The organism is Desulfovibrio ferrophilus (genome assembly GCF_003966735.1).
GTDB classification, from domain to species: Bacteria; Desulfobacterota; Desulfovibrionia; order Desulfovibrionales; family Desulfovibrionaceae; genus Desulfovibrio_Q; species Desulfovibrio_Q ferrophilus.
This window is the reverse complement of sequence record NZ_AP017378.1, coordinates 3080447-3532500: the sequence shown is the minus strand read 5'-3', so window position 1 is coordinate 3532500 and position 452054 is coordinate 3080447. Positions and strand designations below refer to the sequence as shown.

The following is a 452054-nucleotide window of genomic DNA, read 5'->3' as shown; positions in this document are numbered from 1 at the left end:
CCTCCAAACATGTGGCTCAAACCTCCCTCGAATCCCTTCCCCGCACACTCGAAACATCAAAAAGCACAACCAAAGACCTGCCCAAGGCCACACGAAGAACTCCCTGAGCCCCAATCCTGGGCCTATGAACCGGGAAAAATCCAAACGAAACGCCCAAAGCCCTGCCCGTGGTTAATCAAAATCAACACCAAACCAGACCAAATCCAAGGCCCCGTCGCTGATCTCTGGCCATCGCTCAACAAAAAAGCCGGCCCTCCAGATGGAGGAACGGCCATTTGCGTACCCGCACAGCACGAAAATAATCAAACAGATTTGTTGGTGGTCAACGACCTGGTGATGAATTGCAGCATATCGTCGTACAAGGACGGAGGGCTGTACGGTGTCAAAAGACGCGTACGGACCGAACCGACAAGATTACACTGCACATTGGTCGCCAGTTCCTTCGTAGGGTACTGAACGATGGTTCCGTCATCATGGCCTTGGCGAACACAGTCCTCAAGGATATCGTAGACCTCGGTGAACTTCTCCTCCATCACTTCCGCATCCTCACGCGTCTTCACATCGCTGTAGGGAGAGCAGCGGATAAGCACCAGAAAGTTCTCCTCGGGATCGATGGAGAACGCCAGGTACTCCTCACAAAAGCGCTGCACCGCCTGAAGACCGGTATCGGCCCCGGCTACAGCCGCCTTCAATCTGGCGACAAGTTGTTCCAGCACATCCAGACCGGCGGTCATGAACAGCTTTTCCTTGTTCCCGTAATGATGCGTCAAAAGCCCCAGGGCCACCCCGGCCCGCTCCGAAATCTTCTTGAACGTGGTCTCATTGTAGCCATGCTCGCCAAAGAGCTCTTTGGCCGCCTGCAGCAGCGATTCCTTCTTGGTCATATACACCCCACCTCGTTGGAAACACCCCTCGGTTATCGGTGCGGCCCAGGCCGCCACCGAGGGCTACACTGTTAAACTGTTCAGCCACACAACGTCAACGGCACATCAGTATTACATTGCCTGTCGAGCAAAAAAATCGGCCCCCATAACGGGGGCCGAAGGGACAGGGAGTATCGACAGATAAACCACCCGAGGAGGAGCGGTTTGATCTCTAAAGGAAATCAGGCAGTAATACTCTGGCCGGGGGTGGCCCGTACCCCGGCGGTCCAACCGCACAGGATACGAGCCTCCATTCCGTCAACCAACTATCTGCCAACCCGACGAAGCTTTTCGTTCAACCTAACCGCTGGCCCGTTGCCATGCCGTTTGATTTCGCCGGGCTCGTATAAAATTGTTTGAGTGCTCAAACAGTCGTTGAGTCCATCTATATAAAGTACAGATCATATGTCAACCAAATTTGAAATTTTTTCACACCCGAATCGAGTTTGATTCCACGGCAGTTCACACAGGCACGAGCCTGTGCTATAATTTTTGCGAAGTTTATTATTCGCAGGTGTCCACAGGAGGAATCATCATGACAACATCCGAACGGAGACACGGTAACGAAAGAAGGGCACAAGAGAGACGGCTGGAAGGCGAACGCCGACAAGCCTTTCAGGATCGTCGCTCCATTTCGGAAGATCTTAGCGAACTGGAGCGAAGACATCAGGTTGAACGACGTGCGAACGACGAACGACGCACCCCTTCAGAACGTCGAAATAACGACAGACGAAAAGACTAAAAGACACAGACTACACCCCGTGTGCAGCTTGATGACAACAAACAACAAGAAAAGCCGCCGCTTCGTATGAAGCGACGGCTTTCCATTTCATTAAACTAGTGCCCTCTCGTCCAGGGCGGATGATCCGTTAGAACTCAAGATGCCTCGGCGTACGAGGACAGGGGATGACGTCACGGATATTGGTCACTCCGGTCACCATCATCAAGAGCCGCTCGAATCCCATGCCGAAGCCGGCATGAGGCACAGTGCCAAAACGCCTCAAGTCCATGTACCACCAGTATTCCTCTTCTGGCAGACCCATCTCCTGAATCCGCGCCTGGAGCACATCAAGACGCTCCTCACGCTGCGAGCCACCGATGATTTCGCCCACCCGGGGCACCAGAACATCCATGGCAGCAACGGTCTTGCCGTCGTCATTCATGCGCATGTAAAAGGCCTTGATGTCCTTGGGGTAGTCAAACACGATGACCGGTTTCTTGAAATGCTGCTCCGTCAGGAAACGCTCATGCTCAGTTTGGAGATCAATGCCCCACTCCACTGGGAATTCAAAGCGATCCTTGCCCTTCTTGGTTTTGGCATTCTTCAGCAGGATCTCGATGGCCTCGGTATAGGGCAGGCGCACAAAGGTGTCATTCTCGATGGAATCCAGAGTCGCATCCAGCGTCTTGTCCACCCACTGGGCAAACAACGCCATGTCCTCTGCACAATGCTCGCGCAGATGGCGCACCAGATATTTCAGGAACTGCTCGCCCAAATCCATATTCCCGTGAATGTCGCAGAAGCTCATCTCGGGCTCAATCATCCAGAACTCGGCGGCATGGCGGGGAGTATTGGAATTCTCGGCACGGAAGGTCGGTCCGAAGGTGTACACGTCACCCAGAGACGTCGCAAAAATTTCAGCGGTCAGCTGACCGGAAACGGTCAACGCGGCCTCTTTACCAAAGAAATCCTTCTCGTAGGACTGTGCTCCGGGTTGGGCCGGGTCATGGGTGGTCACCCGAAACATCTCGCCAGCACCCTCGCAATCCGAACCTGTGATGATAGGTGAATGCACATACCGGAAATCGCGATCCCGGAAGAACTTGTGCACGGCATAGGCAGCCTCGGATCGAATCCTGAACATGGCTCCAAATTTATTGGTACGGGGACGCAAATGGGCGATGGAACGCAAGAACTCGTCGGAATGGCGCTTCTTCTGAAGAGGATAACTCTCCTGGTCTGCCTCACCAATCAGTCTGAGAGCCTTGGCGCGCACTTCCCATTTCTGGCCCTTTCCCGGGGATTCGACCAATTCACCATCAATGGAGACAGCAGCCCCTGTACCCACGCGGGGCATGTCGTCCCAGCCCGGGAGTCCCTCATCCACAATGGCCTGAATATTGGAGAGACATGAGCCGTCGTTGATTTCCACGAAGGCGAAACCCTTGCCGTCGCGCTTGGTACGGACCCAGCCATTAATCTGGATGTCTTCTCTGGGCTCCTTGGCCGACAATGCTGCTTTGACCTTGATGCGATTCATGAACCTCATCCTCGTTGCGATTTTCGACGGCTTGTGATGGCCGCATGACATTCCCGAGCCCGGTCCACCCTTGACGGCGGCAGGCTTCTGGGCAAAGTATCCCTGTCGGACCCGCGAGGCACTTCCAAGCATTCGGTCCGGCTAGGCTGTATCCGATTTTCCGGCGGACCGCCACTACCGCGCCCCCCCACTACCATGGGGGAACGCCCAGAGGCGATGTCACCGCTTTGCTGCCACCAGACAACGGTGGACGCTTTACCACAGGGAGTATCATCAATGGGCTTCTTTTCGAAACTCAAATTCTGGCAATCAAAAGATGACGTCGAGGCCCCACAGGCTGTTGATCCCGAGTTGACCCCAGAAGAATTCCTCGACGCTAGTGAGACCACCCCGGCTGGCGCCGACACAGAAACTGAACCAACCCCAGCGCAGAAAAATCAGCCAGCAGCAGCTCAACCTGCCCCTGAAGAACAGCCGGCCAAAGCCGAGGAGCCCTGGCAAGCTGAACTGACCCTGGCCCTGCGCGAAGCTGAGCCCCGCCTTTCGCAATGGCTGGCACTCGTGCTGGAAGGACTGGAGGGCAAGGGTCCTGAATTATGGCAACGTTTAGATTTCCTCTTCCGAGCCCTGGGCGCCCCTGAAGCCGAGGCATCAGACTTCATCAAGCGCTTTGACGCCTGGTTGGACATGATGGAATACGAGCGGGTTCAGGATTTTCGCTCGGAACTGCAATACCGCCTGGCACTGGCGCTGGAGCTTGAAGACGAAGAGGACGAACGTTCCCGTCTGTTCCTCAAGCTTTCCGAAGGGCTGGAGAAAACCAAAGACAAAATTACTCGACAGATCGACGGCCTGCTGTCTTCTCACGACTCCATGGACGAAGAGTTCTGGGAAGAACTAGAAGAGATTCTCATCATGGCCGATGTCGGTTTCGATGCCACTCACATGCTGGTCAACAACCTGCGTGAACGTGCCCGCAAGGCCGACACCAATGACCCTGCCGCGTTCAAGGGTTTCATGGCCGAAGAACTGGCCGACCTGTTCAAGGGTGAGAGACGCATCACTGCCGTCAATCCACCTGAAGTTGTTATGGTCATCGGTGTCAACGGTGTGGGTAAAACCACCACCATCGCCAAATTGGCCCATCGCGCCCAGATGCAGGGCAAGAGGGTCCTCGTTGCTGCAGGTGACACCTTCCGAGCCGCCGCCATGGAGCAATTGCAGGTCTGGGCCGAAAGGGTCGGGGCTGGCTTTTATGGCAAAGGCGAAGGTGCAGACCCTGCAGCCGTGGCCTTTGAAGCAGTGGATTACGCCATCAAGGAACGCTACGACATCATCTTCGTGGACACTGCTGGTCGCCTTCACACCAAGGTGAACCTGATGGAGGAGTTGAAGAAGATCAAGAATGTTCTGGGCAAGAAACACCCCGGCGCTCCTCACCGTTCCATCCTTGTGGTTGACGCCACGACCGGCCAGAACGCACTCTCCCAGACGGACCTTTTCTCCAAAGCCGTTGGCGTGGATGAAATCGTTCTTACCAAGCTGGATGGCACCGCCAAAGGCGGTGTGGTTGTGGCCATTGCCCTGCAATTCGGAGTCCCTATCACCTTTGTAGGACTCGGCGAACGAATGGAAGACCTTCGGCCATTCAATGGTCAAGACTTCGCAACCGCACTTCTTGGAGCATAATCAACACAACAGGCCGCCTTCGGGCGGCCTGTTTATTTCAACTATCCTCCGCCCACCATTAGCCCCCACCTCTCAACACTCCAAAAAGACTATAACTTTTATTTTTTATTGCATAAAATAAATACTTTTACCTTTTTTGGATTCAATGTAGCATCGCCAACCAGCATGACACAACAACTCTCCCACTCTAGGCTCAAGCCTCTCCTTCTGTCCTCTCCCGGAGTTTCGGGTGAATAGATTCTATTCAGCACATCTGCTGATTATCCCTCTGCTTGTTGTGTTCTGGATCGCCTTCCTATCCTTCAATGCCCAGCGCATTGATGATGTCGTGGATGCCTACCGGAACGTTCAACTACAGGTGGTACGCAAGGCCGCACATAGTGGTGAAGAAGTCTTTGCCCAAGGGGCGACTGCTGAAAACATCTCCATGGCAACACTGGAAAAACGCTTCATGGGGCAGGTAATTCAGCCCGTCCAGCTGTTACGCGAATGCAACCTGTTCGTGACCCGGGACCGTCACGTCTTCCATTGCACCCTGCCGGAGTTCTCACCCAGCCTCATTGGACACAGAATACGCGACATGTTCGATGCTCAGATTGAAAAAGGGGCCTCGGACTATGACACCCTGATTGCCGGAGTCGATGCCGGGACAAAGGGAACAACATCCTTTGTCTGGAGCAAGGACCGTGGCACGGAGCACACGGCATGGGCCAGCTTCAGAGTCCTGGGTCAAACCTGGACCATTGGCGCCTCAACACCGGAATCCGCAATTCTCGCTTTCTCGGGAATTCCCAATCAGATACGCCGCGAGACCACTATCCTGGCGGCAATCAGTGCCTTATTCCTGCTCATCATGGCTGTCCTGGCACGGCAGCAAAGACTCTCCGTCCAGCATCAGAAAAAACTTAAAAGCACTGTAGACGCCAGGACCTCGGAACTGACCAAGGCCAATCAACGTTTGCGCTCCAGCGAAGAAAAATACCGATTATTGGTGGAGCACCAAAATGATGTCGTGGTCAAAATCAACAGCCATGGAAGATTGGAATTCGTTAGTCCATCATACTGCGATCTGATCGGCAAGCCCGAGTCCGACATGCTGGGGAGCAGGTTCATCAAAATGGTTCACAAAGAGGATCGCCGCAAAGCGTATATAGCGACCCGCAATCTTGACACGCCCCCCCACTCGTTCCTGGTCGAGGCCCGAATGCATACTCGCGAAGGCGTGCGCTGGCTCTCCTGGACAGGCAAAGGAGTTCCCAGCAAAGACGGCGCACCCTATGCCGAAATTGTTGGCATAGGGCGAGATATCACAGACATGGTTCTTGCCAGAGAACGCATCGCCAACTCCCTGACGGAAAAAGAAGTCCTGTTGCAAGAAGTCCATCACCGGGTGAAAAACAATCTTCAGATCATATGCAGTCTATTGGACATGGCCAGCCGCCGACTGCACTCGCCCCTGGATCAAGAACTGTTTCAGGACGTGCACTCCAAAATTGAAGGAATGTCGCTCATTCACACCCAACTCTATCAGAGTGAGCATTTCGACAGCATCGACATTGGCGAATACACCACCGCGCTGTTTGAACAACTGGCCAAGATGTTCAGCCGGGGCAACGTCGAGCTCGAGTTGGATGCCGACAAGGTCTATCTGCCTATCAATCGTGCCATCCCCTGCGGACTCGTGCTGAATGAAGCCCTGACCAATGTTTTCAAGCACGCCTACGCAACAGGTCTGGGTGGAAAGGTTTCCATCCTTCTGAAAAATTCCAACGGCCAGGTGCGCTTGCGCATAGCAGATGACGGCCCAGGTCTCCCTGAGGACTGGGAGACGCGGGGAGCCAAATCCATGGGCATGAAGCTCATGAGAAATATCGTGGAATTTCAGCTTGGTGGCAGCCTGATGGTCAACACCGGCCCCAATAGTGCCTTTGACATCAACTTCCCTGCCGATCAGAACTGATCTGGAGCAATAATGAGTGGAGAACGCATCCTTGTCGCTGACGACGAGGCCATCATCCTGACCCAACTTGAAGAATCCCTGAACGAGATGGGATATCACGTGGTCGGCAAAGCAAATTCGGGTGCTACAGCCATTAGCGCTGCCAGGGAGCACCAACCCGACATCGTGCTCATGGACATCGTCATGCCCGGCGAAATTGACGGCATCGCTGCCTGCGAAGCCATTCAGGGAAACATGAATATCCCTGTGGTCCTGTTGACCGCCCATAGTGGTGACGACATCCTGAAACGGGTCAAATCCGTGCGACCATCAGGGTACCTGATGAAACCCCACCGGCCCAACCAGATACGAGCCTGTATCGAGACAACCCTCTGCCGGTCCAGTCGGGATCGACACCGCAGCAATCTGCTTTCCGGCGCCCGACACAGAAATGAAGACGGAAAGCGCCAGATCAACGCCACGAACAGGTTGGTTTCCGAAGATCTCTCCATGATTCTGGCATTGATGCAACTACAGACAAGGCATTCCAGCCTGACCACTCTTGACGTGGCCATGGACAGTGTCTCCAAGCGAGTACTCTCAATCATGTCACTGCAAGAGAGCCTGTATTCGGGACATCCCGACAAACCTCTGCATGCCCCGAGCTTTTTCCGTGAGGCCATGGAATCCGTACGCGCTTCGCATTTCATCCCCGAAAGCGTCCGCGTGACCCTTCGCGGAGACGACTTGGCCCTGCCCACTCAGTATATGCAAAGTCTGGGACTCATCGTCATCGAACTGGTGGTCAACTCAGCACGCCACGCCTTTAACGGTCAGGGCGGCAATGTCCTGGTCAGCATCTCCGGGCAGGGTGGAGCCTCCGTAAGGGTTGTGGTTTCCGACGATGGCAAAGGATTCCCCGAGCAGCCCGTGTATCGCAATGCCGAAACCATCGGGCTGGATGTGGTGCACCGCCTGGTCCAACGTCTGGGCGGAGTCATCACTCAGCACCCCGCGCAGGGCACGGCCTACACCCTTACCTTTCCCATGCCCAAGCTGCAGGAGACAGGCTGCAACTAAATACCCCCTCAAGGTTCACTTTCGCGAACAACTATGTGATTATTCGGACAAAACAATTTGATCCGGAGTAAGTTGGTGGACGATTCCTATCGCAATCTGGTCATTTTCCATATTCTTGACGGCCTGCGCTTCGGGCTCTCGCACTATTCCCAGCCCAGTCGTGCCGCTCTGATTTATGCAGTCAACCCCGAAGACCCCTTACGGGTCTATGACCCCCAGAACATGCTACTCGGGCATGAACCCGTATTGAAGAGCAGGTTTCTGGATTCCGACAACTGGTCAACCTCCGCGCAGGACATTCCTTACGTCCCCCCCTTTGAGCAGGTCCGCACCCAATGCCTGGATCTCTCCGGGCTAATTTGCCACGCCAGTCGCTCCCGCAGTGTTTTTTATCAATCATGGTTCACCGAGCACCACCCGTCCATGTGCTCCACCGGGCCCACGGAGCACTGGCTTGAACACGCAGCCTGGCTCATGTCTCAATGCATGTCCGCCGAAAACGTTCCCATTGTGGAAACCGCAGGAAACAGCCTCCAGAATTTCACCCTGCACGCCATCCGCAATTACATTGTGGATCAGCGTAACGCTGAAATCGGCATGGATACTCGGCTTCGAGTCTATCCTATCCTGGATGCCGTGCTTGGTATCTCCAAGACCCCGGAAGAAGGTGTCTGGCCCAGGGGCAGATTGGCTTTTGTCGAGCCCAGCCAGATGAACAAGATTCGTTTCCTGGCTCGTTTCCCGGAGCATGAGCGCCCTCGCCTGGAGCATTTCAAGCATGTTCGCAAACTGCTGCAAGCCGCAGAACAGACAGGGCGTTCCCTGGTTTCAGACGGCCAGGCCATCGTTGGCATCGCCATCGGACGCATGCCTGGCGCCCGCATCGTAGCCGAGTTCAACGGTTCATCAGGTTTCCTGAGACTGGGCAATAAAACCGTCTGCAGTTTCCTGGAAGGCGCCTTCAAGTCTACCAATCGTCAAGCCAACCTGGTCAACTTCGAAGAACACCTCCTCGAAACGGACATGGATTTCACCGAACGCAACAGCCTGTTCCGTATTGTCAGTTCCATCGTCCACAATTCCCAGGAACGCAAACACGGCAGCACTCTGGTGGTCGATTTCCGCCCCTCACCCGTACCCATCGCCGGCCAGCATATGGAAGAACCACTGGACCTGGAGCAACCACATCTGCTCTCTTTGGCCCAGGCATTGTCCAAGGTCGACGGAGCCCTGCATATCGGGCGCGACCGGAAACTGCATGGATTCGCGTGCCTGCTCGATGGTCAGGCCGTGGGGGGAGAGGATCGCGCCAGAGGCGCACGCTACAATTCCGCCCTACGCTTTACCGCTGGACGGGAAGATATCGTGGTCATTGTCGTTTCATCCGACAGACCGGTCTCCATCATCCAGAACGGTGTCGAAATTTCGGCCACATGCATGTTGCCACCCAAGTACGCCTGCGTGGACACCCCGCCCCTGCTCAAGGATTGGCTGCAAAGCTGAACCCCGTTGCCATCATCCACATAAAAGGCCCCGCCATTTGGCGGGGCCTCGTTGTGTTCACTTCCGGCTGAATCAATTATCCATAGTCTGACGATATTGGATCAAATCATTCACCGTACACACGGGATAATCATTCCGCTCACCATACGCCACGATATCCGGAAGGCGGGCCATGGTGCCATCCGGATTGGTCAATTCGCAAAGCACGCCACAGGCTGAATAGCCCGCCAAACGACACAGGTCCACCGTGGCCTCGGTATGCCCATCCCGCTCGAGGACCCCCCCGGGGCGAGCCCGCAAGGGAAACACGTGCCCGGGACAGGCCAGATCCTGAGGACCGGAACCTTCGGCAATGGCAGCGCGAACTGTGGCCACCCGATCTGCCGCCGAGACACCGGTCGTCACACCTTTGGCCGCTTCAATGGACACGGTGAAAGCCGTCCCATAGCTGCTCGTATTGTCTTCGACCATCATCGGCAGTCCCAAATCACGAATCTTGTCTTCGGTCAGACACAAACAGACAATACCACTGCAATCACGGATCAACGCAGCCATCTGGGAATCGGTCAAGGTTTCAGCCGCAAAGATCAAGTCACCTTCATTTTCGCGACTTTCATCATCTGCAACAAGGACTCCCCGGCCGCCGCGCAGGGCGTCCAGGGCTTTTTCAACCCGCTCACGCGGGTCACCAAAACGGTTCAACAGGGACTGATTCATGGAGAATCTCCTTGGTTTGGAGGTCATGAATCAGGGCGTAGGAACAGACCTCCGCGCACACCTAAGGCAAAGCGCCGCAATACGGCGCGAGGCGGGGCCCGCTCGTTCCTCTTCCATCCGGACTGTAACCGTCGGCTCCGGCATCTCACCGGATCTGCTGACCTCTCTTCCCGATGAAGAGAGCGCTCGCGGGCTCCCCGGCCATAAAGCCGGGATACCGCCGGTGGGGACTTCCACCCCGCCCTGAGGATCAAGCACGTGTAATTTTTAAGAATGACTCAGGCACAAGTCAATATATCAGACATAAAAAAAGCCCGAAGAATCGGGTGTCTTGAAGTATGAATCCCTCCCTGCGCAAAGCCGGGAAATCTGAAACAGGCAACACTCCCAAACAGACAGCGTTCTTTATTCACGAGTCGCTCAAAAACGGTTGGGATACGAAGCGCAAGAGCCGTTCAAGGTGGTTATGTATCTACTTTACACAAGAGTTTGATCGGATCGATGCAACAAGGCAGACAGCCGTTTTCCAACGGCTTGCTAGACGGCGGCGTCCAACAGCAGGTTATCCCGGTGAATCGCTTCCGGGTAGGGGCACGATCCTAGAATAGAGGCTATATCGGCACTTTTCCGGCCCATGATCTGTACGATATCTGCGGCCGCATAGTTAACCAGCCCCACTCCCAGAGTATCGCCTCCCGGATCGGTGATGCGCACGAGCGCACCCTCTCCAAAATCACCATCCACAGCGGTGATGCCAGCAGGCAAAAGGCTTTTCCCCCGGTTAACCAACGCAGCGCTGGCCCCCGGATCCACGGTCAGAACACCCTCAGGCTGGTTATTGTAGGCCAGCCAGAATTTACGGCTGGAAATGGACTTGCCATCGGGCACAATCCAGGTGCCCAATTCTTCACCCTCAAACACCCGCTTCAGTCCATAGAATTCATGCCCTGACAAAATCAGTGTCGGCACACCCAACTGAGCGGTCCGACGCGCGGCAAGAAGCTTGGAATACATACCGCCTGTGCCGTCCGTGGTCTTGCCATCACACGAGGAATCCAGGTCCATGGCGCAGATATTCTCAATACACGGAAGGCATTTGGCATCGGGATTATTGTCGGGATTGGAGTCGAAGACCCCTTTGGCCGAGGTCAGGTTAACATACAGATCGGCGTCCACAAGGTTCACCACAAGGCTCGCCAGGGAATCGTTGTCACCGAACTTGAGTTCCTGAACAGAGACGGTGTCGTTTTCATTGACCACGGGGATGACCCGCCAATCGAGCAGAGTCCGAAATGTATTCAACACATTCAGAAACCGCTTGCGGCTTTTCAGATCATCTCGGGTCAGGAGAATTTGGGCGGAAGTTTTACCGTAGCGTTCAAAGGCTTCATCATACGCATGCATCAGGCGACTCTGGCCGATAGCTGAAGCAGCCTGCCGGGCGGGCATGCCGTCAATATCAACCTTCACTCGCCGCCGACCGGCAGCAACGGCCCCCGATGAAACAAGAACCACATCAAGGCCCTGGTCATGCAAATCGGCCAGTTGGTCCGCAAGACGACTGACGATGCGAAGGTCAAGGCCTTCGGGCCCCGTCAACACGGCGCTGCCGACTTTGATCACCACCCGTCTGGCCGCTTTCATGACCGCGGTGCGCTGCTTTCTCCAGCCCATGCCTGCTCCCGTTCGCCTCGGATAATCAGTCTTCTTCGGCCTGATCCTGGGCAATACCCTTGCGATACAGCTTCCACATCAGTTTGACCAACCGGTCAACACCGTCACCACGCAAGGCAGATATGAAATACACTCGACGACCATCAGCCTTGGCCCTGGCCTTCAGGGCTTCCAACTGCTCGTCAGTCAATACATCAATCTTATTGACCACTTCAAGCTGTGGTTTATCCGCCAACTCGGGGCTGTACTTCACCAGCTCCTCGTTGAGCAGATCATATCCGGCCCAGGGATCGTCCATGTCCATCTCATCGGCTGCGAGGATATGAACCAGGAAGCGGTTGCGCTCCACATGTTTCAGGAAACGGAATCCCAACCCCAGTCCTTCGTGGGCGCCCTCAATAAGACCGGGCAGATCAGCCACCACGAAATGTTCACCCAGCTCGGAAATGAGAACACCGAGATTGGGGGTCAACGTGGTAAAATGATAAGCCGCAATCTTGGGCCTGGCTTCGGAAATGCGGGAAACAAAGGTGGACTTGCCCGCACTGGGAAGACCCAAAAGACCGGCATCTGCCAGAATCTTGAGTTCCAGACGAATGCGCTTCTCTTCACCGGGTTCGCCTGGCTGGGCAAAACGGGGAGTGCGCATGGTGGCGGACTTGAAATGCTCGTTCCCCTTGCCGCCGCGTCCGCCTTCGCAGATGACCACGGTCTGACCTGACTCGGTCAGGTCGGCAATCAGGGTTTCGTTCTCGTCCTCGTCCACTTCGTACAGAAGTGTCCCGGTGGGGACGTCAATAATAAGATCTTCGCCATTCTTGCCGTAACGCTGCCTACCCATACCGGGCTGACCATTCTTGGCTTCGTACAGACGTTTCAGACGAAAATCGTAAAGAGTCAGGAGCGTATCTGAGGCGCGAAAAATGAGATCGGCGCCGTCGCCGCCGTCGCCGCCATCCGGCCCGCCCCGAGGCACATGGGCTTCACGCCGGAACGACACACAGCCGTGTCCGCCTTTGCCCGACCGTACAGTGATGGTCGCTTCGTCCACAAAACGCATTTAAACTCCACAGCCGTGCAAAGCACGGCATAAAAAAAGGGGCGGACAGCGCAATGCGCGGTCCGCCCCGGCTGGTTTGCTGTAGTCAGTAGTGGTTAGGCCTCAGCCGGAACCACATGCACTCGAGTCTTGATCTTCTTCTTGCGCGAGTACTTCTCGAACTTCACTTCACCGTCCACCAGAGCGAACAGGGTGTAGTCTCTGCCAATGCCCACGCCGTTACCGGGGTGAACCTTGGTGCCGAGCTGACGAACAAGGATGTTGCCTGCGACCACCTGCTGGCCACCGAAGCGTTTTACGCCTCGACGTTGACCCGCACTGTCGCGACCGTTTTTGGAGCTTCCGCCCGCTTTCTTATGAGCCATATCTGCCTCCTTACAGGCGAATTACGCCTGAATGGCCTTGATCTTGATGGCGGTGTAGTCCTGCCGATGGCCCTGCTTCTTCATGGAATCTTTGCGGCGACGCTTGTGGAACACGATAATTTTCTTATCGCGGCCATGCTCAACCACTTCACAAGAAACCTGGGCTTTCTCGACATAGGGAGCACCGACGGTCACGCCAGCGCCTTCACCAACCAAAAGAACCTTATCCAGAACAAGCTCAGAACCGGCTTCGGCCTGGAGCTTCTGAACCTTAATGGTGCGGCCTTCCTCAACACGGAACTGCTTGCCGCCAGTTTCTACGATAGCATACATTTAAATAATACCTCCAAAGAAAGAGAAGGGGTGAATACTCGATTCTCGCCGGAGAAGTCAACCCCTAGCGGCCCACTTTCTGTTATTGCCCTAATATGCTCCAAGCCAATCAGCCGACCTGAACCCGATTACGGCCCGCGGCTTTGGCCTCAAACAGAGCACTGTCCGCAGCCTGTATCAAACGATCGATCATGACATCACCCCACACAGGGTCAAGCTGCGCCGCCCCAATGGATAATGTAACAGCCAATTCCTTATTTAGCGAATTCTCGATCTCGAGGCGTCCCTGCTCGATAGCAACGCGCACACGTTCTGCCACAACCATGGCGTCGCCTACATCCATCCCGCTGAGGAGCACCGCAAACTCCTCTCCGCCATAGCGGGCACAAAGGAAGTCTTCAGCTGCAGAATCCTGCACCACCGAGCGGAGTATCTCGGCAACCATCTGCAAAGCAAGGTCACCCACGGCATGTCCGAACCGATCATTAACCGTCTTAAAATTGTCAATGTCGCACATCAACAGGGACAACGCTGTCCCCTGAGTCGAAGCTTGCGCCGTAGTCTGCAACAGCCCTTCGTCCAGGCGCCGGCGGTTGGCCAATCCGGTCAACACATCAGTCCGCGCGACTTCTTCAAGATTTCTGACGTCGTCGTCCATGACCTTGACCAACTTCCGAAACGATTTGCGCAACCTGCGGACCATGGTTGCAGGAGCAGCTCCACTCTCCACGACATCCACGGTATTCTTGCCCAGATCCTTCACTTCCCCACAACGCTTGGTCAGAATCGTCTCGAACTCACGCATCAGCGCCTTGGATTCGGCGGCGGCGGCCTCCAGCTTCTGGCGATAAGGGGCCGTGACCACTCGTTCCTGCAAGCGAATAATGGTCTGAAATTTTGAATCGCTGAAGTCTCCGTCCTGCAAGGTGGTCAGCAGCAGCTTCTGTAGACTGGCCCGCTGCGACAATCCCAGGGCCTCATTGTATTCCAGGCTGCGCATATACAGGATAAGCGACAGCCACTTGGGGTCATCAGGCAGATGAGCCTCAGAGAGCAGCTTGCACAGCTGACGCTGCCCGGGCAGGACGCATAACCCTGTCGCTTTCTTTCTCGCCGTCATGTCACCCCGTCAATCCTTGCTATACTCCCATCTCAAAAACGCAGAAATCCTTGCAACCCTCTTTCGTACCTTTGGTGTCAGGATTCCCGGGCAAAAGCAATGACAAGTCAACCGCCTGAAGTCGTCCTGGCGATAACAAGCACCGAGACGTCCGCCGCACCCGACCGTTGCAGGGTTCGGGCGCATTCCCGCATAGTCCCGCCAGTTGTCATGATATCGTCCACCAACAGAATTCGCCGCCCCTGAATTGCCACCTCATCAGCCCAAAATGCGTTATGCACATTCTGTCTCCGCTCCCGGGCCGGCAACCCGGCTTGCGGTGGGGTATGGCGACGACGCGCGAGGACCCCTGGCTTCAGGGGAATCAACATCTCATGAGCCAACAGGCGCCCCATTTCCAGGCTCTGATTAAAGCCACGCGCCACCAGCCGCCTAGCATGCAGCGGGACCGGAACGACCGCGTCAGGTTGTTCCTGAAAACCACCATGAAGATGATACGCTTCGACAGACAGAGCCTGCAGGAGACGGCCAAGCCCCAGACGATTATTGAACTTGAATCCCGTCAGCAATTCGCGGAGCAGTCCCTCATAAGGTCCATAAAAAGCCAGATTCGACCAAGGAGGAGGGTCTCGTCGACACTGTCCGCAAACCAGCGGAGCAGCGGTCGCATCCACAACCATTTCACCACAGAGGGGACAGTATCCCCCCTGACGGGGTAACAATCGGGAGTGGCAATCAGGACACAGGCAAATCCGGAGATGAGCATCCGCCTGCCAGGCCACGGCAGCGCCACAGGCCTGACAGCGGGAACCCAGAAGCGAAAGCACTGCGCCCCGCACCCCGGACATGGGAATCATTCCCCGGCTGACATCGCCAGTTTCGCAGCTTCACCACCCAACTGGGTCAAGGCACTGCATGCACCGGGATGCACGGCCAGATCGCCCGCACCTTCCAGCCCACGCAGAGTCAGGGGCGTCTGCATCTCGAAATTAAAGATCTTGAGGAAATACTTGAGTGTCAGCAAGCTGCCCTCAAAGGTCTTCTCGCCCTGCTTGCGCCCTGCCACCAGACACACCCAGGCCGGTCGCACAGGCAGGGAAGTCAACACGGAGTCTCCTTCGCGGCGGCGCAACCAATAGCTTTGCCCCCGGTCTATCCAGGCCTTGAACGAAGCAGGCAGGTGATAGAAAAAGATGGGGGCCGACAGGAACAACGACGGTGCAGTCATCAACTGCTGGAACAACGCCCCGCTCTGGTCACGCTCGCTCAGGTAGCACTGCCTGGACGGATCATGCTGGCAACGATAACAGGCCGTGCAAGGGTGCACCTCAAAACGCCTGAGATGCTGCACCCGGACCTCGGCTCCCACCATCTCCTCCGCACCCCTGGCAAATAGTGCCGCAGCACGGTCACTGTTGCCACCGGGTCTGGGGCTGGCGGAAATCACTGCGGGCATGGGGCTATTCATCATGTCTTCTCCCGTTTGAACACAACGCGTGCGTGTTCACCTTCCAGAACGGACTCCAACGTCCACGGAGGATTGATCAGGCATTGTTCCTCCAGAGCAGGAACCGATCCCTGTTGAACCAGAACCACGATTTCCGCAGCCCGCGAGAGCCGGAGGTACCAACCTACCTCCATGCCCACGCCTCAACATTTGGTTCGCAAATCCAATTCAATCCGCTTCTCGGGCACTGGTCCTACTCCTGAAAAAATGGATTGTGCAGGTGCTCGTCACCCACTGTCGTCTCCGGGCCATGGCCGGAATAGACAACCGTTTCCGGCGGCAGCGTAAAGATCCTCTCCCGCACACTATCCATCAATGTGGGAGTACTGCCTCCGGGAAAATCCGTGCGCCCGATGGAACGCTTGAACAGCAGATCGCCTACGAACACCGCACCCTGATCCTTGAAATACAGCGACACGCTTCCGGGAGTATGTCCGGGGGTCGGCAGGACTTCCACGGGCTGGTCCAACAGCTTTAGCACCCCAGGATTCAGCGGTTCGTACTCGAAGTTGTCCACCATGGGCAGGCCCATCAGACCACCACCACCGACCTCAGTTCCCATTAGGAATTCATCCTCGGGATTGGCCAACACGGGCGCACCCGTGGCCTTGGTCAAGGCTGCCGCGCCATAGATATGGTCGCAGTGCAGATGGGTAATGATAATATGCTTCAAGGTCAGTCCGGCCTTGCGAAGATCTTCAAGCACCGGGGCCGGATCGCCACCGGGGTCAATAAACAGCGCCTGCGTCCCATTGGAGACAAGAAATCCGTTGGTCATCAACGGACCCAGCGCATAACTGCGAATATTCATTAAAAATCCTCCAACATGAGTTCTGACAAGGGCTTGCGCGAAGAAGCACCAGGATGCGCCGGATGCCCCACGGCAATGATCGCCATGCATTCATAGGCTGCGGGGTCCAGGCTCAGGACATCCAGTACCTGAGGGGCCTGATTGACAATTTCTCCCAGCCAGACCGACCCCAGACCAAGGGCATGCGCAGCCAGCATCATATTCTGGATACAGGCCCCGGCCGTCTGGTGGTCCTTGAGTTCGCTGTACATGGCTTCCTTGTCCAGGAAAACACCAATGAGGGCTCCGGCAGCGCGAACAATGGTTCCGTATTTGGTACACCCGGCAAGGGACTCCACACGTTCATCTCCCCGGCTGATGACCATGAATCGCCAAGGCTGATTATTGAGTCCGCTGGGAGCCCAACGGCCCGCTTCAAGGATCGAAAGAATATCCTCTCGCACAATCGGTTCATCGGTATATTTCCGGACGCTGCGGCGCTCGAAAAGACAACGCAGTATCGGATGATCATTCTGTGACATAATCCCTCCGTATTCGGTGGGCCACTGTATCGCAATCCCCCCATATGTCCAACCATCCAGCCCAGAGGCCCAACCAATCAAATCATACATATCGTCTTCAAATTACAGCTCCCAAAGCATCTTTTCCTAATAATATTGTCGTCATCTCTGAATTACGCTAGCATCAATAGGCCCTTTCTATCCGGAAGAAAGCGAGGAATCATGGATCCCATTGGAACCATCATTGCGGCTACGGGACAAATCACAGCCCAATCTGCAGAGGGAGCGCGACCTCTCGAGCCGGGCAATCCCATCTATGCGGGTGAAGTTCTCACCACTGGCCCGGACAGCAGCGTCGAGGTCAAATTCCTGGATGACTCTGTTCTTTCTCAAGGGCCAAATTCCAGCCTGACCGTCGATCAGTACATCTTCGACCCCATCGAGCCCTCCGCCTCATCCATGCTGACGGCCCTCTCCAAAGGGACCTTTCGCCTGGTCACGGGAAAAATCGCGGACAATAACCCCGACGGAATTTCTCTGGAAACGCCTCTGGCATCCATCGGTATTCGTGGCACCGGAGTCGATTTACATATCACCGAGGCTGGCGAAAAATATGGCGTTTTCCAATACGACAGTCTCGATCTCGTTGTTTCAACAGACCAAGGCACCCGATTCATCACCCAGGCCGGCTTGCTGGTGGATGTGGCCCCCAGCGGCGCCCTTGGTGCGCCCCGTCCGTATACGCCTCAGGAAATCCAGATGTTCCAGACTGCCGCCCCCATTGGTTCCATTCCCGGGCTTGATGAGATCTCTCCCCGAGGTGAGGAGGGTGACCAGGGCCAGGGTAAAGGCGAGGGCGAGGGCGAAGGCGAGGGCGAAGAGTTGGAAGAAGAGCTCGAGGAAGTCACCGAAGAATTGGAGGAAGTGACCGAGGAGGTCGTTGAAGAACTGGAAGAAGTCGCCGAGGAAATGGATGAACTGGCCGAAGACATTCTGGAAGAGGTCAATGAACTGGGAGCCGAGGTCGCAGACGAAATCGATGAAGCCATCGAGGGAGTCGTTGAGGCTGCGGGCGACACGACCGAAGGCGAGTTTGATGAACTGGCAGACACAGTCATGGATTTGGCTGAAGGCTTTGGTGAAGTTCTAGATGCCTTCAGCGGGAGCGACCCTTTCGGTGCCACAGATGCCTTTGGTGACCTTCTGGCAGGTGGAGCAGGCCTGGACACCATTATCGAACCCGTCGCGGAACCCGCAACAGAAGTCGTCGAGCCCGTTGTCGAAGACACAGGAGACGATGACGATGATACTCTGCCAGCCTCGGGCGACACCGTCACCGTTGATGGCGAATCCTTCATCCTGCAGCTGGGTACCGACAACAACGACACAATCACCGGATCAAGTAGCAACGACATGATGTATGGCCGAAACGGCTCGGACTCCATGCTCGGGGGCGCTGGTGACGACTTCTTTATCGGAGATTATCACCAGCATGCCGAAGATGCCCCGACCGATGTCCCCAATATCACGCCCGACTCCGGGAGTGCTGGTGACGACACCATGATCGGTGGTGCAGGCTATGACCAATTCCTGTCCGGAGACGGGGCAGACAAGTTCGTCGGCTACAATGAATCCACCGATGTAGACCTGACCATTGTCCATACAGGCTCGGATAACGATCCCATTGAAGCCGTCATCTTCAACCGCAAGCTGGACGGCTGGGACAACACCGGAACTCTCGGGCACAACGGGGTGAAAGTCATCCTGGGCGAAGAGCTTGCCACGGGCACGGCCGTTGATGAATGGGGAAACAACGACACCATCATTGGCATCGACAATATTGATGGCTCCCTGCAGGACGACTCCATCACCGGCAACTCCGACGACAACGACTTCTGGGGAGACGATGGCAACGACACTCTTTATGGACTGAGCGGTGAAGATCACCTTGGCGGAGGCGATGGTGATGACTCCATCGAAGGTGGAGCCGACAACGATTATCTCGGTGGGGACGAGGGCGAGACCACTGGCGTTGGAAACGACACTCTCAGAGGCGGCGCGGGAGACGACAACATCAGTGGAGACGGAGGCAACGACTGGATCGAGGGTGGAACAGGCAGTGATCACATGACAGGTGATGCAGGCACAGACACCCTGTCATACGAATTCGCCACAGCCGCCATCAGAATCGACCTTTCCGGCTCGGGCGATATAGGGGAAGCGGCCGGGGACACATTCAACGACTTCGAAGTCTACGATGGATCTGACTATAACGACACCATGATTGGCTCCGCCGCCAATGCCGTTCTTGACGGGCGCCTCGGCAACGACTCCCTGCAAGGTGGCAGCGGAGCGGAACTTCTGGATGGCGCAGATGGCATCGATATTCTGGATGCCGGGGTCGACAGTGCCGCGGACTACTTCTATTGGGATGATCCCAGCCATGGCAACATTGCAGAATCCATACTCAACTTTGACAGCGGCGAAGACAAACTGACCTTTAACGCAACCGCCTTCGGCATGTCCACGGGCACCCTCGACGGGACAACGTTCAGTGCCCAAGCCTTTGGGGGCGCCTACGGCGGCTCTGCTGCCATGGGGAGCGGAGGTCCCTATTTTGCCTACGATACGGACATCAATGTCCTGTATTACGATGCCAACGGTGACACCGCCGGCGGAGCCCAGGCCATTGCTGTCTTCACAAGCGTGGACGATCCCCTTGCCACGGATATGGAAATCGTTTCCAGCCGGGCGGATGTGGAAATCATCGTCTTGTAACCCTGCTCCATCATGGATACATACGAAAGGCCCCAGCTCTTGCCGGGGCCTTTCGTTTCATTTGCTTGAACAGCTGCCCCGGTTCGGGGTATACGCCCGGACATGAAAGCCCATAAAAGCCTGCTCCCGGATGATGGCCCACAGCTGACTCGTAGCGACCTCATCACCTACGAACACCTGCTGCGTGATGAGATCTCCTCATTCCTGCCCTTCACATCCTACAGCCTCTTTTTCCCACGTTCACTGGATAGTGGCGCCCTGTCCGAATTGGTAGAAGGCCGTGCCGTCTTCCTGCCCGAGGAGAAAAAGGCTCTGCTGCCCTTAGCCCTGAATGGGGAACTCATGGGTGTCTTCGTCGCCAAGGGAGTCAAGTTGCAAGCCCCCAAGGCCATGCCGCCACTCCTTGCTTCCATGGCCCGCATGTGCTTGGAAAAACTCCAGCTCTACAAAATTTCAGTAACAGACTCCGGTACCGGCCTGGGTACCCGTGAATTGCTGTCCCGCGCGGCCGCCGACGAAATCGAACGCGTGCAAGGCTGCCTGCGTCCGGATGCCGATGGCTGCCGTGCCGGCGACTCCGGATTTGCGGCCAGCTTTGGGCTGATTCTGGCCCGGCTGCACGATCTGGAGCGCAATGCCGAGACCTATGGTCCTGCCTTTGCGACCCGTGCTCTGAACAAGGCTGCCGCCATTGTGAACGACATCGCTCCACAAGGGGCTCTCACTGCCCGCGCCGGAGATGATTCCCTTGTCATCCTGCTGCCTGCCGTCACACCTCCGGCCTGCCGGAAACTGGCGGGAACCCTTGCGGCGGAGCTCTCAGCCCTGCAGGTCAAGGACCCGGTGCTGGAGTGCTACCTGCATCCAGGAACGTCCGTAGGCTGCGCCAGCTACCCCCACGATGTAAACGGCCATGTCCTGCGCCAGAAACCGACAGACCAGGCGGCCCTGCTTGTGCGCAAGGCCATGCGCGCCGCCAGAGCGGCAGCCCAGAACGGAACAGGCCGGGCCTTTGCGTACAGCCAGATTGTCACCGAAGGCGGTCACGTGCAGGAGGTACTGCCGCTCGGGCGTCTCACCGTCGATCTGGGAGCCAGCGTAGGCGCTCGCGAAGGCCAGCGTTTTCTCGTCTGGGGAGGCACCAACGATCCCAAGGGAGCTCCGACTTGCAAAGGTGAAATCGCTTTGATGGAGGTGCGGAGAGGACACTCCCTGGCAGAAGTCATGCATCAGGCGGATGTGTCCCTGAACGTGGAACCCGGGGACCGCTTGGCCTTGATTCAGGAAACCGATCCCGCCGAAAATGGTGGCAAAGCCGATGCAGACATGCTGACAGGCCTGCCCACCTACCGCGATTTCCTCAAGCAGCTGGTGACAGAACGCGACAAGCACGAGACCTTCTCGCTGGTGCTGTTGCGCCTGCCTGACATGGATCGTCCCTCGGACAGCCTGACGGAGACCCGTTTACGCGACCTGGCTTCAGCCTGCACCAAGATCTTCGGAGAATCGGCACTTGGCGGACGCACCAGCCTCAGCGGGCTGGCCTGGCTGCTGCCAGAGACCAGCGGTCCCAAGGCCAAAAAACTGTGCGAAAAACTCCTGGAATCCTTACCGCCGGACTTCCCCAGGCCCGCGGCAGGCATCACCAAGCACCCGTTCCTGTCCTATTCCAAGGCCGATGCCTTGGACAACGCCCACAAGGCTCTGGAATATGCGATCCTGCTGCCCGAGCCACATATCGGACTGGTCGACTCCCTTGCCCTGAACATCCATGCGGACAAGCTCTTTGCCCAGGGCAGCCTCTATGACGCCATCGAAGAATACAAACTGGCCCTCACTGCGGACCGCTCCAATATCATGGCCCGCAACTCGCTCGGCGTCTGCCATGCGCGCATGGGAGATTTGAGCGCTGCCAAGCGCCAATTCAACACAGTGCTCGGCAAGAATCCGAAGGATGTGTTCGCGCTATACAACTTCGGGTACATCTGCCAACGCATGAATCAGATCAAGGAAGCCCGCGAAGCCTACAAGAAATGTCTGATTCTGGACCCCGAGCATCTCTTCAGCCAGATTCGACTGGGCCAGCTCTCTCAGAAAAACAGGCGCTTTGCGGATGCCCGACGCTACTTTGAAAAAGCCTCTGCCCTGCCCGGCGGCAAGGGCCTGACCCGGCGTTATCTGGCGCAGTTGGCTCTGGCCAAAGGTGATGTGGAAGAAGCCCGCGAGCACCTGCATCAGGCACTGATCCACGACCCCAAGGACGCACCTTCCCTGGCACTCATGGCACGCATCTATCTGGACAATGGCGAGGACCCGGAAGTGGCCGAAGCCCTGGCCCGTCAGGCTTCGGCTCTGGCTCCCGGCCATGCTCCGTTCTGGAAGGAGCTGGCACGAGCACTCTCGGCCCAGGGCAAACAACAGGAAGCCGCCGAGGTCGTGGACCGCCTTGAAGGAATGTGATTTCAATCCACACCCACGGAGAAAGCCCCGGAACCAGGTTGTGGTTCCGGGGCTTTTCTCATGCAACAGATCAGAAGTCGGGCCGCAATCAACCCCTCCCGTTTCACATCCTATTTGAGACTCTCCAGCAACAATGCATTCTCGCCCTCGGCACCACCGGCGGGCTTCTGGATAACTCTGGTTCCGGGGGGAACATCCTTCAGCAGCCAGACGTTACCGCCAATCACCGAACCGGCACCAATGGTCACACGCCCCAGGATCGTGGCCCCGGAGTAAATGATAGCGCCGTCCTCCACGATGGGATGGCGGGGGATGCCCTTGATGAGCTTGCCGGAATCGTCCTTAGGGAAGCTCTTGGCTCCCAGAGTCACGCCCTGATAGAGGCGCACATTGCGACCGATGATGCAGGTCTCGCCAATGACCACGCCAGTGCCATGATCAATGAAGAACCGTTCACCAATCTCCGCACCGGGATGGATGTCGATGCCGGTCTTGGAATGAGCCATCTCGGTGATGATGCGCGGAATCAGATCCACACCCAGATGATACAGTTCATGGGCCAGGCGATAGTTGGTCACCGCATGAATGCTCGGATAACAAAAGATGGCCTCCCCCGGACTCTTGGCCGCAGGATCGCCCTCGTAAGCAGCCATGACATCCGTGGTCAGCAAACGACGAACCTCGGGCAACCGGGCGATGAACTTGCGGGACAGACTGCGGGAGAGCTCCTCGCAATCCAGGCAATCCGCCTCGCCTTCGCTCTCCAGTGAACAGGAAAAACAATGTCCCCGGCGAATCTGTTCGCGCAACAGACGATCAACCTTGTCCAGGTTCGCACCCAGGTGCGAACGCATATTCTCGGCATCCACATCGGAGTAGCCGTAATACCCCGGAAACAACACGGCCCGCAGCCGCTCCACGATCTCGCCCAGCACCTCGGTGGAGGGCATGGGCACATGCCGCGTCTGGCTGTGGTGCACGACCTCATAATTCCTGGGATCGCACAATTCGTCGATGACTTCGTCCAGTTTCTTCATGCTCTTCTCTAGCTGGTTATTTGATTCTTCATCGCAGACCATTCAGAAATAGTCAGATGCGAGGCGCAAGGAAAATACAAAATCGTAGGCCTGTCTCCCGTTAGGCGAGTCTTCGAGTCTTACGAGAACAGAGAGCAGCGCTGTATCTGAGCATACGTGAGATTTTGCATTTCCCACAGCAACGAAGCAGATGGCTATTTATCAATGGTCTGTTCACTGGTCGTCAGTGTCCACCAGCCCAGTAAACAGAGGGGTAGACAAATAGCGTTCGCCAGTGTCGGGGATAATACACACAATGAGCTTGCCTGCGTTCTCTTCACGCTTGGCAACTTCCACCGCCGCATGGGCTGCAGCCCCGGACGAGATACCACAGAGGATGCCTTCCTCCCGCATCAACCGTCGGGCCATGGACACAGCGTCTTCAGTAGAGACCTGAACAATTTCATCGAACAGCGTCACATCGGCATTGCCGGGTACAAACCCAGCACCAATGCCCTGAATACCATGTGGTCCCGGTGAACCACCGGAAAGCACCGGCGAATCGACGGGTTCCACCGCGATGGCCTTGAGGCCGGGCTTCTTGTCCTTCAGGGTCCTGGCTGCACCACTCAGGGTGCCTCCCGTCCCGACACCGGCCACGAGGATATCAATATCACCATCGGTGTCATCCCAAATCTCATGGGCCGTAGAACAGGAATGAATGGCCGGGTTGGCCGGGTTGTCGAACTGCCGGGGCAAAAATGCACCGGTCTCATCGGCAATGGCCTCGGCCCTGGCAATGGCACCCTTCATGCCTTCGGCTGCGGGGGTCAATACCAATTTCGCCCCGAATCCCTTGAGCAGCATCCGCCGCTCCAGACTCATGCTCTCGGGCATGGTCAGGGTCAGGCTGTACCCACGGACCGCACACATGAAGGCCAGACCGATCCCCGTATTGCCGCTGGTGGGTTCCACCAGTTCGGCTCCGGGGGCGAGCAGCCCGTCCTGCTCGGCCTGAACGATCATGTTCATTCCGATGCGATCCTTGACGGAGCTGCACGGATTAAAAAACTCCAGCTTCGCTGCCACGCTGGCCTTGCAGCCTTCGGTGACGCGATTCAGACGCACCAAGGGGGTACGCCCTACAAGCTCGGACATATCATGGGCAATATTCATCATGGGCCTCCAATGAGCACCCAGTCTGCTAGCAGGTGCAGGCCGGAGGTTCGTTTTCCTGATCCTTCTTGAAGGGAGACAATTCCCGCAACCGTTCAATGAGCGGGGGCATGGCCTCCAGAATGGTATCCACTTCCGCATCGGTATTGTAGCGCGACAGGGAATAGCGGATGGAACCGTGGGCGTAGGTAAAGGGCACCCCCATGGCGCGCAACACATGCGATGGCTCCAGACTGCCCGAAGTACAGGCCGAGCCGGAACTGGCACAGATGCCGTGCTGGTCCATCATCAGCAGAATGGCCTCGCCCTCCACATACTTAAACGAAATATTGGACGTATTGGGAAGGCGCTCATCCGGGTGCCCATTGAGACGGGTATCCGGGATGGCCTTGATCAGCCCCTGTTCCAGACGATCGCGCAGGGCACGGACCTGAGTATTCTCGGCCTCGATGTGCTGGGTAGCCAACTCCACGGCCTTGCCCAGAGCCACGATGCCCGTGGTGTTCTCGGTTCCTGCACGGCGTCCATGCTCCTGATGCCCGCCCAGCATGAAAGTGCGGAACGGAGAACCCCGGCGCACATACAGTGCGCCCACGCCCTTGGGGGCATGCAGCTTATGACCTGATAGGGCCAGATAATCCACCGGCAACTCGGAGAGCTTGAACGGCACCTTGCCCACGGCCTGAACCGCATCGGTGTGCAGCAAGATGCCACGCGCCTTCACGATTTCCGCTATCTCGGGCATCGGATAGATCACGCCCGTCTCATTGTTGGCGTACATGATGGACACCAATGCCGTGTCATCACGCAGGCTGTCGCGCAGTTCATCCATATCCAGTCGGCCCTGGCTGTCCGTCCCCAGATAGGTCACGTCATAGCCGTGCCGCTCAAGACGCTGGGCCACATTAAGCACAGCTGGATGTTCAACCTTGGTGGTCACGATATGCTTCTTGCCGGGCTGGGCCATGGTCGCGGCAAAGAACGCCGTATTGTCGCTCTCGGTACCGCAGGCTGTGAAGATGACCTCGTCAGGTTCGCAACCCAGGCCCTTGGCCACGCGGTCGCGCGCCAGAGTCAGATGCTTACCGACCTGCCCTCCGAACCGGTGCATGCTCGACGGGTTGCCATATTGCTCGGAGAAAAACGGCAGCATTTCCTCAAGAACTTCGGGAGCGACCATGGTTGTCGCATTGTTGTCAAAATACAAAGTCTTCATGAGGAGGCCTCCCGCACACGGATATCCGGTTCAACCTGCTCACGCAGGGTCTTCTGCACAAAGTCGTTCAGGGTCAGCTTGGCCGACGGACAGGAGCCGCACGCACCGCGCAGGGAAACGATGACGTCGGTTCCGTCCAGATCCACCAGCTCGATGTCACCACCGTCCTGCTTCAGGCTGGGGCGGATGACTTCGTCGATGACCTGCATGACCTTTTGCATGCGCTGGATATTGGTAAGAGGCTTGGCCTCGACCTTGACCTCACGCTTCTTGCCGAGCACGTCGAACAATATTTCTTCCAACTTTTCGTGGCAGTCACCGCAACCACCGCCGGCCTTGGTGAAGTTGGTGATATCTTCCAGAGTGGTAATGCCGTTTTCCTCGACAGCGCGGCGAATGGCAACGTCAGTCACACCAAAACAGTGACAGACGATCTCACCCTCGGTGATCTTTTCCGGGGCTTCCTCACCACGATAATCAAGCAGACAGGCTTCCAGGGCTTCCTGGCCCATGACCGAGCAATGCATCTTCTCCTTGGGCAGGCCACCCAGATAAGCCGCGATCTCCTTGTTGGTGATCTTCTCGGCATCCTCGACAGGCATTCCCTTGAGCATCTCGGTCAGAGCCGAGGATGAGGCAATGGCGCTGGCGCAACCGAAAGTCTGAAACTTGGCGTCTTCAATCACGCCGTCGTCATCGATCTTCAGAAACAGCTTCAGGGCATCGCCACAGGCCAAGCTGCCGACTTCGCCAACAGCATTGGCATCCGGAATCTCGCCCGCATTCTTGGGGTTCAGAAACAACTCTCGAACCTTATCGGTGTACTCCCACATGGGGCCTCCTTATCTATCTATGCAATCCTGAGGAGTTACGCATCATTGTATGATTTTGTCCGTATCAGCCAGTATAATACCTCTTTTGCGCCGTGGAAAGGGCTCACCTTGTTTTTCTGCACACGCCACATCTTGCGCCATTTATTGCACAACTTGTGCAGGCAGACGGACATGAATATGTGCAATTTTATTCTCATCCACTCGATTTGCCCTCTTCCTTCAGCACGGCCTAGACAAGTCCCCTCTCAATTCCTACAATTTTAGTCAAGTTTGGCATATGTCTTGTAACGACAATGTACTTCCAGAAAGTCATGGCGGTATCCACACTCTCCGGCCTGTGCTATGATGGGAAGGCTTCCCATGTCGCCCAAGGCTGGTGGCGCAGAATAAGTCAGGGTAAAAGGAACGAGGCAATGAAAGAACAATCCATTCCCATGGCATCCCATCCTTTCAGCGTAATCAACTCCACGGCGTTGATCACGCTGGCAGTGCTGTTGGTCCTGCTTGCCGCATTGCCTGTCCGGGCCAAAGCAGAACCACTTCAGGCACTGCTCGACGAAGGTCTTGCCAACAATCAGGAACTGGCCAGCCAGCGTCAACTGGCGGAAGCCCTGCGCGCAGAAGCACCCTTTTATGGTTCTCTTCAGGATCCGCGTCTGGGCATCGGGCTGTCCAATGTTCCCATGGACAGCTTTGAACTGGATCAGGAAGCCATGACCCAGAAGCAGCTGTTCATCGCCCAGAAGGTCCCCTGGTTCGGCACCCTGGATCTGGCGCAGCAGGCCGCCCTGCTCAAGGCAGTACGCCAGGAAGCCCGGGTACAGGCCAAGGCCCTGGAATTGACCCGGATGATTTCCACAGCCTGGTACGATCTGGCCTTTGTCCAACGCGGTCTGGAAACCAACAAGCGCCTGGAAGCCCTTGTTTCCCAGGCCCTGCGCATTGCCGAGACCCGTTACGCCACAGGGAAGGGACTGCAACAGGACATCCTCGCCGCCCAGGTTCAGCTCTCCGAGCTTCTGGATGAACGAATTTCCTTAGAACGGCGCCGCCGCACCCTGAGCGACCGCATCAACACGCTGCTCCATCGCGAGTCCTTCCGGACAATTCCCTTGCCTAGCGACATCCCCCAGGGTGCCCCTCTGCCCTCAACCGAAGCCATGAACCGCCAAGCCCTGCAGAACAACCCCGGAATCGCCTTGCGCCAGGCAGATGTCGACAGCGCCACCATCGCCGTCAAGCTGGCCGAAAAGGACTATTATCCAGACATGGATTTCAGACTTGCCTACGGCCAACGCGAGGACAACCCCATGACCGGGCTGGACCGGCCCGACTTCCTTTCCGGTTCTGTCACTTTTTCCGTGCCCCTCTGGCAGGCCACCCGCCAGGACAGCAAACTCGACGGCGCACAAAAAAAACTCGATGCCACCAAAAAGGCTCTCGTTGCCCTGGAGCGATCCTTGCCGCACCAGGTGGATGCACTACGGGCCGAGATCTTTGGATACTCCGAAAACCACGCCCTGCTCCGCACGGCGCTCACGGTCCAGGCAACACAATGGGCGGATTCCTCCCTTGCCGCCTACGAAGTCGGCAAGATCCAGTTCGACACCATGCTCTCGGCCCGGGTGCGCCTGTTGCGCTACGAACTGCGAGCCGATCGCTACCAATACGAACAACTCAAGAAGTTGGCCGAGCTTGAAGAACTTCTGGGGGGGCCAATCCACCCAGAGGGAATAGAGACTGCGGTGCTGACCGAGGAGACTACACAATGAACCGCCTGATCATCCTTGCCGCCTTACTGCTGCTGGCTTCCACGGCGCTTGCCGCCGATGGTCCCAAGGCCGGAGAGGTGGACCCCAAGACCGGCAAGGTCATCAAATACTGGGTTGCCCCCATGGACCCGGCCTACATACGCAACGAGCCAGGCCAGTCACCCATGGGCATGGATCTGGTGCCGGTCTATCAGGATGAAGGAGGCGAAAAGGAGCCCACATCCACGATCCGCATCGATCCAGTGACCGTCCAGAATATGGGAGTACGCACAGGCCACGTCCGGCGGGCCCCGCTGTCCAAGTCCATCCGGGCCTTGGGCACCGTGACATTCGATGAAACCAGAATGTATGCCGTGAACACGAAGTTCGACGGCTGGATCGAAAAGCTCTACGTGGATTTCGTGGGTGAAACAGTCACCAAGGGGCAGCCCCTGTTCGAAATCTACAGCCCCGAACTGGTTTCGGCCCAGGAGGAATACCGCTTGGCTCTGGACCAATACACCAGCCTGGGTGACAGCTCCTACCCCAGCGTGCGTGACAATGCACAGCGCCTGCTGGCCGCAGCACGCAAACGCTTAAGCTACTGGGACCTGAGCGAAGGCCAGATCAAACGGTTGGAGCAGGGTGGTGCCGTGCGCAAGACCGTGACCATTTTCTCCCCGGCCTCGGGAGTCGTCACCGCGAAGAACGCCCTGGTCGGCCACTTCGTCAAAGCCGGGATGCACCAGTACGATATTGCCGACCTTTCCTCCGTCTGGGTGGACGTTGAAATCTACGAGTATGAACTGCCTTATGTGCGCAAGGGCATGCCGGCGCGCATGGAACTGTCCTATCTGCCGGGCCGGAATTTCTCGGGCAAGGTGCTGTTCGTCTATCCTTTCCTCAACCCCAAGACGCGCACCGCGCGTCTGCGTCTTGAGTTTGCCAATCCCGACTCGCAGCTCAAGCCCGACATGTACGCCAATGTCTTCCTTGAGGATCAGATCGACGCCGCAGCCCTGATCATCCCCCAGGAGGCTGTCATCGACTCGGGTGTGCGCAAGGTCGTTTTCGTGGCTCTGGGCAAAGGTCGGTTCGAACCCCGCGAGATCAAGGTCGGAGCCGAAGGAGCCGAAGGTGGTTTCCAGGTCCTGTCCGGGCTCATGGAGGGGGAGGAAATCGTACTCTCTGCACAATTCATGATGGATTCCGAATCCAGACTGCGTGAGGCCATTCAAAAGATGCTGGATGCCCGCGCCAGCGAAAGCGCCACGGCAAGCAGCCCGTCCGCCGACGACCTGGAAATGGACGGCCTGACCATGGATGAACTGAATATGGACGATCTGGACATGGGCGACATGCCCGCAACCGGAACACCGGCCCAGTAGCGGAGATTACCCATGATCAGATTCATCATCGAATATTCCATCCGCAACAAGTTCCTGGTGCTCTTGATGACCGCCTTCCTCATCGCAGGTGGCCTGTGGTCCATGTCCAAGACACCGCTGGACGCCATCCCCGACCTTTCCGACGTGCAGGTCATCGTCTTCACCGAGGTTCCGGGGCAGGCCCCGCAAGTGGTGGAAGACCAGGTCACCTACCCCCTGACCACAGCCATGCTGGGCGTGCCCTACGCCAAGGTGGTGCGCGGCTACTCCTTCTTCGGCATGAGCTTCGTCTACATCATCTTCGAGGACGGCACGGACATGTACTGGGCTCGCAGCCGGGTCATGGAATCTCTGAACTATGTTTCTGGGCGGCTGCCGCAGGGCATCTCGCCCCAGCTGGGGCCGGATGCCACGGGAGTGGGCTGGGTCTTCGAATACATTCTGGAAAGCGACAGGCACGACCTGCAACAACTGCGCTCCATCCAGGACTGGTTTCTGCGTTATGAACTGACCAGCGTACCCGGCGTGGCCGAGGTTGCCTCCATCGGCGGCTACGTAAAACAATACCAGGTGGTCGTGGACCCCAACAAACTGCTGGCCTACGGCATCCCCCTGCAAAAGGTCTCGGCGGCCATCAAGCGCAGCAACAACGACGTGGGCGGACGCCTTGTTGAAATGGGTGAAACGGAGTTCATGGTCCGTGGCCTGGGCTACATCAAGAGCCGCACGGACCTGGAGAACATCCCCCTGACCACGGACACCCGCGGCACCCCGGTACTGCTCCGGAACGTGGCTACGGTGCGCATCGGCCCGGAACTCCGGCGCGGCGTACTGGATTTCAACGGAACCGGCGAGGCCGTGGGCGGCGTGGTGGTCATGCGCTACGGCGAAAATGCCCTGGAAGTCATCGGCAACGTCAAAAAGCGTCTGGAGGAAATCAAGACGGGGCTGCCCGACGGCGTGACCATCCGCCCGGTATACGACCGCTCGGGCCTCATCAACCGCGCCATCGACAACCTCAAGGGCACGTTGATCGAGGAAAGCATCATCGTGGCCCTGGTCTGCATCATCTTCCTGTTCCACATGCGCAGTGCGCTGGTGGGTATCATCACCCTGCCCATCGGCGTGTTGGTGAGCTTCATCATCATGCACGCCCAGGGCATCAACGCCAACATCATGAGCTTGGGCGGCATCGCCATCGCCGTGGGAGCCATGGTGGACGCAGCCATCGTGATGATCGAAAACACACACAAACACCTGGAACATTTCGGCCACCGCAAGGACCGCTGGGAACTGATCCGGGATTCGGCTTTGGAGGTGGGGCCGAGCCTGTTCTTCTCGCTACTGATCATCGCGGTTAGCTTTCTGCCGGTCTTCACGCTGGAGGCGCAGGAAGGGCGGATGTTCCATCCACTAGCCTACACCAAGACCTATTCGATGATAGGAGCGGCACTTCTGTCCATCACCCTGGTCCCGGTGCTGATGGGCTACATGATTCGAGGCCGCATCCTGCCCGAGACCAAGAATCCGGTGAACCGCTTCCTGATCTGGCTGTACCACCCGATCATCAAGCTGGTGCTGAAGGCCAAGGTACTGGTCATCGTCCTGGCGGTCATCGTTCTGGCCGTGACCTACGTTCCCTGGAAAAACATGGGTTCAGAGTTCATGCCTCCACTCAATGAAGGCGATTTGTTGTACATGCCCACCACCCTGCCCGGCATCTCCATCACCAAGGCCAAGGAATTGCTGCAACAGACCGACAGAATCATCAAGTCCTTCCCCGAGGTGGAAAACGTCACCGGCAAGGTCGGGCGCGCCGAGACAGCCACGGACCCGGCTCCGCTGTCCATGCTTGAAACCACTATCACCTTGAAGCCCAAGGAACAGTGGCGCGAAGGCATGACCATGGATCAGCTGATCGATGATCTGGACAAGGCGATTCAGTTTCCGGGCCTGACCAACGCCTGGACCATGCCCATCAAGACTCGCATCGACATGCTCTCCACGGGCATCAAGACCCCGGTGGGCCTGAAGCTGATGGGTGATGACTTGCAGATTCTCTCCGATATCGGCGAGCAGGTGGAAGCCGTTGTAGGACAGGTGCCGGGCACGGCCAGCGTCTATGCCGAACGCGTCACGGGCGGCAATTTCCTGGACTTCAAAATCAAGCGCGAAGAAGCCGCCCGCTTTGGTCTGACCGTGGGAGACGTGCAGGATGTAATCATGACAGCCGTGGGTGGCATGAATGTGACCTACACCGTCGAAGGGCTGGAACGCTATCCCGTGAATCTGCGCTATGGCTCGGAACTGCGTGACACCCCCGAGAAACTCAAAAGAATCCTGATCCCCACTCCCTCGGGCGCGCAGATCCCCATCACCCAGGTGGCGGAAATCAGCATCCACAAGGGCGCCCCTGCCATCAAGAGCGAGAATGCCCGCAAAAACGCCTGGGTCTTCGTGGATATCACGGGAGTCGACGTGGGCACCTATGTCAAGGCCGCCCAGGACGCAGTGCGCGAGCAGATCGATCTGCCTCCGGGCTACAGCATCGTCTGGAGCGGACAATACGAATACATGGTTCGCGCCCAGCAAAAGATGCTGATCGTGGTCCCTGCCACCCTGATCATCATCTTCCTGCTGCTGTTCCTGAACTTCAAGAATGTCACCGAAAGTCTGATCGTGATGCTTTCGGTACCCTTCTCCCTTACGGGAGGGCTGTGGCTGATGTACATCCTCGGCTACAATATGAGCGTGGCAGTGGCCGTGGGCTTCATTGCACTGGCTGGCGTAGCGGCAGAGACGGGGGTGGTCATGCTCATCTACCTGGATATCTCCTACCGCAAGTACAAGGAAACCTACGGACGGTATTTTTCCAAGAAACACCTGAACGAGGCCATCGAGGAAGGCGCAGCCCTGCGCGTACGGCCCAAGATGATGACCGTTGTGGCCATCATGGCCGGGCTGGCTCCCATCATGTGGAGCAGTGGCACCGGCTCTGAGGTCATGAAGCGCATCGCCGCACCCATGGTGGGCGGCATGGTCAGCGCCACGGTCCTGACTCTGGTGGTTGTCCCCGCCATCTACGGCCTCTGGAAGGGCAGAGGTCTGCCTGACGGCCCTCTGCCCAGTGACGACTGCAATCCGGAGACGGGTTGCCTGCCGGTGGACGATTCACCCCTCGGCAACAATGCAGCCTTAGACAAGGAGTAATAATCATGACCATACGCACGATCCTCGGATCAACACTGGCAATACTGACATTGGCAGCATTGCTCAGCCTGACCGGACAGGCCCAGGCGGCATCGCACGAAATGGGGCATGGCACCATGATGGACGGCAACACGCATCAACAGAACATGATGCACGATGGTTCCAACGACACGAACATGATGAAGAATGGCACCATGATGGACAACGCCACTCACATGGACACAAATGACATGGACATGGATGACATGAAGATGGATTCCGACGACGACGCCGGACACATGATGCAGGACGGCACCATGATGGACGGCACTACGCATCAACAGAACATGATGCACGACGGCTCCAACGCCAAGGATATGATGAAGAATGACTAGATGATAGAGGACGGCAAGATGCCCCAGGGCATGATGCACGACGGAACCGAAACAATGAACCCCAAGCAATAAAACAACCAGGGAGAATAACATGAATAAAGTAATATTCAGTGCAGTTTTCGCCTTCGTACTGGCCATTTCCGGAACAGCACAGGCCATGGAAGACATGGACCATGGCAGCACGGCCAAGGGTGGCAGCTTCAAGCATGCCGCCATGACCGACGGCATCCATGCCGAATTCCAGGTCATGAGTCTGGCCTCCATGAACATGAGCGATCCCGATGGTAAGACTCACCACGTCATGGCCATGTTCATGAAGGACGGCAAGAAGATCGAAAAGGCCGTGGGCAAGGTCAAGCTCATTGCCCCTTCGGGCAAGGAGCAGGTGGGAACCCTGAAGGACTTCGGCGGAGGAAACTTCGCCACGAACTTCAACATCGACGAACCCGGCAAGTGGGGCGTGATCTGCCTGTTCAAGGACGACGCCGGTAAGCATACCGTGAAGTTCTGGTATCACAGCATGTAGGGCAAGCCCCCTCTCTCACCCAACAAAAAAGGCTCCCGGATTCACTCCGGGAGCCTTTTGTTGTTCCAGAATCTGAGGATGCGTTATCAGCGCCGAGCGGTACTCGTCAGACCCGGCTCTGTGCGTTCAAAACGCCTTGGATGCCTGGCGCAAGGGCTGATCAAGACCGACACGTACTTTTCGTACCTGAGGATTTGATCGGCCTGAAGCAACGCCACCGAGGGGCGTTTTCAACGCACGGCTAGCGGCTGGTCAGGGCCGTATTCTTCTCTCCGATGGAGACAAACAATCTGGAAAGAGCGATCTCGTAATTGGCCAGAGCTGCGGTCAGGGCTGCTTCGGCCGAGGTCAGACGCGACTGGGCATCCAGTACATCTGTGTTGGTGCCGACCTGTGCCTGGTAGCGGGCCACTGCCATGCGATAGCTTTCCTGCGCGGCCTCCACGGCCTTCTTGTTCACGCGGATGCTCTCTTTGGCGTTGCCAATGGCCAGAATGTTGGCTTTGACCGCATAAGTGGCTTCGTTGCGGGTGTTATCCGCGCTCTGCAACAGGCTGGATACGTTCTGCTTGGCCTGTTCGCTGGCGTAGTAGGTCTTGCCCCACTGCCAGAAAGTCCAGGAGGCACTCACACCAACGGTCCACTCGCTATACTCGGTATCAGCGTAGTTATCACCACTGGCATTGGGGTCATCACCGTAAGAGGACCAGTCAAAGTCAGCTCCAACCTGCGGGTAGAATGCGCTATCGGTAATTTTCTTGTCCTTGACGGCGATCTCCACACTGCGCTTGGCAATGAGCAGGTCTGGACGATCCTTGTAGGCCCGCGCCAAGGCTTCATCCACGGCCAAGGTAAAGGGCTGATAGGCCAAGACTCCCTCATAATCCACATCGGCGTCATGGGCCAGGCCCAACAGGGTATTCAAACGCACGATCTGGGTGGCAACGGTGTTCTCGGCAGTGAGCAGAGTGTCCTGTGCAGTTGCCAGATCGACTTCGGCCTGGAGCACGTCCAGACGAGGCTGCAGGCCCACATCGTAGAAGGCCTGGGTCACTTTGAGCTGTTCACGCAGGCGCGTGACGGAATCCTGAGCACTACGCACGTCCTCACGGGCTTTCAAGAGTCCCAGGAAATTTTCCTGCACCGTATTCACCAAAGACAGTTCGGTGTTGAAAACCTGGGCCGCTGCGTTCTCCTCGGAGAGCTGAGCACGCTGGTAGGTGGACAAAATACGCCAGCCAGTGAACAGATCCTGGTGGACGTTGAAAGCCGCAGCCCATACATCCTGATCTCTGGTCGGATTATCACGGGTGGGCTGATCATGGTCATAACGAGTATAACCGTAACTCACTGTAGCAGAGGGCAAAAAAGAGCCACGAGCTGACTTTCGTCCGGCCTCGGCCCCAAGCAGATCATGCCGTGCGGCGAGCATCGTGGGATTGGCATCCAGAGCCTGCTCCACTGCCTGCTGCATATTATACAAAGTGGCCGCCTGTGCCAGGGATGCCGCCCCAAAAACGAGCACCGCCACTAGGGCAAACAGGGTTGTTGCCTTTTTCATTTTCATGGTTCAATCCTTAATGTGTAGGTCCCTATGTATTTCACAAATGTCCTATCCGACAAGTAGCGCGAAGCAAACCGTAAAAACAACCCGAAGTCAACAGGAGCGTAGTGTTTAAAACGGTTTCCTTATGTTCTACCATACAATTCACAGAGCCTGCGCAGTCTGTCTGCCAATCGGGGAGACAGCTGACGGGGGGCCAACCGCCAGGCCCAGTTTCCTCTGGGGCGGGAAGGAATATTCATCCTGCCTTCCTCCCCCAGGCCCAAAAAGTCCTGCATGGGCATAACCGCTGTCATCGCCGAGGACATCAGCGCCAGCCGAACAAGGGTCCAGGCCGCATCCCGCGGGCTGACATCACGCCCCAGGTAATCATTCAGCCGCTTTCGTCCGTCCTCGCCCAGATCATGGGCGTACCAGCCGGCAGAGGTGTTGTTGTCATGGGTTCCCGAATAGGCCACGCTTTGGCGCTCGTGGTTGTGCAGGGAGTTAGCGCTCTGCCCGGTATCCGGTCCGAAGGAGAATTGCAGTACGCGCATTCCCGGCAGGTCAAAGGTCTTGCGCAGGGCAATGACATCCTCGGTAATTAACCCCAGGTCCTCGGCGATGATGGGCATCTCAGGAAACCGTTCGCGCACGACCTCGAAAAAGGCCTGCCCGGGGCCGTCCACCCACCAGCCGTTCATGGCCGTATCTTCATGGGGCGGAACCACCCAATAGGCTGCAAACCCCCGGAAATGATCAAGGCGGATGATGTCGGTCCAGCCCAGATTGTGAGCAATACGTGTCAGCCACCAACGATACCCGTCTTCGGATTGGGTGGCCCAATCGTAGACCGGGTTGCCCCAACGCTGACCGGTCTTGCTGAAATAATCCGGTGGCACTCCCGCCACCACAGCGGGGCGTCCCTCCCCGTCCAGCTGAAAGGCCTTGGGATGTGCCCAGACATCGGCACTGTCAAAGGTGGGGTAGAACGGCAGGTCACCAATAATTTGGATCTCCCGCTCATTGCAATACGCGCGCAGCCTCGCCCACTGTGAAAAGAAAAGATACTGGATGAACATGGCCCGTTCCAGTTCCGAACGAGCTGCCTCGCGCAATGCATCGAGAGCCGCTGCATCGCGGAGTTTGAATTCATCAGGCCATGTATCCCAGGCCGCGCCATTGAAACGATCCTTGAGGACGGCAAACGCCGCAAAATCATCCAGCCAGCCGGGGCCGTGCTCAGCGCGGAAGGCTCCAAAACCTTCATGGGCATCCAATGTCGCCCCCGCCCGCTCATGGGCCAGATTCAGCAGCCCTAGTTTGAAGGCTTCTGCCGCCTCGAAATCCACAGGTCCATCAAACCCCGGTGCTGTTTGCTGGATATCGGCCAGACGCAACCAGCCATCTCCCGCCAGCAACTCGGGGCTGATAAGCAGGGGGTTGCCTGCGAACAGGGAATAGCTTGAATACGGGGAGTTCCCCAAAAACGGGGACGTGGGATTCAGGGGCAGGATCTGCCAGTAGCGCTGACCGGCGCGCTGCAAAAAGTCTGCAAATCGTCGCGCAGACGATCCCATGTCCCCAATGCCATAGGGTGATGGCAGGCTGGTCACGTGCAGCAGTACACCGCTGCCTCGACGGGCCATGGCGGAGATCATCAGCCATCTCCCCCATACAGGAAATAGGACACGGACAGGGGAGGAATCTGCAAGGCCAGAGAATGATCGTGACCATGAGCAGAGACAGGACATGAAGACTGCCCCCCGAAGTTCCCCCAACCGCTGCCGCCGTACTCCAGGGCATCAGAGTTCAGAATCTCACGCCAGTACCCAGCAGCCGGAACACCCACGAGGTAATTCTCCCGTGGGACCGGGGTGAAGTTGCACACGGCCAGCACCGGGGGCTCCCCGTGCGCCTTGCGCAAAAAAGCCAGGATTCCGGCGTCGACATCGCGGAAGTCCACCCATTCGAAACCTTCGGGTGAAAAATCATCGGCGTACAGAGCCGGATGTTCACGATAGGTACGATTCAAGGCTGCAATGAAGTCAAAGACGCCCTTGTGCAAAGGCACGTCCAGCAGGTGCCACTCGACCTCAGCATCATGATTCCATTCAGGCACCTGCCCCATCTCCGCCCCCATGAACAGCAGGTTCTTGCCTGGATGGGCGAACATGTAACCATACAGGGCCTTGAGTCCCGCACATTTACGCCATGGGTCCCCCGGCATGCGCCCATAGAGCGAGCCCTTGCCGTGCACAACTTCGTCGTGGGACAGGGGCAGCATGAAATTCTCGGTAAAGGCGTACCAGATACTAAACGTCAATTTGTTCTGGTGAAACTTACGGAATATCGGGTCCTTGGAAAAATAACTCAGGGTGTCATTCATCCAGCCCATATTCCATTTCATGCCAAAACCCAGCCCGCCCAGATAAACAGGCCGGCTAACCATGGGCCAGGCCGTTGACTCCTCAGCCACGGTCTGCACATCGGGAAATTCGGCGTAGACGCCCTCGTTGAGCCCACGCAGAAACTCGATGGCTCCGATGTTCTCACGCCCACCATATTCGTTGGGCTCCCACTCGCCCTCTTCGCGTGAATAATCCAGGTAGAGCATGGAGGCCACGGCATCCACGCGCAGTCCGTCAGCATGATACCGATCCAGCCAGAACAGAGCGCTGGAAATCAGGAACGAACGGACCTCATAACGGGCGTGGTTGAAAATCGACGAATTCCAGTCCGGATGATAGCCCTTGCGCGGGTCCTCATGCTCGAACAGATGCGTGCCATCGAAATAGGACAGGCCGTGTTCATCCGTGGGAAAATGCGACGGAACCCAATCCAGAATAACCCCCACGCCCTCGCGATGCAGGTTCTCCACCAGGCGCATGAAGTCCTGCGGCGGTCCCAGGCGGCTGGTTGGCGCGAAGTAGCCTGTCGTCTGATATCCCCAGGACCCGAAAAAGGGATGCTCCATCACAGGCATCAGCTCCACATGCGTGAACCCCAGATCACGCACATAGGCGGGGAGCTGCTCGGCCAGCTGACTATAGTGCAAAGAGCGAAAATCATCGTCATGGTCACGGCGCCAGGACCCCAGGTGCATCTCATAGACAGACCATGGAGCCTCCCGGGCATTGCGCCCGCTCCGCTGCTCCATCCACTGGGAATCGCCCCATTCGTAGGCCAGATCCCAGACCACGGAAGCCGTGCGTGGAGCGCCTTCATTCAGGAAGGCAAAGGGATCGGCCTTATCCACGCTGTAGCTATTGCGACGGGAGTCGATGTGGTATTTGTACTGGGCGCCCTGAAGTACTCCAGGGACAAATCCTTCCCAGATGCCGGAGCCGTCGTGACGCGCATAAAGCGGATGAGCGTTTTTTGCCCAGCCATTGAAATCCCCGCACACACTGACGGCTTGGGCGTTGGGCGCCCAAAGGGCAAATAATGTTCCCGCGACGCCCTCGTGGACCAGAAGGTGCGCCCCGAGCTTGTTGTACAGCCTATAGTGCCGCCCTTCCTTGAAAAGGTAGATATCATGATCCGTGAGCAGGCTGACACCATGGACGATCTGTTCAGCTTGTTGCATTCCCAGTCTCCTATGCACGGAAAAAACCCGCACCAAGGTAATAGAATTACCTCGACGCGGGTTTCAAGTCCAGAACAGCCCGGTGACGGTTATGTCTCGGCTGCCAAATCTGCCATTACAAATCCTTGAGCATGGACCTGGCACTCTTGTGCTTGGGGTCCAGTTTCAGGGTCCGCTCCATGAAGCGTTTGGCTTCCTCGGGCTTGCGGGCGTTGGAATACATGATTCCGATATTGAAGGTCAGCACAGGACTCTGATTTCCAAAGTCGGGGTTCAGGTCCAGCACCCTGGTCAGTGCCTGCTCGGCCTGGCGATGCTTGCCGCCTTCGGTCAGGGCCACCGCCCTGTTGAAATGCAGATTCTCATCGTCGGGGCTAATCTTCAGGGCCTGCTCATACTCGCCCACCGCGTCTTCCCAACGTCCCTGCCTGCGCAGGGCCATGCCAAGGCGGTTGAAGGTCTCGATATCAGACTTCTTCAAAGTACCACGCTTGTCATCAATGATGGAACGGAAGAATTTTTCAGCCGTGGCCGGAGCTCGATCCAGGCATTTTTCGGCAATGGAGCGCTTGACCTCTTCGATCATGACCTGAGCTTCCTTACGGGCATTGACCACAGCCTGATCGAAATACTCACCCGCTTTTTCCTGATCGCCAAACTCCAGATGAATCTCGCCAATGCTAATCTTGCGTTCCACATTCAGCGGAGACAGACGATCCAGCTTTTTCAAATACGTGAGTTGTTTATCGGCGTCGCCTTCATCCTTGTAGAGTTCGGCCAGTTTCTTCAGGGGTTCCAGATACAGAGAAGCTCCCTTGTGGGCTTCCAGATACGAAGCCTCTGCGGTCTCTGCCTGGCCCTGTGCCTTCAGGGCATCGCCTTTGACCATCAGCGCAGCGGCGCTGCCGGGCTTCAAATCCAGAATCTTGTCGGAAAGAGCAATGGCTTCATCCCACATGCCCTTGGACAGATGCTTCTTGGCCCGTTCAATGTACTGGCCGATCTTGCCCTGGGGCTTGATGGTGAAGGCCAACTTCTCGATCAGGGTATTGACCGAGATGGGCTTGGTAATAAAATTACTGACTCCGATCTCATGCAGCAGGATCAAAACCTGACGTTCCACCTCGGAAGTCAGAACGATGATATGCATATCCTCATGCAACGTCTTCATATTCTTTATGAAAGACAACATGCTACGGTTATGAAGCACTCGTTCGATGACCAGCAGGGGCTTTTTATCCTTGTAGAAGGGGCTTTTCAGCTCTGAAAGCAGCTTGTTTTCCTCGGAAAGAGTCCGAATCCGGTCTGTCCCGATAATCAATTCCTTATTCAGAGTCTGCCGGAACAACTTCAGAAAATTCTGGTCATGGCTGACAGCAAAGAAAGCACCATCCTCGCTTGCCACAAAATCGACAATGGTTTTTTCGTACAGGCGTTGTTTGGCTACATTGCTCAATGAGTTATCCTCGATTGGGTAAAAAAATCCCCATTTCTGTCCCGGCAGAATGATCTTCCGCAATGCGAAAGTATTGCACAGCACAATGGGCCTTGCAATGCAAAAGGCCGCACACCTCTAAGGCATTTACTGATATCCCTCCTCTTTATTTGATTTTTATACACACAAACCCTTACGGATCCGAATGCTTGGCGCACCTGCCCGCGGCATTCACATGGCCTTCCCGATGCACGGCTCGAAGGCCCTCTGGGACAATGCGCAATCCGGCATGGTCCTTGTATTGATTGAATCAGGACTACCATCTGTTCCGGGCGCATCGACAGGAGGTCCACCATGGCAATTTGGAAAGTGACCATGGACGGCAAGGATGTGCAGTTCGGAGAAGCCAAACGCAAGCGCATCACTCCGTCCGGATGCAACGAACCCTTCAAGCGATGGTATTGGTGTCCGCGCAGGCAATGGTTCAATAAGATACCCTGCCCGTTCGTCAACAAGAACGAATGCGACACCTACCGACGCATGTGCGGCAATCTCTAGCAGGATATGCGCGCTCAGTCCGGCCAGGAGCACTACCGACCGGTTCCTTTCCAGCGGGTTTTGGATTACCCTCCGGCAGACGGAGATATGCCTGACCCCAGATGGAGAGACCAATGCCCCAAGCAGCGCCTGCCTCGGAACAGGAATTCCTGACTCTCATTGATCGCCACTTCCCCAACGCCCACCAGCACATGCCTGTTGCGCGCGGGGACGATTGCGTTCAACTGGTCTGTCCACCTGACATGGTCCTCTCGGGGGACCTTTTTCTGCAGGACATTCACTTCCGCACCTCGTACTTCTCCCCGGCCGACATCGGCTGGAAGGCCCTGGCCGTCAATATCAGTGACATCGCTGCCATGGGCTGCAAGCCCCTGGGTTTCAGTCTCGGGTTGATGGTGCCTCCTGCCGCACAAGGCCTCTCTGGCGATTTCTGGAACGAGTTGTTTCAGGGGATGGCGGCTCTGGCGGCTCTGCACGATCTTCCGCTGACCGGTGGCGACCTTTCCCAAGCGCCCATGCTGGGCTTGAACATCACCATCTGGGGCGAACCCGGCCCGCAAGGCCGCGTTCTGCAACGACGCCGTTGCTGGCCCGATGATGTGCTGCTGACAGTGGGCAGGTTCGGCCTGGTCCGGACCGGACTCATGGCTCTGGAACAGAAGGGCCCCCAGGCAATAGAACAATATCCGCAAGCCGTTGCTGCGCATTTGAGACCCCACCCCAGAGTCACAGAAGGACTGGAGTTGGCCGCGCGCCGGGCGGTACGCGGGTGTATGGACCTCTCCGATGGACTTGCCCAGGACCTGCCCCGGTTCCTCGGCCCAGCTCTAGGGGCGCAGCTTGATATCCCCAAGGACACGCTGCACCCGGAGACGCTGGCCTGGACCAAAAAGCAGGGACTGAACCCCGTGCAATTCGCCTACCTTGGTGGTGAAGACTATGCCCTGCTGGCCTGCGTCGCCCCAGCGGAAGCCGATGTCATCCTCGGAGCCATTCCAGATGCGACCCGTATCGGAACTGTTACCGGCACCCCCGGCATTACCCTGAACGGCAATCCTGTCCCGAGCGCCGGATTCGACCACTTTGCCAACACATAGGATTCGCCATGGACACGACCCTACGCATCATCGGCACTGTCCGTTCGCCCCTGAAACGCATTCAGGACTGCCCCAAACAATATTCCGAAAACGCACCCCAGGCTGTGATCAGCGTGGACCCAGCCTATGCAACAGGAGTGAACAACCTGAAAGCCGGATACGACATCCTGCTCTTCAGCTGGCTGCATAAGGCCCAGCGCGATGTGCTTGAATGCCATCCCCGAGGGGACAGAAACGTTCCCGTGCGCGGTATATTCAGCACCCGCTCCCCCGATCGTCCCAACCCCATCGGCTTACACCACTGCCGCCTGCTGAAGGTCGAAGGCCTGGAACTGACCGTAGATCGGCTGGAGGTGCTGGACGGTACCCCCATCGTGGACATCAAACCCATTGCAGGAGAAACCCCCGGAGTCGAAAACTGGGGCGCAGGCATCCCAAGGGCCGTGGGCAACGAAATCCGCGAGGCCTGCACAGCGGCCTGGAACAGTGGTTTGTTCTCCGGCTTCAACGGTAATGTGTCCGTGCGCATCGCTGACTCCATGGTCATCACGCGCTCCGGCGCAGCCAAAGGCCGACTCAAACCCGGCACCCTCACGGTCATGGATATTGAGACCGGGCACACCACCGGGCCGGGCAAGGCCTCGTCCGAGGCCCCCGTTCATCTGGAAATCTACCGCAACGTCCCGGAGACCAAGGCCGTGGCGCACACCCATCCACCCCACCTGCTGGCCCATTTCATGCGCCTGGGAACGGCTCTGGTGGACCTGCCACTATTCGAAGCCGGGATGTACCAAAAAGGGCTGACCGAAGTTCCCGCCATGGAACCCGGCACCCCGGACCTGGGCATTGCCGTAGGACAGGCGGCCAAGGACTACCGCTCCATCTTCATGGCCAACCACGGCCTGGTGGTGCATGGCGACAACCTGAGTGACTGCCTGGCCCTTTCCGAAGAACTGGACTCCCTGGCCAAGATCCGGCTGCTGCTGAACAGCAAATAACAAGGATGATTCATGGCACTTGATCAAATGCTTCTGTTCTGCGCGGCGTCCCTGGTGCTGATCTTCACTCCGGGACCGGATATCATCTACGTCATGACCCGGGGAGCGGCTCAGGGGCGAGGCGCAGCACTTGCTGCGGCTGCCGGATTCAGCCTGGGGAATGTGGTGCACACCGCTGCAGCCATCGCCGGCGTCTCTGCTCTCATTGCCTCATCAGCCTGGGCCTTCAGCGCCGTCAAATTCGCCGGAGCCGCCTATCTGGCTTATCTGGGCCTGCGTCTGTTCATGTCCAAGGCCGGGCCGCTGGGCGGGGGCACAGACTCCGCCAAGCAAACTGTTGCAGTCTTTCGCCAATCCATATTGGCCAATATGCTCAACCCCAAAGTGGCGATCTTCTTCCTGGCCTTTTTCCCGCAATTCGTCCGTGAGGGTGGGCTGCACCCTTCGATGCAGATGGCGGTGCTGGGGACCACCTTCATTGCACTGACCATGATCTGCTTTTCTCTTGTGGGGCTGACAGCAGGTTCACTCTCCGACTGGCTGCATGCCCGCCTGGCCGTGGGCGGACGCATCAACAAGATTGCCGGAGGGGTGCTGGTGGGGCTCGGCCTCTCTCTTGCCTGGTCCGAACGCACATAACTTGCCCAAAATAAAAGCAAATCGAATGATTCCTTGATCGTCCCGGGCCGCATCTTCTTCCCAACGCACTTCAGTCATCTGCCGAGTCTCTCTTGCCCTTGCCGAAGGCCTCGGCTACAGTCCGGCTCGAGTCAACCATGTTAGAATTCCTTAGAATACAAAACCTCGCGCTCATCGAAGACCTGGAACTGGAATTCGCCGAGGGCATCAACGTCCTCACCGGCGAAACCGGAGCGGGCAAGAGCTTTATCCTGCGCGCCGTGAACTTCCTGTTGGGCGACAAGCTCAAGGTCGATATGGTGCGCGAGTCCGCCGCCAAGGCGCAGGTGGAAGCAATTTTCGTACAGGACGGAGAGGAGTTGATGATTCGCCGCGAGCTTTCCGGTGAAACAGGCCGCAGCCGCCTATTTATCAATGACTCGCTGAGTTCCCAAAACGTGGTCCGAGAGTTGCGCGAGCGACTGGTCTGGCACACCAGCCAGCACGGACAACAACGCCTGCTTTCTCCGGCCTATCAAGCCAAACTCATCGACCGTTTTCTTCCAGACCAGAGCGTCATCTCCCAAAAGGACCAGCTCCTGGCTGCCATGCGTGACCTGTTGCTTGAAAAACAGGAACTGGATGACCGCGTACGGAGCCTGAGCGAGCGGCGTGAAATGCTCGAGTTTCAATCTGCCGAGATTGAAAAAGTCGATCCCCAGCCCGGTGAGGAAGACGATCTGCTGGCCCAGAAAAAAAACTACAAGGACTTCGCCCGGAGCGCCAAGGCCGTCGAGGAAGCACTGGACGCCCTGCACGGTCAGGGCGAGGGAATGCTGGACCAGGCCTCCACCCTGCTTCGCGCCATTCAGACCTTAGCGGCCCAGGACGAGCGATGGGCGGATGAAGCCGATGCCTGTGAAGATTTTCGCCAACGGATCATGGACATGGACGCCCGACTGCGCAGTTGTGAGCGTCCTGACACCGGCTATGACCAGGAACAGGTGGAATCACGCCTGTATGCACTGGCCCAACTCAAGCGCAAACTGAACCGCTCTCTGGATGAGATCGTGAACTTGCGCAAAGAGATTGATGAGAACCTCTCCTTTCTGGATTCCTGCGCCTTGGACGCCAAGCAACTGGAACGCCGCGAGGTCGAACTCGCATCCAGGCTCGAACTGGCCCTGAATGTCCTGAACGATGCCAGACAGAGCGCTGCGAAAATCCTGTGCGCTAATCTGGCGCGAGATCTGGCAGGTTTGGGTTTCGACAAGGCAGTTCAAGTCCAAATTGCCTTCACGCCTCACGAAGTCTATCCAGGGCTGTCCGAGGATCGAGCCCGTTTGCTCTGGATACCCAACCCCGGTCAGGCCCCCCAACCTTTGGACCAAATCGCCTCGGGCGGTGAGCTTTCACGCTTCCTGCTGGCCCTGGTGGGCCTCATGACCCGCGAATCCCTGCCTACCCTGATCTTCGACGAAGTCGACGCCGGTATCGGCGGTCTCACCCTGAACGCTGTCGGCAACAGGATTCAGACTCTTGCGGCTCAACAACAGGTCATCCTGATTACTCACTGGCCACAACTAGCTGCCAAGGCCGCCTGCCATTTCAATATCAGCAAAGCCGTAGGCAACGGCATGACGTCCGTCAGTTGCAAGCGCCTGAGCGAGCCCGAAATATTCTCGGAACTTTCCCGCATGGGCGGAGGTGGCCAACAAGGCGAAGCCCTGGCCCGAGAACTGCTCCAGTCCTGATTATCCTTTCCCCTCTTTTCAGCTTTTCACGACAAGCACCCAATCTTTACAATTCCATGACCGGAGTATCGTTAATAACTCCGCTAAGTTGTCTTTGACTTCAAGAAATGTCACAGAGTTGTAACAATGCAACCATATTCCTGTCACAGTCCAGGTGTGTATAGAGTGCGCTAAATCCGCAAGGCACAAGACCTTGCGCTGGAGAAGCCATGACCAATGAAACGATTCTGATCGTCGAAGACGACGAAGACATCCTGCAGCTCTTGCAATTCAACTTCGAATCCGCCGGATTTGAAGTCAGCACTTCCATGGACGGGCGTGAAGGCCTGGCCATGGCCAAACGCCTTCGCCCCAGCCTCGTAATGCTTGATCTCATGCTGCCCGGCATGGATGGATTCGAAATCTGCAAGGAATTGAAAATAAACACCGAAACCGCCCAGATTCCGGTCATCATGCTCACGGCCCGGAGTGAGGAAGTAGACCGCATCGTTGGCTTGGAGTTGGGGGCTGACGACTACGTGGTCAAGCCATTCAGCTTCCGCGAATTGCTGCTGCGCGTCCGCGCAGTCCTCAGGCGTTCATCCGGCCCGGTTCAGGTCCGAACCACGCTGCAGCGGGACGGCCTGACTGTTGATATGGAGGCACACAAGGTCTTTGCGGACAACGAGGAAATCATTCTCACCGCCACTGAATTCAAACTGCTGGCCGAGCTGCTCAAGACAAGCCCCCGGGTTCGAACCCGCGACCAGTTGCTGACCACGGTTTGGGGCTACGAATTTGAAGGCTATGCCCGCACTGTGGACACTCATGTCCGCCGCCTGCGCCAGAAGCTGACTGATCATGCAAACCTCATCGAAACCGTGCGCGGCGTTGGCTACCGCTTCAAGGAATAACAATGCCCGCTTCAATGACCTTCAGGACGCGTCTGCTCCTGGCCTTTGCCATCGTCATCATCCTGGCCTTGCTGTTGCCAACGTTTTACGCCCGCCAGCTCTTCAAGGACGAAATACTTGACGACGCCCAGGCCGGTGCCATCCGCGAACTGAGGCTGGCCTCGCTGCTGATCGAGGAGCGCGGTTCCTTTCCGACCGAGCAGGCCCTGCACACCTGGCTGACTGATCTCGGCAGTCGCCTTGATGCCCGCATCACTTACCTGACCAAGGGCGGCCGCGTCATTGCCGATTCACATGTTTCCTATGCACAAGTCGTGGACCTCGACAACCACGCCAACCGCCCGGAAATCACCCAGGCCGAGCAAGAACACTACGGCATCAGCCAGCGCTACAGCGCCACTCTCGACAAAAATCTGATCTACGCCGCCACACGCATCGAAGGTCTCGCTGGTATCAAGGAGGGTTTTCTGCGCCTGTCTGTGCCCTATGCCAGCATCTCCACCCGCCTTGAGCGTTTGCAAAACAACATTCTGTTGGTCTTCGGTCTCGCCCTGGGGTTGTCCTTCATCCTATCCATGGTGCTGACCCGATCCATCGGGCGCTCAGTCGCCGAGATGAGCATCGTCGCCAAGGGCATTGGCGAGGGCGACTACAACAAGCGCCTACGATTTTACCCAGGCACGGAATTCGAACCCCTGGCCCAGTCCATCAACACCATGGCTGCATCCATCGAATCCCAGATTGCCACCATTTCAAGGCAGGCCAACGAGGTCGAAGGCATTCTGGATGGCATGCGCGAGGGTTTAATGGTGCTTGACGCATCAGGTCGCATTGCCAAAGTCAACCGAGCCCTGACCCGCATCTTCCCTGATGCGACCCAATACACGGGCCGACGTCCCCTGGAAATTGTGCTTTCACCGGAGTTGCAGGACGCCTGCGATCGTGCCTTGGCCAATAATTCCGACATGGAGCGTGGCCCCTGGTCACTGCAGATCGAGCCCGATCGCAACCGCATCTATGACGTAAATATCGTTCGCCTCGACACGCTGGAAAGCGGAAGCGGAGCCATCATCGTTTTCCATGACATCAGCGAGCTCAAACGTCTGGAGCGCGTACGGCGTGACTTTGTCGCCAATGTCTCGCACGAGTTGCGCACCCCCCTGACCACCATCAAAGGATATTCGGAAACCATCCTGACCAACAAGAAGACCGATCCCCAGACATCCATCAAATTCCTTGAGGTCATCCTCAAAAACGCCGATCACATGGCGCAAATGGTCGAGGATCTGCTCTCCCTGTCGCGACTTGAAAGCGGCAAACAGCAATTCTCCCCGGCTCGGGTCAACGCAGCAGACGCCCTGAACGAAGCCTTCCGAACTTGCGATCATCTGGCGGGTACCAAGCGCATTACCCTCTCCACCACCCTCCCCGAAGAGGGCGTTCCGGTCCGGGCCGATTTTGATCGGCTGGTCCAGGTCTTCCGCAATCTTGTTGAAAATGCCGTCAAGTACAGCCCTGAAGAGTCGAGCATCAGCGTGGACTACCGAATCGACAGCACCGAAGCCATCTTCGGCGTTAGTGATCTCGGCCCCGGCATCCCCAAGGAAGACACGGTACGCATCTTCGAACGCTTCTACCGCGTTGAAAAGCATCGCGCCAAATCCGGCCACATCGGTTCATCCGGTCTTGGGCTGGCCATCTGCAAACACATTGTCGAACGTCTGGGTGGACGCATCTGGGTTGAGAACCGCAAAGATGCCGATACTGGATCGACGTTCTATTTTTCTCTACCGGCCGAAAACGGCCAGATCGAATCCTAATCCGGGCTCACAGCCCGCATAATGACGGAAGGCAAGGTACTCATGAGCACCCTGAAAATGGCCGCTGAAAACCTCGATTTCTACTACGGGGACTTCAAGGCACTCAAAGACATCAACCTCAGCTTCGAGGAGTTCAAGGTTACGGCCCTGATTGGCCCCTCCGGCTGTGGGAAAAGCACATTTCTGCGCTGCCTGAACCGCATGAACGACCTGATTGCCGGCACCCGGGTGGAAGGCAAAGTCACCCTCGACAACCAGGACATCTACTCCCCCAAGCTTGATGTCGTGGATTTGCGACGCCATGTGGGCATGGTCTTCCAAAAACCCAACCCGTTTCCCAAGACCATCTTCGAGAATGTGGCCTATGGACTTCGGGTCAACGGTTGGAAGGACAAAAACAAGGTTGCCGAACGCGTGGAACAAAGCCTGCAGCAGGGAGCCCTGTGGGACGAGGTCAAGGATCGCCTGCACGAATCCGCTCTCGGTCTGTCAGGCGGCCAACAGCAGCGTCTATGCATCGCCCGCGCACTGGCCGTCCAGCCTCAGGTCCTGCTCATGGATGAACCAGCCAGCGCACTGGACCCCATTGCCACGCAAAAAATAGAAGAGCTCATCCACGACCTGAAGGATGCGCTGACCATCATCATTGTCACCCACAACATGCAACAAGCCGCACGCGTATCCGACGTCACCGCATTTTTCTACATGGGCCAGTTGATCGAGGTGGATTCCACCGAGACCCTATTCACACGCCCCAAGAACAAGCAGACCGAAGACTACATCACCGGCCGCTTCGGTTAGGAGAGACGTTATGGAAACCCAGTTCCACAAAAACATCGAAGAATTGAATATGAAAATCCTACACATGGCCGCTTACGCAGAACGTGCCGTGAGCGATGCCTGCACCGCACTGATCAACAAAAATATTGATCTTGCTGATCAGGTCATTGAAAAAGATACTGAAATCAATGATATCGAACTCGAAATCGATGAGTTCAGCCTACTGCTGCTGGCTCGTGAGCAGCCCGTCGCCCGCGACCTGCGGTTCATTACCGGTTGCCGACGCGCTGTCATCGATCTGGAGCGTATCGGCGACGAGGCTGTCAACATCTCGGAGAAAACCATCTACCTCTCCAAGTTGCCCGAGGTCCCGCACAATCCCATGCTGCAGGAACTTGTGGACACGGCTCAGGACATGTTGCGCACCTCGGTAGAGGCCTTCAAGGAAGAAAACGCCGAAAAGGCTGCCGATGTCTGCCGCATGGACTACAAGGCTGATGATCTCAATGTGCGTATTCTGAAGAAAACCATGGATGATATGGTGACCGAAGTCACTGGTGTGCGCCGTGCGGTCAACACCATTCTGGCAGCTCGCAGCCTGGAGCGTATTGGCGATCTTGCGACCAACATCGCCGAGACCACGATCTTCATCTCCGAGGGCATCACCGTAAAGCACAACTGCGAACGTTTCTAGTAACATCCAGATGACCAGCATGAAGGCGGGCGGCAGAGGCTGCTCGCCTTTTTTGCGAACTCTTGACATGTCACTAGCAAGTGACATAAAGACATACGAGGAGGATGCCATGGCTGCTAAAACCAAACGCGACAGGAATCAGACAGAACAAAAATTGATTTCTGCCGTAGGTGCCGTTCTGGCCAAGGAAGGTTTCCGGGCTCTGGGCGTCAACCGCATTGCCCGTGAGGCAAGCGTCGACAAGGTGCTCATCTATCGTTACTTCGGTGGCCTGGCTGAGTTGGTCAGTGCTTACGCTGTCAGTTCCGAATTCTGGCCATCCGTCGATGAGCTTCTCACGGGTGACGAAGACCTGCCCTCTCCCTGCCCCCCGGCGCGTCAACTTTCACTCTATTTCCGCAACTTCACCAGGGCCATTCTGGATCGACCGCAGACCATCGAGATTCTGGCCTGGGAACTGGTAGAGCGCAACGAACTGACTGATATCCTCAACGCCAGGCGCGAACGCACTGGCGCCGAACTCATGGAACACCTGGGGGACGGGGCAACTCATCGCACCGACCCTTCCGTGGTTGTGACTCTGCTGGCTGGAGCTGTGAACTACCTGGCTATCGCCTCCCTACGCCGAGGCAGTCTTGGCGGCATCGATATCTCCAGCCAGGAAGGATGGGAGCGCGTCCACACGGTTCTGGATGACATGCTGCTGCGCATTTTCGGATAGCCCACGACCTCTTCATGGAGAACGACATGACAGCCTCGACTTCACCTGCTTCCAATGCTGAACAACGCTTTCTGGATGGTTATTCCTGTTCCGAGTCCGTGGCCTCGATCTTCGCCACCCACTTTGGACTTCCGGAGGAACCCCTGCGCCGTGCGGCCTGTGGATTTGGCGGAGGCATGGGCGGCATGGGCCGGACCTGTGGCGCAGCGACCGGGGCCATCATGGCCATTGGAATGGCCCTGGCTCCTGACGACCCCACCAATGCCGCAGCCCGTTCGCAGGTTAAAAACGCTGTCAGAACATTTCTGCAAGAATTTGAAGAGCGCCATGGCTCCTCGCATTGCAAACAGCTCCTGGGCTGCGATCTGAGCACCCCCGAAGGCTACAACGAAGCCCGCTCAAGAAACCTGTTCAAAACGATTTGCCCCAGTTTTGTGCTGACCGCAGGCGAACTACTGGAGCAGTTGCTCGACAAATAAAAAGAGCCGCCCTGAAAGAGGCGGCTCTTTGGTCTCCGTGATCTTCTTGGCTCAGCCGTTACGCTGATTGCCTCGCCCGGCGGGCCATTCACCTTGGGTTGTCCTTTTAACGACAACGAAGCGAACAGCCTCTTTGGAATGGGCTAGCGGGCGATCATGTTTCGGAGGATGTCTGCACAATTCTCGGTATTGTGCCCCATGCCCTCCAGTTTCTCCACGTAGTGGATCAGCTGGTAGATATCCTTGAAATCCATATCGGAATTGTAGATCTCGCTGCAGAGCTTATTCTTCATCTTGAAGATGCTCTGACGTCTGCGCCGAATGGCCCAGAACTTGTCCTTGGTACCCTGACGGTCCAAATGCTCGTGGTTGATCAACCCGAGGGTCGCCGTCAGTGCGGGGCCGAGATGTTCGCAGGCCATATCCACTTCTTCAATCATGGCGATGACGGTCTTCTGGAACTGAGCCGGGATCTCCACGGGACGCATGGCCAGCCATTGCATGGCTTCCTGAGCATCATCAAGGATATTGTCCTGCGCCTTGGTGTACTGCAGGAACAACCCCTTATCCACGGACATGAACAGCCCACGCGGCAAGTGATTCCTGATGCGTCGCTTGATCAGGTCCGCCTGATTCTCGATCTCATCCACCTGCTTGGCAAGCTCAACGAACTCACGGCAGGCGCCACCAGCCACATAGCATTCCATGGACTCCTTGATGACATCCACGCATTCATTGATCTTGGTGTAATGCTCAATCAGACCATCAAGAGGAGAGCGATCGGACAGCAGCCCGAAAAATGGCAATCTCATGGTGTTCTCCTTGTCTTAGGCCGTTACCTTTTAATAGACCGACCATTTGAGTATCTGAAAAATGACAATGGATGTGAACGCAGCAATAGGCACCGTCAGCAGCCAATAGACGACGATCTTGCCCAACACTCCAAAGTTAACGGCTTTGAAACCTCTTGCCAATCCCACACCGGTCACGCCACCCACTGCCGCGTGAGTGGTTGAAACGGGCAGGCCAAGCTTTGAAGCCACAAGCACTGTCGTCGCTGCAGCAAAATCGACAGCAAAGCCACGCGTATTGGTCAAAGTGGTGATGCTTTCACCCACTGTCCGCATCACCTTATGCCCAAGCACAGCGATACCGAGGGCAATCCCTGCCCCGCCCAAAGCCAGCAACCAGATGGGGACCTCGGCCTGTGTCAGGAAGGTCCCTTGCTTGGCCAGCACATAGATGGCGGCAATGGGCCCGATGGCGTTGGCCACATCGTTGGCACCCTGGGACAACGCCACATAGCAGGAGGTAAAGATCTGCATCTTGCGGAAGATTGCCTCCACGCCTTCGGCACCATCCTCGACCGTCAGCGACATGCGCAGGGCCATTCGGGATGAAACCAGCCAAACGCCAAGAGACAGTAAGCTAATCAACGCCAGCGACTCGTACCAGACCAAGGCCAGCTGCTTTCCGACAGGGGTCTTATACATGAAGGAAAAACCGACCAGGGTCATGGTCAGGGCCATCCAACGCGGGCCATACTTACGCGCATTTTCCAAAAAATTCGGCTTGAGGAAGATATCCCTGCGAATCTGGGTGAAGATGAAATACGCGATACCTGCAGCAAGGAACGGGGAGATGAACCATGACAGTACCACCCCGCCCAACTTGAGCCAGTTGACCACATCCGGACCACCCGCAACCAACCCAAAGCCAAGGATGGCTCCGACAATGGAGTGTGTACTCGAGACCGGCAAAGCCGTCAGCGTGGCGATGAGGACCCATATCCCCGCGGCCAACAGCGCTCCGAACATTCCAAGCATAATCAACTTGGGATCGGATATCATGGCCGGGTTGATGATCCCCTTGCTGACCGTGGCCGTGACGTGGGACCCCAGAAAAACCGCTCCGACAAAGTTCAGGATGCCAGCGATGAACACCGCCTGCTTGACGGTGATGGCGCGCGCTCCAACAGCCGAAGCCATGGAGTTTGCCACATCATTGGCCCCGAGGTTGAACGCCATCAGGAACCCTGCCCCTAGGGACAGCAAGAAAAACAAGTCGTATAAATCCATTCGATATTTCCTTCCGGTGCAGAGGACTGTGTCACAATCGAATTGAAGCCAGCGCGGGGCGCTTGCCCAGCGGGGAGTATTACAGTTCTGTTACGAACCTGTGACAACAGCCTTGGCGGACCCTACATAAAAGCCATTCGGAAAGAAACTTCTTTTAATTAGCAAATGATATCGGGGCATTGCATACGCAATTTTTTTTGAAATTATTTGTAACATTTGTGGCGCCGGTCAACGACCGACGCCACAAAATAACAACAAATAAACTCTGAACAGATTAGAGCTTGGTCTTGAGCACCAGATCAGTAATCGGGCCCCGAGAACGCTCTCCCTTCAAAACCATATGAGCGTAGTTGGACTGCCCCTTGAATTTACGAACAATCCAGTTCAAGCCATTGTTGGCTTCACTCAGATAAGGATTATCCACCTGGCTGGTATCGCCCAGGCAAATGCATTTGACCCCTTCCCCCATGCGGGTCAGCAGGCTTCTGACTTCCGCACGTGACAAGTTCTGGCATTCATCAATGATCACAAATGCATTCTCGATATTCATACCACGAACATAGGCCAAAGGCAGAATCTCGAACTTCTTGGGGTTGTACTTGGGGATATGTGCCTCGGGGTCCACAAAAACCTTGTTTGCGGGCCTCTGGGCATGAAGCTTCAGCACCAGATCCAGAATATACCGCACATAGGGTTCCATCTTCTCATCGATGTCACCTGGCAGGTATCCAAGCTTGGCTCCAAGCTCGATGGTCGGCTTGAGCATGAAAATCTTCTCGAAATTGCGCTTCTCAAGGACCTGATAGAGCGCCGAAGCCAAGGCCAGATAGGTCTTGCCATACCCCGCGTCACTTTGCACGGAAACAACATCGACCCCGGGGTTATTCATCAGCTCCAGAGCCAAATTCTGATACATGGACCGAGGTTTGATATTCCAGGGGGAATGCGTATAGCCGATCACCCGATTTTCACCATCCGGCCCATGAAACATGGGCTTGCCATCCACCCAAGTGAAGCTGTTCGGCAGCGGCTGGTCGCCGTTGTCGTTAAACCCCGTATACAGTTGGGACTCGGATTCAAAAGGCTTTGAGTCCTTGAATTCCTCGCTATTGATATGCGAAAGCCCCGCCTGCAACTGCAGGATGCGGTCATTGGTGACCAGAATCGGATTTTCGATCTCCGAACTGGACAGGATCTCTTTCAGGATGAAGTTGTCGACAAGCTCTTCTGAAAACGGAGAAATGCTGGAGTCGTTGCGGATAAAATTGATGCTGTCCTTGTGTTCCAGGAGCACATCGATAACCTTGGCCACGATGTGCCGAAGGCGAGGGTTTGTCTTAAGCGTATTGAGTTCAATCAGGACGTGATAGGGAATGTAAATGTTATTATCATTCCCGTTTTTGAGGCTCAGGATGCTGTTGGGATTCTCTATGAGGACATTGGTATCGACGACATAATTCTTTTGTACTTGGGTCATCGATTGGTTTTTCCTTGGCTGGTGGTTGTAAAGAACATTTGCTCTGCCATGCTCCAGCCTGGAGCGTACCTGGGGGATGATGGGCCCGGGCCTTGTGAAAACCATAGGCGATTCCACAGACCATGTAAACGGACACCCACATTTTTTCTAGAAAGTCTATAGAACTGTCACCCAATGGACATCTCAGCCAGTTCAACATCTTTTTGTAATTATCAATCTGCCACATCTCTCCATGAAGAATCGCCACCACGGGAAGCCCATGGCGGCGATCTGCGTCGCATAATTCATCGATCAGGCTAGAGTTTCTTCTGTAATCTCGCCCGGAGCCAGATGGCAACGAGGTTCATCCCCAGGACCAGCGCCACCAGGACAAGAGACGTTCCATACTGCAGATGTCTCGTTTTCTCGATCTCCGTCCCTGCCGTAGCCAGTACATAGACATGATAAGGCAAGGCCATGACATCGCTGAACACGGAGTTGGGCATCTTGGGGGTATAGAAGACCGCTGCCGTGAACATGATCGCGGCAGTCTCCCCCGCAGCCCGAGACAAACCCAGAATGGCACCGGTCAGCATGCCCGGCAAGGCAGCTGGTAGCACAACTTTGGAAATGGTCTGCCATTTTGTGGCGCCAAGCCCCAGAGAGGCTTCGCGATAGGTATTGGGAACACTGCGCAGAGCTTCCTCTGCCGTGCCGATGATCACCGGCAGGGTCAAAGCGCCAAGGGTCAGCACGCCAGCCATGATGGACACGCCCATCTGCAGAAAAGTCACGAAAAACGCCAGTCCAAACAGGCCAAAGACCACAGATGGCACACCGGCCAGATTATTGATTCCCAGGCGGATGATGCGGCCCACCTTGGGGTTGGTGGCGTACTCGTTCAAGTAGATGGCACTGGCAACCCCAAGAGGAAAGGCCACAAGCATGGAGCCGAATGCCAGCAGGAATGTGCCTACAATACAGGGCCAGATGCCACCCTCGGTCATGGAATTTCTGGGAGCCTCGGTCAGGAACTCCCATGAAATCGCGGGCAGACCGTAATAGAACAGGAATCCACAGATGGTAAGCAAAGCCAGCCCATTGATGCCGGACGCAGCCTTGAACATGCCAAACATGATCTTTTCCACCAGTGCGCGATGTCCAAGGCCGATGGATCCAGACGGTGACGTGACTCTGGCGGCGGGGATACTGCGATCCATTGTTGTCTCTCCAACGTTATGCATACTCACTCTCTTCTGATTCCAAGCCACGCCGGCTACAGCGTTGCCGCGCCGACCTGCTTATGCTTTTCGGCGACGTAATCGGCCAGGATGTTGAACAACATCGTGAACATGAACAGGACAATGCCGGTGGCGAACAGCGCATAGTAATGGTCCCCCCTAAACGGTGCTTCCGCCATTTCTGCTGCAATGGAAGCAGGCATGGGCCGCACCGGATCAAACAGGCTGCCCGGAACCATTGCCGCGCCCCCCGCAACCATCAGCACGACCATGGTCTCGCCAATGGCCCGCGACATGCCCAGGATAATGGCCGTGGAAATGCCGGAAAGGCTTGCTGGCAACACAACCTTGAAAATTGTTTCCCAGTGGGTCGCGCCCAAAGCCAAAGAGGCCTCCTTGAGCTCAGCCGGGACACTGAAAATGGCATCCTCTGAGATGGAGCAAATCGTCGGAACAGACATGAAAGCCAGCATCAGAGCCGCATTGAACAGGTTCAGCCCCGTGGCGACGTCCAGCACTTCCTGAAGGTATGGAGCGACAAGCACCATGCCGAAAAAACCAATGACAACCGATGGCAAAGCAGCCAGTAACTCAACAACGGGTTTGACTATCCCCCGCACGCGGGGAGTAGCTATCTCAGCTAAATAGATGGCGGTCATCACACCCAGAGGGATGGCGATGGCAGACGAGGCTGCCGTCACCAGAACAGAGCCGATAAGGAGCGGAAAGATACCGAAGTCCGGCGGATCTGCGGTCGGGTACCATTCGTTACCGAACAGAAACTTGAAGACCGGATACTCCTTGAAGATCGGCAACCCTTCCATGAACAGAAAGATCATGATCAAGAAGAGGATGAGAATGGAGGATGATGCGGTGACCAAAAAGGTCATCTTGATCATCTTTTCTTTATGCTTACGATCCATATCTTTTCTTACTCCGAAGATGTTCAGGGCTAGCAGAGACACGTCAACCCGCTGTCCGACAAGCGGACAGCGGGATTTTTGCGCTCACCCGCCCAAAACCGGCGGGCTGATGTGTTCTAGTACAGCGGTACGTAACCGGCAGCCTTGGCGTGAGCCTGACCGTACTTGGGGTGCAGCAGATACATGATGAACTTAGCGGTCTCGCCTTTGGGCCAGCCCTTGGTGAAAACATACAGGAAGCGGGAGACAGGGTATTTGCCGGAGGATGCAGTCTCGGGATTGCCCTCGATACCGTCAACAGTCAGAGCCTTGGTGCTCTTGTCCAGGTAACCGTAGCCGATGTAGCCTATGGCATACTTGTTCTTGGACACAGCCTGCACCACGGCACCGTTGGAAGCCTGCAGCAGGGCACCGGCAAACACACGCTCCTTCTTCATGATCTTGCCTTCCCAGGTCTCATAGGTACCGGAGGAGGTATCACGGGAGATAACGACGATTTTCTTGTCGATGCCGCCAAGGTCCTTCCAGTTGGTGATCTTACCCTGGTAGATGTCCTTCAACTGGGCGCGGGTCAGACCGGCCACGGTGTTGGAGGGATGAACGACAGGGACCAGAGCGTCGATGCCCACGGCAAAGGGAACGGGGTACACACCCTTTTCCATGGCCAGCTTGACTTCCTTGTCCTTCATGAAGCGAGAAGCCATGGCGATGTCGGTGGAACCGTCGATGATGGCCTTGATGCCGTTGCCAGAGCCGCCTCCAGATACGGAAATGGAAATGCCGGGGTTGGCCTTCATGTAGGCCTCAACGGCTTTCTGCATGATGGGCAGAACGGTGGTGGAGCCCTTGACGGTCATGCTGGTCGCCGAAGCGGTCATGGAAAAAGCCATGACCATAAGGGCGGCCAGAATAATACTTTTGATTCTCATTTCATCCTCCAAAGATGTTCAGACAAATTCGTAGTTGGTCGCCTCATGCGGCGTGTGAGAGGTATAGGAGCGGACTGTTACGAATTGGTGACAGGTGCAATGAGAATGGGTGACAATTATTCATACTCTACAAAAGCCTATTTTAATTGAACTTAATCAATAGAAAAATGACATTTACGACTTTCTGCTGTCACACAACGTGACACAAAGGCAGCCCCGGAAGTCTTCGCCAGATGCCCCTCCAGCCATCACCGCCTGTTTCTGCCACAAAAAAAGACGCCCCCTCCAAAATGGAAGAGGCGCCTGAAATCGCTTATGAGAAAAAGGATCAATCGAGGGTTTCGAATTCACCCTTCTGACGATTCTTACGGACGTTATCACTGGCAAAGACCTTGCCATTCATGGTGATGTAAGCCCCGGGGGCAAGCAACTGAGCCGCACTGAAGGCGCATCCCAGATTGAACAGGGCATCGGAGTTCACAAAGGAATACGGGACCATGGCCCCCACCAACACAACGGTTTTGCCATTGGCTCGCGGCCCGATCAGCCGGGCTGTCTCGGGCATGGTATCCGTACCATGGGTGACCACAACCTTGTCTTCAGGTGCAGCCAAAACCCGCTCCAGGATCAACTCGCGATCAGCATCGACCATATGCAGGCTGTCCTTGAGCATCACGGTCTCGATGGCCACATCAACGGTGCACTTGGCCTGAGTCAGAATGTCGGTCAGATGAGTCTTGGTAAAAACCAGCTCACCGTCCAGCTGATTATATTCCTTGTCCAGCGTGCCGCCGGTCACGAGAATGCGAATGTCTGCCATGCTCGTCTCCTACATCGCCAAACGGGCTTTTTCCGGAGACAATCGCTGCTCCAGTCTGTTGGCGTATTGGCTCATGGCGTAGCAGCAGACGAAATACAGGAACGCCGCTGCCGTATAGAGTTCAATGGGATAGATCATGATTCGGTTGTTGAGAACCATGGTCACGTTGGTCAACTCCATAACGCCCAGCACATAGGCCAGCGAAGTATCCTTGAAGATGGCAATGAACTGTCCCACGATGGGGGGAATCATCTGCTTCAGAGCCTGCGGCAGGATCACCCGGCGCATGGTTTGGAAATAGGACAATCCCGTGGAGAACGCGGCCTCGGCCTGACCAGGGGGCAGGTTCTCAATGCCCGCACGGATGATCTCGCCAAGGTACGCACCTGTGAACACGGTCAGGGCGATGGTCGCACTCCAGAACACGTGCAGGAAGGTGCCGGTCAATACCGGGATAAAAAAGTAGACCCAGAAGATGACCATGATCAGTGGGTTACCGCGAATAACCTCAATGTAGACCACGCTGGGAATCTTCCACAGCAGATTATTGGACGTACGGCCCAGTCCTGCAAAAAGCCCCAGGGGGAAGCTGCAGGTAATGGCGATCACGGCCATCAGGATGGCCATGGACAGCCCGCCCACACCGGCAAGCACATCACTCGGATCATCCGAGGGGAAGCGCCAGTAGAGCATCAGCTTGAAATTGTCGAAAATCACATCCCAATTGAATCCGGCAACACCCATCACCGCCCGGTACAGAACATAGGCGATGGCCCCCACGAACATCGCCTTGAGGCTCAAGATGGTGAATGACCAGGCATTACTCACGGACTTGTTCAGAGCCGCACGTGCGGGGGAATAGCTCACGGAACGATGCCGACGGCGTCGGGAGGCTGCACGATGCGCAGCGCGACGCACCGGACGCGTTGCCACTCGACAGGTCAGGCTCACCGGGCCAACAATGCCGTTGACCAGGCGCTCGCCAAAGCTGCGGCCGGAACCACCAATCCGCAAACGGATGTTCACGGCATTGAGCACCGCTGAAATGCCCAGCGACAGAGTGAGATACAGGACAGAAGCGGCAGTGGCGGCTTCGAACCCGCGGAAGGTCATGGACTCCACCTGCTGCGAGCACCAGGCCAATTCACTGATCCCCACGAACATGGCCAGGGACGAGTTCTTCATGTTGTTCAGGAACTCGCTGCCCAGCGGCGGAATAATGGCACGGAAGGAAATGGGCAGGATAATTCTGCTCAAGACCTGTGAATAGGTCAGGCCACTGGAATAGGCCGCTTCGAGCAATCCCTTGGGGATGGACTGCAAGCCGGCACGGATGACCTCGGCCATGAAGGAGGCCGTATAGGTGGACAAAGCCATCACTGCGGTCAGGAATTCGTATCCGAAATTCATGTCGGCCAGCCAGGGTGGCAGCAACCAGCCCATCCAACCGGGCAGCATGTCCTGGAAGCCAAAGCCCAATTCGAAGACCCACTCGCGGGCACCCTCGGGCAAAGCCTGGGGGAAGGCAAAATACCAGAACAGCAACTGGACCAAGAGCGGCGTATTCCGGAAAAATTCAACGTAGGAAGTGGACAGCCAGTAGACAGGCTTGAACTGGGAGACGCGCCCCAAGCCCACTGCGACGCCCAGGCTCAAAGCCAGGACAGCACTGATCAAAGACAGGACAATAGTCCAGCACACGCCTTTGAGCATGAGCAGACCATAGTGCTCGCCGTAGGTCTCGTTGACTGTGAACAGCACGCTCCAGTCAAACTTGTACCCAAAATCGAACACCCAGCCCCAATAATAGACGGCCAGCATCACCAGGGTCGCCAGCAAGGACAGCTGCACCCACTTCTTTTCCATCCAGAATCTGATCATAGCGCCTTAGGGAGAAGCATGAGCCCGGAAGGCCCGGGCTCATGCGTTAGAGTTATCTATCAGGATTTAAATGCAGCTTAGGGCCACATCTCGATCTGCTCGGTCATGGGGAAGTAGTACGGGGTATCAGGACCATACCACTTGTTGTAGATGGTCATGTAGGTGCCATCTTTCCACATGTCCTGAAGGGCAAAGTTCACGGCGTCGCGAAGCTTGGAATCGTCCTCGGGCAGACCCATGCCGTAAGGCTCATCGGAAATGAAGTCACCGACCAGCTCAAACTTGCCAGCGTCCTTGGCGGCGTAGCCAAGCAGGATGGTGGAGTCAGTGCTCCAAGCAGCAACACGGCCCATCTTCAGAGCCTGGTAGCACTCGGATTCCTTCTGGAAGGAGATGACGTTCTTCTCGTAGTCCTTGTCGCCCAGGCTCTTCAGGAGATTCTTGATGTTGATCTCGGAAGTGGTGCCCTGCATGGTGGCGATCTTCTTGCCCACGAAGTCGGAAGCCTTGGCGTACTTGCCCTTCTTGGCGAGCAGCTTCTGGCCATCAAAGAAGTAAGTGATGGAGAAGTCGATGGACTTGTCGCGCTCACGCTTGTGGGTCATGTTTGCAACGGAAAGGTCGATACGGCCCTGCTGCACGAAAGCGATGCGAGTCTTGTTGTTCACAGCCACGCGCTCCAGGGTGCAACCCATGCGCTTGGCGATCTCTTCGGCGATGTCCACGTCCATGCCGACCCACTCGTTCTTCTCGTTGTAGAACGCACCGGGGATCGAATCCGTCATGATACCGGCGCGCAGCACCTTGGTCTTCATGATGTTGTCATAAGCCGGACCAGCCATGGCCACGGAGGCCATCACGAGGGAGGCCATCAGGGCCATCGCAACGATCTTCCAAAGTTTCATGCCATCCTCCACAGATGAGTTAGGTATTTTGATACACACATCCAAATAAATCTGACCCGCCCACCCGGGCTAGTGGGTCAGAATCTTGCTGAGGAAATCCTTGGTCCGCTCACTCTTGGGATTTTGGAAGAATTCATGGGGAGTATTCTCCTCAATCATCAGTCCACCATCCATAAAGATGATCCGATCAGCCACTTCACGGGCAAATCCCATTTCGTGCGTCACGCAGACCATGGTCATGCCCTCACGGGCAAGGGTCTTCATTACGTCCAGAACCTCGTTGATCATCTCGGGGTCCAGAGCGGACGTCGGCTCGTCAAAAAGCATGATCTTGGGCTGCATGGCCAGACCGCGGGCAATGGCCACACGCTGCTGCTGACCACCTGAGAGCTGGCAGGGATACTTGCTGGCCTGGTCAGGGATGTCGACCTTGACCAACAGTTCCATGCCCAGGTCCTCTGCCTCGCGCTTATCCATGCCCCGCACCAACACCGGAGAAAGGGTGATGTTTTCCAACACGGTCATGTGCGGATACAGATTGAACTGCTGAAAAACAAAACCAACCTCGGCCCTGAGCAGGGTGAGATTGGTTTTGGGGTCGTTGATGTCGTGTCCGTCAACAATAATTTTGCCCTTCTGGATGGGCTCCAGACGGTTAATGCAGCGGATCAACGTACTTTTACCGGACCCTGACGGCCCGCACACGACCACGACCTCGCCTTCGGCGATGTCCAGATTGATATCCTGCAACACGTGCAGGTCGCTATACCACTTGTTCACGCGGCGAAACTGAATCAAAGCCGCCTCCTACTCATCATCGATTATTGTTTCCCCATCTGGGGCTTGCATTTCGTAGCAGACCCACGGGCCAGGGGCAAGGTTACGCACTGGCATATCACTGCCCGGCGACAACCTCGGCAAGAGTCCGTACAAAGCCCAAAACGTCTTCTTCGGTGGTATCAAAGGAGCACATCCACCGGACTTCAGGCAATTCCTCGTCCCAAGTATAAAAAAAGAATTGTTCGCGTAGCGGCTCAATGAGCTCTGGAGCAAGGGTGGCGAAGACGCCATTGGTCTCCACAGGGCGAGTGACATCAACCCCGGGAATGGACGATATCTTCTTTGCCAGCAAGCGAGCCATGGCGTTTGCATTACGTGCATTTTCCAACCACAGGTCGCCCGAAAGCAGAGCAACGTACTGCGCCGCAATATAACGCATCTTGCTATGCAACTGCATGGATTGCTTGCGAATGTATTTGAAGGTCTCGGCGTGCTCGGGATTCAGAAACACCACGGCCTCGCCAAACATCAGCCCGTTCTTGGTGCCGCCAAAGGACAGCACATCCACTCCGCAATCCGTGGTCAGTTCCTTCAGGCCCAGCCCCAGAAACTCGGCGGCATTGGCCAGCCGTGCGCCATCCATATGCACAGCCATGCCTGCTTCGTGTGCCCGATCGGCCACGTCCTTGATTTCCTTGGCGGTATAAACGGTGCCAAGCTCCGTGGCCTGGGTCAACGATACAGCCACGGGCTGTGAGTGGTGCTCGGAACCCAGGCAATGCAGATGCCGCTCAATGGCGCGGGGATCGATCTTGCCGTCCACGGACCGTTCAGCCAGCAGCTTGATGCCAGCGCCCCGCTCGGGTGCACCGCATTCATCCACATTGATATGAGCGCAGTCGGAACAGATCGCCGCATTCCAGGAACGTGTCAAAGCCGCAAGGGAAGACACATTGGCTCCGGTTCCATTGAAGACAAAGAAAGGTTCAGTCTGAGGTCCGAAGACATCCTTGAAGGCTTCGCGGGCAGCCTCGGTATAAGGATCAGAACCATAGGCCACGCAATGTCCGGCGTTGGCCTCAGCCAATGCCTCCATCACTTGTGGATGGACACCGGAATTATTATCGCTCGCAAAGCTCTTTTTTGACATTACCGTAGAAACTCGCTGTATAATTTTGCAAAACACCAGCGCAGGAAGGGCAAACTTGTTAAACGGAAATAGGCTGGAGGTAAAGGATGAATTTCCCAGCTCCCGGAAACCACGGGCTCAAAGACAGCACCTGCGGCTACCCGCAAGGGTCAGATTCGAGACGTATTATTCGTCACCGGGGGTAGAAAGCGAGCCAAGACATTGAGACAATTCTCTGGCTATTTCAAGCATCTCCACGGTCTGATTGATGCGCCAGGAAAAGGCCTCGGCTTCGAAGGGCTTGGTCAGAAAATCATTGGCACCGTGCTTCAAGAATTTCGCCGTCATGGACGACTCGCCAGCCCCGGACACTCCGACGATGGCCAAAGAGTCCTTCTTGCGGGTTTTGCGAACTTCAGCACAGAATTCGAACCCATCCATCACGGGCATCTCATAGTCGGTCACCACGATGACGATATCCTGCTCTGATTCAAGGATATCCAGGGCCTGCTTGCCGTCTTCGGCTTCAACAACCCGAAAGTTCTGAATCTCCAACAAACCACGAACCAGAGATCGAGCCGTCTTGGAATCGTCCACGACCAGAGCCTTCAGCGTCTGATTCTTGTACAGTCGAGACAGAGCGTCCACGACGTCATCAAGAACAATCATGCTGCTCTTGAGCACATAGTCGGCCACGTTCTTCTTGAGCAGGGAATCGCGCACTTCATCATGGAAGGTCGCGGTCAGCACCACTGCTGGCAACCCGTGGGCCTGCACCAGATCCACGGCCTCACCATCCGGGGCATCGGGCAGATTCAAATCGACCACAGCTGCGAACAAATACTCCCGCTGAGAGATCAATACCTGTTCAGCCTCTTCCAACGAATGGGCACTCACGGTCTCGAAGTTCGACAGTCCCTCGATATGGCGCGAAATGATCTTGGCCTGAACATGGCTGTCTTCGATGACGAGGATGCGAGCGGCGGCGACTTGATCGTTCACGGGAATCTCTCCTCTCCACGAAATACACGCGGCGGATAGTGAAATAAACACCCGAGCGGATTCTCATCGGCACGGGTGTGCTTTAGTCTATTGTATGCCAGAATTACACGAACTGTGCAAAGCAAAGTCTTCTAGAGACCGGCGGTCTGCAGTTCCTTGCGATAGGCCTCGACCCCGGAAATAACCCCTCTGGAGACTTCATGCAGATACTCGTCCGAGCGCAGCAGCTTGGCCTCGGTGGAGTTGGAGATATAGCCGACCTCCACCAGCACCGCAGGCATTTTCGCTCCGATGAGCACAAAGAACGGCGCCGAACGCGCCCCATGGTCATTGATCCCTTTGTACTTGGATCGTAACGCCCGCACGGAATGTTTCTGTACGTGGCTGGCCAGCACCCGGGATTCCTCGATCTTGAAACTATGGACCAGATCCAGAACAATCTTCTGGGTGTCACTGATCTTCATGGGATCGACGTTGTTTTCCTTGGCCGCCAGCCTGAGCACGATATCGTTCTTGGCCTTACCAAGATAATACGTCTCAAAGCCACGGACGGAGCTTTTGGCGTTGGCGTTGCAGTGCAAAGAAATAAACAGATCGGCCTTTTTGATATTGGCCGCCAGAACCCGATCTTCCAGGGCCACCTTGCGGTCCTCGGCGCGGGTATAGAGAACCTTATAGCCCTTCTTCTTGAGCTCTGCCCCAAGGATTCTCGCCAGACGCAGGGTCACATCCTTTTCCTTGGTCCTCAGCTTCTTGCGAAGTTTGCCCTTGTTGTCCTTATAGCGGATATACTGCACGGCCCCCGGGTCACGCCCACCGTGTCCGGCATCGATCATGACCGTCCCAATGGTCATGCCCAACTGAGCCAGAACGTCCTTGGCGGTATCGCGCTCCTTCTTGCCCGGCTTGCGGGGTGCCTGATCCGGCTTGCCAAACGTCTTGGGAATCTCTTTGGCCACAGACTTGCGGGCAAAGACGTCAATGACAATGCGATAAGGATTTTCAAGGGTCAGGATATGATACTCCTGCTTTTCCTTGAAATCGAGAACGACCCGGGCCGTATCAGGGGTATTTTGAGCCGCACGGACGGTCTTCAGAAATCCTCCGGGGACCTCCTGCCGAGCCTTGACATTCTTGGCCACACGGGTCTTTTTCAAATCCACGAACATTCGGGACAACTTGCCGCTGGCCTCATCCGCAGGCAGGGAGCGCTCCTTGAATTCGACTGCATTATCCAAGTCCAGCACGATGCGGGTGAAGTCCTCACCACTGGAATAACGTACGCCCAAGAGCGTGGCATCACCGGTCTTGCCATTGAAGGTCGATGTCCCCGCCGTGGAGGGTCTGACTTCCGGAGCCACTGGCCGAGCCTTGCTCGCGGCTTGCGGAGTGGAAACCGCTGCGGCATCGGGCAACTCATTGGCCCGGGCCTCGTCCATGGCTCGTAACAGTTCTTTGGCCTCTACCGCTCGGTCACCATCGGGATAATCACGCACGACCAGTAACAGATCCGCATAGGCCTGATCCTCGTCATTCAAATGTGTGAATTCCACGTACCCCTTGCGGAACAGGGCATCATCGCGCCAGGAATCCGTTTCGCGGAACAGATCTACGGCGCGCTCGTATCCTTCAACGGCCTTCATAAAATCGTCATCGCGGCGCGAGATACGCCCCAACTCATCCCAGGTAAAGCCCTCGAAATAGGCACTTCGGGCAGCATAAACCCCGCTCCCCGCAGCCTCGGAGACAGCAGCAAACCGCCGAGCCACACGCAAGAATTCGTCACGAGAGGGTTTCTTCTTGGATCGCACCACCTTGAAGGCCTTTTGAGCCTTATCGTAGGCACTCTTGATCTCGGCCTTGGGCACCGCGACCTGTTTGGGCGAGGGCTTGGGTGCAGACTTCTTGACCACGGGGGCAGATGCCGTGCTTCTGCCCTCAATACGAGCTAACAGCTTTGCGGCCTTGGAGGCATGATCGCCTTTGGAGTAAAGGCGACGGATAATACGCAGGTCTTCGGCTGCCGATCTGGCATCGCCCAGACGAACAAAAGCAATCTCGGCCTTTCGGAACAGACAATCATCTATCCAGGAATCGCCCGGAGGAAAACGATTGGTCGCCCGCTGGAAATAATCCACGGCACGATGGGCATCGCTACGCAGCCCTGATCGCCGGGCCAATTCCTCGTAGCAACGGCCCATATAATAGAGACACTTGGGCGCATAGCCCGAGGTGGGACTGATCTTGAACACCCGCTCGAACCGGGCATGAACGTCGGTCCACAGATCGCGACGCGAGGCGCTTTTCTCCGAGGACAACACCTGCTTGAAACTTTTCAAGGCCGCATTGAACTGGGGCTGCTGATCCGTGGCATGGGCTTGGCCGCTTAGGGTAAAAAACAGGACCAACGCAGCCAGAAGGACTACGAAGCGAGAGGGCATAGCCCCGGTGTAAACGGGGCGGCGTTGATTCGGCAAGATTGGCGTCTGTGTCATGCAGTAGTGCCCATTACGGGCCTGGTTCCGGTGCGCTTCGTGGACATATAGCCGCGATTGCAGGCAAACCGCAACCCCGTGGCGCAAAAACACCTCAGGCAAGGAAGCTGGCAGTCATCAGACGATGACATCATCACAGCCACCACCCAGGCAATGCAGACAGGAGTCGGTACGCGCGCCTCTGACCTCAATGGATCGTACACAATCAATCAAGCGAAAGTACCACCCAAAAGCGATGCCCCAAGCCCCAGTACAATGGCACCGCCAATCAGGGCCAGTATCTTTTGCGCCATCTCAGCCCTGCCTGAACGACCGGCGGCACAAGACAAAAGCGTTCCTCTGCAACAGGCCGCCAGAGCAGCTGCAAGGGCAATAGTTACCCCCATGCCGCAGGCCATAGCCATTACCGCGCCAAGTCCAAGCCACAAGGCATCCAACGCCAGGGCAAACAACAGCATAATGGCCGCACCCGGACAGGGAACCAGCCCGGTGGACAGCCCCACCCCCAGCAGACTCCTGCCCTGTCCGCCATCTGTTTCATCCTGGGCTCTGCGAGACTTCAGCACGTCCACAAGCAACCATAGGCCGATGCACATCACAAGGGCATAGCTGCCTCTCTCCACCCAGAGAGCCGTCATCTCGAAACGGTTCATCATTGCCCGCCGAGCGATAGCGTGCAGAACGAGGACCACACCCACTGCAGAGGCCGCATGCGCCGCCCCCATGAGAGCGCCCAAGGCTGCGCCTCGGCGCGCAGACAGACCTCGCGCCAGGACGTACGATGTTGCCACGGATTTACCGTGCCCCGGTCCAGCGGCATGGACTGCCCCATAGGCAAAGGACAATCCCAGAAAAACCATCAGCCCCCAAGGGGATGGCTGTTCGTTCAGAGACCTGACCCGTGCCGACAATTCACCACGCATCTCGCGCTGCCAGCGGGCAATGCGCCCCAGTGTACCGCTCAGGGCCGAGCCCCCGTCAGGAGCAGTGGCCACCCGTTCCTGACGGGGGCTCGCCCCTGCGGCAAAGGGGTTGGTTGCAGCTTCGGCTTCCACGCCCGCAACCAGCATCCAGACCGTAAACAGGACAGTCAGCAGACCTTTCATCGGGCACCAAAAGTCAGGGTGATTTCCGATGTCCAGACCTGGAATGAGGAATACGTGCGCTCAGAATTGATCACCACAGAGGCCTGAGCCTTGACCCCGGCGGTGTTCTCCAACTCCAGGACGGCATCCTCAGGGGTGTAGACATCGGCATAATATTCAGGGTCATGCACTGACAGCAGCACTGTATGCTGCCCCTCGACACCGGAGACCCGGCAAGGCACAAAAAAATCGTAGAACAATTTGCCGTCAAAAAAACCCGCACGAAAATCCTGAATCTGCTGCACCCGGAACTGCTCACCGTCCACTTCAAGAAAGGTGAAATAGTCAAAGTTCTTGAGGTTATCGAACGCTCCGATCTTCACGGTTTTGATCTCAGCCTCGGAAAACGCTCCATCCCGATCCTGATCATGATCCTCACGAATCATGGTCCCGAACATATCGTCAAAGACCCAATGCACCCGTACCCCCGCCAAATCCGAACCCTCAAAGACGAAGGTCACGGAGTTATCCACGAAGACATGAGGGTGAGCCTGAGCAGGGAGCGGGGACCACAGCACCACCGCGAGAGCCCACAGAAAAATAAACAGGCCCCACCCGGAATTCCGAGCAGGGCCTTCGAATATACTCATAGCAATTATTCCACGGTCACGCTTTTGGCCAAGTTACGGGGCTGGTCCACATCCTTGCCCAGATAGTCCGCTACTTCGTAGGCGAACAACTGCAGGCATGGCAGAGCCAGAAACGCAGAGAGCGGACCCCAGACCTCGGGAATCACCCAGGCATCATCCACCCCCATATCCAGCCCCGGGTTGGTCAGGGCGATGATGCGACCATCGCGAGCCTGCACTTCCTCCAGATTGGACTTGACCTTGGGCAGCAGATCGTCGCGCATGGCCAGGGCAAAGGTCGGGAAATCACGCTCGATGAGCGCGATAGGGCCGTGCTTCATCTCACCCGAGGCATAACCCTCGGCGTGAATGTAGGAAATTTCCTTGAGCTTGAGCGCGCCTTCCAAGGCCAGCGGAAAATTCAGCCCGCGCCCCAGATACATGAAGCTGGAGACTCCCGAGTACTTGCGGGCCAGTTCCTTGGAACGCTCACGCATGGCAGGCAGTTCGGCATCCAGCAATCCGGGCAACTCATGCACCGCAGCAATCCCCTGCTGGGTCACTTCGGCGGACAAGGTTCCCTTCTGCGCACCCCAGTGCAAAGCCAGCAGGTACAGAGCCGTCAACTGGCTACACATGGCCTTGGTCGAAGCCACGCTGATCTCCGGTCCCGCCTGAGTGTAGATCACATGGTCGGACTCGCGCGCCACGCTTGAGCCCACGACATTGCACAGACCGATGACGGATGCGCCCATCTGCTTGGCGCGACGGATGCCGGCCAAGGTGTCGGCCGTCTCACCGGATTGGCTGATCGCCAGAATCACATCGTCCTCGTCCAGCAGCAGGTCGCGATAGCGAAACTCCGAGGCAATCTCCACACGCACGGGAATGCGTGCCCAGGATTCCAGCAGATTCATGCCCCATAATCCGGCGTGAAAAGAGGTTCCGCAGGCGACGATGTGCAGCCGCTTGGGCGAAGTCAGGCCTTCCAGTTCAGGCAGACGGACAGTGCCCGTCTTCAGGTCCACCCGGCCCGCCAGACAATCGGCGATGACTTTGGGCTGCTCAAAGATTTCCTTGATCATGAAGTGCTTGTGTCCACCCTTTTGTGCGGACTGCACATCCCAATCAATGCGATTGGTCTGCTTCTCGATGGGTTCAAGGGTCAGGGCGTCCAGCACCTGCCAGGAGTTGGCATCCATGCGTACCAACTCGCCGTCCTCCAGAAAGACCACGTCGCGGGTGTAATTGAGAAAGGCTGGGATATCCGAGGCCACGAAATTCTCGCCAGTGCCGGCACCAAAGACCAGGGGGCTGGACTGGCGGGCGGCGTAGATCACTCCAGGCTCATCCAAAGAGACAAGCGCCACGGCGTAGGCACCTTCAACCCGCGCCAGAGCCCATGACAGGGCCTGGAGCACACCTTCTCCGGTCTCTTTCAGACCTTCTGAGATCAGGTTGACCAGGACTTCGGTGTCGGTCTCCGAAGCAAAGGTGTAGCCCCGCTCTATGAGCCAGTCCTTCTGCTCCTGGAAATTCTCGATGATGCCGTTGTGGATCATGGCCAGACGGCCGGAATTGTCCTTGTGCGGATGAGCGTTACGCTCCACGGGGACTCCGTGGGTCGCCCAGCGTGTGTGCCCGACGCCACTGGTGGCCATAGTCACGTCGCGACCATTGACCTTGGTCTCCAGTCCGACGAGCTTGCCTTCTGCGCGCAGCAGTTCCAGTTCCTTGTTTTGAATAAAGGCCACACCGGCGGAGTCGTAACCGCGGTATTCCAAGCGCTTCAGGCCTTCAAGCAAAATGGGGACAGCGGGCCTGTGCCCCGCGTAGCCGATAATGCCGCACATAATTCACCCTCGATCAGGCTATGGTTCAACTCGATATGAAGACAGTGACGAGCCCTTGGCCCAGCCCCTGTACATAATCAAATGCTCAGGGCTGAATACCCCAGAGCCCCGTGCTTATTCAACCCCTGCTCGCGCCCAAAATTCGGGCCAGTCGGCCAGCAGTTTACGCAGGGCCTTACCCCGGTGACTCCGCTGGTTCTTTTCCTCACGGGAAAGTTCGGCAGAATGACGCCCGCTCTCGCTATCCACAAACACGGGATCGTAGCCAAAGCCCTGGTCACCTTTGAACTCACGGGCAATATGCCCTTCCCAGGCACCGGAGGTCACCAGCTGTTCTCCACTCGGGGCATAGGCCAGCATCACGCAACGGAAACGTGCAGTACGTTCGTCGTCATCCACGTCATGCAGCGCGGCCAGAAGTTTTTCGCTATTCTTGAGGTCAGTGGCTCCCACGCCGCTGTAGCGGGCAGAATACACACCGGGTGCTCCGTCCAAAGCGTCCACTTCCAGACCCGAATCATCAGCCACAGCAATCAGCCCCGTAGCCTCGGCCACGGCCTTGGCCTTGATCAGCGCATTGGCTTCGAAGGTGGTCCCGGTTTCCTCGATCTCTCCGATTTCAGGATAATCGTCCAAACCACGGACTTCGAGGTGAAACCCTTCGAGCATGGCAGACAACTCTGCAATCTTTCCCTTGTTCCGCGTGGCCAAAACAACAGCGCCCACGTGCGCCTCCAGTATTTTAATAGATATGGGGGAACGAAAAATGAAACGAACAGGTGGCTGTTCTACGCGGGGATGTCCTCGGCGTCCAGAGTATCACCATCGACCGCAAGGACCGGAGGCAGGAACAGAGTGACCACCGTGCCCACGCCCTCATGGCTGGACAGGCTGATGCGCCCTCCCACATCCTCCACAATCTTCTTGGTCATGGCCAGCCCCAGGCCCGAGCCCTTGTCCTTGGTACTGAAGAAGGGATTAAAGACCTTGAGTTTGACGTCGTCCGCCATCCCCCGGCCCGTGTCCTCGACACGCACAATGACATACTCATCTTCCATGCCCGTGAACAGAGTGATGCACCCCTTGCCGGATTCCATGGCTTCCATGGAATTCTTGACCATGTTGATCAGGCACTGTTTGAGCAATTCAGGAACGCCCTTGGCTCTGGCCACTTTCGAATCAAGATTGGTTTTGATTCGAATCCCCTCCTGATCACAACCAATGGACATCAACTGCACGGTCTCGCCCACCACGGAATTCACATCCACCTCTCCGGCCTTGGTGTCCGATGGACGAGCATAATTCAGGATGGACTTGAGAATGCCGTCCAGACGACTGGCCTCTTCAAGGATGATCTTCACCTTGCCCTGGGCCTCCTCATCCAGATTTTCAGCTCGCAGAAGGGATCGGGCAAAGCCACCGATGGCAAACAGCGGATTACGAATTTCATGAGCAATATATGTTGACAACTCACCAATGGCGGCCATTTTCTGAGCCTGTTGCAGACGTTGCTCGGTATACGTACGTGACGTGATGTCGCGCCGAATCTCCACAACGTTGATCAACTCGCTCAGTTCATTAAAGAGAGGATAGGTATAGACCCTGAAATACAAGAGCCGCCCGTCATCATCCAGCTTGGTGTGTACGGCCTCGGCCTTCTTGCCCGTCATCACGGTTTCCCTGAAAGGACACTCCCGGCGCGAACGACGGCAGAAGCTCCCACCCTCCACCTCGTGGCAGTACCGCCCCTGAAAAGCCGACTTCGGCTGTCCCAGACGCGTGGTCACGTTACGGTTGCAGTCCACGATACGACCTTCCAGGTCCAGAAGCAGGATGTCCTCCTCCATGCCGTCCAGTACGGTGGTCAGAAAAGCCCGGGCCTGATGAAGATTGGATTGGCAGGGCGCGCAAATCTTCCCGGACATGATCATTTCCCAGAAGACCATGGCCGCTCGCGCATCCACTACCGAAACGCCCTCGGGCAGCCCCCCGCGCAAAGCGCGCGAACGCTCCGGGGTGGCGTGCAGATCAAACACGATATCTACTTCGGGGTGCGCGGACAAAAGCTCACCCACCGTAGAAAACAGCCGCACACGGGACAACGCCAAGGCGCCGCTGACCTCCGGACGAGTCGTGCCATCAACCACTCCGACCAAACGCATCCAGGGAAACCCTTCCCGAATATCCTGACAGTCGAACATCTCGAGCAGTTGCATGAGCTCCGGACCACTTCCGCCAATGGCGACAAGGCACTCGGGTCCAGCCTTGGCGATATCCTGCATGCAAACTCCCGTGCTACGCTCTCGGCTGACTTGCCTCGAACGATGAGTAGTTCCTATACCCTATACATAGCTTGCCACTCCCCTTCAAGTCGGCTAGACCCTGCCTCGCCATTGGCAACTCGCCGACCACCAACAAATCCTGTAGGGTACATCCATGGAAATCACTCACGTCTACTCCATCAGTTTGGGCTGCCCAAAAAACAGGGTTGATACCGAACGCATGCTCTCCTGCTTTGGCCCAGGATTGACTCCCTGTGAAACCCCGGAAGAAGCCGAAGTGGTGCTGATCAACACCTGCGGCTTCATTGGACCGGCAGTGGAAGAATCCGTGCAGGCCGTTCTGGACGCCGCCCAAGCCATCGAAGGCCTGGAGCCCCGACCGGTCCTGGCTGTCACCGGCTGTCTGGTCAGTCGCTACCAGGAAGACCTGGCCAAGGAACTGCCCGAGGTTGATGTCTGGTTGACCACACGTGAGGTGGAATCCTGGCCTGCTCGAGTATCCGAGGCCCTGGGACGCCCAGTGCACAATCCGGCCCCGGGTGAACGCGTTCTCTCCACCGGCCCATCATACGCTTATCTCAAGGTGGCCGAAGGCTGCGACCACGCCTGTGCCTTCTGCACCATCCCCTCCATCCGGGGACCATTGTCCAGCCGCCCCATGGACCAGGTCGTGGACGAAGCCCAACGCATGCTGAACACCGGAGTTTCAGAATTGGTGCTGGTGGCTCAGGACCTGACCGCCTATGGCCGGGACCTGGGTGAAAAGGATGCCTTGCCACGGCTGCTGGAGCGCCTGTCCACCCTGGAGGGCCTCAAATGGCTCCGACCCATGTATCTCTATCCCGCAGGCCTGACTCCTGCACTCCTTGACTTTATCAAGGATATGGGCCGCCCGCTGCTGCCCTATTTCGATGTACCATTGCAACACACCCACCAGGACATCCTCTCGGCCATGGGCCGACCCTTTGCCCGTGACCCGCGTATTGTCATTGATCGCATCCGCGACCGCTTTCCGGAAGCAATCCTGCGCACCAGTCTCATCGTGGGCTACCCCGGCGAGACCGACGAGCATTTCACTGCCCTCAAGGATTTCGTACGGCAGGCACGGTTCACACATCTCGGAGTTTTCGGGTATTGCGACGAGGAGGGCACGGAGTCGTTCAAGCTCCCCGGAAAGGTCGAACAACAGGTCATCAACGAGCGCCGCGAAGAACTGATGCGCATCCAGTCCATCATCAGCGAGGAAATGCTCATGGAATTCGAGGGCAGCACCCAAGAGGTCCTGGTGGATGCCCCGCATGAGGAATGGCCAGGACTGCACGTGGGCCGTTGCTGGTTCCAGGCACCGGAAGCCGACGGCGTCACCTACATCTCGGGCCCCGGCGTGGAGCCAGGGGCCATGGTCAATGCCTTGATCGACGAAGCCAAGACATATGATCTGGTGGCCCTGACCTGATCATTCTCGAAAAATCCATGCAACAACCCTTGCCAAGCACATAATGCTGCTTATTGTTGAGGCGGGCGCACGGGCGTCCCACCGCGCCTTATCCACGGTATCCCCTCTTTTGCATAGGTGATTACCCGCAGGCTGTCCGCAGCCTGGATGATGAGACCTGAAAAACCGCTTGCGCTCTTGTTTTTAAGGGTTGCAAGGCAGGCCCTCGTCTGGTAGTGAGCGCGAATTATCGTTGTTGGAGGTTAATCAATGGTAGAAACTATGGAACAAGAAAATCCCATGATGGATGACATGTGCTTCGAGGATGCTCTCGAGCAGTACCTTCCCATTGCCGATTGCGGCGAACTGGGTGAGGGCAGCATCGTAGAAGGCGAAGTCGTCCGAATCGGCGAGGACCACGTCCTTGTTGATGTCAATTTCAAGTCCGAAGGTCAGATCCCCGTTTCGGAGTTCAAGGACGCCGAAGGCGGTCTGGACGTGGCCGAGGGCGACAAGGTCGACGTCTACGTCGTCCGTAAGAACGAGTCCGAAGGCACTATCATCCTGTCCCGCGAGCGCGCGAAGCGGATGAAGCTTTTCGACGAGATCGAGAAAGTTCAGGAAGAGAACAACACCATCAAGGGCCGCATCATCCGCCGCATCAAAGGCGGTTACACCGTGGATCTGGGCGGCGTGGAAGCGTTCCTGCCCGGCTCTCACGTGGACCTGCGCCCCGTTCCCGATATGGACGCGCTGGTGGACCAGGAATTCGAGTATCGCATCCTGAAGATCAACCGCCGCCGTTCCAACGTTATCGTCTCCCGCCGCGTGCTGCTCGAAGAAGAGCGCGAGGGCAAGCGTGCCGAGCTGCTCAGCACACTCGAGGAGAACCAGACCATCACCGGTAAGGTCAAGAACATCACCGAATACGGTGTGTTCGTGGACCTCGGCGGTCTGGACGGCCTGCTGCACATCACCGACATGTCCTGGAAGCGCATCAAGCATCCCAAGGAAATGGTTCAGCTGGGCGACGAGCTCGAGCTGAAGGTGTTGAACTTCGACAAGGACAACCAGAAGGTTTCCCTTGGCCTGAAGCAGCTCAAGTCCGATCCCTGGGAAAGCATCGGGGAAAAATACCCCGAGGGCTCCCGCTTCAACGGCAAGATCACCAACCTTGTGGACTACGGCGCGTTCGTGGAACTCGAGGAAGGCGTCGAGGGCCTGGTGCACATCTCCGAGATGTCCTGGACCCGCAAGCTTCGCCACCCCTCTCAGATGGTCCACGCCGGCGACGAAGTCGAAGTGGTCATCCTGGGTGTCGATCCCGACAAGAAGCGCATCTCCCTGGGCATGAAGCAAGTCAGCCCGAACCCGTGGGATCTCGTGGCCGAGAAGTACCCCGAGGGCACCATCCTCGAGGGCACCATCAAGAACATCACCGAGTTCGGTATGTTCATCGGCATTGAGGACGGCATTGACGGCCTCATCCACGTTTCCGATATCTCCTGGACCAAGAAAGTCCGCCATCCCAACGAAGTCTTCAAGCAGGGCGACACCGTGCAGGCCACTGTCCTCACTGTGGACAAGGAAGCTGAGAAGTTCACCTTGGGCATCAAGCAGCTCTCCGAAGATCCGTGGTTGCAGGTTCCTGCCCGCTACCCTGTCGGCACCCTGATCAACGGCACCGTGACCAACATCACTGATTTTGGTCTGTTCGTTGAGGTCGAGGAAGGCATCGAGGGTCTGGTTCACGTTTCCGAAATCTCCCGCAAGAAGATCAAGAGCCCTGCGGAGATGTTCACGGAAGGCGTCGACATCCAGGCCAAGGTCATCCACGTCAGCGCCGACGAGCGCCGTCTGGGTCTGTCCATCAAGCAGCTCAAGCAGGAAGCGGACCACGGCTCCGGTCGTTCGTCCTCCAAGGAATTCCACGGCTCCTCCAGTGAAGCCGCCGGAACCAACCTCGGCGATCTGCTGAAGGCGAATTTGGATGCACAGCAGTCCGACGAAGAGGAATAGCAGCTTCTCTCAGAAGCACCCGTTCCTGTTCGGAATTACGCTTATATTGGCAGCTATGATCCTCCTGGCGGGGGTCATAGCTGCCTTTCGCTTTTTCTTCGGCGGGGAGACGTCCTCGCTGGACTTTGACGGTGACAAGATTGGCATCGTGCGTATCGAAGGAATGCTTACCGACTCCGAAGAGATCAACACCTGGATTCGCGAACTGCGCGACGACAAATCGGTCAAGGGCGTGGTTCTACGCGTCAATTGCCCGGGTGGCGCCGTGGCTCCATCCCAGGAAATCTATAATGCAGTGGTCCGGCTGACTGCCGCCAAGCCAGTGGTGGTCTCCATGAGTTCACTGGCGGCTTCGGGTGGTTACTACGTCAGCGCCCCGGCGCATCTCATCATGGCCAACCCGTCCACCATCACCGGTTCCATCGGTGTGATCATGGAGATGTCCAACCTCGAAGGCCTCTTCGAGAAGCTGGGTATCCAGCGACAGGCGCTTACCAGCGGAAAGCTCAAAGACGCCGGATCGCCATTTCGGGCCATGACCCCTGAGGACCGTAAGTATCTTATGGGGCTCATCGCCGACATCCACGAGCAATTTGTAGCCGACGTGGCCAAGGCCCGTAAGATCGATATCAACACTCTGCGTCCCATTGCCGACGGTCGGGCGTTGACTGGAAATCAGGCTCTCAAGGCTGGATTGGTCGACAAACTCGGCGGCTTCGAGGAAGCCGTGGAGGAACTGAAAATCCTTTGTGGTCTGGACCCAACCAAACGGATGCCCGTGGTGGAAGGTCCTGAAAAGGACGAGCCCTGGCTCAGGCAGATCCTCGGAGCCATCCGACTGGATGTGCACACCGACCTGCCTGAAAGTGGAGTTGTCATTCGCTGACCACGGCTCTCCCCGGACGTAAAAGTTCAGCGCCGCCCCTCCGGGCGGCGTTTTTCATGGTCAAGACTTTACTCAGGGCCCCCCTCGCCGTATGGTCCTGTCCACCACAAAACAAAGGGACGACCCATGCAGAATACCATCGACACTCTCAAAGAAGGCGGCCGAATCAGCCTCGAAGAAGCTCTGGAGCTTGCCGAAAAGTGTGATGTTCACACGTTAGGCGAGCTTGGCGGTCTGGCCCGCAAGGCGCGCTACGGCAACACGGCTTACTATGTCTACAACCAGCACATGAACTATACCGACATCTGTGCCAACGCCTGCCGATTCTGCGCGTTCTCCAAACGCGTAGGCGATGAAACCGGGTTCACCTTCACGGTGGAACAGGCCCAGGCCAAGATCCGTGAACGAGCCCACGAACCCATCCGCGAAGTCCACATCGTGGGAGGCCTGAACCCGGCGCTGCCCTATGAATATTATCTGGAACTCATCGCTGGCGTGAAAGCCGAACGGCCCGAAGCCACGGTCAAGGCCTTCACTGCCGTGGAAGTTGCCTATCTGGCAGAACTCAAGGGCATCAGCTACCAGCAGGTGCTTCAGGACATGCGCGACGCCGGTTTGGGCGCTTTGCCTGGCGGCGGCGCCGAAGTCTTTTCCCCTGCACTGCGCGAGAAACTCTGCCCCGAGAAGGTCCCCGGCAGTGTCTGGCTCGAGATTCACGAACTGGCGCACACCATGGGCATCAAGACCAACTGCACCCTGCTCTTCGGCCACATCGAGACCTGGCGCGACAGGCTGGAGCACATGGCGGCACTGCGCGACCTGCAGGACCGTACCAATGGCTTCATCTGTTTCATCCCGCTTCAGTACCAGCCCGGCAACAACCCGCTGGAAGCTCAAGGCACCGATGGCGTGGACTATCTGAAGATGATTGCCCTCTCGCGCCTGTTCCTGGACAACGTGCCCCATCTGAAGGCCTATTGGGCATTCTCTGGAGTTAAACCTGCCCAACTGGCCCTGCATGCCGGAGCTGATGATTTCGACGGTACCCTGGTGGAAGAAAAAGTCGGCCACGCTGCTGGCGCATCCAGCCCCAAGGGCATGACCGTCACCAAATTGCGCGAGACCATCAAACAGTCCGGATTCACTCCAGTGGAACGCGACACGTTCTTTAACGAGATCTAGCCAAAGACCTATCAATCCACGAGGAGTCAGGAGGCTACTGTCTCCCTGAGATCATTCCTTATCAGCAACGCAAACGGGCGGTGATCGTTGATCACCGCCCGTTTGCTGCTTCAAAACATCATCAGCCTGCCTGAGTCATGGCATCAGTCACCACATCAGGCTATTTTTTCATCCTTGCGATCCTCATGACGGTCTCCGGCCTTGCCGTCGGCCATCCTTTCCTCATAGGCCTTCCTGGCCCGAGCACGCTCTGCCGTGAGTTGCGAGCGATCCTCTCCGTCTCCTGAATCGAATTCCATGTGGCGCGTGATCTTGGCCTTGCCCTCGCCATCCGTCTTGACGGCATAGACGTGCACCTTGCCCTCGTCTTCAGGGTCCTGAATAATATTGGCCCATGTTTGCAGGGCATTTCCGGGCAGACCTTGCTTGCGCTTATCGTCTTCCTGCTCCTGCAACCGTTTCAAAAAGGTATCTGCAACCCGGTCCTGTTCCTTTTCCTCAGGCGCGCCGTAGGTCTCAATATAATCCCGAATCACCGTCATTCTGGCTTCGTGTTCAGCCTTTTCCTGGGCTTTTTTCCTGGCTTCCTCTTCTGCTACAGGATCCACGACCTGCTGACTGGATGCACCATCTGAGTCGACACCCTCATCGGAGACCATTCCCTTGCTTTCGCTTGGATCAAAAACAATATCCTGTGCAGTGGTCTTTGGGCCCATTCCCGCAAAGACCTCATTCAAACCAGCATTCGCCACATCACCAACCTGCATGATGTTCCTCCTCGGAAAAGTATTCCACCGGTGCAAGCTCAAGCAAAAAGCATTCCTTCTATTTCTTAACCTTCCAAAACAAAAGCACTGCCACTATCCACTGGAGTCACAGAAAACATCCGTTATTATAGTTTCTTCATAAGCCTTCCATTCCTTAAATAGAACAAAAGCCTTGCCCTCAGTTAAGAATTCATCACAACTCTCGGGGAGAGTATTGTATGACTCCGGCTCCAACCGCTTGAGTCCTTACAAGCGCCTTGCCTGGACGCACGACTAGAGCAACGCCAAATTCACCTTGCATCCATACCTGTCCACCACCGCTGCTGGATTACCCAAAAGAACGGTGATAATCCTCAGGGTCTTGACCTCGGCCCATCTCTGCGCGAGAATGGCAACACTCTGATCTTGAGCTATGTTGGCGAATTCAATGAGCATGGCTTGCCCCATGTTTCGACCGCCAACCTACGCTTGGAGTTCTCATTGCCCCCCCCGAAACGATCCCCCCTACAAAGGAATGGTCGTTTCGACTCGCACCAGGGTGTTGGCATTATGCCCACCCCAGTGCGACAAGGCCCCGCTCCAGTACTGGAGCGGGGCCTTTATACAATAGGTCTTAAATGGCGGATCAACACCCTTTGAGCCAACGTCACCAATGGCGCAATTCTGGCCTGTATCATGCCCCACCGTTCGCGCCTCGATCAGCTCGAATCTCTGCTGCAAACCAGCCATCCTTGAGAACTCACACGCTGTTGTTTGGAGTAGAAAAACAGCATCATATAACTGCGCACGCAACATAAACAGTTAAGCCACGCTGAATAGGGGCAAACTCGCATTACAAACATTATCGAGCAGTTTTTTTCATTATAAAATTTTAGAAATATTAACTTTTATTCATATTTTTACTTGCATTAATTAAAATTTCTGACGATTATCGCAACGCGTATGTTTATTACGCATGATTGTTCTTTTTCTTCATAAGAATCTGTTGTCATTAACACCCGGGGGGGATGTTATGCACTGTATTCCACACCGCCAACAGGCTCTCCTGCCTGTTGCTCTGGCATTGTCCATTCTCATCACACCCATGCCTTCCTACGGCAGTCCACCACCGGACGCTGAACGCGACGGCCATATTCCCTTGCACGTTTGAAAATCAGGCCCACATTGCTGCGCCATGCTTCATGAATAAACCGACAGTTTCTTCATGACTCAGCCTGCAATAGTCTTGTTTTCATAACGTAATCAAGATGCGTGAGATAATTTCATCTCATTCGCAACGCCTGAACTATTGGCGTGTGTTGACGCACGTCTCACAATCAATATCCCTGGGGGGAGACTCATGAACCACATTTTTCATATTAAGCGAATCGCGCGGCTTGGGGCACGAGCCGTTTTCATCGCATTCCTGTCCATGACCTTTGGTACGAATCCCGCCTTTGCCGCAGACAACACCACCCCGGTGACCAGCACCCTCACCGGAAACTGGGTCAACTACAGTACCGTGACGACAACAAACGCAGATGGCATGCAGGCAATCACGACACAGAACATCATCAACGCTGCCAGCGGAACAGTCAGCACAACTTCACCTGCCATGGTGTCGGCGCACGGCCTCGTAGCAGTCGGCCACAGCTCAGCGACCAACAATGGCACCGTCCGCACACAGGGCGCAAATTCAAACGGCATACACTTGCTGGACTACAGTACAGCGACAAATAGTGGCAGCATCACCACGATCGTTTCAAATTCATGCGGAATCAGAGCTGATGGGCACTCCACAGCATATAGTAGCGGAAGCATATCAACTAACAACTCAATGGCACATGGCATTTATGCTACAGATGCAAGCACTGCAACAAATAGCGGAATCATCATCACAAGTGGAGGCTCTGCACACGGCATGTATTCAGTGAGCAACTGCACGGCGACCAACAACGGCAGTATCAGCACACATGGAACGGGATCGCACGGCCTCTCTGCAAGTACATCCAGCAACGTCACCAACAGCGGCACGATCAGCACATATGGGATGATGTCGAGCGGCATCAATATAAGCGGCGGATGCACCGCCACCAACACTGGCAACATCAGCACAGCTGGAATGGCAGCGAGCGGCCTCTCTGTAGCCGGCGCCAGCACCGCCTTCAACAGCGGCAGCATCAGCACAACTGGAATGGGATCGAATGCCCTTCAGGCAACAGGCGGTAGCACCGTCACCAACAGCGGCACCCTGGCGGCCTATGGCACCGGTTCCCATGCCGTGTCTGCCGACGGCGGCTGTTCTGTCCACTTGCAGACCGGTTCGCGCATCCTGGCTGGAGACGTGTTTGCCGCTGCCGGTGGCGCTCGCCTGTACCTGGACGGCAGCGGCACCACCGACTTCGACATCACCGGCCCCTGGTGGCAAATCCACAAAACCGGTACCGGGACCTGGACCCTGGCGGGAGCGATCGCAGCGCCCACAGACTTAAACCTGGACGGCGGCACCCTGACCCTTGCCAAAGGCGTGACCGTTTCCACTACGGGCAGTTATACCCAGGCCGCGGGCACCACCCTGGCCCTGACCCTGAACAACAGCGGCGGCCCCTACATCACAGCGGCGGGCCCCGCCACTGTTGCCGGCACCCTGGCATTGGATGTACCCTGCAGCGCTCTGGGCAGCACCCAAACCATCATCGACGCAGCCACCATCACGGGCGGATTCGATTCTGTGAGCAGCGGCAACCCCAACTTCAGCTTCAACACCACAGTGGTTGATGGAGCGAGGGATCAGATCATGTTGACCGGCGTGTGCTACGCACCTCAGTACGACAACTCCTCCATGGGGCTCTCCTCGGCCATGGGAGGCGCGCAGACCTTCCTTGGCGTGCCCAGCAACCGCACCATCGGACTCTTGAGCGAAAACCAGGAGATGGGCGAATTCATGGTGGCCTCGTCCGAGCCGCTGATCGATCTGGTGTCCAGGCGTTCCAATGGCGACCGCTACGGCATCTATGTCCAACCCATGTTCAATGTCAGCAAACGCGACGCTTTCAACTCGGGTCCGGGCTACAGCGCCAACATGGCCGGACTGGAGATCGGCGCCGACACCTTTGTGAGCGATGACCTGATGCTTGGAGTCTTCGCGGGCTACGCCGTGACAGACATCAACTTCGAGGGGCTGGCCTTTGCCGAGAACGACTCCGAGGACCAGCAGATGTACACCCTGGGCGCTTACGGTGGCTACCGATTTGACAATTGGCGCCTGACCGACACCCTGAGCGTCACGCACATCGAGCACGAGTCCAAGCGCAACGCGGGTCTGGGCGAGATGGCCAAGGGCGACTACGACAGCCAGATGCTCAGCAACCAGCTGCTGGCTTCCTATGCCTGGACCGTGAACGAAACCTGGGAGCTTTCCCCCGAACTGGGCCTGAACACGACTTGGCTCTACCGTGGCGGCTTCTCGGAAACCGATGCCACCAACGCAGCGGAGTACGACGACTTCGACAAGCTTTTTGTGGAAAGCATTGTAGGCCTCAGGCTGCGCGGCAACTTCGAAGTCGGAGAAACCACACTCAGCCCCTACGCCCGCCTGTCCTGGTCGCATGACCTGGGCGGCAACGACATGACTGTGCGCCAGACCCTGGGCACCTCCGCCGCCGAGGCCACTCAGGAGAATGACGACGACCGTCTAGGGCTGGACCTGGGTCTGTCCCTGCGTGAGGGCGACGCGACCTTCACCCTGGCCTATGCCGGAGAGTTCAGCGACCACAGCGAGTCCCACGGTCTGACCGCCAACCTGCGCCTGGAATTCTAGCCCCCCTCGAAACCGCCGGCACATCGATGGCTGGCGGTTCCGTCTCGCCCAAGGGTCAGGCACAAGCGCCTCCCCCTACGCGACGAGGCCCCGCTCCAGTAATGGAGTGGGGCCTTTATTTCTTCTTATCTAGTGCTGAGAGCCCAAAGGCCTCGCGCAGCAACAATCAATCGCTAGTGCTTGTGGTCGTGAGAATGATCATGGTCGTGGTGATGATGGTGATCGTGGTCATGATCATGAGAATGACCGTGCTCATGGCTATGGTCATGGTCGTGGTCGTGATCATGGCTATGGGCGTGGACATGGTCATGAGAATGATCATGGTCGTGGTGGTGATGATGATCGTGGTCATGATCATGAGAATGACCGTGCTCATGGCTATGGTCATGGTCGTGATCATGGCTGTGCGAATGCTCGTTCTTATCCATCAATTGCTTAAACTTGCTGGGCTTTTGAGGGCCGCAACCGCAACCTTTGCACATACAGATTCTCCTTATCCTTCCTCGGTTCCGGGCAGAGGAAAGCCGCAGCCTTCCAGAAATTTAGAGGCACGATACACCATCCAAACAAAGGTGTCACGCTTCAAAAAATCGTATACTCGGCTACTGGTTCGTAGGGTATTCCAACACCAATCCTGATCCGGTTTCGCGCACGGGGCAGGTCCGAGCCAAGCAAATCCGGGCTGCCAAATCAGTACAATGGCAGGCGTGCAGACTCTCCAGATTCAAAGCACCCAGATAATCCGCGGTAGCCTGAAGCCGTGCCTCAGGCGCATTCAACAGATGGAACCCGCCCAATACATCCACCACGCGTTCCTGCCCGGTGACCTCACGGGCATGCTCCACAATATTACAGACCCCCGAATGCGAACAACCGCTGATGACCACCAGCCCCTGGTCCGTGACACAGGCCAAAGCGCCATCATCAACCAGCTCGTCGGGGACGGTTTCGCCTTCAGCGCTGACCAGCAGCCGCTCCGTTGGCCCAACATACTCAAAATCGAATTTCCTCGGAATTTCACCCAACCAGACCAGTCGCTCCGAAAGCCACTGTGGCTCACGTGACGGGGCCATATCAAAATGCCGCGCCAACTTATCCTGCCCGATGAGTGAACCAATCTCGGGAATCTTGTTAGCAAGACGCGTCACCAGAGCTTCCGGGTGCGCCAGCAACCGAGGGCGAGAAAGATCGATGCCGTTGATGCCAGCCTCGGTATACAGACGGATCAGGTCCACCAACCCCCAGGTATGGTCCAGGTGCCCATGGGACAGTACCAGCCAATCAAGATGCAACAGGTCAATATTCATGCGCCGGGCATTCTCGATGAACACCCCGGAATATCCGCAATCGAGCAACACCCGCAACCCGTCCACTTCGACCAGTACGGACAAGCCGGGTTCACCCAAGAAATACCTGTCGATAATCGTATTATTATCCACCAGAACAGTTGCTTTCATCTTTCCCTCCAAGGCCCGAGAGCATGGCCGCTTGGCCTGCCAATGTCCAGATTCCCTGCGCGGCACTTGGAATCACTACCAAGCGCGTGTACCCTGCATGTTGCTCAACGCAAGGAGGACCAATGTCCTACGCCAAGATCCACGCTCCCAGCGAACATGACTCCTCCCTGCTGGCAGACGACTGCGTGCGCATCCCCCTACAGCCACAGCATCCATGCCGCCCCGGATTCTGCTCTCAGGTTTCTCTTGTCGTGACATCGGTCACGTCGCACTTCGGGCGCTAGACCTCTGGTCAATACCCCACTCAGGAACTATACTAATAAATTGCACAACAAAATTTCATGGAGGAACCATATCGATGGATACCAATTACACCCGCATTTCCCCACAGGAACTCAGCGCCTGGATGGACGAAGGCCGCAACTTCCACCTGCTGGATGTGCTTCCTGCCGGGGTATTTGAGCAAAGGCACCTGCCCGGAGCCAAAAACGCCTGCGTCTATGAAGTGACCTTCCTCGAACAGGTTCAGACAATCGGAATCAGCCCTGAAGACGTGGTGGTTGTCTATGGCGAAGCCGAAGAAACCCGTGACGCTGACTCAGGAGCCAAGAAATTGCTGCGCCAGGGATTCCGCCGCGTCTATGCCCTGCATGGCGGTTTTCAGGCTTGGAAAACGGCAAACAGCCCAGTGGAAGGATATGGCACAGAGCCTCAGGATCATCACCCGCTGCCTGCGGATGGCACGTACAAAGTGGACCTCGCGGAGAGCATCATCGAATGGACCGGACGCAACGCCAATGGCAAACACACCGGAACCCTGCGCCTCAATGAAGGCATCATGCGTCTGGACAAAGGGCGCGTGGGAGGAGATTTCGCCATTGATATCTCCTCGCTGACCAATACGGACCTTGAAGACTCCTCCCTGGCAGAAATGTTGCTCAAGCATCTGCTCTCAGATGATTTCCTGTTTGCAGGTCGTCACCCCGAGACCCGCTTCACCATCGAACAATCCGAAGCACTGCCCGGCACGACTCCCGGTGCAATCAACTGCCATCTGCGCGGGGAATTGCTGCTACGGGGCCGCATCGAAACCCTGGCCTTTCCGGCAACACTCTCTACCATTGAAGACGGCATGGCAGCAGAAGCCCACTTCGACCTCGACCGCACCCGATGGGGCCTGCTGTATGGATCGGGAAAATTCTTCAAACATCTCGGCATGCACCTGGTGCACGATGCCATCAGCATTCAACTGCGCATTGTCGGGCGCAAATAGTATCTGACCATAGGGGATCACGCGAGGCTTGCGTCGTCCTTCCAAATCTGATTCACTTTGAATGCAGTACACACGATTGGTCTTCGCTACCGCTGCCCCACTGAGATGCATGTGAGCCACTACTATTATTTATCAACCTGCCCGCGCACGCACCGCTGCTCGCAAGGAACTGATTAATGATTAAGAAAATCCCCGCCGCTGCGATACGGATTGGCATGTACGTTGTCGACACCGGATTGGATTGGGCTGAGCATCCCTATCTGTACGCCGAAGAGGGAGAAATCACCTCCAAGGACCAAACCACGCACCTTTTGGATGAAGGCTACCTCGACGCATTCATCGATACGGACCGTGGCAGCTACACCTGGAACATCTCCACGAATAAAAGACCCGAAGAACAGGTCCGGGACGGAGTCATCGGCGACGAGCACGGACGCTACAAACCCGCTGTACCCATGGCTGTGGAAATCCACAGAGCCAAGGCGGTGTATGACGAGTCCCTGGCCTTTGCCAAAGACTTCATGACCAGCGCGGCCAAGGACGGCAAGGTCGACTACGATGCCGCCGAAGGCCTTGTGGAGGAAATGCTGAACAGCGTGACTCGAAACCACGACGCCCTGATCAGCCTCACCAAGCTGAAGAGTTTCGATGAGTACACGTTTACCCATTGCATCAACGTCTCTGTGCTTTCCACGGCCTTTGGCAACTACTTGGGACTGTCTCCTCAGGATCTGCGCGATTTGGGTGCCGCTGCCCTGTTCCATGACGTAGGCAAGTCGCTGATTCCCCCCGACATTCTGAACAAGCCAGGCAAACTGACCGACCAGGAATTCACGGTCATGCAAAAGCACCCGCAGCGCAGCTACCGTCTACTTCGCGAGAAAAAGGGGATTCCCAAACGAATCCTGCGCGGCATCGCCGAGCATCACGAGAAATTCAACGGCAACGGATATCCACGCCGGATTGCGGGGGATGACATCCACCCCTTCGCGCGCATCATCGCCGTGGCCGACGTCTACGATGCCCTGACCAGCCGCCGTGTCTACAAGCCGCCCATGATGCCCAGCAAGGCCCTGACCATTCTGTATGGCATGCGCGGCAAGGACTTTTACCCCGGCAAGGCCGAGAGCTTCATCAAGTTCCTGGGGATCTATCCCGTGGGCAGCATGGTGCGTCTGTCCAGCAAGGAATGCGGCATTGTCACCGGCTCCAACCCCGATGCGCCACTCAGGCCCAGCGTACTGATCGCCTTTGGCCCTGACATGAAGCCCATCTCCAAACGGCAGTTGGACTTGAGTGAACAAAACGGAAACACACCTTTGGAAATCACGGAATGCCTGGATCACGAGCCCTTTGGGGTCAATCCGGGTGACTACCTGCAACAGGCACAATAAAAAACGGGCGTGGTCAGATGGCCACGCCCGTTATCATTCCTGGATGATCAAAAGAGCAGTCTAGAAACGCTCGAACACGTCGTCATCCTCATCCTCTCCGGCATCCAGAGACAGGGAGATTCCGCCTCCATTCTTAACGGGCTGGGGCTTGGCCTCCAGCTTTCTGGGAGGAGTCGGATTCACAGTCATTGACGGTCTGACGGGGGTGAATCGATTCCTTGCCCCATCCACCCTGAAGAAGCTCATGCTGATTTTAAGCTGCTCTGCCTGGCTGGACAACTCCTCTGAAGTCGAGGCCATTTCCTCAGCAGCCGAGGCATTCTGCTGGATTACCTGATCCAATTGCTGAATGGCCTTGTTGATCTGCTCCGCACCGGCGTTCTGCTCATTGCTTGCTGCGGCAATTTCCTGCACCAGATCGGCCGTGCGACGAATGTCGGGCACGATGCGCTCCAGCATCTGCCCAGCCTTTTCTGCGACTTCGACGCTGGAGGCAGACAGCTCGCTGATCTCCGAAGCAGCCGTACCACTGCGCTCGGCCAGCTTGCGCACTTCGGCGGCAACAACGGCAAAACCCTTGCCGTGTTCGCCGGCCCGTGCGGCCTCAATGGCTGCGTTCAAAGCCAACAGATTCGTCTGCCGTGCAATCTCCTCAATGATGGAGATCTTTTCGGCGATCTGCTTCATGGCTCCCACGGTCTGGTTCACGGCCTTGCCGCCTTCTTCAGTATCCTCGGCAGCCTTGACCGCAATGTCCTCGGTAGTACGGGCATTTTCGGCATTCTGGCGGATATTGGCCGCCATCTGTTCCATGGAGGAAGACACCTCTTCCACGCTGGCGGCCTGTTCGGTCGCCCCCTGAGACAGGGTTTCCGAGGACGCTGACAGCTCTTCGGAACCAGAGGCCACATTATCCGTCGCGCCCTGAACCTCTCCCACGATCTGCCGCAGCTTGTCGCCCATTTCGCGCATGGAATCGGCAAGTTTACCGACCTCATCCTTTTGGTGCACATCGACATCGGCACTCAGGTCACCTTCGCTAAAAGCAGTCGACAGCTCCACGCCCTTCAGGATGGGCCCAAGAATGCCCCGGGCAATGATAAAGGCAAAGAACAGTCCCAGAGGAATCGCCACGGCAGTCAAAATGATCACCACGGTCCGCGTATTGGAGGCCGCGTCCAGCATCTGCTCGTCGGTCATGATGTTGTCGGTGACGACTTTCGAAGTCTCATTCAGAATATCCTGAACCTTGCCGAGGTGGGCCTTGGTCTGTGTGGCATAAATATCCAGAGCTTCCTGGCGCATTCCCATACGGTTATCATGCCAGGTAATCATCTCATCAATCTTGCCCAGAGTGTGGTCGGCAAAACCGGTCGTCGTGGTCTGGAAAAAGCGGTTGGCCTCGGCTCGACGCCCTTGGGCCAGCAATTTATTGATTTCGATGACGGAGGAGTGGAGTTCCTTATGCGGTTCGTAGATCGGATCGACCATGGCCTTCAACTCTGGATTGGCCCGCATCCGCTCAGCCAAATCCTCGGAATAGAGCCATTTCCCCAACCCGCACTTGTGAAAGTCGGTCTGCACTTCGGCCTTTTTGATGGCTGGATCGGTAAAGACCTTGATCACATGGTTCATCCAGACCACATGGTCGGTCTTTTTCTCGCGCAGAAAGCCGCCCACGTCCGGGTCTACGTCCACATACTTGTCTTTGATCAAAGCTGCGGATTCGTGCAGATGCTTGTGCGGAGCCTCAATGGCTTCCATGTTGTTTCTGATGGCAGGCACAAGCTGTTCGGCCTCTTTGCGTCCCTCGCCATAGTACCACTGACCGAAGGCACACTTATGGGGATCAAGCTGGACCTTGAGTTCGGTCACGTCCTTGTCCGTAAGATAGGCCCCAACCTTTTCCGCCCATTTCAAATGGTCCACTACCCGCTGGGTAAAATTGCCCTTGAGCTTGTTGCCTTCAATCACTTCTCCGGCATTATCCACTATCCGGCCAACCCCCAGGATGGACCACAACCCCACGACTGTGAGCAGAATCAGGACAAATCCGAATCCTACACTGAACTTGGTTTTCAACCCCAGGTCCTTCCAACTCATTGCGACACCCCTTTGTAAGACACCCCGGAGAAAAGAAACAAATAGCACTCACTCCTGCCGACAGCTTTCCGCGTACGTCAGGTGAGGACATAGACAAGCATCTTATCAATATCTAAAAAATTTGGTCAACTGCCAATATACATTGTGATTTGCCAATCATCACGACTCATTTACTCGGAATATAAGAAAGCCATTTAATGCAGGAATCAGAAAAAGCCAAGGATCAATAGACAAACAATATAACCAGTCTAGCTGGCTAAACTGCAACTGACAGGCCTATCTTCCCAATAATCGGCAGGGGGGGTGCTTCAATTCGTCTTCAACGGAAGCAATTCAAAAGAGGCGCCGCGCAGAGCCGACCGCCGGCTCCGCGCGGCGCGGATGGTGTGGGTGGAAATTTTCAAATAATTACATAATGGGCAGATAGCGCCCCAAGGCGACCAAACCCATGCCCATGGCTACGGATCCAAAAAAGCTCCGGGTGAATATGGCGGTCAGAAAAGTGGGAATCGCCGCCAAGAGGAACAGATTGTCCACTCCAAGATTCACTGCGCCGTCCTCAAGCAGCAGGCAAGGTGCAAGCATGGCCGAAAGCACTGCAGTCGGCACATATCCAAGCCAGCGCACCACCACTGGCGGCAGATTTCGTGACGCCAGAGCGAGAAGTGGCACCGCGCGGGGGATATAGGTCACCAGGGCCATACCGACAATGGTTGCAAAAATCAGCGTCTGGTCCATGTCGCCACTCCCGTTCCGAGGCTTGCCCCGGCCACCGTTGCCAGGATGACGTTCCACTGCCCAACGCCGACTTCAAGAAAGGTCAGAGACAACACTGCGGCCACCAGCCCCACCAGGACATGCGTGGTGTCCTTGACCTGCGCCACAACCAGCGCAATGAACATGGCAGGTAATGCGTAATCAAGTCCCAGAGGTCGCACGTCCGAGATGACCGTACTTGCCGCCACTCCCAGCCACGATCCACCAACCCAGCCCAGCTGCGCAATGGCATTGATGCCAAAGGTCTCAGCCCTGTCCCTTTCATCCCGGTGGAAGCGCACGCTGTGCACGGCAAAGGTCTCATCCGTCAGCTGCATGCCGAACCAGGCCAAACTGCGCTTGCGCCAGGAACTCAGGAATGGAGCCAGGGATGCAGCCATCAACACATGACGCAGGTTGACAACAAATGTAGTGGCAATGACCGATAACGGTGCAGCCCCTGCACCAATCAACCCTACAGCAATGAGCTGCGCTGAGCCCGCAAACACAATCACTGACATCAACACTGCATTGACCGGCGATATCCCGTTTTTCAGGGCCAAAACTCCGAAAGCAAAGCCTACGGGCACATAGCCCAGAACTATGGGCAAAGCCTGTTTGACTGCCCCGCTCAAAGCCACTGGAATCGCAGGAATTTTGAGCACTGCTCTGGCTCGTGTAACCATACCCTGTCTCCTTGCCCCCCGATGAAGTTCGGGGTCTCAATCTATGGTTTGAATTGACCACACAATCTGTTACCAGTACAGATACAGATCGATTAAAAACCAACCATAACAGTTTGGGCACTCTCCATGCAGACCAACGCCAACCAATTCCGCTATCAGGCTGTGGAAGATCATGTAATGGGCCTCATCGATACCGGGGCACTCACCCCCGGAGACAAGCTGCCCTCTCTCCGAAAACTCTCAACGGGACTCAATGCGAGCATCTCGACCATCAACCAGGCGTATGTGGAATTGGAACGTAAAGGCGTGGTCGAATCCCGCCCTCGCTCAGGGTTCTATGTGCGCGCCCCCCGGCGGTTGCCCACGCCATCCTCCGGTGACGGAATGCAGGCAGCCCGTCCCATCAGCCGCACCAAGTTGATCAACGCGGTTCTCGAATCTGTTGGGCGCCCTGACCTGACCCCTCTGGGTATTATCTGTCCGTCTTCCCGCGAACTGCTTCCCGGCAGACAGTTGGCGCGCATCATGGCCTCGGTTTTGCGCGAACAACCTCACAAAGCCCTGGAGTACGAGACCATCCCCGGCAACCTGGAACTGCGCAAACAGATTTCACTACACGGATTGGATCACGGCACACGCTTCGCCCCCGAAGATGTCATCATCACCGCTGGCGCCATGGAAGCCCTGTACATTTCACTACGTACCATTACACGCCCTGGTGACACGGTGCTGATCATGTCCCCCACTTACTTCTGCTTCCTGCAACTGGTGGAGACCCTGGGTCTGCGAGCCATTGAAATCCCCTCGCACCCAGAATACGGCATCGACCCCGGTGATATCCGTGATGCCCTGGACAAATACGACATTACGGCTTCGGTGCTCTGCCCCAATTTCAACAACCCCGATGGCAGCCTGACCTCTGAGTCTGCCAAGGCCGAAATCGTGACACTCCTTGCCGAGCGCGGCGTGCCTCTGGTGGAAGACGATGTCTATGGCGACCTGCACTTTGGTGATGCCCGGCCTCGAACCTTCAAGGCCTATGACACCACCGGCACAGTGATTCTGTGTTCCTCCTTTTCCAAAACCATTGCTCCGGGGTATCGCGTGGGTTGGATGGTCCCCGGCCAATTCCGGGCCAAAGCCCTGGAGATCAAGGCAACGACCAACGTCTGTTCGGCCAGTCCGACCCAGATGGCACTGGCCGAATTTCTACGTCAGGGGCTGTACGACAAGCACTTAAAGCGCCTGCGTGTCGCCATCCACAAACAACGCGATGTGATGCTGCACCACGTGGGCGAACATTTCCCCGAAGGCACGCGAGCCACACGCCCCAAGGGAGGAAGCGTTCTGTGGGTGGAACTGCCTGGCGGGGTCAATTGCGTGGACTATTTCTACGAGGCCAAATCCCGCGGAATCGGGGTGGCGCCTGGCAGTATCTTCTCCACACAGGACAAATTCAAAAGCTTCATCCGCCTGTCACTGGGCGGGGTATGGGACGACATCAAAGAAAGGGGAATCATCGAATTGGGACAATTGGCAAAATCCATGGCCCAGTCCAACTCATTGCCCAGCGTCTAGAGCAAACAAGAAGAGAGTCCGAATCATGCCTGACTTCACATTCACACACCGTCCCCTTGAGACATCCGACCTGCCAGCACTCTGCAGCTTCCCACGCACGGCAGAAGAGCTGTTCTTCATGTTCCCCAAAGCCAACTGGCCGGTCACCCCTGGTCAATTGGGCGAAGCCGCCGCACAGCGCCGTGAGCCAACGGTGTTCCTGTGTGACGAAACAATCGCCGGATACGCCAACATTCTGGCCTGGGAGCATGGAAATTTTTGTGAGGCAGGCAATGTTGTGGTTGCACCTGCCATGCGCAGACGAGGTCTGGCCAGCCACATGATGCAGACCATGGAGGTCAAGGCCCGGGACAACTATGCGGCCCGGCGGCTCAAGGTGTCATGCTTCAGCATGAATGTTGGCGGTCTGCTACTCTATTCCAGATTGGGATTTTTGCCCACGGGCATTGCCCCGCGCAATGGCCCAAACGGGGCACCACACGCCCTGATCCATCTTGAAAAAAACATCCCCGGAGTGTCCTGATGCCTCAGCGCTGCAACTGGGCCCTGAGCCCCGACGAAATGACCCGCTACCATGATGAGGAATGGGGCATCCCCGAACATGACGACACCAAACATTTCGAATTTCTGATTCTTGAAAGCGCCCAGGCGGGCCTGTCATGGCTGACCATACTCCGTCGCCGCGAGGGCTACCGCCAGGCTTTTGCCGGATTTGACCCCATCCTGGTGGCCCAATTCACCGATGCCGATGAAGAACGCCTGATGAACGACGCCGGAATTATCCGCAATCGCGCCAAGATCAAAGCCGCCATCAACAACGCCGCTCGCTTTCAGGAAATTCAAGCCGAATTCGGGAGCTTCGACGCTTACATCTGGGATTTCGTAAATGGCCGCCCCATTCAGAACACATGGTCAGCCATGGATCAGCTTCCAGCCACCACCCCTGCTTCGGATGCCTTGTCCAAGGACCTGAAACGGCGAGGCTTCAAATTCGTGGGGCCAACCACGATCTATGCTCACATGCAGGCCACCGGATTGGTCAATGACCATCTCACCAGCTGCTTCCGATATGAGATTATCCGATCATTGGGCTAGGCACGACAACCTAGTCCACACGGGGGATTTCCCCCATTTTGCAAGCGCAATATAGACTTCCTTGTCTGGCACGCGTAAGGCTTTCAGCAAGATTCCCACAGGAGCAGTACCGACTGAATGACTGCTCCCTCTGCCTCTTCGAACCTTGGCGTACAGTGACTGCAAAGACATGGGGGCCCAGTAATCCCATGACCGTATACAATGACGTGTTCCCCCTTGGAACACACATCGTCCCAGAGATGACATGCCGCCAATCCGCCCCACCCCGGTAGACCCCACTGATCTGCTCACGGCCATCGCCCGCAGTGCCGAAAGGTTGTCGCAACGCGACAGTTGGCCCGAGGGTGTAAACACCCTGCTGGCCGAACTGGGCCAATCAACAGGGATCAGTCGCGTCTGGATTTTCCAGACCGTGGAACTCGGGCCCACTCATATCGTTCAGGATTACGTCTTCGAATGGGCCGCCTCCCCGGAATATGCCCAGATGGGCATGTCCTGCTTCAGCATGTTCACAAAGGATTTCGAACTGCCCGAATATCGTGCCCTCATTGAAAGCCGACGCCGGGGCGAACATCAATCCATGATGCCCGACGAGCTACCTCCATCCTGGCTCCGCACGCATCTGGTGGATGAGCAGCACATCCAATCCATGCTGACCATTCCCATCATGGTGGATGGTTTGTGGTGGGGGACATTGGGTTTCGATGATTGTCAGCGCGAATACCGCTGGTCCAAACCGGAGATTGCGCTGTTGCGAACGGCAAGTGCCTTGATCACCAACGCCATACTGCGCGATCAGCTTTCAGCCCGTGACAAGCAGTTTGAAATCCTCAAGGCCCTGACAGATTCCAGTGCCTGGCAGATCGATCTGAAAACAGCACGAGGTTGGGTCACCGGAAAATTGGCCAAGATTCCAGGACAGCCACCGGCCGAACGCAACCTCAACATACTGAGCCTCTGCCGACTTATCCATCCCGAAGATGTGCGCAGACTCGTCAAGGCCGCTCGGCAATACGTCGCAGATGGCGAAGGCACCTTTCGCCATGATGTGCGCCTGAGGCATCACGGTCCCCGTCAGCACTGGGTGGAGATCATCGGCAGCGTAAGTAGTGATATGAAGGGACGCCCGGAACAGCTGGCAGGTATCGCCGTGGACATCCAACATCGCAAACGCCAGGAGATCATCCTGCGGCGCATGGCCGAAACCGACCCCCTGACTGGCGCCGTAAACCGGCGAGCCTTTGACGACCACCTGGATTTCCATCTGTCCAAGGCGCAACGAAAGGATCGTCCTCTATCACTGCTGATGTTGGACCTGGATCGCTTCAAAGCCATCAACGACGCGTGGGGACATCCCACAGGAGACATGGTCCTCAAAAAATTTGCAGATATCTGTCGGACGAATCTCCGCGACGGAGATGTACTGGCCAGGATGGGAGGAGAAGAATTCGCCTTACTGCTGCCCGGAGCCAATGCCCAAGCCGCCTGTGCGGCTGGCGAACGCATCCGTTGCATGCTTGAGGCGACGCAGCTAGATTCCTGTCGGGGACTTCAGGCCACGGTGAGCATCGGCTGCGCAACCTGCCTCTGTGGCTCCAGCACCGGTCACGAGTTGGTGGCTGATGCAGACATGGCCCTCTACAAGGCCAAACGTGCCGGTCGTAACCGGCTGATTGCCGCTTCAAGCCACGTTGAGCACTGACCTGCCTTTTTTACGCCCAGCTTCGAAAGCCCCACACGATCAGCTGGCCTTGTCTATTTCAGTCCGCCCCCGCAAAACTCCTTGCGAAAGGAACTCATGCTCATGGCCTTTTTCTTACGCGCGCCATCCTCACAACCTCGCTTGCACATGGCGACGGACAAGGCGGCGGAGAACCCCGTCACCCCTTCCTCGCCCATGAGTTTCGGGCCCAGGGCCTGCACAAGATAGTCACAGCCCTGCTGGTCCATCTGTGCTCCACCGTCATAACAGGTCTTATAGACTTGGTAGACATCCTTGCATGTGGCGTTCTCGGCGTAAGCCGCTACGCTAAAGTTCAGGCACAGTACGGCACTCAGCATCACGGACAGAATCATCTTCATCTTGCCCACCTCTTTATACATTAAAACAGGAACGACTCTTTCGGACAGGATATCAAGCCTCGCACAGATACACCAGCAAAGGTCCAGCAGTAACCATTGTGCACAAAATAACCGGGGCGAACACGCATGCGTATTCGCCCCGACCCCCTGGTCCCCCCCTCGCTTATCAGACGCAACGACTCATCAAATGGTTTCAGCTCTCTCCATAAACGACCAAATATGACAGAATCTGCAGGTAATCACGTCACACACTTGAAGCTCAACAACACCCACACTCCAATTTTGTGCTCCAGCTTCACGCACCTGACCATCCAATGACAAAGGCCCGGGCTGATATACCCGGGCCAATAAGCAACTCAAAGGATTACCCATTCACTTTCTATCAAGCATGAGGCCAGCCTCAGCCTTCGGATTCAAGAGCCTCCGGCAGTCCCAAAACATACTCCCGGATTTCATCACGTACGCGGCGGTAGTGGACCAGAGCCTCCTCGTCGCTCGCCACTCCTTTTGCCAGGGCCGGCGGATCATCGAATCCGGCATGAACACGCCGCACTTTGCCCGGAAAGAACGGACAATTCTCGTTGGCATGACCGCACAGGGTGATCACATAGTCGAATTCGGTTACAGGCAGTTCATCCACGGTATTGGACTCATGCCCCGCGATGTCCACCCCGGACTCGGCCATGGCCTTGACCGCCAGGGGATTCAGGCCATGCTTCACCACACCGGCCGAATACGCTTCAAAGGCCTCCGCCTTCAGCGCCCTGGCCCAGCCTTCGGCCATCTGGCTACGGCAGGAGTTGCCGGTACATAAAAACAGTATTTTCATCATTTCATCTCTCAAGGAATCAACGTTCCTACTGGCTCATCTTTATCCCAATACATTCATCAGGAAATCCCACACCAACTGCCGCCCCGATCACGAACTCGGCTTGCAGGTCACATGGCAAACCCCGCTGGGTGTGTTCAAGGCATGCGGAAAATACTTGCTCCTGAACCTAAGGGCGACATTGACTAGAGCGATAAGCACAGGAACTTCCACCAAGGGCCCAATAACAGCGGCAAAAGCCACACCCGAATCGATACCAAACACGGCAATGGCCACGGCAATGGCCAACTCAAAATTGTTGGAGGCCGCGGTAAACGACAGAGTCGTGGCCTGCTCATAAGTGGCCCGTGCCTTCACGGACAGCCAAAAAGATACCAGGAACATCACCAGAAAATAGATACACAGCGGGATGGCGATACGTACCACATCCATGGGCAACTGCACGATGAACTCACCCTTCAGGGAGAACATCACCAGGATGGTAAACAGCAAAAACACAAGGGTCAGCGGACTGATGGCCGGAACGAATTTTTCCTCGTACCATTGTCTGCCCTTGAGCTTGATGCCGATCAGGCGGGAGAACATACCCGCAAGAAAGGGGATGCCAAGATAGATGAACACACTCTCGGCAATCTGGCCCATGGAGATATCCACCACGGCTCCTTCAAGCCCGAAGACCGAGGGCAACACCGTAATGAAGAACCAAGCGTAGACCGAAAAAAACAAAACCTGAAAGATGGAGTTAAACGCCACCAGTCCGGCGCAATATTCGGTGTCACCCTTGGCCAGATCGTTCCAGACAATAACCATGGCGATGCAACGGGCAAGGCCGATCAGAATCAGGCCGACCATGTATTCATGGTGCCCGGACAAAAAGGCAATGGCCAGACCGAACATGAGCACCGGCCCGATGACCCAGTTCTGGACAAGGGACAGCATGAGCACTCTGGTATTGCGAAACACCTGGCCCAATTGCTCGTATTTCACCTTGGCCAAAGGGGGATACATCATCAGGATCAGGCCCACGGCGATAGGGATATTGGTGGTACCCACCTGAAAGGTATTGATGACGTCTTTCACGCCGGGGAACGAATATCCACCGATGACGCCCACAAACATGGCCAGAAATATCCACAGGGTCAAAAAACGATCCAGAAAAGAAAGCCGCTTCAGCGTCGATTCAGTCATGAGTCATTCCTCACTGTCGGTGCCGGCTTGTCCACACTGCCGGCCATCCTTTGTTTCCAAATAGGTTTGCAGCACAGCGACATCATTCACCGCTTGGGGGTGGGACTTGAGAAGCAGTGTCAAACTATCCAGCACTTTGGCCTGAAACGGAGTCAACTCGCGACTGAGTGCATAATGCATCCACTTGCCGCAACGATGACCATGAATCCAACCCGCCTTGCGCAGATAGGCCAAGTGCCTCGAAACCTTGGATTGAGGCATCTCCAGCACGTTCATCAGGTCGCACACGCACAGCTCTCCCTCGCCAAGGAGATTGATGATCCTCAGACGGGTCTCATCCGCAAAAGCCTTGAAAATAAGTCCTAGTGTTTCCATAGGGACAACATATCCGCATAAACAGATGCGTCAAGTGACAATTCCGAGACAACCCCTGACTTCGTTACACCATTCAGCAACAAGACTCCCCCCTCATCGGCTTTCCATCATGCCTGCGCCTTGGATTGCAGCATGAGTCTGAACCTCACGCTTCAGCACCAAGCTCGCAATTCGCGCTAACCCCGCCTTGACATTGACATATCACTGGAGGTAACGAACGATGCTTCATAGAAATAAATTACTATAAAAATGGAATAATTCTGATAGATCAGTTCAGGATCAAAATGTTGCCTTTCGCCCTGCTATTCGTGATGTGCCCACAGCACTTACAATGGGCACAGATGGACCACAAACGCATCAACACTCTGTTTTCGCATAGAGAAATACCTGAAGCAGACATATCGCAAACGCACGCTACGGCTTTTCCGCACTGCGCCAGCGATGAAACATCAAAAAGGCAAGGAATCATGAGCAGCCCCCGGGCCACGATTCTTTCAAGGACGCCAGCAGAGGGGACAACACCCCCTCCCTCCAAAGAACTGGCGACCTTCCCACAACACCGCCACACCGCGAGCTTCAATGCGGCAAGCGCTCTCCCTGCCCAACATCCTGCTCTTTCGTTTTTCACAAGCTCCACGTCACCTGTCAGCAGATCTGGCAAGCACCTTCCCGTAAGGTTAACGGCATCTCTGCCGCACCTGTGCCTTCATATTCACACCCTGTTTCACTCACCTAGGAGGAGCCATGCTTCAGAACAACTACGGACTGCGTTTATTTTCATCAAAGATACCTCCTGCGAGGCGGAAGACGATCATGGCATTTGCCGTTTTCTTCATCGCCATCATCTTTCTGCAGGCATTTTACTGGCTCTTTGCCAACGCCGCCGAGCCCATCATCATCGGACTGCCCTTCGGCATGTTCATGGTCTCGTTCCTGATCGTCGTAGAGCTGGTGGGGTTGCTCGTCATGGACAAAGTTCTGTTCAGCAATGAAAAGGAGGATGACTAATCATGAGTGACACCGTCATCATCCTCGGAGTCATCGCGGTCTATCTCGTCTTCGTCCTGTTCATCGGCGCCGTCGCCGGTCGCGGGCGCAACAATTCCGCAGAGGAATACATCACTGCCAGCCGAAGCCTGGGCTTCATCTGCATGTACTTCCTCATGGGTGGAGCCATCTTCAGCGCATTCGCCTATCTCGGCGGCCCCGGTTGGGCGTATGCCAAGGGCGCTCCGGCCTTTTACATCCTCGGGTACTGTGCACTGGGCCTGGTGCCCTGGCTGGTCTGGGGTCCCAAGGCACAGGAAGCCGGCAGAAAATTCGGTTACGTGACCCAGGCGCAGTTATTCAGCGACCGCTTCCAGTCACGCGCCCTGTCCATCATCATCGCCCTGGTCTCGACCCTGGCTTTCATCCAATACGTCTCCGTACAGATGAAGGGCAGTGCCTATGTCTTTGAGGTTGCCTCAAACGGAACCATCCCCTTCTGGGCCGGTGCACTCATCGCCTATGTGGTCGTTCTTATCTACGTCTTCTTCGGTGGCGTCCGCGGCGTGGCCTGGACCAACGTCTTCCAGGGCGCGTTCATGATCATCACGGCCTGGGTTCTGGGTCTGTACTTCTGCTATAGCCTCTACGGCGGCCCCACCGAGATGTTCACACAGATCATCGCAGCCAAGCCCACGCACCTGCTGATCGGCCCCGGCACCAAGATGAGCTTTGCAGCCTATTCTTCTGCCGTGCTGGTTTCCGTGCTTGGCTTCACCATGTGGCCTCACCTGTTCATGAAGGCTTACAGCGCAGACAGCAAACGCACTCTGCGCCGTACCATCGTGCTCTACCCCACCTTCGCCGTCATGCTTATCCCCGTCCTGCTCATCGGCTTTGCGGGTATCATGCAGGTGACCCCTGAAGTCCTGGGCGCACCTGACCGCATCCTGCCCTGGATGTTCTCGAACATGGACTTCCATCCGATGGCCATCGGCCTGGTTCTGGCTGCCGCCCTGGCTGCTGCCATGTCCACGCAGGACACCATCACCCACGCCGCCGGTTCCATCTTCGCCCAGGACTTCATCGCCGTCATCGTCGGCCGTCCTGCCAGCGACGCTGAAGCCACCAAGTGGATCCGTATCTTCGTCGTGGCTTTTGGCCTGGTTTCGTATCTGGTCACCATCTTCGGCGGACACACCCTGGTGGCGCTGCTGCTTGGTGCTTACGGCTCCATCGTTCAGCTGCTGCCCCTGGCCTTCGCGACCTTCTTCTGGCCGCGCGCCACAACCATGGGTGCCCTGGTCGGGCTTGTGGTCGGAGTCTGCTACAACTATTCCATCGTCTTTGGTATTGTACCCAAGCTGTGGGACATCAACCCCGGCCTGCAGGGTCTTGCCCTGAACTTCGCCTGCCTGATCGTGGTCTCGTACATGACCAAGCCGCAGGACAAGGAACACGTTCTCAAGTTCACGGAACTCTAGGAGAGATACTGTGCAACACCTGTTGAAGGAAGGCCTTGAGGCCGCCAGAGACTGGACCATTGAAATCCGCCGGGAACTGCACAAGATCCCGGAACTGGCCCTTGAGGAAGAAAAAACAGCGGCTCTGGTGGCCAAAACCCTCACGGAACTCGGCTTTGAGCCGCAGACCGGCATCGGCAAGCACGGCGTGGTCGCCACCCTGGATACGGGACGCCCCGGTCCGGTGGTGATGTTCCGAGCCGATATGGACGCCCTGCCCATTCAAGAGGAATCCGGCCTGCCCTTTGCGTCAACACACGAAGGCGTGGCCCACTGCTGCGGACATGACTGCCACACGGCCATGCTCCTTGGCACGGCCAAGGTCCTCTCGGAGGCCAAGGACAAATTGAGCGGCATTATCCGCTTTGTGTTCCAGCCTGCCGAGGAGGCCGTAAGCGGTGCTCAGCCGATGATTGCCGAAGGCATCATGGATTCACCCAAAGTGGATTACTGCTTCGGCATGCACGTCTGGCCCACGGTCCCCAAGGGCCAGGTGGGCATCAAGGACGGCAAACTCATGGCAGCCATGAGCTGGTTCGACCTGGAAATCCTGGGCAAGGGCGGCCACGGGGCCATGCCTCATCAATGCGTTGACGCTCTGGAAGTCGGTACTCAGGTAGTCTCGGCCCTGCAGCGCGTTACCAGCCGCCAGATGAATCCACTTCAACCCACGGTGGTGACAGTTGGGCAGTTCTATGCAGGAACCGCCATGAACATCATCCCGGGACGGGCGGAACTGCACGGCACCACGCGCACCTTTGACAAGGACGTGTGGCGCACCTGGGATGAACGCCTGCGCACAATCATCGCTGGAGTCTGCTCCTCCATGGGTGCGGACTTCACCTTTGAGTTCCATCAGGGAGTACCTCCGGTCAGCAATGATCCAGACGCAACAAACATCGCACGCAAGGCCGCCATCAAGCTCGTGGGCGAGGACAACGTCATGGAACCCGAGCCCACCATGGGCGGAGAGGACATGTCCCTGTTCCTGGAGCAGGCCAAGGGTGCCTTTGTCTTCCTGGGCGCACAGGTGGAGAATGGCTACCCGTTGCACAACCCTAAAATCGTCTTCCCCGAGGACATCCTGGCCACGGGCGTAGCTCTGAACTGCCAGATCGCCTGTGACCTGCTAACCTGATCCCGGCAGGAAAACACCCGCCGGAGCTCCATCCGGCAACGAAAAGCGTAAAGGCCCCGGTCATCTGATCGGGGCCTTTTTCATGTTTATATTCAAATCCTGTTGACAGCATTGGAAAGCAGGCCTAAATTCATTTGCAGATTTGACCAAATGAGAAATTATATGCAGAAATACGAAAAAACAAAATTCACGGAACGTGCCCAGATCATGAAAGCGCTGGGGCATCCGGTCCGCCTGTTCATTGTGGACGAATTGTCTCGCGGGGAACAGTGCGTGTGCGACCTGACCGAGATGGTGGGGCTGGACGTGTCTACGGTATCCAAGCACCTGCTGGTGCTGAAGAATGCGGGGATCGTCGCAGACGAACGCCGCGGCAAGCAGGTCTTTTACGGCCTTCGGGTGCGTTGTGTTCTCAATTTCTTCGGGTGCCTGGAGTCAGTGCTGAACCCGTAAAAAAATTTTGCTTCAACACTTGGCGATTTCGCCAAACAAAGGAAGAATCATGTTCTGGAAAAACGAATGGAAACCACTGACCGTCATCGCTGGAGTCTTCCTGGCCTGCTACTACCTGCCCGTGGGTTGGGATCGCTTTGACAACGCCTTGCTCGAAGCCTTTCACCTGGTCAAATGGTATGCCCGCGAGCACGTGCTGCTGTGCCTGATTCCCGCTTTCTTCATTGCCGGAGCCATTGCGGTCTTCGTCAGTCAGGCCTCGGTCATGAAATACCTCGGCCCCAAAGCCAACAAGGCCGTAGCCTACGCCGTGGCGTCCTGCTCGGGCACCATCCTCGCGGTCTGTTCCTGCACCATCCTGCCCCTGTTCGCGGGCATCTACCGCATGGGAGCGGGGCTGGGACCAGCCACGGCGTTCCTGTACTCGGGACCAGCCATCAACGTCCTGGCCATCGTACTCACTGCCCGTGTGCTAGGACCGGAGCTGGGCATTGCCCGCGCCATCGGAGCCATCATTTTCAGCGTGGTCATCGGCCTGTGCATGCATTTCATCTACCGCAACGAGGAAAAGGAAAAAGCACTGCTCATGGCGGCCATGCCCGAAGCGGAAGTCAGCCGCCCCCTGTGGCAAAATGCCGTGTACTTCGCCACCATGGTCGGCATCCTCGTATTCGCCAACTGGGGCCGGCCTGATCAGACCGAAGGCCTGTGGTACACCATCTATTCAGTCAAATGGCTGATCACCGCCCTGTTCGGTGCAGGATTTGCCCTGTCACTGGTGGCCTGGTTCGGCATGGAGATCTGGAAAGTAGCCGTTGTGGGCGTGCCCGTTATTGCCTTGGGCATCATGCTGCCCGAACAGCCCAACGTTGCCTTCGTGGTCGGAGTCATCGGCCTGACGTTGTTCACCAGCTCGCGCAAGGACGAACTGGGCGAGTGGTTCGGTTCCAGCTGGGGCTTTGCCAAACAGATCCTGCCGCTTTTGTTGTTCGGTGTACTCATTGCCGGAATCCTGCTTGGTCGCCCCGGCGAGGAAGGGCTCATTCCTTCACAGTGGGTGGCCTGGGCCGTGGGCGGCAACACATTGGGCTCAAACTTCTTTGCCTCACTGGCCGGTGCATTCATGTACTTCGCCACCCTGACCGAAGTGCCCATCCTGCAGGGCCTGATTGGTAACGGCATGGGCAATGGCCCGGCCCTGGCACTGCTGCTGGCCGGTCCTGCCCTGAGCCTGCCCAACATGCTGGTCATCCGTAGCGTGATCGGCACCCAGAAGACCGTTGTCTTCGTATCCCTTGTGGTCATCATGGCCACTGTAAGCGGCGTCATTTTCGGAACCATCTTCCCCTAAGGAGACTCTCATGAAGGAAATCAAAGTCCTGGGCCCCGGTTGCCCCAAGTGTGAACAGCTCAAGAAAAACGTGGAACAGGCCGTCGCGGCCTCCGGCGTTGAATGCAACATCGAGAAGATCACGGACATGCTCAAGATGTCCGAATACGGCATCATGATCACCCCGGCCCTGGTGGTGGATGGCGAAGTGAAATCCGTGGGCAAACTCTTGTCCCCCGATGACATCGCCGAATTTCTCAAATAACAGCCAAGGAGGCTTCCCATGGGTACCAAATGCAGTTGTGAATGCGGCACGGCCCCGACCCTGATCTTTTCCTGTTCCGGAGCTGCGGACGTCGGTGAAATGGCCGATCAGGCGGCCCGCTCCTTGACCCGCGAGGGCAAGGGCAAGATGTTCTGTTTGGCAGGCATTGGCGGCAGAGTTTCCGGCATCATGAAGACCACCGAGGCCGCGGCAAAGATTCTGGCCATCGATGGCTGCCCACTGAACTGCGCCCGCAAAAGCCTGGAAGAGGCCGGATTCAAGGACTTCATCCACCTCGGCCTTGCCGACATGGGACTGAAAAAAGGCGAAACCACACTGGATCAGACCTCACTCGAACGTGTGATCGACGAAGCAACACGTCTGTTGAAACAGGAGAAATAATGGAGACGATGAAACGCCCTATCGGATACGCCCTGGCCCTGCTCCTGATTCTGACAGCATCCGTTGCCATGTCGAGCAGCCTGGAAGTGGGGCCAGGAGATGTCCCGGTTCCCGGAATGGTGACCATGATCGATATCGGTGCCAAAAAATGCATCCCCTGCAAGATGATGGCTCCCATCCTCGACAAACTTGAGGTCGAATATCGTGGACGCGCGGCAATCCGGTTCATCGATGTATGGGAAAACCCCGGCGCTGGAAAACCCTTCGGCATCGGCCTGATCCCCACGCAGATCTTCTACGATGCCTCAGGCAGGGAACAATATCGCCACGAAGGCTTTCTGGCCGAGGATGCCATTCGGGCCAAGCTTGCCCAACTGGGAGTAAAGTAGAGACTCATGAACGATCTGTTCATCACCATCAACGGTTGGATCGCCAGCGGGACGGCACAGGCAGCCTTAGGCTGCCTGCTCTGGGGCATGGTCAGCGTCCTGTTCAGCCCCTGCCATCTGGCCTCGATCCCTCTGATCGTGGCCTATGTGGGTGGGCAGGAGCTCATGGTGGAAGGCCGGCGGGCTGTTCTGTTCGCTGTGTTGTTCTCAACAGGACTGTTTCTGACCATCGCCGCAGTGGGCATCACCTGCTCCCTGCTGGGCCGGATGCTCGGCGAGGTCGGTCCCTACTGGACCATTGCCGTTGGAGCCGTCCTGATCTGGGTGGCTCTGGACATGCTGGGCGTGGCGAAATGTTCCATGTCCGGCGGGTTGATGTCGCGCATCAAGGTCCGCGGCGCTTGGGGAGCATTGATCCTTGGATTGGCCTATGGCCTGCTGTCAGGTTCCTGCACCTTCGGGTTCATCGCCCCCATCCTGGCGGTGGTGACCGTGCAAGGCGATCTCGCCTTGGGAACCCTCTATATTCTGCTCTTCGGCATCGGGCACTGCATCCCCATCGCCATCGCCGGCAGTTCGACAGCCACGGTCCGTCGCCTGCTGGGGAACAGCTCCATGCAGAACGCCAGCCTTTGGTTCCGCAAGGGAGCGGGAGTGCTCGTCGGTGGACTTGGTCTGTATTTCGTGGCCCAGCCGTTTATTGTGACACCGTAAGGCCTCCCCTCGGCCATCTGCACCTCGACAATCTCAACCTCACCAATCGCCTTATCCCGAAAAAAGCCCCGGACACATGTCCGGGGCTTTTCTGTTCGCATTTCTGAAGCACCTCAAACAGCAAACCGTTAAATGGGATGGCCTGCTGACTTTTAGCGACTCTATTTCTTGTTGAGATAGGCCTGAATGCGCTGAGCTGCATTGGCCTTCAGGTTCTCGTAGAACAACGAATAGTCGAATACATGATACACACCTTTGGGGAAGGTCTCCGAATCCATATCGATAAGGGAGGGATCCTTGGGAGCCACGACCAGACCGTAGTCCTTGGCCTGTGCGGAGGTGAAGCCGGGGAAAGTCTGGTGAACGCCTTCCTCGGCAAAGATCGCGGCTCCGAGATTCATGGAGGCCGGAGCCAGAGCGTCATCAATGGTCCAGGTCAGGGGGTTCACCACCACAGCCCCCGAAATGACGGTGGGCGCGACCTTCTGTTTGCCATCGGCAACGGTGTTGTAGGAGATGATGCAGCCCGTCTGGCTGGCCGAAGCACACATCTTGAGAGCATGGTTGTTCGCAAGATCCTTGTCCGTGATCCCCCAACCGATGATATAGGCGGCGATGAGTTTGTCCTCAATGCCAAAGCTGCCCCATTTCTTCACCATCAGCTCGGCGAGAGCCATGCAACCCTGGCTATGACCGGCCAGAACGAAGGGGCGCCCATTATTGTAGTGCTTCAAGTAGTAATCAAAAGCGCGGGAAACATCGCTCTTGCCATACCCCCCGATCTTATCCACTTCCTCGTCTGGCAGCGTCAGGGCATTCATGTTCATCTGGCGATAATAGGGGGCATAGAGATTGGCCTGCCCGGTGAACACGCTCGCCTGCTTGGTGATGGTGCCGTGCACTTTTTTCTGCATCTCGGCTGCGGTGATGTCCATCAGCCAGTGCACGTCATCCTGCAGAACGGTGGGGTAGACCCAAAAGATGTCGACGGCATATTGATCCGGGTTTGATGGCGTGGAGGCCCAACTCGTCGCCTTGGAATAATCAGGTTCCTGCGGCACGGACTGCGGACCGAAGGCAGGTAATGTCGAGGCTGCCAGACACGCAGTGCTGATCATCAAAAAAGCAACAGCAACCAATACAGATCCAATCGCCCGACTCTTGTTCTTATCAAATTTCATGCTCTCTCCAACACGGCTCTGAATGATCACTTCACTCAATAGGTATCTTTACTACTGACGCTTTGAATTATTGACTTTATATGTTTTCACAGTGTTCATTCAATCAAAAATTTCAATATGAAAAAACCCGCCCCCCACAACCATTCCGTCGTGAAGAGCGGGCGTCATTCCCGTACATCCAAAGGCAAACCGTTCAAATACCTCTACCGTATCCAAGCCTCATCAAAATGGTATCCTACAGAGTAGAATGCCACGCAAAACAGCCCTATATCGCGAACAATCCGGACTGCCTAGATCGCTTCTCGAAACTTATGGTAGTTGTCGATACTGACGAAATAATCCGGATCCTCCAGCACATTTACAACGCAGATCTTCTCCGCTTTCTTGATCAGGCGGACGCAATCCTTGCTCAAATGCCAGAGATGGATGGTCTTGCCCGATCGCTGGTAGATCTCGGCGACCTTGTTGATGATCTCAATGGCGGACTGATCCATGATCCGCGACTCTTCGAAATCAATGATGACTTCCTGCGGATCGTTCTTCGCATCAAACTTGCTCATGAAAAGCGTGGTAGAGCCGAAGAACAAGGGGCCATAGATTTTATAATGCTTGATGCCATGCTCATCCACCGTCTTGCGCGCTCGAATACGTAGAGCATTTTCCCAGGCAAATATCAGGGCCGAGATAATGATTCCGCAGATCACCGCGATGGCCAGATCATATTTCACGGTGAGGAAAGTCACCAGAATGATCACAATCACGTCCCACTTGGGCACCTTGTTGAGCACGTTGAAGGTACTCCAGGCAAAGGTCTTGATCACGACAATGAACATGACGCCGACCAACGCCGCAATGGGAACCATCTCTATATACTGGGACATAAACAGGATGAAAAACAGAAGCGCTCCAGCCGCCATGATGCCAGAAAGTCGACCGCGCCCACCCGATGAGATGTTGATAATGCTCTGGCCGATCATGGCGCAGCCCCCCATGCCACCGAACAACCCGTTCACGAAATTCGCAAAACCCTGGGCAACACATTCGCGATTGCCACTCCCATGGCTATCGGTCAGTTCATCAATCAATGTCAGGGTCATGAGTGACTCAATAAGTCCAATGGCTGCCAGAATAAGAGCATAAGGAACAACGAAAACGAGTGTCGCCCAAGTAAGGGGAACCTGGGGGAAGGCAAAGGAGGGAAGCCCGGCCTGAATGCCCGTGCCGCCCTTGGACTGGATGAAAGACAGAACCGTTTGCGTATCGATTTTGGCAAAAATAACCAGAAGTGACACGGCGATGATCGCCACGAGCGCCCCCGGCGCCTTCTTATGAATCCGCGGGACAATCAACAGAATACCCATTGTCAAAGCGACAAGTGAAGCCATGGTCCACAGCGGTTGGCCCTGAATCCAGGCCCCATCAGCTTGAAACATCCTGAGTTGAGACAGGAAGATGACAATGGCCAACCCATTAACAAAGCCCATCATGACGGATCGAGGAACCATGCGAATGAACTTTCCCAAACGGAAAACACCAGCCAGGGCCTGAAACAATCCCACCAGCAACAACGCAAAGAACAAATACTGGACTCCAGCTGCGGGACTCCCCCCCAGAGCGTTTCCTTCCATGACCAGGTTGACCATCACGACGGCCATCGCGCCGGTTGCCCCGGAAATCATCCCTGGTCTTCCGCCGAGAACTGCCGTGATAAGGCACATCATGAAGGCACCATACAGGCCTACAACGGGCGATACACCAGCCACGAAAGAAAACGCGACGGCCTCGGGGACCAGGGCCAGAGCGACCGTCAACCCGGAGAAAATATCGCCTTGAACACTGCCTCTGGAACGGGGAGCTATCAGTTGATTCGAATCCATTAACAATCCTTTCCTTACTAACAAGACACAACAAACATAATATTCAATCAATACAACCAATATCAGGTTGCATCTTTCAGTATCGACACAACACAAAAAGCGAGTGATGCAACTACAATTCGCACCAACAAGAGAAGAAGACGTCTTTATTCAAGACAACTTCCACGAAATATAAGCTATTATTTATGAAAAGCAGAACGAGGCACTAAAGACAGGGACATCGAAATGGCGTGCATAAATAGAAGGCTTTCTTGCAAGACTGGAGTCTCTATACAGTTCCCAATCTGGAGTCAACAAGTATTACAATCCAATTCAAGTGCATATAATCACAAACCACAACCCGGAAGATTCTCCTCCAACTGCCAAGGATGCAGAGAGTGAACACACAGGATCTGATCTTTTTGCGGGGTTGGTGGCAAAATTGAAAAATGCTATCACATCACCGCCGGCACGCGTTCCGGGATGCCTCGGAGCCGAGGCCAACGCTGCGATTGGTCCTTAATATATGAACGTCCAACAAATGGTGACGTCATGGATGATAAAAGCGCCGCATAATCCAAGCCAAATCGCACTCGATCACCTACGCGCAATGGGGCTCTAGAGGCATCAACTACGAGATGATCACTGCTCGACCCCAGGATGTCGACATCTATCAACGGCACGAGGCCTGCCACATGGACATCCTGTTTTCCCAAAGCCACAATCGCCCTGAGCATTTCCCCCTTGTCTTCAAATACGGGAGTATTGCCAAAAGCATCCAACCCTGTCTCTCCCTCAGGAAGTGAGGGCTTGCGCTTAGATTCTATCACTTCTGCAACCAAGGTAATCGCATCGAGGTGAAGCCCGCCAATATGCTTCCTCAAAAGGGTTTCCCTGCCTAGAACAATTGCCTCTCCCAATCGCACATTATTCACTCTGCCTTTTGTGTCATCTTCAAGCATCCAATCAAAATTTGCCGAATTTCCTCCAGAAATCACATGAAGCTTGAGGCCGTAACTTCTTTCATATGTTTCTGCCAAACGAGAAAAATCATCCATGTTGGACTTGGTTGGCTTGACCCCACTCAAACAAGCCAGGTTGGTCCCCAAGCCAATGATTCGGACGCCCTTCATTCGGAGCACTTTTCCAATTGTTTTGCCGAGATCCTGTCGAAGTATTCCCTCCCGAAGATCACCCATCTCCACCATGAGAACGATGTCATGAATTTTCTTCTGCTGGACAGCCACCCTGGAAAGGTCGGCAATGACGGACAATTCGGTGTTGAAACTCACATCCGCGTAGGCAACAACATCCTGGACCTCACTAACAGAGGGCGTCCTGATCAAGAAGAGAAGCGCTTGAACGTTGGCCTTTCTCATGCGGATTATGTTCTCAATCCTTGAATCTCCCAGAGATGAAATACCTGCAGCAATCAGACAGTCGGCGATCTTGGGCTCTCCCAAAACACTCTTGGTTACGCCCATCACACCAATACCCCTGACTCCGAACATGGTGATCAGATGTTTGGCATTATCGTGTATCTTGGATAGATCAATTTCAAGGTAAGGTGTCTTCATCGAGCCAACTTGGCTTGGAGCTGAGGGAAGGAGGTCAATATATTTGCAATTAAAGAATCACAACCAGACCTGAGGACGTCTGCCGCTGGCATATCGAACTGTTTTTGGTAAGCCTCAACTGTTTCATCTACCTCTGAATCGGACATGGACTCGTGGTTAATGGCAATGCCAATGACAGGTGACTTCGAAAAGACTTCAACGAGTTCGATCTCGTCCTCCAAACGAGGCATTTTTATCGTTGGGTAATCACCCAGAAACTCTCGCTTGGGTGGGTGTTGGACAATAATGGCCTCAGGCTGTCCACCCCTGATGATGAAACATGAGCTCAGATACGCAGGATGACTCAAGGAACCCTGACCTTCAATAATAATTATGTCCGGCTCAGTTGCTTCCCAAGCCTCAACAATTGCCTTTTCCATTTCTCCAGAAATGAATTGCTCCTTCAAAGCATCGAGTGGGACACCAAACTCAGCCCCCTGAATAACACCCGTTTGACCAGTTGCGATCATCACTGATTTAAGCCCGAGCTCCTGAAGTGCCTGAGTCAAGATAATAGATGTCGTGCGCTTACCAACAGCGCTATCCGTTCCAAGAATTGCAATCTTGGGGCATTTCACCCTGTTGATGGCCCCAGTAAAAACGCTTCTTTGCTTGGCGTCTTGCTGCTTTCTAATGTCAAACAACTGAACGTTGCACTCGCCAGCTTTGTGAACAAATCCTTCATCGTCAGTTAAAAAATCATGAAGGCCATTGATAATATTGAGTCCTCTCTCCATTGCATAATACATCACCTCTCGATCCTTTGAAGAAAAGGAACCAGACAAAGGGGCCATGCCATAAATAAAGGCTGTTACTGGCATCCCTTGTCCGTCCAAAGCTTCCCGGATATTTTTGTAAATTGTGATTCCATTGGCTGCATTATCAAGAACCTCACCAGCATCCAAGTTGGCCTTAGTGCTATCGATGACGCCTACAATTTCATACTGGCCTGAATAGCGGGTCAGCCCATTGGCTGTTTTGCCATCCATTTTGCCGAAAAAGCCTTCGCAATACACCACTGCAAATTCCTTTTTTATCATAGTACATCCCATGTAAAATATTGACCTAGAAAATTGTTTTGACGAAATAGAATTGATATTTAGAAGTGCTCACCAGTCATTACAATTTACTAGAATAATGATAAAAGAGACTGAACAGATAGAGATAGCACAAAATTATAATTTTAAATCGATATTTTATTATTATTTTTTTTATTTTCGAAAAATTATATTATTTATTCCACCATCTTCATAAAGTGCATATGTAAATCAATTCACCAAGTGACCCTATCCATCGGTTGGGATGTTTAATTTTATTGACAAATCGAAAAAACACTATGGTCGTTCCTTCTCAAGAATAGCGTTGTTGGAGCCCCCTCAACAAACTAATATCCATTTCAATTAAAAATGACCGCGGCCATGAAGCAACGACTATGCTGCAACCAGAGCCTACTTTACATTTGAAAATGCCTTTCGACGATCGCGAAATAGGTCCTCCCGCTTTATTAGGTCTGAATTCAAAAGGCTTCCGTATACACACCAAATGAATATCATCAGGAGAGAACCTTTTTTCACTAGAAATGAATGGAGTTATCGATGATCAAATCGAATATACGAGAGGATTTGCATTCGACGAAGCAACGTCGCCAGCGGGGAATTTTCAGCGATTTGGACAGCCAGATTTGGACCGGCGGACACATAGCGGACACAAAACCCATTTCAGCCCCAAACCCACGAAAAAAGGGACCCAGGCAAATACCTGAATCCCTTGAATAATCGGTGGTGGAGCTGGACAGAATCGAACTGACGGCCTCTTGAATGCCATTCAAGCGCTCTCCCAACTGAGCTACAGCCCCACACTGTTGGGAGAGCGAATATGTATCCAAAAGCCCCCGTTTGTCAAGACTGTGCAGGCAGGATTTCACATCCAGCCCACAGCCACCTCCAGCCTACCGCTAGATTGCCGTAACCCGATTCACCTTGGCATCACTGCGCTGCACGGTGCGATGGTACTTTACTGCAGGCTTGCCAAAGACCATCGCATAACCAACCTTGTGGTCCTCGGGGATACCTAGGTCCTTCATCAAATCAGGCAGAATCATGGTCAGAGCCCATTTGAACAAGCCGTCCCACAGTGCTCCCAAGCCCATGCTGGCGGCCAGCAATTCGAAATTGGTCATGGCAATGTGACAATCGACATCAGGACACGGCCCAGACTTCGGAGACGAAGCCACCAGCAGGTGCGGAGCACCCCGGAACAAGACATCCACTCCCTTGTCTTCCCAGAGCCTGACAAAATCCGCCATGAACTCCAGTCCCTCAGGCAATTTGCCCTCTCGCACGGCCAGCCCAAGGCCCTCCATGGTACGGGTACGGACCTTGGTCATGACCTCGGCATCGTCCACTACGGTAAACAGAACCCCACGATTGTTGACACCCGTGGGAGCGTGAGCGGAAATTTCCAGCATTCGAGCAATCACGTCAGAGTCTACCGGCTCATCTTTATAACGCCGCACAGACCGACGCCCCATGACGAGGGTCTCCATCTGTTGCTGACTGGGTAGATTCCCCTTGAGCGGCAGACTGTCCGCCGGGTCCTTCCCCAGAATGGACAGCGACCCCGGCTTGCAGATAGTCATACAGTGTTGACACTGAATGCACTGGCCCTCGCGGTCCGCAATGGCACGAGGAAAACCATCCTCGCCCATTTCGATCACCATATAGGGACAATCCTTGGCGCATTCGCCACACTGAATACAGGTATCCGTATCAACCTTGAATTGAAGCATATTCGTATCCTCTCTGTTATGATCGGCCTTCTGGCCTGATGACCCCGCCTAAGAGGCGCACGCTTGGATGTTTACGCCATGGTATCTTTTAGGCCTGTAGGATCAAAAAAGGAAGAAGGCACTTTCAGGTTCCCTATACACCCGTGGGTAACCGGGCTTTTCATCAATCCGAAGCCCTGATATCAAACATGGGTTGCGAAACGCAGCCTTCAACAATCATACATTTGTGAGGAACAATATGGACGACAAGTACAAAACCCAGGGCATGTTCAGCTGGAACGAATTGATGACCACCAACGTGGAAGAGGCCAAGGAATTCTATGCGGAACTGTTTGACTGGCAGTACGAAGAAGCCCCGATGGAAGGCGGCGGCACATATCATGTAGCCGTGGTGGATGGTGTACAGGTCGGTGGAATGTTCGAGCGCCCGGCAAACATCCCCGAAGGACTCCCCGCGCACTGGCGCAGCTATGTCACCGTGGACGACGTTGATGAATGCGCTGATATGGCCGGAGCCATGGGCGGTACAGTGCTTCTAAACCCCACGGACCTGCCCGGCGTTGGCCGCTTCTGCATCATTCAGGACCCGCAAGGCGCGGTGCTGAACCTGATCACCTACCCCATGGACATGGGCGAATAGCTTACAGCCTCGCACTTTGACAATTTCAAAGAAAAGGCCGGGGTACGCCCCGGCCTTTTCATATGATCTCCGCCAATAATCCAACGTAGTGCCAAGAACTACGCCTTGGGCCAACTAGCCTCATCCAGCAGGAACATGATGTTCTTATAGGGCACCTTGCCATGCAGCGAGAGGCCAACCTCGCAGGTACGCGAAGTGGAATAGCCCACGCTGCAGCCCGCCAACTGATCCGGCAGGTCCTTGAGAGCGGCCTCGTTGAGTTCGGGATAATTGAAGCCCCGGTCCCCGGCGAACCCACAGCAGAAGATATCTTCAGGCACCACGACCTCGCGAGCGCACTTGCGGGCCAACTCCTCCATGGTCTCCGCCAGCCCCATCTTGCGTGAGCTGCATGTCACATGCAGGGCGATGCGCTTGTTCACGGGCGTGAACTCCAGCCTGTCCATCAGGAACTTGCCCACAAACTCGACCGGCTCATACAGGGGCAACCCTTCGATATGCTCCTTCATGCGATACAGGCAGGGACTCGTATCACAGAGGATGGGATACTTGCCGTTTTCGCTGGCATCGCGCAGAGCCTGCTCCAGTTCACGCAGCTTGGAATCGGCCTGATCAACCAGACCTTTAGACTCCCACGGCTGCCCGCAGCAGAGCCTGTTCATGCGCTCGGGATGAATAACCTCATAACCAGCCTTGGCAAGCACGCTCAGGGTATGATCGCGAATCGCGGACTTGTCCGGGTCGTGCTTTTCCGGCCCCATATGCCGAGCCACACAACTGGGGAAGTAGACCACCTTGTCGGCACTGTCAGGGGTTGTGTTCATCCGGGGTTTCGCGGCGACTCTGGGCATGGAGACATTCCAGCGAGGAAGGCGCTTGCCGGAATACTTGTGCAGCCCGTGTCCCAGACCATCCATGGCCCGGTCGCCCAACAGATCGTGCATAGCCCCTGCGATACCCAGGTCCATATTCACACCCGCAATGACCAGCGGGAAATTCTTTGCCACGGCAGAGGCCAGGGCCTTCTGCCATTTGCCACGTTCCCAGGATCGATAGAGCTTGATGAACTTGCCCGTATCAATGGCCACCGGGCATCTGGTGCCACACAGCCCGTCCGCAGCGCAGGTGGCTTCGCCGTCATAGTCATAACTCTTCTTGAAGGCCTTGATCGTCTCCTGCGCATCACCAACCTGCTTTTGCCGGGAAAGCTCGCGGAAGGCCACGATGCGTTGGCGAGGGGTCAAGGTCAGTGATCTCGACGGGCAAACCGGCTCGCAGAATCCACATTCAATGCAGCGGTCGATGATATCATCGGCCACAGGCAGGGGCTTCAAATCCTTCAGATGGGCCTCGGGGTCCTCATTCAGAATAACTCCCGGATTGAGCAAGCCATTGGGGTCAAACAGAGCCTTGATGTCTTCCATCAACTTGTAGGCATCGCGACCCCATTCCAACTCCACAAAGTGCGCCATATTACGCCCGGTCCCATGCTCGGCCTTCAATGACCCCTTGTACTTTCCGGCAACCATCTGGGTCACATCGTCCATGAAGGCAGCATAACGGTCGATCTCGGCCTGCACATTGAAGTCCTGAGTGAACACGAAGTGCAGATTCCCCTCCAGGGCGTGGCCGAAGATGATGGCCTTGTCATAGCCATGCTTGATGAACAGCTCCTGCAACTCCAGAGTGGCCTCGGCCAAATCCTTGATGGGGAAGGCCACGTCCTCGATGATGACGGTGGTCCCAGCATCGCGAACGGCCCCCACAGCCGGGAACAACCCCCGGCGCACATTCCAGAGCGAATTGAACTCCGCCGGGACCGAGGTGAACTGGTGCGGGGTGACACTGGCAATATCCTTCACGGCATCCAGCACCTTGGCGACCTTGGCCTCCAATTCCTGCTCGGTCTTGCCGCGCACCTCCACCAGCAGGGCCGCGGCTTCCGGCCCCAACTCTGTCAGGCCATCTGGCATACCGGGCTTGTCCTGCACCGAAGCCAATGCCGCACGGTCCATCAATTCGGCGGCGGACACCCTCTGTCCGCGAGCAATGATCGCAGCTTCACAGGCCGAGCGGATGTCCGGGAAACGCATCAGGGCCGAGGCCTTGTGCGGGTGCTCCACCACGGTGCGATAAACGACACGGGAGATGAAGGCCAGAGTGCCCTCGGACCCCACCAGCAGATGCTGTAAGATCTCGAAGGGGTCATCGAAGTCCACGATGGCGTTCAGGCTGTAGCCGGTGGTGTTCTTGATCTTGAATTTGCGGCGAATGCGGGCGGCGAGTTTCTTGTCGGCCAGCACCCGTTCACGCAGGGCGACCAGCCCCTCCAAAATATGCCCATGGCTCTTTTCGAAAGCCTCACGGCTGGCGGGATCGGCCGTATCCAGGGGGGTGCCGTCGGCCAGGACCAAGCGCAGGGAATCCAACGTCTTGTAGGAATTCTCAGCCACACCGCAGCACATGCCCGAGGCATTATTGGCCACAATACCACCGATCTTGCAGGTATCGATACTGGCGGGGTCCGGCCCGATCTTCTTGCCATGGGGTGCAAGGATACGGTTGGCGTGACTACCGATAATCCCGGGTTCCAGAGCGATCTTCCTGGCCTTGTCGAGAATTTCATAATTCCGCCAGCCATCGCCCAGACGCACCAGGATGGAATCGCTGATGGCCTGCCCCGAAAGGCTCGTGCCCGCTGCGCGGAAGGTCACGGGCACCTGATGGCGATTCACAATCTTCAGAATCGCCACGACCTCATCCTCGCAATCGGTATCCACCACAATCTTGGGAATCAGGCGGTAAAAACTGGCATCCGTACCATAGGCCAGTGTCCTGAGCGCGTCGGTATACGCACGCTCTTTGGGCATGAAATCAAGCAACTCTGCATAAATTTGATCGTATGGTTCAGGCAGCATTCCAGGCTCCTCGGGTTCGCTGTCAAAGCCCAAAAAAGGGGCAACTCTGACACTATCACAAGAGCCGGAGGAGGAACAAGAACCGCAACGGAAATGACACAAGCACCCGTTGGCCCATTCATTCCACAGACCACGCAGGTACGACAGCAAGCACCCCCACAACAGCGAACTCAGCCCTGCTAAAACCATCCGACACACGACAGACTATGGCGAGCTAGCCTGTATTCTGATACCCTTGCCCAAGCATGCCCAAGCCGCAATGCGACTGGTTTCCCTCTGCAATCAAACAACAATTTTTTGGCGAATGTGAAACTCGGCGGAAAACCATCCATGACGAACAACACAACGAAACATCAAGACGAGAACACCTCCGGGCAGGCTGACAGCCATCTCCGCCAACGTCTTGAGCAGGCCGTTCAATTCATCTCTCAAGGCATCGCGGAACACGGGCTGAGCGTTCCCCTGCTAGGCCACGGCATGATGCAATTCGCCACGATCACCCAATCCTTCCCCGTGCCCGACGATGTGGAATGCACCCCCGGATGCACTTACTGCTGCCATACCCGCGTCAGCACATCCATCCCCGAGGTGCTTATCATCGCGCAGCAGCTACGGCTCAATCTTGAGCCGCCTGTACTTACCCAGATTCAGCAGAACATCCATGGCATGGTTGAGCATGGCGACCCCATGCGTCTCGAGTGGTGGCTGGAAAACAAGACCCCGTGCCCCTTCCTTGACGATGGGCAGGAGCAGCTCTGCTTGATCTACGAAATCCGTCCATTTACCTGCCGTAGCCACCATTCCACAGCTGCAACGGCCTGTGAGCAAGGCTTTGAGGAACACCGGGCCATGGACGTCCCCTGCTATCCCAAACTGCAACAGGCCACGGACCTCTATTCCACGGCTTTCATGATCGCCATGCGCAATCACGGCCTGACTTCATTTTATGTAGGATTCATTGCAGCTCTGGACATCGCCCTCGGCGACGACACTGCCGCCGGGCGCTGGCTCGCCGGACAGGACGTCTTCCGCAACGCCGAAATCGCCTGAATCTCCGTCCGCCACGTCCTTTAAAACATATGAAAGAATAAAACAGCAGGTCCCAAGACTGGGGAACCTGCGTGAATGGAAGGGCGGGTCAAACCCGAAAGACAGAGACGAAACTAGTCAGCAATACAAACCTGATTACGACCATTTTTCTTGGCCTGATAAAGCATCTCATCAGCAATCTTGATCATCCCATCAAGGCTATCCGCGTGCTGGGCGCACACACCGACGCTAATGCTCACACGAATCTTGTAATCCATAATCCTGATAATGGCCTCTTCAATGGCGCGGCGAGTTTCTTCAAAAACCGTAGCAATCTCTTCGGGTGCCAGATCCACACAGGCCACGCAAAATTCCTCTCCTCCGAAGCGGGCGACAAGGTCCGTATCCCGAAAACTATCCGTCAGCGTTTCGGCAACGAATTTCAAAACCTCATCACCGGCGCTGTGGCCGTACTTGTCATTGCAGTCCTTGAAACAATCAATGTCGATCATCGCCAGCACGATCTCAATCTGGCCACGCTGGTGGCTGGAAAACAATTTACTGCCATAACTAAAAAAGGAACGGCGATTGAAAATACCCGTCAAATAATCCCGCTCGGCGAGATCCTTTATAGCCGCGATATATTCCGAAGTTTCAATATTGCTGATCACCCGGCAATACAATTCTTCGGTCAGAAATGGTTTGTGCATGTAATCGTTGGCACCGCATTTGATGAAATGGGCCGAAGTGGTGGCACCGCCAACGCCGGAAATACCAATGATCGGCAACCGCGACTTTGAGAACTTACGCCGGACTTCCTTAACCAACTCGATGCCGTTAATTTTTGGCATGTGATAGTCGGTGATCAAAAGATTGATCTTATCGTGGCTGGCAAGGATATTCAGCGCTTCGCGACCGTCTGTGGCCTCCAGCACATTAAAATTCCAAACCTTCAACAAATCCTTAATAACAGTCCGGCTCGTAGACGAATCGTCCACGACAAGCACATTGAGGTCCTTATTGCCTTTGAGTCGTCTGGCAATGCCCATGATCTGCTGAATATTATCCACATTGTCCTTGACCACATAGTCCACGATACGCTTGGACCACATGATATCGCGCAAATCGTCCGACATTTCGCCCGTGAAAACGATGGCCGGTATCCCCTTGCCCGTAACCAGGTCAACAACCTCCCCATTCGGGGCGTCGGGTAGGTTGAGATCCAGCAACGCAGCAAAATAGACCTGATCCGAGTTCTGAAGCTGATCCTGTGCCTCTGCATAAGTTCTGCAGATCACAGCCTGCAGGCCGAATTCCTTCTGTATGGCGCGAGACAACAGAGACACCATGGTCCTACTGTCCTCGACGATCAGGATGGTTTCCTCAGAAACATCCTGATGAATCAATACGTTATCGCCCATACTTTCCCTACCCGGTTGACGGTGCAGCCAAGAGTTTAGACCCGGCAAAGTCGACAGAATACAACTCAGCTTCCCATGGATAATCATCTAAAATGACAGTCAGAAATCATCCCACTCCCTAAAACAGGGAAAACCAATGATTCACCCACGGCATTCTTCTATACCGAGGGTCATTTTTCAGTGATTCAGGCAAATTTCAATTTATCCATTCGCTTTGGTAAACCGGGCATACAGTCTCCTATGATTATTTGCAATTCGGCACCGGGATACGGACATAGAGCGGACACATAGCGGACACAAAACCCAAAAACGCCTCTTCACCACGAAAAAAGGGACCCAGGCAAATACCTGAATCCCTTGAATAATCGGTGGTGGAGCTGGAGGGAATCGAACCCACGACCTCTTGAATGCCATTCATCGGCATCAGGAGAAATAAAACAAACCTAACCAGCTAAAATCAAAGAGCATTCGTCCGTCAAACCTCCCGCCCTACCGTTTGTGCATGCTGTGCACAGCATCATGTAATTTCAATAGGTTACGCATGTGTCAAATATGAAAGCGGACACATAGCGGACACTTCTAAAAAATACAAACAAATCAGATGAAAAGCATGACACTTTATCAACGATATTATATACGCATGGCAAAATATTAACTCAACCACGAGATAAGAGTATGGAAAGTTTTGATACTAGCCTCAAAAGAATAGATATTAAAGAAATTGAACAATTTATTAACAAAGTAGAATCAGCAAAATATTCAAACATCTTGATTAGTTTAGAAAATGTGAAATACGTAGATATATATGCATTCTGCATTTTTGCGACATGGATCATAAGCAAAAATGTAAATGGAATGAAAATTCAGATAATTAGCCCCACAAACGGACCTAATAAAATATATAATGAAACGGCGCTCCGAGTTGAATCCTTTATGTACTCATTCCAACTGCTAAATTACTTGAGGAGCAGGGGAATTGATATAAAACTCTCAGAATACGATAAAGAATATAAAGATTATATGCCAAAAAAATGCATGAGATTAAAAGAATTCAACAGAGAATCATTCAACAATATAATTAATCAGTTAAACTTAGAATCAAGTCTATTGAAATACTCCGTCGAGAACACTGGCATTAAAAATACAAATTTAGCTGGTATAAAGAGCATTATAATCAGAGAACTAGGAAAAAATGCATATGAACACGGAACCATAAAAAACAAGAACACTAATGATGCAAAAATTGCTATAGGATTAATACCTAAAATTAGCACAGATATCGCTGACAAAATCCTGCTCTACAGACAAGCACAATCACCAAAATTCCTAAGAAGATTTCTTAAAAAACTCGGAAATTCAGAATGCTTACAAATTGTGATTAGCGACACAGGACCGGGAATAGTAAAAACCCTCAGAAAGGCTTACGATGCAGATGACGTTATTGACAACACGAACAAATCCAACTCTGCAATAATAAAATATGCATTCGAACTTCATTCTACAAGTAAACAGAAGACAAATTTAGAAGAAGCTGATTCAAAACTGGAATGGAATAATTACATACCACCTCGCGGACTATATTTCGTCAAAAACTTAGCAAAAAAATGTCGAGGAGCGGTAATATGCCGAAGCGATAGAAATTATATTTGTTATGATTACTATTCAAATGATGTAGGCACCTATAAAACAAGCAATGAAAGTCGAACACTTAAATCAATACGAGAAATTCCAGGTGTACATTTAGAAATATTAATCCCTTTAAAAGAATTACGAGAAGCGGAGACCACACAAATAAACGAAAATATATTAAAATACTCACAAAATAAAATAGATGATGTGAAATTTTACACACCATACACATCAAAAATTAACAGATCGGCAATATTCTATGTAAACGATCTATATCAGTTCACAAAATCGTGTAAAAAAACTGATATAATATGCATAGATTTTCATAAAGTTGAATGGGATAAAGACATGCTTTATCCATTTCTTATGCAAATATATTTTCTTGGATTAGACAATTATAAAATAATAGGAATCAACTACGAACATCACGACACAATACTGCCGTTAAATGAAATTGAAGAATGGGATGGTATAGACAAAAGATACACCATTAGACCTTTTATATCTATCAATAGAAAAGAATACAATTATGATATAAAAGTTATAGGTGATTACTCAGACAAATCGAACTGCACAGAAACTGTCATTAAAGCAATCAACAAAGAATATATTGATATAAAGACGATACCTGAATATTGGGATAATATTTTCGTTAAAAGAAAAAACAAAACCATCGGCCTCTCATTTAGTTTTGAAACAGCGTTAAATGCTATCATAGAGAGAGAAAAAAAATCACTTATATCTGCGATAAACAATGTAGACAATGGCATTAGACATGATGGGAAATTCTTATTTCCAACAAATGCGTTCTCAAACGTATTTTTTGAAATTGGATCTTTATTTAGAAAACACGAGCTAAAAAACCAGCTAATACGGGTAGTCGCAAACGAAATAAAAATCCCTAAAAACAAACCAACTTGCATACTATCAATCTCAAGCATTGGCGATCAAATCGGATCCTCACTATACAGTTTCATTAAAAACAAAAATCCCAACATAACCCACATCAATAGCTCAACACCAGAGATAGACAAACTATTACTATACAAGCTTGGAAGTTACGATTCCATAATAATTTTAGTAGACGTTATAGCCACTTCGAAATCAATTAAAAAAGTCATTCAACAGCTAGAAATGCGCAACATTAGTGACAGGATAACTAAGATTCACAGCATTATAGACTTACGCAAGACAACAGACAGCATACAGTATAGCAACAACAATCAACCAATTGAAACTCAATGTATATATCATAACGCTACAGAACTATTCAAAGAATCAAAACCATACCAATGGCATTGGAGTGAGATCAATAAAATCAATGAAAGCTGGTCACCGATAACTAAAAGCACAGAAGCTGAAACATTTATCTCACCAGAAGAATTTGTAAACCAGCTATTCGAATACAACATACCTGTGGCTATGGGCCACTACATATCCGAGAAAAACAAGAACCATTTTCCATATTGCTTCAATATTGATAAAATTTGTAAAACATTCGGTGGAATAGTAACATACAAACTAGCCCACATAATAGAAAGCTACCTTAATGACGAAACAGACAAAATATCACATGTCTTTCATAACATTGAAACAAAAGACATCACACTTTTGACCGACACCATATCTGATGAATTTGGGTGTGAAGTACATAAAATAAAAGACGATGGAACACCCTTAAACCCTAACCATTTTGAAAACATAAAAACAATACTAATAATTGACTCTACAATAAGCTCAGGAGAAACTATCTGGAACATACTACACTCATGTAGCTACCTTGAACCAGATAAATGCTTGATATACGTCATACTTGATCGTTCTAAAATTAAAGACACAATAAAATTTTGCAATTTAAAACAATACAATAAAACACAAATTGAATTTTTTGAATATGCTAATATACCGATCCCACAATATAAGCACAATACTTGCCCGCTTTGTATAAAAAATAAGATAATAAAATCACTCATTGATAGCAACGAACTTCGAGCGCTAAACGATACTTTAATGAATTGTATCGAAAAAAATAAAAAAATACCTTCTGAAAAAAATCGAACGGACAAACTTAAACCCAGTAAAACAATACATGCTCCGATTGAAACATTAACCTGTCGCATCCATCTTCAAAAATCACTTCAAGACGACATGCATTCAACTGAATTTATAATTCAAATAATTAACAATTTCTCATCAAATCAAACACTTTTCAAAACGCTTCTCTCGGTACTGTATTTTGAAATATTCTCCTTTTCTGAATACTTAAACAACCTGGACAAAGACACAAAACATAATTTGTGCAAAAACTGCATCGAAGTTATGCACAACAACTGGAAAAACTCTCACGCTATCGCCATACTGATACATACTGACTCAAAATACTTCATCGATAACTTTGAAGAAATACTTCACATCACAATTAAAAATACAACAACTCTTGAGTGCATGGCTGAACTACTTATCAACAAAGAAACAATAGGACATGACAATCTATCTAAATGTGTTCAATTTATTAGCAAGCAAGTAACATTACTCTCTGATGACGATGAACTGAAGTTCAATTATCTCAACATACTAAACGCTGTGAATCAAGTATCACGCATTTACGCAATAAAAAACCATGATGATTTTACAAGACCTGAGCTTATCGCTCTTAAAGATATTTGGAACATCTTATTCTCTAAAAAAATAGGAAGATCAAATCACTCTGACATATCATTTAAATGGACCAACTCGCTTGCAGCATTGTCATACGCAAATCATAAAAAACTTTTACTAAAACACTATCACCATGAATCAAACTTAAACGAAAATTTTAATACGATATACAACGCGCTCAAGAGCTACCCTGAGTTATTTTCACCTCTACTCGAACAGCATGGATACTTTGATCAATCTTTCCTAGAAGATCTTGACACACTAGACAGTACAATAAACTATTTGTTGATAAGTAAAGACGTGACAAAGGAGCACTTTATTGAAACATGGGAAAACGAATCAACGGACGCCATCCGAGACCGCATAAACAATCACATCACGCAAGATAAAAGCATATTAAAAAAGTTCATTAAGTCTTTATTTTCGGATATTTATGAGATTACGAGCGATTTTATTCATTCGAAACAAAGCGAGCATCGAATAAATTACAGCAACAAAGAAATCCACACAAATTCATTAAAAGCATTTGTAGACGAAGAGACTTTCAGGTCACTTCTCGACAACTTTCACTCTACACTTTTAAACGTTATTAAAAAATTAAAACCTTGCACTGATTTATCAGTACAATTTGTGATAAAATCGAATGCTAAATATATATACATGCATTACATCGATGATGGCCCAGGATTTGAAAATGAACCACAAACAACAAACTACTCTCATAGAATTCAACAATTAATAGACAAATACTGCGCAAGACTGAAATGCCAGCGCATTAAAAATAAAACAATAGTAACAATTTTATTTTACAAGGCGGAATCGATATTATGATTGAAACACTTGTAATAATTGATGACGAACCAAATTACGTAAATAATGTCTTCATACCAAAACTTGAAGACTGGGATTTTAATTTTAAATATGTACTTATATCTGATTTTAGTTACAAAAAAAAACTAACTGAAAACTTTTCGAATGCCCTTTCCATAATTCAAAAGTCAATTGAGTCTGGCGATAAAATAAAAAGCATATTCATAGACCTTGCTTTATTAGAAAGTGAACAAGAAAAACTCTTATCTTACGAGAACAATGACAAGGAAGAACTAGATTTTATTCCAACGGGGTTTAAACTTGCAAATTTCCTAAGAAAACACCTCCTAACTTACCCTATGATAGCTTTTACACAACACCAAAAAACCAACGTTGTATCAACAGGTTACAGTTATGATTTCGACAACATGCTAGACAAAACAAACCTAGGAAACCTAAAGAAAAGTGGTTTTAGAGGATTGATTGAAATCGCCGAAGAAAAACGCAATCTTTTAATAGAATCGATACCTAGATACTACAAGCATCTGATCACCAGAGAAAAACCTAAAAACGTTTTCACAACAGCATATGGACAAACATTCGAGCATCCGTACAAAGCTTTCGAGATGAGTGCTAATTCATCTACAGAAATATCATGTCTTTTTGAGGAGACACAACAGAGCCTCATTATTTTATTTGCAGATCTTGCAGAATCTGTTTCTATAAAAGAAGATGAAGGATTCCATGAAGGACTATTCAAATGCAATAAACATAATAAGATTGCCACAGAAGTAATTATACGCCACAATGGAACTATCGTAAAATATATTGGCGATTGTGTAATGGCTACGTTTCCAATCAATGAACCAGAACAGGCTATACTAGCGGCCATCTCTATCCAAGAAGAGCTTTTGGATACAAACAACAAATACTACTTAAATTCTAATCACAAAATACAATCGAAAATTAGCATAGCTGCTGGTGATGTTATATTTTTTTATGGAAACGATCCTCACGGCCCTATTGTCGATCTAGCTGCCCGTTTAAATTCTAAAGCCAAAGCAAAAGAGGTCTTAATCTCTGAATCTCTTTCTGCAATGACGAATCACACAAAGCTAAGTAGTCGTTACGGATTAGCAAAAAACTGGTCCGTCAAAGAATATCTTGAGCCTATGAATCCTCATAAATTCAAAGGCTTCAAAGAGAAGGCACAGTACTTTCGTATAAATTGGATTGAATGATTTTTGTCAATCCAAAAAGCGAATTTGTTGCTCGTTCTCTTTAATTCTCAATACGCTTTTTTGACTTCTGGACTGTTCTTTCCGTATTTATAAATTCTAACTCCATGTGCCATCTCAAATTTCAATTTGTTTATCTCAAAAATTATTACCTTTACCAACATACTCAAAATCACTTTTTACCAAACCTAAAACCTATTTTAGACCCCCTTTTACGCAAATTCAACCTCCACCACATCCAAGTAGCACAATAACCTCAATTCATTCGCTATTTTGCACAAAAAAACACTTTCGACCTAACTCCACAATCACTAAATAGCGCTAATTTGTACAACTAATTTAGCTGCTTAGTTGACGTTTCGGACTATTCCCGAGCTATACTCCGGGCCAATCGCAAAGGCACTCATGCCAAGCAACCGGAGTATGTATGATTTCAGACAAAATTCTCCTCACCATTCAGGAAGCCGCGGACATCCTGCGGGTGCATCGGGCCACGGTCTCGCGCATGCTGGACTATGGCGAGTTGCCCTGTGTTCTGGTACGCTCCCGAAAGCTGATCCGAACCAAGGATTTGCTGCGGTTCATTGACAGCCAAATAGGGAATTGACGGGCGAATGCTCCGTGGGGACTAGTCAATGGCAACAGTCACTATAGCGGCGCGTTCGCGCAAGAATGGTAAAAGCTACGTTGTACAGTATCTCGACCCGGACACGGGCCGGAAGAAGTATCACGGCTCGTTTCGGCGGCGTGATCTGGCGCAGCAAGAAGCAAACAAGCTCAGGGTCATTCTGGACGACGGACACATGCCGGAAAAGAGGCAGCAACGGAAACAGCGCAAGGGCAAGACCTTTGGCGATGTTGCGGAGTTGTGCAGACAGGAATGGCAACGCAGGGAACAGGAAGGCGACCTCAGCCCAACAACGGCAAAGGGGTATCTGACCTTCTTGAAGCCTTTGGAAAAGAAGTGGGCAAATGCGCTCATGGCGACCATCAGCCATGCCAAGAACCCGACAAGCCTTGCTTGAACGGCGGGCCTACCTCGACAAGATGCGCAGCTCACGGGGTATCGAAGTGGTCGGGAACTACGTTGTCAGCCATCTGGATGGACCCCGTATGGGCGACATCAAGACCGCTTGGAAACGGGTTTGCAAAGACTTGGACCTGACCGACTTCCACTTCCACGACAATCGGCACACGTTCTGTTCGAACATCATCATGGCGGGTGGCACACTCAAGCACGCCAAGGAGATGATCGGACACAAGACTCTCAGAATGACGGACCGCTACTCGCACCTTGAAGCGGCCCGAGACAATCCTATCCATAGCATATTAGCGGCCCATTATGGGTCGGCCTCCTAACAGCTAATCTCCGCTTCTTAATCAAATCGCTCAAAAACCACGCGGGCAAGACGCGAGGCGAATGCAAGGCCGAAGTGTATTCCAAATACATGAGGATTTGCATTCGACGAAGCAACGTCGCCAGCGGGGAATTTTCAGCGATTTGGACAGCCAGATTTGGACCGGCGGACACATAGCGGACACAAAACCCATTTCAGCCCCAAACCCACGAAAAAAGGGACCCAGGCAAATACCTGAATCCCTTGAATAATCGGTGGTGGAGCTGGACAGAATCGAACTGACGGCCTCTTGAATGCCATTCAAGCGCTCTCCCAACTGAGCTACAGCCCCACACTGTTGGGACGAACTTACTGCCTCGACTCGCCCCCAATTGTCAACCACTAATCGCAAAAAAACGAACAAAATAATCATGGCCTGAACTGGCCCAAACAAACGTCCATTGCTTCCAAGACGTTCTTCTTCTAAGAAGAGTGCATGCCTGAGCTCGCTCGACGTATTATCACCAAGGCGCTTTGGATCTGCGCCATCTTCATCGGAATCACTGTGATCAGCTTCACGGTGATTCATCTTGCGCCCGGTTCGCCAACGGACCTCCAGACCACAATGAACCCCGAGGCCTCATCCGACGCCCGCGCACGGTTCGAAGCCCTCTACGGCCTGGATAAGCCCCTGCACGTGCAATACGTCAGCTGGCTTTCACGGCTCGCGCATCTGGACTTCGGCCGCTCCATGAGTGGCGACCACCGCCCCGTTTGGGACAAGATCGTGGAACGACTACCCCTGACCTTCGGCATGAACATCGCCTCACTGATCCTGACTCTGGCCATCACCATCCCCATCGGCATCGCCTCGGCCTATTGGCAGGGCCGCTGGTTCGACCGCGCCTCCACAGTCTTTGTCTTCATAGGCTTCGCCATGCCGGGATTCTGGTTGGCCCTGTTGCTGATGTATGGATTCTGCATCCATTGGCCGCTGCTGCCCATTTCGGGACTGACTTCCCTGAATTTCAACCAGTTGTCGTTTACGGGTAAACTCTGGGACCTGACCAGCCATCTGATCCTGCCACTGTTCGTCTACACCTTCGGCAGTCTGGCAGGCATGTCACGCTTCATGCGCACCAGCATGCTCGAAGTCCTCCGGCAGGACTATATCCTCACCGCACGTGCCAAGGGCCTGCCGCTCGGCACGGTGATCTTCAAGCATGCCCTGCGCAACGCCCTGCTGCCGGTCATCACCATCCTCGGCCTGTCCATCCCGGCACTCATCGGCGGCAGTGTGATCATCGAATCCATCTTTGCCCTGCCCGGCCTGGGCCAGCTATTCTATCAGGGCGTCATGGCACGGGATTATCCTCTGATCATGGGCAACCTGGTGCTGGGCGCAATGCTGACACTGGCGGGCAACCTGCTGGCGGATCTGGCATACGGACTAGCCGACCCGCGCATCCGTGCCGGGAGGAATAGCCAATGACCTTGCTGGGCTCCCGCCGCTTCTGGTCGCGCAACGGCATGCTCCTGACTGGTGGCCTCATCGTGGGCATCATGTCGGTGGCAGCGTTGCTGGCCCCCTGGGCCTCGCCCTTTGATCCCACGACCCTGAACATGAACAGCATCCTTCAGGCCCCGACACCGGCCCACCCCTTTGGCACGGACGCCCTGGGCCGCGACGTGCTCTCACGCATGCTCTATGGCGCACGCGTCTCCCTGTGGGTCGGATTTGTAGCCGTGGGCATCTCCGTCTCCATAGGGCTGACTCTGGGTCTTGTGGCCGGGTATTTCGGTGGATTGGTGGATGAACTCATCATGCGCGGCGTTGACGTGATGCTCTGTTTTCCGTCGTTTTTCCTGATCCTGGCGGTCATCGCCTTTCTGGAACCCAGCCTGACAAACATCATGATTGTCATCGGCGCGACATCATGGATGGGTGTGGCCCGACTGGTCAGAGCCGAGGCTCTGACCCTGCGCAGAAGGGACTTCGTGCTTGCGGCCAAGGTGGCCGGAGCCAGCCCGGCACGCATCATCTTCGTCCATGTCCTGCCCAACGCCATAGCTCCGGTGCTGGTCTCCGCCACGTTGGGTGTGGCTGGCGCCATCCTCGTTGAATCCTCGCTCTCATTCCTGGGACTGGGCGTGCAGCCCCCCATGCCGAGCTGGGGCAATATCCTGATGGAAGGCAAGGACGTACTGACGTTTGCACCCTGGCTGTCGTTCTTCCCGGGGCTGGCGATCCTGATCACGGTGCTGGGCTACAATCTGCTGGGGGAAGCCCTGCGTGATCTGTTTGACCCGAGAATGCGTGATTAACAATAGAAGAACATGCAAAAGCAACTGAATTAACACATATTCTTTGTATTCATTGCCATTTCTCTGCCTTTTCCTTGCGCTCATCGCGTCCCCATTTTATAATTCCCGGTGACGATATAGGCAGGACACTGATTTCACCTCCCCCGGCCCCACGAGGATTCGATGAATAAGGATACGGCAGAAGCGCCCTGTTTTCTCCATACCTACCTTGCCAGGCAGCCCATCTTCGACACCCGAAGTAAGGTCTGGGGCTATGAACTGCTGTTCCGCGGAGGGCCAAACGCCGAGCGTGCCGACATCTCCGACCTGGATCAGGCCACCCTTGACGTAGCAGCCGATTCCACAATCGCAGCCGAAGACTTTTATGGGTCCGACAAAAAAATTCTCTTGAACTTCGGAGAGCAGAACATTCTGGAGAGCGTGCCCTACGCCCTTCCCCCCGGTCAGACCGTGATCCAGATCCCGGAATCTGCGCTGGCCTCGGACGAGACTATCGAGGCTCTGCGCGACCTTGTACGCAACGGCTACTCCATCGCAGTGGACGACTTTGAGGGAAAGGTGCCTGTGGGCAAAGACCTTGCCGACCTGGTCATCATCGATACTCTGGGCAAATCCCCTGCTGAATTGGCCCCCATCCTGGATAAGGCCAAAGAAGCTGGCGCTCTGATGCTGGCCAAGCGGGTGGAAGATATGGAAACCTTCTCCATGGCCAAGGAGTTGGGATTCCCTCTGTTCCAAGGGTATTTCTTCAAGCGCCCGGAGCTGGTTTCCGGCAAGAAGCTGACCTCGCATCAGGCCTCACGTTTCAGCCTCTTGAAGGCCATCGAACAGAAAGACCCAGACTTCGAGGCCCTGGCCAAAGACATCCAGACCGATGTCTCCATCAGCTACCGGTTGCTGACGTATCTGAACTCCGCGGCGTTTTCCTTCACCCAGCCCATCCAGTCCATCAAGCAGGCCATTGTTCTACTGGGTTGGAAGCAACTGCGCAGTTGGCTGCGAGTGATTGTGCTGACTGATCTACAACCCAAAGGCAAAAGCTCCGAGTTGTTTTTCATTGCCGTCCAGCGCGGCAAGTTCCTGGAACTCATTTCCCATAGTCATGACCAGTCCAAGGCAGACCCGGACAGCATGTTCCTTCTGGGACTCCTCTCGCTGCTTGAAGCCATGCTGGAAATGCCCATGGCCGACATTGTGGGCAAGCTGCCCCTGGCACAGGATCTCAAAAGCGCATTGCTCGGCGAAGATACCGACCACGCCAAATGGCTGGAACTGGTTCGCGCCCATGAAAAGGGCAAATGGGAAGACCTGGATCACCTCACCGACAAACTCGGATTAAATCGCCTGGTTGTCGCGGTGAGCTATTACAAGTCCGTCCTGTGGGCCAACACCTTCTTCAAACATGGCCCCGCCGAGGCAGACCAGGCCACCGAAGAATCCTGACACAAAGCAGGCCGCACCCCAGACACAGAAGGTCGCCATGCACGTTGAACGCATCACTCGCGGAGTCGCGGGCATCATGATCATTCTGAGCCTCGCACTGTCTCAGTTCCATTCCGCGTGGTGGCTATTGCTCACCGCCTTCGTTGGCCTGAACATGTTGCAGTCCGCCTTCACCAACACCTGCCCACTGATGGCGATTTTGCGCCGAGCCAAGATTCCGTCAGCCGAATAATCCACACTGCCTCCAGCGCTGACATCTTTTCCCACTCAATTCCTACTGCAACGCTCGGACATGCTAACGTATTGCCACCTCCGGCTTTTCTCCGCCCGTCTTCTCATGCTATAGACAGCCAGAACTCTCGGGCAGCATGCCCACCGAACCGAATCCGACATCACCTCATCCCTCAGGGCAAGAGAGACATGCAGCAGAGCAAAGTCATTACCATCATTGTCGCAGCCGCCACGTTGCTGCTTATCCTCTGGTTCGCCGGGGCATTTCAGAGCGATACTCTTGCTCCCGGACACGTCGCAAAGTCCGGCCCTGCAAGACAACCACCGCAAGTCACAACCGTGGCACACCTGCAGCAAATGACCGAGGTGATTGAATCCGTAGGCACGGTTCGACCACGCACTGAAACCCGCATCGAAGCCCAGGTCACAGGCAAGGTCAGAGAAGTTCGGGTTCGAGCCGGGGATGTAGTCAAACGTGGCGAACCGCTAATCATTCTGGATGACCGGGAACTCACCTCCCGGCGTGTTCAGGCCGAGCAATCCTTTCAATCCGCCAAGGCCAAACGTGAACAGGCACGCCAGGCCATCAGCGAAGCCCAGGCCGGAAACAGCAAAGCCGTGGCTCAATTCCAACGCATCCAGAAACTCTTCAAGGACAAGGCCGTTACCTCCCGCGAAATGGATCAGGCCGAAGCCGACTATCGCCAAGCTCTGTCTCGTCTTGAGCAGGCTCGGGAAGGTTTAATCGGAGCAGAATCCGAAGCCCGTCGTGCGGCCGAAGCCCTGGAAGAGACCCGCATCGCCCTGGGGTACACCGTGATTCGCGCTCCCGAGGACATGCAAGTGGCGAGACGCAGCGTGGAACCCGGAGATCTGGCCATACCGGGCAAAGCACTATTGGTTGTTCAAACCGCCGGAGCCATGCGCCTTGAAGCCTTCGTGCGCGAGGGGCTCATCAGGCGTGTACGTCCCGGTGTTGAAATGAACATTGTTATCCCCGCTCTGGAGCGCACGGCCCGAGGTGTGGTCGAAGAGGTCCTTCCCTCCGCCGACCCCGCCACCCGGACATTTCTGGTCAAGGTCGCACTGCCGGACATACCGGGTCTTCACCCTGGCATGTTCGGACGACTGCTGGTTCCAGCGGGCAAACGCAACGCCGTGCTCGTGGACGTAAACGCCATTCGCCGCGTGGGCCAATTGGAATCCGTCCTGCTCCAAGACAAGGGATCCTGGACCTGGATCTATGTCAAAACAGGCGAACATCAAGGCAACGAAGTGGAAATACTCGCAGGCCTGTCCGGAGGTGAAACCGTCGGCCTGCCGGGAGCGGACCATGCCAACTAACGGCAAACCGCGTGAACCGCGCGGGCTGATCCCGGCCGTGGTCGAGTCGTTTCTGGAGACACGTCTCTCCATCCTGTTCGTGCTCACAGCGCTTTGTCTGGGCGCCTCGGCCATCCTGCTGACCCCTCGCGAAGAGGAGCCACAGATCGTGGTGCCCATGGCCGACGTTATCGTGCAGGTTCCTGGCTCCAGCGCTGAGGAAGTCGAAAAACTCGTCACCACGCCACTGGAACGCATCCTGTGGCAAATCGATGGCGTCGAGTACGTCTACTCCACCTCCCGACGTAATCAGGCCTTGACCACCGTGCGTTTTTTCGTGGGGGAAGACCGCGAGAATTCCCTGCTCAAATTGCACAACACCATCCAGAAAAACCTCGACCTGGTGCCGTCCGTTGTCCAGAACTGGACAGTCAAACCCGTGGAGATTGATGACGTTCCCATTGTCATGGTCTCCCTGTACTCGGACCGCTACGACGAGCATCAATTGCGCCGGATGAGCGAAGAAATCTTCCATCGCCTGTCTGAAGTGCCCGACGTCTCCAACGTCACCATCACCGGAGGCAGTTCCCGAGAAATTCGCGTGGAGTTGGACCCGCAACGCATGGCGGGCATGAGTGTCGCCCCTGAAGACATCACCCGGGCTCTGCAAGGTTCGGACACCTCCGTCACCGCCGGGACCCTGATCAGCGCCAACCGCGAACTCACCGTGCGCTCGGATTCGTTTCTGCGCTCCACCAGGGAAGTGGAAGACGTGGTCGTGGGCGTGTATCAAGGCCGCCCCGTCACACTGCGCGATGTGGCGCAAGTCATGGATGTCCCCCGCGAAGCCGAAACCCTGACACGCATCAGTTTTTCCCATCGCCAGAGCCAGGAGTCCGGGCTGTCCAAAGAAACAAATTCAGGGCACCCCTGTGTGACTCTGGCCATCGCCAAAAAAAGGGGGACCAATGCGGTCTGGGTGGCGCAGGAAGTGCATCGTCGCATGGCCGAACTGGAACGCACGGTACTGCCCGACGGAGTCTCCTACACCATCACCCGGGACTATGGTGCCACGGCTCAGGACAAGGTCAACAACCTGCTCTCGTCGCTTTTCTTCGCCATCCTGACGGTGGTGATTCTGCTGGCCTTCACCCTGGGCAAACGCGAAGCCGCTGTCGTTGCCTTGGCCGTCCCCATCAGCTTCGCCCTGGCCCTGTTCGTGAACTATGCGCTGGGATACACCATCAACAGAGTCACTCTCTTCGCCCTGATCCTCTCTCTGGGACTGGTGGTGGACGACCCCATCACCAACGTGGACAACATCCAGCGTCATATCCGATTGGGCCGCTTGCCCGCCCGCAAGGCGACCCTGTTCGCCGTGTCCGAGGTGCTGCCCCCGGTCATCCTGTCCACCCTGGCTATCATCGTCTCATTCATACCCTTGTTCTTCATCAGTGGCATGATGGGGCCCTACATGGCTCCCATGGCTGCCAACGTCCCCCTGACGGTCACTTTCTCCACCCTGGCAGCACTGACCATCGTGCCCTGGCTCTCGCACCTGCTGCTCAAACACAAGAGCGGGGCTGACGCGAATCAAACCAAAGGAAATGATACCAGCGGAGCAAACCCGCGTATCGCACGATTCTACTCGACTCTGGTCAATCCTTTCCTTGAATCGCGCACAATGCGAATACGACTCTGGACGGCCATAGGGCTCCTCCTGCTTGGCTCCTGCGCCCTGGCCGCGTTCCGTTTGGTGCCACTCAAGATGCTGCCCTTTGACAACAAAAACGAATTTCAGATCGTCATCAACATGCCCGAGGGCACGCCGCTGGAATCCACGGACCGCGTCGTTCGCCGCTTCGAGGACTACCTGCGCACCGTGCCCGAGGTGGATAATATTCTGACCTTCACGGGCACGGCCTCACCCATGGACTTCAATGGTATGGTCCGCCACTACTTCCTGCGCCAGGGCGGCAACATGGCCGACATACGCATCAACCTTGCGGACAAATCCCGCCGCCAACAGCAGAGTCACGCCATCGTCCTGCGCCTGCGCCCGGACCTGGAGATCATCGCCCGCCAAGCCGGGGCCGACATCCAGGTGGTGGAAGTCCCCCCTGGCCCCCCCGTCATTTCAACCCTCACCGCCGAGGTCTATGGTCACCCGGAGGCCCGTTACAGCCAACTGCTGGCCGGGGCCGACCATGTCGCCGAGGTCATGCGCTCCGAACCCATGGTTACAGACGTTGACACCGTGGCCGAGACCATACGGCCCTATCTGGATTTCGAGCTGGACAAGGAAAAAGCCGCCTTGCACGGAGTAACCTCCCAAGTCGTAGCCGATGCCCTGTCCATGGCCGTTTCCGGCGTCGCCCCCGCAACCATGCATCTGCCCAATGAACGCCAGCCCCTGCCGGTGCGCTTGATCCTGCCCCGCCACAAGCGTTCCTCCGCTTCAGGACTGTCACAGATTCCTCTGCACAGTGCCCCGGACAATGCGCCGGAAGGCATGGTCTCCCTGGCAGAACTGGGCACATTCACAACCCAGCTTGAAGATCAGCCCATCTACCACAAGAATCTGCGCCGCGTGGCCTATGCCTTCGGCGACATGGCCGGACGCTCACCCGCCGAGGCGGTGCTCGACATGCAATCACGTCTTGAAAGCGATCCCATGCCTCCGCAGACCGAGGTCACCTGGGCCGGTGAAGGTGAATGGAAAATCACCGTGGATGTCTTCCGCGATCTGGGACTGGCCTTTGGAGCCGCCCTGCTCGGCATCTTCATCCTGTTGGTCATCCAGACCAAATCCTGGGGCATGCCCGCCCTGATCATGAGCGCCATCCCCCTGACCGTCATCGGCATCATGCCCGGCTTCTGGCTGCTCAACGTCTTCTTTGCCTCGGACGTCGGACAATTGCCCAACCCCATCTTCTTCACGGCCACATCCATGATCGGCATGATCGCTCTGGGCGGTATTGTCATCCGCAACTCACTGGTGCTCATCGAATTCATTCAGGGAGCCCAGGCTCAGGGAACCCCCCTGAAGCAGGCCATCCTGCAGAGTGGAGCCGTCAGGCTGCGGCCCATCGTACTCACCGCCGCCACAACGGCCTTGGGCGCCTGGCCCATCACTCTGGACCCAATCTTCTCTGGTTTGGCCTGGGCGCTGATCACCGGCCTGTTTGCCTCCACAGGATTTTCCCTGTTGGTGGTCCCGGTGGCCTACTACGCCCTGTTCAACGACTCCAAGGCAGCAACCTAGCCCGACGTGAGCTCTGGCCTTTCCAGACAAAGCCATGTAGACGATTATCGTGCTGAAACTTCTCATCATCTGCTGCGTCGCAACCTGGGTCATCGGTCTGTTCATGGGCCGCAAACGCAGGATTATCAAAAACTCCACGCATCTGACCCAGCTGCTCATCTGGCTAATGCTGATGTTCACGGCATCGGCCTATTTGTCCAAGGCCGCATTCTTTGCTGAAAACCTGCCGGCACGTGCTGTCGCCTTGCTGGTCTGGTTTGCGGCCTCCTACAAACTCTCCTTCTGGATCGCCTCTCTGCTGGATCGCAAGTCCTGATTGCAGACTTCCAGCCCCACCTCACGGGCACATCGACAAACCGATAGGTTAAGCCCTCACAATCGAGCACTCCTCGTCCCGCTGAACAAGCCTGCCCCAAGGCCAAACCAAGGGTTGACCCTGGGGCACAAGAAGTTATCCAAATCACACAATTAGTTGCGGTATCAATGATTTATCAATGTTGATCAATTATAGTTTCGTGCTATGCGCATAGCTGTTGGCCATCGCAAATTGATCCACAGGGAGAAAACATGTCCATAAAAATCAAGCTATACACCATTGCCGCCATTGCTCTGGTTGGCCTTGGCATCGTCTTTTTCGTCAACCAGATTGGGACCAGGTTCATTCAGGATGCCGTTGCTGCCAATGTTGCCGCATTGTCAGCAGAGGCCTCCTTACTGCAAAGCCAACAAGCCGAAGAACAATTCCTTGCCAAGCGCCAATTATCCTTCGTCAGCCTCTTGGCCCGTCAGATCGAAGACACCAGGGGTAATCTGGAGATCATGGCGGCAGCCGACGCCTCTTTTTCTCCCCGCGTGAAACAGGCCCATGGCCTGCTCGACGATTACGAGTCCAAGTTCGCCAAAGCCGTAGAAGCCGTAAAAACCATGGGTCTGACGGACGAGGATGGCCTGCGCGGTGAATTCCTCTACGTGGTCGACTCTGCCGGGGCCGCCATCCGCTCCCGCAGGGACGATTCGCTCATCGCGGGTTTCATGACCCTCCGTCGCATCGAAAAGGACTTCATGATCTCCGGAGATGCCGTTTTCATAGACGAATTCAACACCGCCCATGAAGCCATGGCAACCATGCTGGACAATTCAACGAGCATGGGCATCGGCATGAAGATGAACCTCATCGGCATCCTCGAAGATTACAAACTGGCTTTTGAGGAATTCACGGTTCAGACTCATATCATCGAGGCCAGCCGCAAGGAATTTGCCGCAGTGGGTAGCAGCCTGGACCCGCTCCTTACCGACCTGTCGCAGGAAGCTCATGACAAAATGGAATCCCGCACCTCGCTTGTCCAGACCGTCATGATCGGGGTCGAACTTGTCGTTGCACTCCTTCTGGTGGGTGGTGTTTTCTCGGTCATCCGTTCCATCCTCGGTCCTCTGGAGCAACTTCAGCAAAGAACAAAAGACGTTGCTGGCGGTGACTACGAGTCCTGCAACGCCGTCTCCTTCACAGGCGAACTGGAGGTTCTGCGCCAGGGTGTGGTGAGTATGGTTGAATCACTGAAAAGCGTCATGGACGAGGCCGAAGCCAAAAGTCTGGAAGCCGAAGAACAAGCTGCCAAGGCCCACCAGGCCATGTCCGAAGCCCACGACGAAAAAAAACGGGGCGAACTGCTTATGAAGAAGATGACCGACGTTGCCGCCCGGGCCTCGGCCATTGCAGAGCAGTTGACCAACGCAACGGATCAACTCTCCTCACAGACCCACCAAATCTCCGAAGGAGCATCCCTGCAGCAGGAACGCGTGAGTGAAACCGCCACCGCCATGGAAGAAATGAACTGCACGGTCATGGAAGTGGCGCGCAATGCTTCCGACGCCGCGACCGAAGCCGAAGATGCCAGCACCAAGGCCAGCGAAGGCGCCAATATTGTTTCCCAGGTGATGGAGGCCTCCTCTGAAGTAGCCGAGCGCACCGGGCTCATGAAGACGTCCTTGTCGGAGTTGGGCACACAGGCCGAGAGCATCGGAACCGTGATGGGCGTCATCAATGACATCGCCGATCAGACCAATTTACTGGCGCTGAACGCCGCCATTGAAGCCGCCCGTGCAGGTGATGCCGGGCGAGGCTTTGCCGTAGTGGCCGACGAGGTTCGCAAACTGGCCGAAAAGACCATGCAGGCCACTCAGGAAGTCGGCAGCGCCATCAAGGGCATTCAGGAAGGCACCCGCTCCAACATCACTGCCATGGACGATGCCGAAAGAGCTGTCGCCCGCAGCTCCGAGCTGTCTTCCCAAGCTGGCGAATCCCTGCAGGACATCATGGGCATCGTGGAAACCACCACAGACAGGGTCCGCTCCATTGCCACGGCAGCGGAAGAACAATCCGCCACCAGTGAGGAGATCAACAACGCCACCGAGGAAATCAACCGCATCTCCACCGAAACAGCCGCCGGTATGAGCGAATCCGCCCGCTCCATCGAAGGCCTGACCGCCCTGGCTTCAGAGCTACAGGAACTGATCAGCGAGCTGAGCCAATGCAGAGAGCAGGACGCGGCAGCGGGCATCTGCGCACCTGAGATATCCTAGACGCACCCATTTCATCCTGACAAAAGAGCCCCCGCGTCACAGCTGACGTGGGGGCTTATTCATTCTCATTATTTTCACCTCGCCCAATGGGACGAAGGCAGGGAAATTGAGTAACTGCTAGAGCACGGCGTCCTTGATGGCCTCGATGCCGACGCGTTCCGCAAAACGGGCGGTGCGCTCGCGCTTGCGGGCATTGTCCTTGTAATAGGCCAGCAGCTTGTCCACCAGTTCCAGAGCCTGCTCACGTTCGAGGTCCACGGCGATTTCGTCGGCAATGCGGGGTTTGTTGCCCGCGTTGCCACCGAAATAGACCGTGAATCCACCACGCTTGCCTACCAAACCGATGTCACGCAGCTTGGACTCGGCGCAGGACAGAGGACAGCCGGACACGCCCATCTTGACCTTGGCCGGAAAATCCACTCCGAGATATTTGGGTTCCAACTCATTGCCCATACCCAGTGAATCCTGCACGCCCAACCGGCAAACTGCCGTTCCGGGACAAGCCTGCACATAGTGTACGCACAACTCCGTGGCCCGTCCGATGTCCCGGCCCAGATCATCCCAGATGGACTCGATATCCTCTTCACGGATACCCACCAGCGCAATGCGTTGCCCCGAGGTAATCTTGACGATGGGCACATTCCATTTCTTGACCACATCATTGATGCGTCCAAGGATTTCAGGGGTCAGCATCCCCATAGGGGTGCGGGGCACAATGGCCCAGGTTTCCTTATCCCGCTGCAGGATGGCCCCGTCAGTACGTTCTGTCTTGCTCATGATTCTCTCCTTGGCTAATAGCCGGCCATCGTCAGGCCGCAATTTATTCAATTATTCTCTAGCTTTTCTGGCCCACCGGGCAGCATCACAGCTGCTGCCCCAAAATGACTAAAAAAGACACACGAAGCGGTCTCCCAGAGGCTGTTCAAAAATGTGCGGAGCCTCCCTTCAGCCGTTGATAAGCCACGAGCCTTACAAATGATAAAAGCATCGCCCTAGATGCATCAACCCAGCGGGGCTATCCATGATCGTGCAGATGCAAGGCACAAGGAAAAGTGAAGACCGACAACCTGTTTGCCGTTAGACGAGTCTACGAGTCTTACGGATACAGAGAGCAGAACTGTATTCGACATACATGAGGGTTTCACTTTTCCGCAGCAACAAAGCAGATGCAAAGAACAGTGTTCGGGATTGTTCAAAAATGTGCGGATGCTAGGCGTGAGAGGAACTGAAGACCTCGTGTACTCCTTAGTACACGAGGTCTTCAGTTCCTTGAAACAACGCCGCAGACACGTGTTTTTCAACAATCCCTACTTTTCAGGCTTGACGACCACGAGCATCATCTTGAACTGCTTTTCCGCTTCCAACCCATGAGGCACGTTGGCTGGCATGGCGATGCACTGTCCGGCGCTCACGGTGTGGGTCAAACCACCCACGGTGACCTGGGCTTCACCGTCCAGGATGTGCACAAAGGCATCACCCGGCGACGAATGGGAGCTGATGCCCTCGCCCGAGTCGAATGCAAACAGGGTTACATTGACCGTAGGCTTCTGAGCCAGGGTGCGGCTCACCACGCGGCCCTCTTCATAGTCCACCAGAGCGCCGATATCCAGAGCCTCGGAAAAGGGAATATTCTTCATAAGTTCCATGTCATCCTCCATGCCGGAATTCCAGCTTAGTGTCATTTTTGCCAGGTTCATCCCGGCTCAACTTCACAGTAAGGCCGCTCTTCGCGGACTCCTTTGATGTATATCAAACTCTGGATAAAAAATCCGCATATGATCAATATCCCCTTTACATCTGCACACTGAACCCTATATAGGGCGTGAACACATCTGTCGGGCCCGCCCCGGTGACTCCTCGCTGAGCCACCATGCGCTGGGTCTATCCCCTCCCCGCGATTGATCAGCATTCCGATCCAAAGCGACCCCAGGATGACCGATAGAGTGTCATCAACTGAGGAACCGCGTCGCCAACTGCGTCGCGGGGCTATTTTCTTTTTTACAATAGGATTTTCATGACTTTCGATTGCTTTTCCCTGCGTCCCTCCATTCGTGAGGGCATCGCTGCTGCCGGATTTACCTCCCCCACCCCCATTCAGGAGCAGGCCATGCCGCCAGCTCTGGAAGGGCGGGACATCCTGGGCCTGGCCCAGACCGGTACCGGCAAAACGGCCGCTTTCGCCCTGCCGCTTTTGGAGCGGCTGGCCGCAGGGCCACGCGGACATCTGCGTGCACTGATCGTTGCTCCCACCCGTGAACTGGCCGAGCAGATCAACGACGAAATCATTTCTCTGGGCCGCAAGACCGGCCTGCGCTCCATCACCGTCTACGGCGGTGTGGGCAAATCACCCCAGATTAACAAGCTCAGGCGCGGCGCCGAAATCGTTGTGGCCTGTCCGGGCCGCCTGCTGGACCTGATGAACGATCGCCATGCCAACCTCTCCAGGCTCGAGATTCTGGTTCTGGACGAGGCCGACCGCATGTTCGACATGGGCTTTTTGCCCGACATCAGACGCATCCTGTCCCAGGCACCGCCCAAACGACAGACCATGCTCTTCTCGGCCACCATGCCCACGGACATCCGCAAGCTCGCTGACGAAGCCCTGAACAGTCCCAAGGTGGTCAAGATCGGTCTGGCCATGCCTGCCGAAACCGTATCGCACTCCCTGTACCCCGTGCCCGGGCACCTGAAGACCAGCCTGCTCAAGCATGTGCTGGGCATCACCCGCACCGGCTCGGTGCTGGTCTTCACCCGCACCAAGCACAGGGCCAAGCGCCTGGCTCAGCAGCTGGAGCGTGCCGGACACAAGGCTACCAGCCTGCAGGGCAACCTGTCGCAGAACCGTCGCCAAGAGGCACTGTCCGGCTTCAAGGCTGGACGTTACGACATCATGGTCGCCACGGACATTGCCGCTCGCGGCATCGATGTCTCCAGCGTGACCCATGTCATCAACCTTGACGTACCCGACACTGCCGACGCCTATACCCACCGTATTGGCCGCACCGGTCGTGCTGCCCGTACGGGCGACGCTCTGACCTTCGTCACCCCCGAGGACACCTCGGATGTGCGTGACATCGAACGCGCCATTGGCGAAAAGATTGCCCGCGTGGTGCTGGATGATTTCGACTACAATGCGCCCAAGCCCATTGGCAGCAATGACAATCATCGTCCCCCACGTCCGCCCCGCGCCAAGGCTGGTGCTGGCAGGCCCGGTCGCTCCCGCAGGGGCAGCAACGGTGGCGGTAGCAGCCGCAGCAACGGTGGCAATGGCAACGGTGGCGGTAGCAGCCGCAGCAACGAATCCAGCGGTGGTGGCGGACAGCGCCGAAGCCAGCCTTCCGGCGGTAGTGGCGGTGGACAACGCCGGAGCCAACCCTCCAGCGCTGGTGGCGGTCAACGCCGAAGCCAGCCGTCCAGCGGACGACGCCGCGCCTCTCGCTGAGGATAAAATGCTATTCCGGGAGGTGCTCCCCGGATTTGACCTTTGCTTCAACCAAATCGACGGAGTAAAAATATGCCCTCGTTCGACATCGTGAGCCAAGTGGACATGCAGGAAGTGGATAACGCCGTGAACAACGTGCTCAAGGAAGTCCAGACCCGCTATGACTTCCGAGGTATTACCACGGAGCTGACCCTGAACCGCAAGGACAAAGTCCTGAATCTGCACACCGGTGACGAGATGAAGATCCGCGCCGTGCGCGAAATGCTCATTTCGCACTGCATGCGCCGCAAGGTGGACCCCAAGGTCCTGGAATTCGGCCAGGAGGAACCCACTTCCGGCGGTACGCTGAAGCAGCAGATCAAGATCCGCGAAGGCATCGACAAGGATAACGCCAAAAAGATCGTGAAGCTGATCAAGGATCAGAAGCTCAAGAAGATCCAGGCCGCCATCCAGGACGAGCAGGTTCGCGTCACCGGCAAACAGCTGGATGACCTGCAAACCGTCATCCAGATGCTGAACAGCAAGGACCTTGAACTGCCCCTGCAATTCGTGAACATGAAGAACTAGCAGGACAGGACCGACTCTCATGGCCTTGATCAGCATTCAGGACGTCAGCCTGTCCTTTGGTGGCCCCAAGCTTCTTGACGATGTGAACCTGCAGGTGGAACCCGGACAACGGATCTGCCTGCTGGGTCGCAACGGTGAGGGCAAATCCACACTCATGAAGCTTCTGTCCGGCGACCTGGTTCCCGACGCGGGGGTCGTTGCCACGGCTCAGGGCATGCGTGTGGCGCGTCTGGAACAGGATGTGCCCACGGACATCAGCGGCAGAATCTTCGATGTGGTGGCGACCGGCGTGGCGGGACTGGGCGATGCCCTCATCCAGTATCACGCCATCTCGCAGCAATTGGAGTCCACTCCCGAAGACTCGGGACTGCTCTCCCGGCTGCAGGACGCCCAGCATGCCCTTGATTCAGGTGGAGGCTGGGAAGCGCACCGCACCGTGGAAACGGTGCTTTCACGCCTGAAGCTGGACTCGGAAGCCGAATTCTCCACCCTCTCTGGTGGTCTGAAGCGCAGGACATTGCTGGCTCGCGCTCTGGCCTCGGACCCTGACCTGCTGCTTCTGGACGAACCCACCAACCATCTGGACATCGAATCCATCACATGGCTGGAAGACTTCCTGCTGCGCAAGGTCAAAACCCTGTTCTTCGTGACTCATGACAGGATGCTGCTGCGCAAGCTGGCCACAAGAATCATCGAGCTGGATCGCGGACGGATCTTCGACTGGTCCTGCGACTACGACACCTTCCTGAAGCGTAAACAGGAACATCTGGACGCCGAGGACAAACACCACCGCGAGTTCGACAAAAAACTGGCCCGCGAGGAAGTCTGGATTCGGCAAGGCATCAAGGCCCGGCGCACCCGTAACGAGGGCCGTGTTCGAGCGCTCAAGCAGATGCGTCGTGAACACGCCGCCCGGCGCGAACGCATGGGCAGCGTCAAGATGCAGGTTCAGGAAGCGAACAAATCAGGCAAACTGGTGATCGAAGCCCAAGGCGTGGGATTCGGCTACGGTGAAACGCCGGTGTTCAGTGATTTCTCCACGACCATCCTGCGCGGGGACAAGGTGGGCATCATCGGCCCAAACGGGTCGGGCAAGACCACACTGCTCAAACTGCTGCTGGGCAAGCTCGCACCAAACTGCGGCGAGCTGCGCATGGGCACGCAACTGGAAGTGGCCTACTTCGACCAACTGCGCGGTGAGCTGGACCTGAACAAATCCGTTCGCGACAACATCGCGGGCGGCAATGATGTGGTCACCATCGGCGAAGGCAGCAAGCATGTGGTGGGATATCTGAAGGATTTTCTGTTCCCGCCGGACCGGACCATGGTCCCGGTTTCCGTACTCTCGGGCGGAGAGCGCAACCGCCTGCTGCTGGCCAAACTCTTTACCCGGCCTTCCAACGTGCTGGTGCTGGATGAACCCACCAACGACCTGGATGCCGAGACTCTGGACCTACTGGAAGAACGCCTGCTGGACTATTCTGGCACCGTGCTCATCGTCAGCCACGACCGCGCCTTCCTGAACAACGTGGTCACCTCCACTCTGGCCTTGGAAAACGGAGCTGTCCGCGAATATGTTGGCGGTTACGACGACTGGTTGCGCCAACGCCCCGAGCCGGAACCCGAAGTTCGGACCGCGCCCAAAGTCAAAATCTGCAAACCCAAGGTCCAACCCACCAGCAAGCGCAAGCTGAGCTTTGGCGAAAAGCGTGAGCGCGACCAACTGCGTGACGAACTGGACGCCCTGCCTGAGCGCATGGATGCTCTGGAACAGGCCCAGGACATGCTCAACACCCAGCTTGCCGACCCCGACTTCCTGGCCAAGGGCCACGAGGCCATCACCGCCAAGGCAGCTGAACTGGGGACATTGGAAGCCGAGCTTGAATCTGCGCTGGAGCGCTGGGAAACCATTGAGGCTCGGCTGGAAGAGTTAGCCGAAGACTAATGGGCCAATAAAAATTTCCGCACTGGGGTACTCACGAGCAAAGCACGAATGCCCGCACCGGAAATGATCCCAACCCGCAAACCTTCGGAGGGACTGCAAAGAACCGCGCCCCATCCTCAGGGACTTCGTCCAGGCGGGTCAAATGCTCAACGATGGGGATGCCCGCCCCCAGCAGGATGGTATGGACCGGACGGGTCGGATCCGTATCGTCGTCGATGTTCAGGGAATCGATACCTACCAACGCTGCCCCAGCATCGCGCAACCACTTCGCAGCCTGCTCAGTAAGAAATGGATAGCCAGTAAAATACGCCTCATCGCCCCAATAGCGGGACCAATCAGTGGCCACCACCACGGCCTTGCCGCGCACATCCAGCCCCTGAAAAGCCTCTGCATCGATGGCTCGCCCAGCTTTCAAGGGATGCCGCAACAGTGCCACGGGCACATCGGCAAGACTCTCCAGCCTCAGGCCTGCCACATCCACACCATTCTCATGGCGATGAAACGGAGCATCCAGATAGGTGCCCGTATTGGCCACCATGTCGATGCTTCCTATGTGAAAAGTGGTTCCCGGTGCATAGTGCGCCTTTGATGCCTCGCGTGACAGGTGTTCCCCGAGGACTGGTCCGGGCAGACCGGGAAAGGTCGTCATGCCGGCGACGATGTTATGAGACAAGTCAATAAGCAACTGCTCCTCCTTGGGCCCAACACTGTTTCAATATTCCCCTTCCAGTCCGGTTTCCAGATACGCCTGCAAATCCGGCCCGTCAGGGTTGCGCAGCACCTTTTTCACCCAGGTATCGCGCTCAAAACACATGACTTTCATGTCCCAGATGCAGGCCGAGACGCCTGTGGCGGTAAATTCTTCAAGAGCTTCGGGATCATCGCTCGGTGAAATGAACACATGGTGGTGCAACTCATTCTCGTCGGCCCACCAATCCGTAAACACAAAGTTAGATCCACGCCCGTCGTGCACACCAAGATACCCGACCCCATAACGCCCATCCTCGCATGCAGGCCTGGGAAACGCCCGGCGCGCCAGAACACGCGCCGCAGCCATCAGTTCCGACCTCGGCTCCTCGCGGCCATAGGCAATGCCGTAGACCTTGATCCGCCATCCATCAAATTCCAGCAATTCCATGAACCGGATGGGCCGCAGTTCACACGGCTCAGACATAGTGAATGTATTCATGGCGACTTCCTTTTTCGAACGTCAAATTCTCTTCAAACAACATCCATGGTTCTGCCTTTGCTACGAGCTACTCAGCACCCCCACAGACACTATTCATCCCATTGGCTGTTCAAAAAGGCTTGAGCACGAGGCGCAAGGAAAGCCGAGCCTGATGCGTATTTAGGCATACGTGAAGGCTCGGCGCTTTCGCAGCAACGAAGTAATCGAGCCTTTATCAACAGCCAATTAGATCCACTCTGGCTCGACGGTTCTGGAAGACCCCTCATTATCACCGGTATTCACCGTCCCCACCGGTTCAATCATCAGCAGGTGCGTCTCCACTTCGGCCACGGGCATATGTTCCACACCCTTGGGCACGGTGATGAACTCGCCCGGCTCCAGCACCACATCCTTGTCGCGAAAGCGCAGGATCATGCGGCCCTGAACCACATAGAACAATTCATCTTCATTCTCATGAGAATGCCATTCGAACTCGCCTTTGATCTTGCCGAGCTTCAAGTGCATATCGCCCACCTGCCCGACAATTTTCGGACTCCACAAGTCGCTGAACAGCGCCAGCTTGTCCTTCAGATTGACTTTGTCCATGTCGTTTCCCTCCATGATTGGCGAATCAAAATATCTGATTCGAATAATGCGCCGTCCTTCTCCTTCAGTTTCCAGGGACACTGCTTTGCACGACTCCCGCTCTCCCGTTGGTGGCCCAAAAGGGTGTGAACGCCAGGCGCGATGTTTGTGCGGGGCCGACGCCTATCAAAACATAGGCGAGGAATCGAACGGGCAGTAGCAACGCAGCAGATGCGCCCTTTTCAGCCGCCAACCGGAATCACCAGGCTTTCCCGCATGGCTCGGAACGCAATGACGGTTCGGGTACTACTCACTGTGTCGATATCATTGATGCTCATGACAATACGCTCCAGAGCTTCAGTGTCCTTGCAGCGAACCTTGACCAGAAAGCATTCCTCGCCGGTCATATGAATCACTTCCTGTATGCCCGCGATCTCGGTCAATTGCGCACCTACCGTCCGCGCCAGACGATGCGGTGAAAGCCGGAGAAACACATAGGCCAGTACGGAACATTCCAGGGCGGCAGGATCCACCACCGCGGTGTAGCCCTTGACAACTCCTGTCTTTTCGAGCTTTTTGATACGTTCAAACACTGCAGACGCCGTCTTGCCCACCTGCCGGGCAATCTCCGCATTGGAAGTCCTGGCATTCTCCTGCAAGATCGTCAAAATTTGCACATCAATATCGTCAATCATTCGGATATTCTCCTTTTCAACGAACGATACACAAGCAAAGCGGCGTCGTAAACCCTGATTCGTCAAATTCAGCCAGAGAAGCCCTGCCCCTTGTCAAGCATCATTGACAGGATCACTCGTCGTCCCTATCTTCCGGCACCAGCAGAAAGCCCTGTCAATATAGCCCTTTTGTTTAAAACAGACTTCAGATTCAGGATCAGATATGAACGCCATTACTCGGCGCTGGAACGCCCCCAATGGATACCGCCACGTCCTGCACATCGGCTTGCCGCTGATGGCAAGCATGCTGTCGGCCACTGTCACCCAATTCACGGACAGAATATTCCTGGCGCAGTATTCTTTGGAAACGCTCGCAGCCTCGCTGTCGGCCAGCATCACCAACTTCACGCTGATGGCCTTCTTCATGGGCATGGTCAGCTACGTGAACGTATTCGTGGCTCAATACACCGGAGCCGGACGGCACGAACGGCTGGGCTCGGCCCTGTGGCAAGGCGTCTGGCTGGCCTTGGCTTCCGGTGTAATCATTGCCGTTCTCAGCCTGCCCGCCCCGCAGTTCTTTGCCTTTGTGGGCCATACGCCAGAGGTACAGGTCATGGAAATCAGCTATTTCCGCATCCTGTGTTTCGGTGCCGTGCTCAACATTCTGGCCATGGCTCTCTCCACCTTCTATTCAGGGCGCGGACTGACCCGGCCAGTAATGCTGGTGAACATGATCGGAGCCGCCGTGAACATCCCGCTGGATTACGCCCTGATCAACGGCGCATGGGGTGCGCCCGAAATGGGTATTGAAGGTGCTGGATACGCCACGGTCTTTGCCTGGGGTTTGACGGCAGTCCTCTTCGCCGCTTTGATCTTTCGGCGCAGATATGAAGAAAAATATCGCATGATCTCCTCTTTCGGACTCGATCGAGAGTTGTTTGGCAGACTCCTGAAATTCGGTGCTCCAGGCGGGGCGCAATTCTTTTTGGACGTGTTCGGCTTCATGGCCTTTGTGCTCATTGTGGGACGCATCGGCAATGACCAATTGGCGGCCACGAACATGGTCTTCAGCCTAAACCACTTTACGTTTCTGCCCATGATTGGGCTGCATATCGCCGTAGAGACGTTGGTGGGCCAATCCATTGGTGCCAAACGCCCGCAGGACGGAGAAGAAGCGACCAAGAGTTGCGTCCAGCTGTGTGTGGCCTGGGGACTGTCCATCGGGGCGATCTTCGTCCTGTTCCCCGAACCGCTGCTTGCCGCGTTCAAACCTGCGGCCTACACCGTCGCACAATACGCACCCATCGCCGAAACAGGGCGTATCCTGTTGCTGTTTGTGGTGGCCTACACCGTCTTCGACGGCGTCGTCATAGCTTACACGGGCGCTCTCAAAGGCGCGGGCGACACCCGCTATATCATGCTGCTGGCCGGTTTCATGTCCCTGTTCGTCATGATCCTGCCCACTTTCATCGTGGTGGAGGTGCTGCACCTTGGGCTGTATGCCGCCTGGACCTGCCTCGTGACGTTCCTGATCGTATACGCCGGATTTGCTTACCTGCGCTTCAGAAGCGGGCGATGGAAGAAATTGTCTGTGATTGAGCACTAATGTGCAGGCGAGGCCCCCGCTGACAAGGCTGCCCGCGTGGTCTGTGATAGACCTCATTAATCTGCGCATTGCTTTCATCCACCCAAGGCACTGAAATGCTGTTCTTTACTAGGAATTATTCCTAGTTCCTTGCCATTCAATGGCAAATGACTACAATCCTAAGCTCGGCACCAAGGACTTCTCTCATCAAACCCAGTCTCACCGAAACCGCGCAGTGTTTCACTGCCCGCACGGACAAGCCAAACATATGAATCACGATTGCATCCATATAGAAGGTGCCAGACACCACAACCTGAAAGACCTGGATCTGGACATCCCGCGCGGGAAACTTGTGGTCGTCTGTGGCCCTAGTGGCTCGGGCAAATCCACCCTCGCCTTCGATATCATCTATGCCGAGGGACAGCGGCGCTACGTGGAGTCCCTGTCTGCCTATGCTCGCCAGTTTCTGCCGCAGATGGACAAACCCAAAGTCGACAAGATCGAAGGCCTGTCCCCGGCCATTTCCCTCGAGCAGCAGACAACCTCACGCAACCCACGCTCCACCGTCGGCACCGTAACGGAAATCTACGATTTCCTCCGCGTCTTCTTTGCCCGCTTGGGCACCATGTACTGCCCGGATTGTGGCAGGCCCATCCGTTCCCAGTCCTCAGACGAGATCGTGGACGAGATCATGGCCTTGCCCGAAAGCAGCAAGTTTCTACTCCTGGCCCCGCTGACCGAACATCAGAAAGGCACTCATGCTGATCGCATGAAAAAGCTTTTGTCCGAAGGCTTTGTGCGAGTGCGCGTGAACGGCAAAGTCACAAACCTCGAACCACTGCCCGAGCTGGACAAGAAAAAGAAGCACAGCGTAGATCTTGTCGTGGACCGTCTCGTGGTCCGCGAAGGCATGCGCAAGCGCTTGGCGGACTCCGTGGAACTGGCCCTGCGCTATGGTCAGGGGCGGTTAACCGTGAATCTGGTAGGCGGCGATCGGGACGGAGAAGACATCCTCTTCAGCTCCGAATCCGTCTGTACGCATTGCAGGGTCAGCCTCCCAGCCCTGTCTCCTCAACTTTTCTCCTTCAATAGCCCCCAAGGGGCGTGCCCGGTTTGCTCAGGCATCGGCAGTGTAGATTATTTCGAACCTAATCTTCTGGCTCCTAACAAAGGACTCTCACTGGCAGGGGGTGCCATCATCCCTTGGAAGAACCCGCGAGTGTTCGAACGCTATGAGGGCAAGCTCAAAAAATTAGGCAAACGTCACGGCTTCAGCCTGAAGACACCCATTGGTGAATTCTCCGAGGACGCCCATCAGGCACTGTTCCATGGCGACGCTACAGTCGACTGGGAAGGTGTACTTGCCATGCTTGAAGCGGGCATGAGCTTTGGCCATGTCTGGCGCGACGAGCTCTCTCGCTTCAGACAGGCACGGCCCTGTCCGGCCTGCAACGGCGCGCGCCTGCGCCCCGAAACGCTGGCTGCCCGAGTGGAAGATCTGAACGTCTTTGAATTCACCAGCCTGTCCATCCGCCGTGCCCTGAAGTGGCTGCAAGGACTGAGCTTCAACGACGCACAAGCTCCCGTCGCTGAGCCACTGATGAAGGAACTCACTCACAGATTGAGATTTTTGGTCAATGTCGGCCTGGATTATATCTCGCTCGCCCGCAACATGAGTACCCTTTCGGGTGGTGAGGCCCAGCGCATCCGTCTGGCAGGCCAGCTTGGCTCCGGGTTGGTGGGCGTGACCTATGTTCTGGATGAACCGTCCATCGGCCTGCACCCGCGCGACAATGACCGGCTTCTGGAAACCCTGCGCGAGTTGCAGGGCAGGGGCAATACAGTGTTGGTGGTCGAGCACGATGAAGCCACCATCAGAAATGCCGACCATGTCATCGAACTTGGACCGGGATCGGGCTGGCTTGGCGGCGAAATCGTCTACAAGGGCAACGTCCCCGACCTGATGAAAAGCAAGAAGAGCCTGACTGCCAAGTATCTGCGTGGCGATCTGACCATCGAGCAACCCGAACAGCGACGCCCGGCCAACGGCTCCATTACCCTGAAAAACGTGACTACCAACAATCTGCGCGGCCTGGATGTGAGTATCCCTCTGGGCAGTCTGACCTGTGTCACCGGGGTTTCCGGTTCGGGCAAGAGTTCGCTGGTGGTGGATACTCTGTACAAGCATCTGGCCTTGGCGCGTGGCATCAAGGTAGACAACCCGGGCCAACTCTCGGGCATCGACGGCATCGACAAGATCGAACGCATCGTGTCCATCGACCAGACGCCCATTGGCCGCACGCCACGCTCCAACCCCGCGACCTACACCAAAATCTTCGACGAAATCCGAAAGATTTTTGCGGGCACCAAGGAGTCCAAGGCCCGGGGCTACAAGCTTGGGCGCTTCAGCTTCAATGTGCGTGGCGGGCGCTGCGAATCCTGTCGGGGCGACGGGCATATCCGCGTGGAAATGCACTTTCTGCCTGATGTGTTCGTCAAATGCGACGTCTGCAAGGGCAAGCGCTATAATCGCGAGACCCTGGACGTGACCTACAAGGGGTTGAACATTTCGGAGGTCCTGAACCTCACGGTGCGCCAGTCCCTGAAATTCTTCGAAAACTATCCAGCACTCGTGCGCCGTCTGTCTATCCTGGAAGATGTGGGTTTGGAATATCTACGCCTGGGACAACCCGCGACCACCCTTTCCGGTGGCGAGGCCCAACGCATCAAGATCAGCCGCGAACTGGGCAAGCGAAGCTTGCCCGGCACCCTGTACATCCTGGATGAACCCACCACTGGCCTGCACATGCACGAGGTGGGCAAGCTGATCAAGGTGTTACATCGACTGGTGGATCGGGGCGCCTCCGTGCTGGTCATCGAGCACAATCTGGACGTGGTCAAGGCTTCGGACTGGGTGCTGGACCTCGGCCCCGGCGGAGGCGAACACGGCGGCCTGGTGGTGGCCGAAGGCACCCCCGAGGACATCGCCGCCAATCCCGAATCCGTAACCGGCAAGTTTTTGCTGGATTGATGCACGACCTGCGGAGGAAAGGGAAGCCCCTTTTCAAAAGCAACACAAATGGCCCGCCCCGGATGCTCCGGGGCGGGCCATTGTCTATTGGTAAATCTTAAACGAATTATGTGTGTTCCAGCCTTTCCTGCTTTCCGGCCTTTCCTTCTTCAAAAGTGGCGCAGCATCAAAACGGATCAGGAGTGGTTGAATGCAAAGCGCTAAAAAACACTTATCTTTCAATGCGTTGCCCGACACATCAGGTAAAACCAACTCAGAGATGGTCAGATATGAGGCGCAAGAGCAATTCAAGCTCGACGCATATCTGAGATATGCGAGAGTTTGAACGGCACGCAGCAACAAAATAGATGAGCGTCTATGAGTTGGTTTTTACGCCCCCGACGACAAAGACGGGATCGGAATCCCAAGTATTGGCAAAATGAGGATCGTCCTTGGGCCGCCAATGATTGCGAATGGACACCGTCCAGCAGTCCTTGAAGCCTGCCTCCAGCAGGTAATCCAGCACCAAGCCCATGCGTTCGAAATCGTGCAGTTCTGTCCACAGGGCCGTGACTTTTTCCGGGAACCAGCGATTGGAAAAGCTGACCATGAACTGCCCACCGGGGCGCAAGACTCGTAGCACCTCGGCAGTCACAGCACGGGGATTGGTCAGATACTCCACGGACAGGCTGTTGACCACGTTGTCGAAAGATGCGTCGCCAAAAGGCAGAGCAGGCTCGGCGTTCAGGTCATGGACCAGACGCTCCATCAGAAGCGTATTGGCGCCCAATTCTTCCACATTCATCCCCAGGCCCGTCACCGCAAGGTCCATGTCTTCGGGGAGGTGGGATTGCTTGCTGCTCATCAGGTCAAGGACCTTGGCCCCCGTCGACAAACGCTTCGTGTACTCCTCACGAATCAGACGCAAGGCCGTTTTATCCACGTGGTCGACCTGCCGAGGCTGAGCATAGAATCCGGAGTCGTCCTCGTCCTGGCGCTGGAGAGCATAGTCCACGTCAAACTTTGTCCGCAATCCGCCTGTCCGAGCCTGCATGCCCGGTCCATTCATACAGATTTCTTCCATCCAGTCGGGCAATTTCCCACGCGAGCGGCGATCATACACCTTGACCAATCGTGCCTCCACTGCCAGATGCCGCGCGGCCAGCGGATGGTTGAAATCGACTTTGACTTCAGAGCCGCGCACATCCACAACACGAAATGCGGGACGGACGTCCGTGGTTCGAATACCGGGATGCGAACCGAGCAACTGATAGGGATAAAACCGCCCGGAGACAGGCTCCACGGTACGCCCACCAATCTTCATGGGTTTGAAACAACCACGATCAAGGGTAGCAATCTTTCGCGGCCGCTGGCCAGGGACGACTTTGCCGGGAATATAATCGCCCGTAGACGTGGTCCCAACTTCAGCCCCCTTGAGCGGAGCATCCATGCCGGGGGGAAAAAAATCCCGATGCGGGTCAACCTTGCGCGCCAGGTATCGTTCTTCGTGGGAGGCTTCATCGGAACTCCAGCGAACCGTGAACTCCACCTCGGCCTGCATGCCGCGTGACAGTGGGGCGTCGATGGCTTCGCCCAGTACATCCTCGATCATTGAATCTCCCTCTCTGTCAGAAACAAAAACATACACCTACGGAGTGCGCCCAGTGTGCACATCACCAACACGATGTAGCAAGTCCGAATGAGTAGCCTACACCCAGCGGCGCATAAGACAGGCAGTCATGTCACCCTCGATTCAATTACCGGTAGGACAATTTCCGCTCATGACATGAACATGCCTTGAGTGCACGACGGAAGTCAATGTCGTTGGAGCTTTGCCCCCTTGCTGGTTCTCCACCATGGCGCCCCCGCAGCGAGTTTGCCTGACGGCGCAAGTTTGCCTTTGAGCCACAGGTACGATAGATACACGCAACCGATCCAGACGACCCGACGGAGGGACGCCGGGACCATTCCGGGAACCACCCGCACCCCGCGCCCCCCGCTTATTTTTTCGACACCCCTTTCGGCCCCCAGTGGCCGAGCAGAGGAGGACGCCTTGCGTATTCTCATCGTTGGTTCCGGAGGCCGGGAGCATGCCCTGGCCTGGAAGCTCGCCCAAAGCCCAAAGGTGGACAAGATGTTCATCGCCCCCGGCAATGGCGGTACCGCCCAATTGGGTGAAAACGTCGACATCAATGACGACGATCTGCCAGCCATCGCCGCCTTCGCCAGAAACAACGCCATTGATCTGGTGGTCACCGGCCCCGAACTGCCGTTGGTACTCGGCCTCAAGGAGACCTTGGACCAGGAAGGCATCACCTGCTTCGGGCCCAATGCCTTTGCCGCACAACTGGAAGGCTCCAAGGCCTTTTCCAAGACCGTGATGCGCGCCGCAGGTGTTCCCACTGCCGATTTTGAAGTCTTCGATGACTACGATCAGGCCCGGGCGCACGTTGACGAACGCTCCATGCCCTGCGTGATCAAGGCCGATGGCCTGGCCGCTGGCAAGGGAGTGGTCGTAGCCAAAACTCGCGAAGAGGCCTTGGAGGCTCTGGACGAGATGATGGTCAAGCAGGTCTTTGGTGCAGCCGGAGAACGTGTTGTGGTCGAAGACGCCCTGATTGGCGAAGAAGCTTCGTTCCTGGCCTTCTCCGATGGTGTGAACATCAGTGTCATGCCCTCCTCCCAGGACCACAAGGCCGTTTACGAAGGAGACAAAGGCCCCAACACCGGCGGCATGGGCGCTTACACCCCCGCCCCCATCCTGCCCAAGGCTGACTACGAAAAGACTGCCGAAATGACCCTGGCCCCCATCATTCGCCATATGGCCAAGGCTGGACACCCCTTCAAGGGCGTACTCTATGCCGGGCTGATGTATACCGATGAAGGCCCCAAGGTGCTTGAGTACAACGTGCGCTTCGGTGATCCCGAATGCCAGCCCCTGCTGACACGCCTGGACTCTGACCTTTTCGAGATCATGATGGCCTGCGTCAACGGCACCCTGGACGAGATGAGCATCGACTGGAATGACGAAACCAGTGTTTGTGTTGTCCTGGCAGCCGAGGGTTACCCCAAGAGCTACCCCAAAGGCATGGAAATCACCGGCCTGGCCGACGCCGACGCCATGGACAAGGTCAAGGTCTTCCAAGCGGGAACAAAGGCCGAGGGAGATAAGATTCTGAGCTCCGGCGGCCGCATCCTGGGTGTTACGGCTCTGGGGGCTGATCTGAGTTCCGCCAAGGAACTTGCCTATCAGGCCATTGAAAAAATCCATTTCGATAACTGCTATTTCCGCCGTGACATCGGCGACAAAGGACTCAAAAGGAGCTAAGTCATGAGCCGTGTAGCCATTTTCATGGGCAGCATCTCCGACGAGGAGAAAGTCCGCCCCTGCGCAGACATTCTGGACAAACTGGGCATCGACTACACCTTTACCGTGACCAGTGCGCATCGCACCCCCGAACGCACAGCCAAACTCGTCGCCGAGTTGGAAGAGAAAAATTGCCAGGTCTACATCTGTGCCGCAGGCATGGCCGCGCATCTGGCCGGAGCCGTGGCCGCCAAGACCATCCGTCCGGTCATCGGCATCCCCATCACCGCCTCGGAACTGGGTGGCATGGACGCCCTGCTGGCAACAGTGATGATGCCTCCGGGATTCCCGGTAGGCACAGTCGCTCTGGACAAGGCCGGGGCACGCAACGCCGCTTGGCTGGCCGCCCAGATCCTGGCGCTGTCCGACAAGGACATCGAAGCCAAACTGCTGGCCGTACGTGAAGACTTCAAGACCTCCGTGGAAAAGGCTGCCGCCAGCCTGAACAAATAAGCGACTATCAACAGCAGTACCCGCCCGGACGGAAGCTGCTTGCTGCAAGTTCATTTTCGCCCCCGCATGCTCCGCACGCGGGGGCGATTTCATATCTTCATCCTTGACGGCCACACTATCTGAAGACTGAATATTTCGTAACGTACACTCTTTACAACTCCACACAGGAGATGTATCCAACCCGCGTTATGTACTAGCCACTCCTCGAACCGTCCTGCCCCGCAGGTGCCGGTTCATCATACCCCCCGACAGAGTCGGAGCGACGCCCAAGCGTCGGCTCCGTTAATACGTATGCACTCAGCCCGGGTACTGCCCGGTCTCATGAGGATATGGCTATGCTACTCCATCACGACATTATCAAGACCCTCGACTCCATCCCCATCCCCAATGCCCTGTGGTCCGGAGCGTACAAAATTCCCTGGAATGATCCGGAGTTCAGTCACCGCATGCTTTACGAGCACCTGACTCAGGACCATGATTTGGCCAGCAGGCGAAGCGAAACAATACAGGCCCAGGCTCGTTGGCTTCATCATGAAATTCTTGGTGACACCCCTTCCAGCATTCTGGATCTGGGGTGCGGCCCTGGACTGTATGCCCCTCACTTTACAAACCAGGGGCACACCTATCGGGGTATGGATTTCGGACCGGCTTCCATCGATCACGCCAAGCTCCATTATGAAAAACCCAACCAGTGTACCTTCGCACTCGGCAATGTACTTCATGAAGAGTTCGAAGAACCGTACGATCTGGTGACGCTGCTTTACGGCGAGTTGAATATCTTCCCACCTGAAGACTGTGCCAAACTGCTGACCAAGGCATACAAGGCACTGGCTCCGGGTGGACGAATCGTGCTTGAGGCCCATACTCATGCCGCAGTCCAAGGCATCGCTCAGGGCAATGGCTGGTATACGGCGCAGAGTGGTCTCTTCTCCGACAATCCACACCTCTGCCTGACCAGTAGCCACTGGTACCCAGAACAAAACGTTGCCCTGCAATGTTTCCACGTGGCAATTCCAGAAACGGGCACACTGCAGAGCTACCGCAATACCGTGCAGGCCTGGACTGACGAGGAATACCATCAGCTGTTGAAGACAGCTGGCTTCAACGACACCATCTTCCATCAGGATTGGCCCGGAGGGCAGGACATGCTGCAACTGATCTCAGGCAGGAAATAACCAGCAATCCGGTACTCGGCTCATACCTGTCACGGCTTCGCCGGGATGACTGCAAGCAAAAAACAAGGGGCCCGATTCGGGCCCCTCACTGCATGCTGGAAAATATCTCTAGCCTGAACGCCAGATTTAATCCCCGTCTTTACGCAACAACAGGTGATAGTCCGCCCCAAAGCACATACGCCGTACAATGGTCACCACGATGAATGAAGACAGGGCCGTGGCTGCGGCTATCATCAGCATCACCACGATCTGATAGCGACAGGCCATGGCCGGATCGGCTCCGGCAATGATCTGACCGGTCATCATGCCCGGAATGGACACCAAACCCACCCCCATCAGTGAATTGATGGAAGGAATCATGCCCGCACGGATGGCCTCACGCATGATGTCATTACTGGCCTCGCGGTAATCCGCCCCGAGGGAAAGCTTCATTTCAATCTCCTCGCGTCGGGCACGAAGGGATGAGAACAGCCGTTCCAGGGAGATGGACAGAGCATTCATGGAGTTGCCGGCCACCATGCCGCCGATGGGTAGGAAATAGCGGGGTTCCCACCACGGGTCTGCGCCGATAATGACTCCGGTGACGGTGGTGGCAACCAGCATGTAGGTCGCCACCATGGCCCCGAACACGGGCAGGCCAAAGGCCACGTCCCGCTCGGGCACCCGCCCATGCACGATATGCGCGGCAGCAGCCACCATGGCGGCAAACACAGCCACTACCAACAACCCCATCTCCAGGGCAAAGACATATTTCAGGGCATAGCCCATCAGGAAAAGTTGGACGAAGGTACGCACCGCACCCACAGCCAAGCTCTTGTGCAGCCCCAGATTATAGGCCAGAGAAATTCCGCCTGCCACGAGCACGAAGACAAGGGTCAGAGCCAGTTGTTCCGGCCCGATGGCAATGGGTCCGGTACCGGTCATAACTCCTCCTCAAGGCGACAGGCCGCCACGTTTACGGTCCTGAAGGGGACGGTTCTTGGCGCATATTCATTATGGCTCACCAGAAGCACCGTCACCCCCAGCTCCGCGCACAGACGTTCGGCAGTATCCTCCACCACCCGTCGGCTTTCAGGGTCCAACGCACTGGTCGGTTCATCCAGCAACATGACCTGGGGCCCAAGCAACATGGCCCGCAACAGGCACAGACGCTGGCGCTGCCCCACCGAGAGCTTTTTGGCTGCCATATCCAGTAACACACCCGACAGCAACAGGGAATCGAGCCCTTGCCGCAGGGCATCGTCAGCGGGGGGATTCAACTCCCGATTGGCACGAAAGGAAAACGGCAACAGCAGATTATCGCGCACACTGCCCGAGACAATGCAAGGGGTCTGTTGGATCAGACAGACCTCGCGCCGGTAGTGTTCCGGCGGCAGGTAATCAAGGGATTTACCCTGATACAGCAAGCCTCCTGAAGCTGGCTGTTCCAACCGTGCCAAGACTCGGAGCAACGTCGATTTACCGCCCCCGGAGGGCCCCTTGAGCAACACGAATTCACCTCGTGTTACGATGAAATCGATGCCGGACAAACAGGGAGCACCATCGGGCCAAGTAAAGTCCAATGCAGAAAGATCAAAGACATTCATGTGGGCATCCTAACAGTTCACCACAAAAAAGGCCCGGCTTTGCAGCCGGGCCTTCCGTGTCATTATCATGTCGAAGTTGTGTTACTTCTTGTTCTTGCCGCGGCGTTCCCACAACTTCATGTCGGCCATCTTCTTGCGGCGCTCACGAGCGAGACTTTTGCAGACCAAAGAGGTTTTCTTGGTGTAGCCCCACTTCTCCTTGTATTCCAAAGGAGTCAGGTCGTGAGTGATCAGGTGGCGCTTGGTCAGCACCTTGAAGCTTTTGCCACATTCGAGACAGATGATGCTCTTCTCACGAATGGCCTTCTTGGGATCAACGGCGGGGTTCTGAGCCTCAGCGGCCTCTTCAACACCCTCGCTGATGGAGCCGATGCCCTTGGCCAGCTTCTCCACCATGGAAATGATCTCTTCTTCGGTCATATTACGGACGCTCGCCTGCGCCTTCACGATCTCAAGAGCTTCTTTCAAATATTCGTCCATTGTATTCCTCCAGGTTCAATATAGATGCGCACTGCATAGCTGAATGCAATACGGGAAGCAACGACTTTTTTCTATTAAATATCGAAATACGCTTGCTTTCCAGACTCTTCCGGGGATTCTACCGTGAAACATCATCACTCAATATTTGTCCCTACGTATGCCCAAAACAGTTTCAAACACCTAATTTAATGAATTTTCTCGGTTATATCGGACCTTGTCACGGCATTCATACACTTCGTGATGTAATTCACGAATGCAACGTCAATGTGCAAGAGTCAGCACCAAAGTCCCACAGTATCAACACGTTGCAAACGCATACAAATCAAAAAACATAAAGGGGCAGAGCAATTATCGCCCCACCCCACCGCTCAAATGCACCTTGCAACCGCAATTATTGCGCAGCAACAATCATCACAACCCTGACATCCGATAGACGGATTTCATATCCAGACTGGAGCGCACCGCATCGGCCAGACGATCCAAGGCGGATTCCAGGTCATAGGCCATCACAACCCGCCCCAGAGGCTCCTGCCCACTGCGTTTGCGGAGTTGATCCACAAAGCGGCGACGAAATACATCGGCATCGAACAGGCCATGCAGATAACTGCCCCAGACCAGCCCAGACGCATCCTCATAGCCAAGGGGCTCGCCATCACTGCGCATGACGCAAATCTTCGGTGTGGCGCCAAGGGGAATCGTACGGCCATGATGGATCTCATACCCATGAAGCGCCTCACCCGTACCCAGATGCGTGGCCCTGGCACGGATCAATGTCTTTTCCGGCGCCAGCTCTGTAGCCAGAGGCAATAGTCCCAATCCCGCCAACTCGCCACCGGATTCAAGGCCCAGTGGATCGCTGATCGTCCGGCCCAACATCTGGAAGCCCCCGCAGATACCAACGATTTCGGTCTCGCCCTGGGTTGCCAGATCCAACAGAGCCTGGGCCATGCCTGTTTCACGCAAGAAATGCATATCCGCCACCACGTTCTTGCTGCCCGGTAAAATCACGGCATGCGGAGAACCCAGGTCAGCAACCCGACGCACCACGCGCAGATGAACGTCCGGCTCACCCAACAGGGCGTCCAGATCTGTAAAGTTGGAGATATGCGGCACATCCACCACCGCAATATCCACCACCCGCTCAGCGGAAGGGAGGCGATCAAGCACTCCACTCTTGAAGGAGACCGAATCCTCCTCGGGCAATCCCAAATCAGTCAGATGATGCACCACCCCGGCAAAGGGCACTCCCGTACGGTCCGTGGTGATCGTCAAAGCCTCGTCCAGCAGGGAGGCATCCCCCCTGAAATTGTTGACCACAAAACCGCGCACCAGGGCGCGTTCCCATTCGGACAGCAGCTCCATGGTACCCACGAACGAGGCAAACACACCGCCCCGATCAATGTCCCCAGCCAGCAATACACCAGCATTGGCATATCGAGCCATGGCCATATTCACGATGTCGTGACGCTTCAGGTTCACCTCCGCCGGACTACCGGCTCCCTCCAGCACCATGACCTCGTGCTCAGCCGCCAGGGAATCATAGGCCTGCTTGGCCCGGGCAAAGGCTTCGGGCTTGTAGCGCACATATTCCTTCACCTTCATATTGCCGATGGGCTGCCCCATGATGATCACCTGCGAGCCCACGTCCGAACTGGGCTTGAGCAGCACAGGATTCATGCGCACATCCGGGTCCAAGCGACAGGCCTGGGCCTGGGTGACCTGAGCCCGCCCCATCTCGCCACCATCACGGGTCACAAAGGAATTGAGCGACATGTTCTGTGACTTGAATGGAGCGACGTCATACCCGTCTTGCAACAGAATCCGGCACAAGGCCGCAGCCAGCACACTCTTGCCCGCATTGGATGAACAGCCCTGGACCATGAGGGCCGGGGTCCGGCGCTTCTTCAGATGCAGAACAGGTCCATTTGCAACCGATGACACGGCAAAGACCTGCTCCAACGCGCAGATGAGCTGTGCATTCTCATGCGCGGGGCGAACCGCCACCCGAAAGAATCTGTCATCCAACCCATCGAAACTTTGGCAGACACGAATAGCTATCCATTGCTCAAGAAGTCGCTCTGCCAGCGTCGAGGCATCCAGGTCCGTTCTGTCGATACGGCAGAGCAGAAAATTAGCCGTCCCCGGAAACACCGTCAGCCCGGGCAACGCAGACAAGGACGCCTGCAATTCATCGCGCAAAGCCTCCACAGCCTGCACCGTACGCAACGCGTACTCCGAATCTTCCAGTGCACGACACCCCACGGCCTGAGCCAGACCGTTCACGGACCAGGGAGGAATGCGCCCGGTGATGGTCTTGGCCACATCAGATGCCGCAAATCCAAGGCCCAGACGCAACCCCGGAACCGCATAGAATTTCGTCAGGGAATACAGAACAATCACATTGGCCGGGCGGGAAGACGCCAACCGGTCCAGCCCCGGAACAAAATCGGCAAAGGCCTCGTCCACCACAAACCAGGTTTCGGAAAAACGTTCCGCCAATGTCCGCAGCTCGTCGGGATCAAAGCATGCGCCCGTGGGGTTGTTGGGCTGCCCCAGAAAAACGGCGCAATCTTCTGAGCCACCACTCTCCAACCACTCGGCAAGAGCATCGAAATCAACGGCAAAGCCAGCGGCCTCATCCAGCACAAAGGCCTCGACGTCAACACCCGACAATTCGCAGGCCCGGCGATAATCCGTATAGGACGGAACAGGCACGATAGCCCGACGGATATTCAAAGCAGGACACAAGGCATACAGAATCTCGGTGGAGCCGTTGCCCGCAATGACTTCCTCCGCTGCCACGCCAAAGCGTTCAGCCGCGGACTGAGTCAACTCGCCACAATATGGATCGGGGTAATGCGTCAGCCCGGACAATTCACTGGCAATAAGCCCACGAAACCAGTCCGGCAGTCCCAGCGGATTGATGTTCGCCGAAAAGTCCACAAGCTCGCCACGATTGCATCCCGCAGCTTCGGAAAGTCGACGGATATGCCCGCCGTGCGTGAAGTCGTTCATGGGGCGCAAACTAGCATTAAGCGTCTTGAAGGCAAAGGGGCTGAAAGCCCTTTTGATTAGGACACATCTCCAACGAGCGGGCCCACTTGTTTGGCAACAAAAAAGGGCCGTCCCTTTCGGAACGGCCCCGTATAATCGAGCTTGGAAGCGTGAGTGGCTTAGTACATGCCGCCCATGCCGCCCATGCCGCCCATGCCACCAGGCATGGCAGGAGCGCCAGCGCCAGCAGGCTCAGGCTTCTCGCAGATGGCGCATTCGGTGGTCAGCAGCAGGCCGGACACGGAAGCAGCGTTCTGCAGCGCGGTGCGGGTGACCTTTTTGGGGTCAATGACACCGGCCTTGATCAGGTCGCCGTACTCGCCGTTGGCGGCGTTGAAGCCGAAGCCACCCTTACCGTCACGGACCTTCTCCACAACGATGGAGCCTTCCAGCCCGGCGTTGTTGGAGATCATGCGCAGGGGCTCTTCGATGGCACGAGCGATGATGGCAACGCCAGCAGCTTCGTCGTCATCGGCGGGCTTGATCTTGCCCAGCACGCTGGAGCAACGCACCAGAGCGACGCCACCACCAGGAACGATGCCCTCTTCGACGGCAGCGCGGGTAGCGTTCAGAGCGTCTTCGACGCGGGCTTTCTTTTCCTTCATCTCGGTCTCGGTGGCAGCACCGACGTTGATGACGGCCACGCCACCCACGATCTTGGCCAGGCGCTCCTGAAGCTTTTCCTGGTCGTACGCGGAGGTGGACTCGTCAATCTGCGCGCGCAGCTGGCCCACACGAGCCTTGATCTCATCGCCCTCACCAGCGCCATCGACGATGGTGGTGTTTTCCTTGTCGATCACAACACGCTTGGCGGTACCGAGGTCAGCCACGGTGGTGTTCTCGAGCTTGATGCCCAGGTCAGCAGAGATGACCTGACCGCCGGTCAGCACGGCGATGTCCTTGAGCATTTCCTTGCGGCGATCGCCAAAGCCAGGGGCCTTGATGGCGACAACGTTCAGGGTACCACGCAGCTTGTTGACCACCAAGGTAGCCAGAGCTTCGCCGTCCACGTCCTCGGCGAGAATCACCAGAGGCTTGGACATTTTGGCGGTCTGCTCGAGTACGGGCAGCAGCTCCTTCATGTTGGAGATCTTGCCTTCGCTGATCAGGATCAGAGGATCGGCCATTTCGCAGATCATCTTTTCCGGATTGGTGACGAAATAGGGGGAGAGGTAACCACGGTCGAACTGCATGCCTTCGACAACGTCCAGGGTGGTCTCAAGGCCCTTGGCCTCTTCAACCGTGATAACGCCTTCCTTGCCGACCTTGTTCATGGCCTCGGCAATGATGTTGCCGATGGTGGCATCGTTGTTGGCGGAGATGGTGCCAACCTGGGCGATCTCTTTCTGGTCACGGGTGGGCTTGGCAATCTTGGACAGCTCATCGGTCAGGGCAATAACGGCCTTGTCGATGCCGCGCTTGACGGCCATGGGGTTACGACCGGCAGCAACCAGCTTCACGCCTTCGGAGAAGATGGCCTGAGCCAGGATGGTGGCAGTGGTGGTACCGTCACCGGCAACGTCGGAGGTCTTGGAAGCGACTTCCTTCACCATCTGGGCGCCCATGTTCTCGAACTTGTCCTCAAGCTCGATTTCCTTGGCAACGGTCACGCCGTCCTTGGTGATGATCGGGGAGCCGAAAGACTTCTCGATGACAACGTTACGGCCCTTGGGTCCGAGGGTCACTTTCACAGCATTGGCCAGCTTGTCGAGACCGATTTTCAGCTTCTCGCGAGCTTTGGCGTCAAAAAGAATTTCTTTGGACATTGGATATGCTCCTTAAAAAATGAGATTAACCTTCGATGATAGCCAGGATGTCGTCCTCGCGCATGACGAGGTGCTCGGTGCCTTCGATCTTGATCTCGGTACCGGCGTACTTGTTGAAGAGCACCAGATCACCGGCTTTGACGGTCATCTTGATGGCCTTGCCGGAATCGTCGGTCTTGCCGGGGCCAGCGGCCACGATCTCACCCTTCATGGGCTTTTCCTTGGCAGTGTCAGGAATGATGATACCGCCGGAGGTGACTTCTTCACCCTCCAGGCGCTTAACCAGCACACGATCGTTCAACGGTTTCAGTTTCATGGCTTATCCTCCGATAGCTGTAATTTTGGGTCTCGTTGTTAGCGCTCTGCGTTGGCGAGTGCCAGCGCTCACGAGGTAGCCGCCCGAAGCTCTGATGTCAATTCACATCCGAGCCGAACGAGCGGCGTCGCAAAGTGATATAACCGCTGCTCTAGATGTCAACACCCGGCCCTCATTTTTTTTCGATGGGCCCCAACATAAGCATTAGCAATCCCTGAACGAGCTCACGCACTCCCCTCCACGAACATTGAAGATGCCTAGACTCCAACCTCTAGGCGTGAGCCTCTTAAAATGATATTATCAATATTCTGGGTTCATGTTCGGTCGTTACCGTACAGCCAAGCATTGGAGATGACATGCCTGCGGACATCACAAAATTACGAAAATTCATCGCTCCCGAAGTCATCTACGGGCAGGGGTCAGCCTCGGTGTCCGGACAATACGCCCACAATCTCGGGCTGACACACTGCCTCGTGGTCACCGACCCCGGAGTTCTGGAGGCGGGCTGGACCGAACTGGTAGTCAACAGTCTGATTGATAACGGTATTGAAACCACCGTATTCAGCGAGGTGTCTCCCAATCCCAGAGACACGGAGGTGCGTAGCGGTGTCGATGTCTTCATGTCCCACGGATGTGACGGCATCGTGGCCGTTGGCGGGGGAAGCCCTATGGACTGCGCCAAAGGTATCGGCATCATGGCGACCAACGGTCAGGACATTCTGGAGTTCGAAGGGGTGGATCAGGTTGAAATCCCCGCTCCTCCACTAATCTGTATCCCCACGACGGCCGGCTCCTCAGCCGACGTCTCGCAATTCGCCATCATCAACGATACCTCCCGCAAAGTGAAAATCGCCATTGTCAGCAAATCCACCGTGCCGGACACGGCCCTGGTGGACCCGATCTGCACCACCACAATGAGTCCCACGCTGACAGCTGCCACAGGGCTGGATGCCCTGACTCACGCCTTTGAGGCCTATGTCTCGCTGGTCAACTCCGAAACCACCGACGTCTTCGCCCTGAGTGCCATTCGTCTGGTCCGGGCTCACCTGCTGGATGCCATCGCGTCGCCCAATGACATTGCCGCCCGTGACAAAATGATGCTGGCCTCCATGCACGCCGGATTCGCCTTTTCCAATGCCATTCTCGGAGCGGTCCATGCCATGGCTCACGCCATGGGAGGACTGCTGGACAGCCCTCATGGTGATTGCAATGCCTCCTTGTTGCCTCACGTGGTCCGAGCCAATTTCAATGCCGCCGAGGCTCGTTACAGAACTATTGCTGGCGTTTTTGTCCATGGACTGTCCCCGGGAGAAGCCTTGGCCGCTCCAGCGAATGAGATCCGTGACCGCTTGGTTGAGGAACTCATGGGATTCGGAAAACAGGCCGGCATCCCAAGCGGGCTCAGCCCCATGGGCATGACCAGAACCGATATCCCTCGGCTGGCCAGCCTGGCCCTCAAGGATGCCTGCATGCTGACCAACCCCAAACCTTTCACCCAGGCAGAGGTCGAAGCCATTTATGAGCAAGCCCTCTAAGCCCTCTCCTCCGGACACCCTCCCTGCCAACGACGCGCTGACGCGCCTGATCGGCCTGGGTGATCGCTCCATCCGCAAAAGCTACTACCCGCAGCTCAAGAAAAAAATCACTGAGCTGGAGACATTCCAATTCCTGATGGATAGGGCTGCCGACTCCATTTTTCTGGTACGGGTCGATCCACACAGCATCGAATACGCCAATGACGCAGCCACAACACTCATGCGGCTGAGCAAAGACGAAATGCTTTGCGCCTCAGTGTCCGATGTCTTTGGCCATCAGGTTGCAGCCGATCTGGAAAAAAACTTGGATGCCGACTCCGGGGAAACCATCCAGGCCACGAAAGATGGTCTTGTATTGGAAATGAGTGTGACCAGCCATGTAGTCAACGATGCCCCCTATATTGTCATCGTCGCGCGTGATATCACCCAACGGGTCCAGGCCGAGCTCGAACTTCAACGCCTGCAAGTCCTGTTAAAAGGCATCGTAGAGTCCATGCCTTCTACTCTGATCGGTGTGGATATGAACGGGACCATCTCCCAATGGAATCGCCAGGCGGAACAACTCACGGGCATCGACTCGACGTTGGCCCTCAAGCGCCCCCTTGCAGAAGTATACCCCCGGCTGGCAAATCTGATCATGCATGTCCACCGCGCCGTTAAGGAGCAGTCACCGCAGATTCTTTCACGGGTTCTCCACCACCGACAAGGGCACCTTGTATATGAAGACATCACCGTCTTCCCGCTGGATATCGGGAAGGATGGAGGTGCTGTGATCCGCATCGACGACATCACAAAGCGCGTGCACATGGAAGAACTCATGATCCAGAGTGAAAAGATGATGTCTGTCGGTGGACTTGCTGCGGGCATGGCCCACGAGATTAATAACCCGCTGGGCGGCATCCTGCAGGGAGCACAGAACATTCGGCGCCGTCTGCTTGAGGATATCCCCGCCAATCAGGAAGCAGCCGATCGCCATCAATGCAGCCTGGAGACGATCAGGGCCTACATGCAGGAACGCAGCATCCCCAAGATGCTTGACGGCATCACCAACTCAGGCGCCCGAGCGGCACGCATCGTCACCAACATGCTGAATTTCAGCCGCAAAAGCGACTCTCAAATGGCTCCCAATGACCTGAATGCCATCCTTGACCACGCCCTGGAGCTGGCATCCAGCGACTACAACCTCAAAAAGAAGTATGATTTCAGAAAAATCACGATCATTCGTGACTACAGCCAACAATTACCCCCGCTGCGCTGCTCGGCCACCGAGATTGAACAAGTCCTCCTGAACCTGCTGACCAACGCCGCCCATGCCTACAACGGAACTGACGAACCAGCGGAAGGCAGAACCATCCGCCTGGGCACCTCCCTTTCGGGCGATTCTGCCGTGATTGAAATCGAGGATAACGGCCCAGGCATGGACGAAGAAACCCGCAAGCATATCTTCGAACCATTCTTCACTACCAAGGAGCCCGGAGTTGGTACTGGCTTGGGCCTTTCAGTCTCCTACTATATCATCACCCAGAATCACGGCGGTGAATTTGTGGTACACTCCGCACCAGGGCAAGGTACACGCTTCACCATCAGCCTGCCCATCGACTAAAACCGACCATATTCCCCAGAGCATGCAGCCCTCGTGAAATTTGTCACAGCGCATCCGAAGCAATGGTGATTGCTGTCCTTTATCATAATATTACGCTACAAATTTTACATTATCACACCTTGACCACAACAAGAGGCGAAGATGAGATTCACAGTTCGAATCCTGCTACTGCTAACCCTTATAGCACTGGCCCTGCCCCTGGCAGGCTGCGAGGATCCCGAGCCAGTCAAGCGAATCGATCTTACCAAGCGCGAGGAAATCACCTTCCGGCCCCGGCAGGTGGAGGTCACCTACGCCTACCTGCCGCAATATTCGCACAGCCTGTCATACCAACGCCACAACCTGCTGGTGGAATATCTTTCCGAAGCCACGGGGCTGACCATGCGCCAGGTCTTTCCCGATACCTTTGACGAACACATGAACATGGTGGATCAGGGCCAGATCGATATCTCCTTTTCCAACCCCTTCATCTACGTAAAGATGGCCCACCGTGGCGGTGCACAAGCCTTTGCCCGCATTGTCGAGGATTCGGGCAAGAACTTCCGCGGGCAGATTATCGTGCGCCAGGGCAACGAGAGCATCGGAACCCTGGCAGATGTGCGCGGCAAGCGTTGGTTGGCCGTTGACCCTTCCAGCGCCGGTGGATTTCTGTTCCCTCTTGGTCACTTCATTGAGCATGGCATTCAGCGCAAGGATTTCGCCGAAGTGGCCTTTGCCCCCGGCCCGGGCGGCAAGCAGGAAAAAGTGGTTCTGGGAGTAGCATCCGGGCAGTACGACGTCGGCTCCATCCGCGAAGGAACTCTGGCCCTGATGGCCGACAAGGTTGACCTGTCCCAAATTCGGGTTCTGGCCGAAACCCGCTGGTATCCTGGTTGGGTCTATTCCGCCCGCAAAGGGCTGAATCAGGAAATCGTTCGCAAGATCAAGAGCGCCATGCTCGCCCTGTCCCAGGATAATCCCCGCCACCTTCCTATTCTGGAGAATGCAGGCTTTACGGCCATCATCCCCTCTCAGGATTCGGACTTTGACCCAGTGCGCCTGCTGGCGGCCTCCATTGGTCTGGACGTGGGGAAATAGGCCATGCATATGCCCATACCCTTCTTGAACAGGCTAAAATTCCAAGATAAAATCAATCTTGGAACTGCCTGTATCGTTATCTTCTTCGGCTTGATCACAGCGCTCAGCGTGACGCGTGTCAGTGTTGATTCCATCCTGGAAGGAAACCGCGAACGTGGCACCTCCATGGCCCGCAATCTCGCCCTACGCGCCATCGACCCCATGTTGGGCCGCGACTCCCTGCGCCTGAAAAACCTGGTGGACCAGATGGCCGGGCTTTCGGATTACATCAATTACGCCTTCGTGCTTGACCGGCAGGGCGATGTGCTGGCGCACACCTTCAAAAAAGGCTTCCCGGTGGAGCTCAAGGACGCAAATGAAGCCTTTGAAAAAGGGGTGCGCATCCAGTTGCTGGATACCGGCGAGGCCCGCATCTACGACTTCGCTGCCCCGGTGATCATTGGCGGAGACCGATACGGAACAGTACGCTTGGGCATTTCCCAGGTCCGGGTCCAGACCGCCAAGCGCGAGGTCATGGTCACCATTTTCGGTATCACCGCTGCGGTGACCTTGGCCGCCATGGTCCTGTCCACCATCTTTGCCCGAGGCGTGGCCAAGAGCATCAACCTCTTGCGCGAATCTGCCGAGGAGGTCGTACGAGGCAACCTCGATGTGCAGACGGCAAAAGCTTTGGGTCGCAACTGCTGGGAGGTCATGCGCTGCTACAACAAAGGCTGCCCCGCGTACCACGATGACCGCCACCGCTGCTGGTATCTTGCTGGTACTCTGTGCCCCGAGTGTCAGGATGTGCATCTGCCCGAGAAATTCGAATCCTGCCGCACTTGCAAGGTCTATCGCGAAAACGTGGGCGATGAAATCCAGAGCCTTGCCGAGACCTTCGATGTCATGGCCCTGACCTTGAATGCCTACATCGATGAACTGAAACACGCCAAAAGCGACCTGGAGCGCCAGAAATCGCTGATGCAGACCATTCTGGACGTAACGCCCGACCTTGTCTCACTCCAGGATCGGGACCTGAAGTATATCGCCGTAAACAAGGCGTTCTGCACCTACTTCCACAAAAATGAGTCCGACGTCATCGGAATCACGGACTTCGATATCTTCAACGAGGAACAGGCCGACACCAACTACCACGAAGATCAACAAATTCTGATCACAGGCCAATCCCTGTCCAAACAGATTCTTGTGGGACGCACGGGCAACCGACGCTGGTTCCACATCATCAAGGTCCCGGTTTACGACGGGGAAACCATCATCGGTCTGTTGCTGACCGCCCGCGACATCTCGGTCATCAAGCAATATCAGGAACGCCTGATCCACTCGCAGAAGATGCAAGACCTCGGCAAGCTTGCCGGTGGCGTCGCTCATGAGATCAACACCCCTCTGGGGATCATTCTGGGCTATGCCCAGTTACTGATCGAAGACGTCCCCGAAGGCGAGCAAATGCGTGAAGACCTGAAAATCATCGAGCGCCAGACCAAGGTCTGCCGAAAGATCGTCTCGGATCTGCTGGGCTTCTCGCGCAATATCGAAAGTTCCATGGAATCCATGGAACTCAACAAGTCGCTGACGGATGTGGTAGAGCTTGTGCAGCACATCTTCCGTCAGGAGCGAGTCACCGTTGACACGGATCTGGACCCCAACGTTCCCCCCATTGTGGCCGACGAAGACAAATTGAAACAGGTCTGGATGAACCTGTTGAACAACGCCTTCGACGCCATCGGTTCGGACGGACATATCCTGGTGGGCACCAAGCTCTGCAGCCACCGCCGCCGGGTGCTGGTCACCGTGGCGGATACTGGCTCCGGCATCAAGGAAGGCAACATGGGCCGTGTCTTCGATCCGTTCTTCACCACCAAGCCTGCGGGTGAAGGCACCGGACTCGGGCTCTCCGTCTCCTTTGGTATTATCACCGACCACGGGGGTAAAATCTCCGTGACGAGTCCCGCACCCGTAGAGTATCTGGAAACCGGCGACGACAAGACGGGGACCCGTCCCCCCGGACCGGGCACCCTATTCATCATTGAATTGCCGCTGACCAAGGAAGGCCTTCCCGACGAGGAATGCCCCGAAGCGATTGATCTGAAAAGCGGCATTCAGGCCGTATAAAGGAGAGACAATGGCCCATATCATCGTATTGGACGACGTCATGGACGCCGGCGTGCTCATCAAGCGCATCCTGGAACGCAAAGGGCACTCCGTCACCTCCTTCACCGAGGAGGAGGAGGCTCTGGAGCATTGCCGCAAGAACCCGGTGGACCTTGCCATCCTGGACATCAAGCTCAAGAAGATGACCGGGGTCGAGGTGCTGGAGGAAATCCGCAAGATCTCCAAGGCGATCAAGGTCATGATGCTCACAGGGTATCCCACTCTGGAAACTGCTCGCGAATGCCAGCAGCTCGGGGCCGAGGATTACTGCGTCAAGCCCATCGACAAGGATGAGCTTGAACAAAAGGTTGATACGATCCTCGGCGGCTAGCCACGGAGCCTTGATGTTCAAAGAGCTGTTCAAACACTGGACCTATCAGGTCTTCGCTCCCGGTACTCTGCTGCGCAAAAAGTACGAGTCCTTCAAGTCCCTGTTGGAGATCGACCGGGCCTGTTTGGAACGGATCGCGGAGCTGGAAGAGCTGTATTACAGCAACGCTCCCACGGACTGGACCCGTGTCCAGAGCCTGGTTCGCGAATTAATGGTCCAGACGGATTTTCTGGTTCGCGAACTGATGGCCATGAGTCCCGGACGCTATCTGGACCTGCCGGACTACAGAAACAAGATTTCCTTTTACCTGACCATGGCAGCCGAGCTGCCGGACTTCGACTTTTCACCGCCTTACGCCATCACCCTGAACGAAGCCATCAGCGAGCCCGGTCAGGCGGGCGGCAAGGCACACAATCTGGCCCTGCTGGCAGATCGGGGAGACCTCCCCGTGCCACAAGGGTTCGTCATCACCACCCGTGCCTTCCATTATTTCATTGAATACAATGAGCTGCGGCCACGCATCGACACCCTGCTGGGCAAGGTCAATCTGGATGCCCCGGGTTTCGTCTCCGACGTCTGCACCGAAATCCAGCGCCTGATCCTTAGCGGTGACATTCCGCCCAGCATCGAAGAGGAATACCGCAAGCACGCCATCGACTTGGCGGCCTCACGAGGTGGAGACGTACGTTTGGCCGTCCGATCAAGCGCCGTGGGTGAAGACTCTGCAGCTTCCTTTGCCGGTCAGTACGAATCCGAGTTGAACGTGGCTCTCTCGGATCTGGGACCAGCCTACAAACGGGTTCTCGCCAGCAAATACAGCGCCAAGGCTGTGACCTACCGCATCCGCTACGGCCTGCCCGACCAGTTGACTCCCATGGCTGTTCTGGTCACAGAAATGATCACCCCTTCGGTCTCCGGCGTGGTCTACACCCGTGATCCAGGGCATACCTCGCGAGAGCAGTTGGCCATCTATGCCGTACAGGGCATGGGGCGAAATCTGGTGGACGGCAGTGCCTCGCCAGAGATCCTGACCCTGACCCGCGACAAGGTTCCAACGATCATCGAGCGCCGGGCAGGCGGCGGTGCTCCGCAAGTGGTTTGCGGTGACACGCCCGATGCCGGTCCTTGTTTGCCCGAGGAACACGCCCTGACCCTGGCCCGTGTGGGGATGCGCCTGGAAAAAATGATGGGCGCCCCCCAGGACATTGAATGGTGCATGGACCCCGGAGGTTCACTGTTCGTTGTCCAATCCCGCCCACTCTCCGAAGTGGAACCCCTGTCATGCGACAGGCAGAGCAGCCTCTCTCCCGACGACATTGATAACGAGCTGCTGGTCAGCGGCAACCCCGCCAGCATGGGCATCGGCATCGGCCATGTCTACAAACCCATGCGTCTGACCGATCTTGATGATGTCGCCGACGGCTGCGTACTGGTAGCCGACACTCTGTCTCCCGCTTTTGCCAGTGTTCTGGAACGGCTTGCCGCCGTGGTCACGGACACGGGCTCCAAAGCCAGCCATTTTGCATCCGTTGCGCGCGAATTCGGATTGCCCGTGGTGGTGGACGCCAAATTTGCCACGCGCATCCTGACTGATGGCATGCAAATCACCGTTTATGCAGACACCGGTCACATCTATGCAGGGGAAGTTCGCGAACTCAAGGCCCTGGCTGGCCGTCCACCAGCACCACGCGACACCCCCTTCCATCGCCGCATGGCCGAGGTCATGAATCTTGTTGCCCCCCTGCACCTGACCAACCCCGACGCTTCGGAGTTTGCCCCCCAGGGCTGTCGTTCCATTCACGATATCGTGCGCTTCTGTCACGAAACCGGTGTTTCGGAGATGTTCTCCCTGGTGGGTAAGGGCGGCAGGGGGCTGGCAAAGGCACGGCGCTTCGAGGGTGGCCTGCCCATGACCATGTACATGCTTGATCTGGGTGGAGGGCTGACCCCGCAGGCTGCAACCACGGACACCCTTGATCCCTGCCATTTCGCCAGCGATGCCATCAGTGCCTTCTGGGAAGGACTGAACCATCCGGACATCCAATGGGACGGAAGCCTGCTGGCCTTCGACTGGGAGGAATTCGATAAGGTTTCCGGGGGTATCATCAGCCTGGAATCCAAGACTTTGGCCAGCTACGCGATACTGGGCAAGGACTACATGCATCTATTGATGCGCTTTGGATATCACTTCGCGGTCATCGACACGATCTGTGGGCCAGTGCCCGAGTCCAACTACATCAATTTCAGATTCAAGGGCGGCGGTGCCGAAATCGGCAAGCGCATGCTGCGTCTGGAACTGGTCCGCAAGGTTCTGACTAGCGCGGGCTTCACGGTCACCAGCAAAGGGGACATGCTCGATGCCCGATTCATGGCCGCCCCGGCACCAAAGGTTGAACTGAACCTGACACTCATCGGCATGCTGCTGGGCAAGACACGCCTACTGGACATGGCACTGACCGGCGATACACAGGTCCAACACCTGGTTGACGAATTTCTGGATTCCCTCTGAGAACGGCATGGCAAAGGGCAAGGCATATATCCCCGATTGGGTCACGGACCAGATCGCCGTGGGCGGTGCACCCATGTCCTATCCGGCGTTGGATGCCCTGCGCGCCGAAGGCCTTGACTGCATCCTGAACCTCTGCGCCGAATTCTGTGACCTGAAGGACTACGAAGAACAATCCGGGTTCGAGGTCTATTATTTCCCAATCCCCGACGAAGAAACTCCAGATCTGGCTGAATTGGAAAAAGCGCTGGAATGGATGGACGAAGCCATCTACCTGGGCAAGAAGGTACTCATCCATTGCCGCCACGGCATCGGACGCACCGGGACCGTCCTGAACGCCTATCTGTTGCGCAAGGGCCTGGGCCACAAACTGGCCGGGCGGAAACTGAAGCCCCTGCGGGCCAAGCCTCAAAACTTTGCCCAATGGAGATTCGTCCGCCGTTACGGCAAGCAGGAAGGACGGCTCACCGTCCGTGAACCCTCTCTGGAAGCAAAACATCTGGTCGATCTGTATCCATTCTTCGCGGACTACGAGCGCACGGTGGAAGACGTGGACGTCCTGCTTCAGGGGGCCTGCTCCGGCCCCTGTGAACACTGCGGGCAGGATCATGACCGTTGCTGTTTTGAGTTGGTGACCCTGTGCTTTGCCGAGGCCGTATACATCGCACACACCATTAATATGGTCCTGGATAGCGCAAAGCGCCTTGAGGTCATCGAGCGAGGAGCCGCAGCCAGCAAACGCATCCGCCAACTGGGCTATACCCCGGAAAATCCTGACAGCCTCACGGCCAGCCTGTGGCACGGCTACAGCGAATCACGCATTCGCTGCCCGCTGTCCCATGAAGGGCAATGCCTGATCTACGATTCCCGCCCCCTGAACTGCCGCATGTCTGATCTGGACAGCGAACAGGCACGTCACCTTGCGGTGACAAAATTCCTGCCCAAAACCCTGAGAGCCATCTCGGCCAACCTGTTCTTTGCCTACACGTCCAAATTTCCGGATGGCCGCCCCCCCATCTTCACCCTGCCCGATGTTGTCTCCGGGAAATTCGTGCAGACCTTTTTCCACCATCTGCTCAGACTGAGTTGAGCGAGCCCAGCCGATGCTTCCGGCTCTGTAGGAGCCCCGGGGCTTTGCGCGTACTGCGTCATTATTCAAGACTGAACCGGATGGGTAACACCACCCAGGTTGCCACTCGCTGCCCATCCTTTTTCGCTGCCTTGAATCGCCATCTGCGCACGGCACTGAGCGCACTCTGTTCGAACACACCTTGAGGATCGGCAAACAGCACCTGCGGCTCGCGCACCCGCCCATTCCGATCCACCAGAAACTTCACGCTCACACTTCCGGTCACGCCACCCTCGCGCGCACCAGCCGGATAGCGCGGTTCAATCTTGCGCGTAATCCTTGGCAGGACATCCACCTGCCCTATGCCCCCCGCAAGCTCACCACGGCCCAAGCCATTGCCAATGCCCAAAGGCAGTCCCTGCGGGCTCGTGGCGTCAGTTCCGGTTCCTGTGGAAACTCCGCCGTTAGACAACGCAGTGGATGCTTCATGCTCCGAGTGGACTCCGTCCTCATGAGCAGCAGCTACTTCATCACTGTTCTGCTGTTCACTCTTTGCAGCTGCGATTTCTCGCGGAATCACACGGGTAGAGGGGTCTGATTTCGATTCCTTCTGCGCAAGGGGCTTCGTGGATGGTGCTACTTTCGGTTTTTCTTGCAGTTGGACAGTTCGGCGCGGCAAGGGCGATTCCACCCGCTCAACGGCAACGGCAGTAGCTTCTGAATGACCACTGCCCCCGGCACCCTCCAAGGTCACCAGCGCAACCTCATAGGCGACAGGACAAACCAGAGTCTGGGCCCGTGTGCTCAGATTGGCCACAAAGAAGCAGGCCAACACAAGAACGGCATGCAGGGTCAAAGACAAGACAGGGGCAATCCTGGAAAGCAGTACACCTGAGCCGCTACTGTGGCACATAATCACTTCGTCTACCCACTTCATAGTCATTATAACTAGATGATAGTCCGTGCCGTTGTAAATATTATTTTTTCGTGCTACTCGCACGGGACGTTGTTTACGAGCAAATCAAACCAGTTAAGTGGGGTTTATGATGAAATCTTACCGGATGGCCGCCCTGATCCTCGTTTTTGCGGCCCTGCTCCTGACCACCACCGCCCATGCGGACGGCCCGAAGTCTGACACACAGCCCGACGCAGCTCCTAACACGACCCAAAGTGTCGAGCTGGAAGAACTCGAAGTCATTGCCACCCCCATCATCCAGGGGAACGAAATCGACCGCTATGGAGCAACCTCCACAGTGGTCAGCGAAGAGCAGATGGACAAGCTGGGAGCGTTGGATCTCAGTTCCGCCCTGCGGCGCACTCCGGGCGTTACCATTTCTCGTCACAACCCCGTGGGCGCCTTTGGCGGCGGTGAAGGCGGGGCCGTATTCATCCGCGGCATGGGTTCCAGTCGCCCCGGTTCGGAAATCAAGACATTTATCGACGGCGTTCCGGCTTACATGGGAGTCTGGAACCACCCCCTCATTGACCTGCTCCCTGTTGATCCCATCGAATCCATCGAGGTCCTCAAAGGGCCACAGCCCAACCGTTTCGGTGATGCCCTGTCCATCATCAATATCGTGCCCAAGCGCATGCGAGGCGACGATTTCACCACCACCATCGAAGCCTCGGCAGGCAGTTATGGCACCATCAGCCAATCCCTGGAGCACGGTGGGCGTATCGGTGAATTTGATTATTATATGGGCCAAGGCTTCCGCCGCTCCGACGGACACAGGGAAGATGCCGATGGCCGTCAGTTCAGCCTGTTCGGTAACCTCGGAGTGCAGCTCAACCAGTACTGGGATGTCCGCCTCTTTGCCCTGAATGTAGACAATGAGGCCAGCGACCCCGGACCGGACGACAACTCCGCAGCCAAGGAAGGCTCTTACGAAACCCGCATGCGTCTGGCCTCGCTGACCTTCAGCAACGACTTCGACATGGCCCACGGCGAAATCAAATTCTTTGCCAATGCCGGTGAAGGCTACTGGCGCGATCAAGCCGGCGCCGACGACGACTGCCTCAACGACTTCTGGTTCTGGGGCCTCAAGGCCAGAGAACAATTCAACATCACCGACGACTTTGAAATAACCGTTGGCCTGGACCAGCAGTGGTGGGACGGCAATATTCGCTACACCTACGACAACGGCACCGACGACTCTGTTCTGGCCCCCAGCTTCGCCCTGACCATGCCCTATGCCTCGACCAGTTATCTCATCGGCGAAACCGACGGCTGGCACATCATTCCCTCCGTGGGGGTGCGTCAGTACGAACACAACAAATTCGACAGCCGCACCGCGCCCCACGCCGGCCTCGTAGCCGGATACGGCAGCACCGAGGTCCATGCCTCCATGTCCAAGGGCATCTCCTACCCCGGGCATGACGTGGTAATCCTGTTCCCCACGGCCCAATGGCAGGACATCGAACCCGAAGAAGTCGAACACGTCGAAGTTGGCATCAGCCATACCTTCCAGGACCTGTTCAAGATCGATTTGACCTACTTCCATGACGACGGCCAGGACCGCTATGTGTTCACGCTTCCGCCGTTCCCGCCCACATGGTCCAACACCGAGGAATTCGAAATCGAAGGCTTCGAGGCCTCGCTCAGCGTGACCCCCACACCGGACCTGTCCCTGTTTACCGGGCTAACTATTCAAAATTCCACACCCGGCGACATGCCTTATGTGCCTGAGACCACAGTCAGTGGCGGTTTCAACTGGCAATTCCTGGAAGACTTCAACCTTTCCATGGACTGCGAATATGTCTCGGATATGTACGCCCTGAAACAGGTCAGAAAAGCCGGCACCAGCAATACCGAGAAGGTGGATGACCACTTCCTGGTCAATGCCCGCCTCGGTTGGACCTTCTTCCTCGACGACTGGGACGCCGAGGGTGAACTGTACCTCTCGGTGCAGAACATCACCGACGAAGACTACGAATACAAGCCCAACTACCCCATGCCTGGCACCAACGGCATGGTGGGTGTGAAACTGACCTTCTGATCACATTGGAGAAGCGCTGCCCACCATGGCAGCGCTTCCCGATCACAGGATACACCATGCCTACTGAACCAAATCTCATCCCATCCCCACAGGACGCAGGCACACTGTACCGTACCATCCACGATGCCGAACGCGGCTACAAAAGCCTCTTGGCGCTCAAAGCCGCCCTGAACATCGGAGTCTTCGAGCATCTTGAGCAGGCGGTACCCGCCGCACAGTTGGCACAGGAGCTGAACACCGACCCGGCCATGACCCTGGCCCTGTGCCGCCTGCTGGAAGAAATGGACTTTCTGGAAAAAGATCCCAAAGGCTACCGCAACACCCAGCAAACCCAGACCTTTCTTCGCCGTTCATCCCTGCTCTATCAGGGCAACGTGGTGTCCTGCGTCCGGGGCGGCATCTCCATCTGGGAGCAGTTGGAAGAACTGCTCATCAATGGCCCCGGAGACGGCAGCAATGGGCATGGGTTTGCAGGAGAGTTCATCCACGCCCTGGCCTCGGAAACTCTGACAGGTGAACTGCAAAAGACCACGGACATCATCTGCTCGGTGCCCGAATTCGAAAACGTTCGGACCCTGCTCGACCTGGGGGGCGGACACGGCCTCTATTCCGTGGCCCTGTGCCAGCAAAACGCCAAGCTCCAGGCCACTGTCTTCGACCTGCCGGGACTGCAGGAGGCAGCGGAGCACTACGCCCAAAAATTCGATGGCAAACGCGTGAACTTCCAAGCTGGCAACCAATTCACGGACCCCATAGGCGATGGCTACGACGCCATCCTCCTGTCCTACAATCCAGGCGGCAAGACCCGCGCACTGCTGGACAAAATCCATTCGGCACTGGCCCCAGGTGGCCTGTTCATCACCAAGCACGCCTATTATGCCCGTGGCGAACGGACCAAGAGTCCGCTTCTGGATATGGAATGGTCCATGCGCGGCTTTTCGGGAGTGAATAAAGGCCCCAACATCTATCGTTTCAAAAACGACATGTCCCACGAAGAGGTCCTGCAATATCTGACCAGCCATTACGAGATTCTGCGCATCGCCGGGGTCCACGAATTCGCCCCCAACCGTCTGGGCAAGATCGGCGACCGGCTGGATTCCCAATTGATTATCGGACGCAAACGCCAAACGCCATTGGAGTAAGAACAATGATCATGCGCATTGTCCCTGCCCTGCTGATCTGCCTATCGTTGATGCTCCCCAGGCCCGCGCAGGCTGAAGACCAACCCCTGCGTCTGCTGGCAGGGACCACAATGCTTGCAGACATCCTGCACGACCTCTGCCCTCAGGCCGAGGTCAGAGCACTCATTCCGGGTGGAGCCTGCCCCGGTCACTATGACCTGCGGCCCGCCGATCTGGTTCTGTTGAACAAGGCCGAAGCCCTGTTTTTACACCCCTGGCAACAAGATTTGGAAAACATGCGTATCCTGATCGATGCCGCCGCCAATGCACAATTGCACGTTGAAATCGTGGCCGAACCAGGTAACTCCATGCTGCCCCAGGTCCATGCCCGCTACACCCGGGCCATGGCCCAACGGCTCGGGGAGATTGCCCCGCAACAAAATCAAGCCATTCAAAACGCCGCCAAACGACGCTTGGCTCGTATCACCACTCTGGAGCAGGAACTCCTGTTCCGATTGCATCAAGCCGGAGCCCAAAGGCACCCCGTGGTCTGTGCCCAGATGCAGGAAGGCCTTGCACGCTGGGCAGGATTCCCCGTGGCCACGGTCTTCTATCGCCCCGGTGACATGAATCCCGAGCAAATGGCCAGGGTCGTGGACGCAGGCAAAAGCGGCAAAGCCACTCTGGTCATCGACAATCTGCAAAGCGGTGACGGAGGCCGGGGGTTGGCCGAAGAGCTTTCGGCACGGCGCATCATGCTCTCCAACTTTCCCGGAGGCTTTCCCGATACCAACACATGGGAGGATGCCCTGAGAGTCAATATCGAGCGCCTGCTCAACGCCCTGCAAGGAAGTGAATACAACTCATGACCAAGCAGATCACCCCAATTGCAGTGAACTCTCCGCATGCTGAACCGGACAAGGCCCAAGACGAGGCCATTCGCCTGGACAACGTCAGTGCGGCCTACGGACAGCACGTGGCCATGCGCGGGGTAAACATCTCCCTGCGCCACGGAGATTTTCTGGGAGTCATCGGCCCCAACGGGGCAGGCAAAACCACCATGCTCACCGTGGTCAACGGGTTGGGCCGGGTGGTGGGAGGAACAGTCACGGCACTGGGCCAACGCGTGACTCCAAAAACCGCAGGAGAATTACGCAAGAGCATCGGCTATGTGGCTCAACAGCAGGACATCGACCCCCTGCTGCCCATTTCAGTGCGTGAATCCATCCTCACAGGCTGCTATGGACTTGTGGGCCTGCTGCGCTCCGTGCCGCCTATCTTCCATCAGCGCACCGAAGAACTCATGCATCTGGTGGGCCTGAGTTCATTGGCCGAACGCCCCTTGGGGCATCTGTCCGGCGGAGAGCAGCAACGTGTAGCCATTGCCCGAGCACTGTTGCAACGCCCGCGCATCCTGCTGCTGGATGAACCCACAGCCTCTCTTGACTGGCAGGCCCAGCGCGAAATCCTGGGGCTGGTGCAGAAGCTACACCTCAAGTTTTCCCTGACCAGCATGATCGTGACCCATGACCTGAATACCCTGCCCGACATCTGCAACCGCATCGCCTGCATGAAAAACGGGCAACTCCTCTGGGAAGGCCCACCGGAACAAGCCGTGGACGAAACACGGCTCAACGAGCTGTACGGCACGAACATTCACATCGCCGAGATCAACGGGCGAAAACATATCTGCTACTAGCAGGAGTCCCGGATGGATTTTTCGATTCTGCACTATGGATTCATGCAAAAAGCCTTTCTGGCCGGTCTGCTGGGCGGAGTGTCCTGCGCCATAACCGGAGTTCTGGTCGTGACCATGCGCATCACGGCCATCGGCACGTGCATGGCCCACGCCGCCTTTGCCGGGGCCTTGCTGGGGATGCTCATGGGCTCGCCGGACGGACTGGCCATGGCCTTTGTCTTCAGTTTAGGCGTCGCCGGACTCATCGGCCCACTTTCGGACAGGACGGACTTTGCCCCGGAAACCGTAGTGGGCATCGTGTTCTCGGCCATGCTCGGACTGGCTTTTCTGTTTATCGGCCTGATGCCCGGCCCCAAGTCCAAAGCCCTGAACCTGTTCTGGGGCAGTATCCTGACCGTGGGTAAACTTGACCTGTGGGTCATGGGAGCAGTCACCATCATTCTGCTGGCAGCCCTGATGCTCTTCTTCAAGGAGGTCAGGGCCGTGCTCTGTCACCGCAGCGTTGCCCTTGCCGCAGGAATTCCCGCCACAGCAATCTACTACGCCATGTTGATTGCTACCGGAGCCACAGTCACGGCGTCACTGCGCAGTATCGGTGGCCTGCTCATCTACAGCCTGATCATCAATCCAGCGGCGGCGGCCTATCAACTCTCCTACGATCTCAAGCGCATCTTCATTCTGGCCGCAGTGTTTGGCGTGGTGTCCTGCTGGGGCGGCCTGTTGGCGTCCTATGCCTTCGACATTCCCTCGGGCGCGGTCATCGTCATGATTTCCACGCTTCTGTTCGTGCTCTGCACCCTGTTCTCCCCCAAAAAAAAGGGGCTTTCGCGCCGTCAACGGCTCTCACTCAACTTCTCGGGAGAAGTCCAAACCACTTCACCCATCGCACCGGAGAGAAACCATGTACGCTGACAAAACCAGATTTTTCGATGCCCAGGCCAATGCCCCATGGGCCGCTGCCGACTACGGACATGAAGAAGCTCCCAAGCTGGAACGACTCTTTGCGCAGACCGGTCCCCTTGCAGGATGCAGAGTACTGGAACCCGGCTGTGGCACGGGTCGATTGACCGCTGAACTCGCCAATAGGGTCGGCCCTGAGGGTCATGTATTGGGCATGGACATCAGCCCCGAAATGATCCGCCTGGCTCAGGAACGGCTCCGCGACATCCCCAACGCCACCGCCCTGACGGGGTCACTGGAGGAGCAACCCCTGGAACCGGACGGCTTCGACGTCGCACTCTGTCATCAGGTCTTTCCGCACATCGAGGATCAACCTTCGGCCCTGCGCTGCATGGCCTTGGCTTTGCGCCCAGGCGGATCGTTGATCATTCATCACTTCATCAATTCAGAAACCATCAATGATCACCATCGCAAGGCAGGCACTGCCGTGGAGCACGACCTGATGCCCGAGCCTACGGAGATCCGCGCCATGCTGCGCGACGCAGGGTTTGAGCCCGGCGTGCTGCTGGATGATGAATTGGGCTACCTGCTCACGGCTCGTCTCAAGGCGAGCTAAGCCAACCCCGAACCAGCACAGCAAAGGCCCGCCCCTTTCGGGACGGGCCTTGTGCCGCTTCTGTACCTTTCAGGCAGCAGACATTCAGGGCCGACAGACCTCTATTCAGGACGCAATAGCGACTTCGAACTTCTTCTGATACTTGACGGGATGATAGGATTCCTTGGCCTTGCGCAGCCCCGGGTCACCCAGGTCCTGCTCGCGGTTCACGAATTCATAGACCTCGGCTTCGCCCTCCAGGAACATCTGATTCACGGCCTGATAAATACCTTTGTAGTGGGTTATTCCCTTCTCGAAATGGATCACCAGAGTCTTATCGCAGAGGTGTTCACCCACGGTGTAGGCAGCTTTGGAGCCATCCACCTCGATCACGCCGCCGAACACCCCGCGCAAATCATCCCAGTTCTGCAACACGCGCTGGATAGCGGTATTCTCAGCGGAAAGCACGGCACGCGATTCGGCATCACGCCAGTTGAACCAGTCCATCTGCATGTCCAGCACATCTTCCACGCAATCACGGGTCATGGAATGGTAGTGGTAGTCATACTTTTTCTTGAACTGATTGAGTAGATTCTTCTTCTTGTGAAAACGATTGCCGGACAACACCGTCAATTCCGGGACGGAATACACATAGTCCCAATGCTGGCGGGCCTCGGTCAATTCCAGGCGATCACCGAAGCAATCCTGCCACAGCAGTGCCAATTCCTCGGGTACCCGGGTGAACGGGCCGCAGTTGGGCAAGGTGGGGCATTGGTCCCAGGGCACATTTTTCCATGGCCCCACAGGGGCCCAATACACAACCTCGGGGCGAGTCTGCCTGAGCCAGACGTGTGATTCACCAAAAAACCATTCCAGTCCGTAATGCTCGGCCCAACCCCAGATGTTGGTGAAGCTGTAGTCCGAGACCTTCTGCGGACACTCGGCAAACCGTTTGAGATATTCGTCCTGCCCATCCAGAGAGATGGGCTTGAAATCAACGCCAGTGCAGGTGCTCATCATTTCCTCACTTTCTGAGATTCACTCCGGCGGGCGCGACCCCCACCAGCGGTTGAACCTTGTTTCGCTTCTGGATCATGCCAAAACGCGACCAGTCCTTGAATTGATAAACCCACAGTATCAGGAATGCCTGTACAGCCTGAGAACAAAGCATGGCCATCCAGATTCCAGAAGCCTCGGCAATGAGCACATGCCCCAGATACCAGGCAAGCGGCAAACGCACACACCACACCGTCACGCCGAACACAGCGGTATTGTACAGAGTGGCCCCGGCCCCGTTCAGAGCTCCGCCAATAATCATGCTGGTCAGGGTAAATGGAATGGCCAGCAGATTATAGAACAGATAGCTCTCGATCTGGACCCGCACCCCCACCTCTGTGGACATGAGCGCGGCGATGGGGGCAACAAATTGCCATACCACCAATGTCAGCAGACCGATGGAGACCACACCGATGCCCCAGATCATATATCCGAACCGCTTGGCTGTAGCCGGTTCCCCGGCCCCGAGGTAGTTCCCCACCAGCACCGAGGCCGTCATATTGAACGCGAATCCTGCCAGAAACAGAATGGCTTCGATGCGCAGGCCAGCAGTCATGCCTGCCAGGGCATTGACGCTATTCACGGGCAGGCTGGCGGCAATGGCGAACAACACCAGATATCCCGTCTGCCAGAAAATCTGCATTAACCCCGAGGGCCAAGCCACCTTCATCAGATAGGGCAAGGCCGCACGGACCCAACGCAAAGGGGGGAACGTTTTGCGGTTCAGCAAGCCCTTGCGCCACAGCATGAACAGATTCACAAGGGCACCCGCACTCACGGACCAGAACGTGGCCCAGGCCAGACCCTGATGTTCCAGACGAGGCAACCCCCACAGTCCCAAGCCCAGCCCGAAATCAGCCAGGGCGTTGACCACGGTGATGACCAGCATGGTGGCCGTGGGAATCATCACTTCCTTGCGCGCCCGGAACACGGCGTTGGTGATGACCAACAGATAATACGAAGGCAAGAGCAGGGCATAGACGTCCAAAAACTCGGCAGTAATACCCCGAATCTCCATGGGCACGTGCAGGGCGGCCAGCAACAGGTCCTTGGCCGCCACGCCGCCCACCATAAAGAGCAGACCGCCCAAGGCACCAATCTCCAGACACAAGCCCACATAACGGCGGGCTCGGGCAGTCAGTCCAGCTCCCAGAGACTGGCTGATGGCCGCCACCGATCCATTGGCCACGGAAATGGCGATGATGAGCAAAAAGAACAGGCAGGAAGTGATCAAGCCCAAGGCGGCCTGAACCTCGCGGTTCATCAGGCCCGCCACATAGACATCCACAAATCCGATCCAGAAATGGAAAAACATCATCAACGCCTGGGGCCAGGCCAGTCGCCAGATGGTGCGGTAAGGGCGGGAGGTCTCTTCGGAAGTCATGGGTGCTCGCTGTGGATTGTCTAAGGGAGTGGAAGCATTTGAGGGTAAGACCGCCCCTCTCTCCGGTCAACCCCGCTTTACAACAAACGCATGCGCATCCGCTGCAGGACTCCATCAGCCCTTCCACAGTCGCAGGAATCCGGGTACAACCAGCCCATGCATTTTGGATTGCGCATCGCCCTGTCGTCACTGAGGACGCACAAGCTGAGAACTGTTCTGGCCATGCTGGGAGTCTTTCTGGGTGCGCTGGCACTGACTGGTGTACAACATGTCTCCATGGCCATGGAGCGCAAAGCCGAGATCGAAACCGAAAAGCTGGGGCCGAACCTGTTCATGGCCCGCGCGGGAGGCGTCCGTTTCCGCCGCAGCGGCGGCGTCCGCACTACATCAAGCCCCATCACCTTCAAGATTTCGGACGCCGAAGCCCTGATTGAAGGCCTGCCCGGCGCTCTGGAAGGCACGCCCTTTATCCAGCAGAGCATGGGGGTACGCTCCGGAGCCACCAAAATCACCGCCCTGCTCATGGCGACCACCCCAGATTATCAGACCATTCGCAGCGTTCGTCCCCAGGCCGGTCGTTTCTTCAACACCGAGGAAGTCCAATCCAGAGCCATGGTCTGCGTGCTCGGGGAAAAGATAGCTCAACGACTGTTCGGAGGAGCGCAGCAGGCCGTGGGGAGGGAGGTGTCCTTTTACCGGGCCCGAGCCAAGGTCGTTGGGGTCATGGAACCCAAGGGTGCGGACATCGTGGGCACCGATCAGGATGAACTCATCTACCTACCGCTTTCCACCTACATGCGCCGCATGTCCAATCAGGACCACATCACGGGCGCCTACATCCGGCTGGCCCGGGGAACAAACCTCGAAGTCACCAAGGACGCAGCGACCACGATTCTGCGCTCGCGCCATTCCATCCTGCCCGGGTCCGAAGATGATTTTTCGGTACTCACGGCCAAGGACACAATCAAACTCCAGACGCAGGCCCTTGATCTGGTCGGCACGCTGGGACTCATCAGCTCCTCAGTCTCCTTCGCCGTGGGTGGATTGGGAATTCTGTCCATCATGATTCTGCTGGTGCGCGCCCGCAGACTGGAGATCGGCGTCCGCCGAGCCGTCGGTGCCCGCCGCGGCGACATCATCGCCCAGTTCCTGTTCGAAGCCGGTCTGCTCTCCGGTGTGGGGGGCACTCTTGGTGTCGCATGCTCCATGGGCCTGGTCCTGCTGGTCCACCTTCTGGCGGACTTTCCCTTTGTGGTCAGCCCGCTCCTGCTCGTCTCAGTATTAATCGGTTCCGTACTGTTAGGGCTTGCCGCAGGCGTCTACCCGGCCTGGCAAGCCTCCCGCTTTGAGGTTCTTGATATCCTGCGCAGCCAGAATTAACGCCTCCCCCCTTCCGTTACAAATTTTCACATCTTTTCACCGTATTGCCGTTTATTAAACGGGTATTTCAAATACAGATAACACTATTGCTTGACACAACTAAACAAATGTTTAAATCATTACATGTAAACGTTTGATTAAATCAATTGTTCATATCTCGAGGCACCCATGAAAATCAATCATACCGAACTGAGCACCAAAGAGCGCCTGTTCAAGGCGGCTATCCGTGTATTCGCAGAGAAGGGATACGAGGCCGCCACCGTCCGTGACATCTGCCATCGCGCAGATGCAAATGTGGCTTCCGTCAATTACCACTATGGGGACAAGGAAAAGCTCTACTTCCAGGTCGTGCTGGAAATTTTCAAGGTCACCCGCGAAACCCGTACTCCGCATCTCAGTCCAGATGCCCCGCCCTATGACCGGCTCAAGACCTTCATCAGGTCCACCTTCGAAGAAATCCTGCCCAGTGCCTATCTCAGCAAAGACCAAGAAGAATGCATGGCCATGGGAACCATATTCATGCTGGAAATGGCCCGGCCCACCGGAGCCCTGGACAGCATCGTCAAAGACTACATCAGCCCGGACAACGATGAACTCAACAATATCCTAACCGCCATACTGGGAGAAGACGCACCACCAGAAATGATCGGCATGAGCGCGGCCAGTGTCATCGCACAACCGCTGCATTTTTTCTATTCCATGCCCATCATCCAGCGACTGAACCCCGACAAGGGAGAATTCCTCACGGACCCGGGGTTTATCGACTACGCCACGGAACACATCTTTCAATTCTGCGTGGGTGGACTGGAGCATTTCAAAAAGAATCTCAGGGGGAAATAACAGTCATGTTCTCACTTCGCAGCATTGCCGCAGCTCTTGTGATCATCGTCACCATATCCTCATCAGGCCTTGCCTCGGCAACCGAAGTCACGGCCTTGGCGTCCTCGCGCATGGTGGTCCTGACAGGCTTCACTCGTGCCCGGGCCACTCTGGATCTCGTCGCCGAAGAGGCCGGACGGATCGACTCCGTCAAAGCGGAGATCGGTGACACCATCGGTCAGGACGGAATCTTTGCCCGCATCGATGACACCTTCATCCGCCTGGATCTGGACAACAACCGGGTGCAGCAGGCCGACCTGCGCTCCCGCATCGACTTCAACAAAAAAGAAGCCGAGCGGTACCGAGAGCTCGTGGCCAAGAACACCGCCGCTCAATCGACTCTGGACTCCATGGAACAGACTTTGGACGCCAGCCGTTTCGAGCTGAATGCACTGACCGTTCAGGAACGGATCCTGCTCGAACGTCTGGAGCGCACCCGCATCAAGGCTCCGGCACAATGGAAAATCATCACCCGCGAAGTGGAACCCGGGCAGTGGGTCAATACCGGTCAGATCGTAGGCAAGGCTGGCGATTTCTCGACCCTGTTGGTCCCCTTTGCTCTGGCGCCAGAACAATACGTCGCCCTGCGTAGATCCACGGCGCCCCTGACTCTGAACATGCCTGAGCTCGGAATCTCCATTCCGGCCAGGGTGGAACGCGTCAACCCTGGCTTTGACCCTGACACTCGAAAGATCGCCATTGATCTGACCGTGAGTAAGGGACTCGATGAATTGCGCGGCGGACTGCGGACCATACTGACTCTGGAAATGCCCGAAGCCACAGGCGCTGTGCTGCTGCCCAAGGCTGCCATCGAGGAACGTTATGAGGATCACTGGGTGACCCGTGATAACGGCGAACGCATCCGTGTGGTCCTGTTGGGCAACCACAGCGGGCCTGACGGTTCCCTGTTGCGAGTTACCGGCGATGGTTTGCAACCTGGAGACAAATTCCGCCTGATGGGCAAGGAGTAAGCCATGCGTCCTGTGGTTCGCTTCACACTGGCCCAAACGGTCTTTTTCAACCTCATCTTCGTGCTGCTCATCGTGGCGGGCGCGTTCTCCGTGATGCAACTGCCCGTGGAACGCTATCCCCTGGTGAACTTCGGCAAGGTCTTCATTACGACCTTCTATCCCGGCGCATCCAGCACGGATGTTGAATCCCTTGTCACCCGCAAGCTCGAGGATGCCCTCGAGGACCTGGAAGATGTCGAATTCATCGATTCAAGTTCCTCGCATGAGACTTCACTGCTCGTGGTCAAATTCATGGACGACACAGACTACGACGGGCTCTACGACGAGCTGAGATTCAAGGTCCTGTCCATGCTGGACGAACTCCCGGACGACGTGGACCCGCCAAAGTTTACCCTGATCACGACCTCGGATTGGCTACCCGTGGTCTCCATCAACCTTGTGGGAGAACGCAATAATCGGGCGCTGACTCTCATGGCCGAAGAACTCAAGGTTCCACTCTCCCAAATCAGCGGCGTGCAGGAAGTCAAGCTCCAAGGCGAATACCAGCGCGAATTCCATGTCTATCTCGAGCCTGATCGCATGGCTGCGCTGGGCGTGACCTTCAACCAGGTCGCCGACGCCCTCCAAAACGCCAACCTCTCCATTCCGGCCGGAGACTACACCAACGAATCCGGTGATTTCGTGGTGCGGGTGGATGAAAAATTCAGGACCCGCGATCAGGTCATGGACACAGTGATCCGCAGTGATCAGGACGGCTCTTTCGTCACCGTGGCCGATGTGGCTTCGCGCGCCGAGGTAGGCTACCGCGACCCATCGGTCATTGCCTCGGTTAACGGCCAGGACTGCGTGACCCTGAAAATCATCAAGACCGAATCGGGCAATGCCTTGGACATCAAGGAGCAAGTGGACGCCATCCTGGCCGACTTCGCCCCGGCGCTGAAACAGGAGGGGGCCCAGGCCGTACTGACGCAGGACTCCACCTCCTACATCAACGATTCCATGAACACCCTGGGCTGGAACATGTTCGTGGGAATCTTACTGGTCTGCGGTATCATCTGGTATTTCATGGGCTTCCGAAACGCGGCCCTGACCACGGTGGGTATCCCCTTTTCCTTCCTGGTGACCATGATCCTGATGTGGCTCACGGACAACTCGCTCAACGAAATCACGTTGTTCTCATTCGTTCTGGTCTCGGGCATCATTGTGGACGATGCCATCGTGGTGGTGGAAAATATCTATCGCCATGTGCAGGAAGGCGTCCCGCTCAAGGATGCCATCGTCAATGGCACTTCGGAAGTCATGATCCCGGTCATTTCGGCCACCATGACAACGGTTGCGGCATTTTTGCCCATGCTGATCATGACCGGCCCCACGGGCGAATTCTTTGCGCTCATCCCTAAAGCCGTGGCCTTTGCCATCGTGGCTTCACTCATTGAATGTCTGTTTATCCTGCCCCTGCATTATTTCGACTGGGGCCCGCGCCCCAAGAAAAACGCCACCAAAGCCTCCCTGCTTGAGGAAGACAACGCCCTGCTGCGCGTGCTCAGGCGCTGGACGGATCGACTTATTGCCATAACCATGCGTTGGAGAATCTCCAGCCTGATGATCGTGCTGGCAACCTTCATCGTGGCCATCGTCATCATGGGAGTCTCCGTATCGGGAGTAGCACCGCTGATTCGCATCAAGTTCTTCCCCGATGATTACAACCTTTATTATGCCTTTATTGAAGGTCCTGCTTCCACCAACATCGAAGAAAGTTCGACCAAGGCCAAGGAAATCTCTCGCTGGGTCATGGAAGACGGACCGGGCAAGGCACGTTCTGCCGCAGCCTTTGCCGGTTTCACCATCGATGAGGATTACCAACAGGTCTGGGGGTCCAACTACGGCACCGTCATGGTGACCTTGCCCGAAAAGGCAAATCGCGACTTTGACGACCCCTTGGCGCACCTGGAAACCATGCGCAACCGTCTCAAGAAGCAGTTCGAAACGGACGGCATCCGCATCACCGTACGCGCGGAAAAAGACGGCCCTCCCTCGGGCAAAGACGTCAATGTGCGAGTGGTGGGAACCAACGAGGAATCCATTCAAGGTCTGGCCGGAGCCATCATGAACCTGCTGCGCACAGACCAGGAACTGGCCCCGAGCCTGACACAGCTTGACGACGGCCTTGGGCAATCCCAACGGGTCTTCCGGCTCGCAGTTGACCACAAACGAGCCCATGAATTCGGTCTGAATTCCGGGGACGTGGCCCTCATGGCCGGCTCGGTGCTGGACGGACGCTTCGTGGGCAAGTACCGCCTGACCGACGAAGAAGTGGACCTGAAGCTGCGCATCGCACCCGAAAGCCTGCCCACGCCCGAGGATTCCCTGCGTATCCCCCTGTTGGAACATCCATCCGGACCGGTTCGGTTGGGCGACATCACCATCCCCTCGGCCTACAACGAACCAGGCGAGTTAAGCCGCTACAAAGGACAACGCTGCCAAACCATTACAGCCAACATCAAGCCCGGTGCTCAGACGTCTTCAGCCGTTGTGGTTAACCGGGTCACCGGTTTGTACAACGAATTGCGCACCAAGTTCCCGGGAGCGACTTTGGCCTTTGGCGGTGGGCATGAAGACACCAAACGCTCATACATCTCACTGACTTACGCCTTCGGCATTGCCATGCTGATCATCTATCTGATCCTGGCCACGCAGTTCAAATCATACCTGCAGCCCACGATCATCCTCTCTGCTGTTGTTTTCTCCCTCATCGGAGTCATCTTCGGCAAGCTGTTCACCCAGTCACTCTTTACGGTCAACAGCTTCATTGCCGTCGTGGGAGTGACCGGCGTGGTCGTCAACGACTCGCTGGTGCTCATCGACTTCATCAATAAAGGCTACCAGAGTGGCCTGACCCGCCGTCAGGCCATCGAGCAAGGCATTCGCATCCGGCTCCGGCCCATCCTGCTGACGACACTGACGACATCTCTGGGCCTGTTGCCCATGGCGCTGGGCATCCCGAGCTACTCTCTGGTCTGGGGCACAATGGCCTCGACCTTTGTCACGGGCCTGGCCACGGCAACCTTCCTGACCCTGTTCATCGTGCCCGTTGAATGGGACCTGCTCATGGGACTGAAAGAACGACTGCAGCGTCGCAAAGACGCCAGGAATGCACAAAACGAGAATTCACCAAAGGCAGCCTAAACCTGCTTTGGATGAGACATGAAAGACAACGGGGCGGACCGAGATCTCGGTCCGCCCCGTTGTTGCTGGCGAAGTATTCACAAAACAATGTTCTACATTTGATTATTTTAACGAAATAGCGTTACAGACTTTTTTACGAACGTCCCATACGGCGTTGCAAAAGCAGCATATCGGCAAGCGTCAGCATGGCCATGGCCTTGAGTACCGGATTGATACGCGGGATGGCTGCGATATCATGGCGACCACCAATACGAATTGCCGTCTCGCCGCCTTGGGCCGTGCGGGTCGTCTGTTCCTTGGCAATAGAGGGGATAGGCTTCACTGCAGCCCGAACCACAATCTCCTGCCCACTGGAAAGGCCACCAAGGATGCCCCCGGCATTGTTGGAAGCAAAACCATCGGCCAGGATAGGGTCATTGTTGACACTGCCCAAGGACCTGGCTGCATCCAGCCCGGAACCAATCTCCACAGCCTTGACCGCGCCTACGCTCATCAAGGCAGAGGCCAACCGGGCGTCCAGCTTGTCAAACACAGGTTCACCCAGACCGGCTGGTACGCCTCGGGCAATGACCTCCACAATACCCCCCAGAGTATCGCCTTCGCTCTTGACCGCTGCGACACGCTGCTCCCACTCGGCAACAATTTCATCCTGTGGCGCAAAGAACGGACGGTCCTGCGCACCCCACGGATCGTTGACCTGGGCACGAATACCGCCCAATTCCAATGTGTAAGCCGTAACTTCAATCCCCACGGAAGCCAGAAAAGCACCAGCCACGGCACCACCAGCCACGCGAGACACGGTCTCACGCCCCGATGAACGACCACCACCGCGATAGTCCCGCACGCCGTACTTGGCATCGTAGGTCAAGTCCGCATGCCCGGGACGATAAACATCCATGATTTTGGAATAATCGCGCGAGCGCTGATCCTCGTTGCGCACCAGAAAGCCGATGGGCGTTCCGGTGCTGCGCCCCTCGAACACGCCGGATAGAATCTCCACTCGATCGCTCTCCTTGCGGGCCGTGGAGGCCACTCCCTGGCCGGGCTTGCGTCGGTCCAACTCGCGCTGGATCAAGGCTTCATCAAGGGCAATACCCGCCGGGCAACCGTCCACCACGCCCCCCAATCCGGGGCCATGGGACTCGCCAAAGGTGGTCAGTGTAAAGATCGATCCGAATGTGCTTCCACTCATGGTGTTCCTCCAAGTCACCTTTCCCTATCAAAATCGATTGTTGCAGGCTAGGGCGCAGCCCCTGGCAAATGCGATGTCTCCCCGGTCGGACATGCACGCCATTTTGGACCATCCATACCCGGCTTGCTCTCCATCGCCCATACTGATAGAGGGAACGCGGCGACGCAGGCGGCCCATATTAAATGGAGCCCGCCCATCGCGACGCACACATCCTTTTTTCGGAGATCATCCCATGGGACTCAGTATAGGTATCGTCGGACTCCCCAACGTCGGCAAGTCCACCCTGTTTAATGCGCTGACCAAGGCGCAGAACGCCGCCAGCGCGAACTACCCCTTCTGCACCATCGAGCCCAACAAGGCCGTAGTACCCGTGCCCGATGAACGACTGGGCAAGCTGACCGAACTGGTCAAGCCCCAGCGCGTGCTGCACTCCACGGTGGATTTCGTGGACATCGCCGGATTGGTCAAAGGGGCCAGCAAGGGTGAAGGTCTGGGCAACAAGTTCCTGGCCAATATCCGCGAATCCAACGCCATCCTGCACGTGGTGCGCTGCTTCGAGGATGACGACGTGGTGCACGTGGACGGTAGTGTCGACCCCGCCCGCGACATCGACGTCATCGAAACCGAGCTGATCATGGCTGACGTGCAAAGCCTGGAAAACCGCGTTGAGCGCATGTCCAAGCAACTCAAGGGTGACAAGACCCTTGGGCCCAAGCTGGAGATGGGCAGGAAGATGCTGGCGCATCTGAACGAGTTGCAGCCGATTTCCAGCTTTCCCGAACGCGACACCACCGTCGCCCGCGAACTGATCAGGGAAATGGCGATGATCACCGCCAAGAACGTCATCTACTGCTGCAACGTGGACGAGGACACCCTGACCGAAGACAATGCCTCTGTCGCAGCGGTTCGCGAACTGGCTGAGCAGCGCGGTGCCGAAGTCCTGAAGATCAACGCCAAAATGGAAGAAGATTTCGTGGGACTGGAAGAAAGCGAAATCGACGAGTTCCTGGAAAGTTACGGCGTCACTGAATCCGGCCTGACCAAAATCATCCGCCGGGGCTTCCACTCCCTGGGACTGATCAGCTACTTCACCGCCGGGGTCAAGGAAGTCCGCGCCTGGACCATCGAAGACGGTTTTACCGGCCCTCAGGCCGCTGGCGTGATCCACACGGACTTCGAGCGTGGTTTCATCCGGGCCGAGGTCATTGCCTACGACGATTATGTTGCCAATGGCACTGAGGCCGCCTGCCGTGCCAAGGGTGTGTTGCGCGTGGAAGGCAAGGACTACGTCGTCAAGGATGGCGATGTGATGCATTTCCTCTTCAACGTCTAGGGGCATTGCGTCCATCATCCAGCGACAGGTTCGTCGCTTCAAAACGGACAACACCTCGCGTATGCCTCAATACGCATCGGTCTTGTCCGTTTTTTGCTCCTGCCTCTCGCAGGTGCTGAACGCAATCCCCAACGAACAAGGAAAACAGACGAGAAGACACCAACCTACACCCAAGCGCGAACACAACGCCCGAGGATCAGAGCCCCACATATTCTGAATTACCCGGAAGGTCGCCCGTATGGAATTTTTTCTCCATGGGGCGTTCAAAAATCACGAGTGCAAAGCGCGAGTAACTTGGAAACCCGACGTGTACAAAACGGTACACGAGGGCTTACAAATTCAGCAGCAACGCAGCAATCGCAAGAATTTAAACGCCTCAGAAGGAACTGTCATGCTGGATAATCTAACCATCGTCCTATTTAATCCCAAGTTCCCCGAAAACATCGGCAGCGCTGCCCGTGCCTGCGTGAATATGGGCTGCGCCAACATCATTGCCGTGACCCCGCGCAATTGGAACCTGGACAAAGCCGCCCTGCTGGCCACCACCAAGGGCGCTGAAATCCTGCGCAACATGCGCATCGAAAACGACCTGCCCACAGCCCTGGCAGGCTTCTCCCATGTGTATGGGACCACGGCGCGCATCGGCGGCTGGCGCAAGGGGCTACTCTCACCGGCCAAGGCTGCTGTAAAAATCAATGAGCAGCGCGCCCAAGGCGGCATTGCCATTGTCTTTGGCCCCGAAGATCGCGGCCTGACCAATGCAGAGACAGAAATCTGCCATGATCTGATCACCATCCCCACCGTGCCCGAGGCCAGCTCCCTGAACCTGGCCCAGGCAGTACTTGTCGTGCTGTATGAATGCTTTGCACGCTCCATGGAAAGTCGGAGCAGCGCCCCGCCACAACCGTCCGCGTCCAATCTGACCACCCACGAGGAACAGGAACTGCTGTTTGGCACCATGCAGGAGACATTGCTCTGTATCGACTACATCAAGCAGGACAACTCGGACTACTGGATGTTGCCCATACGTCGCTTTCTAACCCGCAGCCCCTTGAAGCGCCTTGAATTCAACATGCTCATGGGAGTCTGTCGTCAGGTCAAATGGATTGCGGACAAGGCTCGGGGGCAGGCCCTTCCCGAAACAAACACCCCCTCTGATGATTCAAAATAAAACAGGCCACCCGGAAAAATCGGGTGGCCTGTTTTATTGTCATCCTGTCATCCACATGTGGTAAAACTCATCGCCATCTGGCCCTGCGGACAAAAAAAGGTCGCTGGCGGGGGATCCAGCGACCTTTTCAACACTCTCTATCAAGGTCTACAGGCTGTCTTTGAGACCCTTGGCGACAGAGAATTTCACAACTTTACGAGCGGGGATCTTGATGGCTTTACCCGTCTGGGGATTGCGGCCAGTGCGAGCGGCACGCTCAGAGACGGTAAAAGAACCAACCCCGGGCAGACGCAGGCGACCACCGGCATGCAGCTTGTCGGCAATCACCGAGCAAAATTTGTCAAAAGCCTTCTCGGCCGCCGCCTTGGTAGGAAAAACTTCTGGCAGCTCATCCTTCAGGGTCTCGATAAACTGAGCTTTGGTGAACATCAAACATCCTCCTAAATTATAAACAAACATATCGGAATTTCGGGCGTTCAGTTCGCCCCACGAAAATCCCCTATGAGTGGCTTGCACTCCCTTCGCAAACCCTATGCGGTTCGCAAGAAATCTTGTCAAACCCCATTTCACACGGTTTATGGCTTATTCACAGCTCACTTCAGATTCAAAAGAGCCCCAAAACAACTCACTCCTCCTTCATCCATGAACAATCGAGAATCATTCTAAATTCTTACAAATCCAGTTTTCACCATATTTTTCAGGTTACTACGCGCCACCACTCATTCCTCAGGATGGGAAAAAGCATCGCAACCCCCACCAACCGTGTACTAAGACGGCTGACATATCAGTAAAGCTGTGGACAAAAACTTTTTTTGCAGTTTTTTATTCACATGTTGAAACATGGGCAAAAACTCAAATTAAGGCGGATTATTCCAAGCTCTGAGCGCATAATAAAAGAGCCTTGGATCATTCTCTGATCCAAGGCTCTTCAGTATAGAAACCATCAATAACTTGACTAAAAGACCTCGGCTTCAAACCAGAAAATCGAGGCCTTGGGGTCACGCCAGGTGTCGGGAGGCAAGCCCGCCTTATGGCACGTCTGAGCCAGGAATTGCTCTCGGCTCCAATTCCATTCCACCGGCACCTGGGGCAGAAGCAACCCTGAACGCCCGGCATGGTTGATCAGCAGTCCGTGGCGCCCAACCTCCACCAGCGCGGGGTCGGTGCACTGCGTCAATGGAGAAAGGATGGAAATCTCCAATTCGAGTTGCTCAAACTCCTGCTCTTGCAATGGAGAAAAACGAGGGTCCTGGAAGGCTGCGGCCTGAGCCATCTCCCATATGGTATCCCAAAGCGGGGCGTCACCTACCACATGCCCGATACAGCCCCGAAGGTTGTCGTCCAGATGCAGGGTCACAAAGGCGCCAAAAGGCTGCTTGAGCTTGTCGTTGGGGGCCACGGGAGAGGCGATTCCCTGCTGCGGGAACAAACGGCTGGCGATGGAAAGACGAACAAGGTCCTTGAGGGCCTGTTTTTCCTCATCCGTCAGACTAAACTGAAATTGCTCCGCCATGACTCCTCCCACTGCATAACAGTCTGGAACAAATAGAACCGCCACTCGAGCGCAATCCGCAGGAAATAGCGAAACGCGCGATTCGAGGATGGATAAAGCTCGCCGGCCTGTAGCCGTCAGGCGATGTTTCGAGCCCCCACGGCTATCGAAAGCAACGCTGCACCAATGACGATGCAAGAGTTTGATCTGTTCACAGAGGCAAAGGAGGCGGCGCGCTAGAACCCCTCTTCCAGAGGCGGATTGACCAACCCAGGCTTGGTGATTGGGGCCTTGGGCTTGCCCGCATCCGCCACAAAGACGTGACGGTCTTTGACCGTCACCCTGCCTTCGGCCAACCACTGCAGGGCCTGAGGATAGATACGGTGCTCAAATTCCAGAATACGCGCCCCGAGAGCATCGCCGTCCTCGCCGGAAAGGACCGGCACCGCTGCCTGAACGATCACAGGGCCATGATCCATGATTTCGTCCACAAAGTGCACGGTGGCCCCTGAAATCTTGACCCCGTAGTCCGCTGCATCACGCTGCCCATGGCACCCTGCGAAACTGGGCAACAAGGCAGGATGAATGTTGACGATGGTCTTGAAGGCATTGATGAAAACCGAGGTCAACAGACGCATGAATCCGGCCAGCACCACGATATCCGCTCCGCAGGCATTGATCTTTTCCACCATGGCAGCGTCGAAAGCCTCACGCGACTCATAAGCCGTGTGGTCCAGAGCAACTGAAGGCAGCCCGTGCTTTTCGGCGCGGGTCAATCCATACGCATCCGGTTTATTGGACAGCACAAGCTTGATCTCGGCATCCAGAGCGCCATCCTCGATACGATCGATGATGGACTGCAGATTGGAACCGCCTCCGGACACCAGGACTGCCAATTTCAGGGCCATGAATGACTCTCCTCGGAGAAGTACTCTAATTTACTCAGGCTTCCTGTCTTCAAAGCACACACCGAATCAGCGCTTGGGCTACTCAAAAATGTGCGAAAACAAGGCGCAGGGGAAATCATAGACCGACGCGTATTCAAACATACGCGAGGTTTTGATTTCCTCACAGCAACGTCGTTGGCGTGCGTTTTTCAGCAGCCCACCACCCCACTAATCGTTGGCCAGGGCCGCAGCCAGAGCCGGAATGGTGTAGTCCTCGGGCTGAATATCAGGTGTGAACCCGTATTCGGCCAAGGTCTTCGCGGTCACCGGGCCAATGCAGGCCAGCTTCACATCTGGATACTGCTTCAGCTTCTCCGGAGCAAGGAGCTGGAAGAAATTCTCGACCGTGCTCGAGCTGGTGAAGGTGACATAGTCAATATCACCGGCATCCAGCTTGGCGACAAGCTCCTCGGGGCCGTCCTCGTTCAGCCCTGTCTCGTAGACGGGCAGAACGGTCACATCCGCACCGGCCTTGGAGAGTTCCTCGGGCAGGACTTCGCGGGCAACCCTGGCCCGGGGGATAAGCACCTTGGTGCCCTGACCCACACCACGCTCGATAAGCCCGGCCACCACGGATTCAGCCACATACTTGGGCGGCACGAAATCGGGGCGTACACCACGCGCCACAAGAGCCTCAGCCGTCGCAGGGCCAATGGCAGCCACTTTGCGACCACCCAGCACTCGGGTATCCAGCCCCATACCATCCAACTGCTCCCAGAACTTGAGAACGCCGTTGACCGAGGTGAACACCAGCCAATCATAGTTCTCGATCTGCCCGATGGCGGCCTGGACCTCAGCGTAATCCGGCAGGGGATTGATCTCGATGGTCGGGAACTGGAAGGCGCAGGCACCCATCTCGCGCAGGGTATCGGCAAAACCGCTGGCCTGCTCACGCGCACGGGTCACGACAACGCCCTTGCCCATCAGCGGGCGCTTCTCGAACCAGGACAACTTGTCCGCCAGGGAGCAGACTCCGCCCACAATGATAATGCTCGGAGCCTTGAAGCCACGGCGCGCAGCCTCGTCAGCCACTGTCTCCAGCGTGGCGACCATGGATTCCTGGGTGCAGCGGGTGCCCCAACGCACCAAAGCAGCAGGGGTCTTGGGATCACGCCCACCGGAAATCAGCTTCTCGGCGATCATGGGCAGATTGCCCACGCCCATGTAGAACACCAGAGTCGAGGTAGACTTGGCGTACACATCCCAGTTGTGGCCGCTCTTTTCCTTGGTGGGATCCTCATGCCCGGTGATGAAGCAGACAGAGGTGGTGTGGTCACGGTGGGTCACCGGAATGCCTGCATAGGCAGCCGCAGCCACGCCAGCAGTAATGCCGGGGACAACCTCGAAGGTCAGGCCCGCAGCGATAAGCTCTTCGGCCTCTTCACCACCACGCCCAAAAACATACGGATCGCCACCCTTCAAACGGGCAATGGACTTGCCCTGGCTGGCGCGGTCCACCAGCAGATCGTTGATCTTGTCCTGGGGCAGGGTGTGATCACCACCCTTCTTGCCGACATAGATGATCTCGGCATCGGGCCGGGCGTAGCTCAGGAACTCCGCATTGGCCAGATAGTCGTAGACAACGATGTCGCAGGTCTCGATGAGTTCCTTTGCCCGGACAGTCAGCAGGCCCGGATCACCGGGGCCGGCACCAATCAAATATACGTCTGCCATGAGTAGGTCCTTCGGTTGGAGCGGGGATGATCGGGGCAGTCCATCATTGCGCGGACTCCCCCGATTCCCTTCCAAGTATTGCTAAGGGTTCGGGACTGTTCCCTCTAATTTCCAGCCGCGTCGGCCAATCGCTTGCGCAGGTCACTCAGCTTGTCGAGTTTCTCCCGGAACATGACGGCCTTGGCGCGTTCACCTTCAACAACTTCAGCCGGAGCCTTGTCCGTGAAGCCCTTGTTGGAGAGTTTCTTCTCGACACCGCCAAGGGTCTTCTCGATCTTGCCCATCTCCTTGTCCAGACGGGCCAGTTCGGCGTCGAAGTCCACAGCGCCGGTCAACGGCACGAACAGTTCGTTGCCCATGACCACGTTGGAGGCCGAGGCCTTGGGCCCCTCAACTTCCGCTCCAGCGGACACGCTACCGACCCGCGCCAGGGAGCGAATCAGGTCCTGATGCTCCAGGATAAACGCGGCATCCTCGTCGCATGCGGTCTTGACCAGCAGTTCCAGCTCCAGGGACGGCTTGATGTTCAACTCCGCACGGATGGTGCGAACGCTGGTGATGACTCCGGTCAGAAGTTCCATCTGTCCGGCCACACTCTTGTCCAGCAGCTCGGGCCTGCGCTCGGGATACAGTTCGGCGGCCAGGTTTGCACCGTCCTTGCCGGGCAAGGTGGCGTAGATCTCCTGAGTGATAAACGGCATGATGGGATGCGCCAGGGTCAGGATCTCGGTCAAGGCGGTGTAGAGCACGGTCTGAGCCACGGCCTTGGCCTGCTCGTCGTCTCCATTCAGATCACCCTTGATCAGTTCCAGATACCAGTCACAGAATTCGTTCCAGGTGAACTTGTAGATGCCCTGAGCCGCATCGTTGAAGCGATAGGCGGCAATGGACTCGGCCATCTCATCCTTCATCTCTTCCAGACGCGAGAGCATCCAACGGTGATACACGGCCTTGGCATCGGCAAGATCAGCCTTGGGGGCCTCGTCAGGCAGGTTCATCATGGCAAACCGCGCGGCGTTCCAGATCTTGTTCATGAAGTGGCGATAGCCCTCGATACGATCCTCACTGAGCTTGATATCGCGACCCATGGCCGCAAATGCCGTCAGGGTGAAGCGCAGGCTGTCCGTGCCGTATTTGTCGCACATCAGAATCGGATCAATGACGTTGCCCGTGGACTTGGACATCTTCTTGCCTTCGGCGTCGCGCACCAAGGCGTGGATGTACACATCATTGAAGGGCACGTTGTCCATGAACTGGATACCCATCATCATCATGCGCGCCACCCAGAAGAACAGGATGTCAAACCCGGTGACGAGACAGGAGGTTGGGTAAAAAGCCTTCAGCTCCTCGGTCTCGTCGGGCCAGCCCATGGTCGAGAACGGCCACAAAGCCGAGGAGAACCAGGTGTCCAGAACGTCCTCGTCCTGCACCACCGGCCCGCCGCACTTGGGACAGCATTCGGGGTCTTCACGCGGCACGATCAACTCGCCACATTCCTCGCAGGTCCAGGCCGGGATACGGTGGCCCCACCACAGCTGACGCGAGATGCACCAGTCACGGATGTTATCCAGCCAGTGAAAATAGGTCTTTTCCCAGGTCGCGGGCAGGATGCGGGTCTTACCGCTGGTCACGGCCTCGCCTGCCTTCTCGGCAAGGGGTTTCACAGCCACGAACCACTGGGTGGAGACATGCGGCTCAACCACATTCTTGCAGCGGTAGCACTCACCCACGTTGTGGTCGTGTTCCTCGATCTTCACGAGATGGCCCTGCTCTTCCAGCAGCTTCACAATCTTCTCGCGGGCCTCGATGATGCCCAGGCCACGGAACTCCTCGGGGGCATTGTCATTGAGCTTGCCCTCGTCGGTGAACACACTCATGGTCTCGAGGTTGTGCTTGCGGCCCAGTTCCCAGTCGTTCATGTCGTGGGCCGGGGTGACCTTCAGGCAACCGGTACCGAACTCGCGGTCCACGTACTTGTCGCCAATGACGATCAGCTTGCGGCCTATGACGGGCAGCACGGCGTATTTGCCAATGTGCTCATTGAAACGGTCGTCTTCGGGGTGCACGGCAATGGCGGTATCTGCCAGCATGGTCTCGGGACGGGTGGTGGCGATGATCAGGTCGCCCGAGCCGTCGGAAAGGGGATAGCGGATGTGATAGAGGTGGCCCTTGTGTGCGGCGTGCTCGACTTCGTCATCGGCCAGGGCGGTGTGGCAGCGGTTACACCAGTTGATGATGTAGTCACCCTTGTAGATCAGGCCTTCCTCGTAGAGACGCACGAACACCTGACGCACGGCGCGGGACAGGCCCTCATCCATGGTAAAGCGCTCGCGGGTCCAGTCCACTGAGGCACCCATGTGACGGATCTGATTCAGAATCTTGCCGCCGTATTCCTCTTTCCACTCCCAGACACGCTCAATGAATTTTTCGCGGCCCAGGTCCTCGCGGGTCAGGTCTTCGGTGGCCAGCTTGCGTTCCACCACGTTCTGGGTGGCGATACCGGCATGGTCCATGCCCGGCACCCAGAGCACCTTCTTGCCCAATTGACGGGCGTGGCGACACAAAATATCTTGCAAGGTCAGGTTCAGGGCGTGACCGATATGCAGCTGTCCTGTAACGTTGGGCGGGGGAATAACGATGGAATAAGGCTCGCCTTCGGCGTCCATATCGGGCGTAAACGTCTTGTTCTCGATCCAGAACTCACGCCATCGGCTCTCGACTTCTTCCGGTTCGTAACCCTTGGGCAAGGATTTAGTGGCCATCAAACAGCTCCTTATCTTCACTTTCTATCGAAATTTCCTTAGGAATGGACTGATACTATGAACGCGGCACGGAAACCCCCGCGCCGCGCGGACTCACAGCCTAATGAGCGCACCAGCAATGTCAAGCATCTATATCTATTGGGACGAGTCACATCTCTGGGGTCTTTTGGTCTGGCGGGCGCTTCGCGCCTTCGGCCTTCCGTACCGTCTCGTCCGTGCCAAGGAGATATCCCAGGGGCTGCTGTCTCGCAAGCCCCCGGTGGCCCTTGTGGTGCCTGGCGGAATGGCCCGACGCAAGTTCGAACTGCTGGGCGATGAGGGAGTCCGGGAGATTCAGGATTACGTCTCAGGTGGCGGCGTCTATTTCGGATTCTGCGGCGGTGCTGGCCTGGGCCTGACCGGCAGGCACGGACTGGGACTCTGCCCCTGGAAACGACGCGCCTTCACGGACCGCCTGCAACATGCCATGAGCGGCCATATGCGGGTCCGCCCGGCACGGGACAACGCCCTGACCCCCCAAACCTTGAGCGAGGCTCCGCTGCTGCCCGTATGGTGGCCCGCACGCTTTGAGCCTTCGCCCGACGACGGTGTCAACGTTCTGGCCGCCTATCAGGCCCCCGGCCCGGACTTCTGGGTGGCCGACATCCCCTTGGACAGCATCCCTCGAGGCGCTCTGGATGATCTGGAGACCATTCACGATCTGTCCATCTGGCCGCACTTCATGGTGGATCAGCCCTGCCTTGTGGAAGGACACTATGGGCAGGGACGCTACGTGCTCAGCTACACACACTTGGAAACACCGGCCTCGCGCGATGCCAATCTCTGGCTGGCACACCTGATCCACAAACTGACGGGCCTATGCTCACGTGATGGCGCAGCCCTGACCCCGGCCTGGAATCTGGAAGCCCTGCCCCGGCGCTGGGCCGACGAGGATGGCGGTGAAGATCTGGCCCGGGCAAAAGCTGGGCTGGAAGGCAGCATCCGCGAAGGCAGCCAGGAAATGCTCTTTTTCCAGCGCAACTCATGGCTGCTGGGTTGGCGGCGCGGCATCCCCGGCGCAAGCCTCAACGCCCTGTATTCCATGGTCTGCCAGGCGCAATCCATTTCGCCCTGTGCCGAAGCCCAATCCTATTGGCACGAGCAGGCCCCCCGATTCCTGGAAACGCTGGAACTGTTCCGCCACGGCCTGACCGGTTACCTGCTCTCGGAACGACTGGCCATGACCACCTCGGGGACCAACAACGCCATCCCTGAAAACGTACTCTCCGAGCAGCGCATGGCCCTGTTCGGCAGCCGCATGAGTCATGGCGGCATCTTTGCCGAACTCATCAGCGTGATGGACGAACTGTTGTTCCTGACCCTTACGGGTGACACCCAATAGACCCGGCCACGGAGGCAGGACATGTCCACTACTGAAAATCCCACCTATTTCGAGCGCACGATGCGTGTCATTCTGCCTCTCGGGATATGCGCAGCCCTGATCTGGCTGGCGCAGTATCTGTCCGACGCCCTTGTCCCGTTCTGCATCGCGCTCTTGGCCGCGTACCTGATGAACCCGCTGGCAGAACAACTGGAGAAGGTGATCAAGAACCGGGCTGTTGCCGTGCTGGGGACGCTCATCATCGTGGTTGGATTCTTCGCTGCCACCATGGCCCTGACCGCCCCGTTGATCACTGGCGAAGTGGCACACATGGGGCGCCTGTTGTCCGAGGTGATGCAGAATTCCGAGTTGGCCGAACGTGCGGCCAAGCACCTGCCGCCGGATGTCTGGCAGGCAGTCAAGGATGTGGCCTCCCGGCCCGAGATCCAGGACCTGTTCAAGGGCGGTGACGCCTTGGCCATGGCCAAGGCCGTGCTCGCCAAGGTACTGCCCGGAGTCTGGGGTGTGATGCGCGGTGCCGCCGGGCTGCTGGCCGGGCTGGCCGGACTGGTGGTGGTGCTGCTTTACACCGTGTTCCTGATGCTGGATTACCGGCGCGTACGCGAGAACTGGGTAGAGATCATCCCTCCGGCGCAACGTGAACTGGTCCTGGCCTTTGCCGAAGATTTCCAGGCAGCCATGAGCCGCTACTTCCGGGCGCAGGCCGCAGTGGCTGCCTGCGTGGGCATCCTGTTCGCCATCGGCTTTTCGCTCATTGGACTGCCGCTGGGTATCCTGCTGGGGTTGTTCATCGGCCTCTTGAACATGGTGCCCTATCTGCAACTGGCCGGGTTCGTGCCTGCCTTCTTTCTGGGCACCGTGCACGCCCTGGAAACCGGAACAGGCTTATGGACCGTCTTCGGATTGATCATTACGGTCTTTGCCGTGGTCCAGCTCGTTCAGGACGCCGTACTCACCCCGCGCATCATGGGGCAGGCCACAGGGCTGTCCCCGGCTGTAATCCTGCTGTCCCTGTCCATCTGGGGCAAACTACTCGGCATGCTGGGCATGCTCATCGCCATTCCCATGACCTGTCTGCTCTGGGCCTGGTATCAGCGCTATGTAACCCAAGGGGCTGAGCCAACAACCTAAGTCCAAGGCTGAACTACAGCATCAATAAAGAAAGCCGCGCCCCTTTCGGAGCGCGGCTTTGTCATTTGCATATCTCACTGACCAACCAGACGGCACTCACATCGAAAACCGCTCAAAAACGGTCGGATGCTAGGCGTGCTGGGCCAGCTTGCTAGTTGGTCTTGCGGATCTGATACTTGCCGTCGTCACTCCGTACGATTTCCAGATCAAACTGGCGGATGACGGTTTTGAGCGGACGGCCAAAGAAGAAATTCATCTCCTCTTCACCGGTCTCGGTCTTCTCGGCAAAGGCCGAGCGGAAAGCGGCGTCCCACAGAATCTTGTCCGCCAACTGGGAACCGGCAGCCTCATCACCCTTGATGAAGGCAATCGCCAACGTCTCGATCTCGGCCACAGGAGCCTGGGCCTCGTGGGTGGCGATCAGTTCTGCCAGACCACTGCCCTCGGGCACGATATCCAGACGAGTCAGGCGATCCTTGGTGTACATGGCTTCCAGATCCTCGGGAGCCCAGCAATTGAAGATGCTGCACTCGGCAGGACGATCCTCGTAGATGGTGCAGGCTTTCTCGTCGTCATCATAGACCAGGCAGGTCCAGCGGCTATCGCCGATGCCCCGAATCTTGACGATTTCCTCGTCCAGTGGCAGCAGGCCACCCTGGATCTGCTCCTGGACCAACTCACCCTTGCGCAGGGTATACACCTGGCGGTAATTCAGGATTCCATCCTTGAACAGCCGCAGGTCTTCAGCATGCAGCGCCGGGCCACCCTTGATGCAACAGGTCCCACAGCGCTCACAGAATGTTCTTTTATCAATGCGTTCGGCTTCATTCATCCGTATTATCCTCCTCGAAATGTGACCTGTGTTGGCTACCCCATGAACGCCCCGGAAGCAAGGGGCTTGCCTCCGGCACGTGAAAACAGGAACACGCCTTGCCGCCAACCCCGTAGCCCTGCTATTCTTGGTCGTCATTCTCCAAACACTCTGCCAACCGGATGAAACATGGAACTGCCTCAACTGACTTCGGACATGATCATGGTGCTTTGCCTTGTGGGCATCACCGTTTTTCTGTTCCTGACCGAATGGTTGCGCGTGGACGTGGTTGCCATCCTGATCATGGTGGCTCTGCCACTGCTCGGCCTCATTGAAGGCCGCGACGCCTTTGATGGCCTGTCCAGCAACGCCGTCATCTCCATCATTGCCGTGATCATCATGGGCCGAGGCCTGGACCATACAGGAGTCATCAGCATGCTGATGAAACCGCTGATGCGTATGGCAGGGAAAAGCAAAAGCCGAATCCTGGTTCTCCTCGCTGGAACCGTAGCCGTAATCTCGAGCTTCATGCAGAACGTTGGGGCTGCGGCGCTGTTTTTGCCAGCCATCCGCAGGTTGTCTCGCCATTCCGGCATTCCCATCGCCCAGTTACTGATGCCCATCGGCTTTTCAGCCATCCTGGGTGGCACCATCACCCTGGTGGGCTCCAGCCCACTGATCATGCTCAACGACCTGATGCGCCCCTACGACCTGCCGCCATTCAATCTGTTCAGCGTTGTTCCGGTCGGTCTGGCCCTGGTAGCCTCTGGAATCCTCTACTTTATCATCGCTGGACGATTCGTGTTGCCAAGGCAGCCAACCGATGCCTCGGCCCAGTCCGACGACCAGGATTTAATGATCTTTTACCCCGAACTTGGCTCACTGCACGAGTTCCAGGCTCCCCGTGACCTTTCGGAAGACCTGCACATCTACAACCTTTGCGAAAGCTTCAATATTCACACCGTGGGCCTGGCCATGCGCGGTGGCCGTGACATGATGACCCCGCCGGACAGAGACATGCGCATCCAGCCCGGAGCAATTCTGGCCGCCTTCGGCACGGACGAACAGATGCAAAACCTGCGCAAGACGCATGGATTCATCATCAGACGTGAGTTGAAGCTCTTTGCAGATTCAATGTCCGACGATGTCTCGGGAGTCGTGGAAGCCCTGATTCCCCAGCACTCCGACTTCATCGGCAAGTCCATTGCCGACATCCGCTTCAGGCACAATCACCTGATGACCCCGCTGTCCCATACCCGAGGCAACGACACCATCACCACCGGCTTCTGGAACAAGACCCTGCTGGCCGGTGACTCCATCCTGATGCACGGATCGTGGGAAAGCTTCCACCGCATGCGCCCACGACGTGACATTCTCTTCGCCCAGTCCCTGGATCACGAGGTGCTACATCCCGAGCTGGCCGTGCGCGCCTTGGGAGCCTTTGCCCTGTCCACCCTGCTGATCATCTTCACGGACCTGACGCTGTCGGTATGCCTGATGACCGGTGCCTTGGGCATGATTCTGTCACGTGTGCTGACTATCGATGAAGCCTATCGCGGAGTGGATTGGCGGACGGTCTTCCTGCTGGGCGGACTGATCCCACTGGGTTCGGCCATGCAAAGCACGGGTACAGCGGCTTGGCTGGCTTCGAATCTGATGGCTATGGTAGGCACGCCTTCCCCCACCGTCTTCATCTTCATGGTGGGCCTGCTCTCCACCATCTTCACGCTCGTGGTTTCAAATGTGGGTGCTGTTGTGCTGCTCGTACCACTGGTGGTGGGCATGTCCGCCCAGGTGGGTGCCGACCCAAGAATGGCCGCAATGGTGGTCGCGCTAGCGGCGTCCAACTCCTTCGTGCTGCCCACACATCAGGTCAATGCCTTGTACATGGGGCCGGGTAACTATTCGAGCCGCGACTTTCTAAAGGCCGGAACCCCCCTGACCCTCATCTTCCTCATCGTGATGACGGCCATGGTCAGCCTCTTCTACTAGTCGGGCTATTCCAGAACGGTCAGCGGCGTTCCAACAAATGATTGATGTGAGCATACTTGGCAGGTGTCGACTCACTTCTTTAGGCCCTTCAAAAATGATTAGATGCAAGGTGCAAGATCAATTCAAGGCCGGAGTGTCTCTTCCAAGACATGAGGATTTTAATTGATCACAGCAACAAAGCAGATGGCCATATTTCAACGGCCCAAGGAACAGACGGCGCGGGCATAGTTGTGACAGGTATCATCATGGTGGGAGATGAACCCCAACTCCGTATCAGCAGACCAGGACTGGATAAACGTCCGGCGATCGCAGGACCATAGCCTGGTGCGCGAAGTGTCGAACACGGGTTGAACGCAGAAATCACTGCCCTGGGTCACAGGAGTCAACAAGGTCTTCAACTCTTCCACCGTGGGCAATCGCCATGCCGAGCACCCCGCATACGATTCGGCATTCAACCCCTGAACGTAGGCCTGAGCCTCGCCCCTTGTCAGTGGATATTCACTCGCGCCCTGCTCCCAGAGCAAGCCGCTGCTCTGGTCCAGCACGGTGTCGTCTCCCCGGTCCTTGAATTCATTACGGCTGTATTGCCGCGGTCGCCACAACTCATCCAGCCCCAAGGCCTCGGGACCGGCATGAGGACCGGTCTTGATCGGCTCCGAACGGGGGAACTCAGGCTGCCCTTTGCCCCCCTCTGCGCCCATTGCGGAATCATTCAATTCCGGCGGCAAGGCACAGGAGTTAGCGCTACGCGCACGCCATTCATCCATCAGTCCATCCAACGCCTCGATCATTTCTCGCGCACTCTGGAACCGTTCAGCAGGTGTCTCGGCCACGGCACGGGACAGAAACTTATCCCAGTCGTCATCCAGGTCTGGATTACAGGCGCTGGGCGGATCGCAGGAGAGTTGGGGCAAACGCCCGGTAAGCATACGCTGGAACATGACCCCAACGGAAAACAAATCCGCGGTGGGCCCAACGGCTTCGGCATCCTCTTCCTGTTCTGGCGGAGCATAATACGGTGAGCCCACCTTTTCCGAACCATGCAATTGCAACGGCTCATGGCGCAGTTTGGACAGACCAAAATCAATAATCCGCACCCCGCCGGACGATGTGAGCAGCAGATTGAAAGGCTTCATGTCGCGATGCACGATTCCGGCGGCATGCAGACGGGCCAACCCTTCCAATGTCTGACGGACGATATCAGCAGCACGGTCGATGCGTAGAACTCGGGACGGAGCTTCCACGCGATAGGTCTCGCCAATCACCGCGCCCACGTTGTTGCAGAAATAATCCATGATGAAAAACGAACGCCCTCGTTCATCACGTTCCAAATCCCAGACCGTGGCGATATTCTCGTGATTCAACCCGGCCATGGTTCGTGCCTCGGCTTCGAAACGCCGGGTCAGTTCATCCATGCCCACGATGGCTTCAACCATATCCATTGGCGCCAGCAACTTGAGGGCAACGATATGCCCAAGCTCGGGATGCCGGGCCTTGTATACCGTGCCCATGCCACCCCGGCCCAACAGCCCCAAAATCTGATATTTGCCGATGGTCTTCATAGCCGTTGAATCCTCATTAAAGACTGATTTACCACGACGGCTTTTCCCTTTTCTGACATCAACCCACCAAGTCCTGTTGAGCATCCTTTTCGCTGTTCATGAATGGTCAACTACGAGGCGCAAAAGACCATCACGGGGAAGACCTGCTGCCGTTAATCAGTCGTCTGCTTTACGGATACAGAGAGCGACGCTGTGAGCAGCAATACATGAAAATTTGATTGTCTCGCAGCAGCAAAGCAGAGAGCCATCAAGGGACAGCGTTTTTATAATTCGCTCAAAACGAGTCGGATGCAATTCTTTGAGGTAACAAAGCAGACGACTTATTTTTAGCGAATTTACAGATTGCCGGGACCGGAGAGACGCATGGCATAGGTCCCCGGAATCCCCCGAGCGATAATCCGCCGGGCAACGCTCTGATAGTCATATTCCACGGAGCGGACCTCGATATCCCAGACATCGGCGTCAAAAAGAACGTATTTAGCGTGATAATTAAAGTCGTCACGAGGTTGGCCCACACTGCCCACGTTCAGGATGTGTTTGGCCAGAGGATTGAGACGTGTTCGCCCAAGCGGCAACTCCTTGCGCGAAACCTCAAGCCCATCCCACTCCACATGCTCAAGCATATGCGTATGGCCCACAAAACAGATCGCCATCACCATCGACGAAAACGCCTGCTCCAGCTTTTCGTTATTGGCCTGATAAAGGTAGAAAAAGGCATTGTCCTTGGGAAAACCGTGCACAAACCGGTAGCGGTCAAAGGCGATGGAGGTGGGGAGCGTGGCTAGCCACTGGCGGGTTTCTTCTGAAATCAATGAGTCTGTAATGTCCACGGCCTTACGTGAACTCGTATTAAACCAACGTTTGGCCTTGTCGCTCAACATGGCCTGTTCATGGTTGCCGAGCACTGAAGGAATGCTTCGCGCGCGCATCAGATTCACGCACTCCTCTGGATCCGGGCCATAGCCCACGATGTCACCCAGATGCAGGGCTCTGTCCACGCCCTGCTCATCCATATCGGCAAGAACAGCCTCAAAGGCAGTCAGGTTGGCGTGTACATCCGAAAGTACGGCAAAGCGCATCAGCTAGCCCTCCTTCCAGGCCTCAGCTGTCTTCACGAAATTTTCTGCCCACCAGGGGGTGCCCAGGGCGTGAATATGAGTATAGCAGGCAAAGGTATTGCGCACCATATATCCATCGAAACCACCGATCATTCCCGTACCTCGCTCCATGCGTAACGCCATGGGCAAGGCATCGGCAGTGGCATCGCTCAGACACTGCGAGTAGTGAAACTCGTGTCCCACAAGTACCGAGCCCTTGGGGTGATAGGGATTGTCTTGCAGCACTTCGGCCCGGACATACCCCAAGCCATGCGGACGCTTGCAAAGATCGGTTCGTACCGGGATGACCCCTGCCATGGGCCAGGTCTTGTCTCCCCAGGTCACGCTTTCAGTCAGAAACATGAATCCACCGCACTCGGCATAAATCGGTAGACCGGCCTCGGACAGGGACCGTACTCGCTGCCCCATCTCGCAGCGCGAGGCCAAATCCTCGGCCAGGGTTTCGGGAAAACCGCCGCCCAGGTACAGACCATGAATCTCCGGCCAGGGCGAATCGTCAAGCAGGGACAATTCCACCAGCTTGGCACCAGCACGGGACAAGGCTTCCAGGTTTTCCTCATAATAAAACCACAGGGCAGCATCACGCACATAGCCGATGGTCACTTCGGCAGGCTTGGAGGCCTCCGGCCACAGCGGTGCAACACCGGTCAGCGGCCCTGCAGAGCAGGCCAACTCCCAGATGCGCTCAAGATCGCAATTGTCACGCATGAGACGAGCCAGATTGGACAGAATTTCTTCCTGCCCATCGTATTCTCGATTGGAGATGAGGCCCATGTGCCGTTCCGGGATAGGGTCCGGCGAAATTTTCGGGAGTGCCCCAAGTACGGGCACATCCGTGTATTGCTCAATGGAGCTGGTTAAAATGGAGCGGTGCCTTTCGCTGGCGGTACGGTTCAGAATCACGCCGCCCAGGTTCACTCCGTCCTCGAATCCGGCTATTCCGGAGAGCACGGCAGCGGCAGTGCGGGTCATCTTGGTGCAGTCCATGGACAAGAGAACCGGGGCATCAAGAATGCGCGCCAACTCTGCCGTGGAACAACTCCCGTCTACATCCATACCATCATACAACCCCCGATTCCCTTCGATCACGGCGACATCCGCCAAATGCGCGCGATGCGCAAACAACGAACGAATGGTCTCTGGCTGCATGAAATAGGGATCAAGATTCGATGATGGACGACGGGCAGCAAGGCCGAGCCAGACCGCGTCAATGTAGTCAGGTCCCTTTTTGAAAGGCGAAACGGTCTTCCCGGCTTCGCTCCAGGCACGGGCCAGGCCCAAGGAATTGATTGTCTTGCCAGCGCCGCCAGACAGACCCGTCACCACAAGACGAGGGATGGAAATGTTGCTCACGATTTAGGCTGCTCCTACAACAAAGCCGATTCTGACGGGTCCCCAAGAGGTGGCCCGCAAGAATCGGCTAAGAACCTTTCATCAACCCAATGAAGGGCACTCAGGAAAAACCAAAGACAGCGTCTCTGGAATCTTCCCCAAGGGGCAAAGAATGGTCTAGTCTTCGCCTTCGCTAGCGTGCTGTTTGCCAGCACCCTTGACGCCGTACATGGTGGTGGAACCGGAGGACCAGAATTCCAGTACCTCTTCGTTCACCAGCATGGTCAAAATCTTTTTGACGGCACGGCCCTTTTCATCGGGGAAAAGCTTGGTGAAGTCGTTGAAATAGAACTTCGTCTTGTTCTTGGAATTACAAAATTCCAGAATTTTTTCTTTCGCTTCAGCAGCATCCAACGGCATAGAAACGCCCCTTTTTAGTCGGGGCGCAGGTTACCCTGCGCCCCGGATTATTTAGCTAGCTGATTACCACTTGAAGTTCGTGGTCTGGCGCCAAGTGTAGTAGGCGGGATCACGGAAGTCATCAATGAGGTGCTCAGTGAACTCCAGGTCACACTTCTCGAAGAAGCGCTCCCAACCGATGCGCTCAGCCCAGTCACCAAGACGCTCGTACTTGCGGGCGTCCTTGGAGTAGGCATCCACGATCTGGCGGATCACCTTGGCCAGTGTAGGCCAACGCGGGGGCTCGTTCGGGATGAAGGCAACAACAACCTTGGAGAACTTGGGGTTGCTGATACGGTTGGAGATCTTACCACCAGCCATGATGACCAGGCCGTCGCCTTCCTTATCGGAAAGCGGCAGGGAAGGACACATGGTGTAGCAGTTACCGCAGAACATGCAGCGTTCCTGCTTGATGGCCACGGACTTGACTTCCTTACCGTTCACTTCGGTCTTGGTAGGACGAATGGCGCCCAGAGGACAAGCGGAAACGGCCAGAGGAATCTCGCACAGGTTGTCGAGGTACTCGTGGTCAATCAGGGGCGGCTTGCGGTGGTAACCCAGGATGGCGATATCGGAGCAGTGCACCGCGCCACACATATTCAGGCAGCAAGCCATGGAGATACGCAGCGGAGCGGGCATGTTGTGCGAGCCAAAGTCCTCGAAGAACTCGTCCATGACTACCTTAACGGTACCGGACGCGTCAGTCGCGGGGGTGTGGCAGTGCACCCAGCCCTGGGTGTGCACGATGTTGGTGATACCAGCACCGGTTCCGCCAACGGGGAACTTGTAGGAGCCAGCCTCGAACTTGCGACCGTTCAACTCGGCCTTCAGGGCCAGAGCCTCGTCCTTGGTGTTAACCATGAACTCGACGTTGTTACGAGTGGTGAAGCGAACGTAGCCGCCACAGAACTCATCAGCAATGTCGCAGATCTCACGGACCATGGTCACGGACATCAGACGAGCGCCACCGCAGCGAACGGTGTACACTTCATCGCCGGACAGGCCCTTGTGCATCAGCACGCCAGGCTCGATGATTTCATGGTAGTCCCATTTGCCGTAGTTGTCTTTGAGGACAGGCGGCAGGAACTGGTCATACTTACGAGGACCGATGTCCGTGATACGGTTTTCCATCGGTTTTTTGGGATCATACCCAGTGGAAATGAATGCCATTTTTTGGACCCCCTATCTCTGGTGTCTCTTACGGAACTCGTTGACGTCGCGCTGCCAGCCACCCTCAACATCCTCTTCTTTCCAGAAGATGTAGGGGTTAGTACGGGGCTCTTGGACGTGACGGGCATCGGCCTTGATATTGGTAACTTCCAGCATCTTCTGGAAGCCCATGCGACGGATCGTTTCACCGATACGCTCACGGTTTTTACCTTCTTCCATCCACCAATCCCACAGGTTCTCAACGACTTCGGTAACCTCTTCGTAATCGCCCTGAACAGGAACGAAAGGCACGAGCAGGGAACCCATCTGAGCGCCATCCAGGATCGGGGCCTTGGCACCGACGAAGATGGAAGCACCAGTCTCAGCACCAATCTTCAGGGCGCGAGGCATGGTGTTGATGCAATGCATGCAGCGGTAGCATTCCTTGTTGTCGATGTTCAGCTTGGAACCATCGTAGGACATGCAGCCGGTGGGGCAGAGGTCAACCACTTCCTTGACGATGTCGAACTTACCCCAGTCACGACTGGAGTGGGCACCGGCGTTGGGAGCGAACTCACCGTTGACGTAGGCAGCAACAGCGTCCTGGTCAATACGGATGTCGTCTTTCCAAGTACCGATGACGGAGAAATCGGAGCGGGCAATGGAAGCCACGCAGCCGTTCGGACAACCGTCAAACTTGAACTTGAACTTGTAGGGGAACGCGGGACGGTGAAGTTCGTCCTGGTACTCGATGGTCATGTGGTAGCACAGGGCAGCCACATCGTAACATGCGTACTCACAACGAGACTGGCCGAGGCAGTCAGCGGGGGTACGCAGGTTGGAACCGGAACCACCGAGGTCGGTGTTCAGGTCATGGGTCAGGGTATGGAAGATTTCCTCGAGCTGAGGAGTCGTGGTACCCAACCACACCAAGTCACCGGTAGCGCCGTGCATGTTGGTCAGACCGGAACCACGGAAGTCCCAGAGATCCATCAGTGCGCGGAGGTACTCAGCGGTGTAGTATTTACCGGAAGGCTGCGCCACACGAACGGTGTGGAAGTGAGCCACGCCGGGGAACATCTCGGGCTGGTCACAGTAACGACCGATAACGCCGCCGCCGTAGCCAAAGACACCGACGATGCCGCCGTGCTTCCAGTGAGTCTCGCCATCCACGTAGGACATCTCGAGAATACCGAGGAGGTCGTCACAGACGTCCACGGGGATCTGATACTCGACGCCATCGGGATTAGCATGCCTGTGATCGGCTTCCTGTTTGATGTCGGACACAAAGCTAGGCCAGGGCCCAGACTCTAATTGGTCCAACAACGGAGTTGGATGTTTTGCCATTCTACTACCTCCATTGTCTGAATAGATGTTTCTGCCTCATCAAAAATCAGCCACCCCCGGACTCTCTCCTTGACGGGAGCGTCTGGTCGTAGCGTTGTCCCGGCCTCTTTAACACGCGCCAATGACATTGGCGGAGTCGCCAAGGCACGTCGTGAACAAATTCACAACAAAAAAGCCTATCGGACGCTAGGAAGAAACCCAATCTTTGTCAACCCAAAATGCCCGCGCACATTGACTAAACAACAGGCGATAATGCGCTAAGTGATTTGATCGACAGACTGGATATCGCCCCCTTGAATCCCCGGAGAGAAGCCTAGTGGGCCGCCAAATCATCTCTTTGGCCTCTACCCCCTGCACTCACCGTTCTTCCGGCTCGTCTCCCACGACCAGAAGTGTACACATATAAATACACCCGTGGTGGCCCAGTGCAAGCAATTTCTCCCTCTGAAAACCGTTCTCAGAGTCCGCCAGAACAAAAAAAAACGGCAGCAGGTTTTTATCCTGCTGCCATCTGTCTGACCCCAATGCCAACTCAACACCTAACTTCATCAAAAACTATCTTCAACTAGTGGTAGAGCTCCTGTTCAAGCCAACTGCGAATCTCTTCATTGACCGGGAACACACCCTTGAGTTGCCCCATGTCCTTACGGACCGCACCAAGCAGCTTGTCGGGCACCATCAGACAGGCCAAATCCTCGGCCCCATCCGAATTGCGCCTGACCAGGCAGACCTTCGGATGCTCATCCCAGGTGTAGACGACAAAATAATTCGAATAGTCGTTCTTGCTCTTGACCCTATTCTCGTAGCTGCCGCCATAGCCGTTGTTGCCCCATTCGAGATACAGACCAACGGCGTCTTCAGGAGTCATATCCCAATCGATTTCGAGGTTCTTGAATTGCTTGAGCTGTCCCATTTCGACCTCCATTGCACCTTTTCAATTCTTGGCGGATTACCCCGCCCCGGGCCTGGCCCGGAAAATATGCCGGCGACGGCTGCCCGCCGCCGGTGTGTGGTGTGAATGCTTCATCAAACCGAGCTTCGCTGTGAGGAGGGTTCGCGTTACTTGTTGATGACGATTTAATAGTAACAATTATCAATACCAAGTCAACACCTTTTCAGCATTCTTTTTTGAAGAAGGCAACACCCCAAAAATACAACAAAAAAAGCCCCCACAGTTTCCTGTGGGGGCCAGTCTCTCAAAAATAACTACTGAATACGCCCGCAGCGCTCATCCTCGATAAGACGCTTGGCCACATCCTCATCGTACAGGGCCAACGGATTCCGAGTCTCATTCTTGTACATTCGGGCTGCGGTCTTGACCACATCGAACGGAATCCACTCGTGCTTATCCCAGACCTCTTGGTGCTGGGCATTCCACATCCGAAACTCCACGGCTCCGGTCTCGCCCTCACGCACATACATCCGTACATCCCGAGTCTGCATGCTCGGATAATAATAAAGGCCGCGTTCGTCCTTCAACGGCATCACTCCTTGTCCAAGGCCGCCAGCGCCTCACAAGCCAGCGCGCCAAGGGTCAGATGTTCCACCGCTCCATCGCGGTACAGTTCAACAGGATCCTCACGATCCACCAGAGCCGAAATTCCGGCGACAGCCTCACGCATACCGATCAGCCCCAGTGCCCAGCAGGCAATCCCCTGAGACTCGACACTGTCCTCGGCACTCAGGGCGCCCAGCAGTTCCTGTGCCCCATGAGCCGCCAATTTCGGATGGACCTGGGCCAATCGCGCCAAACCCCAGTAGGTGGCCTCGCGCAGCGGCGGATGATCCATATAATTATCGTCGCCGACACAGTCAGGGCATTGCACGTAAGAGGCCAGCTTTTTATAATATTCCTGAGCCAGCCGCGGGTGGCGTGCCATGGACTCGCCCATGGACTCGGGAATGCCCCAGCCCACGTTGCCCGACTCTTCGTTCATATGCCACAGGAACCGGCGCATGACGATACGCGCCCGCTCCATATTCTCACCAGCCATACGGGCTACGGTGGCACCAAGAGCCGTTACAGCTCGCCAATGGATATCCCCTTTGGGATGCAGCAACAGCGAGAACAAAGGCCCCACCAATTCCTGCGCATCCATTGCAGCCAGCTCGGTCTCGAGCCGATCCTGCCAGTCATTCAACTCCAGAATCGCCAGGACCCCGGCTTTCAGTCTGCGAAATCGTGACATGACTCCCTCCCTGGAGGGGTCCCGGAGTTAGCCGATCTCCTTCACAAGCTCTTCGGCAACCTCAAAGCCCGTTTCCTGAGCTTTCTTGATGCATTCGCGAGCCTGATCCTTATCGCCCTTTTCCAACCAGTACAAAGCCAAGTTGTTCCAGGCAGGACCAAATGCGGGCTGAATCTTGAGAGCCTTATCCAGGTGCTTCTTGGCTTCCTCAAGCTCGCCATCCATGATCAGGGCACTGCCGTAGGTGGCCAGAGCCTGGATGAAATCGGGGTCACGGTTCAGAGCCTTCTTCAGATTGACGATGGCCCGGTCCACGTCACCTTTCTGAAGGTAACAGAACCCCATGTTGGCAAACGGCACGGCAAACTGAGGGCGACAACCCTTGGCATGCTTGTTGTAATTCAGGCAACCATCAATGTCGCCGCGCTGCAGGCAGATGCCACCAAGCTGCACATGGGCCTCGGCCATACGCGGAGAATGCTCCACGGCATCGCGGAAGGCCTCTTCGGCCTCCTGCCACATGCGTTTGGCCAGAAAAGCCACGCCAAGGTTGTAGTGGTGGCTGGCACACGTGGGGTTCACGGCCAGCATGCCCTGCAATTCAACAATGTATTCGTCGGTAGTCTGTGCTTTGGAGCTCATGGTCCGTCCTTGGGTTCACCGGGCCGGGCCCGGAGTGATCGTTAGAAATCCCAGTCCATCTCCTTGCCCTGTGCCCGGAGGAGATCATTATAAAAAACGATAAATTCGAACATGCCCCGGAAGCGTTCGTCCTTGTTGACGATGCCCATGGCCAACTCGTGGGCTCCGCGGCTGTATTGGGCGCCGACCTTCCCTGCCATGGATTTGGAGCGGATAAAGGTTCGCACCAAGTCTTGGATGGTCTGCCCGGTTGCTTCATCCTGGCGGATGTCCATCGGGTCGTTGGGTTCCGGGAATGGATCCCAGTTCTCGTAACCGACCTTGTCGATGAACTTACGCCGGCGAGGAGAAAGCTTCTCGTACATGTAACGCTTCATTTCCTCCTGCTCAGGAGTCAGGGAGGGCAATGTTGTTCTTCTGGCCATCGTCTTATTTCTCCTTGCCGCCGCCAAGCTCCCAATTCAGGGTACCGCAGGTGCTACAGGCATCGGAGCCCTGTTGTTCGCTACATGAGGCACAGGCCGAGGATTGATCCTGAGCTGCCCCCTCGAAGGTCTGGACTGCGGCAGCGCCCGGTTTGGGCATCGAGTCCCCGACCTGAATGGCTCCAGCCATGGTGGCTTTGACCTTCTCGATCTTCTCCCATTCCTCATCGGACAGGAGGCCGAGATACTCAGCACCGTACCTGTTCATCAACGCCATGGACACCGGCACATAAGCCTCGGCGAGGCGGGTGAACTTGGTACGCAGCGACTGCGCAAATTCAACGGACAGCATCGCCAGCCGGTCCTGAAGCTTCTCGATCTGCACGGTGGGGTACTGAACCCCTTCCTTGAAGCCAGCCTTGCCACAGGTATGGGCCTTGCCACCGATGGAGGTGGGAATGCCATACAAGCGACAGGTAATGGGCCGCGAATCGTACAATTCGCACTTTTCGTCGGCATCCAACAGAGGGCAACGAACACGCGCCTTGGAAATGCTTTCCAAAATTTCTTCGGTCCTGGCGCCATCGCGGGACAGGGTAAAGGCTTCACGCTTGATCTTGTAGCCCTGACGTTCAGCCGTATCCGCCCGATCCAGAAGCTCGCTTCGCTGCTGGCCCTTAAACGCGGCATTGAACTTATGATTCAGGTACAAGGCTTCAATCAGGGAAAGATCGAACAGGGCATGGCAACAGTCGCTGCAGCCCTCATGACACTTGATGCAGTCGCCATGCTGGGCCTGGACCTGCTCGAAAGCCTTGTCCACATCGGCCACCAGCCGTTCGTATTTTTCAAAAAATTTGCTGAAATCCATTTCCATCTTGTTATCACTCCGTGCCGAGGGATCTTGGGGCGACCACAAAAGGTATCCGCCCGGGTCGTTGACCTGGTGCTTTTGTTAATGCCTTCGTGGGGATTGTCACCCCCACAAGGCGAAATTTTTTCCCGATACGTGCCCTTTGCCGAGGCTCTGACCCCAAGATGCAGCAAAGGGAGCGGTACCAAAGCACCGCTCCCTCAGCTTTCAAGAATCTATCGCTCAAGAAAGAGACTAGTCTTCCTCGATCTCGATGGCGTCAGCCTCGCACACTTCCACGCAAGACTCACAGCCCAGGCACTCGTCTTCGTTCACAGGCACGGCTTTGCCGTCCTGAAGCTCGTAAACTTCCACGGGGCAAACGTCCACGCACTCACCGTCGCCAACGCACTTGTCAGTGTCAACAGTCACTTTGTAACCCATCTTGGAACCTCCAATATTTTTTTTGCTCTCCTGCATGGCAGGAGTGTGGTCCTATTTGCTGTTGCGGCCATTAATCCACCGGAATTATTAATAAATCCGAATAAACCGCCGATACTGCAACCGCATCTAGAGAAAACGCAATAGCCGCTGGTAAAAAAGGTGTCAAGCGGCGAAACCAGTAATCATGGCCTTGCCACAGAGAATTCTAGACATTGAGCCGCACGTAATAGGTCCGTCCGCCTCGAAAAACCACCATTAAAAGGCTATTCTGCATGCGATAACGCATAAATGAAGCTCCAAAATCCGCATTGCCCGTCACTCGGATGCCGCCAACTTTTGTCAGCACATCACCCACCTGCAGGCCAAGCTTTGCCGCCGGAGACCCGGACCGAACCCCGGAAACGATCACACCTTTGCCGGATGGAGCACCACAGCGGATCCCCCAACGTTGCCAGGCAAGGCTCAACATCCTGTTTGCAGGCACAGGCGCGGGCTGAACCGTCAAAGTCACCGGCTTACCCGCCCGATAAATCGTCAACCCAAGGCGCTGGCCCTGCACATAATTGCGCAGCAGTTGCAGATAATGCTCTTTGCCCTCCACGGGATTGCCTTCCAGCGCAAGCAGCACGTCACCCGCAACCACCCCGGCCGAAGCGGCGGGGCTGTTTTCGAACACACTGGTGATCAGCAATCCGCCAACGGCATCCAACCCGAAATAACTGGCCGTTTGCTGATCCACATTCTGCCCAGAGATGCCCAACCAGACCTGACTGACAAAACCCTGGTCCAAAATCTCGGCCACCACGCGCTTGGCCTTGGAAATGGGGATGGCAAAACCAATACCCTCGGCTCCGGCCTGAATGGCTGTATTCACTCCAATCAATTCACCAAGAATATTCAGGAGCGGGCCACCACTGTTGCCGGGATTGATGGCCGCATCGGTCTGAATGAAATCCGTGTGGGCACCCTGCTCGGTCCGCACCGTACGCCCCATGGCAGAGATCACACCCGTGGTCACGGTGTGCGAAAAGCCAAAAGGATTGCCAATGGCAATGACGGTTTCACCGATCAGCAGGTCCGAGGAATCACCCACCATGACCTGAGGCAGATCCTTGGCGTCCACAAGGCGCAGCACCGCCAGATCAAAGTCCGTGTCCGACCCCACCAACTCGGCCTCGAACTCTCGACCGTCCAACAGACGGGCGGTAATGGTCGTGGCCCCGGCAATAACATGAGAATTGGTCAGCACCAGCCCTTCGTGACCGTCGAAGATCACCCCGGAACCCAGACTCTGCTGAGTGAATCGGCGTGTTCCTCGCGGGCCGAAGAATTCCCGGAACTGCGGTGGCATGACTCTTTCGTCGAACAGACCACCAAAAGGATTGATCTCGCGCTCCACCACCCGAGCGGTGGTAATATTGACCACCGCCGGAGCCACGGACTGCACAGCCCGCACCACCGGAGTCAGACGCAGCTCAGCCACGCCCTCGGGGGTAACGGTCATATGATCCGCCCGAACGGGAACGCTCAACGCAAGAAGCAGTGCACAGGCTGTCAGCAATCTCCAGATCATGACTAGCGGCGCTCCATTTCCATCAACCGACGGACACGCTCCTCCACCGGGGGGTGGGTGCTGAACCATTTGGCTGCGCCGCCCATGAAGGGATTGATAATGAACATGTGCGCCGTGGCTTCATTCCCACCCTGCATGGGGGCCTGCTGGGCGTAGTTTGAAATCTTGTTCAAGGCCGAGGCCAACTGGCTCGGGGTGCCGCTGTAACGCGCCCCCGATGCATCGGCCAGATATTCGCGGGAGCGGGAAATGGCCATCTGGATCAGCATGGCCGCCACGGGCGCGATAAAGGCCAAGGCAAGCGCAGCAATGGGATTGCCGCCCTCATCATCGCTATTGCCACCCATGCCGAACAGGGCCGCCCACTTGATCATGGACGCCACGTACATGATCACACCGGCCAGCACTCCGGCCACACTCTGAATCAGGATATCGCGGTTGGCGATGTGCCCGATTTCATGGGCCAGCACCCCTTTGAGTTCTTCGGGGGTCAATAGGCGCATGATGCCCTCGGTTACGGCAACCACCGCATTCTCCGGGTTGCGTCCGGTGGCAAAGGCATTGGGGGCCTGCTGGGGAATCAGCGCAATGCGTGGCATGGGGATGCCTGCATTGGCGGACAATTCCTGAACCATGGCGTGCAGCCCGGGTGCGTCTCCAGGGCCCAGCAACCGGGCCTTGTACATGGAGAGCACAACCTTGTCGGAATACCAGTAACTGCCCACATTCATGACCATGGCCAGAATAAAGGCGATCACCAGCCCCCCGCGGCCACCCATGGCGCCGCCGATAAGTATGAGCAACCCTGTCAGCAGACTCAGCAACAGGGCTGTTTTCAACTGGCTCGTCATCGTCGAATAACTCCTTGGAGTGTGTGTTCAAAAAAGCGGCGCTAAAGATCACGCCTATTCGGAAATCTCGATCCTGATTGTTTTCTTCATATCCTTGATCTTCTTGGGCACGGTAAGGGTCAGCAGGCCATGGGCGAACACGGCGTTCACATGGTCGCCATCCAGACCCTGAGGCAGCACAAAACGCCTGCCGAACGGGCCATTGCTTCGCTCCATGATATGGAAGACGCCACCATCAACATCCTTTTCCAGATGCACCTCGCCGATGACAGCCAGCTTGTTGCCGGTCAGCTCCACGGTCACATCTTCCTGGCGAACCCCGGGCAACTCCACCTCGATGACAAAACCATCGGCAGTCTCCAGCACATTGGCTACGGGCTGCCGAAGTTGCATCCTGCCATGGGAATCCACTCCGCCCGACAGGCCCTCAGCAATCCTGCCCGTGCCCTGAGCAAGTTCTTCAAGCCGTATCCATGGGTTGTCGTCGTACTTGGCCATGTCGGGCCGCCTCCGATTTGATATTGCCTTCATCACTGCCGCTGATAGAGCTCAAAATATTCATTCCCGGGCCGCTGTCAATGACTGGCGGTCTTGCCAAGACCGCCTCGGGACGAGTAAAGAGCGACTTCACCTTCAAGAATAACACCGCGACTCAAATCGACTCCACAGGAAGAACACCATGAGCACCAAACTGCGCAACCGCCTGGATCAGGCCATCAATGCCATCACCCCCCTCGACGCCACGCTGGAACCTGCCGCCCGCGCCCACCTGGACGACCTGACCAAGCCCAAAGGCAGCCTCGGACTGCTGGAAGACTACGCTGCCAGGCTGACCCTGATTGCCGAGGGTGGCGCTCCCGGCATTGATCCGGCCCGCATCTATACCATTGCCGGAGACCATGGCGTGGCCAAGACCGGGGTCAGCCTGTTTCCGCAGGAAGTCACCCGCCAGATGGTGGCCAATTTCCTGACCGGAGGCGCGGGCATCAACGTCCTGGCCAAGACCGGCAACATCGACGTCAAGGTCGTGGACGCAGGCAGCGCCGGTGGCCCCTATGACGAGCACCCCGGGCTGATCCAGATGAAGGTGGCCGAAGGCACCGAGAACATTGCAGAAGGTCCGGCCATGACGGAAGAGCAGTGCCTGCAAGCACTGTTGAACGGCATCGAACTGGCCGACAAGGCCGCTGCCGAGGGTCTGCGCGCTCTGGGCACCGGTGAGATGGGCATTGCCAACACCACCCCGTCCACGGCTCTGTATTGCGCCTATTTCGATATATCCCCAGCCGAGATGACCGGGCCCGGCACAGGCCTACCCGCCGAGGGTGTGAGCGCCAAACGCGAGATCATCAGGAAGGCCCTGGAAGTCAACGCCGAGGCCATCGACAGCCAGGACCCCCTGCGCATCCTGACTGCCCTGGGTGGATATGAAATTGCCACCCTGGCAGGCCTGATCATCGGCGCCGCCAAGAACCGGTTGGCCGTGGTCGTGGACGGCTTCATCTCCACCGCTGCCTTTGCCGCCGCCTGGAAACTCTGCCCCACGGTAAGCGACTACGCCTTCTTCAGCCACGCCTCGGCCGAACCCGGCCACGTCAAGGCCGTACAGGCCATGCAGGCCCGGCCCATGCTGGACCTGGGACTGCGCCTGGGCGAAGGTACCGGAGCGGCCATTGCCCTGTACCTGCTGCGTTGCGCTGCCAACATCTACAACGACATGGCGACCTTCTCCCAGGCCGGTGTCGACGCAGGCAGCAACTAACAGCTTTTTCTTGGGGAGGAGTCCGCTTGTGGAACTCCTCCCCAAACTTCCCACCAGCCCGTTTTCATTCCCCACAAATCGGACAAAGGGGTCGGAGCAAAATCTCCAGGCCTGTTCTTTCAGCGGCCACGGCCTTCACATCCTGGCCTCAGCGCGCTACAGTCCGGCCCATGGATCATCCTCTTATTTCCATAATCATTCCCGTGCTGCACGAGGCCCAGGGCATCAACGCCCTGGTCCAGCAAGTGCGTGACCTGCCGACACCGGGACCACTGGAAGTTCTGGTGGTGGACGGGGCCCCCGAGGCCGACACCCTCGCGGCACTCACGGCAGATGCGATCCCCCTGTCCTCCCCTGCAGGGCGGGCCAGACAGATGAATTATGGTGCCATGCGCACCAGAGGGGACATCCTGCTGTTCCTGCACGCAGACACCCGCCTGCCCGAACGCGCCCTGCATCTGGTGGATGAATCCCTGGCCCACAAGGCCGTGGCCGGGGCCTTCTCTCTGGGTTTTTCCCAAAAGGCCGGAACCGGGCTCAAATTCATCGCAGCCGCAGCCAACGCACGCACCTGGCTGACGCGTGTACCCTATGGCGATCAGGCCCAGTTTTTCCGGCGCAGCTATTTTCTACGACGCGGGGGATATGCAGAAATTCCGTTGATGGAAGATATTGAGCTCATGGAGCGCATTCACAGGCGGGGGGATCACATCGCCCTGCTCTCCGAAGCCGTCACCACCTCGCACCGCCGTTGGCAGCAGGAGGGAACCATCCGCTGCACGGCCCGCAATCTCGCAATCCGCACGCTGTATCATTTCGGGGTTTCCCCCGAGCGCCTGGCTCACTTCTATCGCTTTGGAAAACAATGATGCCCCGAAAACGCCTGCTCATACTCGTCAAGCTTCCCCTGCCCGGACTGGTCAAAACTCGTATCGCCGCCCAATGGGGCGATGATGTCGCCGTGCAACTCTACGACGCCATGGTCCACGACCAGTTGGAGGCCGTAGCCGATACCGATATCCCCATCACCTTGTGCCACAGCCCCATCGCCCCGCTGGATGCCTACCGGGACTGGCTTGGACGTGAACATTCCTTTCAATTGCAGGAAGGCGACGACCTGGGGCAACGCATGCGTCACGCCTTTGAATCCGCTTTTTCCAAGGGAGCCGAGCAACTGGTGCTGGTGGGCAGCGACCTGCCCGAAATCAGCCCCAAACTCCTGCACGAGGCTTTTGCCGCTCTGAATACGGTTGGAGCCACGCTCGCCCCCAGTGATGATGGGGGCTACACCCTGATCGGATTTTCGCGCCGCAGCTTCCGCCCTGAGGCCTTTGAGTCCATTCCGTGGAGCACTCCGCAGGTCCTGGCCGCAACAGTGGCCGCCCTCGAGGGCGTGGGACAATCCGTGCACCTGCTGCCGGAATTGGCCGACCTAGATACCGCAGATGATGTTCTGGAGCTCACTCGCCGCCACACCGCAGGCGGACCACACAGGACACTCACCCTCGCGAACCGACTCCTCGACAACGGCTGACATCGCCAAACGCGCCTGCTCCGCCTCATGAGGCCTCATGAGCCGCTTGCCGCCGCTGCGCAGTTGGAATACAAACCCCTTACGGTATCGCCGACAAGGAGGAGCGCACCATGATCGATCGCAAGCCAAATCGTGAAATCACAGACCAGGAAGAACTGCAATATGTGCTCGAACGGTCCAAGATCCTGCGTCTTGGCCTGTGCGCGGATAACGAACCCTATGTGGTGCCCATGAACTACGGCATCGGCGAGGGTTGTCTGTATCTGCACTCGTCGCAAAAGGGGAAAAAGGCCGACATGCTGCGCGCCAACCCCAGAGTCTGCTTTGAGATGGAAACGGATGTGGCATTGATCGAGGCCGACGCTCCCTGTGGCTTTACCATGCGTTTCCGCAGCATCGTGGGCTACGGTACAGCAGCCTTTCTGGAAAACGCGGAGGAGAAACTGGCGGGCCTGAAAATCATCATGGCCCATTATTCGGACACCACCTTCAAGGACGGGGACTTTCTGGAAAAGGCCCTGGCCAAGACCGCCGTCATTCGCCTGGACATTGAATCCATGCGCGGCGCAAAACACGGATGGAACGGCTAAACACATGGATCATCTCAAGAACATCGCCCGGCTGCTGATCACCTGCCCGGACAAACCCGGCATTGTGGCCTCGGTGACCAATTTTCTTTATTCCCACGGGGTAAACATCACCACTCTGGACCAGTATTCCACAGACGCTGAAGGCGGAAATTTCTTCATGCGCCTGGAATTCCAGACCCCACACATGGACATCTCGGCCCCAGCCCTGGAAAAGGCCTTCGCCGAAGTCATCGCCCCCAAATTCGAAATGCAATGGCACATCAGCTACGGTGCCAATATCAAGCGCACGGCCATCCTGGTCTCCAGATTCGACCACTGCCTGCAGGAACTGCTCTGGCTCTACAAACGCGGCAAGCTGGACACCGAAATCGCCATGGTCATCAGCAATCACCCGGACCTGAAGGAAGATGTGGAGGCCTACGGCATTCCCTTCCACTACATCCCGGTCAAAAAGGGCGACAAGGGGGCCAGCGAGCAAGCCATGCTGGAGCTCATGGAAGGCAAGGTGGATCTGGTGGTGCTGGCCCGCTACATGCAAATCCTATCCGGGGACTTCGTCTCCCATTTCCCGCAGCAGATCATCAATATCCACCACTCATTCCTGCCCGCCTTCGTGGGAGCGGACCCGTATCGTCAGGCCTACGAAAAGGGCGTCAAGCTCATCGGAGCCACCGCTCACTATGTGATCGAGGAACTGGATGCCGGGCCCATCATCGAACAGGACGTGGCGCGAGTCTCCCATCGCCACAGCATTGAAAAGATGAAGGACCTGGGACAGGACCTTGAACGCACCATCCTGGCCAACGCCGTGAAATGGTACTTGGAAGACCGCATCATTCTGGCGGGCAACAAGACCATCGTCTTCGAATAGCCCAACAGCCACAGAACATTCATACCCGCCGGAGGCTTACGCCCGGCGGGTTTTCTTTTTGCTGTTGCCCGGGCAGCACTCATGTTCTATCATCGACCACCCTCGGAACCATCAGGCCACAGGATTCCCCCGTGAATGCATCTCCCCAGCATCCCATGACCTTTGATGTGCAAGGCCTGCGCGCCGGAGCCATCAAGACCCTGCCCGTAGCCATGGGGGTGGCGATCTACGGGCTGGTCTACGGCATGCTGGCAGGCCAGTCAGGCATGACCCCCGGCGAGGTCACGGCCATGAGTGCACTGGTCTTTGCCGGCGCCTCGCAGTTCGTGGCACTGGACCTGTGGATCGATCCTCTGCCCGTGGGGGCACTCATCGTCATGGCCTTCATTGTCAATCTGCGCCATGTGCTCATGGGCGCAGCCATACAGCCATGGTTCTCGCGGCTATCGCCGCTTCAGGCCTATGGCAGCATGTATTTCATGGTGGACGAGAGTTGGGCATTGACCATCAAGGATTTTGCAGATGGTCATCGCCGTGGAGCCTTCATGCTCGGCTCCGGGCTGGTGCTGTTCGCCACCTGGCTCTCGGCTTCGCTTGGGGGACTGCTGGCCGGATCCATGGTGCCCGACCCGACACGCTACGGTTTGGACTTCGCCTTCACAGCCGCGTTCATTGCGCTACTGGCAGGACTATGGCGGGGCAAATCCGACCTGCCCATCTGGATCGCAGCGGCCGTGGTGGCAATTATCGGATCGCTGCTGCTGCCGGGCAAATGGTACATCCTTGCTGGCGGATTGGCTGGGGGGCTGACAGGAGCCTTGCGCCATGACTGATGCCACCCCAATGCTGACCATCGCGGCCATGGCCGCAGTCACCTATCTGACCCGTGCGGCGGGCCTGTTCATTACCAACAGGATACGCATCACCCCCCGGGCCGAGGCCTTCCTGTCCGCCATCCCGGGAGCAGTGCTCATCTCCATCATCGCCCCGGCCGCCTTCACCCAGGGCCCTGCCGAGGCCCTAGCCGCATTGGGCACACTGGCTGTGGCAGCCAAGACCAGAAATCTGCCCCTATCCATGGGCGTGGGCATCGGTCTTGTCTGGGCCTTGCGCCAAGTGCTGTAAGCCGCCAGGCAACATCAGATTCCACACCTGCTCCTCTTTCCATAAAAATTCCCCCGCCCAAAGAGACTTCTCCTTGAACGGGGGAACAGAGAGGACGTTGTCACCGTCTGCCTCAGGTCTTAGGCTTGGGCAAACGATTCGAATGGATTCAAGTTCGGTTTACTCACGCTGTACTTGGCCTCGTCCAATCCCTTGATGTAGGCCCAACGCTGGGTTCCATATTCGTAATGCCACCATTCGCCGTGATAGTTAACGAATCCGGCCTGAAGCATGACATGGTGCAGCAACCTGCGATTATGCAAGGCTTCGTTCTCGCGCACATCCAGAGTCTCTCCCTGTTCCAGGAGTTCCTCGAAATGACGCGTGTAGGACACGGGACCGGGATAATCAAAGCTTGCGCCGAACCACAGAGGAGACCCGTCGGTAGTGGCCAAAGCCAAATCCACAGCCCCACCGGTGACGTGCGGCGAAGGCCGCCGTTCATCCAGACTGGGCAGGGCCACAAACCGAGAAGTCATGTTTTCCAGGGCCTCATCGTCCAGCCCTGAATGCACACGTTTGAGAGACGCCTTGCATTGGGTGAACAGCGACGTCTGGACCTCCACGCTTCGCCAGGTATCCAGAATGATCAGGCGCAGGTTTGAAGGCAACAGATCCTGTGCGATCAGCAGCCGCTTGCGGACACCGTCACGGGCATAACACTCGGACAATGCCCCGGGGATACCCGCAGCGTGATAGGCCGGGCGCACGAGATACCGCTCCGGTGCCAATGACAACGGCACAAGCGCCTCGCCACAATCAGCCACGGATGTGGTGAACACGGTATCCCAGGAGGGCTTCTCTACCGCCTTGATCGGCGGCGCATCCTGTACGGAGAGGACGGCGCAATGGTTGCCGTCGGTATGGATGGTCTCATTCATGATTCAGCCCCTAATAACCGAGCATGCGTGGCAGCCACAGCGAGATGGACGGCACGAAGATAAGCATCAGTTGGCAGGCCAGCGCCACGAGGACGAACGGCCATATATGTTTGAACATCTTCTCCAGAGGCACGCTGCCCACCGAAGAAACGATGTAGACGCATGCGCCCATGGGCGGCGTAATCAACGCGATGGTGATATTCAGGGTCATGACGATGCCGAAGTGCAACGGGTCAATGCCTGCGGCCATGGCCAGAGGACTGAACACCGGAGTCAACAGCACCAGGGCCGCGATTTCCTCCATGAACATGCCCACCACGAAGATGATCACACTGATCAGCAGCAGCACCATGGACGGGGTTGTCGCATATTTCAAAACCACGGGAGCCATGGCCTGAGGCACCTGCTCCGAAGAGAGAATCCAGCCCACAATGGTCGCTGCGCCAATGACCACGAAGATGACACTGGTCAGGCGCACGGTGTTGGACAGGGCCTTGAGCACGCCCTTCATATCCAACTCACGGGTCCACAGGAAACCCACCAGCAGCACATACAAGCTAGCCACGGCTCCTGACTCGGTAGGAGTCATGAAGCCAAAGAGGATGCCGCCGATAATGATACCGGGAGCAATGAGGGCGGTAATCGCACCACAACTGGCCTTGAGCAGACCCATGGTGGAAAAGCGGGTATTCACGCGCGGCAGATTCAGGCGCCCCGCATTGACGCGGTGCATAATCATGAAAGCCACGCCCAACAGGATGCCGGGGACCACGCCAGCCATGAACAGGGCGCCCACATTGGTCTTGGTCATGGCGCCGAACAGGATCATGAAGATACTGGGCGGGATGATGGGTCCAATGAGTGAACTGCCCGCGGTCAGACCCGCAGCGTAGGAATCGGGATAGCCACCTTTCTTCATGGCCGGGATCATGATGGACCCCACAGCCGAAGCATCGGCTGCGGCAGAACCGTTGACACCCGCGAAGATGATGCTGGCCACCACAGTGACATACCCCAATCCACCCTTCAGGTGCCCCACCAGGGCTTCGGCAAAACGCAACAGCCGGGGGGTCAGCCCCGAACAGCCCATGAGTTCGCCAGCCAGAATGAAATAAGGAATGGCCAACAGGGAAAAAGGCTCCATTCCCCCATAGAACTGCTGAATCATGAGCCGGAACTGCGAGAAATCACCCACATAGGCAAACCCGGCAAAAGCCGTGGTCAGCATAGCGGCGAATAGTGGCAAACCGGTCACGAGCATGACGAAGAAGACTAGCATCAGAACAATGCTCATGACGTGCCCCCCTCGAGGTTTTCGTTCTCAGGTGCGCCGGGTGGGATGAACTGCCCCAGCGTATATTCCAGAAGCATCAGACTCATGCCCACGGGAATGGCCAGGAGCGGAATGGCTTTCTTGATGCCCAAGGTCATGATGGTCAGCATGCGCAGCTTGTAAGCGTACTGGAAACCCAGAATGATCATGGCACCCAACACGCAGACAAACACAATGCGTCGCAGCCAGATGACCAGCCAGCGCATGTTTTCAGGTAGCTTGTTGACGATAATCTCGATGGCCATGTGCTCGCCACGCTTCAATGCGGGAGCAGCCGCAAGCATCACCATCCAGACCAGGGTGATCTTGGCCAGGTCCATGGTCCACATGGGCGGACGGTAGAACCTGCCGAAGACCCCGAGCATGACATCGGCCAGATTGACGACGAGGAGCACCCCTGCCCCGATCAGGCAGAGGCGCTCCAATACGTCAGAAGCCTTCTTACATAAGGAGGCAAATGGACTCATTACTTGGCCTCGTGGTTAGCCTTCTTGGCCTCGGACAGGGCCAGGTCAATCCACTCCTGCGCAACCTGCGCCTTCAGCCATTCAACATAGGAAGGGCTGCCCAAGGCCTTGAACTCGGCCAATTCGGCAGCGGTGGGGGTGTATACAGTCATGCCATTGGAAGCCAGGAATTCCACACGCTGATCAACCTGAGATTCCACAAATTCACGGGTCTTGGCATTGGCCTCGCGGGCGGCCTGACGCAGAGCCTTCTGCTGTACGGCAGGAAGAGAATCCAGCAGCTCGCCGTTCATGAGCAGGAACTGGTCGGAGTACTGCACATTGGCCAGACAGAGATGCTTCTGCACCTCATAGAGGCTCCCCATGATGATGTAGGTAGGAGGATTCATCTGACCATCGGCAACGCCGGTCTTGAGGGCAAGGTAAACCTCGGTCCAGGGGATGGGAGTACCAGCGGCGCCAAAAGCCTCGTACATGGCCACCTGACTGGTATCCATGGCACGGTAGGTCAGGCCCTTGAAGTCCGCGGGGGAATGGATGGGCTTGTTGCCGGTAAAGGCCAGGAAACCACCCTCTTCAACCACTTCAAGCAGCTCGATGCCGGTACGCTCGCGCAGGGTCTTGACGGCCTTTTCCATGAACGCGCCACCATCAAAGAAGATGTGTGCGGCCTTGTAGCTATCGAACAGGAACGGAATATTGGTGGCAAACATTTCGGGGAACACGGTCTGCATCCCACCGTAGGAAGCGACGTTGATCACCGGACCGCTCATGGTCTGTTCCATGCGCTGCTCTTCGTTGCCCAACTGGCTGTTGGGGAAAAGCTTGATCTCGATGTCGCCATTGGTGCTCTTTTCCACCAGAGATTTGAACGTGGTGGCAAAGGCATGCACTGCGTTGTCATCCCCGCTGGGTGGCCCATTGTAGCTCATCTTGATGGATGTTGCGGCCAGGGCACTGGCCGGGAGGGTCAGGACCAGCAAAAGGATCATGGCGAAGCGTTTCATGAAGTCGTCTCCTCGTCTAAGGGTTAAGCAAGGCGTATACCGCGCGGCATTGCATCTCATGGAGTTGCTGCACTGTCCATTCTGTCGGCAGCCAGGCCCCATGTCCTGCGATGTCAATGGCTTGGGGTTGCTATGCATCATTATCCGCAACGGGTTGTATACGCAGTGGATAATGGAGATCGGGGCGGCACTCCCTTACCATCCCTTTCTCTTGCAAGACAATTGTCTCCCTGAACCTACATTTGCGTAAGTTTTATTGCATTACAATACTTTGTATTTATCAGCAATCTATCCGCTCAGCTACAAATGTCAAGCAACGAATGATGCGCAATGGGGATGAAATTTTGGGTAAAACAGTATAGAATTGCCAAGATGATTAGGACGGGCCACGGACATGAAACCCAAGAGAGAGGCATGGCACAAGATATCAAGAAACGGAACGACGCGCTGTTTGTGGCCTCACTGGACAGGGGGATGTGCATTCTCGAAGCCTTTCACGGCAACCGCAAAAGCCTCGGCCTGACAGAGATCACGGAAATCACCGGCCTGAATCGCAGCGCGGTCCAGCGATTCCTTCATACATGGGAGCAATTGGGCTACCTCTCCAAGGACCAGACCACCAAGCGCTTCACCCTGACCCCGCGCGTCATGACGCTGGGCTACAATTTCCTCAGGGGCAACCGGCTGGTGGAGATCGCCACCCCATTTCTGCTCGAAGCACGAGAGCGCACCGGCAACTCCATGTATCTGGGCACTCTCGATGGCCTGGACCTCATCTATCTGGTCCGGCTGCCACAACGTTTCCTGTTGTTCGAGAGTACCCTTCCGGGCCGGCGCATCCCGGCCTTTTGCGGTGCGCGCGCCATCCTTGCCCACATGGACGACAAGGATGTGCTCGATATCATGGACCGCTCGGAGCACAATCCCATCACCCCGCACACCGTGCTCGGCACCGAGGCCAACATGACGCTTGTGGAGCGGGTCCGCGAGAAGGGCTACTGCGTTTCCAGCCAGGAATTCCTGGCTGGCGAGATCGCAGTCTCTGCCCCTGTCATCAATGCACAGGGCACACCTCTGGCCGCCGTGTACATCTCCGCCAAGCTTTCGGAATGGCCCGAGGAACGGGCGGAGCAGGAGCTGGCACCCGTGGCTCTCGAGGTGGCAGGAATCATCGGGGCACAATTCTAGACCAACGCATGGACCACGGCATTGAAAAGGGGCGCTTTCTCAGCGCCCCTCGTTTTTTCCTTCCTTTTGATGGCCCCTTCCGGGCCATATCAATCACTTGATCAATGCACAGTCGGTGGGATCGCCCTGAAGTTTCATGATGGTATGGTTCAGGGTGGGCACCAACGGCTCCAGATTTTCTGCCACAGCCTTGGGGCTGCCGGGCAGGTTGACTATCAGCGAGCCGCCCAGGGTTCCTGCAACCGCTCTGGAAATGGCCCCATGCGGGGTCTTGGTCAAGCTTGCGGCAGTCATGGCCCGCTCATAACCGGGCAGACGTTTCTCGATGACCGCCAGCGTTGCCTCCGGGGTCAGATCACGGGGCGCCACTCCCGTACCGCCGCTGGTCAGCACCAAGTCATAGCGCTGGGTCAGGCACAAATCCGTGAGCAGGGCCTTCAGGGTCGCAGGATCGTCAGGGATGATCCAGTCCCGAGAATGACAGATATCGAGCTTGCCGTTCAGGAGGGAATGGATGAGCGGAGCGCATTCGTCCTTGCGCTCGCCACGCGAGCCCTTATCACTCAGGATGACCACGGCCACGGCCATGCCCTGGCGCTTGGCAATGGCGTCCATGCTCCCGGCAGGAAATTCCACGGGGGTCAGTGCACGCAACAGCAGTCCACGCCGGGCCGGGTCCGCCGGACCGCTGGGCGGCAACCACAGGGCGGATTCCACCAGCAAATCGCCGGGGCATTCCTCCTGCCCGATATGCGCGCCCGCAGGCAGTTCAGGCAAGCCATCCGGTGCCATGAGCCCCGGATTCGGAACCAGCGCCCCAGCCGGGGCAGCGATGATGGTTTCTCCGGCATCCAGTTGGAGATCCAGAGATACGGCCAAGGTGAAAGGGGCATAGGATTCGTTCATAGTAATATCCTCTTCTGTCCGCGGGGCCGTTCGACAACAGCCTTTGTTGGTCAGCCTGAAAACAAAACGCTGTTTAGGCCAGCAGCACGGCAATGATACCCGTCAGAAAAATTCCGTCAAAAGTGCCTGCTCCACCAATGGAAAGCATGGGCGCGTCGAGCAGGGCCTTGGTCTTGGGGGTCACCAGATGCAACACGTCCGCTCCCAGCAATGTACCGATACTCCCCGCGATGTAGGCCACCTGAGGGCTGACCTCGGGCGGTGCCATCAGCAGTGCAGCCAAAGCCGCTCCCAAAGGCGGCAGCAAGACCGGAATGCCGATGCCCTTGCCCGGAATCGGTCTGGCCAGAGCATAACAAAGCGCGCCCGTGGCCGCCACGGCCAAGAGCGTCCCGGCTTCCAGCCCGATGTTGGACAGAAAATACAACGACAGCAGACAGGGGATGACACAACCGCCCACATTCACGGCCACCACCTGATCCGTCAGTTCGGTCTCGGTCTCCATGCGCAAAGGGGCACCCGTGCCGAACTGGTAAAACTGGCCTCTCAATACGGGGCGCCGCACCAGGCGACTGGTCTTGTACAGCGGCAGATTCACTCCGCTGCCAATGAGTGTAAACAGGAGCCACAACAGGGCCTGCCCGGGGCTCATGCCCAATTTGGCAAAGGCCACGGTCACCAGCCCCACCTGCACGAGAATGAATATAAGACCCAGCAGCAGGAACAAGCCCACAGCCGCCATAATCACGAAGGGAAAGGAAAAATACGGTCGCATAGGTTGCCAATCCGGCAGAGGCCGGGGGTTTCGCTCACGGAGAAAATGATATAATTTCCCAAGAGCTTCGCAGGGTAATCAATGCCTTGGCCGAAGTAAAACCTAAGCACGATTCCCGGAGTGTCCATGAAAGGTATCATCCTTGCCGGCGGCTCGGGTACGCGGCTGCACCCCATCACCCGCGCGGTGAGCAAGCAGCTTCTGCCCATCTACGACAAGCCCATGATCTACTATCCGCTTTCGGCGCTGATGCTTTCCGGCATCCGCGAAGTCCTGATCATTTCCACGCCGCATGACCTGCAGCGCTTTGAAGAACTGTTCGGCGACGGCTCGCAACTGGGCCTGTCCATCAGCTACAAGGAACAGCCAAAGCCCGAAGGACTGGCCCAGGCCTTCACCCTGGGCGAGGATTTCATCGGCGACGACTCCGTGTGCCTGGTGCTGGGCGACAACATCTTTTACGGCCAGGGCCTGTCCGTCACCCTGCAGACCTGCGCCCGCCTGGAAGAAGGCGGCATCATCTTCGGCTACAAGGTCAAAGACCCCGAGCGCTATGGCGTGGTGGAATTCGATGATCTGAATAACGTGATCAGCATCGAGGAAAAACCCGAAAAGCCCAAAAGCAAATTCGCGGTCACAGGCCTGTACTACTACGACAACAGCGTGGTGGAGATTGCCAAGGGGCTTGAGCCCTCGAAACGTGGCGAGCTGGAAATCACGGACGTGAACAACGAATATCTCAGGCGCGGCAACCTGAAGGTGGAATTCTTCGGTCGCGGGCTGGCCTGGCTGGATACCGGAACCCATGAATCCCTGCTTCAGGCCGCCAATTTCGTCCAGGCCGTGCAGGAACGCCAGGGCGTTGTCGTGGCCTGCCTGGAAGAGATCGCCTGGCGCATGGGCTACATCACTCTGGCCCAGATGCGCGAACTGGGCGAGGCCCAAGCCAAGACCGGCTACGGGAAATATCTGGTCGATCTGGCAGACGACCAATCTTAAACTTTCTTTAGACTATTTCTAAAGCCGTTGTGGAAGCTCATCCGCAACGGCTTTTTCTTTGGCAGAACCTGTCAGTTCATCCTGTTCAACCACTGCTGCGTGCTCATCACCTCGCCATAGGCAAAGGCCAACTCGGCCATGAACACCGAATGAACCACGGCTGCTGTCAGCGATTCACCCTGAAATTCAAAAGCCATGGCCGCACAGGCATCATGCAGTACGGTACAGGTATATCCCATCTCCACCGCACCGCGCACCGTGGAGTCCACACAATTGTTCGTCATCATGCCCACGACGAACAGATGCGTGGCCCCTGCCTCCTGCAAACCGATTTGCAAATCCGTACCCAGAAATGAATTGGGTTTGGTCTTCACGATCACGGTCTCGCCCCGGTCCGGGGTCACGCAGGGATGGATATCTGCACCCCAGGTCCCCACTTCCAGCAGTGGAGAGCCCTGTGGAGCGCTGTGCCGGACATGAAACACCGGCACCCCCTGCTCTCGGCAGCGGCCCAACACCTGTCGGGCACGCTCTCCCGCGGCCTCAGCTCCTTCCAATGCCCATCGCCCCCCAGGAAAATAGTCGTTTTGCACGTCAATAATAACCAGTGCTGTCTTCTGTTCTGTCTGCATGGCAGCCTCCTGTGCTTGAAGTTTTTCCATCAATAGCTTCTCTTTTTGGGGCCCGGAAGTGTCTGATTTGACAAATTGCTTGCAGAATAGGACAATGCCTTTTATGCCATCCGTCGCCATCCTTGCCCTGCCCCATTGTGTCCACTCCAGCGTGGTGGGCACTTTGGACGTCCTCATGACCGCCGATAGCCTCTGGCGCGACATGGGTAGCAGGGCCTTGTTCACCCCGGTGGACATCGTCACAACCGACGGTAAGCCTGTGACCGCTCACAGCGGACAGGCCGTGGCACCATCCTCCTCCATTGGCGAGCGTCCAGTGCCGGACATGATCATCGTCCCGGCCATCATGAACGGGCTGGACGCCGCCCTGGAGAACAAGCGTGCTCTGCGCTGGATAGGCAACTCCCACAGCAAAGGTTCCGTGATCTGCTCGGTCTGTGCCGGTGCCTTTCTGCTGGCCGAAGCCGGCCTGTTGACCAAACGGCAGGCCACGACCCATTGGGCGCTGGTGGACAGCTTCCAAACGAGATACCCAGACGTGGACCTCAAGCCCGAGCGCATGCTAGTGGATAATGGGGATACGATTTGTGCAGGAGGGGTTACCGCCTACCTCGATCTGGCCCTGCATCTGGCAGGACGATTCGGCTCCACGGAACTGGCGGCAACCTGCTCCAAGCTGCTGCTCATCGACCCCCAACGGGACATCCAGTCACCGTATCGCATCTTCGCTGGCCAGAAAGGCCACGGTGACAAGCAAGTGGAAACGGTTCAGAACTGGCTGGAGGAGCATCACACCCGCCCGATCACCGTTCCCGCCATGGCAGAGGTTGCGGGCCTGGGGCTACGGACGTTTACCCGGCACTTCACCAAGGCCACGGGTGACAGCCCGAGCGAATATTTGCAGCGCTTGAGGATGGAGACAGCCAAAAGGCTGCTGGAAAGCACGAATCACAGCGTGGATGAAGTGGCAGAAGCCTGTGGATATGCAGATTCCACGGCCTTTCGCAGACGGTTCAAGGCCGTGACCGGAGTACCGCCCGGGCGCTACCGGGCGAGATTTTCACTACTGGAGACACGGTTGGGCAAGGCGGGCTGAGGACGCAAAAAGACCAATACGCCAGGATCGAGTCCCGCGTATTGGTCTTGGAAATACAACTTGACGATGCGCGCGGTTTATTGGAAACCGACGCCTCGGATCGGGCTTAGTGGTGGCCGTGCTGTTTGATGCGCATCAGTGCAACACCAACAATAACAGCCATGTAAATAAAAATGAGACTCACACCCAGCATACCCTGGGAAGTGCTATGCCATGCATTGGTAGCCAGTTCGAGAACAACACCCATATTTCTACTCCTTCGTTGGCGTTTCGCCCGAAGAAAATTGTCTGAAAAATCCAAAAAGTCAAGCCACTGGGCCAGGGAAAAGTACAATGAGCGAATTTTTTCACAAAGGACAGACTCTGGAACTGAACGTGGAACGCATGGCTTTCGGTGGACGAGGCATTGCCCGAACCGAAGGTTTCGTTGTTTTCGTTGATGGCGCACTGCCCGGCCAGAAGGTCCGCGCGACAGTCACCAAGGCGGCCAAGCGCTTTGCCGAAGCCGACGTCGATGAAGTCCTGGAGCAGACCCCGCACTGGACCCAGCCCTTCTGCCTGCACTTCGGCAAATGCGGTGGCTGCCAATTCCAGGACCTGGATTACGCCGAGCAACTCAAATGGAAGACCGAGCACGTTGGCGACCAATTGACGCGCATTGCCCGCATCGAAGCCCCGAAGATTCACCCGGCACAGGCATCCCCGGAACTGCGTGGCTTCCGCAACAAGATGGAATTCGCCTTTGCCGGCGGAGGTTCCGAGTCAGGGCCGCTGTCTCTCGGCCTGCACCGCAAGGGCTCCGAGCGCATCGTGAACATCGAGGAATGTCATCTGCCCTCGCCCCAGTGCGCCGAAATCGTACGCCACGTCCGCGAATTCTGCCGCCGCACGAGCATCCCCAGCTATGATCCCCGCACCCGGCGTGGACTTTGGCGATTCCTGGTGATTCGCGAGACCAAGACCACCATGCAGACCATGGTCCAGATCATTACGTCCCAGGCTCAGGACGGCGGTGCAATCCGTTCCCTGGCCGACGATCTGCACCAGCGGTTCCCGGCCCTGACCACGGTGGTTCACTCCACCCGCAAGGCCCGCTCCGCCATTGCCCACGGCGAACGCCAGGTCTTTCGCACCGGTGATGGATACGTCATGGAGCAGGTGGGCGACATCCGCTACCGGATCTCCGCAGATTCCTTTTTCCAGACCAACACCCCGGCAGCCGAACTGCTCTACGCCGCTGCGTGCAAAGCCGCAGGACTGACGGGCACCGAACACGTTCTTGATCTGTACTGCGGATCGGGAGGACTGGGACTGGCCATGGCCAAACAGGCCGCATCGGTCACCGGGATCGAAACCGTGCCCGCTGCCGTGCGCGACGCCGAAGCCAATGCCAAGCTCAACGAATTCACCAACTGCACGTTCATTGCCGGGGATGTTCTGGAAAAACTGAAAACCCTTGAGCAGAAGCCCGACGTTGTGGTCACCGACCCTCCGCGCTCCGGCATGCACCCCGATGCCGCGGCGGCACTTCTGGAGCTTGCTCCCGAACGCATCGTCTACGTGTCGTGCAACCCGTCGACCCTGGCCCGCGACATCAAGCAATTGTCCGGGGATTATGCCCTGACCGAGGCCTGGCCCTTTGACCTGTTCCCGCACAGCCCGCACATCGAATGCGTCGCTTTGCTGGAACGCTTGAAATCGTGACAATTCCACTGTATGGAGTTTGTGAATATTTCAACGAAAGGGAGCGCGCTATGGATTACTTCTGGTTCATCCTCGGTATTGTTGGTGTTGGCCTTTGCCTGTTCTACATCAAGCAGTCCTGGAAAAACGGCGAGTACTAAGATCTTTCGGGGAGCCTCCGCAGGAGGTTCCCCTTCGCCTCATCCCCTCGGGCACTTCTAGCCCCCACGCAGCCACCCTGTCCGCCATGGCGTTTTCAGGCGGGCTTTTTTTGTGCCTGATTTTGGGTGGCTGTTACCTGTCGGACACGGGGGCATCCTACCATTCCTCCGCTAACCCCATGCAACGAGCTTTAGCAGAAGAAAAGAAATAGGCATGGTGCCCCCTAATTTCTAATTATTTTTGGCTTTGCTAGCTCCGTAGCTTTGCGCTTGTTGCATACAGACTAATCTTTATCTATACATAACTATGCCACTAGAAGCACGATAGAGTTGAAGTACTTTTATTGGAGGGCTGAAAGTTGAGCCAAGAATGGGTAGCGGCCTCTTATCCATTGGATATTTTGGAAGATCAACGCTTAAAAACTCTTTTCTGCCTCCTATTTGACAGGGTTGTATTGCATTTTCCAATTGCTCATACTGGTTGTGGCGGAGGGTGGGGGATAACAGGAGAGTTTGAGGACCCGCTTATTCATGAAGGAGTCATTGATCTCAGAGAAGAATTTTTTCTCGATGAAATCATAGCTACTGAATACCCCTCAAGCTATGTAGGGCTAGAGGATGAAGAGTTTGAAAGATACTTTGATCTAAACGTTGCAGGCATGGCTTTAAAATGTTGTTCAGAAGAAGGTGCAGTCCCTGCGACATGGAAAATTGAAACTCCTGTCCCTCTATATATGCTCGCAAAATTCAACGTTAATAGTTGTGCAGATTTACAGGCCAGTGCACTTGCTATTCAGTCCTTGGACTTAACGCTTCCGTCTTTTAGCACACTAAACTCATACGATATTTTAGAAGCAAGAGAGCTTTTGAAGGATCAGCTCGGCCCGTTTCGAACAGCAATGTATTCTCTAGCACCAAGTATTCGCTCTGCAATAAGTTCAGGAGCTTCTTTGGATGATGTTTGTGCTGAGGCAAAATATTTAGCCCAGACCACCATTATCCCACAGCTTGAAGACCTAAACCGAAAGCTAAAGTTAGAACGGGGTGCATTCTGGAGAAAATTGATTCTGAAAGTTGCAGGCCGCCTTCCAAGCATCGCCTTTAAATGGATGTCATGCACCGAACAAGAGGCTTTGCTTGACGTTGCAAAACTTGCCCAGGGGGTTGGAATGCAGGCTTTGGAGAGTGATAGCTTCCGCAAACAATTATTACTCAATGAAGGATTAGGGTTTCTTATTGCCGCTCAAGACACTGTTGAGGATCTATTATAAAATCAACGGGGACAGCATACTAACTCCCTATTCGGCAAGCGGCGCACCAACTTCGCCCTTCCCCGTTGGCCGTTCAGAAGTGGTCGGATGCCAGGAGCAAACAAAAACGGGCTTGACGCGTATCAGGCATACGCGAGAACCCGTTTTTTCGTGAAGCGCACCTAGGGCATAAGGTCTTGTAAGCTCGAAGACTCGCTAACAATTCACTTAACACCGCAGACGGCTGCTTATGGACGGCCAACAACTACACAAACCACTCCTGCCACCCCGGCCACCCCGAAACCATCTCGCTAATCAAGCCATACCCAAACCCCGTAGGATGCACCCCGTCATTGCGGCGCACATCCTGAAGATAACCGTCCGAAGCCGCCAGCCTTGAAAACACATCCAGATACGGCACACCCAGCTCGGCGCAGACCGTTCCCAGCACGCTGTTGATCTCGCGGTTTCGGGCTGTATGGCTTTCATCGGCCACAGGCGGCGGCCCCACAAACAGCACCGGAGCAAGGCCTGTGGCCCGAGACAGGATGGCATGGGCATTGTCGCGGGTTTCATCCAGCGGCACATGCCGCCTGCCATCGAGAATGGCCGTATCCGCCGTACCAAAGGCAAAAACCAGCCGGGACTCGAAGCCTTCAAGCCTGCGCTGTTCGAACTCGCCCTCCCAACGGGGCAGTATTTCGCGCGTGGCCTGCTTGCGCACCCCGAGGTTGTAGTAGGTCAACGTCCGGCCCGAAGCCATGAGAGGAACACAAATCCGACCGGCCCAGCCCAGACAGGCGCTGTCCCCGGTGCCGTTGACCAGCGAATCCCCAAAAAAGCAGATCACCATGACTGACTCCTTGTCTTATGCAATGGTCGCGGTGGGTCCGCGTAATGATGCAAACACGTTCCCATCACCCCTCTGGTTTGCCAAAACCCAACTTTTGGTGCAACGAAAGATAGCACCAATCATCGAGGGAACCATGAAAAAGAAATCGACCACCCTGGCCGAAGAGGCCCGTTCCATTCTGGAACGCATGATCATTTTCAACGAGCTGGATTCCGGGGTCATGTACTCTGAAAAGCAGTTGGCCACCATGCTCAACATGGGCCGGACCCCTGTGCGCGAAGCCCTGCAACGCCTCTGCCACGACAAAATGGTGGAAATCCACCCACGCCGCGGCGTTCGTTTCCCACAGGTTACGGTGGAGAACCAGCTGAAGCTGCTGGAGGTCCGCCGGGGGCTTGAGCCTCTCTGTATACACTACGCCACCCTGCGTGGCACCGTGGAACAGAAGCGCCGGATGCTGCATCTTGCCGACGCCATGATTGCCGCTGCCGAAAACGAAGACCACGTCGCCCTGCTGGAGTATATCCGCGAGGCCCACGAAATCCTGTCCGAAGCCACGACCAACGACTATTTCGCTCGCGTCATGAGCCCGCTGCACGGTCTCTCACGCCGATTCTGGTTCCTGTATATCAGGCGCAGTGGCACCATCATGGACGGGGCCATCCGCCATGCCGACATCATGCAGGCCGTGGCCCGTGGAGACGAAACCCTGGCCGTGGCCGCATCCGAGGCACTACTGGATTACCTGGTGGAGTTCTCCTACAACGCCCTGAAAATGGACAACGGTACCGAGACTTGACACAGCCCCCGCGTTGCGGGCATGGTCCGCTCATGCATACCGCCCACACCGCCCTTATCAATCTATTCTGGTGGTGGCCCTGCTCGACAGGGCCGCGTGGTAGTGCTTGCGTTTAACGACACAACTAGTTTTTGACTAAGCAACAGACCAACCGCGGCAGGGAAACCAGCCGCGGTTTTTTGTTTGGCCCCACGGTTCGGTTGCCCACCCAAAGGAGAGTAATCATCATGACCCAGCTTCCCGACGCAAAAGGCTTTTTCGGTGACCACGGCGGACAGTTCCTGCCCCCGGAAATCATCGCAGTGATGGACGACCTGAACGCTGCCTTTGACAAATACAAGGACGATCCCGAGTTCATCGAGGAATACAAATACTACCAGCGGCACTACACCGGTCGCCCCTCGCCCTTGTATCTCTGCGAGAATCTGACCAAGGCCATGGGTGGAGCAAAAATCTACCTGAAGCGTGAAGACCTGAACCACCTGGGCGCACACAAGGTGAACAACACCGTGGGCCAGATCCTGCTGGCCAAGCGCATGGGCAAGAAGAAGATCATCGCCGAAACCGGTGCGGGTCAGCATGGCGTTGCCACTGCGGCCACCGCCGCACTGATGGGCATGGAATGCACCATCGTCATGGGGGCCGAAGACATCGAGCGCCAGAAGTTGAACGTCTTCCGGATGCGCATGATGGGCGCCGACGTGGTCCCGGCCATGAGCGGCCAGCGCACCCTGAAGGAGGCCGTTGACGAGGCCCTGGGCCTGTGGATTCAGGACGCCCAGAACACCTTCTACCTGCTGGGTTCCGCTGTGGGGCCACATCCCTACCCGGCCATGGTCAAACACTTCCAGGCCGTGATCGGCCGTGAGGCCAAGGAACAGATCATGGAACTGGAAAACCGCCTGCCCGACTATCTCGTCGCCTGCGTGGGCGGCGGCTCCAACGCCATCGGTCTGTTCGCGGACTTCCTGGGTGACGAGCAGGTCAAAATCCACGGTGTGGAGCCTGCGGGCCGCGGCCTGACCCCCGGTGACCACGCCGCGAGCCTGACCCTGGGGACCCCCGGCGTCCTGCACGGCTTCACGTCCTATATGTTGCAGGACGAAAAGGGCGAAGCCGCACCTGTGTATTCCATCTCCGCCGGGCTGGATTACCCCAGCGTCGGCCCCGAGCACAGCTACCTGAAAGACATCGGCCGCGCCGAATACTATACGGCCAGCGATGCCGAAGCCGTGGAAGCGTTCTTTGCCCTGTCGCGCACCGAGGGCATTATCCCGGCTCTGGAATCCGCCCACGCTCTGGCCCACGCCATGAAGCTCGCCCCCACTCTGGACAAGGACAAGATCATCCTGATCAACCTGTCCGGACGCGGCGACAAGGACGTGGCCCAGATCGAGGAAATGCTCAGTGCTGGCCAAATCCAGGCCCCGGTCTAAACAACTTCTGCCATGCGGGGTACCCTCCAGGCACCCCGCATGGCATTTTCAGCCCCTCACCCTGTACGATAAATTCCCCTTCACCTCGCCAGCCCGTCTACGCTTCTTGGCAACAGGCGCCATTCTTCCCCGGGGCACTCCCCTTTCCACTTGCGGGGCATGGCTGTGACGACTATAGTCCCAATGTTCTTGATGAACCCCGCAACCACCCCCAGAGCATGGAAATCTTTCGAGCAGACCTGCACATCCACTCCCGGTTCTCCCGGGCCACAAGCAAGAAGCTGAACCTGCGGCTGCTTGCCGCCTGGGCTCGCATCAAGGGCCTGGACGTGCTGGCCACCGGAGACTTCACCCATCCTGAATGGATTGCCGAAATCGAGGAGCATCTGGAACCGGACGGTGCCGGGCTCTACACCCTCAAGGACAATCGACGCCTGGAACGCGAAACCCCGTTCCTGGACGGCTACCCCCTGACCGGGCAGACCCGGTTCATGCTGGTTACGGAAATCAGCTCCATCTACAAGCGCCACAACAAGACCCGCAAGGTGCACAATCTGGTATTCATGCCCAGTCTGGACAAGGCCAAGTCCTTCAACCAGCGTCTGGAACAGGTGGGCAACCTGAAGTCCGACGGTCGGCCCATCCTGGGGCTGGACTCGCACGACCTGCTGGAGATGGTGCTGGAGACCGACCCGCAGGCCTTTCTCGTTCCCGCCCACATCTGGACCCCGTGGTTCTCGCTGTTCGGCTCCAAGAGCGGCTTCGACTCCGTTGAGGAATGCTATGGGGATCTGGCCGGCGAAATCTTTGCCATGGAGACGGGACTTTCCTCGGACCCGGAGATGAACTGGATGATCTCCGCCCTGGACCGCTACCGCATGATCTCCAACTCCGACGCGCATTCCGGTGAAAAACTGGCCCGCGAGGCCAATCTCTTCTCCGGCGAAATCTCCTACGAGGGGATATACAGAGCACTGCGCGGCGAAGCCCTGGGCCACAAATTTCTGGGCACCCTGGAATTCTTCCCCGAAGAGGGCAAATACCACCTGGACGGGCACCGCAACTGCGGCGTGGTCATGGAGCCGCAGCAGACACTGTCCTGCGGCGGCCTGTGCCCGGTCTGCGGCAAGCCGCTGACCGTGGGTGTCCTGCACCGGATCGTGGAGCTGGCTGACCGCGAGCAGCCCAAGCAGCCCGCCGATGCGCCGGGATTCACATCCCTGATCCCTCTGCCCGAGGTCGTTTCCGAGATTCTGGGCTTTGGCTCCGGCAGCAAGAAGGTCAAAGCCTTCTATGGACGACTCATTGCCCGCTTCGGTTCCGAACTGGCCATATTGCAGGACATCCCCCTGGAAGACATTGCCAAGGTCTCCACGCCACTGGCCGAGGGCATTGGCCGCATGCGCCGGGGCGAGGTCTACCGAAACCCCGGGTTTGACGGCCAGTACGGATCCATCTCGGTCTTCAGCCCTCAGGAACAATCCGAGATCAAGGATGGCGGATCACTGATCAAGATGCCTGCGGCACGCCCTCCCATGGTCCGGCCTCTGCCCGGCACAGGCCTCAAGCCCGAGGTACGCCCCCTGTCCCTGCTCTCCGGAACCCCCATTTCATACAATGCCCCTCAGCAGCGCGCCATTGATGCCGGCCCCGGCCCGGTGCTGGTGCTGGCTGGCCCGGGCACGGGCAAGACCCAGACGCTGATGGGACGCATCGGCCGCCTGCTGGGCGAACGCGATTCCTCGCGCCATATCCTGGCCCTGACCTTCACCCGCCGTGCGGCAGGCGAATTGTCCAAGCGGCTGCTGGATCTGCGCGGCGAGAACAAGGCCCTGCCCCGAGCGGACACCATGCACGCCATGGCCTATGAATGCTGGGTGGATTCCTACGGTGAGGCCCCCACGGTCCTGTCCGAGGAAGGCGCACGCCGGGTCTTTGCCGAAGCCACCGGCCTGCTGGGCAAACCCCTGAAAGAAGCATGGCAACAGGTCAATCTGGCCCGCGAGCGGATGCAGAACCCACCCGGTGATCTGGCCGACCACTTCCACGCCTACACCAAGACCAAGGAATCCTGGAATCAGACCGATTACACGGATCTCTTGAATTTCTGGCTTGAACAGATCGAGGCTGAGATCTGGGCCAACCCCTATACCCACATCCTTGTGGATGAGGTTCAGGATCTGTCAGTCCTGCAACTCAGACTGATCAAGGCCTTGGCCTGCAAGGGAGGCGAGGGGATCTTCGCTATCGGCGATCCCAATCAGTCCATCTATTCCTTCCGGGGTGCGGCTGGCGACGTGCAGGAAAAATTCCGCCAGTGGTGGCCGCAGCTGACGACCATCACCCTGGGCGAAAACTACCGTTCGGCTCAGGAAGTGCTGGATGTAACCGCCCCTCTGGTTCCGCATTCGCCCAAGCTCAAGGCCAACAGGGATGTGAAAGCCGACATCCGGCTCTTTAATGCCCCGGACGGGGCGCGTGAAGCCGCCTGGATCGGCGAACGTATCCGCGAGCTTATCGGCTCCACCAGCCATTCCCTGGCCGACAACACCACAGAGGGCACGTTGTCACCCGGCGACATTGCCGTCCTGGTGCGCTTCAAGGGACTCATCCCCCCCCTGCGCACCACCCTCGACAGGCTGGGCCTGCCCTGCTCGGTGCCCGAAGCCGAAGCCTTCTGGGTGGAGCCGCGCATGACCGCCATTCTGGACGCTGCCGGACGCACACTGGGCATCGTGGGCGCCCCCGAGGCCAATGCCGATACCCTGGATATTCCCGAACGTGTCCTGCTCAAGGGGCCCGTGGGGCTGGCCGCATATCTGCAATCCAACCCGCCCTTTGACCACCTGTTCTGGACAAGCCCGCAGTTCAAGAAATTCGACAAGCTGTATACGGAGTTGGGCGGCTGGCCGGGGTTGCTGAACTGGGTGCATCTGCAAAGCGAATTGGACATGGTCCGCGCCAAGGCCGAAAAAATCCAGATCATGTCCCTCCATGCCGCCAAGGGTCTTGAATTCGAGGCCGTATTCCTGCCCGCCCTGGAGGATGGCATCCTGCCCTTTGCGGGCAGTGAATTCCTATCCGGCAAGCAGGCTGCCCCCATGGCGGACGAGCATCTGGCCGAGGAACGGCGCCTGCTGTACGTGGGCATGACACGCGCCAAATCCATGCTCTATCTCTCCCACGCGGACAAACGCGACCTCTACGGACGCGAGCTGCTGCCCACGCCCACGCGCTATCTGCTCGAACTGCCTGATGAGACATTCGCCAAGACGACACTGGTGGGACGCAAGGTGCGTCAGGAAAAGCAGTTGGATCTCTTGGGAGGCGGGGACTAGCCCGAACGCGACAAAGTGGGACGCCTGAAAGGTGGTGGACCACTGCCCCTACAGGGCCAGAAACCGATACACCCAGCGCTCGTAGATCGTACACATCCGGGTGGTCAGATGAGGCCTGATACCCGCATCACGCAGCCTGCAATAGATATGCAGGGGATTCAGGTGATGTTGCAAAAAACGTTTAACGACAACCATTGATGCCTCCAGTCCCGGAGGACGGCCTTTTGCGGGAAGGCAGCAAATTCCATGCCCTGTCCTCTTTCCTGAAACCCGACGGCGAGTTCCGTCACAGGCCTGTCATGAATCATCACTCCAGCGCCGAAAACCCGGCACTTTCCGCAGCCAATTCCTACTCATCTTATCGGCGTATTGCCGCAAAGCTGAAGGGATTGCCCAGGCGCGTGGCCGCCCCTTCCTTCGTGATCCCGGATACCGTGGGCGCCAACTGCCATTTTCTTGAGGGACTGTTCCCCGAGGTCGGGCTCTGCCTGTTCGAGACGGACTCCTGCCTGGCTTACGGCGACCAGGATCTGCCCCCGGACCTGCCCGGATTGAATCTGGACTACCATGTGCATCTGCCCCTGGACCTGCCCTGGGCGCAGGGAGCAGAGGCCGCGGCTCAGGCTACTCTGGATCTTGTGACCAAGACCGCCTTTCTCAACCCGCGCTTCTACGTACTCCATCCCCCTGGAACCACAGGAGAACTGGAACGATTCTGCACCTTGTGGCACAATGCCGGACTACAAAACAGGGACCTGCTGCTGGAGAACATCGAAGGCAATGATCTCGACGCGCTGCTAGGCGTGAGTGGCGATTTGGGCCTGTCCCTGTGTCTGGACTTGGGGCATATGTTATCTTATGAACAGCAGTTCCTGCTCCGTGTGGCGGACTGGAATCGCGTACGTATGCTGCACGTCAATGCCCCCGGGAAGAGTTCCCGACACGAAGCGTTGACCTCACTGGGACCCGAGGGCAAAATCCTGTTACAAGCCCTGCTTGAACATTCACGCCCGGAAACCACGGTCATGCTGGAAATCTTCGGGGAGCAAGGCCTCTTCGACTCGGCAGCATTGCTGGCCCAATGGATGGAACAATGGAAGCTGGTGTAAGGCGACTCATTCTGGGGGGGGAAAAATCGGGCAAGTCCGATCACGCCCTGGCCCTGTTGCACAAGGCCCCCGGCCCCGCCTTGCTCATCGCCACGGCCCAGACCCTGGATCACGGCTTCCGGGAACGCATCATGCGCCATCGCGTGGAACGCGGCCCCGAGATTCCCGTACGCGAAGTGACGTTGGACCTGCCCGAGGCCCTGGCTCAGGCGGCAGGACACTACACCACCATTCTGGTGGAAGGCCTGGACTACTGGCTCTACGCCTGTGCCCAGGCCGACTGCATCAACGAACGGGAGCAGGCGCTCCTGAACGCCGTGGATTCCTTGGGGGAGACCGGCGCAATCTTCGTCTCCTGCGAGACGGGCCTTGGTCCTGTGGCGGCAACCCGTGAAGTGCGGGCTTTCGTGCGCGGGATGGGACAGCTCAACAGACGGCTGGCGGAGCGTTGCTCCGAAGTTGTTCTGGTCGTGGCTGGTCGCCCCCTGAGGCTTTCGGAGTAAACTCAATTTATGGCATATTTCCGTTCCCTGCCCCGCACTCCCGATCTGCTGAGCCTGTTCAACAAACAGGAACGCTGGCTCATCGCCATGAACGCCGACCCCGACGCCATGGCCTCTGCCATGGCCTTGAAGCGCATCATGGCCCACCGGGTGCAGGACGTGGGCATCGCCCACGTCAACGAGGTCTCCAGGCCCGACAACCTGGAAATGATCCATTCCCTGCGCGTCCCTACGCGCAAGCTGACTCCCAATGTCATTGCCCAGTATGACAGATTTGCTCTGGTGGACTCGCAGCCCCACCACCACGAAGGCTTTGCGGATATGAAATTCTCAGTGGTCATCGACCACCATCCCACATCCAAAGAGCATCCGGTGGAGGCCGAATTCGCACACGTCGAACCGGGCTACGGGGCCAACTCCAGTCTGCTGACCGAATACCTCTACAACATGAACATCCGGCCCGGAAAACTCCTGGCAACCGCCCTGCAATACGGCATCAAGACCGACACCTCGTCCTTTGAGCGCGACTTTGCCGAGGCCGACCTGCGTGCCTTCCAGTACCTGAACAAGTTCGCAAGCCCCCTGCTGCTCAAGAAGATCTACCGCAGTGAATTCCACCTGGAATGGCTGCGTTACTTCTGCCAGGCCTATTTCAAGATGCGCCTCATGGGGCAGGGCATCTTCGCCTTTATCGAACATGTGGAAAGCCCGGACATTCTGGTGCTGCTGGCCGATCTCTTCCTGCGCGTCCACGGCGCATCCTGGACCGTAATCAGCGGCGTTGTGGACGACAAGGCCATTGCCATCTTCCGGGGAGACGGCCTCAGGCGCGACATGGGCAAATTCGCTGCCCGCTGCTTCGGGGACATCGGCTCCGCAGGTGGGCACAAAGGTGCCGCCCGTGCCGAAATCGCCATCGCCGATATCGACATGCCCTCACCCGAAGCCTTCCTCTGGAAGCGCCTGCACACCAATAAGGCCCGCGCCAAGAAAAACGGCGCAGCCAAACAGGAATAGACATGTCCCTCAAACAACGCCTAGGCCTGGACCAAGACCCCATTTTTCTGGTGGATGGTCACGCCTTTCTGTACCGATTTTTCTACGCCTATCAGGATATGCGCCGCGCCGACGGCTTTCCCACAAACTCGCTGTTCCTGTTCCTGCGCATGATCTTCGGACTGATCAGGACCGAACAACCACAATACGCAGGCTTCTTCTTCGATGGCCGAGGCAAAACCTTCCGCCATGACTTGTTCGAGTCTTATAAGGCTCAACGCCCCCCCATGCCTGAGGATCTGCGACCGCAGATCGACCCCATCCAGCAGGCCATCCGCCTGATGGGCTTCAAGGTCATCGTCTCCGACGGCAACGAGGCTGACGACTGCATCGCCTCCCTGGCGGCCCGCTTCAAGAACGAGCGCCCCGTGGTCATCGTGGGCGCGGACAAGGACCTGAAGCAATGCCTGGATGAGCGGGTCTATCTTTGGGATCCGGGTTCCAAGGCTGACAAGCTGACCGGACTGGCCGAATTCCGCGAGGAAACCGGCATGGAGCCGGACCAGTGGCCGGACTTCCAGGCACTGATCGGCGACTCGGCGGATAACATCCCGGGCATCCCCAAGGTCGGCCCCAAGACCGCTCAGAAGATCATGGCCGACAGCCCCACCCTGGAGGACCTGAAGCAGACCCTGATCGACGGTGGTGGCGATTTCACCAAGGCCATGCGCAAGAAGCTGCAGGACCACATTGGCGACGCCTTCCTGTACCGCAAACTGACCCGCCTGGAACTGAACGCCTGCTCCGACACCAAGCTGGAAGACTTCAGCCGGGGCCAGGCCGATCACGACGAAATGCTGGCCTTCCTGCAGGAATATGAATTCCGCACCCTGCTGCGCGAACTGCCGCGCGTGGTGCCCCCCACGGCGAAGGCCTCGCAGCAAGGTGCTCAGGCTGCGAAACCATCCCCAGGCACCCCGGACAATGACCACGTCATTGCCGAGACCACCAGCAAGGGTGAGGTTCCGCAGAAGGCACCGGCAACAAGCCAGGAGCCTTCTGCCAAGGCTCAGATCAAACCAAACGCCGAACAGACGGGCCAGACCCAAGGGACCCTTTTCGACATGGCCCCCACTGTGGCCACCCTGCCCGAGGCAGACGTGCATCAGGCCGCAAACGCCGCAGCACTGCCCGCCATGACGAACCTGCATATAGGGCTGATCCCCGACGACGGTGGATTCTATCTGGGCATTGGTGGAGAGGAGTGGCACACGTCCATCCCCGCCTCCGAACTGGTCCCAATGCTGAGCACCGCGGCATCCATCGCCACCCCGGACGTCAAGGCGCTGCTCCGCGAAAACGATTGCTGGTGGACCATCCCCGAGGACCGCTGGTTCGACCTGGGGCTGGCCGCCTATCTGCTCTCGCCCGAAGACCGCAACTACACCTGGGACCGCCTGACCCAGCGCCTTGCCCCCGAACTGTTGGACAAGCTTGTGGCCGGACAGGGCCTGACGGCCAAAGCCCTGGCCGAGGCCATGCGCGACAGATTGTCCAATGCAGGTCTTGCTGATTTGATGCGCGATCTGGAAACCCCGCTCATCCCCATGCTGGGGCGCATGGAAATCGCAGGGGTGCGCATCGATAGGGATGCCCTGGCTGGGTTTCTAAAAGAGGTCACTGCCGAATTGAACGCCCTGACCGAAAAGATTTATGAGCAGGCAGGTCGGCCCTTCAACATGCGTTCCAGCCAGCAACTGGCGGAAATCCTGTTTACGGACCTGGGCCTGAAGCCGCGCGGCAAAACCCCGGGAGGCGTTCCTTCCACCTCCTTTGCAGTGCTGGAAAAGATCAAGCACGAGCATCCCATCATCGAGGACATTCAGGCCTTCCGCAAACTGGAAAAGATGCGTTCCACCTATCTTGAGCCATTGCCCAAGGCCGCGGGCCCGGACGGGCGCATCCACACGACTTTCAACCAGCTGACCACAGCCACGGGGCGACTTTCCAGTTCTGGACCGAATATGCAGAACATCCCCATCCGCAGCGATATGGGACTGCGCATGCGGGCCTGCTTCATCGCCGAACCGGACAACCTGCTGGTGGGTGCGGACTACTCTCAGATCGAGCTACGAGTCCTGGCGCATTATTCCGGGGAAACCACCCTCATCGAAGCCTTCCGTCACGGTCAGGATATCCACTCGCGCACCGCAGCCCTGCTCTTTGACACCAGCCCCGAAGAAGTCAGCCGCGACCAGCGCGGCAACGCCAAGACCATCAACTTCGGACTGATCTATGGCATGGGCCCGCAAAAGCTTGCCGCCGAACTGGGCATCAAACTGGCCGAAGCCAAGGAATTCATTGAGCGCTATTTTGAACGCCTCTCGGGCCTCAAGGAATTCTACGAATCCGTGGAAGCCTCGGCCCGCGAACACGGCTTCGTGACCACCCTGGCCGGACGCCGCCGATTGCTGCCCGACATCAACTCGCGCAACAAGAACCTGCAGTCCCAGGCCCGTCGGCAGGCCATCAATACCCTGATTCAGGGCAGTGCCGCCGATATCATCAAGCTGGCCATGCTGGCTGCAGACCATGACGAAGAATTGAAACGGCTCGAGGCCCGGCTCATCCTGCAAGTGCATGACGAACTGCTTCTGGAATGTCCGGCGGACAGGGCCGAACAGGCTGCCTCCAGACTTGAAGAAATCATGTCCGGGGTTTATGAACTGGCCGTACCCTTGGCCGTGGATAAAGGCATCGGAAAGAACTGGGCCGAGGCCCACTAGCACCCCCTTCCGGTTTAGCGTTGGGGCGCATCATCTGCGACCCCATGGACACGGGCAGCGCGCCCTTACAATTTGGAGAACTCCGGCGGTCAAGACACTCCTCGTCCATCGGATCAACACTCACCTACAGCCCTTCCACCGACTCGAAGGAGCCCTTGATGAAGACACGTCTGCTCACGCCCGGCCCCACGCCGCTGCCCGAAGAGGTTCGCCTGACCCTGGCCATGGATATGGTCCACCACCGCAAAGAGGGATTCACCGCGCTGCTGGGTGAGATTCAGCAGGGACTCAAATGGCTGTTCGGCACCGAGCAACCCGTCATACCCCTGACTTGCTCCGGTACCGGCGCCATGACCGCCGCCGTGGGCAATCTCTTCAAACCCGGCGAACAGGTGCTGGTCATCGAGGGTGGAAAGTTCGGCGAACGCTGGGGCGAAATCGCCGGGACCCACGGTCTGGACTGCGCGGTGATGACCGTGCCCTGGGGCAAAGCCGTGACCGTCGAGCACGTGGAAACCGCACTCAAAAACTACCCCGACGCCAAGGGCATCCTGATCCAGGCCTCCGAGACATCCACAGGCGTCCTGCATCCCATCAAGGAGCTGGCGGCCTTTACCCGCGAGCGCGACTTGATGCTCGTGGTGGACGGTATCTCGGCTGTCGGCATCTCCCCTTGCCCCATGGACGAATGGGGCATCGACTGCCTACTCACCGGCTCACAAAAAGGGCTAATGCTACCTCCGGGGCTGGCCTTCATCGCTCTGTCCGAGCGAGCCTGGAAACGCGTGGAAGAAATCAAGCCTCGCAATTTCTATTTCAATCTGCTGGGCGAACGCGCCAAGATCATGGTCAACAACCAGACCAACTTCACTCCGGCCATCAACCTGCTCATGGGACTCTCCACCTGCCTGGACCTGTTCCAAGAACGGACCATGGAAGAGGTCTTCCGCACGCAATGGGCGCTGACGCAGATGGCACGCGCCGGCGCCAAGGCCCTGGGGCTGGAACTTCTGGCCAAAGACCATTATACATGGGGCCTGACGTCCATCCGGCTGCCTGCCGGGGTGGATGGGGCCGTCCTGCTCAAGGCCTGTGCCGAGCGCTATGGCGTGGTCATGGCCGGAGGGCAGGGACACTTGAAGGGCCGCATCGTCCGCATGGGGCATATGGGCCATGTGGACTTCGCGGATGTCATGGCCGGGCTCTATGCTCTGGCACAGGGCTTGAAGCTTACAGGTGGACACTCCGGTTCCCGGGATTATCTGGAACGAGCCATGGAGGCCTTTGAGACGTCCCTGGCCGACGGACCGCCTGCGGACCTCTGCTAACTAACGGATAAAGTTTTTTACTCTGGACAGTTTGGAAGCGGGCAAGCTCGACCATCCGCTGGTGGCCAATGGTGAGTCCACCTGGTGAGAGCCCAGCATCGCACGAAACAGTCAAGACCGAACATGGAGAACGATATGTCCGACGAAAACAAGGCCGAACAGCCCCTCGAAAAGATGCCCCTGCCGCAGGTGACGTTTTCCACCTTCGTGATGTCTCTGGCGTCTTCGGCGCTGGTACATCTGGGCGAGGTGCCCGAACCCGAAACCGGGCAGATGATGCCCAGCCTGCCCGTGGCCAAGCACACCATCGACATCCTGGCCATGCTTCAGGAAAAGACCGGCAACTGCTTGGACCCCGATGAGACCCAATTGCTGGAAGGCCTGCTCTACGACCTGCGCATGAAGTACGTGGTCAAAAACAAATAGCTTAGGCGGACGATTACAATGGCGACTTTCAAGGCTGGTCTGGTGGGTGTCACTGGCTACGCAGGTATGGAACTGGCGCGGCTGTTGGCCGGACATGAACAGATCGAACTGGTACGGGCCACATCACGCTCCGATGCGGGCAAGACTCTGTGTGAACTTTACCCGAGCCTGACCGGAACCTGCCTCTCCGAACTGGTCATCACCCAACCCGACCCCGACGATCTGGCCCAGGCCTGTGATATCGTGTTCATGGCAGTGCCCCACGGAACGGCCATGGACATGGCGGCCAAGCTGCTGAGCCGCAACGTCCGCGTGGTGGACCTATCCGCCGATTTCCGCCTACGCGATGCTGACATCTATGCCCAGTGGTATGGTCTTGAGCACCGCGAACCACAGTTGATCGAGGACGCCGTCTTCGGCCTGCCCGAGCTGTATGCCGACAAGATCAAGGACGCCAAGCTCATCGCCAACCCCGGCTGCTACCCGACTTCCGCCATTCTTGGCCTGTACCCGGCACTGAAAGCGGGCATCGTGGAAACCGATGGCATTGTCATCGATTCCAAATCCGGCACCACAGGCGCCGGACGTGGTGCCAATGTGGGCAGCCTGTTCTGCGAGGTCTCCGACTCCTTCCGGGCTTACAATCTGGGCAAACACCGCCACACGCCCGAGATTGAGCAGGAGCTTTCCGCCATCTCCGGAGAAGACCTGAAAATCTCCTTTAACACCCATTTGCTGCCCATCAATCGGGGCATCCTGAGCACGTCCTACACCAGACTTAAAAAAAATCTTCAACTCGAGGACATATTCGGGTTATATTCGGAAGTGTACAGCACTGCCCCCTGGGTTCGGGTCTTGAAGAGGGGAACACTCCCGGAAACCCGCTGGGTACGTGGCACCATGTACTGTGACATCGGGCTGGTCGTCGACCCGAGAACCAATCGTCTGATCGTGGTCTCGGCCATCGATAACCTCTGTCGCGGAGCCTCCGGTCAGGCACTGGCAAACGCCAACCTGATGCTGGGGCTGGAACTCTCCACCGGCCTGAATCTCGCTCCACTGGTGCCATAGCCCAAGATAAAGGGGGGCATGCGAGGAGAAACGCATGTCCCAACAGCTGCCTACTGGCGATTCTACATCTGAGTCTGTCTTTGTGGCCCGCCAGCCCGTTTTTGATGATCATCAGGATATCTGGGGCTATGAACTCCTGTTCCGGGCTTCGGCAGAAGCTCGTGGAGCCCAGATCAGTGACGCCGACATGGCCACGGCCAAGGTGATTGCTGACGGTTTCATCCTGGCCGCTGGAGGCATGAAGTCAGGCCAGCGAGCCCTCATCAACTTCCCCCAAAGTCTCATTCTCGACCAATTTGCCTTCGCCCTGCCCAGCGATGTGGCGGTCATCGAAATCCTTGAAGACGTGAAGCCCGAGCCCGAAGTCATCGAAGCGCTCCAGACCTTGAAAGAAAGCGGCTACTCTCTGGCCATGGATGATTTCATGGGCGAACCCGAATTGATGCCTTTTGTGGAAATGGCCGACATTCTCAAGGTCGATATTCTGGGCATCCTGGGTCCCGAGGGCATTGCCAATGCAGACAAGTTGCGCAAAGTCATGGCCGATCTGGGTTCCACCAAGTGCCGCCTGCTGGCAGAAAAGGTCGAGGACAACGATGTTTTCGGTCTGTGCAAGGAATTGGGATTCACCCTGTTCCAGGGCTATTTCTTCGCCAAGCCCGAGATCATTCCCGGCAAAAAGATTTCCACCGGCGAAGTGACCAAGATTCAACTGCTCAAGGAACTGGGCAACCCGGACTTTGAAGTAGGCAAGCTCTCGCGGGTCATCCAGGCTGATCTGTCTCTTTCCTATCGCCTCTTCCGGTACATCAACTCCGCAGGCATGGGCGTACGCCATGAGGTGGAAAGCGTCCAACGTGCACTCACGTTGCTAGGCCAACGCCAAATCACCCAATGGCTGCGAGTGGTCATCATGTCTGATCTTGCTCCCTCAAAAAAGGGCGAGGAAATGGCCTTCATGTCCGTTCAGCGGGCCAGGTTCCTGGAGCTGTTGCATTCGGCGGCCGGGCAGATGAATATTCCGCACGAAACACTATTCCTGCTCGGATTATTCTCCATGCTGGATGCCCTGCTGGGTATGCCCATGGACGAAATTCTGCAAAATATCCCTCTGGATGAAGAGGTCAAGAAGGCCCTGATGGGCGACGAAAGCCGCTATGGGGCACTGCTGGGCTTGGTGGGGGCATACGAACGCGCGGATTGGGACAGCGCCAAGGCCATTTTGGAACAGTTCAATCTCCAGCCGGAAAAGGCCGACAAGAATTATGTGGAGGCTATGACCTGGACCCAGGATATTCTCGGAGGCGCACAAGAAGCGGCGCAACCGCAATAGTAGATCACGCAGTACAAATGGGTTCTACCCAAGGCTTCGTTCATCTGCTAATAATAACTGCAAGCTACCAGATGCACACATTTGGCAGCTTGCAGTTTCTGTTGCAGAGTTCAACCCAAGGAAAGCTTGCCTCATGTCACCTGATATCTCCATGGACAACACATACGAATCCATCTTTGTGGCCCGCCAGCCCATCTTCGATGACCAACAGGATGTCTGGGGCTACGAGTTGCTGTTTCGCGCCTCTGCCGAAGCAGGTGGTGCCAATGTCGCCGATGGCGACCTAGCCACAGCAAAGGTCATCGCCGACGGATTTGTACTGGCCAGCGACGGCATGAGCACGGGGCAACGGGCTCTGGTCAATTTCCCCCAGAATCTGATTCTGGATCAATTCGCTTATGCTCTGCCGAGCGATATCGCTGTTATCGAGATTTTGGAAGATGTACGCCCCGAACCCGAAGTTCTCGAGGCCCTGCAAGGGCTCAAGGACAGCGGCTACACTCTGGCCATGGACGATTTCATGGGCGAGACCGAACTGATGCCCTTTGTGGAAATGGCCGACATTCTGAAAGTCGACATTCTGGGTATTCTCGGCCCCGAAGGCATTGCCCACGCAGACAAACTGCGCAAAGTCATGGCCGATCTCGGTTCCACCAACTGCCGTCTGCTGGCAGAAAAAGTCGAAGACCTTGAGGTCTTCAGCCTATGCAAGGAATTGGGCTTCACCCTGTTTCAAGGCTATTTCTTCGCCAAACCCGAGATCATTCCCGGCAAAAAGATTTCCTCCAACGAGATTGCCAAGATTCAGCTGCTCAAGGAACTGGGAGCGCCCGACTTCGATGTGAACCGGTTGTCAAAGATCATTCAACTGGACCCATCCCTGTCCTATCGCCTGTTCCGCTATATTAACTCCGCAGGCATGGGCGTTTCGCAAAAGGTTGAATCCGTTACCAGGGCCATCACCCTGCTCGGCCAGCGACAGCTCTCCCAGTGGCTGCGAGTCGTCATCATGTCCGACCTTGCGCCCACCAAAAAGGGGCAGGAAGTCGCATTCATGTCCGTCCAACGGGGGCGCTTCCTGGAACTACTGGCCCAGCAATGCCCCTCCGGGCAAAAACCAGAAACGTTATTCCTGCTCGGTCTGTTCTCGCTTCTGGATGCCATGCTCGGGCAGACCATGGATGAAGTCCTGAAGCATGTCCCCTTGGACAAGGCCATGGAGGACGCCCTCAAGGGCGGTGAGAGCGAGTTCCGATTCTGTCTTGATCTGACCAAGGCCTATGAATACGGAGATTGGGAAGCCGTGGAACGAATGATCGCACCACACGGCATTACGCAGCCCCAGGCCGCGCCCCTGTACACCGAAGCCATGGCCTGGACCCAGAATATCCTTGGAGATTGCAACACTCCTGACTGCGCCTGATCAACAGGCATTGCAAACAATATACTAAGCCGCCGCCCCTTAAAGGAGCGACGGCTTTATTACGTCAATCCGTACTCTTTCTGAATCACAAGAATCGCTACGAAAAGTCTTTCAAAAACCGAGCGGAGCAGGAGCTATCAAACCCGATGGCCTGGAGTCGTTGCCAAGTCTTCACGCCGTACGGAGACTGAGAGCAAAGCTCTCGTGCACCTATTCAAGAAGTTTAAGACGACGCAGCGACACTGCCAGCGCGGAATTTCCAATAATTATCAGCCCCTTTCGTCAATAACCCGCTTGGTCTTGCCAAACGAACGCGGAAGCGACCCAAAGTCCACAATCTCCACACCGGCACGCGCCATCAATTGCTTGTGCAGGGCATCGGAGACGGTCTTGGACAGTTCACTGTCGCAGCCGGAGTGAACATCTTTGGCGCGCTCGACCTTGATGCGCATGGAATCACGCCCACCGGAACGCGTCAGCTGAATCTGGTATTCACTGCCTGTGTCCGGGAACTTGTGAAGCACATCGGCGATCTGACCGGGGTAGATGTTCACGCCACGGAAGATGATCATGTCATCGGAGCGGCCCAGGATCTTTTCGTGGCGCGGCATGGTCACCCCGCAGGAACAGATTCCGGGGATGAGCCGTGTCAGGTCGTGGGTGCGATAGCGGATCAGAGGTGCGGCCTGCTTATGCAGGGAAGTCACCACCATCTCACCGATCTCACCCGGTGCCACGGGTTGATGAGTGACGGGGTCCAGAATCTCCAGAATATACATATCAGCCCAGTAATGGATGCCTTCGTGGGCAGTACATTCCAGGCCTGCACCCGGTCCGTACAGTTCCGTCATGCCCGTAATATCAAAACTGTGCTTCAGGCCCAGGAGTTCCTCGAACCGCTTGCGCATCTTGGGAGTATGCGCCTCGGCTCCAAAGATACACTTCTCGAGCTTGATGGAGTCACGCAGTCCCTGTTTCTCGATCTCCTCACCGAGCAGCAGCGCCATGCTGGCTGTGGAGCAAAGACAGGTGGTGCCCATATCCTTGATGAGTTGCATCTGGATCTCCATATTGCCTGGCCCCACCGGCACCGCCGTGGCCCCGAAATGCTCGCAACCCAATTGGAAACCGGCACCAGCGGTCCAGAGGCCATAGCCCACGCAGATCTGCACCCGGTCCAAACGCGTCAATTCTGCCAATTCATAGCAGCGGGCCATCATACCCTTCCAGTCGTCCACGTCCTTCTGGGTGTAGACCAACACCTTGCGCTTGCCCGTGGTGCCGCTGGAGGCATGAATGCGCACCAACTCCTCTTCGGGAACGGACAAGAGCGGCATGGGATAGCCATCGCGCAGGTCCTCAACCGTGGTAAACGGCAGTTGGGAAAGATCATCCAGGCTTTTCACATCACCCGGCTTGAGTCCGACGTCCTCAAGTTTCTTGCGGTAGGCAAGACTACCCTCAAAGGCGTGTTTGACCGTCCACTTCAAGCCATCGAGCTGAATATCACGTATCTGCTGTTCATCCAGATGGGGGATGAACCGGTGCTGCTGAGTCATGTCTGCCGTCTCCTTGCCTTGTCCTGTGCTTCGGACGGGTTGTCCGAGTCCGCAAAATCCAGTACCCATACCGTGCAGACTCGGACTGCTGAAAAGTTCGCGTCACAATGCCTCAAATCGATTTTCCATTCAACCAGGGACAATCGCGCATGATCGAGACCGCCATCTTCAATATTCTGGCCTGCATCCTGGGACTCATCCTGGGCAGTTTCTACAACGTCTGCATCCACCGGGGCATCACCGGTGAATCCGTAGTCAATCCGCCGCGCTCCAAATGCCCGCACTGTGGCCATTTTCTGGCCTGGTGGGAGAACATCCCGCTTCTTTCATACCTGATCCTGCGTGGCCGCTGCCATAGCTGCAAGGCAGGCATCTCCATGCGCTACCCGGTGGTGGAGGCCCTGTCCGCCATTATCGCCCTGGCTCTTGCCGTCAAATTCGGTCCCGGTGCCAAGTGGGCGGCCTACATGGCCTTTTCAGGACTGCTCATCGTCCTTGGATTCATCGATCTGGCCACCATGTTCCTGCCCCTGTATCCCATGCTCATTGGCGCGGGTGCCGCACTGGTTTGCGCCCCTCTCTTCCTGGACATTCCACTCATGGATGCGAGCTTTGCTGCTGCTGCCGGAGCGGGCTGCTTCTGGGCGGTCCGCGCGGCCTACAAGATGCTGCGCGGCATCGAAGGATTGGGCGAAGGCGACATCTGGCTGATGCTGCTCATCGGGCCGCTGGTGGGGCTGGACCAACTGCCATTTGTGATCATCTTCAGCGGGCTGGGTCTGGTGGCAACCAGCATCATCTTCCTGCGCGGCGGATATGAACCGATCCAGAACGAAGAAGAGGCCGAGGCACAGACAGAAGGCGATGATGACGAACGTGGTGCCTTGCAGACGCCCATCCCCTACGGCCCTTTCTTATGCGCCGCAGCCATCGCCGCCGTGCTCATAGGCGATGAAGTCATGCGCTGGTACATCGGGCTTTTATAAACCCCGAAGGATTGAGCCCACAACAGATTAAAAAGGGGCAGGAGGCTTTGCAGAAAAGCCCCCTGCCCCTTTTGATTTCTCCCCCCCACACTTTTCAATGGGGAGAGCATCAATGCTCTGTGCCCCCTAACGCTCCGAAAAGGCGAGACGCAAGCCGAGGTAAGTGAAAAATCCGCCAAGACTCCTGTCCAGCCAGGTACAGAAGCGTTGATTATCACGCAGGCGGTTGGTGAGGGAACCACCCATCAGCACCAGTGGTGGCTCCACAAAGGCAGCCACCACAATGATCAACACGCCATGCAGCAGGAGCTGACTGGAGACCGACCCCGCCCCCGGCTCCACGAACTGGGGCAAAAAAGCCAAAAAGAAGATCGCAGCCTTTGGATTCAACAGATCGATGAACACGCCTTGCGCAAAAACCCGTCGCAACGAAGTGGTGCCCACACTGCAGGAATTGAGGGACAATCCGCCCTTGGAGCGCAAGGCCTGGATTCCCAGCCAGAGGAGATAGGCAGCGCCCGCGTATTTGACCACGGAATACGCCGTGGCCGAGGCCACGATGATGGCCGACAACCCCACGGCCGCAAACAGAACGTGGCCCATGGCCCCGGTCCAAACACCCGCCATGGCAGCAAATCCACTGGCTCTGCCACCGCGAACGGTATGGGCCAGAATAAACCCCATGTCCGGCCCGGGGGCAATATTGAGCAGCACGGCGGCAGTCAAAAACGTCAACCAATGGTGAAGGTCGTAGGCAAAAAGCATCTGTTTTCCTGATTTATTTGATTGAACTCTTCTGCAGGCACGAGAGGACTCAGCCCTGATCGACCCGCTTCACGTAGTAGACACAACGACCTTCGGCCAACTGGGTCTCGGGCATGGAGGCCGTAAACACGCGCACATGGACGTTGGCGATGCGGTTGCCCATCATGCGAACTTCACCCTCGGCAAGGAGTTCCTCGAAGGGCGCCGGGCGCTGGTAGTCCACGCGCATATCCACGGTGGCGGTCTTGTCCTTGGGGCCGAAATGCGTCCACAGGGCCACGGCCCCACACACGTCCACCAGCACCGAAACGACCCCGCCATGCATGGCACCGCGTTCCTCGTTGCCGCGAAATTCGTCCTTGAACGGCAAACGCACCCGCGCGAAACCTGGCCGGGCCTCGACCACCTTCACCCCCAACCAGCGATGCATGGGGATGCTGTCTTCCACAAAGGCGATCAAATCTTCATGAATATCGGTCATGGGCTTTGCACCTTGCCTTCTCGATGGACTCTAACAACCGTGTCACTCTGTCGCTGTCGCGCACATCTTAGATAATTATTGTCATGCACACCATCACCAATAATCCCACCTGATCATATCCATCTGTTCAATCATGTTTTTCGAGGCCGCAGGTTCTCAATACTCTTTCCCAAATTCTGAATTGTCCTCGTATCTCTCCGCTGCTCTCCCCTGGTGACCTCGTCCTCTTCCCCTGGCGGCTCAAAAAGGGCCGGATACAAGGCACAAAAAAGTCCCGGACTCAACGCGTATCTGAACATACGCAAGAGTCCGGGACTTTTGCAGTACACTTGGGGCGTAGTAAGTGATTTGTAGGCTCGATGACTCACCAACAAATCACTTAACAAAGTAGACGGTGCGTTTTCAGTCGCCTAGACCCAAGGTGAGAGAAACTCCTTGGCCGAACCTCCCCCCCGAATATGGTCGATAAGCGCGGAGCCAATAACCGCCCCATCCAGCTTATCGCCAAAGGCTTCCAACTGGTCTGGAGTCTTGATGCCAAACCCAAGGGCCAGAGGAACGTCAAAGGCTTCCTTGACCTCGATGATCTTGTCACCGATCTCCTTGGGCAGGCTGGTGCGCGCACCGGTAATGCCCATCACGGACACCAGATACACGTAGCCGCTGGCATTACTCGCATACATCTTCAAACGCTCGGGCGGGGTATTGAGGCCCACCAGATAGATGAAATCGATGCCCTGGGCACCAAGAATCTCCTTCATCTCCTGGGCTTCCTCATAGGGCACGTCCGGGATGATCAGCCCGCCAACACCAGCTGCGGCTGCGTCCTTGGCAAGTTTCTCCAACCCGTATTGCAGGAACGGATTCAAATAGCCCATGAGCACGATTCCGGCCTTGATCCCGGCGCGATGCTTGGGCAGTTCCTCCAGAATCCATTTCAGTGTCACGCCCAGCTCCAGGCTTTCCAGACAGGCCTGTTCCACGGTGGGACCATCGGCAACAGGGTCGGAGAACGGCACACCGATTTCAATGACGTCCGCCCCGGCGGCGTCCAGTTCCTTGATCACGTCCCAGAACTCGGTGAGCCCCGGGAACCCGGCGGGCAGATAGGGAATCACAGCCTTGCGGCCCTTGGCATTGGCCTCTCGTATTTTTTCACTCAAATTCGACATGTATTTTCTCCTCTGCGATCTTCACCGCAGTGTGATGCTTTTCTATCCGATCTGATTCAATTTTCCGACTTTTCCATTCCAATCGCTCCCCACCGGGAAATTCGTTTGGAATGTGCATCCCCCGGGCCAAAGGCCGTTCAGGGTGTGCGGGATGTCAGGCGCAAAGATTGTTCAGGTCCGATGTATATTCAACATACATGAAGGGCTGAACAATCCGCAGCAACGCCGCAGACCGTGCGCCATGGATGGCCTTCCTTACCCCAGATATTCTTCGATGATGCCCATATCCTTGTCCCCTCGCCCCGAGAGGTTAACGATGACCTTGGAACCTGCGGGGATGTCATCCTTGTATTCCAGCACATAGGCTACGGCGTGGGAGGATTCCAAAGCCGGGATAATGCCCTCGTGCCGACACAGGGACTGGAAGGCATTCAAGGCCTGGGCATCGTTGACGCTGACGTACTCGGCACGGCCCGAGGCATCCAACCAGGCATGCTCGGGACCGACGCCCGGATAATCCAGGCCGGGAGCGATGGAATGCGAAGGCTCGATCTGCCCGTCTTCGGTCTGCAACAACTGGGTGCGTGCACCGTGGAAAACACCCGGTGTGCCCTTGCAGATCGCCATGGAATGGTAACAGCCGGGCTCGCCGGAACCTGCGGCTTCCACACCCACCATGCGCACGTCACGGTCGTCCATGAAGGCATGGAACAGACCAATGGCATTGGAGCCACCGCCCACACAGGCCACAAGCAGATCCGGCAGAGTGCCGAACTGCTCCACGCTCTGTTGGCGTGCCTCGTGGCCCACCACGGACTGGAAGTCACGCACCAGTGCCGGGAAGGGATGCGGACCGGCCGCAGTACCGAAGCAGTAATGGGTATCGGCCTGCTCGGAAATCCAGAATCGGAAGGCTGCGTTGATGGCGTCCTTCAGGGTCTTGGTGCCGGATTCAACGGGCCGGACCTCGGCGCCCAGAAGCTGCATACGCCGCACATTGTGGGCCTGACGCTTTACGTCGGTGGCGCCCATGTAAACGATACAATTCAGACCCAGATAGGCCGCAGCCGTGGCCGTGGCCACGCCGTGCTGCCCCGCACCGGTTTCAGCCAGCAGGGTCTTCTTGCCCATATGCTTGGCCAAGAGGGCCTGCCCGATGGTGTTGTTGATCTTGTGCGCGCCGGTGTGCGCCAGGTCCTCGCGCTTCAGATACAGGTTGAAGCCCAGTTCCCTGCTCAGATTGGGACAAAAGGTCAGAGGCGTTGAACGCCCCACATACTCGGTCAGAATACGCCCGAATTCCGTCAGGAAAGGCTTGCTTTTGACAATGGTCTTGTAGGCGTCCTCAACCTCCAGCAGGGGAGGCATGAGCAGTTCGGGCGAAAAACGCCCGCCGAAGTCTCCAAAATACCCTTTCTTCATTCTATCCTCCAGGCCGTACACAGGCCTTCAATGCTGTATTATTCGTTATTCCCGCTTCTGATCAGAGCCACGGCTCGACGGACAAGCTCCGCGTCCTTCAAGCCGGGTGCCGATTCCAGACCGGAATTCAAATCAAAGCCTTGCGGCTGGCACTGGGCCATGGCCTCGGGCAGATTGTCCACACTCAGACCCCCGGCCAGCATCCAGGGCACCGGAGCATCCAGTCCCCTGAGCAACCCGAAATCCTGGGCACGGCCATGACCGCCGCCGGACATCCCGGCATCAAGCAGGGCATAGGCCATGCACCCGTCATAATCCGACATCTCATCTTCCAGGGCAGCACGCATCTTGTGGCGCTCGGGCCAAAAGACGCGAATCACGCGCGTGGCTCCCACGGCCCGGCAAAAGGCCCGGTCCTGATCACCACACAACTGGGCCAGATCGAGCTTGGCCCGATCCATGATCTCCAACACCTGCTGCTGGGACTGGCGTACGAACACGCCCACCCGTAAGGCAGAGCCTGTATCGATGGCAGCGGCGGCACCGGGCTGGATGTTGCGCGGGCTGGACTCATGAAAAATGAATCCGGTCATGTCCACGCCTGCGTCCACGCAAGCCGTGGCGTCCTGCTGGCGGGTCATGCCACAGATCTTGATGAGCTGTCGGCTGTCGGTCATGCGTCTGTTTCCTTGATCAAGCGTTTCAGAGCGCCCTCGGGATCACCTCCCTCCATCAGGAAGGTGCCGATGAGCACGGCATCAAAGCCCAAAGAAGCCAATTCGGTAATCTGCGAGCCATGGTCGATGCCGCTGGCACTGATCCAGAGTTCCTCCGGGGTCTTGGCACCGATCAGACTGCGCGACACATCAAGGCTGATGGTCAGGCTGTCCAGATCGCGATTGTTGACCTGGATGATCCTGGCCCCGGCCTCGCGGGCCTTGGCCAGATCCTTGGCGTCGAAGACCTCGGTCACTGCTTCCAGACCATAGTGATCGCACAGTTCGAGCAGTTCGGACAACTCCCGAGTCTCCACCATGCGAGCAATGAGCAGCACGGCGGAAGCCGGGGTTGCAGCCGTCCGCCGGATCTGCAACGGATGCAGGATGAAATCCTTGCGCAGCAACGGAATCCCTGCAACCAGTGCTTCGTCCAGATAAGCCAGATCACCTTGAAAATAATCCACTTCCGTCAAAACGGACATGCAGGCGGCACCGCCTCCCGCATAGCCCCGCGCCACATCCGCAGCCGTCAACTCCAGATTGATGACGCCCTTGCTGGGCGAGGCCCGCTTGTATTCCGCGATGACTGCGCCCGGCCCCTTGGTTCTGAGCGCCCCGGAAAACGAAGGTCGTGGACCGGTCATGGGCGCAGGCATCTCGCCCCGCGCATCCCGGCCCAGCAGCTCCATGATCTCGGAGCGCTTGGCGTCGGCGAATTTCCTAAGCATTGAGGGTCTTCTCCCCGGCACCGGAGGCCAGGGCCTCACGTGCCTTGTCCACACCATCGGCCAGGGACAAATCATCCTCCAACAGGTGCACACACATTCCGGCATTCAGGGCCACCATGTCGCGCATGGGCTCGGGTCCGCCTCCGGCAAGAATCTCACGCAGCACAGCCACAGCCTCGTCCTTGTCCTTCACAGCCATGTCTTCGGGGCTGCTGGCGGCCATGCCCAGTCTGGCGGGGTCAAGGACATCCTCACGCAACCAGCCATCGCGCACGTACACGACCTGATTTACACCAAAGGGTGTCAGCTCGTCGAACCCACCGGCTCCGTGGACTACGCAGGCTTTCTGAACCCCTGTCAGGGACAGAACCTTGGCCATGCGGTGCAGAAAACCGGGAATGGCGATCCCCAGCAACTGGTGAGTGGGTCGCGCGGGATTCAGCAGAGGGCCCAGCAGATTGAACAGGGTTCGGCAGCCGATCTCCTGTCGCACGGGCATGATGTGCTTGAAGGCCGGATGATAGCCCGGGGCGAACAGGAACACGAAATTGCGCCGTGCCAGTTCTGCCGCCACGTCACCCGGCTGGAGATTCAGATTCAGCCCCAGAGCCTCCAGGGCATCGGCACTGCCACAGGTGCTGGAGACCGAACGGTTGCCATGCTTGACCACCTGATAGCCCATCCCGGCCAAGGTCAATGCCACGGCAGTGGAACAGTTGAAACTGCTGGAGCCGTCACCACCGGTGCCACAGGTATCGATGCGCTTGCCCGAAAGCCCGGGAACCATGCGTGCGTGGGACAGGGCAGCGTTGACTGCTGCGGCGAGTTCCTCGGCGGTTTCGCCCTTGGTCTTCAGGCCCATCAGGAAGGAACCAGCCTGAGCCGGGGTCATTGTGCCATCCATTAATCGGGCAAAACTCTCGTTTGCCATGTCCTGGGGCAGATCCTTGTGAAAGGCCAACTGCTCCAAGATGTCCGCCATATGCATAGCCATATTCATCGCTCCTTTGCGTTGCATGCTGTTGAACAGGATTCTTCGCCTCAAACTGCTCATGCCTAGAGTCCTTCGGGGAACCGGGCCAGCAGTTTCAGACCTTCGGGGGTCAGGACGGATTCCGGGTGGAACTGCACGCCCACCCAGGGACGATCATTGTATTTCATGGCCATGACCTCGCCAGCCTCGGTACGGGCAGTGACGGTCAACAGCTTGCGGACGTCCTCGGGCGCATTGTCCACATCCACCAACAGCGAGTGGTAACGACCAATCTCCACGGGATTGGGCATGTCCGCAAACAGCCCCTCGCCATCGTGAGTAATCATGGAGGTCTTGCCATGCATGATCAGCCCGGCCTGGATGACCTCGGCTCCGGCAAAATGCCCCAGAGTCTGATGCCCCAGGCAGACGCCCAGCACGGGCACCGAGTGTGGCAGCTTCTCCAGAAAATTCAGGCACAGGCCAGCATTCACAGGGCGGCTCGGCCCGGGAGACAGGCAGACCATCTCCAAATCCGGGCTTGCGGCCAGTTCCAGCACCTGCGGGTCATCATTCTTGACGACCACGGGGTCCTTGCCCAGTAACTGAAAAGCCTGCACCAGATTGAAAGTGAAGGAGTCATAATTATCAATCAGCAAGAACATCGCAGCCTCCCTTGCCAGCCAGTGTCTCGCGAATCACACGGGCCTTGTTGTTGCACTCGGCCCATTCCTTGGCGGGGTCCGAATCAAAGACGATGCCCGCACCGGCCTGCCATGAGAGCACATTATCGCGCACCCACATGCTGCGAATGGTGATACCGGTATCCAGATCAACGCGCCCTTCATCCAGACCGATCCAGCCGATGGCTCCCGCATAGGGACCACGGGGCTCGCGTTCCAAATCGGCGATAATCTCCATGGCCCGCACCTTGGGCGCGCCCGAAACCGTTCCCGCCGGGAAGGTCGCCCCCAACACATCCAATGCATCCAGCCCTTTGCGCAGTTTGCCGCTGACATAGGAAGTGATGTGCATCACATGCGAAAAACGCTCGACCTGCATGAACTTGTCCACCTTCACGCTACCCGGCTCGGACAACCGTCCCAGGTCATTGCGCCCCAGATCCACCAGCATCACGTGCTCGGCGCGTTCCTTGGGATCGGCCAGCAGTTCCTCGGCCAGACGTTCGTCCTCGGCGGCGTTTTCGCCGCGCACACGAGTGCCCGCGATGGGACAGGTGGTCAGTTCGTCGCCTCTACAACGCACCAGCATCTCCGGTGAGGAGCCAAATAGCTCCAGCTTGGGCAGCCGCATGTAGAACATGTAGGGCGATGGGTTGATCTGCCTGAGTCTGCGATACAGCACAAAGGAGTCACCCTCGAAGGGGGCCGAAAAGCGTGTGGAGAGCACGGTCTGAATACACTCGCCCTGGCGGATCAGTTCGATGGCATCGGACACACTCTTCTTGTAGGCAGCTTCACCGGGGTTGACCTTGTGTTCGCCGATATCCGGCGGCATGGGTGCACGCATCACGCTCTTGTGGTCCGAATGCGGCTTGACGCCCTTGTTCAGGGTCAGAAAACACAGACGGTGGTAGAGATGGTCGAACATCACCACATTGCCGGGCAGCACCAGACAGGCCTCGGCATCTTCGGGATGCAGCTGATTCTCCAGCTTGGGTTCGAACATCCCGGCCACGCCATAGCCGAAATATCCGGCCAGCCCGCGGGTGATGGGCGGCAGCTCCTCGAAGCCTTCGGCAGGCTCGATGTTCAGGTTCTTCATGACCTGACGAACACCGTCCATAAAGGGCCGTCCCTTGAATTCCTTGAACGCATCCAAACGGCCATCACGTACGCCGACTTCAAGTTTGCCGTCCTTGCAGGACAGACGCAGGGCGTAGTTCCAGGCAATGATGGAGTAGCGACCAAAGCGGCCATCCACCTCTGCACTTTCCAACAGGATACCCTGCTTGTGTCCCACCAGACCCAGAAAAAGGCTGATGGGGGTCTGAATATCCGCAGGCAGCCATTGTCCGTACTGCTGCAACCGTACTGGTTCCATATGCTCCTCCTTAACTAACTAATTTTTCTAAAAAAAGAGCCGCGCTTCCTTGTGGGGAGGCGCGGCTTGTATTCGATTTTCCGGCCCTTGCCGGTTACACTCCCCCCCCACTATGCCCATTTCGCCACCACCAATTGGCGCGCGCGGAGAGAAGCTCGATGTCTCCACCAGCGGCGATGTTCAGCAGGGAACGGAAGTTGCGAATGGCTTCCTGTGTGTAGGGATTGATTTCCACAAGACTGGAGAACAGCTCGCTGTCTTCGGTCAGCATCTTGCGCGCCGCGTCCAGACGGCGATTGAAGCTGGGGGTGATGAACCGTTCGAACTCGGGCCGATTGGCAAGGGTCGCCAGATAGGACACCGTGGTCACGAAATTGAGGCCCTGAATGGAGGCCATGGCCAGATCATGTTCATCACTATCCGTGGTAAAGGAAGTAAAGCCCAGCTGCTCCATGTAGGCAGACACAGCCGCGAAAGCCGCATCATCACGCCCGGGCACCATGGCCACGCGCACATCCTCCGGATCGGGAGCAGGCCCGAACAAGGGATGTGTGCCTACGACCGGCCCGGTGTGGGCGGTCAGCATATCAGCCATGGGGCCGGTCTTGACCGAACAGATGTCAGCCAGAATCTGGTGCGGTTCCATCACAGCCGCGCACATCCCCGAGACATCGGCCATGGCAGCCGCAGGCACTGCCAGCAGCACCATATCAGCCCCGCGCACGCCCTGGGCCATGGCCTCGGGCGTCAGTGGTCGGTCCAAACCGCGCACTGTCAGTCCGGCTTCTTCGCTACGCCGGACGAACAGACGACCCATTTGGCCCTGTGCACCGATAATGAGGATGTTCTTAATGTTCATAATCAACTCAATACTCTAAGTTCATTGAAAAAGTTAAGAAACAACCTTGTTCCATTCGTCCCAGAATGTGGGGAAGGATTTGCAGACGCAACCCGCATCGTCACAATTCACGGACATCCCGGCCAGGGCAAACAAGGCCGAACTCATGGCCATGCGATGATCGCCAAAGGTGGTCACGGGAAGATCACCCTCTTGGGCCAGAGCACCGGGGATGATCTTCAGCCCGTCGTCCAACACCTCCACTGTGGTCCCGGCCTTGCGCAGGGTCCCGGCGGTGCCGTCCAGACGGTCACATTCCTTGATACGCAGATGCGCCACACCGCTGATCAGCGTTGGGCCATCCGCAAAGGCTGCTGCAGCGGCCACGGTGGGCACGATGTCCGGGCAGGACGCCATATCCACTTCGAGCCCGACAAGCCTGCCGGATTCGGGCGGAGCCACGGTCACGGCATCGTCCTGCCAGGTGATGCGGGCGCCCATGCGTTCCAGAATGGAAAGCATGGCGCGATCCCCCTGCAGGGAATCACGGCGCAGTCCCGAAACCACCACCGGGCGAGGGCCAACGGCACCAGCGGCCAGGAAATACGAAGCATTACTCCAGTCGCCTTCCACCCGGCGATCGCCTGCGGCGTAGGCACCGGGAGACACACGGAAACGGATCTGTCCGGGGGCCACGGTGGTCACGGCCCTCCAGGCAGTCTCCACCCAACGCCCGGCTTCCTGGCATTCAACGGCAAATGAAATACCAAAATCTTCAAGTGTTTGCAGGGTCAGTGCCACGTATGGCCAGGAAACGACCTTGGTCCCGCCAATATTGATCACGGTCTCGGATCCGGCACAGACTGCGGCCAGAAGCAAACCGGAAAGATACTGGCTGGACTCGCCCACATCCACGGTGATCTCGCCACCCGGGAGGCCTTCGGTCCGCATCACCAGCGGTGGGTAGCCTTCCTGGCCCTCCCAGGTAAAGTCAACGCCCTGGGAAGCCAAGGCCTTGGCCAGAGCTCCGATGGGACGCTCGTGCATGCGCTGCACGCCTCGCACCCGGAACAACCCCTGCCCGGCTGCAGCCACTCCCGTCATCAAACGGCAGGTGGTGCCGGATTCGTGCATGTAGAGATCGGCAGGCTCATCCGAACCGCCACGGGGACGACCCGCAACGCCAACAACCTCCAGGTCGCGTCCCTTGAATTCAAAGCTGGCCCCGCAGGCCTTCAGACAATCCATGGTGCGTGTCAGGTCGTCGCTATCCAGAACGTTGTGCAGCAGGCTGCGCCCGTCTGCAAGGGAAGCGGCAATGACCGCGCGATGCGACATAGATTTGCTGGCAGGAGCCTGGATATGAACTGTGCCGGTGGTCTGCATCATTATCCCCTACAGGAGTTTCATACCCTGAACATTACGACCACGGACGCACAAGTCCACGGACTTGGGGTCATCCACACGGCGCGAGGCCTCAGGAATCTCCACATCAACAAGGGTCCCGTCTCCACCGTAACCGAGGATGATGCCGGGATTGTCATACTCACACTTCTTCACAGGCGTGGATGACAGCACAATTTTCAGGGTATCCTTCTCGGGATCGTAATTGACTTGCATTGCTTGTTCCTCTCTATTCAAGACCGCGGTTGCGGTGTTGGCTCGTTATTCAGCATCGCCCACATTGGCGGAGACATCCAGGGACGGCCCGGCCGGATAACTGCCGAGGATGCGCATGATATGGCAATTGTCCGCGACCTCGGTCATGGCCTTGGAATACTCTTCCAGGGAAAGATCGCATTCGACATCCACGAAAAACACGTACTTCCATTTTTCCCCGCGCATGGGCCGGGACTCCAGCTTCTTCATATTGATGCCCTGGGTGGCAATGACCGAGAGCACGTTGACCAGGGAGCCGGGCTTGTCCGGCAGGGTGAAGAGCATGGAAGTCTTGTCGCGGTTGCCCTGCGAGGCCTGCTTGCGACCAATGACGACGAATCGCGTCCAGTTGTCGGGCAAATCTTCCACCCCACGGGCCAGGACATTCAACCCGAACATGGCAGCCAGGCTCTTGTGTCCGATGGCAGCGGATTCGGGATCATCCTGCACGCGGACGGCGGCAGCAGCGGTGCTTTCAGTAGGTATCAGCTTGGCGCTGGGCAGGTTATTGCGCAACCAGCGCTCGCACTGCGCCAGGGGCTGCGGATGCGAGTACACTGTCTTGATGTCTGCCAGGCGCTTGGCCTGAGACAGAACATTGTGGCTGATCTTGCAGAACAGCTCCGAGAGAATGAATACCTCGTGGCGCAGGAACAGGTCCAGGCTCTGACCGACGGTGCCGTGCAGGGAGTTCTCCAGAGGGATGATTCCCAACTCGGTCTCGCCGCTGGACACGGCCTGGAACACATCGGGCAGTCCGGGCATGGGCTGAAAGTCCACGCTATGTCCCAAAAACTCGACTCCTGCAAAATACGAGAACGTGCCCTCGGGGCCCAGGTAGGCCACCTGCTGCGGGCGCTGCAAACGGCGCGATGAGGAGAAAATTTCACGATAGATAGCGCGCAGATGATCCTCGGGCAAGGGGCCAGGGCTCATTTCGAGCAGGTTCGCCATGACTTCCTTCTCGCGGAAGGGCTTGAAGATCAGATCCTTGGCATCGGCCTTGACGCGTCCAACTTCCAGAGAACAACCCGCGCGGCGATTCAGAAGCTCTAGGATCTCACGATCCAGGGCATCGATCTCAGTGCGCAAGCCATTCATTTGCTGGGCTCCGGTGGTGTTCTTGTCATCAGTCATGGAGTTAGTCTTCCTTGATGTCCTCGGAAATACGCATCCCGAAATGTCTACCCGCTTCGTCGGTACGAACCAAAATCTCATCGCCTTCAGCCAGTGTCACCACAGACACGGGTGAACCATCGACCCGAACCAGGCGAATGGTCTCTGCATTCTGCAGAAAAACCTTGCCTTCACGTCCGGATTCAGTTCGGGCGGTAAACAGCAACATGGGCCGAACTTCAACCTTGACCCGACCAACCACCGCCAGAGAGGTATGACCCTGAGCGTCCACAACAAGCACCTCGCGCCCGGCGCAAAGTTCTTCCAGATAGGTGGTCTTGTCACCGGGCATTACTGCGTAGGCATGCACGGCCCCGGCATTGACCCGGAAGGGGCGAGCCGCCACATAGGGGTTGGACTCGGTCTCGGCATGAACCAGAAAAGTAAATGCACTGGAATTGCCGATGAGCATCCCCTGGCCGGTCTTGAGCATGCTGGTGGTGTCCACGCAGACACGATGCCCGAGGCCCGCATTCTCGATGGCCGTGATGGTCGCCTTCTCCATACCCACGACTCCCTGACTGAGCTTGAGTTGTGCCACTATCCTTTTCAGGTCGGCGATGCCTTCGGCTGTAACCACCACGAAATCCACGCCGCGCTCCAGGATGCCGGCAGCCAGATCGGCCTCGTCGTAGGTTGCCACTTCAACTCCCAGACCCGAGCCCTGAGCCAGGATGTTCTCCACAGGGATGATCTCCCACCCGCGCTTCAGAATAACCTGACGTCCGGCCTGCATCTGGCTGACCGCGACTTCCTCATCAGCCTTACTCTGCAGAGAAACCACCGCGAAATCGTCCAGGGTGCGGACCTCGGCCTTGGCCAGAGCGCGGACCTTGTCCACATCAGCGGGCTCCACGATGATCGCATCCACGCCGGATTCCAGGGCCAGAGTCACGAACGTCTTGTCGAAGGGAATGGCTTGTACAAATACTTTCTTCATCACTTTTTACTTATCCCTTGGCTTGAGCAAACCACTTATGAGCTATCGGGTGCGAGGCGCAAAAATCATTCAAGATCGCCGCATATCACGACAGATGTAAGAGTTTGAACGATTCGCAACAACAAAGCAGACAACCGCTCAGATGCGGCTTGCTACATATCCTCGCCCATGAAGTCTTCGGCCTGATCCAGGTCCCAGTCTTCATGCACGATACCATTCAAGGCCTTCAGGAGGCGGGTCACATTCTGATGCTGGAACACGTTGCGTCCAACGGACAGGCCAGCGCCGCCAGCCTGCACGGAGTCGTGCACCATCTGCAGCAAATCACGGGTGGATTCCAATTTGGGACCGCCCGCGATGACTACGGGGATGCAACAGCTCGCCACCACGCGGGAATAGCTCTCGATATCACCAGTATAGGGCACCTTGACGACATCCGCACCCAGTTCCTGACCCACGCGTGCACAATGACGCACTACATCCGGATCATACTCATTCTTGATGTGCGGGCCGCGGGCATAGACCATGGCCAGCACCGGGATGCCCCAGTACGAGGCCTGAGTGGTCATCTCGCCCAAGGCATTGAGCATGTCCTTTTCGGTCTCGTCACCCAGGTTGACGTGCAGGGACACACCGTCCGCGCCAAGGCGCAAGGCGTCTTCCACAGTGCCACACAGGGTCTTGGCGTTGGGGAAGGGAGACAGCGAGGTGCTGGCAGAAAGGTGAATGATCAGGCCGACGTCCTTGCCGGAGCCTCGGTGCGAACAACGAGGCATGCCCTTGTGCATGAGCACGGCATTGGCTCCGCCTTCGGCGATCTGATTAACGGTGTCGCGCATGTCGATGAGGCCGTAGATGGGGCCGACGGTCACACCGTGGTCCAGAGGCACGATGATGGTTCGCCCGGTGTTCCGGTTGAAGATACGTTCCGAGCGAACGGCTTTACCTAACATCATGGTTCTTCTCTCCTGAGTTGCAGCTTACTCACCGTGGCCTCTGGTCAGCCTGCGCGCGATCGACAAAAAAAGACCGCGAGCAGTATCTGCCCGCGGTCTTGGTGTAATCGATTATCGACTCGTTGCTGTTAACGACTCACACCCTGACCGCAGGCCGGCATAAAAAACCAAAACCAAAAATACAGCCAGGAATAGTTCCCGCTGTTGTTGGTGGAGGTGTGCTGGGCAGTGGTTAGGGTCTCGTTAAGCATGGAGAGGTGAATATCGGCAGGCAAGTGCGCTGTCAAGCTGTTTTTTTCATTACCCAAGAAAAAATCATGAATACTAGAGCCTTATCAATATAATATATAATAGCGTCTCTCACATCAGTTCAGGACAGTTGCAGAGATCCTCAGACCTCCAAAAACTACCTAAATTGACAAAATTGTATCACATCGTGCCAAACCACCCTTCCAAATTGTACCAAAAGCGGCTAAATTTACATTTGTGTATTTAAAGGCCACCTGCTGCTAGTACAAAATTGTTAATTTAAAACATTTAACCTGGCCCTAAGAGACCATAAAAATGTCTTATCCCAATAAAATCAGTGAGTTGCATAATTTGGCACTCATATTGCCTAGTAGTGCATGAACTGCGGCCCTTTTTATCAACACTCAATAACCACGCTGTCGCACTCTCTAGGAGGATTCACATGTCAAACCACCGGCTCATCTGGAAACGGCCGCTCTCGTCGCTCTTTTTTGCGGCTGCGGCTCTGGCCATCCTTTTTTCCTGTCCTGCCAATGCCCTGGCTGAAGAGGCTCCTGCCATGCTCGCACAGGACAACGCAAACATCCTGTGGACTCTGATCGCAGCAATCCTGGTCATGTTCATGCAGGCCGGATTCTCCATGGTCGAGGCCGGATTCACCCGCGCCAAGAACGCTGGCAACATCATCATGAAGAACTTCCTGGACTTCTCCGCCGGAGGCGTTGCGTTCTTCCTGTTCGGTTTTGCCCTGATGTTCGGCAACTCCATCGGCGGCTTTGTGGGCAGCTCCGGCTTTGCCCTGGGCGGCGTCGATGCAACGACGGCTGACGGCATGTGGACGCTGACTTTCTGGTTCTTCCAGTCCGTGTTTGCAGCCACGGCAGCCACCATCGTTTCTGGTGGCGTGGCCGAGCGCACCAAATTCTCTGCCTATATCATTATCAGCATCATCGTCACCGGCCTGATCTATCCCGTGTCCGGCCACTGGTGCTGGGGCGGGCTGTGGGGCGAGTCCGGCGGCTGGCTCGAAGCCATGGGCTTTGCCGACTTCGCCGGCTCCACCGTCGTCCACTCCGTGGGTGCCTGGGTTGCCCTGGCTGGCGCCATGGTCGTCGGCCCCCGTCTGGGCAAATACGCCCCTGACGGCAAAGCCAATGCCATCCCCGGTCACAACATCCCCATGGCAGCTCTCGGCGTGTTCATCCTCTGGTTCGGTTGGTTCGGTTTCAACCCCGGTTCCACCACCGTTGCTGACGGCACCATCGGCTACATCGCCGTGAACACTTCCCTGTCTGCTGCCGCAGGCATGCTCGGCGCCATGATCATCTCCTGGCTGATGTTTGGCAAGCCCGAGCCTTCCATGAGCATGAACGGCGCTCTGGCTGGCCTGGTTGCCATCACCGCCGGTTGTTATGAACTGTCCCCCGTGGGTTCATTGATTGTCGGCTTCGGCGCAGGTATCCTGGTTGTGCTGTCCGTCGTCTTCATCGACAAGACCCTCAAGATTGACGATCCGGTCGGTGCCATCTCCGTCCACGGCGTATGCGGCGCGTACGGTACCATCATGGTTGCCTTCTTTGCAGCCCCCGGCTTTGGCAGCATCACCGGCATCTTCTACGGCGGCGGCATGGATCAGCTCGTCACCCAGTTGATCGGCGTCGGCGCAGTGTTTGTCTGGGCCTTCGGCACCGGCTTCATCGCCTTCTCACTGGTCAAGGCTCTGGTTGGCGTGCGCGTCAGCGAAGAAGAAGAGCTCAAGGGTCTCGACATCACCGAACATGGCATGGAGTCCTACAGCGGCTTCCAGATCTTCTCCAACGAATAAGGATGGGAGAGAATACAATGAAACTCATCGTAGCATACATCAGGCCCGAACGCCTCACCGCGGTGAAGCAGGCCCTTTACGCCAAAAGCATCTACAGCATGACCGTGACCAACGTGCTGGGCTCCGGCCGCCAGAAAGGTTTCACCGAAACTTACCGCGGCGTGGCCATGGAAGTGAACCTCTTGAAAAAGATCAGGATTGAAGTCGGCATTAACGACGACTTCCTGGACCCCGCTCTCGAAGCCATCCAGAGCGGTGCCCAGACTGGCAAGGAAGGCGACGGCGTGGTTTTCGTCCTCGACATTGCCCGGTCACTGCGCATCCGTACCGGTGACACCGATATCGATGCCGTAGCAGCAACCCGCACCGCTCCGTAACTCCCGGCTTGACCCGGACCGACACCCCCACCCGTCGGTCCGGGTCTCCCAAAAAAAGGTCTTCCCATGTCTCCCCTTGAACTCAGTTTCGACTCCGTCGCCCGCCCCGAAAACATCCGAACTCTGTTTCAACCGCTTGTCTCCATCAAAAACAAGCGAATTATAGCCGTTGAAGCCTTGTCCCGAGGCTATTTGCCCGACCGAGACATCACCCTCCCCCCCAGCGTCTTGTTCAACCTGCCCACCACACCCCTTGAACAACTCCAACTGGATCGCCTGTGTCGGGAAGTCGCCATGAACCGCTTCTCTCCCCTGTACTCGACCCGGCGCGACCTGCTGCTTTCCGTCAATCTCGACATGTCCCTGATTGACCGGGAAACGCTAGGTTCCGGAAAATTCGCTCTGGCCGCGCAGGCAGCAGGCCTCGAGCCCCAGAACGTCATCATCGAAATCATTGAGTCCAGCATCCAGGATGTGGAAGTTCTCAAGGAATTCATCAACCGCCACAGAGCCATGGGCTTTCTCATTGCCCTGGACGACATCGGGGCCGGACATTCCAACCTCGACCGCATTCCACAGATCAAACCCGACGTGATCAAGATTGATCGCGGCCTGATCCAGAACATCCATCAGGAATATCACAAATTCGAGATCGCCCGTGCCCTGACACGCCTGGGTCGCAGCCTTGGCGCCATGATCGTGGCCGAGGGAGTGGAGCAGGAAGAGGAAGTTTTGCAACTCATGGAACTTGGAGTGGACATCTTTCAGGGCTTCTATTTTGCCAGGCCCGGACACATGGAGAAAAGCCTGCCAGCCGCCCCGCGCAAGATCAGTTCATGCGCCAAGAAATTTCGTCAGCGGGCCATCGAAACCATCAGTCGTCGCAAAGCCGTCCACGCCGCCTATGACAAAGCCCTTGAGCAGGTTCTTGAACCCCTGTCAGAGAGCATTCCACGCCGTTTTGATGCCCTCCTGGCCCAGAGCCTGGACAGTCACGGGGACATCGAGTGCATATACATACTCAATGCTCAGGGGCGCCAGATCAGCAGCACCATGTGCAACCCGGAGGTCATCCCCGAGCAACGGCGATTCATCTATCAACCTGCCCCCAAAGGCACGGATCATTCACTGAAGGAATACTACCTGCCCATCCAGGCCGGCCTGGCGCGCTACACCACCGACCCATACCTCTCTCTGGCCAGCGGCAACCTGTGCCTCACCATCTCTGCTCCATTCAAGGACAAGAAGGGGCATGACTTTGTCCTGTGCATGGATATCGGACTGCACGGGCAGCTGGGATATGCTCCGGCCCCGCCCATGAGCCCTGGCCCCACAGCCAAGGCGACCACGGAGACAACCTTACCAATCCGTGGCTGCGTCTGCATCGGCGCCGAATAAACCACCTACGCGCCCCATGCCTCAATAAAAAGGCCACCGGGAATCCCGGCGGCCTGAATTTGGCTTTTACGCAGCACACTTAAGGCGCAAGGTCTCGTAGGGCTCAAAGATTCGCCTACAATTCACCTAACGCAGCAGATGGCTGACCTGAACAATCTTTCCGCAGGTTATTCAGAGGTGGTCAGGTGCCAGGCGCAAAAAGAGGACAAGCTCGACGTATATTACAAATACACGAGAGTTTGCCCTCATTGCAGCAACTTAACAAACGAACGCTTATGGACAGCGATTCCCCGCAGGTTGTTCAAAAATAGTTGGTCGCGAGGCGCATAATTCAATCAAGGCCGACATGTATCGCTAATACACGAGGATTTGATTGAATTGCAGCAATAACGCGGACGGCCATTTTTCAACAACCTGCCTAGCTGGGACGGATAGTGAGCACCGGCATATCAGCCCCCTTGACCACCTTCTCCGCCACGGACCCGAACAGGATGCGATCGATGCCCTTGCGGCCATGGGTCCCCATGATGATCATGTGGGCCTGTTCTTCCTTGGCCACGCCAAGGATTTCCTCGGCGGCGTAGCCGGTGACCACACGACCTGAAGTTTCCATCCCGGCAAAGTTGTCCTGGATGAACTGGTCCATGGTTTGCTCGGCACCGTCCACGATGCCACCCACGAAATTCTCGATACTTGATGGCGGCACGTGGAATCCGACGTACTGATTGAGTGACGGAGCCACATAGAGCACGAGAATTTCAGCATCCAGACTCTTGCCCAATTCCGCAGCATAACCCGCGACCTGAGCACTAGAATCGGAAAAATCCACCGCACACAAAATCTTCTTGATGGTTGCCATGGGTCCTCCTCTTTCCTGTTTGATCCCCACCCTGCGGGCAGGTCTCTATAAATACACGATTTCCGTAAGAACTTGGTATGTTACATTATAGAATGTAGCTCTGCGCTAGTCATTAGACAAGGGGTTTTTTCTCAAGTATGTTTGGGGCACCCAATTGCACTGCACCCTCTGCCTTTCCATAGGGATGCAGGCAGAAATTTCCGGGGGCTTCCCGAACAAACCTTGTTATTTAAGGCATTTACTGTGCCGCAATATTTGGCAGGGCTTTTGCAAACTCAAAAGGGAAACCCAGCAGGATAGGAGTTTAAAGATGAAGATCCATCCTGACCAATTGAAGGCCCTTGAGCAGGAACAAGCCAAGACCAAGCAGGCTCAAGAGACCGACAAGGGGTTTGGAGACTTACTCGCCAAGGAAGTCGGCAAGACCGAACAAAACGCCCCGGCGCAGGGCGCGGTCGTTCCACCTCCAGGTGCAGGAATGCTCTCCGGACAACTCCTTGCGGCTCAAGCTGCGGCGGGCACCGGCGAAACCGATGCGGGGCAGAATGTCATGGAAAGTCTGGAAAACCTTGTTAGCAATTGGGAAGATTATGCCGCCCGAGTGGGCGCCTCAACCGAAGGCCAGAACCTGCGCCAGGCCAACGGAATGCTGGAAAGCATCGAAAACGGGGTGTCTGATCTCAAGAGCAAGGCGTCCGGTCTCAGCACGGCCAACCCCGAGCTGAATGCAATGATCGAGGAAGTGGAGATCATGGCAGTGACCGAGCGTATCAAGTTCAACCGGGGCGACTACATCGCGTAACCCGCAAACCCGAGCCTGCCGCTGAGGAATCCGCAGCACAAGGCACGGCCCGGCACTGTCGATGCGGGGATCACAAGGAAGTGGCCCCGAAATCGACAAGTGCTGTGTACCTCGGCCCATCCGGGCCGAGTACGCTTCTGAAGAGCGTAAACCGCTCCAGCGCGAACGCTTCCCAGCGCTCACGCGCAATGCCTTCCATCATCTCGGGCCATGGGTCCGATCTTGCCTCTCTGGTCTGGGAGGCTTTTTTGTCCAGTCTGACCCGCAACAGCGTCAGGTGTGGATGAAAAGGTTTGCCCTCTGGCGCAAAGCCCAACGGCTTGAGAGTCTGATCCACCGACGCAGCCAGTTTCGCCAGCTTTTCTGCCCCACGCTCCAGCCCCAGCCACAGCACTGCGGGCCTTCCCTTGGCTGGAAACGCCCCGCAGCCTCCAGCCTGCAAGACAAACGGTGCAAACTCCACCCCGGTCAAGGCGTGCTTCACATCGTCCAAAGCGGACGGGGCGACGTTACCCAGAAATTTGAGGGTCAGATGAGCGTTTGCCGGTCTGGTCCAAGTGACCTTGGACTTCAGACGCGGGCTCCAGGTGCTCGACACCTTCGCCAGACCGTCCTGATAGAGGGCAGGCAATGCCACTCCCACAAACAGCCTGAACGAATCCGGCGCAACCACAGCCGTCAGCCCTCCAGTCGTGTCAGCAAGCCTTCCACGGCCGCCTGCACCGTCTGCGCCTTGACCTCGTCACGCGAACCATCGAACTTCTGACACACCGCATCCACCTTGCCATCCACGCACCAGGCCATCCAGACCATACCCACCGGCTTATCCGGGGTGCCACCCGTGGGGCCTGCGATGCCTGACACCGCCACGGAGCACTGCGCCCCCAGCGTGGTGCAAGCGCCCGGAGCCATTGCCAGAACCACCGGCTCACTCACCGCCCCATGCTCCACCAGAACCTCATGAGGGACCGCCAAGAGCGATTCCTTGACCTCGTTGGCGTAGGCAACCACTGCACCACAAAACCACTGCGAACTGCCCGACACATCCGTCAGGGTGCTGGCGATCAGACCGCCGGTGCAGGATTCCGCCGTGCAGAGCAGGAATTTGCGGGCCTCAAGCGCCCGTCCCAGGTCCATGATTTTCGTCTTCAGATCATCTTTCATGCCGCGAACCTATCAACCCGGGGTTTGCCATACAACCCCCAGTTGCGGTAGATGCCCTGAAGCGAGGTCAAACCTCCAAGGATCATTATGAACATCCCGAACAATCAAATACGAATCAAGGATCTCATGGATCGTCTGGCGGACGACCCGCCGCAGGTGTTGCTGCTCGAGGGCGGCACCGTGGACGAACGCGAGGCCCTGGCCCTGTATTGGGCAACGCGCCTGAACTGCCACTGCGAAGGCTCGGCCTGTGGAGACTGCGTGGTCTGCAAGCAGATCCACGACCGTGTGCATGCGGACCTGCGCATCTGCGATGGACGCGAGGCCAAGATAAAAATCGACGATGTCCGGGAATTGAAGCATCTGTTCGGTCAGCCCCCGCGCGGCGACGGCAAGCGCGTGGTGATCTTCAACGAGGCTCAGGAACTGACCCAGCAGGCGGCAAACGCGCTCTTGAAATCCCTGGAGGAGCCGAGCCAGGGTACGGTTTTTCTGCTTCTGACCCCGCAACGCGAATGGCTGCTGCCCACGCTTGTCTCGCGCAGTTGGGTGCTGACCCTGGCCTGGCCCAGCGAAACACGCACCCCCGAGGATATCCGCGAGTGGCAAAAGGCGCTGATGGCCTTCTGGCGCACGGGCAAGGGCTGGTTCAAGCGCACCAGCGCCAAGGGAGCCGTGGATAAGGACATCGCCATGAGCGTGGTCCTGGCCTGCCAACACGAAGTGGCCCGAACCCTGATCGGCAAGGGCGGCTCGGACATGAGCGACGGGTTTGCCAAGGTCCGCCCCGCGTCCCTGAAAAAGATCGATCTGGCCCTGGCCCATGCGCAGGACACCCTGTCCATCCCCACGCCGGTCAACCCGGCCCTGGTACTGGATTGGCTGGCCACCCGCATCTACGGCGTGATCCGGGAAAAATAACTCCCCGCCTTTCCGCCTGAAGCCATAGAGGGGCGAAGCCCGAACCAGAGGCCCATTTTTCATTCCCGTGAAGGGATTCTCAAGGGGAGTATTCCCTTGAGCCGTTGGAGACCTGTTTTCAGTATCAGCATTCAGGAGTCAGCATGAGCGATCTGCGTACGGTCCGGCCCGAGATTCCGGACTTCGAGAAATACCACGCCGGAATGGCCATCGAGGAAATCCAGGAACGTTATGGCCTGGGCAAGGTTATCAAGCTGGCCAGCAATGAGAATCCGCTGGGCACCTCGCCCGTGGTGCAACAGGTCCTCAAGCAGAACGCCGGACTGGCCTTTCGCTACGCGCAGGCGGGCACCCCGCGCCTGCACGCCGCCATTGCCGAGCACCTCGGCCTGCCTGTGTCACGCATTGTGGCCGGCAACGGCTCCGACGAGATCATCGACCTGCTCGTGCGCATCAAGGCTCGCCCCGGTCAGGACAACATCATCGCCTTTGACCCGTGCTTTTCCATGTACAAGCTACAGGCCAAGCTCTGCGGGGTGGAACTGCGACAGGCCAAACTGAAACCGGATTTCTCATTTCCGTGGGACGATCTGCTGGCCCTGGCCGACGAGAACACGGCCATCTGTTTCGTGACCACTCCGGACAACCCTTCGGGCTTCACGCCCAAGGCCTCCGAATTGGAGGCCCTGGCCCGCGCCTTGCCGCCACAGTGCCTGCTGGTCATTGACGAAGCCTACATGGATTTTGCCCAACCCCTGGAAGAGTATTCCCTGCTGCCGCGCCTGAACGAGTTCGAGAATGTCGCCATCCTGCGCACCTTCTCCAAGATGTACGGATTGGCGGGCCTGCGCCTGGGCTACGGCATCCTGCCCGAGTGGCTGGCCGACTACTGCCTGCGCGTGAAGCTGCCGTTCTCCGTGAATGTGCTGGCCGAGATGGCGGGCATCGCCGCCCTCTCCGACACGGTCTATATCGAGGCCACCCGCAAGGTCGTGAGCGAGGGGCGCGAGCAGTTGACCCGAGGCTTCCAGTCCATGGGCTGCAAGGTTCACCCGTCCATGGCCAATTTCCTGCTCATCGATCTGCCCGCAGGGGCCAGCCACGACGCCAAAGGCCTGTTCCAGGCGCTCCTGGAACGGGGCATCATCATCCGTCCGCTGTCGAGCTACAACCTGCCCGAGTCCCTGCGTGTATCCGTGGGCGACGCCAGCGAAAACCGCGCCCTGCTGGATGTCATGAAGGAGATTCTGGGATCATGAGCAATCCGACCATCATCACCCTGGACGGCCCGGCAGGCGTGGGTAAGACCACCCTTGCCAAACGCGTGGCCGATGCCTTGGGCGTTGCCTATCTGGATACCGGGGCCATGTTCCGAGCCACGGCGCTTATCCTCGGGCACGGTGCGGACGAACTCTCCGAGGCCGAACTGGAAACCCGGCTGGCGGATATCCACTTCAGCCTGTCCGGCTCGGGCAGCACGAGCACGCTGTCCGTCAACGGCCATGTCATCGGCGACGAGATCCGCACCGAGGAAGTGGGCATGATGGCCAGCACCGTGGGCACACTGCCTCGCGTGCGCGCGTTCCTTAAGGAACAACAGCAGACCGTGGGCGCCGAGACGCCGCTGGTGGCCGAAGGCCGCGACATGGGCACTGTGGTCTTCCCCGGTGCCAGCGCCAAGATCTTTCTGGACGCCGCCCCTGAAATCCGCGCCCAGCGCCGGGTGGACCAACTCCTTGAGATGGACAAGCCCGCCGACCTCACGCAGATCACAGAGCAGATCAAAGCCCGCGACCATCAGGACCGCAACCGCGCCGTCGCCCCCCTGAAACCCGCCGAAGACGCGCACATCATTGATACCGGCTCGCTGAATATTGAGGGTGTGTTCAACGCCATCATGAACGCGATAACCTAGCGACCCTCACGGCAGGGATGAAACAGGAAAGTACATGACCAGCAGCATTACGATTTCGGTTATCATCCCGGCCTGGAACAACTGGGAATTGACCCAAACCTGCCTCAAAGGGCTTGCCGCCACAGCAGATGGAATCACTCTTGAAGTCATTCTCGTGGACAACGGTTCCACGGACGAGACGCCGCACAGCGCTCCGACCCTGGGCACGAGCCTTTTTGGAGACTCATTCAAACATCTCCGACTTTCGGAAAACCGAGGTTTTGCGGTTGCCTGCAACCAGGGCGCCCAAGCTGCCACGGGCCGCTATCTGCTGCTGCTCAACAACGATATCTTCTTCACTTCAGGCTGGCTGCCTCCGCTGCTCAAGGCCCTGCAACAGGACTCCAAGCTGATTGGGGTCGGCCCGCTATTGGTTTTTCCCGAAAACGACCGCCCACGCTCAGGGCGAGTCCAGCACCTAGGCATCACGGCTTCGGTCGGCCCGCAATTCAGGCATTTGTACGAAATGTTTCCTCACTCACATCCCGTGACCCGAAAGCGCCGACAGCTTCAAGTCATCACCGGCGCAGCCATGCTAATGCCCACCCGCCTCTTTCACGCCCTGGGCGGTTTTTTCGAAGGCTTCGTCAACGGCATGGAGGATGTGGACTTCTGCTGCAGGGCTATCAAAAGCGGGGGATATTTCTCCGTCATCCCGGAAAGCTGCCTGATCCATCTGACAAGCTGCACCACGGGACGTTTCAACCATGAACAGCACAACATGACCCTACTGCTGACCAGAAAGCCCGGCGCCCAGGAGGACGATATCCGTCTGGCCGCTGAGGATGGCTATCGTCCGACCTTCACCCCCTGGCTCGACCTAGCCCTAAAATTGTCCACAGAGAAGCAGTCGGAGATTGAAGCAAACTGGTCCGCTAAACCGGACCCTGCCCGCCTGCCGGAGCTGTTGCAGGCCGAACCACTCTGGGATGAGGGATACGCCCTATGGACGCACCACCAGCCGCACAACGCCGCTATTGCGGCCGAGCTGCGGGCAATCCTATGCCCCAGCATCGATGCCTATCATGAACTTGCCCGGACCCTGGCCGAAGCAGGACACTCCGAGCAGGCCGCCAAGACGGTAAAGAAAATCGCCCTTATCCGTGACGTACTCAAGGACCAAGCCTTTTTGATCAGACACGCCAGGACCCTGCACGGCAAGACAAGGGATCAGGCAACCCGGGACGCTCTCAATGCCTGGCTCGCCGTTCATGACGGAACAACGCCCTCCGCATAGAAACCTTTCTCGACGACATGTGGACTTCAATAAAAATCGCCCGCTAGCGGCAAAGCCGATAACGGGCGGTAGAATTTTTTTGAAGGGAATGGGATTTGGGAGCTTTTTTCACAACACCCCTTGCCCCAAGAAAAGTATTTTTTACTTCTTCTTCACTGCATCCCAAATCTTATTCAGTTCATCCAGCGACAGATCGGGGATGTCCTTACCCTTGTCGCGCACGACGTCTTCCATCTGATTGAAGCGGGACAGGAACTTGTTGTTGGCTCCGTCCAGGGAGGAATTGGCCTTGATGCCGTGGCGACGGCCATATTCAATCAAGGTAAACAGATAGTCGCCGAACTCCTCTTCCATACGCGCCTGATCGCCCGAGGCTTTGGCCTCTTCCCATTCCTTCCATTCGCTGGTCAGCTGTCCGGCCTGATCGTCGTCGGTTTCCCAAGTAAATCCGGCGCGTGCGGCCTTGGAGTTGATGCGATAGGCCTTGAGCATGGGCGGCAGGCCCTTGGGCAGGCTGCCGTAGACCCGCTTGGGGGCTTCGTCGTCCTCGGTGTTCTCGTTGCGCTTGATCTTCTCCCAGTTGGAGAGCAGCTCCTCCTGATTCTTGAGCTTCAAGTCACCGAACACATGCGGATGGCGGCGGATCATCTTGGCCGCGCTGTAGCGCAGGGATTCCGAAAGATTGAAGGATCCTTCACGCTCGTACAGGGTCGCCAGGAACAGCAGCAGAAAGGCCACGTCCCCCAGCTCTTCCTTGACCTCGGAGCGGGTCGCCTCCGTCCCAAACTCCGGGGCGTCGGCGCGAATGGCCTCCACCAGTTCAAAGGCCTCCTCGATCACATAGTCGGTCATGGTCTGGGGAGTCTGTTTCTGATCCCAGGGACAGCCCCCGGGGCCAAGCAGCGAGGCAATGACTTCCATCAGTTCGGAAAGCGCCTCGCCATGGTCCTTTACGGACACATCATCTTTTGTATCTGTCATACTACTCTTTGTCTTTGGACATCATTTCTTTAATGGACTTGCTCATCTTCTGAAGCATTTCCTGTGATTTCTCGCTCATGGCTCCATCCTTGTCGTCGGAACCCTTTCCGCCCGACATGAATTTTTCCATGGCCTCCTTCTTTTCCGCTTCCATCTTCTCACGCAGGATCGATGGGTCAAAGTCCTTCATATTATCCGGCATATACTTGGCCAGAAAATCCGCTCCATTATTCAAGTAGGGTACCACTTTGGATGTCTTCACGAACTCGGCATCAGGCATGAACGAGGTAATACCGACAAGTGCCACCGCACAGACCAACCAGGCCTTGACGAAGCCCACGGCCATGCCACCGGGAACGTCCACCCAGAACACGGGAGTAATGCGCAGCATGCGCGCCAGCAGCCAGGCCACAAACATCACGCCAAACATAACAGCCACGAACATGGACACGTACGCCAGGAAGTGCAGCAGCCCCGGACTTTTGAACCAAACCTGGAAAAACGGAACAAAAATCTCGTTGTGGTTGCTGGCCACATAATAGGCGGCAACAACACCCACGGTAGACGCGATTTCCTTGAACAAACCGCGGAACATGCCGCGCACCACAAAGAACAAGGCGATCACGGCGAATACGACGTCGAGAAAACTGATCATCATTGCACGGTCCTCAATGGCACACAGGCCGGTTCGGTCTCGATTCAAGGGTGGTTTCAGTCACACCAACTCCCACCGTTGGTATCAGATTGAACGCAAAAGGTGAATATCAGACCGTCACCGGTCCTGACCACGGCCATAATACCGTACTCCAGTTGTCATCGGAGCCCTGCCAGGGGCGGACGGTCACTTTAACAAATTAAGCGGCGCGACAAACAAGGGGAACGGTAATCGCTCGTTTTCACCCGCTTTGCCAACGCATTTTTCAACCGCTCACCGAAAATGAAATGCGTTGTGGATTATGGGCGTATACAACAGCACAATCAGTCAATGGCTTCTGCTGCAACAACGCGCGCAACAACGTGGCAGCGGCCAAAACCAACGGACTGGGGGTACATTATGAAAGAGTATTGGAAACAGAACCTTGGGTACATGATTATCCTGCTGTCCATTTGGGCATTGGTCTCCTACGGCTGCGGCATTATTTTTGTCGAGCCGCTGAACGCCTTCCGCATGGGGGGCTTCCCCTTGGGATTCTGGTTTGCCCAACAGGGCTCCATCTATGTCTTCGTCATCCTGATCTATGTCTACTACCTGCTGATGCTGCGGTTGGACCGAAAATACGACGTGGACGAATAAGCCGCTAACACACAGGAGATTGTCATGGGCATTCAAGGCTGGACATACGTCATGGTGGGATTGACCTTCGGGGTCTACATCACCATCGCCTGGCTCTCACGAGTCAAAGATACCAAAGGTTTTTACGTGGCCGGGGGCGGTGTCCCGCCGCTGGCCAATGGCATGGCCACCGCCGCGGACTGGATGAGCGCAGCCTCGTTCATCTCCATGGCAGGCATCATTTCCTTCCAGGGATACACCGGTGCAGTGTACCTGATGGGCTGGACCGGCGGTTATGTACTGTTGGCCCTGCTTCTGGCACCCTACCTCCGCAAGTTCGGCAAATTCACTGTCCCGGACTTCGTGGGTGACCGCTATTATTCCAATATCGCACGACTGGTGGCACTGATCTGCGCCATTTTCGTGTCCCTGACCTACGTTGCCGGGCAGATGCGCGGCGTCGGCATCGTGTTCTCCCGCTTCCTGGAAGTGGACGTGAACACGGGCGTGGTCATCGGCATGGTCATCGTGTTCATCTACGCGGGACTCGGCGGCATGAAGGGCATCACCTGGACTCAGGTCGCCCAGTACTGCGTACTCATCGTGGCCTTCCTGATCCCGGCTGTGGCTATCTCCGTGAAGATCACGGGCGTTGCCATCCCCCAGATCGGTTTCGGCAGCACCATCATCTCCGGTCCTGACGCGGGCAAATATCTGCTCGACACGCTGAACCAGATCGGCACTGATCTGGGCTTCCGCGAATACACCTCGGCCTTTGGCCCCGGCAATAGATCCATGCTGGATGTGTTTGCCATGACCATGAGCCTGATGGTTGGTACTGCGGGTCTGCCCCACGTCATCATCCGTTTCTACACCGTGCCCAGCGTTCGCGCCGCACGCCTGTCCGCCGGGTATGCCCTGCTGTTCATCGCCATTCTCTACACCACAGCCCCGGCTGTTGCGAGTTTTGCGCGCTACAACATGGTCAACACCATCAATGAAAAGACCTATGCCGAAGCCCCGACCTGGTTCAACAACTGGGAAACCACCGGCCTCATCGCCTGGCTGGACAAGAACAACGACGGCATCATCCAGTATCGCGCTGGCGCTGCTTTTGTCGGCAAGCCATCATTCACTGGCGCCCTTGGTACTCATGGCGAACGCTCGATCAGCAATGCGCCCTCAAGCTCGACCAACGAACTGTATGTGGACCGTGACATCATGGTGCTCGCCAACCCCGAAATCGCCGGTCTGCCCGCCTGGGTCATCGCCCTGGTTGCTGCTGGTGGCCTGGCTGCGGCCCTGTCCACTGCTTCGGGTCTGATGCTGGTCATTGCCTCATCCATCTCCCATGACCTGTATTACAGGCTCATCAACCGCAATGCGTCCGAAAAGTCGCGTCTGGCCGTTGGCCGTGTGATGATCGGTGTGGCTGTCTGTGTGGCTGGTTACTTCGGCATCAACCCGCCGGGCTTCGTGGCCCAGGTTGTGGCCCTGGCCTTCGGCCTCGGTGCGTCGAGCTTCTTCCCGATCCTGGTGCTTGGCATCTTCTGGAAACGGGCCACGCGTGAAGGCGCCATCGCGGGTATGGTTGCAGGTATTGGTTTCACCATGCTCTATATCATCCAGACCAAGTTCCTGGGTGTGGGCTGGTGGTTCATGGATATCAGCCCTGAAGGCATCGGCTTCATCGGCATGCTCCTGAACTTCGCCATGATCATCGGTGTCTCGCTGGTGACTCCTGCGCCTCCCAAGGAGATTCAGGAATTGGTGGACAACGTGCGCTTCCCTCGTGGGGCGGGCATGGCCGTCGACCACTAGAATGTCGTCCATTTATCCAGGCTGGGGGTGTTGCTGCAAACCGTTCAACTCTTCGCATATTGCAGATATGCTTCGGACCTGAACAGTCCTTGCGCCGACCCAGCCTGGATTCTGAACGACATTCGGTTAAAGGTAATATTCGCAGAGGCTTTAAATACCATTTGTGAGAAATCATCATCCGCCAAAGATTGGCGATGCGAGACCACTGAAAGTCAAACAAAAACCAGTACGGGGCGTGAAAGACACGCCCCGTACTGGAACAACAAACCGGGCGGAGAATCATGGTCAACAGCAGCGACGTCTTCACCGCACAAGCGGCAGAGCTGGTTCCATTTCTGGAAAAGACGCTTCCTTTTTCAGATCTGCCCGAAGCCGAGCTGAACGCATTGGCCTCAGAATGCGCCATCGACTTCTACCCCAAGGGCACCCGCCTGCTGACCCAGAATGAAACCATCATCGAGGATGTCCTCGTGGTGCGCAGCGGCGCAATCAAGCTGACCCTCATTCAGGATCAAGGCGAGGAAAAACCCATCGACTACCGGGGCGAAGGCCAGGCCGTGGGAGCATTGGGCGCCATCCGCGACGCACCGGCCAGTTTGTCTGCCGAGACCATCGAGGACACCTTCTGCTTCAAGATTCCAGCGGTATTATTCCGCAAGGTCGTGGCCGCACATCCGGCTCTTGCCCAATATTATCTGCACAGTTTTTCCGAGAGCTATATTGCCAAGGCCTTCTCGGAACTGAGAAGGCAACACGCGGACCTCTGCGCCACAAGCCCCCTGTATCTGTTCGCATCACGCGTGGGAGACATCGTCAAGCGTGCGCCCATGATGATCGCCAATGGTCGCAGCATCCGCGAAGCAGCACAGATCATGAACAACAAGAACATCGGCTCGCTACTGGTGACTGACCCCAGTGGCGAAGCTACTGGCATCGTCACGGACAAGGACCTTCGGCGCGCCGTGGCCGAAGGTGAATCCACCGACGCCCCTGTGGAATTCATCATGAGTTCCCCCTTGGCCACGGTCCCGCATCGCGAGCCCTGCTTCGATGCCTTGCTCAAGATGATGAGCGCTCAGATTCATCACTTGGCCGTCACCCGCCACGGCGAGGTACAGGGCATGATCACCTCCCACGACATCATGCTCATCCAGGGCCGCTCACCCGTCTCCCTGTTCCGCGAAATCATGACCGTACGCGACATCGCGGGACTGTACCCCCTTTCACAAAAGGTGCCTGTCACCGTGGGCAGCCTCATCGAGGAAGGAGCCAAGGCCGGAAACATCACGCGCATGATCACGGTCATGAACGATCTGATTCTGGAAAAACTTTTGAACATGCTTCAGGACGAAATGGGACCACCGCCCGTGCCCTTCTGCTGGATCCTGATGGGTTCCGAAGGCCGCAAGGAACAGACCTTCCATACGGATCAGGACAACGCGCTGGTCTATCGGGATCCCGTGGGCGAGGACGAAGCACGAGCAGCCAAGGACTACTTCGCACGCTTCACCGAAGCCGCCATCGCGCACCTGGTGCAATGCGGCTATCCCCTGTGCCCGGGCGAGATGATGGCCTCCAACCCCAAATGGCGGCAGCCCTTCACCATCTGCCGCGACTACTTCGAACGCATGATCCTGCGCCCCGAGCCGGCAGAAGTTCTGAATGCCACCATCTTTTTCGATTTCCGGCCCGGTTACGGACAACTTTCCCTGGGCCAATCCCTGCGCAAGCACGTGACTCTGCACGCCGCACGAGAAAGTGTATTCCTGCGTTATCTGGCCAAGGATTGCATGACCGCCCGGACCCCACTCTCTTTTTTCCGAGGATTCATCGTTGAGAAAAACGGCGAACACAAAGACCGTCTGGACCTGAAAAAGAGCGGGCTGGTGCCCTTTGTGGATTTCGGGCGACTCTTTGCCCTGAAGCACAAGATCACTGAGACCAACACCCTGGATCGCCTGGAGCTGCTCAAGGAACGCGGACACGTGGCCCCGGACCTCATCGTGGAAGCAGTGGAAGCGTATGAATTCCTGATGCAACTCAGGCTCGTGCACCAGATGACGCAGATCAACAACGGGCAACAACCGGACAACCACGTCAATCCGGCCGACCTGTCCGATCTTGAAAAACAGACCCTCAAGGAAGCCTTCGGGGTCATCGGCGGATTGCAGTCCTTCACCAAGGACGTGTTTCGCCTCAACGTCGGGTAGCAGATTATCATGGGTCGATTACTGTGTTGCTTCGGAACCAACAACTCCGCAGAGATGACCAAATCCACTTCGGCCTCGTTGGTTCCTTGCGCCTTGTTCTCGATCCATCCTGAACTGCCTACACAATAATAACGGGGAGCACGGGAAAATAGTCATGATCGCCGCAGCCACAACACCATCGTTCATCGACAGGGCTCTGGGTCTGTTTCGGCATCCACCCGAAAATCCAGTCCTACGCGAAAACGCCGAGTACTTTAGTGATTTCGATCAGGATCGCCCCTTGGCCGATTACGAATTCTGCGTGGTGGACACCGAGTTGACCGGCCTGTCGTCCCGCACCGACGAGATCGTTTCCATCGGCGCGGTGCGCATCAAGAATCTCTCCATCACGGCAAACTCGTACTACTCTCTGGTGGCGCCCAAAGGCGAGTTGCCCAAGCTCTCCACCATGATCCACCGCATCACCCCAGAGATGCTCAAAGACGCACCCAGGCTCCGCACGATCTTCCCGGAGTTCATGAATTTCTGCGGCCACTCATTGATTGTGGGGCACAATATCGGACTGGATATGAGCTTTCTGAATCGGGCAGGCACGGACATTCTGGGCGGCAAGCTTTCCACCCCGTGCATCGACACCATGCGTCTGTCCCAGATCTACCAGCAGGAGTTATGGGAAAATTACTACGACCAGTTCGACGGCCAGGTGTCCTACCAATTGTACGACCTCTCGAACCGCTACGGCCTGCCGTCGTTCAATCAGCACAATGCCTTGTACGATGCCATGCAGACGGCCTACCTGTTTCTATTTCTTGTCAAGAAACTGCGAAGTGGTGGCATCAAGACGTTGCGGGATCTCTATCTCGCGGGACGTAGTTGGCGCTGGTACTTTTAGTAAAGCGCTGGAATCCATGCTACAACACTAAAAAAGGACACTATATGAAGCCCTATTCCATCCTGCTTGCCGTACTCTGGCTCACCACCTCATTTACCGATCTCTGGAGTCTGGCCTATGCAAGCCACCCCCTGTTCGTCCTCAAGAGTATCGGCACGGTGGTTCTGTTCACCCTGTGTCTGATGGGTTGCCTGCAACTGGCCTGGGGCCGGATCTTCATCCGCTTTGCCCCCGGGCAATGGCGCATGACTTACCAGGGCACGTTGACCATGGGTGCATTCTATGTGTTGCTCAAGAATTTCGGGGATGTGCTGGGCGTGGCAACCATGGCTGGGGACACCAGCATCTTTCAGATCGGGCTGGACTTCCTGCCGTATCTGCTCTTCGCCATTCCCATCATTGTGCTGGAACACGAGCTGAACAAAGAACAATAGCCTGCGCTGGCGGGAAGAACAAAAAAACGGGATAATGGTTACTTAAACATCAACCCTTCATAACGGCTGCGGATCTGGTCCAGCACCCCTTCTTTGGAAAGAGCATCAAACGCCTTGCGAATCCGCTCTATCAATCGGGGATTGCTGCCTCGACTGATACCTAAATAATATCCATCATCAAAGTTCACTGAATAGCAGGATGGATAGTCAGCAGCATTGCGACCATCGCGTTTGAGGTCATGCTGAAACATCAATGGGTTGGCTGGCACAACATCGATTCGCCCGGCATCGAGCAATCGCAGCAGCTGAGCAATATCCTTGGCCACCATCAGATTCTTGTCGGGGACAAACCCCCACCCAAGCGCCAACGCCTCTGTGGCATCCGCCCGGACAACCCCCATCCTGTAGCCCGTCAACTCGGCATCAGTTTTCGGAGCAATATCCCTGCGGGTCGCCAGACGAAACAGATGCACACTGCGTGGCGCCAGAGGGCCCACCCAATGGAATTGATTCTCCCGCTCTGGAGTTCGTGCCATGGAATAGATGAGTACACCCTTGGCACCCTGGGCAATGCGATAGGCTCGCGCCCAAGGCAACATCTCAATCTGATAGCCAACCTCGGCTCGCTTCAGTATCGCCCGCAGAACCTCTGTCGAGAAGCCGACAATCTCACCATTTTCCGAATAATTGTAAGGAGCATAGTCTTCGGTCACGACGTGCAAATCCTGCGCCCCGGCCGCCATAGACATCAGTATGACAAATGAAAACAAATAGATACATGCCAATCTTTTAATCATACGGTTCTCCTTATACAGGGCAATAGCCCACAACGAGTCGCGACCCTACTCGACGTCTGCTGATGATTGCAAGGACCCCTTGCACAATGATGAATTTCTTCCATCCGGGTTGCCACCGGATCGAATCATCAAGAATCAACCCCTTTCCCCTGGCCGCGCCTTGCGTTATACAAAGCAGCGACATCAACAGGAGCAAAAGCCATAGAGACCTTCATCAGCATCCGTAACCTCAAGAAGCATTACCCCGTCTCCGGCGGAGTCATGGGCATCGACAAGGCCGTTGTCCACGCCGTGGACGGAGTGAACCTCGATGTAATGCGTGGTGAAACCCTTGGACTGGTGGGTGAATCCGGCTGTGGAAAATCCACTTTGGCGCGCCTGTTGCTACGCCTTGAACGCCCCACCTCCGGCTCCATCACCCTGGAAGGCATGGACATCTGGAACGCTCCGGGCGAGTTCCTGCGTAGCTACCCCAAAAACATCCAGATGGTTTTTCAGGATCCATTCTCGTCTCTGAACCCCCGGCGCAACATCGGAGCCACCATTGGTGAACCTCTGAAAATCCACGGGATGCCCGCCGCCGAGCGCAAAGAGCGAGTTTTGGAGCTTCTGTCCTGGGTCGGTCTGCGTCCCGAACAGGTCACGCGCTATCCGCATGAATTTTCCGGTGGCCAACGCCAGCGTGTGGCCATTGCACGAGCCTTGGCCCTGAATCCGGATTGCGTGGTCTGCGATGAACCCGTCTCTGCTCTGGATGTTTCCATCCAGGCCCAGGTGGTCAACCTGTTGGGTGAACTGCAAAACAAACTCGGCCTGACCTATGTCTTCATCTCCCATGACCTGGCCGTGGTAGGGCACATCAGCGACAGGGTGGTGGTGATGTACCTGGGCAAACTGATGGAACTGGCCAATTCCGAGGATCTGTTTCGCGAGCCCTTGCACCCCTATACCAAGGCATTGATGGGAGCCATTCCCAAGCCCGATCCCCAGGGAGAACGCATCCAACTGCATGTCCAGGGCGACCCACCGAGCCCCATCAACCCGCCCGGAGGGTGTCCCTTCCATCCCCGCTGCCCCGAAGCCATGCCCGCATGCTCGACCCAGCCCCCACAGTGGAAGGAAGTACGTCCCGAGCACTTCACGGCCTGCCACCTGTACTGATCGCCCCGGACCGGGCCACGACCATATCTCCCGAACTGCGATTGCAGGCTCACAGCCCTGATTGCAGCAACGCACAGCCCTTCCCTTTCCACCGCCTTCACGCTACATCCCCCCCATGAGCAAAACCGAATCCATCCGCAACCTGAAACGCATTCCCGGGGTAGGCCCAAGCCTGTCCGAAGATCTCTACCGCCTGGGATTCACCTCCGTCAGCGCCCTTGCCGATCAGGACCCCCAAGCCATGTACGATCGCTTGATGGAGCTTGAAGGTTGTCACGTGGACCGCTGCGTACTGTATGTCTTCCGCTGCGCTGTCTATTTTGCCAGCGAGACACAACACGACCCCGCACGCCTCAAGTGGTGGAACTGGAAGGACCAGTCATGAGTGAATTTTTCCAGAATCTGGCCGAACGCATCCTCGGCGGCACTCCCCTGAGTGATCAGGAAGCCTACGACCTGGGCAAGCGCGTGAGTTCTGCCCAGGGGGATGACCTTTCCGCACTGGCCGCAGCCGCCCTGCGCCTCAAGGAAAGCCATTTTCCCGGAGTCATGAGCCTGTGTTCCATCGTCAACGCAAAATCGGGCCGCTGCTCCGAAAACTGCAAATTCTGCGCGCAGTCCTCGCACCACGATACGCAATGCGATGAATACCCCTTCATCGACGTGGACAAAATTCTGGCTGCAGCTCGAGCCATGCGCGAGGCCGGAGCCAGCCGATTCGCCGTGGTCACCAGCGGCAAGGGGCTGACTGGCGACGATTTCGAGCAGTTGCTGAAAGCCATCAACGGCATCAGAACCTTGGGCCTGGCCGCCGATGCCTCGGTGGGCATTCTGCACCCCGAGCAACTCCAGGCCATGAAAGCCGCAGGCCTGCAGGCCTATCATCACAATCTGGAGACCGCGCGCAGCTTTTTCCCCGAGGTCTGCACCACCCACGCCTACGACGAGGACGTCGCCACCGTCCGTGCCGCCATGGAGGCAGACCTCTACGTCTGCTGCGGAGGACTATTCGGCCTGGGCGAGAACTGGGACCACCGCGTGGAATTGGCTCTGGAACTGCGCAGCCTGGGGGTGGACTCCATACCCGTGAATTTCCTGACCCCCATTCCCGGCACTCCCTACGGGAAACGCGACATCATGCTGCCCGAAGAAGCCATCCGCATCGTGGCTCTCTTGCGCTTCATCCTGCCACAACAGCATATCCGCATTTGTGGGGGGCGCCCGGCGGTCTTCGGCTCGCGCAAGGCCGAGGCCCTGACCTGCGGAGCCAGTGGACTGATGATCGGTGACTATCTGACCACCAGGGGCGAAGCCGCGGCCTCGGATTTGGACGATCTGAAACGCCTGGGTCTCAAGCCGGAGTAGCGACCATGCCCGAGCCTCTACACATCCCCTGGAACAAGCAACGACTGGTCACTCAGACCCTGCTCTTTGTTCTGACCTTATCCGTGTTGGGATTCTTCTGCTGGCGGCTGGGAGGATGGAATGCTGGGGCCGTGGCTGCCATGGTCGCCTGCCTGAGCCTGTTTCTGGTCAACGTCAACAAGCTGGTGCTGGTCATCGGACGAGACTACGCCTTGGAGATGGGGCCTGAAGGGCTGCTCGTGAACACCACCCGCGAGCCACAATTGCTGCCATGGAAGGACATCGCCTCCTGCTCCACCGCCCAAGCTCCCAAACGCCGCTACGAGAACCTCATCCTGACCCTGCGAAATGGTGACACACTAACCCTGGCTGGCCTGTACCTGGGCCCCGCCCCGCAAACGATCAAGACAGCCATGGACATCTGGCTCAAGGACCAAACGCATGACTGACACCGTGGAAGTGCCCCTGAACAAAGGTTTGATGACCACCTATGGCATTGCTTTGGCCCTGCTGCTCGGGTCGCTGCTGGTGCTCATCATCCGCACCCCGGAATGGGGCACCGAGGCCTTGATCTTTGTCGCTCTTTTCGTTGGCATACTCATGGCCTGCGGGCCGGAGCTGAAAACCGCAATTCTGACCCGCTATTGCCTCAAAGCCGACGAGCGTGGCATCCGCGTGGGCTGCTGGAAGCATGAAATCCTCATCCCCTGGCCGGAGGTGGCGCGCATGGTCTGTGTGCATCCGGCCTGGAACAAGAAAGGCGTCCAGAACCTGGTCATCCTCTTCAAGGATGACAAACCAGCCCTGAACCACATCGATGGCCGCCCGGTCAAGAACGCCCCCAACTCCATCAGGGTCAGGGGCACCTTCATCGGCGGCGACTGCCACGCCATCAAGGAACACCTGGATGCGCTGCTGGCTCGTTATGGGCATGAGGAATCCGACGTCCCCAAACTGTAAAGGCCGCCCCCCGTCCGGAAGGCGACCCATCGCATCAATTCTTCTGCCGAGGCTCGTCCGCGTCGCGCAAGCAGAACGATCCCGCCCGAACACGTTTGAAACGGCATCAACCGACCTAGGCCAGACGCACATGCACCTCGGTCCTCAGCTCTTCGGGCGGAGTTTGCTCCGGGTTGTTCAGATAGAACTCCAGAGAGGGTTCACTGGCCAGTTCATGACCATTCTCCACCACCCAGACGCCACACAGCCAGGCATAAGTAGCGTGCAGGTTCGCATAGGGGCCCTTGTGCACGGTCACGGCGTACCGCCCGCCTCCGATGGTCTTGACGCCCACCGAACCTTCAGCCTGTACCCCTTCGGGAACCGTCAGACAGGCATCATAGCGAATCTTCTCGGGCGGCGTGATCTCAGGGTCATCGTGGCACAAACCAACAATGGCCGTATTCGGTCCCAGCAGTCCCTTGGGCGCTGCCCAACCGCACACGGCCTCCCAGGCCGATTCACACATCTCATACGGCCCCACATGGCGCACATAGGCCACGTTCAATTCAGGCAATTCCTTGATAGTCGCTTCCATGGTCAATTTTCCCTCCTGAATGAGTTCACAGGCTCGGCACAGGGCCACGCTGGAACGTCCCGAAGCCGGAGGCAATCCTCCTGCCAAGGCCAGCTCCCGATACCGGACCGGGGACAACTCAAACAGATTCCTGAAAGCTCGAGAAAAGGCCTCGGGACTGTCGTAGCCTGCATTCAGGGCGATATCCGTGACCGGAAGCTCCGTAAATGTCAGTCGATTGGCTGCACGCTCCAGCCTGAGCCGTCGCAGGTGGGCCTTGACGCCTTCACCCACCATCCCACTGAAGATCCGGTGGAAATGATATGGTGAAAAGCAGGCCACTGCCGCCAGTTCGTCCAAGGCCAAATCGTCATCCAAATGCCGTTCCATATGGTCCAGCACCCGATTCAGGCGTTCCTGATAGCTTCCCTGTGTCTGTTTGGTCATGTGTCCCTCTGTCATGAAACGACTCTAATGACTGGCGCCTGACCGCGCCTGATATTCCTTGCGCTTTTCTACATCCGTGTTTCCAGGCGTGCAAACCCGGAATAAGACCTCAGCCCCCCCGGGGTTTCCCTTGTCCAACAAGGAGCAAGGCCCAAGACTTGACTCATTGGCCGAGGATGCCTACTTGTGGTCACCCGCGGCTGCACAGTGCCCGCAGAACTTCGAGGAGTAACAATACAATGTCCAATTTCAATAATGCCGTTGCCGATGTTGCCGATGTCATGAAATTCGAAAACTGGCTGCGTTTCTATTTTGTCAAGGAAACCGTCGAAGAAGCCGTACGCATCGAGATCCCTGAGGATCGTCTTGAAGACATCCGCAAGCAGCACGAGGAAATGTACGCCTTGGCAGATCGATACAACGGGGCGCTCATCGACTACAACAAGTCCTGCTCCGAGACCTGCGCCCACATTGCCTCCCTGTACGACGGACCCAAGTACCCCACCGGCACTGTCGGGCACGTCTGGGACTCCAAGGACCTGAAACTGGAGATGTACCTCTTCGGCCTGTGGATGCAGGGCCACGAAGCTGCTCTGGACGAAGAATTCATGCCCTTTGAGCAATGGCTGGAAGGGTTCAATTCCTGGAAGCAGACTGACGAAGTGCAGGACTATCTGGCGCGCTTGACCGACGTTGACAGCGGCGCCGACAAGGGCTGTGGCTGCGTGCAGTAACCCCCGTCACCCTCATGATTTTCTACCCCGGTGTTCGTAAGGACGCCGGGGTTTTCTTATGGTCGAAAGGCAGAACAGCCAGCAAAATAGACTCATCTATCCTGCTTATCCCTCACTAAACAGAGCATCAGCCACTCTGGACTCTCTACTTTACACCTGGATACGTATCGTCTATATAGACAGACATAGATTGCACATCAAATCAGCAGCAGGGGGCAGATATGGATATCCAGGGATTTCTCATCGAATGCTGGAAGGCCGTGGAGCTCTACAACTCTGGCAAGATCGACTCCAAACCATGGGAGCAACTGGAAGTCCTCAAGGCAGAGGCCAACCCGACCGTCTACAGCAAGGCCAATGCCGACGCCATGCGCAACATCATCTCGGCGCTCAAGAAGATGTTCAAGGGCGATCGCTATCAGGAACTCTACTTTCTCAAGCGCAACCTGGAAATAGACGGGGCATCACCACTGCTCGTATCCTTTCGCCTGGGGCTTATCGCGCTGGTCTATGCGGCTTTGGGCAAAAAGGACCAATCCTTTCGTGCCCGGCATTGCGCAGAAGCCATTCCCGCACATAGCCAAGAACCATGCTTTTCGATCCTGTTCCTGGCCCATGCCTTTGCGGACCTGCACTGGATCGTCCCCAGCTATCCACTGGATTTCCCCAATGAATACGATTGGGCCAAGACCGCGGCCAAATACCTCGACCCGCTACTCGCCCAACCAGGCATCATCAGTTACCCCTACAAGGTCAGCTGGATGGCCAATGCCATCATGCGGACCTGTGCCGCGGCCCACTACCTGGACAAGGTGACACTTAACGCCGACGGCACTGTGCCTGGTGACCTCAACCATGGCCGCGACCTGCTCAACGATTACATGACCTATCTGAATTCTACCATCGGTGCGAGACAGCCCATCCAAAACATCGACGTCATCGCCTCGGACCTTGGCCTGGCCCAGCAGGCAGCCAGCGCTGCCTATTTCAAAACCTGGCGAGTGGCCAACCTGGATATCCTGAAAAACATGGAGGATACGGATGCCCAGCGGCTGGCCTTCATCAACAAACCCAGCCAGCTAAATGCCGGGGACAACACCAAAGACATCCCCCTGTTCTATGTTCTCAGGCGCTGGAACTCCTTCACCCCCATCGTGCCCGATGAGGCCGATCGGCAACGTGTCTATCGAGGTGGCGGCTATTTTATCTGGCATCAGAACAAAGGCACGGTGGTGGACCCAGGGTTCCGTTTCATCCGCAACTTTGCGGACGCTGGCGGACGCGTAAACGACATCGACAACATTGTCGTGACCCACGCACACAACGACCACACCGCCGATTTGGAATCCATCTTCACGGTGCTCTATCAGCATAACGCCACTATCAAGAATACCCTTAAGGAATTCGGCGCATACCTGCCCAGCCTGCAACTGACCTATATGGATTATGCACAAGACAACCCCGGCCATTCGGATGATCAAAAGTTCGATTTCCTCTGCACGCTCAAACCAGCCGAAGGAGCAACTCCGGCACCAGGAAGTCTCCAAGACGACTGGAATAATTTATATGATCTTCTGGCAACCAACGATGTCACCGTCCTGCCCTTGATCGAACTGGAGGACCTTGACGGGAAAGCTCTCGACCAGCGAGACATAGCCATCATGGCCATGTGCCTGCCCGAAAACAGCGCTCCACTCAATATCACAGACTATGGCCTGATCATCACACCCAAAAAAAACGAAGACGTGCTCAAGGCTGCGGGCCATGCCAAAAAGAAGGTGCAGGTCTACGTCAATCTGGGCACCATGCGTAAATTCAACACCATCATCGACCCGGACTCGCAGTACATCGACTATATTGGCGGGGTGCACATCATCGAGCCGGGACAAACCTACTATCTGGCCAATGCTCCCACCAGTGCTGGTCCTCAGGCCAACGAATTAAAAATGATCGTGCACAAGGCCTACCACAACGAGGTGGTGACCAAGAACTACGCCACGGGTCTGGAATTTGTCTTCTCGAAGCTGGCGGGCACGCCCAAGTCCCGAATTCTGATCACTTCGGACACCAGTCTGTGCTGGACCTTCAAACCAGCAGCGGTAAAGGCCGGTGGCCTGACTCTGGCCGATACAGACTACAGCGGGAGACAAAATCTGCAGTATACAACCAACGAAGTCGTCAACAGCTACCTCACGCCTCCGGGAATCCCCTTTGATCTCCTGCTGCCACACATCGGCTCCATCAAGGACTACGAAGTATCGCCCCCCAGCTTCAATCCCAAGGACTTCATCTACAAGAACCACCTGGGGATTATCGGCGTATCTCAGGTCATTGCCGCCACCAACCCCGTAGTCGCCCTGGTCACCGAATTCGGCGAAGAGATGACCCACGTCATCGAACTGAGCATGGACATGACCCGGCGAGGTGTACGCGGAGTGCACACACTGAAGACTCCCAATGCCGAACCCAGGCTCACCACCAACATCAAACCAGCTGACATCGGCCTGGCCTTCGATATGGACGAAAGAAAATATTACCAGGCCAAAAACGATGGCAGCGGTGCCTGGACAGAGGATACGGAGGACGGAGTCGCCCCCGCCGATCTGGACGTGACGTACACCAACCACACCTTCCCCGTCGCTTACAAGGCCAGGGGCTAATCCGCCCCTTCTCTTTCTCGTGGGCATTCGCTAAGGTTGGGGAATGCCTACGAGAACTATCGTCATCGCGGGAACGCACAGCGGATGCGGCAAGACCACAGCCAGTCTGGCGCTCATGGCGGCGCTGGTGCGCCGTGGCTTCACGGTCCAGGCCTTCAAGGCCGGGCCGGACTTCATCGACCCCGGCCATCACGAGGCCGTCACAGGCCGCCCCAGCCATAATCTGGATGGCTGGATGATGGGCGAGGCCGGAGTGCGTGAGGTTTTCTCGCGCTACGCCGCCGATGCTGACGTGGCCGTGGTGGAAGGGGTCATGGGCCTGTTCGACGGTTTTTCCGGCAGCAGCGAGGAGGGCACCACCGCGCAGTTGGCCAAATGGCTCGACGCCCCGGTGGTGCTGGTGGTCGATGCCCGCTCCATGGCCCGCTCCGCCGCCGCCATGGTCAAGGGCTACGCCGAATTCGACCCCGAACTGAACATGGCAGGGGTCCTGTTCAACCGCATCGGCTCCGACAATCATAAAAGCATCATCGAAGAAGCCATGCTCGATCTGCCCGGCATCCTGCCGCTGGGCTTCCTGGCCCGCAACGAAAAATTGGCCCTGCCCTCGCGCCATCTGGGGCTGGTTACAGCCGAGGACCACAAACTGGACGACGAGATGGGCGGACGCCTGGCCCGCTGGATGGAGGATGGAGCCAATCTGGGCCGCCTGCTGTCCCTGGCCCCGGACCCGGCGCTCACGCTCCCCGAAGAGTCCACGACCGAAAGCACACCACCTCAAGCTCCTGACGTGCGCATCGGCGTGGCCCGCGACAGGGCTTTCTGTTTCTATTACCATGAGAATCTGCGCCTGCTTGCCGAGGCCGGAGCAGAACTCGTTCCTTTTTCACCGCTCATCGACACCGCCCTGCCCGCCGATCTGGACGGCCTGTATCTGGGCGGTGGCTATCCCGAGCTTCATGCCGAAACCCTCTCTACCAACGCGGGAATGCTTTCGGCCCTGCGTTCGTTTTGCGCGTCGAACAAACCGGTCTACGCCGAATGCGGCGGGTTCATGACCCTCATGCAGTCAATCACCGATGCCACAGGCCACAGGCATCCCATGGCCGGAGTCTTTCCCATGAACGCCGCCATGGGCGATCGCTTCCGGGCACTGGGCTATCGCGAGGCCGTCACCACGGCGGATTCCGCCTTCGGTCCGGCCTGGACCATGCTGCGCGGCCACGAATTCCATTATTCGTCCCTGACCGACATGGGAGACGGAGCCGAGGCCGTGTACAAGGTCCGCGACCGCAAGGGCTGGACCGACCTGCGCGAGGGCTTTACGGTGGGCAGAACCTTGGGCACCTATGTTCACGCCCACTTCATCTCCAATCCTGATGTGCCCGCAGCCTTTGTTCAGGCCTGCCGGGATAGCCGCAACGCCCAAGGCCCCACAGACGAGCCGGATGCCCTACCCCGGAGTCCCGATGTGTCCTGAGCTGCGTGAAGGCTTCACTACCGGAACCGCAGCCGCAGCCGCAGCCAAGGCCGCCACGCTCTTTCTGCTGACAGGGCAGCAGGCCAAGACAATGGACACCCCCCTGCCCCCTGGCGGACGACTGACCGTGCCCGTGGCAGACATCACCCGCGAAAGCCCGCGCACAGCTCGCGCAACGGTCATCAAGGATGGCGGAGACGATCCTGATGCCACGCATGGGCATACCATCGAGGTGTTGGTGGAACTGCGGCCGGATGTCGACCTGCCTCCACAAATCCTGGGCGGCAAGGGTGTCGGCACCGTCACCCTACCCGGCCTGCCTGTGCCCCCGGGTGAACCGGCCATCAACCCCGAGCCCCGCAAACAGATCGCCACGGCCGTAACAGAAGCCATCACCTCCCAGGACTTTCAAGGCAGCGTGCGTGTGACCGTGGAGGTTCCAGCAGGTGAAACCATCGCGCAAAAGACCATGAACCCGCGCCTGGGAATCGTGGGCGGTATTTCCATTCTGGGCACTCGAGGCACGGTCAAACCCTTCAGCCACGAGTCCTATGCCGCGTCCATCAAGCAGGCTCTGGATGTGGCGCTGGCACAAGGAACCACGCACATAGGCCTGTCCACGGGCGGACGCACCGAAGGTCTGCTTCGGGCCGACCTCCCGAACCTGCCCGAGACTGCTTTCATCCAGTTCGCGGACTTCTTTGCCCTGGCCCTGTCCGAAGCCGGGGCGCGCGGCTTCTCCGAAATCACCGTAGGCTGCTATTTTGGCAAGCTGGTCAAGATGGCCATGGGCTTTGAGTACACCCATGCCAAAGACACACGTATCGATTTTGACCGTCTGTCCCACTGGTGCAGAAAGGCCGGGTTGGACGCCAACCGTGCCGCCCAGGCCAAAGAAGCCATCACCGCGCGGCATGTACTGGAAATCGTTTTGGAAGATCCTGCAAAGGATGCTATAGTCGGGTCCATTGCGAAAAAGGCTCTGACTGTGGCCCGGGGCTTCGCAGGGGCAACACCCCGCATCAGCTACCGCGTCTATGGGTTCGACGGAGCCCCGCTGACCCACCTCACGGGAGAAGAGTAATGCCTATCCATGTCGTCGGCCTAGGCCAGGACCCTGACAACCTGCCCGACTATTCTGCCGGAATCGTGGAGCATGCCCAAGTGCTCTATGGCGGAGCCCAACTACTCGGATTTTTCGAGGATCACCCCGCCGAGAAGGTGCCCATCACAGCACCCCTGGATCAGCTCATCGAGCGCATCGCCGATGACCACAGCAACAAGAAAGTCGTGGTGGTCCTGGCCGACGGAGACCCGTTGTTCTACGGCATCGGCTCCACGCTGATCAATCACCTGCCTCCCGAAGACCTGTATTTCTACCCGGGCGTCACCTCGTTGCAGGTCGCCGCCGCCAAGGTCAAAATCCCCTGGCACGATGTGATCCCCGTGTCTTTGCATGGCCGCGACGACTACGGCCCGTTGTTCTCTGCCCTATTGAGCAATGACTGGGTCGCTGTGCTAACAGACGCCAAATCCGTCCCCTCGGCCCTGGCCCAGACCATTCTGGACCGTGGCGGCGAAACCCATTTCATGCACGTATTGGAAGACCTTGAGAGCGACAAGGAACGCGTGGGGCGCTTCACTCTGGACGAAGCCCGCAAAAAGACATTTTCCCCGCGCAACATCGTACTGCTGGAGCGCTGCTGCGAATCGGAAATCCCCTTGGGCATGGGCATCCCTGACGACCTGTTCATGCGCGAGAAGAACCTGATCACCAAGGGACCGGTACGCGCCACAAGTATCGCCGCCTTGAGGCTACGCCCGGACTCCCTGCTCTGGGATTTGGGCGCGGGTTGCGGTTCGGTAGGCATCGAGGCCTCCAGCGTCTGCCACAAGGGGCGGGTCTATGCCGTGGAAAAGAATGCAGACCGTGTGGCCATGATTCGCGAGAACATCCGACGCACCGGAGCCTATCTGGTGGACGTGCTGCATGGCCCCATGCCGGGCTGCCTGCACGACCTGCCGGACCCGGACCGCGTTTTCATCGGTGGCGGACTGGGCAAAGGCTCCGAGGTGCTTGAAGAAGCCTGCCGACGCCTGCAACCCGGCGGGCGGCTGGTGGCCAACGCCATCCTGCTGGACTCCCTGTACCGTGCGCGCAAGACCTTCGAAAACCTGGAATGGGAATTTTCAGTGACCCTTGTACAGGCCGCTGAGACCAAACCCCTGGCCGGCCAACTGCATCTGGCGGGCGTGAACCCGGTGTTCGTGCTCATTGCCGACAAACCGAAGGATTAACAATCCGAGTCCCGATGAATTCACGAGGGTATTTGAATGGAAATCATACAGGTCCAGACCAATGACCGTGAAGCACTGGTCGATATCACCAGCGAGGTTCGCAAACTGGTCAATTCCCACGGCTGGTCCGACGGTGCGCTGCTGCTGTACTGCCCGCACACCACCGGCGCGGTGACCATCAACGAGGGCGCTGATCCAGACGTGGTGCGCGACATCTTGGTCAATATGCGTGCGCTGATCCCGCACCACGGCGACTACCGCCACGCCGAAGGCAACTCCGACGCACACATCAAATCATCCCTGTTCGGCTGCGATCAGATGGTCATTGTGGAGGGCGGCAACATCCAACTCGGGACGTGGCAGAAAATCTACTTCTGCGAGTTCGACGGCCCGCGCAACCGCAAGCTATGGGCGCAGTTCTTGTCGAGCCAATAACAACCATACAGGCCTGACAACCATGAGCTATATCCACATCCCAACAACAGGTCCCAGCGACTGGAAACGATTTTTAGCCGCCCCAGAAAGACAATGGAAATCGGGCTATTCTGCGAAGGAACTGGCCCAGCGATGGGAAACGGCTAATGGATTCCCCGACGAGATCAACTCGATTCTCAAGGCAGAACAACTATTTACTCACGTAGAACCCCTTTTCGCCATTCCGGAATTCCAAGTGCCTCTCCCGGGTGGAAGCAGACCATCCCAGAATGACCTCTTCGTATTGGCCCGGACCGACAATGGACTTGTGGTCATTATGGTTGAAGGCAAAGCCTCGGAGTCCTTTGGTCCAACACTAGGGGAATGGAGACAGCAGAGTTCCAACGGCAGGCAGACAAGACTCGCCTATCTGCAACAGACCCTCGGCCTCAACCGGGACCTCCCAGACAGTCTCAGATACCAACTGCTTCACCGAACAGCTTCCCCCATCATTATCGCCCGCCGCTACCACGCCGTTGCAGCCGTGATGTTGGTGCATTCCTTCAGCAAAACCAACGAATGGTTCTCCGACTATGCAACATTTCTGAACCTGTACGGAATAAAAACAGACATCGGTGAACTGCATGAAATCATGGTCGGATCCCCCCTCAGAGTCTTCTGCGGGTGGGCCAAAGGCATTCCTGCAATTTAAGCCATGCCTTTTCCCTCGAAGCTTCCTTCCCTTCTCCAATAATCAGCTCAAACAAAAACGGGCCACGGCTTCCTGCGAAGTCATGGCCCGCAACGCATTGCCTACGGTGAGTAGCAGACGATTCTACTCCTTTTCTTCGGCCCGCCGTGCCCGGCGGCGCTCATGCCGCCCCAGCAGAGCCAATGTCACCATGGGCAGCACGGCACCCACAAGTGTCAGCGCGGCAATAAATTCAGGCTTGGGCATCAGCCCCAGAGACACGACCTCCATGGCCACGGCCGCAAACATGAACAGACCAAAGGTCATCACAGCCGAGGCAGCACCCACGTCTGTGTCCACTTCTTCCAGGGTCATGTGATTCGCCAACGGCCTGCTGAGCCCCATGAAGAACGAAACCACGAACATGGGCAGCGCAAAAATCCATGGTGACGCCGCCCCGCCGAGCAGGATCCCAGCACCACCCACAAAAAGCCCCACCAGTGAAAATTTGAGAATTTTCCATGACTCGAAGCCCACGCACAGCCGCGAACAGGCAAACGAGCCCGCCATCATGCCCAGGGCATTGAACCCGAAGGCCAGACCATAAGACTGGGCATCCAGACCGAAGTCCCGGATATAGATGTCCGCCGACCCGCCGATGAAAGCAAAAAAACCTGTAGGCATGATCGAGAACACCAGCGTGTAGATCACGTAGCGCCGGTTGGAAAGCAACACCCGGTACCGACTGACCACCGCGCCCAATCCGCCCGTGGTGCGTTCGAACTCCGGCTCGCGCAGCCTGAACCCGCCATACAATGCCGCCAGCGCACAGGTCCCCTGACAGATGAAAATCCAGCGCCAGGACAGGCTGCCCAACATCCAACCACCCAACATCGGCGCCAACATCGGGCACAGCGGCACGATGACACCGATCAAAGCCAGCACCTTCTGCCGATCCAGACCTTCATACAAATCCTTGGTCAGAGCCAAGGACAAGAACGAGGCCGCAGCCGCGCCCGTGGCCTGAGCCATGCGAGCCAGCACAAGCTGAGTGATGGAGCCGGAGGCTGCGCAGGCAAAGCTACCCACAATGTACAACAGCACTCCGCCCACCAGCACGGGCTTGCGCCCGATGCGGTCCGACAGCGGCCCATGCACCAGCAGGAAGAAGCTGAAGCATACGAAAAAGACAACCAGCGACAGATTGGCCTGAGCCAGCGAAATGCCCCACATGTCCTGCAGAGTCGGGATGGCTGGCAGATACATATCCGTGGACAGGGCGGGAAAAGCCGCCAGCAAAATGATCAGAACCAGATTGGGCATGTGATTTCCATAAGATCAGTGCGCCCCCATAAATCATGACGGCGCAGAAAAAGGCGTGGGGAAAATGGAGCTGTGGTTATTCGGCCTTCAGCTCGCGGGTCATGAGCTCGCGCACGGCCTCGCGCGGATCCTTGCCCTCATAAAGAACGGCATACAGCTGGTCGGTGATAGGCATGGGCACACCCAGCTTCTTGGCCAGATGATGCACGGATTCGGTGGTCTTCACACCCTCGGCCACTGCCTTCATATCCTTTAAAATATCATCCAGGGTCATACCACGCCCCAGAGCCAGCCCCACCTGCCGGTTGCGGGACAAGTCACCCGTGCAGGTCAGCACCAGATCGCCCATACCCGCCAACCCCTGGAAGGTGGCGGCGTCCGCGCCCAGAGCCACGCCCAAACGGCTCATCTCGGCCAGCCCGCGCGTGATCAGTGCAGCCCGGGCATTGTGCCCGAATTCCAGCCCGTCGGCGCAGCCCACGGCAATGGCGATGATATTCTTCAGCGCTCCGCCCAACTCGACGCCCCGGTAGTCCGGGTTGGAGTAAACCCTAAAAGCCTCAGTGGACAGGGCCTCACGCAGCTCTTCGCCCAAAGTCGCGTCTTCGCAGCCCAAGGCCACGGCCGTGGGAACCCCGGCGGCGACCTCCTTGGCAAAGGACGGACCGGAGATCATGGCAAAGCGGGGGGACATGTCCGACAGTTCCTGAGCCACGATGTCGGACATGGTTGCCAGGGTCTGAAGTTCCACGCCCTTGTTGGCGCAGACAATGACCGGACGCTCGGGCAAGAGGAGCTTGAACTCACCCAATGCCGCGCGGAAAAACTGGCTGGGTACCACAAAGACCACAAAGGAAGCCTCACTCACGGCCTCGGCTCTGTTCGTAGTCGCCAGCAGGCGCTCATCCAGGGACACGCCTGGAAGGTAAGTTTTGTTTTCATGCTCTTGGTTGATGGCATCCATCACCTCGGATTCACGAACCCAAAGGCGTGTCTCGGTTCCTTTGCCCGCCCAGGCATTTGCCAAGGCCGTTCCCCACGCGCCACCACCGATCACCGCTATCATCATATCCTCGGATCTCCTTGCGAATTCAAAAACGATTGCGGATGCAGCCGCCGGAGACTGTGTACCCTCGGACTTCGGGCCTTGGCAACCGCGTTATCCTTCAACTTCACAAGAATTTATACAGCCCGCACCATCGCACGGCTCCGAGGGCAATCATCCTATCCTCTGCCTGTTGCCAGCCGTCCAAGGGTCAGTTATCAATTGAGTCCCGCCTGCGCGGGTCAAACCATAAGGATATGAACATGGCCAAGCAATTCAGCGATACACAGCGCGAGATTCTGCGCCGAGTGCAAGGCACCCTGCCGGACAGCGCCACCCCCTTTGCGGATATCGCCGCCGAGGTAGGGACCACTGAGGACGAAGTTCTCACTCTGCTGAGAGAGATGAAGGACTCCAAGGAAATCAGACGATTCGGCGCAACCCTCCGTCATCAAAAGGCCGGGTATTCGCACAACGCCATGGTGGCCTGGCGCATCCCCGAAGGCGAAGACATTGATGCCATCGGCGAAGCCATGGCCCAGCGCTCCGAAATATCACACTGCTATATCCGACTCACCACCCCCGAGTGGACCTATAACCTTTACACCATGATCCATGGCCAGAACCCCGGCGATCACGCCCGAGTGGTCAAGGAGATGTCCGAGGCCACCGGCCTGACGGATTATGATGTTCTGGAAAGCGTCAAAGAGCTCAAAAAGACCTCCATGGTCTACTTCTAGGAGAAATCATAATGATCCATTCAAAACAGATGTTCCAACGTGCCCGGAAGGTCATTCCCGGCGGGGTCAACAGCCCCGTGCGTGCGTGCCTGTCCGTGAAAGCCGACCCGCTATTCATCGAAAGCGCCAAGGGCGCCCGTTTGCGTACCGTGGATGGTCCCGAATTGGTGGACTTCGTCATGTCCTGGGGTCCGATGATCCTGGGCTACGTCCACCCCGAGATCCATAAGGCCGCCACGGAAGCAGCCTTGCGCGGCACCAGCTTTGGTGCCCCCTGCGCCGCCGAGATCGAAATGGCCGAAGCCGTCATCGACGCCGTGCCCTCCGTGGACATGGTGCGCATGGTCAACTCCGGCACCGAAGCCACCATGAGCGCGCTCAGACTGGCGCGCGGCTACACTGGCCGCTCCAAGGTCCTGAAATTCGAGGGCAACTACCACGGACATGCGGACAGCTTCCTGGCCAGCGCCGGTTCCGGCGTCGCCACCCTGTCCATCCCCGGGACCCCTGGTGTGCCCGCCGAAACCGTGGCCCACACCCTGTTGGCTCCGTACAATAATCTGGAAGCCGTCAAAAAACTCTTTGCCGAGCACGGCGGCGACATCGCTGCCGTCATCGTGGAGCCCATGGCGGGCAACATGGGCTGCGTCCTTCCTGCCGAAGGATTCCTCGAAGGGCTGCGTGAAATTACCAAGGCCAGCGGCGCTCTGCTGATCTTCGACGAGGTCATCACCGGCTTCCGCCTGTCCTACGGTGGCGCGCAAAAGCGCTTCGGTATCACCCCGGACCTGACCACCATGGGCAAGATCATCGGTGGCGGCTACCCCGTGGGTGCCTACGGCGGGCGCCGTGAGATCATGGAGCGCATCGCCCCCTGCGGCGACGTCTACCAGGCAGGAACCCTGTCCGGTAATCCCGTTGCCATGGCCGCCGGGCTGGCGACCCTGAAACTGCTGGAGACTGCTGACTACAAGGGCCTGGAAGCCCGGACCTCCAAGCTCACCGACGAGCTGTCCGCCATCTTCCAGGAAAAGGGCATCCCCACGGCCATCAACCACATCGCGTCCATCTTCACCGTGTTCTTCACCGAGGGCCCGGTCACGGACTTTGAAAGCTCCAAGGCCGCGGACAGCGACCGCTACGCCAGCTACTACTCGCAGATGCGCGAATTCGGCGTGAACCTTGCGCCCAGCGCCTTTGAATGCTCGTTCACCTCCTTCGCCCACACCGAAGAGGACTACGACAAGTTCCTCTCCGCCGTGCGCAAGGTGGAACTGTAAGAAAATAAGGGGGCGCTGCCCCCTTTCCCCGCTCAAGGGAATATTTCCCTTGAGAATCCTTATTCCCGCCCCTGCTTCAGCGCACTGCGCTTGAATCAGGGGCGGAATGCAATAGGATGAACCTGATGTTTGAGCCCGAACCAGCCGCAACTCCTCATAATAGCCACCCTGCCACGGCCATCTATGCCCTGACCCCACAGGGGGCACAGCTGGGTCGGGTACTGGCCCAACAGCTGGACGGCGACCTGTTCGTGTCCAAGCGGCTGGCAGGTGGAAATTATGGAGAGCGAGACAGCTTCGACAGCCTGCCTCCTTTTGTGGGGGCGCAGTTCAAACAATATTCGCGTCATGTCTTCGTGGCAGCAGCGGGCATTGCCGTGCGCTGCATCGCTCCGCTATTGCAAGGCAAGGACCGTGACCCTGCCGTGGTGGCTCTGGACCAGCGCGGACGTTTTGTCATCAGTCTTGTCTCCGGGCATCTGGGCGGGGCCAATAATCTGGCCCTGGAGATTTCCAAAATAACTGCCGGGCAAGCCATTGTCACCACGGCCACGGACACCGAGGACCTGCCGTCCCTGGATGTACTGGCCCAGGAGCGCGGCCTGGCCATCGCCAATCTCGACATGGTCAAGGCCGTAAACATCGCCCTGCTCTCGGGAGAAACCGTACAGATCTTTGATCCACAAAACTGGCTGCGCCTTGCCCCCGAGCCCGGCAAAGAACATCCCTGGACCGCACATTTTCGCCCGGTGCACGACACAATGTCATGGGTCGAGGGGTTGCCCGGAGTCTGGGTGGACCACAAGGTCATCACCCCCGGCAAGGACTGCCTGCTGCTGCATCCTCCCTGCCTGGCCGTTGGCATCGGCTGCAAGCGCGGCACCCCGGCACAAACGATTCTGGACTGCATCCGCAATGTTCTGAGTCAGGCCCAACTGGCACCGGCCAGTGTGCTGGCTTTGGCCTCCATTACGGCCAAGCAGGATGAAGAAGGCCTGCTGGAAGCAGCTGCAACCCTTAACAAAGGGCTCTTCTTCTATGAACCCGGCGATCTGATCGGCATCCCTGTTCCCAACCCGTCCGAACGGGTCCAACAACTCATGGGCGTACCTTCGGTTTCCGAAGCCGCCGCCCTCAACTGCACAGGAGCCGAGACGCTCCTGGTGGAGAAGACCGCATGCAACGGAGTGACCGTGGCCGTGGCTCAGGTGCCCTGACCGTCATCGGGCTGGGCCCTGGCGATGCACAATTGCTATCACCTCAGGCGCTGGACGCCCTTGTGCGGGCCGAAACCATCGTCGGTTATGGCACCTATATTGACCTGATCGATCCCGACCTGCTCACGGGCAAGGAAGTGATCATCACGGGCATGAAAAAGGAAATGGACCGCGTAGCCGCCGCTGTGGATCGAGCGCAGGACGGATCAAATGTGGTTGTGGTTTCTTCCGGAGATGCAGGAATCTACGGCATGGCCGGCCTGGTCCTGGAAACCCTGGAGGCCAGAAATCTGCTGGAAGACATCCCGCTGCGCATTCTACCGGGCATTCCGGCCCTGGCTGCGGGAGCGGCCCTGCTTGGCGCACCGCTGACCCATGACTTCGCCGTCATCAGCCTCTCGGATCTGATGACTCCCTGGGAAACCATCGAGCAGAGAGTGACCCATGCCGCTGCCGCAGATTTTGCCATCGTGCTCTACAACCCGAAATCAAGACGCCGCGACTGGCAACTGCCACGTGCCCTGGAGCTCATCGCCGAGCACCGCAGTCCCGAGACTCCCGTGGGACTAGTGCGCAAGGCCTTCAGACCCGGGCAGGACGTTACGTCCTGTGCCCTTTCGGAATTCGACCCTGCCAGCGTGGACATGCTGTCCATCGTCTTCATCGGCAATTCCAACACCCGCCTCAGCGCTGGGCACATGATCACCCCGCGCGGCTACCTCGCCAAATACGGTCGCCCTTAAGCATTTCTACACAATGGACGATCTTTTATGATAAGGTCGCATAGCGTGGCACACCAAAAGAGATAATCGGTGCACTTTTTGCTAGATTTTTCATGGAATTGGATGCCAGCACCCGATTCGCCCTGAAAAATGAACAAAAAACCTCGCTAAACGGCATGGTTCAAGCGTTCGACAAACAAGGCGACATCTTGACATGGGGCCCGGCGTGCAATACTGAAACCTATGTGAATACTTTATCAATACCTTTTGAGGAGGAGTATCTGTGATGAAGAAATTTCTGTCCCTGGGTCTGGTTTGCGCTGCCCTTGTTTGTTTCTGCGCGCTGCCTGCCGTAAACGCCGCTGATGCGCCGGCTGACGGCCTGAAGATGGCTCACACCAAGAAGCCCGTTGCTTTCAACCATTCCACTCACACGAGCGCTGACTGTAAGGCCTGTCACCACACCTGGGACGGCGCTGCTGCTGTCAAAAAGTGTTCTGACGCCGGTTGTCACGACAATCTCGACAAGAAAGACAAGAGCGTGCACAGCTACTACCTGGCCATGCACAACAAGAAGGCCAAAGCCACTGATTCCTGCCTCTCCTGCCACGCCAAGACCGCTGGTAAGGACAAGGCTCTGAAGAAGCAGCTGGCTGGCTGCAAGAAGTCTGCTTGCCATCCTGAGTAAGCACACGGCATCAAGGGGCCGCTTAAGCGGCCCCATTTTTTCTTTCTCCCAGAACGTCAACCGCCGAGGTGAGCGATGGTCCCCGACGACGCCAACACCGAGGAAATCCTTGAACTGACTGACATCATCAAGAAAGGCGACCTTACCGAAGGTGGTGAGGACAACGACGATGACGTGGATATCAGTTTCGAGCAGGAACTCGAGGAACTCTTCTCCGAAGACGAAGATGAGTCCGGTGACGACGCCGCAGGCGGCGATGACGACGACATCGACCTCTCCAGCCTGGATGAAGAGCTGAACGCTTTGGATGGCGACTCCGATGACGACGACGATCTGGGCGATCTGTCCGACCTGGACGATCTGCTGGGTAACGACGTAGGTGCGGCTCCAGCCACAGAAGCTGCTACCGACACCTCGGCAGATGACGATCTGAACCTTGACGATCTCGACGACCTTCTGGGTGATGATCCTGAGCCCGAGACTGTTGCTGAGCCTGCTGCTGAGAACGATGACGACCTGAATCTCGATGACCTCGACGACCTTTTGGGCGACGACGACTCTGATGCGACGGCTGAACCCGAAGCGGACGACGACGATCTGAACCTTGACGATCTCGACGATCTTTTGGGTGATGATCCTGAGCCCGAGACTGCTGCTGAGCCTGCTGCCGGGGCAGACGACGATGATCTGAATCTGGATGATCTGGATGATCTGCTGGGCGATGACACTCCCGCCACTGATAGCGCCGCCGAGGATTTCGCCCAGGCTATCGTCGAGGAGCCAAGCGACCCCGAAGGCGAAACCGCAGTCAGCGAAGAAGACGCCTTCCCGGATCTGGACGGAGACCTGGATGGTCTGGATGATCTGGACGCCGCCATTGATGGATTGGACGATCTGGACGACCTCGGACTGGACGATGAAGACAGCACCTCTGACGCGACTCCAGAGGCTGCGGTGGAACCCACCCCTGCCCCAGCGCAAGAACCAGCTCAAATGGTGATGGACGGTCCTCCGGCCGTACTGCCCCAGCAGGCTCTGGAAGAATTGATCGCCCGACTGGAGCGAGTGGAACGGACGGTGACCGACGACCTGCAAGGTCGCCTGAGTGACATGATTTCCGAAATGGAAGGCCGCATGCCCGGCGCTGCTCCAGAAGCAGCCGCCCCCGCAGCCGACATCGATATGGATGCCCTCAAGGCTGAAATCAAAGCCGAAATCATGGCGGACATGGACAAGGAAATCGCAGCCGCCGCTGCCAAAGTCATTCGCGAAGAAATCGCAGCCCTGCTTGGCGGCAACGACTAACGCTCTTCCCGACCATTGAATTTCAAGGGCCCGTGGCACATGCCATGGGCCCTTCATCGTTGAAGGCTGCGGCTCGACTCCCACTCCTGCCCATGCTACAAGCCCCAAAAATGGGAGTGGCCTTTCGGGTTTTTTCCTTTTCCCGCCCGGCAAGCCAGATCGCGGTGGTCTAGGCCGTTTCCCCCCGGGCGGGTTTTCCCTTGAACGCAAACAAGTTGGAGGCTTCCTTGGATACGATGAAAAAGCATGCGCTGCAGGTCGCCAAGGAAATCACGGTCAAGTTCATTGAGATTGGCCGCATTTCACCCAGCAATTTTCCTGAATTCTTCTCAAGCATTTATAATGAAGTTCTGACGACCATCAGTACCGATTCTGCCTGCGAGACGGACACCGACACCACTACAAACGACTGACCCCAGCAAAGTACTCAACAATGATGAAAAACGACCCCAGAGAACAGGCCGGGCGAGTCTCCGGCATGTTTGGACGCATTTCCGGCTGGTACGATTTCCTGAACCATTTCCTGAGCTTGGGCATGGACATTCTGTGGCGACGCAAGCTGGTCAAGACGGTACGCCCTGGCCCCACAGGACGCTTTCTGGATCTGGCCGCCGGGACCATGGACGTCACCTGCGAGCTCAAACGCCGCTATCCCGAGGCACGCATCCTGGCCATGGACTTCTCCCTGCCCATGCTGGAACAGGGCAAGCCCAAGCTCGAATCGTTCAAATACGATGTCCAGCCCGTGCTGGCCGATGGACGCCTCCTGCCTCTGCCTGACAAATCCGTCGATGCAGTGACCATTGCCTTTGGCATCCGCAATATCCGTCCCCGAAGTGAAGCCTACGCCGAGATTCTGCGTACTCTTGCTCCGGGTGGCCGCCTGGCCATACTGGAATTCGGCTCATCCAGCCGTCCCATCTGGAAAGGCATCTACAATTTCTATCTGAATACGCTGCTGCCCCTGGCTGGCCGCATCATCTCCGGCGACAGGCAGGCCTACCAGTATCTGGCCGACACCATCGCCGACTTCCCCACGGCCACGGCCCTGGAAGACGAGTTGCGCGACGCCGGTTTCGTCAACGTCAGCCACGAGGCAATCCTTTCGGGTATCGTCAACATCCATGTGGCCGAACGCCGCATCTTCGAGGGTGATACATTCGTTGTCGGCGCTCCGCCCAAGTCCAAACCATCACCCGCTCCGGCCAAAACCAAAAAGACTGTTACCCCAAAGGCCGCAGCCAAAAGCGCAACCGAAGCGGCCCCTGCCCCGCAGGCCGGACAGACCATCACCCGCCGGGCAGCCAATCTCGAGGCTGGCTTGCAGGCCATGGACAAAGCGGTGCAGAGCGTGAAGCAGGCCAAGAAGAAAAAAGCTCCGGCCAAGGTCGCAACCCAAAAGACGCCAGCCAAGAAGACTGCCGCCAAGAAATCGCCAAAGGAAAAGGCTGCCCCAAAAAAGACGGCTGCCACCAAGACGTCAACAGCCAAAAAAACGACGAACAAGACGGAAACCAAGAAAAAGACAGCCGCGGCAGACAAGACTTCTTCGCCCAAGGCAACCCCGAAGAAGTCCACGGCAAAAAAGGCTACGCCAAAGCCAAAGAAGGCTGCCGCCAAGAAATCCGCGGCAAAAGACAAGAAAAAATAGGAATTACAGACGGGCCAGCCAGACCAGAAACAGTCCGGCAACGATTGCCACGCCACCGAGCAGACGAAGTTCCATGGGAGACCGCTCTGCCAGGAGCTTCAGCATCGCGTGCATCTGGTTGGCCCCAAGAAAATACGCGACACCTTCAAGAACAAAGGCAAGCCCCAGAGCTGCCAGAAAATAATGCCAATCAAACTGCATGCGACCCTCGTACCCGGTGCGTGGTACACTGTCCACCCCCGGCAACGATCAGCATGGCAGCAGGAGTATATTGACGCATGATCACCTTCAACGATCTCACTTCAAAAAGTAGGCCCATTGCCGTTGTCGGACTAGGTTATGTCGGACTGCCCCTGGCCGTTGCCCTGTCCGAGCATTTCTCGGTCATCGGATTCGATATCTCAGCCCAGCGCGTCCAGGAACTGAACACCTGCTATGACCGCACCGGCGAAGTGAATGACGAGGCTCTGAAGGCCACCACGGTGGAATACTCCTGCAATCCTGCAGACCTGAAACGCGCGGGACTGGTCATCGTCGCCGTGCCCACGCCCATCGACAAATTTCGCAGCCCGGACCTGCGCCCCGTGCGCTCAGCCTCTGCCACCGTGGGCAGCAATCTGGCTCCTGACACCGTCGTGGTATACGAATCCACTGTGTATCCCGGACTGACCGAAGAGATCTGCATCCCCATTCTGGAAGAACGCTCAGGGTTGACCTGCGGTCATGACTTCTTCGTGGGCTACTCCCCCGAGCGCATCAATCCCGGAGACAAGGTCCACACCCTGCAGACCATCGTCAAGGTCGTGGCCGGGCAGGACGATGCCACTGCCGACCTGCTGTGCGAAGTGTACAAGACCATCGTCACTGCCGGTGTGCATCGTGTGACCAGCATCAAGGTTGCCGAAGCGGCCAAGGTCATCGAGAACACCCAGCGCGATCTGAATATCGCCCTGATGAATGAACTGGCCCTGATCTTCGACCGCATGGAAATCGACACCCTGGAAGTTCTCGAAGCGGCTGGCACCAAATGGAATTTCCTGCCCTTCCGCCCGGGGCTTGTGGGTGGGCACTGCATCGGCGTCGACCCCTACTATCTGACCTTCAAGGCCGAGGCCATGGGCTTCCACCCCCAGGTCATCCTGGCCGGGCGCAGCATCAACGACTCCATGGGCAAATTCGTGGCAGAGACGGCCGTCAAGAAACTCATCTCCAAGGAATGCCTGATCAAAGGGGCCCGGGTGGGAGTGCTCGGACTGACCTTCAAGGAAAACGTCCCTGACCTGCGCAACACCAAAGTCGTCGATGTGATCGCCGAGTTGCAGGAGTACGGTGTCGAGGTGCTGGTCAATGACCCCATGGCCGACCCCGAGGAAGCCATACACGAATACGATATCGAACTGACCCCTTTGGATCAGATGTCCAATCTGGACGGCCTGATCCTGGCTGTAAGCCACGACCAATACCGGGAGATTGACCTTTCCGGCGACGGTCTGGCCCAAGTATTTTCCCACCCGTCAAAGGCAGTGGTCATGGACATCAAGGGCTTTTTCGATGGCCCGGCGCTGACCGCAAACGGCGTAGACTACTGGCGCCTGTAGGAATCGACATATGTCCGACATCCCCCGCATCAACTGCTGGCGCGAATGCTGACTGGGTTTCCGCGAGGTGAGTTCACACCTCAAGAACTTGCCCATGGGTGGTAAGCTGGAGGCAGAGGTAGATGGAGCTTCGATGTTCAAGATCGACATCCTTGCCGAGCATCACGGCGCATCGCAGATCGGCAAAGAGCTGTTGCCCTGCGGGCATCTGCTTGTGACTCTGGTCAAGGACTAGCCATGCTGGCCCTTTTCTTTGCCACAGCCAAGGAATTCTGCGCCGCCCTGCCCGGTTTCGAGGCCCCCGCACAGGGACACTGGCGGCAGACGATCATTGCCGGGAAGTCTGTTCTGGTCGCCGTGACCGGAGTCGGCCCTGTGAATGCGGCCCTGTGCCTAGGGCGAATGCTGGGAGTGGAACGCCCGACAGGCATCCTGAACCTGGGGGTGGCCGGAAGCTTTGACCTCGCCCTGCATCCCCTGGGCTCCATGCTCATCGCCAATACGGAAACCTGGCCTGAATACGGGCTGCGCACGGAGCAGGGAATCGACCCCAAAGGCATCGGATTTCCCCTGGCAAGCACACCCCAGGGGCCAATCCATGACTGTATCCCTCTGACCCCGACCAACGCAGCCCAGGCCATGGGACTTCATCTGCCCAGTGATTGGCCCCTTGGAGCGAGCCTGACCGTATCCGCTGCAACCGGCACCGAGAACCATGCCCGCAACCTGCAACAGCGCTACCAGCCTGCCATGGAAAACATGGAAGGCTTTGCCCTGGCACTGGGATGTCTGCACGCCGATCTCCCATTCCTGGAAGCCCGGTCCATCTCCAATGTCGTCGGTTCCCGCGACAAGGATCATTGGGATCTGGCTGGTGCACTGGCAACCCTCGCCACAGCCATCTCCGAACTCTTCGAGGCCTGAACAAAGGGCCGGACGCTCTGGACAGGGCATGACCTCTTCCCGTAGATTACCGGCTCCCAACTTTCCTTCCATCAAGGACATATCGTGAATGCACCACTAACCGTCGCCATCTCCCCGTGTCCCAATGACACATTCATCTTCGGGGCATGGATCCTTGGCCTGACCCCGGACAGGACGGGCAGACCTGCGCGCTTTGCCTGGGCGGATGTCGAGGAATTGAACCGAGCCGCCGAAAGGCAACGGTTCGACGTGATCAAGATGAGTGCGGCCACAGCTCTGGAACTGGAAGAACACTACGAAATTCTGCCGACCGGCTCGGCCTTCGGAGCCGGAGTCGGCCCTAAGCTCGTGGTTCGCCCTGATGGCCCCCAGCGCCCGGCAACCATTGCCGTACCTGGCCTCAAAACCACAGCCTTTGCCGTGCTCCGTGCCGCCCTGGGTCACGACTTCAGCCCGGTGCCCATGCTTTTTTCGAATATCGTGGATGCGGTCGCCAACGGAAAAGTGGATGCGGGCCTGCTGATTCACGAAACAGCCCTGGTCTATGATCGCTACGGCCTTGAGCTACGGCTGGACCTGGGCGCCTGGTGGGCCGAACAGGGTGCGGGCACTCCCATGCCGCTAGGAGTCATCGCCGTTCGCCGCTCCCTGCCGGAGTCCCTTCGTCAGGGCGTGGCTCAAACTCTCCGGGCCAGCCTGGAACTGGCCCGTAAGGACAGTGCACCAATCTGGCCACTCATCCGAGCCCTGGCCCAGGAATTGGACAACGCAACGCTCAACGCCCATATCAAGGCCTATGTAACTGATATGAGCCTCGATATGGGGCCCATGGGCGTATTGGCCCTTGACAGGCTCAGAACCATCACGCAAAACCCGTAGCACCCGAAGGACGGCGAATCCCTTGCTTTATCGGGTTGAAACCGGATACGAAAACTCATGAACGACATCTTGAAATACCTTGAAGGCGAACTGCCTCGCATCAACGCCTTTCTCGAAGCCGAGGCCAACAAGCTGGACGGCGTTGTGCAGCCCGCGGTGAAACACGTCCTCGGGGCTGGCGGCAAACGCCTACGGCCGCTGTTGGCCCTGCTCACCGCGCACGCCCTCGAGACCGAAGCCGACCTGTATCCTCTGGCCTGCTCGCTGGAACTGCTGCATTCCGCCACCCTGCTGCACGACGATATCCTGGACGACGCCGAGCTGAGGCGCGGCCAGGAAGCCGCGCACCTGACCTTTGGCAAGGGCAGCACCATCCTGGCCGGAGACGTGCTGCTGGCCCTGGCCAATCGCCTGGTGGCAGACTACGGCATCCCCCGGCTGACCTCGGTCCTGTCCGAGGCCATCATGCTCACGGCCACGGGTGAGGTGAAAGAGATTGCCAATGTGCGAAATGTCGATCTCTCCCGCGATGATTACATGGACATCATCACGGGCAAAACTGCGTATCTTTTCCAGGCCGCTGCTGAATGCGGCGCCATCCTCTCGGGCAAAGGCCCCGAAATGGAGCAGGCAGCCCACGCCTATGGCCTGAATTTGGGCATCGCCTTCCAACTGGTGGATGACGCCCTTGACTACGTCTCGCCCTCGGATGTGATGGGTAAGCCCTCGGGCGGTGACCTGCGAGAAGGCAAGATGACCCTGCCGCTGATCACGTACCTGGCGACCCTCGATGAAAAAGAGCGCACCGAACTGCTGGATCAGCTTGTCGCAGACTCCTTCACGGATGAGGATATCCAACGCATCACAGGTGAAGTGGTTGACGGCGGACACGCCGAGGCGACCCGAGACGCCGCCAAACATTATGCAGACAAGGCTCGCAAGGCGCTGGACGCCTTCCCCGATACCCAGGAAAAAAGTATCATGGACTCCATTCTGGACTTCGTGATCTCCCGGGCAAAATAACCCGGTACAGGACGCATCATGGCAGACACCACCGGAAAGACAATCCTGCGTTCCGTGAGAAAGGGACTGGAACAGGCCTTCCCCCCTGTCATGGCGCAGCTCTTGCGCGAACTCGTCAAGCCCAATCCCGATTTTTCCGACATCGCCAAGGTCATCGGCATGGACCCTGTGATGTCGGCAGCGGTCCTGAATCTGGTCAACTCTCCATTCTACGGTCTGACCCAGAAAGTCATCACCCTGCAACGCGCCGCCGTTGTCCTGGGCACCAAGGAAATCCTGAAGATCGCCCTGTCCGTGTCCTTTGTGAAGGACAGCAAAGCCGATCACAAGGAAAACGCCGAGGATGCGTTTTCCAACTGGCGACTGGTGGTCTGGTCGGCCATTGCAGCCGAACTCATCGCAGAGCGACTCTGCCCGGAGTTGACGGATCAAGCCTATCTCAACACCCTGCTCAAGGATCTTTCCCTGCTGCTCATGAGCCGCGCTGCGCCCGAGGAAGTTCCCGAACTGCTCAGGCAGGATTCACTGATGTGCCTGAAGCCCGAGCAACTCGACATCGAGCGCAAAGCCTGGGGCATGAGCCACCCCGAACTGACGGTGCGAGCCCTGGAGGAATGGAGCATTCCTGACCTGGGCAACGAATGCATCACCAATCATCACGATGTAGAGCATCTGGACAACTACCAGCCCATGACCCAGGCCGTCATTCTGGCCACGCAATGGTCGGAACTGGTCAATGGTTGCGACAGGGACCCCGTCCTGCTCGTCCAGTTCGAAATCCTCATGAAGCGCAAGCTTGGCGTTTCCTCCGAGGAGATCGAGGAGCTCCGCCTGACCTGCCTGCACCGGTTCCGCTCTATGCTCGCGATCCTGGACCTGGCAGAAGCCGATCCCATCCAGCGGCTGTACGAGCACTCGGTTCAGGCCATGCAAAACCTGTATTTCCAAAGCATGGAAATCAATACCGTCGCAGGTGGCCCCAAATCACTGGCTCGCGTCATTGCCCGCCACCTGCGCTGGAATTTTGATGTGGAGAATTGGGAGCTGACCCTGCGCTCGCCCCTGGATGAGTCCTGGACGCTGATCGCCCCGGACAAGGACGGTGGCATTGAGGACCGGGCTACGGCCGAATTGGACATCGATCTGCCCTGGACACTCACCAAGAGCCGTTTCCTGCTCATTGCCTCAGGCGAAAAATGGGGCGAATTGCGAGCACGCTGCGCTGGCTTGTCGCAGGAAACACTCCAGGAGCTTGCGCTTTACATCCGCTTCCTTTCACGGGCCTACGAACAGTACTGCCTGCGCCATGCCGTGATGGAATCCAAGGCCCGCACCCTGGACGCATTGCCTGTGGGCGTGGCCCGGCTGGACATGCGCGGCCGCATCGTGGAGTGCAACAACACCTTCTACGAATTTCTTGGCAAACCGGAAAACCCCAAAGGCCGGGACATCCTGGACTGCATGGCTCTGCTGGACATCATCGGTGCAGACACCGAATGGCGACTCTTCCTGGGCAATGACAGCAAGGATGTCTACAGCAAGATTCTGTGCCTGCCCAACAATGAGGGACTGGACACCCACCGCTGCATGTACCTCTCCGCCCACAAGGAGGGCGGCGCCGGGGATACGAGCATCCTTTTCCTGGCCGAAGACATTACAGAGGTCTCGGAGCTGGAGGTACAGGCCCTCAAGCACGGCGAGTTCATGGAGCAGCTGGTGGAATCCATGCAGGATCTGGTCATGACCGTGGACGCCAGCGGCCGCATCACCTTTGCATCCCCGCGTCTCTCCCATCTGCTGATCGGACGCAATCTGTTCACCATAGCCAAGCCCGTAGGCGCCTTCAGTGGTTCCTGGGCCCCGGCAATGTTGGCCTCGACCGAGGGCGCGGTGGAAGTCATCATGCAACTCAGGGACGGCAGCTTCAAATCCATGGAGCTGATGATCTCGCTGCTCAGGGGCAACCGTCCCGACACCCCGACCTACCTCGTGGTCGGGCGCGACCTGACCGCCGTGCGTCGCCTCGAAGAAAAACTCAAGCGCCAGGCCATCTATGACGGCCTGACCGATCTGTATAATCACTACCAGTTCCATGCCCTGCTGAACCGTGAAGCCCGCCGATCGCAGCGCACTTCCCGACCCATGGGACTGATCTTTTTCGATCTGGACGGATTCAAGGAGATCAATGACCGCCTTGGACATCAGGCCGGAGATCAGGTTCTCAGGGATGTGGCCGAAGCCATCCGTGACAAGGGCCGCCAGGGCACGGACTTCCCCTGTCGCTACGGCGGCGACGAATTTGCCGTCATTGCCACGGACGTTGGCGACGGCGGTTTGCAGGTCCTTGCCCAGCGCATCAAGAAATCCATCGATGACAACTTGAAGGGCGAGGTACGCATCAGCCTGGGGCTGGCATTGCTCGAAGAAGGCGAAAGCCCCGAAATGCTCCTGAAACGCGCGGACCATGCGGCGTATGCCGCCAAGTCACGCGGGGGCGACCAGATTGTAGAAGCCGGGGAATAGAAGCACAGCCGGTCACCCTCCCGGCATTCCTTGGTTTTTTTTTCGGAGCCCGACAGGCTTTGTATTTTGAATTTTGTGCGGTACAGTCGCCCCCGGCGCGGCTGCGCCGTTTCCTTTTTGCGGCATCCGCCAAACACCACCATTGTAGGAGTCAGACAGCATGTTGCGGCGAATCGAACTGGGGCTCAAGGAGCACGTCACAGACAACGTTGGCGCACGCGTGGCGCGCGGCGCCTGCCACGCTTTGGGCGTGGCGGTTGATCAGTGCAGAATCGTCAAGGTCTTCACCATCCAGGGTGTGGACGACGACGGATTCAAAACCATCCTTGAGACCGCTGCCCTGCACGATCCGGTCCTGCACGACGCTTCGCTGGAGCCCATCGCCAGCGGCTTCGACTGGATCATAGAAGTGGGCTTCCGCCCCGGCGTGACCGACAACGAAGGTCGTACCGCCAAGGAAAGTGTCGCTCTGGTTCTGGGCCTGTCCAAGACCGAGGCCGAGCATATGGCCGTGTTCACCTCCACCCAGTATCTGCTCTCGGGCGATCTGAGTGCCGAGGAAGTCCAGCGCATTGCCCATGACTACCTCGCCAACGAACTCATCCAACGCTACGAAATCAAGAGCGCTGCCGAGTGGGCTGCGACTCCGGGCTTCGAAGCCAAGGCCGCTCAGGTCACCGGTGAGGCCATTGACGAGGTCCTGACCATCGACATGGAAGCCATGAGTGACGATGAGCTGGTTGCCTTCTCTCGCGAGAACACCCTGGCCCTGTCACTCAAGGAAATGTGCATGATCCGCGAGTATTATCGCGATCCTGCCGTGCGCGAGAGCCGTGCTGCCATGGGTCTGCCCGCCGCCCCCACCGATGCCGAGCTGGAGGCTCTGGCCCAGACCTGGTCCGAGCACTGCAAGCACAAGATTTTCAGTTCCAAAATCGACTACGAGAACAAGGAAACCGGTCAGCGCACGGAGATCGACAGTCTATTCGGCACCTATATCGTGGACAGCACCAAACGCATCCGCGAAGAGCGTGGCGAAGACGATTTCTGTCTCTCTGTGTTCAAGGATAATGCAGGCGTCATCAAGTTCGACGAAGACTATTCCGTGTGCATCAAGGTCGAGACCCACAACAGCCCTTCGGCTCTGGACCCTTACGGCGGAGCCCTGACTGGCATCGTTGGCGTCAACCGTGACCCCATGGGCACGGGTATGGGTGCAAACCTTGTCTGCAACACCGATGTCTTCTGTTTTGCCTCGCCCTTCTGGACCGAGGCACTACCCCCGCGCCTGTTGCATCCCCGCCGCGTACTGGAAGGTGTGCGCGAGGGTGTGGAACATGGCGGCAATAAGTCCGGCATCCCCACGGTCAACGGTTCCATCGTCTTTCACGAGCAGTACCTGGGCAAACCCCTGGTCTTCTGCGGGACCATCGGCCTGATGCCCGCCACGTTGAACGGCCAGCCCAGCCATGAGAAAAGCGCCCTGCCCGGCGACGCCATCGTCATGTGCGGTGGTCGTATCGGCAAGGACGGCATCCACGGTGCGACCTTCTCTTCCGAAGAATTGCACGAAGGCTCACCCGCCACGGCTGTCCAGATTGGTGACCCCATCACCCAGCGCAAAATGTATGATTTCCTGATGCGCGCCCGGGACATGGGCTTGTATAACGCCATCACCGACAACGGCGCCGGTGGCCTTTCTTCCTCCGTGGGTGAAATGGCCGAGTTCTCCGGTGGCTGCAAGCTGGATATCTCCAAGGCACCGCTCAAATACGACGGTCTGCGCCCTTGGGAAATCCTGCTCTCCGAAGCTCAGGAACGCATGACCATGGCCGTACCTCAGGACAAGCTTGCCGAGTTCATGGCCCTGTCCGAGGAAATGGACGTGGAATCCTCCATCCTGGGCGAGTTCACCGACTCCGGCAACTTCCACGTCACCTACGGCGACAAGCCTGTGGCCTGCCTGTCCATGGACTTCCTGCACGACGGCGTTCCGCAGATGGAACTCAAGGCCGTCTGGGAACTCCAGGATGTCGAAGAGCCCTACATGCCCCTGTTTGTCACCAATCAGGGTGATCTGCTCAAGAAGATGCTGGGCCGCCTGAACATCTGCTCCAAGGAATATGTGGTCCGCCAGTACGACCACGAGGTCCAGGGTGGCAGCGCGGTCAAGCCTCTGACTGGCGTGAAGAACGACGGTCCTGCCGACGCAGGTGCCCTGCGCCCCGTGTTGGGCAAGGACCGCGGCATTGTGGTCTCCCACGGCATCTGCCCCAAGTTCTCCAAGCTGGATACCTACTGGATGATGGCCTCGGCCATTGACGAAGCCATCCGCAACGCCGTGGCCACGGGTGGCAACCCGCGTCACATGGCAGGCACGGACAACTTCTGCTGGTGCGATCCGGTCCAAAGCGAAAAGACCCCTGACGGGCACTACAAGCTTGCTCAGCTGGTGCGCGCCAACCAGGCCCTGGCCCATTACTGCCAGGCCTTCGGCGTGCCCTGCATCTCCGGCAAGGATTCCATGAAGAACGACTACACCGGTGGCGGCACCAAGATCTCCATTCCGCCCACGGTGCTGTTCTCGGCCATGAGCGTCATCGAGGACGTCAACAAGTGCGTGACCTCGGACTTCAAGCAGTCCGGCGACCTTGTCTACATCCTTGGTCTGACCAAGCCCGAGATGGGCGGCAGTGAACTGTCCGAGCTGTTCAAGGCCCCGTTCTTCGATGTGCCGCAGGTGGACGCCGTGTCCGCACGTGAACGTTACATCACATTGCACGCCACCATGCAGGACAGCCTTGTCAGCGCTGCCCACGACCTGTCCGACGGCGGACTGGGTGTGGCCGTGGCCGAGATGTGCATCGGCGGACGCCTGGGTGCTGCCATCGATCTGGCCAAGGTTCCCACCTGCCCGGACGACATGGAAGTCACCGACCTGCTGTACTCCGAGTCCAACAGCCGCCTGCTCGTCACCGTGCGCCCCGAAAACCGCAACGCCTTCGAGGCTGCGTTCAAGGGTCAGCACTTCGCATTGATCGGCGAAGTTACTGGTGACGGCAATCTGGTTGTGCAGAAGGACGGCCAACCGCTCATCAACGAGCACGTGGACACCCTGACCAGCGCCTGGAAAGCCCCCTTCGGCACCGAAGGCCCGGGCATGGAGAACGGTGGCACGGGCGGCGAGTTCTGCTCCGTGGGTGCCGCAGGCCGCGACGAGTGCATCACCTTTGAATAATCATCGCTAGAAACAAAAAGGGGGAACTTTGTACAAAGTTCCCCCTTTTTTCATTATGACCCCATCCGGGCTAAAGCTATCGCCATCACTCGGACTTGCGGGCAACGGCAATCAATCGGCTACTCAGGTGGACCAGCCCGGAATCCTGCGCAAATTTTTCGTCAACTGCCTCCAACATCTGATATACCTCCGGGTCCTGCACGGCATTCTTCAACTCCTGGCTCGGAGGGAATGTAAACAGGGGGGTTATCCCGGCCACGGTGAGTAATTCCATGCCTTGTTCCTTGAAAACGGCGGCCAGTTCATCCGGTCCAAGCAGATGCACAGTCAGCCCTTTGCTGTTCACATACTTCCCGGTTTCAAGAACTTGCAGAACTGACTCTGAAGAGCCCTCGCGAAACAAGTCGTAGGCCTGGCGGTATCGATTTGACGCATCGCACAACACATACCCTCCGGGGCGAACCACACGACACAATTCGCTGATGGCCTGCGGAGCATTTCCGCACAGCGTCACCGGCTCGCCAGTGGCCACTGCCATGTGGAAACTATCACTCTCCAGGCACCCCAGATCACAAATATCCGCAACCTCGAAAGTCACGCGGTCCGCATGCCCGTTCTCTTCCACGGATTCCCGAGCCTTTTGCAGCATATTCGGGGAAAAGTCCGAAAGCACCATCTCGAAACCCATGGGCGCCAATTTGTCCACCCATCGCCCAACACCGCACCCGGCCTCTAGAATCCGCCCCCCGATAATGTGGGCAAGCAGCGGCTCGATATGTTTCCACCAGCTTTTCTCATAAAGCGTTGAAACTAAATCCTGAGAGCTGCTTCTCTTGCGTGCGGCATGGTGCTCCGCAATTCCGTCCCATGTCTCGCGTAACTTCTCGTTATTCATGGCACCTTCCCCTGAAATGACTTTCATTATCAATTGCTCTTTACCACACGAGTTGTCAACCCGAATGCTCAGCGTGACCGCCACGTCAGCACAAAGAGCACCATTGGCGTTCTCCCTTTGTAGAACACCACAAATCTGTACCGGCGTATTTGACTCCCGCCGCGCCGGAAGCTACAAACCTCCTTCGGCCCCGCGCCGCACAAGGAGACATCTCATGATCGCTACGGGAACCTTATCCCCCAAAGACTGTGTCACCGCGCTCAGCCGGTTGTTCACGCAAAGCCTGTATCGCTAGCCCGGCGCACCTTACCGGGACCAGCGTCGGGCATGATCAGTGTCCCCCTTCACTCCTTGCATTTCATACGAATAATCCGTCCCCATGGGGCGACAAACGAGAGGAAGCTTTCGTGAATATCATCGACGAACTCAAATGGCGCGGCCTGGTCTACCAGGCCACCGACGAAGCCGAACTGAAAAAGCATTTCGAGACCCCGGGCCGCACCCTGTACTGCGGCTTCGACCCCACGGCCAAGAGCCTGCACATCGGCAACATGGTGCCCATGCTCGCGCTCCTGCGCTTCAAACGCGCCGGGCATGATCCCATCGTGCTCATGGGCGGAGCCACCGGCCGCATCGGCGACCCCTCCGGCAAGGACGTGGAACGCCAGCTTCTTGACTTCGACGCCATCGAGGGCAACATCGCCAACATCCGCTCCCAGGTCCACGCCCTGTTCGGAGACGATACCAAGGTCGTCAACAACTACGACTGGACCCGCGAGATGAGCGTGATCGAATTTTTGCGCGATATCGGCAAGAACTTCACGGTGAACAGCATGATGGCCAAGGAATCCGTACGCCAGCGCATCGAGCGCGACGAAGTGGGCATCTCGTTCACCGAATTCAGCTACCAGATCCTGCAGGCCATGGATTTCGACCATCTCTACCGCGAATACGACTGCCGCTTGCAGATCGGTGGTTCCGACCAGTGGGGCAACATCACTGCCGGTACCGAGCTGGTGCGCAAGAAATCCCAAGGCCAGGCCTTTGCCGTGACCTTCCCGCTTCTGACCACGGCCTCTGGCGCAAAGTTCGGCAAGTCCGAGAAGGGCGCCATCTACCTCGACCCCGAGCTGACATCCGTCTGGGACATGTACCAGTACTGGATCAACGTGGACGACCGCGATGTGGTCAAGCTGCTCAAGGTCTTCACCTTCAAGACCATTGAAGAGATCGAAGCCCTGGAAAAGCAGCTGGAGGAAGCCCCGCACCTGCGCGAGGCCCAGAAAGCCCTGGCCGAGGAAATGACCGCCCTGTTCCACGGCCCCGAGGAATTGGCCAAAGTCCAGAACGCCGTGGCCGTGCTGTTCGGTTCGGGCGATGTGACCACCGTGGACGCCAAGACCCTGCGCGCAGCCCTGGATTCCGCCCCCAACGTCTCGTACCCGGCCAACGACATCCCGCCCCTGCCGCAGATCATCGCGGATCTGGAGCTAGTCAAATCCAAAGGCCAGGCCCGCAAGGACATCGCTGCCGGAGCCGTGCGTGTGAACATGGAACAAATCAAGGACCCCACCACCACCCCCACGCCGGAAGACTTCCTGCATGGGGAGGTGCTGCTGATCAAGAAGGGGAAAAAGCACTGGGGGCTTGTCACTCTGGACTAGGCCGCTGAAAAGAGCGCGTCTGCTGCGTTACGGCTACGGCGTCAGAATCTCACGTATTGCATGATACGCTTCGATCCTGACGCCGCCTTATGCCTTGCATCCGACCCGTTTTGAACCGCTTTGACCAAGACAAGATGCACCCGCACCCTTTTGAGCAGCCTTGAGGCGAATCAAAAAGATGAATTGACCGGAGTTACGCCCCCGGTCATGGACCATAAAGGGAGACCCATCATGAAACTTGGCGCACTCTGCCGGATGATCAAGATCGAACACTCGGTGTTCGCCCTGCCCTTTGCCTACATCGGCATGGTGCTGGCTGCGGGCGGCTGGCCCGGGCTGGTGCCCTTCGTGCTGATCACCGTAGCCATGGTGGCCATTCGAACCTACGCTATGACCTTCAACCGTCTGGCGGATCTTGAATTCGACAGCCTCAACCCGCGCACCAAGGACCGACCTCTGGTCACCGGCGAAATCTCCACCCGCGATGCCAAGATCTTCCTGTTCATCACGGGCCTGATCTTCATCCTGGCCTGCGCTGGTCTAAACTGGCTGTGCCTTGCGCTTTCACCCATTCCGCTGCTGGTGGGGGCATTCTACAGCTATACCAAGCGCTTCACCCCGCTTTGCCATTTCGTGCTGGGCTCGGTGCTGGGCCTGGCTCCCGTGGCCTCCTGGCTGGGCGTAACCCCCGAGTTCACGGTCACCGCAGCCCTGTTCTTCTTCGGTGTCACCTTCTGGGTGGCAGGCTTCGACATCCTCTATGCCTGCCAGGATGCCGAATTTGACCGCGAGCAGGGGCTAAACTCCATGCCTGCCAACCTGGGCATCCCCACGGCACTGGCCCTGTCCACCTTCTGCCACATCTGCACAGCCATCTTTTTCGGACTGGCCGGAGCCAATGCGGGTCTGGGCTGGGGCTACTGGATCGTCTGGGCACCCGTGGCCATTGCGCTCATCTGGGAGCATTCCCTGATCTCCGCCGACGACATGAGCCGGGTCAACATGGCCTTTTTCACCGTCAATGGTGTGATTGGCGTCTCACTCTTTCTGGGCGTGCTCATGGGGCTTTGGTTCTAAAGTCCACTGAACCCGACACCCCTTTTTCAAACAAAAGAACCCGCCGTGAGGCGGGTTCTTTTGTTTTGGCCCGGCCTGTCGTATGGTGGCAAAAGTGGAGAACCTCATGAACCAGTCAACAGCCAGCACCGAGCGTCCGCCTGAGCATCCTCAGCCCGTATTTCCGCTATGGCTGTTGCGCGAGAAACCCGATGAGGCAGAAAAAGCCAAACAGGCAGACCGCGAAGCTGATCGACCAGGCAAAGGGCGCAAACTTCTGTGCCGTGGATGCCGGACAATGATCACCACAGACGACACACGCATCAACGTCAGCGGTAAACATCGTCATGTCTTTGCCAACCCGGCGGGATACCTCTACGAACTGGGCTGCTTTTCTCAAGCTCCGGGATGCTCCCATGAAGGAGCCCCTTCCTGGGAGTTCACCTGGTTCCCAGGGCATTCATGGCAAATCCAGGTCTGCCGTTCATGTAATGCACTGATGGGCTGGAGCTTTCGCCCGCCCTCGGGTAACGGATTCAGTGGACTGATCCTGGCCCACTTGATTGAAGAAGACAATAATAGCGACTGACCCCCTGTTCAGGAGGACCGCATGGAAGAACATCTCACGGAACAATTGTTCAACGACGTCAAAAAAGACGCCAAGGACCTGGCGAACATGTTGCCCAAGGGAGACAAGGTCGCCGGGCGGATTCTCATCGAGGCCCTACCGATACTCTTTCAGGAAATCGAGCTCAGCCGACAGCGCAACGAGAGCCTGCGCGATGCCCTGGAATTCTATGCGGACATGAGTCTTTGGGATCGTGCCTATATCGACGGAGGCTCTTCGGATTCCGTAGCTGCCGAGGACGGCGGGGAAACCGCCCGGCTGGCACTACGGGGAATGTAATGGCCACGGGCTCGCTCGCCGCGAGCCCGTAGCCTGATATTGAAGTGCTACATGGGCAGGATAGTACGCCCGAACTGCTCTTCAAGGACCTCGGCCATAGCCAGATAAAAGGCCGAGGCTCCACACAGCATCCCTTCCCATCCGGCAATCATGCCGATGGTCTCATTGCCGGTGAAATCCCGTGCCGCCAGCAGGAAAAAGAGCACGGTCAACGATGCAAAGATGAATCTGAGCACGCGGCCACCCTTCAAGGTACCCACAAACATGAACAGGGTGAACAGACCCCACAGCACCAGGTAACAACCCATATAGCCATGCGGAGTGGCTTCGGCCAGGCCCATCTTGGGCATGACGATCAGGGCGACCAATGTCAGCCAGAACAGTCCGTAGGAGGTAAAGGCCGTCACACCGAAGGTATTACCCTTCTTGAATTCCATAATCCCGGCAATGACCTGGGCAATGCCTCCGTAAAACAGCCCCATGGCCAGCACCATGGCGCTGATGGGGAAAAAGCCTGCATTATGAATATTGAGCAGGATGGTGGTCATCCCGAAACCCATGAGTCCCAACGGGGCAGGATTGGCGTATGTCTGGTTCATTGTTGTTGATCTCCTTGTGCGTGGGTGTGTCACTCATTGATTGAGCGCACAATCAGCTACTCGAAAACAGCTTCGGGCGCAACTATCTCTAGCCGTGGTTTTCATACCACTCTGTTACTCCCCATCCCGCCGACTTTGAGATAGACTGGTGAGAACTCTCTACTCACAAGGAACTCGTATGAATTGGAAAATCCTGATTATGATCATCGCCCTCTGGGCCTTATGGGACCTTGCCATGCCGCTGTTCGGCATCCGCCAGATGCCGCCCTGGGAACTCAGAAAGCGCATCGCCCTGGACACCGCCCCCGTGATGCTGGATGTGCGCAGCCCCTTGGAATATGCGTGGTTCCACATTCCAGGCGCCATCAACGTGCCCTTTCCACCGCCATCGGCTGTAGAACTGGGTATCCCCAAAGACGCCGAAATCGTCCTGATCTGCATGACAGGGCATCGCTCACCAGTGGCAGCCTGGCAACTCAAAAAGGCGGGCTATGAGAACGTGTCCAACCTGACCTGGGGCTCCAGTGCCTATGCCTTGCTCGGCGGGCGCACAAAAAAAGGCGAAGCGCCGTAACGCTCCGCCTCATGATCTTCAATTGATCAAGCCTTACTCGTGGGCTTTCCCCTTTTCACTCAAGGTCGTAAACTTCAACTCATCTTGGACCTTAAGGAACATGTCTTCGGATGCTTGCTCCAAATCCGGACGTCCGCACCACATGCCCATATCGACATCGCCGATAACAAAATAATTCTTCTTGGCTTCCACATTCAGAGAGATCACATCCTTGGCTTCGGTCTCCGACCAGAACGTATGCAATCCAGGCGTCGCGTAATAGATGAAATAACTACCCTTACGCAACAGACCGATCTTTTCCGTGTCATCATTCACGTAGTAACTGACTGCGGCCCCGATAAAATTGTTTTCGCGAAAGAAAACCACGGTTCCAGCATCTTCCTTTAACTCAACGGCAGGACGCTCTTCATGGATGACGTAATGCTCACTTCTGGGCATGGTCGCACACCCGGAAATCGCAACGGCAAGAATAAATGCAAACAGAATTCTCAGTTTCATAATTTTCCTCCCAAGGAATATATCCGGGAGGAAGTATCATAAATGCGATACAAGGTAAATACCTATATTATCAGGAAAGTCTACATCGATCCTTCCAATTCCAGCAGATATTTCTTCATATCCAGCCCGCCCTCGGCGGAGTAGCCGGTCAGGGCACCGTCGCTTCCCACGACACGATGACAGGGCACGATGAGCGGCCAGGGATTGGTGGCCATGATCCGGCCCACGGCACGCGCAGCACCGGGCGACCCTGCCATGGCAGCCAGTTCGCCATAGCTCACGGTCTGGCCATAACCGACCTCCAATTGCAAAGCCTTCAACACCTTGGCCGTAAACTCGGGCTGCTCATGATAGGCCATGGGCACGCGCGGCCAGTCCATACGGTCACCCGCCACATAACGTACCAAGGCGTCCCGCAGCATCTTCGCGGCAGCTGTCATACCCGTGGGTATCCGTCCCTGGGACCATAAAATTTTGGTGCCCAACAGCACCCCGTTGTCCCAAGCCAGCTCCAGGGCCAGCGGGTCGGCAACGATCAACTCAATCATGTTGGGAATTCGCATCCGGTCTCCTTGTCTTGGGCCGCATCAAATGCGACCGGGACAATATAGACTCAGGTCAGGCTTGGCGGCAAGGGGGCCTTGGCAGAGTACCAGGCAGGGATCCCGGACTCGGCTCCTGCGGTCTTGCCCTGCCAGATATCTGCCTCGAGCATGGCCTTGGTCAGTCGATTCAGGATTTCCTGCTTGCGCAGGGCCCACTCTGGAGCCACAAGTTCGCCATAGGCTGGATCAGAAGCCATGCGATGCACCACCACATCGGGACGAAGTCTTGGCAAAACCCGAGTCAGCAGGCAGAGATAATCCTCAAAACCCATCGGTTTGTAGTTGCCATGGAGAAATTCAGCCTCAAGGGGCGTCCCATTACATATATACAGATTATGAAATTTAATCCCGGCAATGGGCAAGGCGCTGACAAAGTCCACGCTGGCTGCAAAACCATCGTCATCATCTCCGGGGAGACCGGCAATGAGGTGCGCACAGACCTTGATCCCCCGTCCGGCAGCCTGTTCGACGGTACGAGCGAAATCCTCGGCACTATGGCCCCTGTTGGCCTGTTTCAAAATAGCGTTGTCGGACGACTGCAGCCCCAGGTCCAGCCACAATTCCTGCACATCAAGGGCAGCCAGAATATCAAGTTTCTCGGAATCCAGACAGTCAGGCCGGGTACCGATGGCCACTCCCACGGAATCGGGCAGAATGGCAATCCGCTCCAAAACATCTTTCAACTGCCCTGGTGAACAATATGTATTTGAGAATGCTTGCAGGTACGCCAGGAACGGGCTGCGTGTTTCACGCAGAGGAACAGTCCACGATTCCCATTGCCCTTCCATATCTACTCCACGACCAAACAAACCAGTTCCCGAGCCATGCTCATTACAAAATGAACACCCACGGCTGGACAGGGTTCCATCACGATTCGGGCAGGTTGCGCCCGCATCCAGAGGCACCTTGCTGACCTTGCATCCAAACCGTTGGCGAAAGTAGGTGGAAAGTGAATAATGCCTGAACAATCCGGTATCCTAGGATTTTAAATGGTTTCGGGCAGATGCTTGCCCCAAAGGCTTGTGTCGGGTATCACTTAGCGAATTGACAGAACGAGTGGAAACAGTGACAATCCGCACCCATCTGACCCATCAATGAGTTGACCCAAGAGAGAGCATATGTCCAGAATTTTGGATACAGTACTTGGCTTCTTCTCCAATGACCTCGCTATCGACCTCGGTACTGCCAACACCTGCGTCTACGTCAAAGGCCAGGGGATCGTACTCAGCGAGCCCAGCGTCGTCGCCGTGAAACAGGACAATAAAGGCGGCCGTAAGGTTCTGGCAGTAGGCAACGAGGCCAAGCTGATGTTGGGGCGTACGCCTGCCAACATCGTGGCCATCCGTCCCATGAAGGACGGGGTGATCGCCGATTTCGACATCACCCAGGAGATGCTCAGCTATTTCATTCGCAAAGTACACAATTCCCGGCGCCTCGTGCGTCCGCGGATCATCATCTGCGTGCCCACGGGCATTACCCAGGTGGAGAAACGCGCGGTCAAGGAAAGCGCCGAAAGCGCCGGAGCCCGTGAAGTGTACCTGATCGAGGAGCCCATGGCCGCAGCCATCGGTGCCAACCTGCCCATCACCGAACCCACCTCCAACATGGTTGTGGACATCGGCGGTGGAACCACGGAAGTGGCCGTCATCTCCCTGTCGGGCGTTGTCTATGCCAAGTCCGTACGAGTAGGTGGCGACAAGATGGATGAAGCCATCATGCAGCACGTCAAACGCAAGTACAACATGCTGATCGGTGAATCCACGGCTGAAACCATCAAGATCAAGTGTGGAAGCGCCTACCCCACCGATGATGAAACAGAGATGGCAGTCAAAGGCCGGGATCTGGTCTCGGGCATTCCGCAGAACATCACTATCACTTCCGAGGAAGTGCGCAAGGCCATTTCTGAACAGGTGGATTCCATCGTTCAGGCCTGCCGCATTGCCCTGGAGCAGACTCCGCCCGAATTGGCGGCGGACATCGTGGACCGTGGCATCGTACTTACGGGCGGCGGCGGACTCCTGAAAGGGCTCGACCAGTTGTTGCGCGAGGAAACCGGCCTTCCCATCACCGTTGTGGACGACCCGCTCTCCACCGTTGTGCTGGGTTCCGGCAAGGCACTCGACAACCTGGACGTCCTGAAGGAGGTCACGATCGATTAGCCTGGGCTCAACAAAGGGCGTTGTCGTCGCCTTCCTTCTCGCTCTTTCTTTGTATTTGAGCCTCTACACGTGGAACGCCCGCACGGGCGTTCTCGACGGTTTGGCGAGTCGTACCGGACTGGAGTTTGTGGGCTGGGTCATCAAACCTGGCCGCTGGATTGCCGATCAGGCCACCACCACCTGGAAGCGCTACCTTTACCTCGTTGACCTGCGCCAGGAGAACGACCTACTGCGCGAGCGGCTGGATCAGCTAACCATGGAACTGACAGCCAAACACGAGCAGGTAACCGAAGCATTCCGACTGCGCAAGCTTCTTGGATTCCGGCCACCCATGGGCTGGACCTCGTCAGGGGCGCGGGTCATCGCCCAGCGCATGGGGCCCAACGCGGCCCTGGGCACCGTGGTCATCGACAAGGGCACCTTGGCCGATGTGGATATCAACACACCGGTCATCACCCCCCACGGCGTAGTCGGACGTGTTCTGCGTAGCGGCTTGACTGCATCCAGCGTCCTGCTGCTCACAGACCATAACAGCAAAATTCCCGTGCTCGGCATGAAACACCGCAGCACGGGCATTCTCACTGGCGGCGGGGCCGACAACTCTCTGGACGTCTATTACGTGCCTCTGAATGCCCCCATCGACGAAGGGGAAATCCTGCTCACCTCTGGGCTGGCAGAGATTTACCCCAAAGGCTTGCCCATCGCCCGGGTGACCTCCGTCGAACGTTCCGAAATCTCCCTGTTCCTCACCGTCCGAGCCGAGCCTCTGGTCAACTTGCGAGACCTGGAAGAAATCCTGCTACTGCAGACCCAGCCCGCACAGGCCCCGAACGTGAGTGGCTCCCCCGCCGCCGCGCCGGGCTCTTAGGAGGCCACCATGCATCCCGTGGTCTTTTGGTTGATCTTTACGGTCATTGGCGTCTGGGCACAGCGTCTTTTGCCAGGCGTGGACTTCTTTGCCCCCGCTTTGGTGGTCTGCCTGCAGCAACGGCGCATCACCCAATTCGTCTGGCTGACCCTGGCCTGGATCATCCTGCAGGAAGGCATGGGCAATCTGCCCTTCGGAAACCTGCTGTTGTGGTACAGCGGGCTCGTATTGATCTTTGTGGTTGGACGCTGGCTGTTCGAGTCGCGCAACCTGATCTTCGTCTTCATCATCGGCATCTTCATGGGGAGCTGGCACTTCCTGCTCACCCAGATCATGACCAACCTCCAGGTTCTGGAAGTCAACAGAGCCCAACTCCTGCTGGAGGGCGTCCATCAGGCCGTGATCTTCCCCTTGGCCTGGGCCATTACCTACAACGTCTACAAGCGCATGGTACCCGATGTCGGCCCATTATGAGCCAGAGGGACAGGCCCCCCCGAAGTCGGGCCTGCTGCTGCTTCAGGCATTGATTTGGGTGCTGTTCTGCATCTTTGCCCTGCGCTTCTGGTATCTTCAGATCTATCGCGGCGAAGAATTCGAAACCAAGGCCCGAGACAACCAGTTACGCCAGGAAGCCATGTTTGCCCCCCGGGGGCTTGTGCGTGACCGCATCGGCAAGCTTGTGGCCGTCAATGAGCCGGCTTACGCCCTTGGCCTGGTCCGCGAGGACTGCAAGGATATCTCGACCACCTTGGACAAGGTGACCGAATGGACCGGGGTCGATCGCGAGGCACTTCGCGAGAAATTCCACAAGTACAAACGCCTGGTGAAGCCCTTCGAACCCATGATTCTCGTCCCTGAATTGCCCTTCGAGCAGGTGGCCGTCATCGAGGCCAACGCCCTGTTCTGGCCAGGATTGGAAATCGTGGTCAGACCCAAACGCTACTACAAACAACGGGATCTGCTGGCCCATGTGCTGGGCTACGTGGCCGATGCCAACGAAGTTGAACTGTCCAAGGATTCCGGCCTGGCACTGGGTGACAACGTGGGCAAGGGCGGTCTGGAACTTGTCCTGGAAAGCCGCCTGCGTGGAGCCAAGGGACTCAGGCAGGTGGAAGTGGATGCCACGGGACGTCGCCTGAAACAAAAAATCCTGCGCGAACCCCTGGCCGGAGAGCACATCAATCTGGCTATCGATCTGGGTTTGCAAACCCATGCGGCAAGACAGTTGGAAGGGCAGGCAGGCGCCATCGTCGTCATGGAACCAACCACAGGAAAGGTATTGGCCTTTGTCAGCCAGCCTTCCTACGACGCCAATATGTTCGTGACCGGCCTCTCCCAGAAGCAATGGAGCAAGCTGCGTGACGACCCCATGCATCCGTTGCAGAACCGCGTTATCCAGAGCATGTTTCCTCCCGGCTCCATCTACAAACTTGTGGTGGGCGGCGCCTTGCTTGAGGACGGCTTCAGCCCCAAGGAAACCGTCTACTGCGGTGGACAGATCAAGCTGGGACGCAGAGTCTTCCGCTGCTGGAAAAAGCATGGACATGGCCGGGTCGACTACCAGAAGGCTCAGGTCAACTCCTGTGATGTCTATTTTTATGCTGCGGGCGACAGGCTCGGAGTGGAAAAGATGAGTACTTTTGCCAAAGACTGCGGATTCGGACAAAAAACGAACATCTCACTTCCGCACGAAAAAACCGGACTGGTGCCTACCCCCGAATGGAAGCGCAAGCGCTTTGGCGAACCATGGGTCGGCGGCGACAACCTGAACATGGCCATCGGCCAGGGTTTCAATCTGGTCACCCCCATCCAGGTCGCCCGGTTCATCAGCGCCCTGATCAATGGAGGCACCCTGTACCGGCCCCTGCTTCTGGCCGATGCCGAGCCCGAAGTCCAGGGGCAGCTCCCCATGAGTGAGCTGAATCGCACCATGATCGTGGACGCCATGGTCGAAACCGTCCAGAGCGGCACGGCACGCCGCCTGAAACGCAAAGGCGTACGCATGGGCGGCAAGACTGGTACGGCACAGGTGGTCCGCTTGAAGCTCAAGGAAGGCGACGAACGCCGCAAGACCGAGGAAATGGACTACAGGGAGCGCGATCACGCCTGGCTGGCCTCCTTTGGTGAAAAGGACGGCAAATCCTACGTCGCCATCTGCATGGTGGAGCACGGCGGACATGGTGGCTCGGCTGCCGGTCCGGTACTCAAATCCATCTACGACTATCTCTTCTCGGAGAAGATGCAATGAGCTTCATCGATCGCCGGGTACTGCTGCACATCAACTGGGCCCTGCTGGGCCTGACGTTGTTAATTTTCGGGATGGGAGTTTTGAACCTCTATTCCGCAAGTGGCTTCCGCCTTGAAAGCGGTGTTGCCGTCAACCCCTACTATCAGAAGCAATTGGCCTGGGGCCTGATCGGCATGGGTGGCATGCTCGTCTGCATCTTCCTGGACTACCGCCATCTGAAGACACTGGCCTGGCCCCTGTTCTGGCTTTCCGTGGGCCTGCTCATCTGCGTCCCGTTGTTTGGTAAGACCATCTACGGTGCACGTCGCTGGCTGGATCTGGGGTTCTTCAACTTCCAACCCAGTGAAGCCGCCAAGATCAGCATGCTGCTCATCGGCGCCAAGCTGTTGTCCAAGGGCCAGCGCCCACTGGATTGGATCGGGCTGATCGGAGTCACACTGGTGGGCTGCATCCCGGCCGGGTTGATCATCCTCCAGCCAGACCTCGGATCGGGGCTCTCGGTGCTGATGCTGCTGGGCGGACTGATCCTGTATCGCGGTTTGCAATCCCAGGTCCTCAAGACCCTGTTCATTACTGTACCACTGCTGTTGCCCTTGTCCTGGTTCTTTTTGCATGACTATCAGAAGCAGCGCATCCTGACCTTCCTGAACCCCGGTAGCGACCCTCTTGGCAGCGGTTACCACATCCTGCAATCACAGATTGCCATCGGCTCGGGTCGCATGTGGGGCAAGGGCTTTCTGGCAGGCACCCAATCCCAGCTCAGGTTCCTCCCCGAGAAGCACACGGACTTTGCCGTTGCCGTGTTTGGCGAGGAATGGGGCTTTGCCGGTTGCATAATTTTGCTTTCACTTTTCTGCCTCTTTCTGTATCAAATTTTTCTCACAGCCCAAGAGGCCAAGGACCGTTTCGGAAGCTTTCTGGCGGCCGGGGTCTTCTTCTATTTTTTCTGGCAGGTCCTCATTAATATGGGCATGGTCCTCGGACTGATGCCGGTGGTGGGCATCCCGTTGCCCTTCATTAGTTACGGAGGAAGCGCCATGGTCGTGAACCTCTGTCTCATCGGAGTCGTGATGAACGTCTCCATGCGCCGTTTCGTATTCAAACGGTCCTGACACAGCCAAGACCGGAACCAACGGGCTCAGGGCGACCCTCTGAGGCCCCAAGAGTCTCCGTGAACAGCTAAGGAGTTAATCAAATGGCACGTGACGAGATAAATGCATTTCTCGGTACCGGAACCACCTACCAGGGCAAGCTCGACTTTCAGGGCTCGGTTCGCATTGACGGCAACTTCAAAGGCGAAGTGACCTCCAAGGGCACACTTGTCGTAGGCAAGGAAGCCAATGTTGAAGGCACCGTCAGCGTCGGCCAACTCATCATCAGCGGCAAGCTGCATGGCGAAGTCCTGGCCAAGGAAAAAATTGTTCTGCACAAGACCGCCAACATCGTTGGCAGCCTGAATACCCCCTCGCTGGTCATCGAGGAAGGCGCGGTCCTGGAAGGGCAGATCACCATGGGAACGAAGAGCAGCCCCAAGCCTGCCGCAAAGGCCCCTGGCGCCCCCTCTCCGGGCGTTTCAAGCGCACCTCAGGCTGATAGTTCAACAAAGAACAAGCTCGGTGTTTCAACTGGTGTAACAACCATCGGGAAATAAGGTTTTTCCTTTCATTTAGCCTTGTTGTACGGGGCTTTAGACGGACACTCTCCAGGCAAAAACCCTTTGACAGGGGTGCCTAAATCCGCTAAAGCCCGTGTGACTTTGCTCAATAATTCACAACCTCCGAGAGGGCGAGTATGATCGATCTTGACAGCACGTTCTTTATCCAGTTCTTGAACTTCATCATCACTCTGGTGGTTCTGAACTTCCTCCTTATCCGCCCTATTCGCGACATCATCAGCAGACGCAACGATGCCATGTCCGCGATGGTTGATGAGGCAGAAAATTTCACGAACTCCGCCGAGGGCAAGCTGAAGAACTATCAGAAGCAGCTTGATGAGGCCCGCATTGCCGGGACCGAGAAGCGCAATGGCCTGAAGGACGAAGGCACTGCCCAGGAAAAGGGCATCCTGTCCGCCGCAGGCGAACAGGCAAGCGCCACCCTGAAGGCAGAGCGCGAGACCGTTGCAGGCGAAGTCCGCACCGCCATGGACGGCCTGAAGGGTCAGGTTGATGCGCTGGCCGGCAAAGCTGCCGACAAGGTGCTTGGCTAAGTTATTGAGTCCAAGGCGAAATCCGCAACACAGCGATTTCGCCTTGCCATATTTTAGGAACTGAACCGGTTGGACAAGGAGGGTTTCGCGTTGACAGTCTTGAAACGACTTTTACCCGCGATGCTGTTCGTGCTTGCTACCGCCACCGTGGCTTTGGCCTCGGAAGGTGGAGTACTGCACGAATCGATGATGACGACACTCTTTCGAGTGATCAACTTCGTCATCTTCATCGCGCTTATCTGGAAATTCGGTGGCAAGGCCATTGCCAACACGTTTGGTGGCCGCCGCAAGAACATCGAGACCCAGCTCACTGAACTCGAAGACCGCAAGCAGACTGCCGCTGGCAAGTTGGCTGATGTCGAAAAGAGCATCGCCAACATCGAAGCCGAGCGGGAAGAGATTCTTGCCGAGTTTGCCAGGCAGGGTGAGACCCTCAAGGCGTCCATCATCGAGAATGCCCAGATCTCCGCTGAGAAGATCAAGGAACAGGCTCTGATGACCGCTGCCAATGAGCGTAATGCCGCTCTGAAGGAAATCCGCGCCGAAGTCGCCGAGTTGGTCATCGAAGCAGCTGAAAAGGCTCTGGCAGGCAAGCTGTCTGCCGACGAGCATAACAAGCTGGTCAACGATTACTTAACCAAGGTGGTGCTCAATTGACGGCTAATATCGTTGCACGCAGATACGCCCGCGCACTGTTCTCCTTAGGACAGGGTACGGGTGACGCCGAAATGCAGGCGTACGGCAAAGATTTGGCCGCCCTCGTCGCAGTGCTGATGGAGTCTCCGGAACTGCTGAAGTTGTTCCGCAACCCCATCTTCACCCGCGAGGAGAAAAAGGCCATTGTGGAAAAGATTCTCTCCCAGACGAATCCCTCCACGATTGTTAAGAACTTTTGCTTCCTTCTGGCAGATAAGGACCGTTTGTCCGCCCTGCCGGAAATCGAAGCGTATTATGGCGTTTTGCTTGATGAAGCCAAGGGCATCGTTCGCGGTGAACTTGTCACAGCCATCGAGCTTGAAGACGCCAAGCAAATTGAAGTGAAGAAACAGCTTGCTGATCAGCTCGGCAAGGAGCTGATTCTTGATTTCTCGGCCGATGCCAATATCCTGGGTGGCGTTGTGCTCAAGGTTGGGGACAAGATCTTGGACGCGAGTCTCAAGGCACAGCTGAACGCGATGAAAGAACAGATCAAAAGGGGTGAGTAGGCGATGCAGATCAAAGCTGAAGAAATCAGTAAGATCATTGAGGATTCGATTCAAAATTACGAGTCCAAGGTTGAGATGTCCGAGACCGGCACCGTACTCTACGTTGGTGACGGTATTGCCCGTGTCCACGGCGTCGAGAACGTCATGGCCATGGAGCTGCTGGAATTTCCTGGCGGCCTGATGGGCATGGCCCTCAACCTCGAAGAGGACAACGTCGGTGTGGCCCTGTTGGGCGATGACACCGGCATCAAGGAAGGCGACCCGGTCAAACGTACCGGCAAGATCTTCTCCGTGCCCGTCGGCGACGCCGTTCAGGGCCGTGTCATTAACCCTCTTGGCCAGCCTATCGACGGTTTGGGCCCCATTGACTCCAAGGACCTGCGTCCGGTCGAGTTGAAGGCCCCGGGCATCATTGCCCGTAAGTCGGTACATGAATCCATGTACACTGGCCTGAAGGCCATTGACGCCATGACCCCCATCGGTCGTGGCCAGCGCGAGCTGATCATTGGTGACCGTCAGACCGGTAAGACCGCTGTCTGCCTGGACGCCATCCTGGCTCAGAAAGACTCCGATGTGCACTGCATCTACGTCGCCATCGGCCAGAAGAAAGCTTCTGTTGCCCTGGTTGCCGACGTTCTGAAGAAGCACGGCGCGATGGAGTACACCACCATCATCTCCGCTACCGCTTCCGAGCCCGCGCCCCTGCAGTTCATTGCTGCTTACACCGGCGCCACCATCGGTGAGTTCTACCGCGACAACGGCAAGCATGCTCTGATCATTTACGATGATCTCTCCAAGCAGGCTACTGCCTACCGCCAGATGTCCCTGCTTCTTCGTCGTCCTCCGGGACGTGAGGCCTTCCCTGGCGACGTTTTCTACCTCCACTCCCGCTTGCTGGAGCGTTCCGCCAAGGTCAACGATTCCTTGGGTGCCGGTTCTCTGACCGCACTGCCCATCATCGAGACCCAGGCCGGTGACGTGTCCGCGTACATCCCGACCAACGTTATCTCCATCACCGACGGTCAGGTGTACCTCGAGCCCAACCTGTTCAACGCTGGTGTGCGTCCCGCAATCAACGTCGGTCTGTCCGTCTCCCGAGTTGGTGGCGCGGCCCAGATCAAGGCGATGAAGCAGGTTGCCGGTACCATGCGTCTGGACATGGCCCAGTATCGTGAGTTGGCCGCCTTCGCGCAGTTCGGCTCCGACCTGGACAAGGGAACCAAAGCCAAGCTGGATCGCGGCGCTCGTCTGGTGGAACTGCTCAAGCAGCCCCAGTACAAGCCGCAGTCGGTTCAGGATCAGGTTGCTTCCATGTACGCCGCTACCCGCGGTTTCATGGATGATGTAGCTGTGGAGAACATCGCCCGCTTTGAGGCCGAGTTCTTCGAGTTCATGCACAACTCCAAGGCTGACGTCCTGAACGACATCAAGGAAAAGCAGGTCATCGACGACGACGTCGAAGGTCGCTTGAAGGCCGCCATCGAAGAGTTCAAAAAAACCTTCCAGGCCTAACCTAACGCGAGGGAGGAAATGCAATGCCTTCGCTGAAGGATGTTGAACTGAAAATACACGGCGTCAAGAAGACCAAGCAGATCACCAAGGCCATGAATATGGTGGCCTCGGCAAAACTTCGGAGCGCTCAGGGTAAAATCGAAAGATTCAAGCCCTACGCTGACAAGTTTTATGAGATGCTTGGCGATCTGGCTGGCCGCGCGGACGGGGGAGCTCATCCCCTGCTCGAAGTTCGTGACGAGATTAAGACTTCCGCCATCGTTCTGGTCACTTCCGACCGTGGACTGTGCGGCAGCTTCAACTCGAACATGATCAAGCTGGCCAACAAAATCGCCACCGAGAAACAGGCCGAAGGCAAAGAAGTCAAATTCTACTGCATCGGCAAAAAGGGCAACGCCGTCTTCAAGAAGACGGACATGGAAATCATCATTGGAAAGAATGATGCCATGGGTGCCTTTGACTTCTCGCTGGCCAATGAGATCGGCATGGACGTCATCAATGCGTACCTGGCCGGTGACCTCGATGAAGTAACCCTGATCTTCGGTGAATTCATCAGTGTTGCCAAGCAGGAAGCCGTTTCCATGACTCTGCTGCCCATGTCCTCCGACGCTTCCACGGAAGTTGAAGGAGCCGACAGCGGAGCTGAATACATCTATGAGCCTGATGTTGAGGGCCTGCTCGCTGAGCTGCTGCCCCGCTTCATCAAGGTCCAGATGTATCGCGGCATGCTCTCCACTTCCGCGTCTGAGCACGCGGCACGGATGGCTGCCATGGATAACGCGACCCGGGCTTGTGATGATATGGTTGAATCGCTGACGCTGCTCTACAATAAGACCCGTCAGACCGCCATCACTGGCGAACTCATGGACATTGTCGGCGGCGCAGAAGCGCTGAAAGGATAAGGAAGGGGTAGATAGCAATGAGTAACAATGGAAAAATCGTTCAGGTCATCGGCGCCGTTTTGGACGTCGAGTTCCCGGCCGGTCAGCTTCCGAACATTCTGACCGCATGTAATATTAATAACCCAAACAACACCGATGCTCCTGATCTGGTCGTTGAGGTTGCCCAGCACTTGGGTGACAACATCTGCCGTTGCATCGCCATGGACGCCACCGAAGGTCTCGTCCGCGGCATGGAAGTCATCAACACCGGCGCTCCCATCACCGTTCCCGTTGGTGCAGCCTCCCTGGGCCGCATCATGAACGTTGTGGGTCGCCCCGTGGACGAACTTGGCCCCATCGGCGCCGAGAAGAGCATGCCCATTCACCGGCCTGCTCCTGAGTTCACCGAGCTCTCCACCAAGATTGAGCTGCTCGAAACCGGCATCAAGGTCGTTGACCTGCTCATCCCCTTCCCCAAGGGCGGTAAGATGGGCCTGTTCGGCGGCGCCGGTGTCGGCAAGACCGTTATCCTGATGGAGATGATCAACAACATCGCCAAGCAGCACGGTGGTATCTCCGTGTTCGCAGGTGTTGGTGAGCGTACTCGTGAGGGCAACGACCTTTACCACGAAATGAAAGACGCCGGCGTTCTCGAGAAAGCCGCGTTGATTTACGGCCAGATGAACGAACCTCCGGGAGCCCGTGCTCGCGTTGCCCTGACTGCCCTGACTTGTGCGGAGTACTTCCGTGACGAAGAAGGCCAGGACGTGCTGTTGTTCGTTGACAACATCTTCCGTTTCACCCAGGCCGGTTCCGAGGTCTCCGCACTGCTCGGCCGTATGCCCTCCGCAGTTGGTTACCAGCCGACTCTGGGCACCGACCTTGGTGGCCTGCAGGAGCGTATTACCTCCACAACCAAGGGTTCCATCACTTCCGTCCAGGCCGTTTACGTCCCTGCTGACGACTTGACTGACCCCGCGCCGGCTACCACCTTCTCGCACCTTGACGGAACTCTCGTTCTGTCCCGTCAGATCGCCGAGCTGGGCATCTACCCTGCAGTTGACCCGCTGGACTCCACCTCCCGCATCCTGGACCCCAACGTCCTTGGTGAGGTGCACTACGCCACCGCGCGTCAGGTCCAGATGATGCTGCAGAAGTACAAGGACCTCCAGGACATCATCGCTATCCTGGGTATGGACGAGCTGTCTGATGAGGACAAACTCACCGTGCACCGTGCTCGTCGCATCCAGCGCTTCCTGTCTCAGCCCTTCCACGTGGCCGAAGTATTCACCGGTACCCCCGGCGAATACGTAAGCCTGCAGGACACCATCAAAGCCTTCTCCGAGATTCTTGAAGGCAAGTACGATGACCTGGCTGAGAACGACTTCTACATGGTCGGCGGAATCGACATGGCCATCGAGAAGGCCAAGAAGCGTCAAGCCGAAGCTTAAGCCCTAGGAGGCCCACATGGCTACGCTGCAACTTGAAATCGTGACTCCCGATCGCCTCGTTCTGAGCGAAGAGGTGGAGTACGTCGGAGCTCCGGGATACGAGGGCGAATTTGGTATTCTGCCCAACCATATCCCGTTCCTGACGGCCTTACAGGTCGGGAACCTGTACTATAAGGACGGCGGTAAGACGTTCTACGTCTTCGTCGCCGGTGGATTCGCCGAGGTCTCCGATAACAAGGTGACCATCATGGCTGAAGTCGCCGAGATGGCTACCGAGATCGACGCTGATCGAGCCCGCAAGGCCCGTGAACGTGCCGAGCAACGGATGGCCCAGCAACAAGAAAACATGGAGAGTGCTCGCATGCAGGCCGCTTTGGCCCGCTCCCTGGCACGCATCTCCTGCCGTGACCGCGCCCAGGCGGCCGGCACCTGCAGCAACTAAGCCGCAGGCTATCGCTACTGCCCCTGAGAGGCGGGTCGCTTTTTGCGGCCCGCCTCTTTCGGTTTGCAAGGGCTTGTTCCGCACTGGACAAGTGACCATACACCGATGTAATTCCCGGTGAGTCCATGCCGTGAGCAGGATCGATACGTCCCGCCACGGCCAACCCAAGCTGCGAGTAGATTCCATGGCGACTGCATTTGACGGAAAAGGGCTGGCTGCACTTGTCCTGGCCGCGGGAAAGGGAACGCGCATGCGCTCCGAAAAACCCAAGGTACTTCACACCCTGCTGGATGTGTCCATGCTCGGCTATGTCTATGACGCACTGGACGCTATCCCCCCTGAGACCTTGCTGACCGTGATCGGCCATGGTTCCGAACAGGTTAAGAACACCTTTCCGCAGCGGGAATCAGGATTCATCCTCCAGACACGCCAACTCGGCACGGGCCATGCCCTGCAAACGGCATGGAAACAGCTTGAAGAAAGGGCCCCGGAGACCGTTCTCGTGGTCAATGGTGACACCCCCCTGATTTCAACAGCCAGCCTGATCGCACTGGTCGACACCTTTCGTGCCGATCAGGCTGACCTCGCTTTCCTGACCGTCAGCCTGAATGACGCAGGTGCATACGGGCGCGTGGTCAGAAACGCTGATGATTCCGTTGCTGCCATCATTGAAGCCAAAGACTACGACGAAATCCTGCATGGACCTGAAAACGGCGAAATCAATGCTGGCATCTATGCCTTGCGCATGTCAGCCATCAAGCCTCTGCTGGAACTCTTGTCCGACGACAACGCCAGTGGCGAATTTTATATTACGGATCTGATTGCCCTGGGAGTCGAACGCGGCCTCAAAGTCCGTGCCGTACGCGGCGGGCAGGACCTGTCACTACTGGGAGTCAACAGCCCCGCCGAACTGGTTGCAGCCGAAGACCTGCTCCGTCAGCGGATTGTCAACGCCCATCTGAACAATGGCGTGATCATCCGCCAGCCCGCACAGGCCATCATCGGCCCCAAGGTCATACTTGAGCCAGGCTGTGAACTGGCTGGCCCCTGCGAGTTGATTGGAGACTGCAGTGTGGCCGCTGGTGCCAGCATCGGCCCCAATGTCTGGATCAAGGATTCACACATTGGTACCGGCAGCATCATAAAACCATTCTCGCACCTTGAAGAAGCCCGAGTCGACCGGGACTGCCAGATCGGGCCATACGCACGCTTGAGACCTCAGGCCGTGGTCGAAGATCAGGCCAGGGTTGGTAATTTTGTTGAAATGAAAAAGGCCATTCTGCATCAGGGGGCCAAGGCAAGCCACCTGACTTACCTGGGAGATGCCGAGGTCGGTGCCGGGGCAAACATCGGTGCAGGGACCATCACCTGCAACTATGATGGAGTGAACAAGCACCGCACAGTCATCGGTGAAAAAGCTTTTATTGGTAGTAATACCGCGCTTGTAGCACCTGTAACCATAGGCAAGGGAGCCGTGGTTGGTGCCGGCAGCGTAATCACCAAAAACGTCGAACCCGAAACTCTGGCCATCACCCGTTCCAAGCAGAAAAGTCTTCCCTGGCCCAAGAAATAACATCTCTTGATTTCGTAGTTCGAACAGGATAATTTTCGTTTATGGAAATTCTGAGCAGATTAGAAACCAAAATCGAGTCCATGCTTCTGAAGATCAGGTCTCTTGAAGACGACAACCGTCGTTTGAGGGATGAAAACGAACGCGGACAGTCCGACCTGAAGGCCGAAAATGCTCGACTGCGCGAAGAGCTCGACCGTGAGCGAGGCGCTAAAGACGAGGTCCTCGGCAGGATCGACGGACTACTGCAACGTTTGCAGGATGAGACAATCTAGCTGGAGAGGGGTCGATGCCAAGCTACACCCTCTCTGTCCTGGATCTTGAGGTATCTTTCAAGGCACAGGCCGACCATGAGCGGGTCCAGGCAGCCAAAGAGCTCCTGGAAGACCGCTACAAAGAATTGACGCAACACGGAAGACGGTTAAGCAAGGAGAAACTGCTGACATTTCTGGCTCTAGGCCTCGCAGATGATCTTTTGCAAAATAAGGAAGAGCTGGCTGATCTGATGGAAAGACTGGCCAACCTGGATGCAAAGATTGACCAGGCCGAAGCGCTGACGACTGGCGTTTGACATATCTCCCTGGGGCGTTTGTGATTGTTTGGTAATCGTTGAGCCAACATTCACCAATCGGGAGCTGCTTTTAGGCCGGCCCGTGTGCAGACCCGCGCAAGCGGGGAGCCTGACGGCAGGCACAGCGGCGCCCACCTTGCAACAGCAAGGTTCAAGATGGCCGGACAACACGGCCTCCCGGGGATCGATTTATATAGTTCAAGAATAACAACCGTACATCGAAATAGCGACCGTACATCTCAAACGCCGCCTTAGTCATGCCTACGCCGCCCAGAGCCGGACGGTGTCCCAACAGCCCGGATCATACGGGCAGCAGTTTCATTGCACCCCCGCTTCCGTTTTATGGAAACGCCGCAGGCGCGCTCTTCGCGTAGGAGCCCGCCGCCAACATATCGGGCATGCGGCAGCCCGTAGTTCATAAAGGGAGTGCGCCATGAGCGTAGAATACATCATCACCGCCTTAGTGGGAGCGGCAGCAGGAGCCGGAGGCGGATATGTCTTACACAATTACATTTCATCCAAACGTGTAGAAGGAGCCAAGGACCTGGCAGACAGAATTCTCGAAGAAGCCAGGAAGGACGCTCAAGCTGAACGCAAGGAATACATGCTTCAGGCTCAGGACGAGATTCTCGTCCTGAAAAAGGAAGTTCAGGACGAATACAAGGACCGCGACAAGGACGTTAAAAAACGCGAAGCCAAGGTCCAGGAAAAAGAAGAGCGGCTGGAGACCAAGACCGACAAGCTCAACCAGAAGGATTCTGAGCTGGTGGCCTTGGAAAAGCGTCTGTCCCGGCACGAGCGCAGCTTGACCGAGAAGGAAGAGCAACTTGACCAGATGACCGCTGAACAAAACCACAAGCTCGAAGAAATTTCGGGACTGACTGCCGAGGAGGCCAAACAGCGCCTGCTTACGGAAGTCGAATCCCAGACCCGTCACGAGTCTGCAAAAATGATCCGGCAGATCGAGATGGAAGCCAAGGAAACTGCGGACCGCAAGGCCAAAGAAGTTCTGGCTTCTGCGGTGCAACGCTACTCCGGCGACTTCGTTGCCGAGAACACCGTCGCTGCCGTGACCCTGCCCAGTGAAGACATGAAGGGCCGCATCATTGGCCGCGAGGGTCGCAACATCCGCGCCCTGGAAGCCGCTACCGGTGTCGACCTGATCATTGATGACACCCCCGAGACCGTCGTCCTTTCGGCATTTTCACCGCTGCGGCGCCAGATTGCCAAAATGGCCCTCGAGCGTTTGATCAGCGACGGGCGCATCCACCCCGCTCGCATTGAGGACGTGGTCAAGAAGGTCGAGCAGGAAATGGACGTCAAGCTCAGGGAGATCGGCGAACAGGCCACCTTTGATGCTGGTGTTCATGGCATTCACCCGGATATCATCCGCCTGCTGGGCCAACTCCAGTACCGCACCAGCTTCTCGCAGAACGTGCTGCAACATTCCCTGGAAGTGTCCTCGCTGTGCGGTATCATGGCCGCCGAGTTGGGCCTCGACCAGAAAAAAGCCAAGCGTGCGGGACTTCTGCACGACATCGGCAAGGCCGTTGACCACGAGATCGAAGGCCCTCACGCTCTGATCGGTGCTGACCTCGCCAAAAAGTACGGTGAAGGCAAGGATATGATCCACGCCATTGCCGCTCACCACGAGGACCAACCTCCCACCACCATCCTGGCCGTTCTCGTCCAGGCGGCGGACAGCCTCTCCGGCGCCCGCCCCGGTGCGCGCAAGGAACTCCTGGAGAACTACGTCAAGCGTCTGGAGGAACTGGAAGGTATTGCCACCGGTTTCGAAGGCGTTGCCAAGGCATACGCTATCCAGGCAGGACGAGAGATTCGAGTCATGGTAGATTCAGAGCGAGTGGACGATGACCAGACCCATATCCTGTGCAAGGATATCTCGCAGAAGATCGAGGAGAACATGACCTACCCCGGACAGATTCGCGTGACCTGCATCCGCGAACGCCGAGCCGTTGGGTACGCGAAGTAAGCAACGCTCCATCATTGCATCTCAGGGCCGATCCGGAAATCCGGGTCGGCCTTTTTTTGTAGTATGTATGCAGAAACCTCATGCTTCCAGCGGGTTGGACGAGCATCCATAACTTTTTTACATTTTATCGCCCCTTGACTCTTATTCTTTCTAAATATTCCATTATATTGGCTAGATAAAATAACGAGGTGAAACCAACCGTAAAACGTATCACAGCACAGAGATCTTATCGATTTATTCGATCATCATCGAATACAAGCTGTTACATTATGCCTACTACACAGGGTGTGATTCGGTAATTTATTTGACAAAACTGACGGTTAACGCAATAGGGTACACAATGGCCTTAAAACGGGAGGAATGGTATGAAAAACCGGGTTGTTGTCTTCATTGCCTGTGCCGTTTGTGTCTCTCTATCTCTCTTGATCACCCGCCCTGCGCAAACCGGGCAAGCCACGTATGTGGGCTCCAACGCCTGTTCCGAATGCCATGACGAACAGTTCGAAAACTTTGAACAGTTTGCCAAGAAAGCCCACTCAGATCGCAGCATCAAAATCATGGCTTCCGATCTGACCAAGGAAGAACTTCAAGAATGCTACGCCTGTCATACGACAGGCTATGGGCAACCTGGTGGGTTCGTCAGCTTCGAGGAAACCCCCGAAATGGCCCATGCAGGCTGCGAAGTCTGTCACGGTCCTGGTTCCGAGCATGTCGCCGAGGGAGGCGACCCCGACCTGATCAAGGGCACACTTGCCCTTGAAGATTGCGAGACCTGTCACAACGCCGATCGTGTCGGGGCGTTCAACTTCAAGCCGCTCCTGTACGGCGGGGCTCACTAGGGAAAGGGGGAACCATGAATTTCATTCGCAAGTCTCTGGGCATCAAAATCATCCTGCCTGTCTCCGTGATCACGGTGATCACCTTTGCGATCCTCGGGTTTACCAACTCGCAGCAGCATCGCTCTGCCACCGCTGAACTCATCAACCATTCCGCGACGCAAATGGCCTCCATCCTCCTCTCCGCCATTGAGGAGCCCATGGCAATCGGAGACAACGAAGGCACGGTGGGCCAGCTGCGCAAAGTGGCCAAAAACTATCCAGACGTCACCGTCTATCTGACAAACTACAAAGGCAACATCACCTACTCCACGGACGAAGGCACGCTGCGCCGGGACATGGCTGAAGTTCGCAATATTCCAGAGTTCCTGCCCTGCCTCGAAAAAAGTCTGAAGCAGGACATGAGCAAAGGCGTGCAGCTCAAGCACGGCGATCAATCCTTTTTCGTCGCGGTGGACACCATTCCCAACCACAAGGAATGTTACCACTGCCACGGCAGTTCACAGGAAATTTTGGGAACCATGGTCCTGTTCCAGGATATCAGCCCCCAGATGGCCAAGGTCGCGGCCTCCGAGCGCACGACCGCCATCATCTCCTTTGCTGGCGCAATCTTCCTGCTGCTCCTGCTCGGGCTGTTCATCAAGAAGATCGTCATCAGCAAAATAGTGACCATCGCCGCCATTAGTGACCGTATCCGCGAGGGCGACTACAGCGCACAATTCGAAGTCGTTGGACATGATGAACTCGCCAATCTGGCCGACAACCTCAAGGTTATGGTCCAGACGGTTCAGGACCAATTAGAATACAACAAGGGCGTCCTGCAAGGCATCATCATCCCCTTGTTCGTCACGGACAACGACAGCCGTTTCAATTACATCAACGCTCCGCTACGCAATATCCTTGGCCTGTCTGAGGATGAAATCGTCGGCCATACCCTGGCCTCGATCTTCACGGACAGCGAACACGGTGACGTTGCCAACCAGGTCATTGCCAGTGGTCAGAGCAAGAACGGCCAGATGGAATATACCCGCAGTGATGGAGTCGCCTTCCCGCTGCACTACGAGATCTCGCCACTCAAGGACGCCGCAGACAATATCGTTGGCGCCATTGGCATGATGATCGATCTGACCCAGGAAGAGCGCGACAAGGAGCGCATCCGCGCCCAGCGAGAAAACCTGCTTCAGGTTGCCAATGAAGTGGCCGGTGTCGCCAACAACCTGAACGACTCTGCGGGTGAACTCTCACGCCAGATGAATGAAGTGACCAACGGCATGGCAGAGACTGCCGGCCAGACCTCCCAGGTGGCTACGGCCATGGAAGAGATGAACGCCACAGTCATGGAAGTGGCCCAGAATGCGGGCAAGGCTTCTGATGCTTCTGACGCAGCTTCCAGCGTTGCCAAGGGCGGCGGGAAAGAGGTCGAACGCACGGTCGAGGAAACCCGCGAAATGGCTCGCACCACCGAGGCTCTGGCCGAGACCTTGAACGATCTCTCAACCAAGGCCGAAAACATTGGTGCCGTCATGGCGGTCATCAACGACATTGCCGACCAGACCAACCTCCTGGCCCTCAATGCCGCTATCGAAGCCGCACGTGCCGGCGAAGCCGGACGCGGATTTGCCGTGGTGGCAGACGAAGTACGCAAGCTGGCGGAAAAGACCATGGGCGCGACCCAGGAAGTCGACTCTGCCATCACCGCCATTCAGTCCAGCGCCAAGGAAGCCGTGGAAGAAATGACCAACACACGCGAGCGTGTGGGGCATACCGAACAGATGGCAGAAGCTGCTGGCCAAGTCCTCAAGGAGATCGTGGAACAATCCGACTCCATCGCCGACATGGTTCGCTCCATCGCCACCGCTTCTGAGCAACAGTCCGCGACCAGTGAAGAGATCAACATCAACGTCACCGGAATCAACGAACTCTCACAAAGCATCTCGACGCGCATCAACGAGGCCAACACCTCCATTCAGGAAGTGGCGGCCATGTCCGAAAAGCTGTCCACTCTGGTGGAGAAGTTTAAGGAATAATATACACCTTGGATTTTCCCCCGGGCATAAGGTATGTTGCAATGACTGTGACAAACCAAGCCCGGGGGATTTTTCATGTCCACAACCGCCGATTCCGACCGCAGGCGCCATCCGCGCATCATCCTCAAAGCCTTCGGCTTCAAGACCAAATGCCAATTCACTGTTGAATCAGCAAAGACGGACGTCACACTCATCGACCTGAGCCCCGGAGGCGCACGACTCAAGACTATTGTGGCCGCCCCCCGGGAAAAGGCACACAGCTGATCCTGGACACCATGCTCCCCAACACGCGTCAGCCTCTGAACCATCTGGCAGCCACGGTCTGCTGGACCAACAACGATGAATTCGGCGTGGCCTTCAACCCCGAACTGGAAATCAGTACAGCAGAACTCCAAGCCCTCATCGACGCCCGAACCTGACTCTCGGGGTTCTCACCCCTGACTTCTCTCCGGGACACGACCTCACAAACTCAAGGCTGGTTGCCACGTGTATTCAAAGGCTGTATATCCTTTAACGGATAGCATTTTTTAGTATAACGACGTCCGTCAACAGGGCAGATGCCCGATAACCTCGAACACATCACAAGGAGGGTTGCCGATGAAACCCCTCAAAGGCACCAAAACAGAAGTCAATCTGCTCACGGCCTTCGCCGGTGAGTCCCAGGCTCGCAATCGCTACGACTATTTTGCCTCCATCGCCAAGAAGGACGGCTACGTGCAGATCATGCATATCTTCCAGGAAACTGCCCTACAGGAGAAGGAGCACGCCAAGCGTCTGTTCAAGTACCTGACCGAAGGGCATGAGGTCACCATCTCCGCAGGATTCCCTGCAGGCAAAATGGGCTCGACCCTGGAAAATCTCTACGCTTCTGCCGAAGGTGAAAAACACGAACACGAGATCATGTATCCTGAGTTTGCCGTGATCGCCGAACAGGAAGGACTTGTCGAAATCGCCAACACCTTCAAGGCCATTGCCGTGGCAGAGGCCTTCCACGAGGAACGCTACCGGGCCTTTATCCATAATATCGAGAAGGATATCGTCTTCGCCCGCCCGGGTCAGGACATCATGTGGCGTTGCCGTAACTGCGGCTACATTCACCACGGCCCTGAGGCCCTTGATGAGTGCCCCGCCTGTGTCCATCCACGAGCACACTTCGAAATCGCTTGCAAAAACTGGTAATCCAGGTAATAGGAACCATTAGCAATTAATAACCAAGTGGGGGAGACCCCTCAACATCTGGAGAAGTGACATGCCAGAATTGCTCGAAGTGTATAAGTGCCAAGCGTGCGGGAATATCGTTGAAGTGCTTCATGGCGGCGCCGGTGACCTGGTCTGCTGTGGCGAGAACATGAAGCTATTCAAGGAAAACACCGTTGATGCAGCCCAGGAAAAACACGTGCCCGTTATCGAGAAGACCGAGAGCGGCTACAAGGTCACCGTGGGCAGTGTGGCACACCCCATGGAAGAAAAACACTGGATTGAATGGATCGAGCTCATCGCCGACGGCAAGTCCTATACCCAGTTCCTGAACCCCGGGCAGGAGCCTGTCGCCGAATTCTGCGTCAAGGCCGACAAGGTCAGCGCACGCGAGTACTGCAACCTGCACGGCCTGTGGAAGGCCGAGGCCTAACCTCAACCAGAGAAGAGAGATAAAACATCATGGATAAATACGTCTGCACCATCTGTGGCTATGTCTATGACCCCGCCGAAGGCGATCCCGATTCCGACGTTGCAGCGGGCACCAAGTTCGAAGACGTCCCCGAGGACTGGGTCTGCCCTGTCTGCGGAGCACCCAAAGATCAGTTCGAAAAGGAATAGTCAGCATTGACGACAAGCGGGAGGGCCTTGGCCCTCCCGATACATCCCTGGCCGGGGACGCCCGGCATCACTTATCAGAAAAAGAGACCAAGCATGCGACCCGTTGAAATCAAAGAAGGCATCTGGTGGGTAGGAGCCGTGGACTGGAACACCATCGACTTCCACGGTTATTCCCTGGCGCGCCACGGAACCACCTACAACGCCTATCTCGTCATGGATGAGAAGATCACCCTGTTCGACACGGTCAAGGCACCGTTCGTCGAGCAGTTCCTGGATACCATCGCCCAGGTGGTGGACCCCTGCAAAATCGACTACATCGTGGCCAACCACCTGGAACCCGACCACAGCGGCGCCCTGCCGCAAATGATCCAGGCCTGCAGCCCTGAAAAAGTCTTCTGTTCGCCCATGGGCGTGCGCGCCATTGATGCCCACTTCCATCCCCAGGGATGGCCCGTGGAGGCCGTCAAGTCCGGTTCATCCATTTCCCTGGGCAAGCGCAACGTGCACTTCATCGAAGCACGCATGCTGCACTGGCCCGACTCCATGCTGTCCTACATTCCCGAAGACAAGCTGCTCATTCCCAACGACGCCTTCGGTCAGAACATCGCATCCACCGAACGCTTTGTGGACGAGATGGACCGCAGCTTCGTCAAACGCCGCATGACCGAATACTACGGCAACATCGTGACTCCGTTCTCGCAGGTCGTGGACAAGATTCTCGATGCCGTGGACGAAATGAACCTGGAGATCGACATGATCGCCCCGGACCACGGACTGATCTTCCGTGGCGCCGAAGACGTGGCCTTTGCCCTGGATTCCTACCGCGAATATGCCGCACAGGAAGACACCAACCGGGCCGTGGTCGTGTACGACACCATGTGGCACTCCACAGAGAAAATGGCACAGGCCATTGCCGATGGCCTGACCGACGAAGGCGTGTCCGTGAAGATCATGGCTCTCAAATCATTCCACCACTCCGAGGTGATGAGCGAAATCTTCCAGGCCGGAGCCGTGGTGGTGGGATCACCCACTCACAACAATGGCATCCTGCCACTAGTGGCCGATCTGCTGACCTACATGAAGGGGTTGAAGCCCCAGAACAAAATCGCCGCGGCCTTTGGTTCCTTTGGCTGGAGTGGCGAATGCGTCAAGGTCATCACCCAGTGGCTGGAAGATATGAAATTCGAGGTCGTGGACCCCGCAGTAAAAATCAAACATGTACCCGATCAGGCGATGCTGGACCAATGCGTCGAGCAGGGACGCGCCGTGGGCAAAGCCCTGAAGGCCAAGCTCAAATAAGATGAATACCACCGGGGGGCCCCGCGCCCCCCGATGACCCATACATTCTTACTAAAACTCTTCAACCAAAGGGGGGCTCCATGGACGTTTTGATGCTGTCCAGGCTCCAGTTTGCTGCGGCCACGATGTTCCACTTCATCTTCGTGCCGTTGACCCTGGGCCTGTCGATTCTGGTTGCCATCATGGAAACCAGATACGTGAGCACAGGTGACGAAACGTACAAACGCATGGCCAAGTTCTGGGGCAAACTCTTCCTCATCAACTTTGCTCTGGGCGTTGTCACCGGCATCACCCTGGAATTCCAGTTTGGCACCAACTGGTCGCGTTACTCGGCCTATGTGGGCGACATCTTCGGCTCGCTCCTGGCCATCGAAGCTACCGTGGCCTTTTTCCTGGAATCCACATTCATTGCTGTCTGGGTCTTCGGCTGGGATCGGCTGTCCCCCAAAATGCACTGTTTCGCCATCTGGATCGTGGCCATTGCCTCCAATCTTTCCGGACTATGGATCCTGCTAGCCAACGGATTCATGCAAAACCCCGTGGGCTATGTGATGCGCAACGGTCGTGCCGAACTCGACAATTTTTTCGATGTCATCACCAACACCACCGGACTGCTGCAATTCATGCACATGATCCCCGCCGCTATCATGCTGGCCGGTTTCTTCATCATGGGCATCTCCGCCTGGCATCTGTTGCGTAAAAACGAAGAAGCCTTTTTCACCAGATCTTTCAAGATCGGCATGGGCGCCGCACTGATCTTCTCGGTTCTCGTTGCAGCCGGGGGACATATCCACGGCAACAATACCGCCCTGATGCAGCCTGCCAAGCTTGCGGCCATGGAATCGCACTGGGAGACCCAGACCAACGCGCCCATGTATCTGCTGCAAATGCCCAGCCTGACCGAGGACGGCAACATGATTCAGGCGCTGCCCATTCCAGGGCTGCTGTCGTTTCTGGCCTTCAATGACGTCAACGCCGAGGTCACCGGGCTGAACGACATCCCGGAACAGGACCGTCCGCCTGTGCTGCTGACCTTCCTCTCGTTCCGGCTGATGGTGGGCCTGGGAACACTGTTCCCTCTGGTTGCCGGGCTGGCCTTCCTGTTCCGCAACAGATTGGACAAATTCCCGCTGCTGAGGTTCCTGCCCTGGATGATCCCACTGCCCTACATCGCCATCTTCGCAGGCTGGACCGTAACCGAAGTCGGCCGTCAGCCCTGGATCGTGCAGGGCCTGATGCGCACCTCGGATGCCGTGTCGCCTCTGGCGACATCACAGGTGGTGTTCTCCTTCGTGATGCTCAGCCTGATCTACGCCCTGCTCGGGGCCGTGGATATCTTCCTGATGATGAAATACGCCCGCAAGGGACCGGAATAGGCCGATGCCCTGCATCGACGACAACCTGAGACCTGAGAGGGTACGATCATGACTCTTGAAACCATCTGGTTCCTTCTGTGGGGCGTGTTATGGGCCATCTACTTCGTCCTTGACGGCTTCGACCTCGGGATGGGAACGCTGTTGCCCTTCATCGCCAAGAACGAAACCGAAAAACGCACCATCTACAACGCGGCCGGCCCCTTTTGGGACGGCAACGAAGTCTGGCTGATCACTGCAGGCGGTGTGACTTTCGCGGCCTTCCCTGCAGCCTACGCAGCTTTGTTCAGCGGCATGTACACCGCTCTGTTCCTGTTGCTGTTCGCACTCATCTTGCGCGGAGTATCTTTTGAATTCCGCAGCAAGGTGGATAACGACTCCTGGCGCAAGGTCTGGGACACCTGCCACTTCCTGGGCAGTTTCCTGCCCGCCCTGCTGCTGGGCGTGGCCTTTGCCAACATCTTCCGCGGCATCCCCCTGGATGCCCAGGGCGTGAATCAGGAAGGGCTGCTCCAACTCCTGAATCCCTACGGCCTGTTCGGTGGCGTGCTCTTTGTGGTGATGTTCACCATGCACGGCGCCATCTGGCTAGCCATCAAATCCGGCGGCGACCTGCACGAGCGAGCCAAGGCCGTGGCCATCAAAACCTGGCCCGTGGCCGTGGTGGGCACGGTACTCTTTCTGGCCTACACCAGCATCGAGACCATGCTTTTCAATAACTATATGAAGAACCCGCTGCTGTTCTTGGTCCTGCTCGGTGCCGTGCTGGGCCTGATCTCGGTCCGCCCGGCCCTGGGTTCCGGCAAGATGTGGCGCGCCTGGACCAGCTCTGCTGTATTCATCGCCGGGGTGACACTGTTTGGGGTCATCGGCCTGTTCCCGGCCCTGCTGCCGTCCAACCTGAACCCGGCCTGGAGCATGACCATCTACAATTCGGCCTCCAGCCCACTGACCCTGAAAATCATGCTGGGTGTGGCCCTGGTCATGGTGCCCATTGTCCTGGCCTACCAGGCCTGGGTCTACCGGACCTTCTCCCACAAGATCACTCAGGAAGACCTGGACTACAAGGAAGCCTACTAGCCCCTGCCTTCCCCTGAAGAGATCGCCCCGGCATCAGACGATGCCGGGGTTTTTCTTTTACGTCTCACCCCAAAGCGAAACCATTCACGCCAGGGCAGGACTGCTCTGTGACAAACATCACCCTACGACCTATCTCATGAGAACCCTTTGCCATTCCCGTGTATCGCGGTATGCTGAAAGGAACTCTAACCCGTGGAGAATCCCATGCAGATAGGAATGATCGGCCTTGGTCGAATGGGCATGAATATGGCGCGACGGCTGGTGCAGGGCGGACACGAGGTGCTGGCATTCAATCGCAGCCCTGCAAAGACGGATCAATTGGCTGCCGAGGGAGGTTTGGCCACCTATTCGCTCAAGGAGTTTGTCTCCCGGCTTGAGCCCCCCCGGACCATATGGATCATGCTGCCTGCGGGAACACCCGTGGACGAACACATCAAACAGCTGACCGGCATGCTGGACCGCGGGGATCTGATCGTGGACGGCGGCAACTCCAACTTCAAGGACGACATCCGCCGTGCGGAGCAGCTCAAGACAATGGGGCTGCTCTATGCCGATGCCGGGGTCAGCGGTGGCATCTGGGGACTCACGGTCGGATACTGCACCATGGTAGGCGGACCTGCCGAGGCCTATGAGCGGCTGCGCCCTGCCTTGGACACCCTGGCACCACCCGAAGGACATCTGCACTGCGGAGCCGTGGGAGCCGGGCACTTCGTAAAGATGATCCACAACGGCATCGAATACGGCATGATGCAGGCCTATGCCGAAGGTTTTGCCCTGCTGGAGGCCTCGCCCTATGGCAAGGGCATGGATTTTGGCGAGGTGGCCCACCTGTGGAATCAGGGCAGCGTGGTCCGTTCCTGGCTGTTGGAGCTGGCGGAAACCGCCTTTGCCCAGGATGGTCGACTGGAGGGGATCGCCCCGTATGTGGAGGACTCGGGCGAAGGGCGCTGGACAGTGGACCAGGCCGTGGAACTCGGAGTCTCGGCCCCGGTGCTGACCCTGTCCCTGATGGAGCGTTTCCGTTCGCGGGATGAAGGTGCCTTTGCCGACCGCCTGCTTGCCGCCCTGCGCAACCAATTTGGCGGGCATGCCATCAAGAAAAGCGGAGAATGACGCCATGGACGAAACAACAGCCCACATCACCGCACAGGCAATCCGCAAGACCGAGGAGATCACAGCACATTGCGTACTGACCCAGCGTCCTGCGCCGTGTGCCCTGGTCATCTTCGGGGCATCCGGTGATCTCACCGCTCGCAAACTGATGCCCGCACTCTACAATCTTGCCTGCAATGGTGGCTTGCCCGAGGCCTACACCATCACCGGTGCGGCGCGCACGGACCTGAGTACTGACCAGTTCAGAACACGCATGCGTGAGGCCATGTCCACACAAGACAACTTCGACACCGCCCTTTGGGATCAAATCGAATCCCGCCTGTTCTATCAGCAACTGGATTACGATGAGTCCCAGGGATTTGGCGCCCTGAAAACAATGCTCGACAACCAACGTGAAGAATTCAGTACCAGAGACAACCGCATCTTCTACCTCGCCACCCCTCCGACCGTATACGAGGCCATCGCCACACGGCTCGGACAAGTCGGACTGACCCACGAGAAAGCCAGCTCCTTTGCCCGCATTGTGGTGGAAAAGCCCTTTGGGCGCGATTTGCCCTCAGCCCGCCACCTGGACATCACTCTGGATGCGCACTTCGCCGAACATCAGATTTTTCGAATCGACCATTATCTGGCCAAGGAAACCATCCAGAACATCCTGATGTTCCGGTTTGCCAACTCCATTTTCGAGCCGGTCTGGAACCGCCAGTATATCGAATACGTGACCTGCGCCTCATCCGAGCAACTGGGAGTGGAACACCGCGCCGGATACTACGAACAGGCCGGCGTCTTGAGGGACATGTTTCAGAACCACATGATGCAGATTCTGGCGCTGGTGGCGGCGGAACCGCCATCCCTGTTTGCGGCGGACCGGGTGCGTGACGAAAAATCAAAGGTCTATCGATCACTACGGCCTTTTGCCCCCGAACGGTTGCGGGACGATCTGATTCTTGGCCAATACGGCCCAGGAACCATGAACGGTAAAGCCGTCCTGGGCTATCGGCAGGAGCCTGATGTTGCCCCGAATTCCAAGACGCCGACCTTTGCCATGATGCGGGTCTGGGTGGACAACTGGCGCTGGCAGGGCGTGCCGTTTCACATCATGAGCGGCAAACGCCTGCGCGAGAAGATCACGCGCATCGTGGTCCAGTTCCGCGAAGTGCCGCACTCCATGTTCCGAGATGTTCTGGGGCAGGACATCGCGGGCAACCGACTGGTGATGGATATCCATCCGGAAAACTCCATTTCGCTGACCTTCCAAACCAAGGCTCCGGGTGCCAAACCCTGCCTGTCGCCCGTGACCATGAGTTTTGATTTCGCCACCGGAAGCGGCGAGGGGCTTGATGCCTACGAAAAGGTCCTGCTGGACTGCATGCTGGGAGACCAGATGCTTTTCTGGCGCCAGGACAGCGTGGAATTATGCTGGGGATTCCTGACACCCATTCTGGAGTTGTGCGAGGAATGCGGAGACGTGCGCGAGCATCTTCATCCCTACAGTGCCGGATCGTGGGGGCCGCCCCCTGCACTGGAAATGGTCAATACCCTGTTCTAAGCCAAAAATCCCCTGGACCATCAAGGTCTGGGGGATTTTCGATATGGTCCACATCACTGAAGGGGATATCCCTGTCACGTACGACAGGCCAAATCGCCTCTACCCGGCAATCAACTCAGTAGCCCCACTCTTCGACACGTGCACAGACGGCCTCGCACAGGGGCTTGTGCACCGGATAGTATTCTGCCGAATACTGACAAGGTGCCTTGAGCGTCTGAACATTGGTGGTGATATGACTGAGCAACTCGGGTTCGTATCGGGCCAGGCATTCACGATCATCCAGGCCCTGCCTCTGGCATTCCTCCATGATCACGCAATGCAACGAAGTTGCACCCACTTCACAAGGCATTAAACACAAAACCATCCAGGCGATCCCGGCAAAAACAATGAAAACAAAGATACTCTTCCACATGCCAAGGTCCCCCATCTTTTCATGGAATAATCCTGCATACTCTATTCGGGCGCAAAGCAATGACAATGGGGGAATCCCCTGATATCAGCAGACAAGCCCCACACAGCCGAAATGTTTTGGGCTTGTCACCCCGTTTGTATTGTGCTTTTATCAATACTGTTGGGTGGTTGAGGAACAGTCAAAAGGAGACGCGATGAAACGCACTGTGGTCCTGGTCGAGGATCATGAAATTGTTCGGGAAGGGATTCGCACCCTGCTCGAGGCGTATTCAGCGTTTTCCGTCGTCGGTGAAGCCGGAGATGGCATCGAGGCCGTGCGTATCGTGGAGCGCCTTGAGCCTGACATCGTGCTTATGGACCTCTCCCTGCCCCGCATGGATGGCACCCTGGCCATCCGGGACATCAAGCGCCGTTTCCCCGGCACCAAGATCCTGGCCCTGACCGCGCACAAGCGTGAAGACGTTGTCCGGGGAGCACTGGCGGCAGGTGCTGACGGCTTCATCCTCAAGAGCACCTCTGCCCCAACTCTGGTCCAAGCCATGGAAACCGTCCTGCGCGGCCAGACCTATATCTGTCCGGAGATTCCCATCACCCTGCTGGGAACAGGCATCGGCAACAACCAGAAATCGGTTTTGGACAAACTTACGGAACGGGAACTCCAGGTTATCCGTCTGGCAGCAGAGGGCAAGGGCAACAAGTCCATTGCTGGTGAGCTGTGCATCAGCGTCAAGACCGTGGAAAAGCACAAAGCCAACCTGACTCGCAAGCTGGGGCTGGACTCTGCCAGCGAATTGCTGGCCTTTATTCGCGAATACGGATTATTCAGTTAGGCTGAGTGCCTCAGGAGATCGGAAGCCTGCCCAGAACATCCGGCAGACGCTCCAGAGCTGCCGCCGCCAGAGCGGCGCTTTTTGTTTTTGCCGCCAACTCAAGATCCCGGGCAATACTGGCAGCCTCGCCGATCCCGAAACAGGATGCGGTGCCCAGCATGGTGTGCCCGGCCTTCCCAAGAGCAACATAATCTTCGGCCTCCAAGGCAGCACCAGCCTCGGCGCCAAGATCTGCCAACGACACGGCTACCTTGGGCATCAGGTGCAGCAAGGCTTTGTCCGTGGACAAGGCGGAAGGCTCCCCTTTCGGGGCGAGGCACAAACGCTGCCGCACTTCTTGCAACAACTTCTCTGCACTGAAAGGCTTGGCGATCAGGCCATCGAAACCTTCGGGCAATTCAAATTCAACCTCATCTGCATGGGCAGACAAGGCAAGAATCGACACAGCGGGCCTGTCCTTGGCGCGCTCGATCTGACGCATGGTCAATACGGCGGACTGACCACCTCCCCCAGGCATTTCCAGATCCAAGAGCACCAGATCAAAGGCCGAAGCTTCATAGAGATCAGCGGCCTGCAGGCCATCCTCTGCAAAGACAGTCTGCCACGGCGCAGCACGAAAATGATGAGCCACCAGCGCACGCACAGCCTGATCATCATCGGCCACCAGCAGGCGGCATTGGTCCTCGCCCTGGCTCGATGGCTGTTTTCCCTTGTCTTTCCCTGTATCTGCGGACATCTGATTGCGGTAAGCCATCCCCTGCGGCTGGTCAAGCTCACGTCTTCTCTGCTACAATAATGTATTGCTGAACCTGGCTCCAAAGCCGGACAACCTTTGCTGGGAAACCACCTGATGAACACCAAGAAACTGGCTCTGCTGATCGTGATTGCTCTCCTGGCAATTGCGTTCTTTGCCTTCGACCTCGGTCAGTACCTGACGCTGGGTTACCTGAAATCCCGCCAAGCCGACTTCGCAGCACTGTACGCCGCCAACCGGGGCTCCGTGCTCGGAGTCTATTTCCTGATCTACGTCACGGCCACGGCCATGTCCCTGCCCGGAGCAGCAGTACTGACCTTGGCTGGTGGTGCACTCTTCGGATTCTGGACAGGCCTGCTGGTCATCTCTTTTGCCAGCACCATCGGTGCCACTCTGGCCTGCACTGCGGCCCGATTCATTCTGCGCGACTGGGTTCAAAGCAGATTCGGTCACCGGCTCGACGCCATCAACAAGGGGGTCCAGAGCGAGGGGCCGTTTTACCTCTTCACCGTGCGCCTGATTCCGGTCATCCCCTTTTTCGTCATCAATCTGGCCATGGGCCTGACCGCCATGCCCCTGCGCAGCTTCTACTGGGTTTCGCAGCTGGGCATGCTCCCAGGGACCATGGTCTATGTGAATGCCGGCAAGGAACTGGGGCGCGTCGACTCGCTCTCGGGCATCCTGTCCCCCAGCCTGATCGCTTCATTTGTTCTGCTGGGTCTGTTTCCCCTTGTTGCCAAGAAGATCATCACCCGGATCCGACAACGCCAGGGCAAAAGCCAGGACCTGTAGCCATGTTTGGAGATCTCTCATGACCAAGTATGATTATGACATAGGTGTCATCGGCGGCGGCGCTGCGGGGTTGACCATTGCGGCAGGCAGTTCCCAGCTCGGGGCCAAGACCCTGCTGGTGGAAAAGGACGACAAACTGGGCGGCGATTGCCTGCACTATGGCTGCGTGCCTTCCAAGACCCTGATCCATTCGGCGCATGTCTATCATCAAATGAAGAACGCCTCCCGGTTCGGCCTGCCTCAGCCGGAGATCCCTCCCGTTGATTTTTCCAAGGTGACCGCGCGCATTGCCGAAGTCATCGAGACCATTCAGGTCCACGATTCCGTGGAGCGATTCTGCGGACTCGGTGCCCAGGTTGAATTCGGTGACGCCCGCTTTGCCGATGAACACTCCATCACCTTCGGCGGCAAGACCATCTCGGCCAGAACCTGGGCCATTGCCACCGGTTCCTCACCCGGAATCCCTCCCTTCAAAGGACTGGACCAGACCCCGTTTATTACCAACAAGCAGATTTTTTCCCTGAAGAAGCTGCCCGAGTCCATGATTGTGCTCGGGGCTGGCCCCATTGCCACCGAGATGGCCCAAGCCTTCAACCGGCTGGGGACCCGGGTCGAAGTCGTCCAGCGCAGCACCCAGATCCTTTCCAAGGAAGATCAGGACATGGCTGGTGTTGTAATGGACGCCATGGCTGCCGAGGGCGTGGTCTTCCACCTCGGGGCATCGGTGATCGAGGTACGTGACGCCCACGGCCAGCGCGAGGTGGAATTCGAGTTGGGCAACGGTGATCGAAAGACCGTTAGGGCAGAGGTCTTGCTCGTTGCCCTGGGCCGCACCACCAATACCGCAGGACTGGGCCTGGAAACCATTGGCGTTGACATGACCAAGCGGGGCATCCCCGTGGACTCCCGCATGCGCACCAGCCAGAAGCATATTTTCGCGGCCGGGGACGTCACGGGCCAACACCAATTCACCCACGCCGCAGGTTATGAGGGTGGCATCGTGGTTTCCAACGCCATCTTCCGCCTGCCGCGCAAGGCCGATTACACCCACATGCCCTGGTGCACCTACACATGGCCGGAGCTGGCCTCCATCGGGCTGAACGAAAAGTCTGCTCAGACCGCCGGGCGCGAAGTGGAAGTCATGACCGAAAATTTCGAAGGCAACGACCGTGCCCTGGCAGAAGGGGAAAACAGAGGCAAGTTGAAGCTGCTGCTGGACAAGGGCAAGCCCGTAGGCATACAAATCGCTGGTCCTCATGCAGGGGAGCTGATTTCAGAATGGGTAGCCATACAGAATGGAGGAGTCAAACTCTCCACTCTGGCCGGTGCCATCCACCCCTACCCGACACTCTCCGAGATCAACAAGCGTGTGGCCGGGAGTTACCTCGGCCCAAAGATATTCTCCGACAAGATCAAGAAGACCCTGAAGTTCTTCTTCAGTTACAAGGGCAATGCCTGCGTCCTGCCCGAGGATTAAGCCTCAGCATTGAAATGCAGGTATTTTCGTCAACGTTTTCAGGCAACGGACCGATCGTGAAAAAACGCACTTTCGTGGCTCAATTGGGTGAATTCCCGTTGACGAGGCCACTTCTGCTGTGGTAGGTCCGCGATGTTTGTGAACGTTTGAACGAAGCGGTTTGATCCATAACCAGCGGGACAGCCGCAGGCGTCACAACGCTCTTTGGAAACGGAAAGTATGAAGAATAGAAAGCCGATAGTCGATCTGGTTGTTGACGTTGGTACGCTAGGCACCCACATGGTTGTCTGTACTTTCGTCGGTCTTGCCATGGGGTATTATCTGGACAAGTGGCTTGGCACAAAGCCCGTGATGCTGCTCATATTCCTGTTTATCGGAATTGCGGCCGGGTTCAAAAACGTGTACGAACAGGCCCAACGTCTGCAGCGACGTACAGAGATGCCAGATGACAAGGATAATTCAGAAGATTGAGGCCGGGCTCTATCGCCGTGGGTTCGTTCATGAGGAAACGCGAATCCTGGTGCGTAACCAGTTGGCGCTGACCCTTGTAGTCGTGCTCATTGGTTGTATAGGGGGCTGGGCTTGGCCCAGACTGTTCGATTTTGCAGCTGGAGCCGTATTGGCCAGCTGGAACTTTTATTTCCTCTCCAAGTTCGTGCATCGAGTCTTGGAGAAACAACAGGCGGCCGTCACCGGGATGCTGTTCCGGTTCTACGGACGCCTGATCTTGACCGGGGTTGCCCTGTACGCGTTGATCGTCATGGGTGGCAGCTCAGTCATCGCGTTGCTGGCCGGTCTATCCACGGTTGTGGTTACGGTACTCATCTGGGCAGTTACCCGGATGAGGGGGAAAAATATCAAGGAGGCGTAACTGAAATGGCAGGTGGACTTCCGCACCCAATGTTTATCGTTCCGATGGCTCTCGAGTCCCTCGGAATCCACGTTCCTACGCATGTAGCCTACACCTGGGTCGTCATGCTGCTGCTCTTTACCCTGTCCTTCCTGGCGAGCCGCAAGCTCCGGATGGTCCCTGGTAAATTGCAGAACGCCTTCGAGTTGATTATCGGAGGGCTAGAGGACTTCTGTGTTGCAAACATTGGCGAGAAAGGTCGTGAGATCTTCCCCGTCATCTGCGCACTGTTCCTGTTCATCCTGCCCTGCAACTGGTTCGGCCTCATCCCCGGACTCGATGCTCCGACCGCGAACGTGAACACCAACGCCGCGTTGGCCCTGTTCCTGTTCCTGTACTACAACTACATTGGCATCAAGAAGTGGGGCTTCGGCTACGTCAAACACTTCATGGGCCCCATGCCCGCCCTGGCTCCGCTGATGATGATCATCGAAGTCGTCTCTCACCTGTCCCGTCCGCTTTCGCTTACTCTGCGACTGTTCGGTAACATCAAGGGTGAGGAAATCGTGTTGATCCTGATGTTCATGCTGGCACCCGTCGTCGGCTCTCTGCCGATGTACTTCCTGTTCGTGCTTGCCAAGTTCATCCAGGCCTTCATCTTCTTCATGCTCGGCATGATCTACCTGAAGGGTTCCTTGGATCACGCGCATTAGAACCGGCCTTAGCTAACCTTAGGGGAAATGGTCATAGACCAACCTTATATAACCTGTATTTCTGAGGAGAATATCATGCGTAAGTTCCTGATGATCGCTCTGAACACCGTGGCCCTGCTGTCCATCGCCTCCCTGGCATTTGCTTCTGACGCTGCCCCTGAAGTCCTGGGCAACATCATGTGGGGTTCCGCCATCGGTATGGCTATCGCCGCCGCTGGTTGTGGCATCGGCCAGGGCCTGGGCCTGAAGGCTGCTTGTGAAGGCACCGCCCGCAACCCCGAGGCTTCCGGCAAAATCCAGGTCATGCTGATTCTGGGTCTGGCCTTCGTTGAGTCCCTGGCTATTTACGCCCTGGTCGTCAACCTCCTGCTCCTGTTCGCGAACCCCTTCGTGTAAAGAGCAACTCGCTTTCAAGGAAGGCCGTGCTCGTCACGGCCTTCTTTTTCCCGTTTTTTGTTAAAAATTTCACATGACTTACAGAATCCAATGCACTTTTCATAAAAATGTGTGATAAGGGTCCTGTTTTCCACAAATCTCTGCTAGAATCAGGGTGCAATGACTCTTAAAAGCCAACATATCCCGAGAGCGACCATCCAGCGCATGGCGGTCTACATCCAGGTTCTGGAAAGCCTCCAGCGTGACGGCAAAGATGTGATCTCCTCTGAGCTGCTGGCCAAGACCTGCTCGGTGAACCCCTCTCAGATTCGCAAGGACCTCGCCTATTTTGGTGAGTTTGGTGTGCGCGGTGTGGGCTATTATGTCCAGGACCTGATTAGCAGCATCAAACAGGCTCTTGGAGTCGACCGGGTCTGGAAGACCGCCGTGGTCGGCATCGGAAACCTTGGCCGGGCGCTCCTCAATCACCGCGAGTTCAAACTGCGTGGCTTCCACATCGTGGGTGCCTTCGATTGCGACCCATTCAAGATCGGGGAGATTGTCTCGGGCCTGGAAGTCATCTGCTCACGCAGGCTGAAAGAAAAAGCCGATGAGATCGGCATCGAAATCGGCATTATCACAACCCCACCCGAACGGGCTCAGCGAGCCACTAACTATCTGGTGGACGCAGGGGTCAAGGGCATCATCAACTTCGCCCCGGCACGCATCAATGTCCCCGATGACGTGACTGTGGAGTATGTGGACTTCTTCCACCATCTCTATGCCGTTGCCTTCAACGTGACCCTGAACATCGAATCCGAATAATCACATCCAAAATTTTGTGCATTGGGAGATGATTATCATCTCCCTTTTTTTTTGGTTCACTCAGGCAAAACGCCTCCTGGGTCAGTCATCCCGATGAGGACTCAACCCTGTCCCTCTTCATCATTGTAATTGTGGAACCATAACCCTATGAGTCTTCCCGCTCTGAATCTGCTGAACATCATTGACCACGAAGCCCCTCATCCATGCCATGACCGTAGCAAACGGCTCACTGCCAGCGGAATTTATCGGCAGCGCCACTGCGCCAAACATTCCGAAGTCAATTGCTGTTTCGCTGCATTGCAACAATACTCCCTCTAGACTTTTTCATGAATCATTTCGGTTGATTCTCCGTTGGCAAGGCATGTGTAACTGTGATACAAGGTCCCATCCCTGTATCAGATACTGCGTGGATACTGCGTTGCCGGGTTGCTGGATGGGGACCTACCTGGCCGCATCGACTGTTTCCTGCGAGGAGGGTTCGTAATGAGGAAGCTGGTATTTTTGATCTGTCTGCTTGCACTGATCGCTTTGGGCGCGGCCACTGCATTCGCCGAAGGGCCGCACGATATGGACTGTATGGACTGTCACCATACCCACTATGCCAAGGCAGACTATGCCATTGGTGTGACGCCCAAAACCGACCTTGAAAATCCGGCACGCTCCCGCATGGCAATGACCTCAGCCGGAATCGATGCCACCTGCCTGGGTTGCCACAATGAAGACGAAGGCATCATGCCCGTCAATCTTTCCACCACGCACCCCACAGGTGTTAAGCCCACCTACACTCCGGTTCCCTCGGAACTGTTGTGGGAAGGCAAGTTCACCTGTGTCAGCTGCCACAACCCGCATCCTTCCAACGCCAACTACAAGTACCTCATCGTGCCCACGGGCGACGAGGGCGGCGACATGGGTGTGTTCTGTGCCAAGTGCCACCCCGACCAGTCGGACAAGATGACCGTAGGCGCCTCTGCCCAGACGGCCATTACCTCTGACCCCAACGTGGCACCCATCGTGCGCGTCCAACCGTAAGGCTGAACTCGCCACCAGACATCAACCCGGTCCCGCTCGCGCAGGGCCGGGTTTTTCATTATCAAAATGCATGCAAAAAGAATCTGGACATTGCAGACTCACGGGTGTAGCTCGCCGAGCTTAATTCACTATTGAGGAAATAAGACAATGAATCGCGACTATACATATTCCATCTGGTGGAACGTCCTGCTCATCACATTGGGTGCATCCATCGTGGGCTACGGCATCAAGGCTCTGGCAGTGCCCCACGGTTTTGTCTCGGGTGGTGTTTCCGGTGTCGGCCTGTTGTTTTACTACATGACGGACAAGCTCAGCCCCGGAAGTTGGCTGTTCCTTTTCTCCGTTCCTGTGTTCCTGTATGGCTGGTTCGGCGTCAGCAGGCGCTTTTTCTTTTACAGCCTGTACGGCCTGCTTGTGGTTGTAGCAGCCATGGAGTTGACGCAGGGCCAAATCCCGGTCAAGGACCCCATGCTGGCTGCCATTGCCGCAGGTGGCCTCATTGGCGCAGGGTCCGGCATCGCCTTTCGATCATTGGGGTCCACCGGCGGGCTGGATATTGTGGCCGTGGCACTCAACCAACGCTACAATCTCCGCATCGGCCAGGTTTCCTTTGCCTTCAACGCGGTTCTGTTCACCTGTGCCCTGCTCTTCCTGGACGTGGACCGCATGCTGTACTCTCTGGTGGTCGTCTTCATATACAGCCAGGTCACCGAATATTTCCTGGGTATGTTCAACCAGCGCAAATACGTCATCATCATCTCGAATCATGGTGAAGAAATTGCCAAGGCCATCATGGACAATGTACACCGGGGCGTGACCTACCTGCATGGACAAGGTGCCTACTCAGGAAACTCCAAGAAGGTGCTCCTGACCGTGGTCAACAACATGCAGGTCAAACGGCTGGAAGAAACCGTCTACAATGTCGACCCCGAAGCCTTCACCATCTTCGGAAACGCCATGAACGTGCTGGGAAACCGCTTCTCCAAGAGGAAAACTTACTGATCATGCGTCCCACCATCGCTCTGCTCACGGACTTCGGCCTGGACGACCCCTATGTCGCCCAGATGAAGGGTGCGATCCTGTCGCGCCACCCGGATGCTGTGCTGGTGGACCTGTGCCACACAAATCCTGCATATGACCTCGCACGAGGCGCTCTGTTCCTGGAGGCCAGCCGAAAGCATTTCCCGCAGGGGGCCATCTTTGTCGGCGTCATCGATCCCGGAGTGGGCTCGGAGCGACGCATCGTGACCCTGGAAAGGGACGGACAATACTTCCTGGCCCCGGACAATGGACTACTCAGTCTTGTGCTGGCAGTCCCGGGCAAGGTCCGAGCCTGGGATGTTACTGGACACGTGCAGGACCCGGCCATAAGTTCCACCTTTCATGGCCGGGATGTCTTTGCGCCTTTGGCAGCGAGCCTTGGCGCAGGCACGCTGCCATCGGATCTGGGGCCTGAGATCGATCCCGCAAGCCTGATGCGCCTGCCCTGGGCTGAGCCCTTGGTCACGGAGCAACCCTTCCAGGTCAAAGCCACCATCCTGCACGTGGACCGCTTCGGAAACTGCCTGACCAATCTGGCTGCCACCCCCTGGGCCACTCGTTTGACCCTGGGCACGGAACTGGGCATGACTCTTGACTCAGGACAATTCCTCCAGGTGCTGCGGGTAAACACTTATGCCACGCTACAGGGCAACAGAATCGGCTTGATCCTTTGCAGTCAGGGCTACCTTGAGCTCTCCATGAATCAGGCCTCTGCCGCGACGGCAACAGCGCTGACCCCTGGAGAATCCATCATTTTTAGCACCAAAGAGGACGAGTCCCGATGAAAGTGATCACCCCGTTCATGGCAGCCATGGACTTCCTGACTCGACTCGCTCCCGCGCGCATCCACGACGAAAAGACCATCGCCGCGTCGGTCAAATATTTTCCTCTGGTCGGTCTGGTTCTTGGCGGTCTGCTAACCCTGCCCTTTGCCCTCGGGTTATTGAGTGGATATGCTTGGATTCAGGCTTGGCTGCTGACAGGAGCCTCTCTCTGGGCCACACGCGGTCTGCACTGGGACGGCTGGGCAGATCTTTTTGATGCCTGGGGCTCGGGCGCATCCGGTGATCGCTTCTGGGAAATCATCAAGGACAGCCATATCGGAGCCTTTGGCGTCATGGGCCTGATCATGGGCATGGGCGGACAGGTCCTGCTGCTGCACGAAGCGCTGGCAGCCAAGGCCTTTGGAACCATCGCCTTCTCCTTTGTTCTGGGGCGGGGATTATGCGTCGGGCTGGCCTATTGCAGCAAGGGACTTTCACGCAGTGCCGGGCTGGGCAAATTGACTCTGCAAGGGGCGACCCTGCCCAGCCTGATCTTTGCCCTGGCCTTGACGATCTTTGTCGGACTCGGACTCAGACCCCTTCATGCCCTGGCTCCGGCACTGATGATCAGTTTGCTGGGGATGGTGGAGCTGCACACCCTGGCCCGCAAATCCGGAGGCCTGAACGGCGACTTCCTTGGCGCGGCCATCATTTGGGGAGAACTCTCTGCACTGGTGGGGTGGCTGCTGGCTGTACGCGCAGACCTCCTGCCCCTGTTCTAGGCCCAACATGCCCAAACCCCACGCCAGCCCCAGCCTCCAGACCCTGTTCCTGACCTTCCTGCGCCTTGGCAGCACAGCCTTTGGCGGCCCGGCCATGATTCCCTATATCCGCCAGATTGCCGTCGACAAAAAAGGCTGGCTGAACGAAGAACTCTTTCGCACAGGCATGGCCCTGTGCCAGTCCATCCCCGGGGCCACGGCCATGCAAATGGCTGCGTACGTAGGCCTGCGTGCCCGTGGACTGTCCGGCGCCATTGCCGCATATCTGGGCTTTGGCCTCCCTGCTTTTTGCCTGATCACTGCCCTGTCCGTAGTGTATGCGGCCTCCCGGACTGTGGAGCCCGTGCTGGCGGCCTTTATCGGGTTGAAACTCATCGTGGTTGCGCTCATCGCCCACGCTTCCATCAATTTTTCGCGCAAGTATCTGACCCATACGCCGGACAAGCTCATTGCCCTGGGCACGGGCGTCGTGCTGGGCCTCAAGGGCAACCCCATCCTGGCCATCGTCGGAGCCTGCCTGATCGGTCTGATCCTGTATCGCAACATGGACGGGCAGGCCCCCGCACACAGCCACGTGCACGATAACCCCATCAAGCGTTTGCTCCTGCTTTGCATACCCCTGGCGATCCTGCTGGCCACACTGGCCGCACTGAACCCCGGCCTGTTCGAGCTGGCGATGGTCATGTTCAAGGTAGACCTGTTCGCCTTTGGTGGTGGTTACGTCTCCCTGCCGCTCATGCTGCACGAGGTGACCACGGCCCGGGCCTGGATGAGCCCCGAGATGTTCATGGATGGCATTGCCCTCGGGCAGATCACTCCCGGGCCCATTGTCATCACCTCGGCCTTCGTGGGCCACCACCTCTACGGCCTGGCTGGTGCAGCCATCGGTGCGATCTTCGCCTTTGTGCCTTCGCTGGTCATCCTGGTGGGCGTGACTCCATACTTCGACCACCTCCAGGCCTCGCCCCTCTTCCGACGAGCCGTACGGGCCAGCCTGGCGTCATTGGTGGGACTCATGGCTGCGGTCTTCGCTCGATTTGCCGTGACCACGGCCTGGTCGCCTCTGGGAGCCATACTCTGCCTGGGAACCTTCCTGGCCTTACGCGCCAAGGTCGATATCCTGTGGGTGGTGCTGGTGGGAGCATGCCTGTCGATACTGGTTCTGTAGCCCGGTCATCATACCTTCCTGTCTGCCCCTGTCCTGCTTCTCGCTTTTTCGGCCTGGTTATTGCTATTCTTTCCACAGCCGGGTGATGAGTGGCGGCTTTTTGGCAGCCCCGACCCACAAAAGGAAACCGCATGGCCAGATTTCGCTTTTCACTTGAGCGGGTGCTCGAATACCGCTGCCAGCTGGAAGACCAAGCCCAAATGGACGTGGCCAAGGCTCTGGCGGCCCATAATGCTCAAGCGGAATACATGGACGGCCTGCGCGGGAAACTGGCGCAACTTGAGGCTTCGTTGTATAGCACAGAGGCAGTGACGCAAAATGACCTCTGGCTCTGGCGCCGCTATCACACCGCTCTGCGCGAAGACATCGCCAAGGCCGAAGTACAGTTGCAGAAGCTGGCCCGAATCCTTACCGAGACCCGCCAACGTTTGGTGGCCCGGTCCAGAGATAAAAAACTTCTGGAACGCCTGAAGGCGAACCAGGAAAGTGAATTCAGGAAAGAAGAAAACATCAAGGAACAGAGGGAATCAGATGAAATGGCGACGGTTCGTTTCCAGCATGGGGCTGTCTAAGCTCTTCAAGGGCCTGCTGGCCCTGGCCATGATCAAACTCTGTCTGCTGGCCATGGTGGGCTGGCATACCCTGTCCGTTCCTCCGGGCACGGCTCCGTCGCAAACCGTGGTCAAGGTGGCCTCTGTGGGCGTGTCCAGCCCGGCACAGGCTCAGGACGGGGTCAAGGACAACATGCTGACCATGGAAGATCAGGAAAAGACCAAAACAGCGCCCATGGGGGCTGCGGCCTTGCAGAAACGCCAGGAAGAACTTGACCGCCGCGAACGCGAACTGAACACCCTGGAATCCAAAATCAAACGCGACATGGCCGAGTTGGACAAGCGCCGCGCTCAGATGGAGCGCATGCTGGAGGATGCCAAGGCCGTGCGCGACAAGAAGGACCGTCATCTGGTCGATGTCTTCTCCAACATGAAATCCAAGCAGGCTGCACAGGTTCTGGAATCCATGGACGAACGTCAGGCTGTCAAGATTCTGTCCGGCATGCGCGGACGTCAGGCCGGTGAAATCCTGACCTTTGTCCAGGCCGAAAAGGCCGCCAAATTGGCCGAGGCCCTGACCCGGCTGCAGGTGCCCTTTGAGTAGTCGGGAACTGGTTCCTGTCTTGGAGTGTTGTTCATGCCGCGCCTGAAACTGATCCTGGCCTATGACGGGACCAACTTCAACGGCTGGCAGATTCAGGCCGGGAGCACGCAGCGTACGGTACAGGGCAGCCTGGAAAAAGCCCTCTCAAAGATCTGCAACCAACATATCCGGGCCCATGGCTCGGGTCGCACGGACACCGGGGTGCACGCCCTGGGGCAGGTCGTTCACGCCGACATCCCGGACAACCGCGTGGATGCTCCCTGGCAACGGGCACTCAACGCGCTGTTGCCCGCTGATATTTCCGTTCTGCACGCAAGCCTTGCCCCGCAAGACTTTCACGTCAGATTCGATGCCCTTTCCAAAACCTACACCTATAGTTTATGGCCCGAGAACCGATACGATATACCGCAAAGGCGGAATTTCGTATGGGCGACTGGAGCGCTTGATTTGGAGGCCATGGACAGAGCCGCCCGGCTGATGGTCGGGCAGTATGACTGCAAATGCTTCCAGAATACAGGCACTCCAGTGGACAACACCGTGCGCACCGTGACCCTTGTGGCGCGGGAGCCGGGGCAGTTCCCCGGCGAGGTGTGCTATCGCTTCGAGGCCGACGGCTTCTTGAAGCAGATGGTGCGCAACATGGTCGGTCTGCTCGTATGGATCGGACGTGGACGCTTCAGCCCGGAGGACGTGCCCACAATCATCGCGGGGCAGGATCGCACGGTGGCGTTCCCCACGGCACCACCACAGGGACTGACCCTGGTGGCGGTGCACTACCCGGCCTGATTCCACCCTTTCCGCCTTGCATGGCGCGAGCATGAGCCGCGCCCAACTGTGACGGCGGACCATCCATGGCCATTGAATTCGAAGGGCTCAACCAGGAGTTCACCACCAGCAGGCTCTCCCAGGGAACGGCCACCCAGGCCACCACGTCTCTGGAACGTTCCGCGCTGCTCTCCCGCGTGGCCTGGCGCTTCGAGAATGCCGAACGTCAGGGCCGCTACAGCCGCCTGGGCAATCTGGTTGTGGAGACCCTGGACAACCGCATCTCGGATCTGGAGTCCGCCACCTCCAATTTCAGTTGGCCTGTCTCCGGCAATTCCCAACGCAAGGCCCGGCTGGTCACCCCCGCCAACGCCAGTTCGGACATCAAGGGCCTGCTACGCACCGAGCTGCGTAGCGGAGACGATGCCCAGCGCTATTACAAATACTTCTCCACGGGCCGAAACGCCGCCACCAACACCAACCTGGACGGCAAGGACTACCGCTTCTCCATCACCCAGGGTGACAGCACCGAAAAAATCGATATCTCCATTGCCGAGGGGCAGAACTGGGGGGAAATTCTGGATTCCGTGGCCGAGGCTGTCAACCAGACAAGCCTGCCGGTACAGGCCGAGGTCATCCGCCAGACCGGGCCGTATCAGGATCTGGATTTTCTGCACAAGACCGGCTCCATTCTGGCTGTCACCGTCAATGCCGGGCATCAGGATCAGGACGTGTCCTTCCGGGATCTGGAGGGCCTGCTGACCACGAATCTGAAACTGGACGCCACCGAACGCCCCGTGGCCGCGCCCACCATACGCACACACAACGTGGCCTCTGCCAGCCCTGCCAGCGCCAGCACCTACACCACCACCCCCGTCAATCCCATTGGCGATCCCGGCCTCACAGCCGGAGAGCACCGCCTGCTGTTCACGGTGGGGGACATCACCAACACCGTTGCCGTGACCGTGGACAACGACATGGATTGGGAAGAACTACTGGAAAACGTCGCCAACCGCATCAATTCCACCAGCACGGAACTATCTGCCCGCGTCATGGATGGTGAAATGTCCTCGGGGCAACTGGAGCCCCTGAGTCAGCGTTCCATCCAACTGGAGGTCAGTCTGGCTTCGCCCAAGCGCGGGGACCGTCTGGCCCTGTCCGAATACGGTGGCCCCTGGCTGGACGACATCGATGGCTTCCACGATCCCACCAATGGCCTGCCCAACTGGGTCACGGGTGGAGAGCGCTACATTGCCTCGGCCACGGCGAACGGCTGGACCGAAGGCAACGTCTACGAATACGACGGCTCGGCCTGGTCCGAAACCGCCACAGTAACCAATAACGCCGTGTCAAACATGGACGACGGCCAGGATTGGTTCAATGACGGGACATCCTGGTCCACTACCCCTTCGGGCAATCTGGTGGATTCTCTGGGTCTGAATACCACCGCCAGCCCCGGACAGGACGCCCAGGCGCACATCAATGGTCGCGACATGGTTTCGGAAACGGGCATCTTCAGTCTGGATCAGGGTAGAATGACCATTGAAGCCCAGGCCCCGCTGGGGCAAAACCTGCCTTTAAAGGTGGAGTCGGGCTACGCTGAGATCCAAGACCGCTTCACGGACATGGTCACCGCCTACAACGGCCTGCGAGATTTCCTGCTGCCCAACGCGGACCTGTTCGAGGCCGGATTTCCAGACACCTGGCGTGATCCCGTCTCCGATCTGTCCACGGAACTGGAATGGATGGGAGTTGAGGAACTCCCCGGTTCGGGCAACCTCTGGGTCCGCTCCGACGACTTTGCCCAGGCACTGGTTCAGGATTCCCAGCGAGCAAGAGCGACCCTGTTCGATGCCCCCGGTGGTCTTGCTCCACGTCTGGCCCAGGTCTCCAGCACCAACCGCCAGCCGTCCCTGGAAGACCATCTGGTGCACCCCAAGGTGCTGGTCGATCCCGGTCCCGCGCCTGCCACCGAGGCGGATCTCTCCAGACAAAGCCAGATGCAGGACGTCATCGCCGCTGGCACCGATGTCCCACGCCCGGAGCAAAGTCCCTATGTCGAATTCTCCAACCTGATGGCCGACATCATCCGCCAGGGACATGAGCAGATGGAAGCTCTGGCCAACATGCCAGACACCGGGCGAATCTTCGATTCCGAGTCCTGATATTGCGCTATAGCGCATTGACCTTTTGCTCAAAACAGATAAAAGAATATATAGTCACAGATTTTATCTCGACCCACAGCCTCAAGCGACCAGCCACCATCTCTTCGCTCTCCACTCTCCTCTCATCTCTCTCCTCCGTGCACTTTTACTACAAGGAGTTAGAAAGATGATACCTGATGTAACTAATATCCCTTGGAGCCTTGTGGGTGCACTTCTGCTCTGTTCCTTCTTCCCCTTGGCCGCCATTTCCTTCCTGTGCTACCGCATGCCCAAGAAGAAGAATGAACTCAAAGCACTCTGCACTGCGCTGGGTATAAAGGCTGACGACGAAAAATGCCCCTATTTTTTGTTCAAACCACAAGACGAATATTCCATCAGAGACTATGTTCTGCCCATGGGCTTCTGCATGTTCTATTGCTTCTGCGCCTTCTGGCTGCTGTTCGACTGCCACACCCTTGGCCTGAGCAAAGACTGCTCACCCATCGACACCTCGAACCTCATCCTGCAGGGAATTTTCCCCTATCAGGGAATCCCTTTCACCTATGCCAAAGTCAGTCTTGTCGCCACCCTCGTCGCAGTTCTGGGCTGTTATGTCTGGTCCATCCAATATGTTGCACGCAGACTGGTGACACTGGATCTTTTCCCCTCGGCGTTCTACACCATTGCCACCCGCCTGGTCTTCTCCACTTTCATCGCTCTAGCCTTGCGTCACCTGCTCTTTGCCAATGCTGAGGGCAGTCTGATCATCCTTCCACCTCTGGCCTTTTTCATCGGTATGTTTCCCCAGCGGGGATTGCGTTATCTGCAAAACAGATTCAGTCCCACCTTCAAAGAAGGCAAACAAGCTCACGCCCTACACTTGGGAATGATCGAGGGTATCAATCTCTTCACCCACACCAGACTCAGTGAACTGGGCATTGACAATGCCCAGAATCTGGCGGAAGCCAACTTCATTGAAATATTGATAAAAACTCCATTTACCCCCAACCTCCTCATGGACTGGATGGCCCAAGCAATGCTCTATGTCCGCGTCCGAGATCGGATCGAGCAACTCCGAACCGTGGGCATCCGCACCATTTTCGATTTACAGAACGCCCTGACCACGAACCCGGAAAAACTAGCCGAAGCCCTTGAGTGGGAACGATCCATGCTCAACATCATTGCGGCCTCCATTGACCACGATCAGACCCTCACTCAGTTGAAATGCCTCCGGGACAAGCTGCTGGCCCCGAATGACTTATGCAATAGCCCTCCCTAAACAAAAAACTCTTGCTGACCGAAACGGTTTGAGGTAACGGTGTTGCCAGCCGCAGCCATGCTGGTGGCGATTTGAACAATCATGAAGAGAGGCGCGAGGGTACTGGCCCGCTGACCGCCCGGCAACCTGATCCCATTGAGGTCAAGGTGCTACCGCCAGCCCGTGAGGGACCATGATGGATAAACGAAACACTCGTGAACCCCTCCCCCACAGGAGGGGTTTTTTCGTGTCCAACGGACACCGGCCAAGGAACGGGACAGGGAGTATCAACCAACCCGGCTCGACGGCCAAAGGATACTGATGAAGCGCTTAAGCGATGCACAATCTTTTCAGGCACAAGCCATGGCAGACCGCGCAGCGGGACTGACCACAGCGCTGGTGCCCACCATGGGTTTCTTTCATGAGGGACATCTGTCTCTCATGCGCTGGGCCCGTGAACATGCGGACCGGGTGTATGTCAGCCTGTTCGTGAACCCCACGCAGTTCGGACCGAGCGAAGACCTGGACGCCTACCCGGCGGACCTGGAACGCGATGCGCGCCTGGCCGAAGAGGCCGGAGTGGACCTGCTCTTCACACCCACGCGTGAAGACGTCTATGCCCCGGACCACGCCACCTGGGTAGAAATCCCCGAGCTGGGCAAACATCTGTGCGGTGCCAGCCGCCCCGTACACTTCCGCGGCGTGGCCACCATCGTCACCATCCTGCTCAATCTGGCCCAGCCGACCCTGGCCGTATTCGGACAAAAAGACTGGCAGCAGCTGGCCATCATCCGGCGCATGGTGCGCGACCTGCACATCCCCACCACGATCATGGGCAGCCCCATCGTGCGTGAGGCCGACGGATTGGCCATGAGCTCGCGCAATGTCTACCTGACCGCAGCCGAACGCGCCCTGGCTCCAGGCCTGCAGCGCGGCCTCCAGCATATCGCGACCCTGGCCGAAAGCGGCGAGCACGACGCCGAGGCCCTGAAGCAGGCCCTGCAGGCATTCTATGCCAAGCACGTGCCCGGTGGGGACATCGACTATCTGGAACTGGTGGACCCCGAGAATATTCAGCCGGTGCAGACTCTGACCGGTCCCACCCTGGCGGCAGTCGCCGTGCGCCTGGGCAAGGCCCGGCTCATCGACAACCTGCTCCTGTTAGGCGGCGAGTAGAATTTATGTGCAGCAAGCAGCGGACAGGCCTCCTGGGGCTCCTCAAAGGCGCCCTGAAGACCAACCTCATTGCGGGACTGCTCGTGGTCATCCCTCTGGCGGCCACTGCCTTTTTCCTAGGGGTGATCTTCAGGTGGGCGGACAAGATCCTGCTGCTCATCCCCGAACCTTTCCGGCCCGAAAACTACCTGCCCTTCAATATTCCGGGGCTGGGGATCATCCTGCTGGTCATGGCCCTGTTCCTGATCGGCTTTCTGGCCCGCAACATCCTGGGCAGGACCCTGGTCCGTCTGGGTGAACGCATCATGAACAACATCCCCCTGGTGAACAAGTTCTACCAGGCGGTGAAGCAACTGGTGGAGACCATCTTCATCGGCGGCGGTAAGGATTTCAAGCGAGTGGTTCTCATCGAGTATCCGCGCAAGGGCATCTACGCCCTGGCGTATGTCACCGGCAAGACATACCCCGAATTTCAGAACAAGACAGACAAACCCGTCATCAACCTCTTCCTGCCGACGACTCCCAACCCGACCTCGGGCTTCTACCTTCTGGTGCCCGAAGAAGACGTCATCACCCTGGACATCAGCGTGGAAGACTCCTTCAAGATTCTCATTTCGGGTGGGATCATCAATCCGGACGAGGTCAAACGCTCTGGAGGATCAGAATGATCAGCAACAAAGGCACGTATCACTTTACTTCCGAATCCGTGACCGAGGGCCATCCCGATAAAGTCGCCGACCAGATCTCTGACGCCGTGCTGGACGCCCTGCTGGAGCAGGACCCCGAATCCCGCGTGGCTTGCGAAACCCTGGTCACCACCGGTCTGGCAATGATCGCCGGTGAAATCACCACCAAGGGTTACGCCGATCTGCCACAGATCGTGCGCGATACCATTCGCGAGATCGGCTACACCAGCTCCGACATGGGTTTCGATGCCGAGACCTGCGCCGTGATGTCCACCATCGACAAGCAGTCCCCGGACATCGCCCAGGGCGTTGACCGCAAGGCCCCCGAAGAACAGGGCGCCGGTGACCAGGGCATGATGTTCGGATACGCCTGCAACGAGACCGAAACCCTGATGCCCGCTCCCATCTACTGGGCCCACAAGCTGTCCGAGCGCCTGACCGCAGTGCGCAAGGAAGGCATCCTCGATTACCTGCGCCCCGATGGAAAGACCGAAGTCAGCTTCACCTACGAAGACGGCAAACCCAAGTTCATCGACACCGTGGTCATCGCTTCTCAGCATGCTCCGGAAGTCGCTCAGGACGAGCTGGTCGAAGGCATCAAGAAGGAAGTCATCTTCGCCACCCTGCCCGGTGAGTTCGTGGATGAAAAGAAGACCCGCATCTACATCAACACCACCGGTCGTTTCGTCATCGGCGGCCCCATGGGTGACTGCGGTCTGACCGGACGCAAGATCATTCAGGACACCTACGGCGGCATGGGCGCCCACGGTGGAGGCGCGTTCTCCGGCAAGGACCCTTCCAAAGTCGACCGCTCCGGTGCCTACATGGGCCGCTACATCGCCAAGAACGTTGTTGCCGCTGGCCTGGCTCCTACCTGCCAGGTGCAGATCGCCTACGTCATCGGCGTGGCCGAGCCCGTGTCCGTGCTGGTCACCAGCCAGGGCACCAGCGACATCCCCGACGATGTCCTGACCAAGGCCGTGACGAGTGTCTTTGACCTGCGTCCCTACTTCATCGAACAGAAGCTGAACCTCAGGCGCCCCATCTACAAGGCGTCCTCCTGCTACGGCCACTTCGGCCGGGAGCTGCCCGAGTTCACCTGGGAAGCCACCGACATGGTGGAAGCTCTCAAGGGTGCCTGCTAAGCACGCAGCAAAATACAATCAGCAAGACAAAGGGCCGCTCCTCTCGGGGCGGCCCTTTACAATGCTCTCGGCAACGTCGGGGAATAGACATACTACCCGTTATCGCCTGAAATATTCTCGCACCATACTGCCAGTAGGATCCCGCTTCAATTCATTGGAGAGTGAGGCGTAGAAGTCGGTTTCACTGTGATAGATTTCGCCGCCCTGCCCCAAATCTTCCAGACGCAGGGAAAGCAGGCGCTGATCCATGGTGCTGTCCCAGTTCCTGTAGGCCACCAAGCCGTATTTGATGGGCATCACCACAAGCACGGTGCAGGCCGCCAGGGCCACATAGCGCCGCAATCGACCCAAGCCCATATAGGGCAGCATCACCGTGCCCAGCAGCAGGAAGACGGCGTTGGCCGGTCCCGTGGCCCTGGTTCCCAACTCCACTAATATAAAAGAAAACAGCGAACTGGTCATCCATGTGCGGTCTGCCTGAATCCAATTCAACCCCAGAATAGCCACGGCAAAGATCAACATCAGCACCAGCAGAAAATCACCCAGCCTGCGCCGCCCCGGATTCTGAAGGTTCACTGCGGGCCGGACTCGGAGCCAGATCACAATGACCGCCAGCGAACACAGCAGCCAGTAAAAAAAGAGGAACCAGCGCTGGGAACCGAAGCGGAATGTCCCACCCCCGAAGGTGATGAATGCCCACCATCCAGCACAGGCCAGACACACTGCTCCCAGAAAGACGGCACACATGGCACCAGCGCGAGGCTGAACCGCATCATCCGGAAAGACAAACCGGCGCAAAACGAGGGCCATTATGATCGGAGGGAGGTACACCCCCGCCAAGCCGACATTCATGGAGATGCCCAGCAGGGCCAGTCCGACCGCCCACAACCAGGAGTGACGCCCCGCTCCACTTCTGTCCATGGTCCCAAGTTGCAGCAGCAGGGCCATAAACCAGACAATGGCCGTACAGCGCAGCGGCGCCTGATACCACAGGAATCCACTCTTCCCCAAAGGATTGAGCAAGTGCCCCTGAGGCAGGGCTCCCACAATCAGGCTGGACATGAGCACGAGAAAAAGGATGGTCGGGCTACCGAGGGTCCGGGCCGCAACCAGCACAAGAGCCAGCATGGCCAGCAACTTGAGTATCGAATGGGAAAGGATATTGCTCTGATAGATGAAAAGGGAGGGCAGGCCTTCTGCCAGCCGAACCAGGATGGAGTTGGCCGGGTAATTAATCAGGGTATCCACTCGGGCGCTGTAACGCAGCCATTGCCCTGGGGCGAGACCGTCTTCGTGGCGGGAAAGATGATCCAGCATGGCCGGAGCCACATCCTCGGCCACGGGAGAGAGTAAGGCGGAGGTCCGAAGCACCAGAAGATCGTCATACAGGCCGGAGCGGCCAGCCGTGAGCAGGGTCACAAGAACGGGGACGGTCACCACAACGGCGAGAATCCAGATCGAGTACTTCCTCCCCATCACAGGCATGACCTATTCACCACCTCGCCTGCGAAGCATGATCGCCATGAAATTGGCCATGGGCGCCGGAACAGGAATATCGCTCATCTTGCCCCACAACGTATAAACGTACTTGACCATCTCCACATCGAAATGCCGCTGGAAATCAGCGATCCATTCCTGAGCCGGGCGGTAATGATGATACTTGTCCCGACAGAACAGAGGATCCTTGAACGGAAACCGGGCATAGAACAACCCGCCGGGCTTCACGCACTGCGCAATCCGCTCCAAAACCGGACCCGGGTCCTCGAAATGTTCCAATACATTGAAACAAGTAACCAGATCAAACTGCTGCCCCTCGAAGGGTTCCCGCTCGGTGACGTCACAGACGTCAAAGCGCATGGCATCACCATGGATGGACCGGGCCGTGGTCACGGCGTGTTCGGAAACATCGATCCCGTGGCGGTTGAACCCATCGCCCAGATTCTCCAGGAAGAATCCATAAGCACAGCCGATGTCCAAGGCATCGCCACCGCTAATGAAGCGAGCAATATGCCTCTTTTCCGAACGCCACATCACGGGGTGACGCATCACGCGGTACGAAAGGATATAACCGGAGTTCTTCCCGGAATAATAGTCTGCGTCATAGGTCATGTGGTCTCTCCCGCGCCAGCGACACCCTCATCAGGGCCGGCAGTGGTCTTTTTCCGAAACACCCAGTTCCGGAGCAATGCGAAACTGATCAGGAAGGTAATCAATTCCGCCAAAGGCTTAGCTGCAAAGGAATTCAGAGCCATGACCTCAGAGAAGAAATAGAGCAGGCAGGTGCTTGCAAATAAGACATAGAGCATGGACATGAAGTAGCGGATCGACTCGTGGCCAACCCTGCCCCTGCTTTTGAACACATGCTTGCGATTCCAGTAGAAGTTCACCCCGGAGGTGAACAGCCGCACGACCAGGTGCGTCACCCAGGCCGTCTTGCTAAAGGCAAGTATCGCCATTGAAAACACCAGATAATCCAGCAGGAACGAAGCCAGAGAAACTCCTATATACCGCAGGAACACAAAATAGATACGGAATGAATCGAGCACGGGATTGAAGTGTGAGCTCGGGTTGCCTGGCTCATAGATGGTGGTGATGGGCTGTTCGTGCAGGGGCACACCTTCTTCGTGACAGCCAAGCAGCATATCCAACTCGTAATCGTACCCCGCGGAGCGAATCCGCAAAAACGGCTTGAGCATTTCCAGGGGAAAGGCTCTGAGCCCTGACTGGGTGTCCGAGGTCTTGAGTCCCATCAACAGGCGCACGACCTGACGGGTCATAATATTGCCGAAACGACTCCGGAGCGGCACGTCACCGCCAAACTCACGGCAGCCGATATGCAGGCTTTTATGATCCGGATCAACGCTGGAGGCCAAGCGCATGGCGTCTTCGGGCAGATGCTGCCCGTCGGCGTCCACCGTGACCACCACATCACAATCCAAAGCATTCACCAGAATGTGATTGAAGGCGGTCTTCAGGGCCTGGCCTTTGCCCATGTTCACGGCATGCGCGAGCACGGTGACTTTGGGTGAGAGTTGCCCAATCTCGGAGAACAGCGGACACAGCGAAACCTCGCTGCCGTCATTGATCACAACAACTGTAGCGGCGCCACTTTCCAGCAATCCTGAAACAACCGTCAGCAAAGTCCGATTGGGATTCAAGGCCGGGACAACGGCACAAACACGCCGAGCATTCTTCAAAATCATCAACCCTATCTTGTTCTTGGCCGGGGGACAGTCGCAAATCAACCACGCTGATCCTTTGCCGTGGGTCAATCCCTAGCCAATGACGTTGTAGTGCGCAAGGGTTAAGCGATTACTTAACAATCATTTCCCCAGTCAGAGGGGCTTTTTCGCAGAATAGAAGCGACCACTTCTATTCCGCCCGCTTCAAGAGCGGGGCCTTCAGGCACATCACGATGCCAAGGGCCGAAAAGAACACAAAACCCGTCAAGACAATGCGCATGGCAGACATAAACTGGGGCATACTCTGAAGGTCCACGGCCTGGGCCCCAACAGTCAGCGCCAGCACTACGCTGATGGAGACCAAACTCACGGTCATGCCCGTGGTACGCGCGGCGGCCACCATGGCGCTTGCCACGCCGTAATGCGAAGCCCCCACACTGCCCATGATAACAGTCGTATTCGCTGTGGCAAATACGGCCGTTCCAGAGCCGCACAAGGCCAAGGCCACAACCACGAGCAGACGGGCGGACTCAGGTGACAACATGAGCGCCGTGCCCAGCCCGAGCGTGGCCAGGACCATGCCCAAAGCCGCCACCTGATGCGGGGGCCATCGATCGGCCATGTTCCCTCCCAGAGGAGAAAACAGAACCTGCATCACGGGTTGGGCCAGCAGAATCAGACCGGCCTGACTGGCGGAAAGTCCCAGCACCATCTGCAGGTACACACTGACTAGGAAGGTGATGCCGAAGGTGGCAGCGTAACTGATGAACTGCACCCCACTGCCGTAGGCAAAGGCCTTGTTGCCCGCGAACAGCTTGAGGTCCACCAACGGGCAATCGCTGCGGGCCTCCCAGGCCACGAATGCAACCAAGAACATGATGGCACCCAACAACATGAGACGCCCGGTCAGATCATGAAAATGCGAGCCGCCGTGGGACAGTAGCACCATGCCCGCCCCACAGAGCAGGGCCCCCAGCCAGTCGAAACGCACTCCCGAAGTACGCCGAGGCCGCCAACGCAGCGAACGCAGAGTCACCACAAGGCAGATGGCGCAGGGCACAGCGCCGATATAGAAGATATAGCGCCAGCCAAGATAGGTGGTGATCAGTCCACCCAACCAGGGGCCGGCCGACAAGCCAAGATAGACTCCGGCGCTGGCGATGCCCAGGGCCTTGCCTCGACCCTGCCCATGGGGGAAAAGATCCGCGAGGATGGCCAAGCCGGTGGAGACCATCATGGCCCCACCCGCCCCCTGGAACACGCGCAGAAAATTGAACTGATCAATGGTTCGGGTCACGGGCAGCAGCACGCTGACCACGGTGAATACCGCCACGCCCAAGGCGAAAACAAAAGACCGGCCCAGCCAATCAGCCAGCCGAGTCACGGGAAAGAGCAGCATGGCCACCGATGAGATATAGGCCGATTCCACAAGGCCCAACTCCGAGGCCTTGGCCCCGAATTCGCGCCCCATGGTAGGCACGGCCACAGCCACGGCAGAAAGCATGAACACCAAGGAAAACTGGGTGATCGTAATGGTATACAGGCCAGCGCGCTGCTGGCTGGTCATCGAATCCTTCAATCCTTTTCTCCTGTGGCAAGTTCCTGTTCTATGTTCACCATGACCCGATCCAAAAGGTTCAGCATCGTGGTTCTTTCTTCATCCTTGAACCCTGCAAACAGGGCCAGATTCATACGCGCAATCACATCCAGAAATTCGGGCTTCATGGCCCAGGACTTCGCCGTCAGGCTGACCAGCTTCTGGCGACGATTGTCCGGGTTCTCGCGCCGCTTGACGTGCCCGGACTCCTCCAGGGCTTTCAGCGCACGCGCCGTCGCCGCCCGGTTGACCTTGATCCGCCCGGCCAATTCGTCCTGAGACAATTCATCCTCGTCGAACAACTCAGCGATGTAAGGCACCTGCCCCTGACTGACACCCGTGTGCCCCAGCCACCGATCCACCAGACTCGACTTGAGCCAGTGCAGGCGTGAAATCCGATACCCCAGCGAAACCCGACGCAAGGACCTGAACTCTTCCATATCTCCCCCAAAACGAACTGTTAACGTGTCAACTGTTGACTTGTTTACTATGCAGCAAAAGACAGGCTGTCAACCCCTGAAACACGCGGCTGTCAGCAATTTTTCCTGCTCCACGCCATCCAGATAGACAAAGAGACCTCCCCCTGCTTCATCAAAGCCCCCCCTTTTCGCCCATCCCAAACGGATACCACAAGACAGCGCCCCACCCGGCGATACCGGACAGGGCGCTGATCATTTCATTTTCCAGAAGTCTTTATGCTTCGGACTCGGTTGCTCTAAAACAACTGGCTAATAACGGTAATGATCGGGCTTATAGGGCCCCTCAACCGCCACACCGATGTAATCGGCCTGTTCCTTGGTCAGGGTCTCCAGCTTGACGCCAATGCGCTCCAGGTGCAGACGCGCAACCTCTTCGTCCAAAGACTTGGGCAGGGTCATGACACAGGGCTCGTAGGTGTTCTTGGCCAGATCAATCTGTGCCAGGGCCTGGTTGGTGAAGCTGTTGGACATCACGAACGAGGGGTGACCGGTGGCGCAACCCAGGTTCACCAGACGGCCTTCGGCCAGCACGATGAGGGAATTGCCGGACTCCAGAGTCCATTTGTCCACCTGAGGCTTGATCTCCAGCTTGGTGCACTTGGGATTCTTCTCCAGATAGTCCATCTCAATCTCGGAGTCGAAGTGACCGATATTGCAGAGAATGGCCTCGTCTTTCATCTTCTCCATGTGCGCACCGGTAATGACATGATAGTTGCCGGTGCAGGTGATGTAGAGGTCGCCTTCCTTGAGAGCTTCTTCCATGGTGGTCACTTCATAGCCTTCCATGGCGGCCTGCAAGGCGCAGATGGGATCAACCTCGGTCACCAGCACGCGAGCGCCGAATCCACGCATGGACTGGGCGCAGCCCTTGCCCACGTCGCCGTAGCCCACAACAACCGCAACCTTGCCAGCAATCATGACATCCGTAGCGCGCTTGATGCCGTCGGCCAAGGACTCGCGGCAACCATACAGGTTGTCGAACTTGGACTTGGTGACCGAATCGTTGACGTTGATGGCCGGGAACAGCAGTTCGCCCTGCTCCTGCATCTGATACAGACGATGCACACCGGTGGTGGTTTCTTCGGAAACGCCACGGCAGACATCAGCGATCTTGGTCCACTTCTGCGGGGTATCCTTCACCGAGGCAGCCAGGCGATCCATGATCAGCTGGAACTCGTGCACATCATAGGTCTTGTCACACAGGGTAGGGTCGGCTTCGACCTTCACGCCCTGGTGAATCAGCAGAGTGGCATCGCCGCCGTCGTCCACAATCAGGTCCGGGCCGGAGCCATCGGGCCAGGTCAGAGCCATCTCGGTGCACCACCAGTAGTCTTCCAGTGTCTCGCCCTTCCAGGCAAAAACCTTGGCCAGACCATCAGCGGCAATGGCCGCGGCAGCGTGATCCTGAGTGGAGAAAATGTTGCAGGAAGCCCAACGAAGATCAGCACCCAGAGCGTGCAGGGTCTTGATGAGCATGGCCGTCTGAATGGTCATATGCAGAGAACCGGTGACTTTCAATCCGGCCAGGGGTTTGTCCTTGCCGTATTTTTCAATGATTGCCATCAGGCCGGGCATCTCGCGCTCGGACAGCTGCATTTCCTTGCGACCGAAATCGGCCTGGGACATATCCGCGACCTTGTAGTCCAGGGACAGGTCCAGGGGAGTGACGTTGGACATTGGTTATTCCTCCGTGATCTGTTTTTCCGCCTCGTAAAGCCGCAGGGTAAGACCGGACGGCAAAGGGAAGCGGGTATTTTCAACTATAGCGAACCCGGCGCTTGAGAGCCATCCCTCAATGCGTTCGGGTGCAAAACCCAGCCAATGGTCTCCTGCACTCTCGCGCAGGGATTCATCCGTGTGCTGCTCGAAATCAACGAGCACAAATCTTGAGCCCGGCGTCAGAACCCTGAGGGCCTCCTGTATGCCGCGCTCCGGGGAAGGTAAATGGTGCAAAGCCAGACACATCACTGCGAATCCGGCTTCGGCATCGGCCAGAGGCAGATGCTCCAGATCACCGATGCGCAGACTGACGCTGTCAGCACTCTCACCGCTGGCGGACAGAACCTCACGGGCCCGGGCCAGCATCTCCTGCGAGTTGTCCACTCCGATCACCCGGGAGGCACGTTCGCGCAGGACCTTGGCAAGCCCGCCGGTGCCACAGCCCAAATCCGCCGCCACCGAAGTCTCGGGCATGCGCGCCAAAATTTCGGCTGCCACATCAAATCCACCCAGAGTACTGTCGCGCAGGCGATCCCATTCCCGGGCATGGCGCTCAAAAAAATGCCTGGAATGGCTGCGTCGTTCGGCCACCACCCTGGAGGCAGTTTCGGCATCCCTGCCCAAGTCGTCATCGCGGCTCAGGAACGGCCCCACGGCATCCAGATAATCGCGCCCCTCGCCCGACTCGGCAGCACCGTAAAAAACCCATTGTCCATCGCGACGAGACACGAGCAATCCAGCCTCGGCCATGATCTTCAGATGCCGCGATATACGAGGCTGCGACAAGCCGAGCACCGCGACAATCTCACCCACAGACAGCTCATGATCCATGAGAATCCGGGCCAGTCGCAAGCGTGTGGCATCAGCCAGCGCCTTGGAAAAATGGAGTATTGTTGCTTCGCTCATATTCTTTCATCCATATATTGAGATATCTTTATATACATTTCATCAGGCCTTGGCAAGCCCCTGCCCAAACCCTTAATACACCTTGCCAGCGGACACGGTCTGTGGTTTTGATGTACGGATACGCTACTGCGCAGCAGGTTGCCCCATGAAACGCATGAAAAGATTCTCTTCCGCACTCACCAAGCTCCTGCAGGACAAGGACGGCGAGGGCACTCATTATCATCTAACCCGACTGTGGAAACACTGGGAAGAGGTGGTGGGTGACCACATTGCCGAGGTCGCTCGTCCGTTGGGGCATCGCAAAACAACCCTGCTGATCGGCGTGGAAGACCACATGCTGATGCAGGAGCTTGTCCACTACAGCCCTGCCATCCTGGAACAGGTCAACACCTTCCTCGGGATGAATTTCTTTGACAAGGTCCATGTAGACCTGATAGGAGACCACGTTTCACTTGACGCACTACCGGAGAACACCCGGCAGGCGCACCCCCTTGAACCGCAAAAGCCGGAACAACTGGGGGGGCTCGTGGGGAAACTGGACCCGGATTCCCCGATGGCGAAGTGTTACAGGGCGTATGTCGAATATTTCGCCCGGCGGGAACAAGCCCGCAAGGGGCGCGACACACCGCCCTCAAATTCTGATCATTCCTAAGGAGGATATACACATGAGCGAAGAACTCACCCTTGAAAGCCTTGAGCTGAAGAAAGACCTCGACAAGATGACCCAGAAAGAGCTCCGCGAGCTCTGCATCGAAAAGATCACCCAGATCACCGGTGCTTCTGGCATGTCCAAGGAAGAACTCCTTCCTGCCATCAAGGAAGTCCTTGGCATCGAGGAAGAGGAAGAGCCCAAGAATCCCTTCAAAGAGCAGATCGTTATCGTCAAGAAAGACATCGCCAGCCTGCGCGAGAAGAAGACCAGCACCACGGACCGCACCCAGCGCGAGATCCTCCGCAAGAAGATCAACCGCCTGAAGAAACGTTCGCGTCGCCTCGCAGCAGCCAGCGTATAAAAAAATTGCATTGCAGGCTTGACACCCGAAAGGGGAGCCTGTAAACACCGTCTTCCTGGTGGCGGATCGTCTAATTGGCAGGACGCTGGGTTCTGGTTCCAGTAGTCAAGGTTCGAGTCCTTGTCCGCCAGCCACTCAGAGCGTCCCCATCGTCTAGCCTGGCCCAGGACACTAGCCTTTCACGCTAGCGACGGGGGTTCAAATCCCCCTGGGGACGCCACGCAGAGTACAGCCCCTTCGGAGCAATCCGAAGGGGCTTTTGCTTGCCCGAGTTTCAGATTCCAGCCTCCTTGGTGGAGGTCACTCCATCGCAGGACAACGATGACGGACTGGATAGCGAGGCGCACCGCCCACAGGGTAGAGGGCCAGGATCACAAAATTGCAGGAGCGGCAATATGAATCCGTCGTGACAACTCCTCGGGTATGGTCATCGGCCTCTTATCACGCCCCATATCAGACTGGTCTGTCACGCCCTTTCCTCCCAGAACACAGGCAACAAAAAGTTTTAAATCATTAGCATCTCTCCCAAGTAGTTCAGGGGAAAGCGAAACCAACGCCAAACCAGTATAAGCCCAAGCACTAAGTATGCGACCAGATGATGCCAACGACCTTGACACCCGAGAGGGGAGCCTGTAAGCACCGTTTTCCTGCTGGCGGACTGTTTGTTTTGAAGAACGTACAACCACCAGCCACTTAAAGCGTCCCCATCGTCTAGCCTGGCCCAGGACACTAGCCTTTCACGCTAGCGACGGGGGTTCAAATCCCCCTGGGGACGCCACGCAAAGCACAGCCCCTTCGGAGCAATCCGAAGGGGCTTTTCCGTGTCCAGGCTTCAAGCTCCAATCGACTCTTGGGGTTCACTCCATCGCAGGACTGCGATGGAGGACGGGGCAGCGAAGCGTACCACCCGCAGGGCGAAGGCCAGGACGGCCCGAGTCACAAATTCGCAGGAGAGCGATCTTGCGCCCGCAGGGCGAGGGCCAGGACGGCCCGAGTCAAATCCTTCATTCCGCCACCGGGCGCTCTTCGGAGCAATCCGAAGGGGCTTTTGCTTGCCTGGGTCTCAGGTTTCAGCATCAAGCCCTTTACCCCTGACAGACCATCGCCCTCAATCAAGGGTTGGCAGAATGCCAGCAAGCAACTATTCTTCCTTGCATACATCTGTTCACATCAACTCAAAGGATTAGCATCATGAGACCTGTCGTCCGAGTAATCCCCCTCCTGCTCTGCCTGTTGACCCTCGTTGCCTGCCAGAAGGCCTACTATGGCGCCATGGAAAAAGTGGGGATTCACAAGCGTGACATCCTGGTGGACCGTGTGGAAGACGCCCGCGATTCACAGGCCGAGGCCAAAGAGGAATTTGCCAACGCTCTGGAACGCTTTCAAAGCGTCGTCAAAGTCGATGGCGGAGAATTGCAGGAAACATACGAACGCCTGAACAGCACCTACGAGGACTGCGACGACAAGGCCCAGAACGTCAGCACACGCATTGCCAAGGTCCAGGATGTGGCCGAAGCCCTGTTCGAGGAATGGCAGGCCGAGCTGAATCAATACTCCAGCGCCAAGCTCAGGCAGCAAAGCGCCAGCCAACTAACCCGAACCAAACGCGAATATAAAAAACTCTTGAGCGCCATGCGCAAGGCGGAAAAATCCATGCACCCGGTGCTCAGCACCCTGCATGATCAGGTGCTGTTTCTGAAACACAACCTGAACGCCCGGGCCATCGCCTCCATCAAGAACGAACTGGACACCGTGGAACGCGACGTGGCCTCCCTGGTCAAGACCATGGAAGTTTCCATCAATGAGGCCAACCAGTTCATTGAGCAGATGCTCGGCGATTAGCCCGCCCTGCCCCCGTCCTTTCAAAAGCCCCACACAGTAGTGTGGGGCTTTTTTCGGACCGCCCTCTTGCCAAGTCTTATACCATTCTTACCTATTAACACTGAAAACGATTATCAAGCGGAGGCCACATGGCTAATATGGATTATCCCGCTCCGTGCTTTTCATGCATCGAGAGCGAATGCTTCCTTCCGGAAGATTCCATCAACAGGAACGCATCCTCAGGCAAGCAGCCCACCCCGTTCTGGAACCATCTGTCCCGGGAAGAGAATATCGTCAATGTCGATACTGACGCCCCCTGGAACATCCTGTAACTGCGAACTCATCCATTGAATAACAAAGGGGTTTAGGCCCCTTTGTTATTCCCCATTCCAGCCTTTTCATGCTTCTCTCTGTTTCCTGCCAAGGCAAGTTATGCTACGTTTTTTGTGCACATCATTACCTATCGCTGGCGGACAATGAGCAACACGACAAAAAAGACCGAAAAGCAATTGCAGCAGGAACTCGACGCGCTGCGTGATCAGGTTTCCGCCCTGCAGGCTCAGGTCCATCACCTTGAGTCCCAAGGCAATGATGAGGCCTACTTCGAACATCTCTTCAAGAATGCCCCTCTGGGGTATCAATCCCTGAATGCAGAAGGCCGATTCCTGGAAGTCAACCAGGCCTGGCTTGATGTTATGGGCTACACTCGCGATGAGGTAGTGGGTCAATGGTTCGGCTCATTCATGACCCCGAAATCCCAACAACTGGCAAGAGAACGGTTCCCCTGCTTCAAGGAAGCGGGTGAGGTACACGGCGTTGAATTCGAAATGATTCGCAAGAATGGCCGAATCATCACCATGTCCTTCGAAGGGCGTATCGGCCACAACCCGGACGGCACCTTCCGTCAGACCCACTGCATCATGCATGATGTCACGGTCGAGGCACAGTCCCGAAAGGATCTTCAAGAGAGCGAACGCAAATACCGCCTGCTCGCCGAAAACACGGCAGACATCATCTGGACCACGGATAACCGGAACCGCTACACCTATGTCAGCCCATCGGTCACCCGCATCCTTGGCTTTGCCCCGGAAGAGGCACTGGGCCGCCCCATCATCGGAACCTTGACCCTGCCCTCGGCCAGGGAAGTCCAAAAGGCATTCCAACTTCAGAAAGCCGCCATGGAACAGGGCGACCTTGAGTTTACCACTCGTATGGAAATCGAGCATTATCACAAAAATGGTTCCACGGTCTGGTTCGAGGTGCTGGCCAAACCGCAACTGGATGAAAACGGCAACCGAATCGGCTGGCTAGGCATTTCACGCGACATCCGCGACCGCAAAAAAGCTGAAGACGCCCTCAAACGAAGCGAAGAACGCTTCAGGCGATTGTTCGAAGATGCAGCATTGGGCATCCTTGTAGTGGACGAGGACACGGCGATTATCGACTCCAACAAGGCCGCTTCCAACATTCTTGGCTACAGCCACGAAGAACTTGTCACCATGCGCACCGAGTCCATGATCCACCCCGAGGATATGAAAGTGATTTCGCCTCAGGAAGTCCTCCGCCAATCCATGATCCGCGACTCGCTGACCCTTGAACGCCGCTACCAGCACAAGGATGGTAGCTACGTACCGATTCAAATCAACGTCAAACTCATTCCCGAGTCGAACCATCGCCTGGTCATGTTCCAGGACATCACCGAAAGCAAACAGGCCAAGGCCGAACTGGAGGAATTCCGCCTGCTCCTGACCGCCATGACCGACAACATGATGGATATGCTTTGGGCCAAGGACACCAAGGGAATCTATCTCTTCGCCAACAAAGCCATGCGTGAAGGCCTGCTGCACTGCGATGACATCCCACCCCTGGGAAAAACAGATGTCTTCTTTGCCCTGCGTCAACGCGAAATGGGAGAGCAGCACACCTTTGGGGAACTCTGCTTCGATAGCGATGAAGTCGTCCTCAAGGCCAACAAGCCCGGACGTTTTGTGGAAGATGGTCTTGTCCAGGGCAAATACCTAGCCCTGGATGTCCAGAAATCACCGCTCCATGACCGTGAAGGCAACCTGATCGGCACCGTGGGCACTGGTCGCGACATCACCGCTAAGCTTGAGCAGGAACAGGCACTGACCAAAAGCCGACAAGAACTCCAACTGACTCTGGATGCCACCAATGACAGCATCTGGAGCTACGATATCCGTGCAAATGTAATCCACACCAGTCCAAAGATCCTTGATATTCTTGGATATTCGGAAGGCGAAATCGAACCTGAAGCCTGCCTTGAGGATACAAACCTCCATCCCGAAGACCTTGAGCCTCGGGACCGTAAGCTCTGGAACTATATACAGGGTAGCATCCCCGAATATGTTTCCGAATTCAGACTCCGCTCCAAGGACGGTTTCTGGAGATGGATCTATTCGCGCGGCAGCATCGTGGAACGCGATGATAACGGCGCCCCCTTGCGCATCATCGGAGCGCACACGGACATCACCGAATTGAAGCGAGTACAGGAGGATCTGCAACTGGCCAAGGAAACCGCTGAAAACGCCACCAAGGCCAAAAGCGAATTCCTGGCCAACATGAGCCACGAACTGCGCACCCCCTTGAATGGCATTTTCGGTATGCTCCAGCTCATCCAGACCACCGAACTCGACGCCGAACAAACCGAATACGTCAATACCGGCCTGGCGACAGGACGCAGCCTGATGGCCATCATCAACGACGTCCTCGATTTCTCAAAAATGGAAGCCGGACTTGTGGACATCGCCCACGACTCCTTTAACCTGCACGCTTCCCTGGATATGGTGATGAACAACTTCACCGTGCAGGCCAGAGGAAAAGGCCTGCACATGGAGCTCCATATCGGCGACGACGTGCCCGCCAGGTTGATCGGTGACGAAGGGCGACTGCGGCAGATTCTGTTCAACCTCGTGGGCAATGCGGTCAAGTTTACCGAAAGTGGTCGCGTGGACGTCTACTTGCAAACCCTTCCATATACGCGCAAGGACGAGGGCCTCCGCCTGCTCTTCTCCATCGAGGACACGGGGATTGGCATCCCCGAGGACCAGATGCTCCGTATCTTCGAGGCCTTTACCCAAGCCGATGGCGCCTACACCCGGCGTTTTTCCGGCACCGGACTTGGTCTGGGCATCGTGCGCAAGCTCATTTCGCACATGGATGGTGCGCTGTCCGTGGAAAGCGAAGTGGGGCAAGGAACCTGCATGCATTTCGTGTTACCGTTCGGGCGACTCCAAACCCCGCAGAAAACAGAGCACCCAGCTCTGATTCCCGAACAGATGAGCAGGTTGCGCATCCTGCTGGTGGAAGACGAGATGGTGAACCAGATGGCTGCGCAAGTGTTCCTGTCTCGCCATGGACACCATGTAACCTGTGCCAGCAACGGACGCCTTGCCCTGGAGCAACTGGATAAGACTCAGTACGACTGTGTGCTCATGGACGTTCAGATGCCGGAGATGGACGGCCTAACGGCCACCCGCACCATCCGCCAATCGAACAAGCCCTACAAGAACATCCCCATCATCGCCATGACCGCCCACGCCATGAACAAGGACAAGAATGTCTTCCTGGCTGCCGGCATGAACGGCTACATCGCCAAGCCCGTGGATCTGCGTGAATTGGAAGCAGTTCTCGCCGCGCTTACCGCATCCTGACTTTCCTTCTCCATTTGACTGGACCGCCCCGGTTCGTTGCCAATGCACATCTGACATCACCAGCCACCCGGTTTGTGCTATAACCCCAGCGCTTCCAAGCCAGGAAACGTCGATTCCGCACAACCCAGGAGGCCGACAATGACTGTCGAATCCACGACAACCAAGATTCGCTATGAGGGCAATTCACAGGCCACCCGTTTTCCCACACTTTTTGTCTTCGCCCATGATGAGCATGTTCGGGCCGTGGTGCGCAGCCTCGCAGCGGCAACGGATTCAGGATATCTGGACACGCCTCTGACGCTGGGTACCGACTACAGCCTTGAAGGGGCCGGGACCGGCTTGTCGGGCACACTCGTTTATCCCCTGTCCGGGACGCCACTGCCCGAGGGACACACCCTGACCATCTACAGTGACGTTGCCATCACTCAGGAAAAAGCCTGGAACAACCTCGACGCCATCGACACCACGGAAATCGAAAAAGCAGATGACAAGCTGACCCGCATCTGCCTGCAACTCAAGGAGGAGCTCGGGCGTTGCATCAAGCTGCCCGTTGCAGCCCCGACCCCGGAGACCGATATCAATCCCGAGGACCTGTTCGCGGTCCGGGACTCGGCGCTGGCAGCACGCGACTCGGCGCTCATCTCTGAAGCCCACGCAAACACATCGGCCTCGGTAGCCGCCGAGGACGCCCTCAATGCCGCCACCGCTGCGGTCAATGCGGCCGCCCTGTCCGAAGCCGCTGCCGCCGCGGAAAGCAGTGCAGCAGCCAGTGCCCAACTGGCCACCAGCGCGGCCAGTGCCGCCTTCGGCGCAGCAGCCTCTGCCTATGATCCGACTATAAATTATGATTTCCCTGACGTGGTGGCCGGACCGGATGGGCACACCTATCGCGCCATCAGCCCGGTCCAGGGGCAGGAGCCGGGTTCCGGTTCCGAGATCTGGACGCGCCTGACCCTGGATGTGAGCCCTCTGTTCGATCAGGACATGGATGGTGACGTGATTTTTGTTGGCTGATCAGCGGCACAAAGCGCAACATTACATGACTTATCAATACGGGAGCTGATACTATGGCTACAAAACGACTCTGCCCGGCGGCAGACGGCGACAGCGCTTTGGGCAAGGATACAAAACGATGGGGAGATATCCAAACCCACGCCCTGAATGGACAAAACATCGCCCTCGATGGGGCAGCAGCGCATGACCTACCCGGGCTTGTTCTTCTTGCTACCGAAGCCCAGGCTCAGGACCCCGCAATCGACACCAAGGCCGTGACTCCAATGGGCCTGATGGCTGCGATCAGCGGCAAGCTTGATACCACCGCCAAGGCATCCACAATCCAGGCCGAGGCCGGCATGGACGATGAAACATGGATGACCCCGGCCCTGACAAGCGCTGCCATCGCAGCGCTGACAGAAACGCCACCATCCATCCCCGCTGGCACCGTAGTGGCCATGGCATCCAGCACTCGCCCCGACGGCTGGCTGGAATGCAACGGTGCAAGCCTGTCCACCAGCACCTACGCTGATCTCTATGCCGTTATCGGGACCACCTTCGGCTCAGGTACGGGCACCTTCAAACTTCCAGACCTGCGTGGCGAGTTCCTACGCGGTTGGGACCATAACCGCGGCGTGGACTCCGGTCGCACCGTCGGCAGCACCCAGGCGCAAGCCTATAAAAGTCACACCCACGCCGCCAGCATTCCCAATGCCATAAGCGAAGGCAGTGGCCGAGGTCTGATCTACATGACCAGCAGTGGGGCCACGTCCATCACGTCGGGCAGCAGCGGCGGCAGCGAGACCCGGCCTCGGAATATTGCCCTCATCTACCTCATCAAATACTAGCAAAACGCCCAAAAGCACTTATCTGCAGCGTTACTGCAAGAAGTTTAAGCTCTCACGTATGCCCAAATACGCATCAACCTTAAACTTCTTTTGCGCCTTACATCTAAACGCTTCCGAGTGTTTTGCGCGTGAGGACGATAAACATCCTAAAGAGGAGCCTTTGTATGGATATCCATAGCTATCACCCCGAGACCGGGGAATATTTGAGCACGGACACCCCACCCATCGATCCTTTGGAGACTGAGCAGGCCGGACAGCCCGTGTATCTGCTGCCCGAAGGAGCTACGGAAACGGCACCGCCCGAGACGAACGAAGGATTCGTGCCCGTCTGGACAGATAACGGCTGGGAGATCATGGAGGATCACCGGGGAGAAACCCATTACCGGACGGCCACGGGGGAGGCCCTGACCATCGAGGATTTAGGGCCGCTGCCCCAGGGACTGACCGACTCCGCAGCGCAGGACTATGAGGTCTGGGACGAAGTCAGCAGGAACTGGACCTTGGACGTGGATGCCTGGGCGCTGGCCGTACGTAGCGAGCGCAACTTTCGCTTGGGCGCCTGCGACGCCACGACTTTGCCCGACTATCCCCATGCCGACGATGCCGCCCGCCAGGCATGGCTGGACTATCGTCAGGCCCTGCGCGATCTGCCGATGCAGCAGGGGTTTCCGTGGATGCCTGAAGAAGTGAACTGGCCACACAATCCGTTCATGGCTTAAATTCCAGACCAGGAAAATCAGGGGAGAACATTAAGGTGCACATCAGGCCATTCAAAAATGTGCACATGCAAAGCGCCAGTAAAAAGAAAGGGCCCAGCGTACTTCCCGTACGTTGCGCCTTTTTTTGCACAGCAACAAAGCAGATGTTCATTTTCAGTGGCCTACAAGAACAGAGCCCGGCTGACGGTTGATGAGGCAGAAACCAAGTGCATTCTGAGGAGGTAGAACGACCGGGATGCTCCGGCAACCGGGCATAAATCAAGTAAGAACCAATACAGGTTTGTCAACGAAGCGGGGGCTTCCCCCCATGGCCCGGGGCTGCTATGTTGCCCGCCACGGTAACACACATGAGCAAAACCCTAATCATCGCAGAAAAGCCCTCCGTCGCTCGGGAAATCGCCAAGGTCCTTGGCCTGCGCCCGTCGCGCGCCGATGGGCATATCGCCGATGGCGACACTATGGTCACCTGGGCCATTGGCCATCTGGTGAACATCGCCGAACCCGAAGAGCAGGACCCGGCCTGGGCCGGGCGCTGGAGCATGAAGCAGCTGCCCATGATTCCCCTGCGCTTCAAACTTGGTATCCTGCCCGGCACGCAAAAACAGTTTTCCATCGTCAAGGGCCTCATCGGCCGTGACGACGTCAGCGAGATCATAAACGCCACTGACGCAGGACGCGAAGGCGAACTGATCTTCCGACGCATTGCGGTCATGGCGGGCTGCGCCAAACCGGTCAAACGCCTTTGGGCCAACGACATGACCGAGCAGGGCCTGAAAAAGGCCCTGGCCAAGACCGTGCCCGACGAACAGAAGCGCAACCTCGGGTTGGCCGCCTTTGCCCGGGCCGAGGCCGACTGGCTGATCGGTATGAACTTCTCGCGCCTGTTCACCCTGAAGGACCACTCCCTGATCACTGTAGGCCGCGTGCAAACGCCGGTGCTCAAGCTGATTGTGGACCGCCGACGCGAAATCGAACAATTCACGCCCAAGGATTACTGGACCATCGAGGCCGTACTCGCCAAGAACGAGGATACGTTCAAGGCCATCTGGCATGCGCCCCCCGAATACACGCAGACGCGCATCGACTCCGAGGACGAAGCAAGTGCCGTGTTCGATGTCTGCACGGGCAAGGACGGCAAGGTCGAAAGCGTCAAAAGCGCAAGCCGCCAGCAGAAACCGCCCCTGCCCTTTGACCTGACCACCCTGCAGCGCGAAGCCAACTCGCGCCACGGATTCTCGGCCAAGGACACACTGACCATTGCCCAGGCCCTGTACGAACAGAAGAAGGTCATCACCTACCCGCGTACGGATTCGCGCTACCTGACCCGGGAACTGTTCAAAGAAGCCCTGGGGCATTTGCGCGCCACCTACAAGGTCTTCCCCGAAATTTCCGCTGCCGCTGCCGACCGCATCAAGAATGGCAAACACCGCTTTGAATGCGTCAACGACAAGAAGGTCAGCGATCACCACGCCATCATCCCCACGGCCAAGCCCGCCAGCAAGGACGCCCTGTCCGGGGATGAGTGGAAGATTTACGAGATGGTGGCCCGCCGCTTCTGTGCGGCCTTCATGCCCCCGGCCAAGTTCTCGGCGTCCACAATCTGGGCCGTGATCGAGGAGCACAAGTTCAAGGCCACGGGCAAGGTCTTCAAAGACCGCGGCTGGCTGGAGGCCGAGCCCTGGCGCACAGCTGCCGACAACCCTCTGCCCAGCCTGCGCAAGGGCAGCGAGGTCAAGGCCCTGGACCTCTCCAGCAAAAAGCACCAGACCAAGCCTCCGGCCCACTTCACCGACGCCTCGCTGCTGGCCGCCATGGAAACTGCAGGCAAGCTGGTGGATGACGAGGAACTGCGCGAGGCCATGAAGGAACGTGGCCTGGGCACCCCGGCCACCCGCGCTCAGATCATCGAGACCCTGCTCTCGCGCAAGTACATAGAAAAGGAAAAGAAAAAGCTCATTGCCTCGGACCTCGGCTGCCACGCCGTGGACCTCATCGAATCCTTCCTGCCGCATCTGGTCTCGCCACAGATGACCGGAGACTGGGAAAAACGCTTGAAAGACATCGAACAGGGTGAAGACACCTATCCGGCCTTCATGCAGGACATCCGGACCTCGGTCCAAAATGGCGTTCAACTGGTGCGCAACCACCGGGCCTTTGATGAAAACGGCTTTCCCCTACCCCCGCCGGGCCAGAAACCTGCCAACCCAAAAGCTGCTCCCTCGCGTGCGACTCAGGCCGCATCGCGCCGCTATGATCGTGACGGCTTCCCCATCGGAGACGCCCCGCCCAAGGGCAACGGACAGCAGCAGACACCTGGTACAACGGGCAGCAGCGCCGCGTCCGCTCCACACCCTCAGGGTCTGTCCACGGGCTCTGCGAACACCAGCAGTCAGGTCAATGGATCAACACCACCATTGGACCGCGACGGCTTCCCTCGTGATGCAAAAGCCGTCAAAAAGCCCTCGGGCGAGCCTCTCGGCGTCTGCCCGCTCTGCGGTAAAGAGGTCTTTGAACAGCCCAAGGCATTTGATTGCTCGGGTCGCGATGACGATTCGTGCACCCTGCGCATCAAGAAATCCCTGTTCGGCGGCAAAGTGCGCGAAGCCATGGCCCGCGACCTGCTTTCCACGGGCCGCACCTACAAGCGCGCCCGATTCGTGTCCAAGGCAGGCAAGAAATTCAATGCCTTCCTGAAGCTCGATGACAAGGGCAAGGTTGATCTGCTGTTCGAATAGGGGAAAATGCCCGACCGGGCGCGATAAAAAACTAGCTGGAGAGTTGCTGGGTACGCAGGCGCTTCATGAACACCTCACCCGTATGGGTGATGAAGATCAACTTACGACCACGGTTTCCGCCCACATCCGAAGCCACCACCCGCAGGCGCTCGCCTTCCAGAGTCTTGAAAGCCGTCAACACGTTGCGCTGGCCCACCCCGAACTGTTCCTTGAACATGGCATTGGCCCCGCCAAAAACCTTACAGACCACATTGGCCCGGCTGGATCCCTGAAGATACATGGCATTGGCAAAGTGCTGGATGGCGGCGTCCACATACTTGAACTCGCCCGGATTCTTGCTGTTGGGGTAGTCCCCCCAATTGGGCAGAAGCGCATGGAAAACAGCGCCCAAGCGGCGCACGGGATCATGAAAGGTCACCGCTACACAAGACCCCAGCACCGTGGATACGGCCGTCGGTTTGCCAGCTATGACACCTTCTCCAACACCCAGCGAAATGTGCTGAATCCCGGGATACTCATCGATGACTTTATGCATCAGCCTTCGTCGTCCTCCCCGTCCAGGGGATTGGGCATCAGGCCAAGATTGGCAAAGGTCTCAAACAGGATTTCACGCTCAAAGGGCTTGGTGATGTAGGAACAGGCTCCGCACTGATACTGGGCTTCGATCATGTGCTTGGGATCGTTCAGACAAGTCAGCATGATGACCTTGGGGCGATCCTGCTTGGGCACATCTCGTTCCTCGAACAAGGCAACAATGGCCTTGGTCGCATCCAACCCGTCCAACTCAGGCATCATGATATCCATCAGGATCACATCGAACCGCTCGCCTTTGTCCAGAGCTGCTTTGACACGAGCCACAGCCTGACGACCGTTGACCGCTTCCTGGCAATGACCGATATTCTTAAAAAAAGCCTTGAGGATGAACCGCAGGGAATCACTGTCGTCAACAATCAGAATATTGAGCAAATACGTGGCTCCTTTGTTCCTGAACACTCTTTCCCATCCAGAGGTGAAAAGCCTCTATCGTCCCGTTACAATAACACCCAGCTCTGGATACGGTCAAAGGCTTCATTGATCTCTTTCTCGCTCGCACCGTACGACAGCCGGAGATGACCATCGCCCTCGGGTCCGAAAGCCCCGCCGGGAATGGTGACCACGCGAGCCTCGCGGATCATGCGCTGGGCCATCTCGCGAGAAGACTCGGATGAGAAAAGATAACGAGCCATTATATAAAAGGCTCCGCCGGGACGGACATACGAAAAATGGTCTCTCAACTCATCCAACCGGGCACAGGCCAGCTCACGACGCGCCTTCAAGGACGCACCCATCTGAACAAAAATATCCTGCGGCCCCGTTAATGCAGCCAGGGCCGCCGCCTGCGAAGGTGCCGGGGCGCAGATGGCTGTGCAATCATGGACCTTGAGCATCTCATCCATCAACGGCTTGGCGGCATAGGCATAGCCCACACGCCACCCCGTCAGGGCAAAACGCTTGGAAAAGCTGTTGACCAAAATCACCCGCCCGGCCAGTTCCGGCAACGAGGCCAGACTCATGGGCATGGGGCTGTCAAAGGTCAGGGAATCATAGGTCTCGTCCGTAATCACGAACAGGCCGTGGCGCTCGCACAGCGCTGCCAGAGCCTTAAGGTCCGCATCGGGATAGACCGCGCCCGTAGGGTTGGACGGATTGCAGAGCAGTACGGCCTTGGTGCGCGATGTCACGGCGCGCTCCATGGCTTCCAGGTCCAGCCCCCAGTCCTCGGAGCGCAGGGGAACAGGCACGGGAACACCTTCGGCCAACAGAATCTGCTCCACATGCGAAGCGTAGTACGGCGAGGGGATCAGCACCTCGTCACCGCGCTCCACCAGGGTCAGAATCGCAGCCAACAGGGCTTCCATGGCTCCCACGGTGATCACGATCTCGGTCTCGGGGTCAGCCTGCACGCCCTTCTCGCTGCCCAGCAGTTCGGCCACGGCCTCGCGCAGGGCAGGCAGCCCCGGCTGCAAGGTATACTTGCCAGCGGCAGAGTCCTGACGCAGGGCGGAACACACTGCGTCCACCACGTGTTCCGGGGTGGCAAAGGACGGCACGCCCTGCCCCAGAGAAACACAACCGCCCACCTTGGCGGCGATCATGGGCATGAGCTTGGTGTCCGAAATCTTGATGGCCTGCACGCGACGACTGATGGAAGGCATGGTTCTTGTCCTACTGTTGAAGGTCACTCTTTCATTTCCGGCTTAGGCCGAAGCCCTGGTCCCCAGCAAACTGTTCAAAAGGATTCTTTCTCTTCTTCCGGATGGCTCAAAATGATGCGAGTGCCAGGCCCAAGGCAAAGTCAGAAACGACGACCCGTTCGCCGTCAGACGAGTCTGCGAGTCCTACGGATACAGAGAGCAGAGCTGTATATTCCTAATACACGAGGATCTTACTTTGCCACGGTACCGCCACAATCACGCATATTCAGGCGCCCGCCAGCCTGCTAACTGAAAAGTTTTCCGGGGTTGAGTATACCCTTGGGATCGAAGACTCGCTTCAGATCACGTTGAACACGCATGGAAGGCGCGGATAACTCCAGGGGCAGAAAACGTTTCTTGGCCACGCCAATGCCATGCTCGCCACTCATGGTCCCGCCCATGGTCAGCACCAGCTTCAGCAGTTCCAGTACGCAGGCCTCCACCGAGGCTTCCTGGCCCTCGCCAGCAGTGACGTTGATATGGATGTTGCCGTCCCCGGAATGACCGAAGGCATAGATGGTCAGGCCGTGGCACTCTGCCAACTCGGGCAGGCGTCCCACGAATTCAGCAATGGAAGCCAGGGGCAGAACCACATCTTCGGGAACATAGATTGGGGCGCTGTCGTGAATACGGAGCGAGACCTGACGCCGCACACCCCACAACTCCTGACGCTGAGCCTCATCCCCGGCGGGCAGCAGATGCAGGGCACCCTGCTCACTGCAAATGGCCCCCACCCGTTCCATCTCGGCCCGGGCCGCCCCCTTGGCTCCATCGGTTTCCACCAGCAGCAGCGCCCCGGCGGGCGGCAAGTCGCCGAAGGGTAACAGATCACCCACCAGATGCAGACAGCGACTATCAAGAAACTCCACGGCAGAGGGAGTCACCCCGCCCGCCATGATGGCGGACACGGCGCCCATGGCCGTTTCAAGGTCCGCAAAAACCGCCACCTGCGAGCAGGTCTCCTCGGGCAAGGGGATGAGCTTCAGGATGAGCTTGGTGATCACGCCCAGAGTGCCCTCGGAACCGACGAGCAGCTGCGCCAGATCATAGCCAACCACACCCTTGCGCGTGGCCGTACCCGCTCCCACAAGCTCACCCGTGGGCAGCACGGCTTCAAGACCCAAAACATAGTGCTTGGTGACTCCGTATTTGACACAAGCCGGTCCGCCCGCGTTGGTTGCGGCGGTGCCGCCGATTGTTGCGGTGTCCAGACTGGCCGGGTCCGGCGGATATGACAGGCCCTTGGCCCGGGCCGCAGCCTGCAGGTCCGCCACGATCACCCCGGACTCAACCACGGCGATGAGATTCTTCTCGTCAACGGACAGGATGCGGTTCATGCCAGCCAGGGCCAGAACCACCCCGCCATCCACGGCCAACGCGCCACCAGCCAGGCCGGTGCCCGCTCCCCGCGGAGTCACGGGGAAATTCAATTCGTTGGCCAACTTCAACAAAGCCTGAATTTGATCGACCGTGGTCACGCGGACAATGGCGACGGGAGCATGAACTTCGGTAGAGGCATCGCGAGCGGCCTCATCCAGAGCCTCGGGGCTCAGGTCCACGGCGTCGGGGCCAACGGCCTGGCGGATGCGCTCGATAATATCGGGAGTCAGGGCAGTATATTTCGGAAGGTCAGACACAAGAATATTCCTTTTCTAAGCGGTCTTCGGAGCAAAGAAATACTCTAGAGGAACGATGCAGGACAAGGCAAGATGCAAGACCGCCCAAAAACCGTATTTGGATGAAAACAAAGGGGAAAAACGAAGCAGATAGAAGGGGGATGGTGACAGCGGGACGACGCTTGAGGCTCAATGCCAGCGGCAACATCGAAAGGCCTCAGAGCAACATACAACGACTTCAAGACCTCAATGGCAAAAGGCCGCTCAAAAACAGGGCTCGCCAGGAACCAGAAAAACCCAAGCTCGATGCCTATTGATACATGGGTGAGAGTTTGGATATTTTACAGTGACACCACGAGCGCGGGAATTTCAGCTTATGAACCAACGAACAGCAACGCCAAAAGTCGTTCAAAAGCTTCGCTCGGTAGGAGCCAGGGAGATGGACGCTCGACACCTATCTGGACATAGGTGAGAGGGTCCATCGCCCACAGCGACACCGCGAGCGAAGTATTTTCAACGACTTTCTAGTCTTCCTTCGACCTTTCAAAGCCGGGGATCGAGAAGTAGTCCTCAGCCCATCTGAGCAGCCACATGGCGATGGTGACCAGAAGCAGATAGTAGATGGCAACCGTGCCGTAGGCTTCCACGGGCCGCCAGGTGGACTTGGCAATGCTGCGGGCCGCGCCCATCAGCTCTTCCACGGTGATGATGGAAGCCAGGGAAGAGTATTTGACCAGGTAGATGATCTCGTTGCCGATGCCGGGCATGGAGCGGCGCACGGCCTGTGGCAGGACCACGTGCAACACGGTCTGCAAGGGGGTCATGCCCAGGGCCTTGGCGGCCTTGAACTGGCCCGATCGGATGGAGAGCAATCCACCGCGGATGTATTCGGACTGGTAGGCCGCACTGCACAGGGCAAACCCGAGGATGGATGCCTCCATGGCGTCCAGCACGATGCGATGTCCGCCGATGACGATATACGGCAAAGCGAAATACCAGAAGTAGAGCTGCACAACCAACGGGGTTCCACGGAACAGGGCTACATAGAGGTCGGCTACACGCCGAACCCAGCGGAACCCGTAGACCCTGAGCACACCGGTAATCACGCCCAGCAGCATCCCGTACAGGGCCGAGGGCACAATCAGCTTGGCACTGACGAGCAGGGCTGCATTCAGCCCCGGGACAATGCGCTCGGATGCAAACAGCCAATACTCTTCCATCTAGACCGGCTCCCCTGTCAGCTCATTGATCTTGGCGCAGAAAGCCTTGGTGCGAGAATTGACTGAATCAGCCAGCAGTACGGCCGGGGTATCATGCTCGATGATACAGCCCTGCTCCATGAAAATGAACTCGCTGGCCAACTGCGATGAGAAGGTGATCTGGTGCGTGGCCATAACCATGGTCATTCCGGCCTTGGCCAGATCCTTGATGACGGTCAGCACCTCACCGATGAGTTCGGGATCCAGAGCACTGGTGGGTTCGTCCAGCAGCAAGACCTTGGGGTCCATGGCCAGAGCGCGAGCCACGGAAACACGCTGTTTCTGCCCTCCCGAAAGCTGAGCCGGATACAGGGCGGCCTTGCCCGACAGCCCAACCCGTTCCAATTCTGCCATGGCTCGCTCAGTAGCGGCCTTCTTGGGGATGCCCTTGACCTTGGTCAGGGCGATGCGCACGTTCTCCATGGCTGACAGGTGATCAAACAGGTTGAAGTCCTGAAAAATCATGCCCACTTCCTGACGGTAGGCGTACAACTCGCGCTTGTTGCTGAACTTGATCTCATGGCCGTCCAGCCAGATACGACCCGAGTCCGGGGGCAGCAGAAAATTCATGCACTGCAGGAGCGTGCTCTTGCCCCCGCCCGAGGGACCGATCAGAACCTTCAATTCTCCGCGCCTGAGTTCCAGAGAGGCGTCCTTGAGCACGTGATTGGTGCCAAAGCTCTTGTTGAGCCTTTCCGTGCGCAGGATGATATCGTTGCCAGACATTACATGCTCCCTTCTTGGGAATAGCCCTTGATGCGCACCTTGCGCTCGATCCAGCGCAGGATCTGGATACCCACGTAGGTCAGAATAAAATACAAAATGGCTGCGAACAGGGCCATGGCCACCGGCTCATGGGTGCGGCCCGCCACGGACCGGGTCCGAGCCATGATTTCGGGCACGCTGATAACCATCAGCAGGGCCGAATCCTTGAGCAGGATGGAAAATTCGTTGGACCAGCCAGGGATGGAGAGTCGTAGAGCCTGAGGCAGAATGATGCTCTTGATGGCCGTAAAATCACTCATGCCCAAAGCACGAGCGGCCTTCAACTGCCCGGCAGACAGGGATTGAATGGAACCACGCACGATCTGCGACTGATATGAGGCGCTGGTGAACCCCAGCACGATCACCCCGGCCGCCAGAGCACTGTCGATACCCACCAGGGGCAGCAGCCCGAAGTAGAACAGGAACAGCTGGACCAGAATGGGAACCCCGCGGAACAACCAGACGTACAGCCCCACCGCGCGGCTCAGCGCTGGCCGGCCATAGACCTGACAACAGGCTAGGGGCACGCCCAGCACAAACCCCACCAACAAAGCGCCAATCAGAATGATGGCGGTCCAGCCCACGCCCCCAAGCATGTAGGGCAGGGCCTCAATGGTGGCGTTCAGAGCTTTTTCGAAATGCATGATTGGCCTTGGTGCAGATGAAACAAAAAAAGACAATCGCCCGGTCGGGTTCGGGATACCCGAACCCGACCGGGCGGTCAAAACCTATTCAAAGCCCGCAGCCTAGTGGATTTCCCACTTGTTCTTGAGCTCTTCCCAGTAAGGATCGGCCATCAGCTTCTTGAGGCCCATGTTCAGGGTCTCCAGCAGCTCGGTGTCAGCCTTGCGCACGGCGTAGGCGTAGTTCTCAGGAGCAGCGTCAAAGGTGCCGCCCAGCTTGTAGCTCTGGCCCTTCATGACTTCGTAGGCAATGGAGCTGTCCATGCCGGAAGCATCGATACGGCCGATGGGCAGGTCCTGCATGGCCAGATCGGTGGAGTCGTACTGCACGATCTCGATATTGGCACCAGCGGCCTTGAGTTCGGTCAGCAGCTTGAAGGTGTTGGTGCCGCGCTGCACGCCGATCTTGCGACCGGACTTCATGAATGCAGCAAGGTCCATCTTCTCGTCACCGCGCACGACCATTACCTGGGTCACGGAGTAGTAAGGGATGGCGAAATTCACGATCTTGGCGCGCTCGGCGGTGGCACTCATGCCCGAAGCGATGCAATCGATCTTACCGGCGTTCAGGGCGGGGATGATACCGTCCCAGTCGGTGGGCTGATGCTTGACAGTAAAGCCCATTTCCTTGGCGATCCAGTTCATGGCTTCGACATCGAACCCTGCGGGCTTGCCGTCCTTATCCACGAAGCCAAACGGGGGGAAACCGAAGTCAATACCGTTCACAACAACCTTGTCAGAGGCAATTGCGCCGGAGATCAGCATCAAGCTGACCATCACGCTGGCCACCAGGGCCATGAATTTTTTAGCCATGTCCATCCTCTCCTTTGTAAATCAGGCGCCCATCACCTCCGGGCCGGCCCCCGCTATTGACGCCAAAAGATTCATTCTGCCGGAAGCCTTTCGAATAGCAGAGCGCATGAGCGCGGGCAAGACTTTAAGCCGCACACTTTTTTATCTATCCGCTCGTTCGCGCACTATTCACTTGCGTAAACAAAGGTGCTAACAGTTTTGTAATGATGCCATTCCTCCATTGCAACGCAAATCCACGCAACGCCATGTATCTGAACTGGGCCTCCCTGGTGCTGCTGGTGATGCTGACCTTGCTCCCGGGCACCGCCACGGCACAGCAGCATTCCTTCAATTCACTGAATTGGATCACCGAAGAATACTATCCCTACAATTTCACTGAAAACGGCCTCGTCAGTGGCATCTCCGTCGACCTCCTGCGCATGACCTGGGAGGAGATGCAGGAGCCCTTGACCATCATCACGGCCTACCCCTGGGCACGAGCCTATCGCATGGCCCAGACCCAGCCCGGCACGGTGCTTTTCAGCATGGCCCGCACCCCCGAGCGGGAACAGATGTTCAAATGGGCTGGCCCCATCGCCAACGTGCGCTTCGTCCTCACAGCACCCAAATCCCGACATCTCAAAATCGCCAAGGGGACGGATCTCACGGGGTTGCGCATCGGCACCTTGCGGGAGGACGTGGGAGATCAACTGCTGGACCCATGGAGGGATATCTGCACCGTCGAGCCCGTGGCCACGGTGGACCAGAATCTCAAAAAACTCGACATGGGACGACTGGACCTCATTTCCTATGAAGAAAGCAGCACCCGTCTACTCCTGCTGCGCCACGGCAAGAACCCCAATGACTACGAAACCGCTTTCGTCCTCGAGGAAGTGCCCATCTACTTTGCCTTCCATAAAGACACGCCAGACGACCTCGTCCAGCGCTTTCAGCAAGCATTGGACAGGGTCAAGCAAAGCACCAGGTTCTCGGATTTGGTGGACGAATACGCCCGCTGAACGACCTCAACCCTTCCGGTCGAAATCCTTGATAAACGCCGCGGCATTCTCACCGCTCAAGGGGCGTGAATAGTAATACCCCTGGAGCAACTCGCAAGACAGATCATGCAGGGTATCCCGGTGCGAGGCCCGTTCCACGCCCTCGGCAATGACTTCCAACCCCAGAGTATGGGCGAGGTTGATAATGGCCCGCACGATCTCCACATTGCTTTGGGAATCGTCCATGGCCCGCACAAAGGACAGATCGATCTTCAGGCTATCCAGAGGCAGACGCTGCAGATAGCTCATGGACGAGTAGCCCGTTCCGAAGTCATCAACGCTGATGCGCACGCCCATCTCGCGCAGGGCGGCCAGCTTGTCGATGGCCATCTCCGCATTCTGCATGATGGCTGTTTCGGTGATCTCAAGCTTGAGCCTGTCAGGGGGCAGGCCCGTCTCGCGCAGAATCTGATCGACACGATCCACCAGATCGACCTGCGAGAACTGACGGCCGGAAACATTGACTGAGACCAGCAAGTCGCCAGCGCCTGCAACATCCTGCCGCCAACCGGAGATCGTCCGGCAGGCTTCACCCAGCACCCACATCCCCAAGTCCCTGATACGCCCGGACTCCTCGGCCACGGGAATGAATTCATCGGGCATGAGCCGGCCCCGGGTGGGATGATTCCATCGCACCAAGGCTTCGAAGCCAAACAAATTTGAAGACCCGTTGTAATGAATAATTGGGTGGTATTCCAAGAAAAACTCACCCCTGGCAATGGCCGGTTCCATCTCGTTTTCCAGGGTCAACACCAACTCGGCCCTATCCAGCATGCGCGGAGTAAACACCTTGAAGCGGTTCTTGCCGGACTCCTTGGCTGCATGCATGGCAATATTGGCACGCTGAATCAGTTCTTCAGGGGTTGCCTGCTGATCCCCGCCGCCCATGACAATGCCGATACTGGCCGTGACGCGAACCTCATGGTCCCCAAGGGCAAAGGTCTTTCGCAGTTCTTCGCGAATGCGCTTGACCGCCTGAATGGCCATGCGCTGACTTGAAAGTTCTTCCAAAAGAATGATGAACTCGTCGCCGCCATAGCGGGAAACCGTATCAAGCTCGCGGACGCAATCGGACAACCTGCGCCCGACCTCGACCAGCAACTTGTCACCAAAGCGGTGGCCCAGGCTGTCGTTGATGATCTTGAAACGGTCAAGATCCACAAACAACACGGAGAACAAATAGTCATCACGGCGCCTACCGCGCTCCACAGCCCCCTTGATCCTATCCTGACACAACGCCCGGTTGGCCAACGCGGTCAGGGGATCATGCAAGGCCCTGTGGCGCAATTCATCCTCCATGCGCCGCCTGTCCGTGATATCCATGAGTGAACCTTCCAGCATACGCACAGTGCCATCGGAATTGCGGATGACCTGCGCGTGCAAAAGCACCCAGAGCATGGAGCCATCCTTGCGTTTCAGGCGCAGCTCGTAATCCTGGACGCGCCCTTCTTTGAGCAGCTTCGTCAAATAACGCTTGCGATCCTTGGGATCGAAATACAGCTGGTTCTCCATGTCCGAGACGGACTGGCGCAGGTCTCCGGGCGAATCGTAGCCGAGCATGGTGGCCAGAGAGGGGTTGGCACTCACGAAAATGCCCTCGGGTGTGGTCTGGAAAATGCCCTCCTGGGCATTCTCAAAAATACCATGGTATTTACGTTCGGCACGGCGCAGATCGATATTCACGCGCTGCAACTCCCGCTCGCGGGATTCAACCTCGCAGCTCATTTCCCCGAAATGCTCCACAATCTCAACGAGTTCCAGCTGCGTCACCCCCTCGAAGCCGCAGGTGTAATCGCCTCTGGCCACCTGGCGAGCCCCCAACTGCAGGGCCTCCAGAGGCTTGCGCAAGAAGATGCGCAGTAGCATGCCCGTGGCCAGTGCGATGACAATGATGGCCCCAAGCCCGCTAACAATGGACATGACCAGCAGGTCATGCTTGTTGCGCTCGTAGTTTTCAAAGGAATAGGCGATCTGAACGTTGCCGATGGTCTGGCCATTGTAGACGACGCCCTGTTCACGGCCAAAGACGCCGCTTTCCGGCATGGCCTTGGTTAGGGAGTACAGGATGCGCCCCTTGGCATCCGAGATCATGAGCTCCTGGATCAATTCGTTCTTGGCAAAGGCACCACCCACCATGCGTACGCTCTGGTCGTCCAGATTCCACATGGGCACAGCAAGAACGGAGGTTGTATCGGAAATAACGGCATCGGCCTTGGCATGCAATTCGCCAAGCATCTCACGAGAACGGGTTTGATAGGCAAATACGGAAATCAGCGTTGTTACCACTAGGGTAAACATCACCAGCGAGGCGGTCATGTCCTTGGAGATAGACCGTCCCGAATGAACTAAAGAATTGAACTTGATCCCCACGAACATCAACCCCACATCATTCAGGACCGGCTTATTGCGACACCAAATATCAGGAGATTCTCAAACTTCCCACAACTTGAATAGTTTATTGAGAGTTAATCAGTCAACCAAACAACTAAAAGGAAAGAAAATTAATACAAGCTTTGGTATTCAAGAGAGATAGAAGCAGAAAATCAACTTTTCCCCATAAACGAAAAAGCCGCAGTCATCTGACTACGGCTTTTGGTATCGAATGGTGCCGAAGGGGAGACTCGAACTCCCACGAGGTTTCCCCCACTACCCCCTCAAGATAGCGTGTCTACCAGTTCCACCACTTCGGCACGAAAGGGAGGGAATGAATGTCATATCAAGGCAGGATTGGCAAGTGTTTCTTACCAACTCAGAATAGAAATATATTTGTGCCGCCCAAGGCCATACCTTACCAATAGAAATCCACACAATTATGCTAATTAAATATTGAAAACGAACTGAACATTCTCTTCAATTGTTCTTGATGAACACTTTCCATTTTGACATATTTTCTATTATAAACTACCAACAAAAAAATTTAACCATTCAACCCAAATCCGCACGAGCTCTATGCTCCGACGTTTTATTCAACCCTGGCTAGGGCTTATCTTCTATTAAAGTCCACCACAAGGCACACAATAAACACATGAACTATCTTAGTATTTTTCGCACAGCATTGCCATTCCTCCGCATGGCAGGAATCGAAGTTAATCGTCAAACCAAACTTCCAGTCCATCTCTCCACAAAAACATGCTGCAATTACTCATCAGCCAAGCAAGACAATCCTTTCTTATTCGCGAACCCAACGCCTCTGGATATAGATGTCTCACTATCTCACTACTCATCAATAGATGACTTAGCTCAATGCGAAGACGCTCAAAGCTATTTCAAACCATCCATTGAAAATGGTACGTGGTCGATAACTGATAATTACTCAACATCTCAATATTTTTGTCACCAGTTACGACTTTTCCAAATATACAAAGAAACATTCCCACAAGGCTTGGACGATGTCAGTCTCTTAGATATTGCAGGGAGCTGCGGATACTATGCCTTGCATGGCAAACAATTGGGAATGCGGGAAACAAAAGTTATCGAGGCACGGGAAAGCCCACGAGACATCTTTAACACCCTCCACAAAACGCTTGGATTAGATGAATCATGTAGTTTTGAAACAATGGATGTCGAATATGGCATCGACAATTACAACGATCAACACGACATCGTATTAGCTCTGGGAATTTTATACCACGTATTCGATCACCATCGCTTCCTTAGAAATCTACATAGAATAACAAACAAAGTCGCATTGATCGCCACACGCATCACTGGCCGAGAAGACAATTACCTCCACATGAAATTCGAAGACAACGCCAAACCTCGAGCGAGCCTGCATGGCCCATCGCTTGTACCTTCTCTCAATTCCCTTGCCTCACTGCTGGATTTTGTTGGGTTCCGAAACTTACAATTAGTAATGCTTCCTCCTGAAATTTCTCCAAGATTTGCAAACTACCACAGCGGGACTCGCGCCCTTATTGCTGCCTACAAATAGCAACAACCTCCCGCCACAATCCTTTGCCAAACGCAACAAGGGCCAGTGTAAAGCGCACTGGCCCTTGTTGCGTTTGAATTCATCTCAACCATGCATCAAATAACCCATAAAAGTCAGGACAATAAATCAAACAGCTTTCTCTTGCGGAGCGAACCTGCCACCACGCACCAAAGCCTACCTCTCCCTTGCCAGCAAATCCTTATACAACTGCAATTGCCGAGAATAAAATTTTTCAAGAGTAAAAAATTCTTCAACACGACATCTTCCAGCACGCCCCATCTTCATGCGTAGCTCCGCATCACCCAACAACTTAAGGAACGATTGAGCCAAAGCACCAACATCTCCAAGCTCAACCAAATAACCGTTTTCCCCTTCGATAACTTCATCTACAAAACCACCCAGCCTGGTCGCCACCACAGGCAAACTGCATTGCATAGCCTCAAGAACAGCTCTAGAATGCCCTTCTGCCTTTGAGGTCAACGCAAAAATATCCGCCTCCGTGAGCAATGTGGGAGCATCAGGTCGTCTACCATGAAAAACAACCTTATTTGAAACCCCAAGTCTTTCTGCCTGGGCTTTCAAATTCTCCAGCTCAGGCCCATCACCCACAAAATGAAACTCTACATCGGAAAATCGCTTGAGCACTAGCGGGATCGAATCAATTATCATCTTTTGATTCTTTACCCAACGGCAATTCCCGACACACATCACCACTAATGGCGCTCTATCACTCGCAGGCACCGCAAAGTCCGTCAATCGCTCTGGAGCGGGGCCTATGGGAATACCGGTTCGAATCAGATGCAACTTGTCTGATCGGCCCCCTTCATCCCGGACAACAACCTCGCCAACAGCGTCTGAATTGACCGAAATCACGGATGCTGTCGCATTAGCAATCTTAGCCAACCATATGTGCCGAGCCTTTCTGCCATGCCCCAAATTATATCGCTCGGAAATCAAAGGGACTCCCATACGCCTTGCCGCCACAGCCGCAGGAAGCGTTGGTACCGGCCCGTATGCATGAAACAAGTCCACGGGTTGTTTGGCCATCATGCGTCCAGCTTTCAATACCTCCCATGGATAGAGTCCCTTCATTCCCAGGCAATGAAAAGGCACCCCCAACTCTTCGATCCAATGAGACATCGGTGAATGAAACATAGAATAAAAGACCGGCTCAACAGCCCCATCAAACCAGTGAGTACGTGATGAATCCTCCGCTCAATGCCCCCGATGTTCACCAACGCATGAACGAGGTAACCGACTTTAATCTTACTTGAAATCATACAACACTTAGTTTTAACATTCAGACCTATTAGACTTTTCTAATTCCCATCCGTTGCCGCATTGCTTTAAACAATTCAGCCAATTCTCGATAATCATCCTTACTCGGGGCAAATATTAAACGCCAACTTCGGGACACATTACTATGCATGAACAATCCCAAGCAAAACAGGGTCATTATGACTTCTGAGAGAGTAAGAACCCAACAGAAACCAAAAAAATCAAAACCAGCAAAGATAAGCCCCCCCATCAATAATGCGCTGACCACCAATCTCACCCCAGCAATCATACTTCTAGTCCAAAGCATCCCTCTACTTAGAAAATAGCTAATCACAAAAGCCTGCAGGCTCTCCAAAAAAACACCTGGAGCCAAGATAAACAATACAGAAACAGTTTCGTTATATTCTACACCATAAAACAGGGGAACAACCCAGGGAGAAAAAATATATATCGGGAGCATGTTTAAGATCGCCAAGAATAGTCCTACGCGTAAAACCCTTGCAGTAAGCACAAAACTAAGCTCGTCATCGACTCGGCTGACCTTCGGCAAAAATACCACATTTATCGACCGTAAAATCAAGGCTCCCATAACAATTAAACTCTTGGCCAAGGCGTAGAAGCCAAAACTCTCCATGCTGGCGTAGTGACCCAAGACAAAAACGGGGAGGGACACTCTTGCGAGATTACCGAGAAAGTCACCAACATGGCACATCGCACCAAATCGAATCGAATCCTTGAATAAATTCCAATCAATCGACCAGCGAGGCAGTCCAATTTGCCTTACAATCAATCCTATAATTAAAACCACCTGTGCTCCTATGACTATAAAATTAGCCAGCACAGCAGAATTCAGCCCCAAATCGAGCCCCAAAAGGAACACCGCATATAACAAAAATCGCCCGAAAGATTCGACATAATTAACAGTATTAAAACCTCGAATATCATCGAGCCCTCGAACCTGGGATAAATTACAAGCTTTAAAGAAGAACAAAGGGAAGAGCCACATCACGTAGCTATAATGGAGAGCACTTACATCAGGATTATAATATTGACGAATTCTGTCGAAGAACAACCACCAGGTAACGCAAACAACCGCAGACACAAATAGACTATACAAAAAACTATTGGTCGCGATAGATCGGGCACGATTCCGAAATTTACTCATGGAATAAATATTGGCACTAGGCTGTCCCAATAAAACCAAGGGAACAATCGCTCCCACCATGGCAAGAATAAACCTTAATACTCCGAATTCATCGGGGCTTAGACACCGCGCAACAATTACTGAGGTTCCAAGCCCCAGCACAAGTGCAATAGCTTTCTGGATGACGACAGAGATGACTTTACTATTAAAACTCATAAATAAATTTATCTAAAGTGATTCTGCACATTCAATAAGCATATCTGCCACTCGGTGATAAGCAATTTCCTGGGCCTCGCGCGTCATTCCGCCTGTGTGCGGAGTAATCAACACATTCCCCCCAGACTTCGCTAAGCCATAGATAGGACTATCCCACTTGGAAGTCTGCTCGCTAGCAAGCACATCTGTAGCGTAACAAGCCCCTGGGTTTCTACCTAGAAAAGTCTGCAACGCCTTTTCGTCCACGACTTCACCACGAGAAGTATTCACCAGAAGCAGATCTTCTCTGGCAGAAGCCAACAACTCGGACCCAATTAATCCCAAATTTTCAGATGTTGCATGAATATGCAAACTAATTATATCGCAACGAGGAACCATCTCAGCCATGTCTTGCACAGGAAAGGGACAGTTATCCGAACCATATGCCGGATCGCACACAAGCACCTCAGCTCCCAATGCCTGGGCATAACGAGCATACATTTTCCCCAGACGACCATACCCCACGACACCTACAGTCAAATGATCAATTTGCCGACCAATGAATTTTTCATAATCCCAATTACCGTCCAACACATCCGAAAAAGACCAAGGAACACGCCTCAGCGCAGACAAGGTCAGCGCCAGAGCATGTTCAGCGGTTGAACTTATCTTCTCGATGGTAGCCAACTCTTTCGTCAAGGAGATCACCTCTACCCCCCGTCTCCCAGCCTCGATCAAATCAATATGGATCAACCCCGTCGAAGCCGTTGTAATCACCTTCAGCTTAGTCATTGCCTGCTGGAGTTTTGAATCAATAGGAAGCTTGGATTTATTTGGATTGGTGAAGATAACATCAGCCTCAGGGAGGACTTCGACAACGTCCTCAAACAAAGGATCAGGATATTCCAACAAATCAAATTTAGATGCGAGCTTCTCACGAAGACCACGTATATGTGCAATGGGCGTAACCACTAAGAGTTTATACATTGGGCTCATCCTTTTTGTTTACGCCACAGGCAGTAAATCGTTTTTGAACTCGTTTGACCATGGACAAAGAAACAAAAAACAGCTTGCGCATCGGATCTTGATTAACATCCATCGCCTTCAATCGTTCAATGGAAAGATCTTCATTCTCCAATAACCACAGAGCATCCCGACGTGCCATATAACCCGTAAACACAGACTCTAATATCCTTGCAGCCTCAGGGGTAAGCCGATGCTTAAAAGCAGTTAATCGCGAATGCGAAACCGGAACACAGGGATTAAATCCACCTCGCCCCAAAAGTGGCTGTCCTGTCGCAGGATTATAAAACATAGGCTGCGGCTTTGGGGTATAGCCCTTCGCTTCCACAAAGCCACCAGAATATCGAGAAAAATCCTTCACTGCGTAGGGATTACCATCACTCGCGCACACGCTTGAAAATGTTTCTTGGAAAGAACCATAGCGCGGCTTATAGCCCAAGGAAAGGTGCTTGCATAAAGAGGCGTATTCCGCATCAATGTCTTTAATAAAACTTCCAATCTCGACAGGGTATACATCGGCATTTCGAAGCATGCTTAATTGCGGAAGAATAAACCGCTCCATTATGCAATAAGAATTTTCCCGCGACAAACGCCACCCAGGGCGATCAAACTTTGCCCTGAAAGCATCCATCGACAGGAACACAGAAACGGGATGTCTAAACAAAACGACACCTTGTGCCCGACCTGATGCTATCTCTTTCAACCCGTAGTCAATATAGTAATATTTCTTCTTCTTGTTGTAGTGCATATTATGCAAAACAACATGAGTCACTGAATTATTACATTTTAGAGGAGCACTCTCAGCATAAGTACAACTCGAATTCGCCAACCCTAGAGGCTGACCTAGATGCATTCTATCAACATACTGTTTGGCAGCTGTATGAGTTAATGCAACAATCGAATCATGATTATGCATAAAAGCACTGAATATATTAGACCCTCCCCTCGGAATAGAAAACAAATAGACGGGCATCAATTGTTCATACTGAATCTCATTCACCTTCGCACCCTTAATTCGATTTGCCTAAGCTCTTTATGCAATATCAGCAGCAACAAACGACAATCATCAATTTACGAACCTTTTAGGCGACGCTTCAATCCTTGGATTTTTTTACTAATAAATCTCTTGGGATTCAGGCGCAACGCGCACTCAATTCCCAACAATCTTAGCTTCCAATCCGGCATATCCGTCAAATTCACATTGCAGTAGTTAAGATTTGGCCCCATCAGCAACCACGCTTCCTCTTTAGCCAAATCAACACTATCTCTTTGCAGCCATTGATCATACAGATCAGAACCAGGATAGGGGGTAGCGTAAAAGAACCCTCCCTTCAAACCCCACCGCCTACGCCATCGAACAGACTCAAGAGCTGTCCTTCGAGTTTCACCAGGAAAGCCAAAAATGAACGTGGGACGAATTTTCAAGCCTGCTCGTCGCGCCGCAGAAACAGCTCGTTCAGATTGCTCAATACGCAACTTCTTATTCATCTTATCAAGCATGTCCTGGCTTCCGCTTTCCAACCCCATGTTAATGGCAGAACAACCGGACTCCTTCATCAAACGCAGGAGCGGAACATCCCCTTCACCGATGATATTCGCTCGAGTCGTACAAACCCAGCTAAAGGAAACACCCAATGTTTGGAAAGCGTGACACAAATTTTCTACGCGTTTTTTGTTTTGCATGAAAAATTCATCCACAAACGTGATCTTATTTACGCCACGCTTCTCTAAGAGATACCGAATGTCATCCAGTATCTCTTCAAACTCCATGCTTCGATGCTTTTCGACCAGGCTATCTTTTTTTCGACAAAAACCACATTTGTAAGGACACCCACGCCCAGTAAGCAAAAAACCCTGCTCCGCAAAATAACTCTTGTCCAAAATCTCCCACCTCATCCTGGGCACGTCAGCAAAAGTGGCTGGCGTAGGAGCGACATCGTTCACAACAATATCGTCCCCCATGCGATATTCAATCCCTCTGACCTTCTTGTAATCAGGCCAGTGCTCGACATAGTCCTTGACGACGAACTCCCCTTCCTGCCGGCAAAGCATGTCCAGTCGGGGGTTAAACTTCCAAACAACATCTCCCGTGTCTTTGGCGACCCTCCCACCCACAACAATTTTGATGCTTGAACCTGAACTTTCAACAAAGGATATAATTTCTTTAATAGACTTATAGGCAGTGGATAAACCACCTATCATGAGCAAATCGCAATCCAAATAGTCGCGCAGTTCAGCAAACACTTTTTGCCTAGATCGGATCAGATCAGCATCGATCCATATCACCTCAACCCCCAGCCCCATAAGTCCCGAGACTAGAGTCAAAAGTCCAAAAGGAGGTCTCAGACCCGCCATGTTCCGACCATAATTGGCAGGATTTACAACGACGACACGCTTCAACCTTGCCCGCCTGGCATGCCCTTGGTTCTCAGCTGTCATTTACGGCTAATCCTGTTGATATTGGGAGTTTTCCCGCTCATCACATAATGGCGCATAGGACAATGCTCAAATAGCATCACCTCATGATTTGGGTCGTAAGGCAACGTCCACATGGAGTTAATTTCCGCCTGTCCATCATGAACTCGCGATTCGCGGTTGGCCAAAAACATGACCCCACCCTTGGCCAAGGTTCTATTGAACATCTCAACATAGGAGCGCGCAGCCTGAATAGGCATTTCGGCAAATGAATCAATGTTGAGCGCAATATCCACACTTTCATCTTGAATCGAAGTATGCTGCGTAGGAGTCCGCAAGACGAATGTCACAGAATTGCCCAAAGACCGCTCAGGCACCTCCTCATTAGGAAAAACAACTCTGGCCTCAGGGTAATGACGCCTCACTTCTATTGCTAAAACAGGGAGCATTTCGGGCAGATCAACAACAACGTACTCACGCGGTTTAAGCATCCGCGCAAGCATAATCGCCAAGGTACCAACCCCGGCCCCAACCTCGAGAATCCTCTGCGGATTGGCAACAACAGACCTCGAATATTGCAATAGCAAGCGTTGATAGTACACAGCCCGCAAGGCAAAAAAGGAAGAGCTAATACTATTGGCTGGATATCCCTTACTGAGCTCAGCGCGGTAATCTATCCCCTGCATCCTTAGAAAGCGCTTTATTCGATACGTCCGCCAATCATATTTATGCCGGACTTTTTTGCTCTTGAGACGCTTCGCAATGGCTTCAGCCAACACATAAACCATATTAACCGACCACCCCACAGCATCTTCAATCCACTCCTGCCGATCAACCCTGCCCACGCGGCGTTCTCTGGGCACATATCCCCGGCACTGAGTCTGGTTTAGCTGCGGCAACCCTTGCATTCCATCCTGCCCTAAAGAAAATTCACGAATGAAGTTTCCCCAGAGCTTTGAATACATTTCACCGTCACGATAAGCATCAATAGTATTCAAATAGTTTACAAGTCTTTCGCGAAAAACCACATCAGAATCAATCATAAATACTACTCACAATACTGTTGCCAGCCACCCCACAAGGTCGCTTATTGAATTTTTGAAAAGGCTCCCAAAACATACGCTTGGAGGTCGCCACCTGCACCCACCTGATCATTGACACCCTGAACGAATGTCCAAGCCTCATGTCCGATCCTGTCGGAATCCATTCCAGATGCATACAGTTGATGAATATACAAATTCACAAGGCTGCTAACTGAGCGATTGGATACAAAACAACCGACACAACTCTTGATCGTCATCGACTTTTTGCCCAAATGCATATCTCTTACACGCCCTGCTTCCGGGCTCGCCCAAATAGTGGTCAAATCCTGCTTGGTAATATCGCCAATAACAACTTCGGCGTCGTAATCGCGACAACACAGAGACACTTTCCCATCATGTGTAAAAAACACATTCCTAAAGACCATCCGGCAGGGTCTTGCCGGCTTGATCAGATTCTTGAACGGAAAAGTCGTCCGAAAATAACTGGCATCGGGCGATATCCCGTCAATCAGGTTGAATCGAACCTTGTCGGGAGGGCAATAGGGCTCCAGCATCTTTATAAAAGGACCGACTTCTGCGATATTGGTCGCGCTCATTACAAAACCCGCCTCCAACAGAACCGGACGACTGGAAGTCATGTTAAAGCGCCTGACAACCTCCAGGCTCTCCATGACCTTATCGAGCCTGCCCCCTCTGCGAATGGACGAATATGTTTCTGCATCAGCGGCATCAATGGAGAACCGCAAGTGGTGAATCATATCGGAATGCGACTCCAGAAGCGGAGCCAATCGATCCGGGAACTGGGCATTGGTGCTGATAAAAAGTGGATAATCCAGAGAACGGGCGATATCGAACAACGCAGGAAGATCAGGATATACAAATGTTTCACCCACCGTGTGCAACCCAGGATACAATGACCCAGCCTGCTTCAATTGCTTGGCAATTCGCTCAAAAAGATCAGGCGTCATGTACCCCTTAGGGCGCTTCGACATCTTTGTATTGCACATAATGCAATTCAAATTGCAGGTATTGTTAATCTCGATCAAAGCATGCCCTGGCAACGACCGCACCCTTGGGGTGGGGGGTTCAAGAGCGTCTGCAGCCAACCGCCTGAGCCGAAATTCCTCTTTCCTTCCTGGCATCAGCCTAGAAGCAAGAGCAAAGTATTTGTTCCGCAATCGATTAAAAACATCCACATTGAACATGTATCACCACGAAGTTGTATTATTCGAACTGGTTAATCGGAAAGCACCTTAGTGCCATAACTATCTCTCGATAGAACAAGAATATTCCATTCATATTGCATTTGTCATTCACAGCCAAGGCATATCAGGCGGACATCAGAAATCTCGAAAGCTTCCGCGTAAAAAAAACATGACAAGTCATGCATAACATTCGAATGAAACTGCCAGAGGGGCTAGATATGGCCAGCAACACGTAGCCGCAAACCACACAGGACTATACCGGTCTCCGTTCTAAACCGCCCCACCCGTTATCACTTGAACTTGAAGCAAGAGAACTTCTCGCCATGAAAAATTTAGCGTGCGCCAAGGGCCATGTGGCGACAATATTTTCCCGACGCAAGCAAGGCTGTCGGTTTTCCGCAACATGGCATCCACGGACAGCCGAAGCGACACTCTTGTACCCGATGGCAAAAACCATTCTTTTGGCCTGCAGGGAAAAATGGATAAACCGGCCATAGGGCCATGAAAAATGATGAATCTCCCCACATCGCCTGATTAAAACCTCTCGATCTTGCTCAATTTCCCTTCGCAACTCAGGTTCAGGGGTATCCCTCATGTTCACATGTGTTGAGGTGTGCCCCCCAATCTCATGCCCCAAGGACTGCATCCGAGAGACATCATCCCAGTCAAGAAACCGAAGCAAGGGCGAACCAAAAAAACGAACCCGACAATGCTCAAGCACCTTGTCCGCAGACATTTCCCCGACTATGCCCGAATTCAGGAAAAAACACGCAGAGATATTGTATTCTGCAAGCACTTCGGCTGCGGCAAGGTTGTTGGCAATACCGTCATCAAAGGAAAAACAGATATAGGATCTATCAATAGCTCCACGGTGGACCCGGCCCACTGCTTCTGAATAGCTTATGATCGTCTGCCCATTTTCGATGAGCATTTCAATCAAACGACGGAAACCCTTGATTTCATCAGGAAAGACATGATGCAGATAAAGGAAATGGACCCTGGGGCGGGACAACCCTCGATCAATCCGACCAGTAAATCGCCAAAAAGCAGCTAAACCATCCAGCACTAAATGGCGGGCTACGCTTCTCAGACTATTCTTCTTCAGTTGTGCTGAGTAGTTAACATATTCCATACAAGTATCTTCTTGTCCCCAAAAAGCACTAATTCTCGATGCGACCGCACCATCCGACCTCAAAGAGTCTGCAACCCGCTCCGGCGGAACCTCACCGCTCCCACACACACAAAAACCGCGCAGCGCCAAGCTGCCCACGGGCTCACTCCCTGTAAAATCTAAGGTAATTACCCCAGCGTGTAAACCTGAAGAAACAAGAGTATGACTCGCTTATGGGTTAGGCATTCGCCTTTTCCGCCAACCTTGACCAGAGAGACTATTTTGGTCCACATATAGGCCCGAGTTGCGGATTAAAATGCAGACGTTGCCGAAAACCATAACCAGCATGGAGTTCAAAATGGATCTCATAGCCGAAATTGGCTGGAATCATATGGGCGACTTCGACCTCATCGAAAAGATGACTAGGGCCGCAGCCGAGGCTGGAGCCACCTACGCGAAATTCCAAACATGGAGCGAGCCACAGCTCAAAGCTGGCCCGTGGGATGACGACGGTCGACGCGACATCTACAAAAAAGCCCAGCTTTCCGTGGAGGACTTCCAAAAGACCAAAGCTGTTTGCGAAGCCAATAATGTCGGCTTTCTAACCAGTCTGTTCAACCCGGAAGACATCGAACCAATGGCGGCAATCTCCGATGCGGCCATAAAGATTCCATCTCCAGAAATTTCCAATATCCGACTGCTTGAAGGCGTAGCTAAACGCTTCAAGAAAGTATTCTTTTCCACCGGCGCCAGCACAGAGCAAGAAATCGATACGGCGCTTTCCATTCTTCGCAAGGGATCGGCCGAAATTGTCATCCTACATTGCGTTTCGCTCTATCCCTGCCCGGACGAAAAGGTGAACCTGCCCCGCATTGCGACCCTACGGACAAAGCACGACAAGGTCGGCTTCTCTGATCATACCCCGGACAACCTGAGCGCCCTTTTCGCGGTGGGCATGGGTGTTGATTGCATCGAAAAGCATTTCACCATCGATAACAACCTGCCGGGACGCGACAACCTCTTTGCCCTGCTACCCGATGCCTTCAAGGAAATCGCAGAAGCCGCGGCAAGATTCCAGGCAATGAATGCGGATCTGGGGCTTAATTTCCTGCCCGAGGAACAAGAGGTGCGCGAAGTATACCGAGGCCGATGGAGCCAAGAGGCTTAACCCATGACACCCACTCTCCCCAAGGTTTCCATTATCATTCGAGCCCGTAATGAAGAATTCTGGCTGGGCCAGGCTCTGGCCCAGGTAAACACCCAGACCTATCGGGACTTTGAGACAATCCTAGTGGACAGTGGCAGCACGGACAACACCATTGCCATCTTCAGCCACTACCGCCCCGACGATCCGATTCTGCAGTTGAAAACCTTTCGCCCTGGCGATGCCATCAATAAGGGGATCGAGGCCGGAAAAGGTCAACTCGCTGTCATCCTATCTGCCCATTGCATCCCGGCCACAGAGAGCTGGCTGGAACATCTTGTTGAAACGATGGACGACGAACGCGTCGGGGCCGCTTACGGTCGACAACTGCCCCTGCCCTCCTCTCATCCCTTTGATAAACGAGACCTCCTGAATACTTTCGGCATTGAGCCCCGTCTCCAGAAGTTGGACACCTTCTTCCACAATGCCAACAGTATCATTCGCCGTTCATTATGGCAGACCATCCCCTTTGATGGCGAAACACCGCATATAGAGGATAGACTCTGGGCAGCACAAGTGATCGAACACGGTGCATACATCGCCTATTCGCCTGAAGCCGCTGTTTATCACCATCACGGGATCAACCATCATTCCGACATGAACCGGGCAGAGGCCATTTCGGATATCCTGGTTGATAAAACCATGATAAACGGCAACGACTATCCGCCATTCCTGGCCCCCGAGCATGAGCCTGTCCTCTTTTGTCTACTGGGCCACTCCCAAAAGCACCACGAACCTTATGTGACCGCAACCACCGAACTGGCGCGAAGCTTCCCTAAAGCCCGCATCTGCATTAGTTCTGAACACCCAAAATCGCTGGAGAACCCAGATCTTACTATTTTCCCCAGAAAGGCCAGCGAGAACCATCTGACATTTGTTGATATTTTGGGAAAAATGCTCGACCGATCGGGAACAAAGGACTTCTTCCCCAACTGCGTCGTCTACCTGAACCCCAAATCCCCGGAATTCGATATTTCACGAATTCGGGAACTGACCCGCCTTTACTACAAAGGCATGTACGACTCTGTCTTCTTCGCCCGTCCAGAATTTAACAATCTATGGGCAAAAAACGGTGACATCTACCAACAAATTGGCCCAGACTACAGCCCCCGCGCAAGCAAGACACCGGTGTACGTTGCCTTATACGGCCTAGGGCTGGCGACCAGCCCACAATTCATCCGCAACGGCGAACTGGTCGGCTCCAAGGTTGGCATCATCTCCAGAGAGGATTCGCAATGATTAATGGGAAAAAAGTCCTTGGCGTCACCCTCGCCAGAGGCGGCTCCAAATCCGTACCCAAAAAGAATATCCGCCCCCTGGCGGGAAAACCCGTCATCGCCTACACCATTGAGGCGGCCAAACGCTCGGCCTATCTGGATGACTACATCGTCTCCACGGATGACCAGGAAATCGCTGATGTTTCCGCATCCTTCGGTGCAAGGATCCCCTTCCTCCGCCCAGTCAATCTCGCCACAGATACGGCGACTTCGGGTGACGCCTTGGTCCATGCCGTTGCTTACGTCGAGCAGGAGACCGGGGAAAAATTCGATTATGTGGTTGAGATGATGGCCACCAACCCCCTCAAGACCACGGCACAGATCGACCAAGCCATAGAGATGCTCGACGCCAAGAAAGCAGACTCGGTCATCGCCGTCACCAGGGTCTACGACCAGCATCCGGCCCGTATCAAGAAGCTAGACGACGAGGGCCGCCTGGAAGACTTCTGCATTCCCGAACCGCTGGAAGCCCGCCGACAGGATCTCACCCCTCCAGCCTACATCCGTTGCGGATCGATCTACACCATCAGACGTGACTATCTGATGGAAACCAAGGCCCGTTACGGCTCTCAGGAATCCTATGCCTTGGTCATCCCCGATGACGAATCTATCAATGTGGACACGGAACTCGATTTCGCAGTGGCTGAAATTCTGATGCAGCGTCAGAAACAATAATCCAAGCTTCTCCAGGAACTCAAACATGACCCAAAAAGGAAGCTCTCTCCGCAAGCTCCTTATATTTAAGGGAGCCGTCGTTCAGCAAGACGACAAATCCTTTTTGCATCGCAACGTCAATGCCTACCTCAAAGGGCTCGCAACACTTTTTGACTCTGTCCTCTTTTGCTCCAAAATCATGCAAGTCTCGGAGCAATCCCCGCGCTGGCAAACGGAGCTTACGCAAGAAGTTGGCCTATTCCCGCTCCTGTCGCCCTCTCGTCCCAACCTGCTCTCGAAAATGAGTCACTTTCTATCAGAAATAAAACAACTGCGGGTACTGGTTCGCCAAGAAGAGACCTGCGTCCTTGCACACATTCCCAACAGCTATGTCCCGCTGATGGTCCTTTTGGCCAGACCAAAACATCTCGTCCTATATCTCGCTTCAGACTGGAGAGAAAACGCTGGGCATGCATTACCGGGGAAGAGCCTTGGCAGGACCCTCAGGCTGCTCTATTATGCTTGGGGAGCCAACTATTGTATCCGTCGGGCAAAGGCCGTCATTTGTGCTGGAGAAAAAGTCTACAAGCAGACCAGCGCCAAACATCCCCAAGTAATCCGCACGGCCCCAATGGTTGATATTGAGACCTCCAACCATGCCACTCCATACCCAGAAACACCTAAGGAGAATCCTCCCCGGCGTTTCAGATTTCTCTATGTAGGTAGCTTTATCCCCATTAAAAATTTATCTCTTCTGGCTAGAGCCTTTCGTTCACTTGTCACTGGGGCCAACATTGAAGCTGAACTCCACCTCGTTGGCGCTGGCCCGGAAGAACAAACTCTCAGAAACATCCTGAATACAGACAAAAATTGCCACTACAAATTTCATGGATATATCTCAGATAAAAATAAACTGAACAACATCTATTCTGAATCGGACGCACTCGTTATATCCTCTCACAATGAAGGGTTTCCACGAGTTATATATGAAGCCATGCGGCATGGCCTACCAGTGGTCTCCACTAGCGTAGGAGGTATCCCCCTTCAACTCCAAGACCATAAAACCGCTCTGCTGGTCCCCCCCGATTCCGAAGAAACTTTCTGCTGCGCATTGAAAATGCTCATCGAGAAGCCCGATCTCTATAAGACACTGTCCCAAAACGGTATCGAGTATGTTCACAATATCCTCACAACACCAGCCTGGAAACAGCATGGCCGCCTTGTAAATGATATTCTGGATGACACGGGACGCGAGGATATCAATGGCTGAACACGACAAAAAATTCTTTCTCTATCAACCCTTCATCCCTCATTACCGGATTCCCATCTGGAAACGATTGAATGAAGCTCTGGAGGGACAACTGGTTATCATCCATGGTCATGCCAGAAAGGACAGCTTCCACTCTGACCACCATGCGTTGCCTTTCGAGACTCTTGCCGTTCACAACCGATGGTTCTTGGGACAAAAACTCATGCACCAGCCGTTTACAGCCCCTTTCAAAAAGTACGGACGCCCAGCTGCAATCATCGCCTCTCAAAATCCTCGATTCACCGCTCTGTACCCACTCGTTCTGCACTGTAAGATACAAAATATTCCTCTTGTTCTCAGGGGCCATGGCCGCTCAAGATCAAGGACGCTAGCAAATAGCCAACATCCATATGACTACATTCACAGGGCCATGCTGCGCGCCTGCGACGCCTTTGTCTGCTATACAGACCAATCCCGAGCCGAACTATGCGACATCGTTGCCCCAAGCAAACTGTTCGTTGGACGAAACACTTTGGATAGCGATGTCCTAATCAATTTGCGACGCACTTTGGAGACTGAAGGACGCAGCACCGTGCGCAAACGTTTAGGCCTCAAGCCAGACCTTCCGTACGTTTCATACATCGGACGATTGGTCCAAAATAAGCGCCCCGACTTAATTCAAGATACGCTTGATGCTCTTCACAAAAAGGGAATAAAATGCGGGGCCATTATAATCGGAGACGGCCCCCTTAGGCTCGAAATTGAGCAACGCGCCCGCCAAGCAGGGCTTGAAGATATCCACTTCACCGGATATATTGACGACTGGGCTCAATCGGCCTCTTATCTGTTTGCCAGCGACATACTGCTCAATCCAGGTCATATTGGCCTCGCGGTTAACCATGCCTTCTGCCTTGGCCTCCCTATTGTCACCAGCCGCCCTTGGGCCCCAGACTCTCCGGGAACAATCCATGCCCCTGAGGTTGACTACATCACCCATGGTCTAACTGGCCGCTTTTCTGATACTCTCCAGGCTGAGACACTCGCTGAAAATGTTCTGAAATGCCTAGCTAAACGACACTTCATGAGCGACAATTGCGCGCGGTATGCTGAGACTAGATTAACTGTGAGCACAATGATCCAGGGCCACATTCAGGCCATTAATCATGCCCTGACCTGTCGTGGATACCCCACGTTAAAAACTCAACAGTAGCAGTCAAAACCAAAGGCTCCAGATCATGACCCTCCCCAATTTTCTTATCATCGGCCCCCCGCGGTGCGCGACCACTTGGCTGCACGCCGTGCTGCGCACGCACCCGGAAATCTTTCTTCCCGAAGAAAAACAACTTCATTTCTTTGACAGACAGTTTGACAAGGGCATTGCATGGTATGCTTCGCATTTTTCAAAAGCGGGCCCAAAACACAAGGCTATCGGCGAAGTCACTCCTGACTATGTAGGCACACCGGGTACTCTTGAACGAATTTCAAAAAACCTACCGAACGTACAAATTATACTTGTCTATCGTGATCCAATTGATCGCATGTTTAATCATTACGCACTAAAAATACGTTCTGGAAGCTACAGTGGAACCCCTAGCTTTATCCAAGCCATGGAATCAGACGCCATGCTGCTGCGCGACAGCAGATACGACAACCACCTAAAGCGCTGCGAGAGCCTATTCCCCAAAAAATCCATATATATAGCTAATTTTCAAACCTTTCAGACTTCACCAACAGATGAATTACACCATATCTTCACATTCCTAGGCGTCAGCACAGAGCATACCCCGCCATCGGCAATCATGAATCACCAGTATGCCAAGGACAGGCCCCCCTCAAAAAGCAAAGCCCTAAGTACAGTCATGCGCACCACCAGAGTATTGCTTGAGCAAATGCCAGGGGGAAATCAATTGGTCAGATTTTTGCGGGGCACAGGGCTAATTGAGCAAACCCATCGCCTCAACTCCTCGGAAATGAAACTCACGCTAAGTGAACATGATCGAGAAGTCGCCCTTGAACAACTCGGTGGCGCCTCCTTTCATCTGAGCCCCAAAATCGGTTCCACTGCATCCCAAATCATTAAAACAATAGCCGCCCCTCGCTAAGCATGTTTGACACTAGACTTGGCCACACCTGATGCGTATACTTCGATATTATTCCGATCTATCAACCACTTGTCTGATTTCCTTGCCCTCAATGGCATTCACCCTAGAATAACACCTACCAATATGAAAATTCACCGAACAATTCGCAGCATCCTCCAGAATCCCTTCAACCAGGGGCATGCCGTCGACGCCTTAGTCAGATACCTGCGATGGCAGCTAGGCAGTCGAATTGCCCCGGGCAAGGTCGCTATCCCATGGATCAACGAGGCTCGACTGCTGGTAGCTCCCGGGGACACAGGACTTACTGGCTGCATCTATTCCGGGCTCCACGATTATGCGGACATGAGCTTTCTGCTTCGCTTCCTGCGTGAAGAAGATATTTTTTTGGACGTAGGGGCCAATGCGGGAGCTTATACAGTCTTGGCAAGTGCAGCAGCAGGAGCTCAAACAATCAGCTTTGAGCCTGTACCCCGCACTTTTGCAAAACTGCTGGACAACGTTGCAATCAACACCATTCAAGACAAAGTCACTGCGTACAATATGGGTGTTGGCAACAAGAAAGAAACTCTCAACTTTTCGGTCGATAATGGCGCAAGCAACCGAGTCATAAACAACACAAATAGCAGCACTCCATCCACAGCCGTACCGGTTGACACTCTCGATTCCATTCTTCAGGGCTCAGCTCCTGCAGCTATAAAAATGGACATCGAGGGCTTTGAGTATAACGCTCTGACAGGAGCAAGCAACACACTGGCTTCTCAAGAATTATGCGCTATCATTATTGAGCTAAAGGAACATGCCCTAAAATATGGCTCGTCAAATGCTGCGATTGATGAACTCATTAGATCCTATGGATTCTTACCTTATCAGTACGACAACACATCGCGAACCGTATCCCTGTCCACCGATGGAATGAAAATTGGCGGCAACGTTCTATACCTCCGCAATCTAGAACATGTTCAACATAGACTGACCACTTGCGCTCAGTTTTCCATATTCGGACAAACCCTTTAGGCATTTTTAAAGATGAATTCTCAGCCCTATTCACAAAAATCAATAAAGCCTAAATCATCTCTCAGAATGCTGTCGAAATGGGTTTTAAGTTTTTTATGTTCACTTCTATTCATATGGGGCATCTCCCTCGTCTTTCACAACTCTCTTGCTCTATACCAATTCAGTCAAATCCTCGGGAAACACATTCGGATGCCTGGGTCAGTTTTCACACAACGTTTCGAGGGCTGGGCGACTAGCTCTTTTGGTGATTTCGGGATGCCCGGCGGCCTACAACTCTCATCACTCCCTGCACCCCACGTCGCCATATGGGGCGACTCACACATTGAAGGGCTACAAATCAACGACAAGAAAAAAGTTGCCAACCGCGTCACCCAACTATCCCTTAAGCAAACATCTCACAGGGTATCAGGGCTCAACCTTGCATCCTCCGGACTCAGCATGGCCGACTTTTGCCTCGACATTCCAGTCGTCGAGCAAGCCATCCCAGGCATCACGGCACACTATATCGTCCTTACCGACATCAGAGATACATTGCCAGATCAGCCAACAGCCCGGCATGCGAAATTCCTCTCCAAGCCTTATTTGCATATTGATGCCTCGCAAGACCCCAATCGAGACCCAAATTCACCTTTTGGATTACGCAAACAACTCAAGAGATTCATCGCAAACTATCGCCTTGAATTTCTATGGAAAACCATAAAAAAAGCATATTACGCCGTATCCACAATCAAGACATCTTCGTTAAGATATACAGACAAATTTAAACAGCTACTGGCAGTTCAAGACCAACCTCCTAAACAACCCGAAAGCCCATCAAGTACTCGTATATTTGGCTTTGGAGAACCCCTCCCATCTGTGGGGCTTCCCTCAATTGAAGAAGCTCTTGAGCCTTGGGCCTTTATCCTGTCTAAGCTCAAGGCGACCAGCAACCGGCCAATCACAATTATATACTGTCCCAAAGTACCACGAATCCGCTGCGGCCTCGTTACCATGCAAGATGACGATGACACACTGGCAACAGCATTCTTGAATCTCGCCACGAATTGCGGCTTCTCAACAATCACAATGAACAATCTCTTCATATCAGGGTATCAATCGGGAAAGGGCTTCCCAAGGGGATTCGCAAACTCTCGCCCAGACAGTGGGCACTTGAATGCTCTCGGACATTTGTTAATTGCCCAAGCGATCACGAAAAACATCCATTTGAACCAATCCATACACCATGCAGTTCACACAGATTGAATTCATCATTTTCTTCTTCTGCGTTTTAGGATTATGCACCTGGGTCAAGAGCACCCCACTAAGGCTTCGGGTAATTCTCTTTTCAAATGCACTGTTCTATGCCTACTGGGATGTTCGACTTCTTGGACTGATATTACTTCAAGCCTTTTCTGACTTCATAATTGCAAAAGCTATTAACAACAGCAATGGGCCATGCACAAAACGGCTAACTATAGCTGGAGTAGCAGTCCCACTTCTCATTCTTGGCTTTTTTAAATACTATAATTTTTTCATTGGATCAGCACTAGCACTCTTCACTGATCTTCAAATAGATAGCAGAACTCTTAATATAATTATTCCACTCGGAATATCGTTTACCACATTCCAATCCATTAGCTATATTATTGATGTCTCTCAAAAAAAGATTTCGCCTTGCACTAGCTATATAGACTATGCAACTTATTTTACATTCTTCCCTAAAATTGCAGCAGGACCAATAACACGCGCAACAACTTTTCTTCCGCAGTTCAACAATCTACCAGCCCCTAACATCAACGATCTTTCTGCGGGATTCAGACTTTTCGCCATCGGCATGTTTAAAAAAGTATTCCTAGCTGATCATCTTGGAGCCTACATCAATTTCATATGGCCCAACGCAACCGCCTTTGATGGACTAACCCTTTGGATAGCGTCAGCGGCCTATACTCTTCAGATCTACTTTGATTTTTCAGGGTATTCAGACATGGCCATCGGCTTAGCCCGCATGCTCGGAATCCGAATCAATACAAACTTCAATTTCCCGTATCTTGCGACAAATATTTCTGAGTTTTGGCGTCGCTGGCACATCTCGCTCTCTACTTGGATCAGAGACTACCTCTATATTCCTCTTGGAGGAAACCGCAAAGGACCACTACGCACCCACGTCAACCTGCTTACAGCGATGTTACTCTGCGGCCTGTGGCATGGACCAACATGGCTCTTTGTCATATGGGGAGGATACCACGGGATACTTCTCTCTGTGCATCGCAATATTAATTTCAAACCTCTTCCAAGTACTAAATTTCAGACACGATTAAAAAATACAGTTAAGATTTTGACGACATTGTTTAGCGTTCACATCGGTTGGATTTTATTCAGATCTAGTTCTTTAAGTGAAGCACTAGGAATAATGCGGGGCATGTTCACACTGCAAGATGGGGTTCAATGGGTTCATCCATTTGTCATTTTTATCATCATTGGGACTGTTGCTTTCCATGTACTTGTTAACACATCAAAAAGCCTGTTTCTATTACCAGAAAAAGCATGGTATACTCCATTCGCCCTTTGCTCCATGATTTGGCTAACAATTGTATATTTCCCGACGCATTTTTCTCCTTTCATATACGCCCAATTTTAGAACCTTCAGCATCTAACTAAGCTTTATAGCCTCTACACAGGAAGTAGCATGAATATCCTTTTCTGCATGAGCTATCCCAGGGCTGCAGCAAATATTCTACCTGCAGTCCTCGAACTCTGCACAAATCATCAGATGTATTTTTTCCAGTATCGCAAAATGGCATCCCATTTTCCTTTCGGCGGGGCAGGCGTCGACACCAGGCCCGACATGATCAGGGCATTGCTCAAGGCTGGCGCCACCAATCTCGGAGAGGCCTCACAGGCTCATTCCAACACGGCTGACACATATAGCATTGATTTTAAGCAGGCCACCAAACACCTGCCTATCGATCTTGCAATTTTCGATGAAAACGTGGGTAAACTACGGTGGGGAACCCCCCTGCTCTACAGCATTCTCAAGAGACGAGGCATACCAGTCGTTGGTTGTCAGGAGGGCTGCGTTGAGAACGACACTGCAGGACTACAGCGACAGGCCTTAAATTTAGGCATCTGCTATGACTACGCGTTGTGTATCGGCAACTACGACCACTCTTGCCTCCTCAAACACAATCCAAATCTTGAGAAACGCCTCTTTGCCGTAGGACTCCCCTCCAATGACCAACTCGGCACCATTGACCATAAGCTGCTGCAAAACAAAAAGCATATCCTCTTAGTTCCTTCGTGGACAAAACTCTCGGGCAAAGAGGGGCGCTTCAAAGCCATGACCGACGAAGTCATCGAACAATCAGGCATTTATACTCTCGCTCGGAATAAAAACATATCGATCGTCATCAAGGAAAAATCAAAAGCTTCACAAGAATACGCTTTCAAACACCTTGAGACAGAGACTGTTCGAGTCACCATGGACGAAACTGAGACAAACAATCTGATTGCTAGGGCAAAATACGTCATCGGTGCTCCATCAACGCTATTACTCAAACCACTCCAACTCGGTATTCCCGTGGTAGTCCTAAGTGAACCCTACATGGGCCAATTCGGTGTATTTCAGCAATACAATGGATTAACCCCCCTGAATCAGGATAAAATCCTCCAATCTTTTTCTGAGCAAGAAAGACAACCTTATAAAGACCTAGAGTTTATTGAAAAAGCAATCGCTGGGGGCAGCGACTTCTCCTGCACTCAAAAGTTCTGCCAAGCCATTGAAAACATCTTGATGGCAGGATCCACCTATCAAGGACCGATAAAGTCGCCTCTCCCAGGAGTCAAAGGCTACCTGCTTCGATACCCAAGAACTCAGTCTTTTCTCACCAGTCAATACGCCAGAATAAAAAAATGGATGCTCACCCAACCGTAGACTACCCACCAACAATCCAAAAGCCCAGGACAAACAAAGCGTGGCACTACGAACCTGTAGCTTGTAGTTATCCTTGACTACAGTTATAAGCAGCATGCTAAACTCATGAGTGCATATTCAAACTCTGTCGTGGGGGACGCACCAGCTCTCAAGGAACAATACAATATGCATCAGTCCAATAAATTCAATTTACGAGTCTGCAATATTATCGAAGAAGGGCGTCTCGGCGGGCCGCAAGTCCGCATCGCTGAGATTGCCCACAGACTCGTTACGCACGGAGTTGAAACAACGGTAGTGCTGCCTGAGATGGACAGCGCAGATTTTATACAGCTACTTGAGGAACGCAAAATCAACTTCAGGCTATTTCCACTTCATCGCTTGACTAGAGACAAGCGACTTCTGGCGCGCTATATCTTCTTCTTTCCCACTGAAGTGCTAAAGCTGACCAAATTCTTCCGGCGTCAGCGCTTCGACATTATCCATTGCAGTGGCGGCATCTGGCAAATCAAAGGACTTATTGCAGCACGACTTGCTGGCACCCCCTCCGTCTGGCATCTGAATGACACCGGCCTTCCACTCCCCTTCCGGATTGCTTTCCGCGCCCTAGCTAGAGTTCTTCCAAGCGCATTGATCGTTGCTGCGAGCCGCGTGAAGCAGTATTATTTAAGCAGTATGGCACCAAGCAATCTCCCCACCTACGAGGTTCAGGCGCCAGTTGACACGAAACACTTTGCCCCAGGCCTATCAACTCCCTGCAAAAGCATCTCAGATTGGCAAGGCTTAAAAGTCGTAACCTGCGGTTCGATCAATCCTGCCAAAGGGCTGGAAACATTCATCCGGATGGCCCATAAAGCATCCCAAAAACGTGGCGACATGCATTTTTTTATTATTGGCAAGACTCACGAATCTCAAAAACAATACAAAAAGAGACTCGACAAGCTGATTGCTCAGAACGAAATGACCAATATAACTTTTATAGGCTTCCAAAAAGATGTAAGAGCAGTACTTGAAGCTGCCGATATCTATGTCTGCGCCTCGGACTCTGAGGCCTCGCCTCTATCGGTCTGGGAAGCGATGAGTATGGCCAAGCCAGTTGTTTCGACTGACGTAGGAGACGTCGCACGCTTCCTTGACTCAGAAAAAAAAGAAGCCATTGCCCCCCCCAGGGACCCAGACAAGCTAGCTGAGCTGGTCCTCAATCTCGCATCAGACAAAAATCTACGCACACGAAGAGGAAATGCAGCCAGACAAGCGATACTTTCTCATTTGGACGTGAATATTGTCGCACGCAAACAAGCTGAAACATACAATCAAATATACAGGTCCACACACTGCAGTTAATGGCATATAAAAATGAGCACCTTCAATTCAATAAGAACAAATAAAACAATTTTATTTGGACTCCTCTCTTTTCTTTGCATTGTATTTCAAGAATTCATTATTTTACGACTTGGAATTCACTGGTCACCACCTTCTATTTGCATCGTAATATTTTCTATTCTTGTACTCTCATCACTTTCAAGACAAGAGATTATATCCTTATGCTGGAACGCAGGATTCATATTTGCATTTCTTTTATCCACGGGACTCTTCACACAATCAATCATACATTCATACCTCAATGAACCTCACGGGATTTCATCCCGAATAGGTAGCATTGCATACACTTCTGGAACAATCGGTATCGGAGCAATATTTTTCATTGTCGTCTCACATATCCACTCTCAAGAAAATAATTCCACACACACCCATCTACCTAAGATTCTTTTTTTTGCTGGTGGAATCGCAGCTGCAGTAACAGCATTACTTCATCTCTTTATGGGGCTTGAAACATTCGAACCTACCCAAGTGATGATGAAACGGCCATTATTGCTTACAAACCAGCTCTTTCAAGCATCAACCGGACTCATTGGAAAAAGAGGCGGATATGGTATTCTTTGCATTGGATCAATCGCAATTGCCACACAGTACTTATTCAAAAAAGAATACTGTTACAAAAAACTTTTTACTTTATCAATAGTACTCCTAACAATAGCAATTGGCATGTCAGGATTTAGATCTTCATACGCAGCGCTTATCATTTATATCTTTATATTATTATACTTCATTCTCACATCACGCTTAAAAACAGCTAATTTTCGCATGCTAGCCATAGCTATTCCACTCATAATCATGATAGCGTCTATAGTACCAGCAAAATATAACAACACTATTTCAAACAGCATAGATCAAATATCTAAAAGCCAAAGATCATTAAAACATAGAATAGATCAAAATCGAATTGCCATTGATGCAATAAAAAGCAACCCACTATTCGGTCGAGGAATAGAATTCGAAAAAGAATACTATCTCAACAACTTTACAATACACAACACGTATCTATCGGTTGCTGGATCACATGGATTAGCTCTAGCATCACTACTAATTCTTCTATGGGTATTACCAATATACAGGTTCACAACGTTCTATATTCAATCTCAAAGCCAAGAACAGCGCAACACTGCATCCATATGGATAGCAAACCTAGCCTCTGTTTTTTTTATTGGATTATTTTCAAATATAATGATGAGCTATACTTTATGGTCAATTTTATCAATAGCTCATCTTGAGCTATTGATGTTGCGAAAACAACATATTAAATAACATTGCTTCGTCTTATCGATACAAATTTATATCAAAAGGGAATTTCGGATTGATTAATATCCTCATCACAGGTGGCTGTGGCTTCATCGGCGTCAATCTCATCCACTATCTTCTCGAAAACAACGCTGACGTCTGCATCCGTATTGTAGACGACCTGAGCGTAGGCAGCCCCGAAGACTTGTCGCAGGTCTGCGAATTCAGGCCTTGTGGAAAATCGGTTCCTCAACAATGGACCCCTGGCGTTGACCTCATCACCGGTAACATTCTTGACCATGATCTCGCCCAAGTTGCATGTGCCGGTGCCAACGGAGTCGTCCACCTAGCCGCAAACACAGGGGTCATCCCGTCCATCGAAAACCCGCGCCGGGACTGCGAAATGAATGTCATGGGTACGTTCAATTATCTTGAGGGCTGTCGCATCAACGGAGTTAAGCGGTTTGTGTTAGCCTCTTCTGGCGCCCCTCTAGGCGAACAGGAACCGCCCATCCATGAAGAAATGGTCGCTCGCCCCATCTCGCCTTATGGAGCCAGCAAGCTCTGCGGCGAAGCCTATTGCTCTGCCTATCACGGCTCATACGGCATAGAGACAACCTGCCTCAGGTTCGGCAATGTCTACGGCCCCTATTCCACCAAGAAAGGAAGCGTCGCCGCGCTATTCATCCGTCAAATCCTGGCTGGTGAAACCCTCACCATCTACGGCGATGGGACTCAAACTCGGGACTTCATCGCCGTGGAGGACCTAGCAGGTGCAATCTGGGCAGCCTTGACCACTCCCGAGGTGGGAGGTGAGGCCTTCCAGATCGCCACTCACAGGGAGCACACGGTCCTCGAACTAGCCCAAGCCCTCAAGACTCTAGCCCACGACCTTGCCTCCCTTGACGTCAATCTAGAGCACGCACCCGTGCGACAAGGCGAAGTTCAGCGCAACTTCTCCGACATTTCCAAAGCTCGCAAAATACTTCAATGGTCTCCAGCCATCGAGTTTAGAAACGGATTGGAAAAAACATTCCGCTGGTTTTTGAATCGAAAGTAAATACCCGAAACGATATCAGGCATCATTCAACAGGATAGACATATGACAGACTTGACGAAAAGCAGAGTCCTCGTCACCGGCTGCTGTGGCACCATTGGCAATGAACTCGTACGCCAGCTTGTGGAAACCTTCCCCGTTGGCGAACTGATCGGCATCGACAACAACGAAAGTGAACTGTTTTTCCTCGAACAGCGCTTTGCCCCGGCAGGCATCGCCCGCTTCTTCCTTGGCGACGTTCGTGATCATGAGAAACTCTCCCGCGCCATGCGAGGTGTGGATATCGTCTTTCATGTGGCCGCGTTCAAGCATGTCATCCTGTGCGAACGCTCTCCCATGGAGGCCGTACAAACAAACATCCTTGGCATGAGCAATGTGATCCAGGCCGCCACAGACAATGGCGTGGAGAAGGTTATCTTCACCAGTTCCGACAAAGCCGTGAACCCCACCAGCGTCATGGGTACTTCCAAGCTCATGGGTGAACGTCTGATGACAGCCGCAAACAGCAACCGTCGTGGCAACGGCCCTGTCTTTGCTTCCACCCGTTTCGGTAACGTCCTTGGCTCACGGGGCTCCGTGGTCCCCATCTTCACTGAGCAGATCAAGAAAGGTGGCCCCGTGACCCTGACAGATGACAAGATGACCCGCTTCATCATGAGCATCCCGCAAGCCGTACGCATGGTGATCGATTCCGCCAGCATGGCTCAGGGGGGAGAAGTCTTCATCACCAAGATGCCCGTCATCCGCATCCGCGACCTGGCCGAAGTCATGATCCGACTACTGGCTCCGCAGTTCGGGTACAAGGCCCAAGATATCCCCATTGAGATCATCGGAATGAAGCCCGGGGAAAAACTCTATGAAGAGCTCATGAGCCACGAAGAAACCAGGCGATCCCAGGAGCTTACTGACTATTTCGCTGTTGTCCCGGCTTTCCGCAGCCTGTACGAAGATATCTCTTATGAGTACGAAGGGGTTGTTTCGAACTCCGTGGACCGGCCCTACATCTCTGCAGAGGAGGCCCTCATGTCCCAGAATGAAATCGAACGCTTCCTGCTGGACAACAATCTGCTGGAACTGCCCTTTGACCACGCGGACCATCCCGACGAACGATACTGGCCCTAGGAACACGATATGAATATTCTGATTCTCGGTGGTGATGGCTATCTTGGCTGGCCTACGGCCATGCACCTGAGCGCTCAGGGCCACAGCGTGGCTGTTGTGGACAACTATTTCCGCCGCAAGGCCTGTGACGAACTGCAATCGCCTCCGCTCCTTCCGGTGCCAGACCTTGGCGAACGCACTCGTCTCTGGCAGGCTGCCAGCAACCATACCGTCCACTGTGCCGAGGGTGACCTCTGCGTATGGGAGTTCATGCAGGACTGCTTCACGGGCAAGGCCTTTGGTCTGGACTGGACACCCGACGCAGTCGTCCACTATGCCGAACAGCCTTCGGCTCCATACTCCATGATGGACCGCGACAAGGCCGCCTTCACCCTGTCCAACAACCTGATGAGCACCATGAACCTCGTTCAGGCGGTCAAGGAATTCAACCCGGCCTGCCACATCGTCAAGCTGGGCACCATGGGCGTCTACGGCACTCCGGACATCGACATCGAGGAAGGCTATCTGGATGTGGACTACAAGGGGCGCAGTCATCGCTTCCTGTACCCCAAGACTCCCGGCTCGCTGTACCACCTGACCAAGGCTCAGGACGGCGACATGCTCTATTTTTACTGCCGCATCTGGGATATCCGGGTAACGGACCTCAACCAGGGGCCTGTCTACGGCATTTTCACCGACCAAAGCGATGACGAACAGTTGGCCACCATCTTCAATTACGATGATGTCTTCGGCACGGTGGTCAACCGCTTCCTGGTTCAGGCGGTGGCAGGCATCCCCCTGACAGTGTACGGCAAGGGAGGCCAGACCCGAGGCTATCTGGACCTGCGCGACACCCTGGCCTGCGTGGAACTGGCCATTCTGAATCCCGCTCAGGCCGGTGAATACAAGGTCTACAACCAGATCACGGAAACCTTCACTGTCAATGAACTTGCCGAACTGATATTGGAAGGCGGAAAGCAGGCAGGCATCGACGTCACGGTGAAAAACATCGAAAATCCCCGCCGCGAGGCCGAAGAGCACTACTACAACCCGACTTACACCGGACTAAAGGATTTGGGGCTGGAACCGCACCTGCTGACCTCGGACAAAGTCGCGCGCATGCTGGAATTCGTGGCAAGACACAAGGGGCGCATCCGCGAAGATGCCATCATGCCAAAGGTCAAATGGACATAGCAGCGATAGTACCAAAGGCCTCAGCGCAGCTTCTGATGAGACAAGACGCGTTAAGTCAATCTATCATCAAGGGGTTTTGCGTATTCCAACAGAATAGCCTCAAAGACAAACGGCTGACATCACACCTGCTCTAAGGGGACAAATAGTCCAAGAGCAATGCATTCATGAGCGATTCTGTTCGGTAACAGCTTGGATCTTATGCGATATGCTTTCGCAAAGGTGACCAATATCCCTCTGAAGAGGAATTCCTTTTCCATGAATATTCTCATCGTCAGCCAATACTTTTGGCCCGAAAATTTTCGAATCAACGACCTGGTCCAAGGCCTTGGCGAACGAGGACACAACGTCACTGTCCTGACTGGCCAACCCAACTACCCCTCAGGTCAATTCTTCCCCGGTTATGGCTGGAATGGTCCCAAAGAGGAGCATCTGTCCGGCGCAAGAATCCTCAGGGTGCCCCTTATCCCACGCGGCAAGGGAGGAAACCTCCACTTAATCCTGAATTATCTCTCGTTCGTGGTCACAGCCTCATGGGGAGTCTTCTTCCGCATGGGGAGGCATGAGCATTTTGACGCAATCTTCGTATTTCAAACTTCACCGGTCACCGTCGGTTTTCCTGCGGCTCTGGCTAAGTGGCGTTACAAGGCGCCCATTCTTTTTTGGGTTCTGGACCTTTGGCCGGAGTCACTTTCAGCAACCGGGGCGATTCGTTCTCCTTTGATCCTCGGACTGGTCAAGCGCGGAGTTCGGTGGATATACTCACGCTGCTCCCGAGTTCTTGTGCAATCAAGGGCGTTCGAGACAAATGTTGCAGCACTCGGCGTGCCGCTGGACAAAATCATGTACTTCCCGAACTGGATGGAAGCCGAATATGAAGCGGCCTGCCATTCCAAAAAACCTGGCAACAAGAACAAGCCAGACCGAGCAAGTGAATTCAGAATCGTCTTTGCAGGGAACATCGGCGCGGCCCAGGATTTTCCGGCAATTCTTGATGCTGCCGAAATTGTGGCGAAAGAGTCGCCACACGTTCAATGGATAATTGCCGGTGACGGACGAATGGCTCCATGGGTAAAGTCTGAAGTCAAGCGACGCAACCTCAGCAAGCATTTCAGCTTTCTGGGGCAGCTCCCATCGTCGGCAATGCCTGAAATTTTTTCGACAGCCGATGCATTACTCGTTACATTGCGATCAGCTCCGATTTTTTCCCTCACCATTCCGGGCAAGGTCCAGTCCTACCTTTCTGCTGGAAAACCACTGCTGGCAATGCTGGATGGAGAAGGGGCAAGAGTGATCACTGAATCTGGTGGAGGAACGACCTGCAATGCAGGTGATTCAAATACTCTGGCCCAAAACATAGCAAAACTCGCTGGGCTGTCACCTGAACAACGCCATGCGATGGGTCACAAGGGACGTGCTTATGCCAGACAGGAATTTGGGCGAAACAATCTGTTCAACCGGCTTGAAAGCTGGATTACCGAGGTCATAGAAGAATGCAGAAGCAAGGGTTGAACATGAAAAAAAGTTTTGCTGGAGCGACGGTATTAATCACCGGAGGAACAGGCTCTTTCGGCAATGAGCTACTGGATTTGCTCCGCGACTCAGAGGTGCAGGAAGTCCGCATCTTCTCGCGTGATGAACTGAAACAGGAACTGATGCGCATCCGATACGCTGACCCGAAACTGAAATTTTATATCGGAGACGTCAGGGATCGTGACAGCCTTGAACGCGCCATGAGTGGAGTGAACTACGTCTTCCACGCAGCAGCGCTGAAGCAGGTGCCCTCTTGCGAGTTCTTCCCGACCCAGGCGGTGCAAACCAATGTAATGGGCAGCTCCAACGTCATTGAAGAGGCCATTCGAAACAAGGTATCGCGGGTTGTCTGCCTTTCCACGGACAAGGCTGTCTATCCGATCAATGCCATGGGCATGACCAAGGCGCTGATGGAAAAGGTCACCACGGCTGCCGCCCGAGCCATGAATTCGGACCAGACAATCCTCTCCAGTGTTCGCTATGGCAATGTGATGTGCTCCCGCGGTTCCGTGATCCCCCTCTTCATCAAGCAAATCAAGGCTGGAAAGCCACTTACAGTCACTGTCTCGGACATGACCCGCTTTCTGCTGCCGCTATCCCAGGCTATTGAACTCGTGGGGTTTGCACTCCAGAATGCTGCCCAGGGCGATCTGTTTGTGCGCAAGGCACCAGCTTGCACCGTGGAGGTGCTTGCACAGGCGCTGAAGAATCTGTTCGCCTCAGATGTACCGGTCAAGATCATCGGTATGCGCCACGGCGAAAAAATCTACGAAACCCTTGCGACCCGCGAAGAACTGCTCAAAGCCGACGACATGGGCGATTACTACCGTGTTCCAATGGATAATCGCGACCTCAACTACAGCAAGTATTTTACCGAGGGAGACACTCGCGGGGCTTCCATCGAAGACTACACCTCCCACAATACTGAGCGTCTGGATATCGCAGAAGTCGAAAACCTGCTGCTCAGCTTGCCTGAAGTCCGCACGGAACTGGAGCAGGTAGGCCGCCTATGATCATCGGAATAACAGGAGCAGACGGGCTGCTCGGGTATCATATTCGGGCCTTTCTGCATGCCAGACAGGGCCAATACGACATCAGACTGGCCACCCGAGAAACCTTTAGCGACGATGCATTACTGAATCGCTTCGTGGACGGCCTTGGTGCCATTATCCACTGCGCGGGCATGAACCGTGGCGACGAGGCAGAGGTTGAGCGCGTCAATGGGTGGCTGGCCGAGGCTCTTATCGATTCCCTTCGGCGCACCCACAGCAAAGCCGCCATTGTATACGCTAATTCGACCCACGTGACTCGCGATACAGGCTATGGCCGGGGCAAGCGTCTGGCAGGAGAAAAATTCGAAAACTGGGGGCGTACCACAGGAGTTCCGGTCAACAATGTCATTCTGCCACATATCTTCGGCGAATTCGGCAAACCGTTCTACAACTCGGTGGTCTCCACCTTCTGTCATCAACTTGCCAATGGCGAGGCACCTCGCATTGACGTGGACGGGGATCTGGAGCTGGTCCATGCCCAGGATGTGGCCCGGCTCTTCGTCGACTGGATCGAATCCCCTGCCTGCACAGGCGGCGAGGTGCAAAGCAACCGCATGAGCGGGCGACCACTGAAAGTCAGCGAACTGCTCGACCGCCTCAACGCCTTGCTTGCCCGTTATGGCGAAAATGTATTCCCGGACCTAAGCGATACGCTCGACCTCAGGCTTTTCAATACACTCCGGAGCTACCTGTTCCCGAGTCACTACCCTGTGGCCCTGCAACTGCACAGTGATGAGCGTGGCGACCTGTTCGAAGCAGTCAAAGCCGACCAGGGAGGACAGACATTCATGTCTTCAACCCACCCCGGCATCACCCGCGGCAACCACTTCCACCTGCGCAAAGTGGAACGATTTCTAGTGATCGGAGGTGAGGCCGAAATCAAACTCCGCAAGCTCTTTACCAACGAAGTGATCACTTTCCGCGTCAGAGGCGGGCAGCCGGCATATGTTGATATGCCTACCTTTTACACGCACGACATCACCAATGCTGGAACGGGCAAACTTCACACACTGTTCTGGTCCAACGAGATATTTGATCCGAAGGACCCGGACACCTATGCTGAGATGGTCGAGATATGAAAAAATTCAAGGTCATGACGGTGGTTGGTACCCGTCCGGAAATCATTCGCCTGTCACGGGTGATGCTGCTTCTGGACGAACATGTGGATCACGTTCTGGTGCACACCGGCCAAAACTACGATTATGAACTGAATCAGATCTTCTTCGACGATCTCGGACTGCGCAAGCCGAACCACTTCCTCGAAGCCGTGGGCGCGAGCACAGCGGCAACCATCGGCAACATCATCGCCGGAATTGACCCTCTGCTTGAGCAGGAGACTCCGGATGCACTGCTGGTTCTTGGCGATACCAATAGCTGCCTGGCGGCCATCAGCGCCAAGCGCAGACATATCCCCATCTTCCATATGGAGGCAGGGAACCGCTGCTTCGATGCCCGGGTGCCCGAAGAAACCAATCGCCGCATCGTCGACCACACGGCAGATATCAACATGCCATACAGTGATATCGCTCGAGAGTACCTGTTGCGCGAAGGGCTCTCCCCGGACCGCGTAATCAAAACAGGCAGCCCCATGTTCGAGGTGCTTACCGCCTATCGCGACAAAATCGAAGGCTCTGCTGTTCTTGATCAGCTGAAATTGCAGGCCCAGTCGTATTTTGTTGTCAGCTGCCATCGCGAAGAGAACGTCGACAACCCGAAGAATTTAAGTGCATTGGGTGCGACCCTGAATCAGCTTGCCAGGACCTTCGGACAGCGCGTGATCGTCTCAACCCATCCGCGTACCCGCAAACGGCTGGAAGACCAGGGGCTCCAGCTGGATTCAAAAATCGAGCTGCTCAAACCCCTCGGTTTCTTTGACTACGTCAAGCTGCAGACCCATGCCCGGGCCGTGCTGTCTGATAGTGGAACCATAACCGAAGAGTCCTCTATTCTAAACTTCCAGGCACTCAATATTCGCGAAGCGCACGAGCGACCCGAAGGGATGGAAGAGGGAGCCGTGATGATGGTTGGCTTGGACTGGGAGCGTATCAGGCAGGGACTTGCGATACTCGAAACACAAGGGCGCGGCGACACACGAACCCTACGCGCAGTTAAAGACTATCAAATGCACAATGTATCCGAAAAAGTGCTCAGAATCCTGTTGAGCTATACGGATTACGTGAACCGCGTGGTGTGGCGGAAGTGAATGAAACGACCAAAGCCTGCTGTGTAATCAGTGAAATATCTTGCTTGATATGCGCAACGGCCAGGTTGCAATGCTCATTAGCTCAGTTTTTTAACAAAAAGTAACCAAATAACATCAATTAAATATTTTTTTTAATTTTATACGCCTGTCGCGCAACAACAACTCATACATTTTAGGCTGAGTCAACTGAAACTTTCCATTTTTCTTCTCTACTTTATTCAACATTCCATCTTTGTAAATTCGAGTCCAGCGCACGATCATCACTCCTCCATCTATTGCCCCGACCCACGCAGCAACTCCGAATTCACCTCGAAAATCGACATCTATCTTTGTTGAAAAGGCAATATATGGATCATAAAACCATCCAACAACAGGTATCATTGTGCCTTTGCTCGGTGACTTGTCATCGATATCAATCAATTGACCGACAATCTTACCTTGATTGGACATTCCTTCAACCTTAAGCATCAATCCGTCCTGCTTATCCCACCAAATACTATCTTCTGTGACATCCGTGGCAGAACAAACCCCAATGCATGTTAAATGAACAACTAAAATAAAAATTGTTGATAATTTTAGCATAGAAAGACACCTTGAATAGTCAGGATTTATTATCCACAGTCCGTAATGAATGCAAACATATACCTATCGCAGCCCCAAGAACCAACATCGATATTCCTAGCCACCATGATCTGAAATAATTATGCCCAGTGAATCCACTAGCCAAGTACCCCACATACGAACTTAAAAATGCAGCTGCATAAATCCAATTACTAGAAGAGCGGATGCACTTCACTCTATTCTTAATATTTAAATATAACCACCACACAGGAAAAAATAAATACTGTATAAATATAACAAATCCGACAACACCAGTTTCACATAAAAATTGCAAATATATATTATGAGGATGGTGCGGCAACTGCTTCATTACTTTTGGGAACAACCCCATAGAGCGATGTACCACATCATAAGTATCAATCCCTGAACCTAATAAAGGAAATTCCCGAAAAACGCTCAGGGCAATAGGCCAAACGTCAACAACTCTATTATCATGAGATATAACTTCCCAAGCCCAACGCTCCGGTGCCGCAAAAATCAAACCGAGCAGCACCAGTGCACCACCCAGAACAAAGAACAATGACGCCCCACCTCGAATCACCAAAAAAGCCAGACACGAAACGACAACCCCAATATACCCAGTTCTTGTTCCAGCACCAAAAAGGAGAAACAACATCGGCAGCCACACTGTCACCGCAGTTGCCCAACGGACCCAAGTGGGCCATTTACGGGGAAGCGCAACGGGCAGGACAAAAGTAATCGGCAGGACTATAGCAAGCAGATTGCCCACACGGGCTGAAGAAAAAGTTCCAACCAAGCGATGTTTAAAAAGAGGCCCCTCGGGACCTAGATTGATTAGATCAATTCCTTGCACCACTCCAACCACACCCTCATAAAATCCCATAATGGCAAAAGCGAAGATCAAATACCTTACGTTCTTTTCTGAGTTAACAAACTCCATTGCAAGAAAGAAAATAAGGAATCCCTTATACCAATTGGTCCGCAGGGCATAATACCCCGCCCCTGAATATTCGCTATGGAATATTTTGAATATTATCAGCGCAATAAAGACAAAATAAGACCATTTAAATGGATACAAACGAACGTTGCTTTGTCTATAATCACAGAGGAGAACCACCGCCAACCCTACAAGGCCGGTAATGTTTCCAATCTCACGAAAAGAAATACCCAGAGGGAAAAAGAGCACATAAAATAACATCCCAAAGGTGAGACACATCCTCCCAAAATCCGAGATAGAATGCTTTTTTTCAGCTACACGCTTCAATGGATTCGATACTGACATAATCGTATGGAAGTCCTTTCAAATGGGCACTGAATGCAGGCGCCTCTGGTTGAATCTTTGCACACTTTGAAGTAGGTAATGATAATAAATAGGAATGCTTCAAGCCATCAGAAATCTCTTTTCGTTTAACCGAACGGTGAGCATTTAACAATTAGTTAGAATCCCAAAAAACTACCTACGAATCGACACGTTCTTTAGCTCCAAGGATATCATGCTCGCAACAGTCATTCTTTTCATATTATCTCTTTGCCTAACCCTTCTTTTCACACCGGTGGCGCGGCGCTTTGGCTATCACGTTGGAGCCATAGATATCCCAAACCAACGCAAGCACCACACCCAAATTAAACCCCGGTCCGGTGGATTGGCCATTTTTTTAAGCTATGCCCTGACTATTTCCATCGGAACTTTATTCTTTAATTCAGCTGACAATGTTCAATTTCAACTTTCAAGAGAAGCCCTGTATCTCCATGCTGGGGCTACGCTGTGTTTTGCTGTTGGCTTTATTGACGACATCAAACAACTCAAAGCTAAAACAAAACTCATCGGTCAAATAATCGCTGCCAGTATCGCATTCTATGGTGGAACACGAATAACTGTACTTCCAATTATTGGCACAGAATTACCAATGTGGGTGAGCTACATCCAGACCGTTTTTTGGTTTTTATTGTTTATCAATGCCATTAATTTAATCGATGGACTAGATGGACTAGCTGCTGGAATTTGCTTCTTCACCTGTATTATGCTGGTTATTTTACTAGGAATGCGCGGATGGTTTCCATCTGCAATCTGTTTCGCAATTATTGCAGGGTCCCTTCTCGGTTTCCTCCGTTATAATTTCAATCCTTCAGTCATTTTTATGGGCGATGGGGGAAGTTATTTCTTAGGATTCATTATTTCAGGCCTATCCATCCTCGGTTCCGCAAAAGGTCAACTCAGTGCTCTTTTTTTGATCCCTTTTGTTGGCATGGGGGTCCCTATTTTTGACACCGTGACAACCCCTATCAGGCGTTTTCTACGTGGTCGCAAAATGTTCTCGCCCGACAACGGGCACATTCACCACAAATTAATCCGAATGGGGTTAACAACAAGGAAGGCCGTCTTCTTCCTCTATGTTCTCACCACATCACTTTGCCTGTTCACTATCTATATCGTTCACGTCAAATACGAAGCCCACGGATTCGTATTGGTCTTTGGCTCACTTATTCTGGTCATTCTTCTACGACTCGTCATTAGCAACCGACTCACTTTCAAAATAACAACGTGCTGGCTTCGCGATCTTGCTGACGCAACCGGTATCAGCAAAGATCGACGGCAGTTTCTTGACTACCAGTTGAGAACCCAAGAAAGCAAAAGTGTCGATGAATTATGGTCTAATATCTGCGATATGCTCAAATATCTTTCCATTGATTTCGCTGAAATGCGTTTAAAAACTCATACAGAATTCTGCCCACATAAAAAAAAGACTCCTTCCAAACAACCATATACCTATAGTTGTTCAGGCGACACCCACAATCAAGATTCAACTATTTGCAAACCAGGCTTAATGAAACTTGAGCTCCCGCTATTAAGCGGCGACGGCCATCAAATTGGGATTCTTTGGGTTATCAAGGACCTTAAGAATAACCCTCTTGATCCGACCACCCTGACACGGCTCGAACAATTTCGACGAACGATCGTCCGCACTCTAGACTCCGTCCTTCAATCTGAGCCAAAGACCTAAGCGCCAACGTAAAACAGGGCGCCGAACAACCCGAAGCCCTGCTTGTCTATTTGACACTAATCACTCGAAACCTACCCGCACTTGGTATACCCGCACCCGCCACAGATGAAACAACCTTCCTGGAAGATCAGCTCGTTGCCGCAGTCCGGGCATTTGGGGTTGGCCAAATCGTTGGTCGCCCCAGGCACCAGCTCATCCGCACCCAGATAGCGCTGCTCAAAGACCCAGGCAATGGCATCAGGGATGGACATGATCATGCCCTTCTTGCGGAACACCGGGTGCTCGCCACCAATGCCCTTCAACTGGGCCACAACCTCGCGCACGGCCACGCCCGAACGCAGCGCCAGGGACACCAATCGGCCAATGGCTTCGGCCTTGGCCGTAATGGAACGCCCGGACTTGCCGATGGTGGCAAAGACCTCAAAAGGCCGTCCGTCCACCTCGTTCACAGTCAGATACATGACCCCCAGCCCGGTTTCCACCTTCTGGGTGAATCCATAGATCACATCAGGACGATCCTGGACCACCTTGGCGCCTTTATCCTTCTCGTCCTGGGCCTTGGAGCCCTCACCCGTGCACAACACCTGGGTGGACTTGCTCCCGTCGCGATACACAGTCACACCCTTGCAGCCCTGCTCGTAGGCCATCCAGTAGATATTGTAGATATCCTCCTTGGAGGCCGAGTTGGGCAGATTCACGGTCTTGGAAACGGCGTTGTCCGTGTGCCGCTGGAAGGCCGCCTGCATCTTCAGATGCCATTCGGGCTCAATTTCCATGGCTGTGACGTAAACCCGCTTCAGATCGTCGGGCAGATGTTCAATCTTATTGATACTGCCCTTCTGAGCCACCTCATCCATCAACTTGTCCGAGTAGCTACCGGAATCGATGAGCGCCTGTTTGAAATAGGGATTTGACTCCACCAGTTTCTCACCGTCCATGACGTGACGCGCAAAGGACAGGGCAAACAGCGGCTCCACACCCGAGGAGCAAGCCCCGATGATGGACAGAGTGCCCGTGGGCGCGATGGTGGTCGTGGTGGCGTTGCGATACGGCCCCAGATTGCGCTGACCGTAAGTGGATTCCTTGTAGGCCGGAAATTCGCCTCGCTCCTTGGCCAGCTTCTTGGACGCAGCCTTGGACTCGTCATTGACGAACTTCATGACCCGTTCGGCCAGAGACAGGGCTTCCTGGCTGTCATAGGGAATACCCAGTTGGAACAGCAGGTCCGCCCAGCCCATGACGCCCAGACCGATCTTGCGGTTGGTCCGCACCATCTCACCGATGCGATCCAGAGGGTAACGACTGGCGTCGATGACGTTATCCAGGAAGCGCACGGACAGGTGCACAATGCGCTTGAGTTCCTTCCAATCGATGCCGTGGTCCTCGCCGTCCTTGTAGACCAGTGCCAGATTGATGGAGCCCAGATTGCAGGCCTCATAGGGCAGCAGCGGCTGTTCGCCACAGGGGTTGGTGCTCTCGATCTCACCCAGAGCCGGGGTGGGATTGTCGCGGTTGATGCGGTCCAGGAAGATGATCCCCGGATCACCGGATTCCCAGGCCTTTTGCACCAGCATATTGAAGACCTCGCGGGCCTTCAGCCGAGCCTTGGTCTCGCCGCTGTGCGGGGCCACGAGGTCGTATTCCTCGTTTTTCTCCACGGCCTGCATGAACTTCTCGGTCAGGGCCACGGACAGGTTGAAATTGTTCAGATCCCCGTCGCGCTCCTTGGCCCTGATGAATTCGATGATGTCTGGATGGTCCACACGCAGGATGCCCATATTGGCTCCGCGGCGCGTCCCGCCCTGCTTGACCTGCTCGGTGGCCGTGTTGAAAATTCGCAGGAAGGACAACGGGCCCGAAGCCACGCCACCGGTGGAGCCCACGCGGGCGTCCTTGTGGCGCAGGCGGGAGAAGGAAAAGCCCGTACCTCCGCCGGACTTGTGGATCAACGCCGCGTGCTTCACGCCATCGAATATCTCTTCCATGGAGTCGCCCACGGGCAGCACGAAACAGGCTGCCAACTGACCCAGGTCCGTGCCCGCATTCATCAGCGTGGGGGAGTTGGGCAAAAACTTGAATTCCGTCATCAGGTCGAAAAACTCACGAGCCAGTTTTTCCACCTTGAACGGAGACTTATCGTACTTGGCTTCCTCGGCGGCGATGGCCGATGCCACCCGCCAGAACATGCTCGTTGCATCTTCTATGGGCTCCCCATTCCCATCCTTGCGATAATAGCGTTTGGAGAGCACGGTCTTGGCATTGTCGTTGACTTTGACGGGCATCATCGTAGGAGGCATCTCAGAATTGAACATTCAGCGTCTCTTGTGTGTAAGATAGAGGTTTCATTGAATATAAGTAGACCCAGCGCAGAAGGGCAGGGGCAGATTTCCACGTTGCCGGAAGGTTACAATACCCAGCCAGGAAAAGGAACCCTCGCCTGAGCAAATTGAGTCCTTCCCTGGCCCTGAGCCCAAGCAGGGCAAGCCTATTTTTTTTTGATAAGCCCAAGACAACTGGGCCATTTTCGCCCAAGGATTCTCCTCCCCCGGAGGGATTCATTTCCCTAGGACGGACTGAAAAATCGCAGACGCAGGGCGTTGGACACCACTGTCACCGAGGACAACGCCATGGCCGTACCCGCAAGCATGGGATTCATGGTCGGCCCCCCGAAGACATGCAGCAACCCGGCGGCCACGGGGATGCCCAAGGTATTGAAGGCAAACGCCCAAAACAGGTTCTGACGGATATTGCGCATCACCGCCCGCGACAGGCCAAGGGCCGTGAGCACCCCATGCAAATCGCTCTTCATGAGCACCACGTCGCCGGACTCAATGGCCACATCGATACCGGACCCCATGGCAATGCCAAGGTCGGCGCGCGCCAGGGCCGGGGCATCGTTGATACCGTCACCGGCCATGGCCACGGTGCGTCCGTCCTGCTGCAGGCTGCGAATTTCCGCCTCCTTGCGCTCGGGCAGGACCCGGGCCACCACGGTCTCGATGCCTGCCTGGGCGGCAACAGCCCGCGCCGTCAATTCTTCGTCGCCGGTGAGCATCACCACCCGCACACCCAATGCCTTGAGGCGGGTAACGACTTCGGGGGCTTCTTTACGCAGGGTGTCAGACACGGCCAGCACTCCAGCCAAGCGCCCGTCCACAGCCAGGTACAAAGCGGTCTTGCCTTGCCCGGCCAGGGCCTCGGCCTGCTCTCGTCCGGCCTCGACCCCTGAGACGGAATGCTCCTGCATCAGAGTCAGGTTCCCGAACAGCACGGCCTGCCCGTCTACTTCGGCCCGCACCCCGTGACCGGGGACGGCCTCGAAGGATTCGGGCTCTGCCACGACCAGCTTCCGGGCTTCGGCTCCACGCATGATGGCAGTGGCCAGGGGATGTTCCGAGGAACGTTCCACGGACGCCGCCAAGGCCACCAATCCGTCCTCATCCAGTGCGTTGCCGGATTCGTCGCCAGCAAAAACAACCACATCCGTCAACTCGGGGCGCCCGTGGGTCAGGGTGCCTGTCTTGTCGAAGACCACCGTGTCCACGGATTCAGCAGTCTGCAAGGCCGTCCCGCTCTTGACCAAAACGCCCAACTGCGCCCCGCGCCCGGTACCCACCATAATGGATGTGGGCGTGGCCAGACCCATGGCACAGGGGCAGGCAATAACCAGCACGGAGATGAAGATGCGCAGGGCAAAGGGGAAGCTGGCCCCGCCCAGAAAATACCAAGTCAGGCCCGAGGCCACGGCAACGGCCATGACCGCTGGCACGAAATAGAAACTCACCCTGTCCGCCAGATTGGCGATGGGGGCCTTGGAGCCCTGGGCCTGCTGGACCAGACGGATAATGCGCGCAAGCACGGTATCCTTGCCCACGCTATCGGCCCGCAGGGTCAATGCGCCCGTGGTGTTCATGGTTCCACCCACCACGACATCGCCTTCGGCCTTGGCCACGGGTAACGGCTCGCCCGTAAGCATGGATTCATCCACGCTGGACGCCCCGGAGACGACGGTGCCGTCCACGGGCACCCGCTCGCCAGGACGCACCAGCAACATATCCCCGGACTCGACCTCGTCCAATGGAATCTCGGAGGTCTCACCCTTTGCATCCACGAGAAGCGCCGTCTCAGGCGCCAGACGCATCAGCCCCCGAATGGAATCGGAGGTCTTCAGCTTGGAACGGGCCTCGAAATACTTGCCCAAAGAGATGAGCGCGATGAGGACAGCGGCAGACTCGTAGTACAAGTCCATGGCCCGGGCCTGGGCATCAATGCCCAGGGCAATCTCCAGAGTACTCCACAGGCTGTAGGCCAGGGCCGCGCCCGTGCCCACGGCAATAAGGGAGTCCATGTCCGGGTTACGGCGCCAGAGATTGGGAAAACCGCGCAGATAGAACAGCCGCCCGGACCAGACCACAGGCAGGGTCAGCAGCAGCTGTGCCAAGGCAAAGTTCAGGGGACTATGCATGGGATCAAGGGCAGGTGGCAGGGGCATCCCTGCCATATGGCCCATGGACAGAATCAGCAGCGGCAGGGCAAAGGCGAAGGCCGGAACCAGTCTGTTGCGGATGCCTTGCAGGCGCTCACGAGCCTCGCGCTGACGCTGCTCGAACACGTCCGGTGCCCCGGAGGCGGGCTGGGTACCGAAGCCAAGATTGTGGATGGTTTGACGGATCGCCCGTTTGGAGGTCAGCCCGGAATCAAAGACAAAGAATCCACTCTCGGCGGCCAGATTGACCTCGGATCGGGAGACCCCGTCCATGGCCCCCACCACGCGTTCAATGCGCCCGGAACAAGCCGCACAGTGCATGCCACTCAGCGCAAGCTCAAGGGTCTGCTCCGACGGCTCACCCATTTCGGGCAATATGGCCTCGAATCCCAATTCGCCCACGCGGGAAGCAATAGCCTCCAGCCCGACGACTTCAGGATCCCAACTCACATCCAAGGATTCCGTTGCAAGGTTCACGCTGGCTTCAGTCACACCGTCCATACCACCAAGGGTCCGTTCGATACGGCTGGAGCAGGATGCGCAATGCATGCCCTTGATGGCGGCCTGTGTGCGCAGAATCTTTTCGGCTTCGTGCTTGATCATGCTTACTGCCCTGGCTGGAGGAGGCAAAGGGAATGCCGCTTGAGTACATGCCCTATTTGGCCATGGGCAAGTCGTCCGACTTGTGCGGATCAGTGCAGGTGGAGGCCTGCCCACAACCGGAGCAGCTGGTATCCCCCCCGCAACCGCAGCCCAGGTTGCCGGTCTTTTTATTACGCAAGTGTCTACGGATCAAATAGATCGCTGCCACGGCCACAATGGCCAGCACCAGCGACAAATCAATGGTTCCTGTCATGAATACTCCCATAGGGGCAAATTGATGATGAATGTCGTTATCATTAGATAGCCCCGTTTATTCCCACCGTCAAGGTCGGAAGCTGGAAAACGAAGAAGGGGATCAGAAGAGGTCGCTACTTGATCTCGCTGACGGTAATCTGGCCTTCGGGATTCATTTCCACTCGATAGCTGGACAATGGAGAATAAATCCCTTCGGGCAGGAAACGAACGTCGGGCTGAATGGACGAATCAACCGTCTTTTCCATGCCCTGGCAGTACCCCTTGATTTTACCGATGGCTGCCAGACCATCCCCAAAGCGCTCACGGCGTTGGGGCTCAGCGCACACGGTGCGGGTTTCCACCGTCCCCATGCGCCAGGTTTCAAACGTCACACAGCAGGTCTCTTGCTCACTGAAGTTGTCCACCACCAGTTCCCCAGCCCACACGGGCAGGGCAAGGGAGCACAGCAGCAGAACAAAGAACACGGTGGGCACTGTTTTCATCATACAAAGAGGGGTTGTCGGTTATAGACACACAGCTTCTCTTTATATCCACTTCAAAACCCCCGGTCATATGGGGGAATTCCCCGATTTAACTCCCACAAGGGATGGAAGCTCCCCGCCCCATTGGTCCTGTTGTTGTACGAGCCATGCCTGCCGCCGTGCAATCCTCCCTTCGCAAACAAACCACATGTTATTGCCAGAACGCCCCCCCTGCTGGTCGTTCAAAAATCACGAGGGGCGGGCGCAAAAGAGCTTCAAGATCGACGCGCATAAAAGACGCGAGATTCTGAAGCCCTTGCAGCAACGAAGCCAGCGGGAGAGATTCAACGGCCCTGCTATGCGCGGATGTCTTTGATCAGGAGATCCAACTTCCGCACCTGCTCCTCCAGCCCGGCAATGGCCATGGAAGAATGAGACATTTCATCCATGGTGGTCTGAGAGATGTCACTGATGTTCTCCACCGCCCGGCTGATCTCCATGCTGGCCGCGGATTGCTCCTCACTGGCGGTGGCGATGGCCTGGACCTTGGAGGCCGTGTCATCGATGATCTCCACGATTTCCCTGAGAGCCTGCCCGGACTGTTCCGCCAGACGGGTACTCTGATCCACGGCTTCGAAGGCGGAGCGCCCTGCATCGGCTGAAAGCCTTGTCCCTTCCTGAATGCCATTGATGGCTATGCCGACCTCTCTGGTGGCCTGCATGGTCTTCTCGGCCAGTTTGCGGACCTCGTCGGCCACCACCGCAAACCCTCGTCCGGCATCGCCTGCACGGGCCGCCTCGATGGCGGCATTCAGGGCCAGAAGATTAGTCTGATCCGCAATGTCCTCGATCACGGTAATCACACTGCCAATCTGTTCCGCCCTGGCCCCCAGATTCTCCATGTCCCTGTTCAAGGCCTCGGTACGCTCACGCACCACCCCGATGGCGCCCACGACCTGGGCCACCATCTCGTCGCCGGCCACGGCCTTGTCACGAGCTTCGGAGGCACTCGTGGAGGCGTTGGAGGCATTCAGGGCCACTTCATCGGTAGTCACGCTCATCTGCTGCATGCTGACCGCCGTGCTCATGGTCATCTCGTTCTGTTGTTTTGCACCGCCCGAAGTATTCTGAACCTGCCCCAACAGTTCACTGGCTGTGGCAGT

Annotated in this window: 413 protein-coding genes, 6 tRNA genes, 1 other RNA gene and 2 riboswitches (1 of these 422 cut by a window edge); of the genes, 245 read left to right on the top strand and 175 right to left on the bottom strand. The window is 56.2% G+C overall.

Annotated elements, in window-relative coordinates; all coding sequences use genetic code 11:
• Positions 1-302: 302 nt before the first annotated feature.
• Together EL361_RS16120 and asnS are read right to left on the bottom strand one after the other, a co-directional pair.
• Positions 303-884, bottom strand: coding sequence for a TetR/AcrR family transcriptional regulator (locus tag EL361_RS16120; protein ID WP_172961804.1), 582 nt, complete (start codon positions 882-884; stop codon positions 303-305).
• A 908-nt stretch (positions 885-1792) separates the two neighbouring features.
• Entirely contained in the window at positions 1793-3184 is a 1392-nt protein-coding gene (gene asnS / locus EL361_RS16115) for an asparagine--tRNA ligase (protein WP_126380966.1), read from the bottom strand.
• Between the two features lie 276 nt (positions 3185-3460).
• Between asnS and ftsY the strand changes: the two genes are divergently transcribed.
• The 4 genes from ftsY to EL361_RS16095 all read left to right on the top strand — a co-directional run bounded on the left by ftsY (position 3461) and on the right by EL361_RS16095 (position 9395).
• On the top strand, positions 3461-4873 hold the full coding sequence (gene ftsY / locus EL361_RS16110) for a signal recognition particle-docking protein FtsY (RefSeq protein ID WP_126380965.1): 1413 nt from the start codon (positions 3461-3463) through the stop codon (positions 4871-4873).
• 229 nt (positions 4874-5102) lie between these two features.
• Positions 5103-6833, top strand: coding sequence for a sensor histidine kinase (locus EL361_RS16105; RefSeq protein WP_126380964.1), 1731 nt, complete (start codon positions 5103-5105; stop codon positions 6831-6833).
• 12 nt (positions 6834-6845) lie between these two features.
• A complete protein-coding gene (locus tag EL361_RS16100) occupies positions 6846-7892 on the top strand; it encodes a response regulator (protein WP_126380963.1) in 1047 nt (348 codons plus the stop codon).
• 75 nt (positions 7893-7967) lie between these two features.
• A complete protein-coding gene (locus EL361_RS16095) occupies positions 7968-9395 on the top strand; it encodes a DNA integrity scanning protein DisA nucleotide-binding domain protein (RefSeq protein ID WP_338031048.1) in 1428 nt (475 codons plus the stop codon).
• A gap of 72 nt (positions 9396-9467) precedes the next feature.
• Here EL361_RS16095 and ribB read toward each other — a convergent pair whose 3' ends face one another.
• The 11 genes from ribB to EL361_RS16045 all read right to left on the bottom strand — a co-directional run bounded on the left by ribB (position 9468) and on the right by EL361_RS16045 (position 17503).
• On the bottom strand, positions 9468-10112 hold the full coding sequence (ribB, locus tag EL361_RS16090; RefSeq protein ID WP_126380962.1) for a 3,4-dihydroxy-2-butanone-4-phosphate synthase: 645 nt from the start codon (positions 10110-10112) through the stop codon (positions 9468-9470).
• 101 nt (positions 10113-10213) lie between these two features.
• A riboswitch (FMN riboswitch) is annotated at positions 10214-10367 on the bottom strand.
• Between the two features lie 282 nt (positions 10368-10649).
• The gene (proB, locus tag EL361_RS16085; protein WP_126380961.1) at positions 10650-11786 is read right to left on the bottom strand and encodes a glutamate 5-kinase; all 1137 of its coding nucleotides are present in this window, start codon (positions 11784-11786) and stop codon (positions 10650-10652) included.
• 25 nt (positions 11787-11811) lie between these two features.
• Complete coding sequence (gene obgE, locus EL361_RS16080; protein ID WP_126380960.1) at positions 11812-12846, bottom strand: GTPase ObgE; 1035 nt, start codon at positions 12844-12846, stop codon at positions 11812-11814.
• 95 nt (positions 12847-12941) lie between these two features.
• Positions 12942-13211, bottom strand: a complete 270-nt coding sequence (gene rpmA, locus EL361_RS16075; protein WP_126380959.1) for a 50S ribosomal protein L27 — start codon at positions 13209-13211, stop codon at positions 12942-12944.
• Positions 13212-13232: 21 nt separating this feature from the next.
• On the bottom strand, positions 13233-13544 hold the full coding sequence (gene rplU / locus EL361_RS16070) for a 50S ribosomal protein L21 (protein ID WP_126380958.1): 312 nt from the start codon (positions 13542-13544) through the stop codon (positions 13233-13235).
• A 109-nt stretch (positions 13545-13653) separates the two neighbouring features.
• Positions 13654-14664, bottom strand: a complete 1011-nt coding sequence (locus EL361_RS16065) for a GGDEF domain-containing protein (protein WP_126380957.1) — start codon at positions 14662-14664, stop codon at positions 13654-13656.
• A 107-nt stretch (positions 14665-14771) separates the two neighbouring features.
• Positions 14772-15512 (bottom strand): ComF family protein, encoded by a 741-nt coding sequence (locus EL361_RS16060; protein WP_126380956.1) that lies wholly within the window; start codon positions 15510-15512, stop codon positions 14772-14774.
• Between the two features lie 5 nt (positions 15513-15517).
• The gene (locus EL361_RS16055) at positions 15518-16135 is read right to left on the bottom strand and encodes a flavodoxin family protein (RefSeq protein WP_126380955.1); all 618 of its coding nucleotides are present in this window, start codon (positions 16133-16135) and stop codon (positions 15518-15520) included.
• A complete protein-coding gene (locus EL361_RS17170) occupies positions 16132-16305 on the bottom strand; it encodes a hypothetical protein (protein WP_172961803.1) in 174 nt (57 codons plus the stop codon). Before EL361_RS17170 ends, EL361_RS16055 begins: the two co-directional genes overlap by 4 nt.
• Positions 16306-16364: 59 nt before the next feature.
• On the bottom strand, positions 16365-16982 hold the full coding sequence (locus EL361_RS16050) for an MBL fold metallo-hydrolase (protein ID WP_126380954.1): 618 nt from the start codon (positions 16980-16982) through the stop codon (positions 16365-16367).
• Positions 16982-17503: a nitroreductase family protein gene (locus tag EL361_RS16045; RefSeq protein ID WP_126380953.1), complete on the bottom strand. Its 522-nt coding sequence runs from the start codon at positions 17501-17503 to the stop codon at positions 16982-16984. Before EL361_RS16045 ends, EL361_RS16050 begins: the two co-directional genes overlap by 1 nt.
• A 201-nt stretch (positions 17504-17704) precedes the next feature.
• Here EL361_RS16045 and EL361_RS16040 point away from each other — a divergent pair, with 201 nt between their 5' ends.
• Together EL361_RS16040 and EL361_RS16035 are read left to right on the top strand one after the other, a co-directional pair.
• On the top strand, positions 17705-20260 hold the full coding sequence (locus EL361_RS16040) for a FecR domain-containing protein (protein ID WP_126380952.1): 2556 nt from the start codon (positions 17705-17707) through the stop codon (positions 20258-20260).
• A gap of 102 nt (positions 20261-20362) precedes the next feature.
• Positions 20363-22720 carry a tetratricopeptide repeat protein gene (locus tag EL361_RS16035; RefSeq protein WP_126380951.1) on the top strand — a complete coding sequence of 786 codons (2358 nt, stop codon included), beginning with the start codon at positions 20363-20365 and terminating at the stop codon, positions 22718-22720.
• A 110-nt stretch (positions 22721-22830) separates the two neighbouring features.
• Here EL361_RS16035 and epsC read toward each other — a convergent pair whose 3' ends face one another.
• From epsC to nifU, 4 genes are all read right to left on the bottom strand, one after another.
• Positions 22831-23757 (bottom strand): serine O-acetyltransferase EpsC, encoded by a 927-nt coding sequence (gene epsC, locus EL361_RS16030; RefSeq protein WP_232034814.1) that lies wholly within the window; start codon positions 23755-23757, stop codon positions 22831-22833.
• Positions 23758-23970: 213 nt separating this feature from the next.
• Positions 23971-24912: a cysteine synthase A gene (gene cysK / locus EL361_RS16025; protein WP_126381547.1), complete on the bottom strand. Its 942-nt coding sequence runs from the start codon at positions 24910-24912 to the stop codon at positions 23971-23973.
• Positions 24913-24940: 28 nt separating this feature from the next.
• Complete coding sequence (nifS, locus tag EL361_RS16020; protein WP_126380949.1) at positions 24941-26128, bottom strand: cysteine desulfurase NifS; 1188 nt, start codon at positions 26126-26128, stop codon at positions 24941-24943.
• Positions 26125-26961, bottom strand: a complete 837-nt coding sequence (gene nifU, locus EL361_RS16015) for a Fe-S cluster assembly protein NifU (protein WP_126380948.1) — start codon at positions 26959-26961, stop codon at positions 26125-26127. The genes nifS and nifU overlap by 4 nt, the downstream gene beginning before the upstream one ends.
• A gap of 413 nt (positions 26962-27374) precedes the next feature.
• On the opposite strand from nifU, the gene EL361_RS16010 reads away from it, so the two are divergent.
• The 5 genes from EL361_RS16010 (at position 27375) to EL361_RS15990 (ending at position 34210) form a co-directional block, all read left to right on the top strand.
• Positions 27375-28733, top strand: a complete 1359-nt coding sequence (locus EL361_RS16010; RefSeq protein WP_172961802.1) for a TolC family protein — start codon at positions 27375-27377, stop codon at positions 28731-28733.
• Complete coding sequence (locus tag EL361_RS16005; RefSeq protein WP_126380946.1) at positions 28730-30100, top strand: efflux RND transporter periplasmic adaptor subunit; 1371 nt, start codon at positions 28730-28732, stop codon at positions 30098-30100. Before EL361_RS16010 ends, EL361_RS16005 begins: the two co-directional genes overlap by 4 nt.
• Before the next feature lie 12 nt (positions 30101-30112).
• The gene (locus EL361_RS16000; protein WP_126380945.1) at positions 30113-33310 is read left to right on the top strand and encodes an efflux RND transporter permease subunit; all 3198 of its coding nucleotides are present in this window, start codon (positions 30113-30115) and stop codon (positions 33308-33310) included.
• A gap of 5 nt (positions 33311-33315) precedes the next feature.
• On the top strand, positions 33316-33684 hold the full coding sequence (locus tag EL361_RS15995) for a hypothetical protein (protein ID WP_126380944.1): 369 nt from the start codon (positions 33316-33318) through the stop codon (positions 33682-33684).
• A 91-nt stretch (positions 33685-33775) separates the two neighbouring features.
• The gene (locus tag EL361_RS15990; protein WP_126380943.1) at positions 33776-34210 is read left to right on the top strand and encodes a hypothetical protein; all 435 of its coding nucleotides are present in this window, start codon (positions 33776-33778) and stop codon (positions 34208-34210) included.
• A gap of 241 nt (positions 34211-34451) precedes the next feature.
• Here EL361_RS15990 and EL361_RS15985 read toward each other — a convergent pair whose 3' ends face one another.
• The 4 genes from EL361_RS15985 to EL361_RS15970 form a co-directional block, all read right to left on the bottom strand.
• Entirely contained in the window at positions 34452-35777 is a 1326-nt protein-coding gene (locus tag EL361_RS15985) for a TolC family protein (protein WP_126380942.1), read from the bottom strand.
• 122 nt (positions 35778-35899) lie between these two features.
• Positions 35900-37414 carry a 4-alpha-glucanotransferase gene (malQ, locus tag EL361_RS15980; protein ID WP_338031047.1) on the bottom strand — a complete coding sequence of 505 codons (1515 nt, stop codon included), beginning with the start codon at positions 37412-37414 and terminating at the stop codon, positions 35900-35902.
• Positions 37414-39342 (bottom strand): 1,4-alpha-glucan branching protein GlgB, encoded by a 1929-nt coding sequence (gene glgB / locus EL361_RS15975; protein ID WP_126380941.1) that lies wholly within the window; start codon positions 39340-39342, stop codon positions 37414-37416. Before glgB ends, malQ begins: the two co-directional genes overlap by 1 nt.
• Before the next feature lie 115 nt (positions 39343-39457).
• Positions 39458-40798 carry a tetratricopeptide repeat protein gene (locus EL361_RS15970; protein ID WP_126380940.1) on the bottom strand — a complete coding sequence of 447 codons (1341 nt, stop codon included), beginning with the start codon at positions 40796-40798 and terminating at the stop codon, positions 39458-39460.
• A 333-nt stretch (positions 40799-41131) separates the two neighbouring features.
• On the opposite strand from EL361_RS15970, the gene EL361_RS15965 reads away from it, so the two are divergent.
• The 11 genes from EL361_RS15965 to EL361_RS15915 all read left to right on the top strand — a co-directional run bounded on the left by EL361_RS15965 (position 41132) and on the right by EL361_RS15915 (position 51189).
• Positions 41132-41335 (top strand): hypothetical protein, encoded by a 204-nt coding sequence (locus EL361_RS15965; protein ID WP_126380939.1) that lies wholly within the window; start codon positions 41132-41134, stop codon positions 41333-41335.
• A gap of 113 nt (positions 41336-41448) precedes the next feature.
• On the top strand, positions 41449-42432 hold the full coding sequence (gene thiL, locus EL361_RS15960) for a thiamine-phosphate kinase (protein WP_126380938.1): 984 nt from the start codon (positions 41449-41451) through the stop codon (positions 42430-42432).
• Between the two features lie 8 nt (positions 42433-42440).
• Complete coding sequence (gene tsaA / locus EL361_RS15955) at positions 42441-43430, top strand: tRNA (N6-threonylcarbamoyladenosine(37)-N6)-methyltransferase TrmO (protein ID WP_126380937.1); 990 nt, start codon at positions 42441-42443, stop codon at positions 43428-43430.
• A gap of 12 nt (positions 43431-43442) precedes the next feature.
• Entirely contained in the window at positions 43443-44069 is a 627-nt protein-coding gene (locus tag EL361_RS15950; RefSeq protein ID WP_126380936.1) for a LysE family translocator, read from the top strand.
• 137 nt (positions 44070-44206) lie between these two features.
• Complete coding sequence (locus tag EL361_RS15945; RefSeq protein WP_126380935.1) at positions 44207-45802, top strand: DNA repair protein RecN; 1596 nt, start codon at positions 44207-44209, stop codon at positions 45800-45802.
• Positions 45803-46011: 209 nt separating this feature from the next.
• Positions 46012-46695 carry a response regulator gene (locus EL361_RS15940; protein WP_126380934.1) on the top strand — a complete coding sequence of 228 codons (684 nt, stop codon included), beginning with the start codon at positions 46012-46014 and terminating at the stop codon, positions 46693-46695.
• 2 nt (positions 46696-46697) lie between these two features.
• Positions 46698-48515, top strand: a complete 1818-nt coding sequence (locus EL361_RS15935; RefSeq protein WP_126380933.1) for a sensor histidine kinase — start codon at positions 46698-46700, stop codon at positions 48513-48515.
• Between the two features lie 42 nt (positions 48516-48557).
• Positions 48558-49316, top strand: a complete 759-nt coding sequence (gene pstB, locus EL361_RS15930) for a phosphate ABC transporter ATP-binding protein PstB (protein WP_232034812.1) — start codon at positions 48558-48560, stop codon at positions 49314-49316.
• Between the two features lie 10 nt (positions 49317-49326).
• On the top strand, positions 49327-49989 hold the full coding sequence (gene phoU, locus EL361_RS15925; RefSeq protein WP_126380931.1) for a phosphate signaling complex protein PhoU: 663 nt from the start codon (positions 49327-49329) through the stop codon (positions 49987-49989).
• A 109-nt stretch (positions 49990-50098) separates the two neighbouring features.
• Positions 50099-50710 (top strand): TetR/AcrR family transcriptional regulator, encoded by a 612-nt coding sequence (locus EL361_RS15920; RefSeq protein ID WP_172961801.1) that lies wholly within the window; start codon positions 50099-50101, stop codon positions 50708-50710.
• Positions 50711-50736: 26 nt separating this feature from the next.
• Positions 50737-51189 carry a C-GCAxxG-C-C family protein gene (locus EL361_RS15915; protein WP_172961800.1) on the top strand — a complete coding sequence of 151 codons (453 nt, stop codon included), beginning with the start codon at positions 50737-50739 and terminating at the stop codon, positions 51187-51189.
• A gap of 143 nt (positions 51190-51332) precedes the next feature.
• On the opposite strand, the gene EL361_RS15910 is transcribed toward EL361_RS15915, so the two are convergent.
• The 18 genes from EL361_RS15910 to EL361_RS15825 form a co-directional block, all read right to left on the bottom strand.
• Positions 51333-52001, bottom strand: coding sequence for a DUF47 domain-containing protein (locus EL361_RS15910; protein ID WP_126380928.1), 669 nt, complete (start codon positions 51999-52001; stop codon positions 51333-51335).
• A gap of 30 nt (positions 52002-52031) precedes the next feature.
• A complete protein-coding gene (locus tag EL361_RS15905; protein WP_126380927.1) occupies positions 52032-53267 on the bottom strand; it encodes an inorganic phosphate transporter in 1236 nt (411 codons plus the stop codon).
• A 274-nt stretch (positions 53268-53541) separates the two neighbouring features.
• A complete protein-coding gene (locus tag EL361_RS15900) occupies positions 53542-54744 on the bottom strand; it encodes a PhoH family protein (protein WP_126380926.1) in 1203 nt (400 codons plus the stop codon).
• A 296-nt stretch (positions 54745-55040) separates the two neighbouring features.
• A complete protein-coding gene (gene pstA / locus EL361_RS15895) occupies positions 55041-55859 on the bottom strand; it encodes a phosphate ABC transporter permease PstA (RefSeq protein ID WP_126381543.1) in 819 nt (272 codons plus the stop codon).
• Between the two features lie 140 nt (positions 55860-55999).
• Entirely contained in the window at positions 56000-56887 is an 888-nt protein-coding gene (gene pstC, locus EL361_RS15890) for a phosphate ABC transporter permease subunit PstC (RefSeq protein WP_126380925.1), read from the bottom strand.
• Positions 56888-57003: 116 nt separating this feature from the next.
• The gene (locus tag EL361_RS15885; protein WP_126380924.1) at positions 57004-57816 is read right to left on the bottom strand and encodes a PstS family phosphate ABC transporter substrate-binding protein; all 813 of its coding nucleotides are present in this window, start codon (positions 57814-57816) and stop codon (positions 57004-57006) included.
• A gap of 328 nt (positions 57817-58144) precedes the next feature.
• Positions 58145-58636 carry an asparaginase domain-containing protein gene (locus EL361_RS15880; protein WP_126380923.1) on the bottom strand — a complete coding sequence of 164 codons (492 nt, stop codon included), beginning with the start codon at positions 58634-58636 and terminating at the stop codon, positions 58145-58147.
• A gap of 9 nt (positions 58637-58645) precedes the next feature.
• The gene (locus EL361_RS15875) at positions 58646-60517 is read right to left on the bottom strand and encodes an amino acid ABC transporter permease (RefSeq protein ID WP_126380922.1); all 1872 of its coding nucleotides are present in this window, start codon (positions 60515-60517) and stop codon (positions 58646-58648) included.
• A 77-nt stretch (positions 60518-60594) separates the two neighbouring features.
• Positions 60595-61422, bottom strand: a complete 828-nt coding sequence (locus tag EL361_RS15870) for a transporter substrate-binding domain-containing protein (RefSeq protein WP_126380921.1) — start codon at positions 61420-61422, stop codon at positions 60595-60597.
• Between the two features lie 69 nt (positions 61423-61491).
• The gene (locus EL361_RS15865) at positions 61492-62220 is read right to left on the bottom strand and encodes an amino acid ABC transporter ATP-binding protein (protein WP_126380920.1); all 729 of its coding nucleotides are present in this window, start codon (positions 62218-62220) and stop codon (positions 61492-61494) included.
• Between the two features lie 97 nt (positions 62221-62317).
• On the bottom strand, positions 62318-63352 hold the full coding sequence (locus EL361_RS15860; protein ID WP_126380919.1) for a threonine aldolase family protein: 1035 nt from the start codon (positions 63350-63352) through the stop codon (positions 62318-62320).
• Between the two features lie 165 nt (positions 63353-63517).
• Positions 63518-64333 (bottom strand): response regulator, encoded by an 816-nt coding sequence (locus EL361_RS15855; protein WP_126380918.1) that lies wholly within the window; start codon positions 64331-64333, stop codon positions 63518-63520.
• 131 nt (positions 64334-64464) lie between these two features.
• Positions 64465-66828, bottom strand: a complete 2364-nt coding sequence (locus EL361_RS15850) for an N-acetylmuramoyl-L-alanine amidase (RefSeq protein WP_126380917.1) — start codon at positions 66826-66828, stop codon at positions 64465-64467.
• Positions 66829-67037: 209 nt separating this feature from the next.
• Positions 67038-67934: a nickel/cobalt transporter gene (locus tag EL361_RS15845; RefSeq protein WP_126380916.1), complete on the bottom strand. Its 897-nt coding sequence runs from the start codon at positions 67932-67934 to the stop codon at positions 67038-67040.
• The gene (locus tag EL361_RS15840) at positions 67931-68563 is read right to left on the bottom strand and encodes a DUF1007 family protein (protein WP_126380915.1); all 633 of its coding nucleotides are present in this window, start codon (positions 68561-68563) and stop codon (positions 67931-67933) included. The genes EL361_RS15845 and EL361_RS15840 overlap by 4 nt, the downstream gene beginning before the upstream one ends.
• 5 nt (positions 68564-68568) lie before the next feature.
• The gene (gene glmS / locus EL361_RS15835; protein WP_126380914.1) at positions 68569-70395 is read right to left on the bottom strand and encodes a glutamine--fructose-6-phosphate transaminase (isomerizing); all 1827 of its coding nucleotides are present in this window, start codon (positions 70393-70395) and stop codon (positions 68569-68571) included.
• A gap of 114 nt (positions 70396-70509) precedes the next feature.
• Positions 70510-71121, bottom strand: coding sequence for an XTP/dITP diphosphatase (locus tag EL361_RS15830; RefSeq protein WP_126380913.1), 612 nt, complete (start codon positions 71119-71121; stop codon positions 70510-70512).
• A gap of 62 nt (positions 71122-71183) precedes the next feature.
• On the bottom strand, positions 71184-72677 hold the full coding sequence (locus EL361_RS15825) for a two-component system sensor histidine kinase NtrB (protein WP_126380912.1): 1494 nt from the start codon (positions 72675-72677) through the stop codon (positions 71184-71186).
• A 160-nt stretch (positions 72678-72837) separates the two neighbouring features.
• Here EL361_RS15825 and rimO point away from each other — a divergent pair, with 160 nt between their 5' ends.
• From rimO to mqnE, 4 genes are all read left to right on the top strand, one after another.
• Positions 72838-74133 (top strand): 30S ribosomal protein S12 methylthiotransferase RimO, encoded by a 1296-nt coding sequence (rimO, locus tag EL361_RS15820; RefSeq protein ID WP_126381541.1) that lies wholly within the window; start codon positions 72838-72840, stop codon positions 74131-74133.
• Between the two features lie 249 nt (positions 74134-74382).
• A complete protein-coding gene (locus EL361_RS15815; RefSeq protein ID WP_126380911.1) occupies positions 74383-76131 on the top strand; it encodes a 30S ribosomal protein S1 in 1749 nt (582 codons plus the stop codon).
• A 55-nt stretch (positions 76132-76186) separates the two neighbouring features.
• Complete coding sequence (gene sppA, locus EL361_RS15810) at positions 76187-77017, top strand: signal peptide peptidase SppA (RefSeq protein ID WP_232034936.1); 831 nt, start codon at positions 76187-76189, stop codon at positions 77015-77017.
• Between the two features lie 126 nt (positions 77018-77143).
• Entirely contained in the window at positions 77144-78199 is a 1056-nt protein-coding gene (gene mqnE / locus EL361_RS15805) for an aminofutalosine synthase MqnE (RefSeq protein ID WP_126380909.1), read from the top strand.
• Positions 78200-78354: 155 nt separating this feature from the next.
• Here the strand turns inward: mqnE and EL361_RS15800 are convergent, their stop codons facing one another.
• From EL361_RS15800 to EL361_RS15795, 3 genes are all read right to left on the bottom strand, one after another.
• Positions 78355-78966 (bottom strand): hypothetical protein, encoded by a 612-nt coding sequence (locus EL361_RS15800; RefSeq protein WP_126380908.1) that lies wholly within the window; start codon positions 78964-78966, stop codon positions 78355-78357.
• A 273-nt stretch (positions 78967-79239) separates the two neighbouring features.
• Complete coding sequence (locus EL361_RS17165) at positions 79240-79401, bottom strand: hypothetical protein (RefSeq protein WP_172961799.1); 162 nt, start codon at positions 79399-79401, stop codon at positions 79240-79242.
• 69 nt (positions 79402-79470) lie between these two features.
• Entirely contained in the window at positions 79471-79686 is a 216-nt protein-coding gene (locus EL361_RS15795) for a hypothetical protein (protein WP_126380907.1), read from the bottom strand.
• A 292-nt stretch (positions 79687-79978) separates the two neighbouring features.
• On the opposite strand from EL361_RS15795, the gene EL361_RS17160 reads away from it, so the two are divergent.
• Entirely contained in the window at positions 79979-80116 is a 138-nt protein-coding gene (locus EL361_RS17160; RefSeq protein WP_172961798.1) for a hypothetical protein, read from the top strand.
• 680 nt (positions 80117-80796) lie between these two features.
• On the opposite strand, the gene EL361_RS17155 is transcribed toward EL361_RS17160, so the two are convergent.
• Complete coding sequence (locus tag EL361_RS17155; RefSeq protein ID WP_172961797.1) at positions 80797-81126, bottom strand: hypothetical protein; 330 nt, start codon at positions 81124-81126, stop codon at positions 80797-80799.
• 13 nt (positions 81127-81139) lie between these two features.
• Here EL361_RS17155 and EL361_RS15790 point away from each other — a divergent pair, with 13 nt between their 5' ends.
• Positions 81140-82765: an autotransporter family protein gene (locus tag EL361_RS15790; protein WP_172961796.1), complete on the top strand. Its 1626-nt coding sequence runs from the start codon at positions 81140-81142 to the stop codon at positions 82763-82765.
• 166 nt (positions 82766-82931) lie between these two features.
• Here EL361_RS15790 and EL361_RS15785 read toward each other — a convergent pair whose 3' ends face one another.
• Both EL361_RS15785 and EL361_RS15780 read right to left on the bottom strand, forming a co-directional pair.
• On the bottom strand, positions 82932-83165 hold the full coding sequence (locus EL361_RS15785; RefSeq protein WP_197723445.1) for a hypothetical protein: 234 nt from the start codon (positions 83163-83165) through the stop codon (positions 82932-82934).
• Between the two features lie 202 nt (positions 83166-83367).
• On the bottom strand, positions 83368-84222 hold the full coding sequence (locus EL361_RS15780; RefSeq protein WP_126380905.1) for an MBL fold metallo-hydrolase: 855 nt from the start codon (positions 84220-84222) through the stop codon (positions 83368-83370).
• Positions 84223-84344: 122 nt separating this feature from the next.
• On the opposite strand from EL361_RS15780, the gene EL361_RS17150 reads away from it, so the two are divergent.
• The 3 genes from EL361_RS17150 to EL361_RS15770 all read left to right on the top strand — a co-directional run bounded on the left by EL361_RS17150 (position 84345) and on the right by EL361_RS15770 (position 86889).
• Positions 84345-84506, top strand: a complete 162-nt coding sequence (locus EL361_RS17150; RefSeq protein ID WP_172961795.1) for a hypothetical protein — start codon at positions 84345-84347, stop codon at positions 84504-84506.
• A gap of 74 nt (positions 84507-84580) precedes the next feature.
• On the top strand, positions 84581-85495 hold the full coding sequence (locus EL361_RS15775; protein WP_172961794.1) for a YceI family protein: 915 nt from the start codon (positions 84581-84583) through the stop codon (positions 85493-85495).
• 176 nt (positions 85496-85671) lie between these two features.
• Complete coding sequence (locus EL361_RS15770; RefSeq protein ID WP_126380903.1) at positions 85672-86889, top strand: cyclic di-GMP phosphodiesterase; 1218 nt, start codon at positions 85672-85674, stop codon at positions 86887-86889.
• Positions 86890-86949: 60 nt separating this feature from the next.
• Here the strand turns inward: EL361_RS15770 and EL361_RS15765 are convergent, their stop codons facing one another.
• The 3 genes from EL361_RS15765 to EL361_RS15755 form a co-directional block, all read right to left on the bottom strand.
• Entirely contained in the window at positions 86950-88992 is a 2043-nt protein-coding gene (locus EL361_RS15765; protein ID WP_126380902.1) for a methyl-accepting chemotaxis protein, read from the bottom strand.
• A 408-nt stretch (positions 88993-89400) separates the two neighbouring features.
• Positions 89401-89730 (bottom strand): AzlD domain-containing protein, encoded by a 330-nt coding sequence (locus EL361_RS15760; protein ID WP_126380901.1) that lies wholly within the window; start codon positions 89728-89730, stop codon positions 89401-89403.
• Positions 89715-90434 carry an AzlC family ABC transporter permease gene (locus EL361_RS15755; protein WP_126380900.1) on the bottom strand — a complete coding sequence of 240 codons (720 nt, stop codon included), beginning with the start codon at positions 90432-90434 and terminating at the stop codon, positions 89715-89717. Before EL361_RS15755 ends, EL361_RS15760 begins: the two co-directional genes overlap by 16 nt.
• 126 nt (positions 90435-90560) lie before the next feature.
• On the opposite strand from EL361_RS15755, the gene EL361_RS15750 reads away from it, so the two are divergent.
• From EL361_RS15750 to EL361_RS15735, 4 genes are all read left to right on the top strand, one after another.
• Entirely contained in the window at positions 90561-92012 is a 1452-nt protein-coding gene (locus EL361_RS15750) for an aminotransferase-like domain-containing protein (protein ID WP_126380899.1), read from the top strand.
• 25 nt (positions 92013-92037) lie between these two features.
• The gene (locus tag EL361_RS15745; protein ID WP_126380898.1) at positions 92038-92535 is read left to right on the top strand and encodes a GNAT family N-acetyltransferase; all 498 of its coding nucleotides are present in this window, start codon (positions 92038-92040) and stop codon (positions 92533-92535) included.
• Positions 92535-93107, top strand: a complete 573-nt coding sequence (locus EL361_RS15740; RefSeq protein ID WP_126380897.1) for a DNA-3-methyladenine glycosylase I — start codon at positions 92535-92537, stop codon at positions 93105-93107. The genes EL361_RS15745 and EL361_RS15740 overlap by 1 nt, the downstream gene beginning before the upstream one ends.
• A 244-nt stretch (positions 93108-93351) precedes the next feature.
• Positions 93352-94809: a GGDEF domain-containing protein gene (locus tag EL361_RS15735; protein WP_126380896.1), complete on the top strand. Its 1458-nt coding sequence runs from the start codon at positions 93352-93354 to the stop codon at positions 94807-94809.
• Between the two features lie 53 nt (positions 94810-94862).
• On the opposite strand, the gene EL361_RS15730 is transcribed toward EL361_RS15735, so the two are convergent.
• From EL361_RS15730 to EL361_RS15715, 4 genes are all read right to left on the bottom strand, one after another.
• A complete protein-coding gene (locus EL361_RS15730; RefSeq protein ID WP_126380895.1) occupies positions 94863-95189 on the bottom strand; it encodes a hypothetical protein in 327 nt (108 codons plus the stop codon).
• A gap of 400 nt (positions 95190-95589) precedes the next feature.
• On the bottom strand, positions 95590-96021 hold the full coding sequence (locus tag EL361_RS15725) for an arsenate reductase ArsC (protein WP_126380894.1): 432 nt from the start codon (positions 96019-96021) through the stop codon (positions 95590-95592).
• 87 nt (positions 96022-96108) lie between these two features.
• Entirely contained in the window at positions 96109-97206 is a 1098-nt protein-coding gene (gene arsB / locus EL361_RS15720; protein ID WP_126380893.1) for an ACR3 family arsenite efflux transporter, read from the bottom strand.
• Between the two features lie 3 nt (positions 97207-97209).
• Complete coding sequence (locus EL361_RS15715; RefSeq protein WP_126380892.1) at positions 97210-97581, bottom strand: ArsR/SmtB family transcription factor; 372 nt, start codon at positions 97579-97581, stop codon at positions 97210-97212.
• An 813-nt stretch (positions 97582-98394) separates the two neighbouring features.
• Between EL361_RS15715 and EL361_RS15710 the strand changes: the two genes are divergently transcribed.
• The 9 genes from EL361_RS15710 to EL361_RS15670 all read left to right on the top strand — a co-directional run bounded on the left by EL361_RS15710 (position 98395) and on the right by EL361_RS15670 (position 104782).
• Positions 98395-98589: a hypothetical protein gene (locus EL361_RS15710; RefSeq protein WP_126380891.1), complete on the top strand. Its 195-nt coding sequence runs from the start codon at positions 98395-98397 to the stop codon at positions 98587-98589.
• A gap of 2 nt (positions 98590-98591) precedes the next feature.
• Positions 98592-100052 carry a sodium:solute symporter family protein gene (locus EL361_RS15705; RefSeq protein WP_126380890.1) on the top strand — a complete coding sequence of 487 codons (1461 nt, stop codon included), beginning with the start codon at positions 98592-98594 and terminating at the stop codon, positions 100050-100052.
• A gap of 10 nt (positions 100053-100062) precedes the next feature.
• Positions 100063-101229, top strand: coding sequence for a M20 metallopeptidase family protein (locus EL361_RS15700; RefSeq protein WP_197723444.1), 1167 nt, complete (start codon positions 100063-100065; stop codon positions 101227-101229).
• 162 nt (positions 101230-101391) lie between these two features.
• Positions 101392-101682, top strand: a complete 291-nt coding sequence (locus EL361_RS15695) for an ArsR/SmtB family transcription factor (protein WP_126380889.1) — start codon at positions 101392-101394, stop codon at positions 101680-101682.
• 49 nt (positions 101683-101731) lie between these two features.
• Positions 101732-103033 carry a permease gene (locus tag EL361_RS15690; RefSeq protein WP_126380888.1) on the top strand — a complete coding sequence of 434 codons (1302 nt, stop codon included), beginning with the start codon at positions 101732-101734 and terminating at the stop codon, positions 103031-103033.
• 10 nt (positions 103034-103043) lie between these two features.
• Positions 103044-103277: a thioredoxin family protein gene (locus EL361_RS15685; protein ID WP_126380887.1), complete on the top strand. Its 234-nt coding sequence runs from the start codon at positions 103044-103046 to the stop codon at positions 103275-103277.
• Between the two features lie 18 nt (positions 103278-103295).
• Positions 103296-103679 carry a putative zinc-binding protein gene (locus tag EL361_RS15680; RefSeq protein WP_126380886.1) on the top strand — a complete coding sequence of 128 codons (384 nt, stop codon included), beginning with the start codon at positions 103296-103298 and terminating at the stop codon, positions 103677-103679.
• Entirely contained in the window at positions 103679-104068 is a 390-nt protein-coding gene (locus EL361_RS15675) for a thioredoxin family protein (RefSeq protein WP_232034811.1), read from the top strand. The genes EL361_RS15680 and EL361_RS15675 overlap by 1 nt, the downstream gene beginning before the upstream one ends.
• A gap of 6 nt (positions 104069-104074) precedes the next feature.
• Complete coding sequence (locus EL361_RS15670) at positions 104075-104782, top strand: cytochrome c biogenesis CcdA family protein (protein WP_126380885.1); 708 nt, start codon at positions 104075-104077, stop codon at positions 104780-104782.
• Positions 104783-104943: 161 nt separating this feature from the next.
• On the opposite strand, the gene EL361_RS15665 is transcribed toward EL361_RS15670, so the two are convergent.
• From EL361_RS15665 to EL361_RS15640, 6 genes are all read right to left on the bottom strand, one after another.
• A complete protein-coding gene (locus EL361_RS15665; protein ID WP_126380884.1) occupies positions 104944-105963 on the bottom strand; it encodes a DUF3089 domain-containing protein in 1020 nt (339 codons plus the stop codon).
• A 290-nt stretch (positions 105964-106253) separates the two neighbouring features.
• Complete coding sequence (locus tag EL361_RS15660) at positions 106254-107840, bottom strand: SulP family inorganic anion transporter (RefSeq protein ID WP_126380883.1); 1587 nt, start codon at positions 107838-107840, stop codon at positions 106254-106256.
• A 434-nt stretch (positions 107841-108274) separates the two neighbouring features.
• Positions 108275-109396, bottom strand: a complete 1122-nt coding sequence (locus EL361_RS15655; RefSeq protein ID WP_126380882.1) for an alanine/ornithine racemase family PLP-dependent enzyme — start codon at positions 109394-109396, stop codon at positions 108275-108277.
• Positions 109393-110475, bottom strand: a complete 1083-nt coding sequence (locus tag EL361_RS15650; RefSeq protein ID WP_126380881.1) for an N-acetyltransferase DgcN family protein — start codon at positions 110473-110475, stop codon at positions 109393-109395. Before EL361_RS15650 ends, EL361_RS15655 begins: the two co-directional genes overlap by 4 nt.
• Before the next feature lie 739 nt (positions 110476-111214).
• Positions 111215-111290, bottom strand: a tRNA-Ala gene (locus tag EL361_RS15645).
• Between the two features lie 99 nt (positions 111291-111389).
• The gene (locus EL361_RS15640) at positions 111390-112223 is read right to left on the bottom strand and encodes a nitroreductase family protein (protein WP_126380880.1); all 834 of its coding nucleotides are present in this window, start codon (positions 112221-112223) and stop codon (positions 111390-111392) included.
• 238 nt (positions 112224-112461) lie between these two features.
• Between EL361_RS15640 and EL361_RS15635 the strand changes: the two genes are divergently transcribed.
• Entirely contained in the window at positions 112462-112863 is a 402-nt protein-coding gene (locus EL361_RS15635; RefSeq protein WP_126380879.1) for a VOC family protein, read from the top strand.
• A gap of 98 nt (positions 112864-112961) precedes the next feature.
• Here the strand turns inward: EL361_RS15635 and EL361_RS15630 are convergent, their stop codons facing one another.
• On the bottom strand, positions 112962-115781 hold the full coding sequence (locus EL361_RS15630; RefSeq protein WP_126380878.1) for an FAD-binding and (Fe-S)-binding domain-containing protein: 2820 nt from the start codon (positions 115779-115781) through the stop codon (positions 112962-112964).
• Positions 115782-116111: 330 nt separating this feature from the next.
• On the opposite strand from EL361_RS15630, the gene EL361_RS15625 reads away from it, so the two are divergent.
• Positions 116112-116831, top strand: a complete 720-nt coding sequence (locus EL361_RS15625) for a YkgJ family cysteine cluster protein (RefSeq protein WP_126380877.1) — start codon at positions 116112-116114, stop codon at positions 116829-116831.
• Positions 116832-116944: 113 nt separating this feature from the next.
• Here EL361_RS15625 and EL361_RS15620 read toward each other — a convergent pair whose 3' ends face one another.
• Complete coding sequence (locus EL361_RS15620) at positions 116945-118231, bottom strand: diguanylate cyclase (protein ID WP_172961793.1); 1287 nt, start codon at positions 118229-118231, stop codon at positions 116945-116947.
• Between the two features lie 675 nt (positions 118232-118906).
• Here EL361_RS15620 and EL361_RS15615 point away from each other — a divergent pair.
• The 5 genes from EL361_RS15615 to EL361_RS15595 all read left to right on the top strand — a co-directional run bounded on the left by EL361_RS15615 (position 118907) and on the right by EL361_RS15595 (position 125925).
• Positions 118907-123349, top strand: a complete 4443-nt coding sequence (locus EL361_RS15615; protein WP_126380875.1) for a hypothetical protein — start codon at positions 118907-118909, stop codon at positions 123347-123349.
• On the top strand, positions 123346-124569 hold the full coding sequence (locus tag EL361_RS15610) for an adenylate/guanylate cyclase domain-containing protein (RefSeq protein WP_126380874.1): 1224 nt from the start codon (positions 123346-123348) through the stop codon (positions 124567-124569). The genes EL361_RS15615 and EL361_RS15610 overlap by 4 nt, the downstream gene beginning before the upstream one ends.
• A gap of 424 nt (positions 124570-124993) precedes the next feature.
• The gene (locus tag EL361_RS15605) at positions 124994-125173 is read left to right on the top strand and encodes a helix-turn-helix domain-containing protein (RefSeq protein ID WP_126380873.1); all 180 of its coding nucleotides are present in this window, start codon (positions 124994-124996) and stop codon (positions 125171-125173) included.
• 28 nt (positions 125174-125201) lie between these two features.
• Entirely contained in the window at positions 125202-125591 is a 390-nt protein-coding gene (locus EL361_RS15600; protein ID WP_126380872.1) for a hypothetical protein, read from the top strand.
• Entirely contained in the window at positions 125563-125925 is a 363-nt protein-coding gene (locus tag EL361_RS15595; protein WP_172961792.1) for a tyrosine-type recombinase/integrase, read from the top strand. Before EL361_RS15600 ends, EL361_RS15595 begins: the two co-directional genes overlap by 29 nt.
• A gap of 254 nt (positions 125926-126179) precedes the next feature.
• Here EL361_RS15595 and EL361_RS15590 read toward each other — a convergent pair.
• Positions 126180-126255 (bottom strand) — tRNA-Ala (locus EL361_RS15590).
• A 144-nt stretch (positions 126256-126399) separates the two neighbouring features.
• Between EL361_RS15590 and EL361_RS15585 the strand changes: the two genes are divergently transcribed.
• The 8 genes from EL361_RS15585 (at position 126400) to EL361_RS15550 (ending at position 137070) form a co-directional block, all read left to right on the top strand.
• Positions 126400-127395, top strand: coding sequence for an ABC transporter permease (locus EL361_RS15585; RefSeq protein WP_126380870.1), 996 nt, complete (start codon positions 126400-126402; stop codon positions 127393-127395).
• The gene (locus EL361_RS15580) at positions 127392-128228 is read left to right on the top strand and encodes an ABC transporter permease (protein WP_126380869.1); all 837 of its coding nucleotides are present in this window, start codon (positions 127392-127394) and stop codon (positions 128226-128228) included. The genes EL361_RS15585 and EL361_RS15580 overlap by 4 nt, the downstream gene beginning before the upstream one ends.
• A 162-nt stretch (positions 128229-128390) precedes the next feature.
• The gene (locus EL361_RS15575; RefSeq protein WP_126380868.1) at positions 128391-129671 is read left to right on the top strand and encodes an EAL and HDOD domain-containing protein; all 1281 of its coding nucleotides are present in this window, start codon (positions 128391-128393) and stop codon (positions 129669-129671) included.
• Positions 129672-129708: 37 nt separating this feature from the next.
• Positions 129709-129903, top strand: coding sequence for a YgaP family membrane protein (locus EL361_RS15570; protein WP_126380867.1), 195 nt, complete (start codon positions 129709-129711; stop codon positions 129901-129903).
• 188 nt (positions 129904-130091) lie between these two features.
• Positions 130092-131246: an efflux RND transporter periplasmic adaptor subunit gene (locus EL361_RS15565; RefSeq protein WP_126380866.1), complete on the top strand. Its 1155-nt coding sequence runs from the start codon at positions 130092-130094 to the stop codon at positions 131244-131246.
• On the top strand, positions 131236-134490 hold the full coding sequence (locus tag EL361_RS15560) for an efflux RND transporter permease subunit (protein WP_126380865.1): 3255 nt from the start codon (positions 131236-131238) through the stop codon (positions 134488-134490). Before EL361_RS15565 ends, EL361_RS15560 begins: the two co-directional genes overlap by 11 nt.
• A 49-nt stretch (positions 134491-134539) precedes the next feature.
• Positions 134540-134806: a hypothetical protein gene (locus EL361_RS15555; RefSeq protein WP_126380864.1), complete on the top strand. Its 267-nt coding sequence runs from the start codon at positions 134540-134542 to the stop codon at positions 134804-134806.
• A 251-nt stretch (positions 134807-135057) separates the two neighbouring features.
• Positions 135058-137070: a methyl-accepting chemotaxis protein gene (locus tag EL361_RS15550; protein ID WP_126380863.1), complete on the top strand. Its 2013-nt coding sequence runs from the start codon at positions 135058-135060 to the stop codon at positions 137068-137070.
• Positions 137071-137187: 117 nt separating this feature from the next.
• Here EL361_RS15550 and EL361_RS15545 read toward each other — a convergent pair whose 3' ends face one another.
• Entirely contained in the window at positions 137188-137847 is a 660-nt protein-coding gene (locus tag EL361_RS15545; RefSeq protein WP_126380862.1) for a nitrite/sulfite reductase domain-containing protein, read from the bottom strand.
• Between the two features lie 530 nt (positions 137848-138377).
• Positions 138378-138716 (bottom strand): cupin domain-containing protein, encoded by a 339-nt coding sequence (locus EL361_RS15540; RefSeq protein WP_197723443.1) that lies wholly within the window; start codon positions 138714-138716, stop codon positions 138378-138380.
• A 368-nt stretch (positions 138717-139084) separates the two neighbouring features.
• Between EL361_RS15540 and EL361_RS15535 the strand changes: the two genes are divergently transcribed.
• The 3 genes from EL361_RS15535 to EL361_RS15525 all read left to right on the top strand — a co-directional run bounded on the left by EL361_RS15535 (position 139085) and on the right by EL361_RS15525 (position 143024).
• The gene (locus tag EL361_RS15535; protein WP_126380860.1) at positions 139085-140512 is read left to right on the top strand and encodes a DEAD/DEAH box helicase; all 1428 of its coding nucleotides are present in this window, start codon (positions 139085-139087) and stop codon (positions 140510-140512) included.
• A gap of 72 nt (positions 140513-140584) precedes the next feature.
• On the top strand, positions 140585-141079 hold the full coding sequence (locus tag EL361_RS15530; RefSeq protein WP_126380859.1) for a YajQ family cyclic di-GMP-binding protein: 495 nt from the start codon (positions 140585-140587) through the stop codon (positions 141077-141079).
• A 19-nt stretch (positions 141080-141098) separates the two neighbouring features.
• Entirely contained in the window at positions 141099-143024 is a 1926-nt protein-coding gene (locus EL361_RS15525; RefSeq protein WP_126380858.1) for an ATP-binding cassette domain-containing protein, read from the top strand.
• Positions 143025-143055: 31 nt separating this feature from the next.
• Here EL361_RS15525 and EL361_RS15520 read toward each other — a convergent pair whose 3' ends face one another.
• The 4 genes from EL361_RS15520 to EL361_RS15505 all read right to left on the bottom strand — a co-directional run bounded on the left by EL361_RS15520 (position 143056) and on the right by EL361_RS15505 (position 145472).
• Positions 143056-143709, bottom strand: coding sequence for a cyclase family protein (locus tag EL361_RS15520; protein WP_197723442.1), 654 nt, complete (start codon positions 143707-143709; stop codon positions 143056-143058).
• Between the two features lie 27 nt (positions 143710-143736).
• On the bottom strand, positions 143737-144213 hold the full coding sequence (locus EL361_RS15515; RefSeq protein WP_197723441.1) for a hypothetical protein: 477 nt from the start codon (positions 144211-144213) through the stop codon (positions 143737-143739).
• Positions 144214-144438: 225 nt separating this feature from the next.
• A complete protein-coding gene (locus EL361_RS15510) occupies positions 144439-144798 on the bottom strand; it encodes a cupin domain-containing protein (protein WP_126380857.1) in 360 nt (119 codons plus the stop codon).
• A 221-nt stretch (positions 144799-145019) separates the two neighbouring features.
• The gene (locus tag EL361_RS15505) at positions 145020-145472 is read right to left on the bottom strand and encodes an Lrp/AsnC family transcriptional regulator (protein WP_126380856.1); all 453 of its coding nucleotides are present in this window, start codon (positions 145470-145472) and stop codon (positions 145020-145022) included.
• A gap of 202 nt (positions 145473-145674) precedes the next feature.
• On the opposite strand from EL361_RS15505, the gene EL361_RS15500 reads away from it, so the two are divergent.
• Together EL361_RS15500 and uvrA are read left to right on the top strand one after the other, a co-directional pair.
• Complete coding sequence (locus tag EL361_RS15500; RefSeq protein WP_126380855.1) at positions 145675-147057, top strand: MATE family efflux transporter; 1383 nt, start codon at positions 145675-145677, stop codon at positions 147055-147057.
• 247 nt (positions 147058-147304) lie between these two features.
• The gene (gene uvrA, locus EL361_RS15495) at positions 147305-150067 is read left to right on the top strand and encodes an excinuclease ABC subunit UvrA (protein WP_126380854.1); all 2763 of its coding nucleotides are present in this window, start codon (positions 147305-147307) and stop codon (positions 150065-150067) included.
• Between the two features lie 355 nt (positions 150068-150422).
• On the opposite strand, the gene EL361_RS15490 is transcribed toward uvrA, so the two are convergent.
• A complete protein-coding gene (locus EL361_RS15490) occupies positions 150423-151658 on the bottom strand; it encodes a methyltransferase domain-containing protein (RefSeq protein WP_126380853.1) in 1236 nt (411 codons plus the stop codon).
• 441 nt (positions 151659-152099) lie between these two features.
• Between EL361_RS15490 and purD the strand changes: the two genes are divergently transcribed.
• From purD to EL361_RS15475, 3 genes are all read left to right on the top strand, one after another.
• Complete coding sequence (gene purD, locus EL361_RS15485) at positions 152100-153374, top strand: phosphoribosylamine--glycine ligase (protein ID WP_126380852.1); 1275 nt, start codon at positions 152100-152102, stop codon at positions 153372-153374.
• 3 nt (positions 153375-153377) lie between these two features.
• Positions 153378-153866: a 5-(carboxyamino)imidazole ribonucleotide mutase gene (purE, locus tag EL361_RS15480; protein WP_126380851.1), complete on the top strand. Its 489-nt coding sequence runs from the start codon at positions 153378-153380 to the stop codon at positions 153864-153866.
• 335 nt (positions 153867-154201) lie between these two features.
• Positions 154202-155041 (top strand): class I SAM-dependent methyltransferase, encoded by an 840-nt coding sequence (locus EL361_RS15475; protein WP_172961791.1) that lies wholly within the window; start codon positions 154202-154204, stop codon positions 155039-155041.
• Between the two features lie 126 nt (positions 155042-155167).
• On the opposite strand, the gene EL361_RS15470 is transcribed toward EL361_RS15475, so the two are convergent.
• The 6 genes from EL361_RS15470 to groES form a co-directional block, all read right to left on the bottom strand.
• On the bottom strand, positions 155168-155965 hold the full coding sequence (locus EL361_RS15470; RefSeq protein WP_126380849.1) for an ABC transporter permease: 798 nt from the start codon (positions 155963-155965) through the stop codon (positions 155168-155170).
• Positions 155962-156627 carry an ABC transporter ATP-binding protein gene (locus tag EL361_RS15465; RefSeq protein ID WP_126380848.1) on the bottom strand — a complete coding sequence of 222 codons (666 nt, stop codon included), beginning with the start codon at positions 156625-156627 and terminating at the stop codon, positions 155962-155964. The genes EL361_RS15470 and EL361_RS15465 overlap by 4 nt, the downstream gene beginning before the upstream one ends.
• A gap of 81 nt (positions 156628-156708) precedes the next feature.
• Positions 156709-157107, bottom strand: a complete 399-nt coding sequence (locus tag EL361_RS15460; RefSeq protein WP_126380847.1) for a Ros/MucR family transcriptional regulator — start codon at positions 157105-157107, stop codon at positions 156709-156711.
• Positions 157108-157518: 411 nt separating this feature from the next.
• Entirely contained in the window at positions 157519-160122 is a 2604-nt protein-coding gene (locus EL361_RS15455) for a cobyric acid synthase (RefSeq protein WP_126380846.1), read from the bottom strand.
• Positions 160123-160280: 158 nt separating this feature from the next.
• The gene (gene groL, locus EL361_RS15450) at positions 160281-161927 is read right to left on the bottom strand and encodes a chaperonin GroEL (RefSeq protein ID WP_126380845.1); all 1647 of its coding nucleotides are present in this window, start codon (positions 161925-161927) and stop codon (positions 160281-160283) included.
• Positions 161928-161952: 25 nt separating this feature from the next.
• On the bottom strand, positions 161953-162243 hold the full coding sequence (gene groES, locus EL361_RS15445) for a co-chaperone GroES (protein WP_126380844.1): 291 nt from the start codon (positions 162241-162243) through the stop codon (positions 161953-161955).
• A gap of 356 nt (positions 162244-162599) precedes the next feature.
• On the opposite strand from groES, the gene ercA reads away from it, so the two are divergent.
• The 7 genes from ercA to EL361_RS15410 all read left to right on the top strand — a co-directional run bounded on the left by ercA (position 162600) and on the right by EL361_RS15410 (position 172533).
• Complete coding sequence (gene ercA / locus EL361_RS15440) at positions 162600-163778, top strand: alcohol dehydrogenase-like regulatory protein ErcA (RefSeq protein WP_126380843.1); 1179 nt, start codon at positions 162600-162602, stop codon at positions 163776-163778.
• A complete protein-coding gene (locus EL361_RS15435; RefSeq protein WP_126380842.1) occupies positions 163762-165381 on the top strand; it encodes an ATP-binding protein in 1620 nt (539 codons plus the stop codon). The genes ercA and EL361_RS15435 overlap by 17 nt, the downstream gene beginning before the upstream one ends.
• Before the next feature lie 141 nt (positions 165382-165522).
• Complete coding sequence (locus EL361_RS15430; protein ID WP_126380841.1) at positions 165523-166458, top strand: phosphate/phosphite/phosphonate ABC transporter substrate-binding protein; 936 nt, start codon at positions 165523-165525, stop codon at positions 166456-166458.
• 3 nt (positions 166459-166461) lie between these two features.
• Complete coding sequence (locus EL361_RS15425; RefSeq protein ID WP_232034810.1) at positions 166462-168567, top strand: ATP-binding protein; 2106 nt, start codon at positions 166462-166464, stop codon at positions 168565-168567.
• A gap of 10 nt (positions 168568-168577) precedes the next feature.
• Positions 168578-168937: a response regulator gene (locus tag EL361_RS15420; RefSeq protein ID WP_126380840.1), complete on the top strand. Its 360-nt coding sequence runs from the start codon at positions 168578-168580 to the stop codon at positions 168935-168937.
• 13 nt (positions 168938-168950) lie between these two features.
• Positions 168951-171446: a PEP/pyruvate-binding domain-containing protein gene (locus EL361_RS15415; protein ID WP_172961790.1), complete on the top strand. Its 2496-nt coding sequence runs from the start codon at positions 168951-168953 to the stop codon at positions 171444-171446.
• Between the two features lie 7 nt (positions 171447-171453).
• Positions 171454-172533: a protein-tyrosine phosphatase family protein gene (locus EL361_RS15410; RefSeq protein ID WP_126380838.1), complete on the top strand. Its 1080-nt coding sequence runs from the start codon at positions 171454-171456 to the stop codon at positions 172531-172533.
• A 61-nt stretch (positions 172534-172594) separates the two neighbouring features.
• On the opposite strand, the gene EL361_RS15405 is transcribed toward EL361_RS15410, so the two are convergent.
• The gene (locus EL361_RS15405; RefSeq protein WP_172961789.1) at positions 172595-173425 is read right to left on the bottom strand and encodes an energy transducer TonB; all 831 of its coding nucleotides are present in this window, start codon (positions 173423-173425) and stop codon (positions 172595-172597) included.
• A gap of 130 nt (positions 173426-173555) precedes the next feature.
• On the opposite strand from EL361_RS15405, the gene EL361_RS15400 reads away from it, so the two are divergent.
• From EL361_RS15400 to EL361_RS15375, 6 genes are read left to right on the top strand one after another with little or no spacing between them, the layout of a single operon-like run.
• Positions 173556-175508 carry a TonB-dependent receptor gene (locus tag EL361_RS15400; protein WP_126380836.1) on the top strand — a complete coding sequence of 651 codons (1953 nt, stop codon included), beginning with the start codon at positions 173556-173558 and terminating at the stop codon, positions 175506-175508.
• 56 nt (positions 175509-175564) lie between these two features.
• A complete protein-coding gene (locus tag EL361_RS15395) occupies positions 175565-176650 on the top strand; it encodes a methyltransferase (RefSeq protein WP_126380835.1) in 1086 nt (361 codons plus the stop codon).
• Between the two features lie 5 nt (positions 176651-176655).
• A complete protein-coding gene (locus EL361_RS15390) occupies positions 176656-177498 on the top strand; it encodes a metal ABC transporter substrate-binding protein (RefSeq protein ID WP_126380834.1) in 843 nt (280 codons plus the stop codon).
• Positions 177495-178328: a metal ABC transporter ATP-binding protein gene (locus EL361_RS15385; protein WP_126380833.1), complete on the top strand. Its 834-nt coding sequence runs from the start codon at positions 177495-177497 to the stop codon at positions 178326-178328. Before EL361_RS15390 ends, EL361_RS15385 begins: the two co-directional genes overlap by 4 nt.
• Positions 178329-178340: 12 nt before the next feature.
• Positions 178341-179240, top strand: coding sequence for a metal ABC transporter permease (locus EL361_RS15380; RefSeq protein WP_126380832.1), 900 nt, complete (start codon positions 178341-178343; stop codon positions 179238-179240).
• Entirely contained in the window at positions 179230-179844 is a 615-nt protein-coding gene (locus EL361_RS15375; RefSeq protein ID WP_126380831.1) for a class I SAM-dependent methyltransferase, read from the top strand. Before EL361_RS15380 ends, EL361_RS15375 begins: the two co-directional genes overlap by 11 nt.
• 105 nt (positions 179845-179949) lie before the next feature.
• Here EL361_RS15375 and EL361_RS15370 read toward each other — a convergent pair whose 3' ends face one another.
• Entirely contained in the window at positions 179950-180843 is an 894-nt protein-coding gene (locus EL361_RS15370) for a DUF2156 domain-containing protein (RefSeq protein WP_232034809.1), read from the bottom strand.
• A 4-nt stretch (positions 180844-180847) separates the two neighbouring features.
• Complete coding sequence (locus EL361_RS15365; RefSeq protein WP_126380830.1) at positions 180848-182263, bottom strand: MATE family efflux transporter; 1416 nt, start codon at positions 182261-182263, stop codon at positions 180848-180850.
• Between the two features lie 156 nt (positions 182264-182419).
• Here EL361_RS15365 and EL361_RS15360 point away from each other — a divergent pair, with 156 nt between their 5' ends.
• From EL361_RS15360 to EL361_RS15345, 4 genes are all read left to right on the top strand, one after another.
• Positions 182420-183643, top strand: coding sequence for an ABC transporter permease (locus EL361_RS15360; RefSeq protein WP_126380829.1), 1224 nt, complete (start codon positions 182420-182422; stop codon positions 183641-183643).
• A 168-nt stretch (positions 183644-183811) separates the two neighbouring features.
• On the top strand, positions 183812-184483 hold the full coding sequence (locus tag EL361_RS15355) for a TetR/AcrR family transcriptional regulator (RefSeq protein ID WP_126380828.1): 672 nt from the start codon (positions 183812-183814) through the stop codon (positions 184481-184483).
• A gap of 5 nt (positions 184484-184488) precedes the next feature.
• Positions 184489-185493 carry an efflux RND transporter periplasmic adaptor subunit gene (locus EL361_RS17200; RefSeq protein ID WP_126380827.1) on the top strand — a complete coding sequence of 335 codons (1005 nt, stop codon included), beginning with the start codon at positions 184489-184491 and terminating at the stop codon, positions 185491-185493.
• 3 nt (positions 185494-185496) lie between these two features.
• Positions 185497-188679, top strand: coding sequence for an efflux RND transporter permease subunit (locus tag EL361_RS15345; RefSeq protein WP_126380826.1), 3183 nt, complete (start codon positions 185497-185499; stop codon positions 188677-188679).
• 133 nt (positions 188680-188812) lie between these two features.
• Here EL361_RS15345 and aroC read toward each other — a convergent pair whose 3' ends face one another.
• Positions 188813-189871, bottom strand: a complete 1059-nt coding sequence (aroC, locus tag EL361_RS15340; protein ID WP_126380825.1) for a chorismate synthase — start codon at positions 189869-189871, stop codon at positions 188813-188815.
• A 232-nt stretch (positions 189872-190103) separates the two neighbouring features.
• Between aroC and ychF the strand changes: the two genes are divergently transcribed.
• Both ychF and EL361_RS15330 read left to right on the top strand, forming a co-directional pair.
• Positions 190104-191204: a redox-regulated ATPase YchF gene (ychF, locus tag EL361_RS15335; protein ID WP_126380824.1), complete on the top strand. Its 1101-nt coding sequence runs from the start codon at positions 190104-190106 to the stop codon at positions 191202-191204.
• Positions 191205-191595: 391 nt separating this feature from the next.
• Positions 191596-192375: an RNA methyltransferase gene (locus tag EL361_RS15330; protein WP_126380823.1), complete on the top strand. Its 780-nt coding sequence runs from the start codon at positions 191596-191598 to the stop codon at positions 192373-192375.
• Between the two features lie 147 nt (positions 192376-192522).
• Here EL361_RS15330 and EL361_RS15325 read toward each other — a convergent pair whose 3' ends face one another.
• The 5 genes from EL361_RS15325 to EL361_RS15305 all read right to left on the bottom strand — a co-directional run bounded on the left by EL361_RS15325 (position 192523) and on the right by EL361_RS15305 (position 199250).
• On the bottom strand, positions 192523-192804 hold the full coding sequence (locus EL361_RS15325; protein ID WP_126380822.1) for an HU family DNA-binding protein: 282 nt from the start codon (positions 192802-192804) through the stop codon (positions 192523-192525).
• 526 nt (positions 192805-193330) lie between these two features.
• Positions 193331-193888 (bottom strand): AmmeMemoRadiSam system protein A, encoded by a 558-nt coding sequence (gene amrA, locus EL361_RS15320; protein WP_126380821.1) that lies wholly within the window; start codon positions 193886-193888, stop codon positions 193331-193333.
• 215 nt (positions 193889-194103) lie between these two features.
• Positions 194104-194775: a phosphoribosylglycinamide formyltransferase gene (gene purN / locus EL361_RS15315; protein ID WP_126380820.1), complete on the bottom strand. Its 672-nt coding sequence runs from the start codon at positions 194773-194775 to the stop codon at positions 194104-194106.
• Between the two features lie 207 nt (positions 194776-194982).
• Positions 194983-196488 (bottom strand): uroporphyrinogen-III C-methyltransferase, encoded by a 1506-nt coding sequence (gene cobA, locus EL361_RS15310; RefSeq protein ID WP_126380819.1) that lies wholly within the window; start codon positions 196486-196488, stop codon positions 194983-194985.
• Between the two features lie 104 nt (positions 196489-196592).
• Complete coding sequence (locus EL361_RS15305) at positions 196593-199250, bottom strand: valine--tRNA ligase (RefSeq protein WP_126380818.1); 2658 nt, start codon at positions 199248-199250, stop codon at positions 196593-196595.
• A gap of 118 nt (positions 199251-199368) precedes the next feature.
• Here EL361_RS15305 and EL361_RS15300 point away from each other — a divergent pair, with 118 nt between their 5' ends.
• Together EL361_RS15300 and EL361_RS15295 are read left to right on the top strand one after the other, a co-directional pair.
• Entirely contained in the window at positions 199369-200631 is a 1263-nt protein-coding gene (locus tag EL361_RS15300) for a BPL-N domain-containing protein (RefSeq protein WP_126380817.1), read from the top strand.
• 21 nt (positions 200632-200652) lie between these two features.
• On the top strand, positions 200653-201762 hold the full coding sequence (locus EL361_RS15295; protein ID WP_126380816.1) for an AI-2E family transporter: 1110 nt from the start codon (positions 200653-200655) through the stop codon (positions 201760-201762).
• Between the two features lie 151 nt (positions 201763-201913).
• Here EL361_RS15295 and EL361_RS15290 read toward each other — a convergent pair whose 3' ends face one another.
• Complete coding sequence (locus tag EL361_RS15290; protein ID WP_172961788.1) at positions 201914-202594, bottom strand: YkgJ family cysteine cluster protein; 681 nt, start codon at positions 202592-202594, stop codon at positions 201914-201916.
• Positions 202595-202762: 168 nt separating this feature from the next.
• Here EL361_RS15290 and EL361_RS15285 point away from each other — a divergent pair, with 168 nt between their 5' ends.
• Positions 202763-204565 (top strand): SLC13 family permease, encoded by a 1803-nt coding sequence (locus EL361_RS15285; protein ID WP_197723440.1) that lies wholly within the window; start codon positions 202763-202765, stop codon positions 204563-204565.
• Between the two features lie 194 nt (positions 204566-204759).
• Here the strand turns inward: EL361_RS15285 and EL361_RS15280 are convergent, their stop codons facing one another.
• The 16 genes from EL361_RS15280 to EL361_RS15205 form a co-directional block, all read right to left on the bottom strand.
• On the bottom strand, positions 204760-206127 hold the full coding sequence (locus tag EL361_RS15280; RefSeq protein ID WP_172961787.1) for a protein kinase domain-containing protein: 1368 nt from the start codon (positions 206125-206127) through the stop codon (positions 204760-204762).
• A gap of 335 nt (positions 206128-206462) precedes the next feature.
• The gene (locus EL361_RS15275; RefSeq protein WP_126380813.1) at positions 206463-207206 is read right to left on the bottom strand and encodes a metallophosphoesterase family protein; all 744 of its coding nucleotides are present in this window, start codon (positions 207204-207206) and stop codon (positions 206463-206465) included.
• A 3-nt stretch (positions 207207-207209) separates the two neighbouring features.
• Positions 207210-208589 carry a cobyrinic acid a,c-diamide synthase CobB gene (locus tag EL361_RS15270; protein WP_126381526.1) on the bottom strand — a complete coding sequence of 460 codons (1380 nt, stop codon included), beginning with the start codon at positions 208587-208589 and terminating at the stop codon, positions 207210-207212.
• 165 nt (positions 208590-208754) lie between these two features.
• On the bottom strand, positions 208755-208997 hold the full coding sequence (locus EL361_RS15265; protein ID WP_126380812.1) for a dissimilatory sulfite reductase D family protein: 243 nt from the start codon (positions 208995-208997) through the stop codon (positions 208755-208757).
• A 63-nt stretch (positions 208998-209060) separates the two neighbouring features.
• Positions 209061-210206, bottom strand: a complete 1146-nt coding sequence (dsrB, locus tag EL361_RS15260; RefSeq protein ID WP_126380811.1) for a dissimilatory-type sulfite reductase subunit beta — start codon at positions 210204-210206, stop codon at positions 209061-209063.
• Positions 210207-210218: 12 nt separating this feature from the next.
• On the bottom strand, positions 210219-211532 hold the full coding sequence (gene dsrA, locus EL361_RS15255; protein WP_126380810.1) for a dissimilatory-type sulfite reductase subunit alpha: 1314 nt from the start codon (positions 211530-211532) through the stop codon (positions 210219-210221).
• A gap of 565 nt (positions 211533-212097) precedes the next feature.
• Positions 212098-212445 (bottom strand): DVU0772 family protein, encoded by a 348-nt coding sequence (locus EL361_RS15250; protein ID WP_126380809.1) that lies wholly within the window; start codon positions 212443-212445, stop codon positions 212098-212100.
• A 293-nt stretch (positions 212446-212738) separates the two neighbouring features.
• On the bottom strand, positions 212739-213017 hold the full coding sequence (locus tag EL361_RS15245) for a hypothetical protein (RefSeq protein ID WP_338031046.1): 279 nt from the start codon (positions 213015-213017) through the stop codon (positions 212739-212741).
• Entirely contained in the window at positions 213017-213721 is a 705-nt protein-coding gene (locus EL361_RS15240) for a DVU0298 family protein (protein ID WP_126380808.1), read from the bottom strand. The genes EL361_RS15245 and EL361_RS15240 overlap by 1 nt, the downstream gene beginning before the upstream one ends.
• A gap of 27 nt (positions 213722-213748) precedes the next feature.
• On the bottom strand, positions 213749-214363 hold the full coding sequence (locus EL361_RS15235; RefSeq protein ID WP_126380807.1) for a tetratricopeptide repeat protein: 615 nt from the start codon (positions 214361-214363) through the stop codon (positions 213749-213751).
• Positions 214364-214404: 41 nt separating this feature from the next.
• The gene (locus EL361_RS15230) at positions 214405-214788 is read right to left on the bottom strand and encodes a hypothetical protein (protein ID WP_126380806.1); all 384 of its coding nucleotides are present in this window, start codon (positions 214786-214788) and stop codon (positions 214405-214407) included.
• Between the two features lie 4 nt (positions 214789-214792).
• On the bottom strand, positions 214793-215665 hold the full coding sequence (locus tag EL361_RS15225; protein WP_126380805.1) for a YkgJ family cysteine cluster protein: 873 nt from the start codon (positions 215663-215665) through the stop codon (positions 214793-214795).
• 231 nt (positions 215666-215896) lie between these two features.
• A complete protein-coding gene (locus tag EL361_RS15220; protein ID WP_126380804.1) occupies positions 215897-216085 on the bottom strand; it encodes a ferredoxin in 189 nt (62 codons plus the stop codon).
• 205 nt (positions 216086-216290) lie between these two features.
• Complete coding sequence (locus EL361_RS15215; protein WP_172961786.1) at positions 216291-217658, bottom strand: trypsin-like peptidase domain-containing protein; 1368 nt, start codon at positions 217656-217658, stop codon at positions 216291-216293.
• Positions 217659-217660: 2 nt separating this feature from the next.
• On the bottom strand, positions 217661-218509 hold the full coding sequence (locus EL361_RS15210; protein ID WP_126380802.1) for a zinc metalloprotease HtpX: 849 nt from the start codon (positions 218507-218509) through the stop codon (positions 217661-217663).
• A 54-nt stretch (positions 218510-218563) separates the two neighbouring features.
• Entirely contained in the window at positions 218564-219007 is a 444-nt protein-coding gene (locus EL361_RS15205; RefSeq protein ID WP_172961785.1) for an Hsp20/alpha crystallin family protein, read from the bottom strand.
• Between the two features lie 193 nt (positions 219008-219200).
• On the opposite strand from EL361_RS15205, the gene cobT reads away from it, so the two are divergent.
• The 7 genes from cobT to EL361_RS15170 all read left to right on the top strand — a co-directional run bounded on the left by cobT (position 219201) and on the right by EL361_RS15170 (position 224391).
• Complete coding sequence (gene cobT / locus EL361_RS15200) at positions 219201-220271, top strand: nicotinate-nucleotide--dimethylbenzimidazole phosphoribosyltransferase (protein WP_420810707.1); 1071 nt, start codon at positions 219201-219203, stop codon at positions 220269-220271.
• Between the two features lie 170 nt (positions 220272-220441).
• Positions 220442-221140, top strand: coding sequence for a TIGR04283 family arsenosugar biosynthesis glycosyltransferase (locus EL361_RS15195; RefSeq protein WP_126380799.1), 699 nt, complete (start codon positions 220442-220444; stop codon positions 221138-221140).
• On the top strand, positions 221137-221805 hold the full coding sequence (locus tag EL361_RS15190; protein WP_126380798.1) for a TIGR04282 family arsenosugar biosynthesis glycosyltransferase: 669 nt from the start codon (positions 221137-221139) through the stop codon (positions 221803-221805). The genes EL361_RS15195 and EL361_RS15190 overlap by 4 nt, the downstream gene beginning before the upstream one ends.
• 110 nt (positions 221806-221915) lie before the next feature.
• Positions 221916-222395 carry a pyridoxamine 5'-phosphate oxidase family protein gene (locus EL361_RS15185; RefSeq protein ID WP_126380797.1) on the top strand — a complete coding sequence of 160 codons (480 nt, stop codon included), beginning with the start codon at positions 221916-221918 and terminating at the stop codon, positions 222393-222395.
• Between the two features lie 4 nt (positions 222396-222399).
• A complete protein-coding gene (gene purU / locus EL361_RS15180; RefSeq protein WP_126380796.1) occupies positions 222400-223266 on the top strand; it encodes a formyltetrahydrofolate deformylase in 867 nt (288 codons plus the stop codon).
• A gap of 131 nt (positions 223267-223397) precedes the next feature.
• The gene (locus EL361_RS15175; RefSeq protein WP_232034808.1) at positions 223398-224099 is read left to right on the top strand and encodes an AzlC family ABC transporter permease; all 702 of its coding nucleotides are present in this window, start codon (positions 223398-223400) and stop codon (positions 224097-224099) included.
• A complete protein-coding gene (locus tag EL361_RS15170; protein ID WP_126380795.1) occupies positions 224092-224391 on the top strand; it encodes an AzlD family protein in 300 nt (99 codons plus the stop codon). Before EL361_RS15175 ends, EL361_RS15170 begins: the two co-directional genes overlap by 8 nt.
• A gap of 119 nt (positions 224392-224510) precedes the next feature.
• On the opposite strand, the gene EL361_RS15165 is transcribed toward EL361_RS15170, so the two are convergent.
• From EL361_RS15165 to EL361_RS15150, 4 genes are read right to left on the bottom strand one after another with little or no spacing between them, the layout of a single operon-like run.
• A complete protein-coding gene (locus EL361_RS15165) occupies positions 224511-225311 on the bottom strand; it encodes a M15 family metallopeptidase (RefSeq protein ID WP_126380794.1) in 801 nt (266 codons plus the stop codon).
• 10 nt (positions 225312-225321) lie between these two features.
• Positions 225322-226605 carry a TRAP transporter large permease gene (locus EL361_RS15160; RefSeq protein ID WP_126380793.1) on the bottom strand — a complete coding sequence of 428 codons (1284 nt, stop codon included), beginning with the start codon at positions 226603-226605 and terminating at the stop codon, positions 225322-225324.
• Positions 226602-227111: a TRAP transporter small permease gene (locus EL361_RS15155; protein WP_126380792.1), complete on the bottom strand. Its 510-nt coding sequence runs from the start codon at positions 227109-227111 to the stop codon at positions 226602-226604. Before EL361_RS15155 ends, EL361_RS15160 begins: the two co-directional genes overlap by 4 nt.
• Positions 227111-228118: a TRAP transporter substrate-binding protein gene (locus EL361_RS15150; protein WP_126380791.1), complete on the bottom strand. Its 1008-nt coding sequence runs from the start codon at positions 228116-228118 to the stop codon at positions 227111-227113. Before EL361_RS15150 ends, EL361_RS15155 begins: the two co-directional genes overlap by 1 nt.
• A gap of 414 nt (positions 228119-228532) precedes the next feature.
• Between EL361_RS15150 and EL361_RS15145 the strand changes: the two genes are divergently transcribed.
• Positions 228533-229306: an IclR family transcriptional regulator gene (locus EL361_RS15145; protein ID WP_172961784.1), complete on the top strand. Its 774-nt coding sequence runs from the start codon at positions 228533-228535 to the stop codon at positions 229304-229306.
• Between the two features lie 93 nt (positions 229307-229399).
• On the opposite strand, the gene EL361_RS15140 is transcribed toward EL361_RS15145, so the two are convergent.
• A complete protein-coding gene (locus EL361_RS15140; protein ID WP_232034806.1) occupies positions 229400-230212 on the bottom strand; it encodes a MogA/MoaB family molybdenum cofactor biosynthesis protein in 813 nt (270 codons plus the stop codon).
• A gap of 73 nt (positions 230213-230285) precedes the next feature.
• The gene (locus tag EL361_RS15135) at positions 230286-230987 is read right to left on the bottom strand and encodes a DUF1614 domain-containing protein (protein ID WP_126380789.1); all 702 of its coding nucleotides are present in this window, start codon (positions 230985-230987) and stop codon (positions 230286-230288) included.
• 126 nt (positions 230988-231113) lie between these two features.
• Here EL361_RS15135 and rfbA point away from each other — a divergent pair, with 126 nt between their 5' ends.
• Positions 231114-231986 carry a glucose-1-phosphate thymidylyltransferase RfbA gene (gene rfbA, locus EL361_RS15130; protein WP_126380788.1) on the top strand — a complete coding sequence of 291 codons (873 nt, stop codon included), beginning with the start codon at positions 231114-231116 and terminating at the stop codon, positions 231984-231986.
• A 71-nt stretch (positions 231987-232057) separates the two neighbouring features.
• On the opposite strand, the gene EL361_RS15125 is transcribed toward rfbA, so the two are convergent.
• A complete protein-coding gene (locus tag EL361_RS15125) occupies positions 232058-232618 on the bottom strand; it encodes a cysteine hydrolase family protein (protein WP_126380787.1) in 561 nt (186 codons plus the stop codon).
• Between the two features lie 94 nt (positions 232619-232712).
• Between EL361_RS15125 and EL361_RS15120 the strand changes: the two genes are divergently transcribed.
• Positions 232713-233714: a GlxA family transcriptional regulator gene (locus EL361_RS15120; RefSeq protein ID WP_126380786.1), complete on the top strand. Its 1002-nt coding sequence runs from the start codon at positions 232713-232715 to the stop codon at positions 233712-233714.
• A gap of 106 nt (positions 233715-233820) precedes the next feature.
• Here the strand turns inward: EL361_RS15120 and EL361_RS17145 are convergent, their stop codons facing one another.
• Positions 233821-233961, bottom strand: a complete 141-nt coding sequence (locus EL361_RS17145; protein ID WP_172961783.1) for a hypothetical protein — start codon at positions 233959-233961, stop codon at positions 233821-233823.
• An 86-nt stretch (positions 233962-234047) separates the two neighbouring features.
• On the opposite strand from EL361_RS17145, the gene rlmD reads away from it, so the two are divergent.
• Together rlmD and EL361_RS15110 are read left to right on the top strand one after the other, a co-directional pair.
• Complete coding sequence (gene rlmD, locus EL361_RS15115; protein ID WP_126380785.1) at positions 234048-235418, top strand: 23S rRNA (uracil(1939)-C(5))-methyltransferase RlmD; 1371 nt, start codon at positions 234048-234050, stop codon at positions 235416-235418.
• Positions 235419-235917: 499 nt separating this feature from the next.
• Complete coding sequence (locus EL361_RS15110) at positions 235918-236829, top strand: hypothetical protein (protein ID WP_126380784.1); 912 nt, start codon at positions 235918-235920, stop codon at positions 236827-236829.
• A 244-nt stretch (positions 236830-237073) separates the two neighbouring features.
• On the opposite strand, the gene EL361_RS15105 is transcribed toward EL361_RS15110, so the two are convergent.
• The gene (locus tag EL361_RS15105) at positions 237074-237661 is read right to left on the bottom strand and encodes a DUF459 domain-containing protein (RefSeq protein ID WP_126380783.1); all 588 of its coding nucleotides are present in this window, start codon (positions 237659-237661) and stop codon (positions 237074-237076) included.
• Between the two features lie 133 nt (positions 237662-237794).
• On the opposite strand from EL361_RS15105, the gene EL361_RS15100 reads away from it, so the two are divergent.
• From EL361_RS15100 to EL361_RS15090, 3 genes are all read left to right on the top strand, one after another.
• The gene (locus EL361_RS15100; protein WP_172961782.1) at positions 237795-238460 is read left to right on the top strand and encodes a GntR family transcriptional regulator; all 666 of its coding nucleotides are present in this window, start codon (positions 237795-237797) and stop codon (positions 238458-238460) included.
• Positions 238461-238687: 227 nt separating this feature from the next.
• On the top strand, positions 238688-239896 hold the full coding sequence (gene trpB, locus EL361_RS15095; RefSeq protein WP_126380781.1) for a tryptophan synthase subunit beta: 1209 nt from the start codon (positions 238688-238690) through the stop codon (positions 239894-239896).
• A gap of 218 nt (positions 239897-240114) precedes the next feature.
• Positions 240115-243234, top strand: coding sequence for a UvrD-helicase domain-containing protein (locus tag EL361_RS15090; protein WP_126380780.1), 3120 nt, complete (start codon positions 240115-240117; stop codon positions 243232-243234).
• Between the two features lie 48 nt (positions 243235-243282).
• Here EL361_RS15090 and EL361_RS17140 read toward each other — a convergent pair whose 3' ends face one another.
• Positions 243283-243429, bottom strand: coding sequence for a hypothetical protein (locus EL361_RS17140; RefSeq protein ID WP_172961781.1), 147 nt, complete (start codon positions 243427-243429; stop codon positions 243283-243285).
• A gap of 2 nt (positions 243430-243431) precedes the next feature.
• Here EL361_RS17140 and cbiR point away from each other — a divergent pair, with 2 nt between their 5' ends.
• The 9 genes from cbiR to EL361_RS15045 all read left to right on the top strand — a co-directional run bounded on the left by cbiR (position 243432) and on the right by EL361_RS15045 (position 254209).
• On the top strand, positions 243432-244343 hold the full coding sequence (gene cbiR / locus EL361_RS15085; RefSeq protein ID WP_126380779.1) for a cobamide remodeling phosphodiesterase CbiR: 912 nt from the start codon (positions 243432-243434) through the stop codon (positions 244341-244343).
• Positions 244328-244846 (top strand): bifunctional adenosylcobinamide kinase/adenosylcobinamide-phosphate guanylyltransferase, encoded by a 519-nt coding sequence (locus EL361_RS15080; RefSeq protein WP_126380778.1) that lies wholly within the window; start codon positions 244328-244330, stop codon positions 244844-244846. The genes cbiR and EL361_RS15080 overlap by 16 nt, the downstream gene beginning before the upstream one ends.
• Positions 244847-244855: 9 nt before the next feature.
• Positions 244856-245863, top strand: a complete 1008-nt coding sequence (locus EL361_RS15075; RefSeq protein ID WP_126380777.1) for a DHH family phosphoesterase — start codon at positions 244856-244858, stop codon at positions 245861-245863.
• A 2-nt stretch (positions 245864-245865) separates the two neighbouring features.
• Positions 245866-248628, top strand: coding sequence for a DNA polymerase I (gene polA / locus EL361_RS15070; protein WP_126380776.1), 2763 nt, complete (start codon positions 245866-245868; stop codon positions 248626-248628).
• Between the two features lie 158 nt (positions 248629-248786).
• Positions 248787-249956: a pyridoxal-phosphate-dependent aminotransferase family protein gene (locus EL361_RS15065; RefSeq protein WP_126380775.1), complete on the top strand. Its 1170-nt coding sequence runs from the start codon at positions 248787-248789 to the stop codon at positions 249954-249956.
• 135 nt (positions 249957-250091) lie between these two features.
• Positions 250092-250382, top strand: coding sequence for a DUF1844 domain-containing protein (locus tag EL361_RS15060; protein WP_232034805.1), 291 nt, complete (start codon positions 250092-250094; stop codon positions 250380-250382).
• An 18-nt stretch (positions 250383-250400) separates the two neighbouring features.
• The gene (gene argC, locus EL361_RS15055; RefSeq protein WP_126380773.1) at positions 250401-251453 is read left to right on the top strand and encodes an N-acetyl-gamma-glutamyl-phosphate reductase; all 1053 of its coding nucleotides are present in this window, start codon (positions 250401-250403) and stop codon (positions 251451-251453) included.
• A gap of 34 nt (positions 251454-251487) precedes the next feature.
• Entirely contained in the window at positions 251488-252786 is a 1299-nt protein-coding gene (locus tag EL361_RS15050; protein ID WP_126380772.1) for an EAL and HDOD domain-containing protein, read from the top strand.
• Positions 252787-252919: 133 nt separating this feature from the next.
• Positions 252920-254209 (top strand): EAL and HDOD domain-containing protein, encoded by a 1290-nt coding sequence (locus EL361_RS15045; RefSeq protein WP_126380771.1) that lies wholly within the window; start codon positions 252920-252922, stop codon positions 254207-254209.
• Between the two features lie 269 nt (positions 254210-254478).
• Here EL361_RS15045 and EL361_RS15040 read toward each other — a convergent pair whose 3' ends face one another.
• Complete coding sequence (locus EL361_RS15040) at positions 254479-255768, bottom strand: phenylacetate--CoA ligase family protein (RefSeq protein WP_126380770.1); 1290 nt, start codon at positions 255766-255768, stop codon at positions 254479-254481.
• A gap of 149 nt (positions 255769-255917) precedes the next feature.
• On the opposite strand from EL361_RS15040, the gene EL361_RS15035 reads away from it, so the two are divergent.
• A complete protein-coding gene (locus EL361_RS15035; RefSeq protein ID WP_126380769.1) occupies positions 255918-256754 on the top strand; it encodes a prepilin peptidase in 837 nt (278 codons plus the stop codon).
• Positions 256755-256880: 126 nt separating this feature from the next.
• Here the strand turns inward: EL361_RS15035 and EL361_RS15030 are convergent, their stop codons facing one another.
• From EL361_RS15030 to EL361_RS14960, 15 genes are all read right to left on the bottom strand, one after another.
• Positions 256881-257519, bottom strand: a complete 639-nt coding sequence (locus EL361_RS15030) for a LysE family translocator (protein WP_126380768.1) — start codon at positions 257517-257519, stop codon at positions 256881-256883.
• A gap of 49 nt (positions 257520-257568) precedes the next feature.
• Entirely contained in the window at positions 257569-258000 is a 432-nt protein-coding gene (locus tag EL361_RS15025; protein WP_126380767.1) for a PaaI family thioesterase, read from the bottom strand.
• A 410-nt stretch (positions 258001-258410) separates the two neighbouring features.
• Positions 258411-259172, bottom strand: coding sequence for a tryptophan synthase subunit alpha (gene trpA, locus EL361_RS15020; protein WP_126380766.1), 762 nt, complete (start codon positions 259170-259172; stop codon positions 258411-258413).
• 255 nt (positions 259173-259427) lie between these two features.
• Positions 259428-260594: a tryptophan synthase subunit beta gene (gene trpB / locus EL361_RS15015; protein WP_126380765.1), complete on the bottom strand. Its 1167-nt coding sequence runs from the start codon at positions 260592-260594 to the stop codon at positions 259428-259430.
• Positions 260595-260632: 38 nt separating this feature from the next.
• A complete protein-coding gene (locus EL361_RS15010; protein WP_126380764.1) occupies positions 260633-261271 on the bottom strand; it encodes a phosphoribosylanthranilate isomerase in 639 nt (212 codons plus the stop codon).
• Positions 261268-262041 (bottom strand): indole-3-glycerol-phosphate synthase, encoded by a 774-nt coding sequence (locus tag EL361_RS15005; protein ID WP_126380763.1) that lies wholly within the window; start codon positions 262039-262041, stop codon positions 261268-261270. The genes EL361_RS15010 and EL361_RS15005 overlap by 4 nt, the downstream gene beginning before the upstream one ends.
• Positions 262034-263035 carry an anthranilate phosphoribosyltransferase gene (trpD, locus tag EL361_RS15000; RefSeq protein ID WP_126380762.1) on the bottom strand — a complete coding sequence of 334 codons (1002 nt, stop codon included), beginning with the start codon at positions 263033-263035 and terminating at the stop codon, positions 262034-262036. The genes EL361_RS15005 and trpD overlap by 8 nt, the downstream gene beginning before the upstream one ends.
• A gap of 62 nt (positions 263036-263097) precedes the next feature.
• Positions 263098-263679, bottom strand: coding sequence for an anthranilate synthase component II (locus EL361_RS14995; protein WP_126380761.1), 582 nt, complete (start codon positions 263677-263679; stop codon positions 263098-263100).
• The gene (locus EL361_RS14990; RefSeq protein ID WP_126380760.1) at positions 263663-265078 is read right to left on the bottom strand and encodes an anthranilate synthase component I family protein; all 1416 of its coding nucleotides are present in this window, start codon (positions 265076-265078) and stop codon (positions 263663-263665) included. Before EL361_RS14990 ends, EL361_RS14995 begins: the two co-directional genes overlap by 17 nt.
• A 94-nt stretch (positions 265079-265172) precedes the next feature.
• Positions 265173-265937 (bottom strand): prephenate dehydrogenase/arogenate dehydrogenase family protein, encoded by a 765-nt coding sequence (locus EL361_RS14985; RefSeq protein WP_126380759.1) that lies wholly within the window; start codon positions 265935-265937, stop codon positions 265173-265175.
• Positions 265938-265970: 33 nt separating this feature from the next.
• Positions 265971-267305, bottom strand: coding sequence for a 3-phosphoshikimate 1-carboxyvinyltransferase (gene aroA / locus EL361_RS14980; protein WP_232034803.1), 1335 nt, complete (start codon positions 267303-267305; stop codon positions 265971-265973).
• 6 nt (positions 267306-267311) lie between these two features.
• On the bottom strand, positions 267312-267536 hold the full coding sequence (locus tag EL361_RS14975; protein WP_126380758.1) for a DUF2283 domain-containing protein: 225 nt from the start codon (positions 267534-267536) through the stop codon (positions 267312-267314).
• A gap of 45 nt (positions 267537-267581) precedes the next feature.
• Positions 267582-268712, bottom strand: coding sequence for a prephenate dehydratase (gene pheA, locus EL361_RS14970; protein WP_126380757.1), 1131 nt, complete (start codon positions 268710-268712; stop codon positions 267582-267584).
• 4 nt (positions 268713-268716) lie between these two features.
• The gene (locus tag EL361_RS14965) at positions 268717-269691 is read right to left on the bottom strand and encodes a 3-dehydroquinate synthase II family protein (protein WP_126380756.1); all 975 of its coding nucleotides are present in this window, start codon (positions 269689-269691) and stop codon (positions 268717-268719) included.
• 152 nt (positions 269692-269843) lie between these two features.
• On the bottom strand, positions 269844-270647 hold the full coding sequence (locus tag EL361_RS14960; protein ID WP_126380755.1) for a 2-amino-3,7-dideoxy-D-threo-hept-6-ulosonate synthase: 804 nt from the start codon (positions 270645-270647) through the stop codon (positions 269844-269846).
• A gap of 691 nt (positions 270648-271338) precedes the next feature.
• On the opposite strand from EL361_RS14960, the gene EL361_RS14955 reads away from it, so the two are divergent.
• The 3 genes from EL361_RS14955 to EL361_RS14945 all read left to right on the top strand — a co-directional run bounded on the left by EL361_RS14955 (position 271339) and on the right by EL361_RS14945 (position 274496).
• A complete protein-coding gene (locus tag EL361_RS14955; RefSeq protein WP_126380754.1) occupies positions 271339-272721 on the top strand; it encodes an ammonium transporter in 1383 nt (460 codons plus the stop codon).
• Positions 272722-272738: 17 nt separating this feature from the next.
• Positions 272739-273098, top strand: coding sequence for a P-II family nitrogen regulator (locus EL361_RS14950; RefSeq protein WP_126380753.1), 360 nt, complete (start codon positions 272739-272741; stop codon positions 273096-273098).
• Positions 273099-273164: 66 nt separating this feature from the next.
• Entirely contained in the window at positions 273165-274496 is a 1332-nt protein-coding gene (locus EL361_RS14945) for an EAL domain-containing protein (protein WP_126380752.1), read from the top strand.
• Positions 274497-274914: 418 nt separating this feature from the next.
• On the opposite strand, the gene EL361_RS14940 is transcribed toward EL361_RS14945, so the two are convergent.
• Positions 274915-275355 (bottom strand): universal stress protein, encoded by a 441-nt coding sequence (locus EL361_RS14940; RefSeq protein ID WP_126380751.1) that lies wholly within the window; start codon positions 275353-275355, stop codon positions 274915-274917.
• A gap of 310 nt (positions 275356-275665) precedes the next feature.
• On the opposite strand from EL361_RS14940, the gene EL361_RS14935 reads away from it, so the two are divergent.
• Positions 275666-276157, top strand: a complete 492-nt coding sequence (locus tag EL361_RS14935) for a hypothetical protein (RefSeq protein ID WP_126380750.1) — start codon at positions 275666-275668, stop codon at positions 276155-276157.
• Between the two features lie 70 nt (positions 276158-276227).
• Here EL361_RS14935 and thpR read toward each other — a convergent pair whose 3' ends face one another.
• Complete coding sequence (thpR, locus tag EL361_RS14930; RefSeq protein ID WP_172961780.1) at positions 276228-276830, bottom strand: RNA 2',3'-cyclic phosphodiesterase; 603 nt, start codon at positions 276828-276830, stop codon at positions 276228-276230.
• A 5-nt stretch (positions 276831-276835) separates the two neighbouring features.
• The gene (locus EL361_RS14925; RefSeq protein ID WP_126380748.1) at positions 276836-277321 is read right to left on the bottom strand and encodes a CinA family protein; all 486 of its coding nucleotides are present in this window, start codon (positions 277319-277321) and stop codon (positions 276836-276838) included.
• A gap of 87 nt (positions 277322-277408) precedes the next feature.
• On the opposite strand from EL361_RS14925, the gene EL361_RS14920 reads away from it, so the two are divergent.
• From EL361_RS14920 to EL361_RS14905, 4 genes are all read left to right on the top strand, one after another.
• Positions 277409-278242 carry a DNA polymerase III subunit delta' gene (locus tag EL361_RS14920; protein WP_126380747.1) on the top strand — a complete coding sequence of 278 codons (834 nt, stop codon included), beginning with the start codon at positions 277409-277411 and terminating at the stop codon, positions 278240-278242.
• Positions 278243-278385: 143 nt separating this feature from the next.
• The gene (hisC, locus tag EL361_RS14915) at positions 278386-279501 is read left to right on the top strand and encodes a histidinol-phosphate transaminase (RefSeq protein WP_126380746.1); all 1116 of its coding nucleotides are present in this window, start codon (positions 278386-278388) and stop codon (positions 279499-279501) included.
• Positions 279498-280157 carry a (d)CMP kinase gene (gene cmk / locus EL361_RS14910; protein WP_126380745.1) on the top strand — a complete coding sequence of 220 codons (660 nt, stop codon included), beginning with the start codon at positions 279498-279500 and terminating at the stop codon, positions 280155-280157. The genes hisC and cmk overlap by 4 nt, the downstream gene beginning before the upstream one ends.
• Before the next feature lie 34 nt (positions 280158-280191).
• A complete protein-coding gene (locus tag EL361_RS14905; RefSeq protein ID WP_126380744.1) occupies positions 280192-281433 on the top strand; it encodes a glycosyltransferase family 2 protein in 1242 nt (413 codons plus the stop codon).
• Positions 281434-281574: 141 nt separating this feature from the next.
• Here the strand turns inward: EL361_RS14905 and mazG are convergent, their stop codons facing one another.
• Positions 281575-282414 carry a nucleoside triphosphate pyrophosphohydrolase gene (gene mazG / locus EL361_RS14900; RefSeq protein WP_126380743.1) on the bottom strand — a complete coding sequence of 280 codons (840 nt, stop codon included), beginning with the start codon at positions 282412-282414 and terminating at the stop codon, positions 281575-281577.
• 1 nt (position 282415) lies between these two features.
• A complete protein-coding gene (locus tag EL361_RS14895) occupies positions 282416-283072 on the bottom strand; it encodes a CvpA family protein (protein WP_126380742.1) in 657 nt (218 codons plus the stop codon).
• Positions 283073-283468: 396 nt separating this feature from the next.
• Between EL361_RS14895 and EL361_RS14890 the strand changes: the two genes are divergently transcribed.
• The 5 genes from EL361_RS14890 to EL361_RS14870 all read left to right on the top strand — a co-directional run bounded on the left by EL361_RS14890 (position 283469) and on the right by EL361_RS14870 (position 289044).
• A complete protein-coding gene (locus tag EL361_RS14890) occupies positions 283469-283708 on the top strand; it encodes a DUF4212 domain-containing protein (RefSeq protein ID WP_126380741.1) in 240 nt (79 codons plus the stop codon).
• Positions 283709-283732: 24 nt separating this feature from the next.
• Positions 283733-285508, top strand: coding sequence for a sodium:solute symporter family protein (locus EL361_RS14885; protein ID WP_126380740.1), 1776 nt, complete (start codon positions 283733-283735; stop codon positions 285506-285508).
• Between the two features lie 281 nt (positions 285509-285789).
• Complete coding sequence (locus EL361_RS14880; RefSeq protein ID WP_126380739.1) at positions 285790-287718, top strand: putative nucleotidyltransferase substrate binding domain-containing protein; 1929 nt, start codon at positions 285790-285792, stop codon at positions 287716-287718.
• 154 nt (positions 287719-287872) lie between these two features.
• A complete protein-coding gene (locus EL361_RS14875; protein ID WP_126380738.1) occupies positions 287873-288610 on the top strand; it encodes a 3'-5' exonuclease in 738 nt (245 codons plus the stop codon).
• A 44-nt stretch (positions 288611-288654) separates the two neighbouring features.
• Positions 288655-289044: a hypothetical protein gene (locus EL361_RS14870; protein WP_126380737.1), complete on the top strand. Its 390-nt coding sequence runs from the start codon at positions 288655-288657 to the stop codon at positions 289042-289044.
• 38 nt (positions 289045-289082) lie between these two features.
• Here the strand turns inward: EL361_RS14870 and EL361_RS14865 are convergent, their stop codons facing one another.
• Positions 289083-289841 carry a substrate-binding periplasmic protein gene (locus tag EL361_RS14865; protein ID WP_126380736.1) on the bottom strand — a complete coding sequence of 253 codons (759 nt, stop codon included), beginning with the start codon at positions 289839-289841 and terminating at the stop codon, positions 289083-289085.
• 201 nt (positions 289842-290042) lie between these two features.
• Here EL361_RS14865 and EL361_RS14860 point away from each other — a divergent pair, with 201 nt between their 5' ends.
• The 5 genes from EL361_RS14860 (at position 290043) to EL361_RS14840 (ending at position 293327) form a co-directional block, all read left to right on the top strand.
• Entirely contained in the window at positions 290043-291002 is a 960-nt protein-coding gene (locus EL361_RS14860; RefSeq protein WP_126380735.1) for an ABC transporter ATP-binding protein, read from the top strand.
• Between the two features lie 115 nt (positions 291003-291117).
• A complete protein-coding gene (locus EL361_RS14855) occupies positions 291118-291387 on the top strand; it encodes a helix-hairpin-helix domain-containing protein (protein WP_126380734.1) in 270 nt (89 codons plus the stop codon).
• Complete coding sequence (gene bioB / locus EL361_RS14850; RefSeq protein WP_126380733.1) at positions 291384-292367, top strand: biotin synthase BioB; 984 nt, start codon at positions 291384-291386, stop codon at positions 292365-292367. The genes EL361_RS14855 and bioB overlap by 4 nt, the downstream gene beginning before the upstream one ends.
• Before the next feature lie 5 nt (positions 292368-292372).
• A complete protein-coding gene (locus tag EL361_RS14845; RefSeq protein ID WP_126380732.1) occupies positions 292373-292816 on the top strand; it encodes a hypothetical protein in 444 nt (147 codons plus the stop codon).
• Positions 292809-293327 (top strand): hypothetical protein, encoded by a 519-nt coding sequence (locus EL361_RS14840; protein ID WP_126380731.1) that lies wholly within the window; start codon positions 292809-292811, stop codon positions 293325-293327. The genes EL361_RS14845 and EL361_RS14840 overlap by 8 nt, the downstream gene beginning before the upstream one ends.
• A 115-nt stretch (positions 293328-293442) precedes the next feature.
• On the opposite strand, the gene EL361_RS14835 is transcribed toward EL361_RS14840, so the two are convergent.
• Positions 293443-294330: an AraC family transcriptional regulator gene (locus EL361_RS14835; protein WP_126380730.1), complete on the bottom strand. Its 888-nt coding sequence runs from the start codon at positions 294328-294330 to the stop codon at positions 293443-293445.
• Between the two features lie 239 nt (positions 294331-294569).
• Here EL361_RS14835 and EL361_RS14830 point away from each other — a divergent pair, with 239 nt between their 5' ends.
• The 7 genes from EL361_RS14830 to EL361_RS14800 all read left to right on the top strand — a co-directional run bounded on the left by EL361_RS14830 (position 294570) and on the right by EL361_RS14800 (position 302628).
• Entirely contained in the window at positions 294570-295064 is a 495-nt protein-coding gene (locus tag EL361_RS14830; protein WP_126380729.1) for a hypothetical protein, read from the top strand.
• Between the two features lie 221 nt (positions 295065-295285).
• Positions 295286-297724, top strand: a complete 2439-nt coding sequence (locus EL361_RS14825) for an MBL fold metallo-hydrolase (protein ID WP_126380728.1) — start codon at positions 295286-295288, stop codon at positions 297722-297724.
• 43 nt (positions 297725-297767) lie between these two features.
• The gene (locus tag EL361_RS14820) at positions 297768-299204 is read left to right on the top strand and encodes a cobyrinic acid a,c-diamide synthase CobB (RefSeq protein WP_126380727.1); all 1437 of its coding nucleotides are present in this window, start codon (positions 297768-297770) and stop codon (positions 299202-299204) included.
• Positions 299194-300288 carry a cobalt-precorrin-5B (C(1))-methyltransferase gene (locus EL361_RS14815; protein ID WP_126380726.1) on the top strand — a complete coding sequence of 365 codons (1095 nt, stop codon included), beginning with the start codon at positions 299194-299196 and terminating at the stop codon, positions 300286-300288. Before EL361_RS14820 ends, EL361_RS14815 begins: the two co-directional genes overlap by 11 nt.
• Positions 300288-301502, top strand: a complete 1215-nt coding sequence (gene cbiE / locus EL361_RS14810) for a precorrin-6y C5,15-methyltransferase (decarboxylating) subunit CbiE (protein WP_126380725.1) — start codon at positions 300288-300290, stop codon at positions 301500-301502. Before EL361_RS14815 ends, cbiE begins: the two co-directional genes overlap by 1 nt.
• 36 nt (positions 301503-301538) lie before the next feature.
• Positions 301539-301937 (top strand): secondary thiamine-phosphate synthase enzyme YjbQ, encoded by a 399-nt coding sequence (locus tag EL361_RS14805; RefSeq protein WP_126380724.1) that lies wholly within the window; start codon positions 301539-301541, stop codon positions 301935-301937.
• 22 nt (positions 301938-301959) lie between these two features.
• The gene (locus EL361_RS14800) at positions 301960-302628 is read left to right on the top strand and encodes a DUF6946 family protein (protein ID WP_126380723.1); all 669 of its coding nucleotides are present in this window, start codon (positions 301960-301962) and stop codon (positions 302626-302628) included.
• Between the two features lie 123 nt (positions 302629-302751).
• Here the strand turns inward: EL361_RS14800 and EL361_RS14795 are convergent, their stop codons facing one another.
• Positions 302752-303930, bottom strand: coding sequence for a Bcr/CflA family efflux MFS transporter (locus EL361_RS14795; RefSeq protein WP_126380722.1), 1179 nt, complete (start codon positions 303928-303930; stop codon positions 302752-302754).
• 76 nt (positions 303931-304006) lie between these two features.
• Positions 304007-304999, bottom strand: coding sequence for an NAD(P)H-dependent glycerol-3-phosphate dehydrogenase (locus EL361_RS14790; RefSeq protein ID WP_126380721.1), 993 nt, complete (start codon positions 304997-304999; stop codon positions 304007-304009).
• A gap of 239 nt (positions 305000-305238) precedes the next feature.
• Between EL361_RS14790 and ahbB the strand changes: the two genes are divergently transcribed.
• The 9 genes from ahbB (at position 305239) to EL361_RS14750 (ending at position 312578) form a co-directional block, all read left to right on the top strand.
• Positions 305239-305715, top strand: a complete 477-nt coding sequence (gene ahbB, locus EL361_RS14785) for a siroheme decarboxylase subunit beta (protein WP_126380720.1) — start codon at positions 305239-305241, stop codon at positions 305713-305715.
• Between the two features lie 11 nt (positions 305716-305726).
• Entirely contained in the window at positions 305727-306995 is a 1269-nt protein-coding gene (gene hemL / locus EL361_RS14780; protein ID WP_126380719.1) for a glutamate-1-semialdehyde 2,1-aminomutase, read from the top strand.
• A 125-nt stretch (positions 306996-307120) separates the two neighbouring features.
• Positions 307121-308212, top strand: coding sequence for a cobalt-precorrin 5A hydrolase (locus tag EL361_RS14775; RefSeq protein WP_126380718.1), 1092 nt, complete (start codon positions 307121-307123; stop codon positions 308210-308212).
• Entirely contained in the window at positions 308173-308955 is a 783-nt protein-coding gene (gene cobJ / locus EL361_RS14770; protein WP_126380717.1) for a precorrin-3B C(17)-methyltransferase, read from the top strand. The genes EL361_RS14775 and cobJ overlap by 40 nt, the downstream gene beginning before the upstream one ends.
• Before the next feature lie 92 nt (positions 308956-309047).
• On the top strand, positions 309048-309221 hold the full coding sequence (locus EL361_RS17135) for a hypothetical protein (RefSeq protein ID WP_172961779.1): 174 nt from the start codon (positions 309048-309050) through the stop codon (positions 309219-309221).
• Positions 309221-309622, top strand: coding sequence for a cytochrome c3 family protein (locus EL361_RS14765; RefSeq protein WP_126380716.1), 402 nt, complete (start codon positions 309221-309223; stop codon positions 309620-309622). The genes EL361_RS17135 and EL361_RS14765 overlap by 1 nt, the downstream gene beginning before the upstream one ends.
• A 75-nt stretch (positions 309623-309697) precedes the next feature.
• Complete coding sequence (locus EL361_RS14760) at positions 309698-310927, top strand: hypothetical protein (RefSeq protein ID WP_126380715.1); 1230 nt, start codon at positions 309698-309700, stop codon at positions 310925-310927.
• 227 nt (positions 310928-311154) lie between these two features.
• Positions 311155-311340, top strand: coding sequence for a hypothetical protein (locus EL361_RS14755; protein WP_126380714.1), 186 nt, complete (start codon positions 311155-311157; stop codon positions 311338-311340).
• Positions 311341-311360: 20 nt separating this feature from the next.
• A complete protein-coding gene (locus EL361_RS14750; protein ID WP_232034802.1) occupies positions 311361-312578 on the top strand; it encodes a ubiquinone/menaquinone biosynthesis methyltransferase in 1218 nt (405 codons plus the stop codon).
• A 3-nt stretch (positions 312579-312581) separates the two neighbouring features.
• On the opposite strand, the gene EL361_RS14740 is transcribed toward EL361_RS14750, so the two are convergent.
• Positions 312582-312779, bottom strand: coding sequence for a DUF2065 domain-containing protein (locus tag EL361_RS14740; RefSeq protein WP_126380713.1), 198 nt, complete (start codon positions 312777-312779; stop codon positions 312582-312584).
• Between the two features lie 77 nt (positions 312780-312856).
• Between EL361_RS14740 and EL361_RS14735 the strand changes: the two genes are divergently transcribed.
• The 7 genes from EL361_RS14735 (at position 312857) to EL361_RS14710 (ending at position 322763) form a co-directional block, all read left to right on the top strand.
• Positions 312857-314176 (top strand): nucleotide sugar dehydrogenase, encoded by a 1320-nt coding sequence (locus tag EL361_RS14735; RefSeq protein ID WP_126380712.1) that lies wholly within the window; start codon positions 312857-312859, stop codon positions 314174-314176.
• Positions 314177-314270: 94 nt separating this feature from the next.
• A complete protein-coding gene (locus tag EL361_RS17130) occupies positions 314271-314411 on the top strand; it encodes a hypothetical protein (RefSeq protein ID WP_172961778.1) in 141 nt (46 codons plus the stop codon).
• A 2-nt stretch (positions 314412-314413) separates the two neighbouring features.
• On the top strand, positions 314414-315100 hold the full coding sequence (gene mqnB, locus EL361_RS14730) for a futalosine hydrolase (protein ID WP_126380711.1): 687 nt from the start codon (positions 314414-314416) through the stop codon (positions 315098-315100).
• A gap of 84 nt (positions 315101-315184) precedes the next feature.
• Complete coding sequence (locus EL361_RS14725; protein WP_126380710.1) at positions 315185-315979, top strand: 1,4-dihydroxy-6-naphtoate synthase; 795 nt, start codon at positions 315185-315187, stop codon at positions 315977-315979.
• A gap of 57 nt (positions 315980-316036) precedes the next feature.
• On the top strand, positions 316037-317002 hold the full coding sequence (locus tag EL361_RS14720; RefSeq protein WP_126380709.1) for a polyprenyl synthetase family protein: 966 nt from the start codon (positions 316037-316039) through the stop codon (positions 317000-317002).
• An 18-nt stretch (positions 317003-317020) separates the two neighbouring features.
• Positions 317021-319525 carry an HDOD domain-containing protein gene (locus EL361_RS14715; protein ID WP_126380708.1) on the top strand — a complete coding sequence of 835 codons (2505 nt, stop codon included), beginning with the start codon at positions 317021-317023 and terminating at the stop codon, positions 319523-319525.
• 160 nt (positions 319526-319685) lie between these two features.
• The gene (locus EL361_RS14710) at positions 319686-322763 is read left to right on the top strand and encodes an AIR synthase-related protein (RefSeq protein ID WP_126380707.1); all 3078 of its coding nucleotides are present in this window, start codon (positions 319686-319688) and stop codon (positions 322761-322763) included.
• 85 nt (positions 322764-322848) lie between these two features.
• Here the strand turns inward: EL361_RS14710 and EL361_RS14705 are convergent, their stop codons facing one another.
• Positions 322849-323658 carry a class I SAM-dependent methyltransferase gene (locus EL361_RS14705; protein ID WP_172961777.1) on the bottom strand — a complete coding sequence of 270 codons (810 nt, stop codon included), beginning with the start codon at positions 323656-323658 and terminating at the stop codon, positions 322849-322851.
• A 407-nt stretch (positions 323659-324065) separates the two neighbouring features.
• On the opposite strand from EL361_RS14705, the gene tyrS reads away from it, so the two are divergent.
• The 4 genes from tyrS (at position 324066) to EL361_RS14685 (ending at position 327285) form a co-directional block, all read left to right on the top strand.
• Complete coding sequence (tyrS, locus tag EL361_RS14700) at positions 324066-325322, top strand: tyrosine--tRNA ligase (RefSeq protein WP_126380705.1); 1257 nt, start codon at positions 324066-324068, stop codon at positions 325320-325322.
• A 231-nt stretch (positions 325323-325553) separates the two neighbouring features.
• On the top strand, positions 325554-326399 hold the full coding sequence (locus tag EL361_RS14695) for a 4-hydroxybenzoate octaprenyltransferase (RefSeq protein ID WP_126380704.1): 846 nt from the start codon (positions 325554-325556) through the stop codon (positions 326397-326399).
• A 106-nt stretch (positions 326400-326505) separates the two neighbouring features.
• Complete coding sequence (locus tag EL361_RS14690; protein ID WP_126380703.1) at positions 326506-326967, top strand: cereblon family protein; 462 nt, start codon at positions 326506-326508, stop codon at positions 326965-326967.
• Between the two features lie 21 nt (positions 326968-326988).
• Entirely contained in the window at positions 326989-327285 is a 297-nt protein-coding gene (locus EL361_RS14685) for a hypothetical protein (RefSeq protein ID WP_126380702.1), read from the top strand.
• Between the two features lie 47 nt (positions 327286-327332).
• Here the strand turns inward: EL361_RS14685 and satP are convergent, their stop codons facing one another.
• A complete protein-coding gene (gene satP, locus EL361_RS14680; protein ID WP_126380701.1) occupies positions 327333-327884 on the bottom strand; it encodes an acetate uptake transporter in 552 nt (183 codons plus the stop codon).
• A 178-nt stretch (positions 327885-328062) separates the two neighbouring features.
• On the opposite strand from satP, the gene EL361_RS14675 reads away from it, so the two are divergent.
• Positions 328063-328458 (top strand): rhodanese-like domain-containing protein, encoded by a 396-nt coding sequence (locus tag EL361_RS14675; protein WP_126380700.1) that lies wholly within the window; start codon positions 328063-328065, stop codon positions 328456-328458.
• A 33-nt stretch (positions 328459-328491) separates the two neighbouring features.
• Here EL361_RS14675 and EL361_RS14670 read toward each other — a convergent pair whose 3' ends face one another.
• From EL361_RS14670 to mnmL, 3 genes are all read right to left on the bottom strand, one after another.
• Entirely contained in the window at positions 328492-328956 is a 465-nt protein-coding gene (locus tag EL361_RS14670; RefSeq protein ID WP_126380699.1) for a hypothetical protein, read from the bottom strand.
• 80 nt (positions 328957-329036) lie between these two features.
• Positions 329037-329519 (bottom strand): methylated-DNA--[protein]-cysteine S-methyltransferase, encoded by a 483-nt coding sequence (locus EL361_RS14665; protein WP_126380698.1) that lies wholly within the window; start codon positions 329517-329519, stop codon positions 329037-329039.
• A gap of 50 nt (positions 329520-329569) precedes the next feature.
• Complete coding sequence (gene mnmL / locus EL361_RS14660; protein ID WP_126380697.1) at positions 329570-330529, bottom strand: tRNA modification radical SAM protein MnmL/YtqA; 960 nt, start codon at positions 330527-330529, stop codon at positions 329570-329572.
• A 150-nt stretch (positions 330530-330679) separates the two neighbouring features.
• Here mnmL and EL361_RS14655 point away from each other — a divergent pair, with 150 nt between their 5' ends.
• From EL361_RS14655 to zwf, 30 genes are all read left to right on the top strand, one after another.
• Positions 330680-331720, top strand: a complete 1041-nt coding sequence (locus EL361_RS14655; protein ID WP_126380696.1) for a rod shape-determining protein — start codon at positions 330680-330682, stop codon at positions 331718-331720.
• Positions 331721-331820: 100 nt separating this feature from the next.
• Positions 331821-332588, top strand: coding sequence for a rod shape-determining protein MreC (gene mreC / locus EL361_RS14650; RefSeq protein ID WP_232034801.1), 768 nt, complete (start codon positions 331821-331823; stop codon positions 332586-332588).
• Between the two features lie 9 nt (positions 332589-332597).
• Entirely contained in the window at positions 332598-333062 is a 465-nt protein-coding gene (locus EL361_RS14645; protein ID WP_126380694.1) for a hypothetical protein, read from the top strand.
• Positions 333046-334836: a penicillin-binding protein 2 gene (mrdA, locus tag EL361_RS14640; RefSeq protein ID WP_126380693.1), complete on the top strand. Its 1791-nt coding sequence runs from the start codon at positions 333046-333048 to the stop codon at positions 334834-334836. The genes EL361_RS14645 and mrdA overlap by 17 nt, the downstream gene beginning before the upstream one ends.
• Complete coding sequence (rodA, locus tag EL361_RS14635; protein ID WP_126380692.1) at positions 334833-335948, top strand: rod shape-determining protein RodA; 1116 nt, start codon at positions 334833-334835, stop codon at positions 335946-335948. The genes mrdA and rodA overlap by 4 nt, the downstream gene beginning before the upstream one ends.
• An 83-nt stretch (positions 335949-336031) precedes the next feature.
• The gene (locus EL361_RS14630; RefSeq protein WP_126380691.1) at positions 336032-336487 is read left to right on the top strand and encodes a bactofilin family protein; all 456 of its coding nucleotides are present in this window, start codon (positions 336032-336034) and stop codon (positions 336485-336487) included.
• Between the two features lie 140 nt (positions 336488-336627).
• Positions 336628-337044 carry an ATP synthase F0 subunit B gene (locus EL361_RS14625; protein ID WP_126380690.1) on the top strand — a complete coding sequence of 139 codons (417 nt, stop codon included), beginning with the start codon at positions 336628-336630 and terminating at the stop codon, positions 337042-337044.
• 90 nt (positions 337045-337134) lie between these two features.
• A complete protein-coding gene (gene atpF / locus EL361_RS14620; protein WP_232034800.1) occupies positions 337135-337701 on the top strand; it encodes a F0F1 ATP synthase subunit B in 567 nt (188 codons plus the stop codon).
• The gene (gene atpH / locus EL361_RS14615; protein ID WP_126380689.1) at positions 337698-338249 is read left to right on the top strand and encodes an ATP synthase F1 subunit delta; all 552 of its coding nucleotides are present in this window, start codon (positions 337698-337700) and stop codon (positions 338247-338249) included. The genes atpF and atpH overlap by 4 nt, the downstream gene beginning before the upstream one ends.
• A gap of 3 nt (positions 338250-338252) precedes the next feature.
• On the top strand, positions 338253-339761 hold the full coding sequence (gene atpA, locus EL361_RS14610) for a F0F1 ATP synthase subunit alpha (protein WP_126380688.1): 1509 nt from the start codon (positions 338253-338255) through the stop codon (positions 339759-339761).
• Between the two features lie 23 nt (positions 339762-339784).
• Positions 339785-340663, top strand: a complete 879-nt coding sequence (locus EL361_RS14605; RefSeq protein ID WP_126380687.1) for a F0F1 ATP synthase subunit gamma — start codon at positions 339785-339787, stop codon at positions 340661-340663.
• A 17-nt stretch (positions 340664-340680) separates the two neighbouring features.
• Positions 340681-342093, top strand: coding sequence for a F0F1 ATP synthase subunit beta (gene atpD / locus EL361_RS14600; protein ID WP_126380686.1), 1413 nt, complete (start codon positions 340681-340683; stop codon positions 342091-342093).
• 16 nt (positions 342094-342109) lie between these two features.
• Positions 342110-342535, top strand: coding sequence for a F0F1 ATP synthase subunit epsilon (locus EL361_RS14595; RefSeq protein WP_126380685.1), 426 nt, complete (start codon positions 342110-342112; stop codon positions 342533-342535).
• A 184-nt stretch (positions 342536-342719) separates the two neighbouring features.
• Entirely contained in the window at positions 342720-344108 is a 1389-nt protein-coding gene (gene glmU, locus EL361_RS14590) for a bifunctional UDP-N-acetylglucosamine diphosphorylase/glucosamine-1-phosphate N-acetyltransferase GlmU (RefSeq protein ID WP_126381514.1), read from the top strand.
• 41 nt (positions 344109-344149) lie between these two features.
• Positions 344150-344380 carry a cell division protein ZapB gene (zapB, locus tag EL361_RS14585; protein WP_126380684.1) on the top strand — a complete coding sequence of 77 codons (231 nt, stop codon included), beginning with the start codon at positions 344150-344152 and terminating at the stop codon, positions 344378-344380.
• Between the two features lie 14 nt (positions 344381-344394).
• Positions 344395-344676 carry a cell division protein ZapA gene (gene zapA / locus EL361_RS14580; protein ID WP_126380683.1) on the top strand — a complete coding sequence of 94 codons (282 nt, stop codon included), beginning with the start codon at positions 344395-344397 and terminating at the stop codon, positions 344674-344676.
• Between the two features lie 3 nt (positions 344677-344679).
• A non-coding RNA gene (ssrS, locus tag EL361_RS14575) (6S RNA) lies at positions 344680-344864 on the top strand.
• A 245-nt stretch (positions 344865-345109) separates the two neighbouring features.
• The gene (gene rny / locus EL361_RS14570) at positions 345110-346669 is read left to right on the top strand and encodes a ribonuclease Y (RefSeq protein WP_126380682.1); all 1560 of its coding nucleotides are present in this window, start codon (positions 345110-345112) and stop codon (positions 346667-346669) included.
• Positions 346670-347034: 365 nt separating this feature from the next.
• Positions 347035-347508 (top strand): cytochrome c family protein, encoded by a 474-nt coding sequence (locus EL361_RS14565; protein ID WP_126380681.1) that lies wholly within the window; start codon positions 347035-347037, stop codon positions 347506-347508.
• Between the two features lie 14 nt (positions 347509-347522).
• Positions 347523-349532, top strand: a complete 2010-nt coding sequence (locus EL361_RS14560) for a methyl-accepting chemotaxis protein (RefSeq protein WP_126380680.1) — start codon at positions 347523-347525, stop codon at positions 349530-349532.
• A 75-nt stretch (positions 349533-349607) separates the two neighbouring features.
• On the top strand, positions 349608-349796 hold the full coding sequence (locus EL361_RS14555; protein ID WP_126380679.1) for a PilZ domain-containing protein: 189 nt from the start codon (positions 349608-349610) through the stop codon (positions 349794-349796).
• An 11-nt stretch (positions 349797-349807) separates the two neighbouring features.
• Complete coding sequence (locus EL361_RS17125) at positions 349808-349951, top strand: hypothetical protein (RefSeq protein ID WP_172961776.1); 144 nt, start codon at positions 349808-349810, stop codon at positions 349949-349951.
• Positions 349952-350129: 178 nt separating this feature from the next.
• Positions 350130-350711 carry a rubrerythrin gene (gene rbr / locus EL361_RS14550; protein WP_126380678.1) on the top strand — a complete coding sequence of 194 codons (582 nt, stop codon included), beginning with the start codon at positions 350130-350132 and terminating at the stop codon, positions 350709-350711.
• A 70-nt stretch (positions 350712-350781) separates the two neighbouring features.
• Positions 350782-351162 carry a desulfoferrodoxin gene (locus EL361_RS14545; RefSeq protein ID WP_126380677.1) on the top strand — a complete coding sequence of 127 codons (381 nt, stop codon included), beginning with the start codon at positions 350782-350784 and terminating at the stop codon, positions 351160-351162.
• Positions 351163-351191: 29 nt separating this feature from the next.
• A complete protein-coding gene (gene rd / locus EL361_RS14540; RefSeq protein WP_126380676.1) occupies positions 351192-351350 on the top strand; it encodes a rubredoxin in 159 nt (52 codons plus the stop codon).
• Between the two features lie 93 nt (positions 351351-351443).
• Positions 351444-352649: an FprA family A-type flavoprotein gene (locus EL361_RS14535; protein WP_126380675.1), complete on the top strand. Its 1206-nt coding sequence runs from the start codon at positions 351444-351446 to the stop codon at positions 352647-352649.
• Positions 352650-352729: 80 nt separating this feature from the next.
• Positions 352730-354025 carry a cytochrome ubiquinol oxidase subunit I gene (locus EL361_RS14530; RefSeq protein ID WP_126380674.1) on the top strand — a complete coding sequence of 432 codons (1296 nt, stop codon included), beginning with the start codon at positions 352730-352732 and terminating at the stop codon, positions 354023-354025.
• A 48-nt stretch (positions 354026-354073) separates the two neighbouring features.
• Positions 354074-355102, top strand: coding sequence for a cytochrome d ubiquinol oxidase subunit II (cydB, locus tag EL361_RS14525; protein WP_126380673.1), 1029 nt, complete (start codon positions 354074-354076; stop codon positions 355100-355102).
• A gap of 204 nt (positions 355103-355306) precedes the next feature.
• Positions 355307-356215, top strand: a complete 909-nt coding sequence (gnd, locus tag EL361_RS14520; protein ID WP_126380672.1) for a phosphogluconate dehydrogenase (NAD(+)-dependent, decarboxylating) — start codon at positions 355307-355309, stop codon at positions 356213-356215.
• Positions 356216-356219: 4 nt separating this feature from the next.
• Entirely contained in the window at positions 356220-357764 is a 1545-nt protein-coding gene (gene zwf, locus EL361_RS14515; protein ID WP_126380671.1) for a glucose-6-phosphate dehydrogenase, read from the top strand.
• Positions 357765-357879: 115 nt separating this feature from the next.
• On the opposite strand, the gene EL361_RS14510 is transcribed toward zwf, so the two are convergent.
• On the bottom strand, positions 357880-358176 hold the full coding sequence (locus tag EL361_RS14510) for a hypothetical protein (RefSeq protein ID WP_126380670.1): 297 nt from the start codon (positions 358174-358176) through the stop codon (positions 357880-357882).
• 193 nt (positions 358177-358369) lie between these two features.
• On the opposite strand from EL361_RS14510, the gene EL361_RS14505 reads away from it, so the two are divergent.
• Positions 358370-359005 (top strand): response regulator, encoded by a 636-nt coding sequence (locus EL361_RS14505; protein ID WP_126380669.1) that lies wholly within the window; start codon positions 358370-358372, stop codon positions 359003-359005.
• A 10-nt stretch (positions 359006-359015) separates the two neighbouring features.
• Here EL361_RS14505 and EL361_RS14500 read toward each other — a convergent pair whose 3' ends face one another.
• A complete protein-coding gene (locus tag EL361_RS14500; RefSeq protein ID WP_126380668.1) occupies positions 359016-359759 on the bottom strand; it encodes a response regulator in 744 nt (247 codons plus the stop codon).
• A gap of 96 nt (positions 359760-359855) precedes the next feature.
• Between EL361_RS14500 and EL361_RS14495 the strand changes: the two genes are divergently transcribed.
• From EL361_RS14495 to metK, 20 genes are all read left to right on the top strand, one after another.
• Complete coding sequence (locus EL361_RS14495) at positions 359856-360551, top strand: TVP38/TMEM64 family protein (protein ID WP_126380667.1); 696 nt, start codon at positions 359856-359858, stop codon at positions 360549-360551.
• Positions 360552-360570: 19 nt separating this feature from the next.
• Positions 360571-362028, top strand: coding sequence for a dihydrolipoyl dehydrogenase family protein (locus EL361_RS14490; protein ID WP_126380666.1), 1458 nt, complete (start codon positions 360571-360573; stop codon positions 362026-362028).
• Between the two features lie 219 nt (positions 362029-362247).
• Positions 362248-362499: an AtpZ/AtpI family protein gene (locus tag EL361_RS14485; protein ID WP_126380665.1), complete on the top strand. Its 252-nt coding sequence runs from the start codon at positions 362248-362250 to the stop codon at positions 362497-362499.
• A complete protein-coding gene (locus EL361_RS14480; RefSeq protein ID WP_126380664.1) occupies positions 362474-362899 on the top strand; it encodes an ATP synthase subunit I in 426 nt (141 codons plus the stop codon). The genes EL361_RS14485 and EL361_RS14480 overlap by 26 nt, the downstream gene beginning before the upstream one ends.
• Before the next feature lie 5 nt (positions 362900-362904).
• Entirely contained in the window at positions 362905-363591 is a 687-nt protein-coding gene (atpB, locus tag EL361_RS14475; protein ID WP_126380663.1) for a F0F1 ATP synthase subunit A, read from the top strand.
• A 75-nt stretch (positions 363592-363666) separates the two neighbouring features.
• The gene (gene atpE / locus EL361_RS14470) at positions 363667-363987 is read left to right on the top strand and encodes an ATP synthase F0 subunit C (protein ID WP_126380662.1); all 321 of its coding nucleotides are present in this window, start codon (positions 363667-363669) and stop codon (positions 363985-363987) included.
• 159 nt (positions 363988-364146) lie between these two features.
• On the top strand, positions 364147-364791 hold the full coding sequence (locus EL361_RS14465; RefSeq protein ID WP_126380661.1) for a redox-sensing transcriptional repressor Rex: 645 nt from the start codon (positions 364147-364149) through the stop codon (positions 364789-364791).
• 483 nt (positions 364792-365274) lie between these two features.
• Positions 365275-365820 (top strand): cytochrome c3 family protein, encoded by a 546-nt coding sequence (locus tag EL361_RS14460; RefSeq protein ID WP_126380660.1) that lies wholly within the window; start codon positions 365275-365277, stop codon positions 365818-365820.
• 147 nt (positions 365821-365967) lie between these two features.
• Positions 365968-366822 carry a YitT family protein gene (locus EL361_RS14455; protein WP_126380659.1) on the top strand — a complete coding sequence of 285 codons (855 nt, stop codon included), beginning with the start codon at positions 365968-365970 and terminating at the stop codon, positions 366820-366822.
• Between the two features lie 2 nt (positions 366823-366824).
• Positions 366825-367646 (top strand): SAM hydrolase/SAM-dependent halogenase family protein, encoded by an 822-nt coding sequence (locus EL361_RS14450; protein WP_126380658.1) that lies wholly within the window; start codon positions 366825-366827, stop codon positions 367644-367646.
• On the top strand, positions 367643-368407 hold the full coding sequence (locus EL361_RS14445; RefSeq protein ID WP_172961775.1) for an adenosylcobinamide-GDP ribazoletransferase: 765 nt from the start codon (positions 367643-367645) through the stop codon (positions 368405-368407). Before EL361_RS14450 ends, EL361_RS14445 begins: the two co-directional genes overlap by 4 nt.
• A 7-nt stretch (positions 368408-368414) precedes the next feature.
• Positions 368415-369575 carry a chromate efflux transporter gene (gene chrA, locus EL361_RS14440; protein ID WP_126380657.1) on the top strand — a complete coding sequence of 387 codons (1161 nt, stop codon included), beginning with the start codon at positions 368415-368417 and terminating at the stop codon, positions 369573-369575.
• A 131-nt stretch (positions 369576-369706) separates the two neighbouring features.
• Positions 369707-370147 carry a flagellar export protein FliJ gene (fliJ, locus tag EL361_RS14435; RefSeq protein ID WP_126380656.1) on the top strand — a complete coding sequence of 147 codons (441 nt, stop codon included), beginning with the start codon at positions 369707-369709 and terminating at the stop codon, positions 370145-370147.
• The gene (locus tag EL361_RS14430; RefSeq protein WP_126380655.1) at positions 370107-370730 is read left to right on the top strand and encodes a MotE family protein; all 624 of its coding nucleotides are present in this window, start codon (positions 370107-370109) and stop codon (positions 370728-370730) included. The genes fliJ and EL361_RS14430 overlap by 41 nt, the downstream gene beginning before the upstream one ends.
• A gap of 33 nt (positions 370731-370763) precedes the next feature.
• Positions 370764-371516, top strand: a complete 753-nt coding sequence (gene truA / locus EL361_RS14425; protein ID WP_126380654.1) for a tRNA pseudouridine(38-40) synthase TruA — start codon at positions 370764-370766, stop codon at positions 371514-371516.
• Positions 371517-371581: 65 nt separating this feature from the next.
• Positions 371582-373660: a hypothetical protein gene (locus EL361_RS14420; protein ID WP_126380653.1), complete on the top strand. Its 2079-nt coding sequence runs from the start codon at positions 371582-371584 to the stop codon at positions 373658-373660.
• A 166-nt stretch (positions 373661-373826) separates the two neighbouring features.
• Positions 373827-374918, top strand: a complete 1092-nt coding sequence (locus tag EL361_RS14415) for a hypothetical protein (protein ID WP_126380652.1) — start codon at positions 373827-373829, stop codon at positions 374916-374918.
• Positions 374919-374994: 76 nt separating this feature from the next.
• A riboswitch (SAM riboswitch) is annotated at positions 374995-375097 on the top strand.
• A gap of 121 nt (positions 375098-375218) precedes the next feature.
• Entirely contained in the window at positions 375219-376073 is an 855-nt protein-coding gene (panC, locus tag EL361_RS14410; RefSeq protein WP_126380651.1) for a pantoate--beta-alanine ligase, read from the top strand.
• A 5-nt stretch (positions 376074-376078) separates the two neighbouring features.
• Positions 376079-376741, top strand: coding sequence for a DUF502 domain-containing protein (locus EL361_RS14405; protein ID WP_126380650.1), 663 nt, complete (start codon positions 376079-376081; stop codon positions 376739-376741).
• Entirely contained in the window at positions 376738-377904 is a 1167-nt protein-coding gene (metK, locus tag EL361_RS14400) for a methionine adenosyltransferase (protein ID WP_126380649.1), read from the top strand. Before EL361_RS14405 ends, metK begins: the two co-directional genes overlap by 4 nt.
• A gap of 99 nt (positions 377905-378003) precedes the next feature.
• On the opposite strand, the gene EL361_RS14395 is transcribed toward metK, so the two are convergent.
• The 7 genes from EL361_RS14395 to EL361_RS14365 all read right to left on the bottom strand — a co-directional run bounded on the left by EL361_RS14395 (position 378004) and on the right by EL361_RS14365 (position 385787).
• Positions 378004-379380, bottom strand: a complete 1377-nt coding sequence (locus EL361_RS14395) for a hypothetical protein (protein ID WP_172961774.1) — start codon at positions 379378-379380, stop codon at positions 378004-378006.
• Positions 379381-379392: 12 nt separating this feature from the next.
• Positions 379393-380013 carry a class I SAM-dependent methyltransferase gene (locus EL361_RS14390; protein ID WP_126380647.1) on the bottom strand — a complete coding sequence of 207 codons (621 nt, stop codon included), beginning with the start codon at positions 380011-380013 and terminating at the stop codon, positions 379393-379395.
• Positions 380010-381107, bottom strand: a complete 1098-nt coding sequence (locus EL361_RS14385; protein WP_126380646.1) for a bifunctional glycosyltransferase family 2/GtrA family protein — start codon at positions 381105-381107, stop codon at positions 380010-380012. Before EL361_RS14385 ends, EL361_RS14390 begins: the two co-directional genes overlap by 4 nt.
• A 169-nt stretch (positions 381108-381276) precedes the next feature.
• A complete protein-coding gene (locus EL361_RS14380; RefSeq protein ID WP_232034798.1) occupies positions 381277-382665 on the bottom strand; it encodes an MFS transporter in 1389 nt (462 codons plus the stop codon).
• Positions 382662-383123: a MarR family winged helix-turn-helix transcriptional regulator gene (locus EL361_RS14375; protein ID WP_126380645.1), complete on the bottom strand. Its 462-nt coding sequence runs from the start codon at positions 383121-383123 to the stop codon at positions 382662-382664. Before EL361_RS14375 ends, EL361_RS14380 begins: the two co-directional genes overlap by 4 nt.
• A gap of 288 nt (positions 383124-383411) precedes the next feature.
• Positions 383412-384839: an adenosylhomocysteinase gene (gene ahcY, locus EL361_RS14370; RefSeq protein ID WP_126380644.1), complete on the bottom strand. Its 1428-nt coding sequence runs from the start codon at positions 384837-384839 to the stop codon at positions 383412-383414.
• Between the two features lie 3 nt (positions 384840-384842).
• On the bottom strand, positions 384843-385787 hold the full coding sequence (locus tag EL361_RS14365) for an ArsR/SmtB family transcription factor (RefSeq protein ID WP_126380643.1): 945 nt from the start codon (positions 385785-385787) through the stop codon (positions 384843-384845).
• Positions 385788-385932: 145 nt separating this feature from the next.
• Here EL361_RS14365 and EL361_RS14360 point away from each other — a divergent pair, with 145 nt between their 5' ends.
• The 12 genes from EL361_RS14360 (at position 385933) to EL361_RS14305 (ending at position 397587) form a co-directional block, all read left to right on the top strand.
• On the top strand, positions 385933-386439 hold the full coding sequence (locus EL361_RS14360) for a DciA family protein (RefSeq protein WP_126380642.1): 507 nt from the start codon (positions 385933-385935) through the stop codon (positions 386437-386439).
• Positions 386440-386452: 13 nt separating this feature from the next.
• Entirely contained in the window at positions 386453-386800 is a 348-nt protein-coding gene (locus tag EL361_RS14355; protein WP_126380641.1) for a hypothetical protein, read from the top strand.
• A 59-nt stretch (positions 386801-386859) separates the two neighbouring features.
• Positions 386860-386934: transfer RNA gene (locus EL361_RS14350), tRNA-Gln, on the top strand.
• 8 nt (positions 386935-386942) lie between these two features.
• A tRNA-Glu gene (locus EL361_RS14345) sits at positions 386943-387020 on the top strand.
• Positions 387021-387500: 480 nt separating this feature from the next.
• Positions 387501-387578: transfer RNA gene (locus EL361_RS14340), tRNA-Glu, on the top strand.
• Between the two features lie 413 nt (positions 387579-387991).
• Positions 387992-388642, top strand: a complete 651-nt coding sequence (locus tag EL361_RS14335; protein WP_126380640.1) for a DUF2959 domain-containing protein — start codon at positions 387992-387994, stop codon at positions 388640-388642.
• Between the two features lie 128 nt (positions 388643-388770).
• Complete coding sequence (locus tag EL361_RS14330) at positions 388771-388953, top strand: hypothetical protein (protein ID WP_126380639.1); 183 nt, start codon at positions 388771-388773, stop codon at positions 388951-388953.
• A gap of 144 nt (positions 388954-389097) precedes the next feature.
• The gene (locus tag EL361_RS14325) at positions 389098-392292 is read left to right on the top strand and encodes a PAS domain S-box protein (protein WP_126380638.1); all 3195 of its coding nucleotides are present in this window, start codon (positions 389098-389100) and stop codon (positions 392290-392292) included.
• Positions 392293-392430: 138 nt separating this feature from the next.
• On the top strand, positions 392431-393306 hold the full coding sequence (locus EL361_RS14320; RefSeq protein WP_126380637.1) for a hypothetical protein: 876 nt from the start codon (positions 392431-392433) through the stop codon (positions 393304-393306).
• 53 nt (positions 393307-393359) lie between these two features.
• Positions 393360-394133, top strand: coding sequence for a phage tail protein (locus EL361_RS14315; protein ID WP_126380636.1), 774 nt, complete (start codon positions 393360-393362; stop codon positions 394131-394133).
• Positions 394134-394297: 164 nt separating this feature from the next.
• Positions 394298-394852: a tail fiber assembly protein gene (locus EL361_RS14310; protein WP_126380635.1), complete on the top strand. Its 555-nt coding sequence runs from the start codon at positions 394298-394300 to the stop codon at positions 394850-394852.
• Positions 394853-395199: 347 nt separating this feature from the next.
• Positions 395200-397587, top strand: a complete 2388-nt coding sequence (locus EL361_RS14305) for a type IA DNA topoisomerase (protein WP_126380634.1) — start codon at positions 395200-395202, stop codon at positions 397585-397587.
• A gap of 31 nt (positions 397588-397618) precedes the next feature.
• Here EL361_RS14305 and EL361_RS14300 read toward each other — a convergent pair whose 3' ends face one another.
• The 8 genes from EL361_RS14300 to EL361_RS14265 form a co-directional block, all read right to left on the bottom strand.
• Entirely contained in the window at positions 397619-398122 is a 504-nt protein-coding gene (locus EL361_RS14300) for a chemotaxis protein CheD (RefSeq protein ID WP_126380633.1), read from the bottom strand.
• Positions 398122-398580 (bottom strand): response regulator, encoded by a 459-nt coding sequence (locus tag EL361_RS14295; protein WP_126380632.1) that lies wholly within the window; start codon positions 398578-398580, stop codon positions 398122-398124. The genes EL361_RS14300 and EL361_RS14295 overlap by 1 nt, the downstream gene beginning before the upstream one ends.
• 38 nt (positions 398581-398618) lie before the next feature.
• Entirely contained in the window at positions 398619-399782 is a 1164-nt protein-coding gene (locus tag EL361_RS14290; protein ID WP_126380631.1) for a pyridoxal phosphate-dependent aminotransferase, read from the bottom strand.
• A 284-nt stretch (positions 399783-400066) separates the two neighbouring features.
• Positions 400067-401458 carry an FAD-binding oxidoreductase gene (locus tag EL361_RS14285; RefSeq protein ID WP_232034796.1) on the bottom strand — a complete coding sequence of 464 codons (1392 nt, stop codon included), beginning with the start codon at positions 401456-401458 and terminating at the stop codon, positions 400067-400069.
• A gap of 503 nt (positions 401459-401961) precedes the next feature.
• Positions 401962-402657, bottom strand: coding sequence for an amino acid ABC transporter permease (locus EL361_RS14280; RefSeq protein ID WP_126380629.1), 696 nt, complete (start codon positions 402655-402657; stop codon positions 401962-401964).
• Positions 402658-403422, bottom strand: a complete 765-nt coding sequence (locus tag EL361_RS14275; protein ID WP_126380628.1) for an amino acid ABC transporter ATP-binding protein — start codon at positions 403420-403422, stop codon at positions 402658-402660.
• On the bottom strand, positions 403422-404105 hold the full coding sequence (locus tag EL361_RS14270) for an amino acid ABC transporter permease (protein ID WP_126380627.1): 684 nt from the start codon (positions 404103-404105) through the stop codon (positions 403422-403424). The genes EL361_RS14275 and EL361_RS14270 overlap by 1 nt, the downstream gene beginning before the upstream one ends.
• Positions 404106-404207: 102 nt before the next feature.
• Complete coding sequence (locus EL361_RS14265) at positions 404208-404957, bottom strand: ABC transporter substrate-binding protein (RefSeq protein WP_126380626.1); 750 nt, start codon at positions 404955-404957, stop codon at positions 404208-404210.
• A 203-nt stretch (positions 404958-405160) separates the two neighbouring features.
• Between EL361_RS14265 and EL361_RS14260 the strand changes: the two genes are divergently transcribed.
• Positions 405161-405955 carry a substrate-binding periplasmic protein gene (locus tag EL361_RS14260; RefSeq protein WP_126380625.1) on the top strand — a complete coding sequence of 265 codons (795 nt, stop codon included), beginning with the start codon at positions 405161-405163 and terminating at the stop codon, positions 405953-405955.
• A 6-nt stretch (positions 405956-405961) separates the two neighbouring features.
• Here EL361_RS14260 and EL361_RS14255 read toward each other — a convergent pair whose 3' ends face one another.
• Both EL361_RS14255 and EL361_RS14250 read right to left on the bottom strand, forming a co-directional pair.
• A complete protein-coding gene (locus EL361_RS14255) occupies positions 405962-408364 on the bottom strand; it encodes a putative bifunctional diguanylate cyclase/phosphodiesterase (protein ID WP_172961773.1) in 2403 nt (800 codons plus the stop codon).
• Between the two features lie 233 nt (positions 408365-408597).
• Positions 408598-408684 (bottom strand) — tRNA-Leu (locus EL361_RS14250).
• Positions 408685-409019: 335 nt separating this feature from the next.
• Between EL361_RS14250 and EL361_RS14245 the strand changes: the two genes are divergently transcribed.
• Entirely contained in the window at positions 409020-409925 is a 906-nt protein-coding gene (locus EL361_RS14245; protein WP_126380623.1) for a class I SAM-dependent methyltransferase, read from the top strand.
• A gap of 174 nt (positions 409926-410099) precedes the next feature.
• Here EL361_RS14245 and EL361_RS14240 read toward each other — a convergent pair whose 3' ends face one another.
• The 8 genes from EL361_RS14240 to EL361_RS14205 form a co-directional block, all read right to left on the bottom strand.
• On the bottom strand, positions 410100-410990 hold the full coding sequence (locus EL361_RS14240; protein WP_232034795.1) for a glycosyltransferase family 4 protein: 891 nt from the start codon (positions 410988-410990) through the stop codon (positions 410100-410102).
• A 244-nt stretch (positions 410991-411234) separates the two neighbouring features.
• Positions 411235-412563, bottom strand: coding sequence for a lipopolysaccharide biosynthesis protein (locus tag EL361_RS14235; RefSeq protein WP_126380621.1), 1329 nt, complete (start codon positions 412561-412563; stop codon positions 411235-411237).
• A 12-nt stretch (positions 412564-412575) separates the two neighbouring features.
• Positions 412576-413529: an NAD(P)-dependent oxidoreductase gene (locus tag EL361_RS14230; RefSeq protein WP_172961772.1), complete on the bottom strand. Its 954-nt coding sequence runs from the start codon at positions 413527-413529 to the stop codon at positions 412576-412578.
• Complete coding sequence (locus EL361_RS14225; RefSeq protein ID WP_126380619.1) at positions 413522-414565, bottom strand: hypothetical protein; 1044 nt, start codon at positions 414563-414565, stop codon at positions 413522-413524. Before EL361_RS14225 ends, EL361_RS14230 begins: the two co-directional genes overlap by 8 nt.
• 71 nt (positions 414566-414636) lie before the next feature.
• Entirely contained in the window at positions 414637-416004 is a 1368-nt protein-coding gene (locus EL361_RS14220; protein ID WP_126380618.1) for a B12-binding domain-containing radical SAM protein, read from the bottom strand.
• A complete protein-coding gene (locus EL361_RS14215) occupies positions 416001-417023 on the bottom strand; it encodes a putative sugar O-methyltransferase (RefSeq protein WP_126380617.1) in 1023 nt (340 codons plus the stop codon). Before EL361_RS14215 ends, EL361_RS14220 begins: the two co-directional genes overlap by 4 nt.
• 44 nt (positions 417024-417067) lie before the next feature.
• The gene (locus EL361_RS14210; RefSeq protein ID WP_126380616.1) at positions 417068-418228 is read right to left on the bottom strand and encodes a radical SAM/SPASM domain-containing protein; all 1161 of its coding nucleotides are present in this window, start codon (positions 418226-418228) and stop codon (positions 417068-417070) included.
• A 253-nt stretch (positions 418229-418481) separates the two neighbouring features.
• Positions 418482-419360, bottom strand: a complete 879-nt coding sequence (locus EL361_RS14205) for a polysaccharide deacetylase family protein (protein WP_126380615.1) — start codon at positions 419358-419360, stop codon at positions 418482-418484.
• A 337-nt stretch (positions 419361-419697) separates the two neighbouring features.
• On the opposite strand from EL361_RS14205, the gene EL361_RS14200 reads away from it, so the two are divergent.
• The 19 genes from EL361_RS14200 (at position 419698) to wecB (ending at position 441502) form a co-directional block, all read left to right on the top strand.
• The gene (locus tag EL361_RS14200; protein ID WP_172961771.1) at positions 419698-420507 is read left to right on the top strand and encodes an N-acetylneuraminate synthase family protein; all 810 of its coding nucleotides are present in this window, start codon (positions 419698-419700) and stop codon (positions 420505-420507) included.
• Between the two features lie 3 nt (positions 420508-420510).
• Positions 420511-421782, top strand: a complete 1272-nt coding sequence (locus EL361_RS14195; protein ID WP_126380613.1) for a glycosyltransferase family 2 protein — start codon at positions 420511-420513, stop codon at positions 421780-421782.
• Positions 421779-422495 (top strand): acylneuraminate cytidylyltransferase family protein, encoded by a 717-nt coding sequence (locus EL361_RS14190; RefSeq protein ID WP_126380612.1) that lies wholly within the window; start codon positions 421779-421781, stop codon positions 422493-422495. The genes EL361_RS14195 and EL361_RS14190 overlap by 4 nt, the downstream gene beginning before the upstream one ends.
• 25 nt (positions 422496-422520) lie before the next feature.
• Complete coding sequence (locus EL361_RS14185; protein WP_126380611.1) at positions 422521-423744, top strand: glycosyltransferase family 4 protein; 1224 nt, start codon at positions 422521-422523, stop codon at positions 423742-423744.
• A complete protein-coding gene (locus EL361_RS14180) occupies positions 423737-424933 on the top strand; it encodes a glycosyltransferase family 4 protein (protein WP_172961770.1) in 1197 nt (398 codons plus the stop codon). Before EL361_RS14185 ends, EL361_RS14180 begins: the two co-directional genes overlap by 8 nt.
• Before the next feature lie 25 nt (positions 424934-424958).
• Positions 424959-425825 carry a sulfotransferase family protein gene (locus EL361_RS14175; RefSeq protein ID WP_126380609.1) on the top strand — a complete coding sequence of 289 codons (867 nt, stop codon included), beginning with the start codon at positions 424959-424961 and terminating at the stop codon, positions 425823-425825.
• Positions 425826-426167: 342 nt separating this feature from the next.
• Positions 426168-426839: an FkbM family methyltransferase gene (locus tag EL361_RS14170; protein WP_172961769.1), complete on the top strand. Its 672-nt coding sequence runs from the start codon at positions 426168-426170 to the stop codon at positions 426837-426839.
• Between the two features lie 189 nt (positions 426840-427028).
• Positions 427029-428081: a hypothetical protein gene (locus EL361_RS14165; protein WP_126380607.1), complete on the top strand. Its 1053-nt coding sequence runs from the start codon at positions 427029-427031 to the stop codon at positions 428079-428081.
• A complete protein-coding gene (locus tag EL361_RS14160) occupies positions 428062-429456 on the top strand; it encodes an MBOAT family O-acyltransferase (RefSeq protein ID WP_126380606.1) in 1395 nt (464 codons plus the stop codon). The genes EL361_RS14165 and EL361_RS14160 overlap by 20 nt, the downstream gene beginning before the upstream one ends.
• 48 nt (positions 429457-429504) lie before the next feature.
• On the top strand, positions 429505-430749 hold the full coding sequence (locus EL361_RS14155) for a hypothetical protein (RefSeq protein ID WP_126380605.1): 1245 nt from the start codon (positions 429505-429507) through the stop codon (positions 430747-430749).
• Positions 430750-430914: 165 nt separating this feature from the next.
• Positions 430915-432090, top strand: coding sequence for a glycosyltransferase family 4 protein (locus EL361_RS14150; protein ID WP_172961768.1), 1176 nt, complete (start codon positions 430915-430917; stop codon positions 432088-432090).
• Positions 432091-432102: 12 nt separating this feature from the next.
• Positions 432103-433392, top strand: coding sequence for an O-antigen ligase family protein (locus tag EL361_RS14145; protein ID WP_126380603.1), 1290 nt, complete (start codon positions 432103-432105; stop codon positions 433390-433392).
• A 49-nt stretch (positions 433393-433441) separates the two neighbouring features.
• The gene (locus tag EL361_RS14140; RefSeq protein WP_232034794.1) at positions 433442-434425 is read left to right on the top strand and encodes an NAD-dependent epimerase/dehydratase family protein; all 984 of its coding nucleotides are present in this window, start codon (positions 433442-433444) and stop codon (positions 434423-434425) included.
• A 42-nt stretch (positions 434426-434467) separates the two neighbouring features.
• Positions 434468-435544, top strand: coding sequence for a polysaccharide biosynthesis protein (locus EL361_RS14135; RefSeq protein ID WP_126380602.1), 1077 nt, complete (start codon positions 434468-434470; stop codon positions 435542-435544).
• Between the two features lie 9 nt (positions 435545-435553).
• Entirely contained in the window at positions 435554-436717 is a 1164-nt protein-coding gene (locus EL361_RS14130) for an NAD-dependent epimerase/dehydratase family protein (protein WP_126380601.1), read from the top strand.
• Positions 436718-436972: 255 nt separating this feature from the next.
• Positions 436973-438226: a glycosyltransferase family 4 protein gene (locus EL361_RS14125; protein ID WP_126380600.1), complete on the top strand. Its 1254-nt coding sequence runs from the start codon at positions 436973-436975 to the stop codon at positions 438224-438226.
• A 2-nt stretch (positions 438227-438228) separates the two neighbouring features.
• A complete protein-coding gene (locus tag EL361_RS14120) occupies positions 438229-439260 on the top strand; it encodes a polysaccharide biosynthesis protein (RefSeq protein WP_126380599.1) in 1032 nt (343 codons plus the stop codon).
• Positions 439257-440378, top strand: coding sequence for a polysaccharide biosynthesis C-terminal domain-containing protein (locus EL361_RS14115; RefSeq protein WP_126380598.1), 1122 nt, complete (start codon positions 439257-439259; stop codon positions 440376-440378). Before EL361_RS14120 ends, EL361_RS14115 begins: the two co-directional genes overlap by 4 nt.
• Positions 440375-441502 (top strand): non-hydrolyzing UDP-N-acetylglucosamine 2-epimerase, encoded by a 1128-nt coding sequence (gene wecB, locus EL361_RS14110; RefSeq protein ID WP_126380597.1) that lies wholly within the window; start codon positions 440375-440377, stop codon positions 441500-441502. Before EL361_RS14115 ends, wecB begins: the two co-directional genes overlap by 4 nt.
• Positions 441503-441616: 114 nt before the next feature.
• On the opposite strand, the gene EL361_RS14105 is transcribed toward wecB, so the two are convergent.
• A complete protein-coding gene (locus EL361_RS14105) occupies positions 441617-442084 on the bottom strand; it encodes a hypothetical protein (RefSeq protein WP_126380596.1) in 468 nt (155 codons plus the stop codon).
• A 19-nt stretch (positions 442085-442103) separates the two neighbouring features.
• Positions 442104-443366, bottom strand: coding sequence for an O-antigen ligase family protein (locus EL361_RS14100; protein WP_126380595.1), 1263 nt, complete (start codon positions 443364-443366; stop codon positions 442104-442106).
• A gap of 211 nt (positions 443367-443577) precedes the next feature.
• Here EL361_RS14100 and EL361_RS14095 point away from each other — a divergent pair, with 211 nt between their 5' ends.
• Positions 443578-445086, top strand: coding sequence for a glycosyltransferase family 4 protein (locus tag EL361_RS14095; RefSeq protein ID WP_126380594.1), 1509 nt, complete (start codon positions 443578-443580; stop codon positions 445084-445086).
• 71 nt (positions 445087-445157) lie between these two features.
• Here EL361_RS14095 and EL361_RS14090 read toward each other — a convergent pair whose 3' ends face one another.
• The 5 genes from EL361_RS14090 to EL361_RS14070 all read right to left on the bottom strand — a co-directional run.
• Positions 445158-447398 (bottom strand): vitamin B12-dependent ribonucleotide reductase, encoded by a 2241-nt coding sequence (locus EL361_RS14090; RefSeq protein ID WP_232034793.1) that lies wholly within the window; start codon positions 447396-447398, stop codon positions 445158-445160.
• Between the two features lie 251 nt (positions 447399-447649).
• Positions 447650-450175 carry a heavy metal translocating P-type ATPase gene (locus EL361_RS14085; protein WP_232034792.1) on the bottom strand — a complete coding sequence of 842 codons (2526 nt, stop codon included), beginning with the start codon at positions 450173-450175 and terminating at the stop codon, positions 447650-447652.
• Between the two features lie 52 nt (positions 450176-450227).
• A complete protein-coding gene (locus tag EL361_RS14080; RefSeq protein WP_126380593.1) occupies positions 450228-450428 on the bottom strand; it encodes a FeoB-associated Cys-rich membrane protein in 201 nt (66 codons plus the stop codon).
• A gap of 115 nt (positions 450429-450543) precedes the next feature.
• On the bottom strand, positions 450544-450903 hold the full coding sequence (locus EL361_RS14075; RefSeq protein WP_126380592.1) for a hypothetical protein: 360 nt from the start codon (positions 450901-450903) through the stop codon (positions 450544-450546).
• A gap of 344 nt (positions 450904-451247) precedes the next feature.
• A protein-coding gene (locus EL361_RS14070) for a methyl-accepting chemotaxis protein (RefSeq protein WP_126380591.1) crosses the window boundary here: on the bottom strand, positions 451248-452054 show its 3' end. It continues 1620 nt past the right edge of the window; the window shows 807 of its 2427 coding nt (coding positions 1621-2427); its start codon lies off the right edge, out of view — the gene reads right to left on this strand; the stop codon is at positions 451248-451250.

What these genes read in the sequence shown, in the direction of transcription:
- EL361_RS16120 (WP_172961804.1), bottom strand. Translation starts at nt 884, where the DNA reads ATGACCAAGAAGGAATCGCTGCTGCAGGCGGCCAAAGAGCTCTTTGGC.
- asnS (WP_126380966.1), bottom strand. Translation starts at nt 3,184, where the DNA reads ATGAATCGCATCAAGGTCAAAGCAGCATTGTCGGCCAAGGAGCCCAGA.
- ftsY (WP_126380965.1), top strand. Translation starts at nt 3,461, where the DNA reads ATGGGCTTCTTTTCGAAACTCAAATTCTGGCAATCAAAAGATGACGTC.
- EL361_RS16100 (WP_126380963.1), top strand. Translation starts at nt 6,846, where the DNA reads ATGAGTGGAGAACGCATCCTTGTCGCTGACGACGAGGCCATCATCCTG.
- ribB (WP_126380962.1), bottom strand. Translation starts at nt 10,112, where the DNA reads ATGAATCAGTCCCTGTTGAACCGTTTTGGTGACCCGCGTGAGCGGGTT.
- proB (WP_126380961.1), bottom strand. Translation starts at nt 11,786, where the DNA reads ATGGGCTGGAGAAAGCAGCGCACCGCGGTCATGAAAGCGGCCAGACGG.
- obgE (WP_126380960.1), bottom strand. Translation starts at nt 12,846, where the DNA reads ATGCGTTTTGTGGACGAAGCGACCATCACTGTACGGTCGGGCAAAGGC.
- rpmA (WP_126380959.1), bottom strand. Translation starts at nt 13,211, where the DNA reads ATGGCTCATAAGAAAGCGGGCGGAAGCTCCAAAAACGGTCGCGACAGT.
- rplU (WP_126380958.1), bottom strand. Translation starts at nt 13,544, where the DNA reads ATGTATGCTATCGTAGAAACTGGCGGCAAGCAGTTCCGTGTTGAGGAA.
- EL361_RS16065 (WP_126380957.1), bottom strand. Translation starts at nt 14,664, where the DNA reads ATGACGGCGAGAAAGAAAGCGACAGGGTTATGCGTCCTGCCCGGGCAG.
- EL361_RS16060 (WP_126380956.1), bottom strand. Translation starts at nt 15,512, where the DNA reads ATGTCCGGGGTGCGGGGCGCAGTGCTTTCGCTTCTGGGTTCCCGCTGT.
- EL361_RS16055 (WP_126380955.1), bottom strand. Translation starts at nt 16,135, where the DNA reads ATGATGAATAGCCCCATGCCCGCAGTGATTTCCGCCAGCCCCAGACCC.
- EL361_RS17170 (WP_172961803.1), bottom strand. Translation starts at nt 16,305, where the DNA reads ATGGAGGTAGGTTGGTACCTCCGGCTCTCGCGGGCTGCGGAAATCGTG.
- EL361_RS16050 (WP_126380954.1), bottom strand. Translation starts at nt 16,982, where the DNA reads ATGAATATTCGCAGTTATGCGCTGGGTCCGTTGATGACCAACGGATTT.
- EL361_RS16045 (WP_126380953.1), bottom strand. Translation starts at nt 17,503, where the DNA reads ATGTCACAGAATGATCATCCGATACTGCGTTGTCTTTTCGAGCGCCGC.
- EL361_RS16040 (WP_126380952.1), top strand. Translation starts at nt 17,705, where the DNA reads ATGGATCCCATTGGAACCATCATTGCGGCTACGGGACAAATCACAGCC.
- EL361_RS16035 (WP_126380951.1), top strand. Translation starts at nt 20,363, where the DNA reads ATGAAAGCCCATAAAAGCCTGCTCCCGGATGATGGCCCACAGCTGACT.
- epsC (WP_232034814.1), bottom strand. Translation starts at nt 23,757, where the DNA reads ATGAAGAAACTGGACGAAGTCATCGACGAATTGTGCGATCCCAGGAAT.
- cysK (WP_126381547.1), bottom strand. Translation starts at nt 24,912, where the DNA reads ATGAATATTGCCCATGATATGTCCGAGCTTGTAGGGCGTACCCCCTTG.
- nifS (WP_126380949.1), bottom strand. Translation starts at nt 26,128, where the DNA reads ATGAAGACTTTGTATTTTGACAACAATGCGACAACCATGGTCGCTCCC.
- nifU (WP_126380948.1), bottom strand. Translation starts at nt 26,961, where the DNA reads ATGTGGGAGTACACCGATAAGGTTCGAGAGTTGTTTCTGAACCCCAAG.
- EL361_RS16010 (WP_172961802.1), top strand. Translation starts at nt 27,375, where the DNA reads ATGAAAGAACAATCCATTCCCATGGCATCCCATCCTTTCAGCGTAATC.
- EL361_RS16005 (WP_126380946.1), top strand. Translation starts at nt 28,730, where the DNA reads ATGAACCGCCTGATCATCCTTGCCGCCTTACTGCTGCTGGCTTCCACG.
- EL361_RS16000 (WP_126380945.1), top strand. Translation starts at nt 30,113, where the DNA reads ATGATCAGATTCATCATCGAATATTCCATCCGCAACAAGTTCCTGGTG.
- EL361_RS15995 (WP_126380944.1), top strand. Translation starts at nt 33,316, where the DNA reads ATGACCATACGCACGATCCTCGGATCAACACTGGCAATACTGACATTG.
- EL361_RS15990 (WP_126380943.1), top strand. Translation starts at nt 33,776, where the DNA reads ATGAATAAAGTAATATTCAGTGCAGTTTTCGCCTTCGTACTGGCCATT.
- EL361_RS15985 (WP_126380942.1), bottom strand. Translation starts at nt 35,777, where the DNA reads ATGAAAATGAAAAAGGCAACAACCCTGTTTGCCCTAGTGGCGGTGCTC.
- malQ (WP_338031047.1), bottom strand. Translation starts at nt 37,414, where the DNA reads ATGATCTCCGCCATGGCCCGTCGAGGCAGCGGTGTACTGCTGCACGTG.
- glgB (WP_126380941.1), bottom strand. Translation starts at nt 39,342, where the DNA reads ATGCAACAAGCTGAACAGATCGTCCATGGTGTCAGCCTGCTCACGGAT.
- EL361_RS15965 (WP_126380939.1), top strand. Translation starts at nt 41,132, where the DNA reads ATGGCAATTTGGAAAGTGACCATGGACGGCAAGGATGTGCAGTTCGGA.
- thiL (WP_126380938.1), top strand. Translation starts at nt 41,449, where the DNA reads ATGCCCCAAGCAGCGCCTGCCTCGGAACAGGAATTCCTGACTCTCATT.
- tsaA (WP_126380937.1), top strand. Translation starts at nt 42,441, where the DNA reads ATGGACACGACCCTACGCATCATCGGCACTGTCCGTTCGCCCCTGAAA.
- EL361_RS15950 (WP_126380936.1), top strand. Translation starts at nt 43,443, where the DNA reads ATGGCACTTGATCAAATGCTTCTGTTCTGCGCGGCGTCCCTGGTGCTG.
- EL361_RS15945 (WP_126380935.1), top strand. Translation starts at nt 44,207, where the DNA reads ATGTTAGAATTCCTTAGAATACAAAACCTCGCGCTCATCGAAGACCTG.
- EL361_RS15940 (WP_126380934.1), top strand. Translation starts at nt 46,012, where the DNA reads ATGACCAATGAAACGATTCTGATCGTCGAAGACGACGAAGACATCCTG.
- EL361_RS15935 (WP_126380933.1), top strand. Translation starts at nt 46,698, where the DNA reads ATGCCCGCTTCAATGACCTTCAGGACGCGTCTGCTCCTGGCCTTTGCC.
- pstB (WP_232034812.1), top strand. Translation starts at nt 48,558, where the DNA reads ATGAGCACCCTGAAAATGGCCGCTGAAAACCTCGATTTCTACTACGGG.
- phoU (WP_126380931.1), top strand. Translation starts at nt 49,327, where the DNA reads ATGGAAACCCAGTTCCACAAAAACATCGAAGAATTGAATATGAAAATC.
- EL361_RS15920 (WP_172961801.1), top strand. Translation starts at nt 50,099, where the DNA reads ATGGCTGCTAAAACCAAACGCGACAGGAATCAGACAGAACAAAAATTG.
- EL361_RS15915 (WP_172961800.1), top strand. Translation starts at nt 50,737, where the DNA reads ATGACAGCCTCGACTTCACCTGCTTCCAATGCTGAACAACGCTTTCTG.
- EL361_RS15910 (WP_126380928.1), bottom strand. Translation starts at nt 52,001, where the DNA reads ATGAGATTGCCATTTTTCGGGCTGCTGTCCGATCGCTCTCCTCTTGAT.
- EL361_RS15905 (WP_126380927.1), bottom strand. Translation starts at nt 53,267, where the DNA reads ATGGATTTATACGACTTGTTTTTCTTGCTGTCCCTAGGGGCAGGGTTC.
- EL361_RS15900 (WP_126380926.1), bottom strand. Translation starts at nt 54,744, where the DNA reads ATGACCCAAGTACAAAAGAATTATGTCGTCGATACCAATGTCCTCATA.
- pstA (WP_126381543.1), bottom strand. Translation starts at nt 55,859, where the DNA reads ATGTTTGGCATGTTCAAGGCTGCGTCCGGCATCAATGGGCTGGCTTTG.
- pstC (WP_126380925.1), bottom strand. Translation starts at nt 56,887, where the DNA reads ATGGATCGTAAGCATAAAGAAAAGATGATCAAGATGACCTTTTTGGTC.
- EL361_RS15885 (WP_126380924.1), bottom strand. Translation starts at nt 57,816, where the DNA reads ATGAGAATCAAAAGTATTATTCTGGCCGCCCTTATGGTCATGGCTTTT.
- EL361_RS15880 (WP_126380923.1), bottom strand. Translation starts at nt 58,636, where the DNA reads ATGGCAGACATTCGCATTCTCGTGACCGGCGGCACGCTGGACAAGGAA.
- EL361_RS15875 (WP_126380922.1), bottom strand. Translation starts at nt 60,517, where the DNA reads ATGATCAGATTCTGGATGGAAAAGAAGTGGGTGCAGCTGTCCTTGCTG.
- EL361_RS15870 (WP_126380921.1), bottom strand. Translation starts at nt 61,422, where the DNA reads ATGAAACTTTGGAAGATCGTTGCGATGGCCCTGATGGCCTCCCTCGTG.
- EL361_RS15860 (WP_126380919.1), bottom strand. Translation starts at nt 63,352, where the DNA reads ATGTCAAAAAAGAGCTTTGCGAGCGATAATAATTCCGGTGTCCATCCA.
- EL361_RS15850 (WP_126380917.1), bottom strand. Translation starts at nt 66,828, where the DNA reads ATGACACAGACGCCAATCTTGCCGAATCAACGCCGCCCCGTTTACACC.
- EL361_RS15845 (WP_126380916.1), bottom strand. Translation starts at nt 67,934, where the DNA reads ATGAAAGGTCTGCTGACTGTCCTGTTTACGGTCTGGATGCTGGTTGCG.
- EL361_RS15840 (WP_126380915.1), bottom strand. Translation starts at nt 68,563, where the DNA reads ATGAGTATATTCGAAGGCCCTGCTCGGAATTCCGGGTGGGGCCTGTTT.
- glmS (WP_126380914.1), bottom strand. Translation starts at nt 70,395, where the DNA reads ATGTGCGGCATTATCGGCTACGCGGGGCACAGGCCCGCTGTCCCCATT.
- EL361_RS15825 (WP_126380912.1), bottom strand. Translation starts at nt 72,677, where the DNA reads ATGCAGGATATCGCCAAGGCTGGACCCGAGTGCCTTGTCGCCATTGGC.
- EL361_RS15815 (WP_126380911.1), top strand. Translation starts at nt 74,383, where the DNA reads ATGGTAGAAACTATGGAACAAGAAAATCCCATGATGGATGACATGTGC.
- sppA (WP_232034936.1), top strand. Translation starts at nt 76,187, where the DNA reads ATGATCCTCCTGGCGGGGGTCATAGCTGCCTTTCGCTTTTTCTTCGGC.
- mqnE (WP_126380909.1), top strand. Translation starts at nt 77,144, where the DNA reads ATGCAGAATACCATCGACACTCTCAAAGAAGGCGGCCGAATCAGCCTC.
- EL361_RS15800 (WP_126380908.1), bottom strand. Translation starts at nt 78,966, where the DNA reads ATGCAGGTTGGTGATGTGGCGAATGCTGGTTTGAATGAGGTCTTTGCG.
- EL361_RS17165 (WP_172961799.1), bottom strand. Translation starts at nt 79,401, where the DNA reads ATGCTCATTGAATTCGCCAACATAGCTCAAGATCAGAGTGTTGCCATT.
- EL361_RS17160 (WP_172961798.1), top strand. Translation starts at nt 79,979, where the DNA reads ATGCACTGTATTCCACACCGCCAACAGGCTCTCCTGCCTGTTGCTCTG.
- EL361_RS17155 (WP_172961797.1), bottom strand. Translation starts at nt 81,126, where the DNA reads ATGCTGCCGCTGTTGAAGGCGGTGCTGGCGCCGGCTACAGAGAGGCCG.
- EL361_RS15790 (WP_172961796.1), top strand. Translation starts at nt 81,140, where the DNA reads ATGGGATCGAATGCCCTTCAGGCAACAGGCGGTAGCACCGTCACCAAC.
- EL361_RS15785 (WP_197723445.1), bottom strand. Translation starts at nt 83,165, where the DNA reads ATGATCACGACCATGACCATAGCCATGAGCACGGTCATTCTCATGATC.
- EL361_RS15780 (WP_126380905.1), bottom strand. Translation starts at nt 84,222, where the DNA reads ATGAAAGCAACTGTTCTGGTGGATAATAATACGATTATCGACAGGTAT.
- EL361_RS17150 (WP_172961795.1), top strand. Translation starts at nt 84,345, where the DNA reads ATGTCCTACGCCAAGATCCACGCTCCCAGCGAACATGACTCCTCCCTG.
- EL361_RS15775 (WP_172961794.1), top strand. Translation starts at nt 84,581, where the DNA reads ATGGATACCAATTACACCCGCATTTCCCCACAGGAACTCAGCGCCTGG.
- EL361_RS15770 (WP_126380903.1), top strand. Translation starts at nt 85,672, where the DNA reads ATGATTAAGAAAATCCCCGCCGCTGCGATACGGATTGGCATGTACGTT.
- EL361_RS15765 (WP_126380902.1), bottom strand. Translation starts at nt 88,992, where the DNA reads ATGAGTTGGAAGGACCTGGGGTTGAAAACCAAGTTCAGTGTAGGATTC.
- EL361_RS15760 (WP_126380901.1), bottom strand. Translation starts at nt 89,730, where the DNA reads ATGGACCAGACGCTGATTTTTGCAACCATTGTCGGTATGGCCCTGGTG.
- EL361_RS15755 (WP_126380900.1), bottom strand. Translation starts at nt 90,434, where the DNA reads ATGGTTACACGAGCCAGAGCAGTGCTCAAAATTCCTGCGATTCCAGTG.
- EL361_RS15750 (WP_126380899.1), top strand. Translation starts at nt 90,561, where the DNA reads ATGCAGACCAACGCCAACCAATTCCGCTATCAGGCTGTGGAAGATCAT.
- EL361_RS15745 (WP_126380898.1), top strand. Translation starts at nt 92,038, where the DNA reads ATGCCTGACTTCACATTCACACACCGTCCCCTTGAGACATCCGACCTG.
- EL361_RS15740 (WP_126380897.1), top strand. Translation starts at nt 92,535, where the DNA reads ATGCCTCAGCGCTGCAACTGGGCCCTGAGCCCCGACGAAATGACCCGC.
- EL361_RS15735 (WP_126380896.1), top strand. Translation starts at nt 93,352, where the DNA reads ATGCCGCCAATCCGCCCCACCCCGGTAGACCCCACTGATCTGCTCACG.
- EL361_RS15730 (WP_126380895.1), bottom strand. Translation starts at nt 95,189, where the DNA reads ATGAAGATGATTCTGTCCGTGATGCTGAGTGCCGTACTGTGCCTGAAC.
- EL361_RS15725 (WP_126380894.1), bottom strand. Translation starts at nt 96,021, where the DNA reads ATGATGAAAATACTGTTTTTATGTACCGGCAACTCCTGCCGTAGCCAG.
- arsB (WP_126380893.1), bottom strand. Translation starts at nt 97,206, where the DNA reads ATGACTGAATCGACGCTGAAGCGGCTTTCTTTTCTGGATCGTTTTTTG.
- EL361_RS15715 (WP_126380892.1), bottom strand. Translation starts at nt 97,581, where the DNA reads ATGGAAACACTAGGACTTATTTTCAAGGCTTTTGCGGATGAGACCCGT.
- EL361_RS15710 (WP_126380891.1), top strand. Translation starts at nt 98,395, where the DNA reads ATGGCATTTGCCGTTTTCTTCATCGCCATCATCTTTCTGCAGGCATTT.
- EL361_RS15705 (WP_126380890.1), top strand. Translation starts at nt 98,592, where the DNA reads ATGAGTGACACCGTCATCATCCTCGGAGTCATCGCGGTCTATCTCGTC.
- EL361_RS15695 (WP_126380889.1), top strand. Translation starts at nt 101,392, where the DNA reads ATGCAGAAATACGAAAAAACAAAATTCACGGAACGTGCCCAGATCATG.
- EL361_RS15690 (WP_126380888.1), top strand. Translation starts at nt 101,732, where the DNA reads ATGTTCTGGAAAAACGAATGGAAACCACTGACCGTCATCGCTGGAGTC.
- EL361_RS15685 (WP_126380887.1), top strand. Translation starts at nt 103,044, where the DNA reads ATGAAGGAAATCAAAGTCCTGGGCCCCGGTTGCCCCAAGTGTGAACAG.
- EL361_RS15680 (WP_126380886.1), top strand. Translation starts at nt 103,296, where the DNA reads ATGGGTACCAAATGCAGTTGTGAATGCGGCACGGCCCCGACCCTGATC.
- EL361_RS15675 (WP_232034811.1), top strand. Translation starts at nt 103,679, where the DNA reads ATGGAGACGATGAAACGCCCTATCGGATACGCCCTGGCCCTGCTCCTG.
- EL361_RS15670 (WP_126380885.1), top strand. Translation starts at nt 104,075, where the DNA reads ATGAACGATCTGTTCATCACCATCAACGGTTGGATCGCCAGCGGGACG.
- EL361_RS15665 (WP_126380884.1), bottom strand. Translation starts at nt 105,963, where the DNA reads ATGAAATTTGATAAGAACAAGAGTCGGGCGATTGGATCTGTATTGGTT.
- EL361_RS15660 (WP_126380883.1), bottom strand. Translation starts at nt 107,840, where the DNA reads ATGGATTCGAATCAACTGATAGCTCCCCGTTCCAGAGGCAGTGTTCAA.
- EL361_RS15655 (WP_126380882.1), bottom strand. Translation starts at nt 109,396, where the DNA reads ATGAAGACACCTTACCTTGAAATTGATCTATCCAAGATACACGATAAT.
- EL361_RS15650 (WP_126380881.1), bottom strand. Translation starts at nt 110,475, where the DNA reads ATGATAAAAAAGGAATTTGCAGTGGTGTATTGCGAAGGCTTTTTCGGC.
- EL361_RS15640 (WP_126380880.1), bottom strand. Translation starts at nt 112,223, where the DNA reads ATGCTTCAATTCAAGGTTGATACGGATACCTGTATTCAGTGTGGCGAA.
- EL361_RS15635 (WP_126380879.1), top strand. Translation starts at nt 112,462, where the DNA reads ATGGACGACAAGTACAAAACCCAGGGCATGTTCAGCTGGAACGAATTG.
- EL361_RS15630 (WP_126380878.1), bottom strand. Translation starts at nt 115,781, where the DNA reads ATGCTGCCTGAACCATACGATCAAATTTATGCAGAGTTGCTTGATTTC.
- EL361_RS15625 (WP_126380877.1), top strand. Translation starts at nt 116,112, where the DNA reads ATGACGAACAACACAACGAAACATCAAGACGAGAACACCTCCGGGCAG.
- EL361_RS15620 (WP_172961793.1), bottom strand. Translation starts at nt 118,231, where the DNA reads ATGGGCGATAACGTATTGATTCATCAGGATGTTTCTGAGGAAACCATC.
- EL361_RS15615 (WP_126380875.1), top strand. Translation starts at nt 118,907, where the DNA reads ATGGAAAGTTTTGATACTAGCCTCAAAAGAATAGATATTAAAGAAATT.
- EL361_RS15610 (WP_126380874.1), top strand. Translation starts at nt 123,346, where the DNA reads ATGATTGAAACACTTGTAATAATTGATGACGAACCAAATTACGTAAAT.
- EL361_RS15605 (WP_126380873.1), top strand. Translation starts at nt 124,994, where the DNA reads ATGATTTCAGACAAAATTCTCCTCACCATTCAGGAAGCCGCGGACATC.
- EL361_RS15600 (WP_126380872.1), top strand. Translation starts at nt 125,202, where the DNA reads ATGGCAACAGTCACTATAGCGGCGCGTTCGCGCAAGAATGGTAAAAGC.
- EL361_RS15595 (WP_172961792.1), top strand. Translation starts at nt 125,563, where the DNA reads ATGCCAAGAACCCGACAAGCCTTGCTTGAACGGCGGGCCTACCTCGAC.
- EL361_RS15585 (WP_126380870.1), top strand. Translation starts at nt 126,400, where the DNA reads ATGCCTGAGCTCGCTCGACGTATTATCACCAAGGCGCTTTGGATCTGC.
- EL361_RS15580 (WP_126380869.1), top strand. Translation starts at nt 127,392, where the DNA reads ATGACCTTGCTGGGCTCCCGCCGCTTCTGGTCGCGCAACGGCATGCTC.
- EL361_RS15575 (WP_126380868.1), top strand. Translation starts at nt 128,391, where the DNA reads ATGAATAAGGATACGGCAGAAGCGCCCTGTTTTCTCCATACCTACCTT.
- EL361_RS15570 (WP_126380867.1), top strand. Translation starts at nt 129,709, where the DNA reads ATGCACGTTGAACGCATCACTCGCGGAGTCGCGGGCATCATGATCATT.
- EL361_RS15565 (WP_126380866.1), top strand. Translation starts at nt 130,092, where the DNA reads ATGCAGCAGAGCAAAGTCATTACCATCATTGTCGCAGCCGCCACGTTG.
- EL361_RS15560 (WP_126380865.1), top strand. Translation starts at nt 131,236, where the DNA reads ATGCCAACTAACGGCAAACCGCGTGAACCGCGCGGGCTGATCCCGGCC.
- EL361_RS15550 (WP_126380863.1), top strand. Translation starts at nt 135,058, where the DNA reads ATGTCCATAAAAATCAAGCTATACACCATTGCCGCCATTGCTCTGGTT.
- EL361_RS15545 (WP_126380862.1), bottom strand. Translation starts at nt 137,847, where the DNA reads ATGAGCAAGACAGAACGTACTGACGGGGCCATCCTGCAGCGGGATAAG.
- EL361_RS15540 (WP_197723443.1), bottom strand. Translation starts at nt 138,716, where the DNA reads ATGGAACTTATGAAGAATATTCCCTTTTCCGAGGCTCTGGATATCGGC.
- EL361_RS15535 (WP_126380860.1), top strand. Translation starts at nt 139,085, where the DNA reads ATGACTTTCGATTGCTTTTCCCTGCGTCCCTCCATTCGTGAGGGCATC.
- EL361_RS15530 (WP_126380859.1), top strand. Translation starts at nt 140,585, where the DNA reads ATGCCCTCGTTCGACATCGTGAGCCAAGTGGACATGCAGGAAGTGGAT.
- EL361_RS15525 (WP_126380858.1), top strand. Translation starts at nt 141,099, where the DNA reads ATGGCCTTGATCAGCATTCAGGACGTCAGCCTGTCCTTTGGTGGCCCC.
- EL361_RS15515 (WP_197723441.1), bottom strand. Translation starts at nt 144,213, where the DNA reads ATGAATACATTCACTATGTCTGAGCCGTGTGAACTGCGGCCCATCCGG.
- EL361_RS15510 (WP_126380857.1), bottom strand. Translation starts at nt 144,798, where the DNA reads ATGGACAAAGTCAATCTGAAGGACAAGCTGGCGCTGTTCAGCGACTTG.
- EL361_RS15505 (WP_126380856.1), bottom strand. Translation starts at nt 145,472, where the DNA reads ATGATTGACGATATTGATGTGCAAATTTTGACGATCTTGCAGGAGAAT.
- EL361_RS15500 (WP_126380855.1), top strand. Translation starts at nt 145,675, where the DNA reads ATGAACGCCATTACTCGGCGCTGGAACGCCCCCAATGGATACCGCCAC.
- uvrA (WP_126380854.1), top strand. Translation starts at nt 147,305, where the DNA reads ATGAATCACGATTGCATCCATATAGAAGGTGCCAGACACCACAACCTG.
- EL361_RS15490 (WP_126380853.1), bottom strand. Translation starts at nt 151,658, where the DNA reads ATGATCGAGGATGTACTGGGCGAAGCCATCGACGCCCCACTGTCACGC.
- purE (WP_126380851.1), top strand. Translation starts at nt 153,378, where the DNA reads ATGAGCCGTGTAGCCATTTTCATGGGCAGCATCTCCGACGAGGAGAAA.
- EL361_RS15475 (WP_172961791.1), top strand. Translation starts at nt 154,202, where the DNA reads ATGCTACTCCATCACGACATTATCAAGACCCTCGACTCCATCCCCATC.
- EL361_RS15470 (WP_126380849.1), bottom strand. Translation starts at nt 155,965, where the DNA reads ATGACCGGTACCGGACCCATTGCCATCGGGCCGGAACAACTGGCTCTG.
- EL361_RS15465 (WP_126380848.1), bottom strand. Translation starts at nt 156,627, where the DNA reads ATGAATGTCTTTGATCTTTCTGCATTGGACTTTACTTGGCCCGATGGT.
- EL361_RS15460 (WP_126380847.1), bottom strand. Translation starts at nt 157,107, where the DNA reads ATGGACGAATATTTGAAAGAAGCTCTTGAGATCGTGAAGGCGCAGGCG.
- EL361_RS15455 (WP_126380846.1), bottom strand. Translation starts at nt 160,122, where the DNA reads ATGAACGACTTCACGCACGGCGGGCATATCCGTCGACTTTCCGAAGCT.
- groL (WP_126380845.1), bottom strand. Translation starts at nt 161,927, where the DNA reads ATGTCCAAAGAAATTCTTTTTGACGCCAAAGCTCGCGAGAAGCTGAAA.
- groES (WP_126380844.1), bottom strand. Translation starts at nt 162,243, where the DNA reads ATGAAACTGAAACCGTTGAACGATCGTGTGCTGGTTAAGCGCCTGGAG.
- ercA (WP_126380843.1), top strand. Translation starts at nt 162,600, where the DNA reads ATGCCTGCGGACATCACAAAATTACGAAAATTCATCGCTCCCGAAGTC.
- EL361_RS15435 (WP_126380842.1), top strand. Translation starts at nt 163,762, where the DNA reads ATGAGCAAGCCCTCTAAGCCCTCTCCTCCGGACACCCTCCCTGCCAAC.
- EL361_RS15430 (WP_126380841.1), top strand. Translation starts at nt 165,523, where the DNA reads ATGAGATTCACAGTTCGAATCCTGCTACTGCTAACCCTTATAGCACTG.
- EL361_RS15425 (WP_232034810.1), top strand. Translation starts at nt 166,462, where the DNA reads ATGCATATGCCCATACCCTTCTTGAACAGGCTAAAATTCCAAGATAAA.
- EL361_RS15420 (WP_126380840.1), top strand. Translation starts at nt 168,578, where the DNA reads ATGGCCCATATCATCGTATTGGACGACGTCATGGACGCCGGCGTGCTC.
- EL361_RS15415 (WP_172961790.1), top strand. Translation starts at nt 168,951, where the DNA reads ATGTTCAAAGAGCTGTTCAAACACTGGACCTATCAGGTCTTCGCTCCC.
- EL361_RS15410 (WP_126380838.1), top strand. Translation starts at nt 171,454, where the DNA reads ATGGCAAAGGGCAAGGCATATATCCCCGATTGGGTCACGGACCAGATC.
- EL361_RS15405 (WP_172961789.1), bottom strand. Translation starts at nt 173,425, where the DNA reads ATGTGCCACAGTAGCGGCTCAGGTGTACTGCTTTCCAGGATTGCCCCT.
- EL361_RS15400 (WP_126380836.1), top strand. Translation starts at nt 173,556, where the DNA reads ATGATGAAATCTTACCGGATGGCCGCCCTGATCCTCGTTTTTGCGGCC.
- EL361_RS15395 (WP_126380835.1), top strand. Translation starts at nt 175,565, where the DNA reads ATGCCTACTGAACCAAATCTCATCCCATCCCCACAGGACGCAGGCACA.
- EL361_RS15390 (WP_126380834.1), top strand. Translation starts at nt 176,656, where the DNA reads ATGATCATGCGCATTGTCCCTGCCCTGCTGATCTGCCTATCGTTGATG.
- EL361_RS15385 (WP_126380833.1), top strand. Translation starts at nt 177,495, where the DNA reads ATGACCAAGCAGATCACCCCAATTGCAGTGAACTCTCCGCATGCTGAA.
- EL361_RS15380 (WP_126380832.1), top strand. Translation starts at nt 178,341, where the DNA reads ATGGATTTTTCGATTCTGCACTATGGATTCATGCAAAAAGCCTTTCTG.
- EL361_RS15375 (WP_126380831.1), top strand. Translation starts at nt 179,230, where the DNA reads ATGTACGCTGACAAAACCAGATTTTTCGATGCCCAGGCCAATGCCCCA.
- EL361_RS15370 (WP_232034809.1), bottom strand. Translation starts at nt 180,843, where the DNA reads ATGATGAGCACCTGCACTGGCGTTGATTTCAAGCCCATCTCTCTGGAT.
- EL361_RS15365 (WP_126380830.1), bottom strand. Translation starts at nt 182,263, where the DNA reads ATGACTTCCGAAGAGACCTCCCGCCCTTACCGCACCATCTGGCGACTG.
- EL361_RS15360 (WP_126380829.1), top strand. Translation starts at nt 182,420, where the DNA reads ATGCATTTTGGATTGCGCATCGCCCTGTCGTCACTGAGGACGCACAAG.
- EL361_RS15355 (WP_126380828.1), top strand. Translation starts at nt 183,812, where the DNA reads ATGAAAATCAATCATACCGAACTGAGCACCAAAGAGCGCCTGTTCAAG.
- EL361_RS17200 (WP_126380827.1), top strand. Translation starts at nt 184,489, where the DNA reads ATGTTCTCACTTCGCAGCATTGCCGCAGCTCTTGTGATCATCGTCACC.
- EL361_RS15345 (WP_126380826.1), top strand. Translation starts at nt 185,497, where the DNA reads ATGCGTCCTGTGGTTCGCTTCACACTGGCCCAAACGGTCTTTTTCAAC.
- aroC (WP_126380825.1), bottom strand. Translation starts at nt 189,871, where the DNA reads ATGAGTGGAAGCACATTCGGATCGATCTTTACACTGACCACCTTTGGC.
- ychF (WP_126380824.1), top strand. Translation starts at nt 190,104, where the DNA reads ATGGGACTCAGTATAGGTATCGTCGGACTCCCCAACGTCGGCAAGTCC.
- EL361_RS15330 (WP_126380823.1), top strand. Translation starts at nt 191,596, where the DNA reads ATGCTGGATAATCTAACCATCGTCCTATTTAATCCCAAGTTCCCCGAA.
- EL361_RS15325 (WP_126380822.1), bottom strand. Translation starts at nt 192,804, where the DNA reads ATGTTCACCAAAGCTCAGTTTATCGAGACCCTGAAGGATGAGCTGCCA.
- amrA (WP_126380821.1), bottom strand. Translation starts at nt 193,888, where the DNA reads ATGGCGGAGCAATTTCAGTTTAGTCTGACGGATGAGGAAAAACAGGCC.
- purN (WP_126380820.1), bottom strand. Translation starts at nt 194,775, where the DNA reads ATGGCCCTGAAATTGGCAGTCCTGGTGTCCGGAGGCGGTTCCAATCTG.
- cobA (WP_126380819.1), bottom strand. Translation starts at nt 196,488, where the DNA reads ATGGCAGACGTATATTTGATTGGTGCCGGCCCCGGTGATCCGGGCCTG.
- EL361_RS15305 (WP_126380818.1), bottom strand. Translation starts at nt 199,250, where the DNA reads ATGGCCACTAAATCCTTGCCCAAGGGTTACGAACCGGAAGAAGTCGAG.
- EL361_RS15300 (WP_126380817.1), top strand. Translation starts at nt 199,369, where the DNA reads ATGTCAAGCATCTATATCTATTGGGACGAGTCACATCTCTGGGGTCTT.
- EL361_RS15295 (WP_126380816.1), top strand. Translation starts at nt 200,653, where the DNA reads ATGTCCACTACTGAAAATCCCACCTATTTCGAGCGCACGATGCGTGTC.
- EL361_RS15290 (WP_172961788.1), bottom strand. Translation starts at nt 202,594, where the DNA reads ATGAATGAAGCCGAACGCATTGATAAAAGAACATTCTGTGAGCGCTGT.
- EL361_RS15285 (WP_197723440.1), top strand. Translation starts at nt 202,763, where the DNA reads ATGGAACTGCCTCAACTGACTTCGGACATGATCATGGTGCTTTGCCTT.
- EL361_RS15280 (WP_172961787.1), bottom strand. Translation starts at nt 206,127, where the DNA reads ATGAAGACCATCGGCAAATATCAGATTTTGGGGCTGTTGGGCCGGGGT.
- EL361_RS15275 (WP_126380813.1), bottom strand. Translation starts at nt 207,206, where the DNA reads ATGCGCTTTGCCGTACTTTCGGATGTACACGCCAACCTGACTGCCTTT.
- EL361_RS15265 (WP_126380812.1), bottom strand. Translation starts at nt 208,997, where the DNA reads ATGCCGTTGGATGCTGCTGAAGCGAAAGAAAAAATTCTGGAATTTTGT.
- dsrB (WP_126380811.1), bottom strand. Translation starts at nt 210,206, where the DNA reads ATGGCATTCATTTCCACTGGGTATGATCCCAAAAAACCGATGGAAAAC.
- dsrA (WP_126380810.1), bottom strand. Translation starts at nt 211,532, where the DNA reads ATGGCAAAACATCCAACTCCGTTGTTGGACCAATTAGAGTCTGGGCCC.
- EL361_RS15250 (WP_126380809.1), bottom strand. Translation starts at nt 212,445, where the DNA reads ATGGGACAGCTCAAGCAATTCAAGAACCTCGAAATCGATTGGGATATG.
- EL361_RS15245 (WP_338031046.1), bottom strand. Translation starts at nt 213,017, where the DNA reads ATGCCGTTGAAGGACGAACGCGGCCTTTATTATTATCCGAGCATGCAG.
- EL361_RS15240 (WP_126380808.1), bottom strand. Translation starts at nt 213,721, where the DNA reads ATGTCACGATTTCGCAGACTGAAAGCCGGGGTCCTGGCGATTCTGGAG.
- EL361_RS15235 (WP_126380807.1), bottom strand. Translation starts at nt 214,363, where the DNA reads ATGAGCTCCAAAGCACAGACTACCGACGAATACATTGTTGAATTGCAG.
- EL361_RS15230 (WP_126380806.1), bottom strand. Translation starts at nt 214,788, where the DNA reads ATGGCCAGAAGAACAACATTGCCCTCCCTGACTCCTGAGCAGGAGGAA.
- EL361_RS15225 (WP_126380805.1), bottom strand. Translation starts at nt 215,665, where the DNA reads ATGGAAATGGATTTCAGCAAATTTTTTGAAAAATACGAACGGCTGGTG.
- EL361_RS15220 (WP_126380804.1), bottom strand. Translation starts at nt 216,085, where the DNA reads ATGGGTTACAAAGTGACTGTTGACACTGACAAGTGCGTTGGCGACGGT.
- EL361_RS15215 (WP_172961786.1), bottom strand. Translation starts at nt 217,658, where the DNA reads ATGATCTGGAGATTGCTGACAGCCTGTGCACTGCTTCTTGCGTTGAGC.
- EL361_RS15210 (WP_126380802.1), bottom strand. Translation starts at nt 218,509, where the DNA reads ATGACGAGCCAGTTGAAAACAGCCCTGTTGCTGAGTCTGCTGACAGGG.
- EL361_RS15205 (WP_172961785.1), bottom strand. Translation starts at nt 219,007, where the DNA reads ATGGCCAAGTACGACGACAACCCATGGATACGGCTTGAAGAACTTGCT.
- EL361_RS15195 (WP_126380799.1), top strand. Translation starts at nt 220,442, where the DNA reads ATGGATCATCCTCTTATTTCCATAATCATTCCCGTGCTGCACGAGGCC.
- EL361_RS15190 (WP_126380798.1), top strand. Translation starts at nt 221,137, where the DNA reads ATGATGCCCCGAAAACGCCTGCTCATACTCGTCAAGCTTCCCCTGCCC.
- EL361_RS15185 (WP_126380797.1), top strand. Translation starts at nt 221,916, where the DNA reads ATGATCGATCGCAAGCCAAATCGTGAAATCACAGACCAGGAAGAACTG.
- purU (WP_126380796.1), top strand. Translation starts at nt 222,400, where the DNA reads ATGGATCATCTCAAGAACATCGCCCGGCTGCTGATCACCTGCCCGGAC.
- EL361_RS15170 (WP_126380795.1), top strand. Translation starts at nt 224,092, where the DNA reads ATGACTGATGCCACCCCAATGCTGACCATCGCGGCCATGGCCGCAGTC.
- EL361_RS15165 (WP_126380794.1), bottom strand. Translation starts at nt 225,311, where the DNA reads ATGAATGAGACCATCCATACCGACGGCAACCATTGCGCCGTCCTCTCC.
- EL361_RS15160 (WP_126380793.1), bottom strand. Translation starts at nt 226,605, where the DNA reads ATGAGCATTGTTCTGATGCTAGTCTTCTTCGTCATGCTCGTGACCGGT.
- EL361_RS15155 (WP_126380792.1), bottom strand. Translation starts at nt 227,111, where the DNA reads ATGAGTCCATTTGCCTCCTTATGTAAGAAGGCTTCTGACGTATTGGAG.
- EL361_RS15150 (WP_126380791.1), bottom strand. Translation starts at nt 228,118, where the DNA reads ATGAAACGCTTCGCCATGATCCTTTTGCTGGTCCTGACCCTCCCGGCC.
- EL361_RS15145 (WP_172961784.1), top strand. Translation starts at nt 228,533, where the DNA reads ATGGCACAAGATATCAAGAAACGGAACGACGCGCTGTTTGTGGCCTCA.
- EL361_RS15140 (WP_232034806.1), bottom strand. Translation starts at nt 230,212, where the DNA reads ATGAACGAATCCTATGCCCCTTTCACCTTGGCCGTATCTCTGGATCTC.
- EL361_RS15135 (WP_126380789.1), bottom strand. Translation starts at nt 230,987, where the DNA reads ATGCGACCGTATTTTTCCTTTCCCTTCGTGATTATGGCGGCTGTGGGC.
- rfbA (WP_126380788.1), top strand. Translation starts at nt 231,114, where the DNA reads ATGAAAGGTATCATCCTTGCCGGCGGCTCGGGTACGCGGCTGCACCCC.
- EL361_RS15125 (WP_126380787.1), bottom strand. Translation starts at nt 232,618, where the DNA reads ATGCAGACAGAACAGAAGACAGCACTGGTTATTATTGACGTGCAAAAC.
- EL361_RS15120 (WP_126380786.1), top strand. Translation starts at nt 232,713, where the DNA reads ATGCCTTTTATGCCATCCGTCGCCATCCTTGCCCTGCCCCATTGTGTC.
- EL361_RS17145 (WP_172961783.1), bottom strand. Translation starts at nt 233,961, where the DNA reads ATGGGTGTTGTTCTCGAACTGGCTACCAATGCATGGCATAGCACTTCC.
- rlmD (WP_126380785.1), top strand. Translation starts at nt 234,048, where the DNA reads ATGAGCGAATTTTTTCACAAAGGACAGACTCTGGAACTGAACGTGGAA.
- EL361_RS15105 (WP_126380783.1), bottom strand. Translation starts at nt 237,661, where the DNA reads ATGGTGATCTGCTTTTTTGGGGATTCGCTGGTCAACGGCACCGGGGAC.
- EL361_RS15100 (WP_172961782.1), top strand. Translation starts at nt 237,795, where the DNA reads ATGAAAAAGAAATCGACCACCCTGGCCGAAGAGGCCCGTTCCATTCTG.
- trpB (WP_126380781.1), top strand. Translation starts at nt 238,688, where the DNA reads ATGACCCAGCTTCCCGACGCAAAAGGCTTTTTCGGTGACCACGGCGGA.
- EL361_RS15090 (WP_126380780.1), top strand. Translation starts at nt 240,115, where the DNA reads ATGGAAATCTTTCGAGCAGACCTGCACATCCACTCCCGGTTCTCCCGG.
- EL361_RS17140 (WP_172961781.1), bottom strand. Translation starts at nt 243,429, where the DNA reads ATGGTTGTCGTTAAACGTTTTTTGCAACATCACCTGAATCCCCTGCAT.
- cbiR (WP_126380779.1), top strand. Translation starts at nt 243,432, where the DNA reads ATGCCTCCAGTCCCGGAGGACGGCCTTTTGCGGGAAGGCAGCAAATTC.
- EL361_RS15080 (WP_126380778.1), top strand. Translation starts at nt 244,328, where the DNA reads ATGGAAGCTGGTGTAAGGCGACTCATTCTGGGGGGGGAAAAATCGGGC.
- EL361_RS15075 (WP_126380777.1), top strand. Translation starts at nt 244,856, where the DNA reads ATGGCATATTTCCGTTCCCTGCCCCGCACTCCCGATCTGCTGAGCCTG.
- polA (WP_126380776.1), top strand. Translation starts at nt 245,866, where the DNA reads ATGTCCCTCAAACAACGCCTAGGCCTGGACCAAGACCCCATTTTTCTG.
- EL361_RS15065 (WP_126380775.1), top strand. Translation starts at nt 248,787, where the DNA reads ATGAAGACACGTCTGCTCACGCCCGGCCCCACGCCGCTGCCCGAAGAG.
- EL361_RS15060 (WP_232034805.1), top strand. Translation starts at nt 250,092, where the DNA reads ATGTCCGACGAAAACAAGGCCGAACAGCCCCTCGAAAAGATGCCCCTG.
- argC (WP_126380773.1), top strand. Translation starts at nt 250,401, where the DNA reads ATGGCGACTTTCAAGGCTGGTCTGGTGGGTGTCACTGGCTACGCAGGT.
- EL361_RS15050 (WP_126380772.1), top strand. Translation starts at nt 251,488, where the DNA reads ATGTCCCAACAGCTGCCTACTGGCGATTCTACATCTGAGTCTGTCTTT.
- EL361_RS15045 (WP_126380771.1), top strand. Translation starts at nt 252,920, where the DNA reads ATGTCACCTGATATCTCCATGGACAACACATACGAATCCATCTTTGTG.
- EL361_RS15040 (WP_126380770.1), bottom strand. Translation starts at nt 255,768, where the DNA reads ATGACTCAGCAGCACCGGTTCATCCCCCATCTGGATGAACAGCAGATA.
- EL361_RS15035 (WP_126380769.1), top strand. Translation starts at nt 255,918, where the DNA reads ATGATCGAGACCGCCATCTTCAATATTCTGGCCTGCATCCTGGGACTC.
- EL361_RS15030 (WP_126380768.1), bottom strand. Translation starts at nt 257,519, where the DNA reads ATGCTTTTTGCCTACGACCTTCACCATTGGTTGACGTTTTTGACTGCC.
- EL361_RS15025 (WP_126380767.1), bottom strand. Translation starts at nt 258,000, where the DNA reads ATGACCGATATTCATGAAGATTTGATCGCCTTTGTGGAAGACAGCATC.
- trpA (WP_126380766.1), bottom strand. Translation starts at nt 259,172, where the DNA reads ATGTCGAATTTGAGTGAAAAAATACGAGAGGCCAATGCCAAGGGCCGC.
- trpB (WP_126380765.1), bottom strand. Translation starts at nt 260,594, where the DNA reads ATGAAGAAAGGGTATTTTGGAGACTTCGGCGGGCGTTTTTCGCCCGAA.
- EL361_RS15010 (WP_126380764.1), bottom strand. Translation starts at nt 261,271, where the DNA reads ATGACCGACAGCCGACAGCTCATCAAGATCTGTGGCATGACCCGCCAG.
- EL361_RS15005 (WP_126380763.1), bottom strand. Translation starts at nt 262,041, where the DNA reads ATGCTTAGGAAATTCGCCGACGCCAAGCGCTCCGAGATCATGGAGCTG.
- trpD (WP_126380762.1), bottom strand. Translation starts at nt 263,035, where the DNA reads ATGGCTATGCATATGGCGGACATCTTGGAGCAGTTGGCCTTTCACAAG.
- EL361_RS14995 (WP_126380761.1), bottom strand. Translation starts at nt 263,679, where the DNA reads ATGTTCTTGCTGATTGATAATTATGACTCCTTCACTTTCAATCTGGTG.
- EL361_RS14990 (WP_126380760.1), bottom strand. Translation starts at nt 265,078, where the DNA reads ATGGAACCAGTACGGTTGCAGCAGTACGGACAATGGCTGCCTGCGGAT.
- EL361_RS14985 (WP_126380759.1), bottom strand. Translation starts at nt 265,937, where the DNA reads ATGAACATTAAGAACATCCTCATTATCGGTGCACAGGGCCAAATGGGT.
- aroA (WP_232034803.1), bottom strand. Translation starts at nt 267,305, where the DNA reads ATGATGCAGACCACCGGCACAGTTCATATCCAGGCTCCTGCCAGCAAA.
- EL361_RS14975 (WP_126380758.1), bottom strand. Translation starts at nt 267,536, where the DNA reads ATGCAAGTCAATTACGATCCCGAGAAGGATACCCTGAAAATTGTGCTG.
- pheA (WP_126380757.1), bottom strand. Translation starts at nt 268,712, where the DNA reads ATGACTGATGACAAGAACACCACCGGAGCCCAGCAAATGAATGGCTTG.
- EL361_RS14965 (WP_126380756.1), bottom strand. Translation starts at nt 269,691, where the DNA reads ATGAAGAAAGTATTTGTACAAGCCATTCCCTTCGACAAGACGTTCGTG.
- EL361_RS14960 (WP_126380755.1), bottom strand. Translation starts at nt 270,647, where the DNA reads ATGATGTTAGGTAAAGCCGTTCGCTCGGAACGTATCTTCAACCGGAAC.
- EL361_RS14955 (WP_126380754.1), top strand. Translation starts at nt 271,339, where the DNA reads ATGTCAAACCACCGGCTCATCTGGAAACGGCCGCTCTCGTCGCTCTTT.
- EL361_RS14950 (WP_126380753.1), top strand. Translation starts at nt 272,739, where the DNA reads ATGAAACTCATCGTAGCATACATCAGGCCCGAACGCCTCACCGCGGTG.
- EL361_RS14945 (WP_126380752.1), top strand. Translation starts at nt 273,165, where the DNA reads ATGTCTCCCCTTGAACTCAGTTTCGACTCCGTCGCCCGCCCCGAAAAC.
- EL361_RS14940 (WP_126380751.1), bottom strand. Translation starts at nt 275,355, where the DNA reads ATGGCAACCATCAAGAAGATTTTGTGTGCGGTGGATTTTTCCGATTCT.
- EL361_RS14935 (WP_126380750.1), top strand. Translation starts at nt 275,666, where the DNA reads ATGAAGATCCATCCTGACCAATTGAAGGCCCTTGAGCAGGAACAAGCC.
- EL361_RS14925 (WP_126380748.1), bottom strand. Translation starts at nt 277,321, where the DNA reads ATGAAAGATGATCTGAAGACGAAAATCATGGACCTGGGACGGGCGCTT.
- EL361_RS14920 (WP_126380747.1), top strand. Translation starts at nt 277,409, where the DNA reads ATGAACATCCCGAACAATCAAATACGAATCAAGGATCTCATGGATCGT.
- hisC (WP_126380746.1), top strand. Translation starts at nt 278,386, where the DNA reads ATGAGCGATCTGCGTACGGTCCGGCCCGAGATTCCGGACTTCGAGAAA.
- cmk (WP_126380745.1), top strand. Translation starts at nt 279,498, where the DNA reads ATGAGCAATCCGACCATCATCACCCTGGACGGCCCGGCAGGCGTGGGT.
- EL361_RS14905 (WP_126380744.1), top strand. Translation starts at nt 280,192, where the DNA reads ATGACCAGCAGCATTACGATTTCGGTTATCATCCCGGCCTGGAACAAC.
- mazG (WP_126380743.1), bottom strand. Translation starts at nt 282,414, where the DNA reads ATGACAGATACAAAAGATGATGTGTCCGTAAAGGACCATGGCGAGGCG.
- EL361_RS14895 (WP_126380742.1), bottom strand. Translation starts at nt 283,072, where the DNA reads ATGATGATCAGTTTTCTCGACGTCGTATTCGCCGTGATCGCCTTGTTC.
- EL361_RS14890 (WP_126380741.1), top strand. Translation starts at nt 283,469, where the DNA reads ATGAAAGAGTATTGGAAACAGAACCTTGGGTACATGATTATCCTGCTG.
- EL361_RS14885 (WP_126380740.1), top strand. Translation starts at nt 283,733, where the DNA reads ATGGGCATTCAAGGCTGGACATACGTCATGGTGGGATTGACCTTCGGG.
- EL361_RS14880 (WP_126380739.1), top strand. Translation starts at nt 285,790, where the DNA reads ATGGTCAACAGCAGCGACGTCTTCACCGCACAAGCGGCAGAGCTGGTT.
- EL361_RS14875 (WP_126380738.1), top strand. Translation starts at nt 287,873, where the DNA reads ATGATCGCCGCAGCCACAACACCATCGTTCATCGACAGGGCTCTGGGT.
- EL361_RS14870 (WP_126380737.1), top strand. Translation starts at nt 288,655, where the DNA reads ATGAAGCCCTATTCCATCCTGCTTGCCGTACTCTGGCTCACCACCTCA.
- EL361_RS14865 (WP_126380736.1), bottom strand. Translation starts at nt 289,841, where the DNA reads ATGATTAAAAGATTGGCATGTATCTATTTGTTTTCATTTGTCATACTG.
- EL361_RS14855 (WP_126380734.1), top strand. Translation starts at nt 291,118, where the DNA reads ATGAGCAAAACCGAATCCATCCGCAACCTGAAACGCATTCCCGGGGTA.
- bioB (WP_126380733.1), top strand. Translation starts at nt 291,384, where the DNA reads ATGAGTGAATTTTTCCAGAATCTGGCCGAACGCATCCTCGGCGGCACT.
- EL361_RS14845 (WP_126380732.1), top strand. Translation starts at nt 292,373, where the DNA reads ATGCCCGAGCCTCTACACATCCCCTGGAACAAGCAACGACTGGTCACT.
- EL361_RS14840 (WP_126380731.1), top strand. Translation starts at nt 292,809, where the DNA reads ATGACTGACACCGTGGAAGTGCCCCTGAACAAAGGTTTGATGACCACC.
- EL361_RS14835 (WP_126380730.1), bottom strand. Translation starts at nt 294,330, where the DNA reads ATGACCAAACAGACACAGGGAAGCTATCAGGAACGCCTGAATCGGGTG.
- EL361_RS14830 (WP_126380729.1), top strand. Translation starts at nt 294,570, where the DNA reads ATGTCCAATTTCAATAATGCCGTTGCCGATGTTGCCGATGTCATGAAA.
- EL361_RS14825 (WP_126380728.1), top strand. Translation starts at nt 295,286, where the DNA reads ATGGATATCCAGGGATTTCTCATCGAATGCTGGAAGGCCGTGGAGCTC.
- EL361_RS14820 (WP_126380727.1), top strand. Translation starts at nt 297,768, where the DNA reads ATGCCTACGAGAACTATCGTCATCGCGGGAACGCACAGCGGATGCGGC.
- EL361_RS14815 (WP_126380726.1), top strand. Translation starts at nt 299,194, where the DNA reads ATGTGTCCTGAGCTGCGTGAAGGCTTCACTACCGGAACCGCAGCCGCA.
- cbiE (WP_126380725.1), top strand. Translation starts at nt 300,288, where the DNA reads ATGCCTATCCATGTCGTCGGCCTAGGCCAGGACCCTGACAACCTGCCC.
- EL361_RS14805 (WP_126380724.1), top strand. Translation starts at nt 301,539, where the DNA reads ATGGAAATCATACAGGTCCAGACCAATGACCGTGAAGCACTGGTCGAT.
- EL361_RS14800 (WP_126380723.1), top strand. Translation starts at nt 301,960, where the DNA reads ATGAGCTATATCCACATCCCAACAACAGGTCCCAGCGACTGGAAACGA.
- EL361_RS14795 (WP_126380722.1), bottom strand. Translation starts at nt 303,930, where the DNA reads ATGCCCAATCTGGTTCTGATCATTTTGCTGGCGGCTTTTCCCGCCCTG.
- EL361_RS14790 (WP_126380721.1), bottom strand. Translation starts at nt 304,999, where the DNA reads ATGATGATAGCGGTGATCGGTGGTGGCGCGTGGGGAACGGCCTTGGCA.
- ahbB (WP_126380720.1), top strand. Translation starts at nt 305,239, where the DNA reads ATGGCCAAGCAATTCAGCGATACACAGCGCGAGATTCTGCGCCGAGTG.
- hemL (WP_126380719.1), top strand. Translation starts at nt 305,727, where the DNA reads ATGATCCATTCAAAACAGATGTTCCAACGTGCCCGGAAGGTCATTCCC.
- EL361_RS14775 (WP_126380718.1), top strand. Translation starts at nt 307,121, where the DNA reads ATGTTTGAGCCCGAACCAGCCGCAACTCCTCATAATAGCCACCCTGCC.
- cobJ (WP_126380717.1), top strand. Translation starts at nt 308,173, where the DNA reads ATGCAACGGAGTGACCGTGGCCGTGGCTCAGGTGCCCTGACCGTCATC.
- EL361_RS17135 (WP_172961779.1), top strand. Translation starts at nt 309,048, where the DNA reads ATGGAATTGGATGCCAGCACCCGATTCGCCCTGAAAAATGAACAAAAA.
- EL361_RS14765 (WP_126380716.1), top strand. Translation starts at nt 309,221, where the DNA reads ATGAAGAAATTTCTGTCCCTGGGTCTGGTTTGCGCTGCCCTTGTTTGT.
- EL361_RS14760 (WP_126380715.1), top strand. Translation starts at nt 309,698, where the DNA reads ATGGTCCCCGACGACGCCAACACCGAGGAAATCCTTGAACTGACTGAC.
- EL361_RS14750 (WP_232034802.1), top strand. Translation starts at nt 311,361, where the DNA reads ATGATGAAAAACGACCCCAGAGAACAGGCCGGGCGAGTCTCCGGCATG.
- EL361_RS14740 (WP_126380713.1), bottom strand. Translation starts at nt 312,779, where the DNA reads ATGCAGTTTGATTGGCATTATTTTCTGGCAGCTCTGGGGCTTGCCTTT.
- EL361_RS14735 (WP_126380712.1), top strand. Translation starts at nt 312,857, where the DNA reads ATGATCACCTTCAACGATCTCACTTCAAAAAGTAGGCCCATTGCCGTT.
- EL361_RS17130 (WP_172961778.1), top strand. Translation starts at nt 314,271, where the DNA reads ATGGGTGGTAAGCTGGAGGCAGAGGTAGATGGAGCTTCGATGTTCAAG.
- mqnB (WP_126380711.1), top strand. Translation starts at nt 314,414, where the DNA reads ATGCTGGCCCTTTTCTTTGCCACAGCCAAGGAATTCTGCGCCGCCCTG.
- EL361_RS14720 (WP_126380709.1), top strand. Translation starts at nt 316,037, where the DNA reads ATGAACGACATCTTGAAATACCTTGAAGGCGAACTGCCTCGCATCAAC.
- EL361_RS14715 (WP_126380708.1), top strand. Translation starts at nt 317,021, where the DNA reads ATGGCAGACACCACCGGAAAGACAATCCTGCGTTCCGTGAGAAAGGGA.
- EL361_RS14710 (WP_126380707.1), top strand. Translation starts at nt 319,686, where the DNA reads ATGTTGCGGCGAATCGAACTGGGGCTCAAGGAGCACGTCACAGACAAC.
- EL361_RS14705 (WP_172961777.1), bottom strand. Translation starts at nt 323,658, where the DNA reads ATGAATAACGAGAAGTTACGCGAGACATGGGACGGAATTGCGGAGCAC.
- EL361_RS14695 (WP_126380704.1), top strand. Translation starts at nt 325,554, where the DNA reads ATGAAACTTGGCGCACTCTGCCGGATGATCAAGATCGAACACTCGGTG.
- EL361_RS14690 (WP_126380703.1), top strand. Translation starts at nt 326,506, where the DNA reads ATGAACCAGTCAACAGCCAGCACCGAGCGTCCGCCTGAGCATCCTCAG.
- EL361_RS14685 (WP_126380702.1), top strand. Translation starts at nt 326,989, where the DNA reads ATGGAAGAACATCTCACGGAACAATTGTTCAACGACGTCAAAAAAGAC.
- satP (WP_126380701.1), bottom strand. Translation starts at nt 327,884, where the DNA reads ATGAACCAGACATACGCCAATCCTGCCCCGTTGGGACTCATGGGTTTC.
- EL361_RS14675 (WP_126380700.1), top strand. Translation starts at nt 328,063, where the DNA reads ATGAATTGGAAAATCCTGATTATGATCATCGCCCTCTGGGCCTTATGG.
- EL361_RS14670 (WP_126380699.1), bottom strand. Translation starts at nt 328,956, where the DNA reads ATGAAACTGAGAATTCTGTTTGCATTTATTCTTGCCGTTGCGATTTCC.
- EL361_RS14665 (WP_126380698.1), bottom strand. Translation starts at nt 329,519, where the DNA reads ATGCGAATTCCCAACATGATTGAGTTGATCGTTGCCGACCCGCTGGCC.
- EL361_RS14655 (WP_126380696.1), top strand. Translation starts at nt 330,680, where the DNA reads ATGTCCAGAATTTTGGATACAGTACTTGGCTTCTTCTCCAATGACCTC.
- EL361_RS14645 (WP_126380694.1), top strand. Translation starts at nt 332,598, where the DNA reads ATGCATCCCGTGGTCTTTTGGTTGATCTTTACGGTCATTGGCGTCTGG.
- mrdA (WP_126380693.1), top strand. Translation starts at nt 333,046, where the DNA reads ATGTCGGCCCATTATGAGCCAGAGGGACAGGCCCCCCCGAAGTCGGGC.
- rodA (WP_126380692.1), top strand. Translation starts at nt 334,833, where the DNA reads ATGAGCTTCATCGATCGCCGGGTACTGCTGCACATCAACTGGGCCCTG.
- EL361_RS14630 (WP_126380691.1), top strand. Translation starts at nt 336,032, where the DNA reads ATGGCACGTGACGAGATAAATGCATTTCTCGGTACCGGAACCACCTAC.
- EL361_RS14625 (WP_126380690.1), top strand. Translation starts at nt 336,628, where the DNA reads ATGATCGATCTTGACAGCACGTTCTTTATCCAGTTCTTGAACTTCATC.
- atpA (WP_126380688.1), top strand. Translation starts at nt 338,253, where the DNA reads ATGCAGATCAAAGCTGAAGAAATCAGTAAGATCATTGAGGATTCGATT.
- EL361_RS14605 (WP_126380687.1), top strand. Translation starts at nt 339,785, where the DNA reads ATGCCTTCGCTGAAGGATGTTGAACTGAAAATACACGGCGTCAAGAAG.
- atpD (WP_126380686.1), top strand. Translation starts at nt 340,681, where the DNA reads ATGAGTAACAATGGAAAAATCGTTCAGGTCATCGGCGCCGTTTTGGAC.
- EL361_RS14595 (WP_126380685.1), top strand. Translation starts at nt 342,110, where the DNA reads ATGGCTACGCTGCAACTTGAAATCGTGACTCCCGATCGCCTCGTTCTG.
- glmU (WP_126381514.1), top strand. Translation starts at nt 342,720, where the DNA reads ATGGCGACTGCATTTGACGGAAAAGGGCTGGCTGCACTTGTCCTGGCC.
- zapB (WP_126380684.1), top strand. Translation starts at nt 344,150, where the DNA reads ATGGAAATTCTGAGCAGATTAGAAACCAAAATCGAGTCCATGCTTCTG.
- zapA (WP_126380683.1), top strand. Translation starts at nt 344,395, where the DNA reads ATGCCAAGCTACACCCTCTCTGTCCTGGATCTTGAGGTATCTTTCAAG.
- rny (WP_126380682.1), top strand. Translation starts at nt 345,110, where the DNA reads ATGAGCGTAGAATACATCATCACCGCCTTAGTGGGAGCGGCAGCAGGA.
- EL361_RS14565 (WP_126380681.1), top strand. Translation starts at nt 347,035, where the DNA reads ATGAAAAACCGGGTTGTTGTCTTCATTGCCTGTGCCGTTTGTGTCTCT.
- EL361_RS14560 (WP_126380680.1), top strand. Translation starts at nt 347,523, where the DNA reads ATGAATTTCATTCGCAAGTCTCTGGGCATCAAAATCATCCTGCCTGTC.
- EL361_RS14555 (WP_126380679.1), top strand. Translation starts at nt 349,608, where the DNA reads ATGTCCACAACCGCCGATTCCGACCGCAGGCGCCATCCGCGCATCATC.
- EL361_RS17125 (WP_172961776.1), top strand. Translation starts at nt 349,808, where the DNA reads ATGCTCCCCAACACGCGTCAGCCTCTGAACCATCTGGCAGCCACGGTC.
- rbr (WP_126380678.1), top strand. Translation starts at nt 350,130, where the DNA reads ATGAAACCCCTCAAAGGCACCAAAACAGAAGTCAATCTGCTCACGGCC.
- EL361_RS14545 (WP_126380677.1), top strand. Translation starts at nt 350,782, where the DNA reads ATGCCAGAATTGCTCGAAGTGTATAAGTGCCAAGCGTGCGGGAATATC.
- rd (WP_126380676.1), top strand. Translation starts at nt 351,192, where the DNA reads ATGGATAAATACGTCTGCACCATCTGTGGCTATGTCTATGACCCCGCC.
- EL361_RS14535 (WP_126380675.1), top strand. Translation starts at nt 351,444, where the DNA reads ATGCGACCCGTTGAAATCAAAGAAGGCATCTGGTGGGTAGGAGCCGTG.
- EL361_RS14530 (WP_126380674.1), top strand. Translation starts at nt 352,730, where the DNA reads ATGGACGTTTTGATGCTGTCCAGGCTCCAGTTTGCTGCGGCCACGATG.
- cydB (WP_126380673.1), top strand. Translation starts at nt 354,074, where the DNA reads ATGACTCTTGAAACCATCTGGTTCCTTCTGTGGGGCGTGTTATGGGCC.
- gnd (WP_126380672.1), top strand. Translation starts at nt 355,307, where the DNA reads ATGCAGATAGGAATGATCGGCCTTGGTCGAATGGGCATGAATATGGCG.
- zwf (WP_126380671.1), top strand. Translation starts at nt 356,220, where the DNA reads ATGGACGAAACAACAGCCCACATCACCGCACAGGCAATCCGCAAGACC.
- EL361_RS14510 (WP_126380670.1), bottom strand. Translation starts at nt 358,176, where the DNA reads ATGTGGAAGAGTATCTTTGTTTTCATTGTTTTTGCCGGGATCGCCTGG.
- EL361_RS14505 (WP_126380669.1), top strand. Translation starts at nt 358,370, where the DNA reads ATGAAACGCACTGTGGTCCTGGTCGAGGATCATGAAATTGTTCGGGAA.
- EL361_RS14500 (WP_126380668.1), bottom strand. Translation starts at nt 359,759, where the DNA reads ATGGCTTACCGCAATCAGATGTCCGCAGATACAGGGAAAGACAAGGGA.
- EL361_RS14495 (WP_126380667.1), top strand. Translation starts at nt 359,856, where the DNA reads ATGAACACCAAGAAACTGGCTCTGCTGATCGTGATTGCTCTCCTGGCA.
- EL361_RS14490 (WP_126380666.1), top strand. Translation starts at nt 360,571, where the DNA reads ATGACCAAGTATGATTATGACATAGGTGTCATCGGCGGCGGCGCTGCG.
- EL361_RS14485 (WP_126380665.1), top strand. Translation starts at nt 362,248, where the DNA reads ATGAAGAATAGAAAGCCGATAGTCGATCTGGTTGTTGACGTTGGTACG.
- EL361_RS14480 (WP_126380664.1), top strand. Translation starts at nt 362,474, where the DNA reads ATGACAAGGATAATTCAGAAGATTGAGGCCGGGCTCTATCGCCGTGGG.
- atpB (WP_126380663.1), top strand. Translation starts at nt 362,905, where the DNA reads ATGGCAGGTGGACTTCCGCACCCAATGTTTATCGTTCCGATGGCTCTC.
- atpE (WP_126380662.1), top strand. Translation starts at nt 363,667, where the DNA reads ATGCGTAAGTTCCTGATGATCGCTCTGAACACCGTGGCCCTGCTGTCC.
- EL361_RS14465 (WP_126380661.1), top strand. Translation starts at nt 364,147, where the DNA reads ATGACTCTTAAAAGCCAACATATCCCGAGAGCGACCATCCAGCGCATG.
- EL361_RS14460 (WP_126380660.1), top strand. Translation starts at nt 365,275, where the DNA reads ATGAGGAAGCTGGTATTTTTGATCTGTCTGCTTGCACTGATCGCTTTG.
- EL361_RS14455 (WP_126380659.1), top strand. Translation starts at nt 365,968, where the DNA reads ATGAATCGCGACTATACATATTCCATCTGGTGGAACGTCCTGCTCATC.
- EL361_RS14450 (WP_126380658.1), top strand. Translation starts at nt 366,825, where the DNA reads ATGCGTCCCACCATCGCTCTGCTCACGGACTTCGGCCTGGACGACCCC.
- EL361_RS14445 (WP_172961775.1), top strand. Translation starts at nt 367,643, where the DNA reads ATGAAAGTGATCACCCCGTTCATGGCAGCCATGGACTTCCTGACTCGA.
- chrA (WP_126380657.1), top strand. Translation starts at nt 368,415, where the DNA reads ATGCCCAAACCCCACGCCAGCCCCAGCCTCCAGACCCTGTTCCTGACC.
- fliJ (WP_126380656.1), top strand. Translation starts at nt 369,707, where the DNA reads ATGGCCAGATTTCGCTTTTCACTTGAGCGGGTGCTCGAATACCGCTGC.
- EL361_RS14430 (WP_126380655.1), top strand. Translation starts at nt 370,107, where the DNA reads ATGAAATGGCGACGGTTCGTTTCCAGCATGGGGCTGTCTAAGCTCTTC.
- truA (WP_126380654.1), top strand. Translation starts at nt 370,764, where the DNA reads ATGCCGCGCCTGAAACTGATCCTGGCCTATGACGGGACCAACTTCAAC.
- EL361_RS14420 (WP_126380653.1), top strand. Translation starts at nt 371,582, where the DNA reads ATGGCCATTGAATTCGAAGGGCTCAACCAGGAGTTCACCACCAGCAGG.
- EL361_RS14415 (WP_126380652.1), top strand. Translation starts at nt 373,827, where the DNA reads ATGATACCTGATGTAACTAATATCCCTTGGAGCCTTGTGGGTGCACTT.
- panC (WP_126380651.1), top strand. Translation starts at nt 375,219, where the DNA reads ATGAAGCGCTTAAGCGATGCACAATCTTTTCAGGCACAAGCCATGGCA.
- EL361_RS14405 (WP_126380650.1), top strand. Translation starts at nt 376,079, where the DNA reads ATGTGCAGCAAGCAGCGGACAGGCCTCCTGGGGCTCCTCAAAGGCGCC.
- metK (WP_126380649.1), top strand. Translation starts at nt 376,738, where the DNA reads ATGATCAGCAACAAAGGCACGTATCACTTTACTTCCGAATCCGTGACC.
- EL361_RS14395 (WP_172961774.1), bottom strand. Translation starts at nt 379,380, where the DNA reads ATGGGGAGGAAGTACTCGATCTGGATTCTCGCCGTTGTGGTGACCGTC.
- EL361_RS14390 (WP_126380647.1), bottom strand. Translation starts at nt 380,013, where the DNA reads ATGACCTATGACGCAGACTATTATTCCGGGAAGAACTCCGGTTATATC.
- EL361_RS14385 (WP_126380646.1), bottom strand. Translation starts at nt 381,107, where the DNA reads ATGATTTTGAAGAATGCTCGGCGTGTTTGTGCCGTTGTCCCGGCCTTG.
- EL361_RS14375 (WP_126380645.1), bottom strand. Translation starts at nt 383,123, where the DNA reads ATGGAAGAGTTCAGGTCCTTGCGTCGGGTTTCGCTGGGGTATCGGATT.
- ahcY (WP_126380644.1), bottom strand. Translation starts at nt 384,839, where the DNA reads ATGTCCAACGTCACTCCCCTGGACCTGTCCCTGGACTACAAGGTCGCG.
- EL361_RS14365 (WP_126380643.1), bottom strand. Translation starts at nt 385,787, where the DNA reads ATGAGCGAAGCAACAATACTCCATTTTTCCAAGGCGCTGGCTGATGCC.
- EL361_RS14360 (WP_126380642.1), top strand. Translation starts at nt 385,933, where the DNA reads ATGAAACGCATGAAAAGATTCTCTTCCGCACTCACCAAGCTCCTGCAG.
- EL361_RS14355 (WP_126380641.1), top strand. Translation starts at nt 386,453, where the DNA reads ATGAGCGAAGAACTCACCCTTGAAAGCCTTGAGCTGAAGAAAGACCTC.
- EL361_RS14335 (WP_126380640.1), top strand. Translation starts at nt 387,992, where the DNA reads ATGAGACCTGTCGTCCGAGTAATCCCCCTCCTGCTCTGCCTGTTGACC.
- EL361_RS14330 (WP_126380639.1), top strand. Translation starts at nt 388,771, where the DNA reads ATGGCTAATATGGATTATCCCGCTCCGTGCTTTTCATGCATCGAGAGC.
- EL361_RS14325 (WP_126380638.1), top strand. Translation starts at nt 389,098, where the DNA reads ATGAGCAACACGACAAAAAAGACCGAAAAGCAATTGCAGCAGGAACTC.
- EL361_RS14320 (WP_126380637.1), top strand. Translation starts at nt 392,431, where the DNA reads ATGACTGTCGAATCCACGACAACCAAGATTCGCTATGAGGGCAATTCA.
- EL361_RS14315 (WP_126380636.1), top strand. Translation starts at nt 393,360, where the DNA reads ATGGCTACAAAACGACTCTGCCCGGCGGCAGACGGCGACAGCGCTTTG.
- EL361_RS14310 (WP_126380635.1), top strand. Translation starts at nt 394,298, where the DNA reads ATGGATATCCATAGCTATCACCCCGAGACCGGGGAATATTTGAGCACG.
- EL361_RS14305 (WP_126380634.1), top strand. Translation starts at nt 395,200, where the DNA reads ATGAGCAAAACCCTAATCATCGCAGAAAAGCCCTCCGTCGCTCGGGAA.
- EL361_RS14300 (WP_126380633.1), bottom strand. Translation starts at nt 398,122, where the DNA reads ATGCATAAAGTCATCGATGAGTATCCCGGGATTCAGCACATTTCGCTG.
- EL361_RS14290 (WP_126380631.1), bottom strand. Translation starts at nt 399,782, where the DNA reads ATGCCTTCCATCAGTCGTCGCGTGCAGGCCATCAAGATTTCGGACACC.
- EL361_RS14280 (WP_126380629.1), bottom strand. Translation starts at nt 402,657, where the DNA reads ATGGAAGAGTATTGGCTGTTTGCATCCGAGCGCATTGTCCCGGGGCTG.
- EL361_RS14275 (WP_126380628.1), bottom strand. Translation starts at nt 403,422, where the DNA reads ATGTCTGGCAACGATATCATCCTGCGCACGGAAAGGCTCAACAAGAGC.
- EL361_RS14270 (WP_126380627.1), bottom strand. Translation starts at nt 404,105, where the DNA reads ATGCATTTCGAAAAAGCTCTGAACGCCACCATTGAGGCCCTGCCCTAC.
- EL361_RS14265 (WP_126380626.1), bottom strand. Translation starts at nt 404,957, where the DNA reads ATGGCTAAAAAATTCATGGCCCTGGTGGCCAGCGTGATGGTCAGCTTG.
- EL361_RS14260 (WP_126380625.1), top strand. Translation starts at nt 405,161, where the DNA reads ATGATGCCATTCCTCCATTGCAACGCAAATCCACGCAACGCCATGTAT.
- EL361_RS14245 (WP_126380623.1), top strand. Translation starts at nt 409,020, where the DNA reads ATGAACTATCTTAGTATTTTTCGCACAGCATTGCCATTCCTCCGCATG.
- EL361_RS14235 (WP_126380621.1), bottom strand. Translation starts at nt 412,563, where the DNA reads ATGAGTTTTAATAGTAAAGTCATCTCTGTCGTCATCCAGAAAGCTATT.
- EL361_RS14230 (WP_172961772.1), bottom strand. Translation starts at nt 413,529, where the DNA reads ATGTATAAACTCTTAGTGGTTACGCCCATTGCACATATACGTGGTCTT.
- EL361_RS14220 (WP_126380618.1), bottom strand. Translation starts at nt 416,004, where the DNA reads ATGACAGCTGAGAACCAAGGGCATGCCAGGCGGGCAAGGTTGAAGCGT.
- EL361_RS14215 (WP_126380617.1), bottom strand. Translation starts at nt 417,023, where the DNA reads ATGATTGATTCTGATGTGGTTTTTCGCGAAAGACTTGTAAACTATTTG.
- EL361_RS14210 (WP_126380616.1), bottom strand. Translation starts at nt 418,228, where the DNA reads ATGTTCAATGTGGATGTTTTTAATCGATTGCGGAACAAATACTTTGCT.
- EL361_RS14205 (WP_126380615.1), bottom strand. Translation starts at nt 419,360, where the DNA reads ATGGAATATGTTAACTACTCAGCACAACTGAAGAAGAATAGTCTGAGA.
- EL361_RS14200 (WP_172961771.1), top strand. Translation starts at nt 419,698, where the DNA reads ATGGATCTCATAGCCGAAATTGGCTGGAATCATATGGGCGACTTCGAC.
- EL361_RS14195 (WP_126380613.1), top strand. Translation starts at nt 420,511, where the DNA reads ATGACACCCACTCTCCCCAAGGTTTCCATTATCATTCGAGCCCGTAAT.
- EL361_RS14190 (WP_126380612.1), top strand. Translation starts at nt 421,779, where the DNA reads ATGATTAATGGGAAAAAAGTCCTTGGCGTCACCCTCGCCAGAGGCGGC.
- EL361_RS14185 (WP_126380611.1), top strand. Translation starts at nt 422,521, where the DNA reads ATGACCCAAAAAGGAAGCTCTCTCCGCAAGCTCCTTATATTTAAGGGA.
- EL361_RS14180 (WP_172961770.1), top strand. Translation starts at nt 423,737, where the DNA reads ATGGCTGAACACGACAAAAAATTCTTTCTCTATCAACCCTTCATCCCT.
- EL361_RS14175 (WP_126380609.1), top strand. Translation starts at nt 424,959, where the DNA reads ATGACCCTCCCCAATTTTCTTATCATCGGCCCCCCGCGGTGCGCGACC.
- EL361_RS14170 (WP_172961769.1), top strand. Translation starts at nt 426,168, where the DNA reads ATGAGCTTTCTGCTTCGCTTCCTGCGTGAAGAAGATATTTTTTTGGAC.
- EL361_RS14165 (WP_126380607.1), top strand. Translation starts at nt 427,029, where the DNA reads ATGCCTGGGTCAGTTTTCACACAACGTTTCGAGGGCTGGGCGACTAGC.
- EL361_RS14160 (WP_126380606.1), top strand. Translation starts at nt 428,062, where the DNA reads ATGCAGTTCACACAGATTGAATTCATCATTTTCTTCTTCTGCGTTTTA.
- EL361_RS14155 (WP_126380605.1), top strand. Translation starts at nt 429,505, where the DNA reads ATGAATATCCTTTTCTGCATGAGCTATCCCAGGGCTGCAGCAAATATT.
- EL361_RS14150 (WP_172961768.1), top strand. Translation starts at nt 430,915, where the DNA reads ATGCATCAGTCCAATAAATTCAATTTACGAGTCTGCAATATTATCGAA.
- EL361_RS14145 (WP_126380603.1), top strand. Translation starts at nt 432,103, where the DNA reads ATGAGCACCTTCAATTCAATAAGAACAAATAAAACAATTTTATTTGGA.
- EL361_RS14135 (WP_126380602.1), top strand. Translation starts at nt 434,468, where the DNA reads ATGACAGACTTGACGAAAAGCAGAGTCCTCGTCACCGGCTGCTGTGGC.
- EL361_RS14130 (WP_126380601.1), top strand. Translation starts at nt 435,554, where the DNA reads ATGAATATTCTGATTCTCGGTGGTGATGGCTATCTTGGCTGGCCTACG.
- EL361_RS14125 (WP_126380600.1), top strand. Translation starts at nt 436,973, where the DNA reads ATGAATATTCTCATCGTCAGCCAATACTTTTGGCCCGAAAATTTTCGA.
- EL361_RS14120 (WP_126380599.1), top strand. Translation starts at nt 438,229, where the DNA reads ATGAAAAAAAGTTTTGCTGGAGCGACGGTATTAATCACCGGAGGAACA.
- EL361_RS14115 (WP_126380598.1), top strand. Translation starts at nt 439,257, where the DNA reads ATGATCATCGGAATAACAGGAGCAGACGGGCTGCTCGGGTATCATATT.
- wecB (WP_126380597.1), top strand. Translation starts at nt 440,375, where the DNA reads ATGAAAAAATTCAAGGTCATGACGGTGGTTGGTACCCGTCCGGAAATC.
- EL361_RS14105 (WP_126380596.1), bottom strand. Translation starts at nt 442,084, where the DNA reads ATGCTAAAATTATCAACAATTTTTATTTTAGTTGTTCATTTAACATGC.
- EL361_RS14100 (WP_126380595.1), bottom strand. Translation starts at nt 443,366, where the DNA reads ATGTCAGTATCGAATCCATTGAAGCGTGTAGCTGAAAAAAAGCATTCT.
- EL361_RS14095 (WP_126380594.1), top strand. Translation starts at nt 443,578, where the DNA reads ATGCTCGCAACAGTCATTCTTTTCATATTATCTCTTTGCCTAACCCTT.
- EL361_RS14090 (WP_232034793.1), bottom strand. Translation starts at nt 447,398, where the DNA reads ATGTTCAATTCTGAGATGCCTCCTACGATGATGCCCGTCAAAGTCAAC.
- EL361_RS14085 (WP_232034792.1), bottom strand. Translation starts at nt 450,175, where the DNA reads ATGATCAAGCACGAAGCCGAAAAGATTCTGCGCACACAGGCCGCCATC.
- EL361_RS14080 (WP_126380593.1), bottom strand. Translation starts at nt 450,428, where the DNA reads ATGACAGGAACCATTGATTTGTCGCTGGTGCTGGCCATTGTGGCCGTG.